Origin of the sequence: Streptomyces cinnabarinus (assembly GCF_027270315.1) — a bacterium.
GTDB classification, from domain to species: Bacteria; Actinomycetota; Actinomycetes; order Streptomycetales; family Streptomycetaceae; genus Streptomyces; species Streptomyces cinnabarinus.
Genome location: NZ_CP114413.1, coordinates 6028694 through 6490066, shown reverse-complemented (window position 1 = coordinate 6490066; position 461373 = coordinate 6028694). Strand labels below are relative to the sequence as shown.

Here is a 461373-nt window from a genome sequence, read left to right as displayed (position 1 = left end):
TCTCGAACTCCTCGCCCTCGCGGGCCCGCTTGTAGGAGCGCACGCCGTCGATCTTGATGGCGCTGACCTTGGACGGCACCTGCATGATGTTGCCGGTCAGCTTGGCGATCCCGGCGTCGACGGCCTCGCGGGTGACCTTCGAGGCGTCTGCCGACCCCGTGATCTCGCCCTCCGCGTCGTCGGTCAGGGTCGTCTGGCCGAGCCGGATCGTGCCCAGGTACTCCTTCTCGGTCAACGCGAGGTGACCGAGCAGTTTGGTGGCCTTCTCGACGCCGAGGACGAGCACGCCCGTCGCCATGGGGTCGAGGGTGCCTGCGTGGCCGACGCGGCGGGTCCTGGCGATCCCGCGCATCTTGGCGACCACGTCGTGCGAAGTGAAGCCCGACGGTTTGTCGACGATGACAAGGCCGTCGGGCGTCCGGTTCTTCTGGGTCATTCGGCGCTGTCGTCCTCGTCTTCACCCGGCTTCTTGTACGGGTCCGCCTCACCGGCGTAGTCGGCGCCGGCCGAGACCTCGCGCACCTTCGCGTCCGACTGGCGCGCCTTGTCGAGGAGGTCCTCGATGGTCCGGGCGGTGTCGGGCAGCGCGTCGGCCACGAAGGTCAGCGTCGGGGTGAACTTCACGCCCGCCGCGGCACCGACGGCGGAGCGGAGCACGCCCTTGGCGCTCTCCAGTCCGGCGGCAGCGGCCTTGCGCTCCTCGTCGTCGCCGTACACGGTGTAGAAGACGGTCGCCTCCCGCAGGTCACCCGTGACCCGGGTGTCCGTGATGGTGACGTGCGAGCCGAGCCGCGGGTCCTTGATCCCGCGTTGCAGCTTCTGGGCCACCACCTCCCGGATGAGGTCCGCCAGCCTTTTCGCCCGCGCGTTGTCGGCCACTGGTCCGTCTCCTTAAGTGCTTTTCTCTTGCTTCAGTCTTCGTCGCTGTGGAGCCTGCGTCGAACCGAGAGCAGTTCCACCTCGGGCCGCCCGGCGACCAGCCGCTCGCAGCGGTCCAGTACGTCGGTGAGGTGGCCCGTGTCCCCGGAGACCATCGCGAGCCCGATCTCGGCCCTGCGATGGAGGTTCTGATGGCCCGTCTCCGCCGCACTCACCGCGTACTTGCGCTGGAGCTCGGCCACGATCGGACGGACCAGGGAGCGCTTCTCCTTGAGCGAGTGGACGTCGCCGAGAAGCAGGTCGAAGGACAGAGTCCCCACATACATGTGTGTTCCGGATGTCCCGCCGGTTCGGGGTACGGGCGCCGCGTCGACGCCGATACGGGAACCGTACACGCAACGGCCGGGGCCGATCGACGGAAATAACTTCCGCCGACCGGCCCCAGTCGCGTGTCAGGTCACACGCGCGGCTTCTCGCGCATCTCGTACGTCGCGATGACGTCGTCGACCTTGATGTCGTTGAAGTTGCCGAGGTTGATACCGCCCTCGAACCCTTCGCGGATCTCGGTGACATCGTCCTTGAAGCGACGCAGACCCTCGATGTTGAGGTTCTCCGCGACCACCTTGCCGTCGCGGATGAGGCGCGCCTTGGTGTTCCGCTTGACCTCGCCGGAGCGGATGAGAACACCCGCGATGTTGCCCAGCTTGGACGACTTGAAGACCTCGCGGATCTCCGCCGTGCCGAGCTCGACCTCTTCGTACTCCGGCTTGAGCATGCCCTTGAGGGCCGCCTCGATCTCCTCGATCGCCTGGTAGATGACCGAGTAGTAGCGGACGTCCACGCCCTCGCGCTCGGCCATCTGCGCGGCACGGCCGGCCGCACGGACGTTGAAGCCGATCACGATGGCGTCCGAGCCCATCGCCAGGTCGATGTCGGACTCCGTGACCGCACCGACGCCGCGGTGCAGGACGCGGATGTCGACCTCTTCGCCGACGTCGAGCTGGAGCAGCGAGGACTCCAGGGCCTCGACGGAACCAGAAGCGTCACCCTTGATGATGAGGTTGAGCTGCTGGACCTCGCCGGCCTTGAGCACCTTGTCCAGGTCCTCGAGGGAGACGCGGCGCGTGCGCTTGGCGAACGCGGCGTTGCGCTCACGGGCGGCGCGCTTCTCCGCGATCTGACGGGCCGTACGGTCCTCGTCCACCACGATGAAGTTGTCGCCCGCACCCGGGACGTTGGTCAGACCCAGCACCTGGACCGGAGTCGAGGGGCCGGCCTCGGCGACGTTGTTGCCGTTGTCGTCGAGCATGGCGCGGACGCGGCCGTAGGCGTCGCCCACCACCATCGTCTCGCCGACCCGCAGGGTGCCGCGCTGGACCAGGACGGTCGCCACGGCACCGCGGCCGCGGTCGAGCCGGGACTCGATCGAGATGCCCTGCGCGTCCTGGTCGGGGTTGGCGCGCAGGTCGAGCGAGGCGTCGGCCGTCAGGATCACGGCCTCCAGCAGGGAGTCGATGTGCAGACCCTGCTTGGCGGAGATGTCGACGAACATCGTGTCGCCGCCGTACTCCTCGGCGACCAGGCCGTACTCGGTCAGCTGACCGCGGACCTTGGTCGGGTCGGCGCCCTCGACGTCGATCTTGTTGACCGCGACGACGATCGGGACGTCGGCCGCCTTGGCGTGGTTGAGCGCCTCGACCGTCTGCGGCATGACGCCGTCGTTGGCCGCGACGACCAGGATCGCGATGTCGGTCGACTTCGCACCACGGGCACGCATGGCGGTGAACGCCTCGTGACCCGGGGTGTCGATGAAGGTGATCTTGCGGTCCTCGCCGTTGACCTCGGTCGCGACCTGGTAGGCACCGATGTGCTGGGTGATGCCGCCGGCCTCGCCCGCGATGACGTTCGTCTTGCGGATGGCGTCGAGGAGTCGGGTCTTACCGTGGTCGACGTGACCCATGACGGTCACAACCGGCGGACGGACGACCAGGTCTTCCTCGGTGCCCTCGTCCTCGCCGAACTCCAGGTCGAAGGACTCGAGCAGCTCGCGGTCCTCCTCCTCCGGGCTGACGATCTGAACCGCGTAGTTCATCTCGCCGGCGAGGAGCTGGAGCGTCTCGTCGGAGACGGACTGCGTGGCCGTGACCATCTCGCCGAGGTTCATCATGACCGCGACGAGCGACGCCGGGTTGGCGTTGATCTTCTCCGCGAAGTCGGTGAGCGACGCGCCGCGGGAGAGACGGATGGTCTCGCCGTTGCCGCGCGGCAGCATCACGCCGCCGACGCTCGGGGCCTGCATGGCCTCGTACTCCTGGCGCCTCTGCCGCTTCGACTTGCGGCCACGACGCGCGGGACCGCCGGGACGGCCGAAGGCGCCCTGCGTGCCACCACGGCCACCGGGACCACCCGGACGACCGCCGAAGCCGGGACGGCCACCGCCGCCACCGAAGCCGCCGCCACCGCCGCCGGGGCCACCGCCACCGGGACGACCGGCGAAACCGCCGCCGCCACCGGGACGGGCACCGCCGCCGCCACCGCCGGGACGACCGGCGAAACCGCCGCCGCCACCGGGACGACCGGCACCGCCGGGACGACCGGCACCGCCCGGACCGCGGCCGCCGGGGCCACCGCCGGGACGCGGGCCGGCAGCGGGACGCTGCGGCATCATGCCGGGGTTCGGACGGGGGCCACCGGGGCCGCCGCCGGGACGCGGGCCGCCGCCCTGCGGACGGGGCATGCCGCCCGGGGTGGGACGCGCGCCGCCCGGGGCCTGCGGACGGGGACCGCCCGCCGCGCCCTGGGGACGGGGACCGCCCTGGCCCTGCGGACGCGGAGCGCCGCCGGGAGCGCCGGGGCCACCGGGGCCGCCCGGACGCGGGGCACCGCCGGGACGGGGCGCCTGCGGGCGCGCCATGCCGGTGGAGCCACCCGAGGTGAAGGGGTTGTTGCCCGGACGGGGACCGGCCGGACGGGCACCGGGACGCGGCGCCTGGCCACCCGGACGCGGAGCGCCGGGACGGTCGCCACGGTCACCGCGGCCCTGACCACCCTGGCCGGGACCACCCGCGGGACGCGGGGCGCCCGGACGCGGGGCCTGGCCACCCGGACGCGGAGCGCCCGGACGGGTGCCGGAACCCTGGCCCTGAGCGGCGGCCGGGGCGGCGGGAGCCGCCGGAGGCGCCGTGAACTCGGGCGTGGTCGGAGCCGGGGACGCCGGGGCGGGCCGCGGCGCGGGCTTCGGGCCCGGAGTGGGACGGGGGCCGGGAGCGGCCGGCGCGGCGGGAGCCGCGGGCTTCTCGGCGGCGGCCGGCTTGGGGGCCGGCGGGCGCGGGGCGGCCGGACGTGCGGCCTGCGCCGGAGAGGGGGCTGCCGGCTTGGCCGGGGCAGCCTTGCGGGCGGAAGCGGGCTTGCCGCCACCGCCACCCTGCTGGAGGGCGTCCGTCAGCTTACGGACAACGGGCGCTTCGATGGTCGAAGACGCCGAACGGACGAATTCACCGAGTTCCTGGAGCTTGGCCATGACGACCTTGCTCTCCACACCGAACTCCTTGGCGAGTTCGTATACCCGGACCTTAGCCACTTCGCTCCTTTTAGGTCCGGGTTGCGTCCGGACCGTCGCTACTTCATGGGCGTACTCATCGCGTGCTCATCGAGTGCTCATCGCAATCTCGACCTACTTCCAACTCGCGGGGTACCTGGGCCACGCGGGGGTTCCGCGCAACGCTTCTTACGGTGTTGCCTGCTCGACGTAGAGACGCAACGCCTTCGTGTCGAGCGGTCCCGGGGCGCGCAACGCCCGTGGGAACGCCCGACGGCGTACCGCCAGGTCGAGACAGACCAGGGCGGGGTGCACATATGCACCCCGGCCGGGCAGCGTACCGCGATGATCCGGGACACACTCGTCCTTAATCGCCACGATCCGCAGCAAGTCCTTCTTGGCCGCTCGCTCCCGGCATCCCACGCAGGTGCGCTCGGGGCATGCTGGGGCTCGCGTCCGGCCAGACACTGTTAAGTCTACCTCCCCGCACCGACCTCACCCCTTTGGGGCAAAAATCGAACGGTTGTTGTCGTGATCTAAGCCACCTGCGGCGCGGATCTATTCCCCGGGCTGCTCGGTGTCGGGACGGATGTCGATGCGCCAGCCGGTGAGGCGGGCCGCGAGCCGGGCGTTCTGCCCCTCCTTGCCGATCGCCAGCGACAGCTGGTAGTCCGGCACGGTGACCCGGGCGGACCGGGCCGCCATGTCCACGACCTCCACCTTGGAGACACGGGCCGGGGAGAGCGCGTTCGCCACCATCTCGGCCGGGTCGTCCGACCAGTCGACGATGTCGATCTTCTCGCCGTTCAGCTCGCCCATCACATTGCGCACCCGGCCGCCCATGGGGCCGATGCAGGCGCCCTTGGCGTTCAGACCGGAGCGGGTGGAACGGACCGCGATCTTCGTACGGTGACCGGCCTCACGCGCGATGGCGGCGATCTCCACCGACCCGTCGGCGATCTCCGGCACCTCCAGGGCGAAGAGCTTCTTCACCAGGTTCGGGTGCGTACGGGAGAGGGTGACGGAGGGGCCGCGGACGCCCTTGGCCACCCGTACGACGTAACTGCGCAGCCGCATGCCGTGCTGGTAGGTCTCGCCGGGCACCTGCTCCTGCACCGGCAGGATGGCCTCCAGCTTGCCGATGTCCACGAGGACGTTCTTCGGGTCGCGGCCCTGCTGGACCACACCGGTGACGATGTCGCCCTCGCGCCCCGCGTACTCGCCGAGCGTGGCGTCGTCCTCGGCGTCGCGCAGCCGCTGGAGGATGACCTGCTTGGCCGTGGTGGCGGCGATGCGGCCGAAGTCGGACGGGGTGTCGTCGAACTCCCGCGGCTCCTGGCCCTCTTCGAGGTCCTCGGGGTCCTCCTTCGCCCACACGACCACGTGCCCGGACTCGCGGTCGAGCTTCACGCGCGCGTGGCGGTGGCTGCCCTCGGTGCGGTGGTACGCGATGAGGAGGGCCGACTCGATCGCCTCGACCAACAGGTCGAAGGAGATCTCCTTCTCCCGAACCAAGCCCCGCAGGGCGCTCATGTCGATGTCCACGGCTACGCCTCCTCCTCTTCCTTCATGTCCTTCTTGTCCTTGCGGTTGAACTCGACCTGCACGCGGGCCTTGGCGATGTCACCGAAGGCGAGTCTGCGGGCCGTGGCCTTGCGGCCCTTCACACCGGGCACTTCGAGGTCCACGCCCTCGTCGTCCACGGTCAGGATCCGGGCCACCAGGTCGCCGCCCTCGGCGAGCTGGAACCTCACCAGGCGGTCGACGGCGCGCACATAGTGCCGGTGCTCGGTGAGCTCACGCTCGGCGCCAGGGGTACCCACTTCGAGGTCGTACGCGGTCTCGCCCATCACGTTGGTCTCGTCGAGCTTCGCCGAGAGCGCGCGGCTCACATCGGCGATCTGGTCCAGGTCGGCTCCGGTGTCGGAGTCGACGACCACGCGCAGCACTCGCTTGCGTCCGACGGAGTCCACGGCGATCTCTTCGAGGTCCAGGCCCTGGGAGCTGACGAGCGGTTCCAGAAGTTCTCGCAGCCTCTCGCTCTGGGTGGTGCTCATCCGGGTGACTCCTCGGCCGCGTGTGCTGTTGTGGGATGGGTCGCGTGTCTGGTCAAAGGGTATCCGGTCCGGGGGTGTGTTGCCGTCCATCGGGTAGCGGACGGGTGCCGGTGAGTGGTCTTGGACATGTCCACGGGTACCGTGATCACGGGCGTGCCGCCCGCCCCCTCCGTACGAGCCCCCGAGGACGTCTGCCGTGCCGTTTCCCCCGCCGCCGCGCATGCCCTCGGGGCCGCGCAGAAGGAGCCTGTTCGCCTCGGCCGCCGGAGCGGTCCTGCTGGTGGGCTGTTCACCCGGCCCCGACACCGACGGCACCGCCGGCAGCCCGTCGGCCGCCGACCGGGCACGCGTGCGTGCGGCCCGGGACAGCGCCGCCCTGGTGGAGCGCTACGACGCCGTGATCGCCGCGCATCCCCCGCTGGCGGAGCGGCTGAGCCCGCTGCGCGCCGAGGTGGTCCGGCACGTGGCGGCCTTCGGCGGTACGGCGGCCGCGAAGGCGACGCCCTCCGCGTCCGCTTCCCCTTCCGTAGCGGCGAGCCCGTCGGCGGTGCCGGCCGACGAGAAGGGCGCGCTGGCGGAACTCGCCGCGGCCGAACGGACCCTGTCGGACCGGAGGACCGAGCAGCTGCTCGATCTGCCCGGCGAACTGGCCCGGCTGCTGGCCTCGGTGGCGGCGGCCGGAGCGGCCCATGTGTATCTGCTGACGGAGGGTGACGGGTGAGCCGGGCGAACGACGACAAGCCGCTGAGCGGGGCCAAGGCCGCGGAACTGACGGCCCTCCAGGCGGCGCTGGCCGCGGAGCACGCGGCGGTGTACGGGTACGGCGTCGTCGGCGGGCGGATCCGCGAGGGCCGCCGCGGCGAGGCCCGGGGCGCGTACGACGCCCATCGGGCCCGGCGGGACACGCTGGTGCGCGAGGTGCTGGACCTGGGCGGGGAGCCGGTGCCCGCGGAGGCGGGTTACGCGCTGCCGTTCGCGGTGCCGGACTCCTCGGCGGCGGCCCGGCTCGCCGCGGAGGTGGAGGACCGGGTGGCCGGGGTCTACTCCGATCTGGTGCGCGCCTCCACGGGGCCGCGGCGGCGTACGGCCGCCGAGGCGCTGCGGGAGGCGGCGGTGCGGGCGGTGCGCTGGCGCGGCGAGAGCGTAGCCTTCCCTGGGCTCGCCGAGCGGGCGGCCACCGGCTCGGCATCGGCGACGCCCACGGCGTGACGCGTACTGGAAGGAAACTCTCGCGTATGGCTTTCGAACCGCCGCGGCGTCTGGTCAGGGCGCTCGGTGAGACGGCACCGGACGCCGAGGGCTGGCTGGAGAAGCTGCCCGAGGCGGCACAGCAGGCCGTGGCGCTACGCGAGTTGACCGTGGAGCGGGTGCAGGTGCCCGGCGGGCGCAGCAGTCTGGTCGTGCTGGTCAGGCGCGCGGACGGCACCCCGGCGGTCCTGAAGCTGGCCCCGCCGCGGGCCCGTCCGGAGAGCGAGCGGGCGGCCCTCGCGCACTGGGGCGGTCTGGGCGCGGTGCAGCTGCTGGAGCCGTTCACCACGGAGGGGGTGCTGCTGCTGGAGCGGCTGCATCCCGATGTCTCGGTGCGGTCGTTGCCGGAGGCGAAGGCGCTGCTGGAGGCCGCGGGGACCTTGCGGCGGCTCTGGGTGGAGCCGCCCGGGGACCATGTGTTCGAGACGGTGGCCGAGCGGACGGGTCGGCAGGCGGAGGCGATGCGGGCGACCGCGTCGGCTGCGGCGGAGGTGGCGGCGCTGGTCGAGGCCGCGCTCGCCGCTCGGGCGGAGTTGCTGGCCGCACCGCCCGAGCACCGGTTGCTGCACGGGACGTTCCGGCAGAGCAAGGTGCTGGCCGGGGAGCGGACGCCGTGGCTGGCCGTGGGGCCGGATCCGGTGGTCGGCGAGTGCGCGTTCGACCTGGCCCGGCTGGTCCGGGACCGGGTCGAGGACCTGATCGCCTCGCCCTCGGGAGCGGCGACGACACGACGCCGGGTGAAGCGGCTCGCCGAGTCCCTGGAAGTGGACCAGGAGCGGTTGCGCGGGTGGACGCTGTTCCGCGCCGTGGAGTCCGGCGCACGGGCCCTCCGCGTGGGGCGCGCACAGGACGCGGAACTGCTGTTGGAGTTCGCCGGCTGGCTCTAGGGCGTGGGGCGGGGACGGGACGTGCCGGGCTGTTGCCGGGGTTCAGCGGCCCGGTCCAGGCCGTGGGGCCGGGGACGGGACGTGCCGGGCTGTTGCCGGGGTTCAGCGGCCCGGTCCAGGCCGTGGGGCGGGGGCAGGATGCCGAGCCGTCACTGGAGTCCACCGGCTGGGAGACCGTCGGCGGGGGCAGGACGCCGAACTGTCGCCGGACTTCGATGGCCGGTACGCCGTCGACGGGACCGGATGCCGAGCCGTCACTGGAGTTCGCCGGCTGGGAGGCCGTCGGCGGGGGCAGGACGCCGAACTGTCGCCGGACTTCGATGGCCGGTACGCCGTCGACGGGACCGGATGCCGAGCCATCGCTGGAGTTCGCCGGCTGGCTCCAGGTCGTCGGGCGGGGCACGGCGCCGAACTGTCGCCGGTGTTCGCCGGCCGGCAGGTCGTGCGCGGGGTTGGTCCACGCCCCCCTGCCGGGGCCTTCGCAGGGGGGCGTGGTGGGTCCGGCCGACGTGCCTCCCGAGCGTGCCGACCGGGGTCTCGGGCGGTCGCCGCGGCGGGCGCCCGAGGGTCCTCAGTGGCGGTCGCCGGAGCGCGCGGGCCGTGCCGGCGGCGGCCTCTCGGCCGGGGGCGCGGACAGGATGCCCTCGATGGCCAGCAGCCGGATGTGCTCACGGATGTGCGCCGCCTGGTCCGCCTCGCCCAGCGGGGCCGAGGCGGCATGCTCCGCGTACGGGACATGGGCGAACAGCGGGAGTTCGGCGGGCGCCAGCGGCCAGGAGAGGCCGCGCTCCCCGGCCCGCAGGGACAGTGCGCGCACGCCGTCGGCCCCGGTACCGCCGTCGGTGAGTACGGCGCTCGACGGGTGCAGCGCCGCCAACCAGGCCAGCAGGTGCACCCGTTCGAGCCGGACCCGGCTCAACTCCCGCTCGTAGGAGTCGGCGTTGCGCCGCCAGCGGTCCCGCTGCTGCCGGCAGTTCTCCAGATCCGACGCGAGCCGGAGCGACGGCTCGGCCCGCCGCTCCCGGGTCCGGGCGGGCGCTCGCAGGACCCGGCGCAGCGCGGCGGCGAGACGGCCCGGGAGGGCGGCGGGTTGCCGGACGTCGCCGGGGCGAGGGTCATCGGGCCTGCGGGCGTCGGGCCGAGGGGCGTCGGGCCAAGGCGCCTGCGGGGGCGGGGGCATGAGGTACTCCGGTGGCGGTGGACGGTGGGGTCGGTGCGGGGCGTCCGGGATATCGGTCGCGCCGCGGCCGGGGGTGCGGGGCCCGAGGTGCGCTTCTGGTCGCGGGTGGAGCCGGTGCGGCGGTAGCGGCCCGCGCTGCGGGCGTTGGCGGCGCGGCACGCGTCGTCGACGGGCTCACGCCGGCGCAGGTGGCGCTGGTACGCGGCGCGGGTGCCACAGACGGCGAGCTGCCCCCGCCGTGGCGCGGTCCGGTCGACGGCGGGAGTCCCGGCGGGCTGTGCCGGGGTCTGCTGCGTCCTGCGGTTGGCCCGGCGTTCCAGGGCGTGGCGCTGGGGGCCGGTCAGTCCGGCGACCACGCCCTGTCGGCGGCATCGCGGCAGGCCGCTCTCCCGTCGCAGCACCGCGGCCCGGCAGGCATCGAGTACGGGGCAGGCCGCGCAGATCGCCACGGCCGTGGCCTGGGACCGCCGGGTGAACCAGAGGTCCGCGTCGCGCTGTCGGCACGCGGCGCTCGATTCCCAGGCCCGCGATCCCCCGTCCGCCGCCGCGTCGGCCAGGTCCGGCCGGCCCGGCCCACCGCCGCTCATCCGACCGGCCCGGTCGGGCCGCACACCGGCGCGGGCGGCAGTGCGGGCGGCGTCGGCAGTGTGGTCATGGGCGCCGGAACGGCAGCGGTGTCCTCGGGCTGCGGCACCGGTGTCAGCGGACCCAGGTGGGCGGCCACATTGGCGAGGGAGCAGCGCTCGGGCCGGCCGTCGACCGACATCAGAGGCATGCCGTCGTGGTTCCGGCAGCCCTGGAAGTACCAGACGTCCCCGTGCGCGTCGCGCTGCGGGACCGCCAGATCGTACGTGGTACCGCCGAGCCGGAAGGGGCGCGCCTGCCGCCGTCCGGTCGTGGCGCCCGGTGTCGAGGCGGCACCGCGGGCCACCACGGCCACCCGCACGCCGCCGTGCTCCCCCTCGCCGACGACGGTGTGCGGGCGGTTGCCCTCCTTGACCACGGTGATGCCCAAGTAGGCACGCCAGTCCGCCCATTGCGCGGGTCCGTCGACCCGGAGCAGCACCCGGACCCGGTCCCCGTCCACGCGCACCCCGGAGGGCCCCTGATGCTCGGTCAGCTGGCGTTCGATGGTGTGGGCGACGGACCGTGCCCGTGCGCAGGCGGCGTCCCAGTCCAGCGCCTGCCGCTCCAGTTCGGTGGCCGCGGGCCGGGTCCGGGACCAGCCGCCGTCCGACCCGCGGTGCAGCACCGCGCCGAAGGTGCGCTCCGGGTCGACCAGGAGACGGGCCGTGTCGAGCGCCTGCGCGACGGCGGTGGCCTGCTCGGGCCGGACGGACTCCAGTACCGCCCGGATCACGCCCGCGACGTGCGGGAGGTTGCTGTTCATGCCGACACCGCCTCGGTCGTCCAGCGCAGTTTCCGTAACGCGCGGTAGGTCAGCGTCTTGACCGCGCCGACGCTCCGGCCCATCGCGAGTGCCGTCTCCTCCGCGCTGAGTTCGTCGAGGAAGCGCAGTTGCACGCAGTGCCGCTGGGGGGCGTTGAGGGTGTGCAGGGCGCTGAGGACCGTCTCATGGGCCTCGACGGCTTCGAGTTCGCGCAGGACCGGGGAGTCCGCGCCGTACCGGGACAGCTGCGGGTCGTCGAACTCGGCGACCGGGGTCTCCAGGCGGGTGCGGCCACGACCGAGTTCGTCGAGGTAGAGGTTCTTGGCGATGGTGGTCAGCCAGGCCGCGAAGGCCGTGCCCTGCCAGGTGTAGGCGTCGATGCGCCGCAGGGCGCGGGTGAACGCCTCCTGGGTGAGGTCCTCGGCCAGGTGTCGGTCGCGGGTCCGGACGAGCAGGAAGCCGTACACGAGGCGGTAGTGCTCGTAGTACAGGGCGGCGAACGCCTCCCGGTCCCCGCCGCGGGCCCGGGCGATCAGTTCGGGTTCCGGATCGTCCGGAGCGGTGGTGACGGTGTGCGGTAGGGACACGATCAATTCCTCCCGGATATCTTCGATACGCATGTAGATGTAGATTTCCAGAGCGGACGTCAACAGCCCGCACCAGGGGCCGCGACCCGCATCCAGAGCTATCTACAGTCTTCACGTAGACGCATATTGTGTCAAGAGGCCTACACAGAGTGAGACTTGAGAAGGTCCGCACCTCCGCGCGCCCCCCAAAATGCCCTCATCGCCGATCTGCGATCTACTTGCGCTTGTAGATATTGATGGCCGATCCTCGGATGCGTGACGAACCCGCAGAGCCGCCCGGAAGACCCAGATCCGGGCCACGATCCGCCGCGCCGGGACGAGGACCTGGCAGCGCTGCTCGCCCGTCTGCTGACCCAGGCCCAGGGCAGGACCCAGAAGGACCTGGCGACGGAGGCCGACATCTCCTACCCGACACTGAACGCCTGGGTGAACCGCACCCGGGGCACCTCACGCATCGAACCGGAGAAGCTGCGGGCCATGGTCGAGGTCTTCCGGCGCTGGGGCGTGCGGACGACACCGAAGGAGTTCTTCGAGGCAGCGGGCCGGCCGGTGCCGGGCCCGAGCGAGGACGAGCGCGAGGCCCGACTCCTGAAGCTCTACCGGCAGTTGCCGGAGGCACGCCAGCGCGCACTGATCAAGGATGCGGAGGCCATGCTCCAGGTCAGCCGCATTGTGTGAGCCCAGCGGTGTCCTTCCACGGAATATGACGAAACGCCTCACAGAACCCACACGTCACGGGTACCATCAGTCAGCCGCTGACCTCCCGGAGCGGATCACTCATGCCGTAGTGCATCCCTGGGGAGACTGTTGTGTGCATCCACATTTTCCTGACGGACGGCCTGCCGGGTCTCGCCGTCTGGGACCCTGACGAAGTCGGCATCCGCGTCGCCAGAGACGCGCCAGTACGCGACGTGCTTCGCGAGTTGCGGGACATCCTGATGATCGACCTCGGTGCTCCCGCCTCACGGGGCGGACCGCTGCGCTGCTTCTGCGGCATGCGGGTGGAGCTGCCGGACGAACTCCTTCCCTACGCACCGGCCGCGGAGGCCGGCTGAGCCCTCGGCTCGGACAACACACCACCACCGAGACGGCGAGGCCGTTCCCGCCCTGGGCGGGAACGGCCTCGGCCGAAAGCGATGCGACACCGGCGCGACTAGGCACTCAGCCGTGCGATGGCCTCCTCGACCGTCATTTCCTCGCGCTCACCGGTACGGCGGTCCTTCAGCTCCACCACGCCCTCGCCCGCGCGCCGCCCGGCGACCAGGATCCGCGGTACGCCGATCAGCTCGGAGTCGGTGAACTTCACGCCCGGGGAGACCCCGGCGCGGTCGTCGCACAGGACCCGCAGGCCCTTCGCGGCGAGCTTCTCGGAGACGTCGAGGGCCAGTTCGGTCTGGAGGGCCTTGCCGGCGGCGACGACATGGACGTCGGCCGGGGCGACCTCGGCGGGCCAGCACAGGCCCTTGTCGTCGGCGGTCTGCTCGGCGAGCGCCGCGACCGCGCGGGAGACGCCGATGCCGTAGGAGCCCATGGTGACGCGGACCGGCTTGCCGTTCTGGCCGAGGACGTCGAGCTTGAGGGCGTCGGCGTACTTGCGGCCGAGCTGGAAGATATGGCCGATCTCGATGGCGCGGTCCAGGCTGAGGCCGGTGCCGCACTTCGGGCAGGGGTCGCCGTCCTGGACGACCACCACGTCGACGTACTCGTCCACCTCGAAGTCACGGCCCGCGACGACGTTCTTCGCGTGCGTGCCCTCCTTGTTGGCGCCGGTGATCCAGGAGGTGCCGGCGGCCACGCGCGGGTCGGCGAGGTACTTGACCTTCTCGCCCAGGCCCTGCGGACCGACGTAGCCGCGCACCAGGTCCCGGTTGGCCGCGAAGTCCGCCTCGGTGACCATCTCGACGACGGCCGGGGCGAAGTGGGCCTCGACCTTGCCCATGTCGACCTCGCGGTCACCGGGGACACCGACGGCGACGATCTCGCCGTCGACCTTCACGAGGAGGTTCTTGAGGGTGGCGGCGGCCTCGACGCCGAGGTGGGCGGCGAGGGTCTCGATGGTGGGGGTGTCCGGGGTCGGGATCTCTTCCAGGGCGGGCACGCCGTCGGCGTCCACCGGCTTCAGCTCGTAGGTGATCGCCTCGGTGTTCGCCGCGAAGTCGCAGTTCGGGCAGTCGGCGAAGGTGTCCTCGCCGGCCTCGGCCGGGGCCAGGAACTCCTCCGACTTGGAGCCGCCCATGGCACCGGCGGTGGCGGCGCAGATGCGGTAGTCGAGGCCGAGGCGCTCGAAGATCCGCTGGTAGGCCTGGCGGTGCAGGGCGTAGGACTGGGCGAGGCCCTCGTCCTCGGTGTCGAAGGAGTACGAGTCCTTCATCAGGAACTCGCGGCCGCGCAGGATGCCGGCCCGCGGGCGGGCCTCGTCGCGGTACTTGTGCTGGATCTGGTAGAGGATGACCGGCAGGTCCTTGTAGGAGGACGCCTGGTCCTTCACCAGCAGGGTGAAGATCTCCTCGTGGGTCGGGCCGAGGAGGTAGTCGCCGCCCTTGCGGTCCTGGAGGCGGAACAGCTCCTGGCCGTACTCGTCCCAGCGGCCCGTCGCGTCGTACGGCTCACGCGGCAGCAGCGCGGGGAGCAGTACTTCCTGGGCGCCGATGGCGTCCATCTCCTCGCGGACGATGCGCTCGACGTTGGCCAGGACCCGCTTGCCGAGGGGCAGCCAGGACCAGATCCCGGCCGCGGTACGCCGGACATAGCCGGCGCGGACGAGGAGCTTGTGGCTGAGGACCTCGGCGTCCGCCGGGTCATCGCGCAGCGTCTTCGCCATCAACTGGGACATGCGCTGGACCGGTGCGTTCGCCATGGGTGTCGTACTCCTGCTGCGTGAAGGTGATGGCAGGAGGTTAGCCGGGGGGTGCGGGGCGGCGGAAATCGGTTAGGGGCGGCGCAGCGGCAAGGGGGCGCCCATGACGGCGTACGGCTTGGGGGCGCTGGGGAAGAGGACCTGGCGGGCGAGGTCCTGGTAGCCGAGGGAGCGGTACAGGCCGCGGGCCGGGCTCTCGGTGTCGATCGCGGAGAGGATCGAGCGGGGTTCGGGGGCACCGTCGGTGATCGTGGTGATCAGGGTTCTGCCGACGCCGCGGTTCTGGTACGCCGGGTGGACGTGCAGTTCGGTGATGACGAAGGAGTCGTCGAGCCAGAGGCCGTTGCCCTCGGCGCGGAGGTACGGCTCCACGACGGTGGACCACCAGTGGGCGCGGTCGTTGGGCATGCCGTAGACGAACCCGACGAGTCGTTCCCCGGTGGTGGCGCCGAGGGCTCGCGCGCCGGGGTAGGTCATGTGGCGCAGCACGATCTGACGGCGTACGGCGACCTCGTCGGGGCCGAGCCCGAAGGCGACCGCTTGGACGGCCAGTGCCTCGTCTACGTGGGCTGACAGGTCCAGGGGGCCGATGACGAGGTCCATGCCGGGAGGGTACAGCGGGGCGCGCGTGGCGGGCTCAGAACAGGACGCTCATGAACGCGCCGACCTCTTCGAAGCCGACTCTGCGGTACGTCCTTCTGGCCGCGGTGTTGAAGTCGTTGACGTAGAGGCTCACCACGGGGGCCACATCCGCGAGGGCGTAGCGCAGCACGGCGGCCATGGCGGGGGCGGCGAGGCCCTTGCCGCGGTACTCCGGGGCCACCCAGACGCCCTGGATCTGGCAGGCGCGGTCGGTCGCGGCGCCGATCTCCGCCTTGAAGACGACCTTGCCGTGTTCGTCGAGGCGGGCGAACGAGCGTCCCGAGCCGACCAGTTCGGCGACGCGGGCCTGGTACAGGAGGCCGCCGTCGCCGGCCATCGGGGAGACGCCGACCTCCTCGGTGAACATCGCCACGCACGCCGGCATGATCGTGTCCATCTCGTCCTTGCGGATCCGGCGGACGTACGGGTCGGGGGTGATGGTCCCCGGCATGCGGTCGGTGACCATCAGGGGCTGGTGGGCGCGGACGTCGCGGGCCGGGCCCCAGTTGGGTTCGAGCAGACGCCAGAGCTGGGCGGTGGGTTCGGCGGGGCCGACGATCGAGGAGCAGCGGCGGCCCGCTCTGCGGGCGCGGTCGGCGAAGGCGCGGACGGCTCGGGGGGTGGCGCAGATGGGGACGAGGTTGGCGCCGGCATAGCAGAGGGAGGTCAGCATGCCGTCCTCGTACCAGCCCCACATCTCGCCGCCGAGGCGCCAGGGGTCGAGGCCGGCCACCTGGACGCGGGATGTCACGAAGGCGTTCGCGACGGGCTCGCGGTCGAGGACGGCGAGCGCGGCGTCCAGGTCGCTCGGTTCGAGGACCCGGGTTGTGGTCTGCGTCAACACGGGCGGGCCTCACGGGTCAGGGGGCTGATCTCCGCACTGTACCTGCGGAAGCTGAGCTGTGACGGGTGCGGTGTTGGCTGCTTCGCCCCCGCCGCCGCCCTCTGCCCGTCCCTCCCCCCGGAGGGGGGACCCCCACTGGGCACTGCCGCCCCCAGACCCCCGCTGTCGGTCCTGAAAGGGCCTCGTCCTCAAACGCCGGACGGGCCGAAAACGGGGTCAGCCCGCCACCGATACCGACGGCTCGCCCGACGGGGTGCCGTCCGCCTCCATCTGTTCGGCCAGCTTCATGGCCTCCTCGATGAGGGTTTCGACGATCTTGGATTCCGGGACCGTCTTGATGACCTCGCCCTTGACGAAGATCTGGCCCTTGCCGTTGCCGGAGGCGACGCCGAGGTCGGCCTCGCGGGCCTCGCCGGGGCCGTTGACGACGCAGCCCATGACGGCGACGCGGAGGGGGACCTCCATGCCGGTCAGGCCCGCGGTGACCTCTTCGGCCAGCTTGTAGACGTCCACCTGGGCACGGCCGCAGGAGGGGCAGGAGACGATCTCCAGGCCGCGCTGCTTGAGGTTGAGGGACTCCAGGATCTGGAGGCCGACCTTGACCTCCTCGGCGGGCGGAGCGGAGAGGGAGACGCGGATCGTGTCGCCGATGCCCTGGGAGAGGAGGGCTCCGAACGCCACCGCGCTCTTGATCGTGCCCTGGAACGCCGGGCCCGCCTCCGTCACACCGAGGTGCAGCGGGTAGTCGCTCTGGGCGGCGAGCTGCTTGTACGCCTCGATCATGATGACCGGGTCGTTGTGCTTGACCGAGATCTTGATGTCCCGGAAGTCGTGCTCCTCGAAGAGGGACGCCTCCCACAGCGCCGACTCCACCAGGGCCTCCGGAGTGGCCTTGCCGTACTTCTGGAGCAGGCGCCGGTCCAGCGAGCCCGCGTTCACACCGATGCGGATCGGGGTGCCGTGCTCCTTGGCCGCCTTCGCGATCTCCTTGACCTTGTCGTCGAACTGCTTGATGTTGCCCGGGTTCACCCGGACCGCGGCACAGCCCGCCTCGATCGCGGCGAAGACGTACTTCGGCTGGAAGTGGATGTCCGCGATCACCGGGATCTGGGACTTGCGCGCGATCGTCGACAGGGCGTCCGCGTCGTCCTGCGTCGGACACGCCACGCGGACGATCTGGCAGCCCGACGCCGTCAGTTCCGCGATCTGCTGGAGCGTCGCGCCGATGTCCGACGTACGGGTCGTGGTCATGGACTGCACGGACACCGGGGCGTCCCCGCCGACCGCCACGGATCCGACCTGGATCTGCCGGCTCTGGCGGCGCTCGGCGAGCTTGGTCGGAACGGACGGCATGCCGAGAGAAATCGCAGTCATCTGCTGTGCAACCCCAAGTCGTGGATCAAGGTCCGGTCCCGTCAGCGGCGGGCTCCAGGCTTCGAGATTACGGCACCGGCGATCGTGCGAGCACATCCCACTGGCAAACCACCCGTTGGAAGGCGGCCGGGTACCCCAGGGTCCCCGGCCGCCGCGAACTCCGTATGGCTAGGAGATTCTCACCGGGTTAACCACGTCCGCGATCAGGACGAGGAGGGTGAAGCAGACGAAGATCCCGGCCACCACGTAGGCCACCGGCATCAGCTTCGCCACGTCGAACGGGCCCGGGTCCGGGCGGCGCAGCACCTTGGCGACGTTGCGGCGCAGCGACTCCCACAGGGCGCCCGCGATGTGGCCGCCGTCGAGCGGCAGCAGCGGGAGCATGTTGAAGAGGAACAGGGACAGGTTGAAGCCCGCCACCAGCATGACCGCCATCGCCAGCTGCTGGCTCGCCGGGATGTCCAGGGTGAAGATCTCGCCGCCCACCCGGGCCGCGCCGACCACGCCCATCGGTGAGTCGGCCTCGCGCTCGCCGTCACCGAAGGCCGCGTCCCACAGGGCCGGGATCTTGGCGGGCAGGGCCGCGAGAGAGTCGACGGCGTCGCCGACCCGGGCGCCCATCCAGGTCACCGAGTCACCGAAGTCCTGCTTGACGATGCCGGTGGCGGCGCTGAAGCCGAGGAAGCCCGCGGTGACGTACTCGCCCTGGACGATCTGCCCGCTGGAGTCCTTCTTGGCGACCTGGTTGGTGGCGATCTTCGCCGTGAGGGTGACCTCCTGGCCGCCTCGCTCGACGACGATCGGCACCTCCTTGCCGGGGTTGGCGCGGATCAGGTCGGAGAGCTTGTTCCAGTCGTCGGTGCGGACGCCGTCGAAGGCGACGATCCGGTCGCCGGCCTTCAGGCCCGCGGCGGCGGCCGGGGAGGCCGCGTCGCCCTTCTCGCACTTGTCGCGGTTCTCGCTCTGGGCGATGACGCACTGCGAGACCGAGCTGACGCTGGTCGTCTGCTGGGAGATGCCGAAGCCCATCAGCACGGTGAGGAACAGGCCGATGGCGAGGACCAGGTTCATGAACGGGCCCGCGAACATCACGATGACCCGCTTCCACGGCTTGCGCGTGTAGAAGAGGCGGGTCTCGTCACCGGGCTTGAGTTCCTCGAACGCGGCCTCGCGGGCGTCCTCGATCATGCCGCGCCAGGGGGAGGTCGAGCGGGCCTCCAGCCGGCCGTCGGGGCCGGGCGGGAACATGCCGATCATGCGGATGTAGCCACCGAAGGGAACGGCCTTGATCCCGTACTCCGTCTCGCCCTTCTTGCGCGACCAGATGGTCGGGCCGAAGCCGACCATGTACTGCGGCACGCGGATGCCGAAGAGCTTGGCGGTGGACAGGTGCCCCAGCTCGTGCCACGCGATCGAGAACAGCAGCCCGACGGCGAAGACCACTATGCCGAGGATGAACATCAGGGTCGTCATGCACGGGCCTCCGCCGTCTGTGCCGCCAGTTCCCGGGCCCGGGTGCGCGCCCAGGTCTCCGCTTCGAGGACGTCCGCGACGGTGAGCGAGGTTCCCGTGACCGGGGTGCCGTGCTCCTGGACCACCCGTGTCACGGTCTCCATGATCCCGTTGAACGGCAGCGCGCCGGCCCGGAAGGCCTCCACGCACTCCTCGTTGGCGGCATTGAACACCGCCGGGGCCGTACCCGCGAGCTCGCCCACGTGCCGGGCGAGGTTCACCGAGGGGAAGGCCTCATTGTCGAGCGGGAAGAACTCCCACGTCGAGGCCGTGCTCCAGTCGAAGGCGGGCGCCGCGTCGGGGACGCGCTCGGGCCAGCCCAGACCGATGGCGATCGGCCCCCGCATGTCGGGGGGCGTCGCCTGGGCGATCGTGGATCCGTCGGTGAACTCGACCATCGAGTGAACATACGACTGGGGATGCACGACGACCTCAATGCGGTCGAAGGGAATGTCGTAGAGGAGGTGCGCCTCGATGACTTCCAGGCCCTTGTTGACGAGGGTCGCGGAGTTGATGGTGATGACCGGTCCCATGGCCCAGGTGGGGTGGGCGAGGGCGTCCTCGACGGTGACATGCGCCAGCTCGTCCTTCGTCCGGCCGCGGAAGGGGCCGCCGGAGGCGGTGACGACGAGCTTGCGTACGTCCGCCCGGGTGCCGGCGGCCAGGGCCTGGAACAGGGCGGCGTGCTCGGAGTCGACCGGGATGATCTGGCCGGGCTTGGCGAGCGCCTTGACCAGCGGGCCGCCCACGATGAGCGACTCCTTGTTGGCGAGCGCGAGGGTGCGGCCCGCCTCCAGGGCGGCGAGGGTCGGGGCGAGGCCGATGGAGCCGGTGATGCCGTTCAGGACGGTGTGGCAGTCGGCGGCGGCGACCTCGGTGGCCGCCTCCGGCCCGGCGAGGATCTCGGGGAGCGGCTCGCTGTCGCCGTACTGCTCCCGGAGCGCCTCGCTCAGCGCCGGTACGGCCTCCTCGCGGGCGACCGCGACCGTGCGCACCCGCAGTCGGCGGGCCTGCTCGGCGAGGAGGGCGACGCGGCCGCCGTTGGCGGAGAGCGCGGTGACCCGGAAGCGGTCCGGGTTGCGCAGGACGAGGTCGATGGCCTGCGTGCCGATCGACCCGGTCGAGCCGAGGATCACCACGTCCTTCGGGCCGTCTCCCGCGACGGGGTCGTACACCAGGTGCGGGTCCGCGAGGGGGGCTGGAGAGTCGCTCATCCCCCCATTGTTGCCGCAATGGGTGTCGTGGACGTAAGGGCGGTCCCCCTCACGGGGGTGGAGGGGGAACGCCCTGTCGGTGGCCGGTCAGCGGATCGGGCGGTGCACGTTCTCCCGTTCGCTCGGCCCGGGGGTGGCGTCGGCGATCCAGGGGCCCTCGCCCGAGGGGTCGACGATGCCGTCCTCCAGCCACTCGTAGGTGCCGGACAGCACGCCCTTGACGACCTTGCGGTCGAGGACGTCGGTGTTGGTCCACAGCCGGCCGAAGAGTTCCTCGATCCGGATGCGGGACTGGCGGCAGAAGGCGTCGGCGAGCTGGTAGGCCTCGCGGCCGTGCTCGCCCCGGGTGCGCAGGTGCTCGGCGCGTACGCAGGCCGCGCTCATCGCGAAGAGTTCCGCGCCGATGTCGACGATCCGGCTGAGGAAGCCCTGCTTGGTCTCCATCCGGCCCTGCCAGCGGGACATGGCGTAGAAGGTGGAGCGGGCGAGCTTGCGGGAGGTGCGCTCGATGTAGCGCAGGTGCGGCGAGAGGTCGACCTCGTGCTTGAAAGCGCCGAAGGTGTACGGCAGCCGGCCCGGGCCCGCGACCAGTTTCGGCAGCCATTTGGCGTAGAAGACGCCCGCGTTCGCGCCCGCCTTCGCCTTGTCCTGGAGGGACTTGTCGGGGTCGATGAGGTCCCCGGCGACCGAGAGGTGGGCGTCGACGGCCTCGCGGGCGATCAGCAGATGCATGATCTCCGTGGAGCCCTCGAAGATCCGGTTGATGCGCAGATCGCGCAGGATCTGTTCGGCGGGGACCGCGCGCTCACCACGCGCCCGGAGCGACTCGGCCGTCTCGAATCCGCGTCCACCGCGGATCTGGACGAGCTCGTCGGCCATCAGCCAGCCCATCTCGGAGGCGTACAGCTTGGCGAGGGCGCCTTCGATCCGGATGTCGTTGCGGTCCTCGTCGGCCATCTGCGAGGCGAGGTCGGTGACGGCCTCCAGGGCGAAGGTGGTGGCCGCGATGAAGGAGATCTTCGCGCCGACCGCCTCGTGGTGGGCGAGCGGCTTGCCCCACTGCTCGCGGGCCGCGGACCATTCGCGGGCGATCTTCAGGCACCACTTCCCGGCCGCGACGCAGGACGCGGGCAGCGAGAGGCGTCCGGTGTTGAGGGTCGTCAGCGCGATCTTCAGGCCGGCGCCCTCGGGGCCGATGCGGTTGGCGGCGGGCACCCGGACCTGGTGGAAGCGGGTGACGCCGTTCTCGATGCCGCGCAGGCCCATGAAGGCGTTGCGGTTCTCGACGGTGATGCCGGGCGAGTTGGTCTCCACCACGAAGGCCGTGATGCCGCCCTTGTGTCCCTCGGACTTCGGCACCCGGGCCATGACGACGAGGAGGTCGGCGACCACGCCGTTGGTGGTCCACAGCTTCACTCCGTCGAGGACGTACTCGTCCCCGTCCGGTACGGCGGAGGCGGCGAGCCGGGCCGGGTCGGAGCCGACGTCCGGCTCGGTGAGCAGGAAGGCGGAGATGTCGGTGCGGGCGCAGCGCGGCAGGAACCGCTCCTTCTGCTCCGCGGTGCCGAACAGCTTCAGCGGCTGGGGCACGCCGATCGACTGGTGGGCGGAGAGCAGCACGCCGATCGCGGGCGACGCGGAACCGGCGAGGGTGAGGGCCTTGTTGTAGTACACCTGGGTGAGGCCGAGGCCGCCGTACTTGGTCTCGATCTTCATGCCGAGGGCGCCGATCTCCTTGAGGCCGGTCATGACCTCGTCGGGGATGCGGGCCTCGCGTTCGATCAGGGCGCCGTCGACCTTCGTCTCGACGAAGTCGCGCAGTTTGGCGAGGAACTCCTCGCCGCGCTGGGTGGCCTCGTCGGTCGGCATGGGATGGGGGTGGATGAGGTCGAGCCGGAAGCGGCCGAGGAACAGTTCCTTGGCGAAGCTGGGCTTGCGCCAGTCCTGTTCGCGGGCCGCTTCCGCCACTTGGCGGGCCTCACGCTCAGTCACAGTGGGCTTGGAGGTTGGTGCGGACATGAGGCTCACCTCGCCGCGAATAGGGATCTCTGCCGGATCTGAGAGTTACTGACCGGTGCTACTCGATCGTATGTACCCGATTCGGGGCGAGGTGACCACCCCGCGTGCGGCCGTTCAGCCGATGTCGACCGAATACCTCTTGGTGTCAAGGCGCCCGGTGCCCTTGAAGACCTCGGTACCGGACTCGATGCCGGAGACGTACTTGTCGTTGCTCAGCAGCTTGCGGCGGACCAGGGCCTGGGTGAAGTCGTCCAGGTTCAGGGTGGCCTTGGTCGTGTTGGCGCGGCGGACGAAGGAGTAGACGTTCCAGCCGATGTTCCCCTGGTAGATGTCCCACATCGCGCCGCCCAGGCTGACGCTGCCGTACTTGGTGCCCAGCGGTCCGGCGCCGCCCTGGCGGTTCAGCCAGATCATGATCTCGTCGGTGGGCTGGTCCTGCCAGTCCGCGGTGTTCTTGGTGTGCAGCCACAGGTCGTAGGCGACGTTCATGGTGCCGGGGCTGGAGCTGACCGTGAATTCCCAGGTCGTCCGCACCGGCTTGCGGTCGCCGACCCTGAGCGGCAGGCCGGTCGTCGACTTGTCGACCTTCCAGCCCCAGTGCCATCCGAGCACCGTGCCGGCATACGTCTTGACGTCGTAGTCCTTGCCGGAGCCGCTGTTGGCCCAGCTGTAGTCCGTGCCCCAGGAGATGGTGGAGCCGGACTGGGAGTTGTCCCAGACGCACTGGCTGCCGGTGGCCTTCTCCTGGTTCCAGAGATTGTTGTTCACGTAGTACTTGCCGAGCGTGATGGTGTCGAAGGCCGCGCACTTCTTGCTCGACTCGCCGGCCTGGGCGACCGTGACTCCGGCGGCCGCGGCGAGGGCGACGACGGAGGCGGTGAGGGCCTTGGCCTTCTTCGACATGCGGGGCCTGCGGTGTTGCATCGGGGGTTCCTCCCGGGGGACGGTGCGGGTACGCCCCTCAGTGGCCGCCGACGGCGCCGGGGTTGCCGTGGTCCCGGAATTTGGTTGTCGAAGCGCTTCGACAACCTATGGACACCCACTCCCGGTGGAGCTACTGTCGAACCACCCTCACCCGCCCCTATTCATCGTGCGCACTGTCGAAGCGCTTCACAAAGCTTGGAGAGCTGGATGGTCACCCTCGCCGAGGTCGCCCAGCACGCCGGAGTCTCGGCGAGCACGGTGAGCTATGTCCTCAGCGGCAAGCGGTCCATCTCCGCGACCACCCGGCACCGGGTCGAGCAGAGCATCCGCGAGCTGGGCTACCACCCGAACGCGGGCGCGCGGGCGCTGGCCAGCAGCAGGTCGAACATCATCGCGCTGATGATCCCGCTGCGCACTGACATGTATGTGCCGGTGATGATGGAGATCGCCATCGCGGTGGCCACCACCGCACGCACCCATGGCTACGACGTCCTGCTGCTCACCGGCGAGGAGGGCCCCGACGCCGTGCGCCGGGTCATCGGCAGCGGGCTCGCGGACGCGATGATCCTGATGGACGTCGAACTCGACGACGAGCGGCTGCCGTTGCTGCGGGACGCCGGACAGCCCGCCGTGCTGATCGGGCTGCCCGCCGACACCTCCGGGCTGACCTGCGTCGATCTGGACTTCCGGGCGACCGGCGCGCTGTGCGTGGAGCATCTGGCGGGGCTCGGGCACCGCGACATCGCTGTCATCGGCGAGGCCCCCGCGGTCTACGAACGGCACACCGGCTTCGCCGAGCGCACCCTGGACGGACTGCGCTCCGGCGCGCAGCGGTTGGGGGTGCGGCTGCTGCACCGGCCGTGCGAGGGCGGCTACGACGCGATGGCCATGACCCTCGCCCGGGTCTTCGACGAGCGTCCGGACACCACCGGCCTGGTCGTGCAGAACGAGTCGGCGGTGGAGCCGCTGCTCGCCCTGCTGCGCCAGCAGGGCCGCGCCGTGCCGGAGGACGTGTCGGTGGTGGCGATCTGCCCCGACCAGGTCGCCACCCAGGCCTCGGTGCGGCTGACGTCCGTCTCCATCCCCGCCCAGGAGATGGGCCGGCACGCCGTGGAGCATCTCGTCGCCAAGCTCGACGGCCGGGGCGAGGCCGAAGTCGTGCTGATCGCCCCTGAGCTGACGGTCCGGGCGAGCTCGGGACCGGCCGCTTCCTGACCTGCCCGGCTGCCCGACCTGCCTGGCCCTTCCTGACCTGTACGTCCCCGTGCGGCCCCGGCCGGGGCGGCTTCCCCCTGTCCTCGTTCAGGAGTACACCTCGTGAATCAGCCTGCCGAAAACCAAGCGAAGGTCAGCCTGGCGCAGTCCTCCCCCACCGTCGGCACATTCCGCGAACGGGACGGCGCGCTGGAGTGGAGCGGCCGCCAGGAGACCGTCCGGGTCGAACCGTGGGGTCCGGACGCGGTGCGGGTGCGGGCCCGGCTCGGCGGGCCGTTGCTGGAGGGCCTGCCGGGCGCGCTGCTCGACGAGGCCCCGCCGACCTCCTCCACCGTCAAGATCGAGAACGGCACGGGGCGGCTGACGGTCGGCGCGATCACCGTCGACATCGACGCCGAGGGCCGGCTCCGCTTTCTGTGCACCTCGGACGGCGAGGAGCTGCTCGCCGAGGAACGCGCCCACTTCTGGTGGCCGGGACCGCGGCTGTACACGGCGGTCGGCAACGGCCACCACCGTCTGGAGCAGCGCTTCGCCGCCTACGACGACGAGCAGCTCTACGGTCTGGGCCAGCACCAGCACGGCCGCCTGGACCAGAAGGGCCTGGTCCTGGACCTGATCCAGCGCAACGCCGAGGTCGGCATCCCGGTGCTGGTCTCCAGCCGCGGCTACACCCTGCTGTGGAACAACCCGGCGATCGGCCGGGTGGAGCTGGCGCACAACGGCACGCGCTGGGTGGCGGACTCGGCCCGGCAGATCGACTACTGGATCGCCGCGGGCGACCCGGCCGACGGCCAGCGCCGCTACAGCGCGGTGACCGGCCGTACGCCCATGCTGCCCGAGTGGGCCGCCGGGTTCTGGCAGTGCAAGCTGCGCTATCGCACCCAGGACGAACTCCTCGCCGTGGCAAGGGAGTACAAGCGCCGCGGACTCCCCCTGTCGGCGATCGTCTGCGACTTCTTCCACTGGACGCACCTCGGCGACTGGAAGTTCGACCTCAGCGAGTGGCCGGACCCGGCGGCGATGGTCCGTGAACTGGCGGACATGGGCGTCAAGCTGGTCGTCAGCGTCTGGCCGTCGGTGTCCCCGCTCTCCGAGAACCACCCGGTGATGGAGCAGCGCGGCTACTTCATCGGCACCCAGTACGGACCGATGGCGCACGCCGACTGGCCGGACAAGGAGGTCGCCTCCACCGTCCAGGTCGCCTTCTACGACGCCACCAACCCGGACGCCCGGGAGTTCATGTGGTCGAGGATCAGGTCGAACTACCTGGAGCCGTACGGCATCACGGCCTTCTGGCTGGACGCCTGCGAGCCGGAGCTGAAGCCCGGCTTCCAGGAGAACCTGCGCTACTGGGCGGGCCCGGGCCTGGAGGTCGGCAACCTCTACCCGGCGGAGAACTCCCGCGCCGTCTACGAGGGCCTGCACGCCTCGGGCGAGACCGAGGTGGTGACGCTGAACCGCTCGGCGTGGGCGGGCAGTCAGCGCTACGGCGCCGCCCTGTGGTCCGGTGACATCGGCACCGACTTCGCGACCCTGCGCCGCCAGATCGCGGCGGGCCTGAACACCGCGCTGTCCGGCATCCCCTGGTGGAACACCGACATCGGCGGCTTCCACGGCGGCGATCCGCAGGACCCGGCGTACCGCGAGGTCATGGTCCGCTGGTTCCAGTTCGGCGCGCTGTCCCCGCTGATGCGGCTGCACGGCTTCCGCGACCCCGGGATGCCGCTGGGCCCGGACATGACCGGCGGCCCCAACGAGGTCTGGTCGTACGGCGAGGAGGCCGGGGCGATCATGGAGCGGTATCTGCGGCTGCGCGAGCGGCTGCGGCCGTACGTCCTGGACGTGATGCGGGAGGCGCACGAGGAGGGGCTGCCGGTGCTGCGGCCGCTGTTCCTTGAGTTCCCCGGGGACCAGGGGTGCTGGGCGGTGGACGACGCCTATCTCTTCGGCCGGGATCTGCTGGTCGCCCCGGTGCTGACGGCGGGCGCCACGGCCCGGACGACGTATCTTCCGGCGGGCGCGAGCTGGACCGACGCGTGGACCGGGCGGACGTACGAGGGCGGTGCGGCCGTGACGGTCGACGCCCCGCTGGACCGGATCCCGCTGTTCCTGCGGGACGGGGCGCGGCTGCCGATCGCCGGATAACGTGTGCGGCCGGTCCCGTAGGGGAGGGACCGGCCGCACGCCCTACTCGGTCAACTGCTGCTGACCGTCAGGTTGTTGGTGACGAAGTCCAGGCCGCCGGAGGACGAGGTGATCTCGTAGCCGAACTGGACGTCCCCGATGGTCTCGTTGCCCATCCAGCCCTTGGTGTCCTTGATCCACTTCAGGATCGGCAGGATGTTGACGGACCCGGAGCTGGAGTCCGAGGTGCGCAGGAACGAGAAGACCTCGTTGGCGCCGTTGTTGCCCTTGTACACGTTCCAGGTGTGCCCGCCGAGCGTGACCGAGCCCTGTGAGCTGCCGAGCGGGCCGACGGCGCCGTTGTAGTTGACCCACAGCATGATCTCGTAGTCGTAGTCCGTGTCCCAGATGTCGTACGAGGTGTTGTAGGCGCCGGACGACGGGACGGTGACGTTGTAGTTGCTGGTCAGCGAGGCCAGCGAGGTGATCGACTTGTTGACCACCTTCTTGGCGTTCGGGTACGACTTGATGCCGCCGGTGTTGGGGTGGTTGGCCCAGGCGCCCCAGCTGGTACCGGAGTTGGCCCAGACGCACTGGCTGCCGGCGCCGGAGCCCCAGATGTTGTTGTAGAGCGTGTAGCCGTTCAGGCTCGTGTTGCCCCACTGGTCGCAGGAGCTCCAGACCGCGGCGTGGGCGGGGGCGGAGGCGAGGCCGACGGTGGCGCCGAGGGCGAGCGCCGGGGCCAGCAGGGCCTTGGTGAGGCGGCTCAGTGTGCGGGTTGAAGCCATGGTGTCCCTTCCATGGGTGGGGGGAAAGCGGGGAGTCACCACGCCTCCGGAGTGAGGACGTGGTCTTCTCCGGCGACGAGGTCGAGCGGTCTCGTGCCGGTGGAAGTCCTGAGCTCGACGCGGACGGTCCGGGTGGGGCGGATCCGTGCGGTCACCGCGTCGGGGGTCCAGCCGAGGTCGATCTCGGCGCCGAACCGGGTGCGGATTCCGCGCAGTCGGCCCCGCGGGAGGCCCTGCGGCCGCGCGGGCAGCAGGACCAGCCGGTCGGGGGTCGACTGGACGAGCGACTCGATCAGCACCGCGGGCAGGGTGTGGGCGGCGTCGGCGTTGTAGACGTCGCGGTTCGGGTAGTGCGCGCTCATCAGGGAGGCGTGGAAGAAGTCGCCGTCCAGGACCTGGCCGAGGGCATGGGCGACGCGTTCGCCGTCGCGCAGCCGGGCGGCGACGAGGGCGTGGTGGAGGTGGCCGTGCGCGGAGTCGTTCTCGGTGCCGCGGAGTTCGAGGGCGCGGTGGGCGGCCCGGGCGAGGCCGGGGGTGTCGTAGGGGTTGATCTCGTCCAGTGGCCAGACGCCGTGGAGGTGGCTGAGGTGCCGGTGGTCGTAGGTGTCCGTGAGGCCGGGCCAGGCCCATTCGGCGAGGGCGCCGTCGTCGTTGAGCCGGTGCGCGGGGAGCCGCTCGGCGAGGGCTCGCCAACGGTCGGCGTGCTCCGGGTGGTACCTGGCGGCCGTGAGCAGCGCGTGTCTGGCGGCCGAGAGGTCCATGGCCGCGTTCACGGTGCCCCAGCTCGCGTTCGCGGGCCGGTTCTCGGGTGAGTAGGAGGGGACCACGACCAGGTGGCCGTCGGCGTCGGTGCGGGTGAGGAAGTCCTCGTAGAACTCGGCGACTTCGGCGAGCAGGGCGGCGGTGCGCGGATCGTGCGTGCCGTGTGTCTCGTCGTGCTCGACGAGCGGGCCGAGCAGCCAGGCGGCGCCCGCGGTCCACAGATGCAGCGGGTATGCGCGGCTGAAGTGGTACAGGCGTCCGGACTCGCCGTCGGTGTGGGCGGGGGCCAGCACTCCCCGGGTGCCGAAGACCGCGCGGGCGTTGTCGCGCCAGTGCTCCGACTGGCCATGGACCAGGCGGGCGTGGGCCTCGGTGACCTCCGGGAGCGCCGCGGCGGCGGCCGAGGCGATCTGGAGGTTGAGGTTGGCGTCGGTGGTGAAGGCGCCCGACCATGCCGTGGTCCAGTCGCCGGTCCACAGTCCGGTGAGCCGGGGCGGCAGCAGTCCGCTGCTGGACAGCAGGTGGTAGCGCCCGGCCGCGAAGAGCCGCTCCAAAAGGGCCGCGCTCCGGGTCCGCTTGAGCAGTTCGGAGCCGGGCAGCGCGCGCTCGTCCGGGGCGCCGTCGAGGTCGAGGCAGACCCGCTCGTAGGCGGTGCGGTGCAGGGGCAGATGGCGGGCGAGGAGGGCGCCGTAGAAGTGCTCGGTGCCGGTTGCGGGGAGCAGGGCGCGCAGGGCGCGGCCCTCCTCGATCACGTCGATCTCGCCGGTGTGCCGACGGACCCGGGTGAGCAGCAGGACGGAGGCGGCACCCTCGACGCGCACGCCGGGTGGCACGAGGGACGAGGTGCCGCCGGTGATCACGGCCAGGGTGACGCCGGTGTAGGCGCGGTCACTGTCCGGGTAGCGGGCGCGCAGGCTGAGCAGGGCGCCCTCGGGGGTGAGCAGTGCGCCGTGGCCGACGCCGAGGCGGTCGGGGGCGCCGGGGAGGCAGTGATCGAGGGCGATGTCCAGGCGTGGGCCCGCGGTGGTGACCCGCTGGACGATCACGTCGTCGGCGCGGGAGACGAAGACCCGGCTGCTCCAGTCGGCGCACTCGGCGCTCGTCTCGCCGGTGGTGAAGTCGACGGAGCGCCGGTAGCCGTGGCTCTCGCCGGGTGGCCTGCGCAGCCGTATCCGGAAGGCGGGGTGGAAGGGCTGCACCCATTGCAGGGGGCGGCCGTCGGTGAAGTCCTCGGCGGCGGTGGTGTCGCCCGCCAGGAGGCGGTCCTGGAGTGCGGTGAGCCCGGCGGCCAGCTCGGGCGGGCGGGCACTCTCGCCGCCGTTCGGACGGACGAGGGTGTGCTGGGTGACGATGACCCGGTCATCGTTCGGATCACCGAACGCAAGCGTGCCGTGGTGGCCGTTGCCGCTGAGGAAGGCGTCCTCCCAGCGGGCGGCGGGGGCGGGTTCCCAGGTGCCGTGCACGGGGCCCTCGGTCATGGCTTCAGCACCGCCGCTCCGTAGCGGCCGAGGACGACCCGGTCGGTGACGGTCGCGCCGGTGAGCAGGTCGCGGTGGGTGCCGGGGACGGGGACGGTGACCGGCTCGCGGGCGTGGTTGAGCAGGAAGAGGGCCTCGCCGCGGCGGACGGCCTCGACCCGCGGGGGCAACCCGTCGAGCACCGGCCGGACACCCGCCGGCGCGGCGATACGGCCGAGCAGCTCGCGCAGTGCGGGCGGCTCGGGCAGCGTCGAGACGTACCAGGCACGGCCATTGCGCAACACGGCGGGCAGACCGTCGAGTTCACCGCCCCGGTAGGCGGCCACGGTCTCGGCTCCGTCGGCCCGCTCGATCTCCTCCGACCAGAGCGTCCCGCGGAACCCGTCGCACTCGGCGCTCTCCCCCGCCTCCAGCGGCCACCACTCGTGCAGCGTGCGGATCCCGAACAGCTCCCGCAGCCGGGCGTCCATGCCGCCGGGGCGCACCCGGTCGTCCTCGTCGGCGACTCCGGTGAGGAAGCCGGAGACGAGGGTGCCGCCCTGGCGGACATAGGCGAGGAGGTTGTCGATCGCGGTGTCGGTGAGGGCGTACAACTGCGGGACGACGACCAGGCTGTACGCGCTCAGATCGTGCTCGGGGTGCGCGAAGTCGGCGGTGAGACCGGCCTCCCACAGGGCGCGGTGCCAGGCGGTGAGGATGTGCGCGTGGTCGACCTCGGTGGACAGCCGCCCTTCATGGGCACCGGCCCACCAGGAGTGCCAGTCGTGCAGGAGCGCGATGTCGTTGGCGGTGTGAGTGCCCGTCACCTCCGGTCCGATGCGGGCGAGTTCATCGCCGATCTGTTTGATCTCCTGGTACGTACGCCCCCGCTCCCCCGCATGGCCGACCATCCCGGAGTGGAACTTCTCGGCGCCCTGGCGGGACTGGCGCCACTGGAAGTAGCAGACGGCGTCGGCGCCCCGGGCCACGGCCTGGAGCGACCAGAGCCGGTTGAGGCCACGCGGCTTGGGGTGGTTGACGCCCCGCCAGTTCACCGCGCCCGCCGCCTGCTCCATCAGCATCCAGGGGCCGCGGGCCTGGGAGCGGGTCATGTCCTGGACGAGGGCGGCGTGCTGGGCGCCGAGCGGATCGCGGGGGTCGGGGTACAGGTCGACGGAGACGACGTCCTCCTCCTCGGCCCAGCGCCAGGCGTCCTGACCGGCCCACAGCGGCATGAAGTTGGTGGTGACCGGGAGGTGGGGGGTGTGCCGGCGGACGATGTCGCGCTCGGCGAGGTAGCACTCCAGGAGCATGTCGGAGGTGAACCGCTTGAAGTCGAGCACCTGGGTGGGGTTGCGCAGGTAGTGGGCGTGGCGCGGGGTGTGGACCTCGGCCCAGTCGCCGTAGCCCTGGCTCCAGAAGGCGGTGCCCCAGGCGGTGTTGAGCGCGTCGAGGGTGCCGTGTCTGCGCTGGAGCCAGCCGCGGAATCGGGCGGCGGCCTGGTCGCCCCAGTCGTAGGTGCAGTACTCGTTGTTGATGTGCCACATGGTCAGGGCGGGGTGGCTCGCGTAGCGGGCGGCGAGGTCCTCGGTGATGGCGGCGGCGCGGCGGCGGTAGGCGGTGCTGGAGTGCGAGAAGTGCTGGCGGCCGCCCCACCATTCGGTGCGGCCGTCCTGGTCGACGGGGAGGGAGTCGGGGTGCAGGCGGCCGAGCCAGGGCGGGGGCGAGGCGGTGGGGGTGGCGAGCACGACGCCGATGCCGTGGGTGTGCAGCAGGTCCATCAGACGGTCGAGCCAGCCGAACTCCCGGGCCCCGGGCTCGGGTTCGAGCTTCGCCCAGGAGAAGACGCCGAGGGTGACGGTGTTGACCCCGGCGGCCTTCATCAGGCGGACGTCCTCGGCCCAGGTCTCCTCGGGCCACTGCTCGGGGTTGTAGTCCCCGCCGAACAGGATGCGCCCACGGGTCACGTCGGTCAGGGCGGGCCGGGGGCCGGGCGGAGGGCCGGGCTTCATACCGGCTCCCCGTACTGGATCCCCCGGCCGTTGGTGGCCAGGTACACGCGGCCGTACACCCGGGGGTCTCCGGTGATGGTCTCGCCGGTCCAGCCCCACTGGTGCCGGTCGTCGTTGATCCGCACCCAGCTCTTCGCGCCGTCGTCGGAGCGGTACACGGCGGTGATCGCCTCCGTCGAGCCCACCTGGTACACCGCCGGATAGCCGGCGCCGTCGGCCGCCTTGCCGAAGCCGAGGGTGTACGAGGCCCAGCAGCTCTCCACCTTGGTGAAGCCCGCCCCGCCGTCAGTGGACCGGTACAGGCCGTTCCACTTCGCGCTCAGCCACAGGTCACCGGAGCTGCCGGGGGCCGCGACCACCTTGAACTGGCTGTCGCCGGAGGGCAGCCCAGTCGCACGCGCGGTGAAGGAGCGGCCACTGTCAGTGCTGGCGAGTAGCGTTCCCGTATCGGTGTCGTACGCGTAGAAGAGCGTCGGGTCGGCCGGGTCGGCGACCGGCGTGGCGCCCTTCGGGAAGGAGGGGACCTCGGTCCAGGTGGAGCCGTTGTCCGTGGAGCGGTAGGCGGGGTACTTGGTGCCGTCCCAGTGCACGAAGACCCACAGCAGCACGCTGCCGTCGGCGTTGGTGGCGATCGGCCCCGGTGCGTTCCTGGCGATGTCGGGCTGGGCCTCGAAGGGCGCCCAGGTCAGCCCGCCGTCGTCGGACCAGGCACCGTTGCCGTGGTCGCCCCAGCCCGCCCGGACGACGTAGGGGGGCCTGGCCGCGGCCTGCGCGAGCCCCGTCGCCGACCCGAACACGGGGTTCGTGGCCATGCCGCGCGAGGGGGACGAGGTGAGCGAGTCGTGGTACATCACGCCGATGTCCCGTGACCCGCTGAGCAGGTGCGCCTTCCCGACCGGGGGCGACACCAGCTGCACCACCGAGGCCTCCTCCAGGCCGCGGATCTGCGGGGCCCAGTTCTTGAGGTCCCGGGTGCCGTAGAGGGTGGCGCCGGTGCCGAAGACGAGGTGCCTGGAGTCGTACGGGTCGAGGGCGAGCGCCTGGATCCACCAGCCGAACTTCGGGGCGTCGCCGCCCCACCTCAGATAGGGGGTCTCGGACACGTCGAGCACAGCGGAGTCCTTCAGGGACGTCCAGGTGCGGCCGCCGTCGGTACTGCGGAAGACGGTGTCGACCGCCGCCCAGCGGTTGTTGGTGGAGACGACGACGGTGCCGGGCCGACGGGCGTCGACGGCGACCCCGCCGTAGCCGAAGGCGTCGTCGCCGCCCGGCGTCACGGGCGTGACCTCGGTCCACTTCCCGTCGAGCGTGCACAGCCGGTGCACGCTGCCGTCGGACTGCCCGTTGGGACCGGGCGCGTTGGCGTACGTCACATACAGGTGGCGGCCCGCTCTGTCGTAGGCCGCGCGGATCGGCACCTTTGCGGCGGCGCCGGAGGGCTGCCCCGGTACGGCCTCCCAGGTAGTGCCGTCGGTGGTGCGGTACAGGTTGGCCGCGGTGCCGTCGGAGTCGCCCCAGCCGGCATGGACGGCACGCCCGGCGGCGACGAGCAGGGTGACGCCCTGCCCGGAAGCGCCGGGCGCCCCCGGGAAGGCATCGACGGCTGCCCAGGTAGCGCCCCGGTCCGTCGACCTGAGCAAGCCGTCGTGCCGGGTCCCCAGCCACAGGGTGTCACTGTCGCGCGGATCGACGAGGAGCCTCTCCCCGGCGCCCCGCCCGTCCTCATTGGCCCCGAGCTTCACGGCGAGGTCGGTCCGGGTCCAGGTGGCCCCCCGGTCCTCGGACCGCAGTACGGCGCCGTTGGAGGCCCAGGACTGCGCGTAGGTGCCCACGGCCGCATAGACCCGGTCCGGATGAGCGGCATCGACGGCCAGCGCCTCCACGCCGAGCAGATTCCAGTCGTCCCACCCCAGGTGATCGAGGAGCGGGGTCCAGCGGGCGGCACGGTCGTCCCACCGGTAGGCCCCGCCGATATCGGTACGGGCATAGGCGAGCCCGCGCACGGACGGGTGGAAGAGCACCCCGGTCACGAACCCGGTACCGCCGATGACGACGTTGCGCCAGCGGTAGGAGGGGGCGGCCGAGGCGGCCTGCGCGCGCCCGGGCAGCACAGGAACGGTGGTGAGCGCGGCGGCGGCAGCGGCCCCGGCAAGAACGGCACGACGGCTCGGGTTGGACATGTGCATGACATACCTCGCTTGATAGGAGGGGGTGGCGACACCTCCCTCAGGGGCGCGGGCTGTATCGGTCTGCGGCTCCGCCGCGGGGCGCGACCAGCCACGACGAACCCGCGGTCAGCCCTTCACCGCACCCGTCAGCATTCCCTTCTTGAAATGCCGCTGGACGAAGGGCGAAAGAACAGCCACCGGAAGCAGCGCCATCACCATCACGGCCATCTGCACGGCCAGCCCCGACAGTTGCCCCGTCTTGATGGCCTGCCCCAGCCCGACCGGAGCCTCCTGCTTCTGCACCAGCTGGATCATCACGTTCTGGAGCGGCATCATGTCCTGGTCGTTCAGATACAGCGAGGCGTTGAACCACGCACTCCAGTAGCCGACCGCGTAGAACAACGTGATCACCGCGACGACGGCCCGCGACAGCGGAAGGACGATCTGCCAGAGGATCCGGAAATCCCCGGCCCCGTCGATCCGCGCGCTGTCGGTCAGCTCCGACGAGATCCCCATGAAGAACCCGCGCAGCACCAGGACGTTGAAGACACTGATCGCGCTCGGCAGGATCAGCGCGAGATAGCTGTCGGTCAGCCCGAGCGTCTGCACCAGCAGATACGTCGGGATCAGGCCCGCGCTGAAGAACATCGTCGCCAGCAGCGTCATCAGGATCCACCGGTGCGCGAGCGACCCGCTGCGCGAGAGCCCGTACGCGCACAGCACGGACACCGTCATCGAGAACGCCGTACCGACCAGGGTGACCAGCACGCTGATGATCGCCGCGCGGGTCACCTGCCCGCCGCTCAGCAGCTCCTGGTAGGCCACGAAGGTGATGTCCTTCGGGACCATCACCAGGCCGCCGGCCTCGTCGATGGTCTCGCGCGTGGACAGGCTGGTGACGATGACGATCCACAACGGGAACAGGACGGCGAGACAGGCCAGCGCCAGGACGAGCGCCTTGCTCGCCAGACCGGCCCTGGTCGGCGGTTCCTCCCAGACCTGCCGGGGCGGCGCCGACCAGCCGCGCCGTACCGGCTTCTCCATGACCGAGGTCATTTCTTGTACACCCCCTGCTCGCCCATCAGATGGGCCACCTTGTTCGCGGCCAGGACGAGTCCGATGCTGATGACGCCCTTGACGAGTCCGGCGGCGGCCGCGTAGCCGAAGTCCTGGTTGCGGACGCCGTTCCACCACACGAAGGTGTCGAGGACCTCCGAGGCGCCCGGCCCCACGGCGTCGCGTTGCAGCAGGATCTGTTCGAAGCCGACCGTCAGCGCGTCACCGACGCGCAGCACCAGCAGCAGCGCGATCACCGGGCGCAGCGCCGGCAGCGTGACATGCCACATCCGGCGCCAGCGGCTCGCGCCGTCCATCGCGGCGGCCTCGTACAGATCGGGGCTGACCGCGGCCAGCGCGGCGAGGAAGACGATGATCCCCCAGCCGGCGTCCTTCCACACCGCCTGCGCGGTGATCAGGAACTTGAAGGTGTTCGGGTCGGTCATGATGTCCAGCCCGTCGTACCCGTGGTCCCGCAGCAGCTGCGACAACAGCCCGGCGCCGCCCAGCAGTTGCTGGAAGACCGCGATCACCAGCACCCACGAGAAGAAGTGCGGGAGGTACAGCACGGCCTGTGCGACCGCCCGCACCCGGGGCCTGACCACGCTGTTGATGAGCAGCGCGAGCAGGACCGGGATCGGGAAGAAGAGCACGAGCTGGAGGAAGAAGAGGACCAGCGTGTTCCGGACGGCCTGCCAGAAGGCGGAGTCCTCGAAGATCCGCTGGAAGTTCTCCAGGCCGACGAAGGGGCTGTGCAGGATGGAGACGACGCCGTTGTCGCTGATGTAGGGGTCGTAGTCCTGGAAGGCGACCACATTGCCGAGGATCGGCACGTAGTTGAAGAGCAGGACCAGGACGACGGCCGGCAGGGTCATCAGGAGCAGGACGCGGTCGCGTCGGAACCTGTGGCGCAGGCCGAGTCGTCCCGGGGGTGATCCCCTGCCGGACCCGGTGGCGTCGTCCGACGCCCCCGGGGACTTCGCCGTCGTGTCGGCCTCGGCCCTGCTCCGAGGCACCGTGCTGTGGGACACGGCCGTTCTCCTTGCCTCGGTGCCCGGTCAGTTGGCCGCGGAGCCGTTCTCGTCGAGGATCTGCTTGTACCAGTCGCGCAGCTTGTCGCCGCCCTTGCTCTTCCAGTCGGAGACCCACTGCTGCATGTCGCTGATCTTCTTGCGGCCGCGGACGATGTCGTCCTCCAACTGCTCCATGTCGTTGGCGAGGCTGGTGTAGCGGCTGGGCTCGGTGATCTGCATGCCGTAGAAGGAGGACTTCTTGGTGAAGGCGCCCATCCGCTGCTGCCACTCGACCTGGCCCTTGGCGACGTCCGGGAAGTCGGGGTGGGCGAGGGTCGAGGCGGGGCTCGCGACCATGATGTAGGCGTTCATCACGTCGATGTTGCCCTGGTCGGTCTTGGTGGGGAGGCCGTCCTTGACGGTGTAGTGGGTGCCCTCCACGCCGTAGTTGGTCATCATGTACTCCTTGGTGCCGTACGGCGCCGCGGTGACGTTGGCGACGGCGAGCACATCGCGGATGACCGACTCGGAGGCCTTCTTGTTGACGAAGGCGAAGATGTTGGCGGGCTGGGTGGCCCACAGGACCGGGCTGCCGCCGTCGTGGCCCCAGACGTCCATGCCCCAGACTTTGAACTCCGGGTTCTGGGCTGCCTGTTCGGCGGTGCGGCTCCACCACTGCGAGATGTCGTTGGCGTAGATGAGGAACTCGCCCTTGGCGAACTTGGGGCCCGGGTCGGTGGCCTGGCTCTTGCCCAGTTCGGCGTCGGGGTGGACGACGCCCGCGGCGAAGAGCTTACGGCTCCATTCCAGGGCCTCCAGGTACTCGTCGGTCTCGATGCGGTAGACCAGCTTGCCGTCGACCAGGTGCCAGCCGAGCGGCTTCTCGGCCCCGGAGAGCACACCGAAGGCCTGGAACGCCGTCCACTTCATGTCCATGCACGCCCAGCGCTTGGCCTTGGCGTTGGTGATGTCCTTGGCCAGGGCCAGGAACTCGTCGCAGGAGCGCGGGACTTCGTAGCCCTCCTTGTCGAAGATGTCCTGGCGGTACAGCGGGACGATGTTGGGCACGTACGACGCCGGCATCGGCAGTCCGCGCAGCTTGCCGCCGAAGATCGAGCGCTGCCAGGCGTCCGTGGGGACGGCCGCGAGGTTCGGGTACTCCTTGACCGCGTCGCCGGAGAGGTAGGGGCCGAGGTCGGCGAACTTGCCGATGATGGCGCTGGGTATCTTGCCGTTCATGTTCCAGCCGGGGACGACCACCACGTCCGGGACACCGCTGGAGGCCAGTACCGCGCCGAGCTTCTGCTCGTAGGTGTTGCCGTCCTGGTTCTGCCACTGGACGTCCACGCCGATCAGGTCGTTCATCGCCTTGTAGTAGGCGTTGTCACCCTTCGGCGGCGAGCCCCAGAACGGCGACATGATGGTGACCCTGCCGCCCTTGCCGAGCTTCTTGGGCACCGACGTCTTGAGTCCGGCGAGCTCCAGCTTGCTGGTGAAACCGACCGAGGAGCCGTTCTTCGAGGGGATGTCGGGCACGACGACGTTGCTGGCGACGTAGGCCGGCAGGAGCTTCTTGGCGTCCTTGCCCGAGGTGGTGCCGTCGCGCGAGCCGCTGTCCGAACCGCCACAGGCGGCGAGCAGCGGCATCCCTCCGGCCACGGCCGCGGCGGCGACCGCCGAGGAGGCGAGGAAGCTTCTCCGGCTGGGTGTGGAAGAGGCGGAGGAGGCGTTCGGCGTCATTGCGTCAACCCTTCGTGGCGCACCTGGACACCCGGCGGTGGCCGTCGGCTGCGGTGTCGTAAGTGGATCTGGCTGAGCTGAAGCGTTGCCTCCGACCGGTGTGAGCGATGCCGTCGAAGCGCTTCGATGTTGCTGCGAGGTTAAGTGAACACCCCAGGGCGCACAAGGGTCGTCCCCAAGATTCCTCCGCCGTCCGGCACCCGAGCTTTCCTCATGTGCTGCTTGAACTGACAGCGCCGATCCCTTGACACCCACCCTCGGGTGGAATGAGCATCGAAGCGCTTCGAAAGAGTCGACCCGATCCATCGCAAGGGGATCCCCACGTGACCGCACACCCGCCGCCCACTCCGCCGTTTCGCGATCCTCGGCTGCCCTTCGCGAAGCGCGTCGACGACCTGCTGGAGCAGCTCACGCTCGACGAGCGGATCGGGTTCCTGCACCAGTTCGCCCCCGCAGTGGAGCGGCTCGGGGTCGCCGCCTTCCGCACCGGCCAGGAGGCACTGCACGGCGTGGCCTGGATGGGCCCGGCGACGGTCTTCCCGCAGGCGGTCGGGCTCGGCGCGACCTGGAACCCCGAACTGGTGCGCAGGGTCGGCGAGGCGGTGTCCCGGGAAACCCGCGCGATGCGCCTCCGGGACGACCGGGTGGGCCTCAACGTCTGGTCCCCCACGGTCAATCTGCTGCGCCATCCGCTGTGGGGCCGTAACGAGGAGGGCTACTCGGAGGACCCGAAGCTGACCTCGGCCATCGCCACCGCGTACACCCGGGGCCTGCGCGGCGACCACCCGCTGTACTGGCGTACCGCGCCGGTGCTCAAGCACTGGCTGGCCCACAACAACGAGACCGACCGCGACACCTCGTCCTCCTCGGTCCGCCCGCGCGTCCTGCGCGAGTACGACCTGCGGGCGTTCCGCGAGACGGTCGAGGCGGGCGCGGTGGCGGGGGTGATGCCGGCGTACAACCTGGTCAACGGCCGCCCCAACCACGTATCGCCGTATCTGCGCGAGCAGTTGCGCGCCTGGACCGAGGAGGAGCTGCTGGTCTGCTCGGACGCGGGCGCGCCCTCCAACCTGGTCGACTCCGAGCACTACTTCGACACGCACGAGGAGGCGACGGCGGCCTCGCTCCGGGCCGGTGTCGACAGCTTCACGGACCACGGCACGGACGGCTCGAAGATCGTCGCCCGGGTGCGCAGGGCGTACGAGCGGGGCCTGTTGACCGAGGCGGACATCGACGCCGCGGTCCGCCGCCAGCTCTCGGTCCGGTTCCGCCTCGGAGAGTTCGACGACCATGCCGACCCCGGCGCCTTCGACACCCCCGAGCACCGGGCGCTGGCCCAGGAGGCGGCCGAGCAGGCGGTCGTCCTGCTCCGCAACGACGGAGTGCTGCCGCTGGCCCCCGACAGCCGCATCGCCGTGGTGGGACTGCTCGCCGACGAGTGCAAGCTCGACTGGTACAGCGGCACCCTGCTGCACCGCTCCACCCCGCTGGAGAGCCTGTACGAGCGGTTCGGCGCCGACCGCGTCGACTTCGCGGAGGGCGTGGACCGGGTACGGCTGCGGACGTCGACGGGAGCCTTCCTGTACGTCCGGGAGGGCGGCACCGACGCCCCGGAAGGTGACGTCGCCTCCCTGGACCCGGCACTGCTGGCGGGTCGCACCGATCTCCCGCCGCTGACCACGGACGCCGTGGGCACCGAACTGGCGCTGGTGGAGTGGGGCGAGGGCGTCCTGACGCTGCGCGCGCCCGACGGCCGCTATCTGTCGGTCGCCGAGGACGGGTACGTGCGCGCCTCCGCGGACCAGCCCGGCGGCTGGGTCGTACAGGAGACGTTCCGGCTGGAACCGCACGGCAAGGGACACCTCCTCAGGCACATCGGCACGGGTCGCCATGTGTCAGTCGCCGCCGACGGCGTGCGGGTTGCCGAGGAGGATCCGGAAATCTTCGAGCTGGTCCTCGTCGAGCGCGGCGAGGAGGCGGTGGCCCGGGCGGCGGCGGGCGCCGACGTGGTCCTGGTGGTCGCGGGCAACGACCCGCACATCAACGGCCGCGAGACCGAGGACCGTACGACCCTGCGGCTGCCCGTCCACCAGGAGCGGCTGCTGCGCGCGGCCCGTGCGGCCAACCGGAGGACGGTGCTGGCGCTGGTCTCCGCCTACCCCTACGCGGTCGAGCCGGGCTCGCTCTCGGCCCTGCTCTGGACGGCCCACGGCGGACAGGCGGCGGGCACCGCGCTGGCCCGGGTCCTGGCCGGTGACGTCTCCCCCGCCGGCCGCCTCCCGCAGACCTGGTACGCGAGCGACGCGGACCTGCCCGAGCTGCTGGACTACGACGTGATCGGCGGCCGCCAGACCTATCTGTACTTCGAGGGCACCCCGCTCTATCCCTTCGGCCACGGCCTGTCGTACGCGTCGTTCTCCTACGGCGACCTGTCCACCTGCCTGAGCGACGACTCGCTGCAGGTGTCCTTCACGGTGACGAACACCGGGCGGATGGCGGCCGACGAGGTCGTCCAGCTCTACACGCGCGCGGTGGACCCCTCGGTCCCGCGTCCCCGGCGCGAGCTGCTCGACCACCGCCGGGTCGGCCTCGCCCCGGGCGAGCGCACCGGGCTGGCCTTCGAAGTCCCGCTGTCCGCCTTCGCGTTCTGGGACGTGGCGCACGGCCGGTGGCACCTCGACCCGGGCCCGTACGACCTGCTGGCGGGCGGCTCCAGCGAGGACGTCCGGCTGCGGACGACGGTGCTCCTCGACGGCGACCCCGTGGCGCCGCGCGCGGTGCGCGAACGGGGCCTGGACGCGGCCGACTTCGACGAGCAGAGCGGCACCGCCATCGTCGACCGCACGAAGGCGGCGGGCGACGCGGTGACACCGGTCGGCGACCGGGCGGGTGAACTGCTCTACCGCGCCTGCGACTTCGGGACCGGCGTCACGGAGGTGACGGTGACGGTGGCCGGGGAGGGTTCGGTGGAGATCTGCCTGGACGGCGGCCCGGTGCTGGCGTTCCTGAGCACCGACACACCGTCAGCGCCGTACGACCACACCGCGCTCACCGCCCGCTTCACCGCCACGGGCGTCCACGACGTCCACCTCAGACTGCGCGGCCCGATCCGGCTCGCGCACGTCGGCTTCTCCGGCTGAGGGTCCGGACCAGGCCGACGACGACGGCCGGAGCCCCCGCACAGTGGGCTCCGGCCGTCGTGGGCGGATGGATCAGAGGGCGAGGCCGGTGAGGACCAGCACCCGCTCATACGTGTAGTCGTCCATCGCGAACCGCACACCCTCGCGGCCCACACCGGACTGCTTGGCACCGCCGTACGGCATCTGGTCGGCGCGGTAGGAGGGGACGTCGCCGATGACCACGCCGCCGACCTCCAGGGCGCGGTGGGCACGGAAGGCGGCCTGGAGGTCGTGGGTGAACACGCCCGCCTGGAGGCCGTACTTGGAGTCATTGACGGCGGCGAAGGCCGCGGCCTCGCCGTCCACCTTCTGCACCGACAGCACCGGGCCGAAGACCTCCTCGCAGGCCAGCGTGGTGCCGGCCGGCAGGTCGGTCAGGACGGTCGGCGCGTACGCGGCGCCGTCGCGCTTGCCGCCGGTGAGCAGCGCCGCGCCCGCCTCGACGGCCTCCTGGACCCACGCCTCGACGCGCTTGGCGGCGTCCTCGCTGACCAGCGGGCCGACATCGGTCCTGTCGTCGGCGGGGTCGCCGGTGACCTGGGCCTCGACGGCGGCGACGATACGCGGCAGCAGCCGGTCGTGGACCGAGGCGTCGGCGATCACGCGCTGCACCGAGATGCAGGACTGGCCGCCCTGGTAGTTGGAGAAGGTCGCGATCCGGGTCGCGGCCCAGTCGAGGTCCTCGTCGCTCGCCCAGTCGCCGAGCACGACGGCCGCGCCGTTGCCGCCCAGCTCCAGGGTGCAGTGCTTGCGCGGCACCGAGTCCATGATCGCGTAGCCGACCTTCTCGGAGCCGGTGAAGGAGATCACCGGCAGCCGCTCGTCCTGGACGAGTGCGGGCATCCTGTCGTTGGCGACCGGCAGGATCGACCAGGAACCGGCGGGCAGCTCGGTCTCGGCGAGCAGGTCGCCGATGATCAGCCCGGAGAGCGGGGTCGCGGGCGCGGGCTTCAGGATGATCGGCGCACCGGCCGCGATCGCCGGGGCGATCTTGTGGGCGCACAGGTTCAGCGGGAAGTTGAACGGCGCGATGCCGAGCACGACGCCCTTCGGGAAGCGCCGGGTCAGGGCGAGCCGCCCCTGGCCACCGAGGTCGGTGTCGAGGCGCTGGGCCTCGCCGCCGTTGAAGCGGCGGGCCTCCTCGGCGGCGAAGCGGAACACGGACACCGCGCGGCCGACCTCACCGCGGGCCCACTTGATCGGCTTGCCGTTCTCGGCGGAGATCAGCTGGGCGATCTCCTCGGTGCGCTCCACGAGGCGGCGGCTGACGTGGTCCAGGGCGGCGGCCCGCACATGCGCCGGGGTGGCGGCGAACTCGTCCCGCACGGCGTACGCGGCGGCCACGGCCTCCTCGACCTGGGCGTCGGTCGGCACGCTCACCTTGCCGACGACCCGGCCGTCCCACGGCGAGGTGACGTCGAAGGTGTCCAGGCCGGAGACCTGGCGGCCGGCGAGCCAGAAGGCGTGGGTGGAAGTCATGTGTGAGTCCCGGCCCTTCCGCGTTGGGGGTGGGTGTTCCTTGGTTCGGGATCCACGGTAGGGGCGCGAGAGCTGTGTGGCGTTTGTCCGAGTCGTAGTAGTGCCGATGGCCGGTGCTACGGATTGGCGCGGTGGGCTACTCCCCCGACGTCGCCTTCAGCGCCAGCCACAGCTCCATCCGTACGTCCGGGTCGTCCAGGGAGCGCCCGAGGATCTCCTCGACGCGCCGCATCCGGTAGCGCAGGGTGTGCCGGTGGACGCCGAGGTCGGCGGCGGCCGCGTCCCACTGGCCGTGCCGGGACAGCCACGCCCGCAGCGAGGCGACCAGGTCGCCGCGGCCGGTCGCGTCGTGTTCGTACAGCGCCCGCAGCAGCCCGTCCGCGAACGCCCGTACGGCGTCGTCCGCGAGCAGCGGCAGCACCGATCCGGCGGCCAGCCGCTCGTGCTCCACGAACACCCGCCCGCGGCGCCGGGCCACCGACAGGGCCTGTTCGGCCTGTTTGTAGGCGGCGGCAGCGGCGATCGGACCGGCCGGGGCGGAGAGCCCGACGACCAGTTCGTCCTCCTCGCCCACCACGGTCTCCCGCACCGGGCCGCCCGCGCGCGCCGCCTCCAGCGCGGTCGCGTACTGCGCGCACGCGTCGACGGCGGCCCCGTCGTCCGCGGCCAGCACGACCAGGCGCTCCCCCTCCGGCACCACCAGCACCGCCTCCCCGGCGCGCGCGGCGGCCGACTCGACGATCTCGGCGAGCGCGCCGAGCGGGTCGCCGTAGGCGTCCGAGGCGGCGGCGAGGGCGGCGGCCGAGGTCCTGGCCGCGGTGGCCGAGGACTTGGCGGCGGGCACCCGCGGCGGGTTCTCCAAGGCGGCGAGCGCAGCCGATGCCGTGCCCGACACCGCCACCGACTCCGCGACGACCATCCGGAAGGGGGCGTCGAGCAGTCCGCCGTACAGGTCCCCGGCGACCGCGCGGGCGTGGTCCGGCTCCCCGGCGAGCAGCATGCGCAGCACCGCCGTGCCGACGCGCTGCTCGGCCGCGTGCAGGGAACGGGAGCGTTCCGTGGTCAGGGTGAGCAGGGCGATGGCCGAGTGGACGGCGTACCGCTCGGCGGTGCCGAGGGCGGCGGCGGTGCCGACGGCGAGCGCCGCGCGCGGCCTGCGTCCGGTGCCCAGGGAGTGCAGCTCGACGCGGTCCTCGTTCTCGGGGCCGCCGACGACCGAGGAGGCGGGCGCCGGCCGTTCCCGCAGCCGCTCCACGTCCGGAGTGAGCCGGGAGGCCCTGCGGCCCGCCCAGTCGGGGGCGGTGGCGACGACGGCGCCGGAGGCGTCGTAGAGCGCGGCCCAGCCGTCGACCTGGGCGGCGAGCGCGGCGAGCAGTCCCTCGGGCCCGTCCGTCAGCGCCTGCTTCGTCAGCTCGCGCTGCGCGGCGAACCCCGCCGTCACCGCCCGGTACTGATCGGCCGCGATGGCCGCCGACACCGCCTTGCTGATGGCGAGGAAGGGCGTGCGGCGCGGCACCTCCAGCAGCGGCAGGCCCTCCGCCCGGGCCGCCTCGACGAGAGCGCCCGGGATGTCCTCGTAGTTCACCCCCACGGCGAAGCCGAGCCCGACGACGCCCGCGCCGGCCAGCCGCTTCACATAGCGGCGCATCGCCTCGGGGTCCTCGGCGTCCAGCTTTAGCGCGGTGATCAGCAGCAGTTCCCCGCCCTCCATATAGGGGACGGGGTCGGCGAGCTCGCTGACGTGTGCCCAGCGGACGGGCACGTCCAGCCGGTCCTCGCCCGCACGCACGGTCAGCTTGAGCGCGGAGTGGTGGACGAGCGAGGCGAGCGTGGGAGGCATGGGGCCTTCAGGTCGGTGACGTCTGCGTGATCGCTGTGATCCTTTGGCCGCCGCGTATGAACGGCCTATGCCGATTCTGCCTCACCGTACGGTCGCGAGGTCACTCCCGCAGGTCCACCAGCAGCGGCGGAGCGTGCTCACCGCGCACACCGGTCAGCGACAGCACCGCGTGCCCCGGCGGCACCGCGTGCGCCAGCTCGGACGCCGACCAGCGCTCCCGCTCGACCTGGCGCACGGTGACGGCCCGCGCGGTCGGCGCCTTGCCGGTGATCACCCGCCGCACCGCGTGCAGGGCCTTCCCGGCCGGGGTCTCCGCGATGATCTGCCGGTCGGTGATGTCCCGCGCCTCGGTCCACTCCTTGCCCCACACCTCGGCGAAGTCCTGCCCGTCCCACGGGGTGAGCCCGGACAGCGCCATCCGGCACCCGGCCGCCCCGAGCAGCGGCCCACGCAGCGGCCTGGGCACGTCGTCCAGGGTGCGCAGGGTGAGCACGGCACCGGCGTTCCCGGACCGCAGCCGCTGGATGCCCCGTACGGCCTCGGGTGTGACGACACCGGTGGCGTCGTCGAGGATCAGACAGGCGAACAGCGACCGGTCCTCGCGTACCGCGACGCTCGCCGTGAACTGGGCCAGCACCAGCCGCGCCAGCATCCGCGAGGCGTCCGCGTGTCCGCGCGCGGGCAGATCGATCCGGACCCGCACCGGGTGGTCGAGGGCCTTGAGCGAGAACGGCCGCGACTGCCCGGAGGTGTCGAAGAACCCCGCGAAGGCGGGCCGGTCCAGCAGCGCCACCCGGTCGGCGAGGACGCCGCTCACATCGCCGGGATGCCCCAGCTGCCGCTCCCGGGCGTCCAGCTCGCGCAGCAGCGACTCCTGCCCCGAGCCCTCCAGGGCGGTGCGCAGGGCGGCGAGCGGGCCGGGGGCGCCGTCGAGCAGCTGGCGCAGCTCGGGCACGGACGGGAACCGCCCGTGCACCGCCCGGAACGGGCCGAGCAGCTGTGCCAGCACGGTCGTGGAACGGCGGCTGTCGCTTCCGGGGTGCGGATCGGCGAGGTCTCCGACCAGCGCCTCGGCCAGCACGGCGGCGGCCTCGTCGGGGTCGGTGGTGCCGCCGTACAGGTCGAGGTCGTACACGGACTCCGGATTCCCGATGCGTACGACGACGTCGTAGGCGTCGGCCGGGCCGAGCCCGGCGCCCGCGGCGCCGACCACCACGACGGCGGCGCGTCCGGCGAGCGCGTGCAGACACAGCGACTCGGCGAGCGGGCGCACGACGGTGCCGGTCTTCCCGGCGCCGGCCGGACCCACCGCGAGCAGCGAGGTGCCGAGCAGTTCGGGGCCGAGGGCGAGTCCGGTGCCGCGGTAGGCGTACGGATTGCGGGTGTCGTCGGCGGTGGTGCCGAGCCGGACCTGTCCGGTGACCAGGTCGTGCCGGGAGAGCCTGGTGGGCAGATCGCGTTCGCCGGAGGGGTGCAGACAGGCGGCGGCGCCGTCCTTGAGCACCGCGCCGGTGAAACCGGTCAGACTGTGCCGCCCACTGCGCACCCCTTGCCAGGCGCGGGTGATCCGGGCGTGATCGACGTCCCGCATCCCCCCGGCCCTGGCGTCCCCGGCCAGCCGCTCGGCAGCGTCGACGGCTCCGGCGGCCCGGAGCTGGGGCCATTCCGCGGGGTCCTGTTCGGGGGTGGGCGGACGCTCGGGGGCGGTGGCCCGGCGGGGCCAGGCGGGGGGACCGTAGCGGCGCCAGACCTCGCTCCAGCGGCCGAGACGGGCCACGGCGACCATGATCGCGAAGGCGATCAGGGTGTAGTAGCCGTACCAGAGGACCGCGTTGCCGACGCGGTCGTTGTTCTCCCGCCAGGAGTCCGGGGTGAACAGCTCCAGCGGCAGCACCCACCAGCCGCCGAGGTAGCCGTTCCACAGCAGCGACCAGACGAGCCAGCCGACCAGGAACGCGATCAGCGCCCCGCTCAGCAGCTGCCGTCCGGGGATCCGCTCGGGCTCCTGCTCCGGCCTGGGGCGGTGCCCGAACCGCCACACCCCCGGCAGCGCCTCCGGCCGGGGCGTGCGCAGCCAGGTCAGGAAGGCGGAACCGGAACCGTCCGGCGCGCGGGTGGGCCGGGGCGGCACCGCCGGCATCTCCGGTGGTCCCGCCGGGCGCGGTACAGGGTTCGCATGGGTCCCCCGTGCGTCCTGCGTCCCGTCGCTGTCCATCGCCCTTGCCCCCTGACCAGCCGTTCCGTCCACCGTCCGCGGGCCAATCTAACGCCCCCGCAAGGGGAGTTCACCGTTAGCCGCCCCGGCACGCTGGAACAGCCCGATCCGCCGCTATGTCCATCGCGGACAACCGATTCCGTCGACAACGCCCACATGGAGCATGCCCAGGCCCCGCTCGCCGTCCTAGCCTGCGAGAAAAGAGAAGACAAGCGTCCGCAAAACCCCCAGGAGCCCCTCATGACCGACCTTCCGCAGGAGCGCCGCGTCGTCACCGCCATCCCCGGCCCCAAGTCGCAGGAGCTTCAGGCCCGCCGCCTCGCCTCGGTGGCGCAGGGCGTGGGCTCCGTGCTGCCGGTGTTCACCGCGCGTGCGGGCGGCGGGATCATCGAGGACGTCGACGGCAACCGCCTCATCGACTTCGGCTCCGGTATCGCCGTGACGTCCGTCGGCGCCTCCGCCGAGGCCGTCGTACGCCGGGCGAGCGCCCAGCTGGCAGACTTCACCCACACCTGCTTCATGGTCACCCCGTACGAGGGCTACGTCGAGGTCGCCGAGGCCCTCGCCGAGCTCACCCCGGGCGACCACGCCAAGAAGTCCGCGCTGTTCAACTCCGGCGCCGAGGCCGTCGAGAACGCCGTCAAGATCGCCCGTGCGTACACCAAGCGCCAGGCCGTCGTCGTCTTCGACCACGGCTATCACGGCCGTACCAACCTCACGATGGCGCTGACCGCGAAGAACATGCCGTACAAGCACGGCTTCGGCCCGTTCGCGCCCGAGGTCTACCGGGTGCCGGTGGCCTACGGCTACCGCTGGCCGACCGGTGCGGAGAACGCCGGTCCCGAGGCCGCCGCACAGGCCATCGACCAGATCACCAAGCAGGTCGGCGCGGAGAACGTCGCCGCGATCATCATCGAGCCGGTGCTCGGCGAGGGCGGTTTCATCGAGCCGGCCAAGGGCTTCCTGCCGGAGATCGTGAAGTTCGCCAACGCCAACGGCATCGTCTTCGTCGCCGACGAGATCCAGTCCGGCTTCTGCCGTACCGGCCAGTGGTTCGCCTGTGAGGACGAGGGCATCGTCCCGGACCTGATCACCACCGCCAAGGGCATCGCGGGCGGTCTGCCGCTCGCCGCCGTCACCGGCCGCGCCGAGATCATGGACGCCGCGCACGCGGGCGGCCTGGGCGGCACCTACGGCGGCAACCCGGTGGCCTGCGCCGGTGCGCTCGGCTCGATCGAGACGATGAAGGAGCTCGACCTCAACGCCAAGGCGAAGAACATCGAGGCGGTCATGAAGGCCCGCCTCGGCGCCATGGCCGAGAAGTTCGACATCATCGGCGACGTCCGCGGCCGTGGCGCCATGATCGCCATCGAGCTGGTCAAGGACCGCGCCGGCAAGGAGCCGAACGCGGAGGCGACCGCCGCCCTCGCCAAGGCCTGCCACGCGGAGGGTCTGCTGGTCCTGACCTGTGGCACCTACGGCAATGTGCTGCGCTTCCTGCCGCCGCTGGTCATCGGCGAGGACCTGCTCAACGAGGGCCTCGACATCCTGGAGCAGGCCTTCTCCCGGATCTGACCCCGATCCGACCGCGACCTCGGGGGTCAGAGGGTGTGAAGAAGGTGTGCGAGGTATCTGTCAGGACTCGATTCCGACTGTCTTGGGCCCACCCCCTGTCGTAGGTTCTACCCAGATGAGAGATACACCCCGCCCACAGGGGACTGTGGGCGACATCAGGCCGGGGCCTCCCCAGCTTCGACCTGGTCGTGCCCTCGCGCACACAACCGGGGCCACTGGCTCCGGATCTCCTCACCGATCGGACAGTCGCCCGCCCCAAACCCCCCGGGGCGCGCGACCACCCGGTCCGGACGGCCGTCTCGGAACTACCCCCCCTGTTCCGGGACGGCCGACCTCCCTTCTGGGGCTTCTCGGACTCCTGGGGCTTCCCGCCCTGCTCTTCGCGCTCAGCACCTGGCAGGTCGTGGCCGACGGCCCGCTGGTGCGGGTGGACGAGCGGCTCAGCCGAGCACTCGTCCACCCCGACCGCGTCTCCGAACTCCTCTCCGACCTGGGCAACGTCCAGGTCGCGGTGCCCGTCATGCTGGCCGGCCTGGCCTGTGCGGCCCGGTGGTCCCGGCGGGCCGGCAGCGACCGCTGGTGGTGGCCGCCGACGGCCGCGGCCCTGCTCATGGCCCTGGTCCCGGCGCTGGTCGTCCCCGTCAAGGTGCTCACCGACCGCCCCGGCACCCCGGCCGTCCCTCCGGCCGCCGGTTACTTCCCCTCCGGCCACACCGCGACCGCCGTCATCGCCTACGGCGCCGCGACCCTGCTCCTCCTCCCCTGGCTGCAGTCCACGGCGGCCCGCCGCGCTCTGGTGACCCTGTGCGCCGCGCTGGTGCTCGGCGTCTCCTACGGTCTGGTCCGGCGCGGCTACCACTGGCCACTGGACGTCGTGGCCAGTTGGTGCCTCGGCACGGTCCTGCTGACCGGCTTCGTCCTCGTCGTCAGCCGAAGTAGCCGTCGAAGGTCCGCTGGAACTCCCAGTTCGAGTACCGGTCCCAGTTGATCGACCAGGTCATCAGGCCGCGCAGGGCGGGCCAGGTGCCGTGGGTGGCGTACGAGCCGCAGTTCACCTTCCTCGTCAGGCAGTCGAGGGTCTTCACCACCTCGGCGGGGGCCACATGGCCGTTGCCCGCGTTGGTGGACGCGGGCATGCCGATCGCCACCTGGTCCGGGCGCAGCGGCGGGAAGACGTTGTTCGCGTCGCCCGCGACCGGGAAGCCGGTGAGCAGCATGTCGGTCATGGCGATGTGGAAGTCGGCGCCGCCCATGGAGTGGTACTGGTTGTCCAGGCCCATGATCGGGCCCGAGTTGTAGTCCTGGACGTGCAGCAGAGTCAGGGCGTCGCGCAGGGCGTGGATGACCGGGAGGTAGGCGCCCGCCCGCGGGTCCTGGCCGCCCCACTTGCCGGTGCCGTAGTACTGGTAGCCGAGCTGCACGAAGAAGGTCTCCGGGGCCATCGTCAGCACGAAGTCGGCGCCGTATCGGGCCTTGAGGGTCTTCACGGCCGAGATCAGGTTCACGATCACCGGGGTCTTCGGGTTCTTGAAGTCGGTGTCGTCGGCGTTCAGGGAGAGCGAGTGGCCCTCGAAGTCGATGTCGAGCCCGTCGAGGCCGTACTCGTCGATGATCTTCGAGACCGAGGACACGAAGGTGTCGCGGGCCGCGGTCGTCGACAGCTGGACCTGGCCGTTCTGGCCGCCGATCGAGATCAGCACCTTCTTGCCCGCCGCCTGCTTGGCGCGGATCGCGGCCTTGAAGTCGGCATCGCTCTCCACGTTCGGGCACTCCGCGGCCGGGCAGCGGTCGAAGCGGATGTCGCCCGAGGTGACCGAGGTCGGCTCGCCGAAGGCCAGGTCGATGACGTCCCAGCTGTCGGGGACGTCGGCGAGCCGGGTGTAGCCGGAGCCGTTGGCGAAGCTGGCGTGGAGATAGCCGACGAGGGCGTGCGGCGGGAGGTCGGTGTCGCCGCCTCCGCCCGCGGTGGTGGTCGCGGTGACGGTGGCCGACTTCGCGGACTCACCGGCGTCGTTCACCGCGGCGACCTGGAAGGCGTACGCCGTCTGCGGGGACAGTCCGGTCACCGTCGCCGAAGTGCCGCTCACCGTCTGGACCTTGACTCCGTCGCGGTAGACGGCGTAGCTCGTGGCGCCGCTCGCCGCGGTCCAGGACAGGGCGACGCTGGAGGAGGTGACCGTGCCGGTGCGCAGTCCGGTGGGCGGGGCCGGCGGCCGGCCGGGGTCGACGGACGGGCCGACCAGGGAGATGTCGTCGGCGTGGTAGGCACCGGTGCCGTACCAGCCGTGGGTGTAGATCGTGACCCTGGTGGTGGACGGGCCGGTGCGGAAAGTGGTGCTGAGCTGCTGCCAGTTGGGAGCGGACTGGGTCCAGGCCGAGACGTCGGTGGTGCCGGTGCCGCCGGCGCCGAGGTAGACGTAGGAGCCCCGGACGTATCCGGCGAGGGTGTACTGGGAGTCCGGTTTCACGGTCACGGTCTGCGCGCACCGGGCGTTGTCGCTGCCGGCCGGGGTCGCCTGGAGCGCCGAACTGCCGCTGCGCACGGGTGAGGTGACGGTGGTGCCTGCCGTGCAGGTCCAGCCGTCGAGTCCGGACTCGAAGCCTCCGTTCCTGGCCAGGTCCGCGTCGGCCGCACGGGCGGCCGACGAGAGCGCGGTGATGCCGGTTCCGGCCAGCAGAGTGGCCGTGAGCACGGCGACGAAAGGTCTGGAGCGGTCCACAAGTGCCTCCGGGCATGGGGGATTTGGAGGGCAGGATCGCGCTCAACTTGGTCCAGACCAATCAGCTTGTCAAGACCTGTCGCCCTCCTCGGTGGCCAGACCCGCAGCCGCCTCGTGCATGGCCAGTTCGAGCAAGGCCGGGTCGGTAAGGGTGCCGGAGCCGTCCGGTGTGACCAGCCAGCGCACGGCTCCGGTGGACCGCCCGGGGTACGGCACCACGATCCAGGTACCGGCCCCGGCCGTACGGATACCGGTGCCGAGCCACCGGGCCGCAGTACCCGGCGGTACGAAGAAGCCCATCCGTGAGTCGCCGAAGTCGACGAGCACCGGTCCTGGCCGGTCGAGGAGGCGGGTCAGCACATCGAGCGTCGGGTAGCCCAGCTCACCCGGCAGGATGAGCACGTCCCAGGCTTTCCCGGCGGGCAGCAGCGCGACCCCCAGCGAATTGCGCTCCCACTCCCAGCGGCAGGCCTCGGGATCCGGTGCCACGGACGCGAGCCACTCGACCGCCGTCTTCGCCCCTGTCATGACGGGGACCTCCCTCTTTCCGTCGTGGACGCCTTGTGCGTCACGAGGGAGAGGGAGGTCCCTGCCGGGCATTACGCGGGTTCCGGGAACTTTTTGAAGTTGCGTCAGCTGTCGAAGCCCAGCCCCAGCCGGTCCATCGCCTTCAGCCACAGGTTGCGCCGCCCGCCGTGCGCGTCGGCGCGGGCCAGCGACCACTTGGTCAGCGCGATCCCGGTCCAGGCGAACGGCTCCGGCGGGAAGGGCAGCGGCTTCTTGCGGACCATCTCCAGCTCGGTGCGCTCGGTGGGCTCACCCGCCAGCAGGTCCAGCATCACGTCCGCGCCGAACCGGGTGGCGCCGACGCCGAGGCCGGTGAAGCCTGCCGCGTAGGCCACCTTGCCCTGGTGGGCGGTGCCGAAGAACGCCGAGAAGCGCGAGCAGGTGTCGATGGCGCCGCCCCAGGCGTGCGTGAAGTTCACGCCCTCCAGCTGCGGGAAGCAGGTGAAGAAGTGCCCGGCGAGCTTGGCGTACGTCTCCGGGCGGTCGTCGTACTCGGCGCGCACCCGGCCGCCGTACGGATAGATCGCGTCGTAGCCGCCCCACAGGATCCGGTTGTCGGCGGAGAGCCGGAAGTAGTGGAACTGGTTCGCGCTGTCGCCGAGGCCCTGCCGGTTCCGCCAGCCGATCTCCTTCAGCTGGTCGTCGGTGAGCGGCTCGGTCATCAGGGCGTAGTCGTAGACGGGGACGGTGAAGGCGCGCACCCGCTTGACCAGGTTCGGGAAGATGTTGGTGCCGAGGGCGACCTGGCGGGCGCGGATCTGCCCGTAGGGGGTGCGGACGGCCATTCCGGCGCCGTACGGCTTCAGGCTGAGGGCGGGTGTGTGCTCGTGGACGCGGACGCCGAGCCGGACGCACGCCTCCTTCAGGCCCCAGACCAGCTTGGCCGGGTTGAGCATGGCGACGCCCCGGCGGTCGTAAAGCCCCGCCTGGAAGGTCGGGGAGGCAACCTGTTCCTGCACCGCGTCGGCGTCCAGGAACTCCACGCCCTCGGCGAGGCCCCGGCGCTCGATCTCCTCGTACCAGTCCCGCAGTTCCAACGCCTGGTAGGACTCGGTGGCGACGTCGATCTCACCGGTGCGCTCGAAGTCACAGTCGATGCCGTGCCGGGCGACCGCCGCCTCGATCTCGTCGAGGTTGCGGGCGCCCAGCTCCTCCAGCTTGTGGATCTCGTCCGGCCAGCGGGCCAGCCCGTTGGGCAGACCGTGGGTGAGGGAGGCGGCGCAGAAGCCGCCGTTGCGGCCCGAGGCGGCCCAGCCCACCTCGCGGCCCTCCAGCAGGACGACATCCCGCCGCGGGTCGCGCTCCTTGGCCAGGAGCGCGGTCCACAGTCCGCTGTACCCGCCGCCGACGACCAGCAGATCGCAGGTCTCGGCGCCGGTGAGCGCGGGCTCGGGGTGGGGCCTGCCGGGGTCGTCCAGCCAGTACGGAACCGGCTGCGCTTCAGAAAGTGCCTTTGTCCAACGGCTCATGGCGCTTGGGGCCATGATTTCAACTCCCTACAGAGGGTGTTCGAAAAGGGCTATGCCTTTTGCTTGTTACGGCGGTTGCTGATGACCATGGAGGTCAGGACCAGCAGTACGGCGATCAGGAACATGGCCGTACCGATGACATTGATCTGGACGGGCGTGCCGCGCTGGGCCGAGCCCCAGACGAACATGGGGAAGGTGACGGTCGAGCCCGCGTTGAAGTTGGTGATGATGAAATCGTCGAAGGAGAGCGCGAAGGCGAGCAGCGCGCCCGCGGCGATTCCGGGTGCCGCGATCGGCAGGGTGACCCTGACGAAGGTCTGGAAGGGGCCGGCGTAGAGGTCCTGCGCGGCCTGCTCCAGCCTCGGGTCCATCGACATGACGCGCGCCTTGACGGCCGTCACGACGAAGCTGAGGCAGAACATGATGTGGGCGATGAGAATCGTCCAGAAGCCCAGCTGGACACCCATGTTGAGGAACAGGGTGAGCAGCGAGGCGGCCATGACGACCTCGGGCATCGCCATCGGCATGAAGATCAGCGAGTTGACCGCGCCGCGCGCCCGGAACCGGTAGCGGACCAGGGCGAAGGCGATCATCGCGCCGAGCACGGTGGCGCCCAGCGTCGACCAGAGGGCGATCTGGAGGCTGAGGGTCAGCGAGTCGCACAGCCCCGAGACCCCGCAGGGATCGGTCCAGGCCTCGGTGGAGAACTCCTGCCACGCGTAGTTGAAGCGCCCCTTCGGGTTGTTGAAGGAGAACACCGTCACGACGACATTGGGCAGCAGCAGATATCCGAGCGTGATAAGGCCCGCGATGACGACGAAATGACGCTTGAGCCAGTTGACGAAGGCCATTTAAACCAGATCCTCCGTCCCCGACTTGCGGATGTAGAGCGTGACCATGATGAGGATCGCGAACATCAGGATGAAGGAGAGCGCCGCCGCCGTCGGATAGTCGAGAATCCTGAGGAACTGCGACTGGATGACATTGCCGATCATCCGGGTGTCGGTGGAGCCGAGCAGATCGGCGTTGACGTAGTCACCGGCGGCCGGGATGAAGGTGAGCAGTGTCCCGGAGACGACACCGGGCATCGACAGCGGGAAGGTGACCTTCCTGAAGGTCGTGCTCGGCTTGGCGTACAAGTCGTTCGCGGCCTCGTGCAGCCGGCCGTCGATACGCTCCAGCGAGGTGTAGAGCGGCAGGATCATGAACGGCAGGAAGTTGTACGTCAGACCGCAGACGACCGCGAGCGGGGTGGCCAGCACCCGGTCCCCGGCGGTCATGCCGAGCCAGCTGGTGACGTCGAGGACGTGCAGCGAGTTGAGCGCGCCGACGACCGGGCCGCCGTCCGCGAGGATCGTCTTCCAGGCGAGTGTGCGGATCAGGAAGCTGGTGAAGAACGGGGCGATCACCAGGATCATGATCAGGTTCCGCCAGCGGCCGGCCCGGAAGGCGATCAGATACGCCAGCGGATAGCCCAGCAGCAGACACAGGATCGTCGCGGAACCGGCGTACAGAACCGACCGCAGGAACTGCGGGTAGTACTCGGTCAGCGCGTCCCAGTACGTGGCGAAGTGCCAGGTGACCTCGTAGCCCTCCTCCAGCGAGCCGGTCTGCACCGAGGTGGAGGCCTGGTAGACCATCGGCAGCGCGAAGAACACCAGCAGCCAGGCGAGTCCGGGCAGCAGCAGGAGGTACGGCGTCCAGCGGCCCCGCTTGCGCGGGGGCTTCGCCTTCTCGGGGGCCGGCGCCACGGGCGGCGCCTCGGTGACCGTCGCCATCAGACCGCCTCTTCCTGGATGCCCGCGTCGATGTCCTGGGCGGCGTCCAGGCCGAAGGTGTGCGCCGGGTTCCAGTGCAGGACGACATCGGCGCCGGGCACCAGCCGGGCGTCCCGGTCGACGTTCTGGACGTAGACCGCGAGCTCGGGGCAGACGGGGCTGTCGATGACGTACTGCGTGGAGACACCGATGAAGGAGGCGTCGGCGATCTTGCCGGTGACGCGGTTGCGGCCCTCCGGGATCTCGCCGGCGTCGTCCGCGTGCGCGAGGGAGATCTTCTCCGGGCGCACCCCGACCAGTACCTTGCCGCCGGTCGTGGTGGGCGCCGAGCAGCGCTGCGAAGGCAGCGAGAGCTTGCCGCCACCGGCCTTGACGACGATCTCGTCGCCGCTCTTGGTGTCGACCTCGGCCTCGATGAGGTTGGAGGTGCCGAGGAAGTTGGCGACGAAGGTGGTCCGCGGGTTCTCGTACAGGTCGGCGGGGGCGCCGAGCTGCTCGACCCGGCCCGCGTTCATCACGGCGACCGTGTCGGCCATGGTCATGGCCTCCTCCTGGTCGTGCGTGACATGCACGAAGGTGATGCCGACCTCGGTCTGGATCCGCTTGAGCTCCAGCTGCATCTGGCGGCGCAGCTTGAGGTCGAGGGCGCCGAGCGGCTCGTCGAGCAGCAGCACCTTGGGGGTGTTGATCAGCGCGCGGGCGACGGCGACCCGCTGCTGCTGGCCGCCGGAGAGCTGGTGCGGCTTCTTGCGGGCCTGCTCGCCGAGCTGGACCAGCTCCAGCATCTCCTCGACCTGCTTCTTCACGCTCTTGATGCCGCGTCGGCGCAGGCCGAAGGCGACGTTCTCGAAGATGTCGAGGTGCGGGAAGAGGGCATAGGACTGGAAGACGGTGTTCACCGGCCGCTTGTAGGGCGGCAGCCGGGTGACGTCCTGGTCGCCGAGGAAGACGGTGCCGGCGGTCGGCTCCTCAAGTCCCGCGATCATGCGCAGTGTTGTCGTCTTGCCGCAGCCGGACGCGCCGAGCAGGGCGAAGAAGGAGCCCTGCGGCACGGTCAGGTCCAGCGGGTGTACGGCGGTGAAGTCGCCGTAGGTCTTGCTGATGCCCGTGAGGCGGACGTCGCCGGTGTTGTCGTTCTGGTTCGTCACGTCGGTCACGCCCCCGTCAGCTTCGCGAACTTCGTTTCAAATGCGGTCTCTTCCTTCGAGCTCAGCGAGCGGAAGGCGCGGGACTTCGCGGCCATGGCCTTGTCCGGGATGATCAGCGGGTTGTTCGCCGCGTCCTCGTCGATCTTCGCCAGCTCCTCCTTGGCCCCTTCGACGGGACACACGAAGTTGATGTACGCGGCGAGTTCGGCGGCCGCCTGCGGCTCGAAGTAGTAGTCGATGAGCCGTTCGGCGTTGGTCTTGTGCCGGGCCTTGTTGGGGACCAGCAGGTTGTCGGTCGACGTCATGTATCCGCTGTCCGGGATGATGAAGTCGATGTCCGGGCTGTCCGCCTTGAGCTGGACGACGTCTCCGGCCCAGGCGACACAGGCGGCGAAGTCACCGCTGGACAGGTCGGCGGTGTAGTCGTTGCCGGTGAAGCGGCGGATCTGGCCCTTGTCGACGGCCTTCTGCATCCGCGCGATGGCCGCGTCGAAGTCGTCGTCGGTGAAGTCGCCCGGGTCCTTGCCCATGTCGAGCAGGGTCATGCCGACGCTGTCGCGCATCTCGGACAGGAACCCGACCCGGCCCTTGAGCTTGGGGTTGTCCAGCAGATCGGAGAGCGTCTTCACCTCGACGCCGTCCAGCGCCTTCTTGTTGTAGGCGATGACGGTCGAAATGCCCTGCCAGACATAGGAGTACGCGCGGCCCGGGTCCCAGTCCGGGGAGCGGAACTGCGGGGACAGGTTGGCGTAGGCGTTCGGCAGGTTGGACGGGTCCAGTTTCTGGACCCAGCCGAGACGGATCAGCCGGGCGGCGAGCCAGTCGGTGACACAGATGAGGTCGCGCCCGGTGTCCTGGCCGGCCGCCAGCTGCGGCTTGATCTTGCCGAAGAACTCGACGTTGTCGTTGATGTCCTCGGTGTACTTGACCTTGATGCCGGTCCGCTCGTTGAACGCGTCGAGCGTGGGGTGGTGCTTCCCGCTCTCGTCGACGTCCATGTACTCGGTCCAGTTGGAGAAGCTGACGGTCTTCTCCTTGGCCGAGCGGTCGTCCGAGGACTGTCCGCCCTCGGTCTTGCCCGCGGCCGGGATGCCGCAGGCGCTCAGCGTTCCCAGACCGCCGACCGCGAGTGCGCCGCCGGCGGACGCGCGCAGCATCGAACGGCGGCTGAGAGACGCCCTGCCGTTGCGGAGGCTGCGCCGCATGGCGGCCACTTGGGCCGGGGAGAGGCGGTCGGGCTCGAACTGCTCCATGCGCGTGGTGCCCTTTCCGGTGTTCGTCGGCCGCTGGTCGGGCAGCCTGGTTCGGCTAACGGTCCCCGAAGATCGTGCGGTGCCAGTCCTTCCTGGCGACCGCGGTGTTGTCGAACATGACGTGCTTGATCTGCGTGTACTCCTCGAAGGAGTAGGTTGACATGTCCTTGCCGAAGCCGGACGCCTTGTAGCCGCCGTGCGGCATCTCGCTGATGATCGGGATGTGGTCGTTCACCCACACACAGCCCGCCTTGATCTCGCGGGTGGCGCGGTTGGCCCGGTAGACGTCCCGGCTCCAGGCGGAGGCGGCCAGCCCGTAGGGCGTGTCATTGGCGAGCGCGAGCCCCTCGTCGTCGGAGTCGAAGGGCAGGACGACGAGGACGGGACCGAAGATCTCGGACTGCACGATCTCGCTGTCCTGGGCCGCGTCGGCGACGAGGGTCGGCCGGTAGTAGGCACCCTTGCCTTCGGGGATCTCCCCACCGGTGACCACGCGCGCGTAGGCCCGCGCACGCTCGACGAACCCGGCGACCCGGTCCCGCTGCGCATGGGAGATGAGCGGACCGAGGTCGGTCCCGGCGACGAAGGGATCACCGAGCCGCACGCTCTCCATCAGCGCGGCGGTCCGCTCCACGAACGCCTCGTACAACGGCCGCTGCACGTACGCGCGCGTAGCTGCCGTGCAGTCCTGCCCGGTGTTGATGAGAGCGCCCGCGACAGCTCCGTTGGCGGCGGCCTCCAGATCGGCGTCGTCGAAGACCACGAAAGGTGCCTTGCCGCCGAGCTCCAGGTGGATCCGCTTCACGGTGGCCGTGGCGATCTCGGCGACCCGCTTGCCGACCGCGGTGGACCCGGTGAAGGAGGTCATGGCGACGTCCGGGTGGCCGACGAGGTGCTCGCCCGCCTCCTTCCCCGTCCCGGTGACGATGTTGACGACACCGTCGGGAAGCCCGGCCTCGGTGCACGCCTCGGCGAACAGCAGTGAGGTCAGCGGGGTCAGCTCGGCGGGCTTGAGCACGATGGTGTTGCCCGCGGCGATGGCCGGAAGGATCTTCCAGGCGGCCATCTGGAGCGGGTAGTTCCACGGAGCGATGGACCCGACGACACCGATGGGCTCACGCCGCACATACGACGTGTGGTCCCCGGAGTACTCCCCCGCCGACTGCCCCTGGAGATGCCGGGCGGCACCCGCGAAGAAGGCGGTGTTGTCAATGGTCCCGGGCACATCGAACTCGCGGGTCAGCTTCAGCGGCTTGCCGCACTGGAGGGACTCGGCGCGGGCGAACTCCTCGGCACGCTCGGCGAGGACGGCGGCCAGCTTGTGCAGCGCGTCGGAGCGCTCGCCCGGGGTGGCCCCGGACCAGGCGGGGAAGGCCGCGCAGGCGGCGGCGACGGCGGCGTCCACATCCGCGGCGCCGGCCAGCTCGTAGTCGAGTACCTCCTCCCCGGTGGCCGGGTCGACGACCGCGTGGGTGCGGCCGGAGGTGCCCTGGGTGTAGCGGCCCGCGATGTACTGCGCACCGGCGGCGAAGCGCTCACGCGCGGGGAATCGTTCCGGGATGGTGTTGCCCGGGTTGTGCATGTCGCTCTCCTCCGCCTTCGCCCCGCTGTCCACGGGGGCGGGTGGCGTAGCTCCAGCTCGATTTGAGTGCCGATCCTGACAGAGCAAGAGGACTCCAACAAGTGATTCCGTTGTTGCCTTTTGGTTACGCGACGGAATCTGTCGACCAGGTGTCGAGTGAACGGGAAAAAGCCAGGACGGTGTGTCAGTGGTGCGTGCCACACTCGCGTGCATGGGAAAGATCGATTCTCGGGATGCCCTGGTCAGGGAGGTCCGCGCGGGGACACCTGTCAAGTATCTGCACTTCTGGGGGCACCGGCCGAGACCCGACGGCCGCATCGGAGCGAGTTGCCTGAGCCAGTGGTGGCCGTCCCCGTTCACCGTGGACGGCGTGGTGTACGCGACGGCCGAGCACTGGATGATGGCCGGAAAGGCCCGCCTCTTCGCCGACCCCGAGGCCGAACGTCAGGTCCTTGCGGCGGAGCACCCCTCACAGGCGAAGAACGCGGGCCGTTCGGTACGCGCCTTCGACGAGGAGACCTGGGCGCGCGAGCGGTTCGACATCGTCGTAGAGGGCAGCGTCCACAAGTTCGCCTCCAACGAGGCCCTGCGCACGTACCTCCTCGGCACCGGCAACCGGGTCCTGGTCGAGGCGAGCCCCGTGGACCGGGTCTGGGGCATCGGCCTCGCGGCGAACGACGACGGAGCCATGGACCCGCAGCGCTGGCGAGGACCGAACCTGCTGGGCTTCGCGCTGATGGAGGCACGGGAGAAACTGCGAGGCTAACCGCTTTCCGCCCGTTGGGGCACCCCCTCTGGGGGAGTTCGAGGACGAGGCCCCTTGAGGGCCGACGGCGGGGGTCCCTACCGCGTGGCGATCACGAACGCCAGCATCGCGAACCCGAGCACGATCCCCGCCGCGCCACAGATCGTCCCGGCCAGCGCCTGCCCACCATTCGTGGCCTCGCCCCGCTGAGCCTTCCCCCGCCCGATCAACCCGAAGATCAGCGCGAGCACACCGAGCACGATCGCCACCGGCCACAGACAGAACACCCCGGCCGAGATGATCCCGAGCACCAGCCCGGTCGTACCCATGCCGTTGCTGGGCAGGGGGTGCATGCCGGCATAGGGGTAACCACCGCCGGGGTAGCCGTACCCACCGGGAGAGCCGTACGTCCCCGGGTAGCCGTAGGGAACCTGCCCGGGCCCGTCCGGGGCTATGGGCGGCGGCGGCACGGGATCACCGTAGGACGGCTGAGGAGCCGCGGGCGGCGCGAAGGGGTTGACCGGAGCGGACCAGGCCGGCGGCTGCGCGTCCGGCACCCCGGGACCCTGCATCGACGTCACGGTCTGCTGATCGTGCACGGAGGGTGCACCGGGCGCCGAGGGAGACGGCCACACGGCCGCCCCGGAAGGCATGGTGTACCCGGCCCCCTCCGGCGGCGCCCAAGGATCCGGTTCCGCCCGGGGCACCGAGCCGCCCGCCCCTTCCGAACCGCCCCCGGAGTTCCCCGGCGCACCCGGCGTCGTCGTGTCCTCGGACATGCGCGGGTCCCCCTCCCTCTACGTGCCGTCATGCTACGGCGCCGCACCGGAGCACGCGGCCCCGGCCTACGATGATCCCGGAGTCACCGATCAGCCGATCACCCGCGTCCCGCCGCACTCCGGCAGGAGGACGCCGTTCCCGGGGAGGAACCTTGACCGACCACACCGCCGCCGGCAGCGCAGGCACCCCGAAGGACCTGCGGGACCTGCAGGACCCGCACGACCTGCACGCCTTCATCGCCGGACTGCCCAAGGCCGAACTGCACGTCCACCACGTCGGCTCCGCCTCCCCGCGCATCGTCTCGGAGCTGGCCGCCCGCCACCCCGACTCCCGGGTGCCCTCCGACCCCGAGGCCCTGGCCGACTACTTCACCTTCACGGACTTCGCCCACTTCATCGAGGTGTACCTGTCCGTCGTGGACCTGATCCGCACTCCGGAGGACGTCCGCCTGCTGACGTACGAGGTGGCCCGCGACCTGGCCCGGCAGCAGGTGCGGTACGCGGAGCTGACCATCACCCCGTTCTCCTCCACCCGGCGCGGTATCGACGCGCGCGGCTTCATGGACGCGATCGAGGACGCCCGCAAGGCCGCCGAGGCCGAGTTCGGGACCGTGCTGCGCTGGTGCTTCGACATCCCCGGCGAGGCGGGCCTGGAGTCGGCGGAGGAGACCGTACGGCTCGCGACCGACGACCGGCTGCGCCCGCAGGGCCTGGTGTCGTTCGGCCTCGGCGGCCCCGAGATCGGCGTACCGCGGCCGCAGTTCAAGCCGTACTTCGACCGCGCGATCGCCGCGGGCCTGCACTCCGTGCCGCACGCGGGCGAGACGACCGGCCCGGAGACGGTGTGGGACGCCCTGACGCATCTGGGCGCCGAGCGCATCGGGCACGGCACCAGTTCCGCGCAGGACCCGAAGCTCCTGGAGCACCTCGCCGAGCGGCGGATCGCGCTGGAGGTGTGCCCGACCTCCAACATCGCCACCCGCGCGGTGCGCACCCTCGACGAGCACCCCATAAGGGAGTTCGTCCGGGCCGGCGTCCTGGTCACCGTCAACTCCGACGACCCGCCGATGTTCGGCACCGACCTCAACAACGAGTACGCGGTCGCCGCCCGCCTGCTGGAGCTGGACGAGCGTGGCCTCGCCGCACTCGCGCACAACGCGGTCGACGCGTCCTTCCTCGACGAGCCCGGAAAGGCCCGCATCAAGGCCGAGATCGACACGTACACCGCCGCCTGGCTCGCCTCCTGACCGCGCCGATGACGACCGACGTGACCGCGGTCGCCCACCGCGGCGACCCGTACCTGTTCCGCGAGAACACCCTCGACTCCCTGCGCTCGGCGATCAGCAGGGGCGCCGACGCGGTGGAGATCGACGTACGCCTCACCCGGGACGGCGTGCCCGTGCTGCTGCACGACGGGACGCTGAAGCGGCTGTGGGAGGTGGACCGCCCGCTGCGGGAACTGTCGGCCGACGAGGTGCGCGGTGTGACGGCCGACGGGGTGCCGACGCTGGCCGAGGCCCTCGCCGCGACCGACGGGCACCGGGTGATGGTCGACCTGCCCGGCGCCCCGGATCTGCGCACCACACGCCGGATCGTGGATGTCGTGAGGGAGTCGGGGGCCTCCGACCGCGTGTATTACTGCGCGGGCGCCGCCGCCATGCTCGCGGTGCGCGCCGCCGACCCGGCCGCCGAGATCGCGCTGACCTGGACGACGCTGGCGCCACCGCGGCCCGCGCTGCTGGACGCGGTGCGCCCCCGCTGGCTCAACTACCGCTTCCCACTGGTCGGCCGAGACCTCGCCGAGCGCGTCCACAAGGGCGGACACCTGCTGTCCGTCTGGACGCCGGACACCCGCCGCTCGATGCGTCGGCTGATCGGCCTCGGCGTCGACTCGATCACCACGAACCGGATCGACACCCTCCACGCGCTCACACGCGCGAACGCCGCGCCACCGTCGCCGGATCGGCGGGCGTCGCGCGCGTGACGTACTGCGGTACGGGCGCGGTGTCGTCGCCGGTGTCCCGGACCAGTCCGTAGCGGAGGGCGCCCTGGGCCGGGCCGTGGTGGACGTCCTCGTCCACCGCGGCCCGGTCCACGGGCATGACGGTCAGTCCGTAGGAGGCGCCGCGCTCGTTCAGGTGGAGGGTGACGGTGCCGTCGACGTAGAAGTACTCGTTCTGCCACATCTGCTGGGTGCCGTCGGGCAGCACGGTGTACCCGATGTCCGGGCCGCCCATGCCGGTGACGTATCCGCGGTCCGAGCCGTCGCCGATCACGTCGTCCATCCGGCGCCCGCCGCCCGACGCGACATGGAACAGCCTGCCCTTCAGCCCGGTCCAGGTCGGCATGGCCAGCGCGCCGGGCCGGTCGTGCGGGGCGATCTGCCAGCGCACGAGCACATAGCCCCGCCCGTCGAGCGTCACGCTCTCGCCGCGGTGCTGCATGACGGCCTTCGCACCCCAGGTGCTGCTGAGCCCGGACTCGGGCCGCCGCGGCAGGGCACCCGGGTCCGCGCCGGGATCGGGCGCCTGGTCGACGGCGTCGACGACCGACCCGTACGACCGCGCCGTCCGCTGGGGCGCCGGTGACGACGGCGTGGCGGTCGGCGTGGGCGTCGGTGAGCGGGTGGCGGTGGCCGACGTGTTGGGTGCGGCGGCCCGCGGGGGCGGCTCGCCGGAGGGCTGGGTGACGACGTAGGCGCCGCCCGCGACGAGGGCCGCTCCGGCGGTGACGGCGACCACGGGCTGGGTGAGCGCGCCCAGCACCTTGGCGGACCAGCCGACGGATGCGGCCGCGGCGGCCGTCTTGCCGCCGAGGGCGAGGGAGAGCGTGAACCCGACCGGAAGCGGCACCAGGGCGAGTCCGACGAGCAGCCGTTCGGCCGGTACGACGGTCTCGCGCGGGTCGCCGCAGCGGCCGCACCCCCTGATGTGCCGGGCCAGCCGCTTGCGCCAGACGGAGTCCGGGCGGCCGTCCCAGCCTGCGGTGACCTCCCGCAGCCCGGGGCAGGCCCCGTCCAGCGCCCGCACGATGCCCCGCGCGGCCTCCAGCCGTTCCTTCACCCGCTGGACCCGTACCGCGGCGTGCTGCCGGCTGATCCCGGCCGCGGCGGCCAGCTCGCGCCGGGTCAGCTCACCGGCGACCTCCAGCCACCACAGGGACAGCAGCTGCCGGTCCTCGGCGTCGAGCCAGGGCACAGCCTCGGCGACCTCCCGCCGCTGCCCCTCGAGTCCCAGCCGTACGACGGTCAGTTCGGCGAAGTCCTGCTCGACGGCCGCCTCGTCGAGCGGCGAGGTCTGCCGGCGGCGCGCCCGGTCCCGGATCTGCCGCATGGCGATGGCGACCAGCCAGGACCGGAAGCTGTCCGGGTCCCGCAGCGACCCCAGGTTGCCGACCGCCCGCAGCATGGTCTCCTGCACGACGTCGTCCACGTCCGCGTGCCCGTTCAGGGCCCGTCCGACGACGTTGTAGACCAGCGGAAGCCACCCCGCCGTCAACTCGTCGAGCGCACGCCGGTCCCCGGCCTGCGCCGCCGCGATGACGGAGCGCCACTCCCTGCCGTCCACATCCGCCCTTCCTGTGGGAGATCACGTCTGGGGAGACGGAGTGAGACCTCCGGCAATAGCACTTTTCCCGAGGCTCTCCAGCCGCTTGATCTTCCGCCGTACGACGTACAACGGGATCACCCCGAACACCCCGAACGCCATGTCGATCACGGTCCACCAGAAGGGGATCCCCCGGATCGGCCCGCAGATCAGGGCGAGCGGGACGATGCCGGCGCAGGCGATCATCCCGAACTCGACGACCCAGATGTTGCGGACCGGGTCGCGGTACGGCCCGTAGAAGGCGACGGCGATGACGAGATGGGCGAAGGCCAGCCAGTCCGTGCCGTAGAGCAGGAACGGGTAGTGGGCGTCCGCGGTGTCGAGGCCGCGCCGCACCCGTTCGATCCACTCCATGAGCGCGGGGAGGTGCTCCTGCGCCGACAACGACCGCAACACGTCCTCGGTCCAGCGTAGTTCGTGCACCAGTGGGAAGGCCGTGGCACCGCTCAGCACCAGGCACACGACGAAGAAGACCAGCCAGACGCGAATGCCCTTGAGCAGGGCGGCTCTGTCGCTCATGACAGCAGCGTACGCCCGTTGTTGAACGTGTTCAAAAGTGCCGAGTGTGATCTACAACCCCACGATCTCGTTCCACCGCTTCCCGAGGTCCACCCGCTCCTCGGAGGTGATGTCGCGGGCGATGGACAGGCGTTCGCGCATCGCCGAGTCCGGGAAGATCAGGGGGTCCTCGGCCAGGGCCGCGGTCTCCTCGTCCTTCGCCGAGGCGAGGACGTCCTGGGCGGCCGGGACCGGGCAGACGTAGTTGACCCAGGCGGCCAGGTCCGCCGCCACCTCGGGCTCGTAGTAGTAATCGATCAGGCGCTCGGCGCTCGTCTTGTGGCGGGCGAGGTTCGGGATCATCAGGGACTCGGACCAGAGTTCGGCGCCCTCCTCGGGGACGACGAACTCGATGTCGGGGTCGTCGGCCTGGAGTTGGATGACGTCGCCGGAGTACGCCTGACAGGCGAGGACGTCACCGCTGGAGAGGTCCTTGATGTAGTCGTTGCCGGTGAAGCGGCGGATGTGACCGCTGTCCACCCGCCGTTCGACCTGCTCGCACACCGTCTGGAAGTCGTCCGCCGTCCACCGGGTGATGTCGACGCCGTTGCCCTGCATCAGCAGCGCGAACGCCTCGTCGAGACCGGAGAGAAGCGTGACCCGGCCCTTGAGGTCGTCCGCCCAGAGATCGGAGACCTGGCGGATCTCACGGCCGAGACGACGGCGGTTGTACGCGATCCCGGTGATGCCCGACTGCCACGGCACGGTGAACTCGCGGCCCGGGTCGAAGACGGGCGAGCGCAGCAACGGGTCCAGATACCGCGTCACATGGGGCTGACGCGTCCGGTCCATCTCCTGGACCCAGCCCAGCCGGACGAAGCGCGCGCACATCCAGTCGCTGATGACGATGAGATCGCGGTCCGTCTGCTGACGGTTCATCAGCGAGGGGCTGATCTTGCCGAAGAACTCGTCGTTGTCGTTGATCTCCTCGACGTAGTCCACGGAGATCCCGGTGCGCTTCTCGAACGTGTCCAGCGTGGGCCGCCGCGTCTCGTCCGCGTCGTCGACGTCGATGTACAGCGGCCAGTTCGCCCAGGTGAGGCGCCTGTCCTCGGCGGAGACATCGGCCCCGGCCCGGTCGGCGGGCGACACATAGGCGGGCCGCACCCCGCATCCGGCGAGCCCGCCCAGCAGGGCGCCCCCACCGAGGGTGCGCAGCAGGGTGCGACGGGACAGCCGGGAGTTCTTCGGTGGGAGGGCCATGGCGGCAGCATCCCGCCGCGGCCCCCGGCCGATCAATCGACGTCGCGTCGAGTGGACAGCCACTCGCCGGACACCTTGTCGACCGGCCGGGGCCGCGACGGTCCGGGACTACGCGTCGAGGGACGTCATGACGTGCTTGATCCGCGTGTAGTCGTCGAAACCGTAGCCCGACAGGTCCTTGCCGTAGCCGGACTTCTTGAAGCCGCCGTGCGGCATCTCGGCGACCAGCGGGATGTGGGTGTTGATCCACACGCAGCCGAAGTCCAGCGTCTTGGACATCCGCATCGCGCGGGCGTGGTCCTTGGTCCACACCGAGGAGGCGAGGGCGTAGTCCACGCCGTTGGCCCACTCGACGGCCTGCGCCTCGTCCGAGAAGGACTGGACGGTGATGACCGGGCCGAAGACCTCGTTCTGGATGATCTCGTCGTCCTGCTTCAGGCCGGAGACGACGGTGGGCGCGTAGAAGTAGCCCTTGTCACCGACCCGCTGACCGCCGGCCTCGACCTTGGCGTGCGCGGGCAGCCGCTCGATGAAGCCGGAGACCTGCTTGAGCTGGTTGGGGTTGTTCAGCGGGCCGAAGAGCACGTCCTCGTCGTCCGGCTGACCTGTCTTCGTCTCGGCGGCGGCCTTGGCGAGCGCGGCCACGAACTCGTCGTGGATGGACTCCTGGACGAGGACGCGGGTGGCCGCCGTACAGTCCTGGCCGGCGTTGAAGAAGCCCGCCACCGAGATGTCCTCGACGGCCTTGGCGATGTCGGTGTCCTCGAAGACGACGACCGGCGCCTTGCCGCCCAGCTCCAGGTGGACCCGCTTGAGGTCCTTGGACGCCGACTCGGCGACCGACATGCCCGCGCGGACCGAGCCGGTGATGGAGGCCATCGCCGGGGTCGGGTGCTCGACCATCAGGCGGCCGGTGTCCCGGTCGCCGGTGACGACGTTGAAGACGCCCTTGGGCAGGATCGAGCCGATGATGTCGGCGATCAGGACGGTGGACGCCGGGGTGGTGTCCGAGGGCTTGAGCACGACGGTGTTGCCCGCGGCGATGGCCGGCGCGAACTTCCACACGGCCATCATCATCGGGTAGTTCCACGGCGCGACCTGCGCGCAGACGCCGACCGGCTCGCGGCGGACGATGGAGGTCATCCCCTCCATGTACTCACCGGCCGAGCGGCCCTCCAGCATCCGGGCCGCACCGGCGAAGAACCGGATCTGGTCCACCATCGGCGGGATCTCCTCGGACCGCGTGAGCCCGATCGGCTTGCCGGTGTTCTCCACCTCGGCCGCGATCAGGTCCTCGGCGCGCTCCTCGAACGCGTCCGCGATCTTCAGCAGAGCCTTCTGGCGCTCGGCGGGGGTGGTGTCGCGCCAGGCGGGGAAGGCGCGGGCGGCGGCCTCCATGGCGGCGTCGACGTCCGCCTGCCCGGACAGCGGCGCGGTCGCGTACGCCTCGCCCGTCGCGGGGTTGACCACCTCGGTGGTCCGTCCGTCGGCGGCGTCCCGGAACTCACCGTCGATGTAGTTGCGCAGACGACGCAGCTCGGTGCTCACTGCCGGCCTCCTGTGTCAGGGTCGAACTGTCCAATAGCTGAGACACCCACCCTAATCGGCAGGCCCGCGTTTTCAACACCCCCGATCCTGCCAGAACTGCGAAATCCGCAGTACTCACTCACGTAAACAACGAATTTCATCGCCCGGCCCTTGCGGAACTGTCGAGACCTCGTGCACAGTGACGTCGTGGCCAGTCGAAGCGCAGACCCCAGGGACTCCCGTGAGTCCCCCCGCGAATCCAGGAACGGCAGCACGCCGCACCTGGACGCCGTCTCCCTCGCCATCATCGAACAGCTCCAGGAGGACGGCCGTCGGCCGTACGCCGCGATCGGCAAGGCCGTGGGCCTGTCCGAAGCGGCCGTGCGCCAGCGCGTCCAGAAGCTGCTCGACCAGGGCGTGATGCAGATCGTCGCCGTCACGGACCCGCTCACCGTGGGCTTCCGGCGCCAGGCGATGGTCGGTATCCATGTGGAGGGCGACGTGGAGTCCGTCGCCGACGAGCTGACCGTGATGGCCGAGTGCGAGTACGTGGTGATGACCGCCGGGTCCTTCGACCTGATGGTGGAGATCGTCTGCGAGGACGACGACCACCTGCTGGAAGTCATCAACCGCCGCATCCGCGCCATCCCCGGAGTGCGCTCCACCGAGAGCTTCGTCTATCTGAAGCTCAAGAAGCAGACCTACATGTGGGGAACCCGATAGCCGTGAGGACCCGATAACCGTGAGCTCCAAGGACCTCAGCCAGACCGCGTACGACCACCTGTGGATGCACTTCACCCGCATGTCCTCGTACGAGAACTCACCCGTCCCCACCATCGTCCGGGGCGAGGGCACCTACATCTACGACGACAAGGGCAGGCGCTACCTCGACGGTCTCGCGGGCCTGTTCGTGGTCCAGGCCGGTCACGGCCGCACCGAGCTCGCCGAGACCGCCTCCAAGCAGGCGCAGGAGCTGGCCTTCTTCCCGGTCTGGTCCTACGCCCACCCCAAGGCAGTCGAGCTCGCCGAGCGCCTCGCGCACGAGGCCCCGGGCGACCTCAACAAGGTCTTCTTCACCACCGGCGGCGGCGAGGCGGTCGAGACCGCCTGGAAGCTCGCCAAGCAGTACTTCAAGCTCACCGGCAAGCCCACCAAGTACAAGGTCATCTCCCGCGCGGTCGCCTACCACGGCACCCCGCAGGGCGCCCTGTCCATCACCGGCCTGCCGGGCCTGAAGGCCCCCTTCGAGCCGCTGGTGCCGGGCGCGCACAAGGTGCCGAACACCAACATCTACCGCGCCCCGCTCTTCGGCGACGACCCCGAGGCCTTCGGCCGCTGGGCCGCCGACCAGATCGAGCAGCAGATCCTCTTCGAGGGCCCCGACACCGTCGCCGCGGTCTTCCTGGAGCCCGTGCAGAACGCGGGCGGCTGTTTCCCGCCCCCGCCCGGCTACTTCCAGCGGGTCCGCGAGATCTGCGACCAGTACGATGTGCTGCTCGTCTCCGACGAGGTCATCTGCGCCTTCGGCCGCCTCGGCACCACGTTCGCCTGCGACAAGTTCGGCTACGTCCCGGACATGATCACCTGCGCCAAGGGCATGACCTCGGGCTACTCGCCGATCGGCGCCTGCATCATCTCCGACCGCCTGGCCGAGCCGTTCTACAAGGGCGACAACACCTTCCTGCACGGCTACACCTTCGGCGGCCACCCGGTCTCCGCGGCGGTCGGCCTCGCCAACCTCGACCTGTTCGAGCGCGAGGGCCTCAACCAGCACGTCCTCGACAACGAGGGCGCCTTCCGCGCCACGCTGGAGAAGCTGCACGACCTGCCGATCGTCGGCGACGTCCGCGGAAACGGCTTCTTCTACGGCATCGAGCTGGTGAAGGACAAGGCCACCAAGGAGTCCTTCAACGACGAGGAGACCGAGCGGGTCCTCTACGGCTTCCTCTCCAAGGCCCTCTTCGACAACGGCCTGTACTGCCGTGCCGACGACCGCGGCGACCCGGTCGTCCAGCTCGCCCCGCCGCTGATCTCCAACCAGGAGACCTTCGACGAGATCGAGCAGATCCTGCGCGCGACGCTCACGGAGGCGTGGACGAAGCTCTGACCCTTCGCGCCACGACGGCCCGGATGCACCCATGCGAGTGAGAAGGGTGCACCCGGGCCGCGTGCTGTCCGGCGTTTCTGCCGCGAATCCTTAGCGTGCCTGGTAACCGATCGGCCCTGCTTTCGTTCCCCCGCACGGGGGACGGCAAGGCACTACGGATCAGAACGAGGTGTACGCGCATGGAGGCCCCGCCCGACAACGATGTGCTCTGGGCCCGCGCCCTGCACTTCGCCCACCAAGACGGCTCGCCGGCACTCGGCGGTGTCTCGCTCGGCGTCCGGGAGGGCGAGATCCTCGCCGTGAACGGCCCGCGCGGCAGCGGCAAGACCACCCTGCTGCGCTGTCTGTCCGGCCAGGTGCCCACCCAGCGCGGCGAGGTCTGGTTCAACAGCGTGCCGGTGCACACCATGGGCCCGATCGGCCGCGAACGGCTGCGCCGCGACCGCTTCGGCTGGATCGACCCCGAACCGGCGCTGGTCCCCGAGCTCAACGTCTGGGAGAACGCGGCCCTGCCCCTGATGCTGCGCGGCACGACCCGCCGCCGCGCCAAGACGGCCGCGCTGGAGTGGCTGGAGCGCCTCGACATCGGCGAGGGCGCCCGCAAGCGGCCCCGCGAACTGACCCAGGCGCAGCGCCAGCGCGTCTGCATCGCCCGTGCGCTGGCGCCCGCGCCGACCGTCCTGTTCGCCGACGAGCCGACGGCCCCGCTGCACCGCGCCGACCGCGCGCACGTCCTGCGCACGCTCACTACGGCGGCCCGCTCGCACGGCATCACGGTCGTCCTCGCCACCCATGACACGGAGACGGCGGCACTGGCCGACCGCACGGTGTCGCTGCTGGACGGCCGCCGCGTGCACACGGTCCACCTGCCGCCGATGGCCGAGGCGGAAGGCCGGGCCGCGTGCTCGCTCTCCGTCTGACCCGCCGCGCCCGTCCCGCCGTACAACTGCGCCGCCTGCTGGTGGCGTCGGCCTCGGCGGGCACGGGCTTCCTGCTCCTGTGCGCCCTGGGCCACGCGATGACCCACCCCGGCTCCCCCGGCACGTCCTTCCTCCGCCTCACCTGGTGCGCGGCCCCCCTGGCGGCAACGGTCCACTTCGCGGTGGCGGTGTCCCGCACGGACCCCGGCACCCGCCCCCGCCCCGGCCTGGCGGCGATCGGCCTCGGCCCGTACCGCCTGATGGCCGTCTCGGCCACGACAACGGCCCTGTCGACCCTGCTCGGCTCGATGCTGGCCCTGCTCTTCTTCCTCCATCTGCGAGGCGACCTGACGGGCATGCCCTTCGACGGAGCGGCGGCGGACTTCCTGGCAGCCTCGGAGCCCCTCCCCCTCCCGGCGGCCCTGACCCTGCTGACCCTGGTCCCGGCAGCGGCATCCCTGGCCGTGGCCTTCACCGTGCGCCCAAGAGAGACAAAGCCACCTGCCGAAGGCCCACGCCGCTACGGCCGCTTCGGGGCGTACGGCGGTTCGGGGGCACGGGAGACGTTCGGCGCGTACGGAAGGTTCGGCGCGCGGATGCGCCGTACGGAACCCGCGAGCAGCCGCGCCGCGACCGTATCCACGGAGCCCGCGGGCAGTCGTGTCGCCGAGGCGGCACCGGACGCACCCACCGCACCCCCCTCCGGCCTCCCCTGGGGCACCGCCATCCTCGCCGCCGGCCTCGCCGTGGAGGCATACGCCAGCACCGCCACCACCCCCTCCGCCCCCATGCCGGGCGGCCTCCCCACCGGCCCCGCCGCAGTGCTCGTCGGCTGGGCCCTCACCGCCATCGGCCTGGCCCTCGCCGGCCCCGGCCTCACCCACCTCTGCGGCCGCCTCCTCCAGTCCCTCCGCCCGGGCGCCCTCCGCCTCCTCGCCGGCCGAGTCCTCATGGAGGAGGCCACCCGCATCGGCCGCCCCCTCGGCGTCGTCTGCGCCGTGGCCTCCGCCGCGTACGCCATGGCCGTACTCCACGACCCGGACGCCGACGGCCGCGCCCTCGGCCCCCTCACCACCCTCGGCGCGACCGTGGTCACCGGCTGCGCGGTCGCCACCCTCATCACGGCGGCCGTGGAAGCACGACAGGCCAGGGCCGGCACCACCGCCGCCCTGCTCCGCCTCGGCGCCCCGCCCACGACGCTCCGCGGCGCCGCCGCCCTCCGCGCGGGCGCGCTCCTGGCCGCGTTCGGCCCGCTCACGCTGGTCGTCGCCGAACTCGCGGCCCTCCCCCTCGCCCGCTGAGCACGCCCCGGGAAATCCGTACGAAAAAAATCACGGGACCGCGTTGAGTTCCGCCCCGGCCCCCGGTCTACCCAACCGAACAGACCGACCCCGATGGGAGAGACTCCAGATGTACCAGCAGATGATCTTCGTGAACCTGCCCGTCGCCGACCTCGACGCCTCCAAGAAGTTCTTCACGGAGCTGGGCTACTCGATCAACCCCCAGTTCAGCGACGAGAACGCGGCGAGTGTCGTGATCAGCGAGACCATCGTGACGATGCTCCTCACCAAGCCGTTCTACGCGACGTTCACCGACAAGGAGATCGCGGACGCCACGAAGACCAGCGAGGTGGCGATCTGTCTGAGCGCCGAGAGCCGCGAGAAGGTCGACGAGCTGGTGGAGAAGGCCGTCGCCGCCGGCGGCACCGCCTCGGACAAGGTCCAGGACATGGACTTCATGTACGGCCGCGGCTTCGACGACCTCGACGGCCACAGCTGGGAGGTCGTATGGATGGACCCGGCCGCGATCGAGGGCTGAGAGCCCGCGTCGGAAGCCACGGCCGCCGTGTCTAGCATGGGCGCGTGCAGACGATGCCCGCCCATGCGGCCCACCACGACGACCGTGAGATCGAGACGCTCCAGGAGTTCGACGCCACCGTCTCCGCGCGCGGCACGCTCGCCGGATTCCGGATCCAGGCCGTCGATCTGACGGACCGTACGCGCGAACTGCTCGCCACCGACACCGCGGGCGCCATATTCCTCGGCTGCCCGATGCGCGAGAACGCCGCCGCGAAGATCCGCGCGGACGGTGCCATGGTCTTCCCGCCGGTCCCGGACCTGCCCTTCGATCCGTACCGCGGTCTGCTCTACACCCCGGACGAGCTCTTCGCCCATCTGGACAAGGGTTATGAGCACACCCCCGACGCGCTCACCTACGCCTGGTTCCAGCAGACCAAGGCGGACGGCGACATACTCGCGTCGATGCTGCGCTCCGTCCACGACGACGCCGTCTCCGACGCCCTCGACGAACTCCTGCGCGGAGCAAGGGTCGTGGGCGTCATGGGCGGCCACGCGATGGCCCGCGGCACGGACGCCTACGCCGGTGCCGCCCGCCTCGGCCGCGAGCTGACCCGGGCCGGACTCACCGTCGCCACCGGCGGCGGACCCGGCGCGATGGAGGCCGCGAACCTCGGCGCGTACGCCGCCCCGTACGGGGACGAGATGCTCACCGAGGCCCTCGGACTCCTCGCGAGGGACCCGAAGTTCACCCCGTCCATCACCGCCTGGGCGACGGCCGCCTTCGAGGTCCGCACCCGCTGGCCCAAGGGCGGCGCCTCGATCGGCATCCCGACCTGGTTCTACGGCCATGAGCCGCCGAATCCCTTCGCCGCGCACATCGCCAAGTACTTCGCCAACGCGACCCGCGAGGACGGCCTGCTGGCCCGCGCCAACGCCGGTGTGGTCTTCCTGCCGGGGGCCGCCGGCACCGTACAGGAGATCTTCGACAACGCGACGCCGAACTACTACGAGTCGCGCGGCGAGCCCACGCCGATGGTGCTGGTCAACCGGGAGCACTGGACGGAGAAGCTGCCGACGTGGCCGCTGCTCCGGTCGCTCGCGCGGGAGCGGTCCATGGAGTCCCGTATCGCCCTGGTCGACCGGATCGAGGAGGCTCCGGAGGCGCTGAAACGTCTCGGCGGTTAATAAGAGGGCAAAGCCAAGGCCCTTGTCCGGCATATGCGTTGACACTACTTACGCAGCGCTTATAAACCTGTGAGCCTCCTGGGAGTGGAGATGCGCCCGTGTCACCGCTCCCCCAACCCCCCGCATATGCGCAACATGTGAAGGACAAACGTGGCAGTCCTGTCCGCTTTGCCGATATCCCGCCGTACCGTCGCCCGTTCCGCGCGCGTGCTCGGCCTCGCCTCCGCCTCGGCCGCACTCGTGCTCGGTGTCGGCGGCAACGCGTTCGCGTGCAACATCAACGAGTTCTCCGCCGAGGCCAAGTGCGACGGTGACAACGGTGTCATCACCGTCACCGACGTCGACCCCACCGGCGTTCCGGCCACGGTCACCGTCTACCTCCAGAACAACGGCGCCGATCTGAAGAAGGTCGGCGAGCAGGTGGTCGAGGGCTCGCGCGAGGGTGTCACCATCACCTTCGCCGAGGACTGGAAGCCGGACGCGGAGTACCGCATCCACGTCAAGGCCGGCAACCAGGTCGACGAGGACATCAAGCCGAATCTGACGACCCCGTCCACGGCCTGCAAGAAGGAGGACACCCCGGCCCCGTCGGACAGCCCGTCCGCGACGCCGTCGGACGACGCCTCCACCCCGGCCGAGGAGGAGTCCTCCCCGGCTCCGTCCCCCTCCGAGGGCGAGAGCACCCCTCCCGCGGACACCTCCAGCAACGCCCCGTCCCCGGCCGGTGAGTCCAACCTCGCCGAGACCGGCGCCGACTCCAACACCCCCCTGATCGCGGGCATCGCGGTCGCTCTGGTCGCGATCGGCGGCGGCGCGGTCTTCTTCGGCCTGCGCAAGCGCGGCACGCGCTGACCTTGGGAGCGGGCCATCACTCCGGCCTCGGCCCGAGGATGGCCCGCTTCACCCGCCCAGGGGCGCGGGGAACTGCGCGACAAGCCACGACGGCGCAGCAGTCAAGCACGCACCTACCGCGGCTCCGCCAGCACAACAACCTCCGCCGCATCGAACTCCACCCCAACCTCATCCCCCACCCCCGGCGCCGCGCGGAGCGCACACGCGGCCTCCAGCCGAGGCGCATCCTCAGGCTGAAGGTGTACGGCGACATGCGTGCCCTTGAACGTCCGGGCGGCCACCGTGCAGCGAAGCCCCTGGTCGGCGGCGACCAGCCGCACCCCCGCGGGCCGGACGAGCAGCGTACGAGGGCCCTCAGGAGTGTCGTCGGGCACCGGCAGCTTGCCCCAGGGCGTGGCGGCGGCCTGCCCGGCGACCGTCGCCGGGACCACGTTGTCGAAGCCGAGGAACCGGGCCACGAACTCGTCCGCCGGCCGTTGCCACACCTCAAGTGGCGTCCCCGTCTGGGCGATCCGCCCGTCCCGCATCACCACGACCCGGTCGGCCAGAGCGAAGGCCTCGCCCTGGTCGTGCGTCACCGCGAGCACGGTGGTACCCAACTCACTGAACAGTTCCCGCAGTTCCATCACCAGACGCTCCCGCAGCGAGCGGTCGAGCTGCCCGAGCGGCTCGTCGAGCATCAGCAGCCGCGGCCTGGGCGCCAGCGCCCGCGCCAGCGCCACCCGCTGCTGCTCCCCACCGGAGAGCGAGGCCACGGCCCTGCGGGCGGCGCCGGGAAGCCCGACGAGGTCCAGCAACTCGCGTACCCGGTCGGCCTGTTCCGCCTTTGAAGCCCCGTGCATCCGCAGCCCGAAGGCAACATTCCCGCCCACGTCCCGCTGCGGAAAGAGCTGATGATCCTGGAACATCAGCCCGACTCCCCGCCGGTGCGCGGGAATCCCGTTCTGGTCGTTCCCGTCGAGCGCCACCCGCCCCGCGTCCAGCGGCTGCAAGCCCGCGACCGCCCGCAGCAGCGTCGACTTGCCGCTGCCGCTCGGCCCGAGAACGCACACCACCTCGTGCTCGGCCACCGACAGGTCCACCGCGTCGAGCACGGCCCGCCCGCCGAACCGCACGGTCGCGTTCTCCAGGCTCAGCAGCATCAGAACTCCCCCGTCCGATCGGTCCGCAGCCGCTCCAGCACCAGCAGCGCCACCGCGCACACCACCATCAGAATCGTCGAAAGGGCCATCGCCTGGCCGTAGTTGAGCTGACCGGCCCGGCCGAGCAGCTTGGCCACCGCGACCGGCAGCGTCGGATTGTCCGGCCGCGCGATGAACACGGTCGCCCCGAACTCCCCCAGCGACACGGCGAAGGCGAACCCGGCCGCGATCAGCAGCGCCCGCCGCACCATCGGCAGATCCACCTCCCGCCACACCCGCCACGGCGACGCCCCGAGCACGGCCGCCGCCTCCCGCAGCCGCTGATCCACGGCGCGCAGCACGGGCAGCATGGTCCGTACGACGAAGGGGACGCCCACGAGTGCCTGGGCGAGCGGCACCAGGATCCAGCTGGCCCGCAGATCGAGCGGCGGCTCGTCCAGAGCGATCAGGAACCCGAACCCGACGGTCACCGCGGACACCCCGAGCGGCAGCATCAGCAGCGCGTCGAAGCCCCGTACGAACCGTCCCGCGTCCCGTCGGGTCAGCGCGGCGGCGGCGAGTCCGCCGATCACCACGGCGACGGCGGTCGCGACCGCGGCGTACTCCAGCGAGTTCCCGATCGCCTCGATCGGCGGGACCAGGAAGACCCCGCGGTCGGCCGAGGTCAGCTCCCGGTAGTAGGCGAACCCGGGCGCGTCCAGGGACCGCTGCACCAGCACGGCGAGGGGCAGCAGGAGCAGTACGACGATGGTGACCAGGACGCCGGCCAGCAGCGCCCACTGCCCGGCTCCGCGCGGCCGGCGCGCGGTCAGCGAGGCGTCCACCAGCCGCAGCGCGGTCTCCCGCCGCCGTACCGTCCAGGCGTGCACGGCGAGGATCGCGCCGACGGCCACGAACTGGACGAGGGTGAGGACCGCGGCCGTGGCCAGGTCGAAGATCTCGGAGGTCTGGCGGTAGATCTCCACTTCGAGGGTGGAGAAGGTGGGGCCGCCGAGGATCTGCACGACACCGAAGGAGGTGAAGGTGAACAGGAAGACCATCAGGGTGGCGGCGGCCACGGCCGGGCCGAGGGCGGGCAGGGTGATCTGCCGCCAGGCCTTGAAGCGCGACGCCCCGAGCATCCGGGCCGCCTCCTCCTGCCGTGGATCGAGCTGCGCCCACAGTCCGCCGACGGTGCGCACGGCGACCGCGTAGTTGAAGAAGACATGCGCCAGCAGGATCGCCCACACGGTGGTGTCCAGCCGTAGACCCCACAGCTCGTCGAGCAGTCCGCCCCGGCCGACCAGCGCCAGGAAGGCCGTACCGACGACGACCGTCGGCAGCACGAACGGCACCGTCACCACGGCCCGCAGCACCTGCTTGCCGGGGAAGTCGTAGCGCGCGAAGACATAGGCGCCGGGCAGTGCGACCAGCAGGGTCAGCGCGGTCGAGGCGAGGGCCTGCCAGGTGGTGAACCACAGGACGTGCCGGATGTCCGGCTGGGCCACGACATCCCAGATCCGGCCGAAGTGCCAGGCCCCGTCGGCGTGCAGACCGCGCGCGACGATCGCGGTGACGGGGTAGGCGAAGAAGACGCCGAAGAACGCGACGGGCAGGGCCATCAGACCCAGCCGCGCCGCGTGCCTCCTCGGGCGGGCTACTTCAGTACGAGCGAGGTCCACGACTTGACCCACTCATCGCGGTGGTCGGCGATCTTCTCGGGGTCCATGGTCTGCGGGTCCTCGGCCCGCGGACCGTACTTCACGAACTCCTGGGGCACCTGGGCGCCCTCGCGGACCGGGTAGACGAACATGTTGAGCGGCATGTCGTCCTGGAACGGCTTGCTGACCAGGAAGTCGAGCAGCGCCTTGCCGCCCTCGGTGTTCTTGGCGTTGCTCAGCAGACCGGCGTACTCGACCTGCCGGAAGCAGGTGCCCTCGGCGACGCCGGTGGGCGCGGTGGTTGGCTTGGGATCGCCGTAGATCACCTCGGCGGGCGGCGAGGAGGCGTACGAGACGACCAGCGGCCGCTCCGCCTTCGCGGCCTTGCCGCCGGCGGAACCGGAGAACTCCTCGTTGTAGGCCTGCTCCCAGCCGTCGACGACCTTCACGCCGTTGGCCTTCAGCTTCGTCCAGTAGTCCTGCCAGCCGTCGTCCCCGTACTGCGCGGCGGTGCCGAGCAGGAAGCCGAGGCCGGGCGAGGAGGTCGAGGCGTTCTCGGTGACCAGGAGGTTCTTGTACTCGGGCTTGATCAGGTCGTCGAAGGTCGACGGCGGCGTCAGCTTGTGGTCCTCGAAATACTGCTTGTCGTAGTTGACGCAGATGTCGCCGGTGTCGATCGGCGTGACCCGGTGCTTGTCCGTGTCGGCCCGGAACTCCGGCACGATCAGGTCGGACCCCTTGGCCTCGTACGGCTGGAAGAGCCCGTTGTCGAGCGCCCGGGACAGCAGGGTGTTGTCGACGCCGAAGAAGACGTCGCCCTGCGGGTTGTCCTTGGTGAGGATGGCCTTGTTGACGGCCTGCCCGGCGTCGCCGTCCTCCAGGACCTTGACCTGGTACCCGGAGCTCTTCTCGAACTCGGCGAGGACGTCCTTGGACACGGCCCACGAGTTGTGGCTGACGAGCGTGACGGTCTTGGAGTCGCCCGAGTCGCCGCTGTCGGACGACCCGCACGCGGCCAGCGTGGGCAGCGTGACGAGACCGAGGCCGACGGCCATGACCGTGGCCTTCTTGGTGATGCTCACTGAATTCCTCCTGGAGTGGACCAGGAAGAGACGCGGCCCTGCCCGGAGCGGCAGCTTCCGGGCAGGGCGCAACAGCTTGAGTGACGACCGATCTCCCTACCCAGAATGACCTGGGCCAGGTTCAGAGGGTCTGCGGCCTGTCCCGCACTCTCAGCGCTGTGGCGCTCCCCTGTCGGATATGAAGATGTGCGTACGGATGTACGCGCTCAGACTACCGCTCGGTGGCCGCGAGCTGACCACACGCCCCGTCGATCTCCTGACCTCGGGTGTCCCGGACGGTCACCGGCACCCCGTGGGCGGCGATGGCCTCCACGAACGCCTTCTCGTCCTCGGGCCGCGAGGCGGTCCACTTGGACCCCGGAGTCGGATTCAGCGGAATCAGGTTCACATGCACGGGCTTGCCCTTGAGCAGCCGCCCGAGCCGGTCACCGCGCCAGGCCTGGTCGTTGATGTCCCGGATGAGCGCGTACTCGATGGACAGCCGGCGCCCGGACTTCGCGGAGTACTCGAAGCCCGCGTCGAGGACCTCGCGCACCTTCCACCGCGTGTTCACGGGGACGAGGGTGTCACGCAGCTCGTCGTCGGGCGCGTGCAGCGAGATCGCGAGCCGGCATTTGAAGCCCTCGTCGGAGAACCGGTGGATGGCCGGGACGAGACCGACGGTGGAGACGGTGATCCCGCGCTGTGACAGCCCGAGCCCGTCCGGCTCGGGGTCGGTGAGCCGCCGGATGGACCCGACGACCCGGTTGTAGTTGGCGAGCGGCTCGCCCATGCCCATGAAGACGATGTTGGACAGCCGGGCGGGCCCACCGGGCACCTCCCCGTCCCGCAGCGCCCGCATCCCGTCGACGATCTGATGGACGATCTCGGCGGTGGACAGATTCCGGTCGAGCCCGGCCTGCCCGGTCGCGCAGAACGGGCAGTTCATCCCGCACCCCGCCTGCGAACTGATGCACATGGTCACCCGGTCCGGATACCGCATCAACACCGACTCGACGAGCGTCCCGTCGAACAGCCGCCACAGCGTCTTACGGGTGGTCCCCTGGTCGGTCGACAGATGCCGTACTACCGTCATCAGCTCGGGGAACAGCTCCTCGCGCAGCTTTCCGCGCGCCCCGGCAGGGATGTCGGTCCACTGCTCGGGGTCGTGGGTGTACCGCGCGAAGTAGTGCTGCGAGAGCTGCTTGGCACGAAACGGCTTCTCCCCGACCGCCGCGACGGCGTCCTTGCGCTCGGCGGGCGAGAGATCGGCGAGATGCCGCGGCGGCTTCTTGGCTCCGCGCGGGGCGACGAATGTGAGTTCTCCGGGCTTAGGCATGGCCGTACCAGTGTCGCAGATCGATTGGTGTGGCCAGGTCCGCCCGTTTACGCGGTGGTCCCCTCCAGCCTCTCCTTCAGGAGTGCCTCGTCGCGGGGGAGCTCCTTGCGGACCTGGGGACGGACGACGAGGGGCACCAGGACCTTGCCCAGGCCGTGTCCTTCGAAGTCGATCTCTATGGTCACGCGGGAGCGGAGGCCGTTGTCGAGCGGTTCGATCGAACCGTGGGTGCGGGGCCGGACCGGGCCCCCAACCCCGTGCAGGTCCCAGCTGTGGGGCGGGTCGAGGTCGTCGAACTCGATCATCATCGGGATCTCGCGGTTGCCGATGCGGCGGATGACCTTGACCTGGGAGCCGGGATGGACGGGCCCCTCTTCGAGCGACTCGGCCTTGACCGCGCTCAGCTGCCATTCGGGCAGGTGGGAGGGGTCGGTGATGTAGGCGAAGACGTCGGCGGGAGTCCGGTCGACGTCAATGGACTGTCGGATGGCGGACATGGTGAACCCCCTTGGCGGGTGTACACCCAAATCGTCCCACCGCAGCGCCGAGGAGAACAGCAGAGCCCCCGCCGGAGCGGGGGCTCGACCGGGGTCCGTACGACACTCAGCCGGATCCGACGAACAGCACCAGCAGCAACCACACCACCGGCGCCGTCGGCAGCAAGGAATCCAGACGGTCCATGATGCCGCCGTGGCCCGGCAGCAAGGTGCCCATGTCCTTGATGCCGAGGTCCCGCTTGATCATCGACTCGCCGAGATCGCCCAGCGTGGCGCTCGCCGCGACCGCGAGGCCCAGCAGCAGCCCCTGCCACCAGGTGCCGTCGTCGATCAGGAACTGCATGCACAGCGCGCCCGCGACCATGGCGAAGGAGACCGCTCCCAGCAGGCCCTCGCGGGTCTTGCCGGGGCTGATGCGCGGGGCGAGCTTGTGCTTGCCGAAGCGCCAGCCGACGGCGTACGCGCCGGTGTCGCTGACGACGGTGAGCAGCAGGAACGTCAGCACCCGCCAGGCGCCGTCGTCGGCGGTCAGCATCATCGCGACGAACGTCGCCAGGAAGGGGACGTAGAACGCCGCGAAGACGCCCGCCGTGACGTCCTTGAGGTAGCCCTCCGGCGGCTCGGTCATCCGCCAGACCAGGACGGCCAGCGCGGTCAGCGCCATCGCCACCCAGGCGCCCTCGGCCCCGCGGACGTACCCGGCGACGACCATCGCCGCGCCGCCGAGCGCGAGCGGCACGAGCGGCGCCTTGATCGCCTTGCGCTCCTCCAGCCGCTTGGTCAGCTCCCACAGGCCCACGACGACGGCGACGGCCACGACGCCGACGAACACCGCCTTGACGACGAACAGCGAGGCCACGATCACCGCGCCGAGCCCGACGCCGACGCCTATGGCCGCACCCAGGTCGCGTCCCGCACTCTTCTTCTGCGGTCGCGGCGCCGGCTGCGGGGCGTCGTGCATGGGCTCCGGATTCTGCGGCGCGGCCGGGTAGGTCCGCGCCTGCGGCGTCTCGTCGCGGAACAAGGGGCCGCTCAGCCGAGCGGCCCCCCGGTCGTCATCCTGGTCTCCGCCATACGCGGGTACGTCGGGCACGATGGGCATGGGGCGAGTGTGCTGCGCCTGAGGCGCATCGTACGCGGGACCCGCCGGGGCAGCCCCCTGGACAGGCCCCTGGTCGGACGGTCCCCAGTACCCGGCCGACGGGCCGGCGTGTGGCGGAGCGCCCCAGGAAGAGTCGTTCATCAGACCTCGAGCAGCTCCGCTTCCTTGTGCTTCAGGAGCTCGTCCACCTGGGCGACGTACTTGTGCGTCGCGTCGTCGAGCTCCTTCTCCGCACGGCGGCCTTCGTCCTCGCCGACCTCGCCGTCCTTGACGAGCTTGTCGATCGCGTCCTTGGCCTTGCGGCGCACCGAGCGGATGGACACGCGCGAGTCCTCGGCCTTGCCCTTGGCGACCTTGATGTAGTCGCGGCGGCGCTCCTCGGTGAGCTCGGGGAACACCACACGGATGATGTTGCCGTCGTTGCTCGGGTTGACGCCCAGGTCGGAGTCGCGGATCGCCTGCTCGATGTTGCGCAGCGCGCTCTTGTCGAACGGGGTCACGACCGCCATGCGCGGCTCCGGCACGGAGAACGAGGCCAACTGGTTGATCGGCGTCGGCGCGCCGTAGTAGTCGGCCACGATCTTGTTGAACATCGCCGGGTGCGCACGGCCGGTGCGGATCGCGGCGAAGTCCTCCTTGGCGACCACGACGGCCTTCTCCATCTTCTCCTCGGCCTCGAGGAGGGTCTCTTCGATCACCACTTGCTCCTGCGTGTCTTGAGTAGGCCCGGCTGCGGTTCCGTTACGGGGGCGGCGGCCGGCTGCGTCGCGTCTTCTTCCTGCACGGTTCCCGACCGGCAGAACATTGTCCATCCCCCGGTCAGGGTCCGTAGGTGTTGCCGGTCAGTCCCGGCTGTCCTGGTCACCCACAAGCGTGCCGATCTTCTCACCCTTGACGGCGCGGGCGATATTGCCCTCCGCCAGAAGCTCGAACACCAGGATCGGGAGCTTGTTGTCGCGGCACAGCGTGATGGCCGTGGCGTCGGCGACCTTGAGGTCCCGGGTGATGACCTCGCCGTAGCCGAGGGAGTCGAACTTGACCGCGTCCGGGTTGGCCTTGGGGTCGGAGTCGTAGACCCCGTCCACGCCGTTCTTGCCCATCAGCAGGGCCTCGGCGTCGATCTCCAGGGCGCGCTGGGCGGCGGTGGTGTCGGTGGAGAAGTACGGCATGCCCATACCGGCGCCGAAGATGACCACGCGGCCCTTCTCCAGGTGGCGCACGGCGCGCAGCGGGATGTACGGCTCGGCGACCTGGCCCATGGTGATGGCGGTCTGGACCCGGCTGTCGATGCCCTCCTTCTCCAGGAAGTCCTGGAGGGCGAGGCAGTTCATCACGGTGCCGAGCATGCCCATGTAGTCCGAGCGGGCGCGGTCCATGCCGCGCTGCTGGAGTTCCGCGCCGCGGAAGAAGTTGCCGCCGCCGATGACGACGGCGATCTCCGCGCCGTCCCGCACGACGGCCGCGATCTCACGGGCGATCTTGTGCACCACGTCGGGGTCCACGCCCAGGCCCCCGCCACCGGAGAATGCCTCACCGGACAGCTTCAGCAGAAACCGGCCGCGTACTTTGCCGTCGTCGCTCTTCTGGGCCTTGGTGGTCATGGAGATCCCGCCTCTTTCACGTGTTGCACATACGAAGAAGGCCATTGCCGGTGGGGTGTTGGCATCCCATGCGCGGCAATGGCCTCCTCGTCAGATCTGCTGTCGTCCGCCACGCAGGTGACGGCGTACCGGGACGACTGCTGTCGACCCTATCGGGGTCGCGCGTCGTTCGCGGTACGGACTCAGATGCCGACCTTGATGCGCGTGAAGCGCTTCAGGGTGACACCGGCCTCCGCCAGAACCTTCTCGACGGACTTCTTGTTGTCGAGGGCGTACGGCTGGCCGAGCAGCGTGGCGTCCTTGAAGAAGCCGTTGAGGCGACCCTCGACGATCTTCGGCAGGGCGGCCTCGGGCTTGCCCTCGGCGCGGGTGGTCTCCTCGGCGACGCGGCGCTCGGACTCGACGACCTCGGCCGGCACGTCCTCCTTGGAGAGGTACTTCGGCGCGAAGGCGGCGATGTGCTGGGCGACGCCCTTGGCCAGGTCGGCGTCGGCCTTGTCCAGCTCGACCAGGACACCGATCTGCGGCGGCAGGTCGGGCATGGTGCGGTGCATGTAGGCGTAGACGAAGCCGTCCGCGAACTGCGCGAAGCGGTCCAGGACGATCTTCTCGCCGAGGTTGGCGTTGGCCTCGTCGACGAACGCCTGAACGGTCTTGCCGGCCTCGATCTCGGAGGCGAGCAGGGTCTCCAGGTCGGCCGGGGAGGTGGCGGCGACGTGCTGCGCGATCTGGTTGGCGACGGCCTGGAACTTCTCGCCCTTGGCGACGAAGTCCGTCTCGCACTTCAGCTCGACCAGGACACCGGAGGTGTTGTCGTCGGCGATGAGGGAGACCACGGCGCCGTTCTCGGCGGAGCGGCCCTCGCGCTTGGCGACGCCCTTCTGGCCCTTGATCCGGAGCGCCTCGACGGCCTTGTCGACGCTACCCTCGGCCTCGTCGAGCGCCTTCTTGCAGTCCATCATGCCGGCGCCCGTGAGCTCACGGAGCTTCTTGACGTCGGCGGCGGTGTAGTTCGCCATGAGTCGTTGAGTCTTTCTCGAAGTCGGAGAGATCTACCCGATCCACTTTCCCCATCGAGATGGAGAAGGCGAATCTACGGGTGAACGGCGGGGGCGATCCGGATGTCGCCGCCCCCGCCGTCAACGCTGACTGATCAGGCCTGCTCGGCGTCCGCGGCCGGAGCCTCGGCGGCCGGGGCCTCCGCGGCGGGGGCCTCCGCGGCGGGGGCCTCCGCAGCCGGGGCCTCCTCGGCGGCGGGAGCAGCCTCGTCGGCCTTCTTCTCACCCTCGAGCAGGTCGCGCTCCCACTCGGCGAGCGGCTCGCCCGCGGCCTTCTCACCCTTGTCGCCGGTGGCGACGCCGGAACGGGCGATGAGGCCCTCGGCGACGGCGTCGGCGATCACGCGGGTGAGCAGGGTGACGGAGCGGATCGCGTCGTCGTTGCCCGGGATCTTGTAGTCGACCTCGTCGGGGTCGCAGTTGGTGTCGAGGATCGCGACGACCGGGATGTTCAGCTTCCGGGCCTCACCAACCGCGATGTGCTCCTTCTTGGTGTCCACGATCCAGACGGCGCTGGGCACCTTCTGCATCTCGCGGATACCGCCGAGGGTCTTCTCCAGCTTGGCCTTCTCGCGGGAGAGGACCAGGAGCTCCTTCTTGGTCAGACCGGAGGCCGCGACGTCCTCGAAGTCGATCTGCTCAAGCTCCTTCAGGCGCTGAAGGCGCTTGTAGACGGTCGAGAAGTTGGTGAGCATGCCGCCCAGCCAGCGCTGGTTGACGTAGGGCATGCCGACGCGGGTGGCCTGCTCGGCGATGGCCTCCTGCGCCTGCTTCTTCGTACCGACGAACATGACCGTGCCGCCGTGGGCGACGGTCTCCTTGACGAACTCGTAGGCGCGGTCGATGTACGACAGCGACTGGAGCAGGTCGATGATGTAGATGCCGTTGCGCTCGGTGAAGATGAAGCGCTTCATCTTCGGGTTCCAGCGACGGGTCTGGTGACCGAAGTGGACGCCGCTCTCCAGCAGCTCCCGCATCGTGACGACGGCCATGGCCGTTCTCCTTGAGTTTCTCGGTTGTGCCGCGGATGCCGGACGGCTCCCGCGCCTGACGCCCGCATGCGCCGTGCCACGAAGGACCGAGGAGCGCTGACACAGGTCGTTTTGTCGACCCGATGTCGGGGCGTGCGAAGTCGACCCGGTGACCCGGATCGCCAACAGAAGTGTACGTGACCGAGAAGGCACCGGGTGACGCCGCTGTCCACAAGCGGGGGGTGGCCCACAGATCACGCCATGATCACCGGGGTGCGGGGAGCCTGGGCGGATGCGAGCGAAACGATGTGCGGGTACGGCGGCGGCCCTGGCGCTGGCCGTCCTGCTGCTGCCGGGCCGGGCCCCGCGGCCCCCCGCCCTGTCCGCCTCCTCGACGGCCGTCACCACCTGGCCTGTCCCCGATTCCACGGTCCTGCGCGGCTGGGACCCTCCGCCGACTCCCTACGCCCGAGGCCACCGGGGAGTGGACCTGGCGGCCCCCACGGGCACGCCGGTACGAGCGACGAGAGCGGGCCGGGTCTTCTTCGCCGGCCGCGTGGCGGGCAGAGGCGTCATCTCCATCGAACATACGAACACGGGCACCCCACCCCTCCGAACGACGTACGAGCCGATCGATCCGGAGGTGCGGAAGGGAGCGGAGGTTCGGGCAGGCCAGATGATCGGCAAGGTGGGCGAGGCCACGCCCCACTGCCCGACGTCCTGCCTCCATTGGGGCCTGCGCAGAGGGGACACCTATCTGAACCCACTGACGCTGCTGAACAGGGGCCCGTCGATCTTGCTGCCGGTGCTGGGGGTACCGCTGCCCTAGAACTGTGGGGGTACCACTGCCCCAGAACTGTTCGGCGGAGCGATCAGCCCCGCACTCCCCGCAGCGCCATGGACACCGCCGCGTCCGTGATCGCCGACGGCTCCTCCGCCGCGCCGAGCTCGATCCGCCGCACGGCCGCGTCCACGACACCCTGGAGCAGCATCGCCGCCAGCCGGGGCTCCGCGTGTCCCAGCTCCCCGAGCGCCTCGACGATCATCGCGACGAGCCCACCGTGCGCGGCCCGGATCTTCTCCCGCGCCCCCGCGTCCAGCTCACTCGCGGAGATCGCGACGACCGCGCGGTGCCGCCGGTCCCCGACCAGCGCCAGCTGTGCCCGCACATACGCCTCGACCTTGGCCTCGGCCCCGTCCGCCGCGGCCATCGCCGCGGACACCTCGGCGGCCCAGACCGGGAAGTCGACCTCGCACAGCTCCTCGACCACGGCGGCCCGTGACCGGAAATACTCGTACACGGACGACCGGGCGAGCCCCGTCCGCTCGGCGAGCGCCGGGAACGTCAGCGCCTCCGTCCCGCCCTCGGACAGCAGGGAACGAGCCGCGTCCAGCAGGGCGGCTCGCTGCATCGACCGGTGCTCGGCCACGGAGGCCGCTCGAATCCTTGGCACGCCGTCCACTCTACGGACGCACCGCCCACGACGGGAGTGGCTCAGGGCGGCCCGCTGTCGTTCATCGGCCGAAACTCGCCAGCTTCGCCCGCAACTGAAGCACCGACTTGGTGTGGATCTGGCTCACCCGGCTCTCGGTCACCCCCAGCACGTTCCCGATCTCGGCCAGCGTGAGCCCCTCGTAGTAGTAGAGCGTCACCACGGTCTTCTCCCGCTCCGGGAGCGTGTTGATCGCCCGCGCCAGAAACCGCCGCAGCTCCCGGTCCTCGGCCACCTCCACGGGGTTGTCCGCGGCGGTGTCCTCCAGCGTGTCCATGACGCTCAGACCGTCGCCGCCCTCACCCCCCACATGCAGCAGCTCCTCCAGCGCCACCACGTTGGCCAGCGACAACTGACTGAAGACCGAGTGGAGTTCGTCCACCGCGATCCCCATCTCGGCGGCCACCTCCCCCTCGGACGGCGTTCTGCGCAGCCGCGCCTCCAGCGTGGCGTAGGCCCGCTCCACGTTGCGCGCCTTCTGCCGTACCGAACGCGGAATCCAGTCCAGCGCCCTCAGCTCGTCGATCATGGCGCCCCGGATCCGGGTGATCGCGTACGTCTCGAACTTGATCTCCCGGTCGATGTCGAACTTCTCGATCGCGTCGATCAGCCCGAACACTCCCGAGGACACGAAGTCGGCCTGCTCCACATTGGGCGGCAGCCCGACGCTGACCCGCCCCGCCACGTATTTCACGAGCGGCGAGTAGTGCAGGATCAGCTGCTCGCGCAGCCGTTCGCCCCCCGTCGCCTTGTACGACCGCCACAGCTCGTCGAGCGTCGAGGGAGCGGGCGGCCGCACGTTGCCACCGTCGCGGGCGGCTGGGGGGATCGCCGCCCGGTCGGACCCGGAGGTGTGCTGGGGCATTCGTCGCCTTGTGCCGTTCTGCCGTGAAGTGCGGGTGCCTGGGTGAGCTGTCGGTCTGGTACGGGTCTGGTGCCGAGTTGCCGGTCTGCACCGGAATTCACGTGAGCGTAGCGTGACTGGAGTGTTGCGGTGTGCGAAGGCCGGGGCTCGGGGCGTGCGCAGATACGTTCCGCTAGGCGCCCCCTCGGGGCATGCCCGTCGCTCTGTGTGATCGGCCCCGCGCATCAACTGCGGGAATTTCCAAGGGCGTCGCGGTTCCCCCGGACGGCCGAACACGCTCGGTCAGCATCGACTCCGACCTCCGCGGACCGAGATCATCGCCTGGCGTGTCAACTTCCAGCCGTCGCCGTGTCGTTCGACGTATCCAAGTGCTCGGAGTTCGTACAGCCGGGCGACGGCGTCGTCGTCCGTGGTCTGCGCCGCGCGGGCGACCTCGTCGAGCGGGGCGGTACGGCTTCCGGGCAGCGCGTTCAGCACCCGCCGCGCACCCGGCGCCAGCAGATCCCGCGGCAGGACGGGCCCGCGCCGGTCGGGCGCGAGCTCCCCCATGTCTCCGACCAGCTCCACGACTTCCGCGGCGTCGGTGACCAGGACGGCCTCCCCGCGCAGCAATTCATGCACCCCGGCGGAGAGCCCGCTGGTCGTCGGCCCCGGTACCCCCATCGTGTGGCGCCCCAGCCGCTGTGCCGCCCGCGCGGTGGCCAGTGACCCACTGCGGTGCGCGGCCTCGACGACGACGGTGCCCCTGGTGAGCGCCGCGATCACCCGGTTGCGGACGATGAACCTGCTCGGCGTCGGATGGTCACCGGGCGGCAACTCCCCGATGACGAGCCCCTGTTCCGCGATCCGGGTGATCAACTGGGTGTGCCCGCGGGGGTACGGCCGATCGACACCGCAGGCCAGCACGGCGACGGTGGCCCCGCCCGCGGCCAGAGCCCCCCGATGAGCGGCCCCGTCGATGCCGTAGGCACCCCCGGAAACGACCACCCACCCCCGCTCGGCAAGCCCGGACGCCAGCGTGGCCGCCACATGGGCCCCGTACTCCGTACAGGCCCGCGCCCCCACCACGCCCACGGACCGCAGCGCCCACATCCTCAGGCTGGGCCGCCCACGGACCCAGAGCCCCACCGGCCGGGCATCCCCGAGATCGTCCAGCTGCCCGGGCCACTCCGCGTCCCCCGGACACACGAACCGCACCTCCGCCTCCCGGGCAACCTCGAGGTCCCGCCCCGGATCAGCCCGCTCGGCCCTCCCCACCAGCCCGCCCCAGCGCCGCACACTCACCCCCGCGAACGGCTTCCCCCCACCCCTCAACCGCCCCGCGACCTCCCGAACCCCCACCTCCCGCAGCCAACGCCCGGCCACCTCGTCCCCGGGTTCGAGAACCCGGGCGAGGAAGACCCGGTCGTGGAGCTCGTCGCCGGGATCGTCGGCGCGAGTCACGTCAACGCCCCGATGGCCATGGGGACCCCACGGGGGACCCCGGTGCGCAGTTGCAGCGCGAGGGCGACGTCCATCGCGTCGGGCCGGTCGTGGCCGACGAGGTCGGCGACGGTCCAGGCGACCCGCAGGACGCGGTCGAGTCCGCGCGCCGTGAGCACGCCCCGCTCCAGGTTCCGCTCGGCCTCGTCCATCGCGCCGGGTGCGGCGTACCAGCGGCTGCGCAGTTCCCGGCCCGGCACCTCGCTGTTCGTCCGCCAGGGTGTGCCGGCCAGGCGGGCGGCCGTTCGCTCCCTGGCCTGCCGGACCCGGGCGGCCACCGTCGCCGTGGACTCGCCGCGGGCGCCGCGCTCGGTGAGTTCGGCGCGGGTGATCCGGTCGACCTCGACCCGTAGATCGACCCGGTCGAGGAGCGGCCCGGAGAGCCGGGCCTGGTAGCGGCGGATCGCGGTGGGCGGGCATTCGCAGAAGTCGTCGTTCTGCGAGAAGCGGCCGCAGGGGCAGGGGTTGGCGGCGAGCTTATGGGGGTCGCTCGTCCCTGTCCGTTGTCCACACGAAGCACAACCCCACCGGACCTCGGCCCCCAGCATGAGAGCCCCGACCGACTTCGGCACGGGGCTCTCATGTCACTTACTGTGATCTTTGACTGGCAGAGATCACGCTCTCCAAGTACAGGCGACAGGCTTGACTCAGTGCCCCTTCGCCTCTCGCCACTTCTTTAGCTGGGCGGCGATCTTGGTGTCCTTGCGAAGCTGATCGGGAGTACCAGTGAACGCACGTACATCAGCGAGCAGCGAGCGGTCCTGGCGATCGGTGAGCTTGGGCGCGAGGAGATCCAACAGCTCGGCCCACTTTTCCTGCGGCAGCTTGTCCGACAGCTTCGGGATGATGGACCGGAACGCGAAGGTCCGCAGCGCATATGCAGCCTGGACACCGTCAAACCGCTCGATTAGCTCGATGTAGTACGGCTCTGCGTTCCATGCGATGCCACGCGAGTTCGTCAGGAACACGCTGACCAGTGTGGCAACGTACGGGCCCGTCAGCAGCGCGGGGACCTCTCCGTGCCGGCCGACGACGTCTCTGAGTCGACGGGCGACCGGAGGCTCCTCGTAGAAGTTGTTGTATCCCTCGTGGGCGCGCTTGAGGTCGTCCAGGGCCTCTTGGATCTCCACGAGGCGATCGGACTCCGGCAGGTAGGCGGCTCCGCCGTCGACCAAGCTGAGGAACTCCTTCGCCCGCTCGGCTCGACCGTTGTCCGCGTTAGCCCGGAAGCGCGCGAGCTTTCTCGCAGCTGATGATTTCTCGCACTCTTAGATTTCTCGCATCCCCCTCCACGCGGTCCGTGCGTCGGCCGCGTTCACCAACCGGGCGAGCACCTACGCCCGCTGTCAGTGCGCCATGCGACCCTCAACCTCGCCCAAGCGCTTCAGCCGGCACGCCTGTTGAGATGGGGGACGACATGAGTGACGACACACGGACCACCGCGCCTTCGCCGGAAGACGCGCTGCGCTCTGCCCGGCTGCTTGCCCGTGCCGAGGCCGCCGTCATGGCGCTCTTCGCCACGCGTGCCTACGAACTGGGCTGGACGGTCCGGAGCAAGCTGAGCGGCATCCTGGACCATGTGGCGCTGTCCTGCGACGCGGGACATTCGACTCAGGTAACCCCCGTGACCGCGCTGCACCCCAAGCTCGGCAGCACGATCGTCCCGGCACCCGCGGGGGGCGCGTTCCTCATGGCGACGGGAATGACGTCCCTGGGGGCCTTCCCCATGGCACTGGAGGAGTGCCAGCACTGCGCTCGGAAGCGGTGGGAGGAAGCCGCCCGTGCATCGTTCGCTGCCTACGCCATAGAGACCGATCTCCGAATCCTGGCCGACGCCGCATCCCCTAACGAGTATCCGGCGAAAGACGTTCGCTGCCTGCACGGGCATGAGTTCACCATCACCGCGATGAATCCACGTACCCCCGGGCGCGTGCCGGGGATTACCTACGGATTCACTACGGGTTTCGACGGCGCCGGCGACCCCTGCGTTACGTGTCGCGGCATCTCCCAGACGCCCAAGCTCGTTGAGTTCAAGCACCGCGCCCGCGAGCAGAGCGTGATGATCCTGGACGTCATGTCGGACCGCATTGCCCAAACTGTGCGCCTGTGCTGCGTTGCCGGGCACCTGACCTCGGTGGGCATCAACACCGGGTTGAAGCGCGAGTTGCTGTGCGCCCGATGCAGCGGAGTGGGCGTTCGCCCCGAACCAACCGTGTACTACGTGGTGACCGACGGGGCCACGGTGAAGCCCGGAATCTCCTCGGGTGACGGACGAGGGCGGCTTGATACCCACCGCAGCCAGCACGGTCTGGGTCAAGTCCGCAGACTCATAACCGACCTGCCCGTCGGCGCAGCTCACGATCTCGAGCGGCATGTCCTGGACTGCCTGGCCAGCCAGGGCATCCGACCGGTGATTGGCTCCGAGTATTTCGATGCCGCACATATTGACCGGGTGCTGGAGCTGGCTGACGGGTGGTTCGCAGCGAACCTGCCGAACTTCCCGTGGACGGTGACCGCCTAAGGGCTGTCCTACCTTCAAAGCGCTGGTGCCGGAATTCCCCCTCCCCCAGTGATCAGAAGTTGAGAGAGTGAGCCCGTACGACTCGGAGCCGAGGAACACGGAGCGCCCCGCATTGATCATCCTGGACGCGAACATCATCAAGGGGACCTCTCTGCGGGGTCCCGTCGCGGACGTACTCCGTGCCATCCGGGCCGCAGGCGTGGAGCGCGTGGCCACACCGTGGATCGCGGTGGAGGAGATCGCTGCGCAGCAGGCCCTGTCCTACGCGGAAAAGCACCAGGCGGCCATGGACGCGGTGGACGCCCTCCGGAAGGCCACCCCCTGGGAGCACGTCAACCACCCCAAGCGGTGGCCGGCCGAGCACGTGCGTAGGCATTGGCGGGAGCGGTACTCGTCCATCACGGAAGTCCTGGAGACGTCCCACACCGCGTACCAGCAGGCCATGTTCCGGGAGACGAACCAGATCGCCCCGTGCAAGACGGTCAACAGCGGTACCTACAAGACCGGGGCCCGGGACGCCGCGATCTGGCTGACGGCGGTCGAGTACGCGAGGGCCCACGAGGACGAGACCGTGTACTTCGTCAGCAACGACTCGGACATGTCCGAGGACGGGAAGTTCCTGCCGGAGATGCAGAAGGACATCGCCGGCATGGAGCACCGGTTCCACCTGTTCACGTCGCTCGACGGTGTCGTCACCCAGTTCGCCACGGAGGTGGAGGCCAGCACCGAGGATGTTCGGGAGCTGCTGGACACCGAGGAGGGCCACGCTACGGTCCTAGCCGCGACGAGGACCGCGGCACGGCGCTACCGGATCATCAGCGGCACACCGAGGCCCTCGGCCGTAAACGGCGACACGCGGATGCTGCATGGGGGCGCCCCCAACTGGTCGCCAACGGCGGTGGCGCTAGACAAGGTGCTGGAGGTGAGCGGCCGCGAGGTCGGCGGCCACCACTACTTCACGGCCTGGGTGCGGTGGCTGCTCAGGGACGACAGGGTGGTCCGCGGCGAGGTGGTGGAGCGGGCCTACGCCTGGGAGACGCGGGTCCTGCTGAGCACGGCGGCGGACCAGGCCATGACAGTCCTCGACTTCCGGCGGCCGGGCCCGATCTCGGCTGAGGACGTCCCCAACGTGCCGGCGCTCCCGGAGACGACTGAGGAGCGCCTGACGCGCATGGGTAGAGCGCACCTTGCCGCGTTGATGAACACTCCGGCGATGCAGGTCACCCTGGCTCGCATCTCGGATCAGCTCGGCCCGGACCTGTCGCCGCTCGAGGACGCGATTCGCAGCGTCCTCGACAACAGCCCAGCGTCACGCGAGCTGAACGACCAAATTGCGGAGGCTGTCCGCGACTTGCCGAAGGAGCCCGACGGCAAGGAGTAGTCGGGCGCTACCGGCTCCCTCCCCCGGCGCCCGTACCGCTGCCGAAGCTGCGCCTGTACCGGGAGGCGCCGGTCGGCCGAGGAGTCCTGCCCCTGACGCGCCGAACGTAGGCGCCCCTATGCGCCATCATGACCCTCAGCCCTCCACGGGTGCCGGCCAAATGCAGTCGATGAGCCAGGGCCGGGCAACCGGCTCCAGCTCACGTGAGAACTGGTCCCCGCCGCCACCTACCATCTGCTGCGCCCAATGGCGCGTCGCGCCAGCGGCCCAGTCCGCCACCTGGAGCTGCGGGTGGTCCTTGCTGTCCGCGAACTCGATGGCGCCCATGAAGGGTTTCATGAACTCGTCCGACCGTGCGGGATTGGGGAGGAGGTGCACGGTGTGCAGTCCGGTGGTGTTGCGGTCGATGACTTTCGATACGTCGTGCACCAGGCGGAACTTGCCCAGGGGCTGACCGAACGTGGTAGCGAGGCAGTACAGGCTTGGGATCGCCGGATCCAGTTCGTCCCGATGTCCCTTGGATGCGTTCTCCGCTGCGTGCTCGTCAGCGACGGGCCGGCAGTATTCCAGAATCTCCAGGTAATCGGCGAACTGCTGCTTCTGCACAGAGGACTTGAGGGCGGTCACAGCCGAGTACAGCTCGTCGGTGGTGGCCTTCTGTCGGATCCAGCTCACGAACGCGTGGAGCATCCGGTCGTAGGCGTCCGCATCCCCCATGACCGGGCCGGCCAGGTGCAGCATGTTCGCCAGGGCAAGGGTTTCCTTCCCCTCGTACAGGTTGTAGCCGTCCCGGTGCGCCATGGCCTGAACGCGTTGGCGTACTGGCTGCGGGCCGGCTGTGCCTGGAGCGGTCCTTCTTCCCCTCTGCGTTTGCCGCCCTGGGCGATCCGGCAGCGGGCCCACGGGTGTCGTTAACGAACTGTCACGAGCCGCACAAATGCCGTTGATCATTTGTCGCTTTTGGCGGCGCTGACCTGGGCTGTCCGGCAGGATGCCTGTTCGTGGGGCGACTGTCGGTGGGGATGCATGAGCTAGTTGAGCACTGGACGGTGCTCGATGACGAGTTGGAGCTCGGGGCGGGCAAGCGGGGTGCGGCGAGGTTCGCCACCGGCGCCTCACCTGGAGGGGGCGCCCGGTGACGGGGCTGATGGGCGGTCACCTACGGCTGCCGCGTACGGCCCGGATCACTTCGGCGACAGCCTTCAGCACTGTGGCGCGGTCACGCGAGGCGGTGCCCTTCACCACGACGATGACGATCAGCACAGCCGCGGCAGCGGCGACGAGCGTGACGGCGACGGGCACCAGGGTGGCCCAGGCGGCGATGTTCATGGCATTCCCTCCCTTCGTGCAGCCACCGGATGGGCCGCACGAGAAACATCACAGCCGACCGCCCCGCAGCGCTGAAGCTTTACCGGACCGGGCGGATACCAGCATCAAAGGCCCAGTTCACGGGGGTGTTGAGCCGACCATCGGACGGATCCGACAGATCCGCGGGACCGGGGAGGGTGTGCGGTGATCGAGAGCACGGATCTGAGTACCGAACGAGAGATCTTGCGTTCGGAGCTGCGCAAGCTGGAGGCCAGCGCGCTTCAGGGCCGGGACCGCACGGACGCCATCGCCGAAGCCAGCCGTCGGCTCCAGCAGGCCCCCTCACCTACTACCGTCGGCGGCTGGTTCGAAAAGGGCACCCCGGCCAAGGACTTCAAGACCCTGTGGACCCTGGTCGAGGTCCTGCTGGAATGGTCCGGGCTACCTCGACCCGACACCCTCACCGGACTGGACCGCGCCAAAGCGACAGGACAGTGGGTGAGCACGAAGGAACTGTGGAAGAGGCGGTGGGAACAGGCCAGGGCGGCTCAGTCCGTCGCCGCCTTGCCACCTGGTTTCCGGGCGGAAAACCGCTACGTCGGCCGACCGATTGCCGAGTTCGACGATCGGCTCGTTCTGAACGACCTGGAGGTGCACCCAGCCCTCGACGGCGGCTCTGAATTTGGCAGGATCAGCGCGTTACCCGCCTACGTCAGACGGAAGTTCGACACTCGGCTGGGTTCGCTGGTGGCCGCCGCCGCGAACGGGCAGGGCGGCATCGTGGTACTGGTCGGCGGGTCTTCCACGGGCAAGACCCGGGCCTGCTGGGAAGCGGTCAAGAACCTGCCGGACGGATGGCGGTTGTGGCATCCGATCGAGCCCGATCAGCCGACAGCTGTGATCAGGAACCTGGACCTGGTGGCACCGCGGACTGTGGTGTGGCTCAACGATGCCCAGCACTACCTCCTTGACCGTGACTACAGCGCGCAGGTCGCCTCCGGCCTCCGTGAGCTGCTGAACGACCCCGAACGCGGCCCGGTGCTGATCCTGGGCACTACCTGGCCCGAGCACTGGGACACGCTCACCAATGTCCCCAGGACGGGGCCCGTACCACCAGACCCGTACGTGCAGGCCCGCCAGCTGGTCACGAACAAGAGCATCACCGTCCCCGAGGCCTTCACCGTTGAGGAACTCACGACTGCACAGGCCACCACCAGCGACCCTCGTCTGGCCGAAGCTCTTCAGCACGCGGAGCAGGGACAGGTCACCCAGTACTTGGCCGGCGTCCCCGCCCTGATCGAGCGCTACAACAACGCACCCCCGGGCGCCAAGGCGTTGATCGAGGCTGCGATGGACGTTCGTAGCCTTGGTCACGGCCTCGCCCTGCCCCTGGCTCTGCTGGAGACCGCCGCCGAGGGCTATCTCACCGACACGCAGTGGGACCTGTTGGAGTGCGACTGGCTCGAACAGGCCCTCGCCTATGTCGCCTGCCCGGTGCGCGGCACTCGCGGCCCGCTGACCCGTATCCGGCCTCGACGCGGCCAACCCGCCTTCGCGCAACCCCACTACCGTCTCGCCGACTACCTCGAACAACACGGCCGGCACAGCAGCACCGTTCCTCCGGTTCCCGGAGCCCGTGACGCGCTCGTCGTTCCGGTTCCGGCTCATACATGGGACGTCCTGATTGACCACGGCACTCCGTCGGGCCATGCATCACTCGCCCGCGCAGCCCACGCCCGTGGTCTTCTCCGCATCGCCATGCGCCTGTACCAGGGCGCCGTCGAGGCCGGCGACACCCGAGCTCTGAGACCGGCGGCCGACATCCTGCGCATGGCCGACCGGGAGGAAGAAGCGATCCCTTGGTACCAGCGCGGCGCCGAAGCTGGTGACCTTCTCGCTCTGGGATGGGCAGTCCTGCTGCTGACCAGACGCCGTATGACAGACGAGGCATTGACATGCCATCGCCTTGTTTCCGAGGCGAGCGATTCCGCCCCCTTGGGGATGAATGCTCTGTTGGAGAGGATGCAGCAGATTGAGGACGCCGATGCCTGGGTCCAACGCAACGTCGTCGACGGCGCGAGGGTCACCACGCAGTGGGCTCCCCTGATGCTGCGGGACGACTACGCCTGGCTACTGCAGAGGCCCACACGGATAGCCGAGGCCTTGGAGCGACTGAGAACCCATGCTGAAGCTGGTAACACTGGCTCCCTGACTCTGGTCACCGATCTGCTGCACGCGGCCGGGCGCGTGGACGAGGCGAGAAGGCTGAGACGGTATGGGTGGGAGCCGAAAGGATGGATCGCCGAGCCGTGGGAGGCTCCCCTGCCAGGTGATTGAACGGTCGCTACCGTAACGCGTCAGCTATGCCCGTCCCTGGACGGTCGGGCCCGCTCCAGAACGCGGTGCACCGTCGCTCTCGACACGGAGAATAGCTCGGCGGGGTCGGCGATGGAGTGCGACTCGACCAGATGGACCTGCTGCCAGCCCGTCAGCTTGGGCTGCTTGCCCTTCGCCCCAGCGACGGCCATGCCTTCCCAGGGCGCAGGCGCACGAGGTCGACCTCGAACTGGCAAAGGTGGCCAGGGTGTTGAAGAACATCATGCACCATGGGGTCGGCCGGGTCGTAGTGGCTGCCGCCGAGAGAGAACGTTACGCCGCGGGCAACGAGGGAGTCGCCGATGTCGCGGGCGTCGGGCGTTGAGCGGGCGAGGCGGTCGAGCTTGGGCACCACGAGGGTGTCGCTGGCGCGCACGGCGGCGAGCATCGGCCTCGAAATACAACCGCCGATCTTCGTCCTCGTAGTAGGTCCGGAACCAGATCGTCATGCCGCCACCCTGCCCCACCGCCTTGGCCAAAGACATAGGGGCGCCCCCTGAGCCCCGCGTGAATCAGGCTCTGGCCCCTCGCGACGGGGGCGTCCTAGCCTGACCGCATGACGATCGAAGACGTGACTGTGTCGCGCCACGACGGTGAGCAAGCCGCTGTGCTCGCGGAGGAGTTGTGTGACGTGTATGCGGACGCGTATGGCGTGGAGTCGGGTGGCGAGAAGGCGGTCGCGTTTCGCCGCAGGGCGGAGAAGCAGTTCATGCGGCCCGGCTTCGCTCTGGTGGCGGCCCGGGACGGGGGCCAGCTGGTTGGGTTCGTTTTCGGCTACACCCTTCCGGCCGGGGATACGCACTGGTGGGGTGGGGTGCAGCCGGAACCGTCGTCGGAGTTCCTAGAGGAGACGGGGGCGCGAACGTGGGTGCTGTCGGAGATCGAGGTACGGCGCGCCTGGCAAGGCAAGGGGGTCGGCCGGGCGCTGCATGACGCAGCGCTGGGCGCGCGGGCCGAGGAGCGGGCGACGCTGGCGACGGGCCCGGACGCTGCGGCGCAGCCCGTGTATGAGTCCTGGGGGTGGCGGCGGGTGGGCCGGATTCCCGGGGACGAGGGCGACTACTACTCGGCCTACGACTTGTTCGTGCTGGAGCTACCGGTCAGCCGGTAGCTGGCCAGCAGGTCATCGAGTGTGCGGACGGCCCGGCTGCGCTGCCAGGGGGTGAGGGCGGTGCGGAGGTCGGCGATGCGCTGGGTGATGCGTGGGGAGCGGTTGATGCCGGAGATGCGGGCGATGTCGCCGACGATGGTGCTGGCCTCGGGGATGTCGCCCTGCTGGAGGTGGGCCTGGCTCTGCAGGGCGAGGGTGTGGGCGTAGTTGTGCACGTTGGTGGGGTCGATCATGGGCAGTGAGGTGCGGGCGGCGGCCAGGGCCTTCTCGGGGGTGCCGAGGACGAGGGCGCATTCGGCGCTGGTGCCCCAGTAGAAGGACTCGTCGTAGAAGTACCACCAGGAGGCGAGGGGCGGGCTGGCGGCCATATCGCGTACGGCGGCGTGTTCCTGTTCGAGGGCGCGTTGGGCCTTGTCGTGCTGCTGGGCGGCGGCGAAGGCGCGGGCGGCGACGTCGGCGGCGTAGCCGAGGGCGGCCGGGCTGTCGGTCTGGGCGGCCCAGGCCTGGGCGGCGATGGCATGGTCGATGCCGACGCGGGGCTTGTTCTGCCAGGTGGCCAGCTGGCTCATGGTGCACAGGACGTAGGTGACGAGCTCGGTGTTCTCCGCGTCGTGGGCGGCGGTGCGGGCGTCGTCGTAGTAGTACTGGGCGGCCCGGTAGTCGCCGAGGTTGTACAGCTGCCAGCCGACCATCTGGCTGAGCTCGGCGTACACGGTCAGCACTCGGGGACGGAGGTCTTCAGGGGCGCCGGCTATGAGGTCGGCGATGACTTGGCGTTGGGCGAGGGCGGTCTGCAGGGCGATCTGCGGGCCGAGGACGTCGCCCTGGCGGCGGTAGTGCTGCAGGACGCGTTCAGCGTGGGTGATGGTGGCCAGGTCCAGGCGGCCCGGATCGTCGAGGACGGCGACGACGCGGTCGCGTTCGTCGGCGTCGGCGATGTCCAGCAGGGGCGCCGCGGCGGCCACAGTGAGCGCGGTGCTGATCTTCAGGAGCAGTTCGCGGCGGTTGAGCCCGGGGTTGGCCTGCTGTACCCACATGATCAGCGCCTGTGCCAGTTCCTCGAAACGTACGTCGTGCAGCCGGTGGACCAGGGTGCTGGCCAGCTGCGGGGTGAGTAAGAGCGGTTCGGCGGCCCGCCCGTTTAGGAGGTCGGCGCCGACTGCGGGGGCGGGGCTTGCTGGGGCCGGTGACGGGTGTGGCGGCGGGTGGCCGTGGGTGGGAAGGTCGGCGAGCAGGTCGGCCACGGAGCATTCGTAGAGCTGGGCGAGCCGGTCCAGGGTGTCGAGCGAGGGGGCGTGTCCGGTGCTGGCGGGCCAGAGTTCCCAGGTGGAGATGTTCTTGAAGGTCTTGGGGTCGTCCGGCCACCGCTGGTTCCACAGTTCGGCAACCTGGCGCTGGCTCAGGCCTCGGGCCAGCCGGGGCGCCACGCGGGCGTTGACCCGGTAGCGGTGCCGGACGGCGGCGGCTGCCTCGGGCCAGGTCCTGCCAGCTGCCCGCAGCTCGGTGGCGAACTGCACCTGTTCCTGCCTGCGGCTACGGGGTCTTGCTGACACCCAGCCCCCTCTCGGCCGTGTGTGGATCGCACCTTATTCAGCACGGTAGCGCGGCGTGGGGCGCGTCAACACGCGTGTGTTCTTTCCCGGTTGAACCGGGAGATCGCGGCCGCATGTTGGCGGCTGGACGGGATGGCCTTGCGTGCTGCGACGGCGCAACAGTTGGGGCTCCGCTTCACTAGCGAACTTAGTTCGCAGTGTCGCCCGTTCCCGCCGACGTGCCTCGGGGTGATGCAGCGTCATGCGTCCGACTACCCATACCGATCCGGGCCTGACAGAGGCCGGTTCCTCCTCCGCCACGGTCCGGGCCCTGGAGATAAGCATCGCTGCGGACAGGGCGCTGGTCGCCGAGGTGCGGCACTCGGTGCGGACGACGCTGGCGTCCTGGGGTGCAGGCGCCATCGCCGACGACATGGCGGTGGTGGCATCCGAGCTGGCCTCCAACGCGCTCAAGCACGCCGGCGATGAGGCCACCGTGCGGTTGCGGCTGGAGGAGGGCCAGGCGCTGCTGGAGGTCGATGACAGCTCCATACAGCGGCCGGTACCGCGCCGGGTAGGCGCGGAGGTCGAGGAGGGCCGCGGCCTGTTCCTGGTGCAGGCCCTGGCCGCCGAGTGGGGCTGGAGATATCGCGACGGCGGCGGCAAGACGGTGTGGGCGTCGCTTCCCGCACCCGCGGGGCGTGCGGCATGACGGCGTCTCCCCGTGGCAACGGACCACTGACCGCCGCCGATGCGCGGCCGGGGTTTTGGTGTGAGTGCCTGCTGACCTCGGCGGAATCGGACAGCACGGTACTGGTCGGTTCCTTCGACGCCTACACCGCCGGCGATACGGTGCGCTGGGTCCGCATCGCGGTGCGCATGTTGGTTTCCGTGGTCGACACGGCCGAGGCGGAGCCGGTCCACGAGTGGCTGCTGTTCGGTTCGAATCCCACTGCTGCCGCGCTGGAGCGCGGCGAGCCGTTCGCCATCGCGCTGCGGCACGAGCAGCTGCGGCTGGTCTGGAGTGCGCGGCCCGTCGGCTTCCTGCCGCTTGCCCACCGTACCGGCCGGGCGCTGCCGCCGTGCGCGCTGGAGTGGTCCCAGCCCGCCGCGCTGCGGGCGGCCCTGACGGCTTCGCAGAACACCCATCTGCCCGCACGCCGCTGACGCGGCCTGCCGAGTGCGAAGGAGTCATTCGTGAGCACAGCCGCAGCACATACCTCCCCAGGGCCGGTGCCAGGCGTGGCCGAGGTCTTCGCCTTCGCCCAGGACGAGATCCGCTCGGCCGCCGCCGAGCTGTGGCCCGGCGCCCTCGTGGAGCTGTCCTCCCACATCCCGAGCGTTACCGGCTATGTGCACCGCATCCGGGTGGGCGGCCGGGAGCTGTACGCCAAGCACTCCTTCCTGGGGATGTCGCTGGTGTCGATCCTGCGCGGCGTTGCCGGTGACTGGGCCGAGGTGCAGCGCGCCCAGGACTTGTACGTGCAGCGGCCGGATGCGCTGCTGGTGCGGGAGGCCGCGCAGCTGCGGTTGCTGGCCGACCTGGGCAGGCCCCGGGCGTGCGAGGTCATGGGCCTTGCGCGCGGGGTGCTGTTCACCGCGCCGGTGCCTGGGCCGACGCTGGCCGCCCTGCTGTTACGTGACCCGGCAAGCACGGCCGGGTTGTTCGGGTCCGTCTTCGCCGACCTGCACCGGCTGCACCGCTCACGCACTGCCCAGCGCCTCGCCCCGGCTGAGGCGATCTCCGAGCGGAGTGTGGCGGCGACGTTCCAGCGGAAGTTCAACGGCATCAGCGGCCAGACGTACCTCAGCCGCCTGGGCACGGAGCGGTGCGCCGAGGCCAACCGTGCCGAGGTGACCGCGCTCCTGCGGGCGGTGGTCGCCCGGCTGCACCGGATGCGGCCGACCGCGCTCGCGCCGGATCAGGCTGTGCTGACGTACGGCGATCTCAAGCCCGAGCACCTGGTGTTTCCCGACGGGCCGGGCGGACGGCCGGTCCTCATCGATCCCGGCCTGTTGAGGGCGAGGGCCTCGGTGGACGCCGCCAAGCTGACCAGCCGCACCGTTCTCCTGCTCGCCTCCGCCCGCCCCGACGCCGCCGTGGCCAAGGAGATCGTGCAGGGGCTGGGGGCGTTCGCTGAGCAGCGGATGCGGCCGATGGCGCCCAAGGCGGCCCGCTCGTGGCTGCGTGAGCTGCTGATCGTGTGGCTGATGGACACCGTCAACATCCTCACCACCTTCCTGTCGGCCCCGGCGGTGCTGCCGCTGCCACCGCGCGGGCGCCCGCTGGTGGAGCGGGCCGTGACGGTGTGCACCATGACCGATCGCATCAGCACCGCTCTGAGCGGCGCTGTGGACGTTCACCGCGTGTGGGACACCGCCCTGGCCCAGGCAAAGGCGGTGGCCGAATGACCCGGACACCCGCCGTGGACACGGTCGGCGTCATCGGGGCCGGTGCGGTCGGCCAGACCGTGGCCGCCACGCTGTGCACGGCTGGCCTCTGCCGCCATCTGCTGATCGCCAGCCGCACTCCGGAACAGGCCAGTGCTCTGACTGCGGACATCGACGACATGCAGCAGGCCACCGCGTCACCCGTGCGCCCCCACGTGGGCCGGGTGGCTGACCTGGGCGACTGCCAGGCGGTGGTCATCGCCGTGCGGGCGTCCTTCACCAACACCCACAGCATCGATGTCCGCATGGGCGGCGCGGTCGCGAACGCTCCGGTCATCGGCCAGCTGGCCGCCACACTGCACGGGTACACCGGGACCGTGCTCGTGGTGACCAACCCGGTCGACGTGATGAGCAGGCTGTTCGCCGAACTCTCTGGCTGTGAGCGTGTGTTCGGCGTGGGCTCGAACCTGGACAGCGCCCGCTACCGGGCCGCGCTCGCCCGCCATCTGCACGTTCCTGCCACGGCGGTGTCCGGGCACGTGATCGGCGAGCACGGTGACGCCGCCGTGGTGTGCGCGTCGGCCACCACGGTCAACGACCAGCGGGTGCCGCTGCCGCTGCAGCAGCTTTGTGACGAGCTCGCCACCAGGGCCGGGCGCATCAGTGCGGGCATCGGCCGCACTCGCTCCGGGCCTGCTGGCGCCGTGCTCTCCGCCCTGCGCAGGACGCTCGCGGTGGACGACGGGATCGAGGAGCTGTCCGCCCTGTACGGGGGCGGCTGGCTGGGAATTCCGTTGCGTTTCACGCGGGGCGAGCCCGTAGCGTGCCTGCCCTCCCTCGACGCGGCCGAGCAGCGGCAGTTCACCGCGGCCGACACCAAGCTCCGCACCGCCTACCAAGCCGTGCGGTCCCTGCCCGAACTGGGATCTCCTGACAGCGAAAGGGCCTCATGAACACCCTCACCGCGACGCGGCTGCATGCCGCGGACGTCAACATCACGATGGTCAGCAACACCCAAGCGGTCACTGACTACGCGCGCCGCTACTTCGGCTCGTGGTGGAATGCCTTCGAGGTGCTGCCCGCCACGGTGTGCGCCGGCCCGGTGGTCTTCGCCGACGTTGACGAAGACCAGTACGCCACGCTCCAGGCCCTGGTGGAGACGTGCCCGCACGAGGAGACCACCTACGCCAAGGCGGCCACACTCGTGGCCCGCGACGCCGAGGGCACGATCACTGCTGTCAGCCCCACGCAGCAGCTGGCCTACCGGCACGAGCCTGCCACCGGCCGCCTGTCCGTGATCGGTGCCGAGAGGGAGCCGGTCGCGTTGGCCGCAGCCCGGATCGCTCGGGATGCGATGCGGGGTCTGCTCCTGCGGGACGGCTGGACGCTGCTGCACGCCTCCGCCGTGACCGACAACTGCCGCACCGTGCTGACCTTCGGCGAGAAGGGCGCGGGCAAGACCACCACCGCGCTCGCCCTGGCGAATATGGGCTGGCAGCTGTTGGCCAACGACCGGATCTTCGTCCGGCCGGACGACAAGGGCCAGCTGCAGGTCTTGCCCTGGCCGTCGGCCGCCGCGATCGGCCTCGGTCTGCTGAACGCGCTGGGCTGGCAGGACGTCGCCCGCAAGCGTCTTGAGGCCGGCGAGGCCCTCCACCCCACGCAGCACCCGGAAGTCACCGACGCTGTTCTGGCCGGGAGGCGCGAACCGGTGTGGGAGCCCGGCGGCAAGCGTGAGCGCAAGGTGCAGATCTACCCCGACCAGTTCGCCGACTGGTTCGGCCTCAAGCTGGCCACCAGCGGCCTCGCCCAGGCCGTGCTGTTCCCGCAGATGCGGCGGGACGCCACCCCGGCCGTCGAAGGCTGCCGCCGCACGCTAAGCGACGCCGACTTCATGCACGGCGCGACCGAGGACCGCTACCCCGACATCCTCAGCCTCGCCCCAGCCGGCGGCAGCGGCAGCATCGACGCCCGCCAGAGCGTCGCCCACCACCTCGACAAGCTGCCCCACCACACCGTGGTCCTCGGCCACGACCTAGCGGCCAACGCCGCCTTCCTCCACCAACTGCTCAGCGAGTAAACCCGATCCCCCGCCGGGCGCCGACCTCCCCGCGCCCGGCGGGACGCGCTCCGCCGACTCCCGGTCTTTACGAAGAAGGGCAGCGGGAGACGGCGGACACAAGGGGCGGGCGGCGGAGCCACCCCCGACTCCCCCGCCCGCCCTACTCACGCACACAGACCCTGCGGGCTACGCGCCGTCAGCTACGTGTCTCCTGACATGAGAGTGGCTCGATACTGTCCGGATCTCTCTTGGATTTCCCTGCGACGTCAGTGCCCGGTAGCACAGGATGGGAAGAATCGTTGCCGACCCCACGGCCTGGGGCCGGCGGGGCGCTAGGGGGCACTGTGACGGAGTTCGTCATGATGGCGGTGGACGGGGACGGCGAAGGCACCGCCGTCTTCGAGGTTGAGCCCGGCTTGGGGGGCTCGGATCTGGAACTTGCAGCGGACGATGGCCTGGTGGCACGCGCCCAAACGTCGCTCCGTGAAGCACTGGACCGTGTGAGGCCAGCCTTGTCGCAGGTCTCTGAGACGGTCCGAGAACTCAAGCCGGATGAGATGGAGATCCAGTTCGGGCTGAAGATCGGCGGCGAAAGCGGCGTGATCATCGCCAAGGGAACAACAGAGGTGAACTTCGCCGTCCGGGTGGTCTGGAAGAACTCCTGATCCAGGTGCACGCCCGGCGGGAGGGTTTCATCGTAGCGATCCGGTCACCAGCCTCAGGGGCTCCCGTCGGCCTCGGGTTCGTTGTCGGGGACCGGTACATCGTCACGTGCGCACACGTCGTCAATGCGGCGCTCGGCCGCGACAAGCACCACCGTGAACGCCCTGACGACGGCTCACGCGTTCAGGTCGAGTTCGTGCTGCTCGGCGATGTTGACGGTGCACCGCTGCGCATCTGCCGGGTGGCGGCATGGGATCCGCCTGAAGGATCAAGCGGATCCGGACGTGATGTAGCCGGCTTGGTGGTTGTCGGCGGAGACACGCTGCCGGTCGGCGCAGGGCCAGCGCGGTTGGTCGACGCGCGCATAGGCCAGGCCCAAGACGCGCAAGTGTCGGTGTTCGGCTATCCAAGCACCCCCGACCGGCGAGACAAGGGTGCTTGGGCCACTTGCACCATTCGGGGAGCGGTCGGCGGTGGCTTGATCCAGCTCGACGCCCGCGCCGAGGCAGCTTTGCGAGCTCAGCCCGGGTACAGCGGCTCGCCGGTCGTGGCGACGGATCGCTGGGGCGACGCAGCAGTGGGAATGCTCGCAATTGCTAGCAGGGGAGGCGCAGCGCAAGATGCCTATGCGATACCGCTGTCGGAAGCGGCGGCGGTATGGCCCGAGGCTCTGGGCCGGTTGGTGCTGCCACCTTGTCCGTACCGAGGACTTCAGGCGTTCACGGCCGCGGACGCTCAGGCCGGCGTGTTCGTGGGACGCGAGCGTGAGGTCAAACGGCTCCGGGACATGGTCAAAGGGCAGCCACTCGTTGTGGTCACAGGTCCTTCCGGGGTAGGCAAGTCCTCCCTTGTTGCGGCAGGTCTGCAGCCCGCACTCTCGGCCGACGGGTGGAGCGTGGCCTTCTTCCGACCGGGGGTAACCCCGTACGAATCGGTTGCCCGGGCCCTGCTGGATCTTGAGCATCCTGGAGCAAACCATTCTCTTGAGCAGCTGGACCACCGCGCCCAGGTCCTGCGAAAAGACGGATTCTGGCCGGTGGCTTCACGGGTGGCGCTGCTGACGGGCAAGCGTCTGGCTCTCGTCGGGGATCAGTTCGAGGAAGTGTTGAGCGCGAGTCCGGACACGGAGAAGGCGCTGGGATTCCTGCAGCATCTGTTCCCGCCCCCGGACACAGCGCAGGATGCGAACGTCCGTCTGGTCTGCACACTGCGCGCCGATTTTCTTCCTGATTTGCTGGAACTACCTGATATCGGTCCCCGGCTACAGGACCGGCAGTTGAACGTCTCTCCGCTGGACGAGGCGGCACTGACACGCGTGATCGTGGAGCCTGCGCAGCTTGCCGGCGTGGTCTTCAGCCCAGGGCTGGCCGAAGAGATCGCTTCCGAGGCCAGCAAGGCAGCGGGAAGCCTGCCACTGCTGGAGTTCACCCTGACCGAGCTGTGGCCCTTGCAGCGCGAGCGCCAGATCACCTTCGACAGCTATCGCGGCCTCGGAGGCGTATCCGGAGCACTGAACCAGCATGCGGAGAAGGCCTACGAATGGCTACGGCACCAGCTCCGCTTGGACGAACAACGCGTCCGTCGTGTACTCCTTTCCATGATTCGCGCCCGTGGTGGATCTTCCAGCGCTGTCCGCGTTACGGCAGATCGTTCCTATCTCGGGAATGACTGGTATATCGCCCAACTGCTCGCGGACCCGGACCGCCGTCTGGTCATCCTGGGATCTGATGGCCCCGAGACGGCCGAGATCGCCCACGAGGCCCTGATCCGCGAGTGGAGCAGGCTGTCCGCGTGGGTTGAAGAAGACGCGGACTTCCAGCAATGGCTGACGATGATGGAAGAACGTGCTCGAGACGGAGATCTGTTGTCCGCCACCCGACTGGCCGAGGCGCAGCGATGGCTGGATGAACGCCAACCTGACATCCCTCACGGAGTCGCCGATCTCATCGAGCTCAGCAGTGTAGTCATTCTCGAACAGCAGAAGACCCAACAACTGCTGAGCGAATCCCAGGAACTCACCGAGCAGCTCCGTGAACGGTCGGCCGAACTGGAAGTGCGGCAGAGGTACCTACATGAATCCAATACCAGGCTGGAGGAGCAGGCCGAAATTCTTGCACAGCGAAACCGTGACATCGAAGCAAGGTACACGGCAATCGAGATGGCACGCGAGGTCCTGGAGGATCGCGCTGAGCAGCTAGCTGTCTCTATGCGGTTCAAGTCCGAGTTCATCGCCAATATGTCGCACGAACTACGGACCCCCCTCAACTCCCTCTTAATTCTGGCCAAGTTGCTCACCGAAAATTCAGAGGGAAATCTCTCGCCGAAGCAACTCGAATTCGCCCAGACGATCCTCTCGACCGGCAGAGATATCCTTCAGCTGATCAACGACGTCCTCGACCTGTCGATGGCCGAATCGGGCAAGATGGATGTCACGGCCACAAGCGCGTCGCTTGCGCAGCTCGCCCACAGCCTTGAGGCCAGGTTCCGACCGCTTACCACAGAGAAGAAGCTTGCCTTCACCGTGCGCGTCGCGTCCGTCCTTCCGGACACACTCCTCACCGATGAGCAGCGGCTGCTGCAGGCGGTACGCGAGCTGCTGTTCAACGCGGTGAAGTTCACCGAGTCCGGATCGGTGGGATTGGTCATCCGGCCCGCCGGCCCGGATGTCCCGATGGCCATACGGGAGCAACTGCTGGAGGCCGGTTCGGTGGCCCACCCCGATGCGGAACTGGTCGCGTTCTCCGTGACTGACACCGGTATCGGGATCGCGGCCGACAAGCTGCCGGTGATTTTTGAGGCGTTCACGCAGGCGGGCGACGTGATCAGCCGAACGTACGGCGGTACGGGCCTGGGCCTGTCTATCGCGCGGGAGGTCGTGCGGCTGCTCGGCGGTGGGATCCATGCACAGAGCGAGCCGGGACGCGGCTCCAACTTCACCATCTACCTGCCGCTGCGCCCGAGCAAACTGCCACCGCGTACCTTCGCCCTGGCAGAAGCTCACGACGATGTATCCGCGCTCTTCGCGCCACGCAGCCCCGAAAATTCCGGCCCTGATCGATGGGGTGATCTGGAGCAGCCAGCAGGGACAGAGCCCCGCTTGGATATCCGATTCAGCGGTGAGAAAGTGCTAATTGTTGACGACGACATCCGCCACCTCTTTATGATCACCGCCGTCCTGGAGGAGTGCGGACTGAACGTGCTGTACGCCGAGAACGGTCGCGAGGCAATCGAAGTTCTGAAGCAGGAAGACGACGTGGCGGTTTCCCTGATCGACATCGCGACACCCGAGACGAACGGCTTGGCAACAATCACAGCGATCCGTCGCATGCCTGCGTTCGCCGGACTAGCAATCATCGCGGTGACTGCCACGGCAATGCAGATTAATCGGGACGCGGCGATCGAATCGGGAGCTTCCGACTGCATGGTCAAGTCCGCCGTTCCCAACATCTTGCTGCCGCTGCTGCGTCGTTGGATTGAGGCACGTCGTACCGATTCAGAGGAAGCTCGCTGACTGGACCCGCGACCTGCCTGGCAGGGCCCTTAGCCGGTCCGCCTGCACATGCCGCTGAGCACAGACGGATTGCAGAACGTCCCGGCGTCTCGGTGCTCCGGTGAGCGCGTCAGCGAGCCCGTACGTCCTGGGCGGCTTCGTGTGCTTTGCGGAGCTGGTCGGTGAGGTTCGTGGCGGTCGTGGCAGCCTCGCCGATAAAGCGGGCGACTGTGGTGGCATCGTCCCGGTCACGCGCCATCCGGTCCACTGCAGCGGACGTCTGCAGCAGGATCTGGGGCAGGTGTTCGACGAGCTCGTGAAGGTCGCGCAGGACGCGGGCTGCGCTGCGGGGGCTGTCGTACTCGGCCTTGCCGCTTTCGAGATCCCGGGCGATCTCGCGCAGGGTTTTCACGGCGTCCCGTGACAGGGGGGTGGGGTCGTACGGCACCGGCTGTCCTCCCGCTCACGGTGGTCCGAGATCCCAGTCTGCCGCCCCTGACCTGCAAATACAGCCGGTTCAGCGAAGTCGACGGACGAATGGCCGGGGCACCTGCGGCACCCGCGCGGATGAATGGCACCCCGCGACAAGATAGTTTGCAGGCGAGGCGGGCGGGCCGCCGGTCATGCCTCGACAGCAGGATGCAGCGCGCCGGCAGCAGCAAACGATCAGGGAGTCGTGTCGTGGCAGACAACGCCGAAGGAGTGCCGCGCGTGATCTCCGCCCAGGAGTGGCGGGATGGGGAGCTGATCTGGGACTACCACCAGATGCACCACGAGCTTCGGCCGTGCTCGGCGGGGATCGGCCTGGGCAGCCACGATCTGGGCGTCGCTTCGCACACCGTGGACCTCTACCGGCAGGGCCTGTTCCCGGTGATGGTGTTCACCGGCGGCAACAGCCCGACGACCAAGGCGCGCTTCCCGCGTGGCGAGGCCGTGCACTACCGCGAGCACGCACTCGAACTCGGAGTGCCGGAGGGGGCGGTGCTGGTGGAGCCGAAGGCGGCGAATACCGGGCAGAACGCCGTCTTCTCCCGCCAAGTGCTGGCCGAGGCCGGGCTCGTCCCGGAGTCGGTACTGGTGGTGTGCAAGCCGTACGAGGAGCGCCGCTCGTACGCGACATTCAAGAAGATGTGGCCCGAGGTCGAGGTGGTGTGCGCCTCGGAACCGGTAGGCCTCACAGAGTATGCCGAGGGTATCGGGGACGCGAAGCTGGTCATCGACATGCTTGTGGGCGCGCTGCAGCGGCTCATGGAGTACCCCAAGCAGGGCTTCACGATCCCCCAGGATGTCCCCGAGGACGTGGCCGCAGCTTTCAAACGACTGGCCGACAGCGGCTTCGACAGCCGCCTCTTGCCCCGCTGACCTGCCCGTATACGCCGGTGCCCCGTGAAGACGCGCTTCACGGGGCACCGGCGTATATAGCGGGCGGCTGTCACCCGGCCAAGCCGAGGGCCTCCGCGCGGTCGTTCTCGCCGAGGGTGTCCGCCCAGGAGGTGTAGGCGGCGCGGACCTGTTCGACGGTGAATCCCGTGGCTGTGGCAATCTCGCTCCAGGTGCGGCCGTGCTGCAGGGCCTGGCGCATCAGGGGTGGCTGCTCGTCTTCGAGCTGTACGGTGATCGCGGTGCCCAGGACCAGGGCGGCGATCACGTCGGAGCCGTCCGCGGTGACGGTCTCCTCGGGGGGCAGGCCGCGGACGGTGCCTGCGAGGCGGTCCTGGTGGCGCCGGCGGCGGTGGGCCATCTCGGCCACGTCGGCGGACGGCACGTCGCCGGGTGCGGTCAGTTCGACCACGTCGAGCGTGCGGGGCTTTCCTTCACTGGTCATGGTTCCTGCCTTTCGGCCTGGTCTCGGGCGGAGTCGGGCATCTGGAAGCTGTAGCTCCAGCTGAAGCGGCTGGCGGCATGGACGCCGAGGGCGTACTCGATCACGGTCTCGTCGGCGGTGTAGGTGGTGCGTTTGAGGATCACGACCGGTTCGCCGGGTGGCAGCTCAAGCTGCTCTGTCTCGGCGGGGGTGGGCATGCGGGCCCGCAGTTCCTCGGTCATGTGGTCGGGTTCCAGGCCGAGTTCGTAGAACACGCGGAAGCCCCCGCCCTTCCCGGCCGGGCCGGGGGCGGGGTCGACCAGCCGGGTTCCCTCGACGTGGCTGGGCCGGTAGTAGCTGGTCAGGGTGTGAGTGGGCTGGCCCTTCTCCTTCACCAGACGGGCGCGTGCGTAGACCTCGGAGCCCTCCGGGATGCCCAGGGCGGCGGCGATCTCGCGGGTGGCCGGCACCCGGCTGACGGTCTGGGTCTGGTCGGTGCGGTTGTACTCGCGGCCCGAGGCGACCCGATCGGCGATGAACGCCACCTCGTCGTTGTCGCGCCATTTCGCCTTGTCGTAGCGCTGGATCCCGAGCCGCTTGAGCGGTGGTCGGTCGCGGGCGTAGACGCCGCCGCCCTGTCGGCTGGTGACCAGTCCGGCGTTCTTCAGCCGAAGGATCGCCTGGCGCACGGTCTCGCCCGTCACCTCGTACTTCGCCACCAGCTCGCGCGTGGTCGGGAGCTTTTCTCCCGGCTCGATGGCGCCGGATTCGATCTCCGCTCTGAGATCGTCGGCGATCCGCTGCGCTCCGCGCGGCCTCGGGTCCTTTGCCGTCATGGGCTCAGCGTAGAGCACCTTCACTAGGCAAGTCACCACAACTTCACTAGTGAACTCTTGACGGGGTTGCCGATCTCCGCCTACGGTCGATCTCACCAACTTCGCTAGTGAAGTCGGCGGGATGTTGGGGCTGTTTTGCCCTGCGTCCGTAGCTCTGCCTTGCCCGGAACGCGCAAAAGGACCCCTGATCTCCTTCGACCGATCTCAGGGGTCCTCGCGCGGAAAGCCCACCCGATTCGAGGAGTGACTTCCGCATGCCCAAGCCTACGAGTGTGCCTGCCGCCGTGGTACGGCGTTCGCCCAGTTCGTTACTGCGACTGCCGTTCGGTGCGTCGCCCGTGGACGAGGAGGGCCGGGCCCGGGCCGCGTGCACGGGTCTGGACACGCAGATCTTCTTCGCCCGCCCGTCCGAGTTGGACCAGCAGCCCAACAAGGGCGAGCGGTCGGCGCTGGCGGTGTGCGCTGTGTGCCCGGCGGCCGTCCGCGCGGTGTGCCTGGAGCGGGACCTGGCCCAATCGGAGCTCACCCGGATCAACGGGGTCTTCGGCGGGGTGCGCCAGGAGGAGCGGCGCCAGATGTTCCGGGCCCGCCAGACCGCTGGGAACGGAGGCGCGGCGTGAACGCGCAGAAGCGCGAGCTTCCCTGGTCCGCGCGGGAGTTGTCGCAGCCGGCGTTCCCGGAGCTGGTCGACTACATGCGGATGGCGTGGAACGGCCTGTCCGCCGCGTCCCCGGCCGCGCGCCGGGTGGAGGCCGCGGAGAGCGCCCGCGACCTGCTGTCCGAGGCCATCGTGCTGCCGCTGAAGGAGATGGACGCCGACTCGCTGGTGATGGCGATCCTGCAGCTGCGGGCCGGTCTGGCCCGGCTGCTCGCCGCCACCATCCCGGCCGCCGTCCCGCCGGCTCCGTCCACCGGCACCGTGCTGGACGACGCTGACCTGGTCGCGCACCTGCTCGACCTGATCAGCGACGCCGCCCCGCTGGACGCCGATGTCGCCGTCCATGTCGGCCGCCCGCTGCCCGCCCCGCTCATCGCCACTCTCGCCCAGGCGATCCACGCGCCCGGGCTGCGGCCCAGCGGCGACTACCTGGAGGCCCGCGGCATCTGCGGCCTGTCCACCATCCACATCACCGCCCTGACGAGCGGAGGTGCGTGATGGCGTTCTTCGGACTCATCGGCAACGACCGCCAGATGGCCGCCACCACCTACGCGGGCAAGGAGTCGGCCACCGAGAAGCGGCAGCGCAAGGAAACCGAGAAGGCCGCGCGGCGCCGCCAGAGCCACCACCGAAGCGTCGTCAAGGCCGACCGCGACGGCTGGAAGTGGGCCGACAAGGAGCGCGAGCGGCAGGAAGGCCGCGGAGGGCGCCGGGGGTGGTTCTCGTGAGCCGCGTGCGCACCTGGCAGGCGGCCATCGGCCGGGCCGAGCAGGCCCGGCAGGACGCCACCGCAGCCCAGCAGGCCACCGCACGTATCAAGCAGGCCCTGAGCAGGTCGGATGCGGCCCGGGCCGCCGACCGTCTGGCCGCCACCTGGACCCAGCAGGAAGAAGAACCCCGGTGATCGAGCACGACCGCGTACTGAACATCCCGGGCGCGCACCGCGCCCACCTCCTCATCGACACCTCCGTCCCGGAGCCGACGGCCGCCGATGTCCTGGAGGCGGCCCACGCCGAGGCGACCGACCTGCTGGCCGGCGCCCGCCGTGAGGCACAGACGTTGCGACGGGAGGCGGCCACCGCCGCCGCCCAGGCCGAGGCCGACGCCGAGGGCGCCCAGCAGCGCAAACTCGTCGCCGACCTGCATGCCGAGCAGTCGCACCAGGCAGCCGAGAAGCAGATTGCCGCTGGCCGGACGGTCCTGGACCAGGCCCGCGAGGCGGCCGAGGAGCTCCTGGCCGACGCCCGTACGACGGCCGCGCGGGTCCGGGAGACCGGACAGGAGGAGCTGCGCCGCATCGAGCAGGAAGCCGAGACGCTGCGGGGGCAGGCCGATGCCCGCGCCCGCCGCCGTGAACAGGACGCCGAGTTCTTCCGCCAGGCAACCGAGGCGGAGGCCGCCCGGCTGCTGGAGGACGCCCGGCGCCGGGCCGAGGCCCTGGTGAACGATGCCCAGCGGCAGGCCGAGGACACCGGCCAGAAGGCGGACACGGCCCTGGCCCAGGCCCGCCGAGAGAAGGGCGAGGCGGACGGACTGCTGGAGCGGGCCCACGCCGAGGCCGAGCAGCGTAAGGAGCGCGGCGAGAAGCTGACGAAGAAGCTGCCGACGTTCGCCCTGTTCGCCGCGATCGGACTGACCGCGTCGGGCGAATGGTCGCTGGCCGTGCTGGTCGGCTTTCCGCTCCTGGTGGCACCGCTCCTGCCGATCGCGATCGACGTGTACGTGGTCGCCGCCTTCCGGCGTCACCGCGACACGTTCACCGCGATCAGCCTGATGGTGATCGCGAACGTGCTGGTCCACCTCGCCGAGGCCGGGCTGTTCGGCGTCACCGGCACCGGTGACGACGTCAGGCCCACCTGGTGGCTGGTCGCCCTCGTCGTCTCCATCGGACCGTTCGTGCTGTGGCGGGTTCACGCACTGCGTGACCACCCCGCCACTGCTGCCGCACCGGCCTCCTCCCCGGTGCCGGAGGAGCAGCCGGAGCCGGTCACGGCGGCTGCCGCGCCGCCCGCGCTGCCGCCTGGTACCGGCACCGGTAACGGGACCGGTGAAGGCCCGGCTACCGGTAGCGGTAACTCCGCACCGGCTACCGGTAGCGCGAGCGGTAACGGCGCCGGGGCCGCAACCGGTAACACCGCCTCCGCTACCGGCGGTGCCGAGTCCGGTGCGGCGGGCGGCAGCCGTCAGCGCCGTACCGGACGCCGGGCCTCTCGGGGAAGCGGTGACCGCACGTCGCGTGGTACCGGGCGCGAGGAGCTGCGCGATGCGGTGCGCGAACGGATCACCGCTCTGCTCGCCGACGGCCAGACGCCGTCGCCCACCGAGCTCGGCCGCGAATTCAAGGCGGACGCCGAGTGGGTCCGCAACCAGATCCGTGCGGTGAAAAAGACCCTCCCGGACCAGCCGGCCACGGTGCCCGCCACGGAAGAGGGGGCCTGATGTTCTTCCGACGTTCCCACCGACCCGCCGTCCGGCTGGTCCTTCCCCGCCGCCGGTCCCGCCGCCCGCTGCCCCTGGTGCCGCCGCTGCCCGAGAGCTGGCAGCCCGAGGCGCTGGCCAGCCCCGAGCCGGACGCAGACGAGATCAAGGTGCGCGATCGGCTGCTGGCCCTGCTCGGGGAGGCCGTGCAATGGCCCCGATGAACAAGAACAACGCCGGCGAGCCGTGGTGGGCCGACGGGCAGGGGGCGGAGCCGACCCCGGTGGGCTGCTGCTCCGTCTGCCCGGTGGCCTCCGGCTGCCCGCTGCGCTCGCTGAGCGCGGTGCGGTGCGCGGTGACCGGCGACCAGCCGCCCCCGCCGCCGCCCGTCATCACCCCGGACCTGGCCGAGGCCGTCGGCCAGGACCCAGCGGTGGCCATGGCCGAGACGGTGAGCTGGGCGGACGTCACCGCGGCCGTCGCCGAGCAGGTGCCCGGCCGGGACGGCGGCGGCAACGACCCGGACTGGGGACGGCTGCAGCCCGTCCGCAACCTGCTGTCCATCGCGGTGGTCAGCTTCCTGCCCGTCGGCGGCACGACCGCCGCCCGCTGGGTCGCGGACAGCATCAGCAGCGGCGGCATCACCGCCCCCGTCCTGACCCCTCTCGGCTTCGTCCTCGCCGGCACCGGCGCCGTCTTCCTCGGCCAGCTCGTCCCGGGCTTCCCCGGCTTCGTCTGCGAACTGGCCTGGAAGGCGCTGGCCCTCACCGGCCGGGGCCTCGTGCGCCTCGTGCGCTCGCCCCGCGGCTGGATCATCACCCGCCCCGCGCTGTGGGCCGCCGGAATCGGCGTCCTGATCGTCTCCTGGCGCGCTGCCACCCACTTCCTGACTGGAGCTTCCTGACCATGTTCGACAACTCCCCCGCCAACGCCGGTTTCGGCGCCCTGGTCTTCGGCGCCGTCGCCACCGTCGCGATCATCGCCGGGTTCAAGTACAAGCTGCTGCGCAACAAGAAGACGGTGTTCCTGGTCGGCTTCTTCATGCTGCTGATCACCGTGAACTCCGGCGGCTTCCTCGGCGAGATCGCCGGTGCCCTGCGCCACGGGATGAACGTCGCCGGGCAGCAGGCCGTGGACAAGACCGCCGGAGCGACGGTGACCGCCAACCCGCCCCGCACCGCGGTCACCCCGGTCTCCGCGGGCGGCGCGGCCATCGGCCTGACCGGGATCACCTGGTACGTCATCAAGCTCATCGCGGCCCGGGGCAAGCCCAAGGACTGGAAGGAAATGGTCGGCGGCACGCTCGTGGCCGTCTGCTACGGCACCAGCCTCGGCTTCATGGGGTGGATCGTCAGCGCCACCACGCTGACCGGCAACAACATCGGCCTGTACGTCTTCGGCGGCTGATCTGTCGGCTCTCTCACACTCCCCTGCCGCGGGAATCTGCGGCCCCTTTTCTCCCGTTCTTGCCCTCCCCGCGCCTTTTCTGGAGTACCCCGCCATGACCAGCCACGACGACAGTGGCCTCCTGCCCGAAGTCATCGTCTATGAAGGCGAGTTCGTCGACGACGATGAACCGCAGCCGGACGCCGGACCGGCCTTGGCGGCAGCCGGACGCCGTGTGGCCCGGCGCATCGCCCACGCGGCGGCCACCGCCGCCCGCTTCACCGCAGCCCGCACCCTGCCCGGTCTGCGCAACGCCTGGGCCCTGACCGGGCACTGGGCCGCGCTGCGCTACATGACCGGCGACGAGATCCGCCGCCGCATCGTCAAGAAGCAGTTCGACCACTTCACCGAGCGCCGCGACGACGCCGTGACCGCCCGGAACACCACGCTCAAGCAGATGTCCAAGCTGGTGGACAAGGCGGCCGAGGACGGCCTGTCGAGTCCGGAGAAGAACCGGCTGCGCGACCTCGGGACCGAGGCCGACCGCCGCCGCAACGGCCTGGCCGTCCTCAACGCCATGCCGTTCACCCCGAACCAGCCCACCGCCGAGCAGATCAGCCGGTGGCGCGGGACACGCGGCGCCGTGCGGTTCACCTGCGTCGTGGTGCCCGCCCTCGGCGCCCTGGTCACGGTCACCGTCACGGCGCCCGTGTCCGCGCTGATCATCGGCCCGGCCCTGCTCGGCGGCGGCTGGTGGCTGAGCCGCCACCCGATCCCGCTCACCGCACGGCCGGTCCCCGCCGAGCTGCTCATCCCGGAACTCGACGCACCCGCCGACTGCCAGCTCGCCGAACCCCGTTCCACCGCCGACGGCCCGGATGCGCCCGCCGGACAGGGCCCGGCCGACGGCGCCGAGACCACCGCCACCGATGAACAGGGTCCCAGCTCGCTCGCCGACGCTCGCACGTCGGAGCAGGCCGCCGCGGTACTCGCCGGGGCCGTCCGCGCCGAGGGCCGGGACCTGGCCGAGGTAGCCAAGGCGGTCGAGGAGCCGTGGGGCTGGTCGTTCTACCTGCGGTTCGCGACCGGCAGCACGGACGAGCTGAACAAGGACGACGTCTACAAGGCCCTGATCACCCGGCTGCGGCTGCGCCGCAACGGTCTGCTGATCGAGGGCGACCCGGAGGCCGGGGACAGCGCGTTCGTCCGCGCGCTGCTGCGCGATCCGTTCGCCCCGGAAGTGGTCGGACCGCTGCCGTACCGGCCGCCGCTGTCGATGTCGATCGTGGACGCGGCCGACTTCGGCGTGGCCATGGACGGCACGCCACTCGTCTTCTCCCTGGCCGGGCTGATGCTGCTGATGGTCGCCGACTCCGGCGGCGGCAAGTCCGGCGTGATGCTCGCGCTCGCCGAGGCCGTCACCGCCTGCCGGGACGCCGTGGCGTTCAACCTCGACCCCGTCGGCACCGGCGTCGGTGCCCTGGGCGAGGCGATCACGCTGTCGGCGTGCATGGACGACGAGCAGATCGAGGATGTCCTGGACTTCCTGCTGGCCCTGTGCTCGGCCCGCGCCCGCCAGCGCGCCCGCTACGGCTGGGGCAACAAGTGGCGCGTCAGCGAAGAGCACCCGGCCATCGTGGTGTTCGTCGACGAGTGGCCGCAGCTGAGCGACGAGGCCAAGGCGAAACTGGTGCGCGCTCTGCTGCTCGGCCGCAAGGAGGCCGTCTGGTTCGAGGCCGGCAGCCAGTTCGGCACCCGCGACTACCTCGGCCAGGCCATCGGCCCCAAGCTCTCCGCCCGCCTGCTGGGCGCCTGCCGCCGCGTGGATGTCACCGAACTCCTCGGCGGCGGCGCCATCGCCGAGGGCTACCGCGCCGACCTCCTGCAGGCCGCCACCCACACCCAGGTCAACGACGCCGGCCAGATCTACGCCCAGGGCCTGCCCGGCATGCCCAACCGGCCCATCCGCTACCAGGTCCGCGAGGTCACCGACGCCCAGGCCGCCCACCTCGGCGCCGAACGCGCTGCCGCCGGGCTGCCCGACCTGACCCACACCCTCACCGAGGCCTGGCTGGGGCAGCCCTACCAGGACCTGCTCACCCGCTGCCGCGCCGACAGCGCGCTGCCGCCCGAGCCGCCCGCCATCCTGCTCACCCTGCGCGAGGCCTTCCGCGCCGAGCAGGACCCCGACGCGCTGACCGTCGCCCAGCTCGCCGAGGACCTGATCGCCGACGACGCGGAACGGTGGAGCCGGTGGGACGACCGCGCCGACCGGCTCGCCATGATCGGCCGCCACCTCCGCAAGGCCCTCACCGACGCCGGCGTGGAGCTGTCCTCCACCCGGCTGCGTCACCTGCCCGGAGAGCCCACCGGCTACCTCCTGGCCGACGTCAAAGCGGCTCTGCAGGCGTTCTCGTGACCTGCCCGCGGCCTGCCGCCCCGGCACACCACCGGCAGGCTGGCGGCAGGCCGCCGTACAGGACCTGACCTGCGACGACAGGTTGCGCAGGCCGATCCGCCCCACCCCCGCCTCCGGCCGGTTTCAGCGGCCCCGGACCCATGTCCGGGCCAGCCGTGACCGCCCGGCTTACCGGCCCACCATCCCCGGCTCCACCAAGCCCCGTCCCTGCTGCGAGGAACCCGTGACCGACCACGCCTCCACCGACACCGCGTACGCGACGTGGATGTCGCTCCAGCCCATCACCCGCCCCGGCGACGTGCCGATCACCACGCCCATCGCGTGGATGGAGAACCGCCGGGCTGATCACTCCCTGGCATTCCTGCTCAGCCGCCACGACCCCAAACGGCACGGCCCCACCGACGCCCTGGCCTGCCTCGCCCTCGGCGAGGCCATCCGCACCGAGCTGGGCCACTACCGCGGCTCGCTCGTCCACGACGCCCGACTCCGCAGCGCCATCTGGCAGCAGATCGCCGACGCACTCGACACCGACATCCCCAGCGCCCAGCAACTCCTGCGCGACTGGGCCGACGGCCAGCACCGCCTCTACCAGTCCGAGCCGCTCAGCGGCCACCGCCTCGGGCTGACCGCCGCCGGGCACCAGGCCGTCCTCGACCTCATCCCGACCACTGACCCCGGATGGAGAACACCGTGAACTCCCGCACCCCCGCCGTCTCTTCGGCCCCCGGCAGCGCCCAGCCGGTCGACGTCCGGCTCATCGGCGACGACCGCGCCGTCCGCGCCCTGGTCGCTGCCCTCCAGCAGTCCGCCGCCTGCGGCCCGGCCACCTACAAGCCCATGCGCAACAGCAACGGCACCCGCGCCCACCTGTCGGTCATCGTCCCTGCCCCCGGTGACCCACAGCACGGCCACAGCTGACACCCAGCCCATCCGGCGACCTTGACCGAACCACTCATCCCATCTGCGGCTTTTGCCGCCCCGACGGAAAGGCTCTTCATGTCCGAGCCCACGAGCAGCCCTGTGATCCGCTTCCAGCCGGCTGTCGGACAGGAACGCACCTACGACTTCGCGGCGTTGCCATGCCCGCCGCTGCACGCGCCGCTGGCCGATGCCTTGCAGGCACGCCTCGCACCAGCCACGGGCAGCGTGTACACGCTCGCCTGCGCGGACGGCTACTTCGGCACCATCCGCCGCTTCCTAGCCTTCCTGAGCATGCAGGACCAGCCGCTGAGCTGCCTCGGCGATGTGAGCCCCGAGCACCTGTACACCTACCGGGACGTCGAGGGAGCCACCCGGAGCGCGGCGGGTATCCGACATGAAGTCGCCCAGCTGTGCCGCCTGCTGCACGACGCCCCCTACGGCTCCCTCCACCCCGCCGTGTGGGACCTGATCAAGACACCCCGGACGGTCACCGGGCCACAGCCGCCCCGGAAGGCGCTGCAGCTGTACTCCCACCGCGAATACACCGCGCTGCTCCAGGCCGCCCGCGCAGACGCAGCCCGGACCGTCGCCCGCCTCGCCTCCTCCGAGCAGCTCTTGGCCGCGTTCCATGCCGCGCCGCACACGCTCAGTGAGAAGGACCAGGCCGCCGCCCGGCTGCTGGACGTCATGCACCGCACCGGCCGCATCCCCCACGTTCACGGGCAGCGCAAGCAGGACACCGCCCGGCAGCTCTTCCTCACCCTGGCCGACGCGGCCCCGCTGTTCGTGCTGGCCATGGCCCTCGGCGGACTGCGGGTCACCGAGACCGCCGGACTGCTCGCCCGGCACACGGTGGACAACGGCGCCGTCGTCCTCCGACTCGACCAGCGCGCTAAGCAGGGCAACGCCCCGTTCCGGTGGGCGGTCCGCGGCGAGGGGCACAACCCGCTGAACAGCGCCGGCGACTTCTACCTCCTGCTGCACCGACTCACCCAGCGCAGCCGCCGCTTCTCCGGCACACCCCAGCTGTGGAACCTGTGGACCTGCCGTAGCGCCAACCTCAGCGGTCACGCCCCGCTCTCGTGCCACTCGCTCTCGCCCCTGCTGAATACCTGGGCCCACCGGCACCGCCTGACCGCCGACGACGACGGCCCCCTCACCGTCCAGATGCCCCGCCTGCGGGCCACCGCCCGGGCCCAGGCCCACCCGCGCGGCTGACCAATCACCTGGCCGACGGAGCCGCCTGGCTCCGCCTTTTCGATCAACAACAGGAACCATGAGCGAACTTGACTGGCGGGTTGTCTACACCCGCCGCGACCTGCCCCGGCCTCAGACTGCGGACCCACTCATCGACACGCTGTGGGACCTGGACGAGTGGCTGGACAAGCACAGCATCAGCAACGGACGGCCATTTCTGATCAGCCCAGACGGCCGCTACGACACGGACCTGAACCGGTTCTTCGACACCGTCCTGAACACCTCCCCCGTGGACACCCAGCGGGCCTACGCCTCCGACCTCAAGCTGTGGCTGACCTTCCTGTGGGTCAGCCGCGGCCGCAAGGACTGGCGGGACGCGACTCCGGAGGACCGCGCCGCTTACAAGCAGTGGCGCACGACCGACCCACGCGGCCCGCACGTGGACTGGACCACCTGGGACCGCGAGGTGGCCACCGTCAACCAGTTCTACATCTGGGCCGCGAGTCCCAAGCGGAGGCTTGTGGAGGAGAATCCGATCCTGCAGCGCGAAAACCGTGCGCCGGAACATCACCGCCGCGGACGCAGCACCACCCCGGCCGAAGCGTCTCACCAGGGGGCGGCCAAGGACGTCAAGTGGCTCACACCCCGGATGTACCGGATGTGGCGAGACGTGGGGCTGCGCGGCTACACCCCCGAGGGACTGCCCGACCCGTCGTTTCGGGGCCGGTTCGCGTCCCGCAACGCCACCTACGCCGACCTGATGATCCGCACCGGGCTGCGGCTGTGCGAGCAGACATCGCTGTCGGTGTTCGAGGTGCCCTCCGAGGTGCCCGGCACGCTGAACGCCCGTACGTGGATTCCTCACGTCATCGCCAAGTACGGCTCGGCCCGCCACATCTACATCCCCTCCTCCGCCCTGAAGGAGGTATGGGAGTACATGGAGATGGAACGGCTGGACGCCATCGACTACGCCCGCGAGCAGGGCCTGTACGAGCGCGTCCGCAACCCGCTGGTCATCGCCGACCGGCGCCGGCCGCTCGTGACGGTCGACGGTCGGCGACTGACCGTCGACCAGCTCGGTCACGAAGAGCGGCAGCGGCTGTTCATCGACACCCCCGACGGCCTGGAACCGGCAGCGTTGTGGCTGAGCGAGTCCGGGATGCCCAGCGGCCGGTCCTGCTGGCAGCAAGTCTTCAAGACCGCCAACGGGCGGTGTGGCCGCCACGGCGTCCGCGATACGGCCCACCCGCACAAGCTCCGTCATTCCTACGCCGTCATCACCCTCGAACAGCTGTGGAGGGGGCACATCCAGGAGCTGGCCGCTCTCAACCCCGGCCAGCGCCAGACCTACCAGATGGTCTTCGGAGATCCCCTGAACTGGGTCCGCATGCGGCTGGGCCATCGCTCCACCGTCACCACTCAGCGATACCTGCACACCCTGCAGGAACTGGCGATGGAGACCCGTCTGGCCCTGATCCCCGACAGCTGGGAACCCACCGGCGTTCACCCGACCGACCTGACCGAGCCCACGCCCAGCCAGGAGGACATCGCGTGAGCGAGACCGCCGCCGCCCCGATTCCCGCTCCGCGCCCCGGGCGCGGACGCACCTCCGCCATGCCCGAGGGGACCTACCAGGCCGAGTCCGCGCCCGTCACTGCGGCTCGGACGCTGGTCGTCCCGTTCCACGGCGAGGACGGCCGCCGCTGGGAGTACGACTTCTCCACCCTGCCCAGTCACGCGTTGCACGCCGAGCTGGCCGCTGCTTTCGCCGTGCGAACCGGCCCGGTCGGCGGTCTGCGGACCAAGGTCAGCGCGGATGCGAGTTTCCAGATCCTGCGGCGCTTCCTTCTCTTCCTGGAATCCCTCAAGCAGCCTCCCCGTTCCATCTCGGAATTGACGTCGCGGCAGCTGGAGCGCTTCCGGCTGCACCGTACGGAGTCCGCCTCCCTGGCGACCGCCCGCGCGGACTTGATGGGTCTGATCACCGTGCTGCGGCACGTCAACCCGCCGGACCTCCTCGGCCAGGAGCTGAGGGAATACCTTCAACAGCCCGGCCACAGCCGTCACCAGAAGCGCTCCGGCCTTCCGGGGTACTCCGACCGCGAGTTCCGCGACATCATGACCGCCGCCCGAAGCGACGTGGCAGCCATCCGCGACCGCATGCGCAGGATCGACCGGCTGTTGGAAACCTTCCGCTCCACCCCCGAGGCCTTGACGCCCGACGAGCGGGCCAGCGCCGCGGTGCTGGACGAAATCGATCGCACCGGGACCATCCCCCAAGTCCGCAATCGCATCGGTCTGCAGGACAGCGCCGCCCGGTTCGCCTTGGCCCAGGAGGTATTCCTCATCGAACCGGACCTGGTCCCTCTGCTAGTGCTGGGCATCGGCCTGACCGGCCGCAATGCCGAGACCATCAAGGAGTTGCCCACCGAACACCGTGTGGTGGAGGACCGGGCAGTGGCGCTCACACTGATCAAGCGACGTCGCAGCAAGGGCAACAGCCGGGACACCGTGCACTGGGAGATCGGCACCACCGAAAGCCGTCAGCTCCACACCCCCGGTGGCTACTACCTCCTGCTGCACCACCTGACCCGGCGCGGCCGGAGGCTGTCCGGCGGCCAGCGGATCTGGAGCATCTGGGCGGGTGCCGCCGGCCGGAGAGGCGCCGACTGGGAGGCCAAGGCTGCCGCCAACGGTCACATCGACCCATTCGGAGCCCGCCTCAACCGCTCACTGCACCTGAACCGGTGGAGTCGGCGTCACGGACTTACCGACGACTCCGGCCAGCCGCTGGCACTGAACCTGAACCGGCTCAAGACCACGGTGGAGGTGCGCACCACCAAGGCCGTGGGCGGGCACCTGCCCTCGGCCTCACGGACCAACACCCTGGACGTCTCCTTCGCTCACTACCTCCAAGGCGACCCCCGTATCCGGGAGTGGGCGGACCAGGTCATCACGTCGGCCATCGACGACGCGGAAAACGCGGCACGTGCCTTCCGCCCACAGATCCTCGATGCCGCCGGCGAGCAGGCTCTGGCCGCCGCGCCGGACGCCACCTCACAGCAGTACGGCGCCGAGCCCGCCGTACTGAAGAACGCCGTGGCGGGCCAACTGGACACCCTCGCCAGCTCCTGCCTGAACATCGATCACAGCCCGTTCACCAAGAACGGCCCGTGCGATGTGTCCTTCCTGACCTGCCTGCGCTGCCCGAACGCCCTCATCGCCGAACGCCATCTACCCGCCCTACTGGCCGTCGTGGACGCCCTTCAGGAAGCGCTGGAGACCACCAGCGTCGACTCCTGGATCGAAAAGCACGGACGGACCTGGCTCATGCTCACCCGCCTGATCCTGCCCAAGTTCACCGACGCCCAGCGCGACAAGGCCGCCCAGTCCAAGCCTGTCTTCCTTGGCCTGGATCTTCTCGACGGACCCAAGGAACCCCGATGACCACTTCAGCTGCCCGCACCCTGTTTCCGGGCATCCCCCACGACGCCCTCGTGTTCGCCAACCAGCCCCTGGTCGCCGGCTACGTCCTGGAATCCACGGCCCGTTTCGGCGACGACAAGTGGGATCTCTCCCCGGTTCTTCACCAGCGCCACCAGCACGTCCTTAGCATCGACTTCACCACCTTGCCGATCCAGTTCCGCGCCGTGACCAAGGAACTGTTCTTCGCCCTGCTCACCAACGACCATCCGCAGAACCTCGAACCGGTACGCCCCGTCACCATCCGCGGCCACTTCAGCAAGGTCAAAGACTTCCTAGTCTGGGCGGACCAGCGAGGCATCACCGCACTGCCCGCCGTGACCGCCGAAGACCTGGAGGCCTACAGCCAGCGCCTTATCGACCTGCGCAACACCCGGCACGACCGGACCGCCAAGCTCGGCGCGGTCCGCCTGCTCTGGGGTTACCGCACCAAACTCTTCACCCCGACTCTGTCGCTGGACCCCATCACGGTATGGGCCGACCCCTCCTCCGCCGCTGTCCGCAAGATCTCCTCGCGCGCTCGGGAGAACCGCACCCACCGCATCCCAGAACAGATCCTGGCGCCCCTGCTCACCTGGGCCCTGCGCTGGACCGAGGAGTTCGCCGACGACGTCCTGCGCGCCCAGGAGGAGTATCTGCAGTTGCGGGACTCGCCTCCCCTGGCCGGTCGCGGCAGCGGCCACACCGGACACCGCGACCGGCTGGACGAGGTGCTGGACCACTACCGCACCACGGGACGCCCCCTGCCCCTCAGAACCTATGCAGGGGGCCTCGGCTCCCGCCTCGGGGTGAACGTCCACTTCCTGGCGCGCAAAGCACGAGTCCATCCCAGCACCATGGTCGGCGAACTGTGCTGGCCGCTGGTCGAGGAAGCATTTGACGAGTTCGGCCTGGACGACGCGACCTACCTCCACACCCCAATCCGCGCCAAATTGGATGGCCACCCCTGGGTGAAGGCCATCGACTACAACAACATCGAGATGTACGTCCGGCTGCTGCAGACAGCTGCCTACATCGTGATCGCGTTCCTGTCCGGCATGCGCGACAGCGAGGTCAAGCACATGAAGCGCGGCTGTGTGAATGTCTGGCGCGACGAGGACGGCCGTGCCGTCCGGCACCGGGTCACCAGCCAGGCATTCAAAGGCGAAGACACCCCTCTCGGTGTCGAAGCCACCTGGATCGTCAACGCCACCGTGGCCCGCGCCGTTGATGTTCTGGAACGGATGCACTCCGAGGCGCACAACCTGCTGTTCACCCTGCCCGCCGTCTCGCGCGGCTACAAGCGATCCGGCGAGATCAGCACGAACCGCCCCGCTCCGACCGTGAAGAATTCCACCGTCACCAACCGGGACCTCACCGAGTTCCTCCAGTGGGTCAACCAGTACTGCGCCGACCACGGCCGCGACGACCGCATCCCGGACGTCAACGGGCAGGAATGGCGGCTCCAGACCCGGCAGTTCCGCCGGACCCTGGCCTGGTTCATCGCCCGCCAGCCCGGAGGCACCATCGCGGGCGCGATCCAGTACCGCCACCACAGCGTGCAGATGTTCGAAGGCTATGCCGGTACCTCCTCCTCGGGATTCCGTCACGAGGTCGAAGCCGAACAGGCGCTCGCCCGGGGCGAGAAACTGGGTGATCTCATCCTCAGCCCGGCCCCCGGCCAACTGGCGGGCCCTGCCGCCGCAGAGGCCGAGTCCCGGCTCTCCGCCTTCGAAAACGACGTCCAGTTCCTCGGCAAGGTCATCGCCGACGAGAAGCGGCTGGCACGACACATGCGCCGCCACGACCCACACATCTACCCCGGCGAGTTTGTCACCTGCGTCTACAACGCCGACCGGGCCCTGTGCCGCCGGGGAGATGACGATGGCCCGTCACTGCCGGACTGCCAGCCGCTCAAGTGCCGCAACGTCGCGCTCACCGCCGAGAACGCCAACGCCTTCCTGGCCTGGCTCCAGCGCATGGAAAACGCGTTGGCCAACGGCGTCCTCCTCGCTCCCTACCTACGGGACCGCATGGAACAGCGGCGCACCGAACTCACCGACTTCCTCAACGCCAACAACATCCCCACCACCACGACGCAGGAGACCGAGCGGTGACCCGGCCAACCCTCACCGAGAACGACGTGAAGCTCGCCATGGACATAGTCCTCCGAGAGAGCCAGGAGACAGGCCGGCGCCCAACCATCACGGCAGTAGAAAGTCGTCTGGACATCAAGCACGCCACCTTCTACCGGAACTTCCCCCACCTCATCGCCTGGTTCCAGGAACAGGCCGACGCCCAGCGCAACACCCCCAAGCCGGAACAAGACACCAAGCAGAAGAAGAGCCCGGACGACACCATCGCTGACCTCCGCCGCGAGAACACCCAGCTCCGTCGCACCCTCGCCATCTACGCCGAGGCGCTGCGCCAACTCACCCTCGACTACGAGGAAGTACACAGCCAATTCCAGCAATCTGCGGAGGTAACCGACCTCGCGACCCACCGTAGCCGTCGGCCCTGATTCCCAGTCCAAGCCAACCGCGCGGAGGCGCCGCCCAACTATTGGGCGGCGCCTCCGCGTTGTCTGTATCAACAACAGGCAGCCAGCCGCCTGCCCCGACTTCAGGGCGACTCAGAGACGCCCGTCTGGTTCCAAACGCGCAGGTAGAGCTGTGATTCGATGACGCCATCGCTGGTTGGCCGTAGGGCGGGCTCCTGCACTGTATGGTGCTGGCCGAGGCTGGTGACGATGGCACGGATCGTGTTCTCGTCCGCAGCAGTAATCATCAGGTGAGCAACACGGTGAACGCCTCCGACACCCGCCGAGCGTTCGCTTCCTTGTCCGACAACGCGGTTGAGTACGCCAGTTCCCTGACCGCCTGCGGCAGATTCCCAGCGCCCATGTCTTCCCAGGCATCGACGTTCAGTGCCGTCTGCCTGACGTCGGCGACCGCCTCGGCCAGGGCATCGCGCGCTTCCGCCACCCGTACCGATTTCGCTCCGGCCGGCGCCCTCAGTTCCTGCTTGTCCATGGCGGAAGTCTGCCCTAGATGCGGAGTCGGGGTGGGCGGCGAGCTTAACTCCCCGCACAGCTCCTCGAACCACCGCATTTCGGCAGGATTGTGGTCGATCGGCACCAGCAGGCCTCAGTGGTCGGGTCGGTGGCGGCGGTCGCGCTGCCGTCGACGCCCGCGCCCTGTCGCGCAGAAGCAGTACCAGCATGGTCACCAGCGCCTCGGACACCTTCGGGCTCTCGGCCGCCAGCTTGTCCGACGGAACCCTCACCACGCCCCACCTTAGGGACGAGAACCGACACCGCTGTCTAGGGCCGGCCGTGGGGCCACTGTCGGTCAGCTGTCGGAAAGGGCCTGGGTCCCGGCTGATGGATCTGCCGGGACCCAGGCCTTCGCCTGGCTAGGGGCTACCTCACCTGGTGGGGCACGAAGGCCAGCGAGGCGGGCGTTTGCGTGAGATCCACGCGGGGGTGGGCCGAGCCGTCCACCGGGTTCAGCAGCCGGGCCGTCCACCCTTCGGCGTTGCGGACGGCCTCCAGGCGGATGCCGTCCACCAGGGGCAGCACGGTCAGCAGGCACCAGGACGTCCGTCGGGCCGTCCCGGCGGTGGGGTGGGTGTAGTGCTCGCCCAGCCGGTCTGCGACCGCATCCCGGCCCTGGCGGCATACGCTGCCCACGTACCGGCACCCGTACCGGTTGTCCCACGCGACGTAGACCGCGCAGCACGCGGCGACCCGGCGGCGTACCTCGGCCGGCCGGGCCGGGCACACCACCACCGACGACGTCCGGCCGCTGCCCGAGCCGGCGCCGTCGAGGACCGGGCTCACCAGCCGCAGCACCCGCTGCAGCTGCCGCCCGATCTCGGGGGGCAGGGCGAGGCGGGCGCTCACTCGGTGTCCTCGTCTTCGTCCAGGTCCTCGACGAAGATGGACGTGTCGGCCGGCCCGAACTGCACGAGGATCTCGCTGAGCTTGCTCAGCTGCATGCGCAGCGCCTGGACGGTCTCGAAGGTGCCGAAGACCTGGTTGCCGCGCTTCTTGCTCAGCCGGGCCAGGGCAAGTCCTGCCTTGGCCGCGTTGGTGATGCCCTGTTCGAGGATCCGGCGCTGGCGCGCGTCCTCGCCCTCGGGCTCCGCCGGCTTGCCGCTCGTCGTGATGGCCGCCCGGTTCTTGGCCATGGTGCGCTCGGCGTCGGCCGGGTCGGCGGCGTAGACGAGGTCCCACTCGTAGTCGATGATGACCTGCTCGCCGGCCTTGTCGAGCACGGGCTCACCGGCACGGACCGGCACGCCGTCGACCTCGCGGTCCTGGGTGTGGAACAGCTTGGGCAGCACGGTGGGGTTGGCGGCGACGTGGGCGAGGGCGAGGGAGTGCAGCATCCGCAGCCCGCCGGAGGTCTTCGACAGCAGCTCCAGGAGCTTGACGGGCGTGGCGCGGAAGGGGGCCTTGCGGCTGTCGCGCTCGGTGCCCTCCTTCGAGCCGCGGTCCCGGGTGATGTAGCCGTCGAGGATCGCGGCGGTCCCGCCGAGCACGGTCAGTTCCGCCACGGCCCCCGCGTCACCGTCGAGGGCGCGCGCGAGGATGTCGTCGAGCACCTCGAAGACGTCGTCGCCCTTGGTCAGCTCCCACGGCTTCTTCCACACCGTGTCGGTGATCGTGCCGCCGTTGCCGAAGGCGCGCAGCGGCTGCTCGATGCCGTCCTTGCTGCGGTAGGCGGACAGCGCCATGGGCGCCAGCCGCTCGCTGATGCGCATCCGGTCGGCCTTGCCCATCCCGAACTCCTGCTTGATCAGCAGGTTCATGGCGTACGCGTCCGGGCCAGCGAGCACCGCGTGCTGGTGAACCGCGGCCGCCCACAGCCGGTGCGCCGGCACGCCGAGCAGCTCGTGCATGGTGTCCGGGCCCACCGTGCCCGACAGCACCTGGAACTCCTCCGGCGTGATGAGCTCCTCGGCGCGGGCGTGCCGGTAGACGCGCTGCATGCCCTGCGTGTACTGCGCCCCCGACGTCCAGGGGGTCACATGCACGTGCAAGTTCGCCAGCAGGTCGTCACGGGCGGCCACCAGGTCCGTCAGCGGCCCGCCGTCGTCCGCCCGCGCGCCCACCACCACGACCGCCGGGAAGGCGATGGTGTGCCCCTCACGCCGGGTGGCCTCGGTGAGCGTGGACATCGCCAGGTTCTTGCGGGTACGGGCGGTGAGCTCGGTGACCCGGCGACGGGCGGCCGCCAGCTCCGAGCGGCTGCGCTCGCCGCTCTGCTCGGTCGAGCCGATGACGGAGCTGATGCAGGCCGAGATCGCCGCGTCGATGTCGCCGCCGGTACGCGCCCGCCACATGCTCACGTAGCGGCTGTTGCCGTCGCCGGCGACGAGGAAGGTGTCCTCGGTGCCGTCGTCGTACACGACGCGCATGACGAACAGCGTCAGCGGCTCCTTCACGCCCTGCTGGAGCACGCTCTGGGTGTAGTCGTTCTCGCGCTTCTGGGCGTTGAAGGTGTTGCGCATGCTCTCGGCGACCGCCTTGGCCAGAGCCTTGCGGTTGCGCATGCGGACGGTGAAGACCGCGACGGGCTTGCCGGTCTCCGGGTCGATGAGCGTCTCGTACGGCGTCGCCATGGACGTGGAGGGCTCCACGTCCATGGCGGTGTGCAGCTGGTCCGCCCACCGCTGGTTGATGATGTCCGGCAGGACGTTGAGGTCGAGGTAGCGCTCGTGGGGGGCGGTCGCGTACAGCGTGCCGCCCACGACCGGCTTGGCCGTCAGCAGGCTGACCTTCTCGCCGTCGACCAGGGCCCGCAGTCGCGCGGGGTCCACCGCGCCCGAGGTGACGGCGTTTGCCGCGGCCTCGTCGAGCGTGGTATCGGGGTTGTCCAGCAGCACCTTGCGGGCGCCGCGGAGCTTCGTGACGGGTTCCGGGTCCGGCACCGGTGCGGGGCGGCGCAGCAGGGGCGGGAGGCCGTCGTCGGGCTCCTGGCCGTCCATGCCGAAGTTTTCGTTCGTGTTCATGATCCTGCCCTCCAGGGCGTTGCGCGCAGCAGGAAATCCGCGGACAGGGCAACCCCTGCCTCCACTGCACGCCGTCCACTGGGGGCGGCGAGCGCCGTCACGCTCCGACCGCGGCTTCTGTACCGCGGTGTCCCGTGCCGACTGGCATTCCAAGGTTCCAGGCAAGCTGCTGGTCAGCCGATCCACAGGGATCGGACGCCCGTCGTCGACGGGTGCCAGCCGCTCTTCATGCCTCAGTTCGTTGCCTGTGGCATGCAGTTCCATGTAGCCAGAGCGGTGCGCGTCCGACGCGGCACCACCGCATCGGCAAACGCCGAGTGTACGCGCTTCCCTGTCAACGTGAAGCCGACCGGCTGGCGATTCAGCGTTTGATTCGACCGCGGACGGCGAGCACAGCGAGTGCGAGGAGGATCGGCTCCAGGAGGCGGGAGCCCATCTCGATGTAGGTGCCGGCGGTGGTCAGGTCTTGTCCGCTGGAGCGGAAGATGACCGAGTTGAAGGTGACGTTGTCGATGGGAATGCGAACCTCTGGCAGGTCAGCTGACAGCGAATGACCGCCCGCCCGCCGGACCTCGGGGGCCAGCAGGTGGGTAAGGCTAAGAGGCGAAATGATCATCCTCGCGCCTGTACGGGCAGTGGGCACCAGGCAGCGCGGATCACCGAATTCCGCCGGCGTCCGTTGGCTTGGAACGATACTGAGGTTCGCGATCGAGGGTGGTCCACACGCCGACCAGGACGTCATCGTCGATGCAGAGAACAGGTTTCCTCCCGGAGAACAGCTCGTGGATGGGATCCACTATCGACTCCGCATGTTCGCCACAGCGCCCCACACGTCAGCAGACTGACACTACTACTAACCCCACCGTCACTGACCGTCAGCGCACTTGTCCACACGACGAGCAGCACCCGAGGAGACTCGCATCCACACCCCGCAACCGAACGCCAGTTTGGGGTCGAAGTGAGTTTTGGGAAACCTGTTCCTCAGCGTGGGGTGGCCATCTAAAATGGGGCACTCATGCTTTGGAGTGCTCATCATTCGGAGGACATCGGCCATGCGCATCACAAGGCTGCGGATTAAGAACTTTCGTAATCTTGCTTCGGTCGATGTTCCGCTAAGCGCCTACAACGTATTCGTGGGCGAGAACAGGGTTGGTAAATCCAACCTCATCCATGCATTGCGTCTACTTTTTGACCCTACGCTTCCAAACAGCGACCGGAATCTCCGACGAGAAGACTTTTGGGATGGGCTGGCGAACGGCCGGATAGACTGGGACCCGTTCACGGAGAACGCTGAAATCTCTATCTCTGTAGACATCGAAGACTTCGAAGATGACGACCGAGCCTCAGCCGTCCTGGCGGGCGCCGTCGTCAGCAGATCCCCCGTTAAAGCGCGGCTCACATTCAAGTACGCACCAAAAGATCTCCCGGGCGACGCAACAGACGTTTCCGCATATCGCGCTTTCATCTTCCAGGGCGACGATGAAAGCAACTTCATGCCTGCAGAGCTTCGATCCTTCTTGCATCTGGCATTTCTACATGCTCTCAGAGATGTTGAATCAGACGTAACGAATTGGCGCCGTTCTCCACTACGTCAGCTTCTAGAAGCCGCAGCCGAGTCGTCCACCGCGACCGAGCTCACGAAGATTGCCGACTCTATCGAGCAAGCCAACAGTCAAGTCAGCGCCCTCCCCTCCATTAAGGATCTGGGCGACAAGATCACAAATCTCATGACAGATATGGTGGGACCCTCACATGCTCTCCAGTCAGAGCTTGGTGTTGCATCACCGGATCCCCAGAGACTAATCAGGACGCTACGGCTGTTCGTCGACGGCGATAACAAACGGCCCCTTTCAAGCGCCAGTCTCGGCAGCCTCAACATTCTGTACTTCACACTTATGGAGCTAGGGCTAGAGCGTCGACTGAGTAAGGAAATCGCCCACTCAATGCTCACTATTGAAGAGCCAGAGGCTCATCTCCATCCTCATCTACAACGTCTGGTATTTCGCCGTCTACTGGAGAGCGCAAGCGATACTCACACCGTTTTTGTGACCACCCAATCTCCTCATATTGCCAGCGCTGCCGGGCCACAGAACATCATCTTCCTCAGAGATAACGGAAAGTCCACCGATGCACTTTCCGCAGCCGATGCAAATCTCAGCGACGAAGACTGGGAAGACATCGCGAGGTACCTGGATGTGACCCGCGCGGAAATGATCTTTGCTAAGCGCGTACTGCTTGTCGAGGGGTACGCAGAGCAGGCTATCGTGCCCGCCTTGGCTGAAGGTCTTGGGTACGACCTGGATAAATACGGCATCACGGTATGCGCGATCCACGGCACCCACTTCCTTCCTTATATTGCGTTCTGCAAGGCTGTAGGCATCCCCTACGCCGTCATCACGGACGGTGATGAAACCGCATCGAAAGCAAAAGGAAGGAGGGTGGTAACCGGAAATCTTCGGGCTCGTAGGTGGTTGACTGCCCTCAAACAAAGCGGCACCGCGGAAGAGTCGGGAATCTTCGTAGGCAAGACAACTTTTGAGTTCGATCTGGCCTCAACGTCAGACGCTAATCTTCAGGCAGGAATCGCCACACTAAAAGGCCTTGCGCGAACTCAACAGGCTCTCAACGACATCACTTCGTGGGGAGGCCTGCTGCCAACCTATAAGCAGTACCTCGGCATGATCAGACGAGTGGGCGGAAAGGGTCGCTACGCCAACGCCGTTCTAGGCCACGAACTGGATTGTCCCGCTTACGTTCAAAACGCTATTGAGCACCTGGTGGCCCAGTGAAGCCTCTGCCAGCTTCAATCGAAGAGCTCAAGACGAACGAACGGCAATGGGAGGCATTCAACACAGAAGGCCACTGCGTGGTAACTGCACCACCAGGCAGCGGAAAGACCAAGCTACTTTCGACTCGCATCGCTTTTGATGTCGCCGCATATATATCGCCTCCCCAAGGGGCAGCGTGCGTAACACTCACCAATGCTGCCGCCGGAGAACTCGCTCGTCGAGTCAATTCCCTAACAGATCAGAGCCGGAGAAATCTATTCATTGGCACGGTACACGCATTCACGCTTAAGGAAATCATTCGTCCGTTCGCCACAGTATGCGGCTTCCCCGATCTGTTGACTCGGAAGATTGCGACAAACAAACAGGTGAATGCCGCCTATCGATCGGCTGTCGCAGAGATTTACCCTCGGGGCGAAGACACTAGAAATGTAATATCAACCGCCAAGCAGCATCTCACGATGCTAGCGACGGAAGACGAATGGAGAAAAGCAGGGGCACGGATTCAGCGGGTTGCTCAACGCTATTCGGAGGTCTTGGCGGACCAGGGGCTCGTCGACTTCGACTCACTTATTCGAGCCGCGTTGACTATCACGGAACAGAACAGCTTCGTTCGAAATCTTCTAGTCGCGAAGTTCCCCCGAATCTATGTCGACGAGTATCAGGATCTAGCACCAGCCCTGGACAAGATAGTTCGCCTGTTGTGCTTTGGAGAAGGTAAGAAATCGCTTCTCTTTGCCGTGGGTGACTACAACCAGGCCATCTATGGGTGGCTTGGAAGTAGGCCTGAACTCCTGAAGGAAATAGGTCAACTAGAGGGCGTGTCACCTGTTGAACTCAAAGTAAACTATCGCTGCGCTCAAGAAATCATCGATGCCGCCAATAGGCTCCTGGAAGTTGGCGGGGTTGAAGGAACACGCAGCGGCGGGTCCGTCGAAGCGCACTATTGCCCTGGGGGAATCCTGAGGCAGTATGACAAGGTAGCCGACACCATCGCTCACCTAATCGCTTCAGGGGAACCTGAACACGAGATAGCTGTGCTCTGTCCAACCAATGATCATTCCGCCCTCTTTGTGGAAGTGTGTCGTAGCCTCGGGATACCAGCCGTAAATCAAGGATCCCCTTACGTATCCACTACCTTTACAGCGCTAGTTGAGCAGCTGGCAGTTTGGGTGGTGCACGGAGGTGAAGATGCCGTTGATCCTTCTCGACTGCTCCTTGATTGGAAGTATCTTCACGAGAGTACACAGGATGGGTTGGAATCGGAAGTGGCACTACTGAAAGCCATACGCGAATCCACCGCTGGAGAATCCGCCGCATCCTTTCTGCAGCGCCTAATGTCCAGTAGCCCTGGCAACGGGTCCGGCCTGCTTCGATCCGAAGATCAGGCATCGTGCACAGAATTGACGGAAATGTTTGCAGCCGATGGCGAGTTGGCCCACTGGACCACAAATGAGCTAAGCGAGCGCGGCCGAAGGAAAGGACAGGTGCAGGCGTGCACCATGTCATCAAGCAAGGGCCTTGAATTCGACTACGTCTTCATAGTCGGCGCCAACGACGGCATGATCCCCCACTTTTCTTCACAGTACTCCGCATCAAAGATGGCGGAGGATCAGCGAAAATTCTATGTGTCCGTCACACGCGCTCGCCAGGAAACACACATCTACTATTCTGAGTGGATCGAATGGCTAACCACCGGAAATAGTCGCCCGAGCGGACCGAGCAGATTCCTGCGTCAAATGGGGCTCGTATGACGGGGAACAGCGCTGACTCGTTCACCGAGCCGAAGAGCAGACCCGAGTTCCTCGGCCGATGCCAACTGCTTCGGCCAGCCACAGCGTGGCCACCGGGCCGAACAGTCGACGCTGGCGATCACCCGTGTGCTGGGCTAGGAGCCCGGCGGGCCTCAACGGCCCTCTGCCGGGCCAGAATCGGACCTGAGTGCCCGACTACCACGCCGCGACGGATGCGAGCCCAGAGGCGACCTGGCGGCCGTCTGGCCACGGGCGGGAGCAGCTTGAACGAGGCGGTCTCAAGTAACCGGCGCGAGGACCAACCAGGTCACGGACAGAAACGGTATGCCTGTGGTACCCGACAAGTACGGCGCACAAGCAAGCGGCACCCCACTTCCGCACACACAGTAACGACTGCACGAGAAGGCTTCTGCCAACCAAGAAACGGACTCGTGCCCCCTCGCGAGCGGGCGGACAACTGATTCCCCCCGTTGGACATGTCCACACCCGCATAAGCGAGCACCATCAGGAACTTCGCCGGGAACCGGACGACACCCGCGCTGCGTGCGATCACGACATGCCCGGACTCCAGGGGCTGCCGGAGCGCGTCGAGGGTCTGGCCGCTGAACTCGGGGGTCTCGTCCAGGAACAGGACGCCTCGGTGGGAGAGCGACACGGCGCCCGGACGGGCGATCCCGGGGCCGCCGCCGACCAGGGCCTGCATGGTCGCCGAGTGGTGCGGGGCGCAGTAGGGCGGGATGTCGATCAGGGGCTTGCCCGGAGGCAGCAGTCCCGCCACCGAGTGCACCGCGGTGACCTCCAGCGACTCCTCCCTGGCCAGCCGGGGCAGGATGGCGGGCAGCCGTTCGGCGAGCATCGTCTTGCCCGCGCCGGGCGGCCCCTCCAGGAACAGATGGTGCCCGCCCGCAGCGGCGACCTCCACGGCCGTACGGGCCGAGTGCTGGCCCACCACGTCGGCGAGGTCATGCCCGCTGTCGTGCTGTGCCGCTCCGGAGCTGTGCATCCCGGTGGCCGCACCCGTGCCCGGCACCCGCAGTCCGGCGAGCAGCGGGTCGGGGCGCCCCGGCTCGTCGGGTTCCTCGTCCGGCACCGGCTCGTCCGTCAGCACGGCGATCAGCTGACGCAGACTGCGCACCCCCAGCACGGAGACGCCCGGTACCAGGGACGCCTCGGCGGCGGCGCACTCCGGCACGACCACCTGTTCGTATCCGGCGCTCGCCGCGGCCAGCACGGCCGGGAGGATGCCCCGGACGGGTCGTACCCGCCCGTCCAGGCCCAGCTCCCCGATCATCACGATGTCGGCGAGCACCCGCGGGTCGATCCGTTCCGCGGCTCCCAGGACCGCACAGGCGACGGCCAGATCGAAGCCGGAGCCCGCCTTGGGGACCGATGCCGGACTGAGCCCCACCGTCAGCTTCTTCTGCGGCCACTCGGCCCCCGAGTTCACCACGGCGGCCCGAACCCGATCCCGGCTCTCCGTCAGGCTCTTGTCCGGCAGCCCCACCAGCGTGAAGGCCGCGACGCCCGGTTCCAGGTCGGCCTGTACCTCTACGACCACGCCTTCGACGCCGACGAGGGCCACCGAGCAGGTGCGTGCGAAACCCATCACGCCACCCCCCGTGCGTGCTCGACGACGGGTGCGCCCCGCCCGGGGAGCAGGATCCCGATGACGTCGATGCGGACGCCGCCGGGTGGGGCCCCACCGTGGGTCTGGATCCAGCGTTCGGCCAGATCGCGCAGGCGTTCCGCCTTCTCGGGGGTCACCGCGGCCATCGGGTGTTCGAAGCAGTCGGCCCTGCGGGTCTTCACCTCGACCACGACGAGCGCGTCCCCGTCCCGCGCCACGATGTCGATCTCGCCGGTCCGGCCACAGCGCCAGTTGCGCTCCAGGACCGTCATCCCGGCCTCGGCCAGCCGCCGGGCGGCCAGCCTCTCTCCGTACTTGCCGAGTGCACTGCGTGCGTTCATGTCGGCACCACCTCCGGCACCGACGATCACGCATCCGCCCCCATCGAAATGATCTTGGGGGACGACTCACTGCTTGTGGATAACGTCGTCAGCCGCAGGAGGGCACAGCGGTCACCCGCTCGGCAGTTCGAGGTCGCTCTTGTTCAGCTCCTCGATATTCACGTCCTTGAACGTGAGCACCCGTACCTGCTTCACGAAGCGGGCCGGCCGGTACATGTCCCAGACCCAGGCATCCGCCATGGACACCTCGAAGAACACCTCTCCCTGGACCGAGTGCACCTGCATCTCGTAGTCATTGGTGAGGTAGAAGCGCCGCTCGGTCTCGATCACGTATTTGAACAGACCGACGACATCGCGGTACTCCCGGTAGAGCTTGAGCTCCATCTCGGTCTCGTACTTCTCGAGGTCCTCGGCGCTCATGGCATGTTCCCCTTCAGCCGTGCGATCCCACCATTGTGCGCCAGTCCCGCGAGCCCCTAGACGATTTCGGTGTCAAGGGTCACGGGCCCGGCCGGGGGACCTTCGTCGAGCAGCCTGCGCAGCAGCTCGGCGAGTCTGGTCGGATACACCGTCTCATGTGCCTGGGTCAGTTCCTGACACGTCCACCAGCGCGCTCCGGCGACGCTGCGCCGCTCCAGCTCGGTCAGCGCGACGGCCCGCGTCACCGTCTGTGCCGTACGGGCCAGGTAGTACCACTCGTCCTGGTCCCAGCGCCGCCCGGCGAACGGGAACGAGCACGTCCGCCGCCACAGCACAGGGCCGAGATCGACCTCGGTGATACCGGTCTCCTCCGCGAGTTCCCGCAGCGCGGCCTGCTCCCGGGTCTCGTCACCCTCGACGCCCCCGCCCGGCGTGAACCACCAGTCGTCACTCGCGTCCTCCGGCTCATGGCCGTGCAGGAGCAGGATGCGGTTCTCGGGGTCCAGCAGCACCACCCGCGCGACCTTGCGCAGACCGCCCGCGTACGTGTCCTCAGCGGGCACCCGCGGGCTCCGTCCTGGTGCGGGACCGGCCGCCGAGCCACTTCGCCACCGGGCCGTAGGCGCCACCGCCGAGCACCAGCACCGCGCCCACCACGATCAGGCCGATCATCATGCGCAGCGGACCCGGCGAGGAGAGCTCGCCCAGCTTCTCGAATCCGCTGGGGCGCTCCAGCATGCCGTCCATCGGCCAGACGACGGCGTCGACCCGGGCCGACACCACGTCCCGCGAGACCGTGCCGCTCGCGGCGTCCGCCAGATGCGCGGTGGAGTCCAGCGAGCCCGACCGCTCGTCACCGAGCAGGAACAGCCGCCCCTCCGGCACGGTCACCGTCGGGAAGTTCTGGATCTCGGCCAGGCTGTCCTCGGGCAGGTACGGTTCGTCGATCGTCTTGCCGTCGACCGTCAGTTTGCCGTCCGTGCAGCAGGCGACGGTGTCCCCGCCGATGGCCACGACCCGCTTGACCACGGGAGCGTTCGCCCAGTTCGCGTCCTTGAAGACCACGACATCGCCCCGGCGGATGTCCGCGCCGTCGATCCGCTCGGCCAGCACCCGCTCACCGGCGTCAATGGTCGGCGTCATCGAACTGGTGGGCACGGTGTACGGCCGGTAGACCACCGCCGCCCAGGCGAACCCGCCCAGGAACAGCACCAGGCCCAGCGCCACGGCAATTCCGGACAGTCGCTGTCCGAGCTTGCTGCCCGCCGGGCCGTTGCCTCCGCTGCTCGGCGGGGCCGTACGTGTCGTGCTCTCACCACCCATGGGTCCGCACCCTACCCGGGGGTACGCCCCCGGGTCAGCCCATGGTCTGGATCATTCGGCGCCCTGCCGGGAACGCCTGCGGCGCCACAGGGCGATCGGCAGGACACCGGCGAGCGCGAGGCCCTCGGGGGCGACGGCCACCGCCCGGGCACTGAGGTTCTGGTCGAACGTGTCCGGAACCGGCAGAGTGTCCCAGCGGTTGATCGGCCAGGCGACGACGATGGCACGTCCGACGACCTCGTCGACGGGGACCATGCCCTTGTTGGCGTCCGCCTGGTTGTAGCGGGAGTCCCGGGAGTTCTGCCGGTGGTCGCCCATGACCCAGATGTGGCCCTCGGGCACCTTCACCTTGAACTGGCCGCCCTGGTCGTCCACGGTGCACGGGGTGTTGCCCGGGTAGACGTACGACGTCTCGTTCAGCGCCTTGCCGTTGACCTTCAGCGGGCCGGTGCCGTTGCACTCGACCGTGTCACCGCCGACCCCGATGACCCGCTTGATCAGGTCCTTCTCCTCCGCGGACGGCATCAGGCCGATCCAGCTGAGGAAGGTCTGCAGGGCGTTGGGCTCGGGCGTCGGCTCGCCCAGCAGCCACTTGTCGGGGTCGTGGAAGACGACGACCTCGCCGCGCTCGGGCTCGGAGCCGAACCAGGGCGTGAGCTTGTCGACCAGGACCCGGTCGCCCTGCTGGAGGGTGTTCTGCATCGAGTCGGACGGGATGGAGAAGGCCTGCACCAGGAACGTCTTGATCAGTAGCGCCAGCACCAGCGCGATACCGATCAGGATGGGCAGCTCCTTCCAGAAGGAGCGGGGCTTCTTCACCGTGGGGGCCGAGTCACCAGGCCCCTGGCCGTCCGTGCGGGTCCGCTCCCCGGCCGTCGGGGTCTCGTCGGCCGCGCCGGATTCATTCCCGGAGGTCACGGCGCCGTCCGCGCCCGGGGCGGCCGATTCCGCGGCACGTCCGCGGTCCTCGCCGTCGTGCCCGGATCGTGCGCCTACCGCCACATCCCCCACGCCAACTCCTTACTCTGTGCCGCTGCCTGCCCCAGAGGCGACGCAGGCCCACCACTCCCATAACGAGCGGGAGTTCCGCAGGGGTCGGGAGTCGGATCGTTCCGTTCGGATCGTCGGGGGCAACCCTATGCGACAGCTGGGGAGCCGCGGACGACCCGGTGGCCGAGTCGGAGACGGATGCGTAGGTTTTCGGTTCGTCCAGGGAACCCCAGTGGCCGAAGGGCCAGGCGATGACCATGGCGCGGCCCACCACCTCGTCCTCGGAGACGGTGCCGCCGTTCTGGTCCTGGTGCGCGCGGGAGTCGGCGGAGTCGGCCCGGTGATCGCCCATCACCCACAGCCGCCCCTCGGGGACGGTGATGTCGAACCGGGTCTGTGAGGGGGCGTTCCCGGGGAAGAGGTAGTCCTGCTCCGACAGCGGGACGCCGTTGACGGTGACCCGGCCCTGGGTGTCACAGCACTTGACCCGGTCGCCGCCCACCCCGACGACCCGCTTGATGAGGTCCTTCTCGTCCTCCGACGGCAGCAGACCGATGAAGGTGAGCCCTTCCTTGATCTGCTTGATGACGACGGGGTCTTCCTTCTTGGCGATGGGCTGCTCGTCCTGGAGCCAGCCGCCGGGGTCCTTGAACACGACGACGTCCCCGCGCTGCGGCTTGGAGCCGAACCACGGGGTGAGCTTGTCGACCAGGACCCGGTCGCCGATCTGGATCGTCTGCTCCATGGAGCCGGACGGGATCACGAAGGCCTGCACGAGGAAGGTCTTGAGGACCAGCGCTATGAGCACCGCGACACCGACCAGGAGCGGGATCTCCTTGATCGCGCTGCGCCGGCGTCGGCGCTTGACCTTGCGCTGGAGCTTGCGGCGCTCCGCGCGTGAGCGGCCGCCGGCCGCCGAGAAGGCGCGCCGGGAGCCGGTGGGCAGGAGGTTTTCGGCGGCGCTGCTGGGTGCCCCGCGAGGCTTTCCGCGGTTACCCATGGGCACCGTCCGGTTCGGGCACGCGCGCGTAGGCGTCGGGACGCTCCAGGCGGGTCCAGTGGTCGCTGGGCCAGGCGATCCAGTCGGCCCGGCCGATGACCTCGCCGACGGGGATCATGCCGCCGCCCGGGGAGCCCAGGTGGTCGCGGGAGTCGCTGGAGGCGCTGCGGTGGTCGCCGAGGAGGAAGAGGGTGCCCTCGGGCACGACGAGGTCGAAGGAGACGCTGGACGGATCGTCTCCGGGGTACAGGAATGCCGACTCGTCGACCGACCGGCCGTTCACCTGGATCCTCCCCTCCTTGTCGCAGCAGACCACGTGGTCTCCCCCCACACCGACAACGCGTTTGATGTAGTCCGCGTCCCCGAAATACCCGGTTCCGTCGAAGACGACGACATCGCCACGCTGCGGCTGAGCACCGAAACGGTACGCCAACTTATTTACGAGAACGCGGTCCCCGATCCTCAATCCGCGCTCCATGGATCCGCTGGGGATCTGGAACGGCTGGAGCACGAAGGCGTTGAGGAGCAGCAGGAAGAGCAGGCAGACCAGCAGGGTCAGGGTGATCCAGCCGCCGGGCAGCCAGTCCGTGATCCGCGACACCAACGCGAAACGCGACCGTCCCTCCGGCCCTCTCGCGGCCGAGGTCTCCTCGGTGGCGGCAGGGCGGGAGGAGCGGTCGCGCTCCGTCGGCTGTGCTTCGGTGTCCATCGGGGCCAGATGCTATCCGGCCCCGCTGTGACGTACCGAAAGCGCTCAGTTCTCGCGCTTCTCCTTGATCTTCGCGGCCTTGCCGCGGAGCTCACGGAGGTAGTACAGCTTGGCGCGACGCACGTCACCCTTGGTGACGAGCTCGATCTTCTCGACGATCGGGGTGTGCACCGGGAAGGTGCGCTCGACGCCCACCGAGAAGGAGACCTTGCGGACCGTGAAGGTCTCGCGGACACCGGCGCCCTGGCGACGGATGACTACGCCCTTGAACTGCTGCACACGGGAGCGGTTGCCCTCGATGACGCGGACGTGGACGTTGACGGTGTCACCCGGGCGGAAGGCCGGGAGGTCGCTGCGCAGCGACGCGGCGTCGACGGAGTCGAGCAGGTGAGACATTTCGTCTGCTTTCTTCACCCATGCCACAGGTCATAGGCGGGAGCTAGGTGTTCCAGAGGATGCTGTCCGCGTCGGGGCGGGCGTCGTGTCCCCCTGTGGCAGGGGCGCACGCCGGACGGCGCACAACAGCGACCTATTCTTCCACGGCCTCCGGCCTGCGCCAAAATCGACCGTGCTGCTCGCCCTCGGGATCGGGCGCCCAGCCCAGGATGGAGAGCATCTCGCGGTCCTTCCTGTCGAAGGTCCTGGGGTCGCAGTGCTCGATCAGGTCCGGGCGGTGTGCCGTGGTGCGCTTGAGGGCCTCGTCGCGCCGCCAGCGGGCGATCCTGCCGTGGTGCCCGCTGAGCAGCACGTCCGGGATGCCCCGGCCGCGCCACTCGGGCGGCTTGGTGTAGACGGGCCCCTCCAGCAGGCTGGCCATGGCTCCGGGCGCGAAGGAGTCGTCGCGGTGGGACTCGGCGTTGCCGAGAACGCCGGGCAGCAGCCGGGCCACGGCCTCCGTCATCACCAGTACGGCCGCCTCGCCGCCGGCCAGGACGTAGTCGCCGATGGACACCTCGTGGACCGGCATCCGGGTGGCGTACTCGTCGATGACCCGACGGTCGATGCCCTCGTAACGGGCCGGGGTGAAGATCAGCCAGGGGCGCTCGGAGAGCTCCACGGCGAGTTCCTGGGTGAAGGGCCGGCCGCTGGGTGTGGGGACGATGAGCGCGGGCGCGTGGGAGCCGGTCTCGTAGCCCTCCGCGAGGACGGAGTCCAGCGCGTCGCCCCAGGGGTCGGTCTTCATGACCATGCCGGGGCCGCCGCCATAAGGCGTGTCGTCGACCGTGTTGTGCCGGTCGTAGGTCCAGCCGCGCAGGTCGTGCACCTGGACGTTCAGCTGTCCACGCGCGCGTGCCTTGCCGACCAGGGAGACGTTCAGCGGTTCCAGGTACTCGGGGAAGATCGTGACGACGTCGAGACGCATTACGAGCCGTCCTCGGAGTCCCGCGAGGAGGCGATCTCCGCCTGGTCGTCGATCAGTCCGGGCGGCGGGTCGATGACGGCCTTCTGCTCGGCCAGGTCGATCTCGGTGACGATCTCCTCGACGAACGGGATCATCACCTCGCTGCCGTCGGCCCGCTCGACGATGAAGAGGTCCTGCGAGGGCAGATGCGAGATCTCGGTGATCCGGCCGACCTGCACACCGTCCTTGGTCACCACGTCCAGGTCCATCAGCTGGTGGTCGTAGTACTCGTCCTCCTCCTCGGGCAGCTCGTCGGGGTCGACGTCGGCGATGAGGAGGATGTTGCGCAGGGCCTCGGCGGCGGTGCGGTCGCGCACGCCCTCGAAGCGCAGCAGCAGCCGGCCGCTGTGCACTCGGCCGGTCTCGATGGTGAGCGGGCCGGCGGCGGCGGGGTCGGTGGCCAGTACGGCTCCGGGGCCGAGCCGGAGCTCCGGCTCGTCGGTGCGTACCTCGACGTTGACCTCGCCCTTGATGCCGTGGGCGCGGCCGATCCGGGCGACTACGAGCTGCACTTTTCGAAGATCTCCTGTCGTACGTACGACTGCGGGCCGGGGACGGCCAAGTGGCCCTCCCCGGCCCGAGCCGGTGCTGCGTTCGGCGTCAGCGGACGTGGTCCACGTCGACGAGGTCGACACGGACACCGCGGCCGCCGATGGCGCCCACGACGGTACGCAGAGCGCGTGCGGTGCGGCCGTTGCGGCCGATCACCTTGCCGAGGTCGTCGGGGTGGACCCGGACCTCCAGCACACGTCCGCGGCGCAGGTTGCGGGAAGCGACCTGCACATCGTCAGGGTTGTCGACGATGCCCTTCACGAGGTGCTCAAGCGCCTCTTCGAGCATGGTGCTCAGGCCTCGGCCGACGCGGACTCGGCGGCGGCCTCGTCCTTCTTCTCCGCCTTCTTCTTCTGGGTGATGGCCTCACCCTTGCCCTCGTCGTCGCCACCGAGGGCCTCGAACGACGGGCGCGCCTTCTTCGGCTCGGCAACCAGCAGCGGAGCCGGGGCGGGCTCGCCCTTGAACTTCTGCCAGTCGCCGGTCTTCTTCAGGATGGCGAGGACGGGCTCGGTCGGCTGCGCGCCGACACCCAGCCAGTACGCGACGCGGTCGGCGTCCACCTCGATGACCGACGGGTTGTAGGTCGGGTGGTACTTGCCGATCTCCTCGATCGCACGGCCGTCACGGCGGGTGCGGGAGTCGGCGACGACGATGCGGTAGTGAGGCGAACGGATCTTGCCCAGACGCTTCAGCTTGATCTTGACTGCCACGGGAGTGGATTCTCCTGGTTTTGACGTGGTTGGGCACGGCGAGATTGCCGCGTGGGGTTGCGGTACCCGAGTGCCCGATGGACGCGTCAGCCGGAGGAGAGAGGGGTCCTGTGCGGCTGTCGAGTACAGCTAGCCATTGTGCCACACCCGGCACGCCGCCTCGGACCGAGGGTGCGACGGGGCATGCCTGAGCGGCACCCGGCGTGGAGGTGACCTACGTCGGGTGCGCGGCCCGGCGCGTCGGGGTGCCGCTTCGGCGGCACCCCGGCGTGACCCACCGCACCGGCAGCCACGAGATGCCGGTGGTCGAGGGGTTACGCGGCGCCCATGACCTCCGGAATGCGGAACGGCTTCCCGCAGCCGCCGCAGACGATCGGGGCCTGGGCCAGGACCGAGGGGACCACGCGCACATTGCGGCCGCAGTCGCAGACCGCCTTGACGCGCACCCCGCCGCCGGACGAGCCGTGCCGGGCCGCCGGTCCGCGGAAGCTGCGGGCGGTGTCCGCGGACGTGGCCGCCGTGTGCGCCTTCAGGGCGCGCTGGAGACGCTCGATCGTCGGACGGTAGCGGCGCTTGGCCTCGGGGTTGAGCGTGACCAGGGAGAAACCGCTGCTCGGATGCGGTTCGTCCGGGTGGTCCAGGCCCAGTTCCTCGGCGATGGCAAGGAATCTGCGGTTGTGGTAGCGGCCGGCACGGGAGGTGTCGCGCACTCCGCGGGCGGCGGCGATACCGTGCACCGCCTCATGGAGAAGGCGCTCGAAGGAGAGCTCGTGTCCGCACGCGGACGACGACTCCCCGATCAGGGACTCTGGCGCGGCAAGGTCCGGCAGCTCGGGGTGGTGCCGCTGAATGTCGGCCCACGCCTCTGCCAGCTCTGCGGCGAGAACAGGTGGTGTCTGTGTCGTGCTCACGTAATGACAACGAGCCGGAGTGCCCGTGTGTTCCGATTCCGGGCCATCCCAAATAATTTGCACGTACCCGTCAGTTGCCGCTGATGCGTCCTGACGAGGGCCAGTGCGCTGATCTGCGGAGAACCCTCGCAGCTCCTACCAAGCCGGTGCGTAGTCTGACGTACGTACCGGCGCGTAGGCCGTCTCCGCGCGCCGGGATGACAGTGTCCGGCAGAGGCGCAAGAGGCCTTTCGGTCGCTCTCGCGCCTCCTGCCTCATCTCAGTAAGCGCGCGCGACGATCGCGACGTTACCCGGCGCGTCCTCGTCGTCCGGCACCGACCCGTCCTCGGCGACCAGACACCGTACGGTCACCGACTGCTCGGCCAGCCTGGCCTCGCCCGACGCACCGAGTGCCGCCCACGGAATGCGCGCCCAGCCGGTCGCGGCGGCCTCGACGGCCTCCTCGATCGTGGACACCTCCGCGGTACGGGACTCCCGCCGCTCCCGGGACTGCTTCAGCAGCAGCGCCTGATCGTCCTCCAGGATCCCGGGCAGCAGTTCTACGAGGGACTCGATGCCGACCGGCTCCTTGCCGCCCGGGATCCGGCGCGCCACCATCGCGGTGCCGTTCTCCAGGTCACGCGGCCCGATCTCGATCCGCACCGGCACGCCCTTGAGCTCCCAGTCGACCGCGCGCCGCCCGAAGGGGACGTCCGTGCGGTCGTCGACCCGGACCCGGACGCCCGCCGCCTTCAGCCGGTCGCCCAGCTCGCGGACCTTGGCCAGAACCGCATCATCACCCTTGATCGCGAGGACGACGACCTGGATCTGCGCCAGCCGCGGCGGGACCCGCAGACCGTTGTCATCTCCGTGAGTCATCACCAGGGCGCCGATCATGCGGGTCGTCGAACCCCAGGAGGTCTGCCAGACGAGCTCCTGCTTGCCTTCCTTCGACAGGTACTGCGTGTTGAAGGCCTTGGCGAAGTTCTGGCCCAACTCGTGGCTGGTGACCATCTGGAGGGCCTTGCCGTCACCCATCATGCTTTCGAGCGTGAGGGTGTTGACGGCCCCGGCGAAGCGCTCCTTGACCGTCTTACGGCCGGAGATGAAGTCCATCGCGAGGACGTTCCGCAGGAAGTCCCCGTAGACCTCGCTCTGGACGTGGGCGGCGAAGTCGCGCGCCTCCTCGTAGGTGGCGTGCGCGGTGTGGCCCTCCTGCCACAGGAACTCCGTCGTGCGCAGGAAGAGCCGGGGCCTCAGTTCCCAACGCACCACGTTCGCCCACTGGTTGATCAGCAGGGGCAGATCGCGGTAGCTCTGCACCCACTTGGCGAAGTAGTCGTTGATGATCATCTCGGAGGTGGGCCGGACCACCGCCGGCTCCTCCAGCTCCTTGCCGCCGGCGTGCGTCACCACCGCCAGCTCGGGCGCGAAGCCCTCGACGTGGTCGGCCTCCTTGACGAAGTACGACTGCGGGATCAACAGCGGGAAGTACGCGTTCTGGGTGCCGGTCTCCTTGATGCGGGCGTCCATCTCCGCCTGCATCCGCTCCCACAGCCCGTACCCGTACGGTCGGATCACCATCGTGCCGCGCACCGGCCCGTTGTCGGCCAGCTCGGCCTTGGCGATCAGATCCTGGTACCAGCGCGGGAAGTCGTCCGCCCGCGGGGTGAGAACGGGTGCTTTTGCCATGGCGCGATGGTACGGGCCCACGTTGCCGGAATGTGAATTCTCGCCACAGGCGCGGCCCGGCCACAAGCAGGGCCCTACGACCCCTGGACGCCGGGTCGAGCGCGGAGTTACCTGGCATACGGGGGGAGAGCGAGCGCATTTTCACGGGGGCTGAGCAATCGGGCACATCGGCAACTCTCGGCGGATTGGGGCGCTTTCGATGACACCTACGCTCGTGCGGCACCACCTGACTCACACGGGACCCTCGACCCGTGTGGACCTGTGGGCACGCGCGCGTGACTGGTCCGAGATCCAGGAGCGGATGCTGGTTCCGCTCTACGAGGCCGTCTACGAACGGCTCGAAGTGGGCTCCGGCACCCGGCTGTTGGGCCTCGGGTGCGGTTCCGGACTCGCCCTGCTGATGGCGGCCGCGCGGGGAGCCGCGATCACCGGTGTCGAGCCCTCCTCGCGCGAACGGCTGGCGCTTGCCAGACAGCGGCTGCTCCCCGAGACCTGGGGCGCACGCGCGCGTGCCGACACCCGGCTGCTGGAGCGCTCGCCGGGGGACGCGGCCGACGCGGAGACGCCCGCGTACACCCTGGTGACCGCGTTCGAGCCGATCGGGTGCCTCGCGGGCGACTCCGAAGGGCTCGGTGCACTGCTGCGAGGGACGACCCCGCTCGCCGGGCACGGGGCGGCCGTGGTGCTGGCCGGCTGGGGTCCGCCGGAGCGCTGCACCACCTCGGCCGTACTGCGCGCCACCGGACTCGCCGATCCGCCCCAGGGCACGGGCAGTCGGCGCCCCGCCCATCGCGACGACCTGGAGGACGTCGCCCGGAGGGCGGGCCTGCGCCCCGACGGCTCCGGCCGGGTGGCGTGCCCCTTCGGATACGCCGACGTCGACAGCGCCGTACGCGGGATGCTGTCGACCGGGCTGTTCGACGCGGCGCTCGCCGCGACCGACCCGGCGCAGGTGGAGAAGGAAGTGACGGAGGCACTGCATCCGTATCAGCGGCCGGACGGGACGGTGTGGATGCCGAACGTGTTCCGGTACCTGATCGCGCGCGTGCCCTGAGCCTGGGGAACGCCGAGGGCGCCCCCGATCACCAGGGGCGCCCTCGATGCCGTGTCCGAACCGGGTCTCAGCCCATGAACTTCTTGAACTCGTCCGGGAGCTCGAAGTCCTGCGGAGCCTGCTGGCCGGGGACGCCGAAGGCGCCGCCCTGAGCCGCGGCCGCGCGCCGGGCGGCCTCCTCCTGCTCCTGCTGCTTGCGCTTCATCGGGTTGCCCGAGCGCTGCTTGCCCTTGGCCTTCTTCGGCTGCTTCTTGGTACGGCCGGCGCCGCCACCCATGCCCGGCATCCCCGGCATGCCCGGCATACCGCCGCCCTGGGCCATGCGGGACATCATCTTGCGGGCCTCGAAGAACCGCTCGACGAGGTTCTTCACCGCGCTGACCTCGACACCGGAACCCTTGGCGATACGGGCACGGCGCGAGCCGTTGATGATCGTCGGTTCCTGACGCTCGGCCGGGGTCATCGACTTGATGATCGCGGCGGTGCGGTCGACGTCCCGCTCGTCGAGGCTGTTGATCTGGTCCTTGATCTGGCCCATGCCGGGAAGCATGCCGAGCAGCTTGCTGATGCTGCCCATCTTCCTGACCTGCTCCATCTGGGACAGGAAGTCGTCGAGGGTGAAGTCCTGGCCCTTCTTGGAGGCCAGCTTCTCCGCCATCTTCTGGGCTTCGGCCTGGTCGAAGGTCTTCTCCGCCTGCTCGATCAGGGTGAGCAGGTCACCCATGTCGAGGATGCGGGAGGCCATCCGGTCCGGGTGGAAGGCGTCGAAGTCGTCGAGCTTCTCGCCGTTCGAGGCGAACATGATCGGCTTGCCGGTGACCTGGCGGATCGACAGCGCGGCACCACCGCGGGCGTCGCCGTCCAGCTTGGAGAGCACCACGCCGTCGAAGCCGACGCCGTCGCGGAAGGACTCGGCGGTGTTGACCGCGTCCTGACCGATCATGGCGTCGACGACGAAGAGGATCTCGTCGGGGCTGACCGCGTCCCGAATGTCCGCGGCCTGCTGCATCATCTCCTGGTCGATACCCAGGCGGCCGGCGGTGTCGACGATGACGATGTCGTGGACCCGGGACTTCGCGAACTCGATGGAGTCCTTGGCGACCTTGACCGGGTCACCGACGCCGTTGCCCGGCTCCGGCGCGTAGACCGCGACCTCGGCGCGCTCGGCGACGACGCTGAGCTGGTTCACGGCGTTCGGCCGCTGGAGGTCACAGGCGACCAGCAGCGGGGAGTGGCCCTGCTCCTTCAGCCACCGGCCGAGCTTTCCCGCGAGGGTGGTCTTACCGGCACCCTGGAGACCGGCCAGCATGATCACGGTGGGCGGCTGCTTGGCGAAGCGGAGGCGTCGGGTCTCGCCGCCCAGGATCGTCACGAGTTCCTCGTTGACGATCTTCAACACCTGCTGGGCGGGGTTCAGCGCCTTGGAGACCTCGGCACCGAGCGAGCGCTCCTTGACGCTCTTGATGAACGTCCGCACGACCGGCAGCGCCACGTCGGCTTCGAGGAGTGCGATGCGGATCTCGCGCGCGGTGGCGTCGATGTCCGCCTCGGAGAGCCGTCCCTTGCCGCGCAGGTTCTTGAAAGTCGCTGAGAGGCGATCGGAGAGAGTATCGAACACGGCGCTCGCGGTCCTCGGGGTCGGTGGCAGCTGGGAATCGCCCTCCAGGGTATCCCGGCGGCGGGAGTCACCGGGATCCCCGTTCAGTCCCTCAGTGTCTCCTCCAGTTTCCGGGCCACCGAAGCCGCCTCCTCGCGGGGCAGCGGGGCGCCCTCGGGGCCTGTGACGTAGAACGCGTCCACCGCGTTCGCGCCCAGGGTGCTCACGTGTGCGCTCCGCACCCGTACCCGTGCGTCCTCCAGCGCCCTGCCGATGCGGAACAGCAGGCCGGGGGCGTCCTGGGCGCGGACCTCGATGACCGTGGCGAGGCGCGAGGCGGCCGGGTGGACGGTCACGCGGGCGGGCGGGGCCAGGACGCCGCGGCGGCGCGGGTAGGCCGCGTCCCGCTCGGCCAGGCGGCCCGCGATGTCGAGGGTGCCGTCCAGGGCGCGGACCAGGTCGGCGCGGAGCCGGGCGGCCTGGGGCAGGGAGCCGTACTCGGCGGCGACCCGCCAGTTCAGCAGCAGGACCGAGCCCTCGACGCCGTCGGGGAGGTCCACGGCGCGCAGCTCGGCGGTGCGGACGGTCAGACGGTGCATGGCGAGGACTCCGGCCACCGCGGGCAGCACGCCGGGCTGGTCCGGCACCGCGATGAGCAGCTCCACACCGAGGGGCTCCGGGTCACCGGTGGGCTGGTCGTCCGTCGGTGGCTCGGTCTGCGCGCGCAGTGCCAGCACCGGGCTGCCCGTCGCGACCGACTCGATGGCGAGCCGCTCCTGCTCGGCGGTCGGCGCGGCGGCCTCCGGCTCCTGCGGGGCGTCCCCGGCGAGCACCGCCGAGACGCGTTTGACCAGGTCGGCGACGAGTGAACCGCGCCAGGACGACCAGGCGGCGGGCCCGGTGGCCAGCGCGTCTGCCTCCGTCAGCGCGTGCAGCAGCTCCAGGGTGCCCTGGGTGCCGACCGCGTCGGCGACCGACCGGACCGTGGCCGGGTCCTCCAGGTCACGCCGGGTGGCGGTGTCGACGAGCAGCAGATGATGCCGTACGAGGGTGGACAGGACCGCCACGTCGTCGCGGTCGAAGCCGATCCGTGCGGCGACGTCGCGGGCGATGATCTCGCCGGCCACCGAGTGGTCGCCGGGCCAGCCCTTGCCGATGTCGTGCAGCAGGGCCGCGACCAGGAGCAGGTCGGGGCGGTGGACGCGCCGGGTGAATTCGGAGGCGCGCACGGCCGTCTCGATGAGGTGCCGGTCGACGGTCCAGATGTGCACGGCGTTGCGCTGGGGGCGGCAGCGGACCCGCTCCCAGTCGGGCAGGAGGCGCGTGATCAGGCCCTCGGCCTCCAGCGCCTCCCAGACCTCGATGGTCGGGCGGCCGGAGCCGAGCAGGGTGACGAGCTGCTCGCGGGCCTCGGCGGGCCAGGGGCTGGACAGCGGGCGTGTGGTGGCGGCCAGGCGCCGTACGGCGTGCAGGGAGAGCGGGAGGCCGGCCTGGGCCGCGGCGGCCGCGGCGCGCAGGGGGAGCACGGGGTCGCGTTCGGGGCGCGCGGCACGGGCGAGCACCACCTCGCCCTCCTGTTCCACGACGCCCTCGGCGAGCGGGGAGCGCTCGGCGGTCGGCTTCGCGCCGCCGCCCAGCATGGCGCGCAGCCTCGGCCGCACGGCGCGCGAACGCAGCACGCGCCCCACTTCACGCCAGGTGACATCACTGGCGTACGAGATGACCCGTGCCGACTCGTACACCTGCCGCAGCAGGGTGTCGGCGTCCAGGAGTCCCAGCTCGGCGGCGACCTGGTCCTGTTCCTGGAGCGCGAGCCGGTCGGTCGCACGCCCCGTGGCCAGATGCAGGGCGTCGCGTACGTCGAGCAGCCGGCGCCGGGCGTCGTCGAGACCCTCGCGCGGGGCGTCGGCCAGCCAGGAGGCGGCGACGGCGCGCAGGATCGTGGCGTCCCTGAGTCCGCCGCGGGCCTCCTTGAGATCGGGTTCGAGGAGGTACTGCAGCTCGCCCTGGCGCTCGGCGCGCTCGGCGGAGAGTTCCTGGAGCTCGGGGAGCCGTTTGGGTGCCTGGTTGCGCCAGTCGGCGAGGACGGCGGTGCGCAGTCCGGCGGTCAGTCCGAGGTCGCCCGCGATGTGGCGGGCGTCGAGGAGGCCGAGCTGGACCTTCAGGTCCTCCCCGGCGGTCTTGCGGGCCTCGGCGGGCGTACGCACCGAGTGGTCCAGGTCGAGGCCCAGGTCCCAGACGGGGTACCAGATCCGGTCGGCCAGGGCGGCGACGGCGTCCGCGTCGGAGCCGTCGTGCAGCAGGAGCAGGTCCAGGTCGCTGCGTGGGGACAGCTCGCCACGGCCGTAGCCGCCGACCGCGATCAGGGAGATGCCGCGCAGGCCCTCGGCCCCGGCCGCGAACAGTCCGGTGAGCCAGTCGTCGGTGAGTTCCGCGAGGGCGGTACGGCGCGGCGGCCCGGACCGCGCCCCCTCGGTGAGGAGGCGCAGCCGGGCCGCCGCGTAGCCGCTGGGTCCCGAGTCATCTGCTTCTTTCCGCACGTCCGTACTCGTCACCCAGCGACTCCTGTCTTCACTTCCTGCGGTTCAGAGCGCGTCGGGCCCGCGCTCGCCGGTGCGGACCCGTACGGCCGTCTCGACCGGCAGGGACCAGACCTTGCCGTCACCGATCTTGCCGGTGCGGGCCGCCTTGACGATGACGTCGATCAGCTGCTCGGCGTCGTCGTCCTCGGCGAGGACCTCGATGCGGATCTTCGGGACCAGGTCGACGGTGTACTCGGCACCGCGGTAGACCTCGGTGTGGCCCCGCTGACGACCGTAGCCGCTGGCCTCGGTGACCGTCAGGCCGTGTACTCCGAAGGCCTGGAGGGCTTCCTTGATCTCGTCGAGCCGGTGCGGCTTGACGACGGCGGTGATGAGCTTCATGCGTCCACCTTCTTGCTCGCCGTGTCGGCGGCCGGGGCCGGGGCGGTGGTCCGGGCGGCACCGCCGCCGGCACCGCTGAAGTCGTATGCGGTCTCGGCGTGCTCGGCCTGGTCGATGCCGGCCACCTCGTCGTCCTCGGAGACCCGCATGCCGATGGTCTTGTCGAGGACGAAGGCGAGCAGCGCGGAGACGACCAGGGAGTAGGCGAGGACGGCACCGACACCGGCGCACTGCTTCCAGAACTGGGTCAGGCCGCCGCCGTAGAAGAGGCCCTCGACCTCGGACTGGCCCTTGCCGCTGGCGAAGAAGCCGACCAGCAGGGAGCCGACGATGCCGCCGACCAGGTGCACGCCGACGACGTCGAGCGAGTCGTCGTAGCCGAGCTTGTACTTCAGGCCGACCGCCATGGCGCAGAGCAGACCGGCGATGGCGCCGACCGCGATCGCGCCGACCGGGGAGACCGCGCCGCCGGACGGGGTGATGGCGACCAGACCGGCGACCGCGCCGGAGGCGGCGCCCAGCGTGGTGAAGGCGCCGTGGCGGATCTTCTCGTAGAGGAGCCAGGACAGCATGGCGGCGGCGGTGGCGACCTGAGTGTTGACGAACATCAGCGCGCCGACGCCGTCGTCGTTGCCGAGCCACGAGCCGGCGTTGAAGCCGAACCAGCCGAACCACAGCAGACCGGCGCCGAGCATGACCAGCGGGAGGCTGTGCGGGCGCATCGGGTCCTTCTTGAAGCCGACCCGCTTGCCGATGACCAGGATCACGCCGAGGGCCGCGGCACCGGCGTTGATGTGGACGGCCGTACCACCGGCGAAGTCGATGACGCCGAGGTCGAAGGCCCAGCCGCCGGACGGCGCCCAGACCCAGTGCGCGACCGGGAAGTAGACGATGACGGCCCAGAGGGTGATGAACAGCGCCCAGGCGCTGAACTTCACGCGGTCCGCGAGCGCACCGCTTATCAGGGCGGGGGTGATGATCGCGAACATCAGCTGGAAGACGGCGAAGACATAGATGGGGATGTTGTAGATGTCCCACAGTTCGGCGTTGCCGACGCCGCTGAGTCCGACGTAGTCGGACGTCCAGCCGATGAGCCCGCCGTGCGAGTCACCGAAGGCGAGGGAGAATCCGAAGAGCACCCACAGGATGGTGATGATCCCCAGGCTGATGAAGCTCATCATCAGCATGTTCAGGGTGCTTTTGACGCGGACCATGCCTCCGTAGAAGAAGGCCAGGCCCGGGGTCATGAGCATCACCAGGGCGGAGCAGATGAGCATGAAGCCTGTGTTGGCGGCAGAGAGCTCCGTCTCTGCGGCAAGCGTGATGGCTGGTGCCATCGGCGTCTCCTCGTCGTTGGTACGGCCCCGTGCGGGCAGAGCCTTGAGCGGATTGAGGGGTGGGCCGGTTATGCGCCATGAGATTGGCGCAGCGCGGTTTCGGTGGAAGCCCCTCGTTGTTTCGCCGCCGTGACGAAGGCGCCTTGGGTGTTACGCCTCGATGAACTGCCGGATTAAGGGTCCGTCGATCGTTATCGTGGCGCAACCTTCGGAAGAAGGTATGGGCCGACCGCGGGCGGCCTTCCGATGACCTGGCATGGGGGAGCCGAGTCGGGCAGTTCGGGAGGGCCGGCCCGCGGCCGGGGCTCGAGCGGGATCGCGGTTTCTCAGACCGCCTCGGCGGTCTCGGGCAGCTCGATGGCGAGCCGGTCGGTGAGGTCCACGACCTCGTGCAGATCACCGAAATCGCGTACGGCCGTGTCGACCGTCTTGCGGATCCGGGTGTTGACGCGCTCGGAGCGCACCTTCTTGGCGATCTGCATGGCGTCGGTGGCGTACTGCGCGCTGCGCTCCGGCTCGCGCCTGAGGAGATGGACCGTGGCCATACCGATGAGGTTCAGCGCGTAGGAGCGCTGGTGCTCGCTGTCCTTGGCGAAGAGGTCGACGGCCCGCTGCATCAGCGGCTCGGCCAGCGAGGCGTAGGTCGGGCTACGGCCCGCGACATAGGCGAGGTCGCGGTAGGAGTGGGAGTTCTCGCCGTACAGCTCGGCCTCGGAGAAGAAGCGGATCCAGTCGGGGTCGGGCTCGTCCCACTCCTCGGCCTCGGCGAAGGTGTCCTCGGCCATCCGTACGGCCCTCTTGCACTTGCCGGGCTGGCCCATGTTGGCGTACGCGCGGGCCTCCATCGCATACAGCATCGACTGGGTGCGCGGGCTCGCGCAGTCCCGGCTGCCGTACTGGGCGAGGTGGACCAGTTCGAGGGCGTCGTCGGGGCGGCCGAGGTGGATCATCTGGCGGCTCATGCTGGACAGGACGTAGGAGCCGAGGGGGCGGTCGCCGGCCTCCTTCGCGGCGTGCAGGGCGAGCACGAAGTACTTCTGGGCCGTGGGCTGGAGGCCGACGTCGTAGGACATCCAGCCGGCCAGTTCGGCGAGTTCGGCGGCGACCTTGAAGAGGATGCGGGTGGTCGACTCGGGCTGGGGTTCCTGGAGGAGGTCGGTCACCTCGTGCAGTTGGCCGACGACGGCCTTGCGGCGCAGGCCGCCGCCGCACTGGGCGTCCCACTGCCGGAACATCACGGTGGTGGACTCCAGCAGCTCCAGTTCGGGCTTGGAGAGCCGGCCGCGGCGGAGTTGGGCGGGGGGTTCGGGCTCGCCGCGCGGGGCGGTCGGGGAGGGGACCAGCCAGCGCTGCATCGGCTCGATGAGGGACGGGCCCGCGGACAGGCTCAGCGACGTCCCGAGGAAGCCGCGCCGCGCCAGCATCAGGTCGCTGCGCGAGAACTCGCTGAGCAGGGCCACGGTCTGCGGGCCCGTCCAGGGGAGGTCCACTCCGGACACCGACGGTGACTGACGGGCGGCGCGCAGGCCGAGGTCCTCGACGGAGACGACACAGCCGAACCGTTCGGAGAACAGCTCGGACAGGATCCGCGGGATCGGCTCGCGCGGGTTCTCGCCGTCCAGCCAGCGGCGTACCCGGGAGGTGTCGGTGGAGATGTGGTTGGCACCCAACTGACGGGCCCGGCGGTTGACTTGGCGGGCGAGTTCGCCCTTCGACCAGCCGCTGCGCACGAACCAGGACGTGAGCAGCTCGTTCGGGCGCTTGTCAGCGTTCAGAGCGTTCGTGTCGCTTCCGCTGGTGCCGCTCACTGGAAGCCCCCATCCCTTGGACCACTTGTCACCGAGTGCGCCAAGCCCTATCAGAATGCCGGTAAATACGGCCGCCCGTCCGGAAGTTCTCACCCTTCGAACGGAAAGCCGAGTTGCCTCCGGCATACCCACAAGTGCAATTGCCCCCAGGACTCGTGCACTCAAAGTAATCCTACGATCACCCGTCCAGCCATGGCGATCCCGGAAACGCCACCATTCGCCACCCCTTCGAATGAACTCACGGTCGCCTCCGCACGATTCACTTGACATAGGACCACCGGGAGTGGGCGGAGCGATGCACCCAGGGGCGCGCACCGCCGGGCGCACCACCCGGGGCGCTTCCGAGCGCCGTCCGGAGTGCGTGGAGCCGGGCGCCGGAACACCCAGGGTGGACACAGAGGGTCACGATCCGAATCCGCGTCGTAACCACCGACGCGCCGGGCCCGTTGGAGGGGGCATGGGCTTCACGATCGCCGGCATCCGCGAGATCCGTTCCGGCACGCGCCGACGCGGCCGTCCGTCGGAGTGCACCGCCGTCGCCGAGTTCACCGGACTGTGGGGCTGGGACGTGGTGCCGGGCGCACGGGCGGCGGCAGGCGCCTGCTCCTGCGGCCGGGCGGACTGCCGTGAACCCGGCGCGCACCCCCTGGACTTCGCCTCCCAGGTCCCGGCCGGCGCCACCCTGGACGAGGCGACCCGCACCTGGGCGGAGTTCCCCGGCGCCGCGATGATGCTGGCGGTCGGCCGGGCGTTCGACGTGATCGAGGTGGCCGAACCGGCCGGGCGCCGCGCGCTGGCCCGGCTGGAGCGGATGGGCCTGCCGGTCGGCCCGGTCACCGCCACACCCGACGGCCGCGCGCACTTCTTCGTCGCCCCCGGCGCCGCCGCCGAACTCCCCGAACTGCTCTACCGCATGGGCTGGGACGACCCGACCTCCCTGGACCTGCGGGGCCTGGGCCCCGGCACGCACATCACGGCCCCGCCGTCCGACCGCGGCGGCCTCGGCCCGGTGCGCTGGCTGCGCTCCCCCGCCCTGGACTCGGCGACGAAGCCGCCCGCCGCGCGACTGCTCCTGGGGACGCTGGCGTACGTGGCGCACCGCTCCCGCGCGTAGCGCGGCACACGACAAAGCGCCCGCCACCAACTGGACCTTGGGGCGGGCGCTTCTTCGCGACAGCGGTTGTCACTCTCCGATAAGCGCATCCACGAACGCCTCCGGCTCGAACGGCGCCAGATCGTCCGGGCCCTCGCCCAGACCGATCAGCTTGACCGGCACGCCCAGCTCGCGCTGCACGGCGATCACGATGCCGCCCTTGGCCGTACCGTCCAGCTTGGTCAGCACGATGCCGGTGATGTCCACGACCTCGGCGAACACCCGGGCCTGCACGAGACCGTTCTGTCCGGTCGTCGCGTCCAGGACCAGGAGCACCTCGTCGAGCGGCGCGTGCTTCTCCACGACCCGCTTGACCTTGCCGAGCTCGTCCATTAGCCCGGTCTTGGTGTGCAGCCGGCCCGCGGTGTCGATGAGGACGACGTCGCAGTCCATCTCCTTGCCCTCCTTCACCGCGTCGAAGGCGACGGAGGCGGGGTCACCGGCCTCCGGACCGCGCACGGTGTGGGCGCCGACCCGCTCGCCCCAGGTCTGGAGCTGGTCGGCGGCGGCGGCCCGGAAGGTGTCGGCGGCACCCAGGACGACGGTGTTGCCGTCGGCGACCAGGACCCGGGCCAGCTTGCCGGTGGTGGTGGTCTTGCCGGTGCCGTTGACGCCGACGACCATCACGATGCCGGGCTTGCGGTCCTCCGGCTCGGTCTTCACGGTCCGGTCCAGGTCGGTGCCGACCAGCTTGAGCAGCTCCTCGCGCAGCAGGCCGCGCAGCTCCGCGGGGGTCCGGGTGCCGAGCACCTTGACCCGCTCGCGCAGGCCCTCGACCAGCTCCTGGGTGGGCAGCACACCGACGTCGGCGGTGAGCAGCGTGTCCTCGATCTCCTCCCAGGTGTCGTCGTCCAGGTGCTCGCGCGAGAGCAGCGTGAGCAGGCCCTTTCCGAGGGCGTTCTGGGAGCGGGAGAGACGGGCGCGGAGCCGGACCAGACGGCCCGCGGTGGGCTCCGGGACCTCGATCTCGGCCGGCGGGAGCTCTTCGACTACGGGCGGTTCCTCGACGGCGGCCGGGGCCGAGCCGTCGGGCAGGTCCACCTCCTCTATCGTCCGGCGCGGTTCGTCGCGCGGGGTCTCGGCCTCGTCGCCGACGTGCGGCTCGGCCGGAGGGGCGGTGAGGTCGGGCGCTGCGGGGGGCGGCGGGGGCAGCTGCTTCTTGCGCCGGCTGCCGACGACGAGCCCGCCGAGCGCACCGAGCACGACCACGGCGATGACTACAGCAAGGATGACGATGTCCATAACCCGTCCAGTATCGGCCATGGAGTACGGGGACACCCCTCTGGATGTCTGACACACCGTCAGCTAATCTCCTCCCCCACCCGCCCGGTGAAGGGGGACCCCATGCCCGTCACGGTCGTCCGCTTCAATCTCGTCGAGCCCGGCGCCACCCCCGCCTCGCTCGCCGCGCGCTACCGCACCGCCCTGGAGATGGCCGGGTACGCCGACGAGCACGGCGTCACCACGGTCCAGACCGAGGAGCACCACGGCGTCGACAACAACTGGCTGCCGTCGCCGTTCGCCTTGGCCGCGGCGGTCTTCGGCGCGACGAAGCGCCTCGCGGTCACGGTCTCGGCGATCATCGGCCCGCTGCACGACCCGCTGCGTCTCGCCGAGGACATCGCCGTACTGGACCTGCTCGGCGCCGGCCGTCTGGTGACGGTCGCCGGGATCGGGTACCGCCCCGAGGAGTACGCCCTCTTCGACGTGGACTGGAAGCGGCGCGGCAGACTCCAGGACGAACTGCTGGAGACCCTGCTGAACGCCTGGACCGGCGAGCCGTTCGAGTACCGCGGCCGGACCGTACGGGTCACCCCGCGCCCCTTCACCGAACCGCACCCGCTGCTGCTGGTCGGCGGCTCCTCGAAGGCCGCCGCACGCCGGGCCGCCCGCCTGGGCCTGCCGTTCTTCCCCAGCGCGCATCTGCCGGAGCTGGAGGCGTACTACAAGGAGCGGCTCATCGAGTACGGCACCGAGGGCTGGACGATGATGCCGGCCGCCGAGACTCCGCTGCTGCACATCGCCGAGGACCCGGACCGGACCTGGGCGCGGTACGGCGAGCACTTCCTGCACGAGGCGCGGACGTACGCCTCCTGGCAGTCGGGCGACATCCGCTCGGCGGTCCGGTCGGCGGCGGGCACGGTCGAGGAGCTGCGCGCGGAGGGCGTGTACCGGGTGGTGACGCCCGGGCAGTGCGTGGCCCTGGGCCTGGACAACCTGGTGCTGCATCCGCTGTGCGGCGGGATGCCGGTCGAGGAGGGCTGGCGCAGTCTGCGGCTGCTGTGCGAAGACGTACTGCCCCGGCTCTCCTGACCGAGCCGAGGCAGTACGTGTCCTACAAGTACGAGGAGAGGGGCAGCGGGGATGTGGCCCTTCTCCCCGCGTCCGGGGGGCTCCCTGCGGAGCGTCAGCCCATGTCCTCCAGCTTCTTGCCCTTGGTCTCGGGCACGAACTTGAGGATGAAGGGGATGGAGAGGAAGGCGAACACCGCGTACATGACGTAGGTGAGCGAGAGGTTCCACTCGGCCAGGTCCGGGAAGGTGATCGTGATGACCCAGTTGGCGATCCACTGGGCCGAGGCGGCCACTCCGAGGGCGGCGGCGCGGATCTTGTTCGGGAAGACCTCACCGAGCATGACCCAGACCACGACACCCCAGGACAGGGCGAAGAAGAGCACGAAGGCGTTGGCGGCGATCAGCGCCACGGCACCCTGCGCGGTCGGCAGCGGGTCGTTGCCGTTCTGGTAGGAGAAGGCCCAGGCGGCGGCCGCCAGCGAGATGCCCATGCCCACCGAGCCGATCAGGGCGAGCGGCTTGCGGCCGAGGCGGTCGACGAAGATCATCGCGATCACGGTGCCGATGATGTTGATGATCGAGGTCTCGAACGAGTAGAAGAACGAGCTCGACGGGTCGACGCCGACGGACTGCCACAGCAGGTTCGAGTAGTAGAAGATGACGTTGATGCCGACCAGCTGCTGGAAGACGGAGAGGCCGATACCGATCCAGACGATCGGCAGCAGGCCGGACTTCCCGCCGAGCAGGTCCCGGAACGTCGACTTGTGGTCGCTGCGCATGGCCTGGTCGATCTCGGCGACCCGGGCGTCGAGGTCGATGTCGCCCTCGACGTCGGCGAGCACCTTCTTGGCGTCGTCGAGGCGGCCGGCGCTGATCAGATAGCGCGGGGACTCCGGGATGGCGAAGGACAGCAGGCCGTAGACGAGGGCCGGTACGACCATCACGCCCAGCATCCACTGCCAGGACTCCAGGCCCGCGATCTCGCCGCGCTCCGCACCGTCGGCCATGTTGAGGATGGCCCAGTTCACGAGCTGCGAGACGGCGATGCCGATGACGATGGCGGCCTGCTGGAACGAGGCGAGCCTGCCCCGGTAGGCCGGCGGGGCCACCTCCGCGATGTAGGCGGGGCCGATGACCGAGGCCATACCGATGGCTATACCGCCGAGGACACGCCAGGCGGCGAGGTCCCAGGCGGCGAACGGAAGCGCGGAGCCGACGGCCGACACGGCGAACAGCACCGCCGCGATCTGCATGACCCGGATACGGCCGATCCGGTCCGCGATCCGGCCGGCGATCGCCGCGCCGAGGGCGCTGCCGAGCAGGGCGCTGGCGGCGACGGTACCGGTGACGCCGGAGCTGAGGTCGAACCGGTCCTGGATACCGCCGTTGGCCCCGTTGATGACGGAGCTGTCATAGCCGAAGAGGAAGCCACCCATGGCCGCCGCCGCGGTGATGAAGACGACGTGCCCGAGGTGTTCGGGGTGCGTCGCCTTCGCTCCTGACTGGGGCGCCTGCGCTGTGCTGGTCACGTCGTACTCCTGAAGATGAAAGCAACGTTGCAGACCCTATGCCTTCAAGTTTCGAAGTCAATAGTTCATCGGCTGTGAGTTTTGAGGCATGGCAGGAGAATTGAGGAGTCTTTGTGTTCAAGACTTGAAGATGTAGTCCCTGTACTCAGCGAAGGCGTTGGCTGATGACCTTCGACACACCGTCGCCCTGCATGGAGACGCCGTACAGCGCATCGGCGACCTCCATCGTGCGCTTCTGATGGGTGATCACGATCAGCTGGGAGGCTTCCTGGAGCTCCTGCATGATGCGGATCAGCCGCTGGAGGTTGGTGTCGTCGAGGGCCGCCTCGACCTCGTCCATCACGTAGAACGGGCTGGGCCGCGCCTTGAAGATGGACACCAGCATCGCCACGGCGGTCAGTGAGCGCTCGCCGCCCGAGAGCAGCGACAGCCGCTTGACCTTCTTGCCCGGCGGGCGCGCCTCGACATCCACACCCGTGGTGAGCATGTTGTCGGGGTCGGTGAGCACCAGGCGCCCCTCGCCACCCGGGAACAGTCGGCTGAAGACGCCCTCGAACTCCCGGGCGGTGTCCCTGTATGCCTCGGTGAAGACCTGCTCGACCCGCTCGTCGACCTCCTTGACGACCTGGAGCAGATCGGCGCGGGTCTTCCTCAGGTCCTCCAGCTGCTCGCTGAGGAACTTGTGGCGCTCCTCCAGTGCGGCGAACTCCTCCAGCGCGAGCGGATTGACCTTGCCGAGCTGCTGGTACGCCCGCTCGGCCGCCTTCAGCCGCTTCTCCTGCTCCCCGCGCACGAACGGCCTCGGCCGGTTGCGCGGATGCTCGGGATCCTCCGGCAGCTCCTCGCCCTCGGCGGGCAGCGAGGGCGGTACGAGCTGATGGGGGCCGTACTCCTCGACGAGCCCGGCGGGCTCCACGCCGAGCTCCTCCAGCGCCTTGGTCTCCAGCTGCTCGATCCGCATCCGCTTCTCGGCGCCGAGCACCTCTCCGCGGTGCACGGAGTCGGTCAGTTTGTCGAGTTCGGCCTTGAGGTCGCGGCCGGTGTTCCGGGCGGCGGTCAGCTCCCGCTCTCTCAGGGCCTTCGCCGCGTCCGCTGCGGTGCGCTCCGCATCGGCACGGGTGAGGGAGACCTCCACGTGCGCGAGCAGTTGCCGGGCGCCGGACGCGACGGCTTCCGCGACGGCGGCCTCGTGCCGCAGGCGTGCCCGGCGCTGCTCGGCACGCGCGCGTGTCTCTCGTTCGGCGCGGGCGGCTCGGTCGAGGGAGTCGGCCCGTCCCGCGAGTCCCTTGACCCGTTCCTCGTGCGTACGGACCTGGAGGCGGGCCTCCATCTCGGTCTGCCGGGCGTTGGCGCCGTCGGCGGCGAGGCGGTCCCGGACGGAAGTGTCGGGCTCCTCCTCGACCGGCATCTCCTCGGCGACTTCGAGGCGCTCGGCGAGAACCTCGACCTCTTCCAGGGCCTTGTCCAGCGCGTCCTGCGCTCGCGCGGTGGCCGCGGCGGAGCGCTCCGCTTCTCCTGCGGCGCCTCGGGCCTGGCCGGCGAGCCGGCCCAGCTGCTGGGCCACGGCCGACTTCTCGCGGTCTGCGGCGCGGCGGCGGTCGGCCAGCTCCTCGACCTGGGCGGCGGTCTCTTTGCGTCGCTCGCCTGCCTCTTGCTGCGCTGCCGTGAGTTCGTCACACCGCACGGCCAGTACGTCCAGCTCGGCCGCTGCCTCGTCCACAGATGCCTGTACTTCGAGGAGGCTGGGGGCGCCTGCGGACCCGCCGTGGGCGAAGTGGGCGCCGAGGAGGTCGCCCTCTGCGGTTACGGCGGTGAGGTGGGGGTGGGTGTAGATCAGGTCCTCGGCGTCTTCGAGGGTGTCTACGACGACGATCCCGTGGAGGAGACGTCTTACGGCGGGCATCAGCTCGGAAGGGCCGCGGACGAAATCTGCCGCGTGCTGTTGTGTGGCGTCCGCCGTGCTCCTGGGGTATGTCTCCGGCGCCCCTGTCAGCAGAAGTGACGCCCTGCCCCCGTCCTGCTTCCGCAGCAAGCGGATCGCCTCCGCCGCCGCGGTGGGAGAGGTGACCGCCACCGCGTCCGCCGCCGCTCCGAAAGCCGCCGCCAACGCGACCTCGTGTCCTGACGTCACCGTCAGCAGTTCTGCTGCCGGGCCGAGCAGTCCCGTCAGGCGGTCTCTCGCGTCCAGCAGTGCGCCGGTACCGTCCTTCCGGCGCAGGCCCAGTGCCAACGCCTCGTGGCGGGCCTGGGTCGCCGCGCGTCTGCGTTCCGCCGCCGTGGTCGCTTCGCGGGCCGCCGTGAGCGCCGCCTCCGCCTCAGCCAGCGCCGCCCTCGCCGCGTCGTGCTGCTCCGCCAGTTCCGCGTCGCCCGCGTCGAGGCCGTCGACCTCGGCCTTGAGGGACTCGTACTCCTCCTGTGCGGAGACGGCCCGTTCCTGGGCCTCGTCGCGGGCGGAGGCGAGACGGTCGATCTCGGCCTGGGCGGAGGCGGCGCGTGAACGGGCCGCGTTGACCTGGCCGTTCAGCCGGGCCAGACCCTCGCGCCGGTCGGCGATGGCGCGGGCGACGTCCTTCAGCCGCCGTTCTTCGAGGGCGAGTTCACGCTCCAGCTCGGCGCGGTGGGCGACCGTGTCCTCCAGGGCGTGCTCGGCCGCCTCCAAGGCCGCCTCCAGCTCGGCCTCCTGCTCACGGATCCGCGCGGCCTCCCGCTCCATGTCCTCGGGGTCACGGCCGCGCCGCTCCTCGGGCGGGGCGGAAGTCGCGCTCTTCACGCGCGCGTCGGCGAGGGAGACGGTGCCGCGGACCCGCTCGGCGAGCTGGGAGAGCTCGTACCAGTTCTGCTGGGCGCGCTGGAGGCGCGGGGTGAGCTGCCGTACCTCGTCCTCCAGGAGCGCCTCGCGCTGGAGCGCCTTCTTCAGCTCCTGCTCGGCGGCTTCCTTGCGTCCCTTCAGGGCGGCCTCGTCGGCGACCTCGGTCTGGAGCGCCTCACGCAGCCGTACGAGATCGTCGGCGAGCAGGCGGAGGCGGGCGTCGCGCAGGTCGGCCTGGATGACGGCGGCCCGGCGCGCGACCGCCGCCTGGCGGCCGAGCGGCTTGAGCTGGCGCCGGAGTTCGTCGGTGAGGTCCTGCACGCGCGCGAGGTTGGCCTGCATCGCGTCGAGCTTGCGCAGCGCCTTCTCTTTGCGCTTGCGGTGCTTGAGGACGCCGGCGGCCTCCTCGATGAAGGCGCGGCGGCCCATGGGGTCGGCGTGCAGCACGGAGTCGAGCTGGCCCTGGCCGACGATGACGTGCATCTCGCGGCCGATGCCGGAGTCGGAGAGCAGCTCCTGGATGTCGAGGAGGCGACATGTGTCGCCGTTGATCTGGTACTCGCTGCCGCCGTTGCGGAACATGATCCGCGTGATGGTGACCTCGGCGTACTCGATGGGCAGTGCCCCGTCGGAGTTGTCGATGGTCAGCGACACCTCGGCGCGGCCGAGCGGCGGGCGCCCGGTGGTGCCGGCGAAGATGACGTCCTCCATCTTGCCGCCGCGCAGGGACTTCGCGCCCTGTTCGCCCATGACCCAGCTGAGCGCGTCCACGACATTGGACTTGCCCGAGCCGTTCGGTCCGACGACACACGTGATACCCGGCTCGAACCGGAGTGTGGTCGCCGATGCGAACGACTTGAACCCGCGGAGGGTCAGGGCCTTGAGGTGCACGCCGCTGGACTCTACCTTCCGGGGATGTCTCACTCCATGAACCCGCGGTTTCGCCCATGAACGCGCAGGGCACACCAGACGTTAAAGAGACTGAAAGGATGCGCGGGGGAAGTATTCGCGGGGGAAAGAAAGAAGGGACGCCGAAGCGTCCCTTGCAACTTCTGACAACTTAGCGGTTGATACGGGCAGCCCAACCGCCGCGTGTGCTGTTGTGGAGCAGTGCAGCGATCAGGTGAGCGCAGGCTCCGCCTGGTGTGCGTCGATGCTCTCCATGAGACTGTCGTGAGAAGCGGCAGCCGTCAGCGCGTCGTTCTCCGCCTGGATCCGTACCAGCTCGGATTCCAGGTCCTGTACGCGCTGCTGGAGCCGTCGCATCTCGGCGAGGAGTCGAGGGTCGGAGCCGCCGACGTAACCGAGAAGCGCCTTTGCCATGATGGATGGTCCTCCACACTGAGTGACCGACCGAAGCGGTGTGGGTCGTGAGGGATTCGCACCCACGGTGCTTGGCACTCTTGAGTTCTTGCTGCCGTTCTCACATGCCAAACAGCTAAGGTGCGCGGGGCTTTCAGCGTCTCACCAAAAAGTTTGACGGTCAACACGATCACGCCCCGTATTGACGGGCATCCCGGGGCGCGCGGCCTGATCGGCGGCGCTGCAACTGCTACGGGGCCCTGAGGGCGTGGCGATCATCCTTCACTGCGGAGCGTGCCAGCGCAAGCGTTTCTCGGCAACCACCTGGACCTTTCTCTTTCGGGCAGGTTCCGGTGGCAGGGTCCGCCGCTCCAGCGGGGGCGTGCCGTACGCCGGGATCAACGGATGGCGAAGCCGTCGTATCCCCCGCGAGGTGTGTCCCAGATCTCGGTGACGCCGTCCACGCGGCCGGGCGTGTCGTTCCCCTCCAGCCAGTCGAGGAGCCCTTGACAACCCGGGCGCGGACCTTCGGCGACCACTTGGACGCGTCCGTCGTCCAAATTGAGAGCAAAACCACTCAGGCCGCCGATCTCCAGCGCCTTGGCACGTGTGAACCAGCGAAAACCCACACCTTGCACGCGTCCACGCACCCAGGCGACCAGCCGAACATCCTCGCTCATGAGTGCAACCTAACCGCCCAATGTCTCACTGGGCACTTCCACACCCAGCGCCATGCGGTACCGTCCCCACCCAATGAATCTCATATGAAACTCACTCGATCGGGTGAGTTGGTTGATCGCCAGGGGAACGGGTCGACCGCACGGACGAGGAAGGCCAGGACATGGGACGCCACCGACGCTCCGCCGCCGGACGCGCCGCCACGGGCCGCGCCACGGGGGTCAGCCACACAGACGGTTCCTCCGAGTGGAACCAGAACACCTGGGACTCGTACCCGGACCGGCACCCGCACGCGCACTCGCACCCGCTCCCGGACGGGACGGTGGGCATCGCGCCCTATCTCCACCAGGACGCGTACGCCGGTGCCTACGCGACCACCGAGGCCTATCTCTTCTCGGGCGACGACGGCCGGGGCGACGACTACGGCCAGGACTACGCCCGGGAGTCGGACACCGCCGTCTTCGCGAGCGAGGGCTTCTCCCCCGCTGACGGCGCCGAGCGCGGGCGGCCGAACCGTCGCAAGAAGAAGAAGGCCGTCACCCCGGTGCGCACCGGGCTCCTCGGGGTCTCCGCCGCCGTGGCCCTCGGCACCGTCGCGGTCGCCACCGGCGTACTGCCCGGCGGGGACAACTACACCCTCGGCGGCGGCAGCAGCGACAAGGTGCAGGCCGCCGACTCGCCGACCAGCTCGCCGAGTGAGCAGGGCGGCACCTCGGGCACCGCGGAGAACCGCGACGACAGCACCCCGGCCAGCCGGGACCAGGAGCGGTCCGTCTCGCCGTCCGCGGCGCCCTCGACCACCGCGCCCGAGCCGACGAAGACTCCGTCGAAGAAGCCGAAGGCCACGCCGAGCAAGAAGCCGAAGACCGACACGCCGCCGTCGAAGGCCGCCACCAAGGCGCCGGAGAAGCCCAGCGCGCCGGTGACGCTGTCGGAGGAGGCCGCCGCCGCGGCCGAGGTCCTCCGGCTGGTCAACGAGGAGCGGGCGAAGGCCGGTTGCAATGCCGTCGCCGCCAACAGCTCGCTCGCCGATCTGGCCTCCGCGTTCAGCGAGGACATGGCGGAGCGGGGCTTCTTCGACCACACCGACCCGGACGGCTCGAGCCCCTGGGACCGGGCCGCGAAGGCCGGCATCACCAACCTCGGTGGCGAGAACATAGCCCGCGGCCAGGCCGACGCCGCCGCGGTCATGGACGCCTGGATGAACAGCCCCGGCCACCGCGCCAACATCCTCAACTGCGACTTCAAGACCCTGGGAGTCGGCGTCCACATGGCCTCCGGCGGCCCTTGGTGGACGCAGAACTTCGGCTACTGAGCCAACCGCAGGTCAGAGACCGAGCACATGACCGAATACGCCTGGCCTGACGATCCGTCCCCTGAGCAGGTTCGCCGAGCGTGGCCGGCGACTGTGTCCGCGCTGCCCGTGGGCACCCGCGTCACTGGTCAGGTCGTCATTCGCCGGCCCTTCGGGGTCTTCCTTCGCATCGACGGTGTGCCCCATGCGGTCGGGCTGGCGGACATCGGCTCCATGCCACCCGATGCGAGTCTTCCGGCGCTGGGAAGTCGGGTCAGTGGCGAGGTCGTCTGGCACACCGATCACAACCACCAGGTGAGGATCAGACTCAGCGAGTGGATCGATCACAGCTGAGTCGATCGGCCGCGCGCCAAATCCGCTCTACCGTGCCTCGATCCGTGCGGGCAGGCGCGCTGCCGCGGTGAGGCCGATGAGGCTCAGGGCGGCCAGCGTGATCATCGCGGCGGCGTAGGCGCCCTTGGTGAGGCCGGAGACCAGGATGGTGCCGGCGATGGCGGTGCCGAAGGAGGAGCCGAGGTTCGAGACGCTGCGGGAGAGGCCAGAGATCTCGCCCTGGCGCTCCTCCGGGAAGCTCGACTGCACGACGTTGACGGACGGGGTCAGCATCACGCCCAGGCCCAGTCCGATCAGCAGGAGTCCGGGGACGAACGCCCAGGCGGTCGAGTAGGCGGCGACCAGGGTGATCAGGGCGACCACGCCGACCATGCACGCGGCGAAGCCGGTCATGATGAGCGTGCGCTGGCTGTACCGCTCGGCGAGCCGCTCGGCGGCCAGTGACGTCAGCAGCAGCCCGAGCGTGGCCGCGGTGAAGACGACGCCGGTCTCGATGGCGTCGTAATGGCGGACGACCTGGAGGTAGGCCGCCACCGTGAAGGACGTGCCCATGAGCATCAGCCACTGCACGTTCTGGGTGATGAGGCCGAGGTTCGAGGTGCGGTTGGCGAACAGGCTGAGCGACAGGAGCGGCTCCTTGCCCGCCGCCTCCTTGGCGCGCACGGTCTGGAAGAACCACAGCAGCACCGCCGCGCCCAGGAGCAGCAGGGCGATCATGAGCCAGACGTTGTCGTCGGCGGCCAGGATGCCCATGACGACGAGGATCAGCCCGGCGGCGGAGAGTACGGCACCGAAGACATCGAAGGTGCGGGTCGGATCGGCGGGCAGCGGGTCGTCCATGCGCAGGCTGAGGACGACGATCACCGCGATGACGAGGGCCTGGAACACGAAGGCCGCCCGCCAGCTGATCCCGGTCGTGATGAGCCCGCCGATCAGCGGGCCGGCGGCGGCGCCGATCCCGCCCAGCGCCATGATGACCCCGAAGGCACGGGCCCTGGAGGTCACCTCCGGGTAGAGGAGGGTCGCCAGGATGTAGACGGGCGGGATGAGCAGCGCGGTGCCGATGCCTTCGAGGATCGAGTTGCCGAGGATCAGCACTCCGAGCCCCGGTGCCACCGCGCTCAGCAGGGCGCCGATGGCGTAGACGACGAGGCCGGTCAGGAAGCAGCGCTTGCGGCCGAAACGGTCGGTCAGTTTGCCGCCGGGGATCATGAATGCCGCCATGACCAGCAGGAACACGGTGATCGCCACCTGCACGCCCTGGACGCTGGTGTCCAGGTCCTCGCTGATGTCGTTGATCATCACGTTCATGTTGGAGCCGGCGAAACTGCAGATGAACTGGGCCAGGGCCAGCGCGGCCAGCACCTGCCCGCGTCCCGTCGTCCGCCTCGGCTCTGCCGTCCCGACCACGTGTCGCCTCCCGGTCCCCTCGGGCAGCAAGGGCGTGGGCAGGGGCCCGTCTCGGCCTGCCCACGCAAAGGCTCCGCCGTGCCGGACGGCGTCACCTCACCCCGCGAGGGTGAACCACCGGGGTGGGCTAACTCCTGGCCAGCGCTGTCCACGGGGCAGCGCTGTCCACGGGGCAGCGCTGTGTGCGGGTACGCTTCGGGCATGGACATCGCACAGGAGCGCACGGCGGAGCAGGACCTGCCGTACAACGTGTTCGCGAAGGTGTGCCCCTCGCGCGGCACGCTGGAGCACGTCACGGGTCGCTGGGGCGCGCTCACGCTCGGCGCTCTGCACGACGGGTCGCTGCGCTTCAACGAGCTGCGCCGACGCATCGACGGCGTGAGCGAGAAGATGCTGTCCCAGACCCTGCACGCGCTGGAGCGCGACGGCCTGGTGCTGCGCGAGGCCCAGCCGACCAACCCGCCCCGCGTGGACTACGAGCTGACGCCGCTGGGCCACGAGGTGGCCACCCGGCTGCTCGGCCTCATCCACTTCCTGGAGGGCCGCATGGACGACGTGCTCGCGGCACGCGGACGCTACGACGAGACCCGCGGCGCCCGCTGACACTTCGGGCAGAAGTAGCTCGACCGGTTCATCCACGGCCGCCGGCGCATCGGCGTACCGCACCTCTTGCACGGCAGGCCCTCACGGCCGTACGCGTCCAGGGACCGGTCGAAGTAGCCCGACTCGCCGTTGACGTTGACATACAGGCTGTCGAAGCTGGTGCCGCCCACCGCGAGGGCCGCGTTCATCACATCCCTTACGTGGCCCAGGAGTTCGAGGCTGCGCGGGCGGGTGAAGGTCGCCGTCGGGCGGTCGTAGTGCAGGCGGGTGCGCCAAAGGGCCTCGTCCGCGTAGATGTTGCCGACGCCGCTGATCAACGACTGGTCGAGCAGGGCCCGTTTGATGGTGGTCCGCTTGCGGCGCAGCGCCTGGTGGAACGCCTCGTCGTCGAAGAGCGGGTCGAGGGGGTCGCGGGCGATGTGCGCGATGACGTCCGGCAGTCCCTCGGGGGTGTTGTCGTGCAACGACAGTCCGCCGAAGGTGCGTTGGTCGACGAACCGCAGCTCGGTGCCGAGGGCGTCGGCGAAGCGGACCCGGATGCGCAGATGCTTCTCGGCCGGGGCCTCGTGCGGCTGCACCAGCAGCTGACCGCTCATGCCGAGGTGGGCCAGGACCGACTGGTTCGTGTCCTCCAGCGGCAGCCACAGGTACTTGCCGCGGCGGCTCGGAACTCCGATGCGGTGGCCCTTGAGCCGGTGCGTGAAGTCGTCCGCGCCCGCGATGTGACGGCGGACGGCACGCGGGTGCAGCACCTCGGCGTCGGCGACCGTGCGATGGGCGACCCATCGCTCCAGACCGCGCCGGACGACCTCGACCTCGGGCAACTCGGGCATGGCATCCCCCGTACAAGCCGGTGTATGAGCCGAGCGCCCGCCCCGGGTACGGGTGCGGGCGCTCGGGTTGCTACTCGTAGGGCGTGAAACTTGCCCTAGGCGGAGGCGGACGCCTCGTCGGCCTCCGCTGCCGCGGCTGCCTCCTTGGCGCGCTCGTCCGCCGCGGCCCGGATGGACCGCCAGGCGGACTCGGCGGCCTGCTGCTCCGCCTCCTTCTTGCTGCGGCCGGTGCCGGTGCCGTACGAGACGCCTCCGACGCGGGCGGCAGCAGTGAAGGTCTTCTCGTGATCGGGGCCGGTCTCCGTGACCAGGTACTCGGGCACACCGAGCCCCTCGGTCGCGGTGAGCTCCTGGAGACTGGTCTTCCAGTCCAGGCCGGCTCCCAGATTCGAGGACTTCTCGATCAGGGGGTCGAACAGGCGGTGCACCAGCTCCGCCGCAGAGTCCAGGCCCTGGTCGAGATAGACCGCGCCGATCACCGCTTCCAGGGTGTCGGCGAGGATGGACGCCTTGTCCCGGCCGCCCGTGCCCTCTTCACCACGGCCCAGCCGGATGAAGGAACCCAGGTCGAGCCCGCGGCTGACCTCCGCCAGCGCACGCGAATTGACCACCGCGGCCCGCAGCTTGGCCAGCTGGCCCTCGGGCAGATCGGGGTGGGTGCGGTACAGCGTGTCCGTGACCACGAGGCCGAGGACGGAGTCCCCGAGGAACTCCAAGCGCTCGTTGGTCGGCAGACCGCCGTTCTCGTACGCGTACGAACGGTGGGTCAGCGCACGCACCAGAAGGGCGGACTCGACCTTGTAGCCGAGCCGCCCTTCCAACAGCGTGTGGGACGAGGCCGTGGTCTCCGCAGAGTTTTTCTTCGGCGTGGACACAGTGCCTCTCACCAGCCGCTCAGACCTCGAGGACCTGGCGCTTGTTGTAGGTGCCGCAAGACGGGCACGCGATGTGCTGCTGCTTGGGCTCGTGGCAGCGCTCGCACGCAACCAGGGGGGTGACCGCAGCCTTCCACTGCGACCGGCGGTGGCGCGTGTTGCTGCGCGACATCTTCCGCTTCGGAACAGCCACGGCTACTTCTCCTGCTTCTCGTCGACGCCCGCTTCCGCTTCGGCGCCGCTCATCTCGTCCTTCTCGCCGTCTCCGAGTGAACCGGCGAGTCCCTGCAATGCCGCCCATCGGATGTCGACGGCGTCATGGTGGTGGTCCGGGTCGTCCGCGAGGCGCGCGCCGCACTCGGCGCACAGACCTGGGCAGTCTTCCTGGCACACCGGCTGCATCGGCAGTGCGAGCACCACCGCATCGCGCAGCACGGGTTCGAGGTCGAACAGGCCGTCCTCGATGAAGAGCCTGTCCTCGTCGTCCTCGGCGTCGTCGTCGGGTTCCGCCTTGGGGCGGCCCCGCTCGTCGGCGTCGGGGTACGAGAACATCTCCTGGAAGTCCGCTTCGACGTCGAGCTGAAGCGGCTCCAGACACCTTACGCACTCCCCCTTGGCCTGTGCACGGGCGGTGCCTGTGACAAGCACCCCTTCCATGACCGACTCAAGGCGGAGGTCGAGCTCCATCGGGGCGCCTTCCGGCACTTCGATGACGTCCTTCAGACCGAGGTCCTTGGGCGCTTCGATCGAGCGGTTCAGGCGCTGGAGCGCGCCAGGACGCCGCCCCAGCTCGTGTGTGTCGAACACGAGCGGGTTGCGGTGGTCGAGGCGGGCGTTCAGAGCCATTCCTGCTTTCGATCTTCTCAGCTCAGAGGGACGCCGCCCTCGGTGTCCCCGGGCAGCGTTGATCGCGGACGTACGCGCGACCGAAGAGCCAGGATACTGGACCTTTCGCTCACAGCCCAATCCGGTGGATCCCCTACTGGCCGCGACCCTGCTCGTAGGCCCGCAACTGCTCCGCGCTGATCATGCTGGTGTCGAAGAGACTGGTCTCGTCGAGGGCGTACCCCTGCTGGCCCTGCGGGGACTGCTGGCCCTGCTGGGGCATCCGGTTCGGGTCGTACGCCGCCTGCTGGGCGTCGTAGCCCTGGTAGGCGTAGGGATCCGCCTGCTGGTACCCGTACGGGTCCTGCTGGGCGTAGGCCGGCTGCTGGTAGCCGCCGTAGGGGTCGTACGACGGCTGCTGCGGGGCGTACTCCGGCTGTTCGGGCTGCTGCTGCGGGGCCGGGGCCGGGGCGTCCCGCTCGGCGAGGGCCGCCAGGTCGGCGAGATAGTCGGCGTCACTGGAGTGCTGGACGGTGCTGAGGTCGTCGCCGAGGGCGCCGAGGTCATCGGTGGCGATCCGGCCGTGCAGCTTCTGGCGACCGCGGCCGACCGCCTCCAGCGTCTTGGCGAGCACCGCCTCGAAGGCGCCGAGCTTGACGTCGACGTACTCGTCGGCGGTCCGGCGCAGGGTCTCCGGGTCGTGGCTGCGCTCGGGGGCGTCCTCGTCCTCGTAGCCCTGCTCGTCGACGCCCGGGCCGGTGCCGAGGAGCTTCTCGCGGCCGCGGCCGACGGAGCCGAGGGTCTTGGTGAGGACGACCTCGAAGTTGGCGAGCTTGGAGTCGACGTAGTCGTCGGCCTCGGCGCGGACCTCCTCGGCCTCCTTGCGGGCCTCGGCGAGGATCCGGTCGCCCTCGGCCTGGGAGCGGCGGGCGACCGCCGTGTCCGAGATCAGCGAGCCGCGCTCGGCGTGCGCGCCCTGGATGATCCGCTCGGCCTCCTGGCGGGCCTGCTCGACCATCTGGTCACGGTCGCCGATCAGCTCCTGGGCCTGCGCGAGGGAGCCGGGCAGGGCCTGGCGGACCTCTTCGAGCAACGAGAGCAGCTCGGCGCGGTTGACCACGCACGAGGCCGACATCGGCATCGACCGGGCACTGGAGACCGCCGCGACGATCTCGTCGAGCTTCTTCTGCACGTCCATCGTGTGCTCGCCACTCTCTACAGCTGTGTTGGAGACGGACGGGACGACTGTAGCCCCATCAGTCCCTGCGCAGCCGCTCGTTCAGGGCTTCCAGCACGGCGGGCGGCACCAGGTGCGAGACATCGCCGCCCCACGTCGCGACCTCCTTGACGAGCGAGGAGGACAGGAAGCTGTAGGTCGGGTTGGTCGGGACGAAGAGGGTCTCGACACCCGAGAGGCCGTTGTTCATCTGGGCCATCTGAAGCTCGTAGTCGAAATCGCTGACCGCGCGCAGGCCCTTGACGATGGCGGGGATGTCGCGCTGCTTGCAGAAGTCGACGAGGAGGCCGTGGAAGGCCTCGACCCGGACGTTGCCGTACTCGGCGGTGACCCGGCTGATCAGTTCGAGCCGCTGCTCGACCTCGAACAGGCCCCTCTTCGACTGGTTGATCATCACCGCGACATACACCTCGTCGTACAGCCTGGAGGCGCGGGCGATGATGTCGAGATGTCCATTGGTGATCGGGTCGAACGACCCGGGACAGACGGCACGGCGCACTTGAGGTCCCTCGCTCTCCGGTCCGGTCATCGTGCGTCTTCGCACGTTGAGGCGGCGCGACCGTACCAAAACGTTCCCTCGCCGTAGCGACGGGCCCGGATCGCCTCGAAACCGTCCGGCCACCGGAATTCGCCACCTCTGGTGCTGCGCTCCACGGTGACGAGCGCGTGCTTCGCGAGCCAGCCCCCCGAGCGGAGTGTGAGGAGAATCTCCCGAAGATCGTCGTCCGTGACGGCGTACGGAGGGTCCAGGAAGACGATGTCGTACGGCTCCTGCGGGGGCGCCGCGTGGATGACTTGTTCCGCTTTGCCCGCGCGGACCTCGGCGCCGGGGAGGCCGAGGTTCTTGACGTTCTCCCTGACGACTCGGGCCGCTCTGGCGTCTGCCTCGACCAGGAGGGTGTGGCTCGCTCCCCGGGAGAGGGCCTCCAGGCCCACGGCGCCCGATCCGGCGTAGAGGTCCAGGACGCGTTCGCCGTCCAGAGGGGAGCCCAGGAGGGACTGCCAGGTGGAGAAGAGGCCCTCGCGTGCGCGGTCGGAGGTGGGGCGGGTGCCGGTGCCTGGCGGCACGGCGAGGCGACGGCCCCCGGCTGCGCCGGCGATCACGCGGGTCATCTTCGGTCCTTCGTCGTGGGCGGCTTTGGGTATCAGTGTGGCTGGTCGCGCAGTTCGCCGCGCCCCTGGGAAAGTCTCTCTCACCCCTTTTCCAAGTACTGCTCTCTCTCCTCGTCCAAGAGGGCGTCCAGGGCCGTTCTCAGGCCCGGGAGGTCTCGGAGCTCCGGGTCCGCCGTCACCACTGCCGTCGCCTCCTCCCTCGCCTCCGCGATGATCTCCTCGTCCTCGATGACCGCCAGCATCCTGAGGCTGGTGCGGGCGCCGGACTGGGCCTGGCCGAGGACGTCGCCCTCGCGGCGCTGTTCCAGGTCGATGCGGGAGAGTTCGAAGCCGTCGAGGGTGGCGGCCACGGCGTTGAGGCGCTGGCGGGCGGCGCTGGCCTCCGGCATCTCGGTGACCAGCAGGCACAGGCCCGCGGCCGAGCCACGGCCGACCCGGCCGCGCAGCTGGTGGAGCTGGGAGACGCCGAAGCGGTCGGCGTCCATGATCACCATGGCGGTGGCGTTGGGGACGTTGACCCCTACCTCGATGACGGTGGTGGCGACCAGGACGTCCGTCTCCCCGGCGGCGAACCGGCGCATGACCGCGTCCTTGTCGTCGGGGTGCATACGGCCGTGCAGCACCTCCACCTTCAGGCCGCCGAGCGGGCCTTTGGCCAGCTGGTCGGTCACTTCCAGAACTGCCAGCGGCGGGCGTTTCTCCGCCTCGTCCTCGGCGGACTTCCGGGCCTTCTTGGGGTCGTCCTCCTCGTCCCCGATCCGGGGGCAGACGACGTACGCCTGATGGCCGTTCTCGACCTCCTCGCGCACCCGCTCCCAGGCACGGGCGAGGAAGTGCGGCTTGTCGGCGGCCGGGACGACATGGCTGGCGATCGGTGAGCGCCCGGCCGGGAGCTGGTCGAGGACGGAGGTCTCCAGATCGCCGAACACGGTCATGGCGACCGTGCGCGGGATGGGTGTGGCCGTCATGACGAGCAGATGGGGCGGCTGTTTGCCCTTGCCTCGCAGGGCGTCGCGCTGTTCGACGCCGAAGCGGTGCTGTTCGTCGACGACGACGAGTCCCAGGTCGTGGAACTGCACCTTGTCCTCGATCAGCGCATGCGTCCCGATGACGATCCCGGCCTCGCCGGTCACCAGGTCGAGCAGCGCCTGCCGCCGGGCGGCGGCTCCCATGGACCCGGTCAGCACCACCACCTTGGTCGCGTGCTCGGCTCCCCCGAGCATGCCGCCCTCGGCCAGCTCCCCCATCATCTCGACGACGGAACGGTGGTGCTGCTGGGCCAGCACCTCGGTGGGCGCGAGCATGGCGGCCTGGCCACCGGCGTCGACGACGGCGAGCATGGCTCGCAGGGCCACCATCGTCTTCCCGGATCCGACTTCGCCTTGCAGGAGCCGGTGCATCGGGTGCTCGGTCGCCAGGTCGGTGAAGATCTCGCCGGTCACCCGCTGCTGGCCCTCGGTGAGGGTGAAGGGCAGGCGGTCGTCGAAGGCCGACAGGAGGCCGTCCGGCAGGGGGTTGCGGGCCACTGCCGGGAGTTGGGCGTCCGCGTGGCGGCGGCGGGCCAGGGCTACCTGGAGGACGAAGGCCTCGTCCCACTTCAGGCGGGCGCGGGCGTCGGCGATGTCCGCCTTGGTGTGCGGGCGGTGGATCTTCAGCAGGGCTTCGGGGAGCGGCACGAGCCCGCGGCCCGCGCGGAGGGTGTCCGGGAGGGGGTCCACCGCGTCCTGGGCGGTCGGCAGGACCGTCTGGAGCGCCTTGCCGATCTTCCAGGACTCCAGTTTGGCGGTGGCGGGGTAGATCGGGATCAGGGCGCCGGCCCAGGTCTCGACCGTCTCCTCGCCGTCGCCGTGCAGGAGTTCGTAGGCGGGGTGGGCGAGCTGGAGGCGGCGGTTGAAGACGGAGACCTTGCCCGCGAACATCGCGCGGGTGCCCGGCAGGAGCTCCTTGTGGGGCTTGTGAACGCCGTTGCCGAAGAAGACCAGTTGGAGCCGGCCGCTGCCGTCGGTGATGGTGACTTCCAGGCGCTGGCCCTTGCCGCGCGGGGCCTTGGCGGAGGCGAAGGTGTGCAGCCGGGCGTCGGCGACCTGGGCGACCACCGTGACGTGCTCGTCCATGGGGAGGTCGGCGAGGTGGGTGAGCTGGCCGCGCTCCTCGTATCTGCGCGGGTAGTGGTGCAGGAGGTCGCCGACGGTGTGCAGGCCGAGGTGCTCGGCCATCACCTTCGCGGTGGCGGGGCCGAGCACCGACTTCAGTGGCTGCTGGAGTGGTTCTTGCAGTGCGGGCACGAGATCCATTGCACACCACGACACTGACATCGCCGCAGACCTCGTGCCCGCCTTGACCGTAAAGTCCAAGGAAAGCCCTGGTCAGACGGCTGGTTGGGGCCTAGGATGACGCGTCCTACGGCCATCCCTCGCGGTCACCGCCTCACACGGACCGCCCGACCCCGCGCCGACGCACTCCCCCCACCGGCGCAGCGACGATGGACTCCCAGACCTCACAGTCATCCCAGGCACCCCAGTCACCTCATACGTTCCAGGTCGACCTGCGCGGCCTGGTGGACCTGCTCTCCCATCACCTCTACTCCAGTCCGAAGGTCTATCTGCGCGAGCTGCTGCAGAACGCCGTGGACGCCATCACCGCCCGGCGGGCCGAACAGCCGGACGCCCCGGCACGGGTGCGGCTGTACGTCGATTCCGACGGCGGCGCCCTGCGGGTGGAGGACTCCGGTATCGGGCTGACCGAGTCCGATGTGCACAGTCTGCTGGCGACGATCGGCCGCAGTTCCAAACGGGCGGACGGTCTTCAGGCGGTCCGCTCGGACTTCCTCGGCCAGTTCGGCATCGGCCTGCTGGCCTGTTTCGTGGTCGCCGAGCGGATCCGGGTGGTCAGCCGCAGCGCCCGGACGCCGGACGCGCCGCCGGTGGAGTGGACGGCGACGGACCAGGGTTCGTACACCGTGCGGACGCTGCCGGACGCCGAGCGCCCCGAACCGGGCACCACCGTGCACCTGGTGGCGCGGGCCGGTGCCGGGGAGTGGCTGACGCGGGAGCGGGTGCTCGCACTGGCCCGGGACTTCGGCTCGCTGCTGCCGTACGACGTACGCGTGGACGAGGAGGAGGTCACCGATCTGCCGGCGCCCTGGGACCGCGTCTACCCCTCGCCCGCGAACCGGCGGGTGGCGCTGGCCCGGCACTGTCATGATCTGTTCGGGTTCACTCCGCTGGACTCGATCGGGCTGAACGTTCCGCTGGCCGGGATCCGCGGGGTGGCGTACGTGCTGCCGTCGGCGGTCAGCCCGGCCCAGCGTGCCGGTCACCGGGTGCATCTGAAGGGCATGCTGCTGACCGAGCGGGCCGAACAGCTGCTGCCGGACTGGGCGTTCTTCGTGCGCTGTGTGCTCGACACGGACAGTCTGCGGCCCACCGCCTCGCGCGAGTCGCTGTACGAGGACGAGACGCTCGCGGCCGTACGGGAGGCGCTCGGCGAAAGGATTCGCTCCTGGCTGACGGGGCTGGCGGCCGGTGATCCGGAACGTCTCGCGGCCTTCCTGTCGGTGCACCACCTGGGCGTGAAGTCCCTGGCGCGGCACGACAGGGAGATGCTGCGCACGATGCTGCCGTGGCTGCCGTTCGAGACGACCGACGGGCGGCTGTCCCTGGAGGAGTTCGCGCAGCGGCACCCGGTCGTGCACTTCACGCGGACCGTCGAGGAGTACCGGCAGGTCGCGCCGATCGCGTCCGCACAGGGCATCGGGGTGATCAACGGCGGTTACACCTACGACAGCGAACTGGTCGAGGCGGTGCCGTCGGTGCGCCCGGGGACGGTCGTCGCCGAGCTGGACGCGGACACCGTGACCGCGCATCTGGACTCCGTCGACCCGGCCGAGGAACTGGCGCTGTCCGGCTTCCTGGCGGCGGCGCGGGCCAAGCTGGACCCCTTGGGCTGCGATGTGGTGCTGCGGGCCTTCCATCCGCTGTCCGTGCCCGCGCTGCACCTGGACGACCGGGCGGCCCGGCACGAGCAGGCGCGGGCCGAGGCGGAGGAGCGGGCGGACGATCTGTGGGCGGGCATCCTGGGCTCGCTGCGCGGTGGCGCGCCCCGCGCGCGTCTGGTGCTCAACCACCTCAACCCGCTGATCCGGAGGATCAGTTCGCTGGGTGACGCGGAACTGATCGGCACCGCCACCGAGTCCCTGTACGGACAAGCGCTGCTGATGGCGCAGCGGCCGCTCAGGCCCGCGGACTCGGCGCTGCTGAACCGGGCCTTCATCTCTCTGCTGGAGTGGGCCACGAACGGCGAGGAGGGTCGCTGATGACCGGGATCACGGACTTCGACGCGCTGCGCCGGGCGATGGCGGAGAACGCCGAGCTGCCCGAGGGCCCGGCCCGCAACGCGCGGGCGGAGCAGTTGCTCGCGGAGGCCGAGACGCTGGGCATGCCGCTCGCGGTGATCGAGGCGCTCGGGCACCAGCTGACGGTCTACAACTACAGCTCCGAGAAGGACAAGATGTTCGTCCCCTTCGCGCGGCTGCTGCGCATGTGGGACGAGCGGCCCGGGGACTTCGACGCGCAGGAGGCGCACTCCCTGCACTGGGTGTTCAAGTGGATGACGTCCGGCATGCTCGACCAGCCGCACGTGCCGCTGGCGTCCATAGAGAAGTGGCTCGGCGAGATGGAGCACCGCTACCGGCTCGCCGGGCACTCCGAACGTGCCGTGCGCAGCAGTGAGTTCAGTGTGGCCGCGCACATCGGGGACCTGCCGCGGGCGGAGCGGGCGTACGCGGCGTGGCTGGCCGCCGACCGGGACCCGATGGCCGACTGTCCCGCCTGCGAGCTGCACGGGCAGGGCTGGTGGCAGGCGGAGCGCGGCCGGGACGAGCGGGCGCTCGAACTGTGGCGGCCGGTCCTGGAGGGCGAGTTCACCTGCGCCCACGAGCCGCACACGGCGCTCGCCTCCTCCCTGGTGCCCCTGTTGCGGCTCGACCGGGTGGACGAGGCGCGCGCCCACCATCTGCGGGGCTTCCGGCTGGTGCGGCCCATGGAGAGCATGCGCGGGGCGTACGCGGACCATGTGGAGTTCTGCGCGCTGACCGGCAACGAGGCGCGCGGTCTCGAACTGCTCGCGGAGCGTCCGGCGTACTTCACCGACTCCGGGCATCCGCGCAGCAGGCTGGAGTTCCTGTCCGTGGTGACGCTGCTCATGGAGCGGCTGTCCGGCCTGGGGCTCGGCGGGCAGCGGGTGCCGGGGCCGGCGGGGCGCACCTGGACGGCGCGGGAACTGGCCGCGCACGCGCGTGCGGAGGCGCTGGAGCTGGCCGGCCGGTTCGATCTGCGCAACGGCACCGCGCGGGTGAGTGAGCTGGCACGCGCGCGTATGGCGCAGGAACCGCTGGTGGAGCGGTTGCCGCTGGGGGTGCGTTCGGCGCGTGGCACGGTGGCTTCCGGCACTGTTCCGGTGCCGGAGGTTCCGGCGCAGGATGAGCCCGTGGAGGCGGATCTGCCGACCCTGCTGGCCGAGGCCCGGCGGCTGTCGGACACCTTGCAGCCGGACGCCGTGCAGGCGTGGGCGGCGGTGGCACGGGCCGCCGAGGGCACCGAGCTGGACGCGCGGGACCACGCGGAGATCATGGATCACCGGGCGATGGAGCTCGGCCCCGAGGGCGTCGAGCTGTTCGAGCGGGCCGCGGAGCTGTACGCCGAGGCGGGCGACCCGGGCGAGGCACTGGCGGCACGCACGCGTGCGGCGTACGTCCGTGCCCTGACCGGGCGCCTGGCGGAGGCCCTCGCGGGGGTCGGCGGGCCCTATGACGAGGTGCTCGCGCTGTACGCCGAGGACGGCACGGGTCTGCGGCAGACGGCGGCGGTGCTGATGGGCCGGGCCCGGGTGCTGATGCGGCAGGTCCACGAGGCCGACGAGCCGGTGGACCCGGCGGTCGTGGGCGCCGCGGAGGCGGCGGCGCGGGAGGTGCTGGCGCTGGTGGACGGACGTACCGAGGACGACGTACGGCTCGCCTCGCGGTCCGCCGAGGCGCAGGCGATGCTCGCCGAGCTGGCGGCGCTCTCGGGCGATGTGGCGGGCGCCGCCCGGCTGTTCGCGCGGGCCTCGGCGGCGTTCGTCGGGGCCGGGCTGCCGTGGTTCGCGGTGGAGTACGAGGCCCGGCTGGCCGGGCTCGCCCACCACCTGGGCGACACGGCGGAGGCGGAGCGGGCGCTGCGGGCGGCCCTGGAGCACGGCGGGCCGCGGCTGGAGGCGCCGGGCCGGGCGCAGCTGCACCTCCAGCTCGCCGAGGTCCTCGGCGGCCGGGGCCTGTCCGACGAGGCCGCCGAGCACGCCCTGGAGGCGGCGCACTGGGCCGACGAGGCGGGCGAGGGGCCGACGCTCGGCGCCTGGGCGCGGCATCAGCTCGGCGGGTTCCTGCTGCGGCAGGGGCGCTGGGCGGAGGCCGCCGAGGTGCTGGAGTCGGCGCTGCCGGACCTGAGCGCGGAGACGCACGGCGACGGGGCGGTCGTCCAGACGCAGTGGTGGCTCGGTGACTGTCTGAGCGAGCTGGGCGAGTACCGGGAGGCGGCCGAACGGCGGCTTCAGGCGGCGGAGATCGCCCGGCACTGGCCCGAGCAGCACGACCACGCGACGCTGGCGCACCTCGCCGCCGAGTCCCTCGGGCAGGCGGGGCTGCACGAGGAGGCGGACCGGGCCTACACGCGCGCGGGTGACCTGTGGCGCGAGCTGGGCAACATCCACGGTCTGGTGCGCGCTCTGCGTGCCCGCGCGTGGCTCGCGCTGCGTGCCGAGGACGGCGCGGATCCCGCGCGGGAGTTGATGAAGAACGCGGTCCGGGAGTGCGCGGCGGCGCTGGCGGACGCGCCCGACGAGGAGACGCGCGCCCGGCTCACCGCCGAGCTGGGCCACACCCACCGCCAGTTCGGCGACCTGCTCGCCCGTTCCGCGGCCGAGGACGACGGGGACGACTCGATCCGGTCCGCCCTGGACGCGGCGCTGGCCCGGATGGCCGAGGCGGTCACGGTGTTCGCGGCGCTCGGGGACGACGGTCTGCACGCCCGCACCGGCGCCGAACTGGCCGCGGGCTGGCTGGCTGCGGACCTGGGCCGCCCGGCGGAGGCGGCCGCACGCGCGCGTGCCGTGCTGTCCGCCTACGCGGACGCGGCCGAGGAGGACGGGGCGGCCGAGGAGCGGCGCGCGGAGGCGGAGCAGCTCCTGGAGACGGTCGAGGAGGACTGAGCGGGGCCGGCTGTTCGACCCCGGTGAGCAGGGGCCCGCTACTCGACCCCGATGAGCAGCAGTGCCCCTTGCCGCCCGCCCCGGTACACCACGGTGTCCACGGCGAGGTAGGACTCCCGCACGCGCGCTTCGAGGTGCTCGGCGATCCCGTCGGGCGCCTCGTCGCCGAGGACGAGGGTGACCAGCTCGCCGCCGGCCGCGAGCATGCGGTCCAACACGGTCTCGGCGGCGGCGAAGACGTCCGCGCCGATCACGGCGACATCGCCGTCGATGAGGCCGAGGACGTCCCCGGCCTGGCAGATCCCGGCCATGGTCCAGGACTGGCGTTCGGCGACGGCGACCTCGGCGTAGCGGGTGGCGCCGGCCGCCGAGGTCATCGCCACGACGTCCTCGTCGAAGCGCCGCTCGGGCTCGTGCACGGCGAGCGCGGCGATCCCCTGGACCGCGGACCGGGTGGGGATCAGCGCGACCCGGATGCCCTCCGCGCGGGCCTGCTCGGCGGCCGCGGCCGCGGTGTGGCGCAGGTCGGCGTCGTTGGGCAGCAGCACGACCTCCCGCGCGTGGGCCCGCCGTACGGCCTGCACCAGCTCCCCGCTGGCGGGGGGCTCCCCGGGGCGGGCGAGAACGGTGGTGGCGCCGGCCTCGGTGTAGAGCCCGGCGAGGCCCTGCCCGGGGACGACGGCCACGACGGCGCGCTGGGCGCGCTCCCGGGGCGGCCGCTCCGCGCCGGTGGTGTGGACGTCCCCGGCACCGAAGTGCGTGATCCGGATCCGGTACGGCCGTCCCGCCTCGACGCCCGCCTCCACGGCGGCACCGGCGTCGTCGACGTGCACATGGACGTTCCACAGGCCGTCCCCGCCGACCACGACCAGCGAGTCCCCGAGTCCGTCGAGCCGCTCCCGCAGCCGGGCCACGGCGGCGTCCTCGGCCTCCAGGAGGTAGATCACCTCGAAGGCGGGGCCGGCCCCCTCCGGGGACGCGCAGTCACCGGGGCTGTCGAGCGCCACGTGCGCGTGGACGGCGGTGAGCACGGGCTTCTCCCCCGTGAACGTCTCCACCAGCGCCGCGAGAACCGTGACGAGCCCGCGCCCCCCGGCGTCCACCACTCCCGCGCGCTCCAGCACGGCGAGCTGGTGCGGAGTGGCGGCGAGGGCGGCGCGCGCGCCTTCGTAGGCGGCCCGCGCGACCGACCCGCAGTCGCCCTCCGCCCCGTCGGCCGCGTCGGCGGCGGCCGAGGCGACGGTGAGGATCGTGCCCTCGACCGGGTGGGCGACGGCCTGGCGCGCGGAGTCGGCGGCCTGCCGCAGGGCGAGCCGGAGTCCGCTCGCGTCGGCGTGAGACGGGTCACTGTCGGCGGCCAGCACCTGGGCCATGCCGCGCAGGAGCTGCGCCAGGATCGTCCCGGAGTTCCCGCGTGCCCCTATCAGCGCGCCGTGCGACATCGCGCGCACGGCGTCGGCGAGGGAGGGCACAGATGGTCCGGCGCCCTGGGAGCCCGCCTCATGGCCGATGAACACCGCGTCCACGGCGGCCGCCGCCGACTCCACGGTCAGATACAGGTTCGTGCCGGTGTCCCCGTCGGCCACGGGGTAGACGTTGATCGCGTCGATCTCCTCGCGCGCGCGCCCGAGCGCTTCCAGCGCGAGGCCGCACCAGGTGCGTACCGCGAGAGCATCGAAGAATGTCTGCGGCACCTGCGCCACCTGCGCCTCCTTGAGCTGCCGACGAGCTGCCGACCGTGGGACGCAGCGTAGACCCAGGGGCCGGGTCCACCGGAAGAGGGCCGGGAGCGGTCCCCTGAGCAGGCATGGTAGTTTCGTTCTACTGGCGCAGCCGTTGTATGCTGCTCCGGTTGCCCGATCCAGATCGGGCCATTCCCCCTGGCAACGCCACTCAGATCTCTGATCCTGCGATCTCGATCCCGGCCTGCCGGGATCAACCGTAAGTGCATCTGAAGTCTTTGGAGTGACCCGTGGCTGCCAACTGCGACGTCTGCGGCAAGGGGCCGGGCTTCGGCAACAACATCTCGCACTCGCACCGCCGTACGTCCCGCCGCTGGAACCCGAACATCCAGCGCGTCCGTACCGTGGTCGGCGGGACGCCGAAGCGCGTGAACGCTTGCACCTCGTGCATCAAGGCCGGCAAGGTCTCGCGCTGACACATCGCTGAGCGCGCGGCCACTGCTGGTTCGCTGCACTGAGCCGGTCCACCTTCCGGTGGACCGGCTTTTTGCATGCCCTCAATGCCGCTTCAGCTTCAGCGCCTCTTCAGCGCCCAGGCGTGATCCACCGGCCCGATCCCGCCGCCGAGCGCGAACCCGGCGGCGATGGCCCCCGTGACGTACGCCTTGGCCGCCGTCACCGCCTCCGGCACCGCCCGCCCCTTCGCCAGCTCCGAGGCGATGGCCGAGGCGAGCGTGCAGCCCGTGCCGTGGGTGTGCCGGTTGTCGTGCCGCGGCGCCCGCAGCCAGTGCTCTTCGGAGCCGTCGGTGAGCAGATCCACGGCGTCGCCCGCGAGATGGCCGCCCTTGATCACGACCCAGCGCGGCCCGTAGGCCAGCACGGCCGCCGCGGCCCGGCGCAGATCGTCCTCGGAGTCGACGCGCAGACCCGTGAGTTGGGCCACCTCGTCGAGGTTCGGCGTCGCGACCGTGGCCACCGGCAGCAGCTTGGTGCGTACGGAGTCCAGCGCGGAGGCGGCCAGCAGCGAGTCGCCGTGCTTGGAGCCGCCGACCGGATCAACGACGGCGGGCGCGTCCGTGCCGCCGAGCAACTCGGCCACCGCCTCCACCAGTTCGGCGGAGGCCAGCATGCCGGTCTTCACGGCCTGGACGCCGATGTCGTCGACCACACTGCGGTACTGCGCGATCACCGCTTCCACGGGCAGCGGCCAGGCACCCTGCACACCCAGCGAGTTCTGCGCGGTGACGGCGGTGATCACGCTCATGCCGTGCACGCCGAGGGCCAGCATCGTCTTCAGGTCGGCCTGGATCCCGGCCCCGCCGGCGGAGTCGGAACCCGCGACCGTCAGCACCCTCGGCGGCGCGCTCACGACTCGATGTCCCCGAAGTGGTCCCAGCCGCCCTTGCTGGTCCAGGGCGCCCCGTCGACCGTCACCTGGGGCAGCGCCGAGGGGTTGAGGACCTCGCCGATGACCTTCCAGCGGGCGGGCAGCTTCACGTCCGGCGGGAAGGTCGCCACGATCGCGTGGTCCTCTCCCCCGGTCAGCACCCACTGCATGGGGTCGACGCCGACGGCCTGCCCGATGTCGTTCATCTGGGACGGGATGTCGATCGCGCCGGAGCGGATGTCGATCCGCACCTTGCTGGCCTCGGCGATGTGCCCGAGGTCGGCGATCAGCCCGTCGCTGACGTCGCACATGGCGGTCGCCCCGAGCCCGGCCGCGGCGGGCCCCGCGTGATACGGCGGCTCCGGGCGCCGGTGCGCCTCCACGAAGGCCCGCGGCGAGCGGAAGCCCCGGGACAGCACGGCGTACCCGGCGGCGGACCAGCCCAGCCAGCCGGTCACCGCGACTAGGTCGCCGGGCTGCGCGCCGGCCCGGGTGACGGGCTCCTGGTTGCGCAGATCGCCGAGCGCGGTGATCGACACCATGATCGAGTCGCCGCGTACGACATCCCCGCCGACCACGGAGGCGCCGGCCACCTGGCATTCGTCGCGCAGGCCGTCCATCAGCTCGGTCGGCCAGGTCACCGGAAGCTCGGCGGGGACGACCAGACCGAGCAGCAGCGCGGTCGGTACGGCGCCCATGGCCGCGATGTCCGCGAGGTTCTGCGCGGCGGCCTTGCGGCCCACGTCGTAGGCGGTGGACCAGTCGCGGCGGAAGTGCCGGCCCTCCACCAGGATGTCGGTGCTCGCCACGACCCTGCGGTCGGGCGCGGCGACCACCGCGGCGTCGTCGCCGGGGCCGACCCGGACCGCCGGGGTGGTGGTGAGACGGGAGGTGAGCTCCCTGATGAGCCCGAACTCCCCGAGCTCACCAACAGTGCCCTTCATTGCCCTTACGCCCCTTCTGTCCCTGTCCGTTCCCGGTCGCGTCTCTCTACTGTCCTCGATACGGTCGAGGTGACCGTCAACCACTGTCGTGCCTGCACCCCGGCGCGGGACCCCCGGCCCCCGCGGGTCTCCCCGTGACGAGCGACGACGCGATACCGTGGCGTTCCTTTTCCCCACATGATCCTCGTGGCCGCCCTGGAGGTTCCGTGGTACAGGCGTACATCCTGATCCAGACGGAGGTCGGCAAAGCGTCGACCGTCGCCGAGACGATCAGCAAGATCCCTGGAGTCATCCAGGCCGAGGATGTGACAGGACCGTATGACGTGATCGTGCGCGCGCAGGCCGACACCGTGGACGACCTCGGCCGCATGGTGGTCGCCAAGGTCCAGCAAGTGGACGGCATCACCCGTACTTTGACCTGCCCCGTCGTCCATCTGTAGCCCCCGTCTACCCTTGGCCGGTGAACTCTTTGCGTCACCGGCTCATCGGTCTGCCCGCGTTGGTCCTGTCGATCACCGTCGCGGGCTGCTCCTCAGCAGACGACGGCGGGTCGGCGACGGTTCCCTCCCCGGGCACGAAGGTCGCAGGGCTGTGTCAGAACCTGGACAAAGCGCTGCCCGCGAAGGTGGCCGGTGAGAGCCGCCGTGATCCCGAGCCCGCCTCGACGCTGACCGCGGGCTGGGGAAGCCCGGAGATCATACTGCGCTGCGGTGTGATCCGGCCGCCGAAGATGGTCGATCCGAAGGTGGCCGAGGGGGGCGACGCGGACGCGGTGGCCGGCGGCGTCAACGGCGTCGACTGGCTGATGGAGCAGCAGGAGGGCGGGGCATACCGCTTCACCTGCGCGAATCGGTCCGCGTATGTGGAGGTGACGGTGCCGGAGGGGGTCGACAGCTCGGCTGTGCTGATCGATCTGGCATCCGCCGTGAAGAAGGCGATCCCCGTAGGGATCGCCGACTAGGCCGCGCGGAGAGTCACCGCAGTCCGGTCGACCTGCGCAGCGCGGCCTGCACCAGGCGGTCCACCAGCTCCACGTAGCCGATGCCGGTCGCCTGCCACATCTGCGGGTACATCGAGATCGGCGTGAAGCCGGGCATCGTGTTGATCTCGTTGATCACGAACTCGCCGTCCTCGGTGAGGAAGAAGTCCGCCCGCACCAGGCCCTCGCAGGAGGCCGCGTCGAAGGCGTCCACGGCGAGCTTCTGGACCTCCGCGGTCTCCTCGGCGGTCAGCGGGGCCGGGACGATCCCCGGGGTCGAGTCGATGTACTTCGCCTCGAAGTCGTAGTACGCGTGCGCCTCGGGCGGCGGGATCTCCGCGGGCACCGAAGCGCGCGGGCCGTCCTCGAACTCCAGCACCCCGCACTCGATCTCACGGCCGCGCAGGGCCGCCTCGACGAGGATCTTGGGGTCGTGGCGCTGGGCCTCGGCGATGGCCTCGTCCAGGCCGGACAGGTCGTCCACCTTGGTGATGCCGATCGACGAGCCCGCGCGCGCGGGCTTCACGAACAGCGGCCAGCCGTGCTCACCGGCGAAGTCCACGATCCTCTTGCGGGCGGCCGGCTCGTCCTGCTGCCACTCGCGCGGCCGGATCACCACGTACGGGCCGACCTTGAGCCCGAAGGAGGTGAACACCCGCTTCATGTACTCCTTGTCCTGGCCCACGGCCGAGGCGAGCACACCCGCGCCCACGTACGGGACGCCGGACAGCTCCAGGAGGCCCTGCAGGGTGCCGTCCTCGCCGTACGGGCCGTGCAGGACGGGGAAGACGACGTCGACCTCGCCGAGCGCCTTGGGCACCGATCCCGGCTCGCTGTAGACGACTTCACGGTTGCCCGGGTCGACGGGGAGCACCACGGCGCCCTCGCTGGACTCGGCGAGCTCCGCGACGCTCGGCGTACGGCGGTCGCTGATCGCCATGCGCTCCGGTTCGTCGGCGGTGAGCGCCCAGCGGCCGTCCTGGGTGATGCCGATCGGCAGGACGTCGTACTTGGTCCGGTCGATGGCCTTGAGGACGGCGCCGGCGGTGACCACGGAGATCCCGTGCTCGGAGCTGCGGCCGCCGAACACGACGGCCACGCGCGGCTTGCGAGGCGGCTGCTGAGGGCTCTGGGGGCTGTTCTCGGTGCTCATATCGCGTTGAGAGTACCCGTTGGTACGGGCCTGATACAGCGCCCAGGAGCCTGCGTCGCTCAGCGTCGTTCGGGCTTCGCGCTGCGCGACATCAGCTCCTTGACGGCGACCACAGGGGGCTTGCCCTCGTGCACGATGGCGACGACCGTCTCGGTGATCGGCATGTCGACGCCGTGCCTGCGGGCCAGATCCAGCACCGACTCACAGGACTTGACGCCCTCGGCGGTCTGCTTGGTGACCGCGATGGTCTCCTGGAGGGTCATGCCCTTGCCGAGGTTGGTGCCGAAGGTGTGGTTGCGGGACAGCGGCGAGGAGCAGGTGGCCACCAGGTCGCCCAGTCCGGCGAGTCCGGAGAAGGTCAGCGGGTCGGCGCCGAGCGCCACGCCGAGCCGTGCGGTCTCCGCGAGGCCGCGGGTGATGAGCGAGCCCTTGGCATTGTCGCCGAGCCCCATGCCGTCCGCGATGCCGACGGCGAGCCCGATGACGTTCTTCACCGCACCGCCCAGCTCACAACCGACCACGTCCGTCTCGGTGTACGGCCTGAAGTACGGCGTGTGGCAGGCACCCTGGAGCCGCTGGGCGACAGCCTCGTCGGTGCAGGCGACCACGGCCGCGGCCGGCATCCGCGCGGCGATCTCCCGGGCGAGGTTGGGTCCGGTGACCACGGCGACCCGGTTCACGCCCACCTTGGCGACGTCCTCGACGACCTCGCTCATCCGCATCGCGGAGCCCAGTTCGACGCCCTTCATCAGGGAGACGAGGACCGTGTCCGGCGCGAGCAGCGGGGTCCACTCGGCGAGGTTGCCGCGCAGTGTCTGCGAGGGGACCGCGAGGACGGTGAAGTCGGCGCCGCGGGCCGCCTCGGCGGCGTCGGTGGTGGCCCGCAGGTTCTCCGGGAGTTCCACTCCGGGGAGGTAGTCGGGGTTCGTACGCGTGGAGTTGACCGCTTCGGCGAGTTCCGGGCGGCGCCCCCACAGGGTGACCTCGCACCCCGCGTCGGCGAGCACCATGCCGAAGGCGGTGCCCCACGATCCGGTGCCGAAGACGGCCGCCTTGACGGGCTTGCTCACTTGCTCTTCTCCTCGTGCCCGGCCTGCGCCTCGTGCCCGGTCTCCGTCTCGTGCCCGCTCTCCGCCCGGCTCCTGCGTCGCTGCTCGATCCGCTCCTGGCGCGGGTCGTAGGGCACGACGGGCGCCTGCTCACCGCGGAGCTCCTCCAGCAGGCGGGTGATGGCGGCCATGATGACCTCGGTGGCCTCCTTCAGGAGGTCCGGGGTCATCTCCTTGTCGTAGAAGCGCGACAGGTCCACGGCCGGGCCCGCGAGCACGCGCGAGGTCTTGCGGGGAAGGACGTTGAGCTTCTTCGCGTACGGCGGCAGCAGTTCGTTGGCGCCCCACTGCGCGACCGGGATCACCGGGCACTTGGTCTGCAGGGCCACGCGCGCGGCGCCGGTCTTGCCGGTCATGGGCCACTGGTCGGGATCGCGGGTGATGGTGCCCTCGGGGTAGAAGGCGACGCATTCACCGCGGTCCACGGCGTCGATCGCGGCCCGGAAGGCGCTGAGCGCGTCCGTGGTCTCGCGATAGACGGGGATCTGACCGGTGCCGCGCATGAAGGAACCGATGAATCCCTTCTTGAAAAGTCCGCTCTTGGCGAGGAATCGCGGAACGCGGCCGGTGTTGTACTGAAAGTGCGCGTAGGCGAAGGGATCGACGTGCGAATTGTGGTTCACCACGGTGATAAATCCGCCGTGGGCCGGAATGTGCTCCATTCCGCGCCAGTCCCGCTTGATCAGTACCACCAGCGGTGGTTTGGCGATCACCGCTGCCAAGCGATACCAGAAGCCGATTCTGCGGCGGGGCACGCGGACACCTTCCTCTAGGGCCTGGGGGGCCGCACAAGTGTCGCCCCGGGCCGACCGTCTGTCGAGAACACCGTACGCCCCACTGACCGGACCGCCAGATGGCCGATGTGAAAGCCGGGTGACAATGGCCGCGACAAGAGAGGTACGAACGCGCGTGCAGTGGACCTTGGTCATACCCCTGAAGCCTCTGGCGCGGGCCAAGAGCAGGCTCTCGGACACGGCGGCCGACGGGCTGCGCCCGGCTCTCGCCCTCGCCTTCGCCCAGGACACCGTGGCGGCGGCGCTGGCCAGCGCGGCGGTCCGGGATGTGGCAGTCGTCACGGACGACGACCTGGCCGCCAGGGAGCTGGCCGCACTGGGCGCCCGGATCGTCCCCGACGAGCCGGGAGACGGCCTGAACGCGGCGCTGGCGCACGGTGCGGCGATCGTACGCCGGTCCCGCCCCGAAAGCGCCGTGGCGGCTTTGAACGCGGACCTTCCCGCACTGCGCCCGCTGGAATTGGCCCGGGTACTGGACTCGGCCGCGCAATTCCCCCGCGCTTTTCTGCCCGATGCAGCAGCAATCGGCACGACACTGCTGACCGCCGCACCGGGCCGGGAATTGCACCCCGAGTTCGGCCCGGATTCCCGCACCCGCCACCGTGCCTCAGGGGCCGCGGAACTCCCCCACACCGATGTCGATTCGGTACGCCAGGACGTGGACACCGGCAACGACCTACGGGCGGCGCTGGCACTGGGCGTAGGCCCCCGGACGGCAGAAGTGACGGCACAACTCCTGATCGCGGGCCTGTAGCTCCCCAGGGGCGCGGCAGTCGACCGACAACAGATCCCCCCACGACCTGTGCGGCGTACGCTGACCCCCATGCAGGCCACCGCATACACGTACGACCCGCACACCAGGAGCGGACAGGTCCTCCTGGACGACGGCACCCCCGTCCCCTTCGACACCGCGGCCTTCGACGCCGGCGGGCTGCGCCTCCTGCGCCCCGGACAACGCGTGCGCATCGAGACCGAGGGCCCGAAGGAGCAGCTCCGCATCACCCTCGTCACGCTGCAGACCCTGTAAGCCGGACAAGCCCCCAGAACGCGCCGCGGGCCGGACTCCCCAGGGAGTCCGGCCCGGCGCGTGAGTACCCGTGCGCCCCTACCTCTTGCGGGCGGTGGTCTTCTTGGCGGTGGTCTTGCGGGCCGTCGACTTCTTGGCCGGGGCCTTCTTGGCGGTCGCCTTCTTCGCGGGCGCCTTCTTGGCCGTCGCCTTCTTGGCGGTCGTGGCCTTCTTCGCGGTGGTCTGCTTCGCGGCCGCCGTGGTCTTCTTCGCGGTCGTCTTCTTCGCCGTGGTCTTCTTCGCGGCCGCCGTGGTCTTCTTGGCCGCCGTCTTCTTGGCGGTCGTGGCCTTCTTCGCGGTGGCCTTCTTCGCCGCGGCCTTCTTGACCGTCGCGGAAGCGCCGCCGGTCAGGCTGCCCTTGGGCGCCTTCTTCACGGAGACCTCGCCGCCGCGCGGGAGCTTCTTCGAGCCGCTCACCAGGTCCTTGAAGCCCTGACCCGCACGGAAGCGCGGAACGGAGGTCTTCTTGACCCGAACCCGCTCGCCCGTCTGGGGGTTACGGGCGTACCGGGCGGGGCGGTCGACCTTCTCGAACGATCCGAAGCCGGTGACGGAGACCCGCTCACCCGAGACGACCGCGCGGACGATCGCGTCCAGTACGTGGTCGACAGCATCGGCGGCCTGCTGACGGCCGCCCATCTTGTCGGCAATCGCTTCTACGAGCTGCGCCTTGTTCACGTCTTCCCCTTCGGAGACATCGCCAGAACGAAAGTGTTCAAGCTTTTTCGCACGTTAGGCAGATATATACCGCAAATCAAACACGAAACGGGCTTATCACCCTTGTGCCGCAACGGATTCGGCGCTCTACGGAGCTCTCAGCGTTCCTCGTCGTCGGGGAGTCGACCCGCGTCGAGGTCTGCCGTGAACGCCTCCAGACGCCTTGCCGCATCGGCGAGATCGTGCTTGGCCGCGGCCGTAATGACCAGCAGCTTCCGGGTCAGCGCCATCCGTACGCCCTCCGGGACTTGCAGTGCGCGCACTCTTGTGTGCGCTTCCTTGAGTTGGTCCGCGACCGCCGCGTAGAGCTGGAGTTGGCCGTCGTGTTCCATGCACAGATTGTGCCATCTGGGGCGAGTTGTCGCCTGCTCAGGGTGCAACTGCCGCCTCAAACGGCCTTCCGAGCACGCGCGACGGTCTTGGCCTCAAGGCTCGCCTACCCCGACAACACCCCTCCTAACGTGGGAAGTTGTGCGCGGCGACCGGCGCGCGCGGAGCCGTTCGGGTGCAGACGCAGCTGTACCCCCGATCGGGCTGATCGGGGGTACGGCGGGGGTGTTTCGGTGGCCGAATCTCGACCTGTTCAGTTGCTCCGGAGACCGTCCGGCGTCACGCCTGGAGCGTCTGCGGCTTGTACGACGGCCGCTTGGCCTCGTACGTGGCGATGTCGGCCTCGTTCTGGAGGGTGATGGAGATGTCGTCCAGGCCGTTCAGCAGCCGCCAGCGGGAGTTCTCGTCCAGCTCGAAGGAGGCGGTGACGCCCTCGGCGCGCACCTCGCGGTTCTCCAGGTCGACGGTGATCTCGGCCTCGGGGTTCTCCTCGGTGAGATCCCACAGCGCGTCCACGATCTTCTGCTCCAGAACCACCGTGAGCAGGCCGTTCTTGAGCGAGTTGCCGCGGAAGATGTCGGCGAACCGGGAGGAGATGACGGCCTTGAAGCCGTAGTTCTGCAGCGCCCAGACGGCGTGCTCACGGGAGGACCCGGTACCGAAGTCGGGACCCGCGACCAGCACCGTGGCACCCTGCCGCTCGGGCTGGTTGAGGATGAACGACCCGTCCTTGCGCCAGGCCTCGAACAGCCCGTCCTCGAAACCGTCCCGGGTCACCTTCTTGAGCCAGTGAGCAGGGATGATCTGGTCGGTGTCGACGTTGGAACGGCGCAGCGGGACGCCCCGGCCGGTGTGCGTGGTGAATGCTTCCATGACTTCTCAGACTCCAGCGGGCGTACGGGGCTCGGCGTCGGACAGGTCGGCCGGGGAGGCCAGGTGGCCCAGCACGGCGGTGGCGGCCGCGACCTGCGGCGACACCAGATGCGTACGGCCGCCCTTGCCCTGCCTGCCCTCGAAGTTGCGGTTGGAGGTGGACGCGGAGCGCTCTCCGGGGGCCAGCTGGTCGGGGTTCATGCCGAGGCACATCGAGCAGCCCGCGTGCCGCCACTCGGCGCCGGCCTCCTTGAAGACCACGTCCAGGCCCTCGGAGACGGCCTGCAGACCCACCCGCGCGGAGCCGGGGACGACCAGCATCCGTACGCCGTCGGCGACTTTGCGGCCCTTGACGAGTTCGGCGGCGGCGCGCAGGTCCTCGATGCGGCCGTTGGTGCAGGAGCCTACGAAGACGGTGTCCACCTTGATGGAGCCGAGCGGCTGACCGGCCTCCAACCCCATGTATTCCAGGGCCTTTTCGGCGGCCAGGCGCTCCGAAGCGTCTTCGTACGAAGCAGGATCGGGGACGGACGCCGAAAGCGGCGCGCCCTGACCGGGGTTGGTGCCCCAGGTGACGAACGGCGACAGTTCGGCGGCCTCGATGACGACCTCGGCGTCGAACTCGGCGTCCTCGTCCGTCTTCAGGGTCTTCCAGTACGCGACGGCCGCGTCCCAGTCCTCGCCCTTGGGGGCGTGCGGACGGCCCTCCAGGTAGTCGAACGTGGTCTGGTCGGGGGCGATCATGCCCGCGCGGGCACCGGCCTCGATCGACATGTTACAGATGGTCATCCGGGCCTCCATCGAGAGCTTCTCGATGGCGGAGCCGCGGTACTCCAGGACGTAGCCCTGGCCGCCGCCGGTGCCGATCTTGGCGATGATCGCCAGGATGAGGTCCTTGGCAGTGACGCCGTCGGGCAGTTCGCCGTCGACGGTGATGGCCATGGTCTTCGGGCGGACCAGCGGCAGCGTCTGGGTGGCCAGCACATGCTCGACCTGGGAGGTGCCGATGCCGAAGGCGAGGCCGCCGAAGGCGCCGTGCGTGGAGGTGTGGGAGTCGCCGCAGACCACGGTCATACCGGGCTGGGTCAGGCCCAGCTGCGGGCCGACGACGTGCACGACACCCTGCTCGACGTCGCCCAGCGGGTGCAGCCGCACACCGAACTCGGCGGCGTTCTTGCGCAGCGTCTCCAGCTGGACCCGGGAGACCGGGTCGGCGATGGGCTTGTCGATGTCGAGGGTCGGGGTGTTGTGATCCTCGGTGGCGATGGTCAGGTCGAGCCGGCGGACCTGGCGACCGCTCTTGCGCAGGCCGTCGAAGGCCTGCGGGCTGGTCACCTCGTGCAGCAGGTGCAGATCGATGAAGAGGAGGTCGGGCTCGCCCTCGGCGCGCCGGACGACGTGGTCGTCCCAGACCTTCTCCGCGAGTGTCCTACCCATCGCTTTCCCTCCGGCCGGCAAAGGTGTGCCCGGCCCAACTAGAGATCTTCCGGAAGCGGCGCCCGCACCCCTGGATTCACCGGGCAGCCGCCGCCAGGCCCGTTGGTCTGCGGGCCGCTGTGTCTCCAAGGGTTGCGCGTCTCACGAAAAAAGGAACTTGCGTTTCACAGAGTGAGACGTGAGTATCGTTTCATGGACAACAGTAGCGGCGTCGGCGTTCTGGACAAGGCAGCCCTTGTCCTGAGCGCCCTGGAGTCCGGGCCTGCCACCCTCGCGGGGCTTGTGGCGGCCACCGGACTCGCACGACCCACGGCCCACCGGCTGGCCGTGGCTTTGGAACACCACCGTATGGTGGCGCGCGACATGCAGGGCCGTTTCATTCTCGGTCCTCGGCTTGCGGAGCTGGCCGCGGCGGCCGGCGAGGACCGTCTCCTCGCCACGGCGGGCCCGGTGCTCACCCACCTCCGTGACATCACGGGCGAGAGCGCCCAGCTCTACCGCCGCCAGGGCGACATGCGCATCTGCGTCGCCGCGGCGGAGCGCCTGTCCGGCCTCAGGGACACGGTCCCGGTCGGCTCGACGCTCACGATGAAGGCGGGCTCCTCCGCCCAGATCCTCATGGCCTGGGAGGAGCCCGAGCGCCTGCACCGCGGCCTCCAGGGCGCCCGCTTCACGGCGACGGCCCTGTCGGGCGTACGGCGCCGCGGCTGGGCCCAGTCGATCGGTGAGCGCGAGCCGGGCGTGGCCTCGGTCTCCGCGCCCGTGCGCGGCCCCTCCAACCGCGTCGTGGCCGCTGTGTCGGTCTCCGGGCCCATCGAGCGCCTGACCCGCCACCCGGGCCGGATGCACGCGCAGGCGGTCATCGACGCCGCCGCCCGGCTCTCCGAGGCCCTGCGCCGCACCGGCTGACCTCCGGATCACGCCGAGGAGGGCCTGCCTCAACGCCGCGGCAGGCCCTCCTCGACTCCCCCCTTGGGTCAGGCAGTCTCCTTCTCCGCCCCGGCCGTGCGGTGCGCGTACCGGTCCTTCGCGGTGCGCCCGCGCCGCTCCAGCGGCACCTGCCCGTGCGCCGCCGCGAGTCCGAAGGCCGGCATGTCCGCGTAGATGGACTCGTACGAGCCCTCGGGCACCACATAGGCCTCGTGCCAGAGCCCCACGTGCCCGCGCGCCTTGCCCGCGCGTTCCTTGCGGTTGATGATCGACCACGCCTTGTGGTGCAGCATCCGCGGCGAGTGCGCGTAGGCGTAGAGCTTCTCCTTGGACTCCCAGTACTGCACCACGTAGTACGTCCGCGGCGACGCGGTGAGCAGGACGTGGCTGAGCAGGCCCTGGCCGCGGTCCTTGCTCAGCTCCCGCAGCATCCGCGGCATGGCCACGGCCACCGGCAGCCAGTGATGCACCGCCCAGAAGCGGTTGATGCGCATCCCGATGAGCAGGACGACCACATCGCCCTTGGCATCCGCGGTCGTGCGCTCCAGCACCGGCTTCGCCACCATGACGACCTCTCCCCGTTATTGGATAGCTGAACTATCCTTTTGGTCGGTGCTTGGATAGTGGCACTGCCCAAGGAAAGGCGTCAAGGGATGCGGCTGGCCGAACTCAGCGAGCGCAGTGGTGTGTCCACCGCGACGATCAAGTACTACCTGCGCGAGGGGCTGTTGACGCCGGGCCGCCAGATCAACGCGACCACCGCCGAGTACGACGAGGAGCATCTGCGCCGGCTGCGGCTGGTGCGCGCGATGATCCAGGTCGGCCGGGTGCCGGTGGCGACGGTCAGGGAGGTGCTCGGCCATGTCGACGACGACTCCCTGCCCCGCGCGATGCGCCTGGGCGCCTCGGTGTGGGCACTGCCACAGGTGCCGGAACCGGACGCCGACGACGAGTTCGTGCGGGGCGCGCGGGCCGCGATGGAGGAACTGCTCGCCCGGCTGGGCTGGTCCCACGCGCAGTCCCTGACCACGATCTCGCCGTCCTTCCGCTCCCTCGTGGTGGCGGCGGCCGCGCTACGGCGGATCGGCTACGAGTGGAGCATCGAAGGCCTTGTGCCCTACGCCCGGCTGATGCACCAAGTGGCCGAGCTGGACATGGAGTTCATGGAGTCGCATGTGACGGAGTCCGAGAAGGCGGAGGTCGCGGTGCTGGGCGTGGTGCTGGTCGAGCCGATGCTCAGGGCGTTGCACCGGCTGGCCCAGGAGGAGGAGTCCTCGCGGCGGTACGGCCTGGAGTAGGCAACGCGAAAGGCCCTCCACCGCGAGGTGAAGGGCCTTTGCCGGAAGTACCCCCGACCGGATTCGAACCGGCGCTACCGCCTTGAGAGGGCGGCGTGCTAGGCCGCTACACAACGGGGGCGTTGGACACTGCGTTTCCGCAGGTCCGAGCTGGTCTACCTGGACTCGAACCAAGACTAACTGAACCAGAATCAGTCGTGCTGCCAATTACACCATAGACCAATGTGGTTTAGACCAGTCAGTACCCCCGACCGGATTCGAACCGGCGCTACCGCCTTGAGAGGGCGGCGTGCTAGGCCGCTACACAACGGGGGCCCTAGCGATCATCGCGAAGGAGATCACCGTACCCCCGACCGGATTCGAACCGGCGCTACTGCCTTGAGAGGGCAGCGTGCTAGGCCGCTACACAACGGGGGCGTTGCAGATAAGCTCTGCGAGCTGGCCTACCTGGACTCGAACCAAGACTAACTGAACCAGAATCAGTCGTGCTGCCAATTACACCATAGGCCACTGGAACGCAAGCCCCAGAGGGGTTCTTGTTCTAGCTTGCGCCTCCGTTCACCGGCCTTTCGGCCCGCTCCTCGGCGGCGCAGAAAGAACATTACCCGAAGGTGGACGGGGCTCCAAAACGGGTATCCGCGCCGAGGATCGCGGGGAGTTCGGCGAGGGTGCCGATCCGGTGCGGGCCGACGGGTGCGCCGGCGCCGGCCGACACGGTGCCGCGATCGATCCAGACGGACAGCAGCCCGGCGTCGGCGGCGCCCCGCCCGTCGATCTCCGGATGGTCCCCGACGTACGCCACCTCGTGCGGCGCCAGCTCCAGTGCGGCGCAGGCGGCGAGGAACGCCCCGGCCTCGGGCTTGGAGACGCCCAGTTCGGCGGCGCACAGGACGGCCTCGAAGCGGTCCCGCACGCCGAGCAGGCGCAGCTTGCGGTCCTGGACGTGGATGCTGGAGTTGGAGAGCACGGCGTGCCGATGGCTGGCGGCGAGGCTCTCCAGTGCCGGCAGGACGTCCGGGAAGAGCGCCCAGGCGGCCTCGTAGTGCGCCAAGTACCGCTGGAACCAGTCATCGGCCTCGGCGTCGCTCAGCTCCGCGTCCAGGAACACCCGCACCCGGTCCCGCCGCTGCCCCTCGAAGCTCGCCTCGCCGGCCGAGAACCGCGCCCACTGCCGGTCGGTGATCTCCCGCCAATGGTCGAGTGCCTGCTCCGCGGTGCCGTACCGGCTCATCAGCCCCTCGGTCACCAGATGCGCCCGCATGCCCTCACGGTCCGCGGTCGTGTAGTCGAAGAGAGTGTCGTCAACGTCCCAGACCACGGCGCGAATGCTCATGGTCCGACCGTAACTCCGGGGCGGTGCGCGCGTCCCGGCAACGCCGGAGGGGCGGCCCCGTTCTCCGGGTGCCGCCCCTCATCTGTGGTTCAGGTCACGCGGTGAGCTTCGCCAGCGCCGCGTCGACGCGCGCCAGCGTCGTCTCCTTGCCCAGGACTTCCAGGGACTCGAAGAGGGGGAGACCGACGGTGCGGCCGGTGACGGCGACGCGGACCGGGGCCTGGGCCTTGCCGAGCTTGAGGCCGTGGGCCTCGCCGGCGGTCAGGACGGCCTCCTTGAGGGACTCCGGGGAGGTCCAGTCCGCCGACTCCAGCTTCTCGCGGGCCGTGCGGAGCAGGGCGTCGGAGCCCTCCTTCATCGCCTTCGTCCAGGACGCCTCGTCGAAGACCGGCTCCGCCAGGAACAGGAAGTCGACGTTGTCCGTGATCTCCGAGAGGACCTTCAGCCGGGTCTGGGCGTGCGGGGCGATCGCCTGCCACTTCGACTCGTCGAAGTCCTCCGGGGCCCAGGGGGCGTGCGGGGCCTTCAGCCAGGGGGCGCAGCGCTCGGTGAAGTCCTTCACGTCGAGCATGCGGATGTGGTCGCCGTTGATCGACTCGCACTTCTTCAGGTCGAAGCGGGCCGGGTTGGGCTGCACATCGGCGATGTCGAAGGCCGCGACCATCTCGTCCATCGTGAAGATGTCCTGGTCGGCCGAGAGCGACCAGCCAAGCAGGGAGAGGTAGTTGAGCAGGCCCTCGGGCAGGAAGCCGCGCTCGCGGTAGAGGTTGAGGGACGACTCGGGGTCGCGCTTGGACAGCTTCTTGTTGCCCTCGCCCATCACGTACGGCAAGTGACCGAAGGCGGGGACGCTCTTGGCGATGCCGAGCTCCAACAGCGCCTTGTACAGGGCGATCTGACGGGGCGTCGAGGAGAGCAGGTCCTCGCCGCGCAGGACGTGGGTGATCTCCATCAGGGCGTCGTCGACCGGGTTGACGAGCGTGTAGAGAGGGGCGCCGTTCGCGCGGACGATGCCGTAGTCCGGGACGTTCTCCGGGGTGAAGGTCAGCTCGCCGCGGACCAGGTCGGTGAAGGTGATCGTCTCGTCGGGCATACGGAAGCGGACGATCGGCTCGCGGCCCTGGGCCCGGTACTCGGCGACCTGCGCCTCGGAGAGGTCGCGGCAGTGGCCGTCGTAGCCCGAGGGCTTGCCGGCCGCGCGCGCCGCCTCGCGGCGGGTGTCCAGCTCTGCCTGGGAGCAGTAGCAGCGGTAGGCATGGCCGCCGTCCAGGAGCTTCTGCGCGACGTCCTTGTACAGGTCCATGCGCTGCGACTGGCGGTAGGGCGCGTGCGGGCCGCCGATCTCGGGGCCCTCGTCCCAGTCGAAGCCCAGCCAGCGCATCGAGTCCAGCAGCTGGTTGTACGACTCCTCCGAGTCGCGGGCCGCGTCGGTGTCCTCGATGCGGAAGACCAGGGTGCCGCCGTGGTGCTTGGCGAACGCCCAGTTGAACAGGGCGGTGCGGACCAGGCCCACATGGGGGTTGCCGGTCGGCGACGGGCAGAAACGGACGCGGACGGGGGAGGCGGGTGCGCTAGCCACGCTTGACAACCTTGTTGGTGAGAGTGCCGATGCCTTCGATGCTGACGGAGACCTCGTCGCCGACAGCCAGGGGGCCGACCCCGGCGGGGGTGCCCGTGAGGATCACGTCGCCGGGGAGCAGCGTCATGGCCTCGGTGATGTTGACGATCAGGTCCTCGATCGGGTGGATCATCTCGCTGGTGCGGCCGAGCTGCCGCTGCTGTCCGTCGACCGTGAGCTGGATGGTCAGGTCGGAGGGGTCCAGGTCGGTCTCCACCCAGGGGCCCAGCGGGCAGGAGGTGTCGAAGCCCTTGGCCCGGGCCCACTGCTTCTCGCGCCGCTGTACGTCGCGGGCGGTGATGTCGTTGGCGCAGGTGTAGCCGAGGATCACGTCCTTGACGCGGTCGCGCGGGACCTCGCGGCACATCCGGCCGATCACCACGGCCAGCTCGGCCTCGTGGTGCAGTTCCTCGGAGAAGGAGGGGTACTGGATCTCGTCGCCGGGGCCGATCACGGAGGTCGACGGCTTGAAGAAGGCGAAGGGCGCGTCCGGGACCTCGTTGCCCAGTTCCTTCGCGTGCTCGGCGTAGTTGCGGCCGAAGGCCACGACCTTGTTGGGGAGCACCGGGGGCAGCAGCCGCACCTTGCTCAGCGGGACCTTGGTACCGGAGAGCTCGAATTCCGCGAACGGGATGCCCTTGATGATGTCGAGGACGAGTTCATCAGGCTTGTCGCCCTCGACCGCGCCGAAGGCGACGTTCCCGTCGATGGAGAATCTGGCGATGCGCACGAGGCCCCTTTTGAGCGGCTGAACGTCTGACGCTCCAGGCTAACGCGGCAGGGGCGGCGCACCGCGCGGGATTACTCCGCGGCGGTGGCGGCGAGGGGCATCTCGTCCAGGACCGTGCGGCGGGGGTTGGCCGTCTGGGCCGGGACGTCGACGGAGTACTCCGGCCGCTCCGGGGTGCGCAGGTCGTCGGCGCCGTCAAGGTGGGCCAGCGTGGTGCGCCGCGGGTTGGCTATGGTGCGGATCATCATCGTCGTCTTCACGGTTGTACGCAGCCCTGTTCGTGTGCGGTCGGAGAGTTGGCAGATCGCGCCCTCTTGTAAAGCGCCAGGCTAAACATCCGTTTCCCAGGGAAAGTCGTGAAGACCCCATGATCTGCGTGTGAGTTTGCTCACGGGCTCGGACATAAACCGGTCAAATCAGGCCCACAACCCACCCTAACGAAACGGACATTAGCGACCTGAAGCCCTCATTCCGCTCCTGATCATGAGGACTGGGACACCCCCCGCCCCTAAGCAACTCGCTCCAATAAGTCCGTTATAGGGTGGATCACTTTCTACGTCGGGTGACTCGGCACTCACAAGGTGTCACGTAGGTCACGGCTCGGTCCACGGCCCTTGTTGGAGATCCTGCACTGTGCTGGAATTCCACGGACCGCCGCAGGTTCGTACCGGCGCGCAGGGCGCAACAGCGCCGAGTGGCGGCGGAAGGGGGAGCCAGCGCCGGTCACTCACGACCATCAGGGGACGTAATTCAGGACGTCTCCTAATACGCCGACACCGTCCTGTCCGTTCATTCGGAGGGGGCCTGGTCCAGAGGTTGCGACGCTAGTGCAGGGACGATTCAAGAGGGATGGCAGTGCTTCGGCGGAGCCGGAGCTGCACGGCGGGACTGGCCCCAATGCCGGCAGTCCCTCGCCCCAGCACGCCCAGAACCCGGGCTCGGCCGCGTCCGCTGACGGCGCCACGGCCGCCTCGGGTCCGGCGAGCCCCACGAGCCCGGCGGTCAAGCCGCCCAAGGGTCCGACCAACCCGGGTCCGCGAATAGCCCTGCGCAACTGGCGTATCTCCACGCGCCTGGTGTCGCTGCTCGCTCTCCCCGTGGTCGCGGCCACCTCGCTGGGCGCTCTGCGTATCAGCGACTCCATGGACGACATGCAGCAGCTCGACAACATGAAGCTGCTGACGGACATGACCAAGCAGGCCACCGAGCTGGCGGCGGCGCTCCAGGAGGAGCGCGACCAGTCCGCGGGTCCGCTGGCGCACGGCGAGAAGTCGACCGGCTACACGGTCAAGGGCTACACCGACAAGACCGACCGGCTGCGCGAGAACTTCATCGAGTCCGCCGAGGAGGTCGACACCTCCGACGGCAACCTCCAGGGCGTCCACGACACCCTCGTCGGTGTCGTCCGTGACCTGCGCACGCTCAGCGGCATCCGCCGTGACGCCTACCAGGCCGAGGGCAACTCCACGCAGACGGTCGAGGCCTACCACCGGCTGATCGAGCACCTGCTGGACCTCTCCCAGGACATGGCCGAGGCGACCAGCAACCCCGACATGATCCAGCGCACCCGCGCGCTCGCGGCCTTCTCCTCCGCCAAGGAGTACGCCTCGATCCAGCGCGCGGTGCTCGCCGCGGCCCTGCCGGTGAACACCAAGGCCACCGGCGACCTCTCGGACAATGACCGGCTCTATGCCCAGTCGGCGCTGGCCAGCCAGACCTCCGAACTCGCCAGCTTCAAGGCGATCTACGGCGGTGAGGGCGCCGCCGAGCTGCTCAAGCCGGTCGAGGAGGGCAACTCCACGATCCAGGCGTCCGACACCTATGGCGACCGCGCCATCACCAGTGGTCTGGCCACGGTGGACCGGCGATCGTACAAGGACTGGGTGGACGACAGCTCGATCAAGATCGAGCAGATGGGCAACATCGAGCGCACGCTCCTGGAGCAGATGGAGCAGAAGGCCCGCGAGCTGCGCAACGAGTCCGAGCGCGACGCGATCATCTCCGGTGCGCTGATCCTGCTCGTGCTCGGTGTGTCCCTGGTCGGCGCCTTCGTCGTGGCCCGCTCCATGATCCGCTCGCTGCGCCGCCTGGAGGAGACCGCCACCAAGGTCGCCGCCGACCGACTGCCCGAGCTGGTCAAGCAGCTGTCCGAGTCCGACCCGCAGGACGTCGACACGTCCGTGGAGTCGGTCGGTGTGCACTCCCGGGACGAGATCGGCCGAGTGGCCGCGGCCTTCGACGACGTGCACCGCGAGGCCGTCCGCCTCGCCGCCGAGCAGGCCCTTCTCCGGGGCAACGTCAACGCGATGTTCACCAACCTCTCGCGCCGCTCCCAGGGTCTTATCCAGCGTCAGCTGTCGCTGATCTCCGAACTGGAGTCCCGCGAGGCCGACCCGGACCAGCTGTCCTCGCTGTTCAAGCTCGACCACCTCGCCACCCGCATGCGCCGTAACGGTGAGAACCTCCTCGTTCTCGCCGGTGAAGAGCCCGGCCGCCGCTGGACCCGTCCGGTCCCGCTGGTCGACGTGCTCCGCGCCGCCGCGTCCGAAGTGGAGCAGTACGAGCGCATCGAGCTGGCCTCGGTGCCGACCACCGAAGTGGCCGGCCGAGTGGTCAACGACCTCGTGCACCTGCTCGCCGAGCTGCTGGAGAACGCGACCTCGTTCTCCTCCCCGCAGACCAAGGTCAAGGTCACCGGTCACGCGCTGCCCGACGGCCGCGTCCTGATCGAGATCCACGACACCGGTATCGGCCTCTCCCCCGAGGACCTCGCGGCGATCAACGAGCGGCTCGCCTCGCCGCCCACCGTGGACGTCTCGGTGTCCCGCCGCATGGGTCTGTTCGTGGTCGGTCGTCTGTCCCAGCGGCACGGCATCCGCATCCAGCTGCGCCCGTCCGACTCGGGCGGTACCACCGCGCTGGTCATGCTCCCCGTCGACGTCGCCCAGGGCGGCAGGAAGCCCGCTCCGGGCAAGCCCGGCCAGGGCGGTCCGTCCTCCGGCGGTCCCGCCGCCGCGCAGGCCGCCGCCGGTGCCGCCGCCGCGCGTCGGCAGGGCGGTGCCATGGGTGCCGGTTCGCCGAGCGCGGGTGCTCTCGGTGCCGGTGGTGCCTCGGGCGGTCTGCTCGGTGCCGGTCAGGGACCGCGCGCCGCGCTGCCCGGCCGTGATTCCGGCGGCCGTCCCGGCGCCCCGCGTGGACCGCAGGCTCCGGCCGGGTCCCCGCAGGGCCGGCAGGCTTCGCAGTCCCCCTCGGGCTTCGGGCAGGCGCCCGGCGCGCCGCAGGGCCTCCAGGCCGCGGGCTCCGGTGCCGCGGACGCCTTCGGTGGGCGTCCCACGGCATCCTCGGCCCAGGGCCAGGACGCCTTCGGTGGCGGCCGTCCCACGCCGCCCGCCCCGCAGCAGTCCGCGAACAGCAAGGCCGAGCAGGGCGGTGGCCGGCGCAGCCGTCGGCCGCAGCTGCCGGGCACCCGCCGTGGCCCCCGGGCCGAACTGCCGGGTACCGGTGCCGGTCAGCCGCGCACGCCGAGCTGGAGCGACGAGAACGCCCAGCCGCCGGTGCCGCGCGCCGCGCTGGACACCCCGCGCGGCCATGACGAGCAGGACCCGGCGCAGACCTCACGGATGCCGCGGATCGACGACCGTCAGGGTCCGGCCACGACGGCCGAGATGCCCGCGGTCCCGCGCGGCGACGGCCGCCAGGCCCCGTCGTACGACTCCCCGCAGAACACCGGCCAGTACCAGCGGCCGAACGTTCCGCAGGGTCAGCAGACGGGCGAGTACGCCCGCCCGGACCTCTACGGCCCGGCGGGCAACCAGTCCACGGGGCAGTTCCCGGCTCCGCAGGGCTACAACAACGGCTCGGCGCAGGGCTACGACAGCAGCTCGACCGGGCAGCACTCGCTGCCGGGGCAGCAGAACCCGTCCACCACGGGCCAGTTCGAGCGGCCCCAGGCGGGCGGCCCGGCCGACTACAGCCCCCCGCGGCCGCCGGCTCCGCCGCGTCCGCAGGCCCGCCCGACCCGTCCCGAGCCCGAGGCGCTGCCGCCGGCCGGACCCGGTGACGGACGGACACCGCTGTACGACACCCTGGAGACCAACTGGTTCCACGGCCAGCAGCAGGCACAGCAGGGCCACGGGCAGCAGCCCAACGGCTCGGCGCCCGCTCCGGCCCAGGCACCGCAGTCCCAGGCCCCCCACACTCCGCCCGCTCCGCAGCGCCCGGCCGCCACCGGCACCTGGCGCAGCTCGCCGAACGACGACCTCGTCCGGCAGGCGGAGCGGGTCCGCCAGCCGGCCGCGGGCGGGGTGACCACCTCCGGCCTGCCCAAGCGGGTACCCAGGGCGAACCTCGTCCCGGGCACGGCTCAGCAGCAACAGCACCAAGCCGGTCCGCAGGTCTCGCGTGCGCCTGATGACGTACGCGGTCGGCTGACCAATCTCCGTCGGGGTATCGCGCAGGGTCGTCAGGCCGGCAACGGTCAGACCGGCAGCTTCCCGAGCCCCACTCACCAGCAGGAGCGTTAGTTGAGTCAGATGAGCCAGGCGGCACAGAACCTCAACTGGTTGATCACCAACTTCGTGGACAACACCCCCGGGGTGTCCCACACCGTCGTCGTGTCCGCCGACGGTCTCCTGCTGGCGATGTCGGAGGGTTTCCCGCGCGACCGTGCCGACCAGCTGGCGGCCGTCGCGTCCGGACTGACCTCGCTGACCGCCGGTGCCTCCCGGATCTTCGAGGGCGGCAACGTGGCCCAGACGGTTGTGGAGATGGAGCGAGGATTCCTTTTCCTCATGTCCGTCTCCGACGGCTCGTCCCTGGCCGTGCTCGCACACCCCGAGTGCGACATCGGCCTCGTCGGCTACGAGATGGCGCTGCTGGTCGACCGGGCGGGTGCGGTGCTCACGCCCGATCTCCGTGCCGAGCTGCAAGGCAGTCTGCTCCACTGACCCACCTCGGATCCACCCGCCTCACCAAATCACCGTCAGGCCGACACAGTCCCCCCACCGGCCCCGTTCAGACGGCACGACTGACCAACTGCTGTCCCGCCCGGAGGATTCATGACCCCGCCCAACGCCTCTCATGATCCGTACGCGGAGCCGTACGAGGATGAGGGCGACCAGCCGCTGGTACGTCCGTATGCGATGACCGGCGGCCGGACCCGGCCGCGCTACCAGCTGGCCATCGAGGCCCTGATCAGCACCACGGCCGACCCGGCAGCGCTCATGGGGCTGCTCCCGGAGCACCAGCGCATCTGCCATCTGTGCCGTGAGGTCAAGTCGGTCGCCGAGGTCTCGGCGCTGCTGTCGATGCCTCTCGGTGTGGCCCGGATCCTCGTCGCCGACTTGGCGGAGGCCGGGCTTGTCGCCATTCACCAGCCGGGCGGCGACGAGAACAACGGCGGCGCTCCGGATGTGACGCTGCTCGAAAGGGTGCTCAGTGGACTTCGCAAGCTCTGACGGAGGCCGGGCGACCACCTCCGCGAAGATCGTGGTGGCGGGCGGCTTCGGCGTCGGCAAGACGACGTTCGTCGGCGCCGTCTCCGAGATCAACCCGCTGCGCACGGAGGCTGTCATGACGTCCGCGAGCGCGGGCATCGACGACCTCACCCACACCGGGGACAAGACGACCACCACGGTCGCCATGGACTTCGGACGTATCACCCTGGACCAGGACCTGATCCTGTACCTCTTCGGTACGCCCGGCCAGGACCGCTTCTGGTTCATGTGGGACGACCTGGTGCGCGGCGCCATCGGCGCCGTCGTCCTCGTCGACACCCGGCGCCTCGCCGACTGCTTCCCGGCCGTCGACTACTTCGAGAACAGCGGCCTGCCGTTCGTCGTGGCCCTCAACGGCTTCGACGGGCACCAGCCGTACGCGCCCGAGGAGGTGCGTGAGGCCCTGCAGATCGGGCCCGACACCCCCATCATCACGACGGACGCCCGGCACCGCTCCGATGCCAAGAGTGCGCTGATCACGCTGGTCGAGCACGCCCTGATGGCACGCTTGAGGTAGGCAGGCGGATCGGCGGCCGCGTACGGCGGCTGTCGTAGATGTCCCGGAGCCGGCTGTGGCCTTTGACACGGTCGGCTTCGGTGTTCATAACGTTTCGGCAGAGGAATCGGGTGGTACCGCCACGCGTCGCGGTCATCCGGTCTCGCTGCGCGCACGAAGGCCCCGCCTTTTGGCGGGGCTCGCTCTTTTTGCCCGTTTTATCTGGGGCTTACATCACGTGGAAACAGCGCTTTCCAGTGTTTGGAAGTGCGCAGGTCCACGTGCTGGAATGCCTGAACTGCCCAATAGTCAATGACGTACTCACGAGTCGATGACGTACTGGGCCTGAGACACTGCGGCACAACGTAGGTGCCGACCGCCGGAAGGTTGTTGGTCGAGTGAGGCGAAGCAAGAACGGTCCCGAGCCGTCGGCCCGGGGCAACTTCACCCCGCCGCCGCGCGGAGCGGCGCCCGCCCCTGTGCCCGGTCCCGAGCCGACGGCCGCGCCCGCTCCGAGCGGCGGCCGTCTCTCCCCGCGCAACTGGCGGGTGCCGACCCGGCTGAACGCGATTCTGCTCATACCCGTGCTGGTCGGCCTGGTCATGGGCGGCTTCCAGGTGAAGAGCTCGGTCGACACCTGGCAGGAGGCCGAGGACGCGGAGAACACCGCGCGTCTGGTGCGGGCCTCCCTGAACTACGCGGACGCGCTCTACAACGAGCGCGACATCACCGCCGCCCCGCTGCTCCTGAACAAGGACAAGGACGTCGTCACCGACGCCCGCAAGCAGACGGACGACGCCGCCGACGCCTTCGACGAGGCGGCGCAGACCATGCCGGAGACGGCGGGCCTGGAACGCCGTCTGACGCTGTTCCGTAAGGCTGAGCCGAAGCTCCAGACCCTGCGTGACCGGGCGTACACCACCAAGCTCACCGGGGTGGAGACCGAAGAGGGCTACGTCGAGGTCGCCCACCCGCTGACCGAGTTCGCCAACGAGCTCGGCCTCGGCACCGGAAACATCACCTCCTACGGCCGTACGGTCTACGCGATGGAGCTGACCAAGGCGGCCCTGTCGCTCCAGCGCTCCATCGGTATGCACCTGCTGGTCCAGCCGGGCCCCGGCAACGGCAGCTTCACCAGCCAGAAGGTCGCCCTGTCCTCGTACGCCTACCTGGAGGGCATCGCCGTCCAGGAGTACATCGGTGGTGGCACCGAGGCGGACGAGCAGAAGCTCAAGGACGCGAAGACGGACATCCTCACCAAGGGCGCGGCGCTGGCCAAGCAGGCCAAGGCCGAGAACCCGGACTACGTGTCGCCGCCGGAGGACCCCACCGACATGGTCCGGGCGGTCGCCGGTCTGAAGACCACCGACCCCACCGAGCGTCTGGGGCTCGCCCAGAAGGGCGTCACCGCCGAGAACTGGTGGGCGGTCAACACCCTCAAGTACGACGCCTACCGGCAGATCGAGTCGGACATGGCCGACACCGCGGTGAACGAGGCCGCGAAGATCGCCGACGACGCCAAGCGCGACGCCTTCATCGTGGGTGCCGCCGTCGTGGTCGCCCTGCTCGCCGCGTTCATCCTGGCCGGCATGGTGGCCCGCCAGATGTCCCGCTCGATGCGCCAGCTGCGCAACGCCGCCTTCGGCATCGCCGAGCAGCGCCTGCCGATGCTGGTCGACCAGCTCTCGCGCACCGATCCCGGCCGGGTCGACACCCGGGTGGCGCCGATCCCGATCACCACCACCGACGAGATCGGTGAGGTCGCCCGCGCCTTCGACCAGGTCCACCGTGAGGCCGTCCGGCTCGCCGCCGAGCAGGCCCTGCTGCGGGGCAACATCAACGCGATCTTCACCAACCTGTCGCGCCGCAACCAGTCGCTGATCGAGGGCCAGCTGACCCTGATCACCGACCTGGAGAACAACGAGGCCGACCCGGACCAGCTGGAGAACCTCTTCCGCCTGGACCACCTCGCGACCCGTATGCGCCGCAACGGCGAGAACCTCCTGGTCCTCGCCGGCGAGGAGCCCGGCCGCCGCTGGGACCAGCCGGTCCCGCTGGTCGACGTGCTGCGCGCCGCCTCCTCCGAGGTGGAGCAGTACGAGCGCATCGAGCTCTCCGGTGTCCCGGAGGCCGAGATCCACGGCCGCGCCGTGACCGACCTCGTGCACCTGCTGGCCGAACTGCTGGAGAACGCCACCACGTTCTCCTCCCCGCAGACCAAGGTCCGCGTCACCGCGACCCGTCTCCCCGACGGCCGCGTGATGGTCGAGATCCACGACAAGGGCATCGGCCTGACCGCCGAGGACTTCGCGGACATCAACCACAAGCTGGCCAACCCGCCGACCGTGGACGCCGCGATCTCGCAGCGCATGGGTCTGTTCGTGGTCGGCCGGCTGTCCGACCGGCACGGCATCCGGGTCCAGCTGCGTCCCTCGGGCGAGCAGGCCGGCACCACCTCGCTGGTCATGCTCCCCGACGCGATCACCCACGGTGGTGGTGGCGAGACGGCGCCGATGCAGGACGAGTTCACGGTTTCGCAGATCATCCCGGAGCAGCACTTCCAGGGTGAGGACTTCAGCAACCGCCAGCCGATGCGCACGGCGGCCGAGCTCGGCTTCGACGACAGCCGCTATGAGGTCCCGGACGACATCCGCGATCTGGACCCGGTCGGCCGCTCCCTGATGCGCGAGGAGCGCCGGGCGGCCCTGGAGGCCCAGACGCACGGCCAGCCGCCCGCCCTGGAGGGCCCCGAGGAGGGCGCGTACGACGAGTACGCCGGGCAGCGCGGCTACGACAACGCCGGTACGAACGGCCACGGCGGCTTCCCCGAGCAGCAGGGGGCGTACGACCCGCAGACGGCGTACGACGAGCCCCAGCAGCCGGCGTACGAGGAGCAGTACTACGCGCCGAACGGCGGCCTGCCGCAGAACGACACCTTCCAGTCGGGCGGCGGCTACCCCGAGCCGGGCTATGCGGAGCCGGTCCAGGAGGAGCCCTCGGCCGCCCACGCGCCCGCCCCGGAGTCCTTCCCGGCCTTCGAGGAGCGGCGCTACCAGGACGACTGGCCGCAGCAGGACGACTTCCGCGGCAACTACCCGGACCAGTACGCTCCGGAACCGGAACCTGTGCAGGGCGCTGACACAAATGAGCGCGACCGCGTAGGCTTCGAGCGTCCTGGACCGGCTACCTCCGCACCTCACGCGCTGACCGACGCCGGGCTCCCCCGCCGCGGATCCACCGCGAGCGGCTCGAACGGCGCCCGGCCCACGAAGCAGGAGACGCCGGCCCCCGCGGACAACCCGCCCGGCGAATCCGGCTGGCGTTCGGCGAACGACGACCGCTGGCAGCAGGCGTCGGCGCTCCGTAAGCCCAAGGCGGGCGGAGTCACCTCCTCCGGTCTGCCCCGGCGGGTGCCCAAGGCCAACCTGGTCGAGGGAGCCGCCGAAGCCACCCCCCAGGGCGGCCCACAGGTCTCCCGCGCTCCCGAGGACGTCCGGGGCAGGCTGAGCAACCTGCGCCGCGGTGTCCAGCGGGGCCGCAGTGCGGGAAGTGAAACGAACGGTCAGGGCTTCAATCCTGACAGCACCTACAACCAGGAGCGTTAGTGTGAGCCCGATGAGCCAGGCGGCACAGAACCTGAACTGGTTGATCACCAACTTCGTGGACAACACCCCCGGGGTGTCGCACACGGTGGTGGTCTCCGCCGACGGACTCCTTCTGGCGATGTCCGAAGGCTTTCCGCGCGACCGCGCCGACCAGCTTGCTGCGGTCGCCTCCGGTCTGACCTCGCTGACCGCCGGTGCCTCGCGCATCTTCGAGGGCGGCAGTGTGAACCAGACGGTTGTGGAGATGGAGCGGGGATTCCTCTTCATCATGTCCATCTCCGACGGTTCGTCGCTCGCGGTACTTGCACACCCGGAGGCGGACATCGGCCTCATTGGGTACGAGATGGCCCTTCTGGTGGACCGTGCCGGTACGGTCCTGACGCCGGATCTGCGTGCGGAGCTCCAAGGGAGCCTTCTCAACTAACAGACAGACGGTGCGTTTTGGCGTCCCGTGGCCGTAAGGTTTCGGGACGCGGCTTCCACGTGATGGGTGCCAGGCACAGTCGGAGGAGGAGAGAAAGTGGCAACACCCCCAGACGGTTCGTCATCGGGCAATTGGTCGTACGGCCCTGCCCAGGGCCAGAACGACGGTTCCCAGAACCGGTACAACTTCCCCTCCGCGCCGAGCCAGCAGCGGCGCCAGCAGCCGTACGCCCCGCAGGGCCCGCAGGGTCCAGGACCGTACGACCAGCCGCAGGCGCCGCGCATCCAGCCGGTGCAGCCGCACCGACGCGCCCCTGAGCCGGCGCCCGCCGGGGCGTCGAACAACCCCCTGGTGCGCCCGTACGCCATGACGGGCGGCCGCACCAGGCCGCGCTACCAGCTCGCCATCGAGGCGCTGGTGCACACCACCGCGCAGCCGCACCAGATGCAGGGCCAGCTGCCCGAGCATCAGCGGATCTGCAACCTCTGCCGGGAGATCAAGTCGGTGGCCGAGATCTCGGCCCTGCTCACGATTCCTCTCGGCGTGGCCAGGATCCTCGTCGCCGACTTGGCGGAGGCGGGCCTGGTCGCCATTCACCAGCCGGGCGGCGACGAGAACGCCGGCGGCCAGCCAGATGTGACACTGCTCGAAAGGGTGCTCAGTGGACTTCGCAAGCTCTAGCGGCGGTCCTTCCCGCTCCACCACCTCCGCGAAGATCGTGGTGGCGGGCGGCTTCGGCGTGGGCAAGACCACGTTCGTCGGCGCCGTCTCGGAGATCAACCCGCTGCGCACAGAGGCCGTGATGACGTCTGCTTCGGCGGGCATCGACGACCTCACCCACACCGGAGACAAGACGACCACCACGGTCGCCATGGACTTCGGACGTATCACCCTGGACCAGGACCTGATCCTGTACCTCTTCGGTACGCCCGGCCAGGACCGCTTCTGGTTCATGTGGGACGACCTGGTGCGCGGCGCCATCGGCGCCGTCGTGCTCGTCGACACCCGGAGGCTCGCCGACTGCTTCCCGGCCGTCGACTACTTCGAGAACAGCGGCCTGCCGTTCGTGATCGCGCTGAACGGGTTCGACGGGAGCCAGCCGTACAACCCGGACGAGGTCCGTGAGGCTCTGCAGATCGGTCCCGACACCCCGATCATCACGACGGACGCCCGGCACCGGGCGGACGCGAAGTCGACGCTGATCACTCTCGTCGAGCACGCGCTGATGGCTCGCTTGCGGTAGGTCCTGGTTCTTGCGGCTTCTGGGCTGCCTCGGACGGTTGTTCGCCGTCCGAGGCAGCCCATTGGCTTGTCGCGCGGTTCCCCCCCCGCCCCTGGGTACGCAGAAGGGCCCCTCTCTCTTGAGAGGGGCCCTTCTTTGGTCCTGTGTGGTCAGCGCCAGCTGTGCGGGGCCCGGAAGCCCGGCTCGCGCTCCAGACGGCGCCAGCCGGCCTTGGCGCGGCCGCGGTGGGCCGGAGGCGTCGGCTGGGCGGCCGCGCGGGCCAGCAGGATGGCCGTGATGGCGGCGACTTCCTCGGGCTCGGCGTGGCCCTTCTCGACGCGAATGTCAGGGAGGTTCATGGGTGTCAGTCTCCGTGAGAGAGGTTTCCGCAGCGGTACCGGTGGGTTACTGCGGGGGGTTGCCGTGCTTGCGGGAGGGGAGGTCGGCGTGCTTCGACTGGAGCATCGCCAGGGACCGGATCAGTACCTCGCGGGTCTCCGCCGGGTCGATCACGTCGTCCACCAGACCGCGCTCGGCGGCGTAGTAGGGGTGCATGAGCTCGGACTTGTACTCCTTGACCATGCGGGCCCGCATGGCCTCGGGGTCCTCGGCCTCGGCGATCTGTCGCCGGAAGATGACGTTGGCGGCACCGTCGGCGCCCATCACGGCGATCTCGTTCGTCGGCCACGCGTAGGTGAGGTCCGCGCCGATGGACTGGCTGTCCATGACGATGTAGGCACCTCCGTACGCCTTGCGCAGGATCAGCGAGATCCGCGGGACGGTCGCGTTGCAGTAGGCGTACAGCAGCTTCGCGCCGTGGCGGATGATTCCACCGTGCTCCTGGTCTACACCAGGCAGAAAGCCGGGTACGTCCAAAAGGGTGAGGATCGGGATGTTGAAGGCGTCGCACATCTGGACGAAACGAGCCGCCTTCTCCGAGGCCTCGATGTCCAGGACGCCCGCCAGGCTCTGCGGCTGGTTGGCGACGATGCCGACGACCTGGCCGTCCAGCCGGGCCAGCGCGCAGATGATGTTCCGCGCCCAGCGCTCGTGGACCTCCAGATAGTCGCCGTCGTCGACGATCTCCTCGATGACCTTGGCCATGTCGTACGGACGGTTGCCGTCCGCCGGGACCAGGTCGAGGAGCACGTCACCGCGGCGGTCGGCGGCGTCCGAGGACTCCACCCGCGGCGGGTTCTCACGGTTGTTCTGCGGGAGCAGGGAGAGGAGGTAGCGCACCTCGGCGATGCACGTCTCCTCGTCGTCGTAGGCGAAGTGACAGACGCCCGAGGTCTCGGCGTGCACGTCCGCGCCGCCCAGGCCGTTCTGGGTGATCTCCTCGCCCGTCACCGCCTTGACCACGTCCGGTCCGGTGATGAACATCTGCGAGGTCTCGCGGACCATGAAGACGAAGTCCGTGAGGGCGGGGCTGTACGCCGCGCCGCCCGCGCAGGGGCCGAGCATGACGCTGATCTGCGGGATGACGCCCGACGCCTTGGTGTTGCGCTGGAAGATGCCGCCGTAACCGGCGAGCGCCGAGACGCCCTCCTGGATACGGGCACCCGCGCCGTCGTTGAGCGACACCAGCGGAGCGCCCGCCGCGATGGCCATGTCCATGATCTTGTGGATCTTCGTGGCGTGGGCCTCGCCCAGCGCGCCGCCGAAGATGCGGAAGTCATGGGCGTAGACGAAGACCGTGCGGCCCTCCACCGTGCCCCAGCCGGTGATGACACCGTCGGTGTACGGCTTCTTGGCCTCCAGGCCGAAGCCCTGGGCGCGGTGCCGACGGAGCTGCTCGACCTCCTGGAAGGTGCCCGGGTCGAGCAGCAGCTCGATCCGCTCCCGGGCGGTCAGCTTGCCCTTGGCGTGCTGCGCCGCGGTCGCCTTCTCGCTGGGACCGGCCAGTGCCTGGGCACGGATCTCGTGCAGCTCGGCGACCCGGCCGCGCGCGTCCGTCGGCTCACCCGTCGTCTCTTCCAAAACGGTCATGTAGTGACCTTACGAAGCCCACGAAGGAAAGCGGGCCGTCGACTCCGTACAGTCTCCGGCCCGTTTTCCTGGTACCCCTGAACAGAACCGTGGCGGCATGCAGCCGTTCCGACTGCTCAAGGGGCGTGCCGCTTGTAGAGATCACACAAACCCGTCAGCTGAGAGCCACCTCACATTCATGGCTCGCACATGCCCTCCCCGGGGTGACACGGACGCGCAGTCGGCGGCCCGTGGTGATCACTTCGACGCTGTCGTCGGCCCGGACGACCGAGCGCACCGGACGGTCCCAGGTGATCTCCAACGGGGCGCCGGTACGGGGCGGCTCGCTGACCGAGAGGGTAGCGGTACGTCCCTCGCGGCGGACCAGGACGCTCGCCTCCGCGGACGCGGTGAGCGGGCCCGCGGTACCGGCCCGCCAGAAGTTCGCCGCGGTCAGGCCGAGCGAGGGGACGCGGACCGCCTGGCATCCGGCGTCGTTGGCGAGGACCGACAGCCAGTGGCGGTCGGCGGCGCGGGCGACGACCGTGCGGCGGGAGGCGCCGGGCAGCAGGACGTACAAGTATCCGGCGTCCTGCGGGTCCGTGCCGTGGTCCAGCCAGAGGGTCTGCCAGCGCCGGGTGCGCCGCTCGGCCGTACCGCCGGTGTTGATGTCGGACCAGGCGCCGGTGCGGTCCTCGCGGAGGGTGCGCAGCCCGTCGGGAACCAGCCAGCCGCCGTGTCCCTCCAGATGGGCCCAGCCGGCCCCGCGCACGAAGGCCGCCTCGCCGTTCTCGCCGATGTTCCGGTTGTCGACCACCGTCTCGACGGGGACGCCGTCGGCGCAGGTGATCCCGGCGCCGAGGCAGATCACCGCGTCCGCGACGCAGAACCACGACTTACGGGCCCGGAGGGTGGAGCCGAGGCCCTTCAGGTGCTGGCCGACCGAGGCGTACTCGCCATCGGTCACCCCGCCGACCCAACGCGCGTCGGGCTTCGGCTCGCCCCATTCGCCACCGGCGCGGTCGGGCAGTCGCCGGGTGGAGACCGTCGTCCCCGGGAGCCGGTACCAGTCGACGGTCGGCCAGAACCAGTCGGTGTACTGGCCGCCCTGTCCCGGCACCCACCAGGAGAGCATCCCGGCGCCGGTGTGCCAGCCGCGTGAGTTCTCGCCGTTGCCGCACTCGTAGTGGGCGATGCGGTCACTGGCCATGGCGATGTTCGCGACGAAGCCGGGGCGGCGGTGGACGGCCCGGTCCATGGCGGCGAAGAGGCGGTGGCCGACGGGTTCGGGCGCGGCAGGCACGGCGGAGTCCGCGATGGCGTGCAGCCGGGCGAGATCGGCGACCGGGAACTGCCGTGCGGTCAGGACCGGGGAGACGGTGTCCCGCTCGATCCAGCCCTTGATCCGGCCGTGCCAGCGCTCCCGCTCCGCCGGGCTCGCCCCGCCCGCCAGCAGCGCGATGGCGGCGATGACGCCCTGCCCGTGGAAGCGGTCCCCGCGCATCACCTGCCGCTCGTCGCTCTTGAGGTGGCCCCGGCTGATGGCGCGGCCGTTGACGCTGTCCATGATCAGCCCGTCGTGGACGAGCGGGGCGAAGACGTGCTCGACGCTGTCGAGGACGAGCTGCCGGTTCGGGTCGGTCACTTCCCAGGGCGATCCGGCGAGCAGGGCGAAGAGCCGTCCGAGCCCGTCGAGGAGGACCTGTCCGTAGGTGCCGGAGTAGGCGACCCAGGTGTGCTGGACGAAGGAGCCGTCCGCGTAGAGGCCGTCCCCCTCGGTCACATGGGGGAACACCGGGGAGAGCGCGTCCCGGGCGAGGGCGATCTTCGCCGGGTCCCTGCCGAGGACGCCGCGCAGGGCGACGGAGCGGCACAGGTCGACGCGGTTGGCGCCGGTGGAGGTGCCGGAGTAGTCGGCCAGCGCGGAGTCCGGGACGAAGTGGTCGACGGCGGCGCAGGCCGCCGCTCGCCGGTCGTCGGTGAGGTGGTCGTGGAGGGCGAGGGCGATGTCCATCAGCAGCCGGGGGCTGCCGATCTGCCACTCCCACCAGTTGCCGTAGCGGGTAGTGGAGGGGTGGTAGACGGTGGCGGAGAGGTGGTCGAGCCCGCGGAGGATGCCGGCGAGCAGTGCCGGGTCCCCGGTCGAGCCGGTGCCGGGCCGGCTGTACGCCTGGGTCATCGTCCACAGGCGGCCGTAGCTCTGGGTGATGCCGGCAGGCGGGTCGTAGGGGTGGCCGGGCCACAGGGAGGTCGCGGTGGGCGCCATCGTGTTCCGGAAGCCGCGGGCGAGGGTGCCGGTCTCGGCCAGCCGGGAGGCGTACGGCTCGGCGGTGGGGTCGTAGCCGGTGCCGAGGGTGAGTTCGAGCCAGCGGCGCCGGAGGGCGTCGTAGGAGTCGTAGGGGCCCTCGGACCGTCCAGCGCCGGCCGTGGTGAGGCTCAGGGCGGCGACGAGGAGCAACGCCCGCCGGTTCATACGCATGACCTTCCCTGTTGTTGAAATCTGAACGGAATAGGTCTACCGTCATCCGTGTTGGGTAGTTCAACATTCAACATCGTCCCCAAGGAGAACGTCGTGAGCATCTTCGGCCGCAAGACCACCGTCGAGACCCCCGCCGCCGTCAGCGCCGACCTGGCCGCCCTGACCGGCGAGTACAGCATCGACACCGCCCACTCCACACTCGGTTTCGTGGCGCGCCACGCCATGGTCACCAACGTCAAGGGCAAGTTCCTGGACTTCTCCGGCTCGCTCAGCCTGGACGGCTCGGACCCGTCCAGGTCCACGGCGACCCTCGACGTGAAGATGGACAGCATCGACACCGGTTCCGCGGACCGTGACGGCCACCTGAAGAGCGCCGACTTCTTCCGCACGGACGAGCACCCGACCATGACCTTCCGTTCCACCAAGGCGGAGGCCCTGGGCGGCGACGACTACCGCATCACCGGTGACCTGACGATCCTCGGCACCACCAAGCCGATCACCATCGACCTGGAGTTCAACGGCGCCGCGAAGGACCCGTTCGGCAACGAGCGCGTCGGCTTCGAGGGCAAGGCGGAGATCCTGCGCTCCGAGTTCGGTCTGACCTGGAACGCGGCCCTGGAGACGGGCGGCGTCCTGATCTCCGACAAGATCAAGCTGAACTTCGACATCTCGGCGATCCGCAACGCCGCGTAACACCACCGCGTAACAGCACCCCCCGAGCGCGCCCGCCCTCTACTCCCCCGAACGGGAGGGCGGGCGCTCGGCTGTCCGGAGCGACAGGCCGAGGGACCTCAGGACTCCAGCTTCGCGATGGCGGCGGACAGCCGGGCCGCACGGGCTTCGGGCGTACGCGCCTGGAGCAGGCCGAGGATGACCTGGTAGCGGTCCGTCCGGCCCAGCCGCTCGAAGGCCTCCTTCGCCCGGGGGTTCCGCTCCAGCGCCGCCGTCAGTTCCTCGGGCACGACGGCGTTCCTCTGCGACTCGTACGCCGCCTCCCACCGCCCGTCCGCCCGCGCCGCCTCGACCTCCGCGAGCCCGGCCGGGCGCATCCGCCCCTCGGCGGTCAGTTCCGCGATCCGCCGCACGTTGACCATCGACCACAGGCTCCCGGGGCGTCGCGGAGTGATCCGCTGGAGGAAGTACGACTCGTCCAGCGCCTTGCGCTGCCCGGTGATCCAACCGTGGCACAGGGCCACGTCGTTGACCTCGACCCAGTCGACGGACGCGATGCCCGACCCCTTCTTGGCGACCTTCACCCAGAGCCCGGGATGCGGGGCGGGGTGCTCGGCGAGCCACGCGTCGAGGGCGTCGACGGAGGCGAAGGGGAGGGGTTCCTGGATGGTCATGAGAAGACCGTAGGCGGGAATTAGGCCAGTTTCCGTCCTCTGCGCGCCCGCGCACGTCTGGCTGGAATTGCCTGCTTGCCCACCGCTCACAGCCTTCTCATAATCCGAGCACAGGGTTGACGTGAGCGCGACAACCGTCGCGACGCGTCCCTTGTACGCCTCCATCAACCCCCCACGGAAGGCATCCCGTTGAAGTCTCTCCTCAAGGCGCTCAAGAGATGCGCGGTCGCCGGTGCGGCCGCACTCGCCGTCGTCAGTCTTCAGCCCGTGTCCAGCGCGCAGGCCGCGCCCGCGCCCGTCGTCGGCGGAACGCGCGCCGCGCAGGGCGAGTTCCCGTTCATGGTGCGGCTCTCGATGGGCTGCGGCGGGGCGCTCTACACCCAGCAGATCGTGCTCACCGCCGCCCACTGCGTGGGCCGTACCGGCGCCAACACCAGCATCACCGCGACCGCCGGGGTCGTGGACCTCCAGTCGAGCAGCCGCATCCAGGTCCGCTCCACCTACGTCTACCGCGCCCCCGGCTACAACGGCGACGGCAAGGACTGGGCGCTGATCAAGCTCGCCCAGCCGATCAACCTGCCCACGCTGAAGATCGCCACGACCGGGCAGTACAACACCGGCACCTTCACCGTGGCCGGCTGGGGCGCGGCCAGCGAGGGCGGTTCCCAGCAGCGGTATCTGCTGAAGGCGACCGTGCCGTTCGTCAGTGACGCGACCTGTCGCTCGTACAGCGGTTACGGCGGTCTCATCGCGAACGAGGAGATCTGCGCCGGTTACACCGCGGGCGGCGTCGACACCTGCCAGGGCGACTCCGGTGGCCCGATGTTCCGTCGGGACGCGGCGAACCAGTGGATCCAGGTCGGCATCGTGAGCTGGGGCATCGGGTGCGCCCGGCCCAACGCGCCCGGTGTCTACACCGAGGTGTCCACCTTCGCCTCCGCGATCGCCTCCGCCGCGGCCGGTCTCTGAGCTCCACTCGCGCACATGACGAGCCCGGCGCCGCGCGCGCCGGGCCCGTACCGGGTCCCCGCCCGGGTCAGAACCCTCCGCCGAAGTCCCCGCCCCCGCCGAAGTCGCCGCCGCCGAAGCCGCCCGTGAAGTCGTCGGAGGCGAAGTCGGCGCCCGAGACGTCGCCGCCCTCGTAACCGCCGCCGCCGAAGTCGCCGTAACCGGCGCCGTAGTCGGCCGCGTAGGCGGGGGACGCCATCATGCTGCCGAGCATCGTGCCGATCAGGAGGCCGGGGAGGATGCCGCCGCCGAAGTAGCCGCCGGCCCAGGGGCCGTAGGCGGGTCCGGCGTCCCAGTACGGGCGGCGGGCGCCGGTCTCGGTGGTGACTTCGCGGATCATCGGGTCCCGGCCGTCTGCGAGGAGGGCCCGGTCGGCCGCGCAGGCCGGGACCTCACGGGTGGCGCCGCCCATCGGGGTCCATGTCACGTCCGCGATCGAGGGGCCGTGCCGCGGGTCGAAGAAGCAGGGCGGGCGCCGGTCCGGCAGCGGGCGGCCCTCGCGGCGGGCGGCGAGCCGGGCCAGCGAGTGACGGCCGTCGTCCAGGGCCTGGGTGACGGCCTTGACGTCCTCCGGTTTCGTCGCCCCGTCCATCAGCCGCTTGGCCTGCTCGTAGGAGTCCAGGCCGTGTTCGTAGTCGGTGCGCATCGCGTCGTCGGCGCCTGCTTCGCCGGGGTGGAAGTCCAGGCGCTCCAGTTCCTCGCCGAACGCGGTGATGTCCTCGTCGACCACCACCCGCAGCTTCTCCAGCGCCTCGCGCTGTTCCCTCTCGTGCATCTGGCGCCGGCGCCGCACCAGGGCGTACGCGCCCGCGCCGCCCGCAGCCAGCACCACACCGGTGGTGACCAGGCCGGCGACCGGTACGCCGGTGTCCGTCGAGGAGCCCCAGGACGCCGGGGCCGAACCGCCCACGTTCTGGAGCGCCGCGTCGACGAAATCGTTCAGCTGGGCCTTGACGTCGTCGGTGTCCTCCACCGCCTGGACCAGGTTGTCCACCGCCTGGTTGCTCATGACGGAGGAGTCGGCCTGGGCGCCGAAGCGGTCACCGCTGCGCACCGCGTACAGGCCGGTGATGCCGGTCTCCGTGCGCAGGTTCAGGAAGAGGTCCTCCTCGGGCTGGTCGGCCGGGAGAACGGCGACGAAGACCGGCTTGTCGGCGTCCTTGATCTTGTCGGAGAGCGCCTCGGCGTCCGCGGACGACAGCTGGTCGGAGGCGGCGGGGTCCACATAGACGGGGTCCTCGCGCAGCGCCTGGGCGACCGTCGACAGATCCGCGGCCGCGAACGCGCCGGGCACACCAGCGGTCAGCACCGCCAGCGTGGCGGCGACCGGGACGAGGGCCCAGCGCACAAGGCCCCGGAGCAACGGAGTCCTCATACTTAGAAGCTACCTGACCAAACGGACAAACGTACCGGGCCCGGCGGGTTCGTTCCCACGATCCCGCCGGGCCCGGTGTCTCACAGCGGGCTCATCCGGCCCGGTAGGCCGCCGTCAGCCGCTCCACGGCCGCCCCGTAGCGCCCCTGCGTCAGCAGCCGGTCCGCCTCCGCGAAGGGCTTGGCCAGGGCTGGGGTGACCGCCTGCTGCTGGACGATCAGCCGCGCCTTGGTCACCAGCGCGCGGCCGGCCTCCTCCGCCCCGGCCCGCTCTGTCACCGCGGCCGCGACCCCGAGCGCCCGGAGAGTGGTGGTACCACCCTCCGGCACCATGGTCAGCGTGGTCAGACCCCAGCCGTAGGGGAACTGCGGATCGTACGAGGCGTCCCCGACGTTGATCGGCAACTGGGCCTCGGACTTCGGCCAGGTGACCGGGAGCTGCCCGGTGAACGGCCGCTTCCCGTACAGCACATCGGCGACGCCGTCGCCCTCGGTGCCCGGCAGCCAGGAGGCGACCAGCGCGTCCACCGCGCCGAGCCGTTCGGCGCCGAGGAGCTGCGGGCGTCCGGACACGGTCAGCACCGCGCACTTCATCGCCGCGCACACCTTGTCCACGGCTGCCTGGTCGGCGGCGGACAGCGCCAGGTCGTTGCCGTTGCCGACATCGCCGACGCCCTCGGCGTACGGGGTCTCGCCGACGACGACCACACCGACGTCGTGGCCGTCGGTCGGGGCGGAGGCGTCCTTGGAGTACGTCAGCCCCGGCGAGTTCTTCCGCATCGCCTCCAGGACCGTGGTGCCCTCGGTGATGTCGCCGGAGGAACCCTGCCAGGTGATGGTCCAGCCGCCGGTCTGGTTGCCCAGGTCGTCGGCGTTGGACCCGGCGACGTACACCTTCTGCGACTTCTTCAGCGGCAGCAGGTTCCGCTCGTTCTTCAGCAGCACCTGCGACTTCGCCGCCGCCTCGCGGGCCACGGCCCGGTGCTCGGCGGAACCGATCTCCGAGGCGCCGCCGGTGTCGGCGTAGGGCTTCTCGAAGAGGCCGAGCCTGAACTTCTGGGTGAGGATGCGGGACACGGCGTCGTCGATCCGCTTCCCCGTGATCCGCCCGGCCGTCGCCTCGGAGACCAGGGCGGAGTGGAACTCCTTGTAGGAATACGGCGCCATGACCATGTCGACCCCGGCGTTGACCGATGTACGGACGTCGCTCGTGTAGTCGCCCGGGATCTGGTCGATGCCGTTCCAGTCGCTGATCACGAAGCCCTCGAAGTCCATCCGGCCCTTGAGGGCGCCGTTGATCATGTCGGCGCGGGCGTGCATCTTCACCGGGCCCTGGCCGTCGCCGATCAGGTCGAGGGAGGAGTACGACGGCATGACGGTGCCGACGCCCCGGTCGACGGCCTCTTCGAACGGGGTCAGGTGCACGGCCTCCAGTTGCTGCCGGGTGACCTTGGTGACGCCCTGGTCAATGGTGTAGGTGCCGGTGGTGGAGGAGCCGTACTCGGTGCCGCCGTCGCCGACGAAGTGCTTGGCGGCGGCGAGAACCTTGTCGTCGCGGTCCAGGTCCCGTCCGTCGGCGCGACCCTGGAGGCCCTGGATCACCGTCTCCATGGACTCGACCAGCGCCGGGTCCTCGCCGAAGGCCTCGTAGGAGCGGCCCCAGCGTTCGTCGCGGGTGACGCAGAGACAGGGGGCGAAGTCCCAGGGGACGCCGGTGGCGCGGACCTCGGCGGCGGTCACCGCGCCTGTTTCGTAGGCGAGCCCGGGATCGCGGGTCGCTCCGATGCCGATGTTGTGCGGCATGATCGTGGCGCCGACCAGGTTGTTGTGGCCGTGCACCGCGTCGACGCCGTAGATCAGCGGGATCTGGAAGCGGGTCGCCTGGGTGCGGAGCTGGTAGGAGTCGATCATCTTCGCCCAGGCCTCGGCGGTGTTGGGCGTCGGGGTGGAGCCGCCGCCGGAGAGCAGCGAGCCGAGGTCGTAGGCGGCGATGTCGCCCGGCTTGCCCATGGCGCCGCGCTCGGCCTGGGTCATCTGGCCGGCCTTCTCCGCCAGGGACATCCGGCCGAGTAGATCGGCCACGCGCTTCTTCACGGGCAGCTTGCTGTTGAGATACGGCAGCCCGTGCGCGTCCACGACGATCTGCGGGGTCTCGGTGGGCGGCTTGGCGCCGGTGACGGTCAGCTTCAGCGGGACCGTCTCGGCGGACTCGGCGGCCTTGTCCTTGAGGGTGCGGACCGGGACGGCGCGGGTGGTGCCGGAGGCGGTGCCCGCGGGGAAGGTGAACTCGCCCTTGACGGGCGTGTAGTCGTCGCCCGAGGCGGTGCCGCCGGTGGTCTCGTAGGCGACGGTGACGGGCTCGTCGACGGGGGCGGAGCCGGTGGTGGCGAGGGTGACGCGCACGGTGGCGGTGCCGCCCTCGGACACCGGGTACACGGCGGCGTCGGTGGTGACGGAGGCGCGCAGGGACTGGTCGGCCCTGCCGTACAACTCGACGCCGTCCATGGCGAATGCGCCGGGCGTGCCGACGGGGAGGGTGACGGCGTAGCCCCACATCTCGGTGAGGCCGAGGATCTGGTCGATGCCGCCGACGGGCTGGTAGTCGGTGCGGTAGACGAAGTCCGTGAAGGGGATCTCGATCTGCTTCCAGCCGGTGAAGTCGTCGGTGAAGGTCGTCTGCCACAGCTCGGAGGCCTCGCCGTTGGCGCCGCCGTCCTTCAGCTCGAAGGCGATCTTCTTGCCGTTGTTCCGGCCGTCCCACCAGAAGCGGATGCCTTTGCTCGCCGACCAGTCGTGGGCCGGTCGGTCGAAGGCGAAGTCATGGGTGAAGCCGCCGTAGCCGCTGATGTCGTAGGTGCCGGAGAGGACCTTCTCGCCCTCGGGGGCGTCCTCGCGCGCGCTGAGCTGGAGGGTGGGCGGATCGTCGTCGTCGCTGCCCCAGGTGAAGATGCCCTCCGCGGGAGGACTGGCGAAGGGGACCTCGCCCTCGAAACGGTCGAGGGGGACAGGTGCGGGATCGTCCGCCGCGCGGGCCGATGTCAGCGGCACCAGTGCGGCGAGCAGAGCGGTGGAGACGAGCAGGGCGGTTCTTGGCATAGACCTTCCCTCGACTCTCATGGTTCACTCAGGACTTAGATCACGCCGTGAGTTAACTAACAACCCACATACCCGTCAAGACAGCACGTCAGACATTTACGTCAGACATTTCGGGAAGGTGAGGCACTGTGCGAAGAACCCCCCACACGGTCCGGCTGCTGCTGGCCGCACTGCTCTCCACGGCCGGCGTCACCGCGGCAACCACCCCCGCCCAGGCGGCGGGTGAGCAGGTCACCGCCTATCTCACGACCACCGACGACAGCGGCGGCCGCCATGTCACCCGGGGCCTCCAGCAGCAGGCACCGTTCAACTTCCAGGCTGGCAGCGGTGGTTCGGGCGAGAACATCACCGTCGACGAGAACACCCGCTACCAGACCTTCACCGGCGGCGGTGCCTCCTTCACCGACACCGCCGCCTGGCTGATGGACGGCAGCGGTGCGCTGTCCCAGGCCACCCGGGACGACACCATGCGCAAACTGTTCTCCCCGACGGAGGGCATCGGCCTGTCGTTCCTGCGCAATCCGATGGGCGGTTCGGACCTGGCGCGGTTCGGCTACACCTACGACGACATACCGGCCGGGCAGACCGACTCCGATCTGTCGGAGTTCTCCATCGCGCACGACCTCCAGGACGTGGTGCCGCTGACCAGGCAGGCGCGGCAGCTGAACCCGGCGCTCACGGTGATGGCCTCGCCGTGGACCGCGCCCGCCTGGATGAAGGACAGCGGACAGCTCAACGGCGGCTGGCTGAAGGCGGAGCACTACGGCGCCTACGCCTCCTACTTCGTGAAGTACGTGCAGGCGTACCAGGCCCAGGGCATCCCGATCGCGTACGTGACGGCGCAGAACGAGCCGACGTGCTGCGCGGGCTATCCGTCGATGAGCTGGAACGCCTCCGGGCTCCAGTACTTCACCAAGAGCGAGCTGCTGCCCAAGCTCCAGGCCGCCGGTCTGTCCACGAAGGTCCTCGCGCACGACTGGAACTGGTCCGACTACGACGCCTACGCGGCGCAGACCGTGAACGACGCGGCGATCCGCTCGCACCCGAACTTCGGCGGCATCGCCTGGCACGGCTACGGCGGCGACGTGGCCAAGCAGACCGCGGTGCATAACCAGTACCCGCAACTGGACGCCTTCGGCACCGAGCACTCGGGCGGCACCTGGATCGCCAACCAGCAGCGCGAGGACATGATGAACATCATCGACTACACCCGTAACTGGGCGAAGTCGGTGACCAAGTGGTCCCTCGCCGTGGACCAGAACCGGGGTCCGCACAACGGCGGTTGCGGGGTCTGCGACGGGCTGATCACCGTCCACAACGGGGACTCCCGGCACGGCCAGGTGGACTACATGATCGAGTACTACACGATGGGCCACCTCACGAAGTTCGTCCGGCCCGGCGCCCATCGCGTCGCCTCCACCGCATCGGCGTCCGTGCCGAACGTGGCCTGGCGCAACCCGGACGGCTCCAAGGCGCTGATCGCCTACAACGACGCCGCCACCGCGAAGACGGTGACCATCAACTGGGGCTCCCAGCACGCCACTTACTCGCTGCCCGGCAAGACCTCGGTCACCTTCACCTGGTCCGGCAATCAGTCCGGCGGCGGCGAGCAGTCGGGCGCCTTCGTCGGCCTCGCGGGCAAGTGCCTCGATGTGGCGGGCGGTTCGAGCGCCAACGGCACGGCGGTGCAGCTCTACGACTGCAACGGCTCCACGGCCCAGCGGTGGACCGTGGGCGCCGACGGCTCGGTGCGGGCGCTCGGCAAGTGCCTCGACGTGACGGGCGGTTCGACGGCGAACGGGGCGAAGGCCCAGTTGTACGACTGCAATGGCACGGGGGCGCAGCAGTGGTCGTACAACGCCTCGACGGGTGATGTGGTGAACCGCGCCGCGGACAAGTGTCTCGATGTCACCGACAACTCCTCGGCCAACGGCGCCCGTGCGCAGATCTGGAGCTGCACGGGCGCCGCCAACCAGAAGTGGAGGCTGGGCTGACGGTTACTGCGCCGGGCTGACTCCGGCCCGGAGCAGACCGTAGGTGTAGGCGTCCTCCAGGGCCTGCCAGGACGCGGCGATGACGTTCTCCGCGACGCCCACCGTCGACCACTCGCCCGCGCCGTCGGACGTGGAGATCAGCACGCGGGTGGTCGACTGGGTACCGTGCACGCCCTCCAGGATGCGGACCTTGTAGTCGACCAGGTCCAGCTTGGCGAGCTGGGGGTAGATCTTCTCCAGCGCCACCCGGAGGGCTCGGTCCAGGGCGTTGACCGGGCCGTTGCCCTCCGCGGTGGCGACGATGCGCTCGCCCTTGGCGAAGAGCTTGACGGTGGCCTCGTTGGCGTGGGTGCCGTCGGGGCGGTCCTCGACGATCGCCCGCCAGGACTCCACGTCGAAGTACTTCAGGGGCTTGCCGCCCTCGACCTCGGCGCGCAGCAGCAGCTCGAAGGAGGCGTCGGCGGCCTCGTAGGTGTAGCCCTTGAGCTCGCGCTCCTTGACCCGCTCCACGACCCGGCCGACCAGTTCACGGTCGCCGCCCAGATCGACGCCGAGCTCCTTGCCCTTGAGCTCCACCGAGGCGCGGCCCGCCATGTCGGAGACCAGCATCCGCATGGTGTTGCCGACCTGCTCGGGGTCGATGTGCTGGTAGAGGTCCGGGTCGACCTTGATCGCGGAGGCGTGCAGGCCCGCCTTGTGGGCGAAGGCGGAGACGCCGACGTAGGGCTGGTGGGTGGAGGGGGTGAGGTTGACGACCTCGGCGACGGCGTGGGAGATCCGGGTCATCTCCCGCAGGCGCCCCTCGGGCAGGACCTTCTTGCCGTACTTCAGCTCCAGGGCCGCGACCACCGGGAAGAGGTTGGCGTTGCCGACCCGCTCGCCGTAGCCGTTGGCCGTGCACTGGACGTGGGTCGCGCCCGCGTCCACCGCGGCGAGGGTGTTGGCGACCGCGCAGCCGGTGTCGTCCTGGGCGTGGATGCCGAGGCGGGCGCCGGTGTCCGCCAGTACCGTCCCCACCACCGCCTGGACCTGCGCCGGGAGCATGCCGCCGTTGGTGTCGCAGAGGATGACGACGTCCGCGCCGGCCTCGGACGCCGTACGGACGACGGACTTGGCGTACTCGGGGTTGGCGCGGTAGCCGTCGAAGAAGTGCTCGCAGTCGACGAAGACCCGGCGGCCCTGCTCCTTGAGGAAGGAGACGGTGTCCCGGACCATCTCCAGGTTCTCGTCCAGGGTGGTGCGCAGCGCGAGTTCCACATGCCGGTCGTGCGACTTGGCGACCAGCGTGATCACCGGGGCGCCCGAGTCCAGGAGCGCCCTCACCTGCGGATCCTCGGCGGCCTTGGCGCCGGCCCGGCGGGTGGCGCCGAAGGCGACCAGCCGGGCGTGCTTGAAGTCGATCTCCTGCTGGGCGCGGGCGAAGAACTCGGTGTCCCGCGGATTGGCGCCGGGCCAGCCGCCCTCGATGAAGCCCACGCCGAAGTCGTCCAGGTGCCGTGCGATGGCCAGCTTGTCCGCGACGGTGAGGTTGATGCCCTCACGCTGGGCGCCGTCGCGCAGGGTGGTGTCGAAGACGTGGAACGAGTCGTCGAGCTCGCTGGTTTCCGTCATGGTCTGAAGGCTCCTGATGTATGGATCTCGGTCTGTACCGGAATGACCGGCTCCACCGTCCTCCAATGATCCCTCGCGCCGCGTTCCCGGCTGTAGGTGGGCCAGAAATGCGAAAAACCCCTCGCGGGTGCGAGAGGTCTGCGCGCGGGTCGAGGACGACGGTGTCCGCCCGTACCTGGTCGTACGTGGCGGTCACTGCGGACCGGCGCGCCTGCTGCCAATAATCATGGCGAACGAGAGCACGGGGGCAGTCTGGCACAGACCGCCCCCGTGCTCACCGGTGTCTCAGTATGCGAACCTCGTCCTGGTCAGCGCAGTCCGAAGGTCTGATCAGCGCAGCCGGAACAGGAAGCCGTCCCCCACTCCGTTGGTGTCGCCGGGGACGAGTTCGGGCGAGTAGGAGTAGACGGACAGCAGCCGGTCGCCCCGGGCGAAGGCGCTGGGTGCCGCGGATCCCTCGGTCTGCGGTCCGCCCGCGAGGGTGCGGGTGACCAGTTGGGTCCGGCCGGTCCGCAGATCCCGGACATGGACGTTCTCCGCGACCACCTCGTCGCCCGACCTGGTCTCGGTGTTGTAGGCGAGCAGGCGGCCGTCGGGGCTGAGAAGTCCGGCGCCCAGCCCGCCCTTGCCCTCGTGGGTCATCCACCGCGTCTCGCCCGTGCGGCTGTCGTACAGATACAGCTCCCAGGTGTACTCCGGCGCCCCCGGGACGACGCTCTCGTCGAAGGAGGAGTACGTCACGAACCGGCCGTCCGCGGAGAGGTTCGCGCCTCCCGGGCTGCCGTTGGTGGGCTCGCCCCCGACCTGGTTCACCAGCTTCTGCTCCCCGGTGCCCAGATCCACGTGCCACAGCTCGTGCCGCCCGCCGCGCGGATGCCGCTGCACATAGGTCAGACGGCTGCCGTCGGCGCTCAGCGTGACGCTCGGGACGTACCAGTCCGACGGGATGTGGTCGCTGACGCGCTTGGCCGTACCGGTACGGCGGTCGACGACGTAGGCGACGGTCTGGTTGTTCGACGCCCCCTCCATCCGCTGCGCCGAGGCACCGAAGGCGACGTGGCGGCCGTCCGCGGACATGTCGAAGGTGTCGAACGCCCAGGCGCTGCCGCCGTCGGCGGCGACGCTGACCCGCTCGGTGCGGCCGGTGCGGCGGTCGTGGACGTAGACGTCCTCCACCCGGGCCGTGGGTGGTTCGGGCCAGTCGACGAGGTTCGTGGCGCTGGACATGAAGGCGACGTAGCGGCCGTCCGCGCTGATCTCCACCCGGTGGGAGCCCCAGCCCCCCTCGGCCTGCGTCCCGTCCGAAGCGACGTTGACCCGTTCGACGGTTCCCTTGCGCAGATCGCGGACGAAGACATCGCTGCGCCCATTGGTGTCACCCGGCACCACGCCGTCGTCCTCCGTGACGAACGCGGCATAGCGCCCGTCAGCGGTGAGCGCGGCTCCGCCCGACCCCTTCTCGATCTGCTCCCCCGTCCCCCGCAGCGTGATCCGCTCGGGCCCCGGATGCGGCGCCGGTGCCGCGGAGACGGCCGATAACGCCACCATCGCCCCCGCGAGCACGGCGACGGACACCCCACGCATGGTTCTGAGCACGACTTCCCCCGTGATGCAGTTCCCCCGGCCCTGCGCCGAGGGCTTCCATCGAGGCAAACGCACCACGCGTCACGGAGTCAATCCCCCGAATTGCGTACAACCCGGGCGTGGTCTCAGTTGTCCGCGAGCAGGCTGTCCCGGAGGAACTCCCCGACATGGCCGAGAACTTGCGCCCGGTCCGTGCCTCTGAGGCCGATCGCCACATGGATGGAGAAGCCGTCCAGGAGCGCTCTGAGGCGGGCGGCGAACCGGTCCGGGTCGACCGGCCGGAACTCCCCGCGGGAGATCCCCTCCGCGAGCAGTGCCACCAGGTCGCGGTGCCAGGCGCCCTCGATCGCGGCCTGCCGGTCGCGGGCGGCGGCGTCGGCGTTCTGCGAGTGGTTCCAGACCTCCAGCCACAGGGTCCAGTGCGGGTCGCGATGGCCGTCGGGGACATAGAGGTCGACGTAGGCATCCAGCCGTTCCCGGGCGGGCGCGGTGCGGGTGAGCAGCCGGCCGCGCTCGGCACCGAGCCGGCCCTCGCTCCACTCCAGGGTCCGCAGCAGCAACTCGTCCTTGGAGCCGAAGTAGTAGAGCAGATGCCCGCTGCTCATCCCGACCTCGCGGCCGAGCGCCGCCATGGTGAGCTTCTCCAGACCGCGCTCGGCGATCATCTCCATGGCGGCGACGAGGACGTCCTCCCGCGGCGGCGCGTTCTTCCGCGCACCGGCCATCCGACGGCTCCTAGATCTTCGGCTGCTGTTGCGTGATGCAGTGGATGCCTCCACCACCCGCGAAGATGGTACGGGCGTCCACCAGCGTCACCGTCCGCTCCGGGAACAGCCGCCGGAAGATCCCGGCCGCGATCTCGTCGCCCGGGTCGTCGAAGGCACACAGGACGACGCCGCCGTTGCAGAGGTAGTGGTTGATGTAGGAGTAGTCCACCCAGTCGCCCTCCTCGTCCTTCAGGACGGTGGGCGCGGGGATCTCGACGACCTCCAGGCGGCGGCCCTCGGCATCGGTCGCGGCGCGCAGCAGCTCGACGTACCGCTGGGAGCGGGGGTGGTCCGGGTGGGCCGGGTCGCGCTGGCTGTGCACCAGGACGGTGCCGGGGCGGGCGAAGGCCGCGACGATGTCGACGTGGCCCTGGGTGCCGTACCGGCCGTAGTCGCCGGCCAGACCGTGCGGGAGCCAGATCGCCTTGGTGGTGCCGAGCCTGGCGTGGATCTCCGCCTCGACCCGCTCGCGGGTCCAGCCGGGGTTGCGGCCGGCGCCGAGCTGGACGGTGTCGGTCAGCAGGACCGTGCCCTCGCCGTCGACATGGATCGCGCCGCCCTCGTTGACCAGCGTGGACGGCAGCACGGGCACCCGCGCCAGGTCGGCGACATGCCGGGCGATCTTTGCGTCGTGCTCCCAGCGGGCCCAGTCCTGGCCGCCCCAGCCGTTGAACACCCAGTCCACGGCGGCTAGTTCACGGCCGTCGGTGACAAAGGTGGGGCCGATGTCCCGCATCCAGGCGTCGTCGAGTTCGCGCTCCACCAACGCGACGTCCGGGCTGAGCAGTTCACGCGCCGACTCGCCCTGTCCCGGCCCGTGCACCATCGTCACCGGCTCGAACCGGCGCACGGCGCGGGCGACGGCCGCCCAGGCGGTACGGGCCTCGGCCAGCTCATCGTCGGTGGTGAAGGTGGGGTTGGGTCCCGGCCAGGCCATCCAGGTGCGTTCGTGCGGGGCCCACTCGGGGGGCATGCGGTAGGTCATGGCGAAGTCCTAGAGGAAATAGAGGCGGTTCAGGGCGACGGAGTCGGCCGGTTCCGAGCCGATCGGCTCCCCGTCCAGGGTCACCAGGCCCGTGCGCTGGTCGACGTCGACCGCTCCGGTACGGGAGTTGAGCCGCAGGTCGGCCGGTCCGATGCCGCGGGTGCCGCGCACGGCGACCCGGCGGCGCCGGGTGGGCATGGTGTCGTTGCCCTGGTCGAGGGCGGCCCGTGCGACGAACGCGACGGAGAGGTCGGCCGGGGTGGCGCCGTACGCGCCGAACTGGGGGCCCAGGACGAGCGGTTCGCAGGTGTCGGTGGCCGCGTTGGGGTCGCCGACCACGCCGTAGGCCGGGAAGCCCGCCTTCAGGACGAGCTGCGGTTTGGCGCCGAAGTACTCGGGGCGCCACAGCACGATGTCGGCCAGTTTGCCGACCTCCAGGGACCCCACCTCGTGCGAGAGCCCGTGGGCGATGGCCGGGTTGACGGTCAGCTTGGCCATGTAGCGCAGGACGCGCTCGTTGTCGTGGTCCTCCGGGGCCCCGAACTCGGCCTTCATCTTCCCGGCCATGGCGAAGGTACGGCGGACCGTCTCGCCCGCGCGTCCCATGCCCTGCGCGTCGGAGGAGGTGATGCCGATCGCGCCCAGGTCGTGCAGCACGTCCTCGGCGCCCATGGTCCCGGCGCGGATCCGGTCCCGGGCCATGGCGGCGTCGCCGGGCAGGTCCGTCTTCAGATCGTGGACGGAGACGATCATGCCGTAGTGCTCGGCGACCGCGTCCCGTCCGAAGGGCAGGGTGGGGTTGGTGGAGGAGCCGATGACGTTCGGGACTCCGGCCATCTTCAGCACGTTCGGGACGTGTCCGCCGCCGCAGCCCTCGATGTGGAAGGCGTGGATGGTGCGGCCCTCCAGGACGCGCAGGGTGTCCTCGACCGAGAGGCACTCGTTCAGTCCGTCGCTGTGCAGGGCGACCTGGACGTCGTGCTCCTCGGCGACCCGCAGCGCCGTGTCCAGCGCCCGGGTGTGGGCGCCCATGTCCTCGTGCACCTTGAACCCCGAGGCGCCGCCCTCGGCGAGGGCCTCCACCAGGGGCGCGCCGTCGGAGGACGAACCCCGGCCGAGGAAGCCGATGTTGACGGGCCAGGCGTCGAAGGCGTTGAAGGCGTGCTTCAGCGCCCAGGGCGAGTTGACCCCGACGCCCCACACCGGCCCGAACTCCTGCCCGATGACCGTGGTCACCCCGGAGGCCAGCGAGGCCTCCATGATGCGCGGCGAGAGCAGGTGCACATGGGTGTCCACGGCGCCCGCGGTGGCGATGAGCCCCTCGCCGGACACGATGGAGGTGCCGGTGCCGACCACGACGTCGACCCCGTCGAGGGTGTCCGGGTTCCCGGCCCGCCCGACCGAGCAGATGCGGCCCTCCCGGATGCCGATGGACACCTTCCGGATCCCCAGCGCGGCGTCGATCACCACGACGTTGCTGATGACGACGTCACAGGTCTCCCGCACGGCGGCGGCCTTGAGGTGCAGTCCGTCGCGGGCGGTCTTGCCGAACCCGGCGAGGAACTCGTCGCCGTAGCGCTGGGAGTCGGACTCGACGCGGACGGTCAGCCCGGAGTCACTGAGCCGGATCCGGTCCCCGGCGCGGGGGCCGTGCGTGGACGCGTATTCGTACGGGGTGAGGCGGCGGGCCTCGGCGGGGTGGCCTCCGGGGCGGCTCATCGGTCGGCCTCCTCGGTCCGGGTTCCCAGGTATCCGCAGGCGGCGGCCCGGCGCAGGGCCTCTTCCCGCGCGCCCGGCGCGTCCAGCGGCCCGTCCACGAGTCCGGCGAACCCGATCGCGATCCGGGCGCCCCCGATCGGCACCAGGCCGACCTCCAGGCTCTCCCCCGGCCCGAACCGCACCGAGGATCCGGCGGGCACGGCGAGCCGCATGCCGTAGGCGCGCTCACGGTCGAAGTCGAGGCGCGGGTTGGCCTCGAAGAAGTGGAAGTGGGAGGTGACGGAGACGGGCACGGTGGCGGTGTTGGTGACCGTCAGCCGGACGGCCGCCTCGGGCTCGGCGTGCTCGGGACCGGGCAGCAGCGCACCGGGAGCGGCGTCGCCGAGTCCGCCGCCGATGGGGTCGCTGACGACCGCGAGCCGTGAGCCGTCGTCGAAGACGGCCTCGACATGCACCTCGGTGACCACGTCGGCGACGCCCGGCAGTACGTCGTCGGGGCCGAGGACGGAGCGGGCGCGGTCGACGGCCTCGGCGAGCCGGAGCCCGTCCCGGGCGGCCTCGCACACGGTGTCCGCGATCAGCGCGGTGGCCTCCGGCACGTTGAGCCGGAGCCCTCGGGCGCGCCGCGTCCGGGCCAGTTCGGCGGCCCCGAAGAGCAGCAGCCGGTCGCGTTCGGTGGGCGTGAGCCGCATATCGATCCCTCCTTTTAGAACAGCACTCTAAATCAGCATCTCCATGAATCAAACCCTTGACGTCCATCTCCGAGTGACTCACATTGAGTGGCGTTCTAAGAACTGGGCAAGGTGAGGGAGACCGGGTATGCGGATGGAACAGCGGGGCGTCGACACCATCCCCGAAGGGGAACGCACCAGCGGACCGCGCGACCTCGTCTCGATCCTGCTGGGCTCGAACCTCTGCCTGGGCGTGATCGTCTTCGGCTGGCTGCCGCCCTCCTTCGGCCTCGGCTGGTGGGCGTCGGTCGGCTCGATCCTGGTCGGCACCGCCGTCGGCACGGCCCTCACCGCCCCGCTCGCCCTGATCTCGCTGCGCACGGCGACCAACCTCTCCACCTCCTCCGGCGCCCAGTTCGGCGTCCGCGGCCGGCTCGTCGGCTCGGTGGTCGGCCTGCTGCTGGCCCTCGGCTACACCGCGCTGACCGTGTGGATCGGCGGCGACGTGATGCTCGGCGTCCTGACCCGCCTCTTCGGCATCCCCGCGAACGATCTCTCCTACGGCGTCGTCTACGGCCTGCTCGCCGCGGCGACCGTCGCGGGCGCGGTGTACGGCTATCGCGTCCTGCTCGCCATGTCCCGGGTCCTCGCGGTCGGCATGACGGCCCTGCTGCTGCTCGGCGTGTTCGCCTACGCCCCGGACTTCACCACGTCCGCGCTGCCCGAGGCGGGCGGCTACCTCCTCGGCGGCTTCTGGCCGACCTGGCTGCTCGCCACGGTGGCCGCGGGCCTGTCGGGCCCGATCGCCTTCATCACCCTGCTCGGCGACTACACCCGCTACATCTCCCCGGCCCGCCACTCCTCCCGCCGGGTCCTGCACGCGACCTGGCTGGGCCTCGCCCTCGGCCTGCTCGTCCCCCAGCTCTTCGGCACCTTCACGGCGTACGGGGCCCGCGCGGCCCTCGACTACTCCGGACCCCTGGTGGACGCGGCGCCCACCTGGTACCTGGTGCCCCTGCTGCTCGCCGCCTCCGCGGGCTCGGTCGGCAACGCCGGTCTGATGTTGTACTCCATGGGCCTCGACCTCGACGCCATCCTGCCCCGCGCCTCCCGGACCAGGGCCACCTGCACGGTCGCCGTCGTCGCCACGGTCTGCGTCTTCGTCGGCCACTACGCCTCGACGGCCCAGGACGCGATGACGTCGTTCGTCCTGCTGCTCACGGCGATCGGCACCCCGTGGGCGGTCATCACCCTCATCGGCTTCGCCCGCTGCCGGGGCGTCTACGACCCGGAGGCCCTCCAGGTCTTCAACCGCCGCTCACGGGGCGGGATCTACTGGTACCGCGGCGGCTGGAGCATCCCGGCGACGGTGTCCTGGGCGCTCGGCGCGACGGTCGGCCTGTTGTCGGTGGCCCTGCCGTCGTACGAGGGACCGCTGCTGGGGCTGACGGGCGGGGTGGATTGCAGCTTCTTGCTGTCGGGGCTGGTGGGCGGCGTGGCGTACGCGCTGTCCACGGGCCGGGAAAACGCCAGGGCCGCCACGGACACGGAGTCCACGGCGGCCCTGGCGGACAGCGAGGTCTAGCCCAGCGGGTGCATCCAGCCGTGCTGGTCCGCTGCCGTACCGCGCTGGATGTCGAGCAGGGCCTGGCGCAGCTTCAGCGTGACCTCGCCGGGCTCGCCGCCCGACTGCTGCCACTCGGCGCCGGTGCGCTTCACGACGCCGACCGGCGTGATCACCGCGGCCGTACCGCAGGCGAAGACCTCGGTCAGGCTGCCGTTCTCGGAGTCCCGCTGCCACTGGTCGACGGAGATCCGGCCCTCCTCGGCCTCGTAGCCGAGGTCACGGGCGACGGCGAGCAGCGAGTCGCGGGTCACGCCCTCCAGGATGGAGCCGGTGAGGCTCGGGGTGACGATCTTGTCGCCGTACACGAAGTACAGGTTCATGCCGCCGAGTTCCTCGACCCACGTGCGCTCGACCGCGTCGAGGTAGCAGACCTGCTGGCAGCCCTCCGCGGCCGCCTCCGCCTGCGCGAGCAGGGACGCGGCGTAGTTGCCGCCGGTCTTGGCGTCGCCCATGCCGCCGGGCACCGCGCGGACGTGGTCCTCGGAGACCCAGATGGAGACCGGCTTCACGCCGCCCGGGAAGTAGGCGCCGGCCGGGGAGGCGATGACGAGGAAGAGGTACTCGTTGGCGGGCTTCACACCGAGGCCGACCTCGGTCGCGATCATGAACGGACGCAGGTAGAGGGACTCCTCGCCACCGTGCGCCGGAACCCAGGCCGCGTCCTGCTTGACCAGCGCGTCGCACGCCTCGATGAACGTCTCCACCGGGAGCTCGGGCATGCCGAGGCGCCGGGCGGAGGCCTGGAAGCGCTTGGCGTTCTTGTCCGGGCGGAAGGTGGCGACCGATCCGTCGGGCTGCCGGTAGGCCTTGAGGCCCTCGAAGATCTCCTGCGCGTAGTGCAGGACCATGGTGGCCGGGTCGAGGGAGAGAGGCGCGTACGGGACGAGCTGACCGTCGTGCCAGCCGCGGCCCTCGGTCCACTTGATGGTCACCATGTGGTCGGTGAAGTGGCGGCCGAACCCCGGATTGGCCAGGATCGCCGCGCGCTCTGTCTCGGCGAGCGGGCTGGCGGAAGGCTTGAGCTCGATCGTGGGCGTCGTCATGAGTTGTTGTCCTTCACCGGTTGATGTGACGGGCCGCGCTCACGCCCGTACTGCCAGTGGCCAGTGCTAGGACGTCCGAGCATTCCCTCATACCGCGGCTCCGCGTTCGATTATCGCTCGCGGTGTACCGCGGAAGAAAACGGCGTGAATGCTGCCCAGGGGAAGATGGTCGCACCCGGCGGCGGACATGGGGAAGCCGCCGGGCGCGGGGACCCGGCGGCTCGAAGAAGCGCGGCGGGGTCAGCCGGCTACGCGTACGGCGAGCGCGTCGCCGATCTCCGCGGTGGAGCGGGCGGGCTTGCCGGTGCGCTCGGCGAGGTCGACGGCGACCGCCTCGTCGATCCGGGCGGCCTCGGCGTCGTAGCCGAGGTGACGCAGCAGGAGGGCGACGGACAGGACCGTGGCGGTGGGGTCGGCCTTGCCCTGGCCGGCGATGTCGGGCGCGGAACCGTGGACCGGCTCGAACATCGAGGGGAACTCACCGCTGGGGTTGATGTTCCCGGAGGCCGCGACGCCGATGCCGCCGGAGACGGCCGCGGCGAGGTCGGTGATGATGTCGCCGAAGAGGTTGTCGGTGACGATGACGTCGAACCGCTCGGGCTGGGTGACCAGGTAGATGGTCGCCGCGTCGACGTGCATGTACTCGGTGGTGACGTCGGGGAACTCCGCGGCCACCTGGTTGAAGATGTTGGTCCACAGGTGACCGGCGAAGGCCAGCACGTTGTTCTTGTGGATCAGCGCGAGCTTCTTGCGCGGCCGGGCCTGGGCGCGGGCGAAGGCGTCCCGGACGACCCGCTCCACACCGAAGGCGGTGTTGACGGAGACCTCTGTGGCGACCTCGTGCGGGGTGCCCTTGCGGATGGTGCCGCCGTTGCCGGTGTACGGGCCCTCGGTGCCCTCACGGACCACGACGAAGTCGATCGACGGCTCGCCCGCCAGCGGGGTGGCGACACCCGGAAGGAGCTTCGACGGACGCAGGTTGACGTGGTGGTCGAAGAGGAAGCGGAGCTTGAGCAGGAAGCCGCGCTCCAGGACGCCGGACGGGACCGAGGGGTCACCGATCGCGCCGAGCAGGATGGCGTCGTGCTGCTTCAGCGCCTCGGTGTCGGCGTCGGTGAGGGTCTCACCGGTGGCGTGGTAGCGCTTGGCGCCGAAGTCGTACTCCTTGGTCTCCAGCTTCACATCCTGCGGTAGGACGGCGGAGAGCACCTTCAGGCCTTCGGCCACGACCTCCTGGCCGATGCCGTCACCCGGGATCACTGCGAGATTGATGCTGCGAGACATGTCGGCACCCTACTCCTCGTCCCATGGAATGACATGCGTTGTCCGCGATACGGACAAGGCGAGCCGCGGCAACCCCATCGTGTCGGTTGTCGTTCACCCGTACGTATGACGGGTGTTGGGGAGCGCTGGGAACTTCTCCAGCATGGACCTCCCCGACGTCGGTATCCCGCCGCGGCTCGCGCGCCGGATGAGCATGGCCGAGCAGTACGAGTACCTGCGCACCAGGCTGACCCGGCGCCGTGCGCTGGTGACGGCGGGCGCGGTGGCGGGCGGGCTGCTCACCGGCTGCTCGGGATCGGGCACGACGACGTCGACGCCGTCCGCCCGGGCCTCCGCCACCTCCAAGGTGCCGGGTTCGGCGGTCACGCCGTTCGGCCGCCATCTCGCCTTCGGCGCCGATCCGCGGACCCAGATGCGGATCTCCTGGCAGGTCCCGGCCGCGGTGAAGAAGCCGTACGTCCGGATCGGGGCGCGGCCGGACGAGCTGGGCCGCAAGGTGGAGGCCGAGATCCGCGACCTGCACACGCCGGGGGTGGAGGGGGTGCGCCTCGCGCTGGAGCAGTACTACGTGCACGCGGCGCTGGACGATCTGCTGCCGGGCACGACGTACTACTACGGCGTGGGCCACGACGGCTTCGACCCCGCCTCGGCCCCGCACCGCGCGACCGTGGCCTCCTTCCGCACAGCCCCGGCCAACCCCGAGTCCTTCGTCTTCACGGCCTTCGGCGACCAGGGCGTCAGCGACGCCGCGGAGGCGAGCGACGATCTGCTGCTGCGTCAGGACCCCGCCTTCCATCTGCACGCCGGTGACATCTGCTATGCCAACGTCAACGGCCGGGGCACCGAGTCGGACGGCTACGACCCCGGCTTCTGGGACCTGTTCATGAAGCAGAACGAGCAGGTCGCGATGACGGTGCCGTGGATGGTGACGACCGGCAACCACGACATGGAGGCCTGGTACTCACCGGACGGCTACGGCGGCCAGCTCGCCCGCTTCAGCCTCCCGGAGAGCGGCTTCGACCCGTGGACGGCGCCCGGGGTCTACTCCTTCGTCTACGGCAACGTCGGCTTCGTGGCGCTGGACGCCAATGACGTGTCGTACGAGATCCCCGCGAACCTCGGGTACAGCGAGGGGCGGCAGACGAAGTGGCTGGACGGGCGGCTGCGTGAGCTGCGGGCGGCGAAGGGGGTCGACTTCCTCGTCGTCTTCTTCCACCACTGCGCCTACTCGACGTCCACGCACGCCTCGGACGGCGGGGTGCGCGCCGAGTGGCTGCCGCTGTTCGCCGAGCACCAGGTGGATCTGGTGATCAACGGCCACAACCATGTCTACGAGCGGACCGACGCCATCAAGAACGGCGAGGTGGGCCGCCCGGTGCCGATCGGCGGCGCGACGGACCCGTCCCGGGACGGCACGGTGTACGTCACGGCCGGCGGGGGCGGCAAGGATCTGTACGGCTTCCCGGCGGGCGTGGCGGAGAGCTACGAGGGCCGGGTGAAGGACCGCGAGTCGGTGGACACCTTCCAGTGGACCAAGTCCCGTACCGCCAAGAAGGAGACGGTCGAGTGGTCCCGGGTGCGGTACCGGGGCTTCTCGCTCCTCAAGGTGGAGGCGTCGAGCGGCGCCCGGCCCCGGCTGAAGGTGTCGGCGCTGGCCCACGACGGCAGGCGCGTCGACCATTTCGAGGTGCGGCGCGGGGCATGAGTCCCGCGCCGCACCTCCGCGGGTGCGGCTCCCGGCGGTTCTGGTCGGCTCAGTGGCCGGTGGCGCCGCCGTTGTCACGGCGGTCGAGGGCGCGCTGGAGGGCGGCTGCGGCGTTCTTGCGGTCGGACTCGCTCGTGCGGGAGAGATGACGGACTCGGCGGGCGGTCGTCTCGGCCATGGGGAATCGACTCCTTCGAATTCCTGGAGTGCGGAAGGGGGTTACGAGACGCCGGTTGGGCGGGGAGCGGTGCCGCAGGGGTTGCCTGCACGGGCCCGGCTCACGACCGCCATTCGCTTGATCGAGCGAGACGTTCGGCTTCTACAAAGTTAAGGGAGGGTGGCGTTTCTGTCTCCACAATTACTCGGACTTCCTACTATCTGAGACGGCGAAGTACGTCTCACCCCGCCGACCTGGGCTTTTACCCATCCCCCTGTGCGTTACAGCACGTCACCGTCGCGCCAGTCGAAGACCAGCTCCCGCTCCGGGTCGAGCGGTCCGGCGAGCGCGGGCCGGACGAAGGTGCTGCCCTCCTCGTCCGGCAGATGGACGACACCGTCCGGGCCGAGCCCGCAGATCCGCCCGGGCCACACCTGCCAGCCCCGCGAGGCGTACAGCGCGGCCCCCTCGTCGCTCGCGGACAGCATGCCCGCGTCGTAGGCCCGATCGACGACCCGCTCCAGCTCCGCCATCACCCGCCCGCCGAGCCCGGTACGGCGCGCGTCGGCCCGTACGGCGACGGCCTCCACGTATCCGACCCGCAGCCAGCGCTCACGGTGCCGGACCCGCCGCATGACGACCGAGCCGTGCGCGACGAGCCGCCCGTTGCCGTCGTCCACCAGGGTGTGCATGCCACCGAGGCAGTGCTCCCAGTCCTCCTCGCCGAGGTCTCCGTCGAAGGCGTCGTCCAACAGGGCGCGTACGGCCGTGAGTTCGGAGGGGGCGAGGTCGGAGGTGTGGGCGGTGCGGAGGAGGAAGGTCATACGGCCAGTATCAACGGCCCTGCCCCGGAGCCGCGGTGAGTGTCACCGCCCGGAGGTACGCCCCCGAGGAGCGGGTCAGCGCGACGCCCGCGCGGTCGACGCCTGCCAACGCCCGCTCCACCTCGTCCTGTTCATGGCCGAAGAGGTCGACGTCCGCCCACCCGACCGGGGCGGCACCGGACCCCAGCCGGTCGAGCTTCAGCCAGTCCAGCCGCCGCTCCCGATCGGGGGCCCCGCAGACCAGCAGCTCGACGCCCTCATGGGCGGCCCAGAAGCTCCACGCCGCCCCGCACACCCAGGTCTCGCGGACGTCGGCGAGCGTGGACACCGTCCACCGCGCCTCCCGCTCACTCATACCGAAGAGCAGCCGCCCGGCCCCGCGCGGCAGGATCAGGCCCTGACCGGGGAGGAGTTCGTAGCCGTACACAGGGATGAAGGCTAGTTGGCCCACACGACTGATCCGCCCCGGTGGCCCGGGACTACCGTGAAGGTGAGGGGAACGGTGAGGTCATGAACGACACGGCGAAGGTGTTCCTCGAAGGCGGGCCGGACGATCTGGCCGACCGGATCGTCCCGGTCCCGGCTCCCGGGGACGATGTGAAGATCGAGCTCCGCAATGGCTACGAACACTTCCGGCAGACCACACGCCGGGCGGACACGCCGCAGGGCAGTCTCCCGGTGTTCGAGTGGTGGGAGCGGACGGAGATGCCCGGTTAGCCGGACGGGAAGGGGGAGGGGCCGGGCGAAATCGCCCGGCCCCTCCCCCTTCCCGTCAGAACATCAGCCCATGTGCGGGTAGGCGTAGTCCGTCGGCGCGACCAGCGTCTCCTTGATGGCGCGGGTCAGCGTCCAGCGCATCAGGTTCTGCGGGGCACCGGCCTTGTCGTTGGTGCCGGAGGCCCGGCCGCCGCCGAAGGGCTGCTGGCCGACGACGGCACCGGTCGACTTGTCGTTGATGTAGAAGTTGCCGGCCGCGTAGCGCAGCTTCTCCATCGTGTACGCCGCCGCCGCACGGTCACCGGAGATGACCGAGCCGGTCAGGGCGTAGTCCGAGACCGACTCCATCTGGGTCAGCATCTCGTCGTACGCCTCGTCCTCGTAGACGTGCACGGCGAGGACCGGGCCGAAGTACTCGGTCGTGAAGACCTCGTTCTCCGGGTCGGCGCACTCGATGACGGTCGGGCGGACGAAGTAGCCGACCGAGTCGTCGTAGGAGCCGCCCGCGACGATCGTGCAGGACGGGTCGGACTTGGCGCGGTCGATGGCGGCCTTGTTCTTGGCGAAGGCACGCTCGTCGATGACGGCGCCGATGAAGTTGGAGAGGTCCGTGACGTCGCCCATGGTCAGGTAGTCGACCTCGGCGGCGAACTCCTCCTTGAAGCCGGAGTTCCAGATCGACGCCGGGATGTAGGCCCGGGAGGTCGCGCTGCACTTCTGGCCCTGGTACTCGAAGGCGCCGCGGGTCAGCGCGGTCTTCAGCACCGCGCGGTCGGCGCTCGGGTGGGCGACGACGAAGTCCTTGCCGCCGGTCTCGCCGACCAGACGCGGGTAGGAGCGGTACTTCTCGATGTTGGTGCCGACCGTCTTCCACAGGTACTGGAAGGTCTTGGTGGAACCGGTGAAGTGGATGCCCGCGAGGTCCCGGTGCTCAAGGGCGACCTTGGAGACCTCGATGCCGTCGCCGGTGACGAGGTTGATGACGCCCTTGGGCAGCCCGGCCTCCTCCAGCAGCTGCATCAGCAGCACGGCGGCGTGGGTCTGGGTCGGGGACGGCTTCCACACCACGACGTTGCCCATCAGGGCCGGGGCGGTGGGCAGGTTGCCCGCGATGGCCGTGAAGTTGAACGGCGTGATCGCGTAGACGAAGCCCTCCAGCGGGCGGTGGTCCAGACGGTTCCACACGCCCGGGGAGTTGGCCGGGGGCTGCTCGGCCAGGATCCGGCGGGCGTAGGCGACGTTGAAGCGCCAGAAGTCGACCAGCTCGCAGGGGGTGTCGATCTCGGCCTGCTGGGCGGTCTTGGACTGGCCGAGCATGGTGGAGGCGGCCAGCGTCTCGCGCCAGGGGCCGGCCAGCAGCTCGGCGGCGCGCAGGATGATCGCCGCGCGGTCGTCGAAGGACATCGCGCGCCAGGCCGGGGCGGCGGCGAGGGCCGCGTCGATGGCGTCCTGGGCGTCCGCCTGGGTGGCGTTGCGGTAGGTGCCGAGCACGGCCTTGTGGTTGTGCGGCTGCACGACCTGGACGGTCTCGCCGCCGCCCATCCGCCGCTCGCCGCCGATCGTCATCGGCAGCTCGATCGGGTTCTCGGCCAGCTCCTTGAGCTTGACCTCAAGACGGGCGCGCTCGGGCGAGCCGGGGGCGTAGCCGTGCACCGGCTCGTTGACGGGGGTGGGGACCTGGGTCACAGCGTCCATGAGATCCGTAACTCCTTGTACGTGAGCGGGTGTTTCGGGCTAGCCCTTGGTGATCATCGAGCGGACGAAGAAGCGCAGGTTCGCCGGCTTCTCCGCCAGCCGTCGCATGAAGTAGCCGTACCAGTCGGTGCCGTAGGCCGTGTAGACGCGCATGCGGTGGCCCTCGGCGGCGAGGCGCAGGTGTTCCTCGCCGCGGATGCCGTACAGCATCTGGAACTCGTACTCGTCGAGCTTTCGCCCGGCGCGTGCGGCCAGTTCCTGGGCGATGGAGATCAGACGCGGGTCGTGGGACCCGATCATCGGGTACCCGGAGCCCTCCATGAGGATGCGCATGATCCGGACATACGCCTTGTCGATCTCGGCCTTGTCCTGATAGGCGACCGAGGCGGGCTCCTTGTAGGCGCCCTTGACGATGCGGACGCGGCTGCCGTCCTGGGCGAGGCGGCGGGCGTCCGCCTCGGTGCGGAAGAGGTAGGCCTGGATGACGCAGCCGGTCTGCGGGAAGTCCTTCCGCAGCTCCTCGTGGATGGCGAACATCGAGTCGAGGGTGGTGTGGTCCTCGGCGTCCAGGGTGACCGTGGTGCCGATGGCGGCGGCGGCCTCGACGACCGGGCGGACGTTGGCGAGGGCCAGCTCGTGGCCGCCCTCCAGCGCCTGGCCGAACATCGACAGCTTCACCGACATCTCGGCGCGTGTGCCGAGCTCCAGGCCCTTGAGCCGGTCGATCAGCTCCAGATAGGCGTCCCGGGCGGCCTCGGCCTGCTCGGGGGTGGTGATGTCCTCGCCGACCACGTCCATGGTCAGCTCCAGGCCCCGGTCCGTGAGGCTCTCGATGATCGGGACGATCTCGTCCACGGTCTCGCCCGGGATGAAGCGGTCCACGACCTGCTTGGTGACCGGGGCCGCCGAGACCAGACGTCGCATCCGGTCGCTGCGCGACGCGGCGAGAATCACGGGACCCAGCACGGGGCACCTCCACAAACCATCAGAAACTGGCCGTAACCCCACGCTTGGGGCAACAGCACGGAGAACCACCGTGAAACCTAAGGATCCCTCCGATCGTGGGCCATCGACAGGTGTCACGCATCCGTGCCGCAGATCTCATACAGATGTATGAGGGACCTCAGAAAGTGCGGGAGAATGCCCGAGTGACGTCGGAATTCAGGGGTGACTACCAGGAGCTGGTCGACGAGATCTCGGAGCTGCTGGGCGTCCCCGCGACGCTGGAGAACCGCGACTTCGAGCTGATCGCCTTCGGCGCGTACGACAGCGAGGACGAGCTGGACGCCTCGGCGCTCGACCCCGTGCGCACCCGCTCGATCCTGACCCGCCGCTCCACCGCCGCCGTCCGCGCCTGGTTCGAGGGCTTCGGCATCACCCGGGCGAGCGCCCCGGTCCGGATCCCGCCGACCCCCGAGGCCGGTGTCTACCGCGGCCGCATCTGCCTGCCGGTACGCCATCGGGGTGTCGTCCTCGGCTACGTCTGGCTCCTGGACGACGACCCGGGCCCCACCGACGCCCAGCTGACCGCCGCGATGGCGGTCACCGCCCGCATCGGCGACCTGCTCGCCGACGAGGCCCAGCACGGTGCCGACCTCACCCGGGAACTGCGGGCCGTCCTCACCGCCGAGCGCGGCTGGCAGAGCGACATGGCCGTCGCCGAACTCCGCACCGCCCTGGGCTCGCGCGCCGACTCCCTGCACACGGTGGTCTGCGTGGCCCCCTGGCCCTCGGCCGACCCCGACGACGCCCCGTCGGTGCGCACGGTGCCGGGCGCGACGGCCCTGTGCACGGTGCCGTGGGGTGCGACGGCCCACTCGCTGGCGCTGCTGATCCGGCTGCGCTCCCCCGAGGTGCTGACCCCGGCGACCTCCGCGGCCGGGCGGCTGCTGGAGCGCGCGGGCGGCGGCGGGGCGGGGATCGCGGCCGCCCGGGCCGGGCTGGTGGAGCTGGGCCCGGCCTGGCGGGAGGCGTCCGCCGCGGCGCGCGCGGTGCTGGCCGAGCCCCGGCTCGGGCCCGTCGCGGAGTGGTCCCGCATCGGGCCGTACCGCCTGCTGACCGCGCTGCCCGCGGAGGCGGCGCAGGACGCGACGGTGACCCCGCTGCTCGCCCCGGCCCACCGTGAACTCGCCCGTACCGCCGAGGTCTACCTCGACTGCGCGGGCCAGGCCGCGCGCACCGCCGCCGAGCTCGGCATCCACCGGCAGACCCTCTACTACCGCCTCTCCCGGGTCGAGCAGTTGACGGGCCTCGACCTGGACGACGGGGAGGACCGGCTGCTACTGCACATGGCGCTGAAGGGGGCGCGGCTGTAGCCCCGAAAGGCACCCGACAGAGGTTTCTGAAAACGATTATCATCATGCTACGGTCGTCGCACGCTCAACCTTTGACCACCCCTTTACCCGGAGTGTGCCGTGCGCGTCCCCGCCCGTCTGCTGTCCCTCACCGCGGTCACCGCCGCCGCCGCGCTGCTCACCGGCTGCTTCGCCGGCACCGGGAGCACCGGCTCCGGCACGGGCGAGCGGATCCGGCTCGCGATGATGCAGCCGCCGCGCTCGGGCCTGTCCCCGCTCTCCGACGACGCGTTCAAGCTCTCGCGCTGGTCGACGGCGGAGACCCTGGTGAAGCTGGACGCGCGGGGCGACGCCCGGCCCGCGCTGGCCACCGAGTGGCGGCGCTCCGGCCGGACCTGGACCTTCGCGATACGCAAGGGCGTGACCTTCCACGACGGCACCGAATTCGACGCCGAAGCGGTCGTACGGTCCCTCAGGGCCGCCGCCGACGCCTCCCCCGAGCCCCGCATCCTGGACGGCGTCGAGCTGACCGCGCGGGCCGACGGGGACCGGGTCGTGGTCACCACCGCCACCGAGGATCCTTTGGTCCCGCAACGGCTCAGCTCCCCGCAGCTCTCGGTCCTCGCCGCGCGGGCGTACCGCGGGAAGACGGTGAACCCCGTCGGCGCCGGCACCGGCCCCTTCGAGCTGACGAAGGTGAACGGCACCGCCTCCGCCGCCCTGGACCGGTACGACGACTACTGGGGCGAGCGGGCCAAGGCCCCCGGCATCGACGTCACGTTCGTGCCCGACGGCACCGCCCGCGCCGCCGCCCTGCGCAGCGGCGAGGCCGACATCGTCGAGGCCGTACCGGTGTCGCAGGCGGCCCTGCTGGACGAGGAGCGGATCACCGAGGTCCCGATGCCGCGGACCAACACCCTGTACCTCAACACCTCCGGCGGCCCGTTCGCCAAGGCCGCCCTGCGTGCCGCCGCCCGTGAGGCGATCGACACCGGGTCGATCGTGGCAGGCGTGTACGAGGGGCGCGCCGATGCCGCCGAGGGCCTGCTCGGGCCGGCGCTGCCCTGGGCCGCCGAACTGCGCACCGACGTACGGCGGCCGACGGCGACGAAGGCGAAGGGGGAGACCATCACCCTCGGCACCTTCACCGACCGCGCCGAGCTTCCCGAGGTCGCCGCCACGCTGCAACAGCAACTCCAGCAGGCCGGGTTCGAGGTACGGCTGGAGATCCGCGAGTACGCGAACATCGAATCCGACGCGCTGGCGGGCGAGTTCGACGCCTTCCTCCTCTCCCGGGCCACCGTCCTCGACTGCGGCGACCCGGCCGCGTATCTGTACAGCGACTTCGCCTCGGACGGCTCCTTCAACCTCTCCCGGCTCGCCGACTCCTCGGTCGACGAGGCGCTCACGAAGGCGGGCGGGACCGCGACCGGTGCGGCCCGCCGCAAGGCCGTCGTCGCCGCCGAGGCCGCCGTGCTGGCGACCGATGCCGCGATCCCGCTGCTGCACGAGCGGGTCGTCCAGGGCGACGCCGAGCGGGTCGTCGGCGCCGCGCACGACCCGCGCGAGCGTGAGCTGGTCACGGCGGACACCTACGTCAGGTGAGGCCGACCGCCGCCGGGGTGACCCGGACCCTGTGTCTGGTCGCGGTGCTGGCCGCCGTGGGCCTGCTGCCCTGGCTCTCCGGCCGGGACCCCGCGCTCACCGTCCTGCGCGCCCGGTCCGCCGAGCGGGAACCGACGCGGGAGGCCCTCGACGCCGTACGAGCGGATCTCGGGCTCGACACCGGGCCCCTTTCGCTGCTGGGGAGTTGGGCCGCGGGGCTGGTGCGCGGGGATCTCGGGACGTCGTGGGTGTCGGGCGGCGAGGTGCTGCCGTCGGTCACCGCCGGACTCCAGGTCTCGCTGGGGCTGATGGCCGCCGCCCTGGGGGTCGCGGTGCCGCTGGCCGCCGCGCTGGTCGCGCCGGTGCTGGTCCGGGGCCGCGGGTCGGCCGGGGCGGGGGCCGCGATGCTGGCCGCGGTGCCCGAATTCCTGCTGGCCACGGTCGCGTTGCTGGTGTGCGGGGTGTGGCTGGGATGGCTGCCGACCTCGGGCTGGGCCGGTCCCGGGTACCTGGTGCTGCCCGCGCTCGCCCTCGGTGTCCCGGCGGGCGGTCTGCTCGGCCGGCTGGTCGCGGACGCGCTGCCCGGTGTACTGGACGAGCGGTGGGTGGAGCTTTGGCGGGGCGCCGGGGTGAGCCGGGCGTTCGTCGCGGGCGCCGCGCTCCGACGCGTACTGCCGCCGCTGGTACCCCAGTTCGGGATGGCCGCCGTGGGACTCACGGGTGGCGCGGTGGCCGTGGAGACGGTGTTCGCGGTGCCGGGCATCGGCCGTACCGCGCTGGGGGCGGCGAAGTCGCAGGACCTGCCGCTGCTCCAGGGGGCGGTGCTGGCCCTGCTGGCGCTGGGCCTGGTGACGGGTGCCGTGGCCGCCCGGCTGCGGCGTCGGCTGCTCGGGCCCGCGCTGCGGGACGCCGGGCTCGATCTGCCGGCCGCTCGACCGGTCCGCACGCATCCGGCGGTGCCGTTGACGCTGTTCACGGTCCTCGCGGGGGTGATCGGCTGGGGCCTGGCGCGGGACCCGTACACGGTTCGCACGGCCGCGCGGCTGGCCGCGCCGTCCTGGGCGCATCCGCTCGGCACGGACGGGCTCGGCCGAGACGTCCTCGCCCGGCTGGGACACGGGGCCGCGCCGACGGTCGGCACCGCGGCCGCCGTCTGTCTGCTGAGTCTGCTGGTGGGGCTCGCGCTGGGCTTTCTCCCCGGGGTCGCGGCGGGCGCCGCCGACATCGCGAACGCGCTCCCGCCGGTGATCGTCGGCATCCTGGTCGCGGCCGCCGCCGGACCCGGCACCGGCGGCGCGGCCCTCGCCGTCGCGCTGATCTCCTGGCCCCCGCCGGCCGCCCACGCGGCGGCGCTGGTGCAGGAGGTACGGGCGTCGGCGTTCCTCACCGCCCAGCGGGCCATCGGCGCGACCCCCTGGTGGATCCTCACCCGGCATGTGCTGCCGTCGGTGGCCGCGCCGGTCGCCCGGCACGCCCTGCTCCGGCTGCCCGGCATGGCCCTCGCCCTCGCCGCCCTGGGCTTCCTGGGCCTGGGCGCACAGCCGCCCGCCCCCGAGTGGGGTCTGCTGCTCGACGAGTCGCGCGCCTACATCGAACGCGCGCCGTGGGCCGCCCTCGCCCCGGCCGTGGCGCTGGCCCTGCTGGCGGGGCTGGCGGTGTCGGGGGCCGCGTACGCACAGGGCCGGAAGGCCGGGAAGGAGGCCCCTGTTGGGGTCCGAGCCGCTGCTCTCGGTGCGTGATCTGCGGATCGCCTTCGCTGGGGTGGAGGTGGTGCGCGGACTGTCCTTCGACGTCCTTCCGGGCGAAGTCCTCGCGATCGTCGGCGAGTCGGGTGCGGGCAAGTCCCTCACCGCCCGAGCGCTCCTCGGCATGCTGCCGCGCGCCGCGGCCATGACGGGGACCGTACGGCCGGATCTCTCGGCCGCGCGCGGCCGTCGGATCGCGCTTGTCCCGCAGGACGCCCTGTCCGCCCTCTCCCCCGTGCATCCCGTGGGCGACCAACTCGCGGCGGCCGTGCGGTCGGTGGCGCGCGTGTCGCGCTCGGCGGCGAGGGCGAGGGCGGTGGCGGCGCTCGAAGGGGTGGGCATCCCCGACGCCGCGCGCCGGGCGCGCTCGTATCCGCACGAGTTCTCCGGCGGCATGCGGCAGCGCGCGGTCATCGCCATGGCCACGATCAACTCGCCGGACGTCCTGGTCGCGGACGAGCCCACCACGGCCCTGGACGAGGAGCGCCGGGACCAGGTGCTGCGGGTCCTCGCCGAGCGGCGCGAGTCCGTCGGGGCGGCGCTGGTACTGGTCACGCATGAGCTGGACGTCGTGCGCGAGCACGCGGACCGCGCGCTGGTCCTGTACGCCGGGCGCCTGGCCGAACTCGGCCCGGCGCGGCGGGTACTGGAGCGTCCGCTGGCTCCCTACACGGCGGGCCTGCTGGCCTCTCTGCCGCAGCACGTCGACGGGCGCCGTCTGCCCACCTTCCCCGGCACTCCCCCGGCGCCCGGCGCGCTCCCGCCGGGCTGCGCCTTCGCCCCGCGCTGCCCGCTCGCCACGGACATCTGCCGGGAGCGCGAGCCGGAACCGCGGCACACGGACGGCCGACTGGTCGCCTGCCACCACGGGGAGGACAGGTGACCACCCCCCTTCTCGACGTCCGTGACCTCGTCGTCCGCTACGGCACGGTGACCGCCGTGGACCGGGTCTCCTTCTCCCTGCGACCGGGCGAGACCCTCGCCCTGAACGGCCCCAGCGGCTGCGGAAAGTCCTCCACCGCACTCGCCGTACTCCGGCTGCGGCGCCCGGACAGCGGCGAAGTCCGCTTCGAGGGACGGGAGTTGACCACCCTCACCGACCGCGAGCTGCGCCCGCTCCGCCCTCGTATGCAGCCCGTCTTCCAGGACCCTTACGGCTCCCTCAGCCCCCGGCAGCGCGTCCGCGAGGCGGTGGCGGAACCGCTGAAGGTCCAGGGCCGCTGGACGGCCGCCGGGGGTCCCGCCCGGGTCGCCGAACTCCTCGACCGGGTCGGCCTGGACCCGTCGTATGCGAACCGCTGGCCGCACGAGCTCTCTGGCGGCCAGTGCCAACGCGTCGGCATCGCCCGCGCGTTGGCGTCGGAGCCCCGGCTGCTGGTGCTCGACGAGCCGGTGTCCGCGCTCGATCCGTCGGTCCGGGCGGGCGTGCTGAACCTGCTCGCCGACCTCCGGGACGACCTCGGTCTCGGCTGTCTGTTCATCTGCCACGACCGGGCGGTCGTACGGCACTTCGCGGACCGGGTGGTGGAGCTGCGGGACGGACGGGTCAGCTCCGAGTGGCGGCCTCGATCACCTGGCTCAGGCCCTCGGTGAGCGCCTCGGCGTCGGGCGCGTGCTCGGGGTCGAAGTTCCACTGGGCGATGAGGCCCGTCATCAGGGTCGTGTAGAACCTGCCGAGCGTGTCCAGGGTCCGGTCCGGGACGTCCTCCTCCGGGACCCCCGTGAACAGCGCGACGAGGGCGCGCTCGGCGTCCCGCTGCTGCCGCGCCAGATGATCGCGCACGGCGGGCAGCTGGTCGCCCATGGTCACGATCTCCATGCTCAGGCGCCACATCGAACCGGGCCCCCGCATGGTGCCGATGATGTTCGCCCACACTTCCCGGAAGCGCTCCATCGAGCCGGGTGCGGCCGCGATGCCACCGCCCCCCTGTCCGTCGAAGGCGTCGGAGAGCTCACCGACCAGCGCCAGATACGCCTCGGCCAGCAACGCGTCCTTCGAGCCGTAGTGGTAGCCGATCGACGCCAGGTTGGTCCCCGACTCCTTGACGATGTCGCGCGCGGTCGTCCGCGCGAAGCCCTTCGCCAGCAGGCAGCGCTTGGCGCCTTCGAGCAGATCCTCACGGTGTCCCATGGCGCCCACCCTATCGCGCGTTCATACAGCCGTCCCATACAAACGTATTACACGGTCGTTCTAGACATACGTTTAAGACGCGCGTACATTCACCGTCATGACGACGAACACGACCCCGCCCACCCGGGCCGGCCGCCGCGAATGGACCGCCCTCGGCGTGCTGATGCTCCCGCTGCTCCTGGTCTCGATGGATGTCTCGGTCCTCTACTTCGCCATCCCGGCGATCAGCGCGGACCTGGAGCCGAGCGGCACCCAGCAGCTGTGGATCTTCGACATCTACGCCTTCGTCCTGGCCGGACTGCTGATGACGATGGGCTCGCTCGGCGACCGCGTCGGACACCGCCGGCTGCTGCTGATCGGCGCCGCCGCCTTCGGCACCGCCTCCCTGGTCGCGGCGTACGCGAACAGCGCCGAGACCCTCATCGCGGCCCGCGCGGTCCTCGGCATCGGCGGCGCGACCCTGATGCCGTCGACCATGGCCATGCTCCGCACGATGTTCACCGACCCCGGCCAGCGCGCGAAGGCGATCGGCCTGTGGTCCGGGGTGATGACGGCCGGAATCGCGCTCGGTTCGGTGCTGAGCGGGGTCCTGGTCGAGTACTTCTGGTGGGGCTCGGTCTTCCTGGTCAACCTGCCCGCGATGGCCCTGCTCCTGCTCCTCGGCCCGCTCCTGCTCCCCGAGTCCAGGAACCCCGAGCCCGGCCGCTTCGACCTGCTGAGCATCCCGCTCTCCCTGGCCGCCGTCCTGCCCGTGATCTACGGCCTGAAGGAGATCCCCTCCGAGGGGTGGAACGTCCGCTACGTCGTCTCGATCACCGTCGGCCTGCTGTTCGCTGCCCTCTTCGTGCACCGTCAGCGCACGGCGGCGGCACCGATGATCTCCCCCGCCCTGTTCCGCGGCCGGGGCTTCGCCCCCTCGGTCGCCCTGAACCTGGTCTCGGCGTTCGGGATCATGGGCTCGGCGTACTTCACCACCCAGTACCTGCAATCGGTGCTCGACAAGAGCGCGCTGGAGGCGGCCCTGTGGGCGCTGCTGCCGTCGGTGCCGATCGGCGCGGCGGCACCGGTTGCGACCCAGCTGGTGCAGAAGGGAGTCGAGCGGGCCCATGTGGTCACCGCGGGCTTCCTGATCGCCGCGTCGGGCTACGGGCTGCTGGCGTTCGCCGGTACGGACTCGATGTGGCTGGTGCTGACCGCGTGCGCGGTGCTCGCGGTCGGCGGTGTCGTGGTGATGTCCCAGATCATGGACCTGGCGATGGGCACGGCCCCGGTGGAGCGCGCGGGCTCGGCGTCCTCACTGATGGAGACCGGCGGGGAGTTCGGCGGGGCGCTGGGCATGGCGCTGCTCGGCTCCATCGGTACGGCGGTCTACCGCCACGAGATGCCGTCCTCGGCCCCGGAACCGGCTCACGAGACGCTGGGCGGGGCGCTGGCGGTGGCCGATCAGGTCCCGGGACTCGCGACGGTCGCACGGGAAGCCTTCACCAGCGGGATGCAGGGGGCGGCCATCGCGGGGGCGGTGGTGCTGGTGGGGGCGGCGGTGCTCGCGGCGATGAGCCTGCCCCGGGTGAAGCAGAACGCCGGACAGGCTGATCGGCTCAGCCCGTCCGGCGTCTGAGAAGTGACTCGCTCAGGCCAGGTTCACGGCACGAGCGGACGTCGCCCCGATCTCCTCGGCGACCTCGGCCAGCACGGAGGCCGGCACCGTGTCGTCCACGGTCAGCACGGCCAGCGCCTCGCCACCGGCGACCGCTCGCGAGACCTGCATACCGGCGATGTTGATGCCCGCCTCGCCGAAGACCCGGCCGACGGTGCCGACGACACCGGGACGGTCCTCGTAGCGCAGCACCACCATGTGGTCGGCGAGCGCGAGGTCGACGTCGTAGTCCCCGACCGCGACGATCTTCTGGAGGTGCTTGGGGCCGGCCAGCGTGCCGGAGACCGCGACCTCCTCGCCGCTGCCGAGCGTGCCGCGCACGGTGACGACATTGCGGTGGTCGGCCGACTCCGAGCTGGTGGTCAGCCGTACCTCGACACCGCGCTCCTGGGCGAACAGCGGGGCGTTGACGTAGGACACCGTCTCGTCGACGACGTCCTCGAAGACGCCCTTGAGCGCGGAGAGTTCGAGCACCTTGACGTCGTGCTGGGTGATCTCGCCGTACACCTCGACGTCGAGGCGGACCGCGACCTCACCGGCGAGCGCGGTGAAGATCCGGCCGAGGCGCTCGGCGAGCGGCAGGCCCGGCTTGACGTCCTCGGCGATGACACCGCCCTGGACGTTCACCGCGTCGGGCACGAGCTCACCGGCGAGCGCGAGGCGCACCGAGCGGGCGACGGCGATACCGGCTTTCTCCTGCGCCTCGTCGGTGGAGGCACCGAGGTGCGGGGTGGCGACGACCTGGTCGAACTCGAAGAGCGGCGAGTCCGTGCAGGGCTCCTTCGCGTACACGTCGAGACCGGCACCGGCGACCCGGCCCTCCTTGAGGGCGGAGTACAGCGCCTCCTCGTCCACGATCCCGCCGCGCGCGGCGTTGACGATGCGCACGCTCGGCTTGACCTTGCGCAGCGCCTCGTCGCCGATGAGGCCGACGGTCTCGGGGGTCTTGGGCAGGTGGACGGTGATGAAGTCGGAGACCTCCAGCAGCTCGTCCAGCGACAGCACCTTGACGCCCATCTGCGCGGCGCGCGCGGGCTGGATGTAGGGGTCGTAGGCGACGACCTTCATCCCGAAGCCGGACATGCGCTGGGCGACCAGCGCGCCGATGCGGCCGAGACCGACGACACCGAGGGTCTTCTCGGCGAGCTCCACACCCGTGTACTTGCTGCGCTTCCACTCGCCGTTCTTCAGCGCGGCGTTGGCCTGCGGGATGTGGCGGGCGGTGGCGACGAGCAGACCGCAGGCCAGCTCGGCGGCGGTCACGATGTTGGAGGTGGGGGCGTTGACGACCATCACGCCGGCCTTGGTGGCGGCGGAGACGTCGACGTTGTCCAGACCGACACCGGCGCGCGCGACGACCTTCAGCTTGTTCGCGGCGGCGATCGCCTCGGCGTCCACCTTGGTCGCCGAGCGGATCAGGATCGCGTCCACGTCGGCGATGGCCGGGAGCAGCTCGGCTCGGTCCGCTCCGTTGCAGTGCCGGATCTCGAAGTCGGGGCCGAGCGCGTCCACGGTCGCGGGCGACAGCTCTTCGGCGATGAGTACGACGGGTTTCGAGCTCACGTGAGTCCTCACATGTCCATTGCGGACGGCCGTCCCGACGGCCGCAGGCGGTGGAGGGAAAGTGGCCGCGTGGAAGACGCACGACGCTGTGGGCCTGACGCGTATGTAGTACGGCAGTGTAGTGGCGCGGCGGAGGCGGTCTCACGCCTCCACGGAAGGATCACCCGTCCGGGTTGGACGAGGTGGACAACGGGGCCGGAGCGACTGCCCCGGCCCCGCCCCCTGAGGCTTACGCCTCCTCGTTCACCCAGCTCATGAGCTTGCGCAGCTCCTTGCCGGTGGTCTCCAGCAGGTGCTCGGAGTCCTGCTGCTTGTACTCGTTGTACTTCTTCAGACCGCCGTGGTACTCGGCCATCCACTCACGCGCGAAGGTGCCGTCCTGGATCTCGGCGAGGACCTTCTTCATCTCGGCCTTGGTGGCGTCGGTGATGATCCGCGGGCCGGTGACGTAGTCGCCCCACTCGGCGGTCTCGGAGACCGACCAGCGCATCTTCTCCAGGCCGCCCTCGTACATGAGGTCCACGATCAGCTTCAGCTCGTGCAGGCACTCGAAGTACGCGATCTCCGGCTGGTAGCCCGCCTCGGTCAGCGTCTCGAAACCGGCCTTGACCAGCGCGGCCGTACCACCGCAGAGAACGGCCTGCTCGCCGAAGAGGTCGGTCTCGGTCTCCTCGGTGAAGGTCGTCTTGATGACGCCCGCGCGGGTGCCGCCGATGCCCTTGGCGTACGACAGGGCCAGCGCGAAGGCGTTGCCCGTGGCGTCCTGCTCGACGGCGGCGATGCACGGAACGCCGCGGCCCTCCTCGTACTGACGGCGGACGAGGTGGCCCGGACCCTTCGGGGCGACCATGCAGACGTCGATGCCGGCCGGGGGCTTGATGAAGTCGAAGCGGATGTTCAGGCCGTGGCCGAAGAACAGCGCGTCGCCGTCCTTGAGGTTGTCCTTGACGGACTCCTCGTAGACCTGGGCCTGGATCGGGTCCGGGACCAGGATCATGATGACGTCGGCCTCGGCGGCGGCCTCGGCGGGGGTCACCACGCGCAGGCCCTGCTCCTCGGCCTTCGCCTTGGACTTGGAGCCCTCGTGCAGACCGACGCGCACGTCGACACCCGAGTCACGGAGCGACAGCGCGTGGGCGTGGCCCTGGCTGCCGTACCCGATGACCGCGACCTTGCGGCCCTGGATGATGGACAGGTCGGCGTCGGCGTCGTAGAACAGCTCGGCCACTTTGGGTTCTCTCCTTGAGTGCAGGTGTTGCGTCCCACCGTATGACGGCGGGCGGAAGGGAAGTTCGAGGGTCTCGGTATACGGGCGGCCGGTGTGTCCCGGCCGCCCGTATCCGTCGTTACGCCGACCGGTCGAGGGCGCGCAGCGACCGGTCCGTGATCGAGCGCGCACCGCGTCCGATCGCGATCGTGCCGGACTGGACCAGTTCCTTGATGCCGAAGGGCTCCAGCATCTTCAGCATGGCCTCCAGCTTGTCGCTGGAACCGGTGGCCTCGATCGTCACGGCCTCCGGGGAGACGTCGACGGTCTTGGCGCGGAACAGCTGGACGATCTCGACGATCTGGGAGCGCGTCTCGTTGTCGGCGCGCACCTTCACCAGAACGAGTTCGCGCTGAACGGCCGAACCGGGCTCCAGCTCGACGATCTTCAGCACGTTGACGAGCTTGTTGAGCTGCTTGGTCACCTGCTCCAGCGGCAGATCGTCCACGCTCACCACGATGGTGATACGGGAGATGTCGGGGTGCTCGGTGACGCCGACCGCGAGCGAGTCGATGTTGAAGCCGCGGCGGGAGAACAGGGCGGCGATCCGGGCCAGGATGCCGGGCGTGTTCTCCACCAGGACCGAGAGCGTGTGCTTGGACATGATCTTCTACGTCTCTCTCGCTCAGTCGTCTTCGTTGTCGCCGAAGTCGGGGCGGACGTCCCGGGCGGCCATGATCTCGTCGTTGGAGGTGCCTGCGGCGACCATCGGCCACACCATCGCGTCCTCGTGGACGATGAAGTCGACGACGACCGGGCGGTCGTTGATGGAGTTCGCCTCTTCGATGACCTTGTCGAGGTCGGCCGGGTCCTCGCAGCGGATGGCGTAACAGCCCATCGCCTCCGACAGCTTGACGAAGTCGGGGACACGGGTGCCGGCGCTCGGCTGCTTGCCGTCCGCCTCCGGGCCGGAGTGCAGCACGGTGTTGGAGTAGCGCTGGTTGTAGAAGAGGGTCTGCCACTGGCGGACCATCCCGAGGGCGCCGTTGTTGATGATGGCGACCTTGATCGGGATGTTGTTCAGGGCGCAGGTGGTGAGTTCCTGATTGGTCATCTGGAAGCAGCCGTCGCCGTCGACCGCCCAGACGGTCTGGTCCGGGGCGCCGGCCTTGGCACCCATCGCGGCCGGGACCGCGTAGCCCATGGTTCCGGCGCCGCCGGAGTTGAGCCAGGTGGCGGGCTTGTCGTACTCGATGAAGTGCGCGGCCCACATCTGGTGCTGGCCGACGCCCGCCGCGAAGATCGTGCCCTGCGGGGCGAGTTGGCCGATGCGCTGGATGACCTGCTGCGGGGAGAGCGAGCCGTCCTCGGGCTGGTCGTAGCCGAGCGGGTAGGTGTCGCGCCAGCGGCTGAGGTCCTTCCACCAGGCCTCGTAGTCGCCGTGGTGACCCTCGCTGTGCTCCTTCTGCACGGCCTGGATCAGATCGGCGATGACCTCGCGCGCGTCACCGACGATCGGCACGTCAGCGGATCGGTTCTTGCCGATCTCGGCCGGGTCGATGTCGGCGTGCACGATCTTGGCGTACGGCGCGAAGCTGTCCAGCTTGCCGGTGACGCGGTCGTCGAAGCGGGCGCCGAGGGCGACGATCAGGTCGGCCTTCTGCAGACCGGTGACGGCGGCCACCGAGCCGTGCATACCGGGCATGCCCAGGTGCTGCGGGTGGCTGTCGGGGAACGCGCCGAGCGCCATCAGGGTGGTGGTGACGGGGGCGCCGGTCAGCTCGGCCAGGACCTTCAGCTCGGCCGTGGCGTGCGCCTTGAGGACGCCGCCGCCGACGTAGAGGATCGGCCGCTTGGCGGCGGTGATCAGCTTGGCGGCCTCGCGGATCTGCTTGGCGTGCGGCTTGGTCACCGGGCGGTAGCCGGGCAGGTCCATGGTGGGCGGCCAGGAGAAGGTGGTCCGCGCCTGGAGCGCGTCCTTGGCGATGTCGACCAGGACCGGGCCCGGGCGGCCGGTGGCGGCGATGTGGAACGCCTGCGCGATCACCCGCGGGATGTCCTCGGCCTTGGTGACCAGGAAGTTGTGCTTGGTGATCGGCATGGTGATGCCGACGATGTCCGCCTCCTGGAAGGCGTCGGTGCCGATCGCCTTGGAGGCGACCTGCCCGGTGATCGCGACCATCGGCACGGAGTCCATGTGCGCGTCGGCGATCGGGGTCACGAGGTTGGTGGCGCCGGGGCCGGAGGTCGCCATGCAGACGCCGACCTTGCCGGTGGCCTGCGCGTAGCCGGTGGCCGCGTGGCCGGCGCCCTGCTCGTGCCGGACCAGGACGTGGCGCACCCGGGTGGAGTCCATCAGCGGGTCGTACGCCGGGAGGATCGCACCGCCGGGAATGCCGAATACCGTGTCGGCCCCGACCTCCTCGAGAGAACGGATGAGGGACTGCGCTCCCGTCACGTGCTCGGGCGCGGACTGCTGTCCTCCGGAACGGGGCCGCGGCTGCGGATGATGGGCCCCGGTGGCCTGCTCGGTCATCGGCATTCTCTTCTCGATGCTGAGGGTTTTTGCGAAGTTTGTGCGGTGTACGACTGGTGTTGGTGCAACAAAAAACCCCTCGTGCCGTAAGGCAAGCGAGGGGAGCGCGCCGGAGTGGGAAGCTGAGCGATCAAGGGCTCAGCGTCAGCCGACGCGCTTTCCAAGTACGAGAATTCGGGTGCGCATGGCACTGACCCTCCCCCCGGCACGCATCGCGTGTCAAGGTGGTGGGACGGGCGTCTCAGTATGTGAGCGAAGGGCACTGCCGCCTCCGAGAACAGCGGGCACACCTCCGGTGTACACCCCCGCCCCACCCCTGTGCATGGCGCGTTCACCACCCGCGAACGCGGGCTCGACCGGGCCGTGCGGGACCGGATAGTGGCCGGATCCGAGCGCTCTGCGCAGTCGATACTCGTCCAGCGGGCCGGAGAAGGCCATGCCCTGTCCATGGGTGCAGCCCATCGAGCGCAGGGCCACGACCTGCTCGGGCAGGTCCACGCCCTCGGCCAGGGACTGGAGCCCCAGGTCGGTGGCGATCCGCAGCAGCCCACTGGTGATCTTGTGCAGCCGCGCGGACTCCACGACGCCGTCGACCAGCCCGCGGTCCAGCTTGAGGATGTCCACGGGGAGCCTGCGCAGCGCCGTGATCGCCGCACAGCCGCTGCCGAAGCCGTCCAGCGCGATCCGCACGCCCAGTCTGCGCAGCGCGCCCAGACGGCGCTCCAGCTCGTCCGGCGAGACCCGGACGTCCGTGTCGGACAGCTCGATCACCAGCCCGCCCGAGGGCAGGCCGTGCCGGGTGAGCAGGGCCTCGATCGAGTCCAGCGGCATCGAGCGGTCCAGCAGCCGTCGCGCGCTCATCCGCACGCTGACCGGCACCGAGACCCCGGTCGCGGTGCGCTCGGCGGCCTGCTCCACGGCCTCGTGCAGCATCCAGCGGCCCAGCTCGGCGGTCTTGTCGCTGTCCTCGGAGACCCGCAGGAACTCGGCGGGCGTGAACAGCACCCCTTGCGAGGACCGCCAGCGCGCCTGGGCGGCGACCGACGTGATCCGGCCGTCCGCCAGGGACACCACCGGCTGGTGCAGCAGCGCGAACTCACCGTCGTGCAGCGCGGCCCGCAGCCGCGTCGCCAGCTCCGCCTTGCGTACGACGTCCTGCTGCATCTGCGGCTTGTACAGCTCGACCCGGCCCTTGCCGGCCGCCTTGGCGCGGTACATCGCGAGGTCGGCGTTGCGCAGCAGCTCGCCCGCGCCGAGGCCGGGCTCGGCGAAGGCGACCCCGATGGAGGCGGCCACCCGGACATCGTTGCCGTCGATGACGTACGGCTGCGACAGCGTGGCCCGGAGGCGGTCGGCGAGCTCCAGGATGTGCCGTTCGCGGGCGGTGCGGTCACGGGTGCCGTCCCCGACGATGAGCGCGGCGAACTCGTCGCCGCCCAGTCTGGACGCGGTGTCGCCGTGCCGCACCGCCTCCTGGAGCCGCCGGGCGGCCTGGACGAGCAGTTCGTCCCCGGCCTGGTGCCCGATCGTGTCGTTGACGGCCTTGAATCCGTCCAGGTCGATGAAGAGGACGGCGGTGCCGCGCAGGGCGGCGCCGCGGTCGGAGACCCGGCGGCCGGACAGGGCCTGCTGCACGCGCTGGGTGAACAGGGCGCGGTTGGGCAGGTCGGTGAGCGGGTCGTGCTCGGCGTTGTGCTGGAGCTGCGCCTGGAGGCGCACTCTTTCGGTCACGTCCCGGCTGTTGAAGATGAGTCCGCCGTGATGACGGTTGACGGTGGACTCGACGTTCAGCCAGCCGCCCTCGCCGGACCGGAACCGGCACTCGATGCGCGTGGTGGGTTCCTCGGGCGGGCTGGCGGCGAGGAAACGGCGCACCTCGTGCACCACGCAGCCCAGGTCCTCCGGGTGGATGAGGTTGGCCAGTTCGGTACCCACCAGCTCCTCCGCGGGGCGGCCGTAGACGCCGGCCGCGGCCGGGGAGACATAGCGGAGGATGCCGTTCGGGGCGGCGATCATGATGACGTCGCTGGAGCCCTGCACCAGGGAGCGGAAGTGGTTCTCCTTCTGGGCCAGTTCCTGGGTGAGGGTGATGTTGTCGATCAGCATGATGCCCTGGCGCATCACCAGCGCGAGCACGACGGTGCCGCCGGTGATGAGCACGACGCGGTCGACGCTGCGGCCGTTGAGGACGTTGTAGAGAATCCCCAAGGTGCAGACGGCGGCGGCGAGATAGGGCGTGAGCGCGGCCAGTGAGCCGGCGATCGGACGGGCCGCCGGGTACCGGCTGCGATCACCTCCCTGGGCGGGCGGATGGGCGGGCGGATGGTGGTGGCCGGCACCGCGCTGTCCCGGCAGGTGCTCGTGCACCACGCGCGTGTGCCCCTCGCTCTCCTGCCGCTCGGCGTCACCGCCCCGGGGAGTGGCCCAGGGGGCGTAGGCGAGCAGCAGCGAGCCGGCGAACCAGCCCGCGTCGAGGAGTTGGCCGGAGCGGTAGTTGTTGTGCATCAGCGGCGAAGTGAACAGGGCGTCGCACATCACGGTCAGGGCGAGCGCCCCGATCGCGGTGTTGACCGCGGTGCGGTTCACCGACGAACGCCTGAAGTGCAGCGCGAGCACCATGCTGACCAGGGCGATGTCCAGCAGCGGATAGGCGAGCGAGAGCGCGGTGTGCGACACGCTCGTCGCCTCGGAGGCGGCCGCGGTCTGGGCGAGGGCGAGGCTCCACGACAGGGTGAGCAGGGAGCCGCCGATCAGCCAGGCGTCCAGCCCCAGGCAGACCCAACCGGCCTTGGTCACCGGGCGCTTGGCGAGGACCAGCAGCCCCACGATGGCGGGCGGGGCGAAGCAGAGGAAGAACCCGTCCGCGTAGCTGGGGCTGGGCACGGGGCGCCCGAGTACGACCTCGTACCACCCCCAGACGAGGTTGCCGAGGGCGGCCATCACCGAGGAGAGGGCGAACAGCAGCCAGGCGGGACGAAAGCGGATACGGCGGCTGCGGGCGTAGAGGAAGCAGCTCACGGCGGCGGTGGCGGCCGCGGCGCTCAGCCCGAAGTCACCCATGATGAGCGCGAGTTGATCTGAACCCCAGCCGAGCGCGGAACCGACGGCGTATCCCGCGCAGACCACGGCCAGGACGAGTTGGGGGACCATGCCGGACCCGGCGCCGCAGGACGGCGGCCGGGGCAGCGCCCCCGACGAAGGGCGGGCCCGCAACGCTCCGTTGAGGGTGGTCGTGGGAGGCGGCGAGGTCACCGGTCCCTCCCGGTCCGCGCCGCTCCCGGGTCCCGCGTGTCCCGGTGCGCCGGGTGCGCATGCCTGCGGCGGCCGCTGTGCCTGCGGTGATGGCTGTGGTGGTGGTTGCCGTGATGACCGCGTCTGCGCGCGGCCGTGCGCCAGGGTCGCCGTCGGCGGCCCCGCCGCGTCGGATCGTTGGTCCATAGGCCGTGCATCGCCCGTCGCCCCCCTCACAGTCTGAAATGTCCATCCCCGGCGCCGAACGGTGCGCGGCGCAGCCCCTGTCGGGACGATACACCAGTCTCGTCACTCAGGGACATAGGTTCTCTACGCTCCGTGACGACCAGCGGGGATGCGGGCACGGACCGCGTTCAGAGGATTGCGGAGGGTACCCGAACCGGATTACGTGGCTGTTGCGTCGGTCGACGGGCCGCTGGGTGTGCCCGTCGTAAGGATCACGTTGCGCAGCGGCTCCCGGTTCACGAAACGGCTCAACTGGTCGGCCAGCAGTCGTTTGGCGCGGGGCATGAAGGCGGACGTGGGGCCGCCCACGTGCGGGCTGATGAGCACGCCGGGCGCCTGCCACAACGGGTGGGCGGGGGGCAGGGGTTCGGGGTCGGTGACATCGAGCGCCGCGGTGATGCGCCCGGTCTCCACCTCGGCGAGCAGGGCCTTGGTGTCGACGACTCCGCCGCGGGCGACGTTCACCAGGAGCGCGCCGTCCTTCATCCGGGCCAGGAAGCCCGCGTCGACCAGGTGACGGGTGGATTCGGTGAGCGGTGTGGACAGCACAACGACGTCCGCCTCGGGGAGCAGGGCGGGGAGTTGGGTGAGCGGAAGCACTGGACCGCGCGCCGTGGTGCGCTCGGAGCGCGCGACGCGCGCCACCCGCGCGAGCTCGAACGGCGCGAGCCGGTCCTCGATGGCGGCGCCGATGGAGCCGTATCCGACGATGAGGACGGTCTTGTCGGCCAGCGCGGGCCGGAACCCGCCGAGCCACTCCCCCCGGTCCTGGGCGCGCACGAAGTCGGGGATGCCGCGCAGCGAGGCCAGGATCAGCGCGAGGGTCAGCTCGGCGGTGCTCGCCTCGTGCACCCCGCGCGCGTTGCAGAGCTGGACGCCGGGACGCAGGTGCCGCATCCCCGGCTCGACGTGATCGGTGCCGGCGGACAGTGTCTGGACGACCTCGACGGAGCTCATCCTGGACAGCGGGCGCTGTCCGAGCCCCGGCGGCTTCATGTAGGGGACGACGTAGAAGGCGCACGCGGCGGGGTCCGCGGGGTAGTCCTCGGCACCGTCCCAGAAGCGGTACCGCGGCCCCTCGGGGAGCCCCTCGATCTCTTCCGGCGGGATGGGAAGCCACACGTCAGGAGTCATGCTCTGGAGGCTATGTCAGGTGGCCTGAACGGCATTGGTTAGGTTGGGGTGCCGGAAGAGGGAGGGTTACGGCCAGGTGGAGCGCAGGACGATCGGCGCGGCGGCGCTCGCGGTGGGGGCTGTCGGACTCGGGTGCATGCCGATGAGCTGGGCGTACAGCGGATCGCGGCAGCGTGGTGACGAGTCGCTGAGGGCCGTGCACCGGGCGCTCGATCTGGGCTCGACGCTGCTGGACACCGCCGACATGTACGGCCCGTTCACCAACGAGCTGCTGCTGGGGCGGGTGTTGAAGGAGCGGCGGCCGGACGCCTTCGTGTCGACCAAGGTCGGACTGCTGGCCGGCGAGCAGCACATCGTCGCCAACGGCCGCCCCGGATACGTGAAGCGGGCCTGCGACGCCTCGCTGCGGCGGCTCCAGACCGACGTGATCGACCTGTACCAGCTGCACCGCGCCGACCCCGAGGTCCCGGTCGAGGAGACCTGGGGGGCGATGGCGGAGCTCGTCCAGGCCGGAAAAGTAAGGGCGTTGGGCATGTGCGCGGTCGGCGCGCGCGGCGGGCGGCGGTCCGGGGCGGGCCTGCACGACAGCACGCTGCGGCAGTTGCGGCGGATGCAGCAGGTCTTCCCGGTGAGCGCGGTGCAGGCGGAGCTCTCGGTGTGGTCACCGGAGGCGCTGGAGGCGCTGCTTCCGTGGTGCGAGGCGCGCGGGATCGGCTTCCTGGCGGCGATGCCGCTCGGCAACGGCTTCCTCACCGGCACCCTGACCCCGGGCGAGGGTTTCGAACCGGACGACGTCCGCGCCCGCCACCCTCGCTTCACGGCGGAGATGATGGCGGCCAACCAGCCCATAGTCGTGGGCCTGCGGCGCATCGCCCGCCGCCACGGCGAGCACGTCCCCCCTGCCCAGGTGGCCCTGGCGTGGGTCCTGGCCCAGGGCCGGCACGTGGTCCCGGCCCCCGGCGCCAAGCGGGAACGCTGGGTGGCGGAGAACGCGGGGGCGGCGGAGCTGCGGCTCACGGCGGAGGACCTGGCGGAGATCGGGGCGCTGCCGGGGGCTCGGGGGTCGTGGGACTAGGGGGCCCCAGGGCTGATCCGGCCTGCGGCGTCCCCGTGCACGGCCGCGGTGATCGAGATTCGGGATGTCGTGATCGGGAACCTGTGAGGCGCGAGCGGTGTATGACAAGTAGTAGCCGCCCCGTCGAAGGGACCATGATCGTGCAACGTCGAGCTGTGACGGCCGTTTTGGCCACGGCCGCGCTCCTGCTGACGGCCGGGTGCTCCTCCGACGACGAAGGGGGATCGTCCGCCGGCGGTGACGGCACGGCGTCTCGCGATGCGACATCGGCGGCACCGCCCTCGTCCGGGACGACCGAGGAGGCAGCGCCCGCGAAGGGCTCCGCCGAGGTGGTGCGCACCGTCGCCGAGGATCTGGACACCCCCTGGGGCCTGGCCCCGCTCCCCGACGGCACCCTGCTCGTCTCCTCACGTGACGAGGCCACGATCACCCGGGTGGATCCCAGGACGGGCAAGACGACCGAGCTGGGCGAGGTGCCCGGGGTCTCCCCGGCCGGGGAAGGCGGCCTGATGGGCCTCGCCCTCTCCCCGGACTACGCCTCGGACCACATGGTCTACGCCTACTTCACCTCGGCGTCCGACAACCGCATCGTCCGCATGCTGTACGACGCGGACAAGCCGTCCGGTGAGCAACTGGGCGCACCCGACACGGTCTTCCGGGGCATCCCCAAGGGCTTTGTCCATAACGGCGGCAGGATCGCCTTCGGCCCCGACAAAATGCTCTACGTGGGCACCGGCGAGAGCGGCGAGGAGGGCCTGTCCCAGGACAAGGAGTCCCTGGGCGGCAAGATCCTGCGCCTGACCCCGGAGGGCCAACCCGCCCCGGGCAACCCCTTCCCCGACTCCCCCGTGTACTCCTACGGCCACCGCAATGTGCAGGGCCTGGCCTGGGACGCGAAACAGCGCCTGTTCGCCGCGGAGTTCGGGCAGGACACCTGGGACGAACTGAACGCGATCAAGCCGGGCGACAACTACGGCTGGCCGGAGGCGGAGGGCGAGTCCGACGACCCGGCGTTCCACAACCCGATAGCCCAGTGGACCACCGACGAGGCCTCCCCCAGCGGTATCGCCTACGCCGAGGGCTCGATCTGGATGGCGGGCCTGCGGGGCGCGCGCCTGTGGCGGATCCCGCTGAAGGGCACGGAGGCCTCGGCGGAGCCGCAGGCGTTCTTCGAGGGTGACTACGGCCGGCTGCGCACGGTGGTACCGGCTGGCGGCGACAAGCTGTGGCTGGTCACCAGCAATACGGACGGCCGGGGCAGCCCGGAGGACTCGGACGACCGGATTCTGGAGGTGCGGGTGAGCTAGGACCGACGTCTCAGCCCTCGTCCGACTCGGACTCCGGCTCCTCCACCGGCTTCCGTACGACGACCTTCCCGGACGACAGATCTATCGGCCCCCGCCCCGGATCCCCGTCCCCCACGTCCACGCGGGTGAGCTCCAGCCGGTTCTGCTCGTCGCGGGTGTGCTTACGGCCAGGTGCGAACAGTTCCTCGAAGGTGTTGAACATCGCTTCCCTTTCCGTGGCGCGTGGCGGAGTTCCATGGCACGTGGCGGAGTCGGTCACTGGTCATCCGGCACCCACCCGCTCCTCGTCCCCCCTCGCGAACAACCCCAACCGATGCGCCACCGCCGCCGCCTCGCCCCGTCCCGCGACCCCCAGCTTGGCGAGGATGTTGGAGACATGGACGCTGGCCGTCTTCGGGGAGATGAAGAGTTCCTCGGCTATCTGGCGGTTGGTGCGGCCGGCGGAGACCAGGCGCAGGACGTCGTGTTCGCGGGTGGTGAGGCCGAGGGTGTCGGCGGTGGGGCGGCGGGCCTCGGACGTCAGGAGCAGCCGGGCCCGCTGGGCGAGCGAGGTGACCTCGTCGGCCAGGGGGCGGGCGCCCAGGTGCTCGGCGACCGCGTGGGCGAGGCGGAGCAGCTCGGCCGCGGGGGCGCGGTCGTCCTCGCCGCCCGCCGTGAGCAGCGCCTCGGCGAGCCGGTGGCGGACCTGGGCGAGGTCGTGGGGGCGCTGGAGCTGCTCGAAGGCGGTGACCACCGTCGACCAGAGCTCGACCGGGGCATGTCCCTCGGCGCGCTGGAGTTCGGCGCGGACCCACTGGTCGTAGGCGTGCCAGATGGGGGCATCGGTGGTGAGGGTCTTGACGGCGGTGAGGACGCGTTCCAGGGTCTCGGCGCGGCCCTCGCGGGCGGCGGGCAGGTCCCGGGCGTCGGCCTCGGCGGTGGCGGCGGCCAGCAGCAGGGGCCAGGCGTAGCGCTGGGTGCCGGGCTGGAAGCCGGTGTCCAGGGTGCGGGCGAGTTCGGCGCGGGCGTCGGGGAGGCGGCCCTCGGTGGCGGCGAGGGTGATGGCGAGCCGGGACAGCGGCAGGTTGTTCTGCGGCATGGGGTCGTGGGTGCCGTAGGAGGCGCGGCCGTCGGCCAGGTACCGGGCCGCCTCCTCCAGGTGGCCGCGGGAGAGCGCGACGTAGGCCAGGCAGTGGGCGGCGCAGCCGCGGGGCTTGGCGACCTCTCCCGTGCGCTGGGCGGTGACCGCCGCCTCGATGCCCTCGTCCCAGCGGCCCAGGGAGATCTGCGCCTCGGCGAGGTTGGCCCAGATCCAGGCCTCGGAGTCGCGCAGGCCCCGGTCCTGGGTGAGCCGGAGTCCCTCCCGGAGGATGCCCAGCGCCTCCTCGGCGCGGCCGATGCCCACCAGGACCGACCCGAGGTTGATGTGGCCGCGGCCGATCACGGACGGCAGTCCGAGCGGCAGGGCCTGCTCCCGTACCTCGTGCATCAGGGCGAGCCCGGCCTCGATGTCCCCGGCGTCGACGAGGAGGTTGCCGAGGGTGAGGCGGGCGTTCAGCTCGATGTCGGTGGCGCCGACCATGCGGGCGTACTCGACGGCGCGCTCGGCGGCGGTCATGGCCTCGGGGCCCGGGGCGCGGACCATGGCCCAGGCGGCGACCGTGGCCAGTACCTCGGCGTGCACCTCGGACGGGGGCAGTCCGCGGACCAGGTCCTGGGCGGTGGCGATCTCCTGCCAGCCGTCGCCGCGGGCCTGCGCCTGGATCAGCCGGGAGCGCTGGATCCAGAACCAGGCGGAGCGCAGCGGATCGTCCTCCCCCTCCAGGAGGTGCAGCGCCCGCTTGGTGATCTTCAGTGCGCGTTCCCGTTCCCCGCAGAGCCGTCCGGCGACGGCGGCCTCGGCCATCAGGTCCAGATAGCGCAGGGGGGTGGAGGCGGGGTCGCAGCCGCAGGGAGGGTAGACCTCGGTGTAGTCGACGGGGCGCAGGGTGGCCCGTACGTCCTCGGGGACGGTGTCCCACAGCTCCATCGCGCGTTCCAGGAGCCGCAGTTGCTCGGCGTGGGCGTGCCGGCGGCGGGCCGTGACGGAGGCGTCGAGGACCGCGGGCAGGGCCTTGGCGGGGTCGTGGGCGTGGTACCAGTAGCTGGCCAGGCGCATCACGCGTTCGTCGGCGGGGACCAGGCCCGGGTCGGCCTGGAGGGCCTCGGCGTAGGCACGGTTGAGGCGGGAACGCTCGCCGGGCAGCAGGTCGTCGCCGACGGCCTCGCGGACCAGGGAGTGCCGGAAGCGGTAGCCGTCGCCGCCGGGCGCGGGGGTGAGGATGCTGGCGCCCACGGCCGCCCGCAGAGCCTCGATGAGGTCGTCCTCGGCGATCCGGGCGACGGCGGCGAGCAGCCGGTACTCCACGGTGGAGCCGCCCTCGGCGACGATCCGGGCGACCCGCTGGGCGGTCTCGGGCAGCGCCTCGACCCGCACCAGGAGCAGATCGCGCAGGGAGTCGGTGAGCCCGGTGCAGCAGCCCTCGTGGGCGGCGACGGCGAGTTCCTCGACGAAGAAGGCGTTGCCGTCGGAGCGTTCGAAGATCTCGTCGACCTGGGCCGGGTCGGGTTCGGCGGCGAGGATCCCGGCGATCTGGCGGCCGACCTCGGCGTGGGTGAAGCGGTCCAGCTCGATCCGGCGGACGGTGCGCAGCCGGTCGAGTTCGGCGAGCAGGGGGCGCAGCGGGTGGCGGCGGTGGATGTCGTCGGCGCGGTAGGTGGCGAGGACGACCAGGCGGCCGGTGCGCAGCGTGCGCAAGAGGTAGGCGAGGAGGTGCCGGGTGGAGGCGTCGGCCCAGTGCAGGTCCTCCAGGGCGAGCACGACCGTGCGGTCGGCGGTGACGCGCTCCAGCAGCCGTGCGGTGAGTTCGAAGAGGCGGGCGGTGCCGTTCTCGTCGTGGCGGCCGGGGCCGGTGGCGCCGAGTTCGGGCAGCAGGCGGGCCAGTTCCTCCTCCTGGCCGTGGGCGGCGGCGGCCAATTCGGCGGGGAGTGCGTGGCGCAGGGCGCGCAGGGCGGTGGAGAAGGGGGCGAAGGGCAGTCCGTCCGCGCCGATCTCGACACAGCCGCCGAGCGCGACGACGGCTCCGCCGTCGGTGGCGTGCCGCGCGAACTCCTCGACCAGGCGGGTCTTGCCGACCCCGGCCTCGCCGCCGAGCAGCAGCGCCTGCGGCTCGCCCGCGTCGGCGCGGGCGAGCGCGTCCTTCAGGTTCTGCAACTCCTCGGCGCGGCCGACGAACACGGGGCTGACGGACTGGGTCTCCACGGGCCAGAGCATCGCATGCGGCGCTGACGGTGGGGCACCGGTTTTCGCGGGGTGCCCCGCCGTCAGCCCCCCGGTGCTCACGCGGTGCGCGCGGTGCGGAGCCGGCCGCGGCGGGAGGTATGCACCTCGCCCTCGGCGGCCCGTCGGGCGGCTTCCCGGCGGGCGGCGCGGCGGCTGCGGACGGCCTCGCGGGCCAGGCGCTCGTTGTCGGCCTCGCGGATCAGGTCGGCGGAACGGAGGTGGTGAAGCTCGTACTCGAACATGGTGTCCCCTGTGGAGAGTTGGTTTTCGCGAGCTGCTTGCTGCGATGCCTCAACTCTCGTCTCCCAGGGGGGTCCGCCACATCGGGAGAGTTCCGCATCTTCGGCGGTGCCGGGGGCCTTAGACGCGCAGAAGGGGCCTCAGGGGCTCCGTAAGGTGCTTACGGATGCCCTAAGACCCCTCAGGACCTGCGGTGATTCAGCTGGTGGAGGGCAGGCCGAGCATGACGTCGGTGTACTTGAGGACCGCGAGGAGCAGCCCGATCACGCCGAGGGCGACGCCCGCCCAGGAGACCGACTTGATCCAGACCGGCTGCGGCAGGCCCGGGGCGCCGAAGGCCGGCCGGGCGAGGGTCAGGACGCCGACGATCAGCGCGACCAGCGCGAAGGCCCCGCCCCACAGCGCGGTGGTCGCCCAGGCATCGCCGTAGACCGCCTCCAGCTGCGCGGCGACGGTCGCGTTCGAGGCGGCCTGCATCTCCAGCTGGCCGGTGATCTCGCTGCGCGCCGCGGCCACGGTGCCGACCCAGCTGCCGGTCAGCGCGACCAGGCCGAGCGCCGCGGAGACGACCGCGGCGGCGCCCTGGCCGACGAAGGAGGAGCCCTCCTGCGCGTCCGGCGTGAGCTCGTCGATGTCGTCGTCGCCGTTCTCGAGGATCTCGGCGTCGGTCTCGGTGACGTCCTCGGGCTCGGTGGCCTCGACGGCCTCCTGCTCCTTGGCGGTCTTCGTCTCGTCCACTGTCTTCGTTCCCATGTCTCGCACCGTACGGAGGCTGTCTGAGAGGTTTCTTAATGATCGCTGTGCGCGGCACGCGCGCGTGCCGCGTGCCATTCGGGGGCGAGGATCGCCCAGATCTCGGTGTCGTGGCGGACGCCCTTGTGGGGCCAGTTCTCCCGCAGTACGGCCTCCCGGCTCATGCCGAGCCGCCGGGCCACGTTGAGGCTGGGTGCGTTGGCCGCCGCGGCGTGCCATTCCACCCGGTGCATGCCGCGCTCGCCGAAGGCGGAGTCGAGGAGCACCCGCATCGCGCGGGTGACGAGTCCGCGGCCGGTCCCGGCGGGCTCCAGCCAGCAGCCGACCTCGCAGTTGCGGCTCTCCGCGTCGAAGTTCAGGAAGAGCACTCCGCCGACGAGCTTTCCGTCCAGCCACAGTCCGTGCAGCGAGCCGGTGTCGGCGGCGCGCATGTCGGCGTAGCGCTGGAGGACCTCGCGGGCGCCGGTGGTGTCCTTGGCCTTGGAGGCGAACGGGACGTACTGGTTGATGAAGTCCCGGCCGCGTTCCAGGTGGGCCAGGAACTCCTCGGCGTGCCAGGGCTCCAGGGGCCGCAGTTCGGCGCCGTCGTCACCCAGCGATATCGCGTACATCGTCCCGCCGCTCCTCGTCGAACTCCTCCACGACGTCGGCCAGCCTCTCATGGGCGGCGCGCGCCTCGGGCGGCTCGATGCTGATCCGTGGCAGCCGGGCGTCCAGCCAGCGGGGCAGCCACCAGTTGGCGCCGCCGAGGAGGTGCATGAGGGCGGGGACGAGCAGGGTGCGCAGGACGAAGGCGTCCAGGGCGACGGCGGCGGCGAGCGCGATGCCGAACATGGCGATCACGCGGTCACCGCTGAGCACGAAGGCGAGGAAGACCGAGATCATGATGACCGCGGCGGAGTTGATCACCCGGCTGGTCTCGGCGAGGCCGATCCGGACCGCCCGCCGGTTGTCGCCGGTCTCCAGCCACTCCTCGTACATCCGGCTGACCAGGAACACCTGGTAGTCCATGGAGAGCCCGAAGAGGACGGACACCATGATCACGGGGAGGAAGGGCTCGATCGGCCCGGCGCGGCCGAGGCCCAGCAGTTCGCTTCCCCAGCCCCACTGGAAGACGGCGACGACTATGCCGAAGGAGGCGGCCACGGCCGCGATGTTCATCGCCGCGGCCTTCAGCGGGATGCCGATGGACCGGAAGGCGAGCAGGAGCAGCAGACAGCCGAGGCCCACGACGACGCCCACGAACAGGGGCAGCTTGCCGACTATGACGTCGGCGAAGTCGTCGTAGCCCGCGGTCACGCCGCCGACCTGGAGGTCGAGCGAGGTGCCCGTCTCCGCGCGGGGCAGCACCTCCGAGCGCAGCCGCTCGACGAGATCGCTGGTCTTCTGGGACTGCGGCGAGGACTCGGGGACGAGCGTGAGGTAGGCGGTGTCCCCGGACGGGTTGAAGGTGACCGGGGTCACCGAGGCGACGCCCTCGGTGGAGCGGAGCGTGGCGTCGAGGCTGTCCAGGGCGAGCTTGTCGTCGCCGCCGTCGACGTGGGTCACCAGGGTCAGGGGGCCGTTGACGCCGGGACCGAAGCCGTCGGCGAGGAGGTCGTAGGCCTGCCGGGTGGTGGCGGACTGCGGGTTGTTGCCCTGGTCGGAGGTGCCCAGGCGCAGGGAGAGCGTGGGCAGCGCGAGCAGGGTGATGACGACCAGCGCGAGGGCGCCGAGCAGCTTGGGGTGGCGTTCGACGAAGGCCGACCAGCGGGCGGCGAGCCCGGTCGGCAGCTCCGGTTCGGGCCCGTGCTCGACCAGCTTGCGGCGTTCGCGGCGGCTGAGGGCGCGCATGCCGATGAAGGAGAGCAGGGCGGGCAGCAGGGTCACGGAGGCCGCGACGGTCAGCACGACGGTCAGCGAGGCCGCGAGGGCGACGCCGTTGAGGAAGTTCAGCCGCAGGATCAGCATCCCGAGGAGGGCGATGCAAACGGTGGCACCCGCGAACACGACCGCCCGTCCGGTGGTCGCGACGGCGTTGGTGATGGACTCGGCGACGGGCAGTCCGCGCTTCAGTCCGCGCCGGTGCCGGGTGACGATGAACAGCGCGTAGTCGATGCCGACGCCGAGCCCGATCAGCATGCCGAGCATGGGGGCGAAGTCGGCGACGGTCATGGCGTGCCCGAGCAGCACGGTCCCGGCGTAGGCGGTGCCGACGCTGACCAGCGCGGTGGCGATGGGCAGCAGGGAGGCGGCGAGCGAGCCGAAGGCGAGGAAGAGGACGACGGCGGCGACCGCCACCCCGACCACCTCGGCGAGGTGTCCGCCGGAGGACTCGGTGAGCCCGACGGCGGTGCCGCCGAGCTCCACCTGGAGCCCGTCGGTCCGGGCGTCCTGGGCGGTGTCCACGACGGCCTGCGCCTCGGCCCGGTCGATGTTCTCGGCGCTGTCCTCGAAGGTGACGGTGGCGTAGGCGGTACGACCGTCCGCGCTGACCTGGGTCGCGCCGTGGTCGTCGGACGGGCCGGTGACGTCGGCCACGCCGGGCAGCTCGGCGATCTTCTCCAGGGCGCGGTCCATCGTCTGCTGGACGTCGGCGGCCCGGACGGTGCCGGAGTCGGTGTGCCAGACGATCGTGTCGCTGTCGCCGCCGAGGCCGGGGAAGCCGTCCTGAAGGAGCTGGGTGGCGCGGCCCGACTCGGTGCCGGCGACCTCGTAGTCGTTGGAGTACGCGGAGCCCGCGAGCGCGGCGGCGGCACTCACCCCGCCGAGGGCGAGGAGCCACAGCAGTACGGCGACGAGGCGGCGCTGGACACACCAGCGTGCAAGAGCTGCCACGAACGTGCTCCCGGGGACGAAGTGTGGATCTTTGACCGGGAACAGTGGTTCATCGAGTGAACGGCCCGCAAAGAACGCATGAGCAATGTCCTGCCACTGTTACAGGCGAAAGTGATCGATTGCGGCATTCGTGGGTTTATTCACAGGAGTGGGAGGCAGATCACAGGACAGTAACGGTCCCGCTGTCACCTCAGTCGAACTGGTCTCCGAACGCCATCACGGTCACCCCGGCGATCAGCAGCCACAGCGCCCGCCGGGTACGGCCCCGGGAGCCGAGGAACGCGGCGAGAGCGCAGACGACGGCGCCGAGGGCATAGGCGGCCGGGACCAGCGCGGGGGCGGATCCGGTGGCGCGCAGCGTCGAGGCGGCGAGCCCGGCCAGGGCCAGCAGCCCACCCACCGCGACGGCCGTCCAGCGGGCCCGTCGCGCGTCGTGCACCTCGTCCGCCTCATCCAACTCGTCCGCTTCATCCGCCTCGGTTATGTCCCCGGGGTGCTCGGAGGCGGCGTGCTCGGAATTGGTGCGACGACTCATGGCGGGCGAGCGTAGCGTGTTCCGCTGAGCGACTCCGGGCCCGTCCGGCCCCCGACCGAAGCAGGTGCGTTGTTTGAGCGTCCGCGCGAGCTCCTCCGTATCCCTTTCCGCCTCTCAGGACTCAAGGAGCCCGTTCACCGATGTCAGACATCACCACCCCGAGGATCTCGGATGAGGCCCTCACCGGGCGGCTGACCCACGCCCGCTACCCGCGCAGCAACACCTACGACGTCCGCTGGGTCATCGAGAACCAGATGGGCCCGAACGCGCTGTGGCTGCTGGAGTGGCTCGCGCCCGCCCTGGGCCTGGACACCCTGCGCCCCTGCGCGCGCGTCCTCGACCTCGGCTGCGGCCGGGCGATGACCTCGGTCTTCCTCGCCCGGGAGTACCACGCCCAGGTCACCGCGGCCGATCTGTGGATCAGGCCGGACGACAACGCGCGGCGGATCACCGAGGCCGGTTTCGCCGACCGGGTGCTTCCCGTGCACACCGAGGCGCACGACCTGCCGTTCGCCGAGGCGAGCTTCGACGCGATCGTGAGCATCGACGCCTACCAGTACTTCGGCACGAACGACCTCTATTTGCCGACGCTGGCCAGGCTGCTGAAGCCGGGCGGGCGGATCGGCATCGTCGTACCGGCGCTGCGCGAGGAGATCGACGGCGTGGAGCCGCCGGAGCATCTCCGGCAGTGGTGGGAGCCCGACTTCTGGTGCTTCCACTCCGCCGACTGGTGGCGCCGCCACTGGACCCGCGGCGGGGCCGTCGAGGTCGAGACGGCCGACTGGCTGGACGACGGCTGGCGGGACTGGCTGCTGTGGTGCGAGGTCGTCGCCGAGGAGAGCCCCGAGGAGTTCCACCGCACGATGGCCCGCCGGGTCGGTGAGATGGTGCGCGCCGACCAGGGGCGGACGCTGGGGTTCGTACGGCTCGTAGGGCGCCGTAGGTAAGCCAATGGCCCCGGAGGTCGATCCTCCCGGGCCATTCGCGTGTCGGCCTCAGCCTTCGCTGACGCCCAGCTTCTCCAGGATCAGCTCCTTGACGCGGGCCGCGTCGGCCTGGCCGCGGGTGGCCTTCATGACCGCGCCGACCAGGGCGCCGGCCGCGGCCACCTTGCCGCCGCGGATCTTGTCCGCGATGCCCGGGTTCCCGGCGATGGCCTCGTCGACCGCCGTACCCAGCGCCGAGTCGTCGGAGACGACCTTCAGACCGCGCTTGTCGACGACCTCGTCCGGGGTGCCCTCGCCCGCGAGGACGCCCTCGATGACCTGACGGGCCAGCTTGTCGTTGAGGTCGCCCTTGGTGACCAGCTCGGTGACCCGCGCGACCTGTGCCGGGGTGATCGCCAGCTCGTCGAGCGACGTGCCCGACTCGTTGGCGCTGCGGGCCAGTTCACCCATCCACCACTTGCGGGCGGAGGCGGCGTCGGCGTCGGCGTCGATCGTGGCGACGATCGAGTCCAGGGCACCGGCGTTGAGGATCGCCTGCATCTCGGTGGTGGAGATGCCCCACTCGGCCAGCAGCCGGGTGCGGCGGGCCAGCGGCATCTCGGGCAGCGCCGCGCGGATCTCCTCGACCCACTCGCGCGAGGGGGCCACCGGGACGAGGTCGGGCTCCGGGAAGTACCGGTAGTCCTCGGCCTCCTCCTTCACGCGGCCCGAGGTCGTGGACCCCGTGTCCTCGTGGAAGTGGCGGGTCTCCTGGATGATCGTGCCGCCGGAGGACAGCACGGCCGCGTGCCGCTGGATCTCGAAGCGGGCCGCACGCTCCACGGACCGCAGCGAGTTGACGTTCTTCGTCTCCGAGCGGGTGCCGAACTTCTCGGTGCCGTTCGGGCGCAGCGAGAGGTTCACGTCGCAGCGCATCTGGCCCATCTCCATACGGGCTTCTGACACCCCGAGCGCCTTGATGAGCTCGCGCAGCTCACGGACGTACGCCCGCGCGACCTCGGGAGCGCGCTCGCCCGCGCCCTCGATCGGCTTGGTGACGATCTCGATGAGCGGGATGCCCGCGCGGTTGTAGTCCAGCAGCGAGTGCGAGGCGCCGTGGATACGGCCGGTGGCGCCGCCGACGTGCGTGGACTTGCCGGTGTCCTCCTCCATGTGGGCGCGCTCGATCTGCACCCGGAAGGTCTCGCCGTCCTCCAGCTGTACGTCGAGGTAGCCGTTGAAGGCGATCGGCTCGTCGTACTGGGAGGTCTGGAAGTTCTTCGGCATGTCCGGATAGAAGTAGTTCTTCCGGGCGAAGCGGCACCACTCGGCGATCTCGCAGTGCAGCGCGAGACCGATCTTGATCGCCGACTCGACGCCGGTCGCGTTGACGACCGGGAGCGCGCCGGGCATGCCGAGGCAGACGGGGCAGGTCTGGGTGTTCGGGTCGGCGCCGAGCGTCGTCGAACAGCCGCAGAACATCTTGGTGTTGGTGCCGAGTTCGACATGGACCTCAAGGCCCATGACGGGGTCGTACGACGCCAGCGCGTCCTCGTACGACACCAGGTCGGTCGTGGTGGTCACGGTGAAACTTCCCTCTCAGCCCAGCAGGACGTCGTCGTCGCCCAGCCGCTTCAGCTCGCGGTACAGGATGGCGAGGCCGGTGACGATGGCGGCGGCGGAGACGGTGGCGTCGATCAGCCGCAGCGTGTCGTTCTCCAGCCGCGCCTTCTTCATCTGCTTGACGACGCTCACCGCGCCGAACGCGGTGGTGGCGATGGACAGATACGTGCCGGACTTGGACTTCTTGAAGTCCTTGGCCTTGGACAGCTTGCTCACAGCGACGGAGCCTCCTCAAGAAGCGGGTGGCCCCACTTTTCCACGAAGGCGGCCTCGACAGCGGCGCCCACCTTGTAGAGCCGGTCATCCTGCATCGCTGGGGCGATGATCTGGAGGCCGACCGGGAGGTTGTCCTCCGGCGCCAGACCGCACGGCAGCGACATGGCCGCGTTGCCCGCGAGGTTGGTGGGGATGGTGCACAGGTCCGCGAGGTACATCGCCATCGGGTCGTCGGCGCGCTCGCCGATCGCGAAGGCGGTGGTGGGCGTGGTCGGCGAGACGATGACGTCGACCTGCTCGAAGGCCTTCTCGAAGTCGCGCGTGATGAGCGTGCGGACCTTCTGGGCGCTGCCGTAGTAGGCATCGTAGTAACCGCTCGACAGGGCGTAGGTGCCAAGCATGATGCGGCGCTTGACCTCGGGGCCGAAGCCCGCCTCACGGGTGAGGGAGGTGACCTCCTCGGCCGAGTGGCCGCCGTCGTCGCCGGTCCGCAGGCCGTAGCGCAGGCCGTCGAAGCGGGCGAGGTTGGAGGAGCACTCGGAGGGCGCGATCAGGTAGTACGCCGACAGCGCCAGATCGAAGGACGGGCAGTCCAGCTCGACGATCTCCGCGCCCAGCTCCTTGAGGAGGGCCACGGACTCGTCGAAGCGCTGGATGACACCGGCCTGGTAGCCCTCGCCGCGGAACTGCTTGACGACGCCGACGCGCATACCCGCGACGCTGCCGTTGCGGGCGGCCTCGACGACCGGCGGGACCGGGGCGTCGATGGAGGTGGAGTCCATCGGGTCGTGCCCGGCGATGACCTCGTGCAGCAGGGCCGCGTCCAGGACCGTGCGGGCGCAGGGACCGCCCTGGTCGAGGGAGGAGGAGAAGGCGACCATGCCGTAGCGGGAGACCGCGCCGTACGTCGGCTTCACACCGACCGTGCCGGTGACGGAGGCCGGCTGGCGGATGGAGCCGCCGGTGTCGGTGCCGATGGCGAGCGGGGCCTGGAAGGAGGCGAGGGCCGCGGACGAGCCACCGCCGGAGCCACCGGGGATCTTCGTGAGGTCCCAGGGGTTGCCGGTCGGCCCGTAGGCGCTGTTCTCCGTCGAGGACCCCATGGCGAACTCGTCCATGTTGGTCTTGCCGAGGATGACCACGTCGGCGGCTTTGAGCCGCTTGGTGAGGGTGGCGTCGTACGGCGGGATCCAGCCTTCGAGGATCTTCGAGCCGACGGTCGTCGGGATGCCCTCGGTGGTGAAGATGTCCTTCAGCGCGAGCGGGACGCCGGCCAGCGGCCCGAGCTTCTCGCCCTTGGCGCGCTTCTCGTCGACGGCGCGGGCCTGCGCGAGGGCGCCCCGGCGGTCGACGTGCAGGAAGGCGTGCACCTTCTCGTCGACGGCCTCGATCCGGGCGAGGTGGGCCTCGGTGACCTGGACCGCGGTCAGCTCGCCGGAGGCGATCTTCGCTGCCGTCTCGGCGGCGGTGAGCTTGATGATGTCCGTCATGACTTCTTAGTCCTCCCCCAGGATCTGCGGCACCTTGAAACGCTGCTGCTCCTGGGCCGGGGCGCCGGAGAGCGCCTGCTCGGGGGTGAGCGACGGACGGACCTCGTCCGCCCGCATGACGTTCGTCAGCGGGAGCGGGTGCGAGGTCGGCGGTACGTCTTGGTCGGCGACCTCGCTGACGCGGGCGACCGCGCCGATGATGTCGTCCAGCTGTCCCGCGAAGTGTTCGAGCTCTTCGGGCTTCAGCTCCAGACGCGCCAGCCGGGCGAGGTGGGCGACCTCCTCGCGCGTGATGCCAGGCATGCAGCGATCCTCTGGGGTGAGTGTGTGTGGTGTGGGGCTGGGGCTAGTCGTCCCATTCCCGTCGTCCGCCCGAAGGGCGGGTCGCGCGGCGTCTGGTGCGTGCGATCGCAAGGCGCCGGAGCGTCCTCGTGGCGGAGCCACGTGGACGATTCGGCAACGCGGCGAGCGTGCGTGCCAGGCGTCGCGCGACAGACGGGAATGGGACGACTAGCCCCAATCCTATGGGGCGGGGGGCCGTGCCCGTGAAACGGTTTCCCCCCGCCGGTCCGTTGGGGGTGCCGCTACTCGTCGGTCGCCGCCGCGGGCAGCGCGGCGCGCGGCCGCTGCCAGCCGCGTGAACCCCGGGCCCGCAGCCAGGCCGTGGTCTCCTCGGGCGGCATCGCGGCCGCCACCAGCCAGCCCTGTACGGCGTCACAGCCCAGGTCGCGCAGCCGCTCCCAGGTCTCGTCGTCCTCGACGCCCTCGGCGACGACCAGCAGCCCGAGGGAATGCGCGAGGTCGACGGTGCAGCGCACGATCTCCGCGTCCTCGGTGTCGACGGCGAGCCGGGCGACGAAGGAGCGGTCGATCTTCAGCTCGCTGACGGGCAGTCGGCGCAGATGGACGAGGGAGGAGTACCCGGTGCCGAAGTCGTCCAGGGACATCTTCACGCCGTGTCCGGTCAGGCCCGCGAGGGTGTCGGCGGCGCGCTGCGGGTCCTCCAGCAGGACGTGCTCGGTTATCTCCAGCTGGAGCGCTCCCGCCGGGACGCCGTGCCGGGCCAGCCGGGCGGCGACGGACCCGGCGAAGCCCGGGGTGTGGACGTCGCGCGGGGAGACATTGACGGCGACCGGGACGTGCAGCCCCTGCGCCCGCCACTTGGCGACCTGGCCGAGCGCCGTCTCCAGCACGTACTCGGTGAGATAGGGCATCAGCCCGGAGGACTCGGCGATGGCTATGAACTCGTCCGGCGGCACCTTCCCGCGCTCCGGGTGCACCCAGCGAACCAGCGCCTCCAGACCGGCCACCTGGCCGTCGAAGCGGACCTTGGGCTGGTAGTGCAGCTGCACCTCGTGCGCGTCCAGCGCCCGGCGCAGATCGCCGAGGAGCCCGAGGCGGTCCGGGGTGTTGGAGTCCCGCTTGGACTCGTACACCTCCACGCCGGTGCGGTCCCGCTTGGCCTGGTACATCGCCACGTCGGCGCGGCGCAGCAGGCCCTCGGCGTCCAGGGCGTGGTCGGGGAAGACGGCGACTCCCGCGCTGGCCTCCAGGACCAGGGTGAGTCCGTCGAGGTCGAGCGGGGAGCTGAGGTCGGCGACCAGACTGCGGGCGACGCGGGTCGCGGAGGTCGTGGAGTCGGCGACCGGCAGTAAGACGGCGAACTCGTCACCACCCAGGCGGGCGGCCTCGGCCCCGCGCGGCAGGGCGAGCCGCAGCCGGTCGGCTATCTGGAGCAGCAGCCGGTCCCCGGCGAGATGCCCCAGGGTGTCATTGACCGATCGGAATCGGTCCAGGTCGATCAGCATCAGTGCGGACCGGGCACCGATCCGCTCGGCGTCGTCGAGCGCGGTCCAGATCCGCTCCAGCAGCCACTGCCGGTTGGGCAGCCCGGTCAGCGGGTCGCGCAGCTGCTCCTCGGCGCGGGCCCTGGCTATCCACAGGGTGGAGTCGAGGGCGATCAGCGGGATGGAGAACAGCGGAAGCAGCACCGGCTTGGCCATGGCGACGACGCAGACCAGCGGGGCGATGCCGAGCAGGGCGACCGCGACGAGGCCCTGTCTGACCAGGGCGGTGCGGGCGACGGTGGGCAGGCCCTTGTGGCGCGGGGCGTGCAGGTACCAGAGCAGGGTGCGGCTGACGAGGAGGTAGGCGGCGGCGACCAGCACCACCTCGGGGGCGGTGTAGAAGGTCCAGGTCTCGGGGTTCCAGGGGGCCTCGACCGAGGGCACCCGGCCGAAGGCGGCGAGCACCAGGGCGCCGGCGGCGATGCCGAGGATGTCCACCGAGCCGTGCAGGACGCCCTGCCGCCAGCGGTGGCGCCGGGCTATCCCGACCAGGACGACGACGGTGAGGCTGACCATTCCGGCGGGCACCCAGCCGTAGAGCATCAGGACGGCGAGGGTGAGGGCGGCGCCGGAGCCGGTGCCGCCCCACCAGCGGGCGCGGCCGAGGGCGACGAGATGGCCGACGATGATGCCGGTGAGCAGGGCCAGCGACCAGCCGACGGTGCCGGACGGGAAGAGGGCGTGGTCGCCGGTGAAGGCGCGGTAGAAGCCGGCGCCGAGCACGAAGCCGGCCGCCGCGACGACGGCCGCGGGCAGCGCGGGCCAGGACAGATGCCGTTCGGGCTCGCTCCCGGGCAGTCCGGGGACGGGCTCGACGGTGAGCTGTGCGGCGCCGCGGCCGTCCGCCGCGGTGAGCGTTCCGGGGACCCGCCCGGCCGGTCCCGGGCGCCCGGCGACCCACCCGGACCAGCGGCCGGTCCGCCAGGCGCCGGTGAACCGGCGCAGGCGCAGCCGTGACTCCGGGGCGGCGCTCTCGGTCGGTTCCATTCCCGTCCCTCTCACAGCCGGCGGTGCCCACGCCACGCGGTCCGCTGCCCGACATCCCCGGGCGGCACCGCGTTGGAAAACCCTTCCCCCGGCTCATCAAGAGCAAGGGAATGCCCCAACCGCAGTTGGGCACGGCAGGCGCACATCTCAACAGTAGGCCGCAGAAGGCTTCCGCGGGCAGCGGTCGTCGACGGTTGCCCGAATGCGCCCCAGCCACCCGTATGCATCTGGTATGCGCCGATCGGGTGGCCTTCAACCGCTACCGCCGCCTACTCCTCGGTCGGAAGCGCGACTTCGGCCGCCGCCTCGGGGCCCTGTTCCAGCAGGACTCTGAAGCCGTCCTCGTTCAGAACCGGCACCTTCAGCTGCATCGCCTTGTCGTACTTCGAACCAGGATTGTCACCCACGACGACGAATGACGTCTTCTTCGAAACCGAACCGGTCACCTTGGCTCCCCGGGTCTGGAGCTCCTCCTTGGCGCCGTCCCGGGTGAAACGCTCCAGAGTGCCGGTCACGACCACGGTCAGGCCCTCCAGCGGGCGTGGCCCCTCGTCCTCGCCGGAGCCCTCCTCCTCCATGCGCACGCCGGCCGCCCGCCACTTGCGGAGGATCTCCTGGTGCCACTCCTCGGCGAACCACTCCTTCAGCGAGGCCGCGATGATCCCGCCGACGCCGTCGGTGGCGGCCAGCTCCTCCTCACTGGCCTGCTCGATCCGCTCGATCGAGCGGAATTCGCGGGCCAGCGCCTCGGCGGCGACCGGTCCCACATGACGGATCGACAGGCCCGTGAGCACCCGGGCGAGGGGGCGTTCCTTGGCCGCTTGGATGTTCTCCAGCATGGCAAGCGCGTTCTTCTTCGCCTCGCCCTGCTGGTTGGCGAAGACCATGGCGACCTTCTCCTCGCCGCTCTTCGGGTCCCGCTTGGGCAGACCGCTGTCCTGGTCCAGGACGTACGCCTTGATGGGCAGCAGCCGCTCGATGGTGAGGTCGAACAGGTCGCCCTCGTCGACCAGCGGCGGCTCCGACGGCTCCAGCGGCTTGGTGAGGGCCGCGGCGGCGACGTAGCCGAAGTGCTCGATGTCCAGCGACTTGCGGCCCGCGAGGTAGAACAGGCGCTCCCGCAACTGCGCCGGGCAGCTCCGCGCGTTCGGGCAGCGCAGGTCGACGTCGCCCTCCTTCATGGGCCGCAGTGCCGTACCGCACTCGGGGCACTCGGCCGGCATCACGAACTCGCGCTCGCTGCCGTCGCGCAGGTCGGCGACCGGACCGAGGATCTCCGGGATGACGTCACCGGCCTTGCGCAGCACCACGGTGTCGCCGATCAGGACGCCCTTGGCCTTGACCACGTCCTGGTTGTGCAGGGTGGCGAACTCGACCTCGGAACCGGCCACCGTCACCGGCTCGACCTGGGCGTACGGCGTGACCCGGCCCGTACGGCCCACGCCCACCCGGATGTTGACCAGCTTGGTGTTGACCTCCTCCGGCGCGTACTTGTACGCGATGGCCCAGCGCGGAGCCCGGGAGGTGGAGCCGAGGCGGCCCTGGAGCGGGATCTCGTCGAGCTTGACGACGACGCCGTCGATCTCGTGCTCCACGGAGTGGCGGTTCTCGCCGTAGTACGCGATGAACGCGCGGACGCCGTCGAGGTCGCCGACCACCTTGTTGTGCCGGGAGGTGGGCAGGCCCCAGGTCTTGAGCAGGTCGTACGCCTGGGAGAGGCGGGTCAGGCCCTCGAAGCCCTCCAGGGCGCCGATGCCGTGGACGACCATGTGCAGCGGCCGGGTGGCGGTGACCCGCGGGTCCTTCTGGCGCAGCGAACCGGCCGCGGCGTTGCGCGGGTTGGCGAAGGGCTTGTCACCGGCCGCGACCAGGCGGGCGTTGAGCTCCTCGAACTTCTCCATCGGGAAGTAGACCTCGCCGCGGATCTCCACCAGGTCCGGGACGCCGTCGCCGCTGAGCCGGTCCGGGATCTCGGCGATGGTGCGCACGTTCGGCGTGATGTCCTCGCCGGTACGGCCGTCGCCGCGGGTCGCCGCACGGGTGAGCCGTCCCCGCTCGTACGTCAGGTTCACGGCGAGGCCGTCGACCTTCAGCTCGCACAGGAAGTGGTACACGGAGGCGCCGACGTCCTTGTGGACGCGCTCGGCCCAGGCGGCGAGCTCCAGGTCGTCGAAGGCGTTGTCCAGCGAGAGCATCCGCTGCCGGTGCTGGACGGCGGTGAACTCCGTCTCGTACGCGCCCGCGACCTTCTGGGTCGGCGAGTCCGGGGTGCGCAGCTCCGAGTACTCCTCCTCCAGGGCCTCCAGCGCGCGCAGGAGCTTGTCGAACTCCGCGTCGCTGACGACCGGGGCGTCCTTCACGTAGTACCGGAAGCGGTGCTCCTCGATCTGCTCAGCGAGCTTGGCGTGCTTCTCCCGCGCCTCGGCGGGCACCGTCGTCTCCGCTTGCTTGTCGCCGGCCACCGTGTGGTCCTCCCGTTACTCTGGGTTGTCCGCGAGGGATCTCGCCGCCCGGACACAGTGCGCGAGGGCCTTGCGGGCGTACGCGGGGGAAGCGCCCGCGAGACCGCACGCCGGAGTGAGCGTGACGGACTCCGCGAGAAGCCCCGGTCGCAGCCCCAGCCTGCGCCACAGCGTCCTGACACCCATGACGCTACCGGCAGGGTCTGACAATGGGCCGTCCGTGCCGGGGACGACACCCGCGAACAGCCGGGTGCCCGCCTCGACCGCCTCGCCGATCGTGTCGTCGTCACGCTCGGTGAGGAGAGTGAAGTCGAACGAGATCGCTGCCGCGCCCGCTCGGCGCAGCAGGGCGAAGGGGACGTCCGGTGCGCACGAGTGCACCACGACGGGGTTGTCGGCGTGAACCCCGATGACGTCGCGGAGTGCGGACTCCACGACCTGGCGGTCCACGGCCCGGTGCGTGCGGTACCCGCTGGCGGACTTCACCTGCCCCCGGAGGACGGCGGTGAGGGACGGCTCGTCGAGTTGGAGGACGAGCTGGGCGCCGGGGATCCGGCGGCGCAGTTCCGCGAGGTGCAGCCGCAGACCCTCGGCCAGGGAGGCGGTGAGGTCGCGGCAGGCGCCGGGGTCGGAGAGGGCGACCTCGCCGTTCCTCAGCTCAAGGGCGGCGGCGAGCGTCCACGGCCCGACCGCCTGCACCTTGAGCTGTCCCTCGTACCCCTGGACGAACTCCTCCAGCGCGTCGAGGTCCTCACCGAGCCAGGAACGGGCCCGCCGGGTGTCCCTCCCGGGCCGGTCCCCGATCCGCCAGCCACTGGGCTCGACGCGCGCGTACAGCTCGACGAGCATCCCCGCGGTCCGTCCGATCATGTCGGCGCCGGGCCCGCGGGCGGGCTGCTCGGCCAGGAACGGGAAGTCCTCGAACGACCCGACGACCGTCTTGGCCGCCTCCCGGGCATCGGTGCCGGGCATGGACCCGACGCCGGTGGCGGAGGCAAACCTGAAATGTGCGTTCACGCGGGGAAGCCTACGTATCCCGTCGAATCCGGAGTCAGCGGCCCGGGCGGACCGTCACGTCGTTGATCTCCGCGTCCCTGGGGAGGTCCAGGGCCGTGAGGATGGTGGTGGCCACCGATTCCGGGTCGATCCACTGGGACTCGTCGTACGTCTTGCCCTCCTGCTGGTGGACCTTCGCCTGCATGGGGCTCGCCGTACGGCCGGGGTAGACCGAGGTGACCCGGACGCCGTGGCCGTGCTCCTCGTGGCGCAGGGAGTCCGCCAGGGCCTTCAGGCCGTGCTTGGAGGCGGCGTAGGCGGACCAGTCGGCGTGGGCGTTCAGGCCCGCGCCGGAGTTGACGAAGATCACGTGGCCGTGGGTGGCCCGCAGCTGCGGCAGGAAGTGGCGGGTCAGCTCGGCGGGCGAGATGAGGTTGACGTTGAGCTGGTGCCGCCAGGTCTTCGGGGTCAGGTCACCGACCCGCCCGAGGTCCACCACACCCGCGATGTGCAGCAGCGAGTCCACCCGGTCCGGCAGGGACTGGTGCGAGAACGCCCAGGACAGCTTGTCGGGGTCCGACAGGTCCCCGACCAGCGTCCGGGCCCCGGGGAACGTCGCCGCCAGCTCCTTCGCGCGCCCCGCGTCGCGCGCGTGCAGCACGAGTTCGTCCCCGCGCGCGTGCAGCCGCCGCGCCACGGCCGCGCCGATTCCGGAACCGGCCCCGGTGATCACATGAGTAGCCATGTGCGCCATCGTCCCACCTGGGCATCGTCACTCCACGCCGTGGCTCTCCTCCAGATACGCCAGCGCCCCCACCGGCTCCTCCGCGAAGAACACCAGGTCGGTCAGGGGTCGGGGCAGGAAGCCCTCGTCCTCCATCCGCCGGAACTGCTCCTTCAGGCCGTCGTAGAAGCCCGCCGTGTTCAGCAGGACGACCGGCTTGTCGGTGTGGCCGTGCTTCTTCAGCTCCAGGATCTCGGTCGCCTCGTCCAGCGTGCCGGTACCGCCGACCATGACCACCACCGCGTCGGCCTTCTCCAGCAGCAGCCGCTTGCGCTCGGCGAGGTCCTTGGCGACGACCATCTCGTCGGCGCCCGCGCGGGCCTTGGCGGCCAGGAAGTCCACCGAGACGCCGAGCAGCCGCCCGCCCGCCTGCTGCACCCCGTCGGCGACCACCTTCATCAGCCCCACGTCGGAGCCGCCCCACACGAGCGTGTGACCGCCCTTGCCCAGCAGGTTCGCGAACTCCCGCGCGGGGCGGGTGTAACGCTCGTCCAGATCGGCCGCGGAGAGGAAGACGCAGATTCGCATGGAGCCACCGTACGCGGGAAGAACCGGCGCCCGGAGAGCGCTCCTACCAACATGGCTGAAGGACACACGATCACGATCGAGCACGGCACTCAGCGCGTACGGGTCGTCCACGGCGACCAGGTCCTCGCGGAGAGCGACCGCCCGCTCCTGCTCCGGGAGACCGGCTGTCCGGTGCGCTACTACCTCCCCGCCGAGGACGTACGCCTGGACCTCCTGACCCCCTCCGACACCCACACCTACTGCCCCTTCAAGGGCACGGCCTCCTACTGGTCACTGCCGGACGCCCCGGACCTGGTCTGGACATACCCGGAGCCCAAGCCGGACGTCGCCGAGATCAAGGACCACCTGTGCTTCTACGAAGTAGAAGTGTTGTGAGCGATTAGTCCCGTTCCCGGTGGCAGGCTGTCGGGCATGGGACTCAAGAGCGTTTCGCGCGATGGCACCTCCCTCGCCTACGAGAGCACCGGTGACGGCCCGGCTGTCGTCCTCGTCAGTGGCGCGATGTCCACGGGGGCGACCCTCGCGCCGCTGGCGCAGTTGCTCGCGGAGCGCCGGTTCACCGTGGTGACGTACGACCGCCGGGGCCGTGGGGAGAGCGGCGACACGGCGCCGTACGAGGTGGCCCGTGAGGTGGAGGATCTCGGGGTGCTGATCGAGGCGGTGGGCGGCGAGGCGGCGCTGTGCGGGGTCTCCTCGGGCGGCGCGCTGGCCCTGGAGGCGGCGGCGAGCGGGCTGCCGGTGCGTCAGGTGGCGGTGTACGAGACGCCGTTCGCCGTGCACGAAGGGGGCAGGGCGGCGTGGGCCGAGTACACCGAGCGGCTCGGTGAGGCGCTCGGGCAGGGCAGGCGCGGGGACGCCGTGGCGCTGTTCCTGCGGCTCACCGGGCTCGCCGAGGAGATGATCCAGGGCGCCCGCCAGGCCCCCATGTGGGCCGGGATGGAGGCCGTCGCCCCGAGCCTCGCGTACGACGCGGCCGTGATGGGCGACTGTGCGGTGCCGCGAGCCCGTCTCACGGCGATCCGGGTGCCGGTGCTGGCGGTCGCGGGCGGCGCCAGCCCCGCGTGGATGCGGGAGGCCGCGCAGGCCGTCGCGGAGGCGGCGCCGCAGGGCGCGTACCGGAGCCTGGAGGGCCAGACCCACATGGTGGAACCTCAGGTGCTCGGGCCGGTGCTGGCGGAGTTCTTCGGCGCCTAGCGGGTCGCGGGACCGCTCAGGCCACGTCCGCCGTCGCGCGCGTGGTCGTCGAGATCGTCGCCGAGCCCACCACGCGCGTGTCGTCGTACAGGACGATCGCCTGGCCGGGGGCCACGCCGCGGGCCGGCTCGGTGAAGGTGACCTCCAGGGTGCCGTCGACGAGTTCGGCGGTGACCTCGGTCTCGCCGCCGTGGGCGCGGAGCTGGGCGGTGTAGGTGCCGGGGCCGGTCGGGGCGGTGCCGCACCAGCGGGGCTTGATCGCGCGCAGGGCGGTGACGTCGAGGGCGGCGGCCGGGCCGACCGTGACGGTGTTGTCGACCGGGGAGATGTCGAGGACGTAGCGCGGCTTGCCGTCGGCGGCCGGGGTGCCGATGCGCAGGCCCTTGCGCTGGCCGATGGTGAAGCCGTAGGCGCCCTCGTGGGTGCCCAGCTTGGCGCCGGCCTCGTCGACGATGTCGCCCTCGGCCTTGCCGAGCCGGCCGGCCAGGAAGCCCTGGGTGTCGCCGTCGGCGATGAAGCAGATGTCGTGGGAGTCGGGCTTCTTCGCGACCGCGAGCCCCCGGACCTCGGCCTCCGCGCGGATCTCGTCCTTCGTCGTCACGGTGTCGCCGAGCGGGAAGAGCGCGTGCGCGAGCTGCCGCTCGTCCAGCACTCCGAGGACGTAGGACTGGTCCTTGGCCATGTCGGAGGCGCGGTGCAGCTCACGGGAGCCGTCGGCCAGTGTGACGACCTTGGCGTAGTGGCCGGTGCAGACCGCGTCGAAGCCCAGGGCCAGCGCCTTGTCCAGCAGCGCCGCGAACTTGATCTTCTCGTTGCAGCGCAGGCAGGGGTTCGGGGTGCGGCCGGCCTCGTACTCGGCGATGAAGTCCTCGACCACGTCCTCGCGGAAGCGGTCGGCGAGGTCCCAGACGTAGAAGGGGATGCCGATGACGTCCGCGGCGCGGCGGGCGTCGCGCGAGTCCTCGATGGTGCAACAGCCCCGCGCGCCGGTTCGGAAGGACTGCGGGTTCGCGGAGAGGGCCAGGTGGACACCGGTGACGTCGTGGCCGGCTTCCGCGGCGCGGGCGGCGGCGACGGCGGAGTCCACACCGCCGGACATGGCGGCGAGTACGCGAAGGGGGCGCTGCGGGGTGTCAGTCATAACTCTTCAAGAGTACGGGTCCGCGGGAACCGGAGCCGCCGGGTATCCGTTGACGATCACATGGGGGCGAGGAAGGCATCCAAGGGCAAGAGCGGCGGCACGGACGCGGACCGGCGCATCGGGCGGCGGGCGCTGCTGATCGGCGGCGCGGCGGCCGCGCTGGGCACCGCGGTGCTGGCGCGCGACGAACTGGGGCGGCTGTGGTGGCGGATGCCCGGGGTGGAGAAGCCGCGCAAGGAGGGCGAGGTCGACTTCGCGGGCGCTCGCTGGGTGGCGGCCTCGGACGCGAACTGGCGGCGCGCGGACCGGCCGGACGACTACGGCGTCGACATGGTGGTCATCCATGTCACCCAGGGCAGTTTCGACAGCGCCGTGAAGGTGTTCCAGGACCCGGAGCACGGCGCCGCGGCGCACTACATCGTCCGCAAGGACGGCCATGTCACGCAGATGATCCGTGAGCTGGACGTGGCGTATCACGCGGGCAACCGCGACTTCAACGAACGCAGTGTCGGCATCGAGCACGAGGGGTTCGTGGACCGGCCCGAGGGCTTCACGGACGAGATGTACGCCGCTTCGGCCCGCCTCACGGCCCGGATATGCGCGCGTTACGACATCCCCGTCGACCGTGAGCACATCATCGGCCATGTGGAGGTGCCGGGCACGGACCACACCGATCCGGGCGAACACTGGGACTGGAAGCGGTACATGAAGCTGGTGCGGCAGGCGCGTACGACGCCGGCGTGAGCCCGCCCAGCCCCTCGGCTAGCTGAGACCCGCGGCCCGTGCCCGCTCCACCGCCGGTCCGATCGCCTTGGCGACCGCCTCGACGTCGGCCTCCGTGGAGGTGTGGCCGAGGGAGAAGCGGAGGGTGCCGCGGGCGAGGTCCGGGTCGGTTCCGGTGGCGAGCAGGACGTGGCTGGGCTGGGCGACACCGGCGGTGCAGGCGGAGCCGGTGGAGCATTCGATGCCCTGGGCGTCCAGCAGGAGCAGCAGGGAGTCGCCCTCGCAGCCGGGGAACATGAAGTGGGCGTTGGCCGGAAGGCGGTCCACCGGGTCGCCGCCGAGGATCGCGTCCGGGACGGCGGCGCGGACCGCCGCGATCAGATCGTCGCGCAGGGCGCCGATCTCCCGGGCGAACCACTCGCGCTGCTCGGCGGCGAGCCGGCCGGCGACGGCGAAGGAGGCGACGGCGGGGACGTCGAGGGTGCCGGAGCGGACCTGGCGCTCCTGGCCGCCGCCGTGCAGCACGGGGACGGGGCTCTGGTCGCGGCCGAGGAGCAGGGCGCCGATGCCGTAGGGGCCGCCGATCTTGTGTCCGGAGACGGTCATCGCGGCGAGCCCGGAGGCGGCGAAGTCGACGTCGAGCTGGCCGAAGGCCTGGACGGCGTCGGCATGCAGCGGGACACCGAACTCGGCGGCGGCGTCGGCGAGTTCACGGACCGGCATGATCGTGCCGATCTCGTTGTTGGCCCACATGACGGTGGCCAGGGCCACGTCGTCGGGGTTGCGGGCGATGGCCTCGCGCAGGGCCTCGGGGTGGACCCGGCCGTACGCGTCGACCGGGAGGTACTCGACGGTGGCGCCCTCGTGTTCGCCGAGCCAGTGCACCGCGTCGAGGACGGCGTGGTGCTCGACGGGGGAGGCCAGCACCCGGGTGCGGGCCGGGTCGGCGTCGCGGCGGGACCAGTACAGGCCCTTGACCGCGAGGTTGTCGGCCTCGGTGCCGCCCGAGGTGAGCACGACCTCGCTGGGGCGGGCGCCGAGCGCTTCCGCGAGGGTCTCGCGGGATTCCTCGACGGTACGGCGGGCTCTGCGGCCGGATGCGTGCAGAGAGGAGGCGTTGCCGGTGACGCTCAGGTGCGCGGCGAGTGCCTCGACCGCCTCGGGAAGCATCGGGGTGGTCGCGGCGTGGTCGAGGTAAGCCATGGTGAGCTGATTCTACGGGCCTGCCCGGTGGCCGTAGGCATGGGTCGTCGGCCGTTGAGCGTGGGCTGTGGCCGGCTCGGGTTCAGAAGCTCCAGGACACCGTGTTGTCCATCTGCATGAACGTGAGCAGGACCAACAGGTCGGCCACGCCCAGGCCCAGGCCCAGATACGCGCGGCCGCGGCGGGTGGTTCCGCGCCAGAGGGACACGGCGGCCAGGGCCATGGCGATCGGGCCGAGGAAGACGTTGAGGACCAGAAGCCCTACCAGGCCGAGGATGAAGGACGCGACGGCCATGCCGTCGGCGTCACGGGTGAGCGGGCGGCCGGTCGTCGGGGCTGTGAGTTGCATGGTGGGTCAACTCCCTGTGCGGGTCAGTGGCGGCGGGCGTGGCGCTCGCGGAGCGCGAAGACGCCCAGCCAGGCGGCGATGACTACGGCGGCTACGACGGTGAAGCCGAGCGGTGCGTGGGCCACGGTGCCCATGACGACGCCCAGCAGCAGGAGCGCGGCAACGAGGAACAGCATGGGATGGGATCCCCCTCCGAGATGCGTCTCGTGACGTTTCGGTGAACGGTTGTAGTTACAGTTGTTCACTGACTACTGAGTCTAGCGCGCCCGAAGGCTTTTCAATTCCAGAGAACAGTTGTTAACTGCATGGCATGAGTCACACCCTCGGCATCCGGCAGGCCCAGAAGCAGAAGACCCGACAGGCGCTCCTGGACGCCGCGTTGGGGCTGCTGGAGGAGCAGAGCCTGAGCAGTCTGGGTCTGCGCGAGGTCACCCGTGCCGTCGGCGTCGCCCCCACCGCCTTCTACCGGCACTTCCGCTCCACCGCGGATCTCGGCGTCGCGCTGGTCGAGGAGGCGCTGGGCAGCCTGCACCCGATGATCCGGACCACCGTCTCCGCCGACGGCGACCCCGATGAACGCATAGCCCGCGCCATCGAGTTGATCGCCGGCCATGTCGCCAGGCACCCGGCCCACGTCCGCTTCATCGCCCGCGAGCGGCACGGCGGCGTCCAGTCGGTGCGCGCGGCCATCCAGGACCAACTCGCCCGCTTCGGCGAGGAGGTGAAGCACGAGCTCGCCAAGGACCCGCTGTCCGGGGGCTGGAGCGACCAGGACCTGCTGATGCTGGCCAACCTCTACGTCGACCAGATGCTGATGATCGCCTCCCTCTTCCTGGACACCCTGGACAAGGACGCCGGGGACGAACGGCAGCGGGTGGTCGAGGACGCCACCCGCCGGATGCGGCTGATCAGCATCGGCCGCCGCCACTGGCTGGACTGAGCGAGCACTGAGCGAGCGGCGAGGACGTACCGCGCGCCTCCCCCGTCAGCCCTGCTGAGCCTGCTGCCCCGGCCCGCCACCGCAGCCGCCGCCCACCCCGCCGGGACCGCCGCTCGGCATCCCGGACGGCATGCCCGAAGGGCCCCCGCTCGGCGCGCCCGAAGGAGCACCCGAGGGCGCCCCGGACGGCATGCCCGACGGCGCCCCGCTCGGCATCCCCGAAGCCGGCCGGCAGTTCCCCTGCCCCGTGTCGCCGGAGTCGGTGGAGGACGACGAGTCGCCCGAGCCGCAGGCCACCAACGCCAGGGGTGAGAGCACCAGCAGGGCCACCGCGGGGACGAGACGCGCACGCTTCATGAGAAACAGCTCCAAGAACGATGAGTGAGTCCTGAGCCAGACACTCAACCAACGTCACTTAGGGCTTCCTTGGGGCCACCCTGTCCCTGTCCTGTCAGTGTCTCCGGAGCGTCAGCCCAGACGCACCCGGGCCAACTGCCGCGACTGGGCCACCAGTCGGCCCTCCGTGTCCCAGACCTCCGCGTCCTCCTCCAGGAAGCCGCCCGCCAGGTTGCGGGTCGTGATGGACACCCGAAGGGGGCCGGGGGCCGGGCGGCAGCGGATGTGGGCCGTCAGTTCCACCGTGGGGACCCAGCCCTTGATGCCGAGTTCGAAGGCGGTCGGGGGCAGCGCGTCCACCGCCAGGAGCAGGGAGAGGGGGTCGGCGTCGCGGCCGTCGGCCAGGCCGAACCAGGCCCGCATCTCACCCTTGCCGGAGGGGGCGCCGAGGGCCCAGCCCAGCGTCGCGGGGTCCAGCTTGATCATCAGGCGGTCGGTGATGGCCGAGCTGCCGGGGACCGGGGCGGGGCTGTCCTGGGGGCCGAAGCACTGGTCCATCGGCGGGATCGCGGGCGGCTGCGCGGTCGTACGGACGTCGTCGGGGAGGGAGTCGAGGTCGCCGTAGGAGGCGAGGACCCGGATGCGTTCGATCTCCCGGCCCTGCTCGTCGTACTGGAGGAGCGAGGCCTGGCCGGTGGACAGGGTGCGGCCGGTGCGGACCACGGAGGTGCGGACCACGGCCGGTCCCGGCTGGGACGCGGTCAGGTAGTGCGCCGAGATCGTGAACGGGTCGGCGTGCGGCAGGGCATCGGCGAGCGCGCGGCCGAGGATCGCCAGCAGATAGCCGCCGTTGACGGCGCTGATGATGGTCCAGCCGGCGGAGAGGTCGATGTCGTAGACCCCGGGCTCGCGCAGGGTGAGCGCGGTGTCGCGGTCGAACTCGCTGTCGCCGATGGTGGCCTGCGTGAACGCTGCTTCTGGCATGAGTGAACGGTACAACAGCTAACTACTAAGCGGTAGCTTTTTCGAATCCCCCTCAGCGCAGGACCGCCGCCAGCAGGTCCGTACCCAGCGCCGTGAGGTCGGGGACGTTCAGGGTGTAGCGGACGTAACGCCCGTGCCGTCGGGCCGTGAGCAGGTCCGCCCGGCGCAGGACCGCGAGGTGGCGGGAGACCTCCGGGGGCGAGAGTTCCCAGGCGTGGGCCAGCTCGCCGGTGGTGTGCGGGCCGCGGGCCAGGGTGCGCAGGAGTCGCAGCCGTACGGGATGGGCGAGGGCTTCGAGGCGCAGGGTGACCGTCTCCAGCGAGACCGGCTCCGCGGGGACCGGCTCGGCCACGGGGTACTGCACCACCGGCTGCCACCCGGGCGCGTGGACCACCACCAGGTGCGGGCGGCCGAAGACGCTCGGGATGAAGGTGACCCCGGAGCCCTGGGCGGCGGTCGCCTTGTCCTGGAGCTTGTCGACGATGATGCAGTTGCCGTCCGGCGACAGGGCGACCGCGCCGGACACCGAGGCCAGGGCCGCCCCGATGCCCTGCCGCTTGAGCAGGTCGTTCTTCAGGCGCAGATCGGTGGCGAGCTGGACGGCGGCCCCCGCCCAGGCCGCGTCGAAGAACGCCTCGGCGCACTGCTCGAGGGTCCGGCGCACCCGGGCCCGTACGGCGGCCGGGTCCGCGAGCAGCCGTTCCGCGAAGGCCTCCTGGCGTGGGCCACGGGCCTGGGCCAGGTCCAGGGCGCGCTCGCGCGCGGTCGCGTCGGTGAGCGGGGACGGCGCGGCGAAGGGGACGCGCTTGCTCCCGCAGGTGGTGACGAGCGCGGCGGTCACATAGGTCTCGTCGTCGATCCGGTCCACCTCGTCCAGTTCCTCGGCGAGGGTCGGCCGGGGGCGGGCCGGGATCAGGAAGTCCGCCTGCGAGGAACGCCAGAGGAACTCCGCCTCGCGCAGCCGCTCGGCCAGCTCCGGCGGCAGCCCGGCCCAGACCTTCCCGGCCCAGTCGGCGAGGTGCGGATGGTGGCCGGGCTCGGCCAGCGCGTGCAGCATCGCGGTCAGCTCGGCCAGCGGGGAGGCGGCGAACCGCACGCGCTCGGACGGCAGTCCGCCGATGTCGATCCTCAGGGTCACCCGCCCATCATCACGGTCCGGCCGGACGGCGGCGCCGCCGATTGACGGTCTCCGTCAACCGACGTGGTCCGCCGGGCGGCCGTACGCACCGTTGTCGCCATGGCAACCACCACCATCCGGCTCCGCGCCCTCGTCCGGGCCTCCGGCGGCCCCCGCTATGCCGTCGCGCTGGCCGTGGACGCGCTCGGCACCGGCCTGCTGCGGCCGTTCCTGCTGCTCTACGGCGTGACGGTGCTGCGTCTGTCCGCTCCGGCCACCGGCGTCGCCATGACCGTCGGCATCGTGGCGGGCCTGGTGTGCATGCCCGCGGTGGGGCGCTGGCTGGACCGGGGCGCGCGCAGCACCGTCGTGGCCGCGTCGATGCTGGTGCGGGTGGCGGGCGTGGCGCTGCTGCCGGCCACCCCGCAGGGGCACGTCTGGCTGTTCGGGGCGGCGACGCTGCTGCTCGGCATCGGCAATCAGGCCTGGCCGGCCGCCCACGCCGCGCTGGTCGCCACGGTCGCCCACGGCCGGGACCGCGACACCGCCCTCGCGGCGGGCCGCGCCCTGCGCAACGGAGGAATGGGGGTGGGCGCGCTCATCGCGACCGTGTGCCTGGCAGGTGGCACCACCGCACTTCAGGCGCTGGCGGCCGTCACGGGGCTCGCCTATCTCACCGCGGCGGCCCTGGCCTGGTCGGTCCGCCTGGCCGCGGACCCGGCCTCGGCGCCCGCCCCCGGCGAGGGGCCACCGCCCCGGATGCGCGCGCTGCTCGCCGCCAACGTGATCTACGTCTTCTGCCTGAACGTCCCCGAGATCGCGCTCCCGCTGATCCTGGTGACCCAGCTGGACGCCTCCCCGGTGTGGTCGGCGGCGATCTTCGTCGCCAACACCGTGCTGGTGGTCGGCCTCCAGGTCCCGGTCACCGTCCTGCTCTCCCGCTACTCCCGGCGGAATGTGCTGGCCCTCGCCGCGGTCGTGCTCACCGTGTCCTACCTGGGCTTCCTCGCCGCCGCCTCGCTCGGGCCCGGCTGGGGTGCCCCGGCGGTCGCCGCGGTGTCCGTCATCTGCACGCTCGGCGAGATCGTCTACGCCGGAAGCGCCACCGCGCTCGTCACCGCCCTCGTCCCGGCCCATGTGCTGGGGCGCGCCCTCGCCCGCTTCGAACTCTCCACCGGCTTCGGCCTCGCCGTCTCCCCGATGGCCATCACCGCGCTCGCGCCCCACGGCCCGGCCGCCCTCTGGGGCAGCCTCGCCGGCGCGACCCTTCTCTCCGGGGCGGCGGTGGCCGCCGAGAAGGACCGGGTCGGCGGTGCTACTCCTCCCGCACGGTCGAGCGACGGTTCCAGGCCCGCGGCGCCCGCCAGTGGTACCGCATCGCCAGCAGCCGCAGCACAAAGGCCGTGACCGCCGCGATCCCGCTGGTGACGGGGGTGAGGGCGTCGTAGCGGATGCACATGGCGACCATCGCGGCGCCGACGATCGCCGGGACCGCGTAGAGGTCGCGGTCCCAGCGCAGCAGGGAGGGCACCTCGTTGGCGAGCACATCGCGCAGCACACCGCCGCCGACGGCGGTGGCCAGACCCAGGGCGGCGGAGGCGGTGAGGCCGAGGCCGTAGTCGTACGCCTTCGTGGTGCCGGTGACGCAGAACAGGCCGAGTCCCGCCGCGTCGAAGACGTTCACGCCGGTCTGGATGCGCTCGACATGCGGGTGCAGGAAGATCACCAGCAGGGCGGCGAGCGAGGGGGTCAGGAAGTACCCCAGATCCGTGAAGGCGGCGGGCGGTACGGCGCCGATGACCAGGTCGCGGAAGAGACCGCCGCCCAGTGCGGTGACCTCGGCGAGGACGGCGATGCCGAAGACGTCGAAGTTCTTGCGGACGGCCAGCAGGGCACCGGAGATCGCGAAGACGAAGATGCCGATCAGGTCGAGCGTGTGCTGGACGGACGGGGTGAACAGTTGCTGGAGCACCCGTACATTCTGACGCAAGACTGAGCCCCTGCCTTGCATTGCAAGGCAGGGGCTCGGCCGAGCTTGGGTTATTAGCCCTTCTTGTCGGTGGCTTCCGGCTCGTCGGTGGCCTCCTCGGCCTCCGCCCCCGCGGGCTCCTCGGCTTCCGCCGTCTCCGCCGCTTCCGCCGTCTCCGCCACGGCGGCCTTGACCGCCGCCGACGTCTCCGCCGACTCCGCCAGCACCTCGTCGGCGACCAGCTCCGCCGCCGCCTTCGCGGCGGTCAGCAGGACCGTGTCCTGGGGGGCCTGGTCCTCGAAGTTCTCCGGGTGGTGGCAGGCAACCTGCTGACCGGGGCGCAGCTGGAGCAGCGGCGGCTCGGTCGTCTTGCAGATCTCCGTCGCCTTCCAGCACCGCGTGTGGAAGCGGCAGCCGGACGGCGGCGCGATCGGCGAGGGCACGTCACCCCGGAGCAGGATGCGCTCGCTCTTGGCGCCCCGGCGCTTGGGGTCCGGCACCGGCACCGCGGACATCAGCGCCTTGGTGTACGGGTGCATCGGGGACTCGTACAACGAGGCGCGGTCGGCGAGTTCGACGATCTTGCCGAGGTACATCACCGCGATCCGGTCCGAGACATGGCGCACCACGGACAGGTCGTGCGCGATGATCACGTACGTGAGGCCGAGCTCCTGCTGGAGGTCGTCCATCAGGTTCACGACCTGCGCCTGGATCGACACGTCGAGGGCCGAGACCGGCTCGTCCGCCACGACCAGCTTCGGCTTCAGCGCGAGCGCCCGGGCGATGCCGATGCGCTGGCGCTGGCCGCCGGAGAACTCGTGCGGGTAGCGGTTGTAGTGCTCGGGGCTCAGACCGACGAGCTCCAGCAGGCGCTGGACCTCCTTCTTCACCCCGCCCTCGGGCTCGACGCCCTGGAGCCGGAAGGGCGCCGAGACGATCGAGCCGATGGTGTGCCGGGGGTTCAGGGAGCCGTACGGGTCCTGGAAGATCATCTGGATGTCCCGCCGCAGCGGGCGCATCCCGGCCGTGTTCAGCCGCGTGATGTCCTTGCCCTCGAAGTGGATCGTGCCGCCCGTCGGGTCCTGGAGCCGGGTGATGACCCGGCCCATGGTCGACTTGCCGCAGCCCGACTCGCCGACCACGCCCAGGGTCTCGCCCTTGCGCACCTCGAAGTCGATGCCGTCGACGGCCTTGACCGCGGCGACCTGGCGCTGGAGCAGGCCCTTGCGGATCGGGAAGTGCTTCTGCAGGCCCTCGACCTTCAGCAGCACCTCGCGCTCCGACACGGGAGCCGACGCCTGCGCCGGGACGGTCACGTCCGATTTCTTGGTTTCACTCACAGCTTCGGCGCAATCTCTTCGGTCCAGATCCGCGTGCGGTCCTCGGGAGAGAGGTGACAGGCGGAGAAGTGTCCGGTGCCGACCTGCGTCAGCTCGGGGCGCACGGTGCGGGTGACATCGCCCTTGGGGACGTCCGCGTACGGGCAGCGCGGGTGGAAGGCGCAGCCCGAGGGGACGTTGATGAGGCTCGGCGGCTGGCCCTTGACCGGGATGAGCCGCTCGGCGGTGTCCCGGTCGATACGGGGCATCGAGCCGAGCAGACCCCAGGTGTACGGGTGCTGCGGCCGCTCGAAGATGTCGTCGACCGGGCCGCGCTCCACGCACCGGCCGCCGTACATCACGAGTACGTCGTCGGCGATCTCGGCGACCACACCGAGGTCGTGGGTGATGATGATGACCGCCGAGCCGAACTCCTTCTGGAGATCCCGGATCAGGTCGAGGATCTGCGCCTGGACGGTGACGTCCAGGGCGGTCGTCGGCTCGTCCGCGATGAGCAGCTCGGGGTTGTTCACCAGCGCCATGGCGATCATCGCGCGCTGGCGCATACCGCCGGAGAACTCGTGCGGGTAGCCGTCGACGCGCTTGGCGGGCTCGGGGATGCCGACCCGGTCCAGCATCTCGATGGCCCGCTTGCGGGCGACCTTCTTGCTGACGTCGTGGTGGACGCGGTACGCCTCCACGATCTGGTTGCCGACCGTGTAGTACGGGTGCATCGCGGACAGCGGGTCCTGGAAGATCATCGCCATCTCGCGGCCGCGCAGTCGGCGCACCTCGTCCGGGGCGGCGCCGACCAGTTCCTTGCCGTCCAGCCAGATCTCGCCGGACATCCGGACGTTCTTGCCGCGCGCGCCGAGCCGGTGCAGGCCCATGATGGCGAGCGAGGTGACGGACTTGCCGGAGCCGGACTCGCCGACGATGGAGAGGGTCTTGCCCTTCTCCACCTTGAAGCTGACGCCGTCGACCGACTTGACCAGGCCGTCGTCGGTAGGGAAGTGCACCTTGAGGTCGCGGACTTCGAGGAACGCGGTGGGCGCGTCGGAGGAGGCCTTCACGGGCTCCCCGACCGCGGCACCGGTCTTGGACAGTTCGGTCACGAGAGCCTCACCCGCGGGTCGGCGGCGGCGTACAACAGGTCCACCAGGAAGTTTGCGACTACGACGAAGAACGCGGCGAGCAGGGTCACGCCGAGGATCGGGGGCAGGTCGTTGTCCCGGATGGACTGCACGGCGTACTCACCGATGCCGTGCAGGGAGAACACGTACTCGGTGATCACGGCACCACCCAGCAGCAGTCCCAGATCCATGCCGAAGACGGTGATGATCGGGGTCAGCGCGGCCCGCAGACCGTGCTTGGCCACGACGTTCCGCTCACGCAGGCCCTTGGCGCGGGCCGTGCGGATGAAGTCCTCGCTCATCGTCTCCAGCATGCCCGAGCGGGTGAGCCGGGCGTAGATGGCGGAGTAGAGCAGGGCGAGCGAACACCACGCCGGGAAGAGCGTGTTGGCCCACTGCGAGGGGTTCTCGGTGAAGGGGACGTACTCGCGGCCGAAGATCGGCCACTTGTAGGTGAAGAGGAACAGCGCGATCTGGCCCGTGAAGAACATGGGCAGGGAGACACCGGCGAGGGCGATGCCCATGAACGTCCGGTCGGCGAACGACCGCGGCTTGAGCGCCGAGATCACACCGGCCGTGACGCCGCCCACCAGCCACATGACGGCGGCACCGACGGCCAGCGACAGCGTCACCGGCACGCGCTCGGTGAGCTGCGGCCAGACCTCGACGTGGGTCTTGAAGGAGTAGCCGAAGCACGGCGCGTTGCACTGCGCGGTGGTGGGGCCCAGGTCGTAGGTCGCGCCGGAGACGATCCCCTTGATGAAGTCCCAGTACTGGACGTAGACGGGCTGGTCGAGGCCGAGGTTGGCCTTGACCGCTGCGATGTCGGCCTTCGAGGGGCTCTTCCCGATGTACTGCTGAGCCAGCTGGTCGGCCGTCTGGCCGGCGAGCCGGGGCAGCAGGAAGAAGATCGCGAAGGTGACCGCGGTGACGACGAGCAGCAGGATCACCGCTGCGATCGTCCGGCGGAGGATATACGAGATCACGGGGATCGGCGCTGGTGCCCGCGGGCCTCACGGCCCGCGGGCACCAATGCCTTCACCTGCCTTCCGGGGCTACTTCTTGGTCGTGCCGATGTTGAGGTAGTCGTACTGACCGCTGAAGGCCGCCGTCGAAACGAGGTTGGTGAAGCCGGCCGGGCGGTACAGCAGGACCTTGAAGTAGGTCAGCGGAACGAGGGCCGCCTCCTCCATGGTCTTCTTGTCGATCTCGGCGTAGAGGGCGTCACGCTTGGCCGCGTCCTCGGTGCCGATCGCTTCCTCGAGCATCGAGTTGACGTCGGCGTTGTCGAGCTGCGACAGGTTGGTGTTGCCGGACTCGCCGATCGCGTCACCGTGCAGGATCTGCTGCTCGAAGCCGTAGCCGGACGGCCAGTCGGAGCCCCACTGCATCATGTGCAGGCCGATGTTCTGCTTCTTGTTGAACGTCGGGACACCCGCGCTGTCGGTGAAGTACTTGCCCGACGGGTACTGCTTCAGCGTGGCGTCGATGCCCGCCTGCTTCAGCGAGTTGATGATCGCGGTCGCCGCGGCGATCTCCTGCGGACGGTCCGAACGCGCCGAGATGTTGGTCTTGATCGACGACTTGCCGCAGGCCTTCAGCTGCTCCTTGGCCTTGGCGGCGTCACCCTTGCTGTCCGGGGTGGCGTAGAGGTCGGTCTTCTGGTAGCCCGGGATGTCCGGCGGCAGGACGGTGGTGGCGATGTCACCACGGATCGGGCCACCGAGCGCGGTCTGCACCGAGTTCTTGTCGACCGCGTACTGCACGGCCTTGCGGCACTCGACCTTGTCGAACGGCGCGAGCTTGGTGTTGATCGCCATGTAGACCAGACGGCCACCGAAGGTGTTGTCCGTGTTGGCCTTCAGGTCGGGGTCGTTGACGACCTCGGCCTGGGTCGCGGCCTGGACGCCACCGCCACCGAGGTCGATCGCCTTGCCGGCGCGGACGTCCTGGTCGATCGTCTCGGCGTTGACCTTCAGCTTGACGACGATCTTGTCCGGGTACTGCTTGCGCAGCGGGTCGGACGCGGCGTCCCAGTTCTCGTTGCGGACGAGGACGGCCTGCTTGCCCTCCTCGTAGCTCTCGAACTTGTAAGAGCCCGAGGAAACGATGCTCTTGACGTAGTCGACGCCCTTGTCCTTCGCCTTCGGCACGGGGGCCGTCTGCGGGGTGGCGACGAGGTAGTCGAACTCCTGGAAGGAGCGGTTGAGCTTGAAGACGATCGTGGTGTCGTCCGGCGTCTCGATGGACGCGAGGCCCTTGTCGCTCTTGTCCTTGTAGGGGCCCTTGTACTTGTCGCCGCCGTCCAGGAACTGCTGGAAGTAGTTCGGGCCGAGGGAGAGCACGTCACGCGCGAAGTTCGAGCGCTCCACCGCGTACTTCACGTCCTTGGACGTGATCGGCGTGCCGTCCTCGTACTTGAGGCCCTCACGCAGCTTGTACGTCCAGGTCTTGCCGCCGTCGCTCGGCTCGCCCGGGGCGGCCGCGAGGTCCGGGACCAGCTCGTTGCCGGCCTCGCCGGCACCGGGCTTGAAGGTCATCAGCGGGCGGGCGTAGAGCCGGCTGAGGTTGTACATGTACGCGTAGTACGTGTTGCCCGGGTCGAAGGAGTCCGGCACGTCCGAGTACTCGTACGTGACGGTGCCCCCCTTCGCGGTGGAGGCGTTGACGACACCCTTGGTGGCCGCGTTGGCGCCGGCCGACTTGTTGTTGCCGTCGCCATTGTCGTTGTTGTCATCGGCCTTGCTGCAGCCGGTAAGAACCAGGCTGACGGTGCCGATGGCCGCGATGGCGGCCAGCGCTGACCTTCGCATGATGGTCTGCTTCCCCTCCATAGTTGGAAACTTGATGGGCTCTCGGTGCTGCGGCCGCATGTCAGCGGCCACTGCGCGGGTCGAGAGCGTCACGGAGTCCGTCGCCGAGCAGGTTGAACGCCAGGACGGTGACGAAGATGGCGAGGCCCGGCACGATCATGAACTGCGGATCGACCTTGTAGAAGTTGACCGCCTCGCTGAGCATGCCGCCCCACGACGCCTGCGGGGGCTGGATGCCGACGCCGAGGAAGCTCAGGCTGGCCTCGAAAAGGATGTTCGTCGGGATGAGCAGCGTCGAGTAGACGATGATCGGGCCGACCAGGTTCGGGAGGAGCTCCCGGAACAGGATGTACGGACCCTTGGCGCCCATGCCCCGGGAGGCGTCGACGAACTCGCGCTCCCTGAGCGCCAGGGTCTGGCCGCGGACGATGCGGCCCAGATACGGCCAGTTGAAGAAGCCGATGATGAAGATCAGCACGCTGATGTGGAGCGGCAGACCCTCCAGGCCGAAGGCACCGCCCTGCAGCGTCGCCGAGATGGCGATGGCGAACAGCAGCAGCGGGAAGGCGAGGAAGGTGTCCATCAGACGGCTGATGATCGCGTCCGTCCGGCCACCGTAGTAGCCGGCGATCACGCCGAGGACCGTCCCGATGGTGTTGGACAGGATGGTGGCCCCGAACGCCACGACCAGGGACACCCAGGAGCCTTCCAGGATCCGGGTGGCGATGTCGCGCCCGAACTTGGGCTCGACGCCCAGCGGGTGGTCCGCGCTCATGCCGCCCCAGTCCCCGCTGGGCAGGGAGGTGTTGGGGTCGATCAGATCCTGGTTGAAGGCGTTGGGGTCGAGACCGAAGAGCGCCTGGATGGGCCGGGCCAGCAGGGCGAGCAGCACCAGCAGGATCACGACGATGCCGCCGGCGACGGCGACCTTGTCCTTCTTGAACCGGGTCCAGGCGATCTGCCCCAGGGAACGGCCCTCGATCTGCCCCTTGTCGGCGCCGACGAGCACAGCCTCCGGCTGCGCCTCGGGTGACCCGGTGGTCTCGATCGGTGCGGTCACAGTGACCCGACCCCTCTCGCCGGTGGTGACCGGCCTACGCCCGCCGTGGATTACGGCTTTGTCGACTTGCACTCAGACACAGGATCGACTGGACCTCATGTCTGAGTGGGGAGTCTTCAGCGTCGTCACGATCACCCGCCAGATCTGGCGGCGAAAGTATGCGCAACCGTGATGATGCACTGGGGATTCCGTTATCCGAACAGCAGATGACGGACGCCGGACGAGAAAGAGTCGGCACAAAACGGACGTTCAGTTACTTTCGGCATCATCTACGCGCGCAGAAATGTGTCGGGCGCGTGAACGTGCCGTTGACCTGTCACTCCGTCAGAAACCGCCCTGTACGGGCGGGTAACCGTATCCCGCGGCAGGCGCCTGCGCCGCGTGCGCCTCACGGTCGTAGAACGGGCGGGCGCTCGCCCGCATCCACATCGCGACCGGGTCGTACTCGTCGGACATCGCCACCGTCGACACCGGCAGCCCGTCCGGGACGGCGCCGATGGACTGCTGCATCATCGCGCGCACCGAATCCACGGCGGGCGGGCTGGTGTCGTACACATCCAGTCCGATGGCGAGGTACGGCGCCCCGAGCGCCGGCTGCACCCAGGCGCGGCGCAGGGCGCGGACGGCCGGGGTGCGGTGCGCGTTCTGCGCGAGCAGGGCGTAGAAGTGCGGGATCTCGATGCCGGGTTCGGACAGCCGCAGCGGGCCCGCGGGCTGGCGGTCCAGGCCCGTGGCGATCCGGCGCAGGTCGAGCCAGGGGATGCCGACGCCGCCGCCGGGGGCGTGCGGGTTCAGCCAGAGGCCGAAGTGGTCCGGGTACAGGGTGCGGGCCACGTCGATTCCGTCGACGACCTCGTAACTGCGGTTCCAGCCGCTGGCCGAGAGCTCCTGGGCGGAGGTGACACAGGGGGCGTAGCCGTGGCCGTCGACCTCCATGTTCCCGTACTGGGCGTCCGGGGAGCCGGACTGGCCGTGCCACAGCAGCATCCAGATCTGGCCGGAGTTCGGGGTCGCGAGCGCGCGCAGGAGCGCCTCGTAGGCGTCGTACCGCCCGGGCGTGACCTGGCGCAGCATGTGCTCGACCTGCCCGGCCGCGATGCCGCTGGCGCTCACCTGTACCGCCCCTCCAACATTTCTCCGACCGAGCCGTGACCCTAGCTTAAGCCCGCCTGACATCTCGGGACTTGCTGTGGTCCTGCGGGTGCGGGCTTCATTGTGGCTGGTCGCGCCCGCGCGGCGGAGCCGCAAATCGATACAGCCCCGCGCCCCTGGGTGGGTTTCTCTAAGCCTGTGTGTAGAAGGGGCGTACCTTCTCGCGCAGCCATATCGCCACCGGGTCCTGGGCTGCCATGTCCAACAGGATCAAGTTGACCTGCCACTGGGTCGGGACCCTTCCCAAGGCCCTGCCCAGGGCGTCCATGGGGGCCGTGCGGAGGTCGCCCTCCCAGTGGGAGAGTTCCACGCCCACGAACATGACCGGGGGCGCCGTCTCGATGGCGGCCAGGCAGCGGCGGGCCGTTGTCACCACTCCGGTTGCCGCGAACTCGGCCGAGGCCGCGGCGAGGAAGTCGACCGGGTCGTCCTGCCAGTCCGGTTCGTAGAGCTTGACCCGGCCGCCGCTCGCGGGGCCGTCCAGCGGGGTACGGCCCACCCGGCACAGCTCGGCCACGCCCTCGGGCGGCAGCGGGATGCCCACCACGCCGTCGGGGTTGACCATGATGCCGACCTGCGGGGGCAGACCGCGGGCGAACTCGACCGCCGGGGCGATCGTGTACGACATGTGCGCGCCGGCCACCTGGCGGAGCTGTTCCTCGGAGCTGAAGACCGGGACGAAGGCCTGGCCCTCGATCTCCAGCGTGGGCAGGTCCAGCGGCCCGCTCCGGGGGCCGCCGCCGGAGGGCAGCGGGATCCAGAGGAAGCTGCGCCCGAGCACCTCGATGATCCGGCCGCCCGCCGAGGGCACGCCGAGGGAGGCGGAGAGCACCTCCTCCAGCTCGTTGCCGGGCCATCCGCCGTGCGGATGAGGGTGCGCCTGCGCCGGGAAGTCCGCGGGGAGATCCGCCGGGAAGTCCATCTGTCTGACCGCCTGCCGTGAACCACTGATATGGCGGAAAGGCTAGCGCCTGCCGGGCCGCCCCGGCTCAGCCCGTGAAGCCGATCCGGCGCAGGACGCCCGCCGCGGGCCGGTCGATCAGCACCGCCGAACCGCAGCCCTGGGGGAGCTCCCCCTTCTCCACCGCGCGCAGCAGCCGCCCGGCCGCCGCGCGGTGCCGCAGGAAGGCGTACCGGGACACGCCCCGGCCGCGCTCGCGCTGGCCCTCCAGCGCCTGGTCCGGGGTGACGTCCAGGAGCAGCAGGTGCAGGGTGCCGCCCCGGCGCCGGGCCGCCCGGGACAGCCAGCCGCGCACCCACGCCTGGGTCCCGCAGTCGTGCACGACGACGCCCGCGCCGGAGCGCAGGGCGCTCCACAGCCCGGCGTAGTGCGCGATCCGGACGAGGGGGCGGTAGACCGCGTACGGCAGGAAGCCGGGCATCCGGGCGTCCCAGCGGTCCCGGGTGTCCTGGGAGTCGATCCTCGGGCCCTTCACGGCCCGCTTCATGAGGGTGGACTTGCCGCTGCCGGGCAGGCCGGTGATCACGACGAGGTCCTTGGGGCCGAAGAGCAGCGCGTGCGGACTGTGGCCGGAGCGCTCGCGCAGATCGCGCACGACCGGGGACGCGGCCCGGGCCGGTGCGGCCGGCTGCCGGGGTACCGCGATCCCCGTGGTGGTCGCGTACGCCGAGGTCCTGTTCAACGTGATCGTCCTCCCCTGGGTCAGGTAGGGCACCTGCCCGTTGAGCGTAAAGAGAAGGTAATGCCGGATGCCTAGCGTTTTCGTGCGCGTACCGCCACAGACCGGTTACAGATGCGGCCCTGCCGCACCGGACGGATGCGTGCAATGATGTCCGCGCCAACTGCATACCGGCCGTTTGAATCCGCGCGGGAGAGTTCCCAGCCTTCAGCTGGGGCGCCGAAGGAGCAAGTCCCTCCCTTGAATCTCTCAGGCCCCGTTACCGCGCGGGCGAGGCACATCTGAAAAGCGGACCGCCGTCGCCGGTGGTCCCACCCAAGGTGCAAGTCATGCCCACATGTGGTCATGACGAACCTCTCAGGTTCCGATGACAGATGGGGAGGAACGACCTCGCCGTCATGCCTTGGGAGACAAACGTCCGATGAGCAGTCCTGAACCCCGCCGTACCGCCCTCGATGCCCTGCATCGCTCGCTCGGCGCGACGATGACCGACTTCGCCGGCTGGGACATGCCGCTGCGGTACGCCTCCGAGCGCGACGAGCACAACGCCGTGCGCACCAGGGCCGGCCTGTTCGACCTCTCCCACATGGGCGAGATCACCGTCACCGGCCCGCAGGCCGCCGCGCTGCTGAACCACGCCCTGGTCGGCAACATCGCCACCGTCGGTCCCGGCCGCGCCCGCTACACCATGATCTGTCAGGCCGACGGCGGCATCCTCGACGACCTGATCGTCTACCGGCTCGCCGAGACCGAGTACATGGTCGTCGCCAACGCCTCCAACGCCCAGGTCGTCCTGGACGCGCTGGTGGATCGTTCCGCCGGTTTCGACGCCGAGGTCCGCGACGACCGCGACGCCTACGCCCTGCTCGCCGTCCAGGGCCCCGAGTCCCCGGGCATCGTGAAGGCGCTCACCGACGCCGACCTGGACGGCCTGAAGTACTACGCCGGTCTCCCCGGCACGGTGGCGGGCGTCCCGGCGCTGATCGCGCGCACCGGCTACACCGGCGAGGACGGCTTCGAGCTGTTCGTGAAGCCCGAGCACGCCGTCGAGCTGTGGCAGGCGCTGACCAAGGCGGGCGAGGCCGTCGGCCTGGTCCCCTGCGGTCTTTCCTGCCGGGACACCCTGCGCCTGGAGGCGGGCATGCCGCTGTACGGGCACGAGCTGACCACCGCGCTCACCCCCTTCGACGCCGGGCTCGGCCGGGTGGTGAAGTTCGAGAAGGAGGGCGACTTCGTCGGGCGCGAGGCGCTCACCGAGGCCGCCGCCCGCGCGGAGAGCAACCCGCCGCGCGTTCTCGTCGGCCTGATCGCCGAGGGCCGCCGGGTCCCGCGCGCCGGATACCCGGTCGTCGCCGGTGGCCAGGTCATCGGCGAGATCACCTCCGGCGCCCCCTCCCCCACGCTGGGCAAGCCGATCGCCATGGCCTACGTCGACGCCGCGCACTCCGCGCCGGGCACGGCCGGGGTCGGTGTGGACATCCGGGGCAGCCATGAGCCGTACGAGGTCGTGGCGCTGCCGTTCTACAAGCGTCAGAAGTAGTGGCCGTAGGTGATGCTGAGCACATCACCGCTGCTCACGCACGCCTTCAGCAGTCCCCCTTCATCAGCACTCCCCCGCGTACAGGAGAATTCAGGCCATGAGCAACCCCCAGCAGCTGCGCTACAGCAAGGAGCACGAGTGGCTGTCGGGCGCCGAGGACGGCGTCTCGACGGTCGGCATCACGGAGTTCGCGGCCAACGCGCTCGGTGACGTCGTCTACGCCCAGCTTCCCGAGGTCGGCTCCACGGTGACCGCGGGCGAGTCCTGCGGCGAGCTGGAGTCCACCAAGTCGGTCAGCGACCTGTACTCCCCCGTCACCGGCGAGGTCACCGAGATCAACCAGGACGTCGTGGACGACCCGGCGCTGGTGAACTCGGCCCCCTTCGAGGGCGGCTGGCTGTTCAAGGTACGCGTCACGGGCGAGCCGGACGACCTGCTCTCCGCCGACGAGTACACCGCCTTTTCCGCCGGCTGAGGAGTCGTAGACGCATGTCCGTCCTGAACACGCCCCTGCACGAGCTCGACCCGGAGGTCGCCGCGGCGGTCGACGCCGAGCTGCACCGCCAGCAGTCGACCCTGGAGATGATCGCGTCGGAGAACTTCGCTCCGGTCGCCGTCATGGAGGCCCAGGGCACGGTCCTCACCAACAAGTACGCCGAGGGCTACCCCGGGCGCCGCTACTACGGCGGCTGCGAGTACGTCGACGTCACCGAGCAGCTCGCGATCGACCGGGTCAAGGAGCTGTTCGGCGCCGAGTACGCCAACGTCCAGCCCCACTCCGGTGCCTCCGCCAACCAGGCCGCGCTGTTCGCGCTGGCCAAGCCCGGCGACACCATCCTCGGTCTGGACCTGGCCCACGGCGGCCATCTGACCCACGGGATGCGGCTGAACTTCTCCGGCAAGCAGTTCGACGTGGTCGCCTACCACGTGGACGACTCCGGTCTGGTCGACATGGCCGAGGTGGAGCGCCTGGCCAAGGAGCACCGCCCGAAGGTGATCATCGCCGGCTGGTCGGCGTACCCGCGGCAGCTGGACTTCGCGGAGTTCCGCCGGATCGCCGACGAGGTCGAGGCGTACCTGTGGGTCGACATGGCGCACTTCGCCGGTCTGGTCGCGGCGGGGCTGCACCCGAACCCGGTGCCGCACGCCGACGTCGTCACCTCCACCACCCACAAGACCCTCGGTGGCCCGCGCGGCGGCATCATCCTCGCGAAGAAGGACTTCGCGAAGAAGCTGAACTCCTCCGTCTTCCCCGGCTTCCAGGGCGGCCCCCTGGAGCATGTGATCGCGGCGAAGGCGGTCTCCTTCAAGGTCGCCGCATCGGAGGAGTTCAAGGAGCGCCAGCGGCGTACGGTGGAGGGTGCGCGCATCCTCGCCGAGCGGCTGACGGCGGCCGACGCCCGCGAGGCCGGAGTGAACGTCCTGTCCGGTGGCACGGACGTCCACCTCATCCTCGTCGACCTGCGCGAGTCCGAGCTGGACGGCCAGCAGGCCGAGGACCGCCTCCACGAGGTCGGCATCACGGTCAACCGCAACGCCGTCCCGAACGACCCGCGTCCGCCGATGGTGACCTCCGGTCTGCGCATCGGCACGCCCGCCCTGGCCACCCGCGGCTTCACCGCCGAGGACTTCGCCGAGGTCGCGGACGTGATCGCACAGGCGCTGAAGCCGTCCTACGACGCGGACGCGCTGAAGGCCCGGGTCACGGCGCTTGCCGACAAGCACCCGCTGTACCCCGGTTTGAGCAAGTAGTAGTTCCCTGGTGGGGGCACCCGAGGAAGTGTGCCCCCACCCTCTTTGGAGGAGTTCCCGTGGCCATCTCGGTCTTCGACCTGTTCTCGATCGGCATCGGCCCGTCGAGCTCCCACACGGTCGGCCCGATGCGTGCGGCCCGAATGTTCGCGCGCCGACTGCGCAACGAGGGCGTGCTGTCCTCGGTCGCCTCGGTCCGCTCCGAGCTGTACGGCTCACTGGGCGCGACCGGACACGGCCACGGCACCCCGAAGGCGGTGCTGCTCGGTCTGGAGGGTGCCTCGCCGCGCACGGTGGATGTGGAGACGGCGGACGACCGGATCGAGTCGATCAAGTCCACGGGCCGGCTCTCCCTCCTCGGCGAGCAGGAGATCCCGTTCTCCTTCGACGACGATCTGGTCCTGCACCGGCGCAAGGCGCTGCCGTACCACGCCAACGGCATGACGATATGGGCGTTCGACGCTTCGGGCGCGGAGCTCCTGTCGAAGACGTACTACTCGGTCGGCGGCGGCTTCGTGGTGGACGAGGACGCGGTGGGCGCCGACCGCATCAAGCTGGACGACACGGTCCTGAAGTACCCCTTCCGCACCGGTGACGAGCTCCTGCGGCTGACGAAGGAGACGGGCCTGTCGATCTCCTCGCTGATGCTGGAGAACGAGCGGGCCTGGCGCACCGAGGAGGAGATCCGCACCGGGCTGCTGGAGATCTGGCGGGTGATGCAGGCGTGCGTCTCGCGCGGCATGGCCCGTGAGGGCATCCTGCCGGGCGGTCTGCGGGTCCGGCGCCGGGCGTCGGTGTCCGCGCGGCAACTGCGGGCCGAGGGCGACCCGCTGGCGCACGCGATGGAGTGGATCACGCTCTACGCGATGGCGGTGAACGAGGAGAACGCCGCGGGCGGCCGGGTCGTGACGGCCCCGACCAACGGCGCCGCGGGCATCATCCCCGCCGTCCTGCACTACTACATCAACTTCGTGCCGGGCGCCGACGAGGACGGAGTGGTGCGCTTCCTGCTCGCCGCGGGCGCGATCGGCATGCTCTTCAAGGAGAACGCCTCCATCTCCGGCGCCGAGGTCGGCTGCCAGGGCGAGGTGGGCTCGGCCTGCTCGATGGCGGCGGGCGCGCTGGCCGAGGTGCTCGGCGGCTCGCCTGAACAGGTGGAGAACGCGGCCGAGATCGGCATGGAGCACAACCTCGGCCTGACCTGCGACCCGGTCGGCGGCCTGGTCCAGATCCCGTGCATCGAGCGCAACGGCATGGCCGCGGTGAAGGCGGTCACGGCGGCGAAGATGGCGATGCGCGGCGACGGCTCCCACAAGGTGTCCCTGGACAAGGTCATCAAGACGATGAAGGACACCGGCGCCGACATGAGCGTGAAGTACAAGGAGACCGCGCGCGGCGGGCTCGCGGTGAACATCATCGAGTGCTGAGCCCTCGTCAGCCGTGCCGCCGCGGGGGGCCTTCCGGGGTGACGCGGCGGTAGGCGGCGTGGGCGTGGTGCAGGCGGGCCAGGGTCGTGCCCAGGAGGGTGGCGGCCAGCAGGCAGGTGAGCCAGAGCGCGTCGCGGGGCGCGGCCCACGTCAGGGTGCCCGCGGGCGGGATGGCGAAGCCGTTGAGGAACAGCCAGCACAGGACGGCCGTGCCGGGGGCGGCGGCGAAGTGGGCGCGCAGTCCCGACAGGGCGGCCAGCAGCGACAGCGCGGCCAGGGCGAGCGCGGGGCGTCCGATGCCGACCAGGGCGTTGAGCAGGACCACCAGCAGCAGTGCGCTGCCGGACGCCGCCGCCCACACCAACGGCGTGGCCACGGGCCTGGGTACGGGGCGGGCCCCGGGGCTGAGTGACACCCACTCGATCATGCTCGCCCTCCTTCCAGGCCCTAGGGTGTCATCAAAAATTACCCGGAGAAACACCCGAATCAGACAGGGGGCGGCCGTGGGCGCAGCACGCATGAGCAGTACACCGTTGCCGGGGATCGGGGTCCGTTACGACCTCACCACGAGGGAGCGGCGGCGGCTGTCCGTGGTCGCGCACCGGGACGGGTCGCGGACGCTGAGCGCGTACCGCACGGACGACCCGGACGCCTGTGACCTGTCGGTGCGGCTGACCTCGGGGGAGGCGGAGGCGTTCATCGACGCGCTGATGCCCGCGCACCACAGCCCGAGTCTGCTGTCGACGACCGAACTGGGGCTGGTGGCCGAGCGGATCGAACTGTCCGCCGTCTCGCACTGGAACGGACGGCTGCTGGGCGACACCCGGATGCGCACCGACACCGGTGTCTCCATCGTGGCCGTGCTGCGCCGCGCCGAGGCGATCCCGTCGCCGACGCCGGACTTCCGGCTGGCCGGCGGCGACACCCTGATCGTGATCGGTACGCGCGAGGGCGTGGACGCCGCCGCGGCGATACTCGGCCGGGAGTGAGGCGGTGCACTCGTCCTCGGTCTTCCTGATCGAGTTCGGCGCGATCCTGCTCGGTCTGGGGCTGCTCGGCCGGTTCGCCGGGCGTTTCCGGTTCTCGCCCATCCCCCTGTATCTGCTGGGCGGGCTCGCCTTCGGTGAGGGCGGGCTGCTGCCGCTGGGGACCAGCGAGGAGTTCGTGGCGATCGGCGCCGAGATCGGCGTGATCCTGCTGCTGCTCATGCTGGGTCTGGAATACACCGCGAGCGATCTGGTCTCCAGCCTCAAGACCCAGTACCCGGCCGGGCTGGTCGACTTCGCGCTCAACGCCCTGCCCGGTGCGGCGATGGCGCTGCTGCTGGGCTGGGGCCCGGTGGCGGCGGTGGTGCTGGCCGGGGTGACCTGGGTCTCCTCATCGGGCGTGATCGCCAAGGTACTTCGGGACCTGGGGCGGCTGGGCAACCGGGAGACCCCGGTCGTCCTCGGCATCCTGGTCCTGGAAGACCTGTCCATGGCCGTGTACCTGCCGATCGTCACCGCGCTGCTGGCCGGGACCGGTCTGGCCGCGGGCGGCCTCACGCTGGCCGTCGCGCTCGGGGTGGCCGGCCTGGTGCTGCTGCTGGCGGTGCGCTACGGCCGCCATGTCTCGCGCTTCGTCTCCAGCGACGATCCGGAGAAGCTGCTGCTGGTGGTGCTGGGGCTGACCCTGCTGGTGGCGGGTCTCGCGCAGCGGTTGCAGGTCTCCGCCGCCGTGGGCGCGTTCCTGGTCGGTATCGCGCTCTCCGGCGAGGTCGCGGAGGGGGCGCACCATCTGCTGGCGCCGCTGCGCGATCTGTTCGCGGCGGTGTTCTTCGTCTTCTTCGGACTGCACACCGACCCGTCCAGCATTCCGCCGGTGTTCCTGCCCGCCCTGGCGCTGGCCGTGGTGACCGCGCTGACGAAGATCGCCACCGGTTACTGGGCCGCGCGCCGCGCCGGTGTCTCCGTCCGGGCCCGCTGGCGGGCGGGCGGCACGCTGGTGGCGCGGGGTGAGTTCTCCATCGTCATCGCCGGGCTCGCCGTCACCGCCGGGATCGAGCCGTCCCTGGGCCCGCTGGCGACGGCGTACGTCCTGATCCTGGTGCTGCTCGGCCCGCTCGCCGCCCGCTTCACGGAACCCGTGGCGCTGCGGCTGACGGGCAGGTCCCGGCCGAGTGCGGGTGGTGCGCCGATCGGAGCTCCGCGGGGGCCGGTGGACGACCAGGACGCGGTGGGCCGCTCCTGAGAGCCGGTCGGCGGGCGGATCACAGCGGTCTGCTCGGCCAGTCGAGCAGCCGGGCGCCGATGACCGCGGTCTGCAGGGTGTAGCGGTGGGCGGGGCTGGTGGGGTCGGTGCCGGTGAGGGCGTGGATGCGTTCCAGACGGTAGGTCAGGGCCCGTACGCTCAGCGACAGTCGTCGTGCGGTCTCGGCGGCCACGCAGCCGGTGTCGAAGTAGACGGTCAGCGTGTCGAGGAGCGGCCGGGCTCCGCCGCGGGCCTGCTCCAGCGGGTCGAGGGTGCTGCGCACGAGGTCCGTCAGGGCCTGCCGGTCGCGCGCGAGCACGGGGAAGACCAGCAGGTCGGCGGCGCGCAGGAGCGGTTCGTCGAAGCCCATGCGCCCGGCGACCTCAAGGGTGTTGAGGGCCTCCTCGTAGCTGTGCCCGATGCCCACGGCGCCGGGCCGGGGGCGGCCGATGGCGACCCGGCCGCCGTCGGTGGCCGCGCCGGCCCGTTCGGCGAAGTGGGTCAGGACGTCGTCCTGGTCCCCGGGGGCGACGCAGACCATCCGGCCGTCCTTGGTGGTGAACAGGACCCGGCGGCTCTCGAAGCGGGTGAACAGGGCGTCCTGCACCTGACGGGGTACGGGGTCGGTCTCGTCGTACTTGGCGGGGCCCTCGGCGACGGCGACGGCGTGGGCACGTGCCAGCCGCAGCCCGAACCGCTCGGCCCGGGCGGCGAGACGACCGGCGTCGCCCCGTCCGTGCAGGAGGTCGTCGATGAACTCCCTCCTGGCGGCCTCCTCCTGCCGGACGACCAGGCGCTGCGCGTGCTCGTAGCCGTCCGCGAAGGCGTCCACGGCCTGCTCGATGACGGACAGGACGCTGTCCGGCGCGGCCGCGGTGGGCCAGAAGGTACGGCTGACGGCGAGATGCTCGCGCATCAGCACCCGCCAGCCGTGGCCCGACGCCGCGGCTCTCGCACCGAGTTCACGCCGGGAGCGCAGTTCGTCACGGGTGAGGCGACGGCCGGTGCGGGAGGCTTCCGTCAGGATCCGGACGTAGCCGTCGAGGAACGCATCGGGTGTGCTGTGCATGGTTCCCTCCCTGGCTGTCGGTCAGACGTCGGCGGGTACGCACTGGGCGCGCCCCGCGTCGGCCGGTGCGGAGAGCGGCGTGGACACGGCGGTACGACGGGTGCGGCGACGGTCGAGGCGACGGGCCAGCGGCTCGGTCCAGCGGGCGGTGAGGGGGCCGACGACGACGAGGATCAGGACGTAGGCGGTGGCCAGGGGGCCGACGCGGGGCTCGACACCGACCGCGAGTCCGGCGATGACGATGGAGAACTCGCCCCGGGCCACCAGGGTGCCGCCCGCCCGCCAGCGGCCCGCGCCCAGGATTCCGGCCCGGCGTGCGGCGTACCAGCCGGTCGCGACCTTGGTGAGGGCGGTGACGAGGGCGAGGAGCAGGGCGAGGGCGAGGACCGGCGGGATGTCGGAGGGGTCGGTGGACAGGCCGAAGAAGACGAAGAAGACGGCGGCGAACAGGTCGCGCAGCGGGGTGAGGAGGCTGCTGGCGCCCTCGGCGACCTCGCCGGAGACGGCGATGCCGACGAGGAAGGCGCCGACGGCGGCGGAGACCTGGAGCTGCTGCGCGATACCGGCGACGAGGAGGGTGAGGCCGAGGACGACCAGCAGGAGCATCTCCGCGTTGTCGGAGGAGACCGCTCGGCTGATCAGCCGTCCGTGGCGGAGCGCGACGTAGAGGACGGCGCCGACGGTGCCCAGGGAGATCAGCAGGGTGAGGCCGCCGCCCGCCAGGCCGGCGCCCGCGAGCAGGGCGGTGAGGATCGGCAGGTAGAGCGCCATGGCGAGGTCCTCGATGACGAGGACGCCGAGCACGACGGGGGTCTCGCGGTTGCCGAGCCGGCCCAGGTCGCCGAGGACCTTGGCGATCACCCCGGAGGAGGAGATCCAGGTGACACCGGCCAGCGCTACGGCGGCCACCGGACCCCAGCCCAGGATCAGTGCCGCCACGGCGCCGGGCGTCGCGTTGAGGACGAAGTCGACCGCGCCGGAGGGGTACTGGGTCTTGAGGGTGTTGACGAGCTCGGACGCGCTGTACTCCAGGCCGAGCAGGAGCAGCAGCAGGATGACGCCGATCTCGGCGCCGGTGGCCACGAACTCCTCGCTGGCCTGGAGGGGCAGGATGCCGCCGTGGCCGAAGGCGAGCCCGGCCAGCAGGTAGAGGGGTATGGGTGAGAAGCCCACTCGTCCGGCGAGTCGGCCCAGCAGGCCCAGGGCGAGGATGATCGCGCCGAGTTCGATGAGCATGGCGGTGGTGTTGTGCACGGGCGGCTGTCCCTCCGGGTCGGGTCGGTGACGGCGTCAGTGCCTTGAGGCCGGGCGGGGCACGCGTGAGTGGCAAGGCAGGGGTGGTCAACCGGTCGGCGCGCGGCGGTGCGAGTGGCCTCGGGCATGCTCACGAGGCACCCGGCGGGGGCGTCGGACCAGGTTCGGAAGGTGGCTCAGACGGCGAGCGGGGTCGTACGCGGATCAGGAACGCTGTCACGAGCGGTGTTGTCGATGCGCGCAGTCCGATCCATGTCACGTCCCCCCGTCGCACCGAGATCCGAAGCGCCTACAGCAAAGAATGAGCAAGCTGTCGCTCAATGGAGCACTTAGGCTCGGTAAGGAGTTTAGCGCACGGCGAATTGCGCATAACGGGCTTTCAACTACATATCCGCCGCAAGGGGATTGCGCATGGCGGCGATTCCCCCCTGACCATCATCCTTATTGCGGCATTCGGGCGACAGCCGGAACATGACGCAACCGGGCCGGCGGCCCCACGCGACTCACTGGGCAGACAGACACCCCCGAGCGAGGGAGATCCGCAGTGAGCTCCTACAGCGACACACTCACCCCGGCCCAGGCCGCCTGGCCCCTGTGCGACCGGTACGCCTCCGCGGTCGAGTACGGCGACGACTACCTGCTGCCGCCCCCCGACCCGGCGCAGCGCCTGAGCACCCTCAGCGCCACCGACCACCGCCGTCTGGACCTGTACGCCGCACTCACCGTGCGCGGCATCGCACCGCTGCCCGGCGACCAGCACGCCGTCGAGGCCATCAGCTCCCTCGGCGACGGGGTGATGAACGCGGTGCTGCGCTGGGTCACGAACCCCTCCAACTGCTGACCCGGTTGACCGCGCGCGACCGGGGAATATCAACAACTCCCGTCCCCCCACTTGCACTTCAGGGAGCCCCCACATGCTGCGCGGCATAGACGTGAGCGCCTACCAGCCCTCGACGTACGACACGGACGGCCTCTCCTTCGTCTTCATCAAGGCGACGGAGGGCCGTTCGTACGTCAACCCCAAGCTCTCCGCCCAGACGAAACGAGCCCGCGAAGCCGACCTGGTCGTCGGCTTCTACCACTTCCTCTGGCCCGGCAACCTCACCGCCCAGGCCGAGTACTTCGTCAAACACGCCCCCGAGAAAGCCGGCGACATCCTCGCCGTCGACTGGGAAACCACCAGCGACGGCACCCACGCGACGAACGCCCAGAAGGACCTGTTCATCCGCAAGGTGAAGGACCTGCGGCCGAACAATCCGGTCATTCTGTACTGCAACAGGAATTACTGGCTGAATGTCGACACGACTTCCTACGCCGGTGACGCCCTCTGGATCGCCGACTACGTCTCCGCGGGCATGCCCCGCATCCAGGCCAGGTGGCGCTTCCACCAGTACACGGACGACCCTCTGGACAGGAACGTCGCCGACTTCAAGAGCAAGGCCGCCCTGCGCGAGTGGGCCAGGAAAGCGTGAAGGGGCGCCCGTCCTCGCCGGACGGGCGCCCCTTCTGCGTGGGTCACTTGCCCAGGTATGCCCAGAACTCGTCGAAGGACAGCACCTTGTCGCCGTTGAGGTCGCGGGACTTGATGATGGCCTCGGCGACCGCCTCGGTGACGTTCCAGTCGCCCTGCTGGGCGAGGGCGGTCTTGAACTCGGCCGCGGTGATGAAGCCGTCACCGTCCGTGTCGATCCGCTCGAACTGCTTGCGTGCCTCGTCGATGTCCGCCACCGATCCGCCCCTTTTTCGTCGTGCCTTGCGGCTTGTTGCCGGAGGTCAGGTTAACCGGCCGCCCGAACCCGCAGCGCGGCGACCACCCGGGCGGAGTCCTCCCCGCACGGGACGTCCGATGTCAAGGAGCGCGCGATGGAGAGCCTGCCGGAGATTCTCGGTTCCGTGGCGCAGGGCTCGTTCCCGCCCGCCGACGGCGGGACGACCGTGGTACCCCAGCACTCGCCCCGCGACGCGGGCGTCCTCGCCTTCACCGCGCACTCGGTCGTCTTCACGGACGAGGACCCGGACTGGGTGCACGACACCCTCCGCGCGCTGGACTGCGACGCGCTGGCCGCCACCATGAACCCGCGTTTCCTGGCCGCCTTCATGGCCCGGACCGGACGCCGGACGGACACGATCGACGTGCTGGCGGTCGGCGCTCCGCTGCCGGGGCGGCCCGCCCTGGAGCTGACGGAGATCGAGGATCCCGGGCATCCGCGGGTGGTGTCCTCGCGCAGGCGGCGGGACCACGTCCGCGTGTGGGCGGCGCGGGGGGCGGTGCTCGTGCTCGGGCGCGGGGTCGGCGGGCGGCTGGAGGTCGCCGTGGAGGTGGCGGAGGAGGTACGGCACCGGGGGCTCGGGCGGGAGCTGGTCACCGCCGCGCGGCAGCTCGCCGGGGAACCCGTGTGGGCCCAGGTCTCGGCGGGGAACGCCCGCAGTCTGCGGGCGTTCCAGGCTGCCGGTTACCGGCCCGTGGGATCGGAGGCGCTGTTCACGCCTCAGTGCCACGCCTCGTAGTGCGGGTTGCTCTGACAGTCGCTCATGATCTCGACCTTGGTGGTCTTGTCCACCGGGCACACGCCGATGATGTACTTCCGGTCAATGCCGCCGGGGAAGGCCACCTCGACCTGGTCGGCCCACTTGTGCGTGTCGCCGATGGTCTTGTTGACGTCGACACCGCCGGGCGCGTCGATGTAGTAGTTCCAGCCGGACTTCCACCACTTCTTGTACAGGTCGTGGTCGTACGTCGTGGACACGTACGGGGAGGGCTGGTTGACCAGGACGTAACTCTCCACGTCGTACTGCCCGTTCACCACGTCCTTGGGCTTGAAGCCCTCCTCGAAGACGATCGAGGGGCCCCGGCCGTCGGCGCGGTAGAGGGTGCCGCAGGTCTTGCGCCAGACCGGCTCGGGGGTGATCCGGCCGACGTCGACACGGCGGTCGGCGGCGGCCTCGACCGGGTCGTCGTACTGGACGGGGCAGTCGGCCGGCGCGGGTGCCTTCGGAGACTGCGCGGGAGCCGTGGCCGCCGTCGTGGCGAAGACGGCGGCCAGGGACAGGACGACGGCAGCGGCGCGCCGCCGCAGCGGAGTTGTGATCATGGTGAGCACGATTCCGGTTCCGCGGCGGCGCGTTGGGGATCTTCACCCGAACAGCGGCGTGTCAGCGGAAGATGCCTGTGTGGCCCAGCGAGTAGCGGCCCGGCTGCGGGTACACCGCCAGCCCGTGCGGGCCGCTCCCCACCGGGATCCGGGCCAGCTGCGCGCCCGTGCGGGTGTCGATGGCGTACACCTCGGCGTCGTAACGGCCGGACAGCCACAGGACCTTGCCGTCGGCCGAGACTCCGCCCATGTCGGGGCTGCCGCCGTCGGACAGCTGCCACTTCTTGGTGAGCCTGTCCTGGGTGAAGTCGAAGACGGAGACGCTGCCCTCGCCGCGGTTGGAGACGTACATCTCGCGGGAGTCGCGGCTGACGTACAGGCCGTGGCAGCCCTTGCCGGTGGGCAGCAGTTTCGGCTCGTCGAACTTGTCGCCGTCCAGGACCCACATGCCGTCGGCCATCATGTCGGCGATGTAGAACTTCTTGCCGTCCGGGGAGATCTTGACGTCCTGGGGCATGGCTCCGTCGAAGGGGAGCTTCTGCTGTCCGACGACCTTCATCTTCTCGGTGTCGACCTTGAGCAGTTCGCCGCTGAACTCGCAGGAGACGATGAAGTACTTGCCGTCCAGCGAGAAGTCGGCGTGGTTGACGCCGTAGCAGGTGACCGGCTCGGTCTTGACCCGCTTCATGGTGTGCGGGTCACGGAAGACGAGTTCGCGGTCGAGGGAGGCCATCACGACGGCGTACTTGCCGTTGGGCGTGAAGTAGAGGTTGTACGGGTCGTGGACCTCCACCTCCTTGCCCGCCTTGCCGGTCCTGGGGTCGATGGGGGTGAGGGTGTGGCCGCGGTTGTTGTTGACCCACAGCGTCTTCATGTCCCAGGACGGGACCACGTGCTGGGGCTGGCGGCCGACCGGGATCGTGTCGATGATCTCGTACGTCTTCGGGTCGATGACCGAGACCGTGTCGGACTCGGTGTTGGGGACGTAGACGCGGCTCGGGAAGTCCTTGACCACCGGGGAGAGCTTGTTGGGCCGGTCGGCGGCGTACACGTCCTTGGGGTCCAGGACCGGGGGCATCCCGGGCAGTCCCTGGACCGGCTGCTTCTTCTTCGGCGGGGCGGGGACGGCCGCGGCCTTGGTGGCGCGGGACTCCTTCTCCCTGCTCTCGGTGCCGCAGGCGGCGAGCGTGGCGAGGGCCGCGCCCGCGAGCAGGGTGGCCTTCACGATGTTGTGTTGCATCAACTGAACAGCTCCGTGGTGGTGACGGCGGTCAGTCCGCGGCGGTGGAGGTCTTCGAGTACGGCGGGGAGGGCGGCGACCGTGTCCGGGTAGCCGAAGTGCAGGCTCACGATCGATCCGGGGCGGATGTCGGCGGTGAGGGTGTCGGCCAGGGCGGTGGGGCCCGGGCCCGTGAAGTCGAGGGGGTCGACGTCGTAGGAGAGGACGTGGGGATAGCCGGTGTCCTTGGCCAGGCGGGCGACGAGGGGGGAGGCCCGGGCGGCGCGGGAGGGGCGGAACCAGGGGCCGATGGTTCCGCTGAGGCGCTTCAGGCGCCGCGCGCAGGCGGTGATCTCGGCTCGTGCCTGCGCCTCGGGCATCGCGTTGATGTCGAGGTGGTGCTGGGTGTGGTTGCCGAGGTCGTGGCCGGCGTCGAGGATGCGGCGGGCGAGGGCGGGGTTGGCGTCCAGCCAGGTGCCCACGGCCAGCACGGTGATGCGGGCGCCGTGTTCGTCGGCCGCGTCGAGGATCGCCTCGGCGGTGCCGGGGTCGCCGTTGCCGTGAAAGGTGAGCGCCACCCGGTGTGTGTCGCCGGGCCCGTGGGTGAGGTGGGTCGGCCGGCCCGGGATGCGGCGGGGGGACGAGGGCTCGGGCGTGGCGGGGTGGCCGACGGCGCGGGTGGGGGTGCAGGCCGTTGCGGCGACCAGGGCGGCGGCGGCACGGAGCACCGTCCGGCGGTCGGTCTTGATCACGCGCCCTATTTAAAGGGGGTTACGCCCGATTCCTCATGATTACTCCCCTTGGCGGTGAGGGCGGGTCCGTTCAGCGGTCCGCGACGCGCATTTCGAACCAGGTGGTCTTGCCCCGCGGGAGCAGGTCCACTCCCCAGCGGTCGGCCAGCTTGTCGACGAGGAACAGGCCCCGGCCGCTGATATCCATCTCCTGGACCGGCATCAGACAGGGCAGGCCCCTGGAGGGGTCCCGGACCTCGATCCGGATCCAGCCGCGGCGGCGACGCATCCGGAGTCCGAAGACGCGGGCGCCGGTGTGGCGGACGGCGTTGCCTACCAGTTCCGAGACGAGTAAGACGGCGTCTTCCGTCATTCTGGGCGTCAGGCCCCAGTGGCGGAGTACTACTACCTGGGCCAGGCGACGGGCCGTGGCCGCGGATTCGGGCCGGGAAGGGAGCGGAACTTCCGCCTCCGTGGGATTGCCGAACAACTCCAGCGCCTTCAAGGCGTGTTCGTCCTCGACCGCCGGCGACCAGCGCGCCGCGGTCGCACGGCTGTGTCCCCGCGGCTGTTCGATACCCTCCAGCCCCGCCATGCCCCCATCATGGCCGCCCAGAGCACGCTCCGGGGCCGTTCCCGCGGAATACGCTCCCCGGAATCCATCATTCCGCGAGCCCCGATTGGCATATGACACCGGCAGTTCGGAGTCCGCCACAGCCCAACTGACCTGCGGCGGAAGCTCTGTTGGCGGCAAGGGACGGGCTCCCTCGACAAGACAGGCTTAAGGCTGCCTTAAGGCTCCCATAAACCGTCCCATCGAGGGACCCGGATCAGACACCGCGTCAATTGCAAGGGGCCGTGGGGGCCGAAGAGGGGGACTCAGGGGGACGAACGGCGGTGGATCAGAGGAACTTCGCCTTGCCCGGGCCCTCTTCCACGAAGCTGCGCATGCCCGTCTCCCGGTCGGGCGTCGCGAACAGGCCCGCGAACCAGTTGCGTTCCACCGCGAGACCGGTGTCGATGTCGGTCTCCAGGCCGGTGTCGATGGACTCCTTGGCCGCGCGCAGCGCGATCGCCGGGCCCTGCGCCAGCTTGGCCGCCCAGGCGTGCGCGGCCGTGTGGACCTCATCGGCGGGGACCACACGGTCCACCAGACCGAGCGTCAACGCCTCGTCCGCCTTGACCATCCGGCCGGTGAAGATGAGGTCCTTCGCCTTGGAGGGGCCGATCAGCCGGGACAGCCGCTGGGTGCCGCCCGCACCCGGGATCAGGCCCAGCAGGATCTCCGGCTGGCCCAGCTTGGCGTTCTCCCCGGCGATCCGGAAGTCCGCGCACAGGGCGAGCTCGCAGCCGCCGCCCAGGGCGTACCCGGTCACCGCCGCGACCACCGGCTTGGGGATCCGGGCCACGGCGGTGAAGGAGTCCTGGAGGGCGCGGGACCGCAGGACCATGGCGGTGTGATCCATGGCCTGCATCTCCTTGATGTCCGCGCCCGCCGCGAACACCTTCTCGCCGCCGTAGATCACCACGGCGCGTACGTCGTCGCGCCGGGCCGCCTCCTCGGCGAGTTCCTTGAGGCGGTCCTGGGTGGCGATGTCCAGCGCGTTCATCGGGGGGCGGTCCAGGCGGAGCGTGCCCACACCGTCGGCGACTTCGAGATTCACGGTCATGCCCCGCAGGTTAACGCCGACTAACCACGGCGCAGAAGGCGCGGCCCCCGTGACCCGCGCTACTTCGTCCACTCCTCCCAGGACATGTTCCAGCCGTTGAGGCCGTTGTCCGGGGCGATGGTCCGGTCGTTGGAGTTCTTCACGACCACCACGTCGCCGATCATGGAGTGCTTGAAGAACCAGGCGGCCGGAGTGGAGCCGTCCCAGGCGCCCTTGACGTCGCGCAGGCCGACACAGCCGTGGCTGGCGTTGTAGTTGCCGAAGGCGTCGCCGCCCCAGTAGTTGCCGTGGATGAAGGTGCCGGACTGGCTCAGGCGCATGGCGTGCGGGACGTCGTCGATGTCGTACTCGCCGTCATAGCCGACCGTGTCGCCGTTCATCCGGGTCTGGACGAACTTCTCGGTGATGACCATCTGGCCGTTCCAGGTGTCGTACCCGGGCTTGCCGGTGGTGACCGGGAGGGTCTTGACGACCTTGCCGTCCTGCATGACCTTCATGTGCTTGGTCTTCACGTCGACGACGGAGACCTGGTCACGGCCGATGGTGAAGGTGACGGTCTTCTTCTGCTCGCCGTAGACGCCGTCCCGGCCCTCGACGCCGTCGAGGTTGAGGTCGACGGTGACCTTGGTGCCTTCCTTCCAGTACTTCTCGGGGCGGAAGTCGAGGCGGTCGTTGCCGAACCAGTGGCCCTGGACGTCCACGGCCGGTTCGGTCTTGATCCGCACCGCGTCCCGGACCTCGTCCGGGTTGGTGATGCCCCGGTCGAAGCGGAGCGAGAACGGCATTCCGACGCCGACCTTCGAACCGTCCTCCGGAGTGAAGGAGCCGGTGAAAGTGTTCTGCGGCGTCAGCGTGGTGAAGCTGGAGTCCTCGGCGGCCTCGCGGCCCTCGGAGTCCTTGGCCACCGCGTGCACGGTGTACTTGGTGGCCGCCGACAGGTGGGTGGACGGCGTCCAGCTCGCGCCCCCGTCGGTGATCTTCCCGGATATCGCCTTGCCCTTGCCGTCCTTGACGACGACCTCGGACAGCTTGCCCTTGCTCGCGCTGACCTTGAGGGCACCGCTGGTGTCGACGGACTTCGAGCCGTCCTTGGGGGCTATGGAGACCACGGCCTGCGACGGCCCGCTCTCGGCCTGCCCGGAGTCACCGCCGGGCTTGCCCTTGCCGTCGCCGGAGCCCGAGTCCGAACCCCCGCCGCACGCGGCGGTGGCCAGCAGCAGTCCGCCGGCCAGCACCGCCGTCCACCTCCGCCGCGCGCGCCCCTTCGGCCCGCTCACGCGCGCGTCAACCGACGCCCCCGATATCGGTCGCACGTTCAAGTCCTTCTCTCCCCTCACCGGGCCTGGTCAGGCCCCGCCCCCGCGCGTCAGCACGCGCTCGGCGCATATTAACCACAAGGTCATCCGGCTCGGCGCCCCGCGATTGTCACCGTTCCGTACCGAGTTCCATGCCGACTTCGACGGAAAGGTGCGCCAAGTGACCCCTCTGTCCCGTTACTTCACCGCACTCCCGGCCTTCCACGCGTTCCAGCCCATATTCCATCCGCCGAGGCCGTTGTCGGGAGCCACCTTCTTGTCCTTGCTGTGGACGACCTCGACCACGTCCCCGATGAGGCTGCGGTCGAAGAACCAGCCCGCCGGGGTGTCCGAGCTGCCGCCCTTGACGTCCCTGAGCCCCACGCAGCCGTGGCTGACGTTGACCTTCCCGAAGGCGTCCGGCGCCCAGTAGTTGCCGTGCAGGAAGGTGCCGGACTCGGTCAGCCGCATGGCGTGCGGCACGTCCGGGATGTCGTACTCGCCCCTGCCGTCGTCGTCGGTGAAGCCGACCGTCGCGCCGTTCATCCGGGTCACTTCGAGCATCTCGGTGACGACCATCTTGCCGTTGTAGGTGGTGGTCCTCGGGGCGCCCGCCGTGATCGGCACGGTGGCGAGCAGTTCGCCCTCGCGCCGCACGTCCATGGTGTGCGCGGCGGCGTCGACGGTGGAGACCTGATGGCGGCCGACCGTGAAGGAGAACGTCTTGTACTGAAGGCCGTAGACGCCGGGCGCGCCCTCCACGTCACGGAGCTTGAGGGAGACGGTGACCTGGGTGCCGGGCCTCCAGTACGTCTCGGGGCGGAAGTCGAGGCGGCCCTTGCCGAACCAGTGCGGGCGGATCTCGACCGCCGGGCGGGCGGTGACGTGCACGGCGCGTTCCACGGCCGCGCGGTTGGCGATCTCCCGGTTGAACTCCAGGGAGACGATCATTCCGGTGCCGACCGTGGAGCGGTTCTCCGGGGAGACGTACCCGATGAAGCGTTCCTCGGGGACGTAGGTGGTGAAGGTGGTGTGCCGGGCGGAGCGGCGGCCGTGGCCGTCCAGGGCCACCACGTCGACGGTGTAGCGGGCGGCCAGCGCCAGCTTCTGGTCGTCGGGCTCCCAGCGCAGCCCGTCGGGGGAGATCTGCCCGGGCACCGGGGTCTCCTGCGCGTCCTGGGACCTGATGACCTTCACCGATTCCAGGCGTCCGCTGTTCACCCGTACCAGCAGCGCCTCTTCGGGGTCCACGCCCTTGCTGCCGTCGTCCGGTGTGACCCTGATGACCTCCTGTGGTGCCCGGGGTTTGCCGAGTCCGCCCAGACCGACCCCGCCGGTGGTGTCCGAAGTACAGCCGGCGGCCCCCGCCAGCAGTCCTGCCCATGTCAGTACGGCGGCCAGCGCGGCCCCCGCGCGCCGCGCGCGCCCTTGTGCATGCCTCACGAGGTGCCCAACGACGGGGCCCGCTCCGGGGAAACGTGAGTGCGAGCCAAGCGCTGGGCAGAACAGTGGGGAGGACGACGCGACGGGGAGCCGCTGCCGGGGTTTTGGCATGCCCGTTCGCACGCCGTCCCGAGAGCCGTGGGAGGCCCAAGGTGACCAGCAGCGCAGCCGAGCGTCAGGCGGTGGCTCAGGAGAGTGCCGCCGAGGTTCCGGGAGCCGTACTGAACGGAACCCCGCGCCGGACGCCCGGCATGCCCGTGTGGCCGGGCGCGCCGACGCCGCTGGGCGCCCGTTTCCGGGTCGGCCCGGACGGGGTGGCCGGCACCAACTTCGCGCTGTGGGCGGGCGGGGCGGAGGCGGTCGAGCTGTGTCTGTTCGACGAGTCGGGCAAGGAGACCCGGGCCAGGCTGACCGAGCTGACGCACGAGATCTGGCACGGTTTCGTGCCCGGGGTGCTGCCGGGCCAGCGCTACGGCTACCGGGTGCACGGCCGCTGGGACCCCTGGACCGGCGCCCGCTGGAACCCGGCCAAGCTGCTCCTCGACCCGTACGCCCGCGCGGTGGACGGCGACTTCGGGCTGCCGCCGGAGGTGTACGGCCATGTCCGGGACTGGCCGCAGCAGCAGGTCGCGGACACCGTCCGGGACGACCGGGACTCGGCGCCGTACGTCCCGAAGGGTGTCGTGGTGCACGATGACGACGACTGGACGGACGACCGGCGGCCGAAGACTCCGTGGGCGGACTCGGTCATCTACGAGGTGCACGTCAGGGGGTTCACCAAGCTGCATCCCGGGATCCCCGAGGAGCTGCGCGGGACGTACGCCGGTCTCGCGCACCCGGCCGCGATCGAGCACCTGGTGAAGCTGGGCGTGACCGCGGTGGAGCTGCTGCCGGTCCATCAGTTCGCGCACGAGGACCATCTGCTGCGCCGGGGTCTGAAGAACTACTGGGGCTACAACTCCATCGGCTACTTCGCCCCGCACGCCGGGTACGCGGCCGCCGGGACGCGGGGCGGGCAGGTCGGCGAGTTCAAGCGGATGGTGCGGGCGCTGCACGAGGCGGGCATCGAGGTGATCCTCGATGTGGTCTACAACCACACCGCGGAGGCGGGCGAGCTGGGTCCGACGCTGTCGCTCAAGGGCATCGACAACCGCGGCTACTACCGGCTCCAGTCGGACGCGCGCCGGTACGCCGACTACACGGGCTGCGGCAACACCCTCCATGTGGTCCAGCCCCAGGTGCTGCGCCTGATCACCGACTCGCTGCGCTACTGGGTGACGGAGATGGGCGTCGACGGCTTCCGCTTCGACCTGGCCGCCGCGCTGGCCCGCTCCATGCACGACGTCGACATGCTCTCGCCGTTCCTCGCCGTGATCGCCCAGGATCCGCTGCTGAGCCGGGTGAAGCTGATCGCCGAACCGTGGGACGTGGGCTCGGGCGGCTATCAGGTCGGCGCCTTTCCCCCGCTGTGGACGGAGTGGAACGACCGCTACCGCAACGCCGTCCGGGACTTCTGGCGGGGCGCGCTGCCGGACGTACGGGATCTCGGCTACCGGCTGTCGGGGTCGAGCGATCTGTACGCGTGGGGCGGGCGGCGGCCGTACGCCTCGGTCAACTTCGTGACGGCGCACGACGGTTTCACCCTGCGCGACCTCGTGTCCTACGAGCACAAGCACAACGAGGCCAACGGCGAGGGCAACCGCGACGGCACGGACGACAACCGGGCCTGGAACTGCGGCGCGGAAGGGGAGTCGGACGAGGAGGGGGTACGGGCGCTCCGGCGCCGTCAGCTGCGGAACCTGCTGACGACGCTGCTGCTGTCGACGGGGGTGCCGATGCTGGTCGCGGGCGATGAGCTGGGGCGCACCCAGCGCGGCAACAACAACGCCTACTGCCAGGACAACGAGATCAGCTGGCTGGACTGGGGCCTGCTGGAGGACCCGGGCTGGAAGGCGCTGTTCGAGCTGACCTCGCGGCTGATCGCCCTGCGCCACCGGCATCCGGTGCTGCGCCGCCGGGCCTTCTTCTCCGGGCGGGCGCACTCAGCGGACGGGCTGCGGGATCTGGCCTGGTTCACCGCGCGGGGCACGGAGATGACGGAGCAGGACTGGTACGCGCCCGCCGCCACCCTCGGCATGTATCTGTCCGGGCGGGACATCCCGGGCCGCGACGAGCGCGGCGCGCCGATCGTCGACGACAGCTTTCTGGCTGTACTGCACGCCGGGGACGAGCCGGTGAGCTTCGTCCTGCCGGCGCCGCCGTGGGCGGAGGAGTACGAGGTGGTCGTGGACACCTCCCGGGAGGAGCAGGAGGAGGCGCCGGGCGAGACGCATCGGGCGGGGGCGGCGATCACGGTGCCGGGGCGGGCGGTGCTGCTGCTCAGGGTGGTGGGCTGAGCCCGGCGGGCCGACCCGAAACTCGGTGGGCGATGTCAGTGGCGAACCGTAGGCTCGCTGCTGATGCCCACCACACCGAAAGCCCCTGCGGAACGCTCCGCCGTCCGGACCCTGTTGCGTCTGTGGCCGTATGTCCGGCCCGTGCGGGCGCGGTTGTTCACCGCCGCGTTCGTGGCGGTGCTCGCCTCCTGTGTGGGGCTGGTGATCCCGCTCGTGCTGAAGTGGATGGTGGACGGCCCGGTCGCCGACCGGGATTCGCCCGGGGTGTGGCTCGGGGCGCTGTTCCTGCTGCTGCTCGGGCTCGGTGAGGCGGTGCTGTTCGGGCTGCGGCGGTGGCTGGTGGCCCGGCCGCTGTCGCATGTCGAGGCGGAGATGCGGGCTGGGCTCTACCGGCATCTGCAGCGGCTTCCGGTCGCCTTCCACGACCGGTGGGCGTCCGGGCAGTTGCTGTCCCGGGCGACCACCGATCTGATGCTGCTGCGCATGTTCCTCGCCTTTCCGCTGACCTTCCTGCTGGTCAACGGCGTGACCATCCTGGTCGGCGTGATCATCATGCTGCTTCAGGACTGGACGCTGGGGCTGGTGATCCTCGGGCCCGTGGTGCCGGTGATCGTGATGTGCGTGGTCTTCGAGAAGCGGTACGCCGAGGTGGCACGGCGGGCGCAGGACCAGGTCGGGGATCTGACGACGGTGGTCGAGGAGAGCGTGCTCGGCATCCGGATCATCAAGGGGTTCGGGCGGCACCGCAGTCAGGCGCGGGCGTTCCGGGAGCTGTCGTGGACGCTGCGGGGGACGGAACTGCGCAAGGCCCGGCTGCTGGCGGTCATCTGGGCGGTCATCGTGACGCTGCCGGAGGTGGCGGTCGGGGCGGCGCTGGTGGTGGGGTGCGTGCAGGTCGCGGACGGGGCGTTGTCGGCGGGGACGCTGGTGGCCTTTCTCTCCACGGCACTCGCGCTGCGGTGGCCCGTCGAGTCGATCGGGTTCCTGCTGGCGATGAGCCAGGAGGCGGCGACCGCCACGGAGCGGTTCTTCGAGGTGATGGACGAGGACGTGGAGTCGGCGGAACCCGGCAGGAAGGCCGGGCCGGTGGCCGGCTCCGACGGACTCCGCTTCCACGCCGTCTCCTTCCGCTACCCCGACGCCGCTCCCGACTCCCCGCCCGTCCTCGACCGCATCGACCTGCACATCCGTCCCGGTGAGTCCATGGCCCTGGTCGGGGCGACCGGCTCCGGGAAGACCACGCTCACCGCGCTCGTGCCGCGCCTGCACGAGGTGACCTCCGGGCGGATCACGCTCGACGGGGCGGACATCATGGCGATGTCGCGCGCGGAGCTGCGGGCCATGGTCGCCGTCGCCTTCGAGGAGCCCACCCTCTTCTCCGCCTCCGTCGGGGAGAACGTGCTGATGGGGGCCGATGACACCGCCGGGGCCCTCGAACTCGAACGCGCGCTCTCCGTCGCTCAGGCCGACTTCGCGCACGCCCTGCCCGACGGCACCGGCACCCAGGTCGGCGAGCAGGGGCTCAGTCTCTCCGGCGGGCAGCGGCAGCGGCTGGCGCTCGCCAGGGCCGTCGTGGGGCGGCCGCGGTTCCTGGTGCTGGACGATCCGCTGTCCGCGCTCGACGTGCACACCGAGGCCGCCGTGGAGGCCGCGCTGCGGGAGGTGCTGGCGGAGACGACCGCGCTGATCGTGGCGCACCGCCCGTCCACCGTGCTGCTCGCCGACCGGGTCGCGCTGCTGTCCGAGGGGCGGATCACCGCGGTCGGCACCCATCAAGAACTGCTGCGCTCCAGCGCCGAGTACGCGCATCTGATGTCGGGATCGGACGAGGAGGACCAGCGATGACGGCGCCCACCACCACGGCACCGGCCAAGGCGGCCCCGGCGCCCGAGGAGTCCGGCGACCCCTTCGACCGGGACGTGCTGCCCACTCCACCGGGCGCCACCGGCACGCTGCTGCGTTCGCTGCTCGCCCCGATGAAGGCGCGCGTCGCCCTGACCACGCTGCTGCTGCTCGTCCAGCAGGCGGCCGTGCAGGCGGGACCGCTGCTGGTGGCGTACGCCATCGACGAGGCCGTCCCCGCGTTCCGGCGCGACGACCACGGCCCGCTGATCGCGGTGGCCGTCGGCTATCTGCTCTGCGCGGTCGTCTCCGGCGCCCTGCAGTACGCGTTCGTCATCACCGCGGCCCGCGTGAACCAGGATGTGCTGCTGGATCTGCGCGGCCGGATCTTCCGGCACGCGCAGGCGCTGAGCGTGGACTTCCATGAGCGGTACACGAGCGGCCGGCTGATCTCCCGCTCCACCGCGGACGTGGAGTCGCTGCGGGAGCTGCTCAGCGAGGGACTCCAGGAACTGGTCACGGTCATCCTGTCGTTCGTCTACATCTCCGCGATGCTGCTCTGGCTCGACCTCGGGCTCGGCGCGGTCGCGGTGGCGTCCTTCGTGCCGCTGTATGTGCTCATGCGCGGCTACCGGCGGCGGGCCGGGCGGGTGTACCGGCTGCGGTCGACGGCCATCGCCGCGGTGATCGTGAAGTTCGTGGAGACGATGAACGGCATCCGGCCGGTGCGCGCGTTCCGCCGCGAGGCCGTCAACGACGCCGACTTCGCCGTACTGAACCAGCGCCATGAGCGCACCAACGGGGACGCGCTGCTGGAGATGGCCCGCTATGTGGTCGGCTCCCGGGTGGTGGCCAACACGTCCGTCGCGCTGATCGTGCTGTGGGGCGCGCACCGGGTCGCGGGCGACACCCTGGCGCTCGGAGTGCTGGCGGCGGCGGTGCTGTATCTGCGGCGGCTGTACGACCCGATCGACCGGCTCGGCATGTTCCTGAACTCCTACCAGTCGGCGGCGGCCTCCCTGGAGAAGATCGCGGGCCTGCTGGCGCAGACGCCGTCCGTGCCGGAGCCGTCAACCCCCAGGCAGCTCCCGGCACTTGAGTCCGAGCACCCGGGCCGCGCGGTCGTCTTCGACGGGGTGCGGTTCGCCTACCGCACCGGCGGCGAGGTGCTGCCCGTCTTCGACCTCGCCCTCCCGGCCGGGCAGACGGTCGCGGTGGTCGGCTCGACCGGCGCCGGCAAGTCGACGCTGGCGAAGCTGCTGGCCCGGTTCTACGACCCCTCCGAGGGCCGCGTCCTGCTGGACGGGGTCGATCTGCGCGAGCTGTCCGTGCCCGAACTGCGGCGCGGGGTGGTGATGGTGACCCAGGAGGCGTTCCTGTTCTCGGGCACGGTCGCCGAGAACATCGCCATCGGGCGTCCGGACGCCACCCGCGAGGAGATCGAGCGGGCCGCGAAGGCGATCGGCGCCCATGAGTTCATCAGCGCCCTGCCCGACGGCTACGACACGGACGTACGCAAGCGGGGCGGCCGCATCTCCGCCGGTCAGCGTCAACTCGTCGCGTTTGCACGGGCGTTGCTGGCGGATCCGGCGGTGCTGATCCTCGACGAGGCGACCAGCTCGCTGGACATCCCCGGGGAGCGGGCGGTGCAGCGGGCGATGGCGACGGTGCTGCACGGGCGTACGGCGGTGGTGATCGCGCACCGGCTGTCGACCGTGGAGATCGCGGACCGGGTGCTGGTCATGGAGCACGGACGGATCGTGGAGGACGGCTCGCCCGCCGAACTCGTCGCGGGGACGGGGCGGTTCGCGGATCTGCACCGGGCCTGGCGGGACAGCCTGGCTTGAGGCGGCTCGGGACACTTGGCCTGAAGCGTCCGTATAACGAACATGAACTCCCGGACAACGAACCAAATCCGGCCAAGTTTCTGACGCGCCCCTGACAGAACCGGCGATCTCCTGCCACTCTTCCCACGGCCGCTTCACAGCAACCCCATAGCTCGCCCGCGCTGTGGACGGCCGACGCTCCCGCACGTGGTTCTGCGCACTACCCCGCTCTGCCCGGCCGGCCCACCCGCCGGACGGTCTCCCCTGGCCGCGCGATCCGCGGCCGCGCAGAAGGAGTCAGTTTTGAGAAGCAGTTCCTCAGACCGACGCACCTCCCACAGATCCACCACCCGCCGGGCCGCCGCTGTCGCCCTCGTCGGCGTCTCCGCCCTGATCGCCGCGGCCGTCCAGTCGGGCGCCGCCACCGCCGCCCCGGAGAAGGCCCCGTCGGCCGCCGGCCAGGTCCTCCCGGGCGCCGAGTCGGTCAAGCTCACCCCCGCCCAGCGCGCCGCGCTGATGCGCACGGCGAACGCCGCCTCGGCGGACACCGCCCGCGAACTGGGCCTCGGCGCCCAGGAGAAGCTGGTCGTCCGGGACGTCCTGAAGGACGGCAACGGCACGATCCACACGCGCTACGAGCGCACCTACGACGGCCTTCCGGTGCTAGGCGGCGACCTCGTCGTCAAGAGCACCAAGTCCGACGCCACGGCCGCGGTCGTGAAGGCCACCAAGAAGGCCATCAAGCCGGCCACCACCAAGGCGGCCGTGTCCGCGGCGAAGGCCGAGCGGCAGGCGCTGTCCGCCGCGAAGGCGGAGAAGGCCAAGGACGCGGACGTCAACCGGGCGCCCCGCAAGGTGATCTGGGCCGCGAGCGGCACCCCGAAGGTCGCCTTCGAGACGGTCGTCGGCGGCCTCCAGCACGACGGCACCCCGCAGGAGCTGCACGTCGTCACCGACGCCACCACGGGCGAGAAGCTGTTCGAGTGGGAGGCGATCGAGACCGGCACCGGCAACACGGTGTACTCCGGCACGGTCGACCTCACCACCACGCAGTCGGGTTCGACGTACAACCTCACCGACGGCGCGCGCGGCGGGCACAAGACGTACAACCTCAACCGCGGCACCTCCGGCACCGGGACGCTGTTCTCCGGCTCCGACGACGTGTGGGGCAACGGCAGCCCGTCCAACCTGGAATCGGCCGCCGCCGATGCCCACTACGGCGCCGCGCTGACCTGGGACTACTACAAGAACGTGCATGGCCGCAGCGGTATCCGTGGTGACGGCGTCGGCGCCTACTCGCGGGTCCACTACGGCAACAACTACGTCAACGCGTTCTGGTCCGACAGCTGCTTCTGCATGACGTACGGCGACGGCTCCGGCAACGCCAACCCGCTGACGTCGATCGACGTGGCCGCGCACGAGATGACCCACGGGCTCACCGCCAACACCGCGCGTCTGGTCTACAGCGGCGAGTCCGGCGGTCTGAACGAGGCGACCTCGGACATCTTCGGCTCGACCGTGGAGTTCTTCGCCAACAACTCCTCCGACGTCGGTGACTACCTCATCGGCGAGGAGATCAACATCAACGGCGACGGTACGCCGCTGCGTTACATGGACAAGCCGAGCAAGGACGGCGCGTCCAAGGACAGCTGGTACTCCGGCATCGGGTCGATCGATGTGCACTACTCCTCCGGCCCCGCCAACCACTTCTTCTACCTGCTGAGCGAGGGCAGCGGCACCAAGACCATCAACGGTGTCACCTACAACTCGGCCACCTCGGACGGCCTTCCGGTCACCGGTATCGGCCGGGACAAGGCCGAGAAGATCTGGTTCCGGGCGCTGACCACGAAGTTCGCGTCCAACACCAACTACGCGGGCGCCCGCACCGGCACCCTCGCGGCGGCCGGTGAGCTCTACGGCACGACCAGCCCCGAATACGCGGCCGTGCAGCACGCCTGGGCGGGCATCGCGGTGGGTTCGCGGCCCGGTGACGGCGGAGGTGGCGGTACCACCTTCGAGAACACCGCCGACGTGGCGATCCCGGACCGCGGTGCCGCGGTCACCTCGTCGATCACCGTCTCCGGCCGGACCGGCAACGCGCCGTCCAACCTCCAGGTCGGCGTGGACATCGTCCACACCTACGTCGGCGACCTCCAGGTCCAGCTGGTCGCCCCCGACGGCACCGCGTACACGCTGAAGGGCTACGGCACCGGTGGCAGTTCGGACAACCTGAACACCACGTACACGGTGAACGCCTCCTCCGAGGTCGCCAACGGCACCTGGCAGCTGCGGGTCCAGGACAACGCGGCGATCGATACCGGCTACATCAACAGCTGGAAGCTGACGTTCCCGTAGACGTCCCGCTCCCTTGAGACAGGGCGCCGTCCCGGTGGTTCAACTCCCCGGGACGGCGCCCGCTTTACCTTTTGGAAACGTTCACCGGACAGTCGGGTTTCAGCCAACATCATTTGGGGGTCCTGACATGTACGCGTCTCTGATGTCACTCTCTCCTCACCCGCCGCACAACTTCCCAGCCCTCCCCCACATAAGGAGCTTGTGTGACCCCCCGCTACGCGCGTCACAAGCGCACCACCCTGGCCATCGCCACCGCGATCGCGGCCGGAGCCCTCCTCACCACCGGCCTGACCAGCACCGGTGCCGCCGCCAGGACCGACCCGGCCGCCGGCGCCACCCCGCTCCAGCTCACCGCCGCCGCCCGCACCGCGCTGATCCAGCAGGCGGCCGCCCAGGCCCCCACCACCGCCGACGAGATAGGTCTCGGCGCCCAGGAAGAGCTGGTGGTCAAGGACGTCGTCCAGGACGCCGACGGCTCGACCCACACCCGCTACGAGCGCACCTACGCCGGACTCCCCGTCCTCGGCGGCGACCTGATCGTCCACGAGTCGGCGTCCGGGAAGACCCAGGGCGTCACCAAGGCCGCGAAGGCCGCCGTCAAGGTCGCCGACCTCACCGCGGACGTCACCAAGTCGGCCGCCGAGAAGCAGGCCGTCAAGGCCGCCAAGGCCGAGGGCTCCACCAAGTCCGCCGCCGACAAGGCCCCGCGCAAGGTCGTCTGGGCCGCGAGCGGCACCCCGAGGCTCGCCTACGAGACGGTCGTCGGCGGCTTCCAGCACGACGGCACCCCGCAGGAGCTGCACGTCATCACCGACGCGCAGAGCGGCGAGAAGCTGTACGAGTGGGAGGCGATCCAGACCGGTACCGGCAACAGCCAGTACAGCGGCACGGTGACCGTCGGCACCTCGCTGTCCGGCTCGACGTACCAGCTCAACGACGCCTCGCGCGGCGCCCACAAGACCTACAACAAGGCGCGCGCCACCTCCTCCTCGGCGGGCACCCTGTTCACCGACGCGGACGACACCTGGGGCACCGGCGCGGCCTCCAGCTCCTCCACCTCGCAGACCGCCGCCGTGGACGCCCACTACGGCGCCCAGGTCACCTGGGACTTCTACAAGAACGTCCTCGGCCGCAACGGCATCAAGAACAACGGCGTCGCCGCCTACTCCCGGGTCCACTACGGCAACGCCTACGTCAACGCCTTCTGGTCGGACAGCTGCTTCTGCATGACGTACGGCGACGGCGAGGGCAACGTGAAGCCGCTGACGTCCCTGGACGTGGCCGGCCACGAGATGACCCACGGCGTCACCTCCAACACCGCGGGGCTCAACTACTCCGGTGAGTCGGGCGGCCTGAACGAGGCGACCTCGGACATCTTCGGCACGGCCGTGGAGTTCTACGCGGCCAACACCAAGGACACCGGCGACTACCTCATCGGCGAGAAGATCGACATCAACGGCGACGGCACGCCGCTGCGGTACATGGACCAGCCGAGCAAGGACGGCTCGTCCGCCAACTACTGGTCGTCGTCGCTGGCCAACCTGGACGTGCACTACTCGTCCGGCCCCGCCAACCACTTCTTCTTCCTGCTGTCCGAGGGCAGCGGCGCGAAGACGATCAACGGCGTCAGCTACAACTCGCCGACGTACAACAGCTCCACGCTCACCGGCATCGGCCGGGACAAGGCGGTCAAGATCTGGTACAAGGCGCTCACCGAGTACATGACCTCGACCACCAACTACAAGGGCGCCCGCACCGCGACGCTGAGCGCGGCCTCGGCCCTGTACGGCTCCACCAGCACCGAGTACAAGGCGGTCGCCGCGGCCTGGACCGCGGTCAACGTCAGCTGACCCACCCCGCGTCGACAGGCGGCACCCGGGCCGACGGCGGCCCGGGTGCCGCCCTACGCTAGGGCCCCATGTCCTTCAGCTATGACGACGTCGGCGGTACCCGGGAGCACGACTTCTGCCCGCCCGGTTTCCACCCGCTGCATGTCCGCACCCGCATCGGAGAGGGCACCGAGGTCTTCGGCCGCGCCGCCGAGGCCGTGCTGACCTGGGACATGCACCGGGCGATGGGCATCGGCATACACGCCGCCGCGGAGCGGGCGGCACCCGGCGTGGACGTCACGGTCACCCTGGCCGGGGTCATCAAGGCGCCCTGCCGGGTGGTGTGGACGGTGGAGGAGCACCGCCGCGCGGGCTGGGCGTACGGCACGCTGGCCGGCCATCCGGAGTGCGGCGAGGAGTCCTTCGTGGTGGACCGCACCGGGGACGGCACCGTCTGGCTGACGGTGCACGCCTTCAGCCGGAGCGCGAAGTGGTACTCCCGCGCGGGCGGCCCGGCCACCCGCGGCCTGCAGCAGGCGTACGCCCGCCGGTGCGGGGTGGTGCTGCGCAGGCTGTGCGGGGGCGACACCGAGTGACGCCCCCGCTCCAGGGCCTCAGCGCATGAGCACTCCGGCACCCTCCACCACGTCCTGCGAGGGCGAGGTGACCAGGCCCAGTTCCGCGCCGGACGCCAGCAGCCGGTGCGCCGGAAGGATCCGTACCGTGTAGCCGTAGGGCCCGGTGCGGTCCAGGGAGAGCGGGCCCTCGTAGACCCAGCGCCCGTCCAGGTCGGGGCCGGCGGTCGGCTTCAGCGGGACCGTCGCCGCGTCGGTGATGCGGTCCTCCCCGTCCACCCGGCCGGAGACCGCCTGCACCTCCACGTCGTCCGGCGCCAGTTCGCCGAGGCCGACCCGGACCCGGAGGCTCAGGGTCGTGCCCAGCTCGGCGGTGGTCGCGGCCACCGAGGTCTCCACATGGTCGACGCTCACGCCGTGCCAGGCTCCCCGCACCCGCGCCTTCCATTCCGCCAGTTCCCGCGCCGAGTCCGCGTCCATCGAGCGGTGGGCCAGCGCGGCCGGGGTGTAGAGGCGCTCGACGTACTCCCGGACCATCCGCCCGGCCAGCACCTTCGGGCCGAGCAGGGTGAGGGTCTGACGGACCATCTCGATCCAGCGGTCCGGCAGTCCGGCCTGGCCGCGCTCGTAGAACCGCGGGGTGACCCGCTGCTCCAGCAGGTCGTACAGCGCCGCCGCCTCGATGTCGTCACGCCGGTCCGGGTCCGTCTGCGAGCCGTCCGCGGTGGGGATGGCCCAGCCGAAGTCGGGCTGGAACCACTCGTCCCACCAGCCGTCCAGGACCGAGAGGTTGAGACAGCCGTTGAGGGCCGCCTTCATCCCGCTGGTACCGCACGCCTCCAGCGGCCGGAGCGGATTGTTCAGCCAGATGTCGCAGCCCGGGTAGAGCTTCTGCGCCATCGCCATGCCGTAGTCGGGCAGGAAGACGATGCGGTGCCGGACCCGCGGATCGTCGGCGAACCGCACCAGGTCCTGGATCAGCCGCTTGCCGCCGTCGTCCGCCGGATGCGCCTTGCCCGCCACCACGATCTGCACCGGCCGCTCCGGGTGCAGCAGCAGATCCAGCAGCCGGTCCCGGTCCCGCAGCATCAGCGTCAGCCGCTTGTACGACGGCACCCGGCGCGCGAAGCCGATGGTCAGCACGTCGGGATCCAGCACCCCGTCGATCCAGCCCAGCTCCGCGCTGCCCGCCCCACGCTGCCGCCAGGAGGCCCGCAGTCGCTCGCGGACCTCCACCACCAGCTGCTCGCGCAGCACCCGGCGCAGCTCGAAGATGTCCTGGTCGGGGATGTCGGCCACCGCGTCCCAGCGGTCCGAGCCGCCGACGGTGAGCGCGTCCTCGGTGCGCTGGGCACCGATCTGCCGCGCGCCGAGCCGGAACACCTCGGGGGCCACCCAGGTCGGGGCGTGCACGCCGTTGGTGACCGAGGTGATCGGCACCTCGTCGGCGTCGAAGCCCGGCCAGAGCCCGGAGAACATCTCCCGGCTGACGTTGCCGTGCAGCAGCGAGACCCCGTTGGCGCGCTGGCCCAGGCGCAGGCCCATCACCGCCATGTTGAAGAGGTTCGGCTCGCCGCCCGGGTAGGTTTCCATGCCGAGCTGGAGGACGCGTTCGACGTCGATGCGCGGGAGTTCGGCGTCGGTGCCGAAGTGGCGGGCGACCAGCTCGCGGTCGAAGCGGTCGATTCCGGCCGGGACCGGGGTGTGGGTGGTGAAGACCGTGCCCGCCCGCACCGCCTCCAGACCGGCGTCGAAGTCCAGCCCCTGGTCGACGAGTTCGGCGATCCGCTCCAGGCCGAGGAAGCCCGCGTGCCCCTCGTTGGTGTGGAAGACCTCGGGTTCGGCGTGTCCGGTCAGTCGGCAGTACGTCCGGACCGCCCGCACACCTCCTATGCCGAGGAGCATCTCCTGGAGCAGCCGGTGTTCACTGCCACCGCCGTAGAGCCGGTCCGTCACCCCGCGCTCGCCGAGATCGTTCTCCTCCACGTCGGAGTCGAGCAGCAGCAGCGGGACCCGGCCCACCTGGGCCAGCCAGACCCGGGCGTGCAGCGAACGGCCGCCGGGCAGGGCGAGGGAGACCTGTGTCGGGGCGGAGTCGGCCTCCCTGAGCAGGCCGACCGGCAGCTCGTTGGGATCGAGCACCGGGTAGTGCTCCTGCTGCCAGCCGTCCCTCGAAAGGGTCTGCCGGAAGTAGCCGTGGCGGTACAGCAGCCCCACCCCGATCAGCGGCACCCCGAGATCGCTGGCGGCCTTGAGGTGGTCGCCGGCCAGGATGCCGAGGCCGCCGGAGTACTGCGGCAGGGCGGCGGTGATGCCGAACTCGGGGGAGAAATAGGCTACGGCCGTCGGGAGCTCGGCCGACTGGGTCTGGTACCAGCGGTCCCCGGCGACATAGTCGGCGAGGTCGTCGGCGGCCGCGGTCAGCCGGCGCAGGAAGCGGCGGTCCTCGGCCAGTTCGGCCAGCCGGTCCGGAGACACACTGCCCAGCAGTCTTATCGGGTCACCGTCGCAGGAGGCCCAGCGCTCGGGATCCACGGACTGGAAGAGATCGCGGGTCTCCGCATGCCAGGACCAGCGCAGATTGCGCGCCAGATCACTGAGCGGCCGGAGGGGTTCGGGGAGAACGGGACGGACGGTGAATCGACGGATCGCCTTCACATTCCACCTCGGCAGGCGTGCGGAAGAGGACGCACGGCGGTGTGCGTCCTGTCATCATCTGCACGGTATCGGTGACGGCGCTCCGTAACCACGGCGCCTTTTCCCGCGTCTCCGGTGAAGCTGGAGCCTGGCTCCATCCGGACTACCCGCACAGTCCGTCCGAAAAGCGCCGCAACCTTCATGGATCCGCCATCGGCGATATGGCCGATTCCGCCCCCGTAGGCGTCCTTGTGGTGACTTCACCCCCACGAGAGGCTGCTGATGGGCGTACCGGCCCGCGCCGGGTGCACCCGGCGTTCAGCAGTGGCCGGACGCCGAGTCGAGGAGGGGACTCGGACCATGGCACGGACGCGCACCAGGCGTCTGCGCTGGGCAGGGGGGCTGACCGCGGTGACCTGTGCCGCGGCACTTTCGGCCATCAGCCCGCCCGCGCACGCCGCACCGGAGGGGCGGATACTCGGCGCCGGTCAGCCCGGCACCGTCAGCGGAAGCTACCTGGTGACACTCAAGGGGGGAACACAGGCTCCCTCGGCTGCCGGCAGAGGGCTGGCCGAGACGTACGGGGCGAAAATCAGCCACACCTACGGCACGGTTCTCAACGGCTACGCGATCACCGCGAGTGAGAGACAGGCCGAGCGGCTCGCGGCGGACCCCCGGGTCGCCTCGGTCGTCCAGGACACCAGGGTGACCCTGGAACACACCCAGAAGAATCCACCGTCCTGGGGACTCGACCGTGTCGATCAGCGGAACCTGCCGCTCAACCAGAGCTACACCTGGCCGGATTCCGCGGGCGCCGGGGTGACGGTGTATGTGATCGACACCGGCGTCCGGATCTCGCACAAGGACTTCGGCGGCCGGGCGAGACACGGCTGGGACTTCGTCGGCGGCGACAAGTCCGCGGGCGACGGCAACGGCCACGGCACCCATGTCGCGGGCACGGTCGCCGGGTCGAAGTACGGCGTCGCCAAACGGGCGAAGGTGGTCTCCGTGCGGGTCCTGGACAACGCCGGCGCCGGCACGACCGCCCAGGCCATCGCGGGCATCGACTGGGTGACCAGGAACGCCCGCAAACCGGCGGTCGCCAACCTCAGCCTGGGCGGCAGCTACAACGCCCAGCTGAACGCCGCCGTACACAACTCCATCGCCTCCGGCGTCACCTACACGGTCGCCGCGGGCAACGACGGTCTCCCGGCGGCCCTCTACTCACCGGCCAGTGTGGGCCCCGCCCTCACGGTCGGCGCGACCGACCGCGGGGACGCCCGGGCGGGCTTCTCGAACTACGGCTCGGCCCTCGACCTGTTCGCCCCGGGCGTCGCCATCACCTCGACGTCGTACGCGAGCGACAGCGCCAAAGCCACCTACTCCGGTACGTCGATGGCGGCGCCGCACGCGGCGGGGGCGGCCGCGCTCTACCTCGCCGACCGTCGCACGGCCACGCCCGCGCAAGTGACCAAGGCCCTGCGGGCGAAGGCGGCGAGCGGAAAGGTCTCCGGGCGTGGGCTCGGCTCACCGAACAAACTGCTCCAGGTACCGGGTTCGTAGCGGCCTGTTCGCGGCCCGTTGAGAACGAGGCGGAAGGATCGGCCCCGTCCCAGCCGGACGGGGCCGGTCTTGTGTGCCGACATACGCGTGAGTAGTTAACAAAGTGCCGGATTGCCCACCCGAATAGGGTGGGAAGGCTCCTCCGGTACGCCCCACAGGCACACCACAGCAGCACCCCGCAGGACCCACCTCCCCATAGCCATCCGCCCACCCACGTTGACGCGGACAGGAGCGGTCATGCCCGCCACGCACCACTCGTCGGCACCCCCGACACGCAAGTCCGAAGCACCCCCCGTACACCGCCCGGCCACCGCCGGACCGCCCACCGCGGGGGCACCCCCCACGGCCCAGGTCCCCGGTGTCGGGCGCATACCAGTGCTCGACGTCCGTCCGTTCGTCCAGCGCGGCCGTCGGCCCGCCAAGGCGGTGACGGGCGAGACGTTCCAGGTCTCGGCGACGGTGTTCCGCGAGGGTCACGACGCCGTGGCCGCCAATGTCGTCCTGCGGGACCCCGAGGGCCGTCCGGGCCCGTGGACCCCGATGCGCGAACTGGCGCCGGGCACCGACCGCTGGGGCGCCGACGTCACTCCGGACACCCCTGGCCTGTGGACGTACACCGTGGAGGCGTGGGGCGATCCGGTCACCACCTGGCGCCACCACGCCCGGATCAAGATTCCGGCGGGGATGGACACGGAGCTGGTCCTGGAGGAGGGCGCCCGGCTGTACGAGCGGGCGGCCACCGAGGTCCCCGCCAAGCAGCGGCCCGTCCTGCTCACCGCGGCCGCCAACCTCCGGGACGAGACCCACGCCCCGACAGCCCGTCTCGCGGCGGCGCTGACCCCCGAGGTGGACAAGGTCCTCTCGCGGTATCCACTACGGGAGTTGGTGACCGTCTCGGATCCGTTGCCGTTGCTGGTGGAGCGGGAGCGGGCGTTGTTCGGGTCGTGGTACGAGTTCTTCCCCCGTTCCGAGGGGACGGCGGAGGTGCCGCACGGGACGTTCCGGACGGCGGCGCGCCGGCTGCCGGAGATCGCGGCGATGGGTTTCGACGTCGTGTATCTCCCGCCGATCCATCCCATCGGCAGCACGTTCCGCAAGGGCCGCAACAACACCCTCGACCCCGCCCCCGAGGACGTCGGCGTGCCGTGGGCGATCGGCTCCCCGGAGGGCGGGCACGACGCCGTGCACCCGGCGCTGGGCACGCTGGAGGACTTCACCTGGTTCGTCCGGCAGGCCCGGCAGGAGGGTCTGGAGGTGGCGCTGGACTTCGCGTTGCAGTGCTCGCCGGACCATCCCTGGGTGCACAAGCACCCGGAGTGGTTCCATCACCGCCCGGACGGCACCATCGCCTATGCGGAGAACCCGCCGAAGAAGTACCAGGACATCTACCCCATCGCCTTCGACGCGGACCTGGACGGGCTGGTCGCGGAGACGCTGCGGGTGCTGCGGCACTGGATGGGCTGCGGGGTGCGGATCTTCCGGGTGGACAACCCGCACACCAAGCCGGTGCTGTTCTGGGAGCGGGTGATCGGGGAGATCAACCGCACCGACCCCGATGTGATCTTCCTGGCCGAGGCGTTCACCCGCCCGGCGATGATGCGCACCCTGGCCCAGGTCGGTTTCCAGCAGTCGTACACGTACTTCACCTGGCGCAACAGCAAGCGGGAGCTGACCGAGTACCTCACGGAACTCTCGGGTGAGGCGGCGGCCTACATGCGGCCGAACTTCTTCGCCAACACCCCCGACATCCTGCACGCCTTCCTCCAGCACGGCGGGCGCCCCGCGTTCGCGCTGCGCGCGGTCCTCGCGGCCACCCTCTCGCCGACCTGGGGCATCTACAGCGGCTACGAACTGTGCGAGAACACCGCCCTGCGCGAGGGCAGCGAAGAGTACCTCGACTCGGAGAAGTACCAGTTGCGTCCACGTGACTGGGACACCCCGGACACCATCGCTCCACTCATCACCAAGCTCAACGCCGTCCGCCGCGCGAGTCCCGCCCTACGACAGCTGCGTAGTCTCCACTTCCATCACGCCGACAAGGATCAGGTGATCGTCTACTCGAAGCGGTCGGGGTCGAACACGGTTCTGGTGGTCGTCAACCTCGACCCCCACCACACCCAGGAGGCCACGGTCTCGTTGGACATGCCGCAACTCGGCCTGGACTGGCACGAGTCGGTGCCGGTGCGCGACGAGCTCTCCGGCGAGACCTATCACTGGGGCAGGACCAACTATGTGCGCCTCGATCCGGGTCAGCGGCCCGCGCACGTCTTCTCGGTTCTGCGACCGTCCACCCCGCAGATCGGAGGGTCACCCACAAAATGATCGTCAACGAGCCCGTCCCGGACACCTTCGAGGACACCCCAGCGGGCGACCGGGACCCCGACTGGTTCAAACGCGCCGTCTTCTACGAGGTGCTCGTCCGTTCCTTCCAGGACAGCAACGGTGACGGCGTCGGTGATCTCAAGGGCCTGACCGCCAAGCTGGACTATCTCCAGTGGCTCGGCGTGGACTGTCTGTGGCTGCCCCCGTTCTTCAAGTCCCCCCTGCGGGACGGCGGCTACGACGTCTCCGACTACACCGCCGTCCTGCCCGAGTTCGGCGACCTCGCCGACTTCGTCGAGTTCGTCGACGCCGCCCACCAGCGCGGCATGCGGGTCATCATCGACTTCGTCATGAACCACACGAGCGACCAGCACCCGTGGTTCCAGGAGTCGAGAAAGGACCCCGAGGGTCCCTACGGCGACTACTACATGTGGGCCGACGACGATAAGCAATACGCGGACGCGCGGATCATCTTCGTCGACACCGAGGCCTCCAACTGGACCTTCGACCCGGTCCGCAAGCAGTACTTCTTCCACCGGTTCTTCTCCCACCAGCCGGACCTCAACTACGAGAACCCGGCCGTGCAGGAGGAGATGATCTCTGCGCTGCGGTTCTGGCTGGACCTGGGCATCGACGGCTTCCGTCTTGACGCGGTGCCGTACCTGTACGCGCAGGAAGGCACCAACTGCGAAAACCTTCCGGCGAGCCATGAGTTCCTGAAGCGGGTGCGCAAGGAGATCGACGCGCACTATCCGGACACGGTGCTCCTGGCGGAGGCCAACCAGTGGCCGGAGGACGTCGTCGACTACTTCGGCGACTTCAGCAGCGGCGGCGACGAGTGCCACATGGCCTTCCACTTCCCCGTCATGCCGCGCATCTTCATGGCGGTCCGCCGCGAATCCCGCTACCCGGTCTCGGAGATCCTCGCCAAGACCCCGGCGATCCCCTCGGGCTGCCAGTGGGGCATCTTCCTGCGCAACCACGACGAGCTGACCCTGGAGATGGTCACCGACGAGGAACGCGACTACATGTGGGCGGAATACGCCAAGGACCCCCGCATGCGCGCCAACATCGGCATCCGCCGCAGGCTCGCGCCCCTGCTCGACAACGACCGCAACCAGATCGAGCTCTTCACGGCTCTGCTGCTCTCGCTCCCGGGCTCGCCGATCCTCTACTACGGGGACGAGATCGGCATGGGCGACAACATCTGGCTCGGCGACCGGGACGCCGTCCGCACGCCCATGCAGTGGACCCCGGACCGCAACGCGGGCTTCTCCTCAAGCGATCCGGGCCGCCTCTACCTGCCCACGATCATGGACCCGGTCTACGGCTACCAGGTGACGAACGTCGAGGCCTCCATGGCGTCGCCGTCGTCCCTGCTGCACTGGACCCGGCGCATGATCGAGATCCGTAAGCAGAACCCGGCCTTCGGACTCGGCACGTACACCGAACTCCAGTCGTCCAACCCGGCCGTGCTGGCGTTCCTGCGGGAGTACGAGGACGACATCGTCCTGTGCGTGCACAACTTCTCCCGGTTCGCGCAGCCGACCGAGCTGGACCTGCGGCGGTTCGACGGACGCAACCCGGTGGAGCTGTTCGGCGGGGTGCGATTCCCGGCCATCGGCGAACTGCCGTACTTGCTGACGCTGGCGGGACACGGCTTCTACTGGTTCCGGCTCCGCGAGGACAACGGCTAGGGCCTGTCGTTTGGATCAGGCCGGCCGCAAGAAGCGGTACATGGCAACCGAGCCGAGCGGGGTCTGGTGCGTGCAGCTGCAAGGCGGAGGAGGGCGTCGACGCGGAGCGTCGGCAACCGACGACAACGCCTTGGGGTCCCCCCTCTGGGGGAGGGCGTGCCAGACCCCGCGACGCCGGACTGATCCAAACGACAGGCCCTAGGCCCACCGGGCCCGGGCGGCCCCGGCGGGACGGTTTCCACCGGCCCGCCGGGGGCACGCATCACTCACACCCCGACCACTCCCGGGGAAAGGACACGACGTCATGTCGGAATCCGTCAGCCGTACCCTCACCTCGTCTCCGGGACTTCTCGCGTCCCTTGATCCGCTGTTGCGGGAGTGGCTGCCACGGCAGCGGTGGTTCGCCGGGAAAGGACGTCCGGTCACCGGGTTCTCGCTGGTCAGCGCGGTCGAGCTGCTGCCGTCCGACAGCAGGCTCGGGCTGTACCACCTGGTGGTGCGCGCAGAGCAGTCACCCGTGCCCGGCGACTGCTACCAGCTCCTCATAGGTGTGCGCGAGGCGCTGCCGCCCCGGCTGGCGCCCGCGCTGATCGGCCATGTGGAAGAGGGCCCGCTCGCCGGACGCACGGTGTACGAGGCCCTGTACGACCCCCGGCCCGCCGAGGTGCTCCTGGAGGCGCTGCGCACCCAGGCCCGCATCGGCGGGCTCCTCTTCGAGCGGGATCCCGACCAGGAGATCCGCCCCGGTCTGGTGCCGCGGATGGTGACCGCCGAGCAGTCCAACTCCTCGATCGTCTACGGCGACACCTTCATCCTGAAGCTGCTGCGCCGGGTCGTCCCGGGCGTCAACCCCGACCTGGAGCTGCCGCTCGCGCTGGCCCGCGAGGGCTGCCCCCGGGTACCGCCGCCGACGGCGTGGATACGGGCGGAGCTGGCCGGGGACCCGTACGTCCTCGGGGTGCTCCAGCCCTTCGTGCAGGGTGCCTCGGACGGCTGGGAGCTGGCGCTGCGCGAGCTGGCCAAGGGCGAGGACTTCGCCGTGGAGGCGCGGGCGCTCGGGCGGGCCACCGCGGAGGTGCACACCGCGCTCGCCCGCACGCTGCCCACGGTCACTCTCGGCCACACCCAGCTGGAGCTGATGACCGCGGGCATGGTGGAGCGCCTGGAGGCGGCCACGCAGGCGGTGCCCGCGCTGCGGCCGTACGCCCCCGGGCTGCGGTCCACGTTCGAGGCGCTGGCCGCGCTGGCGGCCGAGGGCCGCACCTGGACCGCCCAGCGGGTGCACGGCGATCTGCATCTGGGCCAGTGCCTGCGCTCGCCCGCCGGTCAGTGGTGGCTGATCGACTTCGAGGGCGAACCGGCCAAGTCACTCACGGAACGGCGGCTGCCGCAGCCCCCGTTGCGGGACATCGCCGGGATGCTGCGCTCCTTCGACTACGCGGCCCACTCCGCCGACCCGCCGGCACCGGGCTGGGCCGGGGCCTGCCGGGCCGCGTACTGCTCCGGTTACGCCGAGGTCTCCGGCGTCGATCCCCGTACCGATCCCGTGCTGCTGCGGGCGTGCGAGACGGACAAGGCGATCTACGAGGTCGTGTACGAGGCCCGCCACCGCCCCGACTGGCTCTCGGTACCGCTGTCGGCCGTACGCCGTCTCGCCGAGGACGACGGCGCACCTCCCTCTCCCCCTCCCCCGCTCACCTCACCCTCGTCGAGGAGGCCCCACCCGTGACCCCCCGCCCCCCGTCCCCCGGTCCGGATCCCCAACAGTCGGCCGGGCGGACGCCCGAGGAGAAGAGCGTCGCGAAGAAGGCGGCGGCGAAGAAGACCGCGAAGAAGGCGGTGACCAAGAAGGCGGTGACCAAGAAGGCCGTCGCGAAGAAGGCCGCGGCCAAGAAGGCTCCCTCGAAGAAGACGACCGCGAAGAAGGCCCCTGCCAAGAAGACCACCGCGAAGAAGGCTCCCTCTAAGAAGGCTCCCGTCGAGGTCGCCGTCTCCCCCGCCGTGGACGCGGAGGACCGTGCCCGGCTGCTCGCCGGTACCCATCACGCACCGCATGCCGTGCTCGGCGCGCATCCCGTGCCGGGCGGAGTCGCCTTCCGGGCCTTCCGGCCGTACGCCCGTGCCGTGACCGTGCTCGCCGGGGAGCTGCGGACCGGACTGCACGACGACGGCGACGGCTTCTTCTCGGGGCTGCTGCCGCTGCCGGACGTACCGGAGTACCGGATTCTCGTGACGTACGACGGTGCGGAGCTGGAGACCGAGGACCCGTACCGCTTCCTGCCCGCGCTGGGCGATCTCGATCTGCATCTGATCGGCGAGGGGCGGCACGAGCAGCTCTGGAAGGCGCTCGGCGCCGAGCCCATGACCCATCAGGGGGTGACCGGCACCCGGTTCACGGTGTGGGCGCCCAACGCGCGCGGGGTGCGGCTGGCCGGCACCTTCAACTTCTGGGACGGCACCGGCTTCCCGATGCGCTCGCTGGGCTCCTCCGGGGTGTGGGAGCTGTTCGTCCCGGCCATAGGGGAAGGTGAGCTCTACAAGTTCGAGATCACCCGGCCGGACGGTTCGCGCACCCTGCGCGCCGACCCGATGGCCCGCCGTACCGAGGCCCCGCCCGACACCTCGTCCATCGTGCACGCCTCGCGTCACGAGTGGCACGACGAGGAGTGGCTGGCGCGGCGCGGACAGGTGCCGGTGCACGAGGCGCCCTTCTCGGTCTACGAGGTCCATCTGGCGTCCTGGCGACCGGGCCTGACGTACCGGCAGCTCGCCGAGCAGCTCCCGTCGTACGTCAAGGACCTGGGGTTCACGCATGTGGAGCTGATGCCGGTCGCCGAGCATCCGTTCGGCGGTTCCTGGGGCTATCAGGTCACCGGCTTCTACGCGCCGACGGCCCGGCTCGGTACGCCCGACGACTTCAAGTTCCTGGTCGACGCCCTGCACCGGGCGGGCATCGGTGTACTCATGGACTGGGTCCCGGCCCATTTCCCGCGCGACGACTGGGCGTTGGCGGAGTTCGACGGGCGTCCGCTCTACGAGCACGAGGACCCGTTGCGCTCGGCGCATCCCGACTGGGGCACGCTGGAGTTCGACTTCGGGCGCCGCGAGGTGCGCAACTTCCTGGTGGCGAACGCCCTTTACTGGTGCGAGGAGTTCCACATCGACGGGCTGCGGGTGGACGCGGTCGCCTCGATGCTCTACCTCGACTACTCCCGTGAGCCGGGGCAGTGGGTGCCGAATGTGTTCGGCGGGCGGGAGAACCTGGACGCGGTGGCGTTCCTCCAGGAGATGAACGCCACCGTGTACCGGCGGGCGCCGGGCGTGGTGACGATCGCGGAGGAGTCCACCGCCTGGGACGGGGTCACCCGGCCCACCGACAGCGGCGGACTCGGCTTCGGCCTGAAGTGGAACATGGGCTGGATGCACGACTCGCTCGGCTATCTGAGCCATGAGCCGGTCCATCGCAAGTACCACCACCACGAGATGACCTTCTCGATGGTGTACGCGTACAGCGAGAACTACGTGCTGCCGATCTCGCACGACGAGGTCGTCCACGGCAAGCGGTCGCTGGTGTCGAAGATGCCGGGCGACTGGTGGCAGCAGCGCGCCAATCACCGCGCCTATCTGGGCTTCATGTGGGCCCATCCCGGCAAACAACTGCTCTTCATGGGGCAGGAGTTCGCCCAGGGCGCCGAGTGGTCGGAGGCGCACGGCCCGGACTGGTGGCTGCTGGACCCGGCGTACGGCGCGGAGCCGGACCACCGGGGCGTGCGCGACCTGGTCCGGGACCTGAACGCGGTCTATCTGGACAGCCCGGCGCTGTGGCAGCGGGACACCGAACAGGCCGGATTCCGCTGGGTGGTCGGGGACGCGGCGGAGGACAACGTCTTCGCCTTCCTCCGGTACGCCGCCGACGGCACCCCCCTGCTGTCCGTCTCCAACTTCTCGCCGGTGGTACGGCACGACTACCGCCTCGGCGTCCCCGAGGACGTCCCGGCCTGGCACGAGACGCTCAACACCGACGCGGCGCGCTACGGCGGCGGCGACGTCACCAACCCCGACCCGCTGAAGCCGGAACCCCAGGGGCGGCACGGCCAGGCGACGAGCATCCGCCTGACCTTGCCACCCCTGGCGACGGTGTGGCTGAGGCCCGCTTAACCAAGGCCTCGCGGCAGCGGGCCCGTGTGCAGCACCCCCAGCCTCTGCGTCGCCCGGGTCAGGGCGACGTAGAGGTCGCTGGTGCCGTAGCGGCCGGGCTCCACGACCAGTACCGAGTCGAACTCCAGGCCCTTGGCCTGCCTCGGGTCCAGCAGGACGACCGTCCGGGTGAGATCCGGTTCCGCGCCCGCTGTCACGCCGTCCAGGTGGGCGGCGAGGCGGCGGTGCAGGTCGCGCGGGGCGATGACCGCGAGCCGGCCCTCGGCCGGGGTCAGTTCCCCGACCGCCTTGGCGACGGCGCCGGGCAGGTCGTCGGTGGCGCGCACCCAGGGCCGTACCCCGGTCGAGCGCACCGAACTCGGCGGCTCGAAGTCCGGGTCCTCGGCCCGTACGACCGCCGCCGCTTGGTCCATGATCTCGGCCGGGGTGCGGTAGTTGACGCCGAGCCGGGTGTGCTCCCAGCGGTCCTCGACATACGGTTCGAGGATCTTCCGCCAGGAGCCGACGCCCGCCGCCTCCGCCGTCTGGGCCGGGTCGCCGACCAGGGTCATCGAGCGGGTCGGGGTGCGCCGCATGAGCAGCCGCCAGGCCATCGGGGAGAGTTCCTGCGCCTCGTCGACGATGATGTGCCCGAACGCCCAGGTGCGGTCGGCCGCCGCGCGCTCGGCGGCGCTGCGGTGGTCGTCCTCCTCCTGCCGCTCGGCGAACCGCTCGGCGTCGATGATGTCGTGCGCCGACAGCACCTCGGAGTCCTCGTCCTCCTTGTCGTCGAACTCGTAGGTCCGGGAGGCGTAGGAGACGTCCAGCACGCCCTGCGCGTAGGCGACTTGCGTCTCCCGCTCGCGCTCGGCCCGCAGTCGCGCCGCCCGGTCGTCGTCGCCGAGCAGTTCGGCCGCCTCGTCGAGCAGCGGTACGTCCGCCACCGTCCACGCCCGCGTCACCGGGCGCCGGAGGGCCGCCGCGTCGGCGTCCGGGACGTACCCTTCGGGCTCGGCGAGGAAGTCGGCGACCAGTCGCCGCGGGGACAGCACCGGCCACAACTGGTCGATCGCGGACCAGACTTCGGGGTTCTCGGCCAGCTCGTCGCGGATCTGCGTGATGTCGCTCGGGTCCAGCAGATTCGTACCGTCATAGGGGTCGGTGCCGATGCGCTCGGCGACCATGTCGGTGAGGGTGTTGAGGATGTGGCCCTCGAAGTACTCGCGGGCGGTGTTGTGCGGCAGCTTCGCCGCGCGGGTGCGCTCGCGGGCGACGCTCACCAGTCCGTCGTCGAGCATCAGGACCTCGCGGTCGTGCTCGATCGCGATCACCGGATCGGGCAGCGTCTGCCGGTCGCGCACGACGGCGGCGAGCACCTCCGCCATGTCGGCGCGGCCCTTCACCGCGGCCGCCTCCGGGGTGTCCGTCGCCGTCGCCCGTACCCCGGGGAACAGTTCGCCGACCGTCGCCAGCAGCACCCCGGTCTCGCCGAGGGCGGGCAGCACCTCGCCGATGTAGCCGAGGAAGGCCGGGTTGGGGCCGACGATCAGGACGGCGCGCCTGGCGAGCAGTTCCCGGTGCTCGTAGAGGAGATACGCGGCCCGGTGCAGGGCCACGGCGGTCTTGCCGGTGCCGGGGCCGCCCTCCACGACCAGGACGCCGCGGTGCGGGGCGCGGATGATCTCGTCCTGTTCGGCCTGGATGGTCCGCACGATGTCGCCCATCCGGCCGGTGCGGGCGGAGTCGAGGGCCGCGAGCAGCACGGCGTCGCCGCTCGGGTCCTCGTGGCCGGTGCGCTGCCGGTCCCCGAGGTCGAGGAACTCGTCGTGCAGCGCGGTGACCGTACGGTCGCTGGTGCTGATGTGGCGGCGCCGGCGCAGGCCCATCGGGGTGTGGCCGGTGGCCAGGTAGAAGGGACGGGCGACATCGGCCCGCCAGTCGATCAGGATCGGGGTGCGGGCCGCGTCCTCGGTGCGCAGTCCGACCCGGCCGATGTGGTGGGTGACGCCGGAGGCGAGGTCGATCCGGCCGAAGCAGAGCGAGCCGTCGACCGCGTTCAGCGCGGCGAGCAGTCCGGAGCGTTCGGCGACCAGGATGTCCCGCTCCAGGCGGGCCTGCATGGGCGTGTTGCCCTGGGCGAGCGCGTCAGCGACGGAGGCCTCGGTGTCACCGCGCAGCGCGTCCACCCGCACATACAGGCCGTCGATGAATTCCTGCTCGCCACGCATTTCATCGTCCGGAAATTCGCTGTTTGACAATTCCACTCCCGCCCGGATATACTGCGCTTACTCAGCTTCTCGCGACCCAATTTCTTTGAAGTCGCGAATCATTGAATATACGCAGAGAAATCCCCCGAGCGCAATTGCTCGGGGGATTTCTTCTGGCCGGAACGTGTTCAGAGCACCTCGTCCAGCTCCGCCAGCAGCCGCCGCTTGGGCCGGGCGCCCACCATCGCCTTCACCGGCTCCCCGCCGCTGAAGACCATGAAGGTCGGCATCGACAGCACCTTGTAGGCGTTGGTGGTCAGCGGATTGTGGTCCACGTTCAGCTGCACCACCTTCAGCCGGTCGCCCGTCTCGTCGGCCAGCGCGCGCAGCACCGGCCCCATCTGCCGGCACGGCGGGCACCAGTCGGCGGTGAACTCCACCAGCACCGGCAGGTCGGACCCCCTGACCTCCGCCTCGAAGTCGGCGTCCGTCACTTCACTCACCACGGCTACCCTCCCAGTTCGCACTTCGGATCCTCGGCGAGCGCGAGCCGCACCCCGATCTTCGCCCGCACGGCCTGCAACTCACCGATCAGCGAGTCGAGTTCGTCCAGCTTGCGCCGGTAGACCGCGAGCGAGGCCGGGCAGGCGTCGCCCTCCGGATGCCCGGCCCGCAGACACTCCACGAACGGCCGGGTCTCCTCCAGGTCGAACCCGAAGTCCTGGAGCGTCCTGATCTGCCGCAGCAGCCGCAGATCGCTCTCGTCGTAGGTCCGGTAGCCGTTGCCGGTGCGCCGCGCGGGCAGCAGTCCGCGGGACTCGTAGTACCGAAGCGTCCGGGTCGTCGTCCCGGCCCGCTCGGCCAGCTCGCCGATTCGCATGCGTACGAACGTAAGCCTTGACCCCGGCGTCAAGGCAACAGCGGTTTGCGCTCCACGGGAGAGGTGAGCACGATCGACGTGGTCGTGCGGCCGAGCGCGGAGACCGCTTCGAGGACCTCCTCCAGGTGGACCGTGTCATGGACGGCGACCTTGAGGATCCAGCAGTCCTCGCCGACCACGTGATGCACCTCGGTGATCTCCGGGCGCTCGATCAGCTCCAGGGTCCGCGGGTGCTTCAGGTTGTAGCCGCCGTGCGGATTGACCCGGATGAACGCCTGGATGCCGTAGCCGAGCCGGGCCGGGACGACCTGGGCGCCGTAGCCGCTGATCACGCCCGCCGCCTCCAGTCGGCGCACCCGCTCGGTGACCGCCGCCGGGCTCAGCCGGACCCGGCGGCCCAGCTCGCTGAGCTTGATCCGGCCGTCCGTCTGCAGGAGCGCGAGGATCTGCCGGTCCAGCGCGTCGAAGGCCACCGAGGTTTCCTCGGCGGTGACTCGCTGACGCCGAGGTTCTTTTGGCGTGACTGCCTGAACTCCCATGGTTCCCCCTTCAGAACGCGGTGCCGCGCGAAGAGAATTATGGTCATGGAAAAGGCGCGAGAGGCAAAGGTACGAGAGGCAAAGGTACGAGAGGTACTCGTCATCGGCGGGAACCGCTATTTCGGCAAGCGGCTGATCCGCCGGCTGCTGGCCGCGGGTGACCGTGTCACGGTCCTCAATCGCGGCTCCGCCGCTCCGCCCGCCGGAGCCCTGCACCTCGTCGCCGACCGCGACGACGAGAACTCCCTGCGCGCGGCGCTCGGTTCCCGCACCTTCGACGTCGTGGTCGACCAGGTCTGCTACACCCCGCGACAAGCGGCGCTGGCCCGGCGGGTGTTCACGGGTCGCACGCGACGGTACGTGATGACCTCGACGGTCGAGGTGTACGAGTACGAGGACTCCCCCGCGGCCCTGGTCCCGGAGTCGGCCGTCGACCCGCGCACGGTCGCGGTCGATCTCGGACTCCCCTGGGAAGACTCGGAGTTCCTGGACTCCCACTACGGCGAGGGCAAGCGCCAGGCGGAGGCGGTCCTCGCCGCGGACCCCGCCTTCCCGTACGTCGCCGTGCGTGTCGCCCATGTCCTGGGCGGCGACGACGACTTCACCGGCCGGCTCGCCCACTACGCGGACCGGATCCGCACGGGCGCACCGGTCGCGGTCCCGCTCGCGAACCGCCCCGCCACCTACATCCACGTCGAGGAGATCGCCGACTTCCTGGCCTGGGCCGCGGGCGCGGACTTCACCGGCCCGGTCAACGCCGCCTCCCACGGCCTGCTGAGCACCGAGGACCTGTGCGAGGCGATCGCGGCACGACTGCCCGGGGGCCGGGTGGAGCCGCGGGGTGTCGAGGTCGGCGAGGTCTCCCCGCTCTCCTTCACCCGTTCCTACGGCATGGACAACACCCGGGCCACGCGGCTCGGCTTCACCTTCGGCGAGGCACGGCAATGGCTGCCGAAGGCGGTCGCCGAGACCCTCGGGAAGGGCGACTGACATGCGGTACCGCACACTTGGCGAGGCGCGCGTGAGCGCGATTGGGCTCGGCGCGATGCCGCTGTCCATCGAGGGGCGACCGGACGAGCGGCGGGCCCTGGCCACCGTGCACGCGGCGCTGGACGCCGGGGTCACCCTGCTGGACGCAGCCGACTCCTACCATCTGCCCGGCGAGGCTCCCGGCCACAGCGAACTGCTGGTCGCGCGGGCGCTCGCCACGTACGGCGGCCGCCTGGACGACGTGCTGGTGGCCACGAAGGGCGGCAGAGGCCGCCCCGCCGACGGCAGTTGGACGGTGAACGGCGACCCTGACTGGCTGCGGTCGGCGGCGGAGGCCTCCCTGAAGCGGCTCGGCGTGGAGTCGATCGGCCTCTACCAGCTCCACAAGCCCGATCCCGCGGTCCCCTTCGAGGAATCGGTGGGCACGCTGCGGGAGTTGGCCGAAGAGGGCAAGATCCGGCTCGTCGGGATCTCCAACACGGACGTCGACCAGATCCAGGCGGCCCACGCGATCCTCGGCGACCGGCTGGTGTCGGTGCAGAACCGGTACTCGCCCGCGGTCCGGGACAGCGAGGCGGAGCTGAGGCTGTGCGCGGAGCTGGGTCTGGCGTTCCTGCCGTGGAGTCCGTTGGGCGGGATCTCGCGCAGTTCCCTGGACGGGCCGTCGCGGATGGCGGGTGGCGCTGGCCGGTTGGAGGCGTTCCACGCCGTGGCGCGGGAGCGGGGCGTGAGTGCGCAACAGGTATGCCTGGCCTGGCTGTTGAGCCTGTCCCCGACTGTCGTCCCGATCCCCGGGGCAAGTCGTCCGGAGACGATCCGGGACTCGGCGAGGGCGGCTGACCTGGTGCTGAGCGCGCCGGAGCGGGCGCGGCTGGACGAGGCCGTCAGGGACCGGTGAGTCCCCGGGTCTCGGCGGCGTACAGCTCGGCGGGGTCGAAGCCCATGCCGGTGAAGTGGCCGGCGAGTTCGAGGGACAGTACGCCGTGCAGCCGGGTCCAGAAGGTGAGCGCGCGGTGCAGGGCGGCGGCCGGGGCGGGGTGGTCGCCCGCCCAGGAGCGGTGCTCGGCGATGTGCGCGTCGAAGGGGTCGTCCGATGCCTCCTCGGACGCGGAGGCATCGAGGAGTACGGCCATGATCTCGGAGGCGATCAGGGTGGTGTCCGGGGGCGCCTGGTAGCCGGGGACGGGGGTGCCGTAGACCAGGAAGTACCGGTGGGGGTCTTCCAGGGCCCATTCGCGCAGGGTTCCGGCGAGGCCGGCGAGGTCGGTACCGGACTTGGCGGTGGCCTGGCAGCGGTCGGCGAGGCTGCGGTAGGCGTCCCTGATCAGCTCGGTGATCAGCTCGTCGCGGTTGGCGAAGTACCGGTAGAGGGCGGGGCCGCTCATGCCCATCTGCTTGGCGATGGCGTTCAGGGAGAGGGCGGAGGCACCGGCCCCGGCGATCTGCTCCCAGGCCCGGCTCTTGATCTCGTCCCGGACCTGGGCGCGGTAGCGGGCGCGGGGGGTGCTCGGGGGCGAGGTGGGGGGCATGTCCGCCTCCTGAGCGGCGAGTGGGCTATACCATCAAGGTTTTGCTAGACGGTATCACCGATTGCCGTTCCGCGCAGCTCGCACCGACTCACCCCCGCGAGGAGAAGCCGGGGCGACACCCCCCGGCGCGCTCGATCTCAAGCCTCGGACTCGGCCGGGGTTCGGCCCGTGAGAAGGAGGAGCAGGGTCGCTATGGGAGCCCTGATCTCCTCACCCTCTCCCGCCTCCCACTCGATGTCCGTCGCCACCAGACGGGCCCGCGGACGAGGCCAGAGACGGAGCGGGAAGCGCGTCGTGCAGACGCGGTCCGCCGCGTCCCGGGCCGCCGCCGGCGGCATCTCGCGCTGGAGACCAAGGGCCCGGGCGATGTCATTGCCGTGGACCAGGATGTCCAGAAGGGGTTCGCGCGGAGTGGTCATGGGCGCCAGCCGGCGTGAGCCGACGATCGCCCGGAGGTTGGAGAGGATCTCCGGGGTCGGCCTGGCCGCCTCGCGCACCGCCGTGTCATGGATCAGACGGTCCAGGTTGCCCCTCGCCCGCACCCAGTCCCGCATCAGGTCGCCGTACGAGAAGCGGGGCGCCAGCGTCAGATGGGCCACCACATCACGCACCCGCCAGTCACCGCACGCCGTCGGGGTCTCCCAGGCGGACGGGGGCAGAGCTTCCAGCAGGTCCGCCAGCGTCGTCCGTTGCTCGTCGACGATCCGCCAGCGCTCGTCCGTCTCCAGGACCACGGCCACAGGAATCACCACCTACTCAAGTGGTAAGCTTCTCTGACCAAATTAGTCAGAGAGGCTGACTAGTGTCAAGCGAGCTCAACACCGGCGTCCTGCTCTTCCTCCCCTACCGTGCCCTGGAGAACCGCGTCTTCGCCGCCCTCGCCGAGGCCGGCTTCGACGACTTCACCCCGGCCCAGGCCCGGGTCATGCAGCGCATCGGCCCCCACGGCACCCGCCTCACCGACCTGGCCGAGCAGGCCCAGGTGACCAAGCAGACGGCGGGGTTCCTGGTCGACCAGCTGGAGAAGGCCGGGTATGTGCGCCGCGTACCGGACCCCACCGACAAGCGGGCCCGCCTGGTGTGCGTCGCGGAAAAGGCGTCGGCGGCCAAGGAGGTCGCCGACGCCGTGGTCGCGCGGGTGGAGCGGGAATGGGAGGAGCACCTCGGCAGGCTGCGGATGAGGCAGCTGCGCGAGGCGCTCACTCTGCTCAGGGAGATCACCGATCCCTGGGCACCCGGCGGGGAGGAATAGACCGAGCGGTCAGGCCAAACGGGGGGAGCGCCTGACCGCTCGGAGCCCTTCGGGAACTTCTAGGAGCAAGGCCCGGGCGGGCCCTACGCCTTGGCGAGCTCCTTCTCGCCGCCCTGCTCCGGCACTTCCGCCGACACCTCGGCCGACGTCTCGTGCCCGTCGTCGAGCAGCGTCTTCTCGTCGAACGGGAGCTGACCGGCCAGCACCTGGTCGACCCGGCCGCGGTCGATCTCCTTGGTCCAGGTGCCGATCAGCACCGTGGCCACCGCGTTGCCCGCGAAGTTCGTCAGGGCGCGGGCCTCGCTCATGAAGCGGTCGATGCCGACGATGAGGCCGATACCGTCCACCAGGGCCGGCTTGTGCGACTGGAGACCGCCCGCGAGGGTGGCCAGACCCGCACCCGTCACACCGGCCGCGCCCTTCGAGGCGACCAGCAGGAAGAGCAGCAGCGGGATCTGCTCGCCGATCGACATCGGCGTACCCATGGCGTCGGCGATGAACAGGGACGCCATGGTCATGTAGATCATGGTGCCGTCGAGGTTGAAGGAGTAGCCGGTCGGGACGGTGATGCCGACCACCGGCTTGCTGACACCCAGGTGCTCCATCTTCGCGATGAGCCGCGGCAGCGCGGACTCGGAGGAGGAGGTGGACAGGATCAGCAGGAACTCACGGCCCAGGTACTTGAAGAACGTGAAGATGTTCAGGCCGGAGACCACCCGCAGCAGCGCCGCGAGCACGATGAACACGAAGAGGAAGCAGGTGACGTAGAAGCCGAGCATCAGCACGGCGAGGCTCTTCAGCGCGTCCAGACCGGCGGAACCGGTGACCGCCGCGATGGCGCCGAAGGCACCGATCGGGGCCGCCCACATCACCATCGCGAGGATGCGGAAGACGAGCCGCTGGATGTGCTCGACACCGCGCAGGATCGGCTGTCCGGCCTGGCCCATCGCCTGGAGCGCGAACCCGGCGAGCAGGGCGACGAGCAGGGTCTGGAGCACCTCGCCACCGGTGAAGGCGGAGACGATCGTGGTCGGGATGATGCCGAGCAGGAACTCGGTGGTGTCCTTCGCCTCGGCGTCGACCTGGGCGTGCCCGACGTCCTTGACGGCGTCGGTGACGGCAAGCCCGGTGCCCGGCTCCAGGATGTTGCCGACGACCAGGCCGATGCCCAGGGCGACCAGCGACATGACCGTGAAGTAGGCGAGGGCGATACCGCCTACGGCGCCGACCTTCGCGGCCTTCCGTACCGAGCCGATGCCCAGCACGATGGTGCAGAAGATGATCGGCGAGATCATCATCTTGATCAGGTTCACGAAGCCGGTACCGATCGGCTTCAGCTCGACCGCGAAGTCGGGCGCGGCGAGACCGACGGCGACGCCGAGGGCGACCGCGATGATCACCGCGATGTAGAGATAGTGCGTGCGGTCCCGTTTGGCTCTGGGTGCCGTTTCGGGGGAACTGGCGGCCACGGCTGCCCTCCTTGACGTCTTCGTCGGCATCACCGGCGTGCGGCTCACGTCCGGGGGTTTTGAGGAATGCCGTGACTATCTCCCGCTGTGTGAGGGCGGTCACCCTTCCGTTCATTTAGTTCACGCTTAATACGGGAGGCACACTGACGACATGCGCTTTCCCGTCCCCCGCCCCCGCAGCCTGGCCGGCCAGCTGTTCGCCGTGCAGGCCGTGCTGATAGCGGTGCTCGTGGCCGGATACGCGCTGTTCACCTACGTCAGCGACCAGAGCCAGGCCGAGGACGCGGCGGGCCGCCAGGCGCTGGCGGTGGCCCGCTCGGTGGCCGACTCCCCCTCGGTACGGCAGGCGATCCGCACCGACGACCCCACCGCCTCGCTCCAGCCGTACGCGCTGCATGTGCAGCAGGACACCGGGGTCGACTTCGTCACGATCATGGACACCCGGGGCATCCGCTGGACCCACCCCAACCCGGACGAGATCGGCCAGCGCTTCATCGGCCATATCGACGACGCGCTCAAGGGCGAGACGTTCACCGAGACCTACACCGGCACCCTCGGCCCGTCCGTACGGGCGGTCACGCCGATCTGGGACGACGGGAAGATCGTCGGCCTGGTCAGCGCGGGCATCAAGGTCGAGGAGATCAGCAAGCGGGCGCAGGACCAGCTGACCGCGCTGATCGGGGTGGCGGGCGGCGCGCTGGCGCTGGGCGCGGTGGGCACGTATGTGATCAACGCCCGGCTGCGGCGGCACACCCACAACATGAACGCCGCCGAGCTGAGCCGGATGCACGACTACCACCAGGCCGCGCTGCACGCGGTGCGCGAGGGGCTGCTGATGCTGGACGGGCAGTTCCGGGTGGCGCTGATCAACGACGGCGGCCGGGAGCTGCTCGGCGTCTCGGACGAGGCGGTGGGCACCTCGGTCGCCGAACTCGGGCTGCCGCCCTCGCTCACGGGCGCGCTGCTGGCCTCGGAGCCGAGGGTGGACGAGGTGCATCTGACGGCGGACCGGGTGCTGGTGGTGAACACCTCGCCGGTGTCCGGCGGGGAGCGCCGGGGCACGGTCGTCACACTGCGCGATGTCACCGAACTCCAGTCCCTGATGGGCGAGCTGGACTCCGAGCGCGGCTTCACCCAGGCGCTGCGCTCACAGGCGCACGAGGCCGCCAACCGGCTGCACACGGTGGTCTCGCTGATCGAGCTGGGGCGGGCCGAGGAGGCGGTGGAGTTCGCCACGGCCGAGCTGGAGCTGGCGCAGGCCCTGACCGACCAGGTCGTGGCGGCGGTCGGCGAGCCGGTGCTGGCGGCACTGCTGCTGGGCAAGACGGCGCAGGCGAACGAGCGGGGCGTGGAGCTGGTGGTGTCGGAGGACAGCCGGCTCGACGACGGACTGCTGCCGGCCTCGCTGCCCGCCCGGGACCTGGTGACGATCCTCGGCAACCTGATCGACAACGCGGTGGACGCGGCGCAGGGCAGTGTGCGGGCGCGGGTCACGGTGACGGCGTACACGGAGGCGTCCGAGCTGGTCCTGCGGGTCTCGGACACGGGCACCGGGGTGGACCCGGCGCACGCCGAGGCGGTCTTCGAGCGCGGCTTCTCGACCAAGCCGGCCGCCGGGCCCGGCGGGCGGGGCCTCGGTCTCGCGCTGGTCCGTCAGGCGGTGGGCCGGCACGAGGGGACCCTGACGGTGGCGGGCGCCGCCGAGGGCGGGGCGGAGTTCGAGGTACGGCTGCCCCTGGGCGTCGTACGGGCCGGTGAGGGCGTAGTTTCTGGGGGCGCAGTCTCTGGAGGCGACGTATGAGCACCGAGAAACCGATCCGGGTCCTGGTCGTGGAGGACGATCCCGTCGCCGCCGACGCCCATGTCATGTACGTCAACCGGGTGCCCGGATTCACGGCGGTGGGCAAGGCGCACACCGGTGCGGAGGCGCGCCGCGCGCTGGACCGCACGGCGGTGGACCTGGTGCTGCTCGACCTCCATCTGCCGGATGTGCACGGCCTCCAACTGGCGCGCTCGCTCCGGGCGTTGGGCCACCACGCCGACGTCATAGCGGTGACCTCGGCGCGCGATCTGGCGGTGGTCCGGGAGGGCGTGTCACTGGGCGTGGTCCAGTACGTCCTGAAGCCGTTCACCTTCGCCACCCTCAGGGACCGGCTCGTCCGGTACGCCGAGTTCCACGCGTCGGCGGGCGAGGCGAGCGGCCAGGACGAGGTCGACCGCGCCCTGGCGACCCTGCGCGCGCCGGGCCCGGTGGCGCTCCCGAAGGGGCTGAGCGCGCCGACCCTGGAGCGGGTGACCGTGGCCCTGCGGGACTGCGACGAAGGCCTGACGGCAACGGGCGTCGCGGAGGCGGTGGGGATCTCGCGGATCACCGCCCGGCGGTATCTGGAACATCTGGTGGACGCCGGTCGGGCGGCGCGCAGCCCGCAGTACGGGACGGTGGGGCGGCCGGAGCTCCAGTACCGGTGGGTGACCGGTTCCTAGGTGAACGGCCGTGCGTAGACGATGACTTGGGCGGCCAGACCGAGCAGCGCGAGGGCCTCGAAGACGGAGACGACGAGCAGCCCGGCGGAGGTCTGCCCGGCACTCCAGTAGACGGCGAGCCCGGCAAGCGGAACGACGCAGAAGGCGGTCAGATCGACGGCGCACTGGACGGCCTTACGGGTCCGTCGGCGGGCGTCGCTGCGATGCGCCGTCTCCCAGCGGAACGCCCCCTGCGCCCCCGCGAGGTCGGTGAGCCGCGGCCCGAGATCGTCGCGTATGTACCTTCCGATCGCGGAGATCTTCTCGTCGTTGACCAGGTAGGTCCAGCCGAGGACGACACACACCGGCGGGATGGCGAGCAGCATCGCGGACTGCTCGGCCTGCGCCGCGGCGGCGATCACGGCGGCGACCACGGTGAGGGTGACGTAGAGCAGGTTGTCGCGGAAGCCGATCCGGGTCTTCTGCTCGTCCTTGACGGTCTGGTACTCGGCGAGCAGCAGCTGACTGAGGGTCACGTCTTGCTCCGCCATGTACTTTTCCTCCCCCGGTGCCGGTCCTTGGCAGTACCTTAATCGCGTGTCGCAGACTTCACCCACCGTCGTCGTCCTGACCGCCCTGGCCGTCGAGTACGACGCCGTACGCGCCCATCTCGGCGACGAGATCGAGGAGTTGGTCCACGAGGACGGAACCCGTGTGGAGTGCGGGCGGCTCGCCGGCACCGACTGGAGGCTGGCCGTGGCCGAGCTGGGCGAGGGAGCGGTGAACGCGTCCGCGCTGACGACCCAGATCCTGGGCTGGCTGCGCCCGCAGGCGGTGCTGTTCGTGGGCGTCGCGGGCTCCCTGAAGGAGGACGTCGACGTCGGTGACGTGGTGATCGGCACGAAGGTGTACGCCGTGCAGGGCGGCAAGGTGACTCCCGAGGGGTTCCACGCCCGCCCCGAGGTATGGCACGGGTCGAACCGCCTGTTGCAGGCGGCGCGCTCCGCGCTGCGCGGACAGAACGGGGTGCGGGGGCATCTGAAGCCGATCGCCTGCGGAGATGTCGTGCTGACGGACGAGAAGTCGGCGTTCGCCGAGTTCATCAAGCACACCTACGACGACGCGAACGCGATCGAGATGGAGGGCGCGGGCGCGGTCCACGCGGCGCATGTCAGCGGCCAGTTGGACGCGCTGGTGATCCGGGGGATCAGCGACCGGGCGAACCCGGAGAAGTCCTCTGAGGACAAGGGCGGTTCGCAGGAGCGGGCGGCCGCGCAGGCGGCTTCGGTGGCCGTGGGCGTGCTGCGCAAGCACCGGCCTCGTGGAAGCGGCGACTCCGCCACCTCCAAGGAGGGGCCCCAATACGGCGGCGACCACATCGACTTCCGGGGCGGCGTCTTCAACGGGCCCGTTATCGGCAAGCGGGTCGACCGGGACCGGTAGGGGCCCGGTACCTCGGGCCACGGCGACGCTGCCACCACGGCCGCTGGGCTTCACGGGCCGCTCTTCCGAACTGGAGCGGCTGCTGGGGCAACTGGCGCCGGGGGCCGGCGGCGAGGCCGTACTGATCTTCGCCGTGACCGGGATGGGCGGCATCGGGAAGACGGCGCTGGCGGTGGAGGCGGCGCATCGGGGGCGCGGGCGGGGCTGGTTCCCCGGCGGCACGCTCTTCGTGGACCTGCGCGGCTACGACGACAACCCGGTCACCGCCGACCAGGCGGTACTGGCACTGCTGGACGCGCTCGGCGTGCGGGGGCCCGAGCTGCCGTCGACGGCGGCACGGCAGTACGACGTGTACCGGGCCCTGCTCGCCGAGCGGCGCGAGCGGACGCTGCTGATCCTCGACAACGCGTCGGATCCGGCGCAGTTCCTGGAGCTCCTGCCGGGCACCGACCGGCACCGGGTCCTGATCACCTCCCGGGACCGGCCGGACTCGCTTCCGGTGCGCCTGATCGACCTGGAGACGCTGGATCCGGAGGAGTCCGTGGCTCTGGTGACGCGATCCCTGTACGAGGCGGACGAGCGGGACGACCGGCCGGGCCGGGAGCCGGACGCATTGCGTGAACTGGCGTGCCTGTGCGGCGATTTGCCGCTCGCCCTCCAGATCGCGGCGGCGATGCTGCGGAGACGGCGGCACCGGTCAATTGCCGTGTTGGTGAGCGAGATCAGGGACGCGGGGGATCCCACGACCGTCCTCGACAACGGCAGCCCTGGCACGGATCTGTACGGGCGGTCACTGGTGTTGCGTCCGGTGCTGGAGACGTCGTACCGCCGACTGGGGTCGGAGCAGGCGCGCTTGCTGCGGCTGCTGTGTCTGGCGCCGGGGGCGGACTGCGGGACGGAGGCGTTGGCGGCGCTGGCCGATCGTGAGGAGGGGGTGGTGGTGCGGCTGCTGGAGGATCTGGCGGCGGCGTCGTTGGTTTCGGTGGTGCAGGGGGGTGGGCGGTGGCGGGTGCATGACCTGGTGCGGGCGTTTGGGGTGAGGGTGGCTGCTCGGGAGGAGGGGGAGATCGGGCGGGAGCGGTTGTTGGAGTACTTCCTGCGGTGGGCAACTGAGGCGGACGACCGGCTGCGGTGGCTGCCGGACCAGACGAGGTCGGGACGGTTCACGCACCGGGCTCAGGCGCTGGCCTGGCTGAACGGAGAGCGGGCTGGCCTGGTGGGGGCCGTGCAGTGGGCGAGCGCGGAGCGGCATACGCAGCGGACGGTGCGGCTGGCCGCATGCCTGTCGGTGTACCTGCGGTTGCGGCAACCCCTCGACGACGGGATCACCGTCGCACGGGCCGCGCGGGAGGCCGCCCACCGGTCCGGGGACCGTGACGACGAGGCCACTGCATGGAACAACCTCGACAACGCCTTGCGGGCGGCGGGCCGGACCGAAGAAGCGATCGACGCCCACACTCACGCCCGCGATCTGTACCAGGCCACCGGAAACCGCGACGGCTGGGGAACGGTATGGAACGACCTCGGCATCGCCCTGAGGCAGGCAGGCCGGACCGAAGAAGCGATCGACGCCCACACCCGCGCCCATGACCTGTACCGGGCCACCGGAAACCGCCACAGTGAGGCCGGCGCGTGGATCAACCTCGGCAACGCCCTACAGGCCACGGGCCGGGCCGAGGAGGCGATCGACGCCCACACCCGCGCCCACGATCTGTACCAAGACCTTGGGGACCGCTATCGCGAGGGCACGGCATGGAACAACCTCGGCGTCACCCTGCGGCATATGGGCCGGGGCAAGGAGGCGATCGAGGCGTTCGGCAGGACCTTGGAGATCCAGCGCGAGTTCGAGGAGGACTGGTACGGGACGGGCTGCACCCTCTACAACCTGGCGAGCGCCCACGAGGACATCCGCCGCCCAGCCGAAGCCCGCGCCTACTACCTCCAGTCCGCCGACGCCTTCACCCGAGCCAAGGCCCCCGCCGACGCCGCCGAAGCCCAATCCTCCGCAGACGCATTGACCTGACTAGACCACTCCACCTACGTTCACCGGGCAGCCATCCCCGCGCCACACCCACGTGAGCCCGCAGGAGGTCATGCCCGTGCGCCCCACCGCCGCCTTACTCCTCGTCTCTGCCCTCGCCGCCGCGACCACCCTCACCGCGTGCGGATCCGGCTCCGGAAGCGATCCGGACACCGTGAAGGTCTCCTACAAGCAGTCCACGGACAACAACATCAAGGTGATGGACACCTTCCTCGCGGACATCAAGAAGGAGTTCGAGGACAAGTACCCCGACAAGAAGGTCGAGTTCATCCCGATCAAGGCCCCGGACTCGGAGTACTACACCAAGCTCCAGCAGATGCTCCGCTCCCCCAAGACCGCCCCGGACCTGGTCTACGAGGACACCTTCCTCATCAACTCCGACATCACCAGCGGGTACTTGAAGCCGCTGGACGACTATCTCGCCGACTGGCCGGACTGGGACCGGTTCATCGACACCGCGAAGACCGCGGCCAAGGGCGAGGACGGCAAGACGTACGGCGTCCCCGACGGCACCGACACCCGCGGACTCTGGTACGACAAGGGCATCTTCGCCAAGGCCGGCCTCCCGGCCGACTGGCAGCCGAAGACCTGGGACGACGTCCTGGACGCGGCCCGCACGATCAAGGAGAAGGTCCCGGACGTCACGCCCCTGAACGTCTACACGGGCAAGCCCGCGGGCGAGGCAGCCACCATGCAGGGCTTCGAGATGCTGCTGTACGGCACCGAGGACCGCCTCTACGACGAGTCGGCGAAGAAGTGGATCGCCGGGAGCCAGGGCTTCAAGGACGCCCTCACCTTCGTCGAGACGGTCTACAAGGAGAAGCTCGGCCCCGACGTCGAAGACGCCCTCGACCCCAACTTCGGCACCCGGGTGCGGGGCGAACTCCTCCCCCAGGGCAAACTCGGCATCGACCTCGACGGCTCCTGGCTCCCGCAGGACTGGCTGGAGGGCAGCGGCCACGAGTGGCCGGAGTGGTCCGAGAAGCTCGGCCTCGCCGCGATGCCGACGCAGCACGGCCAGGACCCCGGCAAGGTGAGCATGTCCGGCGGCTGGACCTGGGCGATCCCCGCCAAGGCGGCCAACCCCGACCTTGCCTTCGACTTCATCAAGACGATGCAGACCAAGGCGAACGCCCAGAAGTGGTACGTCGCCAACTCCGGCATCGCGGTCCGCGAGGACGTCGCGAGCGATCCCGCGTACGCCGACGCCCAGCCCGGCATCAAGTTCTTCACGGATCTGGTCGCGAGCACGCACTACCGGCCCGCGTATCCGGCGTATCCCAGGGTCTCCACGGCCATCCAGGAGGCGATGGAGGGCGTGACGACGGGCGACGCGTCGGTGGCGGAGGCGGCGGAGAACTACGACGAGGAGCTGAGAACGGCGACGGACGACCAGGTGATCCAGAAGTGAGCGCCCACGCAGGCCTCCGCGAAGGTCTCGGCGCCGGTCTCCGCGCATGAGGAGCCTCACCCGCGTCCTCCCCCTCACCCCCGCCGTCGTCCTGCTCCTCCTCTTCCTCGCCGGTCCGATCGCCTACTGCGCCTGGATCGCCTTCACCGATCTCCAACTCACCGGCCAGGCCGAGGAGTCGTTCGTCGGGTTCGAGAACTTCCGTACGGCGTTCGGGGACGAGGCGTTCCTGAACGCCGTATGGCTGACGCTCGTGTTCACCGTCGTGTCCGCGCTGCTCGGCCAGAACACCCTGGGCCTGGCGCTGGCCGCCCTGATGCAGCGCGCGTCGAAGCCGGTCCGCACGCTCACCGGCGGGATTGTGATCGCGGCGTGGGTCCTGCCGGAGGTGGTGGCGGGCTTCCTCCTCTACGCCTTCTTCCGCCGCGAGGGAACCCTGAACGCCGTCCTCGACTGGCTCCATCTCCCCTCCCAGAACTGGCTGTTCACGCTGCCGATCCTGGCGGTGTCGTTCGCGAACGTCTGGCGCGGCACGGCGTTCTCGATGCTCGTGTACTCGGCCGCCCTCAACGAGATCCCCAAGGAGATAACGGAGGCGGCGGAGGTCGACGGCGCGGGCGGCTGGCGCCGCCTGTGGCACATCACGCTCCCGATGATCCGCCGCTCGATCGGCACGAATCTGATGCTGATCACCCTCCAGACCCTCTCGGTCTTCGGCCTGATCTGGGTGATGACGAGGGGCGGCCCAGGCGGCAAGAGCCAGACGCTCCCGCTCTTCATGTACGAGGAGGCGTTCCAGAAGAGCATGATCGGCTACGGCACGGCGGTGGCGTTGCTGCTGCTGGTGGTGGGCTCACTGTTCTCGGTGGTCTACCTCCGCCTGCTGCGGACGGAGGTGTGAGTCGTGACGCGCCCCTTGCGATCCCGGAGAACGACTCGCCGCCTGGCGGCGGACACGGGCCTGTTGGCGGTGGCGGCGGCGTTCGTGCTGCCGCTGGCGTGGGTGATCCTGTCGTCGCTGGACCCGCGGGCCGACCTGACGGTGAAGCTCCCGGACGGCGTGACCTGGGACAACTTCGACGCGGTCCTGACGGACGACATCACCTTCACCCCGCTGCTGAACAGCCTGCTGCTGTGCGGCGGCGGAACCCTCCTGACGGTGGTCTGCGCAGCCCTCGCCGCCTACCCCCTGTCCCGCTTCCGCTCCCGCCTGAACCGCCCGTTCCTCCTGACGATCCTCTTCGCGACATGCCTGCCCATCACGGCCGTGATGGTCCCGGTGTACGCCCTGTTCGTCCAGGTCAACCTGATCGACACGATGCAGGGCACGATCTTCTTCTTCGCCGCCTCCCAACTCCCCTTCGCCATCTGGCTGATGAAGAACTTCATGGACGGCGTACCGAAGGAACTGGAGGAGGCTGCCTGGACGGACGGCGCGTCGCCCTTCCAGTCCCTGCTCCGCATCGTGCTGCCGCTGATGGGCCCTGGAGTGGCGGTGGTGACGGTGTTCTCCTTCGTCATGATGTGGGGCAACTTCTTCGTCCCCTTCATGCTCCTCCTCACCCCGGACCAGATGCCGGCGGCGGTGAGCATCAACGAGTTCTTCGGCAACCGGGGCACAGTGGTCTACGGCCAGTTGGCCGCGTTCTCGGTCATCTACTCGACCCCGGTGATCCTGCTGTACGTGGCGGTGGCCCGGCGGATGGGGGGAGGGTTCGCGCTGAGCGGGGCGGTCAAGGGGTGAGCTCGTCGGCTCTCTGCCGCTGCACGGATGCGTCGCCTGGTTCGTTGGCCTGGGTGAAGGCTTCGGCAGCCAGCAGACGGTAGTCGCGGGCCTCTGCGAGCCGGCGAGCGCGTTCGTGTGCCAGTGCCAGGAGAGCGAGCGTCTGGCCTGCCCTGTACCCGTCCTCGAACTCCCTGTGGACCGCCAGGGCTGTATCGCATCTCGTCCAACGCCAGCAACCGTGCCCCCAGCTGGGGCAACTTGCTCCGCGAAGTGACCAGTAACCGGTGCCGCCCCTCCCCCGGCAACAAGGGCCGCACCTGCTGCGGCGACGAGGCGTTGTCGGCCAGTCCCAGTACCGCTCCCCGCCCCGCCCCGTGAACCCCGTCGCCCTCGCGGGCAACGCGTTCAACGCCGTAGGAGCCGCCGCCTGCTGGAAGAAGTTCCCTTTACCGACGACGGGCCCCTTGAACTCCGCGCCCCCGAAGTCGACATGGTCCCCGCCGTACCCGTCACCCATCGCGCCGTCCCCCGCACCGCTCCCGAACCTCGCGTGCCCATCAAGGTACGCCCCCGCGTGGAACAACCTCGGCACTGTCCTGCCCGAGTCGGGCCGGACACCGGAGGCGATCGAGGCGTACGGCACGGCCGTGGCGATCCACCGCGAGTCGCGAACTGGCACATGGCGGGCCAGACTCTGGACAATCCGGCGGTCTCCCACACAGGCCGCGAGCAGATCACCCAAGCCCGGGACTGCTACCTCCAGGCGGCCGAGGCCTGCGCACTGGCCAACACCCCCGGCCCGGCCGCCGACACCCTCCCCGAGCCGGAGCCCCGTACGGATTGAGCCGCGCACACGCCTCGCACTTGCCTTCGAACCGCGCCCGCATGGCCGAAACACGGGATCAGGCGCCTACGGAGGCACCACTCGACCACGCCCCCGAATATGCCCGCTGAGCTTGCCGTTCAGTCGGCGACCGCCCCTCGGGGCACCCCACCCACCCCAAAGCCCAAGTTTCAACCATCCCGCCCACACCCCCCAAACCGTACGTTCCTACAATCCGTGATCCTGGCCGAACAGACCGTAGTCATCACCCCCGCGCGCCCCTAGCTTGTGGCCCGTGCGCCGACCGCCTGCTCAGCCGAACCAGCCCAGTCCACCGACTCCCCCGTTCAACGCCCCCGCGGCCAGAAGACTCCGTGCCGCTCTGAACATGGGGCCCGAGCATGTCGCCTACGGCATGCGGGTCTCGTACGGGCTGCCCTACGTCACCCCGGACCTCGTCACCGCCTGGGAGCGCGGGGTCGCCACCCCCAGCAACCCCGAACTCGCCGCCCTCGCCGGCGTGCTGTGGTGCTCCCCCGGCGAGCTGCTCGGCCGTGCGCGGACCCTGCGTGAGCACCGCATGTCCCGTGGGCTCGCGCCCGAGGACGTCGCCCGTGCCGTGGGGCACGAGGTGCACGCGTATCTGCGGATGGAGGAGAGCGACGACTGGCGCGGCACCGAACGGCAGGCCGGCGCCCTCGCCGAGCTGCTCGGGCTGACGCTGCCCGACTTCGTCACCGTCACCGGGCGGGACGCCAAACTCGCCGACCTGCTGCGCAGCGCCGTGACGACGCGCTGGCAGGCCTACGTCCGCCCGATCGGCAAGCTGGTGCCGCTGGACCGGCGGCCGGTGGAGGACGCCCTCCAGGAACTGCACCGGGAGTACCACGGCCAGATGGTGGCCACCCTGAGCTGGGGCGGCGACAGCGGGACCAGCGCGGCGGGCCGGGAGTACCTGGACCGGATCGTGGACCACTTCTGGACCACGATCAGTGAGCGTTCCCCGGGTGCGGTCTGAACACCTGGAACAGGTCCTAGAAGACCGACTCCGCCTCGTCCATCCGGTCCTTCGGGACCGTCTTCAGCTCGGTGACCGCCTCGGCCAGCGGCACCATCACGATGTCCGTGCCGCGCAGCGCGGTCATCCGGCCGAACTCACCGCGGTGCGCGGCCTCCACGGCGTGCCAGCCGAAGCGGGTCGCGAGCACTCGGTCGTACGCCGTCGGTACGCCACCGCGCTGGACGTGGCCGAGGATGACCGGCTTGGCCTCCTTGCCGAGGCGGCGCTCCAGCTCGAAGGCCAGCGCCGTACCGATGCCCTGGAAGCGCTCGTGGCCGAACTGGTCGATCTCGCCCTTGCCGTAGTCCATGGAGCCCTCGGCGGGGTGGGCGCCCTCGGCGACGCAGATCACGGCGAACTTCTTGCCGCGCGAGAACCGCTCCTCGACCATCTTGACCAGGTCGGCGGGGTCGAAGGGGCGCTCGGGCAGGCAGATGCCGTGGGCGCCGGCGGCCATGCCGGACTCCAGGGCGATCCAGCCCGCGTGCCGGCCCATGACCTCGACCACCATCACGCGCTGGTGGGACTCCGCCGTCGTCTTCAGGCGGTCCATCGCCTCCGTCGCGACACCGACCGCGGTGTCGAAGCCGAAGGTGCGGTCGGTGGAGGAGATGTCGTTGTCGATGGTCTTCGGGACGCCGACCACGGGCAGACCGGCGTCGTACAGCATGCGCGCGGCCGTCAGGGTGCCCTCGCCGCCGATCGGGATCAGCGCGTCGATGCCGAAGTCGCGGGCGATGTCGGGAGCGTTCTCGCAGGCCTCGCGGAGCCGGTCGCGCTCCAGGCGGGAGGAGCCGAGGATGGTGCCGCCGCGGGCCAGGATGCCGCTGACCGCGTCGAGGTCGAGGGTGCGGTAGTGGCCGTCCAGCAGGCCGGCGTAGCCGTCCTCGAAGCCGATGACCTCGTCGTCGTACTGGGTGACGGCGCGGTGCACGACCGACCGGATCACTGCGTTCAGGCCGGGGCAGTCGCCGCCTGCGGTGAGAACTCCGATACGCATCGTGCTGTGTCTCCTGCTCGCTGTTGATACCGGTGAGCCAGTCCGATTGTTTCATGTCCCCGAGGCGGGTGCCGCATCCCTGGACATCCCTGGAGCTGACGGGCGCCTTATCTATCGGCAGAGGTATTGTCAAGAGGGATCTGCTCACCTCGGTGGGCGATTTTTATGACGTTGGCTTGATGCAGCTTGATGCCGCATGACGAAGGGGAGACGACGCGTGACGCGCAGCGTGTACGTGACGGGGATCGACCGGGGAGACGGTCGCCAGGTCGTCGAGCTGGGGGTGATGGAACTGCTGACCCGGCAGGTCGACCGGGTGGGTGTCTTCCGGCCCCTCGTCCACGACGGTCCCGACCGCCTCTTCGAGCTGCTGCGCTCCCGTTACCGGCTGGCCCAGGACCCGGCGACGGTCTACGGCATGGACTACCACGAGGCGTCCGCGCTCCAGGCCGAACAGGGCACCGACGAGCTGGTCTCCACCCTCGTCGACCGCTTCCACCTGGTCGCCCGCGACTACGACGTGGTCCTGGTCCTCGGCACCGACTACGCCGACACCCAGTTCCCGGAGGAGCTCTCCCTCAACGCCCGGCTCGCCAACGAGTTCGGCGCCTCCGTCATACCCGTCGTCGGCGGCGGGAAGCAGACCGCCGAATCGGTGCTCGCCGAGACCCGCAACGCCTACCGCGCCTACGACGGCCTCGGCTGCGACGTCCTCGCCATGGTGACCAACCGGGTGGCCCGGGAGGACCGGGACCGGATCGCCGAGCGGCTCACCAACCGGCTGCCGGTCCCCTGTTACGTCCTGCCCGACGAGCCCGCCCTGTCCGCGCCGACGGTCTCCCAGATCTCCCACGCCCTCGGCGCCAAGGTGCTCCTCGGCGACGACTCGGGGCTCGCCCGGGACGTGCTGGACTTCGTCTTCGGCGGCGCGATGCTGCCGAACTTCCTCCCGGCCCTGACCCCGGGCTGTCTGGTGGTCACCCCGGGGGACCGCGCCGACCTGGTCGTCGGCGCGCTCGCCGCGCACAGCGCCGGCACCCCGCCGATCGCCGGGGTGCTGCTCACCCTCGACGAGGTGCCGAGCGAGGACGTCCTCACCCTCGCCGCCCGCCTCGCCCCCGGCACCCCGGTGCTCTCGGTGCCCGGCAACAGCTTCCCGACCGCCGAACAGCTCGTCTCCCTGGAGGGCAAGCTCAACGCGGCCACCCCGCGCAAGGCGGAGACCGCGCTCGGCCTGTTCGAGCGGTACACCGACAGCGGCGATCTGCTCAGCCGGGTGAGCGCCCCGAGCAGCGACCGGGTCACGCCGATGATGTTCGAGCACAAGCTGCTGGAGCAGGCCCGCGCCGATCTGCGGCGCGTGGTGCTGCCCGAGGGCACCGAGCCGCGGGTGCTGCACGCCGCCGAGGTGCTGCTGCGGCGCGGGGTGTGCGCGCTGACGCTGCTCGGCCCGGTGGACCAGATCCGCAAGAGGGCCGCCGACCTCGGCATCGACCTGGGCGACTCCCAGCTGATCGACCCGGCCACCAGCGAACTGCGCGATGCCTTCGCCGAGAAGTACGCGGCCGTCCGCGCCCACCGGGGCGTGACGGTGGAGCTGGCCTACGACGTGGTCTCGGACGTGAACTACTTCGGCACGCTGATGGTCCAGGAGGGCCTCGCCGACGGCATGGTCTCCGGTTCCGTGCACTCCACGGCCGCGACGATCCGCCCGGCCTTCGAGATCATCAAGACCAGGCCGGACGCCGGCATCGTCTCGTCGGTGTTCTTCATGTGCCTCGCCGACCGGGTCCTCGTCTACGGCGACTGCGCGGTGAACCCCGACCCGAACGCCGAGCAGCTCGCGGACATCGCCATCCAGTCCGCGGCGACCGCCGAGCAGTTCGGGGTGGAGCCGCGGATCGCGATGCTGTCGTACTCCACGGGTACGTCCGGTTCGGGCGTCGACGTCGACAAGGTGCGTGAGGCGACCGAGCTGGTGCGGCTGCGGCGGCCGGATCTGAAGATCGAGGGCCCGATCCAGTACGACGCCGCCGTCGAGCCCTCGGTGGCCGCCACCAAGCTGCCGGAGTCCGATGTCGCGGGACAGGCAACGGTTCTGATCTTCCCTGACCTCAATACAGGCAACAACACCTACAAGGCCGTGCAGCGTTCGGCCGGCGCGATCGCCGTCGGACCGGTGCTCCAGGGTCTGCGCAAGCCCGTCAACGACCTGTCCCGCGGCGCCCTGGTGCAGGACATCGTCAACACCGTCGCCATCACGGCGATCCAGGCCCAGTCCCCCCTCGAGAAGGCGTCCCAGCAGTGAGCGCGTCCCGTGTCCTCGTCCTCAACTCCGGCTCCTCGTCGGTGAAGTACCAGCTGCTCGATATGAGCGACGGCAGCCGGCTCGCCATGGGCCTCGTCGAGCGCATCGGCGAGGAGACCTCCCGGCTCAAGCACACCCCGGCCGACGGCGCGTCCCGGGAGTGGACCGGCCCGATCGCCGATCACGACGCCGCGCTGAAGGCGGTGGCGGAGGAGCTGTCCCGGGACGGTCTGGGTCTGGACTCCCCGCAGCTGGCCGCGATCGGGCACCGGGTGGTGCACGGCGGCAAGCACTTCACCGAGCCGACCGTGATCGACGACGCGGTGCTCGCCGAGATCGAGCGGCTGATCCCGGTCGCCCCGCTGCACAACCCGGCGAACCTCACCGGCATCCGCACCGCCCGGGCGCTGCGGCCGGATCTGCCGCAGATCGCCGTGTTCGACACCGCGTTCCACACGACGATGCCGGAGTCGGCGGCGCGTTACGCGATCGACGTCAGGACCGCCGACGAGCACCGCATCCGGCGCTACGGCTTCCACGGCACCTCGCACGCGTACGTCTCGCGGGCGACGGCGGAGCTGCTGGGCAGGTCGCCGGAAGAGGTGAACGTGATCGTGCTGCATCTCGGCAACGGCGCCTCGGCCTCCGCGGTGCGGGGCGGCCGGTGCGTGGACACCTCCATGGGGCTGACGCCGTTGGAGGGGCTGGTGATGGGTACCCGCTCGGGAGACCTGGACCCGGCCGTCATCTTCCATTTGATGCGTGTTGGGGGAATGTCCGCCGACGAGATCGACACTCTTCTCAACAAGAAGAGCGGACTGATCGGTCTGTGCGGTGACAACGACATGCGGGAGATCCGCCGCAGGGTCGACGAGGGTGACGAATCGGCGCAACTCGCCTTCGACATCTACATTCACCGGCTGAAGAAGTACATAGGCGCCTATTACGCCGTGCTCGGGCGGGTGGACGCGGTCGCCTTCACAGCGGGAGTCGGGGAGAACGCGAGTCCCGTGCGAGAAGCTGCCGTGGCCGGCCTGGAGGAGCTGGGGCTGGCGGTGGACGGCGAGCTGAACGCCGTACGCAGTGACGAGCCGCGGCTGATCTCGCCGGGAGACGCACGGGTGGCCGTGGCCGTGGTGCCGACCGACGAGGAACTGGAGATTGCGACACAGACGTACGCGCTTGTAAAGGGCTCGGAGGATCTCACCTGAGCGGCAGTCCGCCCTTTTGTATTTTCCGCCAGACGGAATATTCCGCAGCGAAACAAACCGATAGGATCGCCCCATGCGCCGTTCGAAAATCGTCTGTACTCTCGGCCCCGCGGTCGACTCCCGCGAACAGCTCGTGTCGCTGATCGAGGCCGGCATGAATGTGGCCCGCTTCAACTTCAGCCACGGCTCACACGAAGAGCACCAGGGGCGGTACGACCGCGTCCGGGCCGCCTCCGAGGAGACCGGCCAGGCCATCGGTGTGCTCGCCGACCTCCAGGGCCCCAAGATCCGTCTGGAGACCTTCGCCGAGGGCCCGGTGGAGCTGGAGCGTGGTGACGAGTTCGTCATCACCACCGAGGACGTCCCGGGTGACAAGCACATCTGCGGAACCACCTACAAGGGCCTGCCGGGCGATGTCTCGCGCGGCGACCAGATCCTCATCAACGACGGCAACGTCGAGCTGAAGGTCCTGGACGTCGAGGGCCCCCGGGTGAAGTCCATCGTCATCGAGGGCGGCGTCGTCTCCGACCACAAGGGCATCAACCTGCCCGGCGCGGCCGTGAACGTGCCGGCGCTGTCCGAGAAGGACATCGAGGACCTCCGGTTCGCGCTGCGCATGGGCTGCGACATGGTCGCGCTGTCCTTCGTGCGGGACGCCAACGACGTGCAGGACGTCCACAAGGTCATGGACGAGGTCGGCCGCCGCGTCCCGGTCATCGCCAAGGTGGAGAAGCCGCAGGCGGTGGCGAACATGGAGGACGTCGTGATGGCGTTCGACGGTGTGATGGTCGCCCGTGGCGACCTGGCCGTCGAGTACCCCCTCGAAAAGGTCCCCATGGTGCAGAAGCGGCTCATCGAGCTGTGCCGCCGCAACGCCAAGCCGGTGATCGTGGCGACCCAGATGATGGAGTCGATGATCACCAACTCCCGCCCCACCCGCGCCGAGGCCTCCGACGTGGCCAACGCCATCCTGGACGGCGCCGACGCGGTCATGCTGTCGGCCGAGTCCAGCGTGGGCGCGTACCCGATCGAGACCGTCAAGACGATGTCGAAGATCGTCCAGGCGGCCGAGCAGGAGCTGCTCGCCAAGGGCCTGCAGCCCCTCGTCCCGGGCAAGAAGCCGCGCACGCAGGGCGGTTCGGTCGCCCGCGCGGCCTGCGAGATCGCCGACTTCCTCGGCGGCAAGGGCCTGGTCGCCTTCACCAAGTCCGGTGACACCGCCCGCCGGCTGTGCCGCTACCGCGCCGCCCAGCCGATCCTGGCCTTCACCACCGACGAGTCCACCCGCAACCAGCTCACCCTCAGCTGGGGCGTGGAGTCGCACGTCGTCCCGTTCGTGAACAGCACCGACGAGATGGTCGACCTGGTCGACGGTGAAGTGATCAAGCTCGGCCGCTTCAACGAGGGCGACGTCCTCGTCATCACGGCCGGCTCGCCCCCCGGCGTCCCCGGCTCCACCAACATGGTCCGCGTCCACCACCTCGGCGGCGACCACGCCAACTGACGTACCCGCGAAGGGTCTTGTACGGCGCTGAGGGCGCCCCCTGGATCAGGGGGCGCCCTCAGGCGTGTTGCGGCTCCCGAACGGGTCGGTGGGGGCGGCTCAGTCGGTCGTGAACTGGTGCAGCCCGGGGACGTGCAGGGTGCCGCCGAACTGACCGGCCTGCTGGACCTTCACCTTGGTGAAGTAGATCAGCGGGATGTTCAGCGGCGGCGGGTTCTCCGGGCTGAACGTCACCGGGATCAGCCCCAGCAGATTGCCGGAGATGGACTCGGTGTACATGATCGTCTTGCCGTCGCGGATGGTGGACGTCGTCCCCGCGCCCGCCTGCACGTGGTACGTCTTGCCCGACTGCGGGTCCGTCACCGTCTGGTGCAGATCACCGATGTCGGTGCCGTCGGAGATGACGTACTTCAGGACCTCCTTGGTGGTCCCGTTGGCCGTCTTCACCTTGACGATGCCCTGGTAGTCGGCGCCCTTCAGCAGCAGCGAGCTGGCGTTCAGGAACCACGGATCGTCGGGCAGCGGCACGGTGTTGTCGACGCCGCCCTTCTCGTCCGTGGCGGCCGGGCAGTCCTCGGGGTCGGTGGTGGAGCTCTCCGACGGGCTGGGGGTGGCGGTGGCCTCGTCGGCCGCCTCCTCCACCTCCTCGGCGGTGTCCTCGACCGCGTCGGACGCCGCGTCGGTGGTGTCCTTCGCCGTGTCCTCGACGGTGTCGGTGACCTTGTCGGCGGTCTCCTTCACCGGCTCGGCGGCGGGCTCCTCCTCGGCCGCGCTCGGCGACTCGGACGCCGACGGGGTGGCCGACGGCGACGGGCTGGCGCTCGCCGTGTCGTCCTGGCCGCCGGTGAAGATGCCTTCGATAGCGTCGCCGATGTCCTCCAGCAGGTTGCCGTCGGACTCGGAGGGCGACGGCGAGGGGGACGCCGTGGCCGTGTCGCCGCCACCGGACTGCGGTTCGGTGGTCGTGCCCTCCGACGTCTCGGACGGGGACGGCTCGGGCTCGGCCGCGTCGTCGGAACCTGAATCCGACGAAGAGGAGTCGCCCGTGTCGCCCTCGGCCGACGGGGTGGGGGTCGGCTCCGCCGTGTCGTCCTCGGCGGGGGCCTCGCTGGTGCTCTCGCTCGCGGACGGCGACGGGGACGCGGACTCGCCCTCCAGGGCGGCCACGCAGTCCTTGTACTCGTCCGCCGTAAGGCTCTTGGCCGCCGGCTGGTCCTCGGCGTTGGCGAGCGTCGGCGTGAACCCCATCCCCATGAGGACCGCGGTCGGCATCGCGGCCAGGGCTATCGCCTTCCCGGCCGGTACGTGGAACCTGGTGAACAGCGGCTTCTTGGGAGCCGCGTGCCGCGGCCCGGTTCTCGCACGGGACGTATCCACGTCAGTCCCGTGGGTCACCTCGTCAGCCGGCACTGTGCCTCCCGTTCGCCCCGTTCGCCGGGCTCGTTCCTGACAGATCGTTCGGCTCGTCGACCGCGTCCTCGTCGGCCGCGAGCGCGCCCTCGGGGGCGTCTTCCTGCTGGTCCTCGGTCTCCTGTACCGGCTGCGACTGCTCCGGCTGCGACTTCGCACCCGGGGCCCACGCGACGGCCATCGCGCCGCCGATGAGGGCGAACAGGAAGCCGATCAGGAAGCCGCCGAGGTTGGAGACGGGGATGGACACCAGCGCCAGCAGGATCGCCGCGACACCCGCGAAGGTGCGTACATGCTTCTGGAACCAGAGGCTGACACCGAGGACGACCAGCAGCACGCCGATGATCAGGGACCCGGCGCCCGCGGTGGTCGCCATCGCCAGCGTCAGATGACCGATCTGGAGGTTGGCGTACGGGAAGTAGGCGATCGGGAGTCCGCCGAGCATGACGAACAGACCGGCCCAGAAGGGCCTGTCGCCCCGCCACGTACGGAAGTGCCGCCTGATGACCCGGATGTAGTGCTCGTCACGGCCGGGTACGGCAGGAGTCTCGGCGCTCATGAAAAACAGCTCCCTGCTGCGGCGTTGCTGTGGTGGTGAGTTGTGGTGCTGAGGTGCCGGGCCGGTGAAGACGGGCCCGGAGTGGGGACGGGCGGGGGCGCCACCGGCTCCCCCGCCCGTCAACGAGTGCTTAGTAGCACTCCTTGACACCCGTCGACAGCGACATCTTCAGACCGCTGAGCTTGAAGGTTCCGGCGGTGGTGGCCCACGCCGTCTGCTTCACGTCCTTCAGCACGACCGAGTCGGCCTGCTGAGCGAACCCGAACGGGTTGGCCTGCTCCTTGCCGCCCTTCATGCCCGGACCCTTGCTGGCGTCCTTGGCGGCCACACCGATGTCGATGCCCTTGAACGTGGCATCGGCCTCGAGCTCGGCGACGTCGATGTAGAGGTTCTCGGCCTGGACCGGCTTGTTCGGGTCCTCGCCGGCCTTCAGCATCAGGCTGACGCTGCCCAGCAGCGGGATGTCAGGGGTGACAACCGACTGACACATGTTCCTGATGGTCGCGGACTTGAAGGCCGAGACCGCGACGGGGTGGACCGTCTTCTTGCCGGTCATCGTGTAGCCCTCATCGAGGGCTCCGTACTGGGCGAAGCCCGTACCGTCGAGCTGATCAGTCGTCACCTTGAACGACTGGCCCGACACGCTGAACGACGCGGCGAGAGCGCCCTGCGCGAGGGCGACACCTATCGCAGCCGTGGCGGCCACGCTGGGCACCATCACGACGGCGAACCGCTTCCATCTGGTCCCGCCACGCACCTGGGACTCCATATTTCCTCCTTCTCGGACGTACATCTCCTGGCCCTGACTGCCCCATACGACTCGACGGCTCAGCCGGGCAGGGATGGGAGAAGTGCTACGTCCTCGGGAAGGGGAGCGCTAGCGCTCGGCGGCGCGAACCGCGCCCGAATCACCGGCGATCACCCCCGAGCGACAACCACTGGTCGCGCCTGACACGCATCACGCACAACCTTGCTGGACAGGCTTCGCCGTTGAGCGAAGACCCCCCTGTCCAAGAACCGGCTCCACTGCCGCCGGTTCTGCTCGGTGGGGACCCTGGAATCCCGCCGCCCCGACCGGCTGTCGGGTCGTACGGGAATGGACCGAGCGTCGCCGATCGTGGTGCATTCTCGCCGCCCGCACAAGGGGGTTCGTTACTCGCTAGTAACGGCCGGATAACCGAACAACGACCCGTCGGTCTCGGACGGCGACGCAGGGTCGCCTCAGGCGGGCTGACATATCCGGGAATCGCCGGACAGAATCCGACAGAACAACGCCCTCGATTTACTGGCAGTAACAGCGGCCGCGATTACCAAGATTTGGTAAAGCGCGGCCGCACTGACACTCCGTCGGCCCGTTCTTTCACTCGGGCCACACAGACCCTCGCGTTTAGTGACTGGTCAGAACGGGGCCCGCGACTCGCTCAGAACAGGGCGCGAGCAAGGGCTCTGCGCGCCGCCGCGACCCTCGGGTCCTCGGCGCCGACGACCTCGAACAGCTCAAGAAGCCGCAGCCGTACGGCTTCCCGCTCGTCGCCCGCGGTGCGCTGCACCGCGTCGATGAGGCGCCCGAAGGCGTCCTCCACATGACCGCCCACCAGATCCAGGTCGGCGGCGGCGATCTGCGCCCGCGCGTCCTGCGGCTTCTCGGCGGCCTCCTTGCGCACCGCCTGCGGATCGGCGTCCTGCACCCGCTGAAGCAACTCGGCCTGCGCGAGACCCAGTTTCGCCTCGCTGTTGCCCGGGTCATCGGTCAGTACGTTCTGGTATGCCCGGATCGCCCCGCCCAAGTCCCCCGCGTCCAGGGCCTGTACGGCGGCCTCCAGCAGCGCGTCGTGCGGACCGGCCGGAACTACGGGCGCCGGCTGGGCGCCGGTGCCGGGCTCGGCGTCCGGGTCGACGGTCAGACCGGTGAGCCCGAACCGCTGCTCGGCGACGGTCACCAGTTGGTCGAGGGTCTCCCGGATCTGCGCCTCGCCCGCGGCGCCCTGGAAGAGCGGGAGCGCCTGGCCGGCGACGACGGCGAACACAGCGGGGATCCCCTGCACCCCGAACTGCTGCATCAGCATCTGGTTGGCGTCGACGTCGATCTTGGCAAGGAGGAAGCGGCCGTCGTACTCGACGGCGAGCCGCTCCAGGACGGGGCTGAGCTGCTTGCAGGGCTGGCACCACTCGGCCCAGAAGTCGATGACGACCGGGACCTCGGTGGAGCGCTGAAGTACGTCCCTCTCGAACCCGGCCTCATCGACATCGATGACGAGGTCGGCGGGGGAGACGGCCCCTCCCCCGCCCTGCCGGGCCGTTTCGGCGCGCGCCTGCTCCGCCTTCGCCTTGGCCTCCTGGGCCGCCTTCACCGCGGCGAGGTCGACGACTCCGCTCATGGACATGTTCCGTGGCTGCATGCGTCTATCCTCCCCCGTTCTCGCGCGCGAGTGAAAAGCGATGAGAAAAGCTGTTTGGCGGAGGGTCCCCACCCCACGCCAGTGGTTTCGCTACGAGTCGTAGCGTAATGGCACCGGGTGCCTCCGGAACACCGGGTTCTGGTGATCTCCCTCACGGCGTCAACCGGACAGGGTCGTGGTTATGGTCGTGGGATGCAGAGCAGCACTCCCGCCCCACGGGCCACTGGGCGTCCCCGCAGCGCGGCCGCGGACGCCGCGATCCTCGCGGCGACGCGGGAGGCGCTGGTGGAGCTGGGCTGGTCGAAACTGACGCTGTCCGACGTGGCGACGCGGGCGGGGGTGGCGAAGACGACCCTCTACCGCCGCTGGTCCGGCAAGAACGAACTCGTCGTGGACGCGGTGGCGGAGCTCTTCGACGAACTGGAACTCCCCGACCGCGGCACGCTCGGCGCGGACATCGAGGGCGTGGTCCTTCAGTTCGCGGCGATCCTGGCCCGCCCGGAGGCGAAGAGCGGGCTGATGGCGGTGGTGGCGGAGTCCACCCGCGACGAGGCGCTGCGCGAACGCATCCGGGCCTCCATCGTCGACCGCCAGAAACGTCTGGTCCTGGAGGGCCGCTCCCGGGCTCAGGCCCGTGGTGAACTCCCCCCGGAGACGGACGAGTCGGAATCCTCCCGCACGGTGGATCTCATCTTCGACGTGGTCGCGGGCGCGGTGGTCCACCGCTGCCTGGTGAGCGCGGAACCGGCGGACGAGGAATGGGTCCGCAGCTTCACGACGGTACTGGTGGCAGGACTGGCGGCGGCGGGGAACGACCGGGTGTCGTAGCCCCGCCCCCGCCCCCGCCCCCGCCAGCGCTCAGAAGCCCGCCGGCTCCGTGTACACGCCCCACTCGTCCCGCAGCACCCCGCAGATCTCGCCCAGTGTCGCCTCCGCGCGTACCGCGTCCAGCATCGGCTCGATCATGTTGGAACCGTCACGGGCGGCGGCGAGCATCGCGTCCAGGGCGGAGCGCACGGCCGCGTCATCGCGGCCGGACTTGCGTCCACCGAGCGCCCGTACCTGCTCGCGCTCCACCTCATGGCTGACCCGCAGGATCTCCAGATCCCCGGTGACCGAGCCGGTGTGGACGTTCACGCCCACGACCCGCTTGTCGCCCTTCTCCAGGGACTGCTGATAGCGGAAGGCGGACTCGGCGATCTCGCCGGTGAACCAGCCGTCCTCGATACCGCGCAGGATGCCGGAGGTGATCGGCCCGATCGGGTGGCGGCCGTCGGGATGCGCCCGCAGCCCCCGCTCCTTGATCTGGTCGAAGATCTTCTCCGCGTCCGCCTCGATCCGGTCCGTGAGCTGCTCGATGTACCACGAACCGCCCAGCGGGTCGGCGACGTTGGCGACGCCGGTCTCCTCCATCAGCACCTGCTGCGTCCGCAGCGCGATCTCCGCCGCCTGCTCGGACGGCAGCGCCAGCGTCTCGTCCAGCGCATTGGTGTGCAGCGAGTTCGTCCCGCCCAGCACCGCCGCCAGCGCCTCGACCGCCGTCCGCACGACGTTGTTGTACGGCTGCTGCGCGGTCAGCGAGACACCCGCGGTCTGCGTGTGGAAGCGCAGCCACTGGGCCTTTTCCGACTTGGCGCCGTACACGTCCCGCATCCAGCGCGCCCAGATCCGCCGGGCCGCACGGAACTTGGCGATCTCCTCGAAGAAGTCGACATGCGCGTCGAAGAAGAAGGACAGGCCGGGCGCGAAGACATCCACGTCCAGGCCGCGGGACAGGCCCAGTTCGACGTACCCGAAGCCGTCCGCCAGCGTGTACGCCAGTTCCTGCGCCGCCGTGGCCCCGGCCTCACGGATGTGGTACCCGGAGACCGACAGCGGCTTGTACGCGGGGATGCCAGCCGCGCAGTGCTCCATCAGGTCGCCGATCAGCCGCAGATGCGGCTCGGGCTGGAAGAGCCACTCCTTCTGGGCGATGTACTCCTTGAAGATGTCCGTCTGGAGCGTGCCGTTGAGGACGGCCGGGTCCACGCCCTGCCGCTCCGCCGCGACCAGGTACATGCAGAAGACCGGCACCGCCGGGCCGCTGATCGTCATCGAGGTCGTGACGTCGCCCAGCGGGATGTCCTTGAACAGGACCTCCATGTCCGCCGCCGAGTCGATGGCGACCCCGCAGTGCCCGACCTCGCCGAGCGAGCGCGGGTCGTCGGAGTCGCGGCCCATGAGGGTCGGCATGTCGAAGGCGACCGAGAGGCCCCCGCCGCCGTTGGCGAGGATCATCTTGTACCGCTCGTTCGTCTGCTCGGCGTTGCCGAACCCGGCGAACTGGCGGATCGTCCAGGTCCGCCCGCGGTAGCCCGTCGGGTACAGCCCGCGGGTGAAGGGGTACTCCCCCGGCCAGCCGATCCGCTCGAAGCCGTCGTAGGTGTCCCCCGGCCGGGGCCCGTACACCGGCTCCACGGAATCCCCGGAGAGCGTGGTGAAGTCGGCCTCACGCTTGCGCGAGGCGTCGTACCGGGCCTGCCAGCGTCGGCGGCCCTCTTCGATGGCGTCAGCGTCCATGCCTTCAAATTTACTAGGACGTCCTAGTAAATGTCGATGGCAAACCGCCGTGAGCAGAGACTCACGACGGTGTGCGGTTACGCCTTGACGGGGGCCGGCTGCGCTCCGCCGACCAGCGGCAGCGTCTCGCGGGCGACCTTGCGCTCGACGAAGAAGGCGGCGAGCGGGATGGTCCCGGACAGCAGCACCCACAGCAGCTTGCCGAACGGCCACTTCGCCTTGGACCCCAGGTCGAAGGCGAAGATCAGGTAGATGATGTAGAGGATGCCGTGGACCTGGGAGACCGCGAAGGTCACGTCCTCGCCCATGTCGAACCCGTACTTGAAGACCATGCAGGTGCACAGCACGAGCAGCATGACGGCGGTCACGTACGCCATGACGCGGTAGCGGGTCAGCACGCTGGATTTCATGGCGTCGAGCGTAACGGCACGTTCCGGGCGATCTTCGCGCGGGTCAGGACTCGTCGAAATCGTGCGCCGCGACGCGCAGCGGGCGCAGCAGCGCGAAGATCTCCGCGCACTCCTCCGCGTCGTACACCCCGAGTCCGAAGTCCATCGCCATCAGGTCGCGGGTGGCGGCCTCGACCACCTCGCGCCCCTTCGCGGTGATGGAGGCGAGCGTGCCGCGCCCGTCGTTGGGGTTGGGCCGCTTGCCGACCAGTCCCGACCTCACCAGCCGGTCCACGGTGTTCGTCACCGACGTGGGGTGCACCATCAACCGTTCGCCGATCTTCGACATCGGCAGTTCCCCGGCCTTGGAGAAGTTCAGCAGCACCAGCGCCTCGTACCGGGCGAAGGTCAGCCCGTACGGCTTGACCACCGCGTCGACCTCCGCGAGCAGGATCTGCTGGGCGCGCATGATCGAGGTGATGGCGGCCATGGAGGGCACGCTTCCCCAGCGCTGCTTCCAGAGTTCGTCGGCGCGGGCGATGGGGTCGAAGGGAAGACTGAGCGGCTTCGGCACGGCACCAGACCTTACCGGCCGGTCATATGGTGGTCAGCCCCGTCTCGCCCATCGGTCCCCGAGAGGTCCGCCGGACCTCCAGGACGAGCCGGAGACAGCACACCGTGCCGAGCGCGCCGACCCCGCCCACGACGGTCGAGACCGGCCAGAACTCGGCCGCGGCCCCGGCCAGCGCCATGCCGATGCCCTGGATGGTCATGATGCCCGCGGTGTGCACGGTCATCGCCCGGCCGCGCAGCTCCCGCGGCACCGCGTCCACGAACCAGCGGTCCAGACCCAGCGTGTACGCCCCCGCGAGCCCGGTGACCAGCAGCGCGGCCAGGATCCAGCCGAGGCCGGGGGCGAGCGGGTAGACCAGCAGGGGCAGCAGGGCGCAGGACGCGAGCGGGAGCACGATCCGGGAGCGGGCGGTGGGCGAGAGGGCGGCACCGGCGTACACCTCGCCGACGATCGTGCCGACCGGCATCGCGGCCATCAGCAGCCCGACCCCGGTCGTCCCCATGCCGATCTCGTCGGCGTAGGCGGCGGCGAGCACCTCGGGCGCGACCATGAACATCGGCGGCACCCACAGCAGGAGCAGCAGCGCGCGGATCCCGCGGTCGCCGAGCACCTCGCGGGCGCCCGCCAGCGAGTACCGCACGAGCGAGCCGTCCCCGGCGCGGGCGGGCCTGCGCCGAGTGCCGAACCGCAGGAGCAGAGCGGAGCAGAGGAAGGTGCCCATGGTGATGAGCAGGGCGCCCCGGGGCGACACCACCGTGAGCAGGACGCCGCCCAGCCCGAAGCCCACCAGCACCGCGCTCTGCGAGACCATCCTCAGCAGTGAGCGCCCGAGCACGAAGAGGTCGCCGTCCCCGAGGATCTCGGCGAGCGTGGCCGTCCGGGTGCCGCTGAACACCGGCGCGACGACGGCGATCACGCAGCGCAGGGCGAGCAGCGCGACGACGGGGGAACCGGGCGCCGCCATGACCGCCGCGCACCCCGCGCACACCAGGTCGCACAGCACCAGCACGCGCCGCGCCGGATACCGGTCGGCGATCCCGGACAGCAGCGTCCCTCCGACCAGGTACGGCAGGAAGCCCAGCGCGAAGGTCAGCGCGCTCAGCAGCGGTGAGCCGGTGAGGCGGTACACCAGTACGGTGAGCGCGATCTCGCCGACGACGGTGCCGAGCAGGGAGAGGGCGTAGGCCGCGAAGACGGCGCGGAACTCCCGTACGGCGAAGACGCGGCGGTATCCGGTGGGCTCCTGCTCGACCGTCGGTGCGGGCGGGCTCGTCTGTTCTGGCATGGCCGCAGCCTGCACGCGGGTGCACCGCCGACCGTAGAGTTTCGGCGACAGCCGAATGTTCCGGACCCCGGGGAGGGCCGTGCCGTTCCATCTGCGCTTCGGCGACGACGACCTGCTCCGCTGCCGTTTCGCCATCTCCCCGCTCTGGGAGACCCAGGAGGCGGTCCGCACCCTGCGCCGGCCCGACCGGCACGGCTATCACCCGCACTGGCTCCGCCGCATCCAGGAAGCGGCCCGCGCGCTGGACCTGGCCCCGCTCTGGCTGCTCATGCCCCGGCGCGGGCACTCCCCGGACTTTCTCGGCCCGCCCCCGATCGGCCCCGCGGCCGACTTCGGGCAGGAGCTCGCGGTGGTCCGCTCGGCCGACCCGGACGCGGCACGCGAGGACATGGTCCGGGCGCTCGCCGACACACCCGGCGCACTGGACTCCCCCGAGGGCCGAGCACTGCTCGCCGACCCGGCCCGTACGATCCACGAGCTGGCCGACCTGCTGGCGGCCGCCTGGCGCGTCCTCGTCGAACCGGACTGGCCCCGGCTGCGCGCCCTGCTCGACGCCGATGTCGCCTTCCACTCCAGACGCCTCGCCGAGGTCGGGCTGGGCGCGCTCCTGCCCGAGCTGGACCGACGGCTCACCTGGAACGGCCGCACCCTGATCATGGAGGTCGGCGGTGAGTACGCGCGCGACCTCGGCGGACAGGGCCTGGTCCTGATGCCGAGCGTGTTCTCCTGGCCGGACGTGATCAGCGGCTTCGAGCCGCCCTGGCAGCCCACCGTGGTCTACCCGGCGCGCGGCCTCGGCGGCCTGTGGACCGAGCCTGCGGGCAGCACCTCCGAGGCTCTGGTACGGCTGCTCGGCCGGGGCCGGGCGGCCGTGCTCGCCGCCCTCGACGACCCGGCCACGACCTCCGCCCTCGCCCATCGCCTGGGCCTCGCGCCCTCGTCGGTGTCGGCGCATCTGACGACGCTGAGGGACACGGGCCTGCTCGTCTCGCGGCGCTACGGCCACCAGGTGCTCTACGAGCGGACGCCGCTGGGGATCGCGCTGGCCGCCGGGGCCGGCTGACGTATGTCCAATACGGTACAAATCATCACTTTATGGAAATATTGCTGACGGAACGTCACCTCCGCTCAAGGGAGCAGCATGTCCCGGCTGATCCACCCCCTCGCGGCTCTCGCGATGCTCGGACTCGCGGCGGGCTGTACGTCCGCGGCCGATGTCGACGAGGCCTCCGTCGCCGGTGCCGCTTCCCGGAAGGGAAACCCGGCGCCCGCCTCTCCCTTCTGGGTCGACCCCGACAGTCCGGCCGCGCGGCAGATCGAGCTGTGGGAGCGGGAGGGCCGGACCGCGGACGCCCAGGTGCTGCGCCGGATCGCGGACCGGCCGGCCGCGCTGTGGCCGGCCGGCGAGACCGACCCGGGGCCCATGGTCCGCACCGCGACCGCGGCGGCCTCCGCCGAGGGGCGTACCGCGCTGTTCGTGGCGTACGACATCCCGCACCGCGACTGCGGCCAGCACTCCGCGGGCGGTGCCGCCGACGCGGACACCTACCGGGACTGGATCGGGCGGTTCGCGGACGCGCTCGGGCGGAGCAAGGCGCTGGTGGTGCTGGAGCCGGACGCGGTCGCGCACATCGTGGACGGCTGCACACCGGCCGATCTGCACGCCGAGCGGGAGCAGTTGCTGAGCGAGGCGATCCAGCGGCTGAAGCGGCAGCCGAACACCAAGGTCTATCTGGACGCGGGCAACCCGTCCTGGATCAAGGAGCCGGGCAAGCTTGTCGAGCCGCTGCGCCGGGCCGGGATCGCCGAGGCCGACGGCTTCGCGCTGAACGTCTCCAACTTCCAGACCGACGAGGTCACCAAGGAGTACGGCCTCCGGCTGTCGCGGGACCTCGGCGGCAAGCACTTCGTCATCGACACCAGCCGCAACGGCAACGGCCCGCTGTCCGGCGTCTGGTGCAACCCGCCGGGCCGCGCCCTCGGCGCCGCGCCCACGACCGAGACCGGGGATCCCGCCGTGGACGCCTACCTCTGGGTCAAGCGGCCCGGGGAGTCGGACGGCACCTGCGAGGGAGGTCCGGCGGCCGGCCAGTGGTGGCCCGAGTACGCGCTCGCCCTCGCCCGCGACTCCCGCGGCTAGCTTCTCACTTCACCTGGATCCACTTCGCCTGCGACGGCGTGCCCTCGGCGTCGGTGACGAAGAGCATGTACCAGCCGGGCGGCACCAGCGCCGGGTCCTCCGGCACGGTGACGGTGACCGAACCGTCGCCCTTGGCCAGGCCGAGTTCGATGGAGCGCTGTTCGACGTCCGTGGTGTGGGTGACCGCGCTCGGCCGCATCAGGCGCGCCTTGGTGATCCGCTCGGGGTGGTCGGTGCGGAAGGTCGCCCGGTGGTCGGCGGCGAGCAGCTCGGGGCCGTCCCGCAGTACGGGCCGGTCGGCGCCGTTCTTGTGCAGGGTGGGCGGGGTGAAGATCTCCATGCGCTGCTCGAACCGGCCGAGCTTGGTGTTCTGCTGGTCGTCGAAGAGCGGGTCGGAGCCGAAGGTGGCGACCCGGCCGTCGGGCAGCAGCAGCGCCTCGGAGTGGTAGTTGCGGCCCACCTTCGGCGCGGCGGCCTCCCGGAAGGCGTTCTCCTTCGGGACGTAGAACTGGGCCTTGAGGATGTTGCTGGCGCTGCGGCCGCGGTAGTCCTCGGAGCCGTTGGCGGTGAAGACGGTGTCGTCCGGCATGATCACGCTGTTCAGGTAGCGGGTGCCCTGGGGGAGGTCGGGCCCGTCCTCGAAGACCGGGTTGTCCTTCTTCAGGTCGACGACAGCCGTGCGCGGGGTGGACTTCTTGGACTCCCCGACGCCGCCGCCGCCGAGGAGCATCACCTTCTGGTCCTGGGCGGGCGGCAGCAGGAGGGAGGCGGCGGTCTCGGTCTGGTCCGCGTCGCGCAGCCCCGGCACCTTCTCGAAGGTGTTGGTCTCCAGGTCCCACAGCCCCGGGACCCGGCCCCGGTCGTCGGGTCCGTAACCGGCGTTGGCCGCCGGGTAGAAGAGCTTGCCGCCCTGGGTGAGGAAGAGCGCGGGATAGGTGGGGAAGTAGCGCTTGGGGCCCGGGGTCCACTTCTTGGTCCTCGGGTCGTAGATCTCGTTGTCCCCGGGGTCGACCACACCGACGTCGTCCAGGCCGGAGACGGCGAGGACCCGTCCGTCGTCCAGGCCGACCAGGGTGGGGTACCAGCGGGCCTTGTCCATCGGGTCGACCGGGATGTACTTCTCGGCGACGGGGTCGAACTCGTAGGCGGCTCGGATGCCCTGGAAGTCCTGCTTGTCGAGGGTGATCTTCTCGGAGAGGCCGTAGGTGTTGTCCGCGGCCTTGCCGGTCAGCCCGACGATCTCGTACTGCGCCTGCTTGTCGGTGACGGAGAGCGGGCCCTTCTCGACGGCCTCGACGAAGACCCGGGCCTCACTGGCGGCGACCTTGGTCTGCCAGGGCTGCATCACCCCGGCCTGGTTGTAGGTGATCTTCTGGGTGCGCTTGGCCTTGGGAACGGTGACGTCGAACCTGGTGACGTACTCGACTCCGGCCGGTGAGCGGAAGCGGGTGCCCTTCTTCAGGAAGACGGCCTTGTCGGGGCTCTCGTTCTTCACCCGCATCCCGCCCCCGGCCCGCTCGACCTCGCCGTCGAGGAGCTCGTAGCGGGCGGTGCCGCCGGCCACCAGCAGGCGTCCGTCGGGGAGTTGGGCGTGGCCCGAGCAGAAGAAGTCGTCGGGGGTGGGGATCTTCTTGAAAGTGTTCCGCTCCGGGTCCCACAGGACGGTGTCGAAGGAGCCCTCGTCGAACTTCTTCTGCTCGTTGCCCGAGCCCGCGACGATCAGCACCTTCCCGGTGTGCAGCAGCGCCGCGTGGATGGCGTTGGTGCGGTACTCCTCGGGGATGTCGACCTGGGACCAGGAGCCGTACCTGGCCTGGTAGCCGGGCTGGGCGATCTTGTACTCGTGGTACTTCTCGCCGGCGAAGTCCAGCGCGGCCGGGGCGTTGAGTCCGGCCAGGATCGCGATGCCGCCGATGCCGAGGACGGTCTTCTTGGTCTTCTGCGAGGGCTGGTAGGCCATGGCCTAGTTGCCTCCTGTCGGGGTGCCGGAGACGGGGGCGGTCGTGGCGAGGGCCGATTCGGTGCCGTCGGCGGGCCGCGCGGCCGGGACGGGCGACTGCCGCTCCCGCCGCGTCCTGACCAGCGTGGCGACCCACACCGCGACCGGCGCCAGCGAGATCACGATCGCGAGCACCGCCCAGGTCCGCATGGCCACGTGCGTGTGGCCGAGCGCCATGGAGGCGACCAGCGAGGCGGCGAGCAGGGCCGCCCAGCCGAGGTGGATCCGGAAGGTGAGCAGCCGGTCGGGGCTGGCGTCGCCGCCCTTGGGGGTGACGACGAACCGGCTGGGCCGGCGGATCAGCGCCTCGCCGAAGGACTTGAGGTAGATCGGCGCGGACAGCGCGGACATCGCCATGCCCGCGAGCCCGCCGGAGCCCTGCGGCTCGTGCGGCGAGACGTTGTGCCGCCGGTTCCACAGGTACAGACCGATCTGGAGGGCGGCCGCGTCGCTGTAGAGCATCAGCCAGACGGAGGCGGCGACCTGGGTGCCGGAGGCGCCGAACCAGAGGAAGAGAAAGCAGCTGAGGATGCCGAGGAACCAGTTGACGGCCGTCATCGGGTAGTAGACGAGCATCAGCGTGTACGAGAACAGGCGGCCCGGCGGCATGGAGAACGGCGCCTTCCAGTACTGCTTGAACAGGGTCTCGTAGGTCCCCCGCGACCAGCGCATCTGCTGGGTGAAGAAGTCCGTCCAGGAGGCGGGCCCCTCGCCGACGGCGAGGACGTCCGGGGTGTAGACGGAGCGCCAGTACCGTCCGGTCAGCGGATTGCGGTGCCGGTGCAGTTCGAAGCCGGTGGCCATGTCCTCGGTGATGGAGTCGTACAGGCCGCCGATCTGTTTGAGGGCGGAGATCCGTACGACGTTGTTCGTACCGACGAACATCGGGGCGCGGTAACGGTTGCCGGCGCGCTGGATGAGCGCGTGGAAGAGGAACTGCTGGGACTCGGCGGCCTTGGTGACGGGGTTGTGGTAATTGCCGTAGACCTGGGGTCCGACGACGAAGGCGACGTCCGGGTCGCGGAAGTACCCCATCATCCGCTTCAGGAACGCCGGGTGCGGGACGTGGTCGGTGTCGACGGAGGCGAAGAACTCGTAGTCGCCGCCGTGCACGGCGAGCCAGGCGTTGTAGTTGCCGTGCTTGGTGCGGGCCTTGTGGACACCCTTGGGGCGGTTCCACTCGGGGACGCCGTGGCGGGTGAAGTGCCGGACGCCGAGTTCCGCGCAGAGGGCCTTGGCCTGTGCGTCGTCGCCCTCGTCCAGGAGCCATACGTCGAGGGGGCCGCGGTGGGTGATCCGGACGGCGCCTTCGAGGGTGGCGCGGACCATGGCGAGGGGTTCCTTGCCCGGGACGTAGGTCGTCAGGAAGGCGACGCGGGTGCCGGGTGCGGCGGTGACCGGGACCGGGTCGCGGGCCACGAGGGTGGCGTGGGCCACGGAGGCGACGTTGACGACCATGAACAGCTCGATGAGCCCGATCGATATGAGCATGGCGAGGTCGAGGCCGACCAGCCAGCGGTCGCCGCCCTCGCGCTCGACCCAGTGGGTGGGCCAGACGAGGTAGACGAGCAGGGCGCCGGTGAGCAGCGGCGCCAGGGTCATCAGGAGGACGGCTCGTATTCGCCGCGGCTCGCGGGAGAGCAGCGAGGCGTACTGCACCCGGTACGAAGCGCCGGCCGGCTCCGTGAGCGGCCCGGCGAGTCGGCTGTGGGTGTCGTAGTCATAGCCCTCCGGCCGCACAGCGCCCTCCAGTGATCGAGGAGTCATCGACGATCGCGCCGATACCCCCACACAAATGGAGATTTATGGGCATGTCGAACTGGGGGCGTCCAGGTGGGTGCCCGTCAGAGGGCCCGTCAGCCGTCGAGCAGCCGCCATGCGGTGAGGGCGAGTCGGGCCCGGGTCAGCCCGGTGGGCTCGGTGAGTTCGAGGCCCAGACCGCGCCCGAGCTGGTCGATCCGGCGGGCGACGCTGCTGTGGTGGAGGTGGAGGAGTTCGGCGGCCCGGCGCAGCGAGCCGGTGGCGCAGTAGAGGTCCAGGGTCCGCAGGTCCTCGGGGTCGATCCGGCCGATGGCGGCCACGTCGGGGTTGGCGCGGACGGTGTCCTCGTCGAGCTCGGCGAGGAGCGCCAGGGCGCCCAGGTCGGCGTGGCGGACGACGGGCTCGCGCGCGCTGGTGAAGCGCGGGGCGGTCCGGGCCTGCCGCCAGGAGCACTCGGGGCCGCCGGGGGCGCCGATGCCCGCACGGACGCCGGCCGGGAGGCGGGCGGGGTCCAGGGCGGCGGCCAGCACGACCCCCACATCGCCGAGCGGGGCGGCCTTCACCGGGCGGGCCGGGCAGAGGAGGGTGCCGACGCGGTCGAGCGGGAGGCCGGAGCGTACGGCGACGGCGTGGACCGGCAGACCGGCGGCGAAGCCCAGCAGCCTGAGCGCCCGGCCGCGGGCCGCCTCGTCGGTGGTGGCGCTGATCGCCAGCTCGACCAGGGCGGGGTCGGCCATGGTGGTGCGGGCGGGGCCGTACCGCTCGACGGCCGCCGCGACGGCGATGGCCAGCCGGTCCAGGAGCACCTCGTCGAGGGCGCCCGGTCCGGGCCGACATGCGGCACCGCGGGGCCGGATCCGGCTCGACGCGCCGATCGGCGGCTGTCTGCCGGACCTGGTGCCGGGCGAGCGCGGCCGGCGGATCACGGTACGGATGCTGCTCAACCACACCAGCGGCATCCCCGACCACATCCCCCACGCCTTCCCCTCGCTCCAGGAGAGGTCGCCGCGGAGCCTCGACGACAACCGGTTCCGGGAGTTCTCCCCCGCCGAACTGATCGAACTCGGTCTCTCGGCGCCCCCGGCCGCCGAACCCGGCGCCACCCCGGGCGTGTACTCCAACACCAACTACGCCCTCCTCGGCGAGCTCCTGGCCAAGGTCACCGGCACCACGGCGCAGGAGTACATCACTCGCAACGTCATCGAGCGCGCCGGACTGAAGCACACCGCGTTCCCGGCCGGCCCGCGCATCAAGGGACCGCACTCGAAGCAGTACGAGGCCCTCTTCGGCCTGCTCGACCCGCCCCACGACTACAGCGTCTACAACATGTCCTGGGTGACTCTGGGCGCAGGCCTGGTGTCGACCATGGAGGACCTCAACCGCTTCTACGCCCGGCTGCTGGACGGCCGGATCGTCGGCCGGGCGGCGCTGGCGCAGATGCGGCGCACCGTCCCGGTGATCGCCCTGGACGGCTCGACGATCGAGTACGGCCTCGGCCTGCACAAGCTCACCGTTCCCGGCTGCGGCACCTTCTGGGGCCACGACGGTACGGTCTGGGGCGCCGGGACGCTGTCGCTGACCCGGTCCGACGGCAGGCGCCAGATGTCCGTCGCGGTGAACCTCGCCCGGTGGCAGCAGGCGGAGGACGGGTCGGAGCACCCGATCGACGTGGCGCTGAGGACGCTGTCCGGGCAGGCGCTGTGCGACGACGGGTCAGCGCTGAGTACGCCGTAGGTGGTGGCGGACCGCGCGCTGGGCCATGGGGCCGAGTTCGTCCAGCGCCGTGACCAGACGGCCGAGTTGCTCCAGCGCGTCCAGCGCGGCGCCCGCCCCCTGGGCGTCCACGCCCTCGTACAGCTCGATGCCCACGAAGGACGCCGCCACCGCACGCGCCAGTCCCGGCGGGTCCACGAACTCGCCGAACGGGGTCTCGGCCAGCACCCGGGTCAGGACCTGCTCGATCTCGGTGATCCACAGATCGAGCCCGGCGGCCGTGGCGGGGGCGAGGCTCTCGTGGGTCTGGGCTCCGGCCAGGAGCTGGCCGAGGAGGGAGACATAGCCGGAGGCCCTCTCCTCCTCGTGCATCCCCCGGCCGAGGGCGAGGAGTTCGGAGAGCGAGGTGATGGTGGCGAACCGCTCCCGGTAGCGGGCGACGCGCTGCTCGGCGCCGTACCGGCAGGCCGCCGCCAGCAGGTCGTTCAGCGAACCGAAGTGGTAGAAGACCAGCGCCTGGTTGACTCCGGCGGCGGCCGCGACCGTACGCGCCGACGTCTTGGCGATCCCCTGCTCGGTCAGCGTCCGCAGCGCCCCTTCGAGGAGCTTGGTCTTCGTCTCCAGGGACTTGGCGGTCTCCGGGCTCACGCGCGCGCCTCCTCGCGCACCGGGCGCAGACCGGGGCGCACTCCGCAGCGCCGGATGTCGGTGTAGGAGGCACGGAAGGAGCCCTCGTATCCGAAGAGGGGGCCGAAGTACCGGTTCATCACCCGGACCTGGATACGGAAGCGGCCGGCGGCGTCGTCGTAGGACTCGCGCACCTCGGCCGTGGCGCCGATCAGCTCGGGCACCCGGACGTCCAGCACACCCTCCCGGAAGCGGTGCTCGCCGGAGCGGATCAGCAGCGAGCCGTCGGGCTCGGCCCCGAAGTACAGGTCGGTGGCGAGGTGCTGGTGGGTGCCGAGGTAGTCGAGGACGCGGTCGCCCTGGGGGCTCAGCACCATCTGGGCGTCGAAGCGGCGGGGCCTGCCGGGCAGGTCGAAGGTGCGCACGAAGGTCACCGTCTCACGCCCGTAGTTGTCGGTGTACGGAACGTTCTCGATCACGAAGGGCACCCGGCGGCCCTCGCGCGGGACGAGGATGTTGCGGGTGGCGCCGAGGGCCAGGAACGGCTTCACGAATGCCCCGCCGTGCCAGATACGGTCCATGACACCCCGCCCGGTGCATGCCTCACCGCTCGCCAGGCCGACGGAGAAGCGGCGCTGCGCCTGCGGGTGGAGGCGGTCGAAGTCGGCACCCATGGCCGCGCGGAAGATCGAGGTCATCGCGGGTTCTCCAGGGTGCGAAGGAGTCGGGGGGCACGTGCCCGGGTCAGCGGCTGGCGCAGACAGCGGCGGGCGGCCGGGGTGCCCGGCAGCGGCGACTTGAAGAGCGCCACGCAGACGGCGGCGGCGAGCAGGAGCGGACAGAGGTACGCCGCCGAGGCGGCGAAGGGTCCGAGCAGCCGCAGCAGTGACTCCAGGCCCAGTCCGGTGCAGGCGACGGCGATCACGAGGGCGCGGACGGTCAGCTCCGCCAGCCAGTTCAGCCGGGCCCGCTCGGGAGTGACGCCGCGCTCCAGCCACAGCCGCAGCCGGTCGAAGGACCAGGCCGTCGCCCAGCCCATGAGCGGGCGGAACAGCAGCCGGTCGGCGAGCGCGCCGAGGGCGCCCCAGCGGGGGCGGTAGTCGTAGCCGGTGAGGAAGCGGACGCCGTCGCCGTCGGGGATGTAGCGCCAGTAGCCGCTGCCCTCGGCGAGCAGGGAGAGGGGGTGCGGGGAGGAGAAGCGCAGGGCGGAGGTGCGGGTGCCGTCGGGGCGCTCCTTCTCCCCGGCCGAGACGCCGGTGCCGGCGACGGTGAGGAAGGGCAGCACGCGCGTGGCGTAGCGGAAGCGCTGCGGTTCGCCCGGCTCGCGCGGGAGGTAATCGATCTCGCTGAAGCGCAGGTCCCAGCGCTGGTGCTCGGACGGCTCCTGGGTGCGGGCCCACAGGGCGTCGAGATCGGCGCGGATCCGCGCCTCTATGTAGAGACCGGTGTGACCCATCTGATTCCCCCAGGTCAGCCTGTTTTTTGAGCGACTGCTCAAACTTCCTGGAGAGGAAGCTACACGGTTTTGAGCGACCGCTCAAACACCGGGCGCGAGAAAACCCCGGCCCGCGCGGGGCCGGGGTTCTCGTGGCTGGTGCGCTCACTCGGCGGCGAGATACCGCTCCACCGTCTCCACCTTGGAGGTCAGACCGTCGGTGACCCCGGGGCGGATGTCCGCCTTGAGGACCAGGGACACCCGCGGGGCGCGCGCCTCGACGGCGGCCACGGCCCGCTTGACGACGTCCATGACCTCGTCCCAGCTCTCGCCCTCGATCGAGGTGAACATCGCGTCGGTGCGATGCGGCAGGCCGGACTCCCGGACCACCCGGACGGCGTCGGCGACGTACTCCCCCACGTCCTCGCCGACGCCGAGCGGCGTCACGGAGAAGGCGACGATCACGACGTCTTCACCGCGCCCTCCTGGCGCGCGCGGGTGGCGATGACCGCGTCCTCGGCCTCGCGCTTGAGCATGCGCTCGGCGAAGAAGCCGCCGGTGGGCAGGACGGAGAGGACGAAGTAGACGACGGCCGTCTTGACCGGCCACTTCGCGCGGTTCCAGGCGTCGGCCCAGAAGATGACGTACAGGACGAACAGGGCGCCGTGGATCGCGCCCATCACGGGGACCGCGTTGAAGTCGGTGGTGCGCTTCAGCACCGAGCAGACCAGCAGCAGCAGGAAGGACACCGCCTCGGGCGCCGAGACGAGGCGGAGGCGGCGGAGGGCGGTGGCGGTCTTGATGTCCACGGGTCACCTTCGATGGGAGAGACGTCGGAGTTTGTGAACGCAAGCACAAACAATCACCTATTGAAGCAAACGAAGGGGGGCGGGTTGCGGGCCGGGGCCCCTAAGGGGGCATTCAGGGTCGATCTCCGGCTTGGGGCTCTGTTGGCGGCCGTCCACGACCGGCTACCTTCGCAGCGTGGCGATGTTTCGACTTCAAGGAAGCAAGGTGCTCGCCGTCGAGATGACCGGGGACGCCGTGAAGGCGAAGAACGGCTCGATGGTCGCGTACGACGGACAAGTGGCGTTCAAGAAGCTCAGCGGGGGTGGCGAGGGCATCCGGGGCATGGTGACCCGGCGCCTGACCGGTGAGCAGATGACGGTGATGGAGGTGAAGGGGCACGGCACCTGCTGGTTCGCGGACCGCGCGTCCGAGATCAACCTCGTCGGCCTCCAGGGGGACAAGCTCTACGTCGAGTCCAGCAACCTGCTCGCGACCGACGGGGGGCTCCGGACCGGCACGACCTTCACGGGGCTGCGCGGCGCCTCGCAGGGCAACGGCCTGTTCACCACGACCGTCGAAGGGCACGGACAGGCGGCGATCACCTCGGACGGCCCGGCGGTGGTGCTGCGGGTCAGCGCGCAGTACCCGCTGACCGTCGACCCGGGGGCGTACATCGCCCATCAGGGCGACCTCCGCCAGTCCTTCCAGTCCGGTGTCACCTTCCGCACGCTGATGGGCGAGGGCGGCGGCGAGGCCTTCCAGATCCGCTTCGAGGGCGACGGCCTGGTCTACGTACAGCCGAGCGAGCGCAACACGATCGCGGGGGACGTCTGAGATGGCCTTGCGTGAGATCAACTCCAAGATGGTCGAGGCGACCGTCCTGCCCGGTCAGCGGCTGTTCAGCCAGCGCGGCGCGATGCTCGCCTACAAGGGCGAGGTGTCCTTCACCCCCAATACCTCCGGCGGCCAGGGCGGCCTGATGTCGATGATGGGGCGCCGGGTCGCGGGTGAGGCCACCCCGCTGATGACGGTCGAGGGCAGCGGCACCGTCCTGTTCGGGCACGGCGGCCACCACGTCCAGGTGATCGCCCTCACCGGGGACACCCTGTATGTGGAGGCGGACCGGCTGCTGGCCTTCGAGGGCACCCTGGAGCAGGGCACGATGTTCATGGGCTCCCAGGGCGGGGTGATGGGCATGGTCCGCGGCCAGGTCACCGGCCAGGGCCTGTTCACCACGACCCTGAAGGGCCACGGCTCGGTCGCCGTCATGGCCCATGGCGGGGTCCTGGAGATCCCCATCAGCCCCCAGCGCCCGGTCCATGTCGACCCCCAGGCCTACGTCGCCCACCAAGGTGACGTACGCAACAAACTGTCGACCGCGCTCGGCTGGCGGGACATGGTGGGCCGGGGCTCCGGCGAGGCCTTCCAGCTGGAGCTCAGCGGCAGCGGCACGGTGTACGTCCAGGCCTCGGAGGAGAAGCTGTGAGCACCTACCCGGGTGCGGGGCCCGTGGTCCATGACCCGATGACCCTGCCGTCCGACGACAACGTCAACCACTACACCTTCTGCGTGGAGCTCAAGGGGAGCCAGTGGTTCCTCCAGAAGGGGAAGATGATCGCCTACTACGGCTCGATCGACTTCAACGGCATCGGACACGGCCGGCTTGACCGACTTGTCCGTACGTCCTTCCATTCACCACTGCACGCGAGCGACTGGGTCGTCGCCGAGGGCTCGGGCAAGATGCTGCTCGCCGACCGGGCCTTCGATGTGAATTCGTACGACCTCGAGGACGGCAACCTGACCATTCGCTCAGGCAACCTGCTCGCTTTTCAGCCAAGTCTGTCGCTGAAGCAGTCGATCGTGCCAGGTTTTCTGACCCTCATCGGAACCGGAAAGTTCGTGGCCGCATCTAACGGCCCGGTGGTGTTCATGGAGCCCCCGATCCGGGTGGATCCACAGGCGCTCGTCGGCTGGGCCGACTGCCCCTCCCCGTGCCATCACTACGACTACGGCTATATGACCGGCCTGATGGGCGGTCTACGTGCGATGACAGGGCTCGGAGGGGCCTCCGGAGAGGAGCACCAGTTCGAGTTTGTGGGAGCCGGCACCGTGCTCCTGCAGTCCTCGGAAGCCCTCATGGCCGAGCAGGCGACGGGCACGGTTCCACACCAGGCCGGAGTACCCGGAAGCGGTGGGTCCGCAGGTGGCTCACAGCAAGCCGGCGCACCGCGCCTTCCCGGACAGCTGGGGGACCTCCAGCGTCGCTTCGGGCTGTGAGCGGTAGTCTGCGGAGTGTGACGACTTCGAACGCGTGCGCACTGTCACACCGCCCTCACTAGTTCGCTTTTCAACATTTTAGGTAGACTTCATTTATGGAGACCGAGACGGCCACGCCCTGGCTGACCGATGCGGAGCAGTGCGCCTGGCGCACCCACCTGGAGGTCAACAGGCTGTTGACTTACCAGCTCGAAAGGGACCTCCAGCCGTTCGGCCTGACCATGAACGACTACGAGATCCTGGTGAACCTCTCCGAGTCGGAGGACGTACGGATGCGGATGAGCGACCTCGCGTCCGCCACCCTCCAGTCCAAGAGCCGCCTCTCCCACCAGATCACCCGCATGGAGAACGCGAACCTGGTCCGGCGCGAGAACTGCGAGTCCGACCGCCGCGGGCTCTACGCCGTCCTCACCGAGCACGGCATGGAGACGATGAAGAAGGTCGCGCCGCACCACGTGGCATCGGTGCGCCGGCACTTCATCGATCTGCTGACGCCGGAGGCGCTGGTGGAGCTGGACAAGGCGCTCAAGCCGATCGCGGAGCACCTGCGGGGCCAGCGCGGCCGCCCGTGACCCCGGACTGATCCTCAGGCGACCGGCAGGCGGAGCTCGAACAGGGCGCCGCCTGCCGGCGCGTTGCCCACCATGAGCGTGCCGCCGTGCCGCTCGGCGACATCGCGGGCGATGGCCAGGCCGAGCCCGGCGCCGCCGTCGTCCCGGCTGCGCGCCTCGTCCAGCCGTACGAACCGCTCGAAGATCCGCTCCCGGTCGGCCTCGGGCACACCGTCGCCGTCATCGGCGACCTGGACCACGGCCCACACCCCGTCCCGGCGGACCGTCACGGTGATCGCGGAGCGGGCGTGCCGGCCCGCGTTGTTGAGCAGATTGGCGAGCACTCGCCCCAATTGCCCCCGCGATCCGGCCACTTCCACCGGCGCGTGCGCCCCCACGGTCACCCCCGCCCGCCCCTCGGCCTCCTCCTCGGCCAGCGCGGCGAGTTCCACCCGCGCCTCGGTGGGCCGCTCCCCCGCGTCGAGCCGGGCGAGCAGCAGCAGGTCGGCGGCAAGATGCTGCAGCCGTACGGTGTCGGCCACCGCCCCGTCCAGGTCCAGGAACTCCGGATGCGCGGCGGCCACTTCGAGCTGGGTGCGCAGCGAGGCGATCGGGCTGCGCAGTTCGTGGGAGGCGTCGGCGACGAAGCGCCGCTGGCGTTCGACGGAGGCCTCCAGGGCCGAGAGCGTCTCGTTGGTGGTGCGGGCGAGGCGGGCGACCTCGTCGTGGGTGGCCGGTTCGGGGACCCGGCGTGCCAGGTCCTGGGAGGCGGTGATCGCCGCCATCTCGCTCCGGATGCCCTCGACCGGGCGCAGGGCGCGCCGGGTGACCAGCCAGGTCACGCCCGCGACGACGCCGATCAGCAGCGGGAAGCCGATCAGCATGACGGTGGTCGCGGTGTTCACCGCGCTCTGCTCGGCGTCCAGCGAGCCCCCGGCGGTGACGGTGAGCCGACCCCGGTCACCGGCCTCGACCCGGACCGTGGCGAACCGGTAGTCCTCCGTGGTCCCGTCGATGGTCGCGGAACCGTCGGCGAAGTCGGTGTCGGGGTCGATCTCGCCGGGTTCGAGAGAGACGTCGTCATCATCACCGTCGTCGTCATCGTCGTCGCCGGTCGGGCTGGGCCGCGGCGGGCTGGGGGTGACCTGTGCCGTCCCCGTCCCACTGATCCGCTCAAGGTCCTCGCCGGCCGCGACGAGCGTGCCGTCCTCGTCGACGACCTGGACCGGCGTCTGATCGTCCAGGTCGAGCCCGCCGTAGGGCCGGCCCGAGGCGAGTTGGGCGGCGATGTTCCGGGCGGTGCGCTCGGCTTTGGTCCCGGCCTGGTCGATGAGATTGGACCGCAGGGACAGCAGCACAGCGGCGCCCGCCGCGACCAGCGCCACCGCGACGACGAGCGTGGCACCGAGGGTCGCCCGCGCCCGAACCGACCCGAACAGGCGTCTCATCGGCCCGACTCCAGCCGGTACCCGGCGCCGCGGACGGTACGGATGAGGCCGGGGCGGAGCTTGCGGCGCAGGGTGCTGATGTAGACCTCGACGATGTTGGGGTCGCCGTCGTAGGCGAAGTCCCAGGCGTGCTCCAGGATGCTCGCCTTGGAGACGACCTCGCCGGGCCGGGTGACGAGCTGCTCCAGCACGGCGAACTCCTTGGCGGTGAGCGCGATCTCGCCCTCACCGAGGTGGACGCGCCGGGCGGCGGTGTCGACCTTCAGATCCCCGTGCACGAGCACGGGTGAGGCACCGGGCCCGCGACGCCGCAGCAGCGCCTTGATCCGGGCGACGAGGACGACGTACGAGAACGGCTTGGTGAGATAGTCGTCAGCCCCCGTGTCCAGCCCCTCGGCCTCGTCGTACTCCCCGTCCTTGGCGGTCAGCATCAGGATCGGCACGTCGTGCCCGGCGGCCCGGAGCGCGCCGCACACGCGGTAGCCGTTCATCCCCGGCAGCATGATGTCGAGGATCACGAGGTCGTACGGCGACTCACTCGCCCGGTGCAGCCCTTCGAGCCCGTCGTGCACGACGTCCACGGCGTATCCCTCGGCGGTGAGGCCCTTGGCGAGGGACAGGGCGAGGCGTTTCTCGTCCTCGACGATCAGCAGGCGCATGCGCTCCAGGGTGGCAGAGCCAACCTGAAGCGATCTTCAGGCTCCTTCAGGTTCCCCTCAGCCTCGGTTCAGCAGATTGGTTCCCGTCGAGACCGACCAACTGGGGAGGAACCAGAATGAAGACCAAGCGCAACATCGTCATCGCCACCGTCGCCGCGGCGGCCCTCATCGGAGGCGGCAGCTTCGCGGCCTACGCCTCCGGGGACGACGACAGCGCCCCCGCGTCAGGGGAGGCGAACGTCCGGGTCACGGACGACCGGGACGACGACGGCAGGGACGACGACGGCAGGGACGACGACGGCAGGGACGACGACACCGCCGAGGTCCGCACCGCGGCCGTGACCGCCGCCGACGCCGTGACGGCCGCGCTGAAGCACACCCCGGGTACGGCCGTCTCGGTCGACCTGGAGGACGACGGCGACGACACCTGGGACGTGGACGTCGTGAAGCCGGACGGCACCGAGTACACCGTCAAGGTCGCCCCCGACACCGGCAAGGTCCTCGGCGCCCAGCGGGACGACGACAGCGACGACCGAGACGACAAGAAGGACCACGACGACAGCGACGATCGCCACGGCGACGACGACTGACGTCGGCCCGCTCGCCTACTGCAGCCCGTCCCGCCTCCAGCCCGTCCGGCGTTTGAGGACGAGGCCCTTTCGGGGCCGACAGCGGGTCCGGGGGCGGGGCGGCAGCCCCCGGGATGGGACGGGTAGGGGCGGCGGGGGCGAGGGAAAAGCCGGGTCAGCCCTGAGTGAGCCCCGCCACCAGCTCGTCCGCGGCCCGGTAGGGATCCAGCTCCCCCGCCACGATCCGGTCCGCCAGCGCGCTCAGGCGGCGGTCCCCGTGCAGGTCACCGATGCGCTCACGCAGCGCCGTGACCGCGATGGTCTCCACCTCACGGGATGCCCGGGACCGACGGCGCTCCGCCAGCACCCCCCGCTCCTCCATCCAGGCCCGGTGCTTCTCCAGGGCCTCCACGACCTCGTCGACACCCTCGCTCCGCGCCGCGACCGTCTTCACGATCGGCGGCCGCCACTCACCCGGCCCACGGGACTCCCCGAGCCCGAGCATGTGATTCAGCTCACGAGCCGTCGCGTCGGCGCCGTCCCGGTCGGCCTTGTTGACGACGTAGACGTCACCGATCTCCAGGATTCCGGCCTTGGCGGCCTGGATGCCGTCCCCCATGCCAGGGGCGAGCAGCACCACCGACGTGTCCGCCTGGGACGCGATCTCGACCTCCGACTGGCCCACCCCGACCGTCTCGACCAGGATCACGTCGCACCCCGCCGCGTCCAGCACACGGATCGCCTGCGGGGCAGCCCAGGCGAGGCCGCCCAGGTGCCCCCGGGTGGCCATGGACCGGATGTAGACGCCGGGGTCGGAGGCGTGCTCCGACATCCGGACCCGGTCGCCGAGAAGCGCACCGCCGGAGAAGGGCGAGGAGGGGTCGACGGCGAGCACGCCGACCCGCTTGCCCTGTTTGCGGTACGCAGTCACCAGGGCGGAGGTCGAGGTCGACTTGCCGACCCCGGGCGAGCCCGTCAGGCCCACCACATACGCCCCGCCGGTGAGCGGGGCCAGCGCCGCCATGACCTCCCTGAGCTGCGGGGACGCCCCCTCCACCAGGGAGATCAGGCGAGCCACGGCCCGCGGCCTGCCCTCCCTGGCCTGGGCCACCAGCGTGGAGACGTCCTGCATCACAGCTCCGTTCACTCGAGTAAAGACAGGTCAGGCCTTGGGAACCCGCACGATCAGCGCGTCACCCTGACCACCGCCACCGCACAGCGCGGCCGCGCCCACGCCACCGCCCCGGCGCTTCAGCTCCAGCGCCAGGTGCAGCACGAGACGCGCGCCCGACATGCCGATCGGGTGGCCGAGGGCAATCGCACCACCGTTGACGTTCACCTTTTCCGTGGACACCCCGAGGTCCTTCATTGACTGGACCGCGACGGCGGCGAACGCCTCGTTGATCTCGACCAGGTCGAGGTCGGAGACGTCCAGGCCCTCCTTCTTCAGGGCGTGCAGGATCGCGTTCGAGGGCTGGGACTGCAGCGAGTTGTCCGGGCCCGCGACATTGCCGTGCGCGCCGATCTCCGCGATCCACTCAAGGCCCAGCTCCTGCGCCTTGGCCTTGCTCATCACGACGACCGCGGCGGCGCCGTCGGAGATCTGCGAGGACGTGCCGGCGGTGATGGTGCCGTCCTTGGCGAAGGCGGGCCGCAGCTTGCCCAGCGACTCCGCGGTCGTCTCGGCGCGGATGCCCTCGTCCTTGCTGAAGACGACCGGCTCGCCCTTGCGCTGCGGGATCTCGACCGGGGTGATCTCGGCCTCGAAGATGCCGTTCTTCTGCGCGGCGGCGGCCCGCTGGTGGGACTGCGCGGCGATCTCGTCCTGCTCGGGACGCCGGATGCCGAGGCGGGTGTTGTGCTTCTCCGTGGACTCGCCCATGGCGATGCCCTCGAAGGAGTCGGTCAGACCGTCGTGGGCCATCGCGTCGAGCATCTCGATGGCGCCGTACTTGAAGCCCTCGCGGGACTTCGGCAGCAGGTGGGGCGCGTTGGTCATGGACTCCTGGCCACCGGCGACGATCACGTCGAACTCACCGGCGCGGATCAGCTGGTCGGCGAGGGCGATGGCGTCGAGGCCGGAGAGACAGACCTTGTTGATCGTCAGCGCCGGGACGTTCATCGGGATGCCGGCCTTGACCGCGGCCTGACGGGCGGGAATCTGGCCCGCCCCGGCCTGGAGGACCTGGCCCATGATCACGTACTGGACCTGGTCGCCACCGATCCCCGCACGGTCGAGGGCAGCCTTGATCGCGAAGCCGCCGAGGTCGGCTCCGGAGAAGGTCTTCAGCGAGCCCAGCAGCCGTCCCATGGGCGTACGGGCGCCCGCGACGATCACCGAGGTAGTGCCGTTCGTTCCAGACATGAGGTGCGATCCCCTTCCAGCTTGCACAGCCGAGGAGTGAACGAGGGTTTACTTCGAATGTACTGAGTGGCACTCCGTGCCGTCACCGTGCAGTCGATGTGATCGCTGGCACGTTGCGTTACCACCCCGGGAGCGCTGCACTAAAACCATGCTGACGCGAATCGACCACATCGGGATCGCCTGCTTCGACCTCGACAAGACCGTCGAGTTCTACCGGGCCACCTACGGCTTCGAAGTGTTCCACTCGGAGGTCAACGAGGAGCAGGGGGTCCGTGAGGCCATGCTCAAGATCAACGGTACGTCCGACGGCGGGGCGTCCTACCTCCAGCTCCTGGAGCCGACCCGCGAGGACTCCACGGTCGCCAATTGGCTCGCCAAGAACGGCGAGGGTGTGCACCACATCGCCTTCGGCACCGCGGACGTCGACGCGGACGCCGCCGACATCAAGGGCAAGGGCGTACGCGTTCTGTACGAGGAGCCGCGACGCGGCTCCATGGGGTCACGAATCACCTTCCTGCACCCCAAGGATTGTCATGGAGTACTGACAGAACTGGTCACTTCGGCGCCTGTTGAGTCACCTGAGCACTGACCCTCGTACATATGGGCCGGTAGGGTTGGGGTCGGTCGTCGCTCTCGGGCGTTCGACCGCGGTCCGGGGTCCGGGTTTCGGGGGACGAGCGTCGGGGCAGCAGCCCATGCTCCGTCGTTGATCTGACACCATTCCCCGGGGGCCCCGTTCGGCGGATGGACGGAGCTCGTACGGAGAGACTTGCGACCAGGGGACGGATGGGACCGCGCAGTGCGGGGCTACGAACGCCAGGAGCGAGAGCCGGCGGCTGACGTCGACCACCTCTCTCGGTTCGAGGCCGAGATGGATCGGCTGAAGACCGAGCGGGAAAAGGCGATCCAGCACGCCGAGGACCTCGGCTACCAGGTCGAGGTGCTGCGCGCCAAGCTGCACGAGGCGCGGCGCACCATCATGTCCCGGCCCGACTTCGGCGGCGGTGACATCGGCTATCAGGCCGAGCAGCTGCTGCGGAACGCGCAGATCCAGGCCGACCAGCTGCGGCAGGACGCCGAGCGGGAGCTGAGCCAGGCCCGCGCGCAGACGCAGCGCATCCTCCAGGAGCACGCCGAGCAGGCCGCGCGGCTCCAGGCGGAGCTGCACCAGGAGGCGGTCACCCGCCGGCAGCAGCTCGACCAGGAGCTGGCCGAGCGCCGCCAGACCGTCGAGAGCCATGTCAACGAGAACGTGGCGTGGGCCGAGCAGCTGCGCGCCCGCAGCGAGTCCCAGGCCCGCCGGCTCATCGACGAGTCCCGGACCGAGGCCGATCAGGCCATGGCGACCGCCCGCGCCGAGGCCGAGCGGGTCACCGGCGAGGCCCGCCAGCGCCTCCAGAGCGAGGCCGAGGCCGCCCGCGCGGAGGCCGAGCAGCTGCTGCGCCGGGCCCGTACCGACGCCGAGCGGCTGCTGAACGCAGCCTCCACCCAGGCCCAGGAGGCCACCGACCACGCCGAGCAGCTCCGCAGCTCCACCGCCACCGAGTCGGACTCGGCCCGCCGCCAGGCCGGTGAGCTGAGCCGGGCCGCCGAGCAGCGGATGGCGGAGGCCGAGGAGGCGCTGCGCAAGGCGCAGTCCGAGGCGGAGAAGGTCCTCACCGAGGCCAAGGAGGCCGCGGCCAAGACCCTCAGCAGCGCCGAGTCGGCCAACGAGCAGCGCACCCGTACGGCCAAGGAGCAGGTCGCCCGGCTGGTCAGCGAGGCCACCAAGGAGGCCGAGGCCACCAAGGCGGACGCCGAGCAGGTCGTCGCGGACGCCCGCGCGGAGGCCGAGAAGGTCCTCACGGAGGCCGCCGAGAAGGCCCGTACGCTCACCGCCGAGGAGAGCGCGACCCAGCTGTCGAAGGCGGCCAAGACCGCCGAGGACGTCCTCATCAAGGCGCAGGAGGACGCGCAGAACACCAACAAGGCCGCCGCCGAGGAGGCCGAGCGGATCCGCCGCGAGGCGGAGGCCGAGTCGGACCGGCTGCGCGCCGAGGCGCATGACATCGTCGAGCAGCTCAAGGGCGCGGCGAAGGACGACACCAAGGAGTACCGCGCCAAGACGGTCGAGCTCCAGGAGGAGGCGCGCCGGCTGCGCGGCGAGGCCGAGCAGCTGCGCTCCGACGCGGTCGCCGAGGGCGAGAAGATCCGCGCGGAGGCCCGCAAGGAGGCCGTCCAGCAGATCGAGGAGGCGGCCAAGACCGCCGAGGAACTGCTGTCGAAGGCCCGGCAGGACGCCGACGAACTGCGTCAGGGCGCGACGGCGGACAGCGAGAAGGTCCGCACCGAGGCCATCGAGCGCGCCACGACGCTGCGCCGGCAGGCCGAGGAGACCCTGGAGCGCACCCGGCAGGAGGCCGAGCGTCACCGCGACGAGGTCGTCGAGCAGTCCGAGGGCATCCGGGCCGAGGCCGAGCGGGCCGCGCGCGAGCTGCGCGAGGAGACCGAGCGGGCCATAGAGGTCCGGCGCCAGGAGGCCGCCGAGGGGCTGACCCGGCTTCGGACCGAGACCGAGCAGCGGCTGACGGCCGCCGAGCAGGCGCTGACCGACGCCCGTGAGGAGGCCGAGCGGATCCGCCGCGAGGCCGCCGAGGAGAACGAGCGGCTGCGCACGGAGTCCGCCGACCGGATCCGCACCCTTCAGCAGCAGGCCGAGGCGGAGGCCGAGCGGCTGCGCAACGAGGCCGCGTCGGACGCGTCCGCGTCCCGCGCGGAGGGCGAGACCATCGCCGTACGCCTGCGGTCGGAGGCCGCGGCCGAGGCGGAGCGGCTGAAGTCGGAGGCGCAGGACAGCGCCGACCGGTTCCGTGCCGAGGCGCAGGCCGCGGCCGAGCGGCTGGCCACCGAGGCGTCGGAGACGCTGGCCGCCGCCCAGGAGGAGGCCGTCCGGCGCCGCCGCGAGGCCGAGGAGACCCTCGGTTCGGCGCGTCAGGAGGCCGACCAGGAGCGGGAGCGGGCCCGCGAGCAGAGCGAGGAGCTGCTGGCCTCGGCGCGCAACCGCGTGGAGGAGGCGCAGGCCGAGGCGGTCCGGCTGGTCGAGGAGGCGGACCGGCGGGCCACCGAGATGGTGTCCGCGGCCGAGCAGCACGCACAGCAGGTGCGCGACTCGGTGACCGGGCTGCACGAGCAGGCCCAGGAGGAGATCCAGGGGCTGCGCAGCGCCTCCGAGCACGCGGCGGAGCGCACCCGGCGGGAGGCCGAGGAGGAGGCGGACCGGGTCCGCGGCGACGCCTACGCGGAGCGGGAGCGGGCCTCGGAGGACGCGGGCCGGATCCGGCGCGAGGCCGCGCAGGAGTCGGATGCCGCCAAGGCGCTGGCCGAGCGGACCATGTCGGAGGCGATCGCGGAGGCCGAGCGGCTGCGCACGGACGCCTCCGAGCACGCCCAGCGGGTCCGTACCGAGGCTTCGGACGCCATCGCGGAGGCCGACCAGGCGGCCGCGCGCACCCGGGCGGACGCCCGCGAGGACGCCAACCGCATCCGTTCGGACGCGGCGACGCAGGCCGACACCCTCATCACCGAGGCGCGTTCGGAGGCCGAGCGGCTCACCACCGAGACCGCGGAGGAGACCGAGCGGGTCCGCACCGAGTCGGTCGCGAGCGCCGAGCGGCTGATCTCGGACGCCACCGGCGACGCCGAGCGGCTGCGTGCCGAGGCCGCCGAGACGGTGGGCTCCGCGCAGCAGCACGCCGAGCGGGTCCGCGCCGAGTCGGAGCGGGTGCAGGCGGACGCGCTGGCGGAGGCCGAGCGGGTCACCGCGGCCGCGCGCGAGGAGGCCGAGCGGACCCTGGACGAGGCCCGCAAGGACGCCAACAAGCGGCGCTCGGAGGCGGCGGAGCAGGTCGACACGCTCATCACGGAGACCGCCGCCGAGGCCGACAAGCTGCTCACCGAGGCGCAGACGCAGGCGCACAAGACGACCGCGGACGCCGAGGGCCAGGCCGACACCATGGTGGGCGCCGCCCGCAAGGAGGCCGACCGGCTGGTCGCGGAGGCGACGGTCGAGGGCAACTCCCGGGTGGAGAAGGCGCGTACGGACGCGGACGAGCTGCTCGTCGGCGCCCGCCGGGACGCCACCGCGATAAGGGAGCGCGCGGAGGAGCTGCGCGACCGCATCACCGGTGAGATCGAGAAGCTGCACGAGCGGGCCCGCCGCGAGGCCGCGGAGACGATGAAGTCGACCGGCGACCGCTGCGACGCGCTGATCAAGGCCGCCGAGGAGCAGCTGGAGAAGGCCCAGGCGAAGGCGAAGGAGCTGGTGTCGGAGGCCAACTCCGAGGCGGGCAAGGTCCGGATCGCCGCGGTGAAGAAGGCTGAGGGCCTGCTCAAGGAGGCCGAGCAGAAGAAGAGCTCGCTGATCAGGGAGGCCGAGGAGCTCAGGGCCGAGGCGATCCGCGAGGCCAAGCGGACGGTCGAGGAGGGCAAGCGCGAGCTGGAGGTGCTCGTGCGCCGGCGTGAGGACATCAACGCCGAGATCTCCCGGGTCCAGGATGTGCTGGAGGCGTTGGAGTCCTTCGAGACCCCGGCGGCGGGCAAGGACGGTGGGGTCAGGGCCGGCGCGACGGTCGGCGCCCCTCGATCGGGTGGCAAGCCGTCGGAAGGCTAGCGGAGCGAACTGATTCCGGTGTCATCTGGGGCCTTTGACCCAGTTTTTGGCAAGGCGTCCGACGGTTAGCCACTCAAAAGGGGTGTCATTCTCCAGATCAAACACGTATCCGCTCGATGACACACCGCTTCGGCCCCTAGGATTCCACCTATCACCTCACCGGTCTCTTTCGACAGGAACCCCATGAGCGACACTTCCCCCTACGGCTTCGAGCTTGTGCGGCGTGGGTACGACCGCGCTCAGGTGGACGAACGGATCTCCAAGCTCGTCTCCGACCGTGACAGCGCTCTCGCCCGCATCACCGCTCTGGAAAAGCGCATCGAGGAGCTCCACCTCGAAACGCAGAACGCCCAGGCCCAGGTGACCGACGCCGAGCCGTCGTACGCCGGTCTCGGCGCGCGTGTCGAGAAGATCCTGCGTCTCGCCGAGGAAGAGGCCAAGGATCTGCGCGAGGAGGCCCGGCGCGCCGCCGAGCAGCACCGCGAGCTGGCCGAGTCGGCGGCCCAGCAGGTCCGCAACGACGCAGAATCGTTCGCGGCGGAGCGCAAGTCCAAGGCGGAGGACGAGGGCGTCCGGATCGTCGAGAAGGCCAAGGGCGAAGCTGCCCAGCTGCGCTCCGAGGCGCAGAAGGACGCGCAGTCCAAGCGCGAGGAGGCGGACGCCCTCTTCGAGGAGACCCGGGCCAAGGCCGCGCAGGCCGCCGCCGACTTCGAGACCAACCTGGCCAAGCGCCGCGAGCAGTCCGAGCGCGACCTCGCCTCCCGTCAGCAGAAGGCCGAGAAGCGCCTCGCGGAGATCGAGCACCGCGCGGAGCAGCTCCGCCTGGAGGCCGAGAAGCTGCGCACGGACGCCGAGCGCCGCGCCCGCCAGACCGTGGAGACCGCGCAGCGCCAGGCCGAGGACATCGTCGCGGACGCGAACGCCAAGGCCGACCGGATCCGTTCGGAATCCGAGCGCGAGCTCGCCGCGCTGACCAACCGCCGCGACTCGATCAACGCCCAGCTGACGAACGTGCGCGAGATGCTGGCGACCCTCACCGGCGCCGCTGTGGCCGCGGCCGGCACCCCGGCCGAGGACGAGCCGATCTCCCGTGGGGTTCCGGCGCAGCAGACCCGGTAACAGCGGTCCCGGTAACGCCTCGGCGTACAGCCGCTGAGCACCTGCAAAGCCCTCTGCCACTGAGGTGGCAGAGGGCTTTGTCCCGTTTTAGCGTGTCCGCATGATCGAGCTAGAGGGGCTGACCAAGCGCTACGGCGAGAAGGTGGCGGTCAACAACCTCACCTTCTCCGTCAGACCCGGCATCGTGACCGGGTTCCTCGGCCCCAACGGCGCCGGCAAGTCCACCACCATGCGGATGCTGCTGGGCCTGGACCGGCCGACGGCGGGCGATGTGCGGATCGACGGCAAGCACTACGACCAGCTGAAGGACCCGCTGAAGTACATCGGGGCGCTGCTGGACGCGAAGGCCATGCACGGCGGGCGCAGCGCCTTCAACCATCTGCTCTGTCTCGCCCAGAGCAACGGCATCCCGAGGGCGCGGGTGCACGAGGTCCTCGACACCGTGGGCCTGACCGCGGTGGCGAGGAAGAAGGCCAAGGGCTTCTCGCTCGGCATGGGCCAGCGGCTCGGCATCGCGGGCGCGCTGCTCGGCGATCCACGGATCCTGATGTTCGACGAGCCGGTCAACGGGCTCGACCCCGAGGGCATCCACTGGATCCGCAATCTGATGAAGTCGCTGGCCGCGCAGGGCCGGACGGTGTTCGTCTCCTCGCATCTGATGAGCGAGATGGCGCTGACCGCCGACCATCTCGTCGTCATCGGCCAGGGCCGGCTGCTCGCCGACACCTCCATGGCCGACTTCATCGCACAGAACTCGCGCTCCTACGTCCGCATCCGCACCCCGCACCGGGACCGGCTGGTCGACGTCCTCCAGCGGGCTGGGATGACGGTCGTGCAGACCGGGAGCGGCCCGCTGGAGGTGGACGGGGGCAAGCCGGAGCGGATCGGGGAGCTGGCGGCGCAGCACCGGATCGTGCTGCACGAGCTGAGCCCGCAGCAGGCGTCCCTGGAGGAGGCGTTCATGCAGTTGACCGCGGAGTCGGTGGAGTACCACGCGCACTCCCAGACGCCCCCGGAGCAGCGGCAGCCGTGGGGCGAGGGCTGGCGGAAGGAGGGCTGAGCGGTGGCGACGAGTCAGGTCATCCGCTCGGAGTGGACCAAGATCCGCTCGGTGGCGTCGACGGTGTGGACGCTCTCCCTGGCCGTGGTGGTCACCGTGGCGCTGGGCATGCTGATCGCGCTGCTGTCGAAGAACGAGTTCGACAAGATGGACCGCGAGGACCAGCTCTCCTTCGACCCGACCTTCATCAGCTTCGCCGGAATGAGCCTCGGCCAGCTGGCGATGATCGTGTTCGGGGTGCTGGTGGTGTCGAACGAGTACAGCACCGGCATGATCCGCACCTCGCTGGCCGCGGTGCCGCAGCGCGGCTCCTTCCTGTTCAGCAAGATCGCGGTGGCCGCCGGGCTCTCCCTGCTGGTCGGCCTGTTCACCAGCTTCGTCACCTTCTTCCTGGGCCAGTCGATGCTCGGCGAGCACAAGGCGTCCATCGGTGACGAGGGAGTGCTGCGGGCGGTCATCGGCGGCGGCCTCTACATGACGCTGATCGCGGTGTTCTCGATGGGCGTCGCCGCGATGCTGCGCTCGCCGATGCTGTCGCTGGGCATCCTGATGCCGTTCTTCTTCCTGGTCTCCAACATCCTCGGCAATGTGCCGGCCACCAGGAAGATCGGCCGCTATCTGCCCGACCAGGCCGGCAGCAAGATCATGCAGGTGGTCACCCCGGTCGACAACGACACCCCGTACGGACCCTGGGGCGGGCTCGCGATCATGGTGCTGTGGGTGGTCGCGGCACTCGCGGGCGGGTTCGTCCTGCTGAAGAAGCGGGACGCCTAGGACAGGCCCTGGGGATTTCTTTCTTTGCGCTGTCTTGAAGGGAACCGTCAGCGCCCGGATATCCTCCTAACCCTTACGGGGGCGTGTGCCCCGCTGTCCTGAACCTTTCGATGGGTGCGGAGCATGATCGAGGCAGTCGGCCTGACCAAGCGCTACGGCGACAAGACCGCTGTGTACAACCTTTCCTTCCAGGTGCGGCCCGGCGCCGTCACCGGCTTCCTGGGCCCCAACGGCTCCGGCAAGTCGACGACGATGCGGATGATCCTCGGCCTGGACAACCCCAGCGCGGGGCAGGTGACGATCGGCGGCTATCCGTACCGCAAGCTGCCCAACGCCCCCCGCCAGGTCGGCGCGCTGCTGGACGCCAAGGCGGTGCACGGCGGCCGGACCGCCCGCACCCACCTGCTGAGCCTCGCCCAGCTGTCCGGCATCCCGGCCCGCCGGGTCGACGAGGTGCTCGGCGTGGTGGGCCTCCAGGACGTGGCGAGGAAGCGCTCCAAGGGCTTCTCGCTCGGCATGGGCCAGCGGCTCGGCATCGCCGCGGCGCTGCTCGGCGACCCCCAGGTGCTGCTCTTCGACGAGCCGGTCAACGGCCTCGACCCCGAGGGCATCCTCTGGGTGCGGAACCTGATGAAGTCGCTCGCCGCGGAGGGCCGTACGGTCTTCGTCTCCTCGCACCTGATGAGCGAGATGGCGCTGACCGCCGACCACCTGATCGTCATCGGGCGCGGCCAGCTGCTCGCCGACATGGGCGTGCAGGACTTCATCGCCGCGAACTCCGCCGGCTTCGCGCGGGTGCGGACGCCCGACACCGAGCCGCCGCTGCGCGAGAAGCTCGCCACGGCGCTGGCCGAGGCGGGCGGCCATGTCATGCCCGAGCAGGACGGCGCGCTGCGGGTGACGGGGCTCCCGCTGCCCCGCATCAGCGACATCGCGCACGAGACGGACGTACGGCTGTGGGAGCTGTCGCCGCACCAGGCCTCGCTGGAGGAGGCGTACATGCGGATGACGCAGGGCGCCGTCGACTACCGCTCCACGATCGACCCCAAGGCCGGGCTCCAGCAGCCGCTGCCGCCCGGCGCGCAGCCGCAGATGCCGGTGCCGGGGCAGGGCCAGCCCGGCTGGTACGCCCCGCCGCCGCCCCAGCAGGGCGGCCAGCCCTTCGCGATGCCGCAGGGCCAGCCCGCGCCCCCTCAGGGCCCGTACGGCGCCCCGGCGGCGCCCGTCGCGGCCCCGGCCGCCCCGGCGTCCGCCCCGAACCCGTACACGCAGCCCGCGCCCGCCGCGGCCCCCGCTCCCGCCGTCGACACGACCAAGCCCGAGGACGCCCGATGAGCACCCCGCAGCCCCCGATGCCGCAGACCGCCGCACCGAACTGGCAGGCGGCGCCCGGCGCTTCGTACCCCGCGTACACCTCGCCGATCCCGGTGACCCGCACCCACCTCGGCCACGCCCTCGCCTCGGAGTGGACGAAGATCCGGTCGGTGCGCTCGACGATGTGGACGCTCGGCGTCTTCGTGGTGCTGGTGATCGGCATCGGCCTGGCCACCGCGGCGCTGGTGTCCGCCAATGCCACCGAGGGCGATCTGGTGGGCGAGAACCCGCTGTCGTTCGGCTTCTTCGGGCTGCTGCTCGGCATCATGTGCGTCATGACGCTGGGCGTGCTGACCACGGCCTCGGAGTACGGCACGGGGATGATCCGCACCACGATGACCGCCTGCCCGTCCCGTGGGCGGGTGCTGCTGGCCAAGGGGATGGTGTTCTTCGTGGTGGCCTTCACGGTCACCCTGTGCTCGTCGGTGCTCGTCGCGCTGGCCGATGTCTCCATGCTGAGCGACGCGCGGGAGCCGTCCGGCTCGGAGTGGCTGAAGGGCACGGTCGGCGTCTCGCTCTACATCGCGCTGCTCGGCCTGCTGTCGCTGGTCGTCGGCTCGATCATCCGGCACTCCGCGGGCGCCATCACCATCATGATCGGTCTGCTGCTGGCGCCGCTGGTGATCGCGCTGTTCATGTTCTCGGAGTCCCTGGAGGACCTGCGCCAGGCGCTGTTCGAGTACTCCATCCCGAACCAGCTGAGCGTCTTCTACTCCCAGTCCCTCACCGACACGGGCCCGTCCGGCTGGGACCCGCTGTGGTTCATGCTGGCCGTGACGGCGGCCGCGTTCGCCGGGGCCTACGCGCTGCTGGAGAAGCGGGACGTGTGATCCGGCTAGAACTTCGGCGCGTTACGGGACCGCTGCACCCTCGTGGTGCGGCGGTCCTTCGCGTTCCAGCAGGACTTGTGCCAGTGGCGGCGGTCGTCGACGCCGGCGTGGTCCGGCCAGGCCACCACGTGCGGGACGCCGTCGGGGATCAGCTGGTCGCAGCCGGGGCAGCGGTAGGACTTGCCCTGCGCGCTGGCACCGGCCACGTGCCGGACGTTCCACGTCTCGCCCTGCCACTCCTCCGAGGACTGCCAGCCGCCGTAGCGGCCGGAGCGGTCGTCCTCGGCGCTCCGGCCGGAGGCGGCCGACGCACCGCCGGCCTTGGGACGGTTGCGACGCGGGGACACGGGACACCTCACGGGGCTATACAGGAAGCAGGGGCCGTGTCCAGCCTACGCGGCCCGGACAGGGGTACGCGTAGGCCACCAATCGCCACAAGTCCCCTGCCCCGGCACCACATTCTGCAGACAATCCGCAAATCCCTCCGTCAAGCCGTGTCCTCGGCACGTGTCAGACGGTTATGCCGGGTGGGGGAGCTCCGCGTCGGAGCCAAGGAAGCAGGAAAAGAACCATGCACGTTGGAAGTTTCGTGTTGGCGGCCCAGTTCCCGGGGCAGGGCCAGGGGGAGGCGCTGCACCGCGCGGTCCGCTCGGCCGAGGTCGCGGAAGAGGCGGGTCTGGACTCGGTCTGGCTGGCCGAGCACCACTTCGTCCCGTACGGCACCTGTCCGTCGGCGATCACCCTCGCCGCACTGCTGCTGGGCCGCACCCGCCGGATCCGCGTCGGCACCGCCGTCACCGTACTGCCCACCGCCCATCCCGTCGCCGTCGGCGAGCAGGCCGCGCTGCTGCATCTGACGAGCGGCGGCCGCTTCTCGCTGGGCGTGGGCCGCGGCGGGCCCTGGGTCGACCTGGAGGTCTTCGGCTCCGGTCTGGAGTCCTACGAGAAGGGGTTCCCGGAATCACTCGATCTGCTGCTGCGGTGGCTGCGCGAGCCCTCGGTCGCCGCCTCGGGGGAACGCTTCTCCTTCCGCGAGGTCCCCGTCGTCCCGCGTCCCGCCGAGGCACTGTCGGGCGCGCCCGGACCCGAGGTGGTCGTCGCCTGTACCTCGCCGAAGAGCGTACGGCTGGCCGCCGAGCGGGGGCTGCCGATGCTGCTCGGGATGCATGTGGGCGACGAGGAGAAGGCGGAGATGGTCGCCCTGTGGCGGGAGCACGCGCGCGCGGCCGGGCGGAGCCCGGAGGAGATCCGGGCCGCGGCCCATGTCTCGGCCGGCGTCTGCCAGATCGCCGACCGGCGCACGGACGCGGCGGAGACGCTGCTGAAGGCGATGCCGGGCTGGCTCAGGCAGGGCCTTGAGGCCCATGTGACCGTGGACGGACGGCACCGGGCGATGCGGGATCCCCTTGCGTACACCGAACTGCTCTGCGGACTGCACCCGGTGGGCACTCCCCGGCTGTGCGCGGACCGGCTGGCGGCGACCAGCGAGCGGACCGGCATCTCCCGCTTCGCCCTGCTCGTCGAGGGCTCGGGCGATCTGGCGGCCACCGAGGAGAACGTACGGCGGCTGGGTGCCGAGGTGCTCCCGCACCTCGGCTGACGCACATGCCCGACCGGACGCTTGCCGCCCCGGTACTGAATGCACCTCCCGCGTACGGAGCGGCAAGCAAGCGGCTCACGGGATCAGCAGTCCCGCAGCTCCGGAGACTGGTTCAACAGCTGGTTGCGCACCGACGTGAAGCGGGCCAGCGTCTCGTCGACCGAGGAGTCCAACGGGAACACCGCCACCCGGTGGCAGTTCTGGAAGGCCAGCCGCACACCGAAGTGCCTTTGCAGTGCGCCGCGTATCGCGTCACTCGCAAGCGCACGCAGCAGCTGGCCACGCGCCTGCTCGTCCGGCGGGGGCGTCTGGTTGTCGGCGAACTCTCCACCGTCGACCTTCAGCTGAGCCACCAGGGAGCTGATCATCTCCCATGCGTAGGGCAGGGAGGTCCGGACGCAGTCGACGAAGGCTGCTTCGTCGACCTCGCCTCGCTCGGCCTGTTCCAATAGGGCCGGTGAGACGTCGAGCGACATGAGTTCTCCTCTCGCACCCCCGAACACCAGGGGTTGCCGGACAGGGACGGGGAGTTCACGTCTCGAACACTCTGCGTGCACGGTTCGCGACCTCCCGTTTACTACGGTAGGCAACAGACCGTGACGGCACCAGAAGAATGCGTACATGGACAAGTCCCTGTAGGAACACAATCGGCCAGTACTGAACAGGGCTCTTCCAGGGCGAATCGCGTGCACACTGGCCCGTCGAGTAGCGTTGCCGACCATGCGTCTCGTCATTGCCCGATGCTCCGTGGACTACGCGGGCCGGCTCACCGCCCATCTCCCGTCCGCCCCCCGTCTGATCCTTGTGAAGGCGGACGGCAGTGTGTCCATCCACGCGGACGATCGGGCCTACAAGCCTCTGAACTGGATGTCCCCGCCGTGCTCGTTGAAAGAGGGCACAGGTGACGAGGACGGCGTGTGGACCGTCACCAACAAGGGGGGCGAGAAGCTCATCATCACGATGGAGGAGATCCTGCACGACTCCTCGCACGAACTCGGCGTCGACCCGGGCCTGATCAAGGACGGCGTGGAAGCACACCTTCAGGAGCTCCTCGCCGACCGCATCGAAACCCTGGGCGAGGGCTACACCTTGATCCGGCGCGAGTACATGACGGCGATCGGCCCGGTGGACATCCTCTGCCGGGACGCCGAGGGGAAGACGGTCGCGGTGGAGATCAAGCGCCGCGGTGAGATCGACGGCGTGGAGCAGCTCACCCGCTATCTGGAGCTCCTCAACCGCGACCCCCACCTGGCCCCGGTCCGTGGCATCTTCGCGGCCCAGGAGATCAAGCCCCAGGCCCGGGTCCTGGCCACAGACCGCGGCATCGGCTGCGCGGTGCTCGACTACGACGCGCTCAGGGGCATCGAGGACGACAAGCTGCGGTTGTTCTGAGGCTCGGCGCTACGACGAAGTCCTGGCGCTACGACGACGAAGGCCGGGTCCTGGGAGAGGACCCGGCCTTTCGTGTGCCGCGAGCGGAGGTCAGATCACGTCCGCCGAGGTGCTCGGGCTCTGCGGCGCGCTCGCGGAACTGCTGGTCTCCGCCGGGGCGCTGGACGTGGCCGGACCGCTCGCCGAGTCCGAGGTGGACGGCGTCGTGGACGGCTCCGTCTCGGTGGGAGTCGGGGTCGGCGTCGGAGACGTCTCGGTCTCGGTCGGCGTCGGGGTCGGCGTCGACGAGGTCGGTGGCCTCGTGGTCGACGGCGGCTTGGTCGACGAACTCGGCGGTTTCGTCGGGGAGTTCGTCGGCTTGCCCGAACCGTCGCCGCCGCTCGGGTCGTCCGACGGCTCGCCCGTGTCGGTCGGGGTCGGGTCGTCGGAGGTGCCCAGGGTGCCGTCGGGACCCGGATCCGTCGGGCGGCTGGTCGCGGTGCCGGTGTCTCCGGAGCCGTCGCCCTCGCCGTCGTCCGCCTCGTCCGCGCCGAGGCTGTCGTCGCCGATGCCCTGGCTGGCCGAGGGGTTCACGCCGACCTGGTCGGAGGGGCTGCCCGCCTCACCGTCGGAGGTGGCGCCGAGGGTCACCACGGTGCCGAGCACCGCCACCAACAGGGCGCCCGCGCCCGCCGCGACGAGGTTCCGCTTGGCGAGTCCCTTCAGACCGCCCCGGGCCTTGCGTGACGGCCCGGCGGCCGAGGTGCGGTGGATGACGTGGGCGGGGTCGTCCGTGGGCGGCTGGAGCGGCGGGAACGCGGTCGGTGTCCCGCCGGGCGGCGACTGGGACTCCTCATGACGCGCGTCGGGCACCTCCTCCCCCGCCATCGCCCCGACCCCGGCCGGGATGCCGATGCCGGGAGTGTCCCCGGTGCGGTCGGCGACCAGCGCGAGGGCGCGGCGGCCCGCCACGGTGCCCCGCTTGTCGGCGAGGGCGCCGCGCAGGCCGATGGAGGCCTCCAGTTCCGCACGGGCCCGGTCGAAGTGTCCGTCGCAGATCGCGAGGATGCCCAACTCGTGGTGGAAGTAGGCCTGTTCACCCACGTCTCCGGCGAGCCTGGCGGCCTCCGCACCGGCCCTGAGCGCCCGCTCCCAGGCGCTCCAGTGCAGCCCGGAGGCGAAGGCGGGCGCGGCGGTCCGGGCGAGCAGGACGGTCGCGCTCTCCTCGTCCTCGGCAGGCGCCGTGGTACTCGGCACCAGCACGGTGAGCGCGGCGAGCAGGGCGTCCGCCTGCGCGCACACCCGCTCCGGGGTGACCGAGGGGTGCGCGGCCCACCAGGCGTAGTGCCGGGCGGCGGCCAGGGCGCGGTCCGCGACGCCCTCGCCGTATCCGGCGGCCAGCAGCTGGGTGCGCACCCCGGCGGCGAGGCGGTAGGCGGTGCCGACCGGTGAGACCAGACCGCAGGCGGCCAGCTCACCGAGGGCGGCGTCCGCGTGGGTGTCGTCGACGAGGGCCGGCAGATGGGCCTGGTCCGGCACCTCACCGCCGAGCGCGACGGCGATGCGCAGGGTGGCGCGGGCGGAGGCGCTCAGCCGGGAGGCGAGCAGCGGGGCGGGCGCGGCGGCCTCCCCGAGGGCCGGCAGCGGGATCTCCACGCCGTCCTCGGCGCCGAAGAGCTCGTCGGCGTCCGCGTCGGCGGGCAGTTCGTCCTCGAAGACGCCGTACTCGTCGACGGCACCGACCCCGGCCCGCAACTGGTCGCGCTGGCGCAGCAGGGCGCCCGCCTGGACGAAGCGCAGCGGCAGGCCCTCGGACTCGAACCAGAGGTCGCCGGCCCAGTTGGCCTCGTCCTCGTTCAGCGCCCGGCCGGCGGCACGCGCCAGCAGCTCCAGGCCGTCGGCACGCTCCAGACCGCCGAGGAAGACCTCCTCCAGCGCGGAGTCGGCGGACGGCGCGGGCACCTCGGGGGTGGCCGCGATCAGGAACGCGCACTCGGGCGTGGCGTCGAGCAGCTCATCGAGGGCGGCGCCGCCGATCTCGGCGTCGTCCAGGACGACGACCGCGCCGATCTCCCGGACGCAGGCGAGCAGTTCGTCCCGTTCCGGGCGGTGCAGGGGTGCGTCGTAGACGGCATAGAGCAGATCGTGGAGCAGATCGCCGACCGTGCGGTGGTAGCCGCTCAGGCGGACGACGCCGTCGGGGGCGAGGTCCGCGCAGTCCTCGGCGACGACGTCGAGGAGGCTGGTGCGGCCCGATCCTGCGGGGCCGGTCAGGCGAACGGAGCGGCCGCGGGCGAGCAGCCGGACGAGCCGTTCGCGCTCCTCCTGGCGGGCCAGCAGGGGCAGTTCCGGCTGCGGCGGACCGGGCAGCGGCTGCGGCCCGGTCGCGCGGTCGGCCTCGGCGCGGGCGGCCGGGGTGAGCTTCGCGGGACGGGTCGGGCGTTCTCCGGGCGGGCAGGGCTCTATCTCGCTGCCGTCGACCGGATTGACGGTGAGCAGGAAGTCGCCCGAGACGAGCTGGACGGTACGGGCCAGTGCGGGCGTGTGCTGTCCGAAGTCGGGTGTGAGGGGGTCCCTGGGCGGGCGCGGACGGGGCGCACCGGCGCCGTCGTCGTGGCCGTACTCCTCGGGTCCCCGGTTGTTCGGGTCCATAGGTTCAAGCCCCCCAAAAGCGTCGTGTGCTGAAAGCCCCTCCCGGCCGTTGTGCACACCGCGCTGTCGCTTCTGGTCCGGGCCCGCTCGAAGGGTTGTCACGCAGCGGGCGACCGAACCCTAAACCTTCGCACAGTATCTCCGACAGGTCGGGGTACCGCGCCGTCCGAGACGTCACAGGTTCGTGAGGATTGCGCGCGAGATGCGCTTCACGACCGGAACGTCCGGCCACTCGACCCACCCGCGCCGGTCGTCACACGCGCGGCAGCGACTCCACGCCGATACCGCCCTCGATGGCGAGGATCCGGTGCAGCCGGGTGGCCACCAGCAGGCGCTGCATCTGGGCCGGCACGGCACGCAGCACCAGGCGCCTGCCGCAGCGCCCGGCCCGCCGGTGGGCCCCCATGATCACCCCGAGTCCGGTGGCGTCCCAGAACTCCAGCTCGGACAGGTCCAGCACCAGATCGCCGACTCCGTCGTCGACGGCCGAGTGCAGGACCGTACGGGCGTCCGCCGCGCTGCGGACGTCGAGGCGGCCCCCGACGACCAGCTCGGCGTGGTCGCCCCTGATGTACATAGCGCTCCCCTAAGCGTGCGTCTCGTGCTCCGCGATGGCTCCGCGATGTGTGTCCGGTGATGCAACCTCTGACGGCCCGAGGCGGTCAGAGGTTGCCGTCTGTAAGCGAACCGATACCGAATTCACCCCGGGGAGTGATGCTCCTGGGGCCTGTGCGGTTTCGGTGCTCAGTACTTGTAGAAGCCCTGCCCGCTCTTGCGGCCGATGTCACCGGCGTCAACCATCCGGCGCATCAGCTCCGGAGGAGCGAACTTCTCGTCCTGGGACTCGGTGTAGATGTTGCCGGTGGCGTGCAGCAGGATGTCGACGCCGGTGAGGTCCGCCGTGGCCAGCGGGCCCATGGCGTGGCCGAAGCCCAGCTTGCAGGCGAGGTCGATGTCCTCGGCGGTCGCGACGCCCGACTCGTAGAGCTTGGTCGCCTCGACGACGAGGGCGGAGATGAGCCGGGTGGTCACGAACCCCGCCACGTCCCGGTTGACCACGATGCAGGTCTTGCCGACGGACTCGGCGAACTCCCGCGCGGTGGCGAGGGTTTCGTCGCTGGTCTTGTAGCCCCGCACCAGCTCGACGAGCTGCATCATCGGCACCGGCGAGAAGAAGTGGACGCCGACGACCCGCTCGGGGTGCTCGGTGGCCGCCGCGATCTTGGTGATCGGGATGGCGGAGGTGTTGGAGGCGAGCACGGTCTCCGGGCGCACGATCTTGTCGAGCGCGCGGAAGATCTCGTGCTTGACCTCCAGCTTCTCGAAGACGGCCTCGACGACGATGTCGGCGTCGCCACAGGCGTCCAGGTCGGTGGTGGTGGTGATGCGGCCGAGGGCGGCCTCGGCGTCGTCCGCCGCCAGCTTGCCCTTGCTCACGAACTTGTCGTACGAGGCCTTGATACCGTCGGTGCCACGCTTGAGGGCCTCGTCGGTGACGTCGCGCAGAACGACGTCCCAGCCCGCCTGCGCGGAGACCTGGGCGATCCCGGAACCCATCAAGCCGGCGCCGATGACGGCAAGCTTCCGTGCCACTGTGCGACTCCCCATTACCCGCTATTACTCGCTGTTTACGTTGCCTCTCGGGCGGACCCTAGCGGGAGTGAGGCGCTGTGTGACCGGTTAGTAACGCGAGTCACGTCTCATCTGACGGACATCACACCGGCACGGCTCATTGCACGCCCCGGACGGCGTAGTTGGGCGGCGGTTACTACGCTGGCCCCATGGTCAATCTGACGCGTATCTACACCAGGACCGGCGACAAGGGCACCACGGCGCTCGGGGACATGAGCCGGGTCGCCAAGACCGATCCGCGGATCTCGGCGTACGCGGACGCCAACGAGGCGAACGCCGTGCTCGGTACGGCGATCGCGCTCGGCAATCTGGACGAGGAGGTCGTCAAGGTCCTCACCCGGGTCCAGAACGACCTGTTCGACGTGGGCGCGGACCTGTCGACGCCGGTGGTGGAGAACCCGGAGTTCCCGCCGCTGCGGGTGGAGCAGTTCTACATCGACAAGCTGGAGGCCGACTGCGACCGCTTCAACGAGCGGCTGGAGAAACTGCGGTCCTTCATCCTCCCCGGCGGCACCCCGGGCGCGGCCCTGCTCCACCAGGCCTGCACGGTCGTCCGCCGGGCCGAGCGCCAGACCTGGGCCGCGATGGAGGTCCACGGGGACACCATGAACCCGCTCACCGCGACCTACCTCAACCGGCTATCGGACCTGCTGTTCATCCTGGCGCGGACGGCGAACACCGCCCGGGGCGATGTCCTGTGGGTCCCTGGAGGCGAACGCTGAAGAAACCCGCTCCTGCCGGGGGGCCGGGGGTCGTCCCCCGGCAGATGCAGCATCCTGGCGCGGACCGCGAACACCGCCCGGGGCGATGTCCTGTGGGTCCCTGGAGGCGAACGCTGAAGAAACCGGCTCCCGCCGGGGGGCCGGAGGTTGTCCCCCGGCAGATGCAGCATCCTCGCGCGTGCGGCCAACACCGGGGTCGGGGACGTGCTCTGGGTTCCTGGCGGGGAGCGTTGAGGCCGGTTCCCTGCGGGGCCAGACCGTGTAGGAGAGGGCGATCAGGCCGTAGATGCCGACCACGCGGATGGCCACCCACTGGAAGGAGCGCAGCGAGCTGACGTCGCCGTTGTCGCCGACGTACCAGACCGCGAGCTGGAGCAGGGTCAGCGCGACCGCGCCGCCGAGGACCGCCCGCAGCCACAGCTTGGCCTCGTGCAGGGCGCGCGGGCGGCCGTAGCGCGGGGGTGTCGGCGGGCGCGGGGCGCCGGCCAGGCGGTGCGCGGCGTGGCCGTCGAGCCAGCGGATCGTGTAGTGGCCGAAGGCTACGGTGTAGCCGATGTAGAGCGCGGCGAGGCCGTGCTCCCAGCTCGGTTCGGCGCCGTTCCTCAGGTCGATCGCCGTGGCGACGAACAGGACCAGCTCCAGCACCGGCTCGCACAGCAGCAGCACCACACTGGTCCGCCGCCACTTCAGCAGATAACGGACGCCCAGGCCCAGGGCCAGCAGCACCCAGAAGCCGACCTCACAGGCGATGATCAGTCCGACGATCACGGCACGCTCCTCTCGGTCACCCTTCCAGGCTCCCGTCCGGCGCCGTCGCTTTCGTCGTCGCCGCTGACGAACCGCCGGTACATCGAAAGATGCAGTGCGGGACCCTTCCCGGGCATCAGGCGGCGCGGCCGGGTGCCGTGTTGGATGGAGTCATGGTCCGAGCCCTCCCCCGCCCGCACCCGGACGATGTCCGCATCGTGTTCGCCGGGCTGCTCGGCGGACTGCTGATCTGGGGGGTCGGGCTCGGCACCCGGCCGGGCGACGACCCGATCGTGGTGTGGGACGGCCGCTGGCCAATCCTGCTGCCGCTCACCGTCATGGCCGGCTGCGAACTGCTGCGCCGCACCCGCCCCCGGGTCGGCCTGCTGATCGGCACGGTCGCGCTGGCCGCGGACGCGGTCACCCAGGGGAACCTGGTGACGGTCGTGATGTTCACGGACCTCATCTACGCGGCTGTCCTGTACGGCCCGCCCGCCACCGCCCGCCGGGTGCCCTGGATCACCGGCCTGATGACGGTGCTCGGCACGGTGGTGCCGCTCGCCGTCTGGCAGGTGCCGGAGGCGCTGCTGATCGGTGTGGTCACCGGCCTCGTGGCGTTCACGCCCGCCGCCACCGGCTGGATCGTCCGCAACCACCGCGACGCCGCCGAGGCGGCCCGGCTGCACGCCGAACAGACCGCGCTGCTGGCCGAGATGGACCGCGTCCAGGCGGTCACCGCCGAACGCGCCCGGATGGCCCGCGAACTGCACGACATGGTCGCCAACCATCTGTCCGCGATCGCCATCCACTCCACCGCCGCGCTCTCCCTCGACGACCCGAGGACCTCCAAGGACGCCCTCGAAGTGATCCGGGAGAACAGCGTCGAGGGGCTCGCCGAGATGCGCCGGCTGATCGGCATCCTGCGCGACAGCAGCGGCGATCTGGAACCGACGGCGGCCCCCACGCTCGACGGACTGGGCGTGCTGGTGGAGGGGGCCCGCACCAACGGCCTCGACGTCGGCCTCGACACCGAGCACGGCAAGCTGCCCGCCCCCGTCGAACTCGCCGCCTACCGCATCGTCCAGGAATCCCTCACCAACGCCCTCAAGCACGCCTCCCCCGGCCGGGTCAGCGTCACCCTCGCCCAGCGCGACGGCGTCCTCGACGTCGAGGTGACCAGCCCCTACGGCGACCGCGACGGCCCGCGCGCCCCCGGCTCCGGGGCGGGTCTGGTCGGGATGCGGGAGCGGGCCGCGCTGCTGGGCGGCAGCTTCGAGGCGGCCCCCGAGAGCGCGACGGGGGGCAAGATCTGGGCCGTACGCGCCACGCTTCCGGTGACCGACCACGTTCAAGGAGATCCCGCATGATCCGCGTCCTCGTCGCCGAGGACCAGTCCGCCGTACGCGCCGGGCTCGTCCTCATCCTGCGCAGCGCGCCCGACATCGAGGTGGTCGGCGAGGCGGCGGACGGCGAGCAGGCGGTGGCGCTGGCCCGGGAGCTGCGGCCCGACCTGGTGCTGATGGACATACAGATGCCGCGACTTGACGGGGTGTCGGCCACCCGCCAGGTGGTCGAGGAGCGGCTCGCGGATGTGCTGGTGCTGACCACCTTCGACCTCGACGAGTACGTCTTCGGGGCGCTCCGGGCGGGCGCGTCCGGGTTTCTGCTGAAGAACACCGAGGCCCGCCAACTCCTCGACGCGGTAAGGACGGTGGCGAGCGGCGAGGGGCTGATCGCCCCGGCGGTGACCCGGCGGCTGATCGCCGAGTTCGCCGCCGGCACCCCGCGGGCGCCGAGGACCGATCCGGCCGTGCTCGAATCGCTGACGCGGCGTGAGCGGGAGGTGCTGGCCTGTCTCGGCGAGGGGCTGTCCAACGCGGACATCGCCGATCGGCTGGACATGGCGGAGGCGACGGTGAAGACGCATGTCAGCCGGTTGCTGGGGAAGCTTGAGCTGCGCAGTCGGGTCCAAGCGGCCGTGCTGGCGCAGGAGTTGGGGATCTAGGAGAGGTTTGAACAAACCTTTCGCCACAGTGGTCTGGACCTATTGACCTATGGTCCAGACCTTTCTATTCTCGCGGCACCGTGGGCGTGAAGGCTCAGCACGCCCTCTCACCCCTCTTACCCAGACAGGGAGGCGCAGCATGCGCTTCAGACACAGAGCCGCGGCAGGGTTCGCGACCCTGTTGCTCCCCTTCGCCGGCCTGGTCGGACTCGCCAGCCCCGCCGAGGCGGCCACCGAGGCCACCGCCACCTACGCCAAGACCCAGGACTGGGGATCCGGCTTCGAGGGCAAGTGGACGGTGAAGAACACCGGCACCACGACCATCTCCTCCTGGACGGTGGAGTGGGACTTCCCCTCCGGCACCTCCGTCGGCTCCGGCTGGGACGCCGACTTCAGCTCCTCCGGCGCCCACTGGACCGCCAAGAACAAGTCCTGGAACGGCACCCTCGCCCCCGGCGCCTCGGTCACCTTCGGCTTCAACGGCACCGGCTCCGGCTCCCCGTCCAACTGCAAGCTCAACGGCGGCAGTTGTGACGGCGGCACGGTTCCCGGCGACGCGGCACCCTCCGCCCCGGGCACCCCGACCGCCTCCGACATCACCAACACCTCGGTGAAGCTGGCCTGGAGCGCGGCCACCGACGACAAGGGCATCAAGAACTACGACGTCCTGCGCGGCGGCACCAAGGTCGCCACCGTCACCGGCACCAGCTACACCGACAGCGGTCTGACCGCCGGCACGGACTACTCCTACACCGTGCAGGCCCGGGACACCGCCGACCAGACCGGCCCGGTCAGCGGCGCCGTCGCGGTCCGCACCACCGGCGGCGGCACCGACCCCGACCCGGATCCCGGCTCCAAGGTCAACCTCGGCTACTTCACTGAGTGGGGCGTCTACGGCCGCAACTACCATGTCAAGAACCTGGTGACCTCGGGCTCCGCGTCCAAGATCACCCACATCAACTACGCGTTCGGCAACGTCAAGGACGGCAAGTGCACCGTCGATGACACCTACGCCGCCTATGACAAGGCGTACACCGCCGACCAGTCGGTCAGCGGCACCGCCGACACCTGGGACCAGCCGCTGCGCGGCAACTTCAACCAGCTGCGCCAGCTGAAGGCCAAGTACCCGCACATCAAGGTGCTGTACTCGTTCGGCGGCTGGACCTACTCCGGCGGCTTCGGCCAGGCCGCGGCCAACCCGGCCGCGTTCGCCAAGTCCTGCAAGGCCGTGGTCGAGGACCCGCGCTGGGCCGATGTCTTCGACGGCATCGACATTGACTGGGAGTACCCGAACGCCTGCGGTCTGACCTGTGACACCTCCGGCGCGGCGGCCTTCAAGAACCTCTCCCAGGCACTGCGTGCCGAGTTCGGCTCCAACTACCTGGTCACCGCCGCCATCACCGCGGACGCCTCCTCCGGCGGCAAGATCGACGCGGCCGACTACGGCGGCGCCGCGCAGTACCTCGACTGGTACAACGTGATGACGTACGACTACTTCGGCGCCTGGGACAAGACCGGCCCGACGGCCCCGCACTCCCCGCTCACGTCGTACAGCGGCATCCCGAAGGACGGCTTCAACTCCGCGGCCGCCATCGCCAAGCTCAAGGCCAAGGGCGTCCCGGCGAGCAAGCTCCTGCTCGGCATCGGCTTCTACGGCCGCGGCTGGACCGGCGTGACCCAGTCCGCCCCCGGCGGCACGGCCACCGGCCCGGCGACCGGCACCTACGAGGCCGGTATCGAGGACTACAAGATCCTCAAGAACTCCTGCCCCACCACCGGCACCGTCGGCGGCACCGCGTACGCCCACTGCGGCAGCAACTGGTGGTCGTACGACACTCCCGCCACCATCGGCACCAAGATGAGCTGGGCCAAGAGCCAGGGCCTGGGCGGCGCCTTCTTCTGGGAGTTCAGCGGCGACGCCACCAACGGTGAGCTGGTGAGCGCCATCAGCAACGGGCTGAAGTAACGGGCGACAACAGCAACATCAGCAACTAGGCGACATTGACGCGCTGACCGGGCGGGGCTGCCTCAAGCCACGCGAGAAAACCGGTCAGCGCGTCTTCGCTCATGGCGAGCTCAAGACGCGTGCCCCGGTGCAGACAGGCCAGCACGACATGGTCGGAGAGCAGCGCCAGCTCCTCCTCGCCCTCGGGCAGCCGGCGTCCGGCGACCTCGATGGCGGCGCGCTCCAGGATGCGGCGCGGGCGATAGGCGTAGGAGAAGACGCGGTACCACTCGATGCGGTCGCCGTTGTAGCGGGCGACGCCGTAGGACCAGCCCTTGCCGCTGGTGTCGGTCTTCTCCGGGGTGTCCCAGCGAAGCGAGCAGTCGAAGGTGCCACCGGAGCGCTGGATGAGTCTGCGGCGCAGTCCGAAGACGAACAGCCCCAGCACCACCAGGGCCACGACGATTCCGCACACAGTCAGAGCGAGGACCATCGACACCGACCTCCTCGTCTCCTAGGTACCTGCGGATCAGGTAACGGAACGGAAAAAACATCCATATCTGCCTCAGCCGCGGCCGGCACCGGATCGCTCCGGTCCCAGCCGCGGCTGAGTGACGTCATCGCGTGCGCGACCCCGCTGGATCTGGCTGGATCAGCGGGATGCCGCGGCACGCAGGCGGACATCGGCGCGACGCTCGGCGGAGGCGTCGGCCTCCGACTTCGCGCGCTCCAGCGCCCGCTCCGCGCGCTGGACATCGATCTCGTCCGACAACTCGGCGATCTCGGCCAGCAGCGACAGCTTGTTGTCCGCGAACGAGATGAAACCGCCGTGCACCGCGGCGACGACCGTTCCACCTTCACTCGTACGGATGGTCACCGGGCCCGACTCCAGCACACCGAGCAGCGGCTGGTGACCGGGCATGACGCCGATGTCGCCGGACGTGGTGCGCGCGACGACCAGGGTGGCCTGCCCGGACCAGACCTCTCGGTCGGCCGCGACCAGCGCGACGTGCAGCTCAGCAGCCAAGGGTGGCTCCTCGGGTCACCACCCGGCGGTTGTGCCGGGTGTTGGTTACAAGTCTAGTGGGCGTGAAAGAGGGGGCGGGACGTACCCGCCCCCTCTTCAAGAGCGCGAGGCTCAGGAGACGCCCAGCTCCTTGGCGTTGTTCTTGAGGTCCTCAAGACCACCGCACATGAAGAACGCCTGCTCCGGGAAGTGGTCGTACTCGCCGTCACAGATCGCGTTGAACGCCGCGATCGACTCCTCCAGCGGGACGTCCGACCCGTCGACGCCGGTGAACTGCTTGGCGACGTGGGTGTTCTGGGACAGGAAGCGCTCCACGCGACGGGCACGGTGGACGACGAGCTTGTCCTCCTCGCCGAGCTCGTCGATACCGAGGATCGCGATGATGTCCTGGAGGTCCTTGTACTTCTGCAGGATCGTCTTGACGCGCATGGCGGCGTCGTAGTGGTCCTGCGCGATGTACCGCGGGTCCAGGATGCGGGACGTGGAGTCCAGCGGGTCCACGGCCGGGTAGATGCCCTTCTCGGAGATCGGACGGGACAGAACCGTCGTCGCGTCGAGGTGGGCGAAGGTGGTGGCCGGGGCCGGGTCGGTCAGGTCGTCCGCGGGGACGTAGATCGCCTGCATCGAGGTGATCGAGTGACCACGGGTCGAGGTGATGCGCTCCTGGAGGAGACCCATCTCGTCGGCCAGGTTCGGCTGGTAGCCCACCGCGGAGGGCATCCGGCCGAGCAGGGTCGACACCTCGGAACCGGCCTGGGTGAAGCGGAAGATGTTGTCGATGAAGAACAGCACGTCCTGCTTCTGCACATCGCGGAAGTACTCCGCCATGGTCAGACCGGCCAGGGCCACGCGCAGACGGGTGCCCGGGGGCTCGTCCATCTGACCGAAGACCAGCGCGGTCTTGTCGATGACGCCGGAGTCCGACATCTCCTCGATCAGGTCGTTGCCCTCACGGGTGCGCTCACCGACACCGGCGAACACCGACACACCGTCGTGGTTGTTGGCGACGCGGTAGATCATCTCCTGGATGAGCACCGTCTTGCCGACGCCGGCACCACCGAACAGACCGATCTTTCCACCCTTGACGTACGGGGTGAGAAGGTCGATGACCTTGACGCCGGTCTCGAACATCTCGGTCTTCGACTCGAGCTCGTCGAAGTTCGGCGCCTTGCGGTGGATGCCCCAGCGCTCGCCGTCGTAGGACTCATCGACGTTCAGCACCTCACCGAGGGTGTTGAACACCTTGCCCTTGGTGAAGTCACCGACGGGCACCGTGATGGAGGCACCGGTGTCGGTGACCGCGGCCTGGCGGACCAGACCGTCGGTGGGCTGCATGGAGATGGTGCGGACCAGGCCGTCACCCAGGTGCTGGGCGACCTCCAGGGTCAGCGTCTTCCTCTCGCCGGCGTTGGCCGGGTCGGCCACCTCGACGTGAAGGGCGTTGTAGATGTCGGGCATCGCGTCGACGGGGAACTCCACGTCGACGACCGGGCCGATGACCCGGGCGACGCGGCCCGTGGCAGCGGCCGTCTCAACTGTCGTCGTCATTTACCTGTCACTCCCCGCGCTCGCGTCGGCCAGGGCTGCGGAGCCACCGACGATCTCGCTGATTTCCTGGGTGATTTCGGCCTGGCGGGCCGCGTTCGCAAGCCGGGAGAGGCTCTCGATGAGCTCTCCGGCGTTGTCGGTGGCCGACTTCATCGCGCGCCGCGTGGCGGCGTGCTTGGAAGCGGCCGACTGGAGCAGCGCGTTGTAGATACGGCTCTCCACGTAGCGCGGCAGGAGGGCGTCGAGGACGTCCTCCGCCGACGGCTCGAAGTCGAACAGCGGAAGGATCTCGCCCTTCGGGGCCTCCTCCTTCGCCACCTCTTCGAGGCTGAGCGGCAGCAGACGGTCGCCGAGCGCCGTCTGCGTCATCATCGAGACGAACTCGGTGAAGACGATGTGGAGTTCGTCCACGCCGCCGTCGGCCGTGTCCTTCTCGATGGCCTCGATCAGCGGTGCCGCGACCTTCTTGGCGTCCGCGTACGTCGGCTCGTCCGTGAACCCGGTCCACGACTCCGAGACCTTGCGCTCACGGAAGTTGTAGTGCGCAAGACCGCGCCGGCCGACGATGTACGTGTCGACCTGCTTGCCCTCGCGCTCCAGGCGCTCGGTCAGCAGCTCCGCCGCCTTGATGGCGTTGGAGTTGAAGGCACCGGCGAGACCACGGTCGCTCGTCAGGAGCAGCACCGCGGACCGCGTGACCGTCTCGGCCTGGGTGGTCAGCGGGTGCTTGGTGTTCGAGCCGGTACCGACCGCCGTGACCGCGCGGGTCAGTTCCTTCGCGTACGGCGTGGAGGAGGCCACCTTGCGCTGCGCCTTGACGACGCGCGAGGCGGCGATCATCTCCATCGCCTTCGTGATCTTCTTGGTCGCGGTGACGGATCGGATGCGACGCTTGTAGACCCGGAGCTGGGCTCCCATGAGTCAGGTCCCTTCCTTACGTCACTTGGAGGCGCTGGTCGCCTTCGGGGCGGCCGGGGCGTCCTCGCCGAGCAGCTTGCCGTCCGACGTCTCGAACTGCTTCTTGAAGTCCGCGATGGCGTCGGCGACAGCGGTGAGGGTGTCGTCCGAGAGCTTGCCGCCCTCCTTGATGGAGGTCATGAGGCCCTGCTCCTTGCGGTGCAGGTACTCCAGCAGCTCCTTCTCGAAGCGGCGGATGTCGGCGACCGGCACCTCGTCCATCTTGCCGGTGGTACCGGCCCACACGGAGACGACCTGGTCCTCGGTGGACATCGGCTGGTACTGAGCCTGCTTCAGCAGCTCGACCATGCGCTGACCACGCTCCAGCTGCGACTTCGACGCGGCGTCCAGGTCGGAACCGAAGGCGGCGAACGCCTCCAGCTCACGGAACTGGGCGAGGTCGACGCGGAGACGGCCGGAAACCTGCTTCATCGCCTTGTGCTGCGCGGAACCACCGACTCGGGAGACGGAGATACCGACGTTCAGCGCGGGGCGCTGACCGGCGTTGAACAGGTCCGACTCCAGGAAGCACTGGCCGTCGGTGATGGAGATGACGTTGGTCGGGATGAACGCCGAGACGTCGTTGGCCTTGGTCTCGACGATCGGGAGACCCGTCATCGAGCCCTTGCCCATGTCGTCGGAGAGCTTCGCGCAGCGCTCCAGCAGACGGGAGTGCAGGTAGAAGACGTCACCCGGGTAGGCCTCACGGCCCGGCGGGCGGCGCAGCAGCAGCGACACGGCACGGTAGGCGTCGGCCTGCTTGGACAGGTCGTCGAAGATGATGAGGACGTGCTTGCCCTCGTACATCCACTGCTGACCGATGGCCGAACCGGTGTACGGCGCCAGGTACTTGAAGCCGGCCGGGTCGGACGCCGGGGCGGCGACGATGGTCGTGTACTCCAGCGCGCCGTTCTCCTCCAGCGCGCGGCGGACCGACGCGATCGTCGAGCCCTTCTGGCCGATGGCGACGTAGATGCAGCGGACCTGCTTGTTCGGGTCGCCGGTGCGCCAGTTGTCGCGCTGGTTGATGATCGTGTCGACGGCCAGGGCGGTCTTGCCGGTCTGGCGGTCACCGATGATCAGCTGACGCTGGCCACGGCCGATCGGGGTCATCGCGTCGACGGCCTTGTAGCCGGTCTCCATCGGCTCGTGCACCGACTTGCGCTGCATGACCGTGGGGGCCTGCAGCTCAAGGGCACGACGACCGCTGGTCTCGATCTCGCCGAGGCCGTCGATCGGGTTGCCGAGGGGGTCGACGACGCGGCCGAGGTAGCCCTCGCCGACGGCCACGGAGAGCACCTCACCGGTGCGCTGCACCGGCTGGCCCTCCTCGATGCCGCTGAACTCACCGAGGACGATGGCGCCGATCTCGCGCTCTTCCAGGTTGAGCGCGAGGCCGAGGGTGCCGTCCTCGAACTTCAGCAGTTCGTTGGCCATGGCCGAGGGCAGACCCTCGACCTTCGCGATGCCGTCGCCGGCAAGGGTGACCGTACCGACCTCCTCGCGCGAGGCCGCGTCCGGCTTGTACGACTGGACGAAGGTCTCCAGTGCGTCCCGGATCTCCTCCGGCCGGATCGTGAGCTCCGCCATCTGGGTTCCCTGCTCTCCTTGTTGGGCCCGAAGTTTCACTTTGGGGGTCTGGGGGCGACCCCCAGGATTCTTCTGTACGGCCCAACCAGGGCCGTCGAAAGTACGTACTACGTATTGAGTTACTGCTCAGCCCGCCAGGCGGCGGCCGGCGTCCTCGATGCGGTCGGCGAGGGAGCCGTTGATGACCTCGTCACCGACCTGCACCCGGATCCCGCCGAGGACCTCGGGGTCCACGTCGAGGTTGAGGTGCATCCGACGCCCGTAGAGCTTCGCCAGCGAGGCGCCGAGGCGCTGCTTCTGGCCGTCGCTCAGCGGCACCGCGGAGGTGACCACGGCGACCATGCGGTCCCGGCGCTCGGCGGCGAGCTTGGACAGGGACTCCAGTCCCGACTCCAGGCTACGTCCACGCGGCGCGGTCACAAGGCGCGTCACCAGACGCTCGGTGGCAGCGTCGGCCCGGCCGCCGAGCAGACTGCGCAGCAGCTCGCTCTTGGCCGCGGTGGTGGCCGAGCGGTTGGTCAGCGCGGCCCGCAGCTCGGTGTTCGAGGAGATGATCCGGCCGAACCGGAACAGCTCGTCCTCGACGCTGTCGAGCGTGCCCGCGCGCTGCGCGGCGGTGAGGTCGGCGGTGTCCGCCAGCTGCTCCAGAGCGTCCACCAGGTCGCGCGACTGCGACCAGCGGGACCGCACCAGGCCGGCCAGCAGGTCCGCGGTCTCGCCGCTGACCTGGCCGCCGAGCAGCCGCTGGGCCAGCTCGGCCTTGGCCTCACCGGCCTGCGCCGGGTCGGTGAGGACCCGACGCAGCGACACCTCGCGGTCGAGCAGCGCGGTGACGGCCGCCAGCTCGCCGGCGAGCTGCGCCGCGTCCACGGACGTGTTGTCCGTCAGCGCGTCGAGACGCTCACGTCCGGCTGCCAGGGCCTCGCGGCTCGCTCCGTTCATCGCGTGGCCTCGGCCTTCTCCTCAAGCTCGTCGAGGAAGCGGTCGATGACACGGCTCTGGCGGGCGTGGTCCTCAAGGGACTCGCCGACGAGCTTGCCGGCCAGGTCGGTGGCGAGCTTGCCGACGTCCTGACGCAGCGCCGAGGACGCGGCCTTGCGGTCGGCCTCGATCTGGGAGTGACCCGCGGCGACGATCTCCTCGCGCTGGCGCTGGCCCTCCGCACGCATCTCGGCGATGAGCGCGGCACCCTGCTCCTGCGCCTCCTGGCGCAGACGCGCGGCCTCGTGCCGGGCCTCGGCGAGCTGTGCCTTGTACTGCTCAAGGACGCTCTGGGCCTCGACCTTCATGGCCTCGGCCTCTTCGATACCGCCTTCGATCGCCGCGCGGCGCTCCTCCAGAACCTTGTTGATGTTCGGGAGCAGCTTCTTCCAGAAGAAGAAGAACACGATGGCGAAGGCGATGGTGCCGACGAGCAGCTCGGGGCCCGGAGGAAGGAGCGGGTTCTGCTCCTCGCCCTCGGACGCCAGCTGTACCAGGTTGGCGATCACGTCAGTGCCTTTCGTCGAAACGTGTGGGGTCAGGGGGTCTTACTGACCGAACACGAACGGCATAACGATGCCGATGAGGGCGAGCGCCTCACAGAAAGCGAAGCCGAGGATCTGGTTGGCACGGATGAGACCGGCAGCCTCGGGCTGACGGGCCAGGGCCTGGGTGCCGTTACCGAAGATGATGCCGACGCCGACGCCGGGGCCGATCGCGGCCAGGCCGTAGCCGATGGAGCCGAGCGAACCGGTGACGGCAGCGAGGGTCTCAGTGGCAGCCATGCTGATTCTTCCTTCTCTTTACGGACCGGTGGGAGTTGGTCACCGGACGATCAGGGGGTGGGTGATGCGGGGCTCAGTGGTGCTCGGCGAGAGCGCCCTGAATGTACGAGCAGGCGAGGAGCACGAAGACGTACGCCTGGACCGCCTGCACGAAAAGCTCGAAGAGGATCATGATCATCGTCATGACGAAGGAGACACCGGCGGCCGGGATCATCCAGCTGTTCAGCAGGTACCAGGAGGCCACGGTGAACATGACCAGCATCAGGTGACCGGCGAACATGTTCGCGAACAGTCGGACGGCGTGGGTGAACGGCCGGACCAGCAGGTTCGAGAAGAACTCGATGACCATGACGAGCGGCAGCACCGCACCGAGCGACTTGTCGTAGCCGGTGATGTTCTTGAAGAAGCCGACGAATCCGTGGCGCTTGAACGTCAGGCTGACCCAGAGGATCCAGACGATGGCCGCGAGGACCGCCGGGAAGGCGATGATCGACGACACCGGGAACTGTGCCAGCGGAATCACGGACCAGATGTTCATGATCCAGATGAAGAAGAACAGCGAGACCATCAGGGGGACGTACTTCTCGCCCTCCTTCTTGCCGAGGGTCTCGTAGACGATGCCGCGTCGCACGAAGTCGTAACCGGCCTCGCCGACCATCTGCAGCTTGCCCGGGACCACCTTGGCCTTGCCGAACGCAGCCCAGAAGAAGCTGACGACAAGAAGGGTGGTGACGAGCGCGAGCAGCATCACCTTGTTGAACTCGAACCCGCCAACCGTGGCGATCGGCTCGAAGAGGAACGAGTGCAGGCCCGGAGCCGGAAAACCACACCCGTTGTCGGACATGATCCGACAGCTCCAGTCAAAGGCGAGCTGGGTCTGGTCAGCACTCACCGCGGGCTCCTTCGGCGTGACGCATAGGTACGGCAACCTCGTTGTGTCGGCGCGGCGCGCAGCCGCGGGTCGGCACCGGACTGGTGTTACGGATGTGAGGGCGGCTCTGGGGCATCAAGCCTCGCGATCGAGCAGGCGTCAGCTTGGATGCCCGCGCCCGCGATGCCGCAGTTGGCACCGGACGATAGCAGGAGTTCCCCCAGGCCTTTATCCCGCCCCTACCCCTCACGACGACGGCCCTGTCTTCTCGGGCTTCTCGCTCTTCGTGGAGTCCGGGTCGATGTAGAAGAGCTTGGCCTTCATATGCGCACGAGCCTGCGCGGCCATCCACACGACGGTTGCGACGACGAGCGAAATCGCGAACGTCTTCGCATTGAAGAGAGAGGTGTCCTTGAAGAGGGCGACGAAGATCAGAAGAAGCAGGAGCTGGGCGACATAAAGCATCAACCCCATGGCCTGGAACAACTGCGGGAGCGTTTTTGCCGTCCACTGCAGGACGTACAGGCCGATTCCCATGAACAGGATGGCGAGCAGTGTGCCGACCGCCGCACCGATTGCCCCCTTGCCGCCGGCCACCGCAGCGCTGACGGCGACGACAATCGCGCCGGCAGCCGCTGTGGGCACAGCGCACTGCAGAAGGTTCCGGGCGTCATTGGACGGCATGGCGGCAACTCCGCTTTCACAGGGGGCAGGGGTGTCGTCATGGACGAGCGTAGTCCCGGGCTGAGAGAGAACCTCACTCCGATGGACCGTCGCACTACGGTCCTTCGGCTCTATCCCGGGTTCTCGTGAACCGTATCACAAACTATTTGATGAGGTCTTTACCTGGCAGGTGTGCTCGCTGTCACACATGAGAGTGACAGTGCGCGTATGTGCAGGAACGGCGCCCATTTGTCTGGTATTGCGCCGCTTGGTTCCCCCACGGTTTGGCAATGCTCTAGTCAGATTCTTACCTTGGCGTCAGCGCGACGTTCCGGCTTTACGCCGGTCCAGGTGGCGCGAACGAGCGCCGAGAGCCGTAGCACCGTTGACCCCGGCGGGTACCGGAGTACGGGGTTCCTCCATCGCGGTCTGCGGAGTGGCAGCCGCCGGTTCCACCACGGGCGCACGGCGCCGGTAGCGCGGCGGCACGAAGGCCTGGGCCCAGCGCGGGGCGCGCGGGGTGAACCGCGGGAGCAGCAGCAGGACAAGACCGATAGCGCTGAGGAACACCACGCCCAGCACGATCCACATGGACGCCGAGTTCACCGAGTAGGCCAGGGCGCCGAAGGCGATCAGCGCGGACCAGAAGTACATGATGAGCACGGCCCGGCTGTGCGAGTGGCCGATCTCCAGGAGCCGGTGGTGCAGATGGCCTCGGTCCGCGGCGAACGGGGACTGGCCGCGCCAGGTGCGCCGCACGATCGCCAGCACCAGGTCCGCGGCCGGGATCGCGATGATGGTCAGCGGCAGCAGCAGCGGGATGTACACCGGCACCGTCTGGTGCACGGCCGCCTTCTCCGAGCCCGCGAACAGCTTCAGCGCGTCCGGGTCGACCTGACCCGTGATGGAGATCGCGCCCGCCGCGAGCACCAGGCCGATCAGCATCGACCCCGAGTCGCCCATGAAGATGCGCGCGGGATGCATGTTGTGCGGCAGGAAGCCCAGGCACATGCCCATCAGGATCGCCGAGAACAGCGTCGCCGGGGCGGCGGCCTCGATGCCGTACGACACCCAGACGCGGTAGGCGTAGAGGAAGAACGCGGCCGAGGCGATGCACACCATGCCCGCCGCGAGGCCGTCGAGGCCGTCGACGAAGTTGACCGCGTTGATGGTGATGACGACCAGCGCGACCGTGAGCAGGGTGCCCTGCCACTGGGTCAGCGCCACCGAGCCGAAGCCGGGGATGGGCAGCCACAGGATCGTCAGACCCTGCATGACCATGACGCCGGCGGCGATCATCTGGCCGCCCAGCTTGATCAGGGCGTCGATCTCGAACTTGTCGTCCAGGACGCCGATCAGCCAGATCAGCGCGGCACCCGAGAGCAGGGCGCGCGGTTCGTTGGAGTTCTCGAAGACGGTGCTGAGGTTTGCCAGGTGGTCGGCGACCAGCAGTCCCGCGCACAGCCCGAAGAACATGGCGATACCGCCGAGGCGCGGAGTGGGTTCCCGGTGCACGTCACGTGCCCGGATCTCCGGCATCGCCCCGGCCACGATCGCGAACTTCCGCACCGGCCCCGTGAGCAGGTACGTCACCGCGGCCGTGATGCAGAGCGTCAGCAGGTATTCACGCACAGGCTTCCCCACAGGTCTCGCTGGCCATCTCAGCCCCACACCCTAGCGATGCACGCATATGGTTGGGGACTTCCGGGTAGCGACGATGGTTGCACGTGAGGCTGTGCACACGGGTGCGTCTACCCAGGCTCAGCCGGGATACGGCGGAAATCCCCCGGCAAGATCCCGTACTTCTTCACGTGCCCTGACCGCTTCCGCCTCGCCCCGCAGCACCCCCGCGATCAGCGCGCTGACCTGGGCCATCTCCTGCTCCCCCATGCCCTGGGTGGTCAGCGCGGCGGTGCCCAGGCGCAGGCCGCGGGAGTCACCGTGGGGAAGAGCACAGCAGTCCAGGACGATTCCGGCGGCGGCGAGCAGTCCGCGGCCGGTGCGGCCGTCGACGCCGAGCGGCGCGGGGTCGGCGGTGATCAGATGGGTGTCGGTGCCGCCGGTGGTGACGACGAGCCCCTCGGCGGCGAGACCGGCGGCGAGCACCCGGGCGTTGGCGACCACCTGATGGGCGTACGCGGTGAACGCCGGTGTTGCCGCCTCGCCGAACGCGACGGCCTTCGCGGCGATGGTGTGCATCTGCGCACCGCCCTGGGTGAAGGGGAACACGGCCCGGTCGACCCGTTCGGCGAGCTCGGCGCCGCACAGGATCATCCCGCCGCGCGGCCCGCGCAGCACCTTGTGGGTGGTGGCGCACACGATGTCCGCGTACGGCAGGGGGCTGGGCGCCGCTCCCCCGGCGACCAGGCCGATGGGATGGGCGGCGTCGGCGATGAGATAGGCGCCCACCTCGTCGGCGACCTCGCGGAAGAAGGCGTAGTCGATGTGCCGGGGGTAGCAGATGGACCCGCACACGATGGCCTTGGGCCGGTGGCTGCGGGCCAGCGTCCGAACCTGCTCGTGGTCGAGGAGACCGGTCTCCGCGTCGACGCCGTAGGGGACGAAGTCGAACCAGCGGCCGGAGAAGTTGGCGGGCGAACCGTGGGTGAGATGGCCGCCGTAGGGCAGGCCGAGGGCGAGGACGGTGTCGCCGGGGCGCAGCAGGGCCGCGTAGGCGGCCAGCACGGCCGAAGAGCCCGAGTGCGCCTGGACGTTGGCGTGCTCGGCGCCGAACAGCCCCTTGGCGCGGTCAACGGCGATCCGCTCGGCGACGTCGACGATCTCGCAGCCGCCGTGGTGCCGGGCGCCGGGATAGCCCTCGGCGTACTTGTTGGCGAGCGGCGAGCCGAGCGCGGCCAGCACGGCCGGCGAGGTGAAGTTCTCGGCGGCGATCAGCTGCAGGGTGCTCGCCTGCCGCTCCCGTTCCCCGAGCAGGATCTCCGCCAGCTCGGGATCCTGCCGACGCAGGACATCGGCCTCTAGGACAGGGCTGACCGACATGATGGGCTCCGGGGCGTCGACGGTGACGTAGCACCAATGTAGGCCCGCCCCAGGCGCACCGCTCGGCCAGGGCCTGTTGCGAGTTCCCCGTCGTCCGCGCGAAGCGCGGGCGCAGCGGCGTTCGTGCCGGGCGTCGGGGCGCAGGCGGGGAGCTCGCAACAGGCTCTAGGTGCGCGTCGCTACGCCGGTCAGCGCTGTGACCACCGGGTCGAGCGCCTGGTGTATCTCGTCGCCGATCGACCGGAAGAAGGTCAGCGGGGCGCCGTACGGGTCGAACACCTCGTCCGCCTCCGCCGTGGGCGCCAGCAGCCAGCCCCGCAGGGCCGCGGCGGCCCGGACCAGGGCGCGGGCGCGCTCGACGATGCCGTCCTCCAGCGGCGGCAGGGTCGCCGGGTCGATGGCCCTCACCAGGCGGGTGAACTCCTTCAGGGTGAAGGTGCGCAGGCCCGCCGAGTGGCCCATCGAGATGACCTGCGCGCGGTGGTCCCGGGTCGCGGTCAGGACCAGGTCGGCGCGGATCACATGCTCGTCCAGCAGCTCCCGGCCCACGAAGCCGGAGGCGTCCGCGCCGAAGTCGGCGAGGACCGTCTCCGCGTTGGCCTCCATGGGCGCGCCCTCATGGCCCCAGGTGCCCGCGCTCTCCACGATCAGCGCCCCGCCGAGGACGCCGAGCCGCTGCGACACATGGTGCCGGGTCAGCCGCTCGGTGATCGGCGAGCGGCAGACGTTGCCGGTGCTGACGTGGAGGATGCGGAAGGTGTCGCGCGGGAGCCCGACGAAGGTGGTCGTGATCTCCGCTGCTCGTTCCCCGTTGCCTATGCCACGCCCCGCGTCAGGGGCTGTCAATTCGCCACCTCAAGGTCGGGTACCACCTTGCGCAGCTCCTCCGCCGTGATCGCGCCCTCGCGCAGCAGCAGCGGCACCTCACCCGTGACGTCAACAATCGACGACGGGACGATGCCGGGCGTGGGACCGCCGTCGAGGTAGACGGAGACGGAGTCGCCGAGCATGCCCTGGGCCGCGTCGCAGTCCTCCGGAGCCGGGTGCCCGGTCAGGTTGGCCGAGGAGACCGCCATCGGGCCGACCTCGGTCAGCAGCTCGATCGCCACCGGGTGCAGCGGCATCCGCACCGCGACCGTGCCACGGGTGTCGCCCAGGTCCCACTGAAGGGACGGCTGGTGCTTGGCGACCAGCGTCAGCGCGCCCGGCCAGAACGCGTCGACCAGCTCCCAGGCCAGCTCGGAGAAGTCGGTGACCAGGCCGTGCAGCGTGTTCGGGGAGCCGATGAGGACGGGCGTGGGCATGCTGCGGCCGCGCCCCTTGGCCTCCAGCAGATCGCCCACCGCCTCCTTGGAGAAGGCGTCGGCGCCGATGCCGTACACGGTGTCCGTCGGCAGCACCACGAGCTCGCCCCGGCGGACGGCGGACGCGGCCTCACGCAGACCGGTCGTGCGGTCGGTCGCGTCATTGGTGTCGTATCGCCGAGCCATGTCTAGCGGGCCTCCTCGTACACGTACAGCTGAAAGGACTTGGGGGTGCTCACGGCAGGGCCTTGCGGGCCGTGGCGAACCGGGGGCGGTTGTTGAGGTCCGGGTGGTCGGCCGCGTCGGCCCAGCCCCGCTCCTCGGTGAAGATCCACGGCACCTGGCCGCCCTGGGTGTCGGCATGCTCGATGACGACGACACCGCCGGGGCGCAGCAGCCGGTGCGCGGTGCGCTCGATGCCGCGGATCAGCTCGAGGCCGTCCTCGCCGGAGAACAGGGCGAGTTCGGGATCGTAGTCGCGGGCCTCGGGCGCCACGTACTCCCACTCGGTGAGCGGGATGTAGGGCGGGTTGGAGATGACCAGGTCGACCTGGCCGTCGAGGTCGGGGAAGGCGTCGAGGGCGTTGCCCTGACGCAGGTCGACCCTGGAGCCCTCCATGTTCTTGCGGGTCCAGCGCAGCGCGTCCTCGGACAGCTCCACGGCGTGCACCCGTGAGCGCGGGACCTCCTGGGCGAGGGCGAGCGCGATGGCGCCCGAGCCCGTGCACAGGTCGACGATGAGCGGCTCCACGACATCCATCGCGCGTACGGCGTCTATGGCCCAGCCCACCACCGACTCGGTCTCGGGGCGGGGCACGAAGACGCCGGGGCCGACCTGGAGCTCCAGGTACCGGAAGAAGGCGCGGCCGGTGATGTGCTGGAGCGGCTCGCGCTGCTCACGGCGGGCGATGACCTCCCAGTACCGGGCATCGAAGTCGGCGTCCCGCACGGAGTGCAGCTCGCCCCGCTTCACACCGTGCACGAACGCGGCGAGCTCCTCCGCGTCGTTGCGCGGCGAGGGCACGCCGGCGTCGGCCAGCCGCTGGGTGGCCTGCGCCACCTCCGCGAGCAGCAGGTTCACGCTCGTCCTCCGGTACTTCCGTCTCCGTGCCTTACGCGGCTGCGAGCTTGGCGGCCGAGTCCGCGTCGACGCAGGCCTGGATCACCGCGTCGAGTTCGCCGTCCAGGACCTGGTCCAGGTTGTACGCCTTGAATCCCACGCGGTGGTCCGAGATGCGATTCTCCGGGAAGTTGTACGTACGGATCTTCTCGGAGCGGTCGACGGTGCGGACCTGGCTGCGGCGGGCGTCGGCGGCTTCCTTCTCCGCTTCCTCCTGAGCCGCGGCGAGCAGCCTGGAGCGCAGGATACGCAGTGCCTGCTCCTTGTTCTGCAGCTGGCTCTTCTCGTTCTGGCAGGAAGCGACCACTCCGGTGGGGATGTGCGTGATGCGCACGGCGGAGTCCGTGGTGTTGACGGACTGCCCGCCCGGCCCGGAGGAGCGGTAGACGTCGATCCGGAGGTCGTTGGGGTTGATCTCGACCTCGACCTCCTCGGCCTCCGGCGTGACCAGCACACCGGCCGCGGAGGTGTGGATGCGGCCCTGGGACTCGGTGGCCGGGACGCGCTGCACCCGGTGCACGCCGCCCTCGTACTTCAGCCGGGCCCACACGCCCTGACCGGGCTCCGTGGCGCCCTGGCCGCCCTTGGTCTTCACGGCGACCTGGACGTCCTTGTAGCCGCCGAGCTCGGACTCGGTGGCATCGATGATCTCGGTCTTCCAGCCGACGCGCTCGGCGTAGCGCAGGTACATGCGCAGCAGATCACCGGCGAACAGGGCGGACTCGTCGCCGCCGGCGCCGGCCTTGATCTCCAGGATGACGTCCTTGTCGTCGCTGGGGTCACGCGGGACCAGCAGCAGGCGGAGCTTCTCGGTCAGCTCCTCGCGCTGCTTGTCCAGCTCCTTGACCTCCGCGGCGAACTCCGGGTCGTCGGCGGCCAGTTCACGAGCGGTCTCGATGTCGTCGCCCGTCTGCTTCCAGGAGCGGAACGTGGCGACGATCGGGGTGAGCTCGGCGTAGCGCTTGTTCAGCCTGCGCGCGTTCGCCTGGTCGGCGAAGACCGACGGGTCGGCGAGCTGCTTCTCCAGATCGGCGTGCTCGGCGACGAGTTCCTCGACGGCCTCGAACATCTTTCGGCTCCTGAAATGCGTACGAAGGGAAGTGCAAGGGCTACCAAAAACGCCGGTCCCGGACACGCCCCGGTGAGGGCGCGGCCGTGGACCGGCGAAATGGGGCTCGCTACTTCTTGGAGCCGGCAGCCTTGCCGAAGCGGGCCTCGAAGCGGGCCACACGGCCACCGGTGTCGAGGATCTTCTGCTTGCCCGTGTAGAACGGGTGGCACTCGGAGCAGACCTCGGCGCGGATGGCGCCGCTCGCGATCGTGCTACGGGTGGTGAACGACGCGCCACAGGTGCAGCTGACCTGCGTCTCGACGTACTCGGGGTGGATGTCGCGCTTCAAGGTGTCTCCTAGTTTCGGGAGGGCACCGGGTCGCCATCGCGGGATGCGGGGGCGTGAACCGGGGCCGACGTACCAGTCTGCCAGGACTGGGGCCATCCCCCAAAACGGGGGGTGCGCGTCAGGTATTCCCGAGCGCCGCTAGCCGGCGCTGACGACGTCCTTCGCCTGCCCCGTGGCCGTCCCCTCGGTCGCCGACTTCGGGATCGCACGGTCGTTCTTCAGGGCCTTCCAGACCTGTTCTGCCTTCTTCTCCTCGGGCAGCACGCGGTTGGCGTTGGCGGGGTCGTACTGGACCGGCATCGTCACCATGGTCATGTCGTTCGGGCTGATGCCCCTCAGACCGTTGGCGAAGGTCATGAGCTTGTTGACCGAGCCGAGGTCGGAGTCGGTGGTGATCGTCTTGGTCGCGGTGTCCGCCAGGTCGTAGAGCTTCTTCGGGCTGGTGAACAGGCCGACGTCCTTGACCTGGGCGATCAGTGCCTTGATGAAGGCCTGCTGGAGCTGGATCCGGCCGAGGTCGGAGCCGTCGCCGACGCCGTGCCGGGTGCGGACCAGGCCGAGGGCCTGCTCGCCGTCCAGGGTGTGGGTGCCGGCCTTGAGGTTCAGATGGCTGTCGGGGTCGCTGATGTCCTCGGTGGTGGTGATCTCCACGCCGCCGAGGTCGTCGATCAGCTTCTGGAAGCCGCTGAAGTCGACCTCCAGATAGTGGTCCATGCGCAGATCGGTGATCGACTCGACGGTCTTCACCGCGCAGGCCGCACCGCCGGTGGTGTACGCCGAGTTGAACATCACGCCGCTCGCGGCGTCGTGGGTGTTGCCGTCGGTGTCGGTGCACTCGGGCCGGTCGATGAGGGTGTCGCGCGGGATGGAGACCACGCTGGCCTTCTTGTGGCCCTTGTAGACGTGCACGATCATCGCGGTGTCGGAGCGGGCGCTGCCGTCGTCGGCGCCGCCGCCGAGGTCCTGGTTGGAGCCGGAGCGGGTGTCGGAGCCGAGGACGAGGATGTTCTCCGAGCCGTTGTCGACCTTCTCCGGGCGGTCGGTGCCGAGGGCCTGGTCGATGTCAACGCTGTCGATGTTGCCGTTGAGCTTGAAGTACAGATAGCCGGCTCCGGTGCCGCCCAGGACGACGATCCCGGCGGCGGTCCAGGCCGCGATCCGCAGGCCCTTGCCGCGCTTGTCGCGGGGCTTGCGGCGGTGACCCTTGGGGCGGTGGCCCGGGGCCGTGGGGCCGGTGCCATCCGGTATGCCGGACTCCGGCGTGCTCTCGGCAGACATGTGCTCCTCGGTTCTCGTCCGGTCGGTTACCCCCTGCTTTCAGGGCCAGGCGTGGTCCAAGGACCCGTACCGCACCATCGTCGCTCCGCCAGGTCAGACGGCGAAACTCGGGAAAGGGTTGCACAACGCGCTGTGGCCACCCTGTGAATGAGTGGCCACAGCGCGCACCGGAATCTTCCGGTCAAACGCCCTTCACCTGCGATTTCAGCCGAAGATGTCGTACTGCTTGAAATCGGTGCCGACCGAGATTCTTGTGGCAAAGATCTCGCTGGTGGCCTTGCCGGTGCCCTTGTACAGGTAGAGCGTGCCGCCGGGGGTGCGGGCCAGGACGTCGGCCTTGCCGTCACCGCTGACGTCACCGACCACGGCGACCTTGTTGTACGTCGAGCCGCTCCAGGTGCGCACCTTCACGCGGGACGCGAAGGGGGCGGAGGACTTGCCGGTGCCCTGGTACAGGTAGACGTAGCCGTTGCTGCCGGTGCGGGCGATCAGGTCGGCCTTGCCGTCGCCGGAGAAGTCACCGTGTCCGACCAGCACGTTGTACTGGTTCCAGCCGCTGCCGGTGCCGATCTGCACCCGGCTCCCGAAGGTGCCGTTGCCCTTGCCCGGGTAGAGCCACGCCTTGCCGGCGGAGTCCACGGACACCAGGTCGGGCAGGTAGTCGCCGGTGAGGTCGCCGGGGACGACGATGCGGGTGCGGGTCTTCCAGTTGTCGGCGACCTTCGTGGTGGCCCAGGAGCCGCTGGCGGGCACCCAGTGCTTCCAGAAGACGTCGCCGTCGGAGCTGCGGCGGACCAGCAGGTCCTGGTAGCCGTCGCGGTTCAGGTCGTTCTGGAGGACGACGTTGAAGGCGCTCCAGTTGCCCCAGGACTCACGGGCGCCGAAGGAGGTGCCCTTGGAGTCCTTCTCGTAGCCGGTCTTCGTGGAGGAGTTGCGCACCCACAGGTCGGCCTTGTCGTCGAGGCTCAGGTTGGTGTCGTCGATGCGCGGGTAGGTCGCGCCGACGTACGTCCTGACCTTGGCGAAGACGCTGTACGCGCCCTTGGCGACACAGTCCTGCACACCCCAGGAGACCACGCCCACGACGCGGTTGTTGACGACGAGCGGACCGCCGGAGTCGCCGTTGCAGGCGGAAGTGGTGCCGCTGTCGCTGCCGCTGGCGGGCTGGCCCGCGCAGACCATGTGGCCCTTGACGTAGTCGGCGCCGTAGAAGCCGGAGCAGGTGGCGTCGGACTGCATCGGCAGGGTCGCCGTCTTCAGCGTCTCCGAGACGTCCTGGTTGGTGGAGCTGGTGCGGCCCCAGCCGTAGACCTTGGCGCTGGTGCCGGCCGCGTAGGCGGCGGTCTCGGTGGACGTCGCCATCTTGATCGGGGTGGCCTTGACCGGGTTGGCCAGGGTCAGCACCGCGATGTCGTTGTCGATCGTCCGCGAGCTGTAGGAGGGGTGGTTCCACTGCCGCTGGACCGCGGTGACGGTGCCGCCGTTGAGGTCCCCGTCGGGCAGTTGCGAGGTGCCGGTGACGATGGCCCCATACGCCTTCCAGTTGTAGCCCTGGACGCAGTGCGCGGCGGTGAGGATCTTCGTCGGCGAGACCACGGAGCCGCCGCAGAAGAAGTAGACGCCGTTCGTCTCGTCCTGGTACCAGAGCTGGGCCATCCACGGCGCCGTGGTGATGGTCGTCGTGGTGCCGCCGATGATCTTCGCGTCGACCGTGGTGGAGCTGTCGGCCGTGGCGGAGCCGCTGTACGACGACTTGGCGGACGAGACTCCGGCGGTGTCGTCGTGGGCGGCGGCCCCCAGGACGCGCTGCTCCAGCTCGGCGAGCGTGGGCGAACCGGCGCTCGGCACGGCCGGCGGGTTCGGCTCCGCCGAGGCGGCACCGGCCGACGACGTCAGCAGCGCGGCACCGATGGCCGCGGCCACACCGGCCGCGGCGACGGGCAGGGCGATCCGCATCCGACGTCTGTGCCGTCCGCCCCCGGACATGGCTGTACCCACGAATGTCCCCCCTCGGGATCACAAGTTCGAAGAGCGAGATCGTACCCCGGCCCTACGACAACGAAGAGGGCCACCCTTGAACCAAGGGTGGCCCTCTTACCGGCTGTTGATCAGTCGCCGTTGCCAGGGGTCGGCGTCGTCTTCTGGATCTGCATCAGGAACTCGGCGTTCGACTTGGTCTGCTTCATCTTGTCGAGGAGCAGTTCGACCGCCTGCTGCTGGTCGAGCGCGTGCAGCACCCGGCGCAGCTTCCAGACGATGGCGAGCTCGTCGCTGGCGAGCAGGATCTCTTCCTTACGGGTGCCGGACGCGTCGACGTCCACCGCCGGGAAGATGCGCTTGTCGGCGAGCTTGCGGTCGAGCTTGAGCTCGGCGTTGCCGGTGCCCTTGAACTCCTCGAAGATCACCTCGTCCATGCGGGACCCGGTGTCCACCAGGGCGGTGGCGAGGATGGTCAGCGAGCCGCCGTCCTCGATGTTCCGCGCCGCACCGAAGAAGCGCTTCGGCGGGTACAGGGCGGTCGAGTCGACACCACCGGACAGGATGCGGCCGGAGGCGGGCGCGGCGAGGTTGTACGCACGGCCCAGACGCGTGATCGAGTCGAGCAGCACGACGACGTCGTGACCCAGCTCCACCAGACGCTTGGCACGCTCGATGGCGAGCTCGGCGACCGTGGTGTGGTCCTCGGCCGGGCGGTCGAAGGTCGAGGAGATGACCTCGCCCTTGACCGACCGCTGCATGTCGGTGACCTCTTCCGGACGCTCGTCGACCAGGACGACCATCAGGTGGCACTCGGGGTTGTTGTGCGTGATCGCGTTGGCGATCGCCTGCATGATCATGGTCTTGCCGGTCTTCGGCGGGGCCACGATCAGACCGCGCTGGCCCTTACCGATCGGCGACACGAGGTCGATGATGCGGGTCGTCAGCACACCCGGGTCCGTCTCCAGCCGGAGGCGGTCCTGCGGGTAGAGCGGGGTCAGCTTGTTGAACTCCGGGCGGCCGCGGCCGTGTTCGGGCGCCATGCCGTTGACGGAGTCCAGGCGGACCAGCGCGTTGAACTTCTCGCGGCGCTCGCCCTCCTTGGGCTGACGGACCGCGCCGGTGACGTGGTCACCCTTGCGCAGACCGTTCTTGCGGACCTGGGCGAGGGAGACGTACACGTCGTTCGGGCCGGGCAGGTAGCCGGAGGTCCGGATGAACGCGTAGTTGTCGAGGATGTCGAGGATGCCCGCGACCGGGATCAGGACGTCGTCCTCGGCGATCTGCGGCTCCTGGCCCATCTCGTCGCGGCCACGGCGGCCACGGCGGTCGCGGTAACGGCCGCGACGGCCACGCCGGCCGCCCTCGAAGTCGTCGTCGTCCTGCGGACCGGCGTTGCGGTCCTGGCGGCCGCCGCCCTGCTGCTGGCCCTGCTGCTGACCGCGCTGGCCGCCCTGCTGGTCGTCGCCCTTACGACGGTCACCACGGTCGCCGCGGTCACCTCGGTCACCGCGGTCGCGGTCCCGGCCACGCTCACGGCGGTCCCGGCGGCGGCCCTCGCCGTCACCGGCGTCGCCCTTGGCCTCGCCCTGCGCCTGCGCGGGCGTCTCGGCCTTGGGCTCGCTCTTGGCCTCGGCGGCGATGGTCTCCGGCGCGGCGGCCGCGGGCGCACCGGCCTCGGCGGTGGCACGACGGCGACGGCGCTCGGCGGGAGCCTCGTCGGTGTTCTCGCCGGCACGAGCGGTGCCGCCGGCCGGCTGGCCGGGGATCTCGATCTGCTGCTGCGCCACTGCCTTCTCGGCGGGCGCCTCGGCCTTCGCCGCCTTCTTGGCGGGCGCGTCCTCGCCGGTGCGGGCCTTGGAGGTGGCCCGGCGCTTGGGCTTGGTCTCGGTGGCGGCCTCCGCCTTGGGAGCCGCTCCGCCCCCGCCGGCCTGCGCTTCCTTGATGACCTCGATCAGCTGGCTCTTGCGCATACGCGCCGTGCCCCTGATGCCGAGGCCGGATGCGACCTGCTGAAGCTCGGCCAGCACCATGCCCTCGAGGCCGGTACCGCGGCGCCGCCGGGAGCCGGCACCGGTGGCAGGCGCGGAGGCGTCCGTGGCGGGCGCGGCAGCGGTCTCCTCGACACGTGCGCCCATCAGATCGGTGGTGTCGCTCACGAAGGGTCCTTCCCTGGAGCGGACGTCGGCCTGTCTGGCTCGGCGACCGGTTGTGCTGTCCGACCTTGGTCCCTGTCGTGGACCGGCCGGGGCGGTGGTCCGCCTAAGCGGCGGAAGAAAATATCGGTGATGGCGCTTCCCCAAGCCGTGGCACCGAGTGTCCGTGTCAGCTGGCTTGGTCGCACCGGTTCCGGAGCGTGCCCGGCGAGTCGCTCAGTGCTCGTGTACGAGGTACTGCCCGCGTACGTCGTACGGAACACAGTGCGACTTGGGAGGCTCCCGGAAGAATGTCTGTCCCGGACGGGGACACAAAGCACCTCGCCATGGTGGGGTCGGGTGCAGACTTGAGGTTAACACTACCGGATCCAACAAACATTCCCCCTCTCGAAATCCGGCAACCGTGTGTCAAGGAGCAAGCGGCAGCACGCTCGCTCCCCGGGCGTCGAGCTCGAGCCGGTTCGCGGCCCAGCCCGCACCTGCCAGATCGGCGACCTTGTCGGCGCTGTCGTCATCGGCGAGCGCCAGCACGGTGGGTCCCGCTCCGGAGATCACCGCGGGGATCCCGTCGGCCCGCAGCCGTTCCACCAGCGCGGCGCTCTCCGGCATGGCCGGGGCGCGGTACTCCTGGTGGAGCCGGTCCTCGGTGGCGGGCAGCAGCAGCTCGGGGCGCCGGGTGAGGGCCTCGACGAGCAGGGCGGCACGGCCCGCGTTGGCGGCGGCGTCGACATGCGGCACGGAGCGCGGGAGCAGGCCGCGCGCGGTCTCGGTGAGGACCGGCTTCCCGGGCACGAAAACCACCGGAACGATGGAATCGGCGGGATCCATCCTGATCGCGCGGGCGGCGCCGGCCTCCATCCAGGAGAGCGTGAAGCCGCCGAGCAGACAGGCCGCGACATTGTCGGGGTGGCCCTCGATCTCGGTGGCCAGCTCCAGCAGGGCGGCGTCGTCGAGGCGGGACTCACCGCCTATGGTCACGGCACGCGCGGCGACGATTCCGGCGCAGATGGCGGCGGAGGAGGAGCCGAGGCCACGGCCGTGCGGGATGCGGTTGGCGCAGACGATCTCCAGGCCGCGCGGCTGGCCGCCCAGGAGGTCGAAGGCGGTGCGCAGGGACCGTACGAGCAGGTGGCTCTCGTCGCGCGGCAGCGTCTCGCTGCCCTCACCCGCGATGTCGATGTGCAGCCCGGAGTCGGCCACCCGGACGACGACGTCGTCGTAGAGCCCCAGCGACAGGCCGAGGGCGTCGAAGCCCGGACCTAGATTGGCGCTGGTGGCGGGGACGCGCACCCGGACGGCGGCGGCGCGGAAGGCTGGACCGGCCATCGCTCGATGACTCTCCTTGAGCTGCGTGATTGTCGAAGACATTCGATACGTACGGGATGACTCTCGGGCCGTGGAGACGGCGCGGCGCCCCGCCGGATGCTCGGGCATATGCGGCGGGCGGGTTCAGTACAGCCTATCGAAGGAAGGTTCTGTGGCGACATAGGGCGCACAGGAGGCGCACGATGCGTGTCGTAAGCCCCCTGTGCACCCCCGTGCCGCGCTGATCAGGCCAGGCCCAGCCGCTCGGCCGCGGTGGCCGCGTCGACGGGGACGGTGACGGGCTGCGGGGCGCCCGCGACGGCCCAGTCGGGGTCCTTCAGGCCGTTGCCGGTGACGGTGCACACGATCTTCTGGCCCGGGTCGACCTTGCCCTGCTCGGCGGCCTTCAGCAGACCGGCGACGGACGCGGCGGACGCCGGCTCCACGAAGACGCCCTCCTGGGCGGCCAACAGCCGGTAGGCGCGCAGGATCTCACGGTCCGTCACCTCGTCGATGAGGCCGCCGGACTCGTCCCGGGCCGCGAGCGCGAACTGCCAGGAGGCGGGATTGCCGATCCGGATCGCGGTGGCGATCGTCGAGGGGTCCTTGACGACCTCCCCGCGCACGATGGGCGCGGAACCGGACGCCTGGAAGCCCCACATGCGCGGGGTGCGCCGCGAGACACCGTCGGCGGCGTACTCCGTGTAGCCCTTCCAGTACGCGGTGATGTTGCCCGCGTTGCCCACCGGCAGGACGTGGATGTCGGGGGCGTCGCCGAGCATGTCCACGATCTCGAACGCGGCCGTCTTCTGGCCCTCGATACGTACCGGGTTGACCGAATTGACCAGCGCCACGGGGTAGTTGTCGCTGAGCGCGCGGGCGAGGTCGAGGCAGTCGTCGAAGTTGCCGTCGACCTGGAGGATCTTCGCGCCGTGCACCAGGGCCTGGCCCATCTTGCCGAGCGCGATCTTGCCCTGCGGGACCAGGACGGCCGACACCATGCCCGCGCGTACGGCGTAAGCGGCCGCGGAGGCCGAGGTGTTGCCGGTGGAGGCGCAGATGACCGCCTTCGCGCCCTCCTCCTTGGCCTTGGTGATGGCCATGGTCATACCGCGGTCCTTGAAGGAACCGGTCGGGTTGGCGCCCTCCACCTTCAGGTGGACCTCGCAGCCCGTGCGCTCGGAGAGCACCTGCGCGGGCACGAGAGGCGTGCCGCCCTCGCGGAGCGTCACGACCGGCGTGGTGTCGGAGACCGGCAGCCGGTCCCGGTACTCCTCGATGATTCCGCGCCACTGGTGGGTCATTGCTGGTTACTCTCCTTCAACCCGCATGATGCTGGCGACACCGCGCACGGTGTCGAGCTTGCGCAGCGCCTCGACGGTGCCGCCGAGGGCCGCGTCGGACGCACGGTGGGTCACGACGACGAGGGACGCCTCACCGTCCTTGCCCTGCTGCCGAACCGTATCGATCGAGACACCGTGCTCGGCGAACACGGTCGCCACCTGGGCGAGAACACCCGGTTTGTCGGCGACGTCGAGGCTGATGTGGTAGCGCGTGACGACGTCACCCATGCCGGAGACGGGCAGCGCTGCGTAGGCGGACTCGCCGGGTCCGGTGGTGCCGCTGAGCCGGTTGCGGCAGACGGCGACGAGGTCGCCGAGGACGGCGGAGGCGGTCGGGGCGCCGCCCGCGCCGGGGCCGTAGAACATCAGCTGGCCGGAGGCGTCGGACTCGACGAAGACGGCGTTGTACGCGCCGCGCACGGAGGCGAGCGGGTGGCTGAGCGGGATCATCGCGGGGTGCACGCGCGCGGTGACCGACTGGCCGTCCTCGGCCCGCTCGCAGATGGCGAGCAGCTTGATCGTGCAGCCCATCTCCTTGGCGGAGGCGAAGTCGGCGGCGGTGACCTCGGTCATGCCCTCGCGGTAGACGTCATCGAGACGCACGCGCGTGTGGAAGGCGATCCCGGCGAGGATGGCGGCCTTGGCGGCGGCGTCGAAGCCCTCGACGTCGGCGGTCGGGTCGGCCTCGGCGTACCCGAGGGCGGTGGCCTCGTCGAGGGCCTCCTGATAGCCCGCCCCCGTGGAGTCCATCTTGTCGAGGATGAAGTTGGTGGTGCCGTTGACGATGCCGAGCACGCGGTTGACCTTGTCGCCGGCGAGGGACTCGCGCAGCGGGCGGATCAGCGGGATGGCACCGGCGACGGCGGCCTCGTAATAGAGGTCCTTGTTGTTGGCCTCGGCGGCGGCGTGCAGATCGGTGCCGTCCTGGGCGAGGAGCGCCTTGTTGGCGGAGACGACCGAGGCGCCGTGCTCGAAGGCGGTGGTGATGAGCGAGCGGGCGGGCTCGATACCGCCGATGACCTCGACGACCACGTCGATGTCGCCGCGCTTGACGAGGGCGGTGGCATCGGTGGTGATCAGCTCGCGCGGGATGCCCTCCCGTACCTTGTCGGGCCGCCGCACGGCCACGCCGGCGAGCTCGACGGGGGCACCGATACGGGCGGCGAGGTCGTCGGCGTGCGTCGTCATGATGCGCGCCACCTCTGAGCCGACCACTCCACAGCCCAGCAGCGCCACCTTCAGCGGACGCGTACGCATCATCCGACCTCGTTTCCTTTACCTTCTACGGTGGGTCCAGTCTCACTCACCGGACCGGAGTTTCTATCCCCGGTCCGGATCGTGAGATGTCTATTTCATTATGTTGGAAGGCGAAGACAGAAGATCTTCCGCCTCCGCCCCGAGGGCTCTCAGCCGACGTCGAGACGCAGGAGGTCCTCCTCCGTCTCCCGGCGGACGATCACCCGGGCCTCGCCGTCGTGCACGGCGACGACGGGCGGCCGGAGCACATGGTTGTAGTTGCTGGCCATCGACCGGCAGTAGGCGCCGGTCGCCGGTACGGCGATCAGGTCACCCGGTGCCAGGTCCGCGGGCAGGAACGCGTCCCGCACCACGATGTCCCCGCTCTCGCAGTGCTTGCCGACGACCCGGGCGAGCATCGGCCCGGCGTCGGAGGTGCGGGAGACGAGGGTGACGCTGTACTCGGCGTCATAGAGCGCGGTGCGGATGTTGTCGGACATGCCGCCGTCGACGGAGACGTAGGTGCGCAGCCCGTCGAGGGGCTTGATGGTGCCGACCTCGTAGAGGGTGAAGGCGGTCGGCCCGACGATGGCGCGCCCCGGCTCGACGGAGATCCGCGGGGTGCGCAGCCGGGCGGCCTCGCACTCACGGGTGACGATCTCGTTGAGCGCCTTGGCGATCTCATGGGGCTCACGGGGATCGTCGTCACTGGTGTAAGCGATACCGAGGCCGCCCCCGAGGTCGATCTCGGGCAGCTCCACCCCGTGCTCGTCCCGGATGTCCTTGAGCAGCCCGACCACCCGGTGGGCGGCGACCTCGAACCCGCTCATGTCGAAGATCTGCGAGCCGATGTGTGAGTGGATGCCGATCAGTTCGAGGCTGTCGAGCTGAAGCGCCCGCCGCACGGCCTCCGCGGCCTGCCCCCCGGCCAGCGGAATGCCGAACTTCTGGTCCTCGTGGGCGGTGGCGATGAACTCGTGCGTATGGGCCTCGACGCCGACGGTGATACGGATCTGCACGCGCTGCCGCTTGCCGAGCTCGCGCGCGATGTGGGCGACGCGGACGATCTCCTGGAAGGAGTCGAGGACGATCCGCCCGACACCGGCGCGGATGGCCCTCTCGATCTCCTCCGGCGACTTGTTGTTGCCGTGGAAGGCGATGCGGTCGGCGGGCATCCCGGCGGACAGGGCGGTGGCGAGCTCACCGCCGGAGCACACGTCGAGGTTGAGCCCCTCCTCGTGCAGCCACCGCACGACGGCGCGGGAGAGGAAGGCCTTGCCCGCATAGAAGACATCGGCGTCGGTGCCGAAGGCGGTGCGCCAGGCGCGGGCGCGGGAGCGGAAGTCGGCCTCGTCGATGACATAGGCGGGGGTGCCGTACTCCTCGGCGAGCCGGTTCACGTCGATGCCGCCGACGGTGACGACACCGTCCTGGTCACGGCTGACGGTCTGGGCCCACACCTTCGCGTCGAGGGCGTTCAGGTCCGCCGGCGGGGCGGAGTAGTGGCCCTCGGGCAGAACATCGGCGTGGCGGGGCCCGGCGGGGTGTGCGGAACGGCTCATGACTCTTGTGGCTTCCTCAGAGGTGTTCGGGTGCGTCGATGCCGAGCAGGGACAGGCCACCGGCCAGCACCGTCCCGGCGGCTTCGGCGAGCGCGAGCCGGGCACGGTGGGCGGCCGAGGGTTTCTCCGCACCACGCGGCAGCACGGCGGGCAGGAAGGCGAGGGCGGCATCGGCGACGGTGACGAGGTGCCGGGCGAGACGGTCGGGGGCGTGGTGCGCGGCGGAGGCGGCGAGGACGCGGGGGTGGTCGGCGAGGGCGGCGGCGAGGGCCTGGGGACCGCCGTGCTCAGCCGCCGTGGACCCCGGTTCGGCGGTGAAGCCGAGGTCGGCGGCGTTGCGGGAGTGGTCGGCGAGGGCCTGGGGACCGCCGTGCTCAGCCGCCGTGGACCCCGGTTCGGCGGTGAAGCCGAGGTCGGCGGCGTTGCGGGAGTGGTCGGCGAGGGCCTGGGGACCGCCGTGCTCAGCCGCCGTGGACCCCGGTTCGGCGGTGAAGCCGAGGTCGGCGGCGTTGCGGGTGAGGGCGCGGGTGCGGGCGTGGGCGTAACGGACGCGGAAGAGGGGGTTGGCCTCGCGCTGGACGAGGTGCCCGTCGTCGATGCGGGGCCGGTCGTGGGCGGCGGGGTGGAGCAGCGCCCAGCGGGCGGCGTCCCGGCCGAGCGGCAGCGGATCGCAGGGGGCCGGGACGGGTCGTACGGTGACGTCGAGCGGGGCGGGGGCGCCGGGCCGTCCGTGCGCGTCGACGCGCACGCCGAGCACATCCGTCCAGCCCTGCTCGGGCCGGGCCGCACAACTGGTCCGGACGAGGGCGCCCTGCGACCTCAGCAGCCGGGCGACGACCTCCATGACGACGACGGCGCGCACCTCGTGCGGACAGTGCAGCTGCACGATCTGCCCACTGGGCCGGTCGGCGAACCCGTAGCGCGCCCCGAGCCGCAGGATCTCCTCGACCAGCGTGGTGGTCCCGGCGCCCCGCAGGCTGAAGTTGATGAATCCGGGCCCCGTGACGACGACGTCGGCGACCCCGTCCTCCCCGACCAGATGCGGCCGCAGGATCTCGGCGACGCGCAGGGGCGTCTGGCCGGCCGGGCGGGCGAGCTGGAGGGCGACGTTGGTGGCGTAGTCGCCGCAGCCACCGGGCCCGGGAGCGGTCACCAGCACTCGCTCCGGTACGGCCACCTGCAGTTCCCCCTGATCGACAGCACGACGCACCGCGCGCAGCACGGTACGGGAGAGCTCGACGGGGGTCACGGGACCAGCGTATGGGAGAAGGGGGGTGGGTAAGCGAGCGGGTTTGGACGATGGTCCGGGATATGGACGATCATCGGAGCCGCATGTCAGGCCACGCCGCCGTCCCCGCCACAGCCTCTCCCGCCGGCGCCGGCACTGGCGCCGGTGGCCCCGAGGGTGCGCCCGGGAATCCGCTTCCGCTCGATCAACTTCCGTACCAGGCTGACCAGTTCGGAGGGCTCGAAGGGTTTGGCGAGGAAGGCGTCGACACCGACGTCGAGGCCGCTGTCCACCTCGTGCTGCGTACAGGCGCTGACGATGGCGAGGGGCAGGTCGCGGGTCCGGGGGTCGGCACGCAGGCGCGCGGCGGTGCGGAGGCCGTCCAGCCGGGGCATGACGACGTCCAGGGTGACGACGTCCGGACGCACCTGATGAACCACATCCAGACACTCGGCACCATCGGCCGCGGTCACGACCTCGATGCCCTCCAGCTCGAGGTTGACCCTGATCAGCTGCCGGATGACCTTGTTGTCGTCCACAACAAGCACCCGACCCGACGCGCCCGGCACAAGTCGAGAGTAGGTCCGGACCGGCCACCGCGTCCGGGTTTTGCCCACTTCCACCCCCTGCGGACGCCCCCGCCCCCAGGAAACACGTTCATGAACACCCCACCGATGCTGGTAGTGTTCTACCCGTCGCCGCCAAGCAAGGCGCCCGACAAGCCCCCGTAGCTCAGGGGATAGAGCAACGGCCTCCGGAGCCGTGTGCGCAGGTTCGAATCCTGCCGGGGGCACCCCTGATGAGGTGCCCGAAGACCCCGCCTTCAGCTGGTTGCTGAGTGCGGGGTCTTTTGCTTTCCGGGAGTCTGCCCAGGTCTGAGACCGGGCCTGTGTGGGTCAGTTTCCCTCGGTTTGGTGCTGAGCGGATCTTGTGGACCGTTCCGGCGGTGATGGTCAGTTCGAAGACGACGACTGCTCGGGACTGCGCGTCATGCATGACCGCGCCGGGGCGGCCGTTGACCTGGGCCGGTTGGGGGGATCTGCTTGACCTGGTCTAGCTGGTGCTGGCCGCCTTTGTGGTGTGGCGCGGCTCCGGCCCGAGTCGTTCACTGTGTGAGCGCCCTCGCGGCGAGGGCCCGGCGGAGGCAGGCGGTGAAGCGGGTGGTGATGGTGCCTGTGGGGTCCAGGTGGGGGTTGAAGATCGTGACGTCCAGGCCCCGGCAGCGGTCGTCGGTGAGGGCGGCGGTGAGTACGTGGTCGAGCTCCGGCCAGGTCAGGCCGTCGGGTTGGCGGTAGTCGACGGCCGGCATGACGTTGTCGTGCAGGACGTCGGCGTCCAGGTGGGTCCAGAAGGGGGCGGCGGGGAGGGCGGTGAGGGCCTGGTGCGTCGCCGGTTCGATGCCCAGTTCGCGGACCGTCGGCAAGTCCATCGCGTGCAGCGCGGCGGGGAGCGGTTGCATGCCTGCCTGAGAGGACTCCGCCGCGTCCCGGAAGGCGAAAGCCACGACGTCCTCGTCCCGTAGCAGCGGGGCGCGGCCTTCCAGGTCGGTGAGGACGGCGGGGCCTCGGCCGGTGGCCAGGGCCAGTTCCATCGAGGCGACCTCGCCCCGCGGCTCGGCGGACGGCTGGTAGAAGTCGGTGTGGCCGTCCAGGAACAGCAGTCCGGGGCGGCCCCGGCGGCGCAGGGCGAGGAGGTTGCCCAGCAGGATCGTGCAGTCCCCACCGAGGACCAGCGGGAACAGATCCTGGTCCAGGGCGGATTCCACGGCGTCCGCGAGGGTGAGTGCGTAGCGCGCGATGGCGGTGGGGTTGAGTACGGCCGTCTCCGGGTCGCGTACCTCGTCGTACTCCGGGGGGTCCAGCCGCTCTTCGCGGGCCACCCGGAAGCCGTCCAGCAGGCCCGCTCCGCGCAGTGCCCTCGGCAGGTCCGACACTCCGCCCGGCCGTAGGCCGAGGACCGACGGTGCCTCGATGATCGCCAAGCTCTGCATGGGCTCGATGTCCTTTCCGTGACGAGACGGCCTGTCGGTCATGTGGCGAAGACGTCGGCCGGCAGCGGTGGTTCGTCGTGATGCACACGCCGCCCGAGTCCCCGGAGTCGATCCGAGTGGTCCTGCGGCCGCCGCTCGGCGGGGTGGACCGGGAGGTGACGGTCGCGTGCCGTCGGCTGGACGTGCCGCAGGTCCCGCTGCTGTCGTCGGCGCCGCTGGACGGCGTCGAGTTCCGGGACGGGGACCGGGTGACCTCGCTTCGGACCGTGTACCCGCCGGCCGACGAGGTGACGTACGTGCGGCGTTGGGGTGTGTGGCACCGCGATCTCGACACGGACGGGGGCGGGACGCCGACGGACGACGAGGTGCGGCGGCGGGCCCCGGGACGCCGACCGGGACGGCTCCGTCGTACGGCATCACGCGCGGCCGGAGTCGTCGCGGGCCGCAGTGGGGTCCCGGGGGCGGCGGGCCGTATCGCCGCTGGGTGTCGGGGTAGGGGAGCTGTGGCGGGGCCTGCTCGACGGGCGGCACGGGATACGGGAGTTGGCCGGGGAGGAGTTCGCGGAGCTGCCGGTGCGGGTGGCGGGAGTGGTGCCGGTGGACCCCGCCGCGCTGCTGACGCGGGCCGCCGTCCGGCGGAGGTGCTGAGCAACTCGTTCGGGTTCCGCGAGCACAACGCGGTGCCGGCCCTGCGGAGAGTGGGCTGAGAAGGGAGTACGGCAGGGGAGTCACGCCGTACGTTTGCGAGACGTCGTCTTCTTCGCCGCTGTCTTCTTTGCCGTGCTCTTCGTCGAGGAGGCCGACTTCTTCGTGGCCTGGGCCGACTTGGACGTCGACTTCCTGGCCGAGGCCGTCGACTTCTTCGCCGAGGCCGCCGTCTTCTTCGCGGTCGACTTCTTGCCAGCCGTCTGCTTCGGGGTGGCCCGGGATGCCTTGCGGGGCATTTCGGTGACCTCCGCCGGCTCCTCGCCCCGGGACTCCTTGGCCGCCCGGACGCTCTTCTCCAGGGCCGCCATCAGGTCCAGGACCTTGCCGCCCTCGGCCGGTTCCGGGGTCGCCGGCGGGGTCTCGCCCGCGGCCTTCGCGGCGATGACCTCCTCCACCGCCTCCCGGTACTCGTCATGGAGGTCTTCGAGGTCCACCTCGCCCAGCGTGTCCATCAGGGCGTCCGCCAGGTCCAGTTCCTTGTCGCGGACGGTCACGTCCACGTCGGGGGCGACGCCCTCGGGGGCCCGGACCTCGTCCGGCCAGAGCAGGCCGTGCATCGCGATCGCCTCGCCCACCACCCGGAGCATGCCGAGGCGTTCACGGCCCCGCAGCGCGAACTTGGCGATGGCCACCTTGTTGCTGCGCTTCAGGGCCTCGCGCAGCAGGGTGTACGGCTTCGCCGCCGGGGCGCCGCTCGCGGCCAGGTAGTACGCCGCGTCCATCTGGAGCGGGTCGATGCTGTCCGCCGGGACGAAGGCCACGATCTCGATCGTCTTGGCGGTCGGGAGGGGCAGCTGGGCCAGGTCCTCGTCCGTGATCGGGACGATCGAGCCGTCCGCGTCCTCGTACCCCTTGCCGATCTCCGACTGGGTGACCTCCCGGTCCTCCAGCTCGCAGAACTTCCGGTACCGGATGCGCCCGCCGTCCTCCGTATGGATCTGGCGGAAGGAGATGGAATGGTTCTCGGTCGCGTTCACCACCTTGATCGGGATGCTGACCAGACCGAACGAGATGGCGCCGTTCCAGATCGATCTCACGTGCAGCACCCTTCATCCGGTTTGGGCTAGTTCGCGGCTACTTCATCCTATTTCCATGGGATTCTCATCGTATGACGCCGATCACAGTGGTGGAGGGGCGACGGCTCGCGCTCAGCAACCTGGAGAAGGTGCTGTACCCGGCGACCGGCTTCACCAAGGGCGAGGTGCTGCACTACTACGCCACCGCCGCCGACGTACTGCTGCCCCATCTGCGTGACCGGCCGGTCTCCTTCCTGCGCTACCCGGACGGGCCGGACGGACAGGTCTTCTTCACCAAGAACGTGCCGCCCGGTACACCCGACTGGGTCACCACGGCCGAGGTCCCCCGTTCGGAGGGCCCGGCCCGGATGGTGCTCGTCCAGGACCTGCCGAGCCTGATGTGGGCCGCGAACCTGGTCGCCGAGTTCCACACCCACCAGTGGGTCGCCCAGGCGCCCGGCGCCGCCGACCGGCTGGTCCTCGACCTCGACCCCGGTTCCCCGGCGACCGTCGTCGAGTGCTGCGAGGTCGCCCTGTGGCTGCGCGAGCGGCTCGCCGCGGACGGGATCGAGGCGTACGCCAAGACGTCCGGGTCCAAGGGGCTGCATCTGCTCGCCGCGGTCCGGGGTGCCTCCTCCGACCAGGTGTCGGAGTACGCCAAAGGGCTCGCCCTGGAGGCCGAGAAAGCCATGCCGCGGCTGGCGCTGCACCGGATGACCCGCAGCCTGCGGCCCGGGAAGGTCTTCGTCGACTGGAGCCAGAACGCCGCCCGGAAGACCACGGCCACCCCTTACACCCTGCGCGCCCGCCCCGAGCCCTGGGTCTCCGCGCCCGTCACCTGGGCGGAGGTCGAGGAGTGCCGCTCCCCCACCCAGCTGGCCTTCACCGCACCGGACGTGGCCCCCCGACTCCAGGACCACGGCGATCTGCTGGCGCCGCTCCTCGACCAGGACCGCGCGGGGACGCTGCCCCGGAGCTGACCGACCCCACCCGAACCGCCCACCCCAAGGAGACGCATGCCCATCCCCCGCACCCTCCTCGTCGGCCTGTCCGCGTTCACGCTGGCCGCCGCGCTCCCCCTCGCCCCGCCCGCCGGGGCCACCGGGCGGGCCCCGGACTCCGAGGTGATCACCGACTGGAGCCGGACCGCCGTCGAGGTGGTCAGCGTCGACGCCAGGAAACCCACCGTCGAGCCGTTCATCTGGTACGCCTTCGTCTCGGCCGCCGTCTACAACGCGGTCGTCGGCATCGAGGGCCGCTACACGCCGTACAAGTGGGACGTACGGGGTCCTCGGCACGCCTCCTCGGAGGCGGCCGCCGCCGCTGCCGCGCGCCGGGTGCTGCTGACGTACTTCCCGGCCTCCGAGTCCCGGATCGAGGCCGCCTACAGCGCCTCGCTGGCGAAGGTCCCGGAGGGCCGGGCCCGGGACGCCGGCGTCGCCTTCGGGGAGCGGGCCGCCGAGCACCTCGTCGAGCTGCGCGAAGGGGACGGGCGGGACGCGCCCCTGACGTACGAGCGATCACCGGGGCCCGGGGTGTGGCGGCCCGAACTGCCCGGCTACCGGCCCTTCGCCAATCCCTGGCTGGGCAAGATGCGGCCGATGCTGCTGGACTCGCCGGATCAGTACCTGCCGGGGCCGCCGCCCGGGCTGACCTCGAAGCGGTACGCGCGGGACTTCGCCGAGGTGAAGGCGATGGGCGCGCGGGGCAGTGCCGAGCGGACGGCCGAGCAGACCGAGACGGCGCTGTTCTTCACGGATCCGCTGCCGCAGCAGTTGCAGGCCGCCTACCGGGAGCGGGTCACCCGGCGCGGGACGGACATCGTCGAGGCGGCCCGGCTGTTCGCGGCGGCTAACACCGCGTCCGCGGACGCGACGATCACCACCTGGAACGCCAAACTGACCTACGCGCTGTGGCGGCCGGTCACCGCGATCCGGCAGGCGCACACGGACGGCAACCCCTCGACCGGGGGCGATCCGTCCTGGCGGCCCCTGACGAACACCCCTCCCTACCCCGAGTACATCGGCGGGCACTGCGCCAACGACGGGGCCGTGATGGCCGTACTGGACCGGCTGACCGGCGGTGACATCGATCTGCGGGTGTACTCGGCCGTCACCGGCACGACGCGGACGTACACGGACTCGGCGGACTTCAACCGGGACGTGATCGACGCACGGGTGTGGGAGGGCATCCACTTCCGGACCGCGGACGTGGTGGGCAACCGGGTCGGGCGGAAGATCGGCCGATTCGCGGTCGCGCACTACTTCAAGCCGGTCCGCTAGCCCCTCACACCCGCATCCGGCCCCTCATACCCGCGTCCAGGTGTTCCGGTCCCGCGCCATCGCGTGCAGGGCCTCCACGTCCGCCGGTTTGAGGACCCCGCCCTGCCGGGCCAGCTGCCCGAGGTCGGTGTCCTGCAGGACGCGGACCTCGCGGAGGTGGGCGGTGACCGAGACGTCCGCCGCGCCGGCCAGCGCCAGCACGGGGTGGACCTCGGCGGTCAGGGCGTACGAGGCGCGGTCGGCGTCGGCGCGGACGCGGCGCAGCAGCGGCCGCGGTTCGCGGCGGGCCACCGTGACCATGGGATCCGCGACCCTGATCCGCTGCTTGCGGGCGTACAGGGTGTGGACCGAGAACAGGCCCGCCGGGCCGATGGCCAGATGGTGGATCCGGGAGCCGCCGGGCAGCGGGATCGAGTGCAGGGTGTGCCAGCCCGCGCCGTCCAGCCGGTCCAGCGCCTCCCCCACCGTCCGTTCCGCGGTGAGCGCGTGCTGCCTGGGGTCCGTGCGGAGCCGACGGGCCGGCCCCGGATCCCGGTCCAGGGCGATCAGCAGCGCCTCACCCGGGCGGTTGGGCGCCAGATCGTCGTCCGGGTGCAGGGTCAGCCGGGCCAGTTCCGCCGGGGTCGGGACCGGCGGCGGGCCCACGGTCACCGGGCCGGTCAGGAAGGGGCCCAGGGCTTCCAGGACGTCCTCTCTGCGCTCGTCGCTGAGCAGGTTGACCCTGGCTGCCTCACGGTCGTACCAGGCGATGTTCCGGCCGTCCGTGAGGCAGACGTACAGCCGCTCCTGTCCGTGGCGCCAGGTCGGCACGACACGCAGTCCGCTCATGCACCATCACCCCATTGACCATGGGAACAGGCGGGGTGCTCCAGGGGCAAGAACCTGGTTACCTTTGAGAGGAGTTGGGTGGGGAAGTTGGGGGAGGCGCCAATTGCGTACCCGCGGGAATCAACCCGACGTTCCGGCCCCGGACACTCCGTGGGACGAGATCGTGCCCGGCCTGTGGATGGGCGGTCATGAGTTCCGGGCGAGGTCGGGGCAGCTGGAGTCGGTCGTCGTCAGGAACGAGTTCGATCTGGTGCAGACGCTGCTGCGGTTGCCCGGGCACGGGCCCGACCGCGGGGTGGAGCACCAGGTGTGGCCCATCCCGGACGGACCGCTGGACGGGACGCAGCTCGCGGGCGTGATCCGGCTGGCGCAGGCCGCCGCCGAGGCGCTGGACGCGGGCCGCTCGATCCTGGTCCGCTGCTATCACGGCTACAACCGCTCGGGGCTGGTGATCGCGCAGACCCTGGTCCGGCGGGGCCACTCGACGGAGGAGGCGATCCGGCTGATACGGTCCCGGCGCTCCCCCTGGGCCCTGCACAACGACCTCTTCGTCGAGTACCTGCGTGCGGGCCTGTCCACCGCCCGGCTGCTGGAGGAGCTCACGGAGTGATCGCTCCGGCCCGCCCAGGGCGGGCAAAAGGGACTTCCCTATGAATAAGGTGTCCGGGCCACCATGAACAAGGTGTCGGGGCCACCGCTCACCTCAGAACCACAGGAGCACCGTGCCCCTCAGCCGTGTCCGTACGACCGCAGCAGCCGCCCTGGTGCTGGCGGCCGCGGCGGGCTGCGGTGACGCCGGGGGGCTCAAGGGCGCGGGCGCCACACCCACCGCGGTGAGCCCGGCCCGGCTCTGGCCGGAGCTGACGCCCGCCTCCAGCCCCGCCTACGAGATCGGCGAGGTGACCACCGAGGTCGTCAAGGGCGTCGAGGTGCCCGGCGACGACATCCGCAGGGTGGACCCGGTCGCCGTGGTGCGCGCGGAGATCGAGGCGAACCCCGATGACTACGAGAGCGCGAAGGCGCCGTACCGCGAGACGGCCCGCCGGATGGCGGACTGCGGGCCGAGCGGCGGCGACGCGTCCCGCTGCCCGGTCCTCACCCCGTACTACCGGGACCTGAGCGGCGACGGCCAGGAGGACCTCACCCTCGGCTTCCAGCTGCTGCCCGACAAGCTGACCGCCATCCGCGTCTACACCGTCCAGAAGCACCGCCTGGTCCGCGTCATGTCCTACGACGACGCCGTCAGCGGGGTCGAGCTGGCCGGGCGGTCGGTGATCGTCCGCGCGCCCTCGGAGGTCGCGGGGTACGAGTACCGGCTCCAGTGGACCTGGGACGCGCAGGCCAACGCGATGCTGCTGACGCACGACGAGATGCTGCGCACCGGCCCGCACAAGCACTCCCCCAAGCCGTCGGCGACCTCCTCCGCGAGCGCTTCCTCCGCGAGCGGCCGATGAGGCTCGCGCTGCCCCGCTGGGCCGGGACGCTCGCCACCAAGGCCGCCGTGTTCATCACCGTCATGTGCTGTGCGCTCACGGCGCTGCTCGGGGTGCTCGTGCATGTCTCGGTGACCAACCAGACCGTCGGGCGGGCCCGCGGCGAGGCGCTGTCCCGGCTGACCGACGCGACGGCCGCGTTCGAGGCCGGGGACCGGCTCACTCCGGGCGCGGGCGTCGATCCGCCGGGGCTGCCCGGGGCGCTGCGGGAGCTGGCGCTGGCCGGGGACCGGGGCACGATGGTCGCCGACCACCAGGGACGGCCGACGATGTGGGCCGCGGGCCCGGCCGATGGTTCACGGGCGCTGGCGGTGCGGGTCGACTACTCGCAGCAGGCCCGTACGATCGACGGCCTCGACCGGGCGATCCTGTGGTCCTCGGCGCTGGCCATCGGGATCACGCTGCTGGTGGGCGCGCTGGCGGTGACCCGGGTGACCCGGCGGCTGCACACCACGGCCCAGGTGGCCCGCCGGATCAGCGGCGGCGACCTGGACGCCCGTGTCGACGATCCCCGTACGAAGGATCCGACACGCCCTCAGGACGAGGTCGCCGCGGTGGCCGCCGCGCTGGACTCCATGGCGGCGTCCCTCCAGGGCAAGCTCCAGGCCGAGCAGCGGTTCACGGCGGATGTGGCCCATGAACTGCGGACGCCGCTCACGGGGCTGCACGCGGCGGCGGAGCTGTTGCCCCCGGGGCGGCCGACGGAGCTGGTGCGGGACCGGGTCGCCGCGTTGCGGACGCTGACCGAGGATCTGCTGGAGATCTCGCGGCTGGACACCGGGCGGGAACGGCTCGATGTGGACACCGAGCAACTGGGGGCGCTGGCCGAGCGGGTGGTGCGGGGCGCGGGGGAACCCACGGAGGTCGTCGTGCTGCGGGATGTCGCCGTGGAGACGGATCGGCGGCGGCTGGAGCGGGTGCTGGGGAATTTGGTGGCCAATGCGCATCGGCATGGGCGGGGGCCGGTGTCTCTGACGGTGGACGGGGCGCGGGTCGTGGTGCGGGATCACGGGGGCGGGTATCCGGCGTATTTGCTTGAGCACGGGCCGCAGCGGTTTCGGACCGAGGGGGGCGCGAGGGGACATGGGCTGGGGTTGACCATCGCGTTGGGGCAGGCAGAAGTCTTGGGGGCTCGGTTGTCCTTTGCGAATGCAGAGGAGGGTGGGGCTTTGGCGACATTGGATCTGCCGGCCGGTTGGGGCTGATCGCGCAGTTCCCCGCGCCCCTGGGTGGGATCCGGATGGCCCATGTTGAGAGGCGGCCCGGGTGTTGCGCTCATAGCGTGGCGGATAGTCAGGTTTCGCCCCCTTCATGGAGGTACACCCCATGTCGCTCCGCTCCCGTCTCTCCATATCCATCGTCGCCGGCGCGCTCGTCGCCGCCGCTGCCGCCGCTCCCGCTGTCGCCGGTGAGGACTGGGGCGGGCATCACCAGAAGCACCCCCGGCTCTACAAGGGCGTCGTGACCGCTGACACCCTGCTGCTGCGCAGCGCGCCCAACCGGGGGAGCCAGGTCATCCGGACCGCGCACCGCGGGCAGATCGTGAAGATCTTCTGCAAGACGGTCGGCCAGAACATCCAGGGCAACCCGCTCTGGTACCTCCTGCCCGACGGCACCTGGGCCTGGGGCGCCGCCCGCTACATCAACAACATCGGGCCCGCGCCACGCTGGTGCTGAGCCGCAAGGCACACAAGACGCCCTATTTGGGTAAGTTCCGGACATGAGCAAGGCCGGAACCACCGTGGCACGAGCGGACACACCCGCTCCCGCCGTACGCCTCCCCCGGCGCCGTGGCATCGAACTCGCCCTCATCGTCGTGGCCGTCCTGCTCTCCGTGTACGGCTACTGCGCTGTCGGCCTCGCCCGTGCCGGCACCGTCCCGCCCGGCGCCGCCGGTTACGGCGCCGGGCTCGGTGTGCTGGCGCTCGTCGCCCATCTGGCGGTGCGGTTCCGGGCGCCGTGCGCGGACCCGCTGCTGCTGCCGATCGGCGTGCTGCTCAACGGCCTCGGCCTGGTCCTGATCTACCGGCTCGACCTGGAGACCCCGGGCGACCGGGCGGCGCCCGCCCAACTCGTGTGGTCCACACTGGGGGTGGCCTTCTTCATCGTGACCGTGCTGCTGTTGCGCGACCATCGGGTCCTTCAGCGCTATGCGTACGTCAGCGTGGTCGGCGCCCTCGGCCTGCTGATCCTGCCGATCCTTTTCCCCGCGGTGAACGGGGCCCGGATCTGGATCCGGATCGCCGGATTCTCCATCCAGCCGGGCGAGTTCGCGAAGGTGCTGCTCGCGGTGTTCTTCGCCGCCTATCTGGCCGCCAACCGAGGAGCGCTGGCCTATGCGGGCCGCCGGGTCTGGCGGCTGCAACTGCCGACCGGGCGGGTGCTCGGGCCGATCGTCGCGATCTGGCTGCTGAGCGTCGGCGTACTGATCCTGGAACGGGACCTCGGCACCTCGCTGCTGTTCTTCGGCCTGTTCGTGGTCCTGCTGTACGTCGCCACCGGGCGCACCGGATGGATCGCCGTGGGCCTGCTGCTGGCGGCCCTCGGCGCGGTCGCCGTTGGCTGGCTGGAACCGCACGTGCACAGCAGGGTCGAGGACTGGCTGCATCCGCTCGCCTCGATCGAGGCGGGACAGGGCCCCAACCAGCTCTCCCAGTCGCTGTTCGCCTTCGCGTCCGGCGGCATGCTCGGCACCGGCCTCGGACTCGGCCACTCCGTACTGATCGGGTTCGCCGTGAAGTCGGACTTCATCCTGGCCACCGCGGGCGAGGAACTGGGCCTGGCCGGACTGTCCGCGATCTTCCTGCTCTACGGACTGCTGGTGGAGCGGGGTTACCGGGCGGGCCTCGCGCTGCGCGACCCCTTCGGGCAACTGCTCGCGGTGGGGCTCGCCTCGATCGTCGCGCTCCAGGTGTTCGTGATCGCGGGCGGGGTGACCGGGCTGATCCCGCTGACCGGCATGGCGATGCCGTTCCTGGCGCAGGGCGGTTCCTCGGTGGTCACCAACTGGGCGATCGTGGCACTGCTGGTCAGGCTGAGCGACTCGGCGCGCGGGCAATACGAGACGGACGGGACGGCGGCCGCGTGACCCGGCACATCCGGCTCGCGGCCGTCTTCTGCGCCCTGCTGCTGGGGGCGCTGCTGGTGAACGCCACCCGCATCCAGGTCTTCGAGTCGGGCGAGTACGACGAGAACCCGGCCAACCGGCGGCAGACCATTGCCCGGTACGGGCAGCCGCGCGGCGACATCCTGGTCGGCGGCCGGCCGGTCACCGGGTCCAAGGACACCGGCGAGCAGCTCCGCTACGAACGCACCTATCTGGACGGCCCGTTGTACGCGCCGGTGACCGGATTCGCCTCTCAGGTGTACGGGACGAGCCTGCTGGAGCACGCCGAGGACGGGGTGCTGTCGGGCGACGATCCGATGCTGTCGCCGTTCCCGCTGCTGGGCGACTTGACCCGGGCGCGCAATCCGGGCGGCGACGTGGTGACGACGCTGCACGCGGGCGCGCAGGGGGCGGCCTACGACGGGCTCGGCGGGCGCAAGGGCGCGGTGGCAGCGGTGGAGCCGTCGACGGGGCGGATCCTGGCGCTGGTGTCGACCCCCTCGTACAACCCGGAGGCGCTGTCGGGGAACGGGCCGACGGTGGCGCGGTCCTGGATCGGGCTGAACGAGGACCCGGACAAGCCGATGCTCAACCGGGCGGTGCGGCAGACGTATCCGCCGGGGTCGACCTTCAAGGTGGTGACCGCGGCGGCGGCGCTGGACGCGGGGGTGGTCGGGGATGTCGACGAGCCGACCGACTCCCCCGACCCGTACACGCTGCCGGGTAGTTCGACGAGCCTGACGAACGAGGCGAGGGGGTGCGCGGACGCGTCCCTGCGGGCCGCGTTCATGTGGTCGTGCAACACGGTGTTCGCGAAGCTGGGGGTGCGGGTGGGGGTGGCCGATCTGGCGGCTACGGCGCAGGCGTTCGGATTCAATGACGCGGGGGTGCGGATCCCGTACTCGGTGGCGCCGAGCACCTTCGACACGACGGTCGACCGGGCGCAGCTCGCGCTGTCGGCGATCGGGCAGTACAACACGCGGGCCACGCCCCTGCAGATGGCGATGGTGGCGGCGGCGGTGGCGAGCGGGGGGCAGGTGCGCGAGCCGTATCTGGTGGAGCGGACCGTGCGTTCGGGGGGCGCGACGCTGGCCACGGCCGGATCCCGTCCGGTGCGGCAGGCGATGCATCCGGCGACCGCGCTGCGGCTGCGGGAGTTGATGACGGACGTGGTGCGGGAGGGCACCGGGGCGAACGCGGCGATCGACGGGGTGACCGTCGGCGGGAAGACCGGTACCGCGCAGCACGGGATCGACAACTCCGGTACGCCGTATGCCTGGTTCGTGTCATGGGCGGAGGGTGAGCGGGACGTGACGCCGAAGGTGGCGGTCGCGGTGGTGGTGGAGGACGCGGAGGCGGACCGTGGGGAGATCAGCGGGGGCGGGGACGCGGCGCCGATCGCGCGGGAGGTGATGAAGGCGGTGCTCGGTGGGTGAGACGGGGGTTCCCGCACCCGGTGCGCCCGACCTACCGTTCGGTCTATGACTGCCGCATTCGAGCTTGCCGAAGTCAACATAGCCCGCCTCAAGTTCCCGCTGGACTCACCGCAGTTGAAGGATTTCGTCGACGCGCTCGATCCGGTGAACGCCGACGCCGACTCCGCCGACGGATTCGTCTGGCGCCTCCAGAGCGAGGGCGGCGACGCGACCGACATCCCTGTCCTGGGGGACGAGTGGCTGATCATCAACATGTCGGTGTGGCGGGACACCGACTCCCTGACGGCGTACATGTACCAGGGCCGTCACCGCGAGATGCTGGCCCGCCGCCGCGAATGGTTCGAGAAGGTCGAGGAGGCGATGATGGCCATGTGGTGGGTCCCGGCAGGACACCGGCCGACGGTCGCCGAGGCGGAGGAGCGTCTGCTGCACCTGCGGGCGAACGGGCCCACGCCGTACGCCTTCACTCTGCGGACGTCGTTCCCTGCGGAGGCTTCGGAGGGGCAACCGGCGGTCGGCGGTTGATCGCGGTGAGGTCGATGGCGAGCGGGAACGGAACGGTCACCTTCAGCCGGTCGTGATGGATGCCGATCGGGCTGTATGTGTCCGTGGACCGATCGAGTTCGTAGGTGTAGACGACCGGCAACCCCTGACTCTCCTCCACGCGCCAGAAATGGGGAATACCCGCTGCCGCGTACTTGCGAGGCTTGACCTCCCGATCGCGCTCCAGGGAGTCCTCGGAGACGACCTCGATGGCGAGGATGACGGACTCGGCGTGATGCCAGGTCTGCCGAGGGCCGGTATCCGCGTCTTTCCGGAACACCAGGACGTCAGGCTCTGGCCGGTTGCGTCGGTCGAGCCTGACGCTGAACTCCCGGTCGACGTCGTACGCATCTGGGACCTGACTGAGCAAGGCGTATTCCAGAAGCCGGATCGTGCGCATGTGAAAACGAGTCTGCGGACTCACGAAAACGAGACTCCCGTCGATCAGCTCCGTGTGCGGAGGCAGATTCGGGAGTTCGTCCAGGTCGTCCGCCGTCCAGCCGCCGACCGGCGGACGGGGCCACTCGTAGTCCTCGTCCAACCCGTACTCGCGTGCGGCGCTCATAGGTACTCCCACGTGACGGAGTCTGCCTGGCACATCCAGCCTACCCAGTTGGATATGCCCAAGCGCCCGTCGAACGAGTGATCACCCAGCGCCGCATTGACCCGCCTCGACCATCTCCACCACCTCCGCGACCCGCTTCCGCTCCTCCGCAGCGAACCGCTCCGTGTCCAGTTTCTCGGCGATCTCCTCGTCCTCGGTCATCAGGAGATCGAGGTTGGAGTTGCCCATCTCGAAGACGCCCATGTCGACGTAGGCCTGCTGGAGGCGCTTGCCCCACAGGCCGATGTCCTTGACGCAGGGGACGATGCGGGAGAACAGCAACTGGCGGAACAGGGCCAGGAATTCGGACCGTTCGCTGTACTCCTCGGCCTCGGCGGTGGGGATGCCGAAGTTCTCCAGGACCTCGACGCCGCGCAGGCGGTCGCGCATCAGGTAGCAGCCCTCGATGACGAACTCCTCGCGTTCGCGGAGTTCGGCGTCGGTGAGCTGCTTGTAGTAGTCGCGCAGTGCCATGCGGCCGAAGGCCACGTGGCGGGCCTCGTCCTGCATGACGTAGGCGAGGATCTGCTGGGGCAGGGGCTTGTCCGTGGTGTCGCGGATCATGCCGAACGCGGCGAGGGCGAGGCCCTCGATGAGGACCTGCATGCCGAGGTAGGGCATATCCCAGCGGCTGTCGCGGAGGGTGTCGCCGAGCAGGGACCGGAGGTTGTCGTTGACCGGGTAGAGCATCCCGATCTTCTCGTGCAGGAAGCGGCCGTAGATCTCGGCGTGCCGGGCCTCGTCCATCGTCTGGGTCGCCGAGTAGAACTTGGCGTCCAGGTCCGGGACCGACTCCACGATGCGCGCGGCGCAGACCATCGCGCCCTGTTCGCCGTGGAGGAACTGGCTGAACTGCCAGGAGGCGTAGTGGCGCCGTAACTCGCCCTTGTCGGCGTCGGTCAGTTTCGCCCAGTGCCGGGTGCCGTAGAGGGACATCGCCTCGTCGGGGGTGCCGAGCGGGTCGTAGGGGTCCACCTCAAGGGTCCAGTCGATGCGCTTCTGTCCGTCCCACTGCTTGTCCTTGCCCTTCTGGTAGAGGGCGAGCAGACGGTCACGGCCGTCGTCGTACTCCCAGGCGAAGCGGGCCGCGCCGGTCGCCGGCACCTGCCAGTGGGGGTCTCCCGGGTCGGTGGCGTACAGGTCGTAGGTCGCCATGTCTCGCAGGCTCCCGCGCGGTAGACGCGGGGTCAACAAGTGCCGCGCGAGGGATTGACGAGCTTGCTGACAGGCAGTCTCATAAGGGGACGGAGGATGTGACCCCGGGTGACGAGTTGGGAGAACCATGACGACGCTCACGGACGCCGACGCACTGGAGGGGCTGCGCGACGCGCTGGGCCTGCTCAAGGACCGGGAGCAGGTGGCCGAGCGGCTGCTCGACTCCTCCGCGAAGCACTCCTTCGACCCCGACAAGGAGCTGGACTGGGACGCGCCCTTCGAGGAGGGCAAGTGGTTCTGGCCGCCGGAGCTGGTGTCGCTGTACGACACCCCGATCTGGAAGCGGATGAGCGAGGAGCAGCGGATCCTGCTCTCGCAGCACGAGGCGGCGGCGCTGGCCTCCCTGGGGATCTGGTTCGAGCTGATCCTGATGCAGCTGCTGGTGCGGCACATCTACGACAAGGCGGCGACGAGCGCCCATGTGCGGTACGCGCTGACCGAGATCGAGGACGAGTGCCGGCACTCGAAGATGTTCGCGCGGCTGATCTCCCGCGGGGATACGCCGTGGTACCCGGTGAGCCGAGCGCACCACAACCTGGGGCGGCTGTTCAAGACGATCTCCACGACGCCGGGCTCCTTCACGGCGACGCTGCTCGGCGAGGAGGTCCTGGACTGGATGCAGCGGCTGACGTTCCCGGACGAGCGGGTGCAGCCGCTGGTGCGGGGCGTGACGCGGATCCATGTGGTGGAGGAGGCGCGCCATGTCCGCTACGCCCGTGAGGAGCTGCGCCGGCAGATGGTGACGGCGCCGAAGTGGTCCCAGGAGTTCACCCGGGTCACCTCCGGGGAGTTCGCCCGGGTGTTCTCGGTGGCCTTCGTGAACCCCGAGGTCTACACGAATCTGGGGCTCGACCAGCGGGAGGCCGTGGCGCAGGTCAGGGCGAGTGGGCATCGGCGGGAGGTCATGCAGACGGGGGCGAAGCGGCTGACCGACTTCCTGGACGACATCGGGGTGCTGCGGGGGGTCGGGCGGCGGCTGTGGAAGTCGTCGGGGCTGCTGGCCTAGGAAGCGGCTCGAACAGGCCGGTACAGGACGGCCCGGGTGCCGGTGCAGCGGTTAGTCTGCACGTCATGAGCCCCTCGGCACCCAGTCCCGCCTATCGACGTCTCAGTGTCGAGGAGCGGCGCAGTCAGCTGCTCGCGGCCGCGTTGTCCCTGTTCGCCCACCGGGCGCCGGAAGAGGTGTCGCTCGACGACGTGGCGGAGGCGGCCGGAGTGTCGCGGCCCCTGGTGTACCGGTACTTCCCCGGCGGGAAGCAGCAGCTCTACGAGGCCGCCCTGCGGTCCGCCGCCGAGGAGCTCGAGCAGTGCTTCGACGAGCCGCGGGAGGGCCCGCTGCTCGAGCGGCTCGGGCGGGCCCTCGACCGGTACCTCGCCTTCGTCGACCAGCACGACGCCGGGTTCAGCGCCCTGCTGCAGGGCGGCAGCGTCGTGGAGACCTCCCGGACCACGTCGATCGTCGACGGGGTGCGCCGGGCCGCCGCCGAACACATCCTCAGTCATCTGGCCGTCAGCGATCCGGGCCTGCTGCTGCGGATGACCGTCAAGCTGTGGATCACCTCGTGCGAGGCGGCCTCCCTGCTCTGGCTCGACGAGGGCAAGCAGCCGCCCGTGACCGAGCTGCGCGACTGGCTCGTCGACCAGTTCATCGCCGTGCTCTCGGTCACCGGCGCCCGTGACCCGCAGACCGCGGCCCTGGTCAAGGCCCTGGGCGGGGATGGCTGACACTGGTCCCGTGAAGAGCGAAGACACCCCCTTCGAGGGCGGGCCCATGGACGGGCGCGTGCTGCCCGTACTGCTCGGGATCACCGGGCACCCGCCCAAGACGTACCGCATCCCCGTCCCGGACCCCGACGGCGGGCCGCCCGCCGTGCTGGTCTACAGCCGTGTCCCGCGCGTCGAGGGCCGCCAGGTCGGGCTCAGCCGGCGCTGGAAGTACCTCTACGACCCCGAGGGGCGGCACACGCACAAGCTGAAGTGGCCGTGGGCGAAGCCAGACGCCACGCCGGGCGGCAAGCCGGACGACGCGGACGGGTGACCTCGTTGCGCCGAACCGCGCACACCCGGCGCGCGGACCCGGCGCCCCCGTTCGATGCTCACGGTGCGGAGCAGAGAGGCTGCCCGCACCGGAGGTGATGACGTGTCAGGAAGGCTTACGCGTCTGGTGTGCACGGCGGCGCTGGCGGCCGGCACCGTCCTCGTGCCGCTGCCCGCGGTGGCCGTCCCGGAACCCGGCGAGCCGTCGGTGGCCCGGCTTCTGACGGACCTTCAGCGTCTGTACCGGGAGGCGGAACGCGCCACCGAGACGTACAACGCCACCGAGGAGAAGCTCAAGGCACAGCGCGCCGAGGTCAGGCGGCTGGACGGGGAACTCTCCCGGGTGCGGCTCTCGCTGCACGACAGCCGGGGCGCGGCGGGGCGGCTGGCCCGGCAGCAGTACCAGGGCAGCACCGAGATCTCCTCGTACGTACGGCTGCTGCTGGCCCGTTCGCCGCAGCACGCGCTCGAACAGGGGCATGTGATCGGGCAGTTGGCGCGGGAGCGGGCCGAGACGGTGGGGCGGCTGACCGGCAGCGAGAAGAAGGCCGACGAGCTGGCGCGCAAGGCGCGTACCGCCCTCGACAAGCAGCTCGCACTCGCCGAGCGGCAGAAGAAGGACCGGGACGAGGTGCGCGGGCGGCTGACCGACGTCGAGGAGATGCTCGCCTCGCTCACCGCCGAACAGCTCGTGGACATCGGCGAGTTGGAGGAGAAGGGCGTCGAGGAGGCGCAGCGGGACCTCGTCACCTCCGGGGCGCTGGGCGCCGGGCCCGCCGAGCCGTCGAGCGCGGGCGAGAAGGCGGTGGGGTACGCCGTGCGGCAGCTCGGGAAGCCGTACGAATGGGGCGCCGAGGGGCCGCGGACGTACGACTGCTCGGGGCTCACCTCGCAGGCGTGGGACCACGCGGGGACCTCGATCCCGCGCACCAGCCAGGAGCAGTGGGAGCGGCTCCCGAGGGTGCCGCTGGACGAACTGCGGCCGGGTGACCTGGTCGTCTATCACCGCGACGCCACGCATGTGGCGATGTATCTGGGCGCGGGCGAGGTGGTCGAGGCCCCGAGGACGGGTGAGCGGGTCAAGGTCTCCCCGATCGCCACCCACCCGATTCTCGGGGCCGTACGCCCGGACGGGGATCAGGCCAGGGAGGCCAGGTAAGCCGCGGTCTTCTCCGGGTCGTAGAAGAAGTTCTCCACGTCGGCCGGGTT

Annotated in this window: 414 protein-coding genes, 6 tRNA genes, 6 pseudogenes and 3 riboswitches (2 of these 429 only partly in view); of the genes and pseudogenes, 168 read left to right on the top strand and 258 right to left on the bottom strand. The window is 70.4% G+C overall.

The window, feature by feature from the left end; genetic code table 11:
• From truB to rimP, 7 genes are all read right to left on the bottom strand, one after another.
• On the bottom strand, window positions 1-436 hold the beginning of the coding sequence (gene truB, locus STRCI_RS29545) for a tRNA pseudouridine(55) synthase TruB (protein WP_269661992.1). It extends 470 nt beyond the left edge of the window; the window shows 436 of its 906 coding nt (coding positions 1-436); it begins with the start codon at window positions 434-436; its stop codon lies off the left edge, out of view.
• Entirely contained in the window at window positions 433-879 is a 447-nt protein-coding gene (rbfA, locus tag STRCI_RS29540) for a 30S ribosome-binding factor RbfA (RefSeq protein WP_269661991.1), read from the bottom strand. The genes truB and rbfA overlap by 4 nt, the downstream gene beginning before the upstream one ends.
• A 32-nt stretch (window positions 880-911) precedes the next feature.
• Complete coding sequence (locus STRCI_RS29535) at window positions 912-1205, bottom strand: DUF503 domain-containing protein (protein ID WP_007504646.1); 294 nt, start codon at window positions 1203-1205, stop codon at window positions 912-914.
• Window positions 1206-1336: 131 nt separating this feature from the next.
• Complete coding sequence (gene infB, locus STRCI_RS29530; RefSeq protein ID WP_269661990.1) at window positions 1337-4459, bottom strand: translation initiation factor IF-2; 3123 nt, start codon at window positions 4457-4459, stop codon at window positions 1337-1339.
• A 147-nt stretch (window positions 4460-4606) separates the two neighbouring features.
• Window positions 4607-4885: a YlxR family protein gene (locus STRCI_RS29525; RefSeq protein ID WP_186287343.1), complete on the bottom strand. Its 279-nt coding sequence runs from the start codon at window positions 4883-4885 to the stop codon at window positions 4607-4609.
• A 90-nt stretch (window positions 4886-4975) separates the two neighbouring features.
• Window positions 4976-5962 (bottom strand): transcription termination factor NusA, encoded by a 987-nt coding sequence (gene nusA / locus STRCI_RS29520; RefSeq protein ID WP_269661989.1) that lies wholly within the window; start codon window positions 5960-5962, stop codon window positions 4976-4978.
• Between the two features lie 2 nt (window positions 5963-5964).
• The gene (gene rimP / locus STRCI_RS29515; protein ID WP_269661988.1) at window positions 5965-6474 is read right to left on the bottom strand and encodes a ribosome maturation factor RimP; all 510 of its coding nucleotides are present in this window, start codon (window positions 6472-6474) and stop codon (window positions 5965-5967) included.
• Between the two features lie 196 nt (window positions 6475-6670).
• Here rimP and STRCI_RS29510 point away from each other — a divergent pair, with 196 nt between their 5' ends.
• The 3 genes from STRCI_RS29510 to STRCI_RS29500 are packed head-to-tail and all read left to right on the top strand — an operon-like array spanning window position 6671 to window position 8609.
• Window positions 6671-7195: a hypothetical protein gene (locus STRCI_RS29510; RefSeq protein ID WP_269661987.1), complete on the top strand. Its 525-nt coding sequence runs from the start codon at window positions 6671-6673 to the stop codon at window positions 7193-7195.
• 23 nt (window positions 7196-7218) lie between these two features.
• On the top strand, window positions 7219-7683 hold the full coding sequence (locus tag STRCI_RS29505) for a ferritin-like domain-containing protein (RefSeq protein WP_269664676.1): 465 nt from the start codon (window positions 7219-7221) through the stop codon (window positions 7681-7683).
• A 26-nt stretch (window positions 7684-7709) separates the two neighbouring features.
• Window positions 7710-8609 (top strand): aminoglycoside phosphotransferase family protein, encoded by a 900-nt coding sequence (locus STRCI_RS29500; protein ID WP_269661986.1) that lies wholly within the window; start codon window positions 7710-7712, stop codon window positions 8607-8609.
• A 571-nt stretch (window positions 8610-9180) separates the two neighbouring features.
• On the opposite strand, the gene STRCI_RS29495 is transcribed toward STRCI_RS29500, so the two are convergent.
• From STRCI_RS29495 to STRCI_RS29485, 4 genes and pseudogenes are all read right to left on the bottom strand, one after another.
• Window positions 9181-9789, bottom strand: a complete 609-nt coding sequence (locus STRCI_RS29495) for a hypothetical protein (protein ID WP_269661985.1) — start codon at window positions 9787-9789, stop codon at window positions 9181-9183.
• A 329-nt stretch (window positions 9790-10118) separates the two neighbouring features.
• Window positions 10119-10376 (bottom strand): annotated as a pseudogene (locus STRCI_RS43570) (WhiB family transcriptional regulator); the annotation flags it as partial.
• A complete protein-coding gene (locus STRCI_RS29490) occupies window positions 10373-11179 on the bottom strand; it encodes a BN159_2729 family protein (protein ID WP_269661984.1) in 807 nt (268 codons plus the stop codon). The gene STRCI_RS29490 and the pseudogene STRCI_RS43570, both read right to left, overlap by 4 nt.
• Window positions 11176-11766 (bottom strand): RNA polymerase sigma factor, encoded by a 591-nt coding sequence (locus STRCI_RS29485; RefSeq protein WP_269661983.1) that lies wholly within the window; start codon window positions 11764-11766, stop codon window positions 11176-11178. Before STRCI_RS29485 ends, STRCI_RS29490 begins: the two co-directional genes overlap by 4 nt.
• 255 nt (window positions 11767-12021) lie before the next feature.
• Between STRCI_RS29485 and STRCI_RS29480 the strand changes: the two genes are divergently transcribed.
• Window positions 12022-12444 carry a helix-turn-helix domain-containing protein gene (locus STRCI_RS29480; RefSeq protein ID WP_269661982.1) on the top strand — a complete coding sequence of 141 codons (423 nt, stop codon included), beginning with the start codon at window positions 12022-12024 and terminating at the stop codon, window positions 12442-12444.
• Between the two features lie 131 nt (window positions 12445-12575).
• Entirely contained in the window at window positions 12576-12821 is a 246-nt protein-coding gene (locus STRCI_RS29475) for a hypothetical protein (RefSeq protein WP_269661981.1), read from the top strand.
• 98 nt (window positions 12822-12919) lie between these two features.
• On the opposite strand, the gene STRCI_RS29470 is transcribed toward STRCI_RS29475, so the two are convergent.
• The 8 genes from STRCI_RS29470 to STRCI_RS29435 form a co-directional block, all read right to left on the bottom strand.
• Window positions 12920-14623 carry a proline--tRNA ligase gene (locus tag STRCI_RS29470; RefSeq protein WP_269661980.1) on the bottom strand — a complete coding sequence of 568 codons (1704 nt, stop codon included), beginning with the start codon at window positions 14621-14623 and terminating at the stop codon, window positions 12920-12922.
• 72 nt (window positions 14624-14695) lie between these two features.
• Window positions 14696-15226, bottom strand: a complete 531-nt coding sequence (locus STRCI_RS29465; RefSeq protein ID WP_269661979.1) for a GNAT family N-acetyltransferase — start codon at window positions 15224-15226, stop codon at window positions 14696-14698.
• 34 nt (window positions 15227-15260) lie between these two features.
• On the bottom strand, window positions 15261-16109 hold the full coding sequence (locus STRCI_RS29460; RefSeq protein WP_269661978.1) for a GNAT family N-acetyltransferase: 849 nt from the start codon (window positions 16107-16109) through the stop codon (window positions 15261-15263).
• A gap of 216 nt (window positions 16110-16325) precedes the next feature.
• Window positions 16326-17483, bottom strand: a complete 1158-nt coding sequence (gene ispG / locus STRCI_RS29455; protein WP_269661977.1) for a flavodoxin-dependent (E)-4-hydroxy-3-methylbut-2-enyl-diphosphate synthase — start codon at window positions 17481-17483, stop codon at window positions 16326-16328.
• A 168-nt stretch (window positions 17484-17651) separates the two neighbouring features.
• Window positions 17652-18944: a M50 family metallopeptidase gene (locus tag STRCI_RS29450; protein WP_269664675.1), complete on the bottom strand. Its 1293-nt coding sequence runs from the start codon at window positions 18942-18944 to the stop codon at window positions 17652-17654.
• Between the two features lie 8 nt (window positions 18945-18952).
• Window positions 18953-20209 (bottom strand): 1-deoxy-D-xylulose-5-phosphate reductoisomerase, encoded by a 1257-nt coding sequence (gene dxr / locus STRCI_RS29445; RefSeq protein ID WP_269661976.1) that lies wholly within the window; start codon window positions 20207-20209, stop codon window positions 18953-18955.
• Window positions 20210-20296: 87 nt separating this feature from the next.
• On the bottom strand, window positions 20297-22228 hold the full coding sequence (locus STRCI_RS29440; protein ID WP_269661975.1) for an acyl-CoA dehydrogenase family protein: 1932 nt from the start codon (window positions 22226-22228) through the stop codon (window positions 20297-20299).
• Window positions 22229-22342: 114 nt separating this feature from the next.
• The gene (locus STRCI_RS29435) at window positions 22343-23152 is read right to left on the bottom strand and encodes a GH12 family glycosyl hydrolase domain-containing protein (protein WP_269661974.1); all 810 of its coding nucleotides are present in this window, start codon (window positions 23150-23152) and stop codon (window positions 22343-22345) included.
• Between the two features lie 207 nt (window positions 23153-23359).
• On the opposite strand from STRCI_RS29435, the gene STRCI_RS29430 reads away from it, so the two are divergent.
• A complete protein-coding gene (locus STRCI_RS29430) occupies window positions 23360-24367 on the top strand; it encodes a LacI family DNA-binding transcriptional regulator (RefSeq protein WP_269661973.1) in 1008 nt (335 codons plus the stop codon).
• 102 nt (window positions 24368-24469) lie between these two features.
• A complete protein-coding gene (locus STRCI_RS29425; protein ID WP_269661972.1) occupies window positions 24470-26512 on the top strand; it encodes a glycoside hydrolase family 31 protein in 2043 nt (680 codons plus the stop codon).
• Between the two features lie 50 nt (window positions 26513-26562).
• On the opposite strand, the gene STRCI_RS29420 is transcribed toward STRCI_RS29425, so the two are convergent.
• The 7 genes from STRCI_RS29420 to STRCI_RS29390 all read right to left on the bottom strand — a co-directional run bounded on the left by STRCI_RS29420 (window position 26563) and on the right by STRCI_RS29390 (window position 37487).
• Window positions 26563-27279: a glycoside hydrolase family 12 protein gene (locus STRCI_RS29420; RefSeq protein WP_269661971.1), complete on the bottom strand. Its 717-nt coding sequence runs from the start codon at window positions 27277-27279 to the stop codon at window positions 26563-26565.
• A gap of 35 nt (window positions 27280-27314) precedes the next feature.
• Entirely contained in the window at window positions 27315-29519 is a 2205-nt protein-coding gene (locus tag STRCI_RS29415) for a glycosyl hydrolase family 95 catalytic domain-containing protein (protein WP_269661970.1), read from the bottom strand.
• Complete coding sequence (locus STRCI_RS29410) at window positions 29516-31510, bottom strand: beta-galactosidase (protein ID WP_269661969.1); 1995 nt, start codon at window positions 31508-31510, stop codon at window positions 29516-29518. Before STRCI_RS29410 ends, STRCI_RS29415 begins: the two co-directional genes overlap by 4 nt.
• Complete coding sequence (locus tag STRCI_RS29405; RefSeq protein WP_269661968.1) at window positions 31507-33696, bottom strand: exo-alpha-sialidase; 2190 nt, start codon at window positions 33694-33696, stop codon at window positions 31507-31509. The genes STRCI_RS29410 and STRCI_RS29405 overlap by 4 nt, the downstream gene beginning before the upstream one ends.
• A 108-nt stretch (window positions 33697-33804) precedes the next feature.
• Window positions 33805-34734 carry a carbohydrate ABC transporter permease gene (locus tag STRCI_RS29400; RefSeq protein WP_269661967.1) on the bottom strand — a complete coding sequence of 310 codons (930 nt, stop codon included), beginning with the start codon at window positions 34732-34734 and terminating at the stop codon, window positions 33805-33807.
• Window positions 34731-35765, bottom strand: a complete 1035-nt coding sequence (locus STRCI_RS29395; protein WP_269661966.1) for an ABC transporter permease — start codon at window positions 35763-35765, stop codon at window positions 34731-34733. The genes STRCI_RS29400 and STRCI_RS29395 overlap by 4 nt, the downstream gene beginning before the upstream one ends.
• A gap of 27 nt (window positions 35766-35792) precedes the next feature.
• Window positions 35793-37487 carry an extracellular solute-binding protein gene (locus tag STRCI_RS29390; protein ID WP_269661965.1) on the bottom strand — a complete coding sequence of 565 codons (1695 nt, stop codon included), beginning with the start codon at window positions 37485-37487 and terminating at the stop codon, window positions 35793-35795.
• A gap of 323 nt (window positions 37488-37810) precedes the next feature.
• On the opposite strand from STRCI_RS29390, the gene STRCI_RS29385 reads away from it, so the two are divergent.
• Window positions 37811-40627 carry a glycoside hydrolase family 3 C-terminal domain-containing protein gene (locus tag STRCI_RS29385; protein WP_269661964.1) on the top strand — a complete coding sequence of 939 codons (2817 nt, stop codon included), beginning with the start codon at window positions 37811-37813 and terminating at the stop codon, window positions 40625-40627.
• 72 nt (window positions 40628-40699) lie between these two features.
• Here the strand turns inward: STRCI_RS29385 and STRCI_RS29380 are convergent, their stop codons facing one another.
• The 3 genes from STRCI_RS29380 to STRCI_RS29370 form a co-directional block, all read right to left on the bottom strand.
• Window positions 40700-42145 carry an aldehyde dehydrogenase family protein gene (locus tag STRCI_RS29380; protein ID WP_269661963.1) on the bottom strand — a complete coding sequence of 482 codons (1446 nt, stop codon included), beginning with the start codon at window positions 42143-42145 and terminating at the stop codon, window positions 40700-40702.
• A gap of 136 nt (window positions 42146-42281) precedes the next feature.
• Complete coding sequence (locus tag STRCI_RS29375; RefSeq protein WP_269661962.1) at window positions 42282-43985, bottom strand: PucR family transcriptional regulator; 1704 nt, start codon at window positions 43983-43985, stop codon at window positions 42282-42284.
• Between the two features lie 100 nt (window positions 43986-44085).
• Window positions 44086-46200 carry an ATP-binding protein gene (locus tag STRCI_RS29370; protein ID WP_269661961.1) on the bottom strand — a complete coding sequence of 705 codons (2115 nt, stop codon included), beginning with the start codon at window positions 46198-46200 and terminating at the stop codon, window positions 44086-44088.
• Between the two features lie 240 nt (window positions 46201-46440).
• On the opposite strand from STRCI_RS29370, the gene gabT reads away from it, so the two are divergent.
• Both gabT and STRCI_RS29360 read left to right on the top strand, forming a co-directional pair.
• Window positions 46441-47775: a 4-aminobutyrate--2-oxoglutarate transaminase gene (gene gabT, locus STRCI_RS29365; RefSeq protein ID WP_269661960.1), complete on the top strand. Its 1335-nt coding sequence runs from the start codon at window positions 46441-46443 to the stop codon at window positions 47773-47775.
• A gap of 145 nt (window positions 47776-47920) precedes the next feature.
• Window positions 47921-48763, top strand: a complete 843-nt coding sequence (locus STRCI_RS29360; RefSeq protein ID WP_269661959.1) for a phosphatase PAP2 family protein — start codon at window positions 47921-47923, stop codon at window positions 48761-48763.
• Here the strand turns inward: STRCI_RS29360 and STRCI_RS29355 are convergent.
• The 8 genes from STRCI_RS29355 to STRCI_RS29320 all read right to left on the bottom strand — a co-directional run bounded on the left by STRCI_RS29355 (window position 48702) and on the right by STRCI_RS29320 (window position 58292).
• Window positions 48702-50495 (bottom strand): chitinase, encoded by a 1794-nt coding sequence (locus STRCI_RS29355; protein WP_269661958.1) that lies wholly within the window; start codon window positions 50493-50495, stop codon window positions 48702-48704. The two genes, STRCI_RS29360 and STRCI_RS29355, sit on opposite strands and share 62 nt — an antisense overlap.
• Before the next feature lie 69 nt (window positions 50496-50564).
• The gene (locus STRCI_RS29350) at window positions 50565-51023 is read right to left on the bottom strand and encodes a bifunctional DNA primase/polymerase (protein WP_269661957.1); all 459 of its coding nucleotides are present in this window, start codon (window positions 51021-51023) and stop codon (window positions 50565-50567) included.
• A gap of 104 nt (window positions 51024-51127) precedes the next feature.
• On the bottom strand, window positions 51128-52546 hold the full coding sequence (locus STRCI_RS29345; protein ID WP_269661956.1) for an NAD(P)/FAD-dependent oxidoreductase: 1419 nt from the start codon (window positions 52544-52546) through the stop codon (window positions 51128-51130).
• 35 nt (window positions 52547-52581) lie between these two features.
• The gene (locus tag STRCI_RS29340; protein WP_269661955.1) at window positions 52582-53382 is read right to left on the bottom strand and encodes an ABC transporter permease; all 801 of its coding nucleotides are present in this window, start codon (window positions 53380-53382) and stop codon (window positions 52582-52584) included.
• Window positions 53383-54309 carry an ABC transporter permease gene (locus tag STRCI_RS29335; protein WP_269661954.1) on the bottom strand — a complete coding sequence of 309 codons (927 nt, stop codon included), beginning with the start codon at window positions 54307-54309 and terminating at the stop codon, window positions 53383-53385.
• Entirely contained in the window at window positions 54309-55466 is a 1158-nt protein-coding gene (locus tag STRCI_RS29330) for an ABC transporter ATP-binding protein (RefSeq protein WP_269661953.1), read from the bottom strand. The genes STRCI_RS29335 and STRCI_RS29330 overlap by 1 nt, the downstream gene beginning before the upstream one ends.
• Window positions 55463-56710 carry a polyamine ABC transporter substrate-binding protein gene (locus tag STRCI_RS29325; RefSeq protein ID WP_269661952.1) on the bottom strand — a complete coding sequence of 416 codons (1248 nt, stop codon included), beginning with the start codon at window positions 56708-56710 and terminating at the stop codon, window positions 55463-55465. The genes STRCI_RS29330 and STRCI_RS29325 overlap by 4 nt, the downstream gene beginning before the upstream one ends.
• A gap of 55 nt (window positions 56711-56765) precedes the next feature.
• On the bottom strand, window positions 56766-58292 hold the full coding sequence (locus tag STRCI_RS29320; RefSeq protein WP_269661951.1) for a gamma-aminobutyraldehyde dehydrogenase: 1527 nt from the start codon (window positions 58290-58292) through the stop codon (window positions 56766-56768).
• Window positions 58293-58503: 211 nt separating this feature from the next.
• Between STRCI_RS29320 and STRCI_RS29315 the strand changes: the two genes are divergently transcribed.
• The gene (locus STRCI_RS29315; protein WP_269661950.1) at window positions 58504-59058 is read left to right on the top strand and encodes an NADAR family protein; all 555 of its coding nucleotides are present in this window, start codon (window positions 58504-58506) and stop codon (window positions 59056-59058) included.
• A gap of 77 nt (window positions 59059-59135) precedes the next feature.
• Here the strand turns inward: STRCI_RS29315 and STRCI_RS29310 are convergent, their stop codons facing one another.
• Window positions 59136-59636: a DUF4190 domain-containing protein gene (locus STRCI_RS29310; RefSeq protein ID WP_269661949.1), complete on the bottom strand. Its 501-nt coding sequence runs from the start codon at window positions 59634-59636 to the stop codon at window positions 59136-59138.
• A 332-nt stretch (window positions 59637-59968) separates the two neighbouring features.
• On the opposite strand from STRCI_RS29310, the gene STRCI_RS29305 reads away from it, so the two are divergent.
• Complete coding sequence (locus STRCI_RS29305) at window positions 59969-61063, top strand: adenosine deaminase (protein WP_418953388.1); 1095 nt, start codon at window positions 59969-59971, stop codon at window positions 61061-61063.
• 8 nt (window positions 61064-61071) lie between these two features.
• A complete protein-coding gene (locus STRCI_RS29300) occupies window positions 61072-61800 on the top strand; it encodes a glycerophosphodiester phosphodiesterase (protein WP_269661948.1) in 729 nt (242 codons plus the stop codon).
• On the opposite strand, the gene STRCI_RS29295 is transcribed toward STRCI_RS29300, so the two are convergent.
• The 4 genes from STRCI_RS29295 to STRCI_RS29280 form a co-directional block, all read right to left on the bottom strand.
• Entirely contained in the window at window positions 61745-63382 is a 1638-nt protein-coding gene (locus STRCI_RS29295; RefSeq protein WP_269661947.1) for an RNA polymerase sigma factor, read from the bottom strand. The two genes, STRCI_RS29300 and STRCI_RS29295, sit on opposite strands and share 56 nt — an antisense overlap.
• A gap of 21 nt (window positions 63383-63403) precedes the next feature.
• On the bottom strand, window positions 63404-63940 hold the full coding sequence (locus STRCI_RS29290; RefSeq protein ID WP_269661946.1) for a hypothetical protein: 537 nt from the start codon (window positions 63938-63940) through the stop codon (window positions 63404-63406).
• Window positions 63941-63991: 51 nt separating this feature from the next.
• Complete coding sequence (locus tag STRCI_RS29285) at window positions 63992-65182, bottom strand: polyamine ABC transporter substrate-binding protein (RefSeq protein WP_269661945.1); 1191 nt, start codon at window positions 65180-65182, stop codon at window positions 63992-63994.
• Window positions 65183-65290: 108 nt separating this feature from the next.
• Complete coding sequence (locus tag STRCI_RS29280; RefSeq protein WP_269661944.1) at window positions 65291-66730, bottom strand: gamma-aminobutyraldehyde dehydrogenase; 1440 nt, start codon at window positions 66728-66730, stop codon at window positions 65291-65293.
• Between the two features lie 171 nt (window positions 66731-66901).
• Here STRCI_RS29280 and STRCI_RS29275 point away from each other — a divergent pair, with 171 nt between their 5' ends.
• The 7 genes from STRCI_RS29275 to STRCI_RS29245 all read left to right on the top strand — a co-directional run bounded on the left by STRCI_RS29275 (window position 66902) and on the right by STRCI_RS29245 (window position 73572).
• A complete protein-coding gene (locus tag STRCI_RS29275; RefSeq protein ID WP_269661943.1) occupies window positions 66902-67432 on the top strand; it encodes an Lrp/AsnC family transcriptional regulator in 531 nt (176 codons plus the stop codon).
• 19 nt (window positions 67433-67451) lie between these two features.
• The gene (locus STRCI_RS29270) at window positions 67452-68816 is read left to right on the top strand and encodes an aspartate aminotransferase family protein (protein WP_269661942.1); all 1365 of its coding nucleotides are present in this window, start codon (window positions 67452-67454) and stop codon (window positions 68814-68816) included.
• A 179-nt stretch (window positions 68817-68995) separates the two neighbouring features.
• The gene (locus STRCI_RS29265; RefSeq protein ID WP_269661941.1) at window positions 68996-69736 is read left to right on the top strand and encodes an ABC transporter ATP-binding protein; all 741 of its coding nucleotides are present in this window, start codon (window positions 68996-68998) and stop codon (window positions 69734-69736) included.
• On the top strand, window positions 69718-71037 hold the full coding sequence (locus tag STRCI_RS29260; RefSeq protein WP_269661940.1) for a hypothetical protein: 1320 nt from the start codon (window positions 69718-69720) through the stop codon (window positions 71035-71037). The genes STRCI_RS29265 and STRCI_RS29260 overlap by 19 nt, the downstream gene beginning before the upstream one ends.
• A 109-nt stretch (window positions 71038-71146) precedes the next feature.
• Window positions 71147-71554 carry a VOC family protein gene (locus STRCI_RS29255; RefSeq protein WP_269661939.1) on the top strand — a complete coding sequence of 136 codons (408 nt, stop codon included), beginning with the start codon at window positions 71147-71149 and terminating at the stop codon, window positions 71552-71554.
• A 44-nt stretch (window positions 71555-71598) separates the two neighbouring features.
• Window positions 71599-72720, top strand: coding sequence for an LOG family protein (locus STRCI_RS29250; RefSeq protein WP_269661938.1), 1122 nt, complete (start codon window positions 71599-71601; stop codon window positions 72718-72720).
• A 150-nt stretch (window positions 72721-72870) separates the two neighbouring features.
• On the top strand, window positions 72871-73572 hold the full coding sequence (locus STRCI_RS29245; RefSeq protein WP_418953387.1) for an LAETG motif-containing sortase-dependent surface protein: 702 nt from the start codon (window positions 72871-72873) through the stop codon (window positions 73570-73572).
• Between the two features lie 113 nt (window positions 73573-73685).
• Here the strand turns inward: STRCI_RS29245 and STRCI_RS29240 are convergent, their stop codons facing one another.
• The 10 genes from STRCI_RS29240 to rpsB form a co-directional block, all read right to left on the bottom strand.
• Window positions 73686-74714 carry an ABC transporter ATP-binding protein gene (locus tag STRCI_RS29240; protein WP_269661937.1) on the bottom strand — a complete coding sequence of 343 codons (1029 nt, stop codon included), beginning with the start codon at window positions 74712-74714 and terminating at the stop codon, window positions 73686-73688.
• Window positions 74714-76315, bottom strand: coding sequence for an ABC transporter permease (locus STRCI_RS29235; RefSeq protein ID WP_269661936.1), 1602 nt, complete (start codon window positions 76313-76315; stop codon window positions 74714-74716). Before STRCI_RS29235 ends, STRCI_RS29240 begins: the two co-directional genes overlap by 1 nt.
• Window positions 76316-76350: 35 nt before the next feature.
• The gene (locus STRCI_RS29230) at window positions 76351-77436 is read right to left on the bottom strand and encodes a thiamine ABC transporter substrate-binding protein (RefSeq protein WP_269661935.1); all 1086 of its coding nucleotides are present in this window, start codon (window positions 77434-77436) and stop codon (window positions 76351-76353) included.
• Window positions 77437-77511: 75 nt separating this feature from the next.
• A riboswitch (TPP riboswitch) is annotated at window positions 77512-77617 on the bottom strand.
• A 30-nt stretch (window positions 77618-77647) separates the two neighbouring features.
• Window positions 77648-78754, bottom strand: coding sequence for a dual-specificity RNA methyltransferase RlmN (rlmN, locus tag STRCI_RS29225; RefSeq protein ID WP_269661934.1), 1107 nt, complete (start codon window positions 78752-78754; stop codon window positions 77648-77650).
• A gap of 47 nt (window positions 78755-78801) precedes the next feature.
• Window positions 78802-79251 (bottom strand): SRPBCC family protein, encoded by a 450-nt coding sequence (locus STRCI_RS29220; RefSeq protein ID WP_269661933.1) that lies wholly within the window; start codon window positions 79249-79251, stop codon window positions 78802-78804.
• Window positions 79252-79357: 106 nt separating this feature from the next.
• Entirely contained in the window at window positions 79358-80494 is a 1137-nt protein-coding gene (locus tag STRCI_RS29215) for a phosphatidate cytidylyltransferase (protein WP_269661932.1), read from the bottom strand.
• Complete coding sequence (gene frr / locus STRCI_RS29210) at window positions 80494-81051, bottom strand: ribosome recycling factor (RefSeq protein WP_041821334.1); 558 nt, start codon at window positions 81049-81051, stop codon at window positions 80494-80496. Before frr ends, STRCI_RS29215 begins: the two co-directional genes overlap by 1 nt.
• Window positions 81052-81195: 144 nt before the next feature.
• Window positions 81196-81954 (bottom strand): UMP kinase, encoded by a 759-nt coding sequence (gene pyrH, locus STRCI_RS29205; RefSeq protein ID WP_015657554.1) that lies wholly within the window; start codon window positions 81952-81954, stop codon window positions 81196-81198.
• A gap of 182 nt (window positions 81955-82136) precedes the next feature.
• Window positions 82137-82973, bottom strand: coding sequence for a translation elongation factor Ts (gene tsf, locus STRCI_RS29200; protein ID WP_269661931.1), 837 nt, complete (start codon window positions 82971-82973; stop codon window positions 82137-82139).
• A gap of 134 nt (window positions 82974-83107) precedes the next feature.
• Window positions 83108-84004, bottom strand: a complete 897-nt coding sequence (gene rpsB, locus STRCI_RS29195) for a 30S ribosomal protein S2 (RefSeq protein ID WP_269661930.1) — start codon at window positions 84002-84004, stop codon at window positions 83108-83110.
• Between the two features lie 271 nt (window positions 84005-84275).
• On the opposite strand from rpsB, the gene STRCI_RS29190 reads away from it, so the two are divergent.
• Complete coding sequence (locus tag STRCI_RS29190) at window positions 84276-84812, top strand: M23 family metallopeptidase (protein ID WP_269661929.1); 537 nt, start codon at window positions 84276-84278, stop codon at window positions 84810-84812.
• A gap of 43 nt (window positions 84813-84855) precedes the next feature.
• Here STRCI_RS29190 and STRCI_RS29185 read toward each other — a convergent pair whose 3' ends face one another.
• From STRCI_RS29185 to STRCI_RS29165, 5 genes and pseudogenes are all read right to left on the bottom strand, one after another.
• Window positions 84856-85413, bottom strand: coding sequence for a TetR/AcrR family transcriptional regulator (locus STRCI_RS29185; RefSeq protein ID WP_269664672.1), 558 nt, complete (start codon window positions 85411-85413; stop codon window positions 84856-84858).
• An 85-nt stretch (window positions 85414-85498) separates the two neighbouring features.
• The gene (gene whiG, locus STRCI_RS29180; RefSeq protein ID WP_269661928.1) at window positions 85499-86341 is read right to left on the bottom strand and encodes an RNA polymerase sigma factor WhiG; all 843 of its coding nucleotides are present in this window, start codon (window positions 86339-86341) and stop codon (window positions 85499-85501) included.
• 282 nt (window positions 86342-86623) lie between these two features.
• Window positions 86624-87784 (bottom strand): DNA-processing protein DprA, encoded by a 1161-nt coding sequence (gene dprA, locus STRCI_RS29175; protein WP_269661927.1) that lies wholly within the window; start codon window positions 87782-87784, stop codon window positions 86624-86626.
• Window positions 87781-88299: pseudogene (locus STRCI_RS29170) on the bottom strand (magnesium chelatase subunit ChlI family protein); the annotation flags it as partial. The gene dprA and the pseudogene STRCI_RS29170, both read right to left, overlap by 4 nt.
• Window positions 88300-88470: 171 nt before the next feature.
• Window positions 88471-88998 carry a hypothetical protein gene (locus STRCI_RS29165; RefSeq protein ID WP_269661926.1) on the bottom strand — a complete coding sequence of 176 codons (528 nt, stop codon included), beginning with the start codon at window positions 88996-88998 and terminating at the stop codon, window positions 88471-88473.
• Window positions 88999-89240: 242 nt separating this feature from the next.
• Between STRCI_RS29165 and STRCI_RS29160 the strand changes: the two genes are divergently transcribed.
• On the top strand, window positions 89241-90344 hold the full coding sequence (locus STRCI_RS29160) for a hypothetical protein (RefSeq protein WP_269661925.1): 1104 nt from the start codon (window positions 89241-89243) through the stop codon (window positions 90342-90344).
• Window positions 90345-90411: 67 nt separating this feature from the next.
• Window positions 90412-91725 (top strand): PIN domain-containing protein, encoded by a 1314-nt coding sequence (locus STRCI_RS29155; RefSeq protein WP_269661924.1) that lies wholly within the window; start codon window positions 90412-90414, stop codon window positions 91723-91725.
• Between the two features lie 135 nt (window positions 91726-91860).
• Here STRCI_RS29155 and STRCI_RS29150 read toward each other — a convergent pair whose 3' ends face one another.
• Both STRCI_RS29150 and STRCI_RS29145 read right to left on the bottom strand, forming a co-directional pair.
• Window positions 91861-92526 carry a DUF3800 domain-containing protein gene (locus STRCI_RS29150; RefSeq protein ID WP_269661923.1) on the bottom strand — a complete coding sequence of 222 codons (666 nt, stop codon included), beginning with the start codon at window positions 92524-92526 and terminating at the stop codon, window positions 91861-91863.
• Window positions 92527-92880: 354 nt separating this feature from the next.
• Entirely contained in the window at window positions 92881-93054 is a 174-nt protein-coding gene (locus tag STRCI_RS29145) for a hypothetical protein (RefSeq protein ID WP_269661922.1), read from the bottom strand.
• Window positions 93055-93237: 183 nt separating this feature from the next.
• Between STRCI_RS29145 and STRCI_RS29140 the strand changes: the two genes are divergently transcribed.
• Complete coding sequence (locus STRCI_RS29140; RefSeq protein WP_269661921.1) at window positions 93238-95370, top strand: hypothetical protein; 2133 nt, start codon at window positions 93238-93240, stop codon at window positions 95368-95370.
• A 151-nt stretch (window positions 95371-95521) separates the two neighbouring features.
• Here STRCI_RS29140 and STRCI_RS29135 read toward each other — a convergent pair whose 3' ends face one another.
• Window positions 95522-95797 (bottom strand): recombinase family protein, encoded by a 276-nt coding sequence (locus STRCI_RS29135; RefSeq protein ID WP_269661920.1) that lies wholly within the window; start codon window positions 95795-95797, stop codon window positions 95522-95524.
• 168 nt (window positions 95798-95965) lie between these two features.
• On the opposite strand from STRCI_RS29135, the gene STRCI_RS29130 reads away from it, so the two are divergent.
• Entirely contained in the window at window positions 95966-96520 is a 555-nt protein-coding gene (locus STRCI_RS29130; protein WP_269661919.1) for a GNAT family N-acetyltransferase, read from the top strand.
• On the opposite strand, the gene STRCI_RS29125 is transcribed toward STRCI_RS29130, so the two are convergent.
• The gene (locus tag STRCI_RS29125) at window positions 96481-98073 is read right to left on the bottom strand and encodes a helix-turn-helix domain-containing protein (RefSeq protein WP_269661918.1); all 1593 of its coding nucleotides are present in this window, start codon (window positions 98071-98073) and stop codon (window positions 96481-96483) included. The genes STRCI_RS29130 and STRCI_RS29125 overlap by 40 nt on opposite strands.
• Window positions 98074-98314: 241 nt before the next feature.
• On the opposite strand from STRCI_RS29125, the gene STRCI_RS29120 reads away from it, so the two are divergent.
• The 8 genes and pseudogenes from STRCI_RS29120 to STRCI_RS29085 form a co-directional block, all read left to right on the top strand.
• The gene (locus tag STRCI_RS29120; RefSeq protein ID WP_269661917.1) at window positions 98315-98764 is read left to right on the top strand and encodes an ATP-binding protein; all 450 of its coding nucleotides are present in this window, start codon (window positions 98315-98317) and stop codon (window positions 98762-98764) included.
• Window positions 98761-99219, top strand: a complete 459-nt coding sequence (locus STRCI_RS29115; RefSeq protein WP_269661916.1) for a hypothetical protein — start codon at window positions 98761-98763, stop codon at window positions 99217-99219. The genes STRCI_RS29120 and STRCI_RS29115 overlap by 4 nt, the downstream gene beginning before the upstream one ends.
• Window positions 99220-99249: 30 nt before the next feature.
• Window positions 99250-100464: a phosphotransferase family protein gene (locus STRCI_RS29110; protein ID WP_269661915.1), complete on the top strand. Its 1215-nt coding sequence runs from the start codon at window positions 99250-99252 to the stop codon at window positions 100462-100464.
• Window positions 100461-101396 carry a lactate/malate family dehydrogenase gene (locus STRCI_RS29105; RefSeq protein WP_269661914.1) on the top strand — a complete coding sequence of 312 codons (936 nt, stop codon included), beginning with the start codon at window positions 100461-100463 and terminating at the stop codon, window positions 101394-101396. Before STRCI_RS29110 ends, STRCI_RS29105 begins: the two co-directional genes overlap by 4 nt.
• Window positions 101393-102523 carry a phosphoenolpyruvate carboxykinase (ATP) gene (locus STRCI_RS29100; protein WP_269661913.1) on the top strand — a complete coding sequence of 377 codons (1131 nt, stop codon included), beginning with the start codon at window positions 101393-101395 and terminating at the stop codon, window positions 102521-102523. Before STRCI_RS29105 ends, STRCI_RS29100 begins: the two co-directional genes overlap by 4 nt.
• A gap of 326 nt (window positions 102524-102849) precedes the next feature.
• Entirely contained in the window at window positions 102850-103170 is a 321-nt protein-coding gene (locus tag STRCI_RS29095; protein ID WP_215211110.1) for a CU044_2847 family protein, read from the top strand.
• Between the two features lie 5 nt (window positions 103171-103175).
• Window positions 103176-104960 (top strand): annotated as a pseudogene (locus STRCI_RS43400) (serine protease); the annotation flags it as partial.
• Between the two features lie 60 nt (window positions 104961-105020).
• Window positions 105021-106679: pseudogene (locus STRCI_RS29085) on the top strand (ATP-binding response regulator); the annotation flags it as partial.
• A 109-nt stretch (window positions 106680-106788) separates the two neighbouring features.
• On the opposite strand, the gene STRCI_RS29080 reads toward STRCI_RS29085, so the two are convergent.
• On the bottom strand, window positions 106789-107106 hold the full coding sequence (locus tag STRCI_RS29080) for a hypothetical protein (RefSeq protein WP_269661912.1): 318 nt from the start codon (window positions 107104-107106) through the stop codon (window positions 106789-106791).
• 233 nt (window positions 107107-107339) lie between these two features.
• On the opposite strand from STRCI_RS29080, the gene STRCI_RS29075 reads away from it, so the two are divergent.
• A complete protein-coding gene (locus tag STRCI_RS29075) occupies window positions 107340-108020 on the top strand; it encodes a YdcF family protein (RefSeq protein ID WP_269661911.1) in 681 nt (226 codons plus the stop codon).
• A gap of 70 nt (window positions 108021-108090) precedes the next feature.
• Here STRCI_RS29075 and STRCI_RS29070 read toward each other — a convergent pair whose 3' ends face one another.
• Window positions 108091-108483: a hypothetical protein gene (locus tag STRCI_RS29070; RefSeq protein ID WP_269661910.1), complete on the bottom strand. Its 393-nt coding sequence runs from the start codon at window positions 108481-108483 to the stop codon at window positions 108091-108093.
• Window positions 108480-109298 (bottom strand): GntR family transcriptional regulator, encoded by an 819-nt coding sequence (locus STRCI_RS29065; protein ID WP_269661909.1) that lies wholly within the window; start codon window positions 109296-109298, stop codon window positions 108480-108482. The genes STRCI_RS29070 and STRCI_RS29065 overlap by 4 nt, the downstream gene beginning before the upstream one ends.
• Window positions 109299-109552: 254 nt before the next feature.
• Here STRCI_RS29065 and STRCI_RS29060 point away from each other — a divergent pair, with 254 nt between their 5' ends.
• From STRCI_RS29060 to STRCI_RS28985, 16 genes are all read left to right on the top strand, one after another.
• Window positions 109553-109918, top strand: coding sequence for a WhiB family transcriptional regulator (locus STRCI_RS29060; protein WP_269661908.1), 366 nt, complete (start codon window positions 109553-109555; stop codon window positions 109916-109918).
• A complete protein-coding gene (locus STRCI_RS29055; RefSeq protein ID WP_269661907.1) occupies window positions 109915-110454 on the top strand; it encodes a hypothetical protein in 540 nt (179 codons plus the stop codon). The genes STRCI_RS29060 and STRCI_RS29055 overlap by 4 nt, the downstream gene beginning before the upstream one ends.
• Complete coding sequence (locus tag STRCI_RS29050) at window positions 110454-110684, top strand: hypothetical protein (protein ID WP_210960324.1); 231 nt, start codon at window positions 110454-110456, stop codon at window positions 110682-110684. Before STRCI_RS29055 ends, STRCI_RS29050 begins: the two co-directional genes overlap by 1 nt.
• Window positions 110681-110860 carry a hypothetical protein gene (locus tag STRCI_RS29045; RefSeq protein ID WP_269661906.1) on the top strand — a complete coding sequence of 60 codons (180 nt, stop codon included), beginning with the start codon at window positions 110681-110683 and terminating at the stop codon, window positions 110858-110860. The genes STRCI_RS29050 and STRCI_RS29045 overlap by 4 nt, the downstream gene beginning before the upstream one ends.
• Window positions 110857-112395 carry a hypothetical protein gene (locus STRCI_RS29040; RefSeq protein WP_269661905.1) on the top strand — a complete coding sequence of 513 codons (1539 nt, stop codon included), beginning with the start codon at window positions 110857-110859 and terminating at the stop codon, window positions 112393-112395. Before STRCI_RS29045 ends, STRCI_RS29040 begins: the two co-directional genes overlap by 4 nt.
• Window positions 112395-112598, top strand: a complete 204-nt coding sequence (locus STRCI_RS29035; RefSeq protein WP_269661904.1) for a hypothetical protein — start codon at window positions 112395-112397, stop codon at window positions 112596-112598. The genes STRCI_RS29040 and STRCI_RS29035 overlap by 1 nt, the downstream gene beginning before the upstream one ends.
• Window positions 112595-113278: a hypothetical protein gene (locus tag STRCI_RS29030; protein ID WP_269661903.1), complete on the top strand. Its 684-nt coding sequence runs from the start codon at window positions 112595-112597 to the stop codon at window positions 113276-113278. The genes STRCI_RS29035 and STRCI_RS29030 overlap by 4 nt, the downstream gene beginning before the upstream one ends.
• Before the next feature lie 2 nt (window positions 113279-113280).
• A complete protein-coding gene (locus STRCI_RS29025; RefSeq protein WP_210960319.1) occupies window positions 113281-113781 on the top strand; it encodes a hypothetical protein in 501 nt (166 codons plus the stop codon).
• A gap of 94 nt (window positions 113782-113875) precedes the next feature.
• Window positions 113876-116179 carry a hypothetical protein gene (locus tag STRCI_RS29020; protein ID WP_269661902.1) on the top strand — a complete coding sequence of 768 codons (2304 nt, stop codon included), beginning with the start codon at window positions 113876-113878 and terminating at the stop codon, window positions 116177-116179.
• A 223-nt stretch (window positions 116180-116402) separates the two neighbouring features.
• Complete coding sequence (locus STRCI_RS29015) at window positions 116403-116873, top strand: hypothetical protein (protein ID WP_269661901.1); 471 nt, start codon at window positions 116403-116405, stop codon at window positions 116871-116873.
• The gene (locus tag STRCI_RS29010) at window positions 116870-117097 is read left to right on the top strand and encodes a hypothetical protein (protein WP_269661900.1); all 228 of its coding nucleotides are present in this window, start codon (window positions 116870-116872) and stop codon (window positions 117095-117097) included. The genes STRCI_RS29015 and STRCI_RS29010 overlap by 4 nt, the downstream gene beginning before the upstream one ends.
• Before the next feature lie 78 nt (window positions 117098-117175).
• Complete coding sequence (locus tag STRCI_RS29005) at window positions 117176-118318, top strand: hypothetical protein (protein WP_269661899.1); 1143 nt, start codon at window positions 117176-117178, stop codon at window positions 118316-118318.
• Between the two features lie 58 nt (window positions 118319-118376).
• A complete protein-coding gene (locus tag STRCI_RS29000; RefSeq protein ID WP_269661898.1) occupies window positions 118377-119852 on the top strand; it encodes a tyrosine-type recombinase/integrase in 1476 nt (491 codons plus the stop codon).
• Window positions 119849-121744, top strand: a complete 1896-nt coding sequence (locus STRCI_RS28995; RefSeq protein ID WP_269661897.1) for a hypothetical protein — start codon at window positions 119849-119851, stop codon at window positions 121742-121744. The genes STRCI_RS29000 and STRCI_RS28995 overlap by 4 nt, the downstream gene beginning before the upstream one ends.
• The gene (locus STRCI_RS28990; RefSeq protein ID WP_269661896.1) at window positions 121741-123876 is read left to right on the top strand and encodes a hypothetical protein; all 2136 of its coding nucleotides are present in this window, start codon (window positions 121741-121743) and stop codon (window positions 123874-123876) included. Before STRCI_RS28995 ends, STRCI_RS28990 begins: the two co-directional genes overlap by 4 nt.
• The gene (locus STRCI_RS28985; protein ID WP_269661895.1) at window positions 123873-124280 is read left to right on the top strand and encodes a hypothetical protein; all 408 of its coding nucleotides are present in this window, start codon (window positions 123873-123875) and stop codon (window positions 124278-124280) included. Before STRCI_RS28990 ends, STRCI_RS28985 begins: the two co-directional genes overlap by 4 nt.
• Before the next feature lie 265 nt (window positions 124281-124545).
• Here the strand turns inward: STRCI_RS28985 and STRCI_RS28980 are convergent, their stop codons facing one another.
• The 4 genes from STRCI_RS28980 to STRCI_RS28965 all read right to left on the bottom strand — a co-directional run bounded on the left by STRCI_RS28980 (window position 124546) and on the right by STRCI_RS28965 (window position 128393).
• Window positions 124546-124791 carry a hypothetical protein gene (locus tag STRCI_RS28980; RefSeq protein WP_269661894.1) on the bottom strand — a complete coding sequence of 82 codons (246 nt, stop codon included), beginning with the start codon at window positions 124789-124791 and terminating at the stop codon, window positions 124546-124548.
• 389 nt (window positions 124792-125180) lie between these two features.
• Window positions 125181-125663 carry a hypothetical protein gene (locus STRCI_RS28975; RefSeq protein WP_269661893.1) on the bottom strand — a complete coding sequence of 161 codons (483 nt, stop codon included), beginning with the start codon at window positions 125661-125663 and terminating at the stop codon, window positions 125181-125183.
• Complete coding sequence (locus STRCI_RS28970) at window positions 125660-127777, bottom strand: hypothetical protein (protein ID WP_269661892.1); 2118 nt, start codon at window positions 127775-127777, stop codon at window positions 125660-125662. The genes STRCI_RS28975 and STRCI_RS28970 overlap by 4 nt, the downstream gene beginning before the upstream one ends.
• A 361-nt stretch (window positions 127778-128138) precedes the next feature.
• Window positions 128139-128393 (bottom strand): hypothetical protein, encoded by a 255-nt coding sequence (locus STRCI_RS28965; protein ID WP_269664806.1) that lies wholly within the window; start codon window positions 128391-128393, stop codon window positions 128139-128141.
• 436 nt (window positions 128394-128829) lie between these two features.
• On the opposite strand from STRCI_RS28965, the gene STRCI_RS28960 reads away from it, so the two are divergent.
• On the top strand, window positions 128830-130566 hold the full coding sequence (locus STRCI_RS28960) for an ATP-dependent nuclease (protein ID WP_269661891.1): 1737 nt from the start codon (window positions 128830-128832) through the stop codon (window positions 130564-130566).
• A complete protein-coding gene (locus tag STRCI_RS28955) occupies window positions 130563-132317 on the top strand; it encodes an ATP-dependent helicase (protein ID WP_269661890.1) in 1755 nt (584 codons plus the stop codon). Before STRCI_RS28960 ends, STRCI_RS28955 begins: the two co-directional genes overlap by 4 nt.
• A 493-nt stretch (window positions 132318-132810) precedes the next feature.
• On the opposite strand, the pseudogene STRCI_RS28950 reads toward STRCI_RS28955, so the two are convergent.
• The 15 genes and pseudogenes from STRCI_RS28950 to proS all read right to left on the bottom strand — a co-directional run.
• Window positions 132811-133923 (bottom strand): annotated as a pseudogene (locus STRCI_RS28950) (YifB family Mg chelatase-like AAA ATPase); the annotation flags it as partial.
• Window positions 133923-134285 carry a YraN family protein gene (locus tag STRCI_RS28945; RefSeq protein ID WP_269661889.1) on the bottom strand — a complete coding sequence of 121 codons (363 nt, stop codon included), beginning with the start codon at window positions 134283-134285 and terminating at the stop codon, window positions 133923-133925. The pseudogene STRCI_RS28950 and the gene STRCI_RS28945, both read right to left, overlap by 1 nt.
• Before the next feature lie 111 nt (window positions 134286-134396).
• Window positions 134397-134705: a DUF2469 domain-containing protein gene (locus STRCI_RS28940; protein WP_003993268.1), complete on the bottom strand. Its 309-nt coding sequence runs from the start codon at window positions 134703-134705 to the stop codon at window positions 134397-134399.
• A gap of 56 nt (window positions 134706-134761) precedes the next feature.
• Window positions 134762-135268 carry an NUDIX hydrolase gene (locus STRCI_RS28935; RefSeq protein WP_269661888.1) on the bottom strand — a complete coding sequence of 169 codons (507 nt, stop codon included), beginning with the start codon at window positions 135266-135268 and terminating at the stop codon, window positions 134762-134764.
• Window positions 135258-136028, bottom strand: coding sequence for a signal peptidase I (lepB, locus tag STRCI_RS28930; protein ID WP_269661887.1), 771 nt, complete (start codon window positions 136026-136028; stop codon window positions 135258-135260). Before lepB (STRCI_RS28930) ends, STRCI_RS28935 begins: the two co-directional genes overlap by 11 nt.
• Window positions 136029-136079: 51 nt before the next feature.
• A complete protein-coding gene (gene lepB, locus STRCI_RS28925) occupies window positions 136080-137039 on the bottom strand; it encodes a signal peptidase I (protein ID WP_269661886.1) in 960 nt (319 codons plus the stop codon).
• On the bottom strand, window positions 136930-138018 hold the full coding sequence (lepB, locus tag STRCI_RS28920; RefSeq protein WP_269661885.1) for a signal peptidase I: 1089 nt from the start codon (window positions 138016-138018) through the stop codon (window positions 136930-136932). The genes lepB (STRCI_RS28925) and lepB (STRCI_RS28920) overlap by 110 nt, the downstream gene beginning before the upstream one ends.
• On the bottom strand, window positions 138011-138727 hold the full coding sequence (gene lepB / locus STRCI_RS28915) for a signal peptidase I (RefSeq protein WP_269661884.1): 717 nt from the start codon (window positions 138725-138727) through the stop codon (window positions 138011-138013). Before lepB (STRCI_RS28915) ends, lepB (STRCI_RS28920) begins: the two co-directional genes overlap by 8 nt.
• A gap of 45 nt (window positions 138728-138772) precedes the next feature.
• Window positions 138773-139123: a 50S ribosomal protein L19 gene (gene rplS, locus STRCI_RS28910; RefSeq protein WP_015657568.1), complete on the bottom strand. Its 351-nt coding sequence runs from the start codon at window positions 139121-139123 to the stop codon at window positions 138773-138775.
• Between the two features lie 133 nt (window positions 139124-139256).
• Entirely contained in the window at window positions 139257-140090 is an 834-nt protein-coding gene (gene trmD, locus STRCI_RS28905) for a tRNA (guanosine(37)-N1)-methyltransferase TrmD (RefSeq protein WP_269661883.1), read from the bottom strand.
• Complete coding sequence (gene rimM / locus STRCI_RS28900; protein WP_269661882.1) at window positions 140090-140641, bottom strand: ribosome maturation factor RimM; 552 nt, start codon at window positions 140639-140641, stop codon at window positions 140090-140092. The genes trmD and rimM overlap by 1 nt, the downstream gene beginning before the upstream one ends.
• An 88-nt stretch (window positions 140642-140729) precedes the next feature.
• Window positions 140730-140969: an RNA-binding protein gene (locus STRCI_RS28895; RefSeq protein ID WP_003973401.1), complete on the bottom strand. Its 240-nt coding sequence runs from the start codon at window positions 140967-140969 to the stop codon at window positions 140730-140732.
• Window positions 140970-140974: 5 nt separating this feature from the next.
• Complete coding sequence (gene rpsP / locus STRCI_RS28890; RefSeq protein WP_015657571.1) at window positions 140975-141394, bottom strand: 30S ribosomal protein S16; 420 nt, start codon at window positions 141392-141394, stop codon at window positions 140975-140977.
• Window positions 141395-141708: 314 nt separating this feature from the next.
• The gene (locus tag STRCI_RS28885; protein WP_015657572.1) at window positions 141709-142305 is read right to left on the bottom strand and encodes a hypothetical protein; all 597 of its coding nucleotides are present in this window, start codon (window positions 142303-142305) and stop codon (window positions 141709-141711) included.
• A gap of 259 nt (window positions 142306-142564) precedes the next feature.
• Window positions 142565-143977, bottom strand: a complete 1413-nt coding sequence (gene proS, locus STRCI_RS28880; protein WP_269661881.1) for a proline--tRNA ligase — start codon at window positions 143975-143977, stop codon at window positions 142565-142567.
• Between the two features lie 199 nt (window positions 143978-144176).
• Here proS and STRCI_RS28875 point away from each other — a divergent pair, with 199 nt between their 5' ends.
• On the top strand, window positions 144177-145031 hold the full coding sequence (locus STRCI_RS28875; RefSeq protein ID WP_269661880.1) for an SAM-dependent methyltransferase: 855 nt from the start codon (window positions 144177-144179) through the stop codon (window positions 145029-145031).
• A 67-nt stretch (window positions 145032-145098) separates the two neighbouring features.
• On the opposite strand, the gene ffh is transcribed toward STRCI_RS28875, so the two are convergent.
• The 5 genes from ffh to nsdA form a co-directional block, all read right to left on the bottom strand.
• The gene (gene ffh, locus STRCI_RS28870) at window positions 145099-146649 is read right to left on the bottom strand and encodes a signal recognition particle protein (RefSeq protein WP_269661879.1); all 1551 of its coding nucleotides are present in this window, start codon (window positions 146647-146649) and stop codon (window positions 145099-145101) included.
• An 83-nt stretch (window positions 146650-146732) separates the two neighbouring features.
• Window positions 146733-149183, bottom strand: a complete 2451-nt coding sequence (locus STRCI_RS28865; protein ID WP_269661878.1) for a [protein-PII] uridylyltransferase — start codon at window positions 149181-149183, stop codon at window positions 146733-146735.
• A gap of 30 nt (window positions 149184-149213) precedes the next feature.
• Window positions 149214-149552: a P-II family nitrogen regulator gene (locus STRCI_RS28860; protein WP_003997576.1), complete on the bottom strand. Its 339-nt coding sequence runs from the start codon at window positions 149550-149552 to the stop codon at window positions 149214-149216.
• Complete coding sequence (locus STRCI_RS28855; RefSeq protein WP_269661877.1) at window positions 149549-150889, bottom strand: ammonium transporter; 1341 nt, start codon at window positions 150887-150889, stop codon at window positions 149549-149551. Before STRCI_RS28855 ends, STRCI_RS28860 begins: the two co-directional genes overlap by 4 nt.
• Window positions 150890-151215: 326 nt before the next feature.
• Window positions 151216-152697 carry a transcriptional repressor NsdA gene (nsdA, locus tag STRCI_RS28850; protein WP_269661876.1) on the bottom strand — a complete coding sequence of 494 codons (1482 nt, stop codon included), beginning with the start codon at window positions 152695-152697 and terminating at the stop codon, window positions 151216-151218.
• Window positions 152698-153154: 457 nt separating this feature from the next.
• Between nsdA and STRCI_RS28845 the strand changes: the two genes are divergently transcribed.
• The gene (locus STRCI_RS28845) at window positions 153155-153811 is read left to right on the top strand and encodes a bifunctional DNA primase/polymerase (RefSeq protein WP_269661875.1); all 657 of its coding nucleotides are present in this window, start codon (window positions 153155-153157) and stop codon (window positions 153809-153811) included.
• Window positions 153812-153880: 69 nt separating this feature from the next.
• Here the strand turns inward: STRCI_RS28845 and ftsY are convergent, their stop codons facing one another.
• Window positions 153881-155092 carry a signal recognition particle-docking protein FtsY gene (ftsY, locus tag STRCI_RS28840; RefSeq protein ID WP_015657580.1) on the bottom strand — a complete coding sequence of 404 codons (1212 nt, stop codon included), beginning with the start codon at window positions 155090-155092 and terminating at the stop codon, window positions 153881-153883.
• A gap of 102 nt (window positions 155093-155194) precedes the next feature.
• On the opposite strand from ftsY, the gene STRCI_RS28835 reads away from it, so the two are divergent.
• Window positions 155195-156163: an LLM class flavin-dependent oxidoreductase gene (locus tag STRCI_RS28835; RefSeq protein WP_269661874.1), complete on the top strand. Its 969-nt coding sequence runs from the start codon at window positions 155195-155197 to the stop codon at window positions 156161-156163.
• A 94-nt stretch (window positions 156164-156257) separates the two neighbouring features.
• Here STRCI_RS28835 and STRCI_RS28830 read toward each other — a convergent pair whose 3' ends face one another.
• From STRCI_RS28830 to STRCI_RS28815, 4 genes are all read right to left on the bottom strand, one after another.
• On the bottom strand, window positions 156258-157673 hold the full coding sequence (locus tag STRCI_RS28830) for a sugar porter family MFS transporter (RefSeq protein ID WP_269661873.1): 1416 nt from the start codon (window positions 157671-157673) through the stop codon (window positions 156258-156260).
• 145 nt (window positions 157674-157818) lie between these two features.
• Window positions 157819-161373 carry a chromosome segregation protein SMC gene (smc, locus tag STRCI_RS28825; protein WP_269661872.1) on the bottom strand — a complete coding sequence of 1185 codons (3555 nt, stop codon included), beginning with the start codon at window positions 161371-161373 and terminating at the stop codon, window positions 157819-157821.
• A 228-nt stretch (window positions 161374-161601) separates the two neighbouring features.
• A complete protein-coding gene (locus tag STRCI_RS28820) occupies window positions 161602-161805 on the bottom strand; it encodes a hypothetical protein (protein ID WP_009327638.1) in 204 nt (67 codons plus the stop codon).
• Between the two features lie 377 nt (window positions 161806-162182).
• On the bottom strand, window positions 162183-162464 hold the full coding sequence (locus STRCI_RS28815) for an acylphosphatase (RefSeq protein ID WP_269661871.1): 282 nt from the start codon (window positions 162462-162464) through the stop codon (window positions 162183-162185).
• Window positions 162465-162625: 161 nt separating this feature from the next.
• Here STRCI_RS28815 and STRCI_RS28810 point away from each other — a divergent pair, with 161 nt between their 5' ends.
• Window positions 162626-163777, top strand: coding sequence for a CAP domain-containing protein (locus tag STRCI_RS28810; protein WP_269661870.1), 1152 nt, complete (start codon window positions 162626-162628; stop codon window positions 163775-163777).
• A 27-nt stretch (window positions 163778-163804) separates the two neighbouring features.
• Window positions 163805-164110, top strand: coding sequence for a hypothetical protein (locus STRCI_RS28805; RefSeq protein ID WP_269661869.1), 306 nt, complete (start codon window positions 163805-163807; stop codon window positions 164108-164110).
• A gap of 27 nt (window positions 164111-164137) precedes the next feature.
• Here STRCI_RS28805 and STRCI_RS28800 read toward each other — a convergent pair whose 3' ends face one another.
• Entirely contained in the window at window positions 164138-165520 is a 1383-nt protein-coding gene (locus tag STRCI_RS28800) for an MFS transporter (protein ID WP_269661868.1), read from the bottom strand.
• A 201-nt stretch (window positions 165521-165721) separates the two neighbouring features.
• Here STRCI_RS28800 and STRCI_RS28795 point away from each other — a divergent pair, with 201 nt between their 5' ends.
• Window positions 165722-166123 carry a winged helix-turn-helix transcriptional regulator gene (locus STRCI_RS28795; protein ID WP_269661867.1) on the top strand — a complete coding sequence of 134 codons (402 nt, stop codon included), beginning with the start codon at window positions 165722-165724 and terminating at the stop codon, window positions 166121-166123.
• Here the strand turns inward: STRCI_RS28795 and mutM are convergent.
• The 8 genes from mutM to recG all read right to left on the bottom strand — a co-directional run bounded on the left by mutM (window position 166096) and on the right by recG (window position 173300).
• Window positions 166096-166956: a bifunctional DNA-formamidopyrimidine glycosylase/DNA-(apurinic or apyrimidinic site) lyase gene (gene mutM, locus STRCI_RS28790; RefSeq protein ID WP_269661866.1), complete on the bottom strand. Its 861-nt coding sequence runs from the start codon at window positions 166954-166956 to the stop codon at window positions 166096-166098. The two genes, STRCI_RS28795 and mutM, sit on opposite strands and share 28 nt — an antisense overlap.
• A gap of 95 nt (window positions 166957-167051) precedes the next feature.
• The gene (gene rnc, locus STRCI_RS28785; RefSeq protein ID WP_418953386.1) at window positions 167052-167843 is read right to left on the bottom strand and encodes a ribonuclease III; all 792 of its coding nucleotides are present in this window, start codon (window positions 167841-167843) and stop codon (window positions 167052-167054) included.
• 7 nt (window positions 167844-167850) lie between these two features.
• On the bottom strand, window positions 167851-168024 hold the full coding sequence (gene rpmF / locus STRCI_RS28780) for a 50S ribosomal protein L32 (protein ID WP_015657589.1): 174 nt from the start codon (window positions 168022-168024) through the stop codon (window positions 167851-167853).
• Window positions 168025-168026: 2 nt separating this feature from the next.
• A complete protein-coding gene (locus tag STRCI_RS28775) occupies window positions 168027-168677 on the bottom strand; it encodes a YceD family protein (protein ID WP_269661865.1) in 651 nt (216 codons plus the stop codon).
• A 133-nt stretch (window positions 168678-168810) separates the two neighbouring features.
• Window positions 168811-169854, bottom strand: coding sequence for a cell division initiation protein (locus STRCI_RS28770; RefSeq protein WP_269661864.1), 1044 nt, complete (start codon window positions 169852-169854; stop codon window positions 168811-168813).
• 58 nt (window positions 169855-169912) lie between these two features.
• Window positions 169913-170392, bottom strand: coding sequence for a pantetheine-phosphate adenylyltransferase (coaD, locus tag STRCI_RS28765; protein ID WP_269664670.1), 480 nt, complete (start codon window positions 170390-170392; stop codon window positions 169913-169915).
• Between the two features lie 26 nt (window positions 170393-170418).
• Complete coding sequence (rsmD, locus tag STRCI_RS28760) at window positions 170419-171006, bottom strand: 16S rRNA (guanine(966)-N(2))-methyltransferase RsmD (RefSeq protein ID WP_269661863.1); 588 nt, start codon at window positions 171004-171006, stop codon at window positions 170419-170421.
• Window positions 171007-171086: 80 nt separating this feature from the next.
• Window positions 171087-173300, bottom strand: a complete 2214-nt coding sequence (gene recG, locus STRCI_RS28755) for an ATP-dependent DNA helicase RecG (protein ID WP_269661862.1) — start codon at window positions 173298-173300, stop codon at window positions 171087-171089.
• Between the two features lie 188 nt (window positions 173301-173488).
• Here recG and STRCI_RS28750 point away from each other — a divergent pair, with 188 nt between their 5' ends.
• Together STRCI_RS28750 and STRCI_RS28745 are read left to right on the top strand one after the other, a co-directional pair.
• Entirely contained in the window at window positions 173489-175321 is a 1833-nt protein-coding gene (locus tag STRCI_RS28750; RefSeq protein ID WP_269661861.1) for an HSP90 family protein, read from the top strand.
• Window positions 175321-178248, top strand: a complete 2928-nt coding sequence (locus STRCI_RS28745) for a tetratricopeptide repeat protein (RefSeq protein WP_269661860.1) — start codon at window positions 175321-175323, stop codon at window positions 178246-178248. Before STRCI_RS28750 ends, STRCI_RS28745 begins: the two co-directional genes overlap by 1 nt.
• 38 nt (window positions 178249-178286) lie before the next feature.
• On the opposite strand, the gene STRCI_RS28740 is transcribed toward STRCI_RS28745, so the two are convergent.
• Entirely contained in the window at window positions 178287-179951 is a 1665-nt protein-coding gene (locus STRCI_RS28740) for a DAK2 domain-containing protein (RefSeq protein ID WP_269661859.1), read from the bottom strand.
• A gap of 269 nt (window positions 179952-180220) precedes the next feature.
• Between STRCI_RS28740 and rpmB the strand changes: the two genes are divergently transcribed.
• Window positions 180221-180406 carry a 50S ribosomal protein L28 gene (gene rpmB, locus STRCI_RS28735; RefSeq protein ID WP_003993230.1) on the top strand — a complete coding sequence of 62 codons (186 nt, stop codon included), beginning with the start codon at window positions 180221-180223 and terminating at the stop codon, window positions 180404-180406.
• 98 nt (window positions 180407-180504) lie between these two features.
• On the opposite strand, the gene thiD is transcribed toward rpmB, so the two are convergent.
• Together thiD and STRCI_RS28725 are read right to left on the bottom strand one after the other, a co-directional pair.
• Window positions 180505-181299, bottom strand: a complete 795-nt coding sequence (gene thiD, locus STRCI_RS28730) for a bifunctional hydroxymethylpyrimidine kinase/phosphomethylpyrimidine kinase (protein WP_269661858.1) — start codon at window positions 181297-181299, stop codon at window positions 180505-180507.
• Window positions 181296-182261: a thiamine-phosphate kinase gene (locus tag STRCI_RS28725; RefSeq protein ID WP_015657599.1), complete on the bottom strand. Its 966-nt coding sequence runs from the start codon at window positions 182259-182261 to the stop codon at window positions 181296-181298. Before STRCI_RS28725 ends, thiD begins: the two co-directional genes overlap by 4 nt.
• Before the next feature lie 206 nt (window positions 182262-182467).
• Here STRCI_RS28725 and STRCI_RS28720 point away from each other — a divergent pair, with 206 nt between their 5' ends.
• Together STRCI_RS28720 and STRCI_RS28715 are read left to right on the top strand one after the other, a co-directional pair.
• A complete protein-coding gene (locus STRCI_RS28720) occupies window positions 182468-182701 on the top strand; it encodes an Lrp/AsnC family transcriptional regulator (protein ID WP_003997603.1) in 234 nt (77 codons plus the stop codon).
• A gap of 20 nt (window positions 182702-182721) precedes the next feature.
• Entirely contained in the window at window positions 182722-183222 is a 501-nt protein-coding gene (locus STRCI_RS28715; protein ID WP_269661857.1) for a DUF3515 domain-containing protein, read from the top strand.
• 13 nt (window positions 183223-183235) lie between these two features.
• On the opposite strand, the gene STRCI_RS28710 is transcribed toward STRCI_RS28715, so the two are convergent.
• The 3 genes from STRCI_RS28710 to STRCI_RS28700 are packed head-to-tail and all read right to left on the bottom strand — an operon-like array spanning window position 183236 to window position 186257.
• A complete protein-coding gene (locus STRCI_RS28710) occupies window positions 183236-184393 on the bottom strand; it encodes a D-alanine--D-alanine ligase family protein (RefSeq protein WP_269661856.1) in 1158 nt (385 codons plus the stop codon).
• A 59-nt stretch (window positions 184394-184452) separates the two neighbouring features.
• Complete coding sequence (locus STRCI_RS28705) at window positions 184453-185463, bottom strand: NAD(P)H-dependent glycerol-3-phosphate dehydrogenase (protein ID WP_269661855.1); 1011 nt, start codon at window positions 185461-185463, stop codon at window positions 184453-184455.
• Window positions 185460-186257 (bottom strand): lysophospholipid acyltransferase family protein, encoded by a 798-nt coding sequence (locus tag STRCI_RS28700; protein ID WP_269661854.1) that lies wholly within the window; start codon window positions 186255-186257, stop codon window positions 185460-185462. Before STRCI_RS28700 ends, STRCI_RS28705 begins: the two co-directional genes overlap by 4 nt.
• Before the next feature lie 154 nt (window positions 186258-186411).
• On the opposite strand from STRCI_RS28700, the gene cofC reads away from it, so the two are divergent.
• Both cofC and STRCI_RS28690 read left to right on the top strand, forming a co-directional pair.
• Window positions 186412-187050, top strand: coding sequence for a 2-phospho-L-lactate guanylyltransferase (cofC, locus tag STRCI_RS28695; RefSeq protein ID WP_269661853.1), 639 nt, complete (start codon window positions 186412-186414; stop codon window positions 187048-187050).
• A gap of 69 nt (window positions 187051-187119) precedes the next feature.
• Complete coding sequence (locus STRCI_RS28690) at window positions 187120-187323, top strand: hypothetical protein (protein ID WP_269661852.1); 204 nt, start codon at window positions 187120-187122, stop codon at window positions 187321-187323.
• Between the two features lie 78 nt (window positions 187324-187401).
• Here the strand turns inward: STRCI_RS28690 and STRCI_RS28685 are convergent, their stop codons facing one another.
• From STRCI_RS28685 to leuC, 4 genes are all read right to left on the bottom strand, one after another.
• Window positions 187402-188040, bottom strand: coding sequence for an HU family DNA-binding protein (locus tag STRCI_RS28685; protein WP_269661851.1), 639 nt, complete (start codon window positions 188038-188040; stop codon window positions 187402-187404).
• Window positions 188041-188177: 137 nt separating this feature from the next.
• Window positions 188178-188411 carry an SCO5555 family protein gene (locus STRCI_RS28680; protein WP_269661850.1) on the bottom strand — a complete coding sequence of 78 codons (234 nt, stop codon included), beginning with the start codon at window positions 188409-188411 and terminating at the stop codon, window positions 188178-188180.
• A gap of 277 nt (window positions 188412-188688) precedes the next feature.
• Complete coding sequence (leuD, locus tag STRCI_RS28675; RefSeq protein ID WP_269661849.1) at window positions 188689-189282, bottom strand: 3-isopropylmalate dehydratase small subunit; 594 nt, start codon at window positions 189280-189282, stop codon at window positions 188689-188691.
• A 6-nt stretch (window positions 189283-189288) separates the two neighbouring features.
• Window positions 189289-190719, bottom strand: a complete 1431-nt coding sequence (gene leuC, locus STRCI_RS28670) for a 3-isopropylmalate dehydratase large subunit (protein ID WP_269661848.1) — start codon at window positions 190717-190719, stop codon at window positions 189289-189291.
• Window positions 190720-190911: 192 nt separating this feature from the next.
• Here leuC and ndgR point away from each other — a divergent pair, with 192 nt between their 5' ends.
• On the top strand, window positions 190912-191628 hold the full coding sequence (gene ndgR, locus STRCI_RS28665; RefSeq protein ID WP_007384919.1) for an IclR family transcriptional regulator NdgR: 717 nt from the start codon (window positions 190912-190914) through the stop codon (window positions 191626-191628).
• A gap of 68 nt (window positions 191629-191696) precedes the next feature.
• Here the strand turns inward: ndgR and STRCI_RS28660 are convergent, their stop codons facing one another.
• Window positions 191697-192215: a DUF4188 domain-containing protein gene (locus STRCI_RS28660; protein ID WP_269661847.1), complete on the bottom strand. Its 519-nt coding sequence runs from the start codon at window positions 192213-192215 to the stop codon at window positions 191697-191699.
• An 87-nt stretch (window positions 192216-192302) separates the two neighbouring features.
• Between STRCI_RS28660 and STRCI_RS28655 the strand changes: the two genes are divergently transcribed.
• A complete protein-coding gene (locus STRCI_RS28655; protein ID WP_269661846.1) occupies window positions 192303-192947 on the top strand; it encodes a MerR family transcriptional regulator in 645 nt (214 codons plus the stop codon).
• Between the two features lie 48 nt (window positions 192948-192995).
• On the opposite strand, the gene STRCI_RS28650 is transcribed toward STRCI_RS28655, so the two are convergent.
• The 9 genes from STRCI_RS28650 to STRCI_RS28610 all read right to left on the bottom strand — a co-directional run bounded on the left by STRCI_RS28650 (window position 192996) and on the right by STRCI_RS28610 (window position 196888).
• Window positions 192996-193068 (bottom strand) — tRNA-Glu (locus STRCI_RS28650).
• A 29-nt stretch (window positions 193069-193097) separates the two neighbouring features.
• Window positions 193098-193169, bottom strand: a tRNA-Gln gene (locus tag STRCI_RS28645).
• 20 nt (window positions 193170-193189) lie between these two features.
• Window positions 193190-193262 (bottom strand) — tRNA-Glu (locus STRCI_RS28640).
• Between the two features lie 29 nt (window positions 193263-193291).
• A tRNA-Glu gene (locus STRCI_RS28635) sits at window positions 193292-193364 on the bottom strand.
• A gap of 21 nt (window positions 193365-193385) precedes the next feature.
• Window positions 193386-193457 (bottom strand) — tRNA-Gln (locus STRCI_RS28630).
• Window positions 193458-193548: 91 nt separating this feature from the next.
• Complete coding sequence (locus tag STRCI_RS28625) at window positions 193549-194280, bottom strand: HAD family hydrolase (protein WP_269661845.1); 732 nt, start codon at window positions 194278-194280, stop codon at window positions 193549-193551.
• 94 nt (window positions 194281-194374) lie between these two features.
• Entirely contained in the window at window positions 194375-195859 is a 1485-nt protein-coding gene (gltX, locus tag STRCI_RS28620) for a glutamate--tRNA ligase (protein ID WP_269661844.1), read from the bottom strand.
• Entirely contained in the window at window positions 195852-196628 is a 777-nt protein-coding gene (locus STRCI_RS28615; protein ID WP_269661843.1) for a fumarylacetoacetate hydrolase family protein, read from the bottom strand. The genes gltX and STRCI_RS28615 overlap by 8 nt, the downstream gene beginning before the upstream one ends.
• 71 nt (window positions 196629-196699) lie before the next feature.
• Window positions 196700-196888: a hypothetical protein gene (locus STRCI_RS28610; protein WP_269661842.1), complete on the bottom strand. Its 189-nt coding sequence runs from the start codon at window positions 196886-196888 to the stop codon at window positions 196700-196702.
• Between the two features lie 567 nt (window positions 196889-197455).
• Here STRCI_RS28610 and STRCI_RS28605 point away from each other — a divergent pair.
• The 8 genes from STRCI_RS28605 to STRCI_RS28570 all read left to right on the top strand — a co-directional run bounded on the left by STRCI_RS28605 (window position 197456) and on the right by STRCI_RS28570 (window position 207891).
• Window positions 197456-201151, top strand: coding sequence for a sensor histidine kinase (locus tag STRCI_RS28605; RefSeq protein ID WP_269661841.1), 3696 nt, complete (start codon window positions 197456-197458; stop codon window positions 201149-201151).
• Window positions 201152-201160: 9 nt separating this feature from the next.
• Window positions 201161-201574, top strand: coding sequence for a roadblock/LC7 domain-containing protein (locus tag STRCI_RS28600; RefSeq protein ID WP_003973453.1), 414 nt, complete (start codon window positions 201161-201163; stop codon window positions 201572-201574).
• Between the two features lie 111 nt (window positions 201575-201685).
• A complete protein-coding gene (locus tag STRCI_RS28595) occupies window positions 201686-202084 on the top strand; it encodes a DUF742 domain-containing protein (RefSeq protein ID WP_015657618.1) in 399 nt (132 codons plus the stop codon).
• Window positions 202065-202640, top strand: coding sequence for a GTP-binding protein (locus STRCI_RS28590; protein WP_015657619.1), 576 nt, complete (start codon window positions 202065-202067; stop codon window positions 202638-202640). Before STRCI_RS28595 ends, STRCI_RS28590 begins: the two co-directional genes overlap by 20 nt.
• 377 nt (window positions 202641-203017) lie before the next feature.
• Entirely contained in the window at window positions 203018-206224 is a 3207-nt protein-coding gene (locus STRCI_RS28585; RefSeq protein ID WP_269661840.1) for a sensor histidine kinase, read from the top strand.
• Between the two features lie 10 nt (window positions 206225-206234).
• Window positions 206235-206648, top strand: a complete 414-nt coding sequence (locus STRCI_RS28580; RefSeq protein WP_004983065.1) for a roadblock/LC7 domain-containing protein — start codon at window positions 206235-206237, stop codon at window positions 206646-206648.
• Between the two features lie 96 nt (window positions 206649-206744).
• Window positions 206745-207329 carry a DUF742 domain-containing protein gene (locus STRCI_RS28575; RefSeq protein ID WP_269661839.1) on the top strand — a complete coding sequence of 195 codons (585 nt, stop codon included), beginning with the start codon at window positions 206745-206747 and terminating at the stop codon, window positions 207327-207329.
• Window positions 207310-207891 carry a GTP-binding protein gene (locus STRCI_RS28570; RefSeq protein WP_161225504.1) on the top strand — a complete coding sequence of 194 codons (582 nt, stop codon included), beginning with the start codon at window positions 207310-207312 and terminating at the stop codon, window positions 207889-207891. Before STRCI_RS28575 ends, STRCI_RS28570 begins: the two co-directional genes overlap by 20 nt.
• A gap of 149 nt (window positions 207892-208040) precedes the next feature.
• On the opposite strand, the gene STRCI_RS28565 is transcribed toward STRCI_RS28570, so the two are convergent.
• The 3 genes from STRCI_RS28565 to STRCI_RS28555 all read right to left on the bottom strand — a co-directional run bounded on the left by STRCI_RS28565 (window position 208041) and on the right by STRCI_RS28555 (window position 212317).
• Window positions 208041-208229, bottom strand: coding sequence for an acyl-CoA carboxylase subunit epsilon (locus STRCI_RS28565; RefSeq protein WP_269661838.1), 189 nt, complete (start codon window positions 208227-208229; stop codon window positions 208041-208043).
• Between the two features lie 46 nt (window positions 208230-208275).
• The gene (locus STRCI_RS28560; RefSeq protein WP_269661837.1) at window positions 208276-209859 is read right to left on the bottom strand and encodes an acyl-CoA carboxylase subunit beta; all 1584 of its coding nucleotides are present in this window, start codon (window positions 209857-209859) and stop codon (window positions 208276-208278) included.
• A 154-nt stretch (window positions 209860-210013) separates the two neighbouring features.
• Window positions 210014-212317, bottom strand: coding sequence for a polysaccharide lyase 8 family protein (locus STRCI_RS28555; protein ID WP_269661836.1), 2304 nt, complete (start codon window positions 212315-212317; stop codon window positions 210014-210016).
• Between the two features lie 93 nt (window positions 212318-212410).
• Here STRCI_RS28555 and STRCI_RS28550 point away from each other — a divergent pair, with 93 nt between their 5' ends.
• Window positions 212411-213010 (top strand): YceI family protein, encoded by a 600-nt coding sequence (locus STRCI_RS28550; protein WP_269661835.1) that lies wholly within the window; start codon window positions 212411-212413, stop codon window positions 213008-213010.
• A gap of 98 nt (window positions 213011-213108) precedes the next feature.
• Here the strand turns inward: STRCI_RS28550 and STRCI_RS28545 are convergent, their stop codons facing one another.
• Window positions 213109-213663 (bottom strand): YdeI/OmpD-associated family protein, encoded by a 555-nt coding sequence (locus STRCI_RS28545; protein WP_269661834.1) that lies wholly within the window; start codon window positions 213661-213663, stop codon window positions 213109-213111.
• A 189-nt stretch (window positions 213664-213852) separates the two neighbouring features.
• Here STRCI_RS28545 and STRCI_RS28540 point away from each other — a divergent pair, with 189 nt between their 5' ends.
• The gene (locus STRCI_RS28540) at window positions 213853-214632 is read left to right on the top strand and encodes a S1 family peptidase (RefSeq protein WP_269661833.1); all 780 of its coding nucleotides are present in this window, start codon (window positions 213853-213855) and stop codon (window positions 214630-214632) included.
• A gap of 67 nt (window positions 214633-214699) precedes the next feature.
• Here STRCI_RS28540 and STRCI_RS28535 read toward each other — a convergent pair whose 3' ends face one another.
• Complete coding sequence (locus tag STRCI_RS28535) at window positions 214700-216046, bottom strand: hypothetical protein (protein ID WP_269661832.1); 1347 nt, start codon at window positions 216044-216046, stop codon at window positions 214700-214702.
• Window positions 216047-216137: 91 nt separating this feature from the next.
• The gene (locus STRCI_RS28530) at window positions 216138-219140 is read right to left on the bottom strand and encodes a glycoside hydrolase family 3 protein (RefSeq protein WP_269661831.1); all 3003 of its coding nucleotides are present in this window, start codon (window positions 219138-219140) and stop codon (window positions 216138-216140) included.
• Between the two features lie 128 nt (window positions 219141-219268).
• On the opposite strand from STRCI_RS28530, the gene STRCI_RS28525 reads away from it, so the two are divergent.
• Window positions 219269-221134 (top strand): lectin, encoded by a 1866-nt coding sequence (locus tag STRCI_RS28525; protein WP_269661830.1) that lies wholly within the window; start codon window positions 219269-219271, stop codon window positions 221132-221134.
• 3 nt (window positions 221135-221137) lie between these two features.
• On the opposite strand, the gene cimA is transcribed toward STRCI_RS28525, so the two are convergent.
• The 6 genes from cimA to ureA all read right to left on the bottom strand — a co-directional run bounded on the left by cimA (window position 221138) and on the right by ureA (window position 228492).
• On the bottom strand, window positions 221138-222745 hold the full coding sequence (gene cimA / locus STRCI_RS28520; protein WP_269661829.1) for a citramalate synthase: 1608 nt from the start codon (window positions 222743-222745) through the stop codon (window positions 221138-221140).
• A 330-nt stretch (window positions 222746-223075) separates the two neighbouring features.
• Window positions 223076-224320: a TolB family protein gene (locus STRCI_RS28515; protein WP_269661828.1), complete on the bottom strand. Its 1245-nt coding sequence runs from the start codon at window positions 224318-224320 to the stop codon at window positions 223076-223078.
• A 134-nt stretch (window positions 224321-224454) separates the two neighbouring features.
• Window positions 224455-225054, bottom strand: a complete 600-nt coding sequence (locus tag STRCI_RS28510; protein ID WP_269661827.1) for a TetR/AcrR family transcriptional regulator — start codon at window positions 225052-225054, stop codon at window positions 224455-224457.
• A gap of 10 nt (window positions 225055-225064) precedes the next feature.
• Complete coding sequence (locus STRCI_RS28505; RefSeq protein WP_269661826.1) at window positions 225065-226081, bottom strand: agmatine deiminase family protein; 1017 nt, start codon at window positions 226079-226081, stop codon at window positions 225065-225067.
• Between the two features lie 9 nt (window positions 226082-226090).
• A complete protein-coding gene (locus STRCI_RS28500) occupies window positions 226091-227800 on the bottom strand; it encodes an urease subunit alpha (RefSeq protein ID WP_269661825.1) in 1710 nt (569 codons plus the stop codon).
• A complete protein-coding gene (gene ureA, locus STRCI_RS28495) occupies window positions 227797-228492 on the bottom strand; it encodes an urease subunit gamma (RefSeq protein ID WP_269661824.1) in 696 nt (231 codons plus the stop codon). The genes STRCI_RS28500 and ureA overlap by 4 nt, the downstream gene beginning before the upstream one ends.
• A 127-nt stretch (window positions 228493-228619) precedes the next feature.
• On the opposite strand from ureA, the gene STRCI_RS28490 reads away from it, so the two are divergent.
• Window positions 228620-230056, top strand: a complete 1437-nt coding sequence (locus tag STRCI_RS28490; protein WP_269661823.1) for a cytosine permease — start codon at window positions 228620-228622, stop codon at window positions 230054-230056.
• On the opposite strand, the gene STRCI_RS28485 is transcribed toward STRCI_RS28490, so the two are convergent.
• Window positions 230053-231141 (bottom strand): branched-chain amino acid aminotransferase, encoded by a 1089-nt coding sequence (locus STRCI_RS28485; RefSeq protein ID WP_269661822.1) that lies wholly within the window; start codon window positions 231139-231141, stop codon window positions 230053-230055. The two genes, STRCI_RS28490 and STRCI_RS28485, sit on opposite strands and share 4 nt — an antisense overlap.
• A gap of 240 nt (window positions 231142-231381) precedes the next feature.
• Window positions 231382-232425, bottom strand: coding sequence for a 3-isopropylmalate dehydrogenase (locus STRCI_RS28480; protein ID WP_269661821.1), 1044 nt, complete (start codon window positions 232423-232425; stop codon window positions 231382-231384).
• A gap of 142 nt (window positions 232426-232567) precedes the next feature.
• On the opposite strand from STRCI_RS28480, the gene STRCI_RS28475 reads away from it, so the two are divergent.
• Entirely contained in the window at window positions 232568-234130 is a 1563-nt protein-coding gene (locus tag STRCI_RS28475) for a purple acid phosphatase family protein (protein ID WP_269661820.1), read from the top strand.
• A gap of 49 nt (window positions 234131-234179) precedes the next feature.
• Here the strand turns inward: STRCI_RS28475 and STRCI_RS28470 are convergent, their stop codons facing one another.
• The 3 genes from STRCI_RS28470 to STRCI_RS28460 form a co-directional block, all read right to left on the bottom strand.
• Window positions 234180-234308 carry a hypothetical protein gene (locus STRCI_RS28470; protein WP_015657642.1) on the bottom strand — a complete coding sequence of 43 codons (129 nt, stop codon included), beginning with the start codon at window positions 234306-234308 and terminating at the stop codon, window positions 234180-234182.
• 260 nt (window positions 234309-234568) lie between these two features.
• Window positions 234569-235111, bottom strand: a complete 543-nt coding sequence (locus STRCI_RS28465) for a GNAT family N-acetyltransferase (protein WP_269661819.1) — start codon at window positions 235109-235111, stop codon at window positions 234569-234571.
• Window positions 235112-235121: 10 nt separating this feature from the next.
• Complete coding sequence (locus tag STRCI_RS28460; RefSeq protein WP_269661818.1) at window positions 235122-235538, bottom strand: hypothetical protein; 417 nt, start codon at window positions 235536-235538, stop codon at window positions 235122-235124.
• Between the two features lie 83 nt (window positions 235539-235621).
• Here STRCI_RS28460 and STRCI_RS28455 point away from each other — a divergent pair, with 83 nt between their 5' ends.
• A complete protein-coding gene (locus STRCI_RS28455; RefSeq protein WP_269661817.1) occupies window positions 235622-235828 on the top strand; it encodes a DUF5988 family protein in 207 nt (68 codons plus the stop codon).
• A 63-nt stretch (window positions 235829-235891) separates the two neighbouring features.
• Here the strand turns inward: STRCI_RS28455 and pruA are convergent, their stop codons facing one another.
• Entirely contained in the window at window positions 235892-237523 is a 1632-nt protein-coding gene (gene pruA / locus STRCI_RS28450; protein WP_269661816.1) for an L-glutamate gamma-semialdehyde dehydrogenase, read from the bottom strand.
• A gap of 39 nt (window positions 237524-237562) precedes the next feature.
• On the bottom strand, window positions 237563-238489 hold the full coding sequence (locus STRCI_RS28445) for a proline dehydrogenase family protein (protein WP_269661815.1): 927 nt from the start codon (window positions 238487-238489) through the stop codon (window positions 237563-237565).
• Window positions 238490-238632: 143 nt separating this feature from the next.
• Between STRCI_RS28445 and STRCI_RS28440 the strand changes: the two genes are divergently transcribed.
• The 5 genes from STRCI_RS28440 (at window position 238633) to STRCI_RS28420 (ending at window position 244760) form a co-directional block, all read left to right on the top strand.
• Window positions 238633-239838: a PucR family transcriptional regulator gene (locus STRCI_RS28440; RefSeq protein ID WP_418953385.1), complete on the top strand. Its 1206-nt coding sequence runs from the start codon at window positions 238633-238635 to the stop codon at window positions 239836-239838.
• A gap of 99 nt (window positions 239839-239937) precedes the next feature.
• Complete coding sequence (locus STRCI_RS28435; protein WP_269661813.1) at window positions 239938-241422, top strand: ABC transporter substrate-binding protein; 1485 nt, start codon at window positions 239938-239940, stop codon at window positions 241420-241422.
• Window positions 241419-243161, top strand: coding sequence for an ABC transporter permease subunit (locus STRCI_RS28430; RefSeq protein WP_269661812.1), 1743 nt, complete (start codon window positions 241419-241421; stop codon window positions 243159-243161). The genes STRCI_RS28435 and STRCI_RS28430 overlap by 4 nt, the downstream gene beginning before the upstream one ends.
• Window positions 243130-244050 carry an ABC transporter ATP-binding protein gene (locus STRCI_RS28425; RefSeq protein WP_269661811.1) on the top strand — a complete coding sequence of 307 codons (921 nt, stop codon included), beginning with the start codon at window positions 243130-243132 and terminating at the stop codon, window positions 244048-244050. The genes STRCI_RS28430 and STRCI_RS28425 overlap by 32 nt, the downstream gene beginning before the upstream one ends.
• Complete coding sequence (locus tag STRCI_RS28420; RefSeq protein WP_269661810.1) at window positions 244047-244760, top strand: ATP-binding cassette domain-containing protein; 714 nt, start codon at window positions 244047-244049, stop codon at window positions 244758-244760. Before STRCI_RS28425 ends, STRCI_RS28420 begins: the two co-directional genes overlap by 4 nt.
• Here the strand turns inward: STRCI_RS28420 and STRCI_RS28415 are convergent.
• Window positions 244714-245298 carry a TetR/AcrR family transcriptional regulator gene (locus STRCI_RS28415; RefSeq protein WP_269661809.1) on the bottom strand — a complete coding sequence of 195 codons (585 nt, stop codon included), beginning with the start codon at window positions 245296-245298 and terminating at the stop codon, window positions 244714-244716. The two genes, STRCI_RS28420 and STRCI_RS28415, sit on opposite strands and share 47 nt — an antisense overlap.
• A 97-nt stretch (window positions 245299-245395) precedes the next feature.
• Here STRCI_RS28415 and STRCI_RS28410 point away from each other — a divergent pair, with 97 nt between their 5' ends.
• Window positions 245396-246916, top strand: a complete 1521-nt coding sequence (locus STRCI_RS28410) for an MFS transporter (RefSeq protein WP_269661808.1) — start codon at window positions 245396-245398, stop codon at window positions 246914-246916.
• A gap of 12 nt (window positions 246917-246928) precedes the next feature.
• On the opposite strand, the gene serA is transcribed toward STRCI_RS28410, so the two are convergent.
• From serA to STRCI_RS28380, 6 genes are all read right to left on the bottom strand, one after another.
• Window positions 246929-248518: a phosphoglycerate dehydrogenase gene (serA, locus tag STRCI_RS28405; RefSeq protein ID WP_269661807.1), complete on the bottom strand. Its 1590-nt coding sequence runs from the start codon at window positions 248516-248518 to the stop codon at window positions 246929-246931.
• A gap of 229 nt (window positions 248519-248747) precedes the next feature.
• Window positions 248748-249746: a ketol-acid reductoisomerase gene (ilvC, locus tag STRCI_RS28400; RefSeq protein WP_269661806.1), complete on the bottom strand. Its 999-nt coding sequence runs from the start codon at window positions 249744-249746 to the stop codon at window positions 248748-248750.
• 118 nt (window positions 249747-249864) lie between these two features.
• Window positions 249865-250389: an acetolactate synthase small subunit gene (gene ilvN / locus STRCI_RS28395; protein WP_093722996.1), complete on the bottom strand. Its 525-nt coding sequence runs from the start codon at window positions 250387-250389 to the stop codon at window positions 249865-249867.
• 21 nt (window positions 250390-250410) lie between these two features.
• Window positions 250411-252261 carry an acetolactate synthase large subunit gene (locus STRCI_RS28390; protein ID WP_269661805.1) on the bottom strand — a complete coding sequence of 617 codons (1851 nt, stop codon included), beginning with the start codon at window positions 252259-252261 and terminating at the stop codon, window positions 250411-250413.
• Window positions 252262-252480: 219 nt separating this feature from the next.
• The gene (locus STRCI_RS28385; protein ID WP_269661804.1) at window positions 252481-255513 is read right to left on the bottom strand and encodes a putative bifunctional diguanylate cyclase/phosphodiesterase; all 3033 of its coding nucleotides are present in this window, start codon (window positions 255511-255513) and stop codon (window positions 252481-252483) included.
• A gap of 384 nt (window positions 255514-255897) precedes the next feature.
• The gene (locus STRCI_RS28380) at window positions 255898-256872 is read right to left on the bottom strand and encodes a 2-hydroxyacid dehydrogenase (protein ID WP_269661803.1); all 975 of its coding nucleotides are present in this window, start codon (window positions 256870-256872) and stop codon (window positions 255898-255900) included.
• 76 nt (window positions 256873-256948) lie between these two features.
• On the opposite strand from STRCI_RS28380, the gene STRCI_RS28375 reads away from it, so the two are divergent.
• On the top strand, window positions 256949-257947 hold the full coding sequence (locus tag STRCI_RS28375) for an aldo/keto reductase (protein WP_269661802.1): 999 nt from the start codon (window positions 256949-256951) through the stop codon (window positions 257945-257947).
• Between the two features lie 101 nt (window positions 257948-258048).
• Window positions 258049-259254, top strand: a complete 1206-nt coding sequence (locus STRCI_RS28370) for a PQQ-dependent sugar dehydrogenase (protein ID WP_269661801.1) — start codon at window positions 258049-258051, stop codon at window positions 259252-259254.
• Window positions 259255-259264: 10 nt separating this feature from the next.
• Here STRCI_RS28370 and STRCI_RS28365 read toward each other — a convergent pair whose 3' ends face one another.
• The 7 genes from STRCI_RS28365 to STRCI_RS28335 all read right to left on the bottom strand — a co-directional run bounded on the left by STRCI_RS28365 (window position 259265) and on the right by STRCI_RS28335 (window position 266900).
• Window positions 259265-259456, bottom strand: a complete 192-nt coding sequence (locus STRCI_RS28365; RefSeq protein WP_269661800.1) for a DUF6191 domain-containing protein — start codon at window positions 259454-259456, stop codon at window positions 259265-259267.
• 60 nt (window positions 259457-259516) lie between these two features.
• A complete protein-coding gene (locus tag STRCI_RS28360) occupies window positions 259517-262546 on the bottom strand; it encodes a helix-turn-helix transcriptional regulator (protein ID WP_269661799.1) in 3030 nt (1009 codons plus the stop codon).
• Window positions 262547-262611: 65 nt separating this feature from the next.
• A complete protein-coding gene (locus STRCI_RS28355; RefSeq protein WP_269661798.1) occupies window positions 262612-262797 on the bottom strand; it encodes a hypothetical protein in 186 nt (61 codons plus the stop codon).
• A gap of 196 nt (window positions 262798-262993) precedes the next feature.
• On the bottom strand, window positions 262994-263548 hold the full coding sequence (locus tag STRCI_RS28350) for a hypothetical protein (RefSeq protein WP_269661797.1): 555 nt from the start codon (window positions 263546-263548) through the stop codon (window positions 262994-262996).
• A gap of 35 nt (window positions 263549-263583) precedes the next feature.
• The gene (locus STRCI_RS28345) at window positions 263584-264159 is read right to left on the bottom strand and encodes a GNAT family N-acetyltransferase (protein ID WP_269661796.1); all 576 of its coding nucleotides are present in this window, start codon (window positions 264157-264159) and stop codon (window positions 263584-263586) included.
• Window positions 264137-266365: an MMPL family transporter gene (locus STRCI_RS28340; RefSeq protein ID WP_269661795.1), complete on the bottom strand. Its 2229-nt coding sequence runs from the start codon at window positions 266363-266365 to the stop codon at window positions 264137-264139. Before STRCI_RS28340 ends, STRCI_RS28345 begins: the two co-directional genes overlap by 23 nt.
• A gap of 190 nt (window positions 266366-266555) precedes the next feature.
• Entirely contained in the window at window positions 266556-266900 is a 345-nt protein-coding gene (locus STRCI_RS28335; protein ID WP_269661794.1) for a hypothetical protein, read from the bottom strand.
• A gap of 140 nt (window positions 266901-267040) precedes the next feature.
• Between STRCI_RS28335 and STRCI_RS28330 the strand changes: the two genes are divergently transcribed.
• Complete coding sequence (locus STRCI_RS28330; protein ID WP_269661793.1) at window positions 267041-267847, top strand: SAM-dependent methyltransferase; 807 nt, start codon at window positions 267041-267043, stop codon at window positions 267845-267847.
• Between the two features lie 48 nt (window positions 267848-267895).
• On the opposite strand, the gene gatB is transcribed toward STRCI_RS28330, so the two are convergent.
• The 9 genes from gatB to STRCI_RS28285 all read right to left on the bottom strand — a co-directional run bounded on the left by gatB (window position 267896) and on the right by STRCI_RS28285 (window position 278759).
• On the bottom strand, window positions 267896-269410 hold the full coding sequence (gene gatB / locus STRCI_RS28325; protein ID WP_269661792.1) for an Asp-tRNA(Asn)/Glu-tRNA(Gln) amidotransferase subunit GatB: 1515 nt from the start codon (window positions 269408-269410) through the stop codon (window positions 267896-267898).
• 15 nt (window positions 269411-269425) lie between these two features.
• A complete protein-coding gene (locus tag STRCI_RS28320; protein WP_015657668.1) occupies window positions 269426-269665 on the bottom strand; it encodes a hypothetical protein in 240 nt (79 codons plus the stop codon).
• Window positions 269662-271155: an Asp-tRNA(Asn)/Glu-tRNA(Gln) amidotransferase subunit GatA gene (gene gatA / locus STRCI_RS28315; protein ID WP_269661791.1), complete on the bottom strand. Its 1494-nt coding sequence runs from the start codon at window positions 271153-271155 to the stop codon at window positions 269662-269664. The genes STRCI_RS28320 and gatA overlap by 4 nt, the downstream gene beginning before the upstream one ends.
• 6 nt (window positions 271156-271161) lie before the next feature.
• Window positions 271162-271458, bottom strand: coding sequence for an Asp-tRNA(Asn)/Glu-tRNA(Gln) amidotransferase subunit GatC (gatC, locus tag STRCI_RS28310; RefSeq protein ID WP_007384860.1), 297 nt, complete (start codon window positions 271456-271458; stop codon window positions 271162-271164).
• A gap of 281 nt (window positions 271459-271739) precedes the next feature.
• Window positions 271740-273989, bottom strand: coding sequence for a putative bifunctional diguanylate cyclase/phosphodiesterase (locus STRCI_RS28305; RefSeq protein ID WP_269661790.1), 2250 nt, complete (start codon window positions 273987-273989; stop codon window positions 271740-271742).
• Window positions 273990-274258: 269 nt separating this feature from the next.
• The gene (ligA, locus tag STRCI_RS28300; RefSeq protein WP_269661789.1) at window positions 274259-276451 is read right to left on the bottom strand and encodes an NAD-dependent DNA ligase LigA; all 2193 of its coding nucleotides are present in this window, start codon (window positions 276449-276451) and stop codon (window positions 274259-274261) included.
• Window positions 276452-276466: 15 nt separating this feature from the next.
• Window positions 276467-277468, bottom strand: a complete 1002-nt coding sequence (locus tag STRCI_RS28295) for a methionine synthase (protein WP_269661788.1) — start codon at window positions 277466-277468, stop codon at window positions 276467-276469.
• Between the two features lie 34 nt (window positions 277469-277502).
• Complete coding sequence (locus STRCI_RS28290; protein ID WP_269661787.1) at window positions 277503-278201, bottom strand: SDR family oxidoreductase; 699 nt, start codon at window positions 278199-278201, stop codon at window positions 277503-277505.
• Between the two features lie 18 nt (window positions 278202-278219).
• Window positions 278220-278759 carry an LOG family protein gene (locus tag STRCI_RS28285; protein WP_269661786.1) on the bottom strand — a complete coding sequence of 180 codons (540 nt, stop codon included), beginning with the start codon at window positions 278757-278759 and terminating at the stop codon, window positions 278220-278222.
• A 51-nt stretch (window positions 278760-278810) separates the two neighbouring features.
• Between STRCI_RS28285 and STRCI_RS28280 the strand changes: the two genes are divergently transcribed.
• Window positions 278811-279134, top strand: coding sequence for a DUF427 domain-containing protein (locus STRCI_RS28280; RefSeq protein WP_269661785.1), 324 nt, complete (start codon window positions 278811-278813; stop codon window positions 279132-279134).
• Window positions 279135-279170: 36 nt separating this feature from the next.
• Window positions 279171-279953 (top strand): alpha/beta fold hydrolase, encoded by a 783-nt coding sequence (locus tag STRCI_RS28275; protein WP_269661784.1) that lies wholly within the window; start codon window positions 279171-279173, stop codon window positions 279951-279953.
• 16 nt (window positions 279954-279969) lie between these two features.
• Here the strand turns inward: STRCI_RS28275 and mnmA are convergent, their stop codons facing one another.
• Complete coding sequence (mnmA, locus tag STRCI_RS28270; RefSeq protein ID WP_269661783.1) at window positions 279970-281094, bottom strand: tRNA 2-thiouridine(34) synthase MnmA; 1125 nt, start codon at window positions 281092-281094, stop codon at window positions 279970-279972.
• Between the two features lie 60 nt (window positions 281095-281154).
• Between mnmA and STRCI_RS28265 the strand changes: the two genes are divergently transcribed.
• A complete protein-coding gene (locus tag STRCI_RS28265) occupies window positions 281155-281838 on the top strand; it encodes an N-acetylmuramoyl-L-alanine amidase (RefSeq protein ID WP_269661782.1) in 684 nt (227 codons plus the stop codon).
• Between the two features lie 18 nt (window positions 281839-281856).
• Here STRCI_RS28265 and STRCI_RS28260 read toward each other — a convergent pair whose 3' ends face one another.
• From STRCI_RS28260 to STRCI_RS28250, 3 genes are all read right to left on the bottom strand, one after another.
• Complete coding sequence (locus STRCI_RS28260) at window positions 281857-283020, bottom strand: cysteine desulfurase family protein (protein ID WP_269661781.1); 1164 nt, start codon at window positions 283018-283020, stop codon at window positions 281857-281859.
• 82 nt (window positions 283021-283102) lie between these two features.
• Window positions 283103-283369 carry a DUF4190 domain-containing protein gene (locus STRCI_RS28255; protein WP_269661780.1) on the bottom strand — a complete coding sequence of 89 codons (267 nt, stop codon included), beginning with the start codon at window positions 283367-283369 and terminating at the stop codon, window positions 283103-283105.
• 23 nt (window positions 283370-283392) lie between these two features.
• Complete coding sequence (locus tag STRCI_RS28250) at window positions 283393-283545, bottom strand: hypothetical protein (RefSeq protein ID WP_269661779.1); 153 nt, start codon at window positions 283543-283545, stop codon at window positions 283393-283395.
• 134 nt (window positions 283546-283679) lie between these two features.
• Between STRCI_RS28250 and STRCI_RS28245 the strand changes: the two genes are divergently transcribed.
• Together STRCI_RS28245 and STRCI_RS28240 are read left to right on the top strand one after the other, a co-directional pair.
• A complete protein-coding gene (locus STRCI_RS28245; protein WP_269661778.1) occupies window positions 283680-284309 on the top strand; it encodes a TetR family transcriptional regulator in 630 nt (209 codons plus the stop codon).
• Window positions 284310-284439: 130 nt separating this feature from the next.
• Window positions 284440-284694, top strand: coding sequence for a hypothetical protein (locus STRCI_RS28240; RefSeq protein WP_269661777.1), 255 nt, complete (start codon window positions 284440-284442; stop codon window positions 284692-284694).
• 83 nt (window positions 284695-284777) lie between these two features.
• On the opposite strand, the gene STRCI_RS28235 is transcribed toward STRCI_RS28240, so the two are convergent.
• Both STRCI_RS28235 and STRCI_RS28230 read right to left on the bottom strand, forming a co-directional pair.
• Window positions 284778-285629: a thioesterase family protein gene (locus tag STRCI_RS28235; protein ID WP_269661776.1), complete on the bottom strand. Its 852-nt coding sequence runs from the start codon at window positions 285627-285629 to the stop codon at window positions 284778-284780.
• Window positions 285630-285681: 52 nt separating this feature from the next.
• Complete coding sequence (locus STRCI_RS28230) at window positions 285682-286767, bottom strand: helix-turn-helix domain-containing protein (protein WP_269661775.1); 1086 nt, start codon at window positions 286765-286767, stop codon at window positions 285682-285684.
• 99 nt (window positions 286768-286866) lie between these two features.
• On the opposite strand from STRCI_RS28230, the gene STRCI_RS28225 reads away from it, so the two are divergent.
• Window positions 286867-288153, top strand: coding sequence for an MFS transporter (locus tag STRCI_RS28225; RefSeq protein WP_269661774.1), 1287 nt, complete (start codon window positions 286867-286869; stop codon window positions 288151-288153).
• Here the strand turns inward: STRCI_RS28225 and STRCI_RS28220 are convergent.
• From STRCI_RS28220 to STRCI_RS28180, 9 genes are all read right to left on the bottom strand, one after another.
• Window positions 288062-288718: a trimeric intracellular cation channel family protein gene (locus STRCI_RS28220; RefSeq protein WP_269664669.1), complete on the bottom strand. Its 657-nt coding sequence runs from the start codon at window positions 288716-288718 to the stop codon at window positions 288062-288064. The genes STRCI_RS28225 and STRCI_RS28220 overlap by 92 nt on opposite strands.
• 71 nt (window positions 288719-288789) lie before the next feature.
• A complete protein-coding gene (locus tag STRCI_RS28215) occupies window positions 288790-290055 on the bottom strand; it encodes an ABC transporter ATP-binding protein (protein ID WP_269661773.1) in 1266 nt (421 codons plus the stop codon).
• Window positions 290052-291149, bottom strand: coding sequence for an ABC transporter ATP-binding protein (locus tag STRCI_RS28210; protein ID WP_269661772.1), 1098 nt, complete (start codon window positions 291147-291149; stop codon window positions 290052-290054). The genes STRCI_RS28215 and STRCI_RS28210 overlap by 4 nt, the downstream gene beginning before the upstream one ends.
• A complete protein-coding gene (locus STRCI_RS28205; protein WP_269661771.1) occupies window positions 291146-292153 on the bottom strand; it encodes an ABC transporter permease in 1008 nt (335 codons plus the stop codon). Before STRCI_RS28205 ends, STRCI_RS28210 begins: the two co-directional genes overlap by 4 nt.
• Window positions 292154-292222: 69 nt before the next feature.
• Entirely contained in the window at window positions 292223-293980 is a 1758-nt protein-coding gene (locus STRCI_RS28200; protein WP_472926753.1) for an ABC transporter substrate-binding protein, read from the bottom strand.
• A 61-nt stretch (window positions 293981-294041) separates the two neighbouring features.
• Window positions 294042-295040 carry an ABC transporter permease gene (locus STRCI_RS28195; RefSeq protein WP_269661769.1) on the bottom strand — a complete coding sequence of 333 codons (999 nt, stop codon included), beginning with the start codon at window positions 295038-295040 and terminating at the stop codon, window positions 294042-294044.
• 324 nt (window positions 295041-295364) lie between these two features.
• Window positions 295365-296153 (bottom strand): enhanced serine sensitivity protein SseB C-terminal domain-containing protein, encoded by a 789-nt coding sequence (locus tag STRCI_RS28190; protein WP_269661768.1) that lies wholly within the window; start codon window positions 296151-296153, stop codon window positions 295365-295367.
• A 169-nt stretch (window positions 296154-296322) separates the two neighbouring features.
• Window positions 296323-297114: an enhanced serine sensitivity protein SseB gene (locus STRCI_RS28185; RefSeq protein WP_269661767.1), complete on the bottom strand. Its 792-nt coding sequence runs from the start codon at window positions 297112-297114 to the stop codon at window positions 296323-296325.
• A 67-nt stretch (window positions 297115-297181) separates the two neighbouring features.
• A complete protein-coding gene (locus tag STRCI_RS28180; RefSeq protein WP_269664668.1) occupies window positions 297182-297841 on the bottom strand; it encodes an AAA family ATPase in 660 nt (219 codons plus the stop codon).
• Between the two features lie 170 nt (window positions 297842-298011).
• Window positions 298012-298107: riboswitch (glycine riboswitch) on the top strand.
• Window positions 298108-298216, top strand: a riboswitch (glycine riboswitch).
• 37 nt (window positions 298217-298253) lie between these two features.
• Between STRCI_RS28180 and gcvT the strand changes: the two genes are divergently transcribed.
• The 4 genes from gcvT to STRCI_RS28160 all read left to right on the top strand — a co-directional run bounded on the left by gcvT (window position 298254) and on the right by STRCI_RS28160 (window position 302551).
• A complete protein-coding gene (gene gcvT / locus STRCI_RS28175; protein ID WP_269661766.1) occupies window positions 298254-299372 on the top strand; it encodes a glycine cleavage system aminomethyltransferase GcvT in 1119 nt (372 codons plus the stop codon).
• 97 nt (window positions 299373-299469) lie between these two features.
• Window positions 299470-299847 (top strand): glycine cleavage system protein GcvH, encoded by a 378-nt coding sequence (gene gcvH, locus STRCI_RS28170; RefSeq protein ID WP_269661765.1) that lies wholly within the window; start codon window positions 299470-299472, stop codon window positions 299845-299847.
• Between the two features lie 14 nt (window positions 299848-299861).
• Entirely contained in the window at window positions 299862-301124 is a 1263-nt protein-coding gene (glyA, locus tag STRCI_RS28165; protein ID WP_269661764.1) for a serine hydroxymethyltransferase, read from the top strand.
• A gap of 59 nt (window positions 301125-301183) precedes the next feature.
• Window positions 301184-302551: an L-serine ammonia-lyase gene (locus STRCI_RS28160; protein WP_269661763.1), complete on the top strand. Its 1368-nt coding sequence runs from the start codon at window positions 301184-301186 to the stop codon at window positions 302549-302551.
• 7 nt (window positions 302552-302558) lie between these two features.
• Here STRCI_RS28160 and STRCI_RS28155 read toward each other — a convergent pair whose 3' ends face one another.
• Window positions 302559-302978: a hypothetical protein gene (locus STRCI_RS28155; RefSeq protein WP_269661762.1), complete on the bottom strand. Its 420-nt coding sequence runs from the start codon at window positions 302976-302978 to the stop codon at window positions 302559-302561.
• Window positions 302979-303069: 91 nt separating this feature from the next.
• Here STRCI_RS28155 and STRCI_RS28150 point away from each other — a divergent pair, with 91 nt between their 5' ends.
• Both STRCI_RS28150 and STRCI_RS28145 read left to right on the top strand, forming a co-directional pair.
• A complete protein-coding gene (locus STRCI_RS28150) occupies window positions 303070-303540 on the top strand; it encodes a cation:proton antiporter regulatory subunit (protein WP_269661761.1) in 471 nt (156 codons plus the stop codon).
• A 4-nt stretch (window positions 303541-303544) separates the two neighbouring features.
• Entirely contained in the window at window positions 303545-304780 is a 1236-nt protein-coding gene (locus STRCI_RS28145; RefSeq protein ID WP_269661760.1) for a cation:proton antiporter, read from the top strand.
• Between the two features lie 19 nt (window positions 304781-304799).
• On the opposite strand, the gene STRCI_RS28140 is transcribed toward STRCI_RS28145, so the two are convergent.
• Window positions 304800-305849, bottom strand: a complete 1050-nt coding sequence (locus STRCI_RS28140) for a PucR family transcriptional regulator (RefSeq protein WP_269661759.1) — start codon at window positions 305847-305849, stop codon at window positions 304800-304802.
• A 21-nt stretch (window positions 305850-305870) separates the two neighbouring features.
• Window positions 305871-307103 carry a cation:proton antiporter gene (locus tag STRCI_RS28135; RefSeq protein WP_269661758.1) on the bottom strand — a complete coding sequence of 411 codons (1233 nt, stop codon included), beginning with the start codon at window positions 307101-307103 and terminating at the stop codon, window positions 305871-305873.
• Window positions 307104-307647: 544 nt separating this feature from the next.
• Here STRCI_RS28135 and STRCI_RS28130 point away from each other — a divergent pair.
• Together STRCI_RS28130 and STRCI_RS28125 are read left to right on the top strand one after the other, a co-directional pair.
• The gene (locus tag STRCI_RS28130; protein WP_269661757.1) at window positions 307648-307944 is read left to right on the top strand and encodes a hypothetical protein; all 297 of its coding nucleotides are present in this window, start codon (window positions 307648-307650) and stop codon (window positions 307942-307944) included.
• A 73-nt stretch (window positions 307945-308017) separates the two neighbouring features.
• On the top strand, window positions 308018-308575 hold the full coding sequence (locus STRCI_RS28125; protein WP_269661756.1) for a GH25 family lysozyme: 558 nt from the start codon (window positions 308018-308020) through the stop codon (window positions 308573-308575).
• Between the two features lie 43 nt (window positions 308576-308618).
• Here the strand turns inward: STRCI_RS28125 and STRCI_RS28120 are convergent, their stop codons facing one another.
• A complete protein-coding gene (locus STRCI_RS28120; RefSeq protein ID WP_269661755.1) occupies window positions 308619-308831 on the bottom strand; it encodes an EF-hand domain-containing protein in 213 nt (70 codons plus the stop codon).
• Window positions 308832-308966: 135 nt separating this feature from the next.
• Here STRCI_RS28120 and STRCI_RS28115 point away from each other — a divergent pair, with 135 nt between their 5' ends.
• Window positions 308967-309611 (top strand): GNAT family N-acetyltransferase, encoded by a 645-nt coding sequence (locus STRCI_RS28115; RefSeq protein WP_269661754.1) that lies wholly within the window; start codon window positions 308967-308969, stop codon window positions 309609-309611.
• Here STRCI_RS28115 and STRCI_RS28110 read toward each other — a convergent pair.
• The 7 genes from STRCI_RS28110 to STRCI_RS28080 all read right to left on the bottom strand — a co-directional run bounded on the left by STRCI_RS28110 (window position 309593) and on the right by STRCI_RS28080 (window position 316553).
• Window positions 309593-310195, bottom strand: a complete 603-nt coding sequence (locus tag STRCI_RS28110) for an ADP-ribosyltransferase (protein WP_269661753.1) — start codon at window positions 310193-310195, stop codon at window positions 309593-309595. The genes STRCI_RS28115 and STRCI_RS28110 overlap by 19 nt on opposite strands.
• A 61-nt stretch (window positions 310196-310256) precedes the next feature.
• Window positions 310257-311435, bottom strand: coding sequence for a YncE family protein (locus tag STRCI_RS28105; protein ID WP_269661752.1), 1179 nt, complete (start codon window positions 311433-311435; stop codon window positions 310257-310259).
• Window positions 311435-312166, bottom strand: a complete 732-nt coding sequence (locus STRCI_RS28100; protein ID WP_269661751.1) for a polysaccharide deacetylase family protein — start codon at window positions 312164-312166, stop codon at window positions 311435-311437. Before STRCI_RS28100 ends, STRCI_RS28105 begins: the two co-directional genes overlap by 1 nt.
• A 70-nt stretch (window positions 312167-312236) precedes the next feature.
• The gene (locus STRCI_RS28095; protein ID WP_269661750.1) at window positions 312237-312740 is read right to left on the bottom strand and encodes an ATP-binding protein; all 504 of its coding nucleotides are present in this window, start codon (window positions 312738-312740) and stop codon (window positions 312237-312239) included.
• A 307-nt stretch (window positions 312741-313047) separates the two neighbouring features.
• On the bottom strand, window positions 313048-313815 hold the full coding sequence (locus tag STRCI_RS28090; protein ID WP_269661749.1) for an enoyl-CoA hydratase/isomerase family protein: 768 nt from the start codon (window positions 313813-313815) through the stop codon (window positions 313048-313050).
• Between the two features lie 59 nt (window positions 313816-313874).
• Window positions 313875-315134, bottom strand: a complete 1260-nt coding sequence (locus STRCI_RS28085) for a L,D-transpeptidase (RefSeq protein WP_418953384.1) — start codon at window positions 315132-315134, stop codon at window positions 313875-313877.
• 174 nt (window positions 315135-315308) lie between these two features.
• Entirely contained in the window at window positions 315309-316553 is a 1245-nt protein-coding gene (locus tag STRCI_RS28080; RefSeq protein WP_269661747.1) for a L,D-transpeptidase, read from the bottom strand.
• A gap of 152 nt (window positions 316554-316705) precedes the next feature.
• Here STRCI_RS28080 and glgX point away from each other — a divergent pair, with 152 nt between their 5' ends.
• From glgX to STRCI_RS28050, 6 genes are all read left to right on the top strand, one after another.
• Window positions 316706-318949: a glycogen debranching protein GlgX gene (glgX, locus tag STRCI_RS28075; protein ID WP_269661746.1), complete on the top strand. Its 2244-nt coding sequence runs from the start codon at window positions 316706-316708 to the stop codon at window positions 318947-318949.
• Window positions 318950-319012: 63 nt separating this feature from the next.
• A complete protein-coding gene (locus STRCI_RS28070) occupies window positions 319013-320794 on the top strand; it encodes an ABC transporter ATP-binding protein (RefSeq protein ID WP_269661745.1) in 1782 nt (593 codons plus the stop codon).
• Window positions 320791-322638 carry an ABC transporter ATP-binding protein gene (locus STRCI_RS28065; RefSeq protein ID WP_269661744.1) on the top strand — a complete coding sequence of 616 codons (1848 nt, stop codon included), beginning with the start codon at window positions 320791-320793 and terminating at the stop codon, window positions 322636-322638. Before STRCI_RS28070 ends, STRCI_RS28065 begins: the two co-directional genes overlap by 4 nt.
• 282 nt (window positions 322639-322920) lie before the next feature.
• Window positions 322921-324972 (top strand): M4 family metallopeptidase, encoded by a 2052-nt coding sequence (locus STRCI_RS28060; RefSeq protein ID WP_269661743.1) that lies wholly within the window; start codon window positions 322921-322923, stop codon window positions 324970-324972.
• Window positions 324973-325175: 203 nt separating this feature from the next.
• The gene (locus STRCI_RS28055; protein ID WP_269661742.1) at window positions 325176-326822 is read left to right on the top strand and encodes a M4 family metallopeptidase; all 1647 of its coding nucleotides are present in this window, start codon (window positions 325176-325178) and stop codon (window positions 326820-326822) included.
• Between the two features lie 68 nt (window positions 326823-326890).
• Entirely contained in the window at window positions 326891-327397 is a 507-nt protein-coding gene (locus tag STRCI_RS28050) for a DUF1990 family protein (RefSeq protein ID WP_269661741.1), read from the top strand.
• Window positions 327398-327415: 18 nt separating this feature from the next.
• Here STRCI_RS28050 and glgP read toward each other — a convergent pair whose 3' ends face one another.
• Window positions 327416-330034 (bottom strand): alpha-glucan family phosphorylase, encoded by a 2619-nt coding sequence (glgP, locus tag STRCI_RS28045; protein WP_269661740.1) that lies wholly within the window; start codon window positions 330032-330034, stop codon window positions 327416-327418.
• A gap of 339 nt (window positions 330035-330373) precedes the next feature.
• Between glgP and STRCI_RS28040 the strand changes: the two genes are divergently transcribed.
• From STRCI_RS28040 to glgB, 5 genes are all read left to right on the top strand, one after another.
• A complete protein-coding gene (locus STRCI_RS28040; protein ID WP_269661739.1) occupies window positions 330374-331576 on the top strand; it encodes a S8 family peptidase in 1203 nt (400 codons plus the stop codon).
• 237 nt (window positions 331577-331813) lie between these two features.
• Window positions 331814-333898: an alpha-1,4-glucan--maltose-1-phosphate maltosyltransferase gene (locus STRCI_RS28035; protein ID WP_269661738.1), complete on the top strand. Its 2085-nt coding sequence runs from the start codon at window positions 331814-331816 to the stop codon at window positions 333896-333898.
• Entirely contained in the window at window positions 333895-335595 is a 1701-nt protein-coding gene (gene treS, locus STRCI_RS28030) for a maltose alpha-D-glucosyltransferase (RefSeq protein ID WP_269661737.1), read from the top strand. The genes STRCI_RS28035 and treS overlap by 4 nt, the downstream gene beginning before the upstream one ends.
• Before the next feature lie 304 nt (window positions 335596-335899).
• Complete coding sequence (locus STRCI_RS28025) at window positions 335900-337324, top strand: maltokinase N-terminal cap-like domain-containing protein (RefSeq protein WP_269661736.1); 1425 nt, start codon at window positions 335900-335902, stop codon at window positions 337322-337324.
• Window positions 337321-339753 (top strand): 1,4-alpha-glucan branching enzyme, encoded by a 2433-nt coding sequence (glgB, locus tag STRCI_RS28020; RefSeq protein WP_269661735.1) that lies wholly within the window; start codon window positions 337321-337323, stop codon window positions 339751-339753. The genes STRCI_RS28025 and glgB overlap by 4 nt, the downstream gene beginning before the upstream one ends.
• Here the strand turns inward: glgB and STRCI_RS28015 are convergent.
• The 4 genes from STRCI_RS28015 to STRCI_RS28000 all read right to left on the bottom strand — a co-directional run bounded on the left by STRCI_RS28015 (window position 339750) and on the right by STRCI_RS28000 (window position 343292).
• Window positions 339750-341960: a HelD family protein gene (locus STRCI_RS28015; protein ID WP_269661734.1), complete on the bottom strand. Its 2211-nt coding sequence runs from the start codon at window positions 341958-341960 to the stop codon at window positions 339750-339752. The two genes, glgB and STRCI_RS28015, sit on opposite strands and share 4 nt — an antisense overlap.
• Before the next feature lie 167 nt (window positions 341961-342127).
• The gene (locus tag STRCI_RS28010) at window positions 342128-342442 is read right to left on the bottom strand and encodes a thioredoxin family protein (protein WP_269661733.1); all 315 of its coding nucleotides are present in this window, start codon (window positions 342440-342442) and stop codon (window positions 342128-342130) included.
• A gap of 5 nt (window positions 342443-342447) precedes the next feature.
• Window positions 342448-342819 (bottom strand): MerR family transcriptional regulator, encoded by a 372-nt coding sequence (locus tag STRCI_RS28005; protein ID WP_269661732.1) that lies wholly within the window; start codon window positions 342817-342819, stop codon window positions 342448-342450.
• Window positions 342820-342848: 29 nt separating this feature from the next.
• Window positions 342849-343292 (bottom strand): Lrp/AsnC family transcriptional regulator, encoded by a 444-nt coding sequence (locus STRCI_RS28000; RefSeq protein WP_269661731.1) that lies wholly within the window; start codon window positions 343290-343292, stop codon window positions 342849-342851.
• Window positions 343293-343397: 105 nt separating this feature from the next.
• On the opposite strand from STRCI_RS28000, the gene STRCI_RS27995 reads away from it, so the two are divergent.
• Entirely contained in the window at window positions 343398-344348 is a 951-nt protein-coding gene (locus STRCI_RS27995; RefSeq protein ID WP_418953383.1) for an NAD-dependent epimerase/dehydratase family protein, read from the top strand.
• A gap of 1 nt (window position 344349) precedes the next feature.
• Window positions 344350-345246, top strand: coding sequence for an aldo/keto reductase (locus STRCI_RS27990; protein WP_269661729.1), 897 nt, complete (start codon window positions 344350-344352; stop codon window positions 345244-345246).
• Here STRCI_RS27990 and STRCI_RS27985 read toward each other — a convergent pair.
• Together STRCI_RS27985 and STRCI_RS27980 are read right to left on the bottom strand one after the other, a co-directional pair.
• Window positions 345233-345877, bottom strand: a complete 645-nt coding sequence (locus STRCI_RS27985; RefSeq protein ID WP_269661728.1) for a TetR/AcrR family transcriptional regulator — start codon at window positions 345875-345877, stop codon at window positions 345233-345235. The two genes, STRCI_RS27990 and STRCI_RS27985, sit on opposite strands and share 14 nt — an antisense overlap.
• 137 nt (window positions 345878-346014) lie before the next feature.
• A complete protein-coding gene (locus STRCI_RS27980; RefSeq protein WP_269664667.1) occupies window positions 346015-346626 on the bottom strand; it encodes a maleylpyruvate isomerase family mycothiol-dependent enzyme in 612 nt (203 codons plus the stop codon).
• Window positions 346627-346679: 53 nt separating this feature from the next.
• On the opposite strand from STRCI_RS27980, the gene STRCI_RS27975 reads away from it, so the two are divergent.
• Complete coding sequence (locus STRCI_RS27975; protein WP_269661727.1) at window positions 346680-347129, top strand: MarR family winged helix-turn-helix transcriptional regulator; 450 nt, start codon at window positions 346680-346682, stop codon at window positions 347127-347129.
• A gap of 83 nt (window positions 347130-347212) precedes the next feature.
• Here the strand turns inward: STRCI_RS27975 and STRCI_RS27970 are convergent, their stop codons facing one another.
• The gene (locus tag STRCI_RS27970) at window positions 347213-348628 is read right to left on the bottom strand and encodes a cation:dicarboxylate symporter family transporter (protein ID WP_269664666.1); all 1416 of its coding nucleotides are present in this window, start codon (window positions 348626-348628) and stop codon (window positions 347213-347215) included.
• A 121-nt stretch (window positions 348629-348749) separates the two neighbouring features.
• Between STRCI_RS27970 and STRCI_RS27965 the strand changes: the two genes are divergently transcribed.
• A complete protein-coding gene (locus tag STRCI_RS27965) occupies window positions 348750-350399 on the top strand; it encodes an ATP-binding protein (RefSeq protein ID WP_269661726.1) in 1650 nt (549 codons plus the stop codon).
• Window positions 350396-351082, top strand: a complete 687-nt coding sequence (locus tag STRCI_RS27960; RefSeq protein ID WP_269661725.1) for a response regulator — start codon at window positions 350396-350398, stop codon at window positions 351080-351082. The genes STRCI_RS27965 and STRCI_RS27960 overlap by 4 nt, the downstream gene beginning before the upstream one ends.
• Here the strand turns inward: STRCI_RS27960 and STRCI_RS27955 are convergent.
• Window positions 351079-351612: a hypothetical protein gene (locus tag STRCI_RS27955; RefSeq protein WP_269661724.1), complete on the bottom strand. Its 534-nt coding sequence runs from the start codon at window positions 351610-351612 to the stop codon at window positions 351079-351081. The two genes, STRCI_RS27960 and STRCI_RS27955, sit on opposite strands and share 4 nt — an antisense overlap.
• A 46-nt stretch (window positions 351613-351658) precedes the next feature.
• Between STRCI_RS27955 and STRCI_RS27950 the strand changes: the two genes are divergently transcribed.
• The 7 genes from STRCI_RS27950 (at window position 351659) to STRCI_RS27915 (ending at window position 359523) form a co-directional block, all read left to right on the top strand.
• Window positions 351659-352504, top strand: coding sequence for a 5'-methylthioadenosine/S-adenosylhomocysteine nucleosidase (locus STRCI_RS27950; protein WP_269661723.1), 846 nt, complete (start codon window positions 351659-351661; stop codon window positions 352502-352504).
• A 91-nt stretch (window positions 352505-352595) separates the two neighbouring features.
• A complete protein-coding gene (locus STRCI_RS27945; protein WP_269664665.1) occupies window positions 352596-354527 on the top strand; it encodes a tetratricopeptide repeat protein in 1932 nt (643 codons plus the stop codon).
• A 70-nt stretch (window positions 354528-354597) separates the two neighbouring features.
• Entirely contained in the window at window positions 354598-355956 is a 1359-nt protein-coding gene (locus STRCI_RS27940) for an extracellular solute-binding protein (protein WP_269661722.1), read from the top strand.
• A 46-nt stretch (window positions 355957-356002) separates the two neighbouring features.
• Window positions 356003-356857, top strand: a complete 855-nt coding sequence (locus STRCI_RS27935) for a carbohydrate ABC transporter permease (protein WP_269661721.1) — start codon at window positions 356003-356005, stop codon at window positions 356855-356857.
• Window positions 356858-356860: 3 nt separating this feature from the next.
• Window positions 356861-357700, top strand: a complete 840-nt coding sequence (locus STRCI_RS27930; protein WP_269661720.1) for a carbohydrate ABC transporter permease — start codon at window positions 356861-356863, stop codon at window positions 357698-357700.
• Window positions 357701-358361: 661 nt separating this feature from the next.
• Window positions 358362-358526, top strand: coding sequence for a hypothetical protein (locus STRCI_RS27920; protein WP_269661719.1), 165 nt, complete (start codon window positions 358362-358364; stop codon window positions 358524-358526).
• A gap of 265 nt (window positions 358527-358791) precedes the next feature.
• Entirely contained in the window at window positions 358792-359523 is a 732-nt protein-coding gene (locus STRCI_RS27915) for a helix-turn-helix domain-containing protein (RefSeq protein WP_418953382.1), read from the top strand.
• A 16-nt stretch (window positions 359524-359539) separates the two neighbouring features.
• On the opposite strand, the gene STRCI_RS27910 is transcribed toward STRCI_RS27915, so the two are convergent.
• On the bottom strand, window positions 359540-360565 hold the full coding sequence (locus STRCI_RS27910) for an ATP-dependent 6-phosphofructokinase (protein ID WP_269661717.1): 1026 nt from the start codon (window positions 360563-360565) through the stop codon (window positions 359540-359542).
• Window positions 360566-360782: 217 nt separating this feature from the next.
• On the opposite strand from STRCI_RS27910, the gene pta reads away from it, so the two are divergent.
• The 3 genes from pta (at window position 360783) to pyk (ending at window position 365588) form a co-directional block, all read left to right on the top strand.
• Window positions 360783-362873, top strand: coding sequence for a phosphate acetyltransferase (gene pta / locus STRCI_RS27905; RefSeq protein WP_269661716.1), 2091 nt, complete (start codon window positions 360783-360785; stop codon window positions 362871-362873).
• Window positions 362870-364084 carry an acetate kinase gene (locus tag STRCI_RS27900; RefSeq protein ID WP_269661715.1) on the top strand — a complete coding sequence of 405 codons (1215 nt, stop codon included), beginning with the start codon at window positions 362870-362872 and terminating at the stop codon, window positions 364082-364084. Before pta ends, STRCI_RS27900 begins: the two co-directional genes overlap by 4 nt.
• A gap of 73 nt (window positions 364085-364157) precedes the next feature.
• On the top strand, window positions 364158-365588 hold the full coding sequence (gene pyk / locus STRCI_RS27895; protein WP_269661714.1) for a pyruvate kinase: 1431 nt from the start codon (window positions 364158-364160) through the stop codon (window positions 365586-365588).
• Between the two features lie 99 nt (window positions 365589-365687).
• Here pyk and STRCI_RS27890 read toward each other — a convergent pair whose 3' ends face one another.
• The 4 genes from STRCI_RS27890 to STRCI_RS27875 all read right to left on the bottom strand — a co-directional run bounded on the left by STRCI_RS27890 (window position 365688) and on the right by STRCI_RS27875 (window position 369956).
• A complete protein-coding gene (locus STRCI_RS27890; RefSeq protein WP_269661713.1) occupies window positions 365688-366998 on the bottom strand; it encodes a hypothetical protein in 1311 nt (436 codons plus the stop codon).
• Window positions 366988-367557, bottom strand: coding sequence for a DUF6114 domain-containing protein (locus tag STRCI_RS27885; protein ID WP_269661712.1), 570 nt, complete (start codon window positions 367555-367557; stop codon window positions 366988-366990). Before STRCI_RS27885 ends, STRCI_RS27890 begins: the two co-directional genes overlap by 11 nt.
• Window positions 367558-367687: 130 nt before the next feature.
• The gene (locus STRCI_RS27880; protein WP_269661711.1) at window positions 367688-368326 is read right to left on the bottom strand and encodes a DUF6230 family protein; all 639 of its coding nucleotides are present in this window, start codon (window positions 368324-368326) and stop codon (window positions 367688-367690) included.
• Between the two features lie 652 nt (window positions 368327-368978).
• Window positions 368979-369956, bottom strand: coding sequence for a tetratricopeptide repeat protein (locus tag STRCI_RS27875; RefSeq protein WP_269661710.1), 978 nt, complete (start codon window positions 369954-369956; stop codon window positions 368979-368981).
• 192 nt (window positions 369957-370148) lie between these two features.
• On the opposite strand from STRCI_RS27875, the gene STRCI_RS27870 reads away from it, so the two are divergent.
• A complete protein-coding gene (locus tag STRCI_RS27870; protein WP_269661709.1) occupies window positions 370149-370784 on the top strand; it encodes a TetR/AcrR family transcriptional regulator in 636 nt (211 codons plus the stop codon).
• 30 nt (window positions 370785-370814) lie between these two features.
• On the opposite strand, the gene STRCI_RS27865 is transcribed toward STRCI_RS27870, so the two are convergent.
• The 4 genes from STRCI_RS27865 to STRCI_RS27850 all read right to left on the bottom strand — a co-directional run bounded on the left by STRCI_RS27865 (window position 370815) and on the right by STRCI_RS27850 (window position 374763).
• Complete coding sequence (locus STRCI_RS27865; RefSeq protein ID WP_269661708.1) at window positions 370815-372515, bottom strand: coenzyme B12-dependent isobutyryl-CoA mutase large subunit; 1701 nt, start codon at window positions 372513-372515, stop codon at window positions 370815-370817.
• A gap of 77 nt (window positions 372516-372592) precedes the next feature.
• On the bottom strand, window positions 372593-372925 hold the full coding sequence (locus STRCI_RS27860; protein WP_269661707.1) for a DUF3817 domain-containing protein: 333 nt from the start codon (window positions 372923-372925) through the stop codon (window positions 372593-372595).
• A gap of 43 nt (window positions 372926-372968) precedes the next feature.
• On the bottom strand, window positions 372969-373478 hold the full coding sequence (locus tag STRCI_RS27855; protein ID WP_269661706.1) for a MarR family winged helix-turn-helix transcriptional regulator: 510 nt from the start codon (window positions 373476-373478) through the stop codon (window positions 372969-372971).
• 22 nt (window positions 373479-373500) lie between these two features.
• Window positions 373501-374763 (bottom strand): MFS transporter, encoded by a 1263-nt coding sequence (locus tag STRCI_RS27850; RefSeq protein WP_269661705.1) that lies wholly within the window; start codon window positions 374761-374763, stop codon window positions 373501-373503.
• 79 nt (window positions 374764-374842) lie between these two features.
• On the opposite strand from STRCI_RS27850, the gene STRCI_RS27845 reads away from it, so the two are divergent.
• Both STRCI_RS27845 and STRCI_RS27840 read left to right on the top strand, forming a co-directional pair.
• Window positions 374843-375826: an ArsR/SmtB family transcription factor gene (locus STRCI_RS27845; RefSeq protein ID WP_269661704.1), complete on the top strand. Its 984-nt coding sequence runs from the start codon at window positions 374843-374845 to the stop codon at window positions 375824-375826.
• 78 nt (window positions 375827-375904) lie between these two features.
• On the top strand, window positions 375905-376903 hold the full coding sequence (locus STRCI_RS27840) for a glycoside hydrolase family 6 protein (RefSeq protein WP_269661703.1): 999 nt from the start codon (window positions 375905-375907) through the stop codon (window positions 376901-376903).
• A 4-nt stretch (window positions 376904-376907) separates the two neighbouring features.
• On the opposite strand, the gene glxA is transcribed toward STRCI_RS27840, so the two are convergent.
• The 3 genes from glxA to STRCI_RS27825 all read right to left on the bottom strand — a co-directional run bounded on the left by glxA (window position 376908) and on the right by STRCI_RS27825 (window position 381589).
• Complete coding sequence (gene glxA / locus STRCI_RS27835; protein ID WP_269661702.1) at window positions 376908-378863, bottom strand: radical copper oxidase GlxA; 1956 nt, start codon at window positions 378861-378863, stop codon at window positions 376908-376910.
• A 3-nt stretch (window positions 378864-378866) separates the two neighbouring features.
• Window positions 378867-380642, bottom strand: a complete 1776-nt coding sequence (locus tag STRCI_RS27830; protein WP_269664664.1) for a glycosyltransferase family 2 protein — start codon at window positions 380640-380642, stop codon at window positions 378867-378869.
• Between the two features lie 116 nt (window positions 380643-380758).
• Window positions 380759-381589, bottom strand: coding sequence for a helix-turn-helix domain-containing protein (locus STRCI_RS27825; protein WP_269661701.1), 831 nt, complete (start codon window positions 381587-381589; stop codon window positions 380759-380761).
• Between STRCI_RS27825 and STRCI_RS27820 the strand changes: the two genes are divergently transcribed.
• Complete coding sequence (locus STRCI_RS27820) at window positions 381561-382397, top strand: serine hydrolase domain-containing protein (RefSeq protein ID WP_418953381.1); 837 nt, start codon at window positions 381561-381563, stop codon at window positions 382395-382397. The genes STRCI_RS27825 and STRCI_RS27820 overlap by 29 nt on opposite strands.
• On the opposite strand, the gene STRCI_RS27815 is transcribed toward STRCI_RS27820, so the two are convergent.
• The 5 genes from STRCI_RS27815 to STRCI_RS27795 form a co-directional block, all read right to left on the bottom strand.
• On the bottom strand, window positions 382377-383024 hold the full coding sequence (locus STRCI_RS27815; protein ID WP_269661700.1) for a TetR/AcrR family transcriptional regulator: 648 nt from the start codon (window positions 383022-383024) through the stop codon (window positions 382377-382379). The genes STRCI_RS27820 and STRCI_RS27815 overlap by 21 nt on opposite strands.
• Window positions 383021-383701, bottom strand: a complete 681-nt coding sequence (locus tag STRCI_RS27810; protein WP_269661699.1) for a DUF4166 domain-containing protein — start codon at window positions 383699-383701, stop codon at window positions 383021-383023. Before STRCI_RS27810 ends, STRCI_RS27815 begins: the two co-directional genes overlap by 4 nt.
• On the bottom strand, window positions 383698-384459 hold the full coding sequence (locus tag STRCI_RS27805; protein ID WP_269661698.1) for a hypothetical protein: 762 nt from the start codon (window positions 384457-384459) through the stop codon (window positions 383698-383700). Before STRCI_RS27805 ends, STRCI_RS27810 begins: the two co-directional genes overlap by 4 nt.
• Before the next feature lie 144 nt (window positions 384460-384603).
• The gene (locus STRCI_RS27800; RefSeq protein WP_093720213.1) at window positions 384604-384903 is read right to left on the bottom strand and encodes an MTH1187 family thiamine-binding protein; all 300 of its coding nucleotides are present in this window, start codon (window positions 384901-384903) and stop codon (window positions 384604-384606) included.
• Window positions 384900-385247, bottom strand: coding sequence for a DUF3817 domain-containing protein (locus STRCI_RS27795; protein ID WP_269661697.1), 348 nt, complete (start codon window positions 385245-385247; stop codon window positions 384900-384902). The genes STRCI_RS27800 and STRCI_RS27795 overlap by 4 nt, the downstream gene beginning before the upstream one ends.
• A 181-nt stretch (window positions 385248-385428) precedes the next feature.
• Here STRCI_RS27795 and STRCI_RS27790 point away from each other — a divergent pair, with 181 nt between their 5' ends.
• The 4 genes from STRCI_RS27790 (at window position 385429) to STRCI_RS27775 (ending at window position 388076) form a co-directional block, all read left to right on the top strand.
• Window positions 385429-386061 carry an AIM24 family protein gene (locus STRCI_RS27790; protein WP_269664663.1) on the top strand — a complete coding sequence of 211 codons (633 nt, stop codon included), beginning with the start codon at window positions 385429-385431 and terminating at the stop codon, window positions 386059-386061.
• Between the two features lies 1 nt (window position 386062).
• Window positions 386063-386713 carry an AIM24 family protein gene (locus tag STRCI_RS27785; protein ID WP_269661696.1) on the top strand — a complete coding sequence of 217 codons (651 nt, stop codon included), beginning with the start codon at window positions 386063-386065 and terminating at the stop codon, window positions 386711-386713.
• On the top strand, window positions 386710-387504 hold the full coding sequence (locus STRCI_RS27780; protein ID WP_269661695.1) for an AIM24 family protein: 795 nt from the start codon (window positions 386710-386712) through the stop codon (window positions 387502-387504). Before STRCI_RS27785 ends, STRCI_RS27780 begins: the two co-directional genes overlap by 4 nt.
• A gap of 95 nt (window positions 387505-387599) precedes the next feature.
• Entirely contained in the window at window positions 387600-388076 is a 477-nt protein-coding gene (locus tag STRCI_RS27775) for a MarR family winged helix-turn-helix transcriptional regulator (protein WP_015657773.1), read from the top strand.
• Between the two features lie 14 nt (window positions 388077-388090).
• Here STRCI_RS27775 and STRCI_RS27770 read toward each other — a convergent pair whose 3' ends face one another.
• Complete coding sequence (locus STRCI_RS27770) at window positions 388091-389503, bottom strand: sensor histidine kinase (protein ID WP_269661694.1); 1413 nt, start codon at window positions 389501-389503, stop codon at window positions 388091-388093.
• Entirely contained in the window at window positions 389500-390162 is a 663-nt protein-coding gene (locus STRCI_RS27765) for a response regulator transcription factor (RefSeq protein ID WP_269661693.1), read from the bottom strand. The genes STRCI_RS27770 and STRCI_RS27765 overlap by 4 nt, the downstream gene beginning before the upstream one ends.
• A gap of 116 nt (window positions 390163-390278) precedes the next feature.
• Between STRCI_RS27765 and STRCI_RS27760 the strand changes: the two genes are divergently transcribed.
• Window positions 390279-390752 (top strand): PepSY domain-containing protein, encoded by a 474-nt coding sequence (locus STRCI_RS27760; protein WP_269661692.1) that lies wholly within the window; start codon window positions 390279-390281, stop codon window positions 390750-390752.
• A gap of 154 nt (window positions 390753-390906) precedes the next feature.
• On the opposite strand, the gene meaB is transcribed toward STRCI_RS27760, so the two are convergent.
• Window positions 390907-391863, bottom strand: a complete 957-nt coding sequence (gene meaB, locus STRCI_RS27755; RefSeq protein ID WP_269661691.1) for a methylmalonyl Co-A mutase-associated GTPase MeaB — start codon at window positions 391861-391863, stop codon at window positions 390907-390909.
• Window positions 391864-391893: 30 nt separating this feature from the next.
• Window positions 391894-393096 carry an acetyl-CoA C-acetyltransferase gene (locus STRCI_RS27750; protein WP_269661690.1) on the bottom strand — a complete coding sequence of 401 codons (1203 nt, stop codon included), beginning with the start codon at window positions 393094-393096 and terminating at the stop codon, window positions 391894-391896.
• A 148-nt stretch (window positions 393097-393244) separates the two neighbouring features.
• Here STRCI_RS27750 and mce point away from each other — a divergent pair, with 148 nt between their 5' ends.
• From mce to STRCI_RS27715, 7 genes are all read left to right on the top strand, one after another.
• Entirely contained in the window at window positions 393245-393685 is a 441-nt protein-coding gene (gene mce, locus STRCI_RS27745) for a methylmalonyl-CoA epimerase (RefSeq protein ID WP_269661689.1), read from the top strand.
• A gap of 210 nt (window positions 393686-393895) precedes the next feature.
• Window positions 393896-397744 (top strand): polarized growth protein Scy, encoded by a 3849-nt coding sequence (gene scy, locus STRCI_RS27740; RefSeq protein WP_269661688.1) that lies wholly within the window; start codon window positions 393896-393898, stop codon window positions 397742-397744.
• Window positions 397745-397927: 183 nt separating this feature from the next.
• The gene (locus STRCI_RS27735; protein ID WP_269661687.1) at window positions 397928-398863 is read left to right on the top strand and encodes a coiled-coil domain-containing protein; all 936 of its coding nucleotides are present in this window, start codon (window positions 397928-397930) and stop codon (window positions 398861-398863) included.
• A gap of 100 nt (window positions 398864-398963) precedes the next feature.
• Window positions 398964-399923 carry an ABC transporter ATP-binding protein gene (locus STRCI_RS27730; RefSeq protein ID WP_269661686.1) on the top strand — a complete coding sequence of 320 codons (960 nt, stop codon included), beginning with the start codon at window positions 398964-398966 and terminating at the stop codon, window positions 399921-399923.
• 3 nt (window positions 399924-399926) lie between these two features.
• On the top strand, window positions 399927-400697 hold the full coding sequence (locus STRCI_RS27725) for an ABC transporter permease (protein WP_269661685.1): 771 nt from the start codon (window positions 399927-399929) through the stop codon (window positions 400695-400697).
• A 123-nt stretch (window positions 400698-400820) separates the two neighbouring features.
• Entirely contained in the window at window positions 400821-402032 is a 1212-nt protein-coding gene (locus STRCI_RS27720) for an ABC transporter ATP-binding protein (protein WP_269661684.1), read from the top strand.
• Window positions 402029-402901: an ABC transporter permease subunit gene (locus STRCI_RS27715; protein ID WP_269661683.1), complete on the top strand. Its 873-nt coding sequence runs from the start codon at window positions 402029-402031 to the stop codon at window positions 402899-402901. The genes STRCI_RS27720 and STRCI_RS27715 overlap by 4 nt, the downstream gene beginning before the upstream one ends.
• 5 nt (window positions 402902-402906) lie before the next feature.
• Here STRCI_RS27715 and STRCI_RS27710 read toward each other — a convergent pair whose 3' ends face one another.
• Window positions 402907-403248, bottom strand: a complete 342-nt coding sequence (locus STRCI_RS27710; protein WP_269661682.1) for an ATP/GTP-binding protein — start codon at window positions 403246-403248, stop codon at window positions 402907-402909.
• Between the two features lie 224 nt (window positions 403249-403472).
• Here STRCI_RS27710 and STRCI_RS27705 point away from each other — a divergent pair, with 224 nt between their 5' ends.
• Entirely contained in the window at window positions 403473-404501 is a 1029-nt protein-coding gene (locus STRCI_RS27705; RefSeq protein WP_269661681.1) for an LLM class flavin-dependent oxidoreductase, read from the top strand.
• Between the two features lie 83 nt (window positions 404502-404584).
• On the opposite strand, the gene STRCI_RS27700 is transcribed toward STRCI_RS27705, so the two are convergent.
• Window positions 404585-404977, bottom strand: coding sequence for an SCO5389 family protein (locus STRCI_RS27700; RefSeq protein ID WP_015657788.1), 393 nt, complete (start codon window positions 404975-404977; stop codon window positions 404585-404587).
• Window positions 404978-405221: 244 nt separating this feature from the next.
• Between STRCI_RS27700 and nucS the strand changes: the two genes are divergently transcribed.
• Window positions 405222-405893: an endonuclease NucS gene (gene nucS / locus STRCI_RS27695; RefSeq protein WP_269661680.1), complete on the top strand. Its 672-nt coding sequence runs from the start codon at window positions 405222-405224 to the stop codon at window positions 405891-405893.
• A 90-nt stretch (window positions 405894-405983) separates the two neighbouring features.
• On the opposite strand, the gene STRCI_RS27690 is transcribed toward nucS, so the two are convergent.
• The 3 genes from STRCI_RS27690 to STRCI_RS27680 all read right to left on the bottom strand — a co-directional run bounded on the left by STRCI_RS27690 (window position 405984) and on the right by STRCI_RS27680 (window position 410117).
• Window positions 405984-408524, bottom strand: a complete 2541-nt coding sequence (locus STRCI_RS27690; RefSeq protein WP_269661679.1) for an ATP-binding protein — start codon at window positions 408522-408524, stop codon at window positions 405984-405986.
• A gap of 253 nt (window positions 408525-408777) precedes the next feature.
• On the bottom strand, window positions 408778-409101 hold the full coding sequence (locus STRCI_RS27685) for an STAS domain-containing protein (RefSeq protein ID WP_015657791.1): 324 nt from the start codon (window positions 409099-409101) through the stop codon (window positions 408778-408780).
• A 167-nt stretch (window positions 409102-409268) separates the two neighbouring features.
• Window positions 409269-410117, bottom strand: a complete 849-nt coding sequence (locus tag STRCI_RS27680; RefSeq protein ID WP_269661678.1) for a 3-hydroxyacyl-CoA dehydrogenase family protein — start codon at window positions 410115-410117, stop codon at window positions 409269-409271.
• A 188-nt stretch (window positions 410118-410305) separates the two neighbouring features.
• On the opposite strand from STRCI_RS27680, the gene STRCI_RS27675 reads away from it, so the two are divergent.
• A complete protein-coding gene (locus STRCI_RS27675) occupies window positions 410306-410878 on the top strand; it encodes a cob(I)yrinic acid a,c-diamide adenosyltransferase (protein ID WP_269661677.1) in 573 nt (190 codons plus the stop codon).
• Window positions 410879-411106: 228 nt separating this feature from the next.
• On the opposite strand, the pseudogene STRCI_RS27670 reads toward STRCI_RS27675, so the two are convergent.
• Window positions 411107-411646, bottom strand: a pseudogene (locus tag STRCI_RS27670) (hypothetical protein); the annotation flags it as partial.
• 152 nt (window positions 411647-411798) lie between these two features.
• On the opposite strand from STRCI_RS27670, the gene STRCI_RS27665 reads away from it, so the two are divergent.
• The 3 genes from STRCI_RS27665 to STRCI_RS27655 all read left to right on the top strand — a co-directional run bounded on the left by STRCI_RS27665 (window position 411799) and on the right by STRCI_RS27655 (window position 415596).
• On the top strand, window positions 411799-412992 hold the full coding sequence (locus STRCI_RS27665) for a sensor histidine kinase (RefSeq protein ID WP_269661676.1): 1194 nt from the start codon (window positions 411799-411801) through the stop codon (window positions 412990-412992).
• Window positions 412989-413630: a response regulator gene (locus tag STRCI_RS27660; RefSeq protein WP_269661675.1), complete on the top strand. Its 642-nt coding sequence runs from the start codon at window positions 412989-412991 to the stop codon at window positions 413628-413630. The genes STRCI_RS27665 and STRCI_RS27660 overlap by 4 nt, the downstream gene beginning before the upstream one ends.
• 139 nt (window positions 413631-413769) lie before the next feature.
• A complete protein-coding gene (locus tag STRCI_RS27655) occupies window positions 413770-415596 on the top strand; it encodes a glycoside hydrolase family 18 chitinase (protein WP_269661674.1) in 1827 nt (608 codons plus the stop codon).
• 25 nt (window positions 415597-415621) lie between these two features.
• Here the strand turns inward: STRCI_RS27655 and STRCI_RS27650 are convergent, their stop codons facing one another.
• From STRCI_RS27650 to STRCI_RS27525, 26 genes are all read right to left on the bottom strand, one after another.
• Window positions 415622-416068 carry a DUF2550 domain-containing protein gene (locus STRCI_RS27650; protein WP_269661673.1) on the bottom strand — a complete coding sequence of 149 codons (447 nt, stop codon included), beginning with the start codon at window positions 416066-416068 and terminating at the stop codon, window positions 415622-415624.
• A gap of 159 nt (window positions 416069-416227) precedes the next feature.
• A complete protein-coding gene (locus STRCI_RS27645) occupies window positions 416228-416602 on the bottom strand; it encodes a F0F1 ATP synthase subunit epsilon (protein WP_269661672.1) in 375 nt (124 codons plus the stop codon).
• Window positions 416603-416713: 111 nt separating this feature from the next.
• On the bottom strand, window positions 416714-418150 hold the full coding sequence (gene atpD / locus STRCI_RS27640) for a F0F1 ATP synthase subunit beta (protein ID WP_269661671.1): 1437 nt from the start codon (window positions 418148-418150) through the stop codon (window positions 416714-416716).
• Window positions 418151-419068 carry a F0F1 ATP synthase subunit gamma gene (locus STRCI_RS27635; protein WP_269661670.1) on the bottom strand — a complete coding sequence of 306 codons (918 nt, stop codon included), beginning with the start codon at window positions 419066-419068 and terminating at the stop codon, window positions 418151-418153.
• Window positions 419069-419089: 21 nt separating this feature from the next.
• Window positions 419090-420697, bottom strand: coding sequence for a F0F1 ATP synthase subunit alpha (gene atpA / locus STRCI_RS27630; RefSeq protein ID WP_269661669.1), 1608 nt, complete (start codon window positions 420695-420697; stop codon window positions 419090-419092).
• A 126-nt stretch (window positions 420698-420823) separates the two neighbouring features.
• Window positions 420824-421639 carry a F0F1 ATP synthase subunit delta gene (locus tag STRCI_RS27625; protein WP_269661668.1) on the bottom strand — a complete coding sequence of 272 codons (816 nt, stop codon included), beginning with the start codon at window positions 421637-421639 and terminating at the stop codon, window positions 420824-420826.
• A complete protein-coding gene (locus tag STRCI_RS27620) occupies window positions 421636-422187 on the bottom strand; it encodes a F0F1 ATP synthase subunit B (RefSeq protein WP_269661667.1) in 552 nt (183 codons plus the stop codon). Before STRCI_RS27620 ends, STRCI_RS27625 begins: the two co-directional genes overlap by 4 nt.
• Before the next feature lie 39 nt (window positions 422188-422226).
• Window positions 422227-422463, bottom strand: a complete 237-nt coding sequence (locus STRCI_RS27615; protein ID WP_269661666.1) for an ATP synthase subunit c family protein — start codon at window positions 422461-422463, stop codon at window positions 422227-422229.
• 73 nt (window positions 422464-422536) lie between these two features.
• Window positions 422537-423307, bottom strand: coding sequence for a F0F1 ATP synthase subunit A (gene atpB, locus STRCI_RS27610; RefSeq protein ID WP_269664662.1), 771 nt, complete (start codon window positions 423305-423307; stop codon window positions 422537-422539).
• Between the two features lie 273 nt (window positions 423308-423580).
• A complete protein-coding gene (locus STRCI_RS27605) occupies window positions 423581-424018 on the bottom strand; it encodes a Cg1360 family ATP-synthase-associated protein (RefSeq protein ID WP_269661665.1) in 438 nt (145 codons plus the stop codon).
• Between the two features lie 297 nt (window positions 424019-424315).
• Window positions 424316-425629: an MraY family glycosyltransferase gene (locus STRCI_RS27600; RefSeq protein WP_269661664.1), complete on the bottom strand. Its 1314-nt coding sequence runs from the start codon at window positions 425627-425629 to the stop codon at window positions 424316-424318.
• Between the two features lie 129 nt (window positions 425630-425758).
• Window positions 425759-426997: a serine hydroxymethyltransferase gene (locus STRCI_RS27595; protein ID WP_269661663.1), complete on the bottom strand. Its 1239-nt coding sequence runs from the start codon at window positions 426995-426997 to the stop codon at window positions 425759-425761.
• Between the two features lie 165 nt (window positions 426998-427162).
• On the bottom strand, window positions 427163-427843 hold the full coding sequence (locus tag STRCI_RS27590) for an arsenate reductase/protein-tyrosine-phosphatase family protein (protein WP_015657810.1): 681 nt from the start codon (window positions 427841-427843) through the stop codon (window positions 427163-427165).
• The gene (locus tag STRCI_RS27585) at window positions 427840-428487 is read right to left on the bottom strand and encodes an L-threonylcarbamoyladenylate synthase (RefSeq protein WP_269661662.1); all 648 of its coding nucleotides are present in this window, start codon (window positions 428485-428487) and stop codon (window positions 427840-427842) included. The genes STRCI_RS27590 and STRCI_RS27585 overlap by 4 nt, the downstream gene beginning before the upstream one ends.
• A gap of 49 nt (window positions 428488-428536) precedes the next feature.
• Entirely contained in the window at window positions 428537-429382 is an 846-nt protein-coding gene (gene prmC / locus STRCI_RS27580; RefSeq protein WP_269661661.1) for a peptide chain release factor N(5)-glutamine methyltransferase, read from the bottom strand.
• 31 nt (window positions 429383-429413) lie between these two features.
• Window positions 429414-430490 (bottom strand): peptide chain release factor 1, encoded by a 1077-nt coding sequence (gene prfA / locus STRCI_RS27575; protein WP_269661660.1) that lies wholly within the window; start codon window positions 430488-430490, stop codon window positions 429414-429416.
• A 109-nt stretch (window positions 430491-430599) separates the two neighbouring features.
• Window positions 430600-430821, bottom strand: a complete 222-nt coding sequence (rpmE, locus tag STRCI_RS27570; protein WP_269661659.1) for a 50S ribosomal protein L31 — start codon at window positions 430819-430821, stop codon at window positions 430600-430602.
• Between the two features lie 138 nt (window positions 430822-430959).
• Window positions 430960-432099, bottom strand: coding sequence for an LCP family protein (locus STRCI_RS27565; protein ID WP_269661658.1), 1140 nt, complete (start codon window positions 432097-432099; stop codon window positions 430960-430962).
• A 204-nt stretch (window positions 432100-432303) separates the two neighbouring features.
• Window positions 432304-434055: a trypsin-like serine protease gene (locus tag STRCI_RS27560; protein ID WP_269661657.1), complete on the bottom strand. Its 1752-nt coding sequence runs from the start codon at window positions 434053-434055 to the stop codon at window positions 432304-432306.
• A 152-nt stretch (window positions 434056-434207) separates the two neighbouring features.
• Window positions 434208-436235: a transcription termination factor Rho gene (gene rho, locus STRCI_RS27555; protein WP_269661656.1), complete on the bottom strand. Its 2028-nt coding sequence runs from the start codon at window positions 436233-436235 to the stop codon at window positions 434208-434210.
• A 405-nt stretch (window positions 436236-436640) separates the two neighbouring features.
• A complete protein-coding gene (gene thrB / locus STRCI_RS27550; protein ID WP_269661655.1) occupies window positions 436641-437558 on the bottom strand; it encodes a homoserine kinase in 918 nt (305 codons plus the stop codon).
• Between the two features lie 224 nt (window positions 437559-437782).
• Complete coding sequence (gene thrC / locus STRCI_RS27545) at window positions 437783-438841, bottom strand: threonine synthase (protein WP_269661654.1); 1059 nt, start codon at window positions 438839-438841, stop codon at window positions 437783-437785.
• Window positions 438842-438847: 6 nt separating this feature from the next.
• Window positions 438848-440140 (bottom strand): homoserine dehydrogenase, encoded by a 1293-nt coding sequence (locus STRCI_RS27540; protein ID WP_269661653.1) that lies wholly within the window; start codon window positions 440138-440140, stop codon window positions 438848-438850.
• A 146-nt stretch (window positions 440141-440286) separates the two neighbouring features.
• Entirely contained in the window at window positions 440287-441678 is a 1392-nt protein-coding gene (lysA, locus tag STRCI_RS27535) for a diaminopimelate decarboxylase (protein ID WP_269661652.1), read from the bottom strand.
• 16 nt (window positions 441679-441694) lie between these two features.
• On the bottom strand, window positions 441695-442927 hold the full coding sequence (gene nrtL / locus STRCI_RS27530) for an ArgS-related anticodon-binding protein NrtL (protein ID WP_269661651.1): 1233 nt from the start codon (window positions 442925-442927) through the stop codon (window positions 441695-441697).
• 86 nt (window positions 442928-443013) lie between these two features.
• Window positions 443014-443523, bottom strand: a complete 510-nt coding sequence (locus STRCI_RS27525) for a response regulator (RefSeq protein WP_269661650.1) — start codon at window positions 443521-443523, stop codon at window positions 443014-443016.
• A 104-nt stretch (window positions 443524-443627) separates the two neighbouring features.
• Between STRCI_RS27525 and STRCI_RS27520 the strand changes: the two genes are divergently transcribed.
• Window positions 443628-443699: transfer RNA gene (locus STRCI_RS27520), tRNA-Arg, on the top strand.
• Window positions 443700-444011: 312 nt separating this feature from the next.
• Here the strand turns inward: STRCI_RS27520 and STRCI_RS27515 are convergent.
• Complete coding sequence (locus tag STRCI_RS27515) at window positions 444012-444896, bottom strand: arginase family protein (RefSeq protein ID WP_269661649.1); 885 nt, start codon at window positions 444894-444896, stop codon at window positions 444012-444014.
• 447 nt (window positions 444897-445343) lie between these two features.
• Between STRCI_RS27515 and STRCI_RS43395 the strand changes: the two genes are divergently transcribed.
• Window positions 445344-445544, top strand: coding sequence for a beta-ketoacyl synthase N-terminal-like domain-containing protein (locus STRCI_RS43395; protein ID WP_336298822.1), 201 nt, complete (start codon window positions 445344-445346; stop codon window positions 445542-445544).
• An 80-nt stretch (window positions 445545-445624) separates the two neighbouring features.
• Here the strand turns inward: STRCI_RS43395 and ku are convergent, their stop codons facing one another.
• On the bottom strand, window positions 445625-446641 hold the full coding sequence (ku, locus tag STRCI_RS27505; RefSeq protein ID WP_472926752.1) for a non-homologous end joining protein Ku: 1017 nt from the start codon (window positions 446639-446641) through the stop codon (window positions 445625-445627).
• Between the two features lie 71 nt (window positions 446642-446712).
• On the opposite strand from ku, the gene ligD reads away from it, so the two are divergent.
• Both ligD and STRCI_RS27495 read left to right on the top strand, forming a co-directional pair.
• Window positions 446713-447600, top strand: a complete 888-nt coding sequence (gene ligD / locus STRCI_RS27500; RefSeq protein WP_269661647.1) for a non-homologous end-joining DNA ligase — start codon at window positions 446713-446715, stop codon at window positions 447598-447600.
• 36 nt (window positions 447601-447636) lie between these two features.
• Window positions 447637-448902 (top strand): vanadium-dependent haloperoxidase, encoded by a 1266-nt coding sequence (locus STRCI_RS27495; protein ID WP_269661646.1) that lies wholly within the window; start codon window positions 447637-447639, stop codon window positions 448900-448902.
• 24 nt (window positions 448903-448926) lie between these two features.
• On the opposite strand, the gene STRCI_RS27490 is transcribed toward STRCI_RS27495, so the two are convergent.
• On the bottom strand, window positions 448927-449730 hold the full coding sequence (locus STRCI_RS27490) for a nuclease-related domain-containing protein (RefSeq protein ID WP_269661645.1): 804 nt from the start codon (window positions 449728-449730) through the stop codon (window positions 448927-448929).
• 103 nt (window positions 449731-449833) lie between these two features.
• Between STRCI_RS27490 and STRCI_RS27485 the strand changes: the two genes are divergently transcribed.
• From STRCI_RS27485 to STRCI_RS27455, 7 genes are all read left to right on the top strand, one after another.
• Complete coding sequence (locus STRCI_RS27485) at window positions 449834-450340, top strand: protein-tyrosine phosphatase family protein (protein WP_269661644.1); 507 nt, start codon at window positions 449834-449836, stop codon at window positions 450338-450340.
• A 112-nt stretch (window positions 450341-450452) separates the two neighbouring features.
• Window positions 450453-451184, top strand: coding sequence for a hypothetical protein (locus STRCI_RS27480; protein WP_269661643.1), 732 nt, complete (start codon window positions 450453-450455; stop codon window positions 451182-451184).
• Window positions 451181-452428, top strand: a complete 1248-nt coding sequence (locus STRCI_RS27475; protein WP_269661642.1) for an ATP-binding protein — start codon at window positions 451181-451183, stop codon at window positions 452426-452428. Before STRCI_RS27480 ends, STRCI_RS27475 begins: the two co-directional genes overlap by 4 nt.
• Window positions 452429-452549: 121 nt before the next feature.
• Window positions 452550-452900, top strand: coding sequence for an SH3 domain-containing protein (locus STRCI_RS27470; protein WP_269661641.1), 351 nt, complete (start codon window positions 452550-452552; stop codon window positions 452898-452900).
• 43 nt (window positions 452901-452943) lie between these two features.
• Entirely contained in the window at window positions 452944-454311 is a 1368-nt protein-coding gene (locus STRCI_RS27465) for an FtsW/RodA/SpoVE family cell cycle protein (RefSeq protein ID WP_269661640.1), read from the top strand.
• Window positions 454308-455765, top strand: coding sequence for a penicillin-binding transpeptidase domain-containing protein (locus STRCI_RS27460; RefSeq protein ID WP_269661639.1), 1458 nt, complete (start codon window positions 454308-454310; stop codon window positions 455763-455765). The genes STRCI_RS27465 and STRCI_RS27460 overlap by 4 nt, the downstream gene beginning before the upstream one ends.
• Window positions 455766-455810: 45 nt before the next feature.
• Window positions 455811-456290 (top strand): DUF3291 domain-containing protein, encoded by a 480-nt coding sequence (locus STRCI_RS27455; RefSeq protein ID WP_269661638.1) that lies wholly within the window; start codon window positions 455811-455813, stop codon window positions 456288-456290.
• Here the strand turns inward: STRCI_RS27455 and STRCI_RS27450 are convergent.
• On the bottom strand, window positions 456229-456873 hold the full coding sequence (locus STRCI_RS27450; RefSeq protein WP_269661637.1) for a Uma2 family endonuclease: 645 nt from the start codon (window positions 456871-456873) through the stop codon (window positions 456229-456231). The genes STRCI_RS27455 and STRCI_RS27450 overlap by 62 nt on opposite strands.
• Before the next feature lie 81 nt (window positions 456874-456954).
• The gene (locus tag STRCI_RS27445; protein WP_269661636.1) at window positions 456955-458067 is read right to left on the bottom strand and encodes a ferritin-like domain-containing protein; all 1113 of its coding nucleotides are present in this window, start codon (window positions 458065-458067) and stop codon (window positions 456955-456957) included.
• A 127-nt stretch (window positions 458068-458194) separates the two neighbouring features.
• Between STRCI_RS27445 and STRCI_RS27440 the strand changes: the two genes are divergently transcribed.
• The 4 genes from STRCI_RS27440 (at window position 458195) to STRCI_RS27425 (ending at window position 461323) form a co-directional block, all read left to right on the top strand.
• Window positions 458195-459133 (top strand): AurF N-oxygenase family protein, encoded by a 939-nt coding sequence (locus tag STRCI_RS27440; RefSeq protein ID WP_269661635.1) that lies wholly within the window; start codon window positions 458195-458197, stop codon window positions 459131-459133.
• Between the two features lie 65 nt (window positions 459134-459198).
• On the top strand, window positions 459199-459852 hold the full coding sequence (locus STRCI_RS27435; protein ID WP_269661634.1) for a TetR/AcrR family transcriptional regulator: 654 nt from the start codon (window positions 459199-459201) through the stop codon (window positions 459850-459852).
• A 10-nt stretch (window positions 459853-459862) separates the two neighbouring features.
• Window positions 459863-460165, top strand: a complete 303-nt coding sequence (locus tag STRCI_RS27430; RefSeq protein WP_269661633.1) for a hypothetical protein — start codon at window positions 459863-459865, stop codon at window positions 460163-460165.
• 102 nt (window positions 460166-460267) lie between these two features.
• Entirely contained in the window at window positions 460268-461323 is a 1056-nt protein-coding gene (locus STRCI_RS27425; RefSeq protein ID WP_269661632.1) for a C40 family peptidase, read from the top strand.
• Here the strand turns inward: STRCI_RS27425 and STRCI_RS27420 are convergent.
• A protein-coding gene (locus tag STRCI_RS27420; RefSeq protein ID WP_269661631.1) for a styrene monooxygenase/indole monooxygenase family protein crosses the window boundary here: on the bottom strand, window positions 461302-461373 show its 3' end. The gene runs 1176 nt beyond the window's last position; 72 of the gene's 1248 nt are visible here — the last part of the coding sequence; its start codon lies beyond the right edge, outside the window — the gene reads right to left on this strand; it ends in the stop codon at window positions 461302-461304. The genes STRCI_RS27425 and STRCI_RS27420 overlap by 22 nt on opposite strands.

Bases quoted from the DNA above. Each gene is read 5' to 3' on its own strand.
- STRCI_RS28035 (WP_269661738.1), top strand. From the start codon at position 331,814: ATGCCCGCCACGCACCACTCGTCGGCACCCCCGACACGCAAGTCCGAA.
- STRCI_RS28940 (WP_003993268.1), bottom strand. From the start codon at position 134,705: ATGAGCGCCGAGGACCTCGAGAAGTACGAGACCGAGATGGAGCTCAAG.
- STRCI_RS29410 (WP_269661969.1), bottom strand. From the start codon at position 31,510: ATGAAGCCCGGCCCTCCGCCCGGCCCCCGGCCCGCCCTGACCGACGTG.
- STRCI_RS28660 (WP_269661847.1), bottom strand. From the start codon at position 192,215: ATGGTGGCGAAGCCGGTGCTGGAGCGCACGACCGCGGATGCCAAGGGC.
- STRCI_RS29350 (WP_269661957.1), bottom strand. From the start codon at position 51,023: ATGACAGGGGCGAAGACGGCGGTCGAGTGGCTCGCGTCCGTGGCACCG.
- ligD (WP_269661647.1), top strand. From the start codon at position 446,713: ATGACGCCGATCACAGTGGTGGAGGGGCGACGGCTCGCGCTCAGCAAC.
- STRCI_RS29105 (WP_269661914.1), top strand. From the start codon at position 100,461: ATGACCCGGACACCCGCCGTGGACACGGTCGGCGTCATCGGGGCCGGT.
- STRCI_RS29240 (WP_269661937.1), bottom strand. From the start codon at position 74,714: ATGCTGCTGAGCCTGGAGAACGCGACCGTGCGGTTCGGCGGGCGGGCC.
- atpB (WP_269664662.1), bottom strand. From the start codon at position 423,307: ATGTCCGACAACGGGTGTGGTTTTCCGGCTCCGGGCCTGCACTCGTTC.
- STRCI_RS27595 (WP_269661663.1), bottom strand. From the start codon at position 426,997: ATGTCGGTCAGCCCTGTCCTAGAGGCCGATGTCCTGCGTCGGCAGGAT.
- STRCI_RS27705 (WP_269661681.1), top strand. From the start codon at position 403,473: ATGCACGTTGGAAGTTTCGTGTTGGCGGCCCAGTTCCCGGGGCAGGGC.
- STRCI_RS27970 (WP_269664666.1), bottom strand. From the start codon at position 348,628: ATGCCGACGAAGACGTCAAGGAGGGCAGCCGTGGCCGCCAGTTCCCCC.
- treS (WP_269661737.1), top strand. From the start codon at position 333,895: ATGATCGTCAACGAGCCCGTCCCGGACACCTTCGAGGACACCCCAGCG.
- leuC (WP_269661848.1), bottom strand. From the start codon at position 190,719: ATGGGTAGGACACTCGCGGAGAAGGTCTGGGACGACCACGTCGTCCGG.
- lepB (WP_269661884.1), bottom strand. From the start codon at position 138,727: ATGGACACCGAAGCACAGCCGACGGAGCGCGACCGCTCCTCCCGCCCT.
- STRCI_RS29060 (WP_269661908.1), top strand. From the start codon at position 109,553: ATGCCCAAGCCTACGAGTGTGCCTGCCGCCGTGGTACGGCGTTCGCCC.
- STRCI_RS27775 (WP_015657773.1), top strand. From the start codon at position 387,600: ATGGAGACCGAGACGGCCACGCCCTGGCTGACCGATGCGGAGCAGTGC.
- STRCI_RS28860 (WP_003997576.1), bottom strand. From the start codon at position 149,552: ATGAAGCTCATCACCGCCGTCGTCAAGCCGCACCGGCTCGACGAGATC.
- STRCI_RS29100 (WP_269661913.1), top strand. From the start codon at position 101,393: ATGAACACCCTCACCGCGACGCGGCTGCATGCCGCGGACGTCAACATC.
- ureA (WP_269661824.1), bottom strand. From the start codon at position 228,492: ATGCGGCTCACGCCCACCGAACGCGACCGGCTGCTGCTCTTCGGGGCC.
- mnmA (WP_269661783.1), bottom strand. From the start codon at position 281,094: ATGACTGACACCCCGCAGCGCCCCCTTCGCGTACTCGCCGCCATGTCC.
- glyA (WP_269661764.1), top strand. From the start codon at position 299,862: ATGTCCGTCCTGAACACGCCCCTGCACGAGCTCGACCCGGAGGTCGCC.
- STRCI_RS29030 (WP_269661903.1), top strand. From the start codon at position 112,595: ATGAACAAGAACAACGCCGGCGAGCCGTGGTGGGCCGACGGGCAGGGG.
- STRCI_RS29440 (WP_269661975.1), bottom strand. From the start codon at position 22,228: ATGTCCGCACCAACCTCCAAGCCCACTGTGACTGAGCGTGAGGCCCGC.
- STRCI_RS28680 (WP_269661850.1), bottom strand. From the start codon at position 188,411: ATGGAACACGACGGCCAACTCCAGCTCTACGCGGCGGTCGCGGACCAA.
- STRCI_RS27450 (WP_269661637.1), bottom strand. From the start codon at position 456,873: ATGAGCGCCGCACGCGAGTACGGGTTGGACGAGGACTACGAGTGGCCC.
- atpD (WP_269661671.1), bottom strand. From the start codon at position 418,150: ATGACGACGACAGTTGAGACGGCCGCTGCCACGGGCCGCGTCGCCCGG.
- STRCI_RS28005 (WP_269661732.1), bottom strand. From the start codon at position 342,819: ATGCGAATCGGCGAGCTGGCCGAGCGGGCCGGGACGACGACCCGGACG.
- STRCI_RS29115 (WP_269661916.1), top strand. From the start codon at position 98,761: ATGACGGCGTCTCCCCGTGGCAACGGACCACTGACCGCCGCCGATGCG.
- STRCI_RS28285 (WP_269661786.1), bottom strand. From the start codon at position 278,759: ATGCGAATCTGCGTCTTCCTCTCCGCGGCCGATCTGGACGAGCGTTAC.
- STRCI_RS27840 (WP_269661703.1), top strand. From the start codon at position 375,905: ATGTCCCGGCTGATCCACCCCCTCGCGGCTCTCGCGATGCTCGGACTC.
- STRCI_RS28565 (WP_269661838.1), bottom strand. From the start codon at position 208,229: ATGAACCTCCCTGACATTCGCGTCGAGAAGGGCCACGCCGAGCCCGAG.
- STRCI_RS28990 (WP_269661896.1), top strand. From the start codon at position 121,741: ATGACCACTTCAGCTGCCCGCACCCTGTTTCCGGGCATCCCCCACGAC.
- leuD (WP_269661849.1), bottom strand. From the start codon at position 189,282: ATGGAAGCATTCACCACGCACACCGGCCGGGGCGTCCCGCTGCGCCGT.
- STRCI_RS28485 (WP_269661822.1), bottom strand. From the start codon at position 231,141: ATGACGACGCCCACGATCGAGCTCAAGCCTTCCGCCAGCCCGCTCGCC.
- STRCI_RS28845 (WP_269661875.1), top strand. From the start codon at position 153,155: ATGGGCTTCACGATCGCCGGCATCCGCGAGATCCGTTCCGGCACGCGC.
- STRCI_RS28555 (WP_269661836.1), bottom strand. From the start codon at position 212,317: ATGCGTATGAACCGGCGGGCGTTGCTCCTCGTCGCCGCCCTGAGCCTC.
- STRCI_RS27605 (WP_269661665.1), bottom strand. From the start codon at position 424,018: ATGCCGTCCAATGACGCCCGGAACCTTCTGCAGTGCGCTGTGCCCACA.
- STRCI_RS27910 (WP_269661717.1), bottom strand. From the start codon at position 360,565: ATGCGTATCGGAGTTCTCACCGCAGGCGGCGACTGCCCCGGCCTGAAC.
- glxA (WP_269661702.1), bottom strand. From the start codon at position 378,863: ATGGCCTACCAGCCCTCGCAGAAGACCAAGAAGACCGTCCTCGGCATC.
- STRCI_RS28795 (WP_269661867.1), top strand. From the start codon at position 165,722: ATGGACATCGCACAGGAGCGCACGGCGGAGCAGGACCTGCCGTACAAC.
- gatC (WP_007384860.1), bottom strand. From the start codon at position 271,458: ATGCCTGGCATCACGCGCGAGGAGGTCGCCCACCTCGCCCGGCTGGCG.
- STRCI_RS28530 (WP_269661831.1), bottom strand. From the start codon at position 219,140: ATGCCAAGAACCGCCCTGCTCGTCTCCACCGCTCTGCTCGCCGCACTG.
- rpsB (WP_269661930.1), bottom strand. From the start codon at position 84,004: ATGGCCGTCGTCACGATGCGGGAGCTGCTGGAGAGCGGCGTCCACTTC.
- STRCI_RS29290 (WP_269661946.1), bottom strand. From the start codon at position 63,940: ATGAGCGACAGAGCCGCCCTGCTCAAGGGCATTCGCGTCTGGCTGGTC.
- rsmD (WP_269661863.1), bottom strand. From the start codon at position 171,006: ATGACCCGCGTGATCGCCGGCGCAGCCGGGGGCCGTCGCCTCGCCGTG.
- STRCI_RS29430 (WP_269661973.1), top strand. From the start codon at position 23,360: ATGGTCACCCTCGCCGAGGTCGCCCAGCACGCCGGAGTCTCGGCGAGC.
- STRCI_RS29435 (WP_269661974.1), bottom strand. From the start codon at position 23,152: ATGCAACACCGCAGGCCCCGCATGTCGAAGAAGGCCAAGGCCCTCACC.
- STRCI_RS29500 (WP_269661986.1), top strand. From the start codon at position 7,710: ATGGCTTTCGAACCGCCGCGGCGTCTGGTCAGGGCGCTCGGTGAGACG.
- STRCI_RS28410 (WP_269661808.1), top strand. From the start codon at position 245,396: ATGACGACGAACACGACCCCGCCCACCCGGGCCGGCCGCCGCGAATGG.
- STRCI_RS28305 (WP_269661790.1), bottom strand. From the start codon at position 273,989: ATGGAACCGACCGAGAGCGCCGCCCCGGAGTCACGGCTGCGCCTGCGC.
- gcvH (WP_269661765.1), top strand. From the start codon at position 299,470: ATGAGCAACCCCCAGCAGCTGCGCTACAGCAAGGAGCACGAGTGGCTG.
- STRCI_RS27995 (WP_418953383.1), top strand. From the start codon at position 343,398: ATGGTCATGGAAAAGGCGCGAGAGGCAAAGGTACGAGAGGCAAAGGTA.
- STRCI_RS28490 (WP_269661823.1), top strand. From the start codon at position 228,620: ATGCGGATGGAACAGCGGGGCGTCGACACCATCCCCGAAGGGGAACGC.
- lepB (WP_269661887.1), bottom strand. From the start codon at position 136,028: ATGGGTGGTGAGAGCACGACACGTACGGCCCCGCCGAGCAGCGGAGGC.
- STRCI_RS28465 (WP_269661819.1), bottom strand. From the start codon at position 235,111: ATGACCTTCCTCCTCCGCACCGCCCACACCTCCGACCTCGCCCCCTCC.
- STRCI_RS29070 (WP_269661910.1), bottom strand. From the start codon at position 108,483: ATGACCAGTGAAGGAAAGCCCCGCACGCTCGACGTGGTCGAACTGACC.
- STRCI_RS29120 (WP_269661917.1), top strand. From the start codon at position 98,315: ATGCGTCCGACTACCCATACCGATCCGGGCCTGACAGAGGCCGGTTCC.
- STRCI_RS28710 (WP_269661856.1), bottom strand. From the start codon at position 184,393: ATGAGCACCGAGAACAGCCCCCAGAGCCCTCAGCAGCCGCCTCGCAAG.
- STRCI_RS27635 (WP_269661670.1), bottom strand. From the start codon at position 419,068: ATGGGAGCCCAGCTCCGGGTCTACAAGCGTCGCATCCGATCCGTCACC.
- STRCI_RS28475 (WP_269661820.1), top strand. From the start codon at position 232,568: ATGGACCTCCCCGACGTCGGTATCCCGCCGCGGCTCGCGCGCCGGATG.
- STRCI_RS29285 (WP_269661945.1), bottom strand. From the start codon at position 65,182: ATGGCCCTCCCACCGAAGAACTCCCGGCTGTCCCGTCGCACCCTGCTG.
- STRCI_RS28500 (WP_269661825.1), bottom strand. From the start codon at position 227,800: ATGAGCCGCCCCGGAGGCCACCCCGCCGAGGCCCGCCGCCTCACCCCG.
- STRCI_RS29465 (WP_269661979.1), bottom strand. From the start codon at position 15,226: ATGGACCTCGTCATCGGCCCCCTGGACCTGTCAGCCCACGTAGACGAG.
- STRCI_RS28580 (WP_004983065.1), top strand. From the start codon at position 206,235: ATGAGCCAGGCGGCACAGAACCTGAACTGGTTGATCACCAACTTCGTG.
- STRCI_RS28370 (WP_269661801.1), top strand. From the start codon at position 258,049: ATGACAAGTAGTAGCCGCCCCGTCGAAGGGACCATGATCGTGCAACGT.
- STRCI_RS27440 (WP_269661635.1), top strand. From the start codon at position 458,195: ATGACGACGCTCACGGACGCCGACGCACTGGAGGGGCTGCGCGACGCG.
- STRCI_RS27940 (WP_269661722.1), top strand. From the start codon at position 354,598: ATGCCCGTGCGCCCCACCGCCGCCTTACTCCTCGTCTCTGCCCTCGCC.
- STRCI_RS28820 (WP_009327638.1), bottom strand. From the start codon at position 161,805: ATGGCAAAGGCGCTTCTCGGTTACGTCGGCGGCTCCGACCCTCGACTC.
- STRCI_RS27685 (WP_015657791.1), bottom strand. From the start codon at position 409,101: ATGTACATCAGGGGCGACCACGCCGAGCTGGTCGTCGGGGGCCGCCTC.
- STRCI_RS27770 (WP_269661694.1), bottom strand. From the start codon at position 389,503: ATGAGACGCCTGTTCGGGTCGGTTCGGGCGCGGGCGACCCTCGGTGCC.
- STRCI_RS28115 (WP_269661754.1), top strand. From the start codon at position 308,967: ATGGAGAGCCTGCCGGAGATTCTCGGTTCCGTGGCGCAGGGCTCGTTC.
- STRCI_RS29315 (WP_269661950.1), top strand. From the start codon at position 58,504: ATGGGAAAGATCGATTCTCGGGATGCCCTGGTCAGGGAGGTCCGCGCG.
- STRCI_RS29025 (WP_210960319.1), top strand. From the start codon at position 113,281: ATGTTCGACAACTCCCCCGCCAACGCCGGTTTCGGCGCCCTGGTCTTC.
- STRCI_RS28185 (WP_269661767.1), bottom strand. From the start codon at position 297,114: ATGGACTTCCCGGCGGATCTCCCCGCGGACTTCCCGGCGCAGGCGCAC.
- STRCI_RS29490 (WP_269661984.1), bottom strand. From the start codon at position 11,179: ATGAACAGCAACCTCCCGCACGTCGCGGGCGTGATCCGGGCGGTACTG.
- STRCI_RS29470 (WP_269661980.1), bottom strand. From the start codon at position 14,623: ATGGCGAACGCACCGGTCCAGCGCATGTCCCAGTTGATGGCGAAGACG.
- STRCI_RS29235 (WP_269661936.1), bottom strand. From the start codon at position 76,315: ATGGCCCTGCCCGTCGCGTTCTTCGGCGTCTTCTTCGCCTACCCCGTC.
- STRCI_RS29390 (WP_269661965.1), bottom strand. From the start codon at position 37,487: ATGACGCCGAACGCCTCCTCCGCCTCTTCCACACCCAGCCGGAGAAGC.
- STRCI_RS27960 (WP_269661725.1), top strand. From the start codon at position 350,396: ATGAGCACCGAGAAACCGATCCGGGTCCTGGTCGTGGAGGACGATCCC.
- ndgR (WP_007384919.1), top strand. From the start codon at position 190,912: ATGGACAACAGTAGCGGCGTCGGCGTTCTGGACAAGGCAGCCCTTGTC.
- STRCI_RS27625 (WP_269661668.1), bottom strand. From the start codon at position 421,639: ATGAACGGAGCGAGCCGCGAGGCCCTGGCAGCCGGACGTGAGCGTCTC.
- STRCI_RS27495 (WP_269661646.1), top strand. From the start codon at position 447,637: ATGCCCATCCCCCGCACCCTCCTCGTCGGCCTGTCCGCGTTCACGCTG.
- STRCI_RS29020 (WP_269661902.1), top strand. From the start codon at position 113,876: ATGACCAGCCACGACGACAGTGGCCTCCTGCCCGAAGTCATCGTCTAT.
- STRCI_RS27785 (WP_269661696.1), top strand. From the start codon at position 386,063: ATGGCCTTGCGTGAGATCAACTCCAAGATGGTCGAGGCGACCGTCCTG.
- STRCI_RS28155 (WP_269661762.1), bottom strand. From the start codon at position 302,978: ATGATCGAGTGGGTGTCACTCAGCCCCGGGGCCCGCCCCGTACCCAGG.
- STRCI_RS28090 (WP_269661749.1), bottom strand. From the start codon at position 313,815: ATGACCGTGAATCTCGAAGTCGCCGACGGTGTGGGCACGCTCCGCCTG.
- STRCI_RS28980 (WP_269661894.1), bottom strand. From the start codon at position 124,791: ATGGACAAGCAGGAACTGAGGGCGCCGGCCGGAGCGAAATCGGTACGG.
- STRCI_RS28815 (WP_269661871.1), bottom strand. From the start codon at position 162,464: ATGAGCGAGGATGTTCGGCTGGTCGCCTGGGTGCGTGGACGCGTGCAA.
- STRCI_RS28250 (WP_269661779.1), bottom strand. From the start codon at position 283,545: ATGCTGTTCCTCGTTGCCGCGCTCCTGCTGCTGGGCGTCGTCATGGGC.
- STRCI_RS28775 (WP_269661865.1), bottom strand. From the start codon at position 168,677: ATGGCTCTGAACGCCCGCCTCGACCACCGCAACCCGCTCGTGTTCGAC.
- STRCI_RS29345 (WP_269661956.1), bottom strand. From the start codon at position 52,546: ATGGCCCCAAGCGCCATGAGCCGTTGGACAAAGGCACTTTCTGAAGCG.
- thrB (WP_269661655.1), bottom strand. From the start codon at position 437,558: ATGGCCGGTCCAGCCTTCCGCGCCGCCGCCGTCCGGGTGCGCGTCCCC.
- STRCI_RS27875 (WP_269661710.1), bottom strand. From the start codon at position 369,956: ATGCAGCCACGGAACATGTCCATGAGCGGAGTCGTCGACCTCGCCGCG.
- STRCI_RS29400 (WP_269661967.1), bottom strand. From the start codon at position 34,734: ATGACCTCGGTCATGGAGAAGCCGGTACGGCGCGGCTGGTCGGCGCCG.
- STRCI_RS28125 (WP_269661756.1), top strand. From the start codon at position 308,018: ATGCTGCGCGGCATAGACGTGAGCGCCTACCAGCCCTCGACGTACGAC.
- lepB (WP_269661885.1), bottom strand. From the start codon at position 138,018: ATGGGTAACCGCGGAAAGCCTCGCGGGGCACCCAGCAGCGCCGCCGAA.
- prfA (WP_269661660.1), bottom strand. From the start codon at position 430,490: ATGTTCGAGGCCGTCGAGGAACTCGTCGCCGAGCACGCCGATCTGGAG.
- STRCI_RS29190 (WP_269661929.1), top strand. From the start codon at position 84,276: ATGCGAGCGAAACGATGTGCGGGTACGGCGGCGGCCCTGGCGCTGGCC.
- STRCI_RS29135 (WP_269661920.1), bottom strand. From the start codon at position 95,797: ATGCTCGCCGCCGTGCGCGCCAGCGACACCCTCGTGGTGCCCAAGCTC.
- STRCI_RS27455 (WP_269661638.1), top strand. From the start codon at position 455,811: ATGACTGCCGCATTCGAGCTTGCCGAAGTCAACATAGCCCGCCTCAAG.
- STRCI_RS28065 (WP_269661744.1), top strand. From the start codon at position 320,791: ATGACGGCGCCCACCACCACGGCACCGGCCAAGGCGGCCCCGGCGCCC.
- STRCI_RS28260 (WP_269661781.1), bottom strand. From the start codon at position 283,020: ATGGCTTACCTCGACCACGCCGCGACCACCCCGATGCTTCCCGAGGCG.
- STRCI_RS27990 (WP_269661729.1), top strand. From the start codon at position 344,350: ATGCGGTACCGCACACTTGGCGAGGCGCGCGTGAGCGCGATTGGGCTC.
- STRCI_RS28855 (WP_269661877.1), bottom strand. From the start codon at position 150,889: ATGGCACCAGCCATCACGCTTGCCGCAGAGACGGAGCTCTCTGCCGCC.
- STRCI_RS27560 (WP_269661657.1), bottom strand. From the start codon at position 434,055: ATGCGGATCGCCCTGCCCGTCGCCGCGGCCGGTGTGGCCGCGGCCATC.
- STRCI_RS28560 (WP_269661837.1), bottom strand. From the start codon at position 209,859: ATGACCGTTTTGGAAGAGACGACGGGTGAGCCGACGGACGCGCGCGGC.
- STRCI_RS27865 (WP_269661708.1), bottom strand. From the start codon at position 372,515: ATGGACGCTGACGCCATCGAAGAGGGCCGCCGACGCTGGCAGGCCCGG.
- STRCI_RS28625 (WP_269661845.1), bottom strand. From the start codon at position 194,280: ATGAGCATTCGCGCCGTGGTCTGGGACGTTGACGACACTCTCTTCGAC.
- STRCI_RS29255 (WP_269661939.1), top strand. From the start codon at position 71,147: ATGTACCAGCAGATGATCTTCGTGAACCTGCCCGTCGCCGACCTCGAC.
- STRCI_RS27805 (WP_269661698.1), bottom strand. From the start codon at position 384,459: ATGGGTCACACCGGTCTCTACATAGAGGCGCGGATCCGCGCCGATCTC.
- STRCI_RS28415 (WP_269661809.1), bottom strand. From the start codon at position 245,298: ATGGGACACCGTGAGGATCTGCTCGAAGGCGCCAAGCGCTGCCTGCTG.
- cimA (WP_269661829.1), bottom strand. From the start codon at position 222,745: ATGACGGAAACCAGCGAGCTCGACGACTCGTTCCACGTCTTCGACACC.
- STRCI_RS29160 (WP_269661925.1), top strand. From the start codon at position 89,241: ATGAGTGACGACACACGGACCACCGCGCCTTCGCCGGAAGACGCGCTG.
- STRCI_RS27490 (WP_269661645.1), bottom strand. From the start codon at position 449,730: ATGAGCGGACTGCGTGTCGTGCCGACCTGGCGCCACGGACAGGAGCGG.
- STRCI_RS28330 (WP_269661793.1), top strand. From the start codon at position 267,041: ATGTCAGACATCACCACCCCGAGGATCTCGGATGAGGCCCTCACCGGG.
- STRCI_RS27810 (WP_269661699.1), bottom strand. From the start codon at position 383,701: ATGACCTCGATCTTCCGCGCGGCCATGGGTGCCGACTTCGACCGCCTC.
- STRCI_RS27650 (WP_269661673.1), bottom strand. From the start codon at position 416,068: ATGGTCCTCGCTCTGACTGTGTGCGGAATCGTCGTGGCCCTGGTGGTG.
- STRCI_RS29535 (WP_007504646.1), bottom strand. From the start codon at position 1,205: ATGTATGTGGGGACTCTGTCCTTCGACCTGCTTCTCGGCGACGTCCAC.
- STRCI_RS27880 (WP_269661711.1), bottom strand. From the start codon at position 368,326: ATGGAGTCCCAGGTGCGTGGCGGGACCAGATGGAAGCGGTTCGCCGTC.
- lysA (WP_269661652.1), bottom strand. From the start codon at position 441,678: ATGAGCCGTTCCGCACACCCCGCCGGGCCCCGCCACGCCGATGTTCTG.
- thrC (WP_269661654.1), bottom strand. From the start codon at position 438,841: ATGACCCACCAGTGGCGCGGAATCATCGAGGAGTACCGGGACCGGCTG.
- STRCI_RS27665 (WP_269661676.1), top strand. From the start codon at position 411,799: ATGGTCCGAGCCCTCCCCCGCCCGCACCCGGACGATGTCCGCATCGTG.
- trmD (WP_269661883.1), bottom strand. From the start codon at position 140,090: ATGCGTCTCGACGTCGTCACGATCTTCCCCGAGTACCTGGAACCGCTG.
- STRCI_RS28960 (WP_269661891.1), top strand. From the start codon at position 128,830: ATGCGCATCACAAGGCTGCGGATTAAGAACTTTCGTAATCTTGCTTCG.
- STRCI_RS29050 (WP_210960324.1), top strand. From the start codon at position 110,454: ATGGCGTTCTTCGGACTCATCGGCAACGACCGCCAGATGGCCGCCACC.
- STRCI_RS27470 (WP_269661641.1), top strand. From the start codon at position 452,550: ATGTCGCTCCGCTCCCGTCTCTCCATATCCATCGTCGCCGGCGCGCTC.
- STRCI_RS27445 (WP_269661636.1), bottom strand. From the start codon at position 458,067: ATGGCGACCTACGACCTGTACGCCACCGACCCGGGAGACCCCCACTGG.
- recG (WP_269661862.1), bottom strand. From the start codon at position 173,300: ATGGATCTCGTGCCCGCACTGCAAGAACCACTCCAGCAGCCACTGAAG.
- STRCI_RS28355 (WP_269661798.1), bottom strand. From the start codon at position 262,797: ATGTTCGAGTACGAGCTTCACCACCTCCGTTCCGCCGACCTGATCCGC.
- STRCI_RS27690 (WP_269661679.1), bottom strand. From the start codon at position 408,524: ATGGACCCGAACAACCGGGGACCCGAGGAGTACGGCCACGACGACGGC.
- STRCI_RS29495 (WP_269661985.1), bottom strand. From the start codon at position 9,789: ATGCCCCCGCCCCCGCAGGCGCCTTGGCCCGACGCCCCTCGGCCCGAC.
- STRCI_RS27935 (WP_269661721.1), top strand. From the start codon at position 356,003: ATGAGGAGCCTCACCCGCGTCCTCCCCCTCACCCCCGCCGTCGTCCTG.
- STRCI_RS27435 (WP_269661634.1), top strand. From the start codon at position 459,199: ATGAGCCCCTCGGCACCCAGTCCCGCCTATCGACGTCTCAGTGTCGAG.
- STRCI_RS28510 (WP_269661827.1), bottom strand. From the start codon at position 225,054: ATGGCCGGTGCGCGGAAGAACGCGCCGCCGCGGGAGGACGTCCTCGTC.
- STRCI_RS29335 (WP_269661954.1), bottom strand. From the start codon at position 54,309: ATGGCGACGGTCACCGAGGCGCCGCCCGTGGCGCCGGCCCCCGAGAAG.
- STRCI_RS28105 (WP_269661752.1), bottom strand. From the start codon at position 311,435: ATGCAACACAACATCGTGAAGGCCACCCTGCTCGCGGGCGCGGCCCTC.
- STRCI_RS28350 (WP_269661797.1), bottom strand. From the start codon at position 263,548: ATGGGAACGAAGACAGTGGACGAGACGAAGACCGCCAAGGAGCAGGAG.
- STRCI_RS29215 (WP_269661932.1), bottom strand. From the start codon at position 80,494: ATGAACGACTCTTCCTGGGGCGCTCCGCCACACGCCGGCCCGTCGGCC.
- STRCI_RS27885 (WP_269661712.1), bottom strand. From the start codon at position 367,557: ATGAGCGCCGAGACTCCTGCCGTACCCGGCCGTGACGAGCACTACATC.
- STRCI_RS28535 (WP_269661832.1), bottom strand. From the start codon at position 216,046: ATGAGGACTCCGTTGCTCCGGGGCCTTGTGCGCTGGGCCCTCGTCCCG.
- STRCI_RS27615 (WP_269661666.1), bottom strand. From the start codon at position 422,463: ATGGCTGCCACTGAGACCCTCGCTGCCGTCACCGGTTCGCTCGGCTCC.
- STRCI_RS29145 (WP_269661922.1), bottom strand. From the start codon at position 93,054: ATGAACATCGCCGCCTGGGCCACCCTGGTGCCCGTCGCCGTCACGCTC.
- STRCI_RS28275 (WP_269661784.1), top strand. From the start codon at position 279,171: ATGGGACTCAAGAGCGTTTCGCGCGATGGCACCTCCCTCGCCTACGAG.
- STRCI_RS28345 (WP_269661796.1), bottom strand. From the start codon at position 264,159: ATGTACGCGATATCGCTGGGTGACGACGGCGCCGAACTGCGGCCCCTG.
- STRCI_RS27860 (WP_269661707.1), bottom strand. From the start codon at position 372,925: ATGAAATCCAGCGTGCTGACCCGCTACCGCGTCATGGCGTACGTGACC.
- STRCI_RS28150 (WP_269661761.1), top strand. From the start codon at position 303,070: ATGAGCAGTACACCGTTGCCGGGGATCGGGGTCCGTTACGACCTCACC.
- STRCI_RS28970 (WP_269661892.1), bottom strand. From the start codon at position 127,777: ATGAACACGAACGAAAACTTCGGCATGGACGGCCAGGAGCCCGACGAC.
- STRCI_RS27675 (WP_269661677.1), top strand. From the start codon at position 410,306: ATGGTCAATCTGACGCGTATCTACACCAGGACCGGCGACAAGGGCACC.
- mce (WP_269661689.1), top strand. From the start codon at position 393,245: ATGCTGACGCGAATCGACCACATCGGGATCGCCTGCTTCGACCTCGAC.
- STRCI_RS28805 (WP_269661869.1), top strand. From the start codon at position 163,805: ATGACCGAATACGCCTGGCCTGACGATCCGTCCCCTGAGCAGGTTCGC.
- STRCI_RS28025 (WP_269661736.1), top strand. From the start codon at position 335,900: ATGTCGGAATCCGTCAGCCGTACCCTCACCTCGTCTCCGGGACTTCTC.
- STRCI_RS29150 (WP_269661923.1), bottom strand. From the start codon at position 92,526: ATGGCGCACCGGGACGGCTACAACCTGTACGAGGGGAAGGAAACCCTT.
- STRCI_RS28505 (WP_269661826.1), bottom strand. From the start codon at position 226,081: ATGACCTACCGCATGCCCCCCGAGTGGGCCCCGCACGAACGCACCTGG.
- STRCI_RS29380 (WP_269661963.1), bottom strand. From the start codon at position 42,145: ATGACTTCCACCCACGCCTTCTGGCTCGCCGGCCGCCAGGTCTCCGGC.
- STRCI_RS28835 (WP_269661874.1), top strand. From the start codon at position 155,195: ATGCCCGTCACGGTCGTCCGCTTCAATCTCGTCGAGCCCGGCGCCACC.
- STRCI_RS28110 (WP_269661753.1), bottom strand. From the start codon at position 310,195: ATGATCACAACTCCGCTGCGGCGGCGCGCCGCTGCCGTCGTCCTGTCC.
- STRCI_RS28595 (WP_015657618.1), top strand. From the start codon at position 201,686: ATGACCCCGCCCAACGCCTCTCATGATCCGTACGCGGAGCCGTACGAG.
- STRCI_RS28140 (WP_269661759.1), bottom strand. From the start codon at position 305,849: ATGCACAGCACACCCGATGCGTTCCTCGACGGCTACGTCCGGATCCTG.
- STRCI_RS28545 (WP_269661834.1), bottom strand. From the start codon at position 213,663: ATGACCATCCAGGAACCCCTCCCCTTCGCCTCCGTCGACGCCCTCGAC.
- STRCI_RS28265 (WP_269661782.1), top strand. From the start codon at position 281,155: ATGGGGGCGAGGAAGGCATCCAAGGGCAAGAGCGGCGGCACGGACGCG.
- STRCI_RS28095 (WP_269661750.1), bottom strand. From the start codon at position 312,740: ATGGCGGGGCTGGAGGGTATCGAACAGCCGCGGGGACACAGCCGTGCG.
- STRCI_RS29005 (WP_269661899.1), top strand. From the start codon at position 117,176: ATGTCCGAGCCCACGAGCAGCCCTGTGATCCGCTTCCAGCCGGCTGTC.
- STRCI_RS28750 (WP_269661861.1), top strand. From the start codon at position 173,489: ATGGACTCCCAGACCTCACAGTCATCCCAGGCACCCCAGTCACCTCAT.
- STRCI_RS29325 (WP_269661952.1), bottom strand. From the start codon at position 56,710: ATGGAGCAGTTCGAGCCCGACCGCCTCTCCCCGGCCCAAGTGGCCGCC.
- STRCI_RS29320 (WP_269661951.1), bottom strand. From the start codon at position 58,292: ATGCACAACCCGGGCAACACCATCCCGGAACGATTCCCCGCGCGTGAG.
- gabT (WP_269661960.1), top strand. From the start codon at position 46,441: ATGACCGACCTTCCGCAGGAGCGCCGCGTCGTCACCGCCATCCCCGGC.
- STRCI_RS27870 (WP_269661709.1), top strand. From the start codon at position 370,149: ATGCAGAGCAGCACTCCCGCCCCACGGGCCACTGGGCGTCCCCGCAGC.
- STRCI_RS27715 (WP_269661683.1), top strand. From the start codon at position 402,029: ATGAGCACCCCGCAGCCCCCGATGCCGCAGACCGCCGCACCGAACTGG.
- STRCI_RS27760 (WP_269661692.1), top strand. From the start codon at position 390,279: ATGAAGACCAAGCGCAACATCGTCATCGCCACCGTCGCCGCGGCGGCC.
- STRCI_RS29265 (WP_269661941.1), top strand. From the start codon at position 68,996: ATGGAGGCCCCGCCCGACAACGATGTGCTCTGGGCCCGCGCCCTGCAC.
- STRCI_RS27655 (WP_269661674.1), top strand. From the start codon at position 413,770: ATGCGCTTCAGACACAGAGCCGCGGCAGGGTTCGCGACCCTGTTGCTC.
- STRCI_RS29300 (WP_269661948.1), top strand. From the start codon at position 61,072: ATGACGACCGACGTGACCGCGGTCGCCCACCGCGGCGACCCGTACCTG.
- STRCI_RS28240 (WP_269661777.1), top strand. From the start codon at position 284,440: ATGCCCGAAGGGCCCCCGCTCGGCGCGCCCGAAGGAGCACCCGAGGGC.
- STRCI_RS28200 (WP_472926753.1), bottom strand. From the start codon at position 293,980: ATGCGAAGGTCAGCGCTGGCCGCCATCGCGGCCATCGGCACCGTCAGC.
- pyrH (WP_015657554.1), bottom strand. From the start codon at position 81,954: ATGACCACCAAGGCCCAGAAGAGCGACGACGGCAAAGTACGCGGCCGG.
- STRCI_RS28280 (WP_269661785.1), top strand. From the start codon at position 278,811: ATGGCTGAAGGACACACGATCACGATCGAGCACGGCACTCAGCGCGTA.
- tsf (WP_269661931.1), bottom strand. From the start codon at position 82,973: ATGGCGAACTACACCGCCGCCGACGTCAAGAAGCTCCGTGAGCTCACG.
- STRCI_RS27735 (WP_269661687.1), top strand. From the start codon at position 397,928: ATGAGCGACACTTCCCCCTACGGCTTCGAGCTTGTGCGGCGTGGGTAC.
- STRCI_RS29035 (WP_269661904.1), top strand. From the start codon at position 112,395: ATGTTCTTCCGACGTTCCCACCGACCCGCCGTCCGGCTGGTCCTTCCC.
- STRCI_RS27540 (WP_269661653.1), bottom strand. From the start codon at position 440,140: ATGATGCGTACGCGTCCGCTGAAGGTGGCGCTGCTGGGCTGTGGAGTG.
- mutM (WP_269661866.1), bottom strand. From the start codon at position 166,956: ATGCCCGAGTTGCCCGAGGTCGAGGTCGTCCGGCGCGGTCTGGAGCGA.
- nucS (WP_269661680.1), top strand. From the start codon at position 405,222: ATGCGTCTCGTCATTGCCCGATGCTCCGTGGACTACGCGGGCCGGCTC.
- gatA (WP_269661791.1), bottom strand. From the start codon at position 271,155: ATGACGGACATCATCAAGCTCACCGCCGCCGAGACGGCAGCGAAGATC.
- STRCI_RS28290 (WP_269661787.1), bottom strand. From the start codon at position 278,201: ATGGCGCACATGGCTACTCATGTGATCACCGGGGCCGGTTCCGGAATC.
- STRCI_RS27720 (WP_269661684.1), top strand. From the start codon at position 400,821: ATGATCGAGGCAGTCGGCCTGACCAAGCGCTACGGCGACAAGACCGCT.
- STRCI_RS28365 (WP_269661800.1), bottom strand. From the start codon at position 259,456: ATGTTCAACACCTTCGAGGAACTGTTCGCACCTGGCCGTAAGCACACC.
- pyk (WP_269661714.1), top strand. From the start codon at position 364,158: ATGCGCCGTTCGAAAATCGTCTGTACTCTCGGCCCCGCGGTCGACTCC.
- rplS (WP_015657568.1), bottom strand. From the start codon at position 139,123: ATGTCTCACCTGCTCGACTCCGTCGACGCCGCGTCGCTGCGCAGCGAC.
- STRCI_RS27790 (WP_269664663.1), top strand. From the start codon at position 385,429: ATGTTTCGACTTCAAGGAAGCAAGGTGCTCGCCGTCGAGATGACCGGG.
- STRCI_RS27920 (WP_269661719.1), top strand. From the start codon at position 358,362: ATGGCGGGCCAGACTCTGGACAATCCGGCGGTCTCCCACACAGGCCGC.
- STRCI_RS28655 (WP_269661846.1), top strand. From the start codon at position 192,303: ATGCGGCTGGCCGAACTCAGCGAGCGCAGTGGTGTGTCCACCGCGACG.
- proS (WP_269661881.1), bottom strand. From the start codon at position 143,977: ATGGCAAAAGCACCCGTTCTCACCCCGCGGGCGGACGACTTCCCGCGC.
- STRCI_RS28070 (WP_269661745.1), top strand. From the start codon at position 319,013: ATGCCCACCACACCGAAAGCCCCTGCGGAACGCTCCGCCGTCCGGACC.
- meaB (WP_269661691.1), bottom strand. From the start codon at position 391,863: ATGCAGGACGTCTCCACGCTGGTGGCCCAGGCCAGGGAGGGCAGGCCG.
- gcvT (WP_269661766.1), top strand. From the start codon at position 298,254: ATGAGCAGTCCTGAACCCCGCCGTACCGCCCTCGATGCCCTGCATCGC.
- STRCI_RS29065 (WP_269661909.1), bottom strand. From the start codon at position 109,298: ATGACGGCAAAGGACCCGAGGCCGCGCGGAGCGCAGCGGATCGCCGAC.
- STRCI_RS27850 (WP_269661705.1), bottom strand. From the start codon at position 374,763: ATGCCAGAACAGACGAGCCCGCCCGCACCGACGGTCGAGCAGGAGCCC.
- STRCI_RS29415 (WP_269661970.1), bottom strand. From the start codon at position 29,519: ATGACCGAGGGCCCCGTGCACGGCACCTGGGAACCCGCCCCCGCCGCC.
- STRCI_RS28380 (WP_269661803.1), bottom strand. From the start codon at position 256,872: ATGACTCCTGACGTGTGGCTTCCCATCCCGCCGGAAGAGATCGAGGGG.
- STRCI_RS28810 (WP_269661870.1), top strand. From the start codon at position 162,626: ATGGGACGCCACCGACGCTCCGCCGCCGGACGCGCCGCCACGGGCCGC.
- STRCI_RS27565 (WP_269661658.1), bottom strand. From the start codon at position 432,099: ATGTCTGCCGAGAGCACGCCGGAGTCCGGCATACCGGATGGCACCGGC.
- STRCI_RS29405 (WP_269661968.1), bottom strand. From the start codon at position 33,696: ATGCACATGTCCAACCCGAGCCGTCGTGCCGTTCTTGCCGGGGCCGCT.
- pruA (WP_269661816.1), bottom strand. From the start codon at position 237,523: ATGGACGCTGTGACCCAGGTCCCCACCCCCGTCAACGAGCCGGTGCAC.
- STRCI_RS27465 (WP_269661640.1), top strand. From the start codon at position 452,944: ATGAGCAAGGCCGGAACCACCGTGGCACGAGCGGACACACCCGCTCCC.
- STRCI_RS27660 (WP_269661675.1), top strand. From the start codon at position 412,989: ATGATCCGCGTCCTCGTCGCCGAGGACCAGTCCGCCGTACGCGCCGGG.
- STRCI_RS28455 (WP_269661817.1), top strand. From the start codon at position 235,622: ATGAACGACACGGCGAAGGTGTTCCTCGAAGGCGGGCCGGACGATCTG.
- STRCI_RS29370 (WP_269661961.1), bottom strand. From the start codon at position 46,200: ATGGACAGCGACGGGACGCAGGACGCACGGGGGACCCATGCGAACCCT.
- STRCI_RS28745 (WP_269661860.1), top strand. From the start codon at position 175,321: ATGACCGGGATCACGGACTTCGACGCGCTGCGCCGGGCGATGGCGGAG.
- STRCI_RS29340 (WP_269661955.1), bottom strand. From the start codon at position 53,382: ATGGCCTTCGTCAACTGGCTCAAGCGTCATTTCGTCGTCATCGCGGGC.
- STRCI_RS28725 (WP_015657599.1), bottom strand. From the start codon at position 182,261: ATGAAGGGCACTGTTGGTGAGCTCGGGGAGTTCGGGCTCATCAGGGAG.
- STRCI_RS29000 (WP_269661898.1), top strand. From the start codon at position 118,377: ATGAGCGAACTTGACTGGCGGGTTGTCTACACCCGCCGCGACCTGCCC.
- STRCI_RS28440 (WP_418953385.1), top strand. From the start codon at position 238,633: ATGTATGAGGGACCTCAGAAAGTGCGGGAGAATGCCCGAGTGACGTCG.
- STRCI_RS28895 (WP_003973401.1), bottom strand. From the start codon at position 140,969: ATGCTCGAAGAGGCGCTTGAGCACCTCGTGAAGGGCATCGTCGACAAC.
- STRCI_RS27765 (WP_269661693.1), bottom strand. From the start codon at position 390,162: ATGCGCCTGCTGATCGTCGAGGACGAGAAACGCCTCGCCCTGTCCCTC.
- whiG (WP_269661928.1), bottom strand. From the start codon at position 86,341: ATGCCCCAGCACACCTCCGGGTCCGACCGGGCGGCGATCCCCCCAGCC.
- STRCI_RS27955 (WP_269661724.1), bottom strand. From the start codon at position 351,612: ATGGCGGAGCAAGACGTGACCCTCAGTCAGCTGCTGCTCGCCGAGTAC.
- STRCI_RS29375 (WP_269661962.1), bottom strand. From the start codon at position 43,985: ATGCCTCCCACGCTCGCCTCGCTCGTCCACCACTCCGCGCTCAAGCTG.
- STRCI_RS28225 (WP_269661774.1), top strand. From the start codon at position 286,867: ATGGCAACCACCACCATCCGGCTCCGCGCCCTCGTCCGGGCCTCCGGC.
- STRCI_RS29420 (WP_269661971.1), bottom strand. From the start codon at position 27,279: ATGGCTTCAACCCGCACACTGAGCCGCCTCACCAAGGCCCTGCTGGCC.
- STRCI_RS27515 (WP_269661649.1), bottom strand. From the start codon at position 444,896: ATGCAGAGCTTGGCGATCATCGAGGCACCGTCGGTCCTCGGCCTACGG.
- ilvN (WP_093722996.1), bottom strand. From the start codon at position 250,389: ATGTCCAAGCACACGCTCTCGGTCCTGGTGGAGAACACGCCCGGCATC.
- STRCI_RS28360 (WP_269661799.1), bottom strand. From the start codon at position 262,546: ATGCTCTGGCCCGTGGAGACCCAGTCCGTCAGCCCCGTGTTCGTCGGC.
- STRCI_RS28480 (WP_269661821.1), bottom strand. From the start codon at position 232,425: ATGTCTCGCAGCATCAATCTCGCAGTGATCCCGGGTGACGGCATCGGC.
- STRCI_RS27475 (WP_269661642.1), top strand. From the start codon at position 451,181: ATGAGGCTCGCGCTGCCCCGCTGGGCCGGGACGCTCGCCACCAAGGCC.
- STRCI_RS27700 (WP_015657788.1), bottom strand. From the start codon at position 404,977: ATGTCGCTCGACGTCTCACCGGCCCTATTGGAACAGGCCGAGCGAGGC.
- STRCI_RS28965 (WP_269664806.1), bottom strand. From the start codon at position 128,393: ATGATCATTTCGCCTCTTAGCCTTACCCACCTGCTGGCCCCCGAGGTC.
- dxr (WP_269661976.1), bottom strand. From the start codon at position 20,209: ATGAGCGACTCTCCAGCCCCCCTCGCGGACCCGCACCTGGTGTACGAC.
- rlmN (WP_269661934.1), bottom strand. From the start codon at position 78,754: ATGCCTAAGCCCGGAGAACTCACATTCGTCGCCCCGCGCGGAGCCAAG.
- STRCI_RS27965 (WP_269661726.1), top strand. From the start codon at position 348,750: ATGCGCTTTCCCGTCCCCCGCCCCCGCAGCCTGGCCGGCCAGCTGTTC.
- STRCI_RS28255 (WP_269661780.1), bottom strand. From the start codon at position 283,369: ATGCAACTCACAGCCCCGACGACCGGCCGCCCGCTCACCCGTGACGCC.
- STRCI_RS29450 (WP_269664675.1), bottom strand. From the start codon at position 18,944: ATGTTCATCCTCGGCATAGTGGTCTTCGCCGTCGGGCTGCTGTTCTCG.
- ispG (WP_269661977.1), bottom strand. From the start codon at position 17,483: ATGACTGCGATTTCTCTCGGCATGCCGTCCGTTCCGACCAAGCTCGCC.
- STRCI_RS28875 (WP_269661880.1), top strand. From the start codon at position 144,177: ATGACACCTACGCTCGTGCGGCACCACCTGACTCACACGGGACCCTCG.
- STRCI_RS28040 (WP_269661739.1), top strand. From the start codon at position 330,374: ATGGCACGGACGCGCACCAGGCGTCTGCGCTGGGCAGGGGGGCTGACC.
- STRCI_RS28945 (WP_269661889.1), bottom strand. From the start codon at position 134,285: ATGAACGCACGCAGTGCACTCGGCAAGTACGGAGAGAGGCTGGCCGCC.
- STRCI_RS28690 (WP_269661852.1), top strand. From the start codon at position 187,120: ATGCAGGCCACCGCATACACGTACGACCCGCACACCAGGAGCGGACAG.
- STRCI_RS28235 (WP_269661776.1), bottom strand. From the start codon at position 285,629: ATGCCAGAAGCAGCGTTCACGCAGGCCACCATCGGCGACAGCGAGTTC.
- STRCI_RS28015 (WP_269661734.1), bottom strand. From the start codon at position 341,960: ATGCGTGGCGAGCAGGAATTCATCGACGGCCTGTATGTGCGGGTGGAC.
- STRCI_RS28245 (WP_269661778.1), top strand. From the start codon at position 283,680: ATGAGTCACACCCTCGGCATCCGGCAGGCCCAGAAGCAGAAGACCCGA.
- ftsY (WP_015657580.1), bottom strand. From the start codon at position 155,092: ATGGACATCGTCATCCTTGCTGTAGTCATCGCCGTGGTCGTGCTCGGT.
- STRCI_RS29130 (WP_269661919.1), top strand. From the start codon at position 95,966: ATGACGATCGAAGACGTGACTGTGTCGCGCCACGACGGTGAGCAAGCC.
- STRCI_RS28390 (WP_269661805.1), bottom strand. From the start codon at position 252,261: ATGACCGAGCAGGCCACCGGGGCCCATCATCCGCAGCCGCGGCCCCGT.
- STRCI_RS27585 (WP_269661662.1), bottom strand. From the start codon at position 428,487: ATGGCTCGGCGATACGACACCAATGACGCGACCGACCGCACGACCGGT.
- STRCI_RS27730 (WP_269661686.1), top strand. From the start codon at position 398,964: ATGATCGAGCTAGAGGGGCTGACCAAGCGCTACGGCGAGAAGGTGGCG.
- STRCI_RS27750 (WP_269661690.1), bottom strand. From the start codon at position 393,096: ATGTCTGGAACGAACGGCACTACCTCGGTGATCGTCGCGGGCGCCCGT.
- STRCI_RS27985 (WP_269661728.1), bottom strand. From the start codon at position 345,877: ATGCCCCCCACCTCGCCCCCGAGCACCCCCCGCGCCCGCTACCGCGCC.
- STRCI_RS28335 (WP_269661794.1), bottom strand. From the start codon at position 266,900: ATGAGTCGTCGCACCAATTCCGAGCACGCCGCCTCCGAGCACCCCGGG.
- rimP (WP_269661988.1), bottom strand. From the start codon at position 6,474: ATGAGCACCACCCAGAGCGAGAGGCTGCGAGAACTTCTGGAACCGCTC.
- STRCI_RS28770 (WP_269661864.1), bottom strand. From the start codon at position 169,854: ATGGACGTGCAGAAGAAGCTCGACGAGATCGTCGCGGCGGTCTCCAGT.
- atpA (WP_269661669.1), bottom strand. From the start codon at position 420,697: ATGGCGGAGCTCACGATCCGGCCGGAGGAGATCCGGGACGCACTGGAG.
- STRCI_RS28050 (WP_269661741.1), top strand. From the start codon at position 326,891: ATGTCCTTCAGCTATGACGACGTCGGCGGTACCCGGGAGCACGACTTC.
- STRCI_RS28470 (WP_015657642.1), bottom strand. From the start codon at position 234,308: ATGGCCGAGACGACCGCCCGCCGAGTCCGTCATCTCTCCCGCACGAGC.
- STRCI_RS29220 (WP_269661933.1), bottom strand. From the start codon at position 79,251: ATGTCCGCCATCCGACAGTCCATTGACGTCGACCGGACTCCCGCCGAC.
- STRCI_RS28600 (WP_003973453.1), top strand. From the start codon at position 201,161: ATGAGCCAGGCGGCACAGAACCTCAACTGGTTGATCACCAACTTCGTG.